Source organism: Halalkalibacter krulwichiae (assembly GCF_002109385.1).
GTDB classification, from domain to species: domain Bacteria; phylum Bacillota; class Bacilli; order Bacillales; family Bacillaceae_D; genus Halalkalibacter; species Halalkalibacter krulwichiae.
Genome location: NZ_CP020814.1, coordinates 2,825,851 through 3,287,223 on the forward strand (window position 1 = coordinate 2,825,851; position 461,373 = coordinate 3,287,223).

Annotated in this window: 439 protein-coding genes, 19 tRNA genes, 3 rRNA genes, 27 pseudogenes, 1 riboswitch and 1 other annotated feature (2 of these 490 cut by a window edge); of the genes and pseudogenes, 115 read left to right on the forward strand and 373 right to left on the reverse strand. The window is 37.1% G+C overall.

The features are described 5' to 3' along the window. Window positions 1-509, reverse strand: partial view of a translational GTPase TypA gene (gene typA / locus BkAM31D_RS14255; protein ID WP_066150689.1) — the beginning only. The gene continues 1,327 nt to the left of window position 1, outside the view; 509 of the gene's 1,836 nt are visible here — the first part of the coding sequence; its start codon is at window positions 507-509; its stop codon lies beyond the left edge, outside the window. 216 nt (window positions 510-725) lie between these two features. Here typA and BkAM31D_RS14260 point away from each other — a divergent pair, with 216 nt between their 5' ends. Next, on the forward strand, window positions 726-911 hold the full coding sequence (locus tag BkAM31D_RS14260) for a DUF5325 family protein (RefSeq protein WP_066150692.1): 186 nt from the start codon (window positions 726-728) through the stop codon (window positions 909-911). A gap of 57 nt (window positions 912-968) precedes the next feature. Here the strand turns inward: BkAM31D_RS14260 and BkAM31D_RS14265 are convergent, their stop codons facing one another. The 3 genes from BkAM31D_RS14265 to BkAM31D_RS14275 form a co-directional block, all read right to left on the reverse strand. After that, the gene (locus tag BkAM31D_RS14265; protein ID WP_257391572.1) at window positions 969-1,811 is read right to left on the reverse strand and encodes an NAD(P)-dependent oxidoreductase; all 843 of its coding nucleotides are present in this window, start codon (window positions 1,809-1,811) and stop codon (window positions 969-971) included. A 47-nt stretch (window positions 1,812-1,858) separates the two neighbouring features. After that, window positions 1,859-2,659 (reverse strand): inositol monophosphatase family protein, encoded by an 801-nt coding sequence (locus tag BkAM31D_RS14270; protein ID WP_066150699.1) that lies wholly within the window; start codon window positions 2,657-2,659, stop codon window positions 1,859-1,861. 191 nt (window positions 2,660-2,850) lie between these two features. Continuing rightward, on the reverse strand, window positions 2,851-3,039 hold the full coding sequence (locus BkAM31D_RS14275) for a YkzI domain-containing protein (RefSeq protein WP_066150702.1): 189 nt from the start codon (window positions 3,037-3,039) through the stop codon (window positions 2,851-2,853). A 263-nt stretch (window positions 3,040-3,302) separates the two neighbouring features. Between BkAM31D_RS14275 and BkAM31D_RS14280 the strand changes: the two genes are divergently transcribed. Then, the gene (locus BkAM31D_RS14280) at window positions 3,303-3,932 is read left to right on the forward strand and encodes a YktB family protein (protein WP_066150705.1); all 630 of its coding nucleotides are present in this window, start codon (window positions 3,303-3,305) and stop codon (window positions 3,930-3,932) included. Window positions 3,933-4,098: 166 nt separating this feature from the next. Here BkAM31D_RS14280 and BkAM31D_RS14285 read toward each other — a convergent pair whose 3' ends face one another. Then, the gene (locus tag BkAM31D_RS14285) at window positions 4,099-4,365 is read right to left on the reverse strand and encodes a UPF0223 family protein (protein WP_066150708.1); all 267 of its coding nucleotides are present in this window, start codon (window positions 4,363-4,365) and stop codon (window positions 4,099-4,101) included. Between the two features lie 2 nt (window positions 4,366-4,367). Further along, window positions 4,368-5,335 (reverse strand): annotated as a pseudogene (locus BkAM31D_RS14290) (NAD(P)H-dependent flavin oxidoreductase). Between the two features lie 165 nt (window positions 5,336-5,500). Between BkAM31D_RS14290 and BkAM31D_RS14295 the strand changes: the two are divergent. Then, window positions 5,501-6,976 (forward strand): aminotransferase class I/II-fold pyridoxal phosphate-dependent enzyme, encoded by a 1,476-nt coding sequence (locus BkAM31D_RS14295; RefSeq protein WP_066150714.1) that lies wholly within the window; start codon window positions 5,501-5,503, stop codon window positions 6,974-6,976. 102 nt (window positions 6,977-7,078) lie between these two features. Here BkAM31D_RS14295 and BkAM31D_RS14300 read toward each other — a convergent pair whose 3' ends face one another. The 4 genes from BkAM31D_RS14300 to BkAM31D_RS14315 form a co-directional block, all read right to left on the reverse strand. Then, window positions 7,079-7,210: a GapA-binding peptide SR1P gene (locus BkAM31D_RS14300; protein ID WP_084371990.1), complete on the reverse strand. Its 132-nt coding sequence runs from the start codon at window positions 7,208-7,210 to the stop codon at window positions 7,079-7,081. Between the two features lie 183 nt (window positions 7,211-7,393). Beyond that, complete coding sequence (locus tag BkAM31D_RS14305) at window positions 7,394-7,837, reverse strand: hypothetical protein (RefSeq protein WP_066150717.1); 444 nt, start codon at window positions 7,835-7,837, stop codon at window positions 7,394-7,396. Between the two features lie 106 nt (window positions 7,838-7,943). Further along, window positions 7,944-9,008 (reverse strand): M23 family metallopeptidase, encoded by a 1,065-nt coding sequence (locus BkAM31D_RS14310; protein ID WP_066150720.1) that lies wholly within the window; start codon window positions 9,006-9,008, stop codon window positions 7,944-7,946. Between the two features lie 140 nt (window positions 9,009-9,148). Further along, on the reverse strand, window positions 9,149-9,973 hold the full coding sequence (locus BkAM31D_RS14315) for a polysaccharide deacetylase family protein (protein ID WP_084371992.1): 825 nt from the start codon (window positions 9,971-9,973) through the stop codon (window positions 9,149-9,151). A 108-nt stretch (window positions 9,974-10,081) separates the two neighbouring features. Here BkAM31D_RS14315 and BkAM31D_RS14320 point away from each other — a divergent pair, with 108 nt between their 5' ends. The 3 genes from BkAM31D_RS14320 (at window position 10,082) to BkAM31D_RS14330 (ending at window position 13,431) form a co-directional block, all read left to right on the forward strand. After that, on the forward strand, window positions 10,082-11,122 hold the full coding sequence (locus BkAM31D_RS14320; protein WP_066150723.1) for an FUSC family protein: 1,041 nt from the start codon (window positions 10,082-10,084) through the stop codon (window positions 11,120-11,122). Between the two features lie 90 nt (window positions 11,123-11,212). Next, complete coding sequence (locus tag BkAM31D_RS14325) at window positions 11,213-12,829, forward strand: glycine betaine uptake BCCT transporter (protein ID WP_066150726.1); 1,617 nt, start codon at window positions 11,213-11,215, stop codon at window positions 12,827-12,829. Between the two features lie 173 nt (window positions 12,830-13,002). Beyond that, window positions 13,003-13,431: a thioredoxin domain-containing protein gene (locus tag BkAM31D_RS14330; protein WP_066150729.1), complete on the forward strand. Its 429-nt coding sequence runs from the start codon at window positions 13,003-13,005 to the stop codon at window positions 13,429-13,431. Between the two features lie 57 nt (window positions 13,432-13,488). Here BkAM31D_RS14330 and BkAM31D_RS14335 read toward each other — a convergent pair whose 3' ends face one another. From BkAM31D_RS14335 to BkAM31D_RS14360, 6 genes are all read right to left on the reverse strand, one after another. After that, window positions 13,489-13,785, reverse strand: coding sequence for a hypothetical protein (locus BkAM31D_RS14335; RefSeq protein ID WP_066150732.1), 297 nt, complete (start codon window positions 13,783-13,785; stop codon window positions 13,489-13,491). 162 nt (window positions 13,786-13,947) lie between these two features. Then, window positions 13,948-15,357, reverse strand: coding sequence for a dihydrolipoyl dehydrogenase (gene lpdA, locus BkAM31D_RS14340; protein WP_066150735.1), 1,410 nt, complete (start codon window positions 15,355-15,357; stop codon window positions 13,948-13,950). A 3-nt stretch (window positions 15,358-15,360) separates the two neighbouring features. Then, window positions 15,361-16,650, reverse strand: a complete 1,290-nt coding sequence (locus BkAM31D_RS14345) for a dihydrolipoamide acetyltransferase family protein (RefSeq protein ID WP_066150738.1) — start codon at window positions 16,648-16,650, stop codon at window positions 15,361-15,363. Between the two features lie 98 nt (window positions 16,651-16,748). After that, window positions 16,749-17,726, reverse strand: coding sequence for an alpha-ketoacid dehydrogenase subunit beta (locus BkAM31D_RS14350; RefSeq protein WP_066150741.1), 978 nt, complete (start codon window positions 17,724-17,726; stop codon window positions 16,749-16,751). A 3-nt stretch (window positions 17,727-17,729) separates the two neighbouring features. Then, window positions 17,730-18,815, reverse strand: a complete 1,086-nt coding sequence (gene pdhA / locus BkAM31D_RS14355) for a pyruvate dehydrogenase (acetyl-transferring) E1 component subunit alpha (protein WP_066150744.1) — start codon at window positions 18,813-18,815, stop codon at window positions 17,730-17,732. 389 nt (window positions 18,816-19,204) lie between these two features. After that, window positions 19,205-19,858: a YkyA family protein gene (locus tag BkAM31D_RS14360; protein ID WP_066150747.1), complete on the reverse strand. Its 654-nt coding sequence runs from the start codon at window positions 19,856-19,858 to the stop codon at window positions 19,205-19,207. A 376-nt stretch (window positions 19,859-20,234) separates the two neighbouring features. Here BkAM31D_RS14360 and BkAM31D_RS24400 point away from each other — a divergent pair. From BkAM31D_RS24400 to rnjA, 4 genes and pseudogenes are all read left to right on the forward strand, one after another. Next, window positions 20,235-20,309, forward strand: a pseudogene (locus tag BkAM31D_RS24400) (YjcZ family sporulation protein); the annotation flags it as partial. Between the two features lie 133 nt (window positions 20,310-20,442). Beyond that, window positions 20,443-20,994 carry a peptide deformylase gene (def, locus tag BkAM31D_RS14370; protein WP_066150755.1) on the forward strand — a complete coding sequence of 184 codons (552 nt, stop codon included), beginning with the start codon at window positions 20,443-20,445 and terminating at the stop codon, window positions 20,992-20,994. Window positions 20,995-21,352: 358 nt separating this feature from the next. Continuing rightward, complete coding sequence (locus BkAM31D_RS14375; protein ID WP_066150759.1) at window positions 21,353-21,562, forward strand: DNA-dependent RNA polymerase subunit epsilon; 210 nt, start codon at window positions 21,353-21,355, stop codon at window positions 21,560-21,562. 3 nt (window positions 21,563-21,565) lie between these two features. Further along, window positions 21,566-23,233 carry a ribonuclease J1 gene (gene rnjA, locus BkAM31D_RS14380; RefSeq protein WP_066150762.1) on the forward strand — a complete coding sequence of 556 codons (1,668 nt, stop codon included), beginning with the start codon at window positions 21,566-21,568 and terminating at the stop codon, window positions 23,231-23,233. Between the two features lie 24 nt (window positions 23,234-23,257). Here rnjA and BkAM31D_RS14385 read toward each other — a convergent pair whose 3' ends face one another. From BkAM31D_RS14385 to BkAM31D_RS14400, 4 genes are all read right to left on the reverse strand, one after another. Beyond that, a complete protein-coding gene (locus tag BkAM31D_RS14385) occupies window positions 23,258-25,237 on the reverse strand; it encodes an electron transport protein (protein ID WP_066150765.1) in 1,980 nt (659 codons plus the stop codon). Between the two features lie 115 nt (window positions 25,238-25,352). Next, a complete protein-coding gene (locus BkAM31D_RS14390) occupies window positions 25,353-26,588 on the reverse strand; it encodes a peptidoglycan recognition protein family protein (RefSeq protein WP_066150769.1) in 1,236 nt (411 codons plus the stop codon). Window positions 26,589-26,689: 101 nt separating this feature from the next. Then, the gene (locus BkAM31D_RS14395) at window positions 26,690-27,142 is read right to left on the reverse strand and encodes a TlpA disulfide reductase family protein (RefSeq protein WP_066150773.1); all 453 of its coding nucleotides are present in this window, start codon (window positions 27,140-27,142) and stop codon (window positions 26,690-26,692) included. A gap of 83 nt (window positions 27,143-27,225) precedes the next feature. Continuing rightward, window positions 27,226-27,777 (reverse strand): peroxiredoxin, encoded by a 552-nt coding sequence (locus tag BkAM31D_RS14400; protein ID WP_066150776.1) that lies wholly within the window; start codon window positions 27,775-27,777, stop codon window positions 27,226-27,228. Between the two features lie 345 nt (window positions 27,778-28,122). Between BkAM31D_RS14400 and BkAM31D_RS14405 the strand changes: the two genes are divergently transcribed. Next, a complete protein-coding gene (locus BkAM31D_RS14405) occupies window positions 28,123-28,962 on the forward strand; it encodes a mechanosensitive ion channel family protein (protein WP_066150779.1) in 840 nt (279 codons plus the stop codon). A gap of 52 nt (window positions 28,963-29,014) precedes the next feature. Here BkAM31D_RS14405 and BkAM31D_RS14410 read toward each other — a convergent pair whose 3' ends face one another. The 10 genes from BkAM31D_RS14410 to BkAM31D_RS14455 form a co-directional block, all read right to left on the reverse strand. Continuing rightward, window positions 29,015-29,260 (reverse strand): YkuS family protein, encoded by a 246-nt coding sequence (locus BkAM31D_RS14410; protein ID WP_066150782.1) that lies wholly within the window; start codon window positions 29,258-29,260, stop codon window positions 29,015-29,017. Window positions 29,261-29,384: 124 nt separating this feature from the next. After that, window positions 29,385-30,506: an N-acetyldiaminopimelate deacetylase gene (locus BkAM31D_RS14415; protein ID WP_066150785.1), complete on the reverse strand. Its 1,122-nt coding sequence runs from the start codon at window positions 30,504-30,506 to the stop codon at window positions 29,385-29,387. Next, a complete protein-coding gene (locus BkAM31D_RS14420) occupies window positions 30,493-31,710 on the reverse strand; it encodes an aspartate aminotransferase family protein (protein WP_157076751.1) in 1,218 nt (405 codons plus the stop codon). Before BkAM31D_RS14420 ends, BkAM31D_RS14415 begins: the two co-directional genes overlap by 14 nt. 88 nt (window positions 31,711-31,798) lie before the next feature. After that, on the reverse strand, window positions 31,799-32,521 hold the full coding sequence (dapD, locus tag BkAM31D_RS14425; RefSeq protein ID WP_066150788.1) for a 2,3,4,5-tetrahydropyridine-2,6-dicarboxylate N-acetyltransferase: 723 nt from the start codon (window positions 32,519-32,521) through the stop codon (window positions 31,799-31,801). Between the two features lie 109 nt (window positions 32,522-32,630). Continuing rightward, window positions 32,631-33,527 carry an AEC family transporter gene (locus BkAM31D_RS14430; protein WP_066150791.1) on the reverse strand — a complete coding sequence of 299 codons (897 nt, stop codon included), beginning with the start codon at window positions 33,525-33,527 and terminating at the stop codon, window positions 32,631-32,633. 178 nt (window positions 33,528-33,705) lie between these two features. Beyond that, window positions 33,706-34,998, reverse strand: coding sequence for an isocitrate lyase (gene aceA / locus BkAM31D_RS14435; RefSeq protein WP_066150794.1), 1,293 nt, complete (start codon window positions 34,996-34,998; stop codon window positions 33,706-33,708). Between the two features lie 228 nt (window positions 34,999-35,226). Continuing rightward, window positions 35,227-35,751 carry a DUF4309 domain-containing protein gene (locus BkAM31D_RS14440; RefSeq protein WP_066150797.1) on the reverse strand — a complete coding sequence of 175 codons (525 nt, stop codon included), beginning with the start codon at window positions 35,749-35,751 and terminating at the stop codon, window positions 35,227-35,229. Window positions 35,752-35,905: 154 nt separating this feature from the next. Then, on the reverse strand, window positions 35,906-37,384 hold the full coding sequence (locus tag BkAM31D_RS14445) for a glycine betaine uptake BCCT transporter (protein WP_066150800.1): 1,479 nt from the start codon (window positions 37,382-37,384) through the stop codon (window positions 35,906-35,908). Between the two features lie 155 nt (window positions 37,385-37,539). Then, window positions 37,540-38,664, reverse strand: a complete 1,125-nt coding sequence (locus BkAM31D_RS14450; RefSeq protein ID WP_066150803.1) for a mechanosensitive ion channel family protein — start codon at window positions 38,662-38,664, stop codon at window positions 37,540-37,542. A gap of 86 nt (window positions 38,665-38,750) precedes the next feature. Beyond that, the gene (locus tag BkAM31D_RS14455) at window positions 38,751-38,993 is read right to left on the reverse strand and encodes a YtxH domain-containing protein (RefSeq protein ID WP_066150805.1); all 243 of its coding nucleotides are present in this window, start codon (window positions 38,991-38,993) and stop codon (window positions 38,751-38,753) included. A 101-nt stretch (window positions 38,994-39,094) separates the two neighbouring features. Here BkAM31D_RS14455 and BkAM31D_RS23965 point away from each other — a divergent pair, with 101 nt between their 5' ends. Beyond that, on the forward strand, window positions 39,095-39,238 hold the full coding sequence (locus tag BkAM31D_RS23965) for a hypothetical protein (protein WP_180319878.1): 144 nt from the start codon (window positions 39,095-39,097) through the stop codon (window positions 39,236-39,238). Window positions 39,239-39,404: 166 nt separating this feature from the next. On the opposite strand, the gene BkAM31D_RS14460 is transcribed toward BkAM31D_RS23965, so the two are convergent. From BkAM31D_RS14460 to ku, 3 genes are all read right to left on the reverse strand, one after another. After that, on the reverse strand, window positions 39,405-39,596 hold the full coding sequence (locus BkAM31D_RS14460; protein ID WP_066150808.1) for a YozQ family protein: 192 nt from the start codon (window positions 39,594-39,596) through the stop codon (window positions 39,405-39,407). A gap of 59 nt (window positions 39,597-39,655) precedes the next feature. Continuing rightward, window positions 39,656-39,805, reverse strand: a complete 150-nt coding sequence (locus tag BkAM31D_RS23630) for a hypothetical protein (protein WP_157076753.1) — start codon at window positions 39,803-39,805, stop codon at window positions 39,656-39,658. A gap of 101 nt (window positions 39,806-39,906) precedes the next feature. Further along, the gene (gene ku / locus BkAM31D_RS14465) at window positions 39,907-40,794 is read right to left on the reverse strand and encodes a non-homologous end joining protein Ku (protein WP_066150810.1); all 888 of its coding nucleotides are present in this window, start codon (window positions 40,792-40,794) and stop codon (window positions 39,907-39,909) included. Between the two features lie 126 nt (window positions 40,795-40,920). Here ku and BkAM31D_RS14470 point away from each other — a divergent pair, with 126 nt between their 5' ends. Beyond that, window positions 40,921-42,561, forward strand: coding sequence for a DNA ligase D (locus BkAM31D_RS14470; protein ID WP_306807472.1), 1,641 nt, complete (start codon window positions 40,921-40,923; stop codon window positions 42,559-42,561). 229 nt (window positions 42,562-42,790) lie between these two features. On the opposite strand, the gene BkAM31D_RS14475 is transcribed toward BkAM31D_RS14470, so the two are convergent. Beyond that, window positions 42,791-43,459 (reverse strand): NAD(P)H-dependent oxidoreductase, encoded by a 669-nt coding sequence (locus BkAM31D_RS14475; protein ID WP_066150816.1) that lies wholly within the window; start codon window positions 43,457-43,459, stop codon window positions 42,791-42,793. A gap of 72 nt (window positions 43,460-43,531) precedes the next feature. Further along, window positions 43,532-44,608 carry an ethanolamine utilization protein EutH gene (eutH, locus tag BkAM31D_RS14480; protein WP_066150819.1) on the reverse strand — a complete coding sequence of 359 codons (1,077 nt, stop codon included), beginning with the start codon at window positions 44,606-44,608 and terminating at the stop codon, window positions 43,532-43,534. A gap of 209 nt (window positions 44,609-44,817) precedes the next feature. Between eutH and yjcZ the strand changes: the two genes are divergently transcribed. Next, window positions 44,818-44,871 (forward strand): sporulation protein YjcZ, encoded by a 54-nt coding sequence (yjcZ, locus tag BkAM31D_RS24405; protein ID WP_257391673.1) that lies wholly within the window; start codon window positions 44,818-44,820, stop codon window positions 44,869-44,871. Window positions 44,872-45,145: 274 nt separating this feature from the next. Further along, window positions 45,146-45,847, forward strand: a complete 702-nt coding sequence (deoD, locus tag BkAM31D_RS14490) for a purine-nucleoside phosphorylase (RefSeq protein WP_066150822.1) — start codon at window positions 45,146-45,148, stop codon at window positions 45,845-45,847. 93 nt (window positions 45,848-45,940) lie between these two features. On the opposite strand, the gene BkAM31D_RS14495 is transcribed toward deoD, so the two are convergent. From BkAM31D_RS14495 to BkAM31D_RS14525, 7 genes are all read right to left on the reverse strand, one after another. Continuing rightward, window positions 45,941-46,897, reverse strand: a complete 957-nt coding sequence (locus tag BkAM31D_RS14495; RefSeq protein WP_066150826.1) for a hydroxymethylglutaryl-CoA lyase — start codon at window positions 46,895-46,897, stop codon at window positions 45,941-45,943. Further along, window positions 46,897-48,102, reverse strand: coding sequence for a CaiB/BaiF CoA transferase family protein (locus BkAM31D_RS14500; protein WP_066150830.1), 1,206 nt, complete (start codon window positions 48,100-48,102; stop codon window positions 46,897-46,899). The genes BkAM31D_RS14495 and BkAM31D_RS14500 overlap by 1 nt, the downstream gene beginning before the upstream one ends. 21 nt (window positions 48,103-48,123) lie before the next feature. After that, complete coding sequence (locus tag BkAM31D_RS14505) at window positions 48,124-48,831, reverse strand: FadR/GntR family transcriptional regulator (protein WP_066150833.1); 708 nt, start codon at window positions 48,829-48,831, stop codon at window positions 48,124-48,126. A 239-nt stretch (window positions 48,832-49,070) separates the two neighbouring features. Next, a complete protein-coding gene (gene aroD / locus BkAM31D_RS14510; protein WP_066150838.1) occupies window positions 49,071-49,856 on the reverse strand; it encodes a type I 3-dehydroquinate dehydratase in 786 nt (261 codons plus the stop codon). Window positions 49,857-50,191: 335 nt separating this feature from the next. After that, window positions 50,192-51,949 (reverse strand): thiamine pyrophosphate-binding protein, encoded by a 1,758-nt coding sequence (locus BkAM31D_RS14515; protein ID WP_066150841.1) that lies wholly within the window; start codon window positions 51,947-51,949, stop codon window positions 50,192-50,194. Between the two features lies 1 nt (window position 51,950). Then, entirely contained in the window at window positions 51,951-52,946 is a 996-nt protein-coding gene (locus tag BkAM31D_RS14520) for a zinc-dependent alcohol dehydrogenase (protein WP_066150844.1), read from the reverse strand. A gap of 61 nt (window positions 52,947-53,007) precedes the next feature. Further along, window positions 53,008-54,441: an aldehyde dehydrogenase family protein gene (locus BkAM31D_RS14525; RefSeq protein WP_066150847.1), complete on the reverse strand. Its 1,434-nt coding sequence runs from the start codon at window positions 54,439-54,441 to the stop codon at window positions 53,008-53,010. A 361-nt stretch (window positions 54,442-54,802) separates the two neighbouring features. On the opposite strand from BkAM31D_RS14525, the gene BkAM31D_RS14530 reads away from it, so the two are divergent. Continuing rightward, window positions 54,803-55,351: a shikimate kinase gene (locus BkAM31D_RS14530; RefSeq protein WP_066150850.1), complete on the forward strand. Its 549-nt coding sequence runs from the start codon at window positions 54,803-54,805 to the stop codon at window positions 55,349-55,351. Between the two features lie 69 nt (window positions 55,352-55,420). Here BkAM31D_RS14530 and BkAM31D_RS14535 read toward each other — a convergent pair. The 7 genes and pseudogenes from BkAM31D_RS14535 to BkAM31D_RS14565 all read right to left on the reverse strand — a co-directional run bounded on the left by BkAM31D_RS14535 (window position 55,421) and on the right by BkAM31D_RS14565 (window position 60,705). After that, window positions 55,421-56,454, reverse strand: a pseudogene (locus tag BkAM31D_RS14535) (LacI family DNA-binding transcriptional regulator). A 102-nt stretch (window positions 56,455-56,556) separates the two neighbouring features. Further along, window positions 56,557-57,836 (reverse strand): annotated as a pseudogene (locus BkAM31D_RS14540) (TRAP transporter large permease). A 12-nt stretch (window positions 57,837-57,848) separates the two neighbouring features. Continuing rightward, window positions 57,849-58,406, reverse strand: a complete 558-nt coding sequence (locus tag BkAM31D_RS14545) for a TRAP transporter small permease (protein ID WP_066150856.1) — start codon at window positions 58,404-58,406, stop codon at window positions 57,849-57,851. A 143-nt stretch (window positions 58,407-58,549) separates the two neighbouring features. After that, window positions 58,550-59,548 (reverse strand): DctP family TRAP transporter solute-binding subunit, encoded by a 999-nt coding sequence (locus BkAM31D_RS14550; RefSeq protein ID WP_066150859.1) that lies wholly within the window; start codon window positions 59,546-59,548, stop codon window positions 58,550-58,552. 221 nt (window positions 59,549-59,769) lie between these two features. After that, a complete protein-coding gene (locus tag BkAM31D_RS14555; protein ID WP_066150862.1) occupies window positions 59,770-60,027 on the reverse strand; it encodes an HPr family phosphocarrier protein in 258 nt (85 codons plus the stop codon). 171 nt (window positions 60,028-60,198) lie between these two features. After that, window positions 60,199-60,486 carry a spore coat protein gene (locus BkAM31D_RS14560; protein ID WP_066150865.1) on the reverse strand — a complete coding sequence of 96 codons (288 nt, stop codon included), beginning with the start codon at window positions 60,484-60,486 and terminating at the stop codon, window positions 60,199-60,201. Window positions 60,487-60,501: 15 nt separating this feature from the next. Beyond that, window positions 60,502-60,705: a hypothetical protein gene (locus BkAM31D_RS14565; protein ID WP_066150868.1), complete on the reverse strand. Its 204-nt coding sequence runs from the start codon at window positions 60,703-60,705 to the stop codon at window positions 60,502-60,504. Window positions 60,706-60,870: 165 nt separating this feature from the next. Here BkAM31D_RS14565 and BkAM31D_RS14570 point away from each other — a divergent pair, with 165 nt between their 5' ends. Then, window positions 60,871-61,779, forward strand: coding sequence for a PucR family transcriptional regulator (locus BkAM31D_RS14570; protein ID WP_066150871.1), 909 nt, complete (start codon window positions 60,871-60,873; stop codon window positions 61,777-61,779). Between the two features lie 111 nt (window positions 61,780-61,890). Next, entirely contained in the window at window positions 61,891-62,988 is a 1,098-nt protein-coding gene (locus tag BkAM31D_RS14575) for an ABC transporter ATP-binding protein (RefSeq protein ID WP_066150874.1), read from the forward strand. A gap of 54 nt (window positions 62,989-63,042) precedes the next feature. On the opposite strand, the gene BkAM31D_RS14580 is transcribed toward BkAM31D_RS14575, so the two are convergent. The 13 genes and pseudogenes from BkAM31D_RS14580 to BkAM31D_RS14640 form a co-directional block, all read right to left on the reverse strand. Next, window positions 63,043-65,217: a malate synthase G gene (locus tag BkAM31D_RS14580; RefSeq protein ID WP_066150877.1), complete on the reverse strand. Its 2,175-nt coding sequence runs from the start codon at window positions 65,215-65,217 to the stop codon at window positions 63,043-63,045. 227 nt (window positions 65,218-65,444) lie between these two features. Then, a pseudogene (locus BkAM31D_RS14585) lies at window positions 65,445-66,199 on the reverse strand (IclR family transcriptional regulator). A 588-nt stretch (window positions 66,200-66,787) separates the two neighbouring features. Continuing rightward, window positions 66,788-67,756 carry a sugar phosphate isomerase/epimerase family protein gene (locus BkAM31D_RS14590; RefSeq protein ID WP_066150883.1) on the reverse strand — a complete coding sequence of 323 codons (969 nt, stop codon included), beginning with the start codon at window positions 67,754-67,756 and terminating at the stop codon, window positions 66,788-66,790. 12 nt (window positions 67,757-67,768) lie between these two features. Then, a complete protein-coding gene (locus BkAM31D_RS14595; protein ID WP_066150886.1) occupies window positions 67,769-68,809 on the reverse strand; it encodes a Gfo/Idh/MocA family protein in 1,041 nt (346 codons plus the stop codon). A 15-nt stretch (window positions 68,810-68,824) separates the two neighbouring features. After that, window positions 68,825-69,850, reverse strand: a complete 1,026-nt coding sequence (locus BkAM31D_RS14600) for a Gfo/Idh/MocA family protein (RefSeq protein ID WP_066150888.1) — start codon at window positions 69,848-69,850, stop codon at window positions 68,825-68,827. A gap of 39 nt (window positions 69,851-69,889) precedes the next feature. Next, window positions 69,890-70,615, reverse strand: a complete 726-nt coding sequence (locus tag BkAM31D_RS14605; RefSeq protein WP_066150891.1) for a ThuA domain-containing protein — start codon at window positions 70,613-70,615, stop codon at window positions 69,890-69,892. Between the two features lie 149 nt (window positions 70,616-70,764). Continuing rightward, the gene (locus BkAM31D_RS14610) at window positions 70,765-71,748 is read right to left on the reverse strand and encodes a LacI family DNA-binding transcriptional regulator (RefSeq protein WP_066150895.1); all 984 of its coding nucleotides are present in this window, start codon (window positions 71,746-71,748) and stop codon (window positions 70,765-70,767) included. 97 nt (window positions 71,749-71,845) lie between these two features. Next, window positions 71,846-73,393 carry a response regulator transcription factor gene (locus tag BkAM31D_RS14615; RefSeq protein ID WP_066150898.1) on the reverse strand — a complete coding sequence of 516 codons (1,548 nt, stop codon included), beginning with the start codon at window positions 73,391-73,393 and terminating at the stop codon, window positions 71,846-71,848. After that, the gene (locus tag BkAM31D_RS14620) at window positions 73,374-75,140 is read right to left on the reverse strand and encodes a sensor histidine kinase (RefSeq protein ID WP_439951160.1); all 1,767 of its coding nucleotides are present in this window, start codon (window positions 75,138-75,140) and stop codon (window positions 73,374-73,376) included. The genes BkAM31D_RS14615 and BkAM31D_RS14620 overlap by 20 nt, the downstream gene beginning before the upstream one ends. A 146-nt stretch (window positions 75,141-75,286) precedes the next feature. Next, window positions 75,287-76,576, reverse strand: coding sequence for an ABC transporter substrate-binding protein (locus tag BkAM31D_RS14625; RefSeq protein ID WP_066150903.1), 1,290 nt, complete (start codon window positions 76,574-76,576; stop codon window positions 75,287-75,289). Window positions 76,577-76,654: 78 nt separating this feature from the next. Further along, a complete protein-coding gene (locus BkAM31D_RS14630; RefSeq protein WP_066150906.1) occupies window positions 76,655-77,482 on the reverse strand; it encodes a carbohydrate ABC transporter permease in 828 nt (275 codons plus the stop codon). Continuing rightward, window positions 77,482-78,348: a carbohydrate ABC transporter permease gene (locus BkAM31D_RS14635; protein WP_084372012.1), complete on the reverse strand. Its 867-nt coding sequence runs from the start codon at window positions 78,346-78,348 to the stop codon at window positions 77,482-77,484. Before BkAM31D_RS14635 ends, BkAM31D_RS14630 begins: the two co-directional genes overlap by 1 nt. A gap of 284 nt (window positions 78,349-78,632) precedes the next feature. Beyond that, window positions 78,633-79,013 (reverse strand): DUF1499 domain-containing protein, encoded by a 381-nt coding sequence (locus tag BkAM31D_RS14640; protein ID WP_066150912.1) that lies wholly within the window; start codon window positions 79,011-79,013, stop codon window positions 78,633-78,635. Window positions 79,014-79,232: 219 nt separating this feature from the next. On the opposite strand from BkAM31D_RS14640, the gene BkAM31D_RS14645 reads away from it, so the two are divergent. After that, a complete protein-coding gene (locus BkAM31D_RS14645; RefSeq protein WP_066150915.1) occupies window positions 79,233-79,841 on the forward strand; it encodes a lytic transglycosylase domain-containing protein in 609 nt (202 codons plus the stop codon). A 124-nt stretch (window positions 79,842-79,965) separates the two neighbouring features. Here BkAM31D_RS14645 and BkAM31D_RS14650 read toward each other — a convergent pair whose 3' ends face one another. The 5 genes from BkAM31D_RS14650 to BkAM31D_RS14670 form a co-directional block, all read right to left on the reverse strand. Beyond that, window positions 79,966-81,630, reverse strand: a complete 1,665-nt coding sequence (locus BkAM31D_RS14650) for a glycoside hydrolase family 13 protein (protein ID WP_066150918.1) — start codon at window positions 81,628-81,630, stop codon at window positions 79,966-79,968. Between the two features lie 243 nt (window positions 81,631-81,873). Next, on the reverse strand, window positions 81,874-82,890 hold the full coding sequence (locus BkAM31D_RS14655; protein WP_066150921.1) for a LacI family DNA-binding transcriptional regulator: 1,017 nt from the start codon (window positions 82,888-82,890) through the stop codon (window positions 81,874-81,876). A 273-nt stretch (window positions 82,891-83,163) separates the two neighbouring features. Beyond that, window positions 83,164-84,009, reverse strand: coding sequence for a sugar ABC transporter permease (locus tag BkAM31D_RS14660; protein WP_066150924.1), 846 nt, complete (start codon window positions 84,007-84,009; stop codon window positions 83,164-83,166). 3 nt (window positions 84,010-84,012) lie between these two features. Beyond that, entirely contained in the window at window positions 84,013-85,347 is a 1,335-nt protein-coding gene (locus BkAM31D_RS14665) for a carbohydrate ABC transporter permease (protein WP_257391573.1), read from the reverse strand. A gap of 128 nt (window positions 85,348-85,475) precedes the next feature. Continuing rightward, window positions 85,476-86,768: a sugar ABC transporter substrate-binding protein gene (locus BkAM31D_RS14670; protein ID WP_066150930.1), complete on the reverse strand. Its 1,293-nt coding sequence runs from the start codon at window positions 86,766-86,768 to the stop codon at window positions 85,476-85,478. Between the two features lie 538 nt (window positions 86,769-87,306). Here BkAM31D_RS14670 and BkAM31D_RS14675 point away from each other — a divergent pair. Beyond that, on the forward strand, window positions 87,307-88,596 hold the full coding sequence (locus tag BkAM31D_RS14675) for an MATE family efflux transporter (RefSeq protein ID WP_084372013.1): 1,290 nt from the start codon (window positions 87,307-87,309) through the stop codon (window positions 88,594-88,596). 138 nt (window positions 88,597-88,734) lie between these two features. On the opposite strand, the gene BkAM31D_RS14680 is transcribed toward BkAM31D_RS14675, so the two are convergent. From BkAM31D_RS14680 to BkAM31D_RS14690, 4 genes and pseudogenes are all read right to left on the reverse strand, one after another. Continuing rightward, entirely contained in the window at window positions 88,735-89,703 is a 969-nt protein-coding gene (locus BkAM31D_RS14680) for a S8 family peptidase (protein WP_066150933.1), read from the reverse strand. Between the two features lie 149 nt (window positions 89,704-89,852). Then, entirely contained in the window at window positions 89,853-89,984 is a 132-nt protein-coding gene (locus BkAM31D_RS24410; protein ID WP_257391574.1) for a hypothetical protein, read from the reverse strand. A 341-nt stretch (window positions 89,985-90,325) separates the two neighbouring features. Further along, window positions 90,326-91,341: pseudogene (bioB, locus tag BkAM31D_RS14685) on the reverse strand (biotin synthase BioB). A 181-nt stretch (window positions 91,342-91,522) separates the two neighbouring features. Further along, window positions 91,523-92,811: pseudogene (locus BkAM31D_RS14690) on the reverse strand (glycosyl hydrolase family 18 protein). A 229-nt stretch (window positions 92,812-93,040) separates the two neighbouring features. Here BkAM31D_RS14690 and BkAM31D_RS14695 point away from each other — a divergent pair. Beyond that, window positions 93,041-93,937: a CAP domain-containing protein gene (locus BkAM31D_RS14695; RefSeq protein WP_235820284.1), complete on the forward strand. Its 897-nt coding sequence runs from the start codon at window positions 93,041-93,043 to the stop codon at window positions 93,935-93,937. Window positions 93,938-93,991: 54 nt separating this feature from the next. On the opposite strand, the gene hpf is transcribed toward BkAM31D_RS14695, so the two are convergent. The 21 genes and pseudogenes from hpf to uxaC form a co-directional block, all read right to left on the reverse strand. Then, a complete protein-coding gene (hpf, locus tag BkAM31D_RS14700; protein ID WP_066150943.1) occupies window positions 93,992-94,549 on the reverse strand; it encodes a ribosome hibernation-promoting factor, HPF/YfiA family in 558 nt (185 codons plus the stop codon). 420 nt (window positions 94,550-94,969) lie between these two features. Further along, a complete protein-coding gene (locus BkAM31D_RS14705; RefSeq protein WP_066150946.1) occupies window positions 94,970-95,731 on the reverse strand; it encodes a thermonuclease family protein in 762 nt (253 codons plus the stop codon). A 246-nt stretch (window positions 95,732-95,977) separates the two neighbouring features. Then, window positions 95,978-97,386: pseudogene (gnd, locus tag BkAM31D_RS14710) on the reverse strand (NADP-dependent phosphogluconate dehydrogenase). A 260-nt stretch (window positions 97,387-97,646) separates the two neighbouring features. After that, complete coding sequence (locus BkAM31D_RS14715; RefSeq protein ID WP_066150951.1) at window positions 97,647-98,642, reverse strand: Gfo/Idh/MocA family protein; 996 nt, start codon at window positions 98,640-98,642, stop codon at window positions 97,647-97,649. A 17-nt stretch (window positions 98,643-98,659) separates the two neighbouring features. Next, window positions 98,660-99,268, reverse strand: a complete 609-nt coding sequence (locus BkAM31D_RS14720; RefSeq protein ID WP_066150955.1) for an ABC transporter ATP-binding protein — start codon at window positions 99,266-99,268, stop codon at window positions 98,660-98,662. Then, entirely contained in the window at window positions 99,258-100,184 is a 927-nt protein-coding gene (locus BkAM31D_RS14725) for an ABC transporter ATP-binding protein (protein WP_371807162.1), read from the reverse strand. Before BkAM31D_RS14725 ends, BkAM31D_RS14720 begins: the two co-directional genes overlap by 11 nt. A gap of 22 nt (window positions 100,185-100,206) precedes the next feature. After that, window positions 100,207-101,067, reverse strand: a complete 861-nt coding sequence (locus tag BkAM31D_RS14730; RefSeq protein WP_066150961.1) for an ABC transporter permease — start codon at window positions 101,065-101,067, stop codon at window positions 100,207-100,209. Then, a pseudogene (locus BkAM31D_RS14735) lies at window positions 101,064-102,070 on the reverse strand (ABC transporter permease). Before BkAM31D_RS14735 ends, BkAM31D_RS14730 begins: the two are co-directional and overlap by 4 nt. Then, complete coding sequence (locus BkAM31D_RS14740) at window positions 102,058-103,659, reverse strand: ABC transporter substrate-binding protein (RefSeq protein ID WP_371807206.1); 1,602 nt, start codon at window positions 103,657-103,659, stop codon at window positions 102,058-102,060. Before BkAM31D_RS14740 ends, BkAM31D_RS14735 begins: the two are co-directional and overlap by 13 nt. Before the next feature lie 211 nt (window positions 103,660-103,870). Beyond that, window positions 103,871-104,728: a class II fructose-bisphosphate aldolase gene (locus BkAM31D_RS14745; RefSeq protein WP_066150970.1), complete on the reverse strand. Its 858-nt coding sequence runs from the start codon at window positions 104,726-104,728 to the stop codon at window positions 103,871-103,873. A 67-nt stretch (window positions 104,729-104,795) separates the two neighbouring features. Next, window positions 104,796-106,805, reverse strand: coding sequence for a transketolase (gene tkt, locus BkAM31D_RS14750; RefSeq protein WP_066150973.1), 2,010 nt, complete (start codon window positions 106,803-106,805; stop codon window positions 104,796-104,798). 27 nt (window positions 106,806-106,832) lie between these two features. Beyond that, entirely contained in the window at window positions 106,833-107,474 is a 642-nt protein-coding gene (locus BkAM31D_RS14755) for a 6-phosphofructokinase (RefSeq protein WP_066150976.1), read from the reverse strand. A gap of 42 nt (window positions 107,475-107,516) precedes the next feature. After that, complete coding sequence (locus BkAM31D_RS14760) at window positions 107,517-107,705, reverse strand: hypothetical protein (protein WP_066150979.1); 189 nt, start codon at window positions 107,703-107,705, stop codon at window positions 107,517-107,519. A 71-nt stretch (window positions 107,706-107,776) separates the two neighbouring features. After that, entirely contained in the window at window positions 107,777-108,214 is a 438-nt protein-coding gene (gene larC2, locus BkAM31D_RS14765) for a nickel pincer cofactor biosynthesis protein LarC2 (RefSeq protein WP_066151141.1), read from the reverse strand. Between the two features lie 65 nt (window positions 108,215-108,279). Next, window positions 108,280-109,113: a nickel pincer cofactor biosynthesis protein LarC gene (gene larC / locus BkAM31D_RS14770; protein WP_066150982.1), complete on the reverse strand. Its 834-nt coding sequence runs from the start codon at window positions 109,111-109,113 to the stop codon at window positions 108,280-108,282. Further along, a complete protein-coding gene (gene larB, locus BkAM31D_RS14775) occupies window positions 109,110-109,862 on the reverse strand; it encodes a nickel pincer cofactor biosynthesis protein LarB (protein ID WP_066150985.1) in 753 nt (250 codons plus the stop codon). Before larB ends, larC begins: the two co-directional genes overlap by 4 nt. Window positions 109,863-109,923: 61 nt before the next feature. Then, complete coding sequence (locus BkAM31D_RS14780) at window positions 109,924-111,396, reverse strand: gluconokinase (protein WP_066150987.1); 1,473 nt, start codon at window positions 111,394-111,396, stop codon at window positions 109,924-109,926. Between the two features lie 93 nt (window positions 111,397-111,489). Beyond that, a complete protein-coding gene (gene larE, locus BkAM31D_RS14785; RefSeq protein WP_066150990.1) occupies window positions 111,490-112,290 on the reverse strand; it encodes an ATP-dependent sacrificial sulfur transferase LarE in 801 nt (266 codons plus the stop codon). A 67-nt stretch (window positions 112,291-112,357) separates the two neighbouring features. Beyond that, entirely contained in the window at window positions 112,358-113,128 is a 771-nt protein-coding gene (locus BkAM31D_RS14790) for an SDR family oxidoreductase (protein WP_066150993.1), read from the reverse strand. Window positions 113,129-113,182: 54 nt separating this feature from the next. Next, window positions 113,183-114,451, reverse strand: coding sequence for a nickel pincer cofactor-dependent isomerase, group 22 (locus BkAM31D_RS14795; RefSeq protein WP_066150997.1), 1,269 nt, complete (start codon window positions 114,449-114,451; stop codon window positions 113,183-113,185). A gap of 68 nt (window positions 114,452-114,519) precedes the next feature. Beyond that, on the reverse strand, window positions 114,520-115,914 hold the full coding sequence (gene uxaC, locus BkAM31D_RS14800; RefSeq protein ID WP_066151000.1) for a glucuronate isomerase: 1,395 nt from the start codon (window positions 115,912-115,914) through the stop codon (window positions 114,520-114,522). A 351-nt stretch (window positions 115,915-116,265) separates the two neighbouring features. Here uxaC and BkAM31D_RS14805 point away from each other — a divergent pair, with 351 nt between their 5' ends. The 3 genes from BkAM31D_RS14805 (at window position 116,266) to BkAM31D_RS14815 (ending at window position 119,833) form a co-directional block, all read left to right on the forward strand. Beyond that, a complete protein-coding gene (locus BkAM31D_RS14805) occupies window positions 116,266-117,471 on the forward strand; it encodes an ROK family transcriptional regulator (protein ID WP_066151003.1) in 1,206 nt (401 codons plus the stop codon). A 269-nt stretch (window positions 117,472-117,740) separates the two neighbouring features. Then, entirely contained in the window at window positions 117,741-118,295 is a 555-nt protein-coding gene (locus tag BkAM31D_RS14810; RefSeq protein ID WP_066151006.1) for a tyrosine-type recombinase/integrase, read from the forward strand. 32 nt (window positions 118,296-118,327) lie between these two features. Continuing rightward, window positions 118,328-119,833 (forward strand): potassium/proton antiporter, encoded by a 1,506-nt coding sequence (locus tag BkAM31D_RS14815; RefSeq protein ID WP_066151009.1) that lies wholly within the window; start codon window positions 118,328-118,330, stop codon window positions 119,831-119,833. A 108-nt stretch (window positions 119,834-119,941) separates the two neighbouring features. Here BkAM31D_RS14815 and BkAM31D_RS14820 read toward each other — a convergent pair whose 3' ends face one another. Genes BkAM31D_RS14820 through BkAM31D_RS14830 form a run of 3 tightly spaced genes read right to left on the reverse strand, consistent with a single transcriptional unit; the run spans window position 119,942 to window position 125,539 of the window. Further along, on the reverse strand, window positions 119,942-121,912 hold the full coding sequence (locus tag BkAM31D_RS14820) for a PAS domain S-box protein (RefSeq protein ID WP_257391575.1): 1,971 nt from the start codon (window positions 121,910-121,912) through the stop codon (window positions 119,942-119,944). 47 nt (window positions 121,913-121,959) lie between these two features. Beyond that, entirely contained in the window at window positions 121,960-122,808 is an 849-nt protein-coding gene (locus BkAM31D_RS14825) for a CheR family methyltransferase (RefSeq protein ID WP_066151017.1), read from the reverse strand. A gap of 10 nt (window positions 122,809-122,818) precedes the next feature. Beyond that, the gene (locus BkAM31D_RS14830) at window positions 122,819-125,539 is read right to left on the reverse strand and encodes a response regulator (protein ID WP_066151020.1); all 2,721 of its coding nucleotides are present in this window, start codon (window positions 125,537-125,539) and stop codon (window positions 122,819-122,821) included. Window positions 125,540-125,875: 336 nt separating this feature from the next. Between BkAM31D_RS14830 and BkAM31D_RS14835 the strand changes: the two genes are divergently transcribed. Beyond that, a complete protein-coding gene (locus BkAM31D_RS14835; RefSeq protein ID WP_066151023.1) occupies window positions 125,876-126,538 on the forward strand; it encodes a LytR/AlgR family response regulator transcription factor in 663 nt (220 codons plus the stop codon). Window positions 126,539-126,652: 114 nt separating this feature from the next. On the opposite strand, the gene BkAM31D_RS14840 is transcribed toward BkAM31D_RS14835, so the two are convergent. Further along, a complete protein-coding gene (locus tag BkAM31D_RS14840; RefSeq protein ID WP_066151026.1) occupies window positions 126,653-127,483 on the reverse strand; it encodes a sugar phosphate isomerase/epimerase family protein in 831 nt (276 codons plus the stop codon). Window positions 127,484-127,967: 484 nt separating this feature from the next. Between BkAM31D_RS14840 and BkAM31D_RS14845 the strand changes: the two genes are divergently transcribed. Further along, entirely contained in the window at window positions 127,968-129,149 is a 1,182-nt protein-coding gene (locus BkAM31D_RS14845) for a GTP-binding protein (protein WP_066151029.1), read from the forward strand. A 1,188-nt stretch (window positions 129,150-130,337) separates the two neighbouring features. Here BkAM31D_RS14845 and BkAM31D_RS14850 read toward each other — a convergent pair. Next, window positions 130,338-130,634 (reverse strand): spore coat protein, encoded by a 297-nt coding sequence (locus BkAM31D_RS14850; protein ID WP_066161133.1) that lies wholly within the window; start codon window positions 130,632-130,634, stop codon window positions 130,338-130,340. Continuing rightward, window positions 130,631-130,837 carry a hypothetical protein gene (locus tag BkAM31D_RS14855; RefSeq protein ID WP_066161131.1) on the reverse strand — a complete coding sequence of 69 codons (207 nt, stop codon included), beginning with the start codon at window positions 130,835-130,837 and terminating at the stop codon, window positions 130,631-130,633. Before BkAM31D_RS14855 ends, BkAM31D_RS14850 begins: the two co-directional genes overlap by 4 nt. A gap of 173 nt (window positions 130,838-131,010) precedes the next feature. Between BkAM31D_RS14855 and BkAM31D_RS14860 the strand changes: the two genes are divergently transcribed. The 3 genes from BkAM31D_RS14860 to BkAM31D_RS14870 are packed head-to-tail and all read left to right on the forward strand — an operon-like array spanning window position 131,011 to window position 132,754. Next, entirely contained in the window at window positions 131,011-131,217 is a 207-nt protein-coding gene (locus tag BkAM31D_RS14860) for a spore coat protein (RefSeq protein ID WP_066161129.1), read from the forward strand. A gap of 15 nt (window positions 131,218-131,232) precedes the next feature. After that, the gene (locus BkAM31D_RS14865; protein WP_066161127.1) at window positions 131,233-131,592 is read left to right on the forward strand and encodes a spore coat protein; all 360 of its coding nucleotides are present in this window, start codon (window positions 131,233-131,235) and stop codon (window positions 131,590-131,592) included. Window positions 131,593-131,617: 25 nt separating this feature from the next. Continuing rightward, on the forward strand, window positions 131,618-132,754 hold the full coding sequence (locus tag BkAM31D_RS14870; protein WP_066161124.1) for a zinc-dependent alcohol dehydrogenase: 1,137 nt from the start codon (window positions 131,618-131,620) through the stop codon (window positions 132,752-132,754). A gap of 242 nt (window positions 132,755-132,996) precedes the next feature. Here BkAM31D_RS14870 and BkAM31D_RS14875 read toward each other — a convergent pair whose 3' ends face one another. The 17 genes and pseudogenes from BkAM31D_RS14875 to zwf all read right to left on the reverse strand — a co-directional run bounded on the left by BkAM31D_RS14875 (window position 132,997) and on the right by zwf (window position 153,173). After that, a complete protein-coding gene (locus BkAM31D_RS14875; RefSeq protein ID WP_085449749.1) occupies window positions 132,997-133,428 on the reverse strand; it encodes a cell wall hydrolase in 432 nt (143 codons plus the stop codon). 137 nt (window positions 133,429-133,565) lie between these two features. Further along, window positions 133,566-133,670, reverse strand: a pseudogene (locus BkAM31D_RS14880) (methyl-accepting chemotaxis protein); the annotation flags it as partial. A 169-nt stretch (window positions 133,671-133,839) separates the two neighbouring features. Beyond that, the gene (locus BkAM31D_RS14885) at window positions 133,840-134,571 is read right to left on the reverse strand and encodes an EAL domain-containing protein (RefSeq protein ID WP_066160612.1); all 732 of its coding nucleotides are present in this window, start codon (window positions 134,569-134,571) and stop codon (window positions 133,840-133,842) included. A gap of 451 nt (window positions 134,572-135,022) precedes the next feature. Beyond that, window positions 135,023-135,994 carry a sugar phosphate isomerase/epimerase family protein gene (locus tag BkAM31D_RS14890; protein WP_066160615.1) on the reverse strand — a complete coding sequence of 324 codons (972 nt, stop codon included), beginning with the start codon at window positions 135,992-135,994 and terminating at the stop codon, window positions 135,023-135,025. After that, the gene (locus BkAM31D_RS14895) at window positions 135,991-137,169 is read right to left on the reverse strand and encodes a Gfo/Idh/MocA family protein (RefSeq protein WP_066160618.1); all 1,179 of its coding nucleotides are present in this window, start codon (window positions 137,167-137,169) and stop codon (window positions 135,991-135,993) included. Before BkAM31D_RS14895 ends, BkAM31D_RS14890 begins: the two co-directional genes overlap by 4 nt. A gap of 41 nt (window positions 137,170-137,210) precedes the next feature. Then, window positions 137,211-138,182, reverse strand: coding sequence for an ABC transporter permease (locus BkAM31D_RS14900; RefSeq protein WP_066160621.1), 972 nt, complete (start codon window positions 138,180-138,182; stop codon window positions 137,211-137,213). Then, on the reverse strand, window positions 138,163-139,659 hold the full coding sequence (locus BkAM31D_RS14905; protein WP_066160623.1) for a sugar ABC transporter ATP-binding protein: 1,497 nt from the start codon (window positions 139,657-139,659) through the stop codon (window positions 138,163-138,165). Before BkAM31D_RS14905 ends, BkAM31D_RS14900 begins: the two co-directional genes overlap by 20 nt. 50 nt (window positions 139,660-139,709) lie before the next feature. Then, window positions 139,710-140,894: a levoglucosan dehydrogenase gene (locus BkAM31D_RS14910; RefSeq protein ID WP_066160625.1), complete on the reverse strand. Its 1,185-nt coding sequence runs from the start codon at window positions 140,892-140,894 to the stop codon at window positions 139,710-139,712. A gap of 35 nt (window positions 140,895-140,929) precedes the next feature. Continuing rightward, entirely contained in the window at window positions 140,930-142,120 is a 1,191-nt protein-coding gene (locus BkAM31D_RS14915; RefSeq protein ID WP_066160628.1) for a substrate-binding domain-containing protein, read from the reverse strand. Window positions 142,121-142,142: 22 nt separating this feature from the next. After that, window positions 142,143-142,952, reverse strand: coding sequence for a sugar phosphate isomerase/epimerase family protein (locus BkAM31D_RS14920; RefSeq protein WP_066160632.1), 810 nt, complete (start codon window positions 142,950-142,952; stop codon window positions 142,143-142,145). A gap of 248 nt (window positions 142,953-143,200) precedes the next feature. Beyond that, complete coding sequence (locus tag BkAM31D_RS14925) at window positions 143,201-144,196, reverse strand: LacI family DNA-binding transcriptional regulator (protein ID WP_066160635.1); 996 nt, start codon at window positions 144,194-144,196, stop codon at window positions 143,201-143,203. 346 nt (window positions 144,197-144,542) lie between these two features. Then, window positions 144,543-144,776: a sugar phosphate isomerase/epimerase family protein gene (locus tag BkAM31D_RS24415; protein ID WP_235820569.1), complete on the reverse strand. Its 234-nt coding sequence runs from the start codon at window positions 144,774-144,776 to the stop codon at window positions 144,543-144,545. A 252-nt stretch (window positions 144,777-145,028) separates the two neighbouring features. Continuing rightward, on the reverse strand, window positions 145,029-145,751 hold the full coding sequence (locus BkAM31D_RS14935; RefSeq protein WP_066160637.1) for a LytR/AlgR family response regulator transcription factor: 723 nt from the start codon (window positions 145,749-145,751) through the stop codon (window positions 145,029-145,031). 196 nt (window positions 145,752-145,947) lie between these two features. After that, window positions 145,948-148,869 (reverse strand): substrate-binding domain-containing protein, encoded by a 2,922-nt coding sequence (locus BkAM31D_RS14940; protein WP_066160640.1) that lies wholly within the window; start codon window positions 148,867-148,869, stop codon window positions 145,948-145,950. A gap of 405 nt (window positions 148,870-149,274) precedes the next feature. Further along, window positions 149,275-150,289: pseudogene (locus tag BkAM31D_RS14945) on the reverse strand (DUF3231 family protein). A gap of 483 nt (window positions 150,290-150,772) precedes the next feature. Next, window positions 150,773-151,666: a phosphogluconate dehydrogenase (NAD(+)-dependent, decarboxylating) gene (gene gnd / locus BkAM31D_RS14950; protein WP_066160643.1), complete on the reverse strand. Its 894-nt coding sequence runs from the start codon at window positions 151,664-151,666 to the stop codon at window positions 150,773-150,775. Between the two features lie 49 nt (window positions 151,667-151,715). Beyond that, window positions 151,716-153,173: a glucose-6-phosphate dehydrogenase gene (gene zwf, locus BkAM31D_RS14955; protein WP_066160645.1), complete on the reverse strand. Its 1,458-nt coding sequence runs from the start codon at window positions 153,171-153,173 to the stop codon at window positions 151,716-151,718. Window positions 153,174-154,131: 958 nt separating this feature from the next. Here zwf and hxlA point away from each other — a divergent pair. The 3 genes from hxlA (at window position 154,132) to BkAM31D_RS14970 (ending at window position 156,163) form a co-directional block, all read left to right on the forward strand. Then, window positions 154,132-154,764, forward strand: a complete 633-nt coding sequence (gene hxlA / locus BkAM31D_RS14960) for a 3-hexulose-6-phosphate synthase (protein ID WP_066160647.1) — start codon at window positions 154,132-154,134, stop codon at window positions 154,762-154,764. An 8-nt stretch (window positions 154,765-154,772) separates the two neighbouring features. Next, window positions 154,773-155,330: a 6-phospho-3-hexuloisomerase gene (hxlB, locus tag BkAM31D_RS14965; protein ID WP_066160649.1), complete on the forward strand. Its 558-nt coding sequence runs from the start codon at window positions 154,773-154,775 to the stop codon at window positions 155,328-155,330. Between the two features lie 113 nt (window positions 155,331-155,443). Then, the gene (locus BkAM31D_RS14970) at window positions 155,444-156,163 is read left to right on the forward strand and encodes a 3-ketoacyl-ACP reductase (RefSeq protein WP_066160652.1); all 720 of its coding nucleotides are present in this window, start codon (window positions 155,444-155,446) and stop codon (window positions 156,161-156,163) included. 396 nt (window positions 156,164-156,559) lie between these two features. Here the strand turns inward: BkAM31D_RS14970 and BkAM31D_RS14975 are convergent. From BkAM31D_RS14975 to hxlR, 5 genes and pseudogenes are all read right to left on the reverse strand, one after another. Beyond that, window positions 156,560-157,153 (reverse strand): annotated as a pseudogene (locus BkAM31D_RS14975) (aldo/keto reductase); the annotation flags it as partial. 394 nt (window positions 157,154-157,547) lie between these two features. Then, window positions 157,548-157,751 carry an SDR family oxidoreductase gene (locus tag BkAM31D_RS24425; RefSeq protein ID WP_235820570.1) on the reverse strand — a complete coding sequence of 68 codons (204 nt, stop codon included), beginning with the start codon at window positions 157,749-157,751 and terminating at the stop codon, window positions 157,548-157,550. A gap of 234 nt (window positions 157,752-157,985) precedes the next feature. Continuing rightward, on the reverse strand, window positions 157,986-158,135 hold the full coding sequence (locus BkAM31D_RS24430; protein WP_257391576.1) for an SDR family NAD(P)-dependent oxidoreductase: 150 nt from the start codon (window positions 158,133-158,135) through the stop codon (window positions 157,986-157,988). A 141-nt stretch (window positions 158,136-158,276) separates the two neighbouring features. Further along, window positions 158,277-158,573 (reverse strand): annotated as a pseudogene (locus tag BkAM31D_RS23635) (Tn3 family transposase); the annotation flags it as partial. 32 nt (window positions 158,574-158,605) lie between these two features. Then, window positions 158,606-158,971, reverse strand: a complete 366-nt coding sequence (gene hxlR, locus BkAM31D_RS14990) for a transcriptional activator HxlR (RefSeq protein WP_066160658.1) — start codon at window positions 158,969-158,971, stop codon at window positions 158,606-158,608. A 600-nt stretch (window positions 158,972-159,571) separates the two neighbouring features. Here hxlR and BkAM31D_RS24435 point away from each other — a divergent pair. Further along, window positions 159,572-160,015 carry an aminotransferase class I/II-fold pyridoxal phosphate-dependent enzyme gene (locus BkAM31D_RS24435; RefSeq protein ID WP_066160661.1) on the forward strand — a complete coding sequence of 148 codons (444 nt, stop codon included), beginning with the start codon at window positions 159,572-159,574 and terminating at the stop codon, window positions 160,013-160,015. 79 nt (window positions 160,016-160,094) lie between these two features. Here BkAM31D_RS24435 and mnmA read toward each other — a convergent pair whose 3' ends face one another. From mnmA to BkAM31D_RS15020, 5 genes are all read right to left on the reverse strand, one after another. Continuing rightward, window positions 160,095-161,201 carry a tRNA 2-thiouridine(34) synthase MnmA gene (gene mnmA, locus BkAM31D_RS15000; RefSeq protein WP_066160664.1) on the reverse strand — a complete coding sequence of 369 codons (1,107 nt, stop codon included), beginning with the start codon at window positions 161,199-161,201 and terminating at the stop codon, window positions 160,095-160,097. Between the two features lie 113 nt (window positions 161,202-161,314). Then, a complete protein-coding gene (locus BkAM31D_RS15005; protein ID WP_066160666.1) occupies window positions 161,315-162,271 on the reverse strand; it encodes an LLM class oxidoreductase in 957 nt (318 codons plus the stop codon). Between the two features lie 675 nt (window positions 162,272-162,946). After that, window positions 162,947-163,363 (reverse strand): Rrf2 family transcriptional regulator, encoded by a 417-nt coding sequence (locus BkAM31D_RS15010; RefSeq protein ID WP_066160669.1) that lies wholly within the window; start codon window positions 163,361-163,363, stop codon window positions 162,947-162,949. A gap of 302 nt (window positions 163,364-163,665) precedes the next feature. Further along, window positions 163,666-165,060, reverse strand: a complete 1,395-nt coding sequence (gene ltrA, locus BkAM31D_RS15015; RefSeq protein ID WP_085449804.1) for a group II intron reverse transcriptase/maturase — start codon at window positions 165,058-165,060, stop codon at window positions 163,666-163,668. Between the two features lie 576 nt (window positions 165,061-165,636). Next, a complete protein-coding gene (locus BkAM31D_RS15020) occupies window positions 165,637-166,149 on the reverse strand; it encodes a 2,4'-dihydroxyacetophenone dioxygenase family protein (RefSeq protein ID WP_066160728.1) in 513 nt (170 codons plus the stop codon). Window positions 166,150-166,618: 469 nt separating this feature from the next. Here BkAM31D_RS15020 and BkAM31D_RS15025 point away from each other — a divergent pair, with 469 nt between their 5' ends. After that, on the forward strand, window positions 166,619-168,610 hold the full coding sequence (locus BkAM31D_RS15025) for a sigma-54-dependent Fis family transcriptional regulator (protein ID WP_066160724.1): 1,992 nt from the start codon (window positions 166,619-166,621) through the stop codon (window positions 168,608-168,610). 337 nt (window positions 168,611-168,947) lie between these two features. Here the strand turns inward: BkAM31D_RS15025 and BkAM31D_RS24445 are convergent. Continuing rightward, window positions 168,948-169,184, reverse strand: a pseudogene (locus BkAM31D_RS24445) (NAD(P)-binding domain-containing protein); the annotation flags it as partial. A 179-nt stretch (window positions 169,185-169,363) separates the two neighbouring features. Then, window positions 169,364-169,795, reverse strand: coding sequence for a cell wall hydrolase (locus BkAM31D_RS15030; RefSeq protein WP_066160721.1), 432 nt, complete (start codon window positions 169,793-169,795; stop codon window positions 169,364-169,366). Between the two features lie 234 nt (window positions 169,796-170,029). Between BkAM31D_RS15030 and BkAM31D_RS15035 the strand changes: the two genes are divergently transcribed. From BkAM31D_RS15035 to BkAM31D_RS15045, 3 genes are read left to right on the forward strand one after another with little or no spacing between them, the layout of a single operon-like run. Then, window positions 170,030-171,412: a spore germination protein gene (locus tag BkAM31D_RS15035; RefSeq protein ID WP_066160718.1), complete on the forward strand. Its 1,383-nt coding sequence runs from the start codon at window positions 170,030-170,032 to the stop codon at window positions 171,410-171,412. A 59-nt stretch (window positions 171,413-171,471) separates the two neighbouring features. After that, the gene (locus tag BkAM31D_RS15040) at window positions 171,472-172,503 is read left to right on the forward strand and encodes a GerAB/ArcD/ProY family transporter (protein ID WP_235820572.1); all 1,032 of its coding nucleotides are present in this window, start codon (window positions 171,472-171,474) and stop codon (window positions 172,501-172,503) included. Then, window positions 172,493-173,584: a Ger(x)C family spore germination protein gene (locus BkAM31D_RS15045; RefSeq protein WP_084372528.1), complete on the forward strand. Its 1,092-nt coding sequence runs from the start codon at window positions 172,493-172,495 to the stop codon at window positions 173,582-173,584. Before BkAM31D_RS15040 ends, BkAM31D_RS15045 begins: the two co-directional genes overlap by 11 nt. A gap of 86 nt (window positions 173,585-173,670) precedes the next feature. Here the strand turns inward: BkAM31D_RS15045 and BkAM31D_RS15050 are convergent, their stop codons facing one another. The 18 genes and pseudogenes from BkAM31D_RS15050 to BkAM31D_RS15120 all read right to left on the reverse strand — a co-directional run bounded on the left by BkAM31D_RS15050 (window position 173,671) and on the right by BkAM31D_RS15120 (window position 190,620). Then, the gene (locus BkAM31D_RS15050) at window positions 173,671-174,861 is read right to left on the reverse strand and encodes a thiolase family protein (protein WP_066160706.1); all 1,191 of its coding nucleotides are present in this window, start codon (window positions 174,859-174,861) and stop codon (window positions 173,671-173,673) included. A 9-nt stretch (window positions 174,862-174,870) separates the two neighbouring features. After that, entirely contained in the window at window positions 174,871-175,533 is a 663-nt protein-coding gene (locus BkAM31D_RS15055) for a 3-oxoacid CoA-transferase subunit B (protein WP_066160702.1), read from the reverse strand. Next, window positions 175,493-176,215 (reverse strand): CoA transferase subunit A, encoded by a 723-nt coding sequence (locus BkAM31D_RS15060; protein ID WP_066160698.1) that lies wholly within the window; start codon window positions 176,213-176,215, stop codon window positions 175,493-175,495. Before BkAM31D_RS15060 ends, BkAM31D_RS15055 begins: the two co-directional genes overlap by 41 nt. Window positions 176,216-176,230: 15 nt before the next feature. Beyond that, window positions 176,231-177,400, reverse strand: coding sequence for a muconate/chloromuconate family cycloisomerase (locus BkAM31D_RS15065; RefSeq protein ID WP_180319879.1), 1,170 nt, complete (start codon window positions 177,398-177,400; stop codon window positions 176,231-176,233). Next, window positions 177,321-177,884: a hypothetical protein gene (locus tag BkAM31D_RS15070; protein ID WP_157076931.1), complete on the reverse strand. Its 564-nt coding sequence runs from the start codon at window positions 177,882-177,884 to the stop codon at window positions 177,321-177,323. Before BkAM31D_RS15070 ends, BkAM31D_RS15065 begins: the two co-directional genes overlap by 80 nt. 90 nt (window positions 177,885-177,974) lie before the next feature. After that, window positions 177,975-178,901: an AAA family ATPase gene (locus BkAM31D_RS15075; protein ID WP_084372524.1), complete on the reverse strand. Its 927-nt coding sequence runs from the start codon at window positions 178,899-178,901 to the stop codon at window positions 177,975-177,977. Between the two features lie 675 nt (window positions 178,902-179,576). Continuing rightward, window positions 179,577-180,860, reverse strand: a complete 1,284-nt coding sequence (locus BkAM31D_RS15080) for a hemolysin family protein (RefSeq protein ID WP_066160691.1) — start codon at window positions 180,858-180,860, stop codon at window positions 179,577-179,579. A gap of 44 nt (window positions 180,861-180,904) precedes the next feature. Continuing rightward, entirely contained in the window at window positions 180,905-181,744 is an 840-nt protein-coding gene (locus BkAM31D_RS15085) for a DUF368 domain-containing protein (RefSeq protein WP_084372522.1), read from the reverse strand. Between the two features lie 457 nt (window positions 181,745-182,201). Further along, window positions 182,202-183,314 carry a hemolysin family protein gene (locus tag BkAM31D_RS15090; protein WP_084372530.1) on the reverse strand — a complete coding sequence of 371 codons (1,113 nt, stop codon included), beginning with the start codon at window positions 183,312-183,314 and terminating at the stop codon, window positions 182,202-182,204. A 42-nt stretch (window positions 183,315-183,356) separates the two neighbouring features. Continuing rightward, complete coding sequence (locus tag BkAM31D_RS15095) at window positions 183,357-183,560, reverse strand: hypothetical protein (protein WP_066160689.1); 204 nt, start codon at window positions 183,558-183,560, stop codon at window positions 183,357-183,359. A 126-nt stretch (window positions 183,561-183,686) separates the two neighbouring features. After that, complete coding sequence (locus BkAM31D_RS23640) at window positions 183,687-183,851, reverse strand: hypothetical protein (protein ID WP_157076930.1); 165 nt, start codon at window positions 183,849-183,851, stop codon at window positions 183,687-183,689. A 125-nt stretch (window positions 183,852-183,976) separates the two neighbouring features. Then, window positions 183,977-184,126, reverse strand: coding sequence for a hypothetical protein (locus BkAM31D_RS23645; RefSeq protein ID WP_157108290.1), 150 nt, complete (start codon window positions 184,124-184,126; stop codon window positions 183,977-183,979). Between the two features lie 509 nt (window positions 184,127-184,635). Then, complete coding sequence (locus BkAM31D_RS15100; protein WP_085449805.1) at window positions 184,636-185,667, reverse strand: ATP-binding protein; 1,032 nt, start codon at window positions 185,665-185,667, stop codon at window positions 184,636-184,638. Window positions 185,668-185,723: 56 nt separating this feature from the next. Then, window positions 185,724-187,715 carry a putative bifunctional diguanylate cyclase/phosphodiesterase gene (locus BkAM31D_RS15105; RefSeq protein WP_085449806.1) on the reverse strand — a complete coding sequence of 664 codons (1,992 nt, stop codon included), beginning with the start codon at window positions 187,713-187,715 and terminating at the stop codon, window positions 185,724-185,726. A gap of 318 nt (window positions 187,716-188,033) precedes the next feature. Beyond that, window positions 188,034-188,312: a hypothetical protein gene (locus BkAM31D_RS15110; RefSeq protein ID WP_066160684.1), complete on the reverse strand. Its 279-nt coding sequence runs from the start codon at window positions 188,310-188,312 to the stop codon at window positions 188,034-188,036. 56 nt (window positions 188,313-188,368) lie between these two features. Continuing rightward, a pseudogene (locus BkAM31D_RS24965) lies at window positions 188,369-188,513 on the reverse strand (IS110 family transposase); the annotation flags it as partial. A 59-nt stretch (window positions 188,514-188,572) separates the two neighbouring features. Next, window positions 188,573-189,981 (reverse strand): annotated as a pseudogene (locus tag BkAM31D_RS15115) (potassium/proton antiporter). Between the two features lie 75 nt (window positions 189,982-190,056). After that, a complete protein-coding gene (locus BkAM31D_RS15120) occupies window positions 190,057-190,620 on the reverse strand; it encodes a tyrosine-type recombinase/integrase (RefSeq protein ID WP_066160678.1) in 564 nt (187 codons plus the stop codon). 748 nt (window positions 190,621-191,368) lie between these two features. On the opposite strand from BkAM31D_RS15120, the gene BkAM31D_RS15125 reads away from it, so the two are divergent. Both BkAM31D_RS15125 and BkAM31D_RS15130 read left to right on the forward strand, forming a co-directional pair. Continuing rightward, on the forward strand, window positions 191,369-191,791 hold the full coding sequence (locus BkAM31D_RS15125; RefSeq protein ID WP_066160675.1) for a VOC family protein: 423 nt from the start codon (window positions 191,369-191,371) through the stop codon (window positions 191,789-191,791). A gap of 266 nt (window positions 191,792-192,057) precedes the next feature. Continuing rightward, window positions 192,058-193,016, forward strand: a pseudogene (locus tag BkAM31D_RS15130) (arsenic resistance protein). Between the two features lie 729 nt (window positions 193,017-193,745). On the opposite strand, the gene yunB reads toward BkAM31D_RS15130, so the two are convergent. Further along, the gene (yunB, locus tag BkAM31D_RS15135) at window positions 193,746-194,480 is read right to left on the reverse strand and encodes a sporulation protein YunB (RefSeq protein ID WP_066160672.1); all 735 of its coding nucleotides are present in this window, start codon (window positions 194,478-194,480) and stop codon (window positions 193,746-193,748) included. Between the two features lie 385 nt (window positions 194,481-194,865). Between yunB and BkAM31D_RS15140 the strand changes: the two genes are divergently transcribed. From BkAM31D_RS15140 to BkAM31D_RS15160, 5 genes and pseudogenes are all read left to right on the forward strand, one after another. After that, window positions 194,866-195,075 carry a hypothetical protein gene (locus BkAM31D_RS15140; protein WP_085449807.1) on the forward strand — a complete coding sequence of 70 codons (210 nt, stop codon included), beginning with the start codon at window positions 194,866-194,868 and terminating at the stop codon, window positions 195,073-195,075. 49 nt (window positions 195,076-195,124) lie between these two features. Then, window positions 195,125-195,442 (forward strand): IS66 family insertion sequence element accessory protein TnpA, encoded by a 318-nt coding sequence (tnpA, locus tag BkAM31D_RS15145; RefSeq protein ID WP_012960629.1) that lies wholly within the window; start codon window positions 195,125-195,127, stop codon window positions 195,440-195,442. Next, window positions 195,439-195,795 (forward strand): IS66 family insertion sequence element accessory protein TnpB, encoded by a 357-nt coding sequence (gene tnpB, locus BkAM31D_RS15150; RefSeq protein WP_012960630.1) that lies wholly within the window; start codon window positions 195,439-195,441, stop codon window positions 195,793-195,795. The genes tnpA and tnpB overlap by 4 nt, the downstream gene beginning before the upstream one ends. 47 nt (window positions 195,796-195,842) lie before the next feature. Continuing rightward, window positions 195,843-197,423 (forward strand): IS66 family transposase, encoded by a 1,581-nt coding sequence (gene tnpC, locus BkAM31D_RS15155; RefSeq protein ID WP_066161166.1) that lies wholly within the window; start codon window positions 195,843-195,845, stop codon window positions 197,421-197,423. A gap of 667 nt (window positions 197,424-198,090) precedes the next feature. Then, window positions 198,091-198,276: pseudogene (locus BkAM31D_RS15160) on the forward strand (zinc ribbon domain-containing protein); the annotation flags it as partial. Between the two features lie 625 nt (window positions 198,277-198,901). On the opposite strand, the gene BkAM31D_RS24450 reads toward BkAM31D_RS15160, so the two are convergent. The 6 genes from BkAM31D_RS24450 to BkAM31D_RS15185 all read right to left on the reverse strand — a co-directional run bounded on the left by BkAM31D_RS24450 (window position 198,902) and on the right by BkAM31D_RS15185 (window position 203,033). Further along, complete coding sequence (locus BkAM31D_RS24450; protein WP_257391577.1) at window positions 198,902-199,030, reverse strand: hypothetical protein; 129 nt, start codon at window positions 199,028-199,030, stop codon at window positions 198,902-198,904. 24 nt (window positions 199,031-199,054) lie between these two features. After that, window positions 199,055-199,393 (reverse strand): hypothetical protein, encoded by a 339-nt coding sequence (locus tag BkAM31D_RS15165; RefSeq protein WP_066159273.1) that lies wholly within the window; start codon window positions 199,391-199,393, stop codon window positions 199,055-199,057. A gap of 8 nt (window positions 199,394-199,401) precedes the next feature. Next, window positions 199,402-199,851 (reverse strand): CBS domain-containing protein, encoded by a 450-nt coding sequence (locus BkAM31D_RS15170; RefSeq protein WP_066159270.1) that lies wholly within the window; start codon window positions 199,849-199,851, stop codon window positions 199,402-199,404. After that, window positions 199,835-200,059: a hypothetical protein gene (locus tag BkAM31D_RS15175; protein WP_066159266.1), complete on the reverse strand. Its 225-nt coding sequence runs from the start codon at window positions 200,057-200,059 to the stop codon at window positions 199,835-199,837. Before BkAM31D_RS15175 ends, BkAM31D_RS15170 begins: the two co-directional genes overlap by 17 nt. A 134-nt stretch (window positions 200,060-200,193) precedes the next feature. Continuing rightward, window positions 200,194-201,822: a Na/Pi cotransporter family protein gene (locus tag BkAM31D_RS15180; protein ID WP_066159262.1), complete on the reverse strand. Its 1,629-nt coding sequence runs from the start codon at window positions 201,820-201,822 to the stop codon at window positions 200,194-200,196. Between the two features lie 254 nt (window positions 201,823-202,076). Continuing rightward, complete coding sequence (locus BkAM31D_RS15185) at window positions 202,077-203,033, reverse strand: calcium/sodium antiporter (protein WP_066159259.1); 957 nt, start codon at window positions 203,031-203,033, stop codon at window positions 202,077-202,079. Between the two features lie 408 nt (window positions 203,034-203,441). Between BkAM31D_RS15185 and ytvI the strand changes: the two genes are divergently transcribed. Continuing rightward, window positions 203,442-204,491, forward strand: coding sequence for a sporulation integral membrane protein YtvI (gene ytvI / locus BkAM31D_RS15190; protein ID WP_268873114.1), 1,050 nt, complete (start codon window positions 203,442-203,444; stop codon window positions 204,489-204,491). Window positions 204,492-204,574: 83 nt separating this feature from the next. Here the strand turns inward: ytvI and BkAM31D_RS15195 are convergent, their stop codons facing one another. The 9 genes and pseudogenes from BkAM31D_RS15195 to BkAM31D_RS15235 form a co-directional block, all read right to left on the reverse strand. After that, window positions 204,575-204,859: a ComEA family DNA-binding protein gene (locus BkAM31D_RS15195; protein WP_066159253.1), complete on the reverse strand. Its 285-nt coding sequence runs from the start codon at window positions 204,857-204,859 to the stop codon at window positions 204,575-204,577. Between the two features lie 116 nt (window positions 204,860-204,975). Next, entirely contained in the window at window positions 204,976-205,629 is a 654-nt protein-coding gene (locus BkAM31D_RS15200) for a phosphatase PAP2 family protein (protein ID WP_066159250.1), read from the reverse strand. An 89-nt stretch (window positions 205,630-205,718) separates the two neighbouring features. Continuing rightward, a complete protein-coding gene (gene mnhG, locus BkAM31D_RS15205; protein ID WP_066159247.1) occupies window positions 205,719-206,069 on the reverse strand; it encodes a monovalent cation/H(+) antiporter subunit G in 351 nt (116 codons plus the stop codon). Then, the gene (locus BkAM31D_RS15210; protein ID WP_066159244.1) at window positions 206,047-206,331 is read right to left on the reverse strand and encodes a Na(+)/H(+) antiporter subunit F1; all 285 of its coding nucleotides are present in this window, start codon (window positions 206,329-206,331) and stop codon (window positions 206,047-206,049) included. Before BkAM31D_RS15210 ends, mnhG begins: the two co-directional genes overlap by 23 nt. Then, a complete protein-coding gene (locus BkAM31D_RS15215) occupies window positions 206,331-206,810 on the reverse strand; it encodes a Na+/H+ antiporter subunit E (RefSeq protein WP_268873113.1) in 480 nt (159 codons plus the stop codon). The genes BkAM31D_RS15210 and BkAM31D_RS15215 overlap by 1 nt, the downstream gene beginning before the upstream one ends. A gap of 38 nt (window positions 206,811-206,848) precedes the next feature. Then, window positions 206,849-208,339 (reverse strand): Na+/H+ antiporter subunit D, encoded by a 1,491-nt coding sequence (locus BkAM31D_RS15220; protein WP_066159239.1) that lies wholly within the window; start codon window positions 208,337-208,339, stop codon window positions 206,849-206,851. Further along, window positions 208,332-208,664 carry a Na(+)/H(+) antiporter subunit C gene (locus BkAM31D_RS15225; protein WP_066159236.1) on the reverse strand — a complete coding sequence of 111 codons (333 nt, stop codon included), beginning with the start codon at window positions 208,662-208,664 and terminating at the stop codon, window positions 208,332-208,334. Before BkAM31D_RS15225 ends, BkAM31D_RS15220 begins: the two co-directional genes overlap by 8 nt. 1 nt (window position 208,665) lies before the next feature. Beyond that, a complete protein-coding gene (locus BkAM31D_RS15230; protein ID WP_066159233.1) occupies window positions 208,666-209,088 on the reverse strand; it encodes a Na(+)/H(+) antiporter subunit B in 423 nt (140 codons plus the stop codon). Next, window positions 209,075-211,485 (reverse strand): annotated as a pseudogene (locus tag BkAM31D_RS15235) (Na+/H+ antiporter subunit A). The gene BkAM31D_RS15230 and the pseudogene BkAM31D_RS15235 overlap by 14 nt, the downstream one beginning before the upstream one ends. 218 nt (window positions 211,486-211,703) lie before the next feature. Here BkAM31D_RS15235 and BkAM31D_RS15240 point away from each other — a divergent pair. Further along, complete coding sequence (locus BkAM31D_RS15240; protein WP_066159228.1) at window positions 211,704-212,390, forward strand: universal stress protein; 687 nt, start codon at window positions 211,704-211,706, stop codon at window positions 212,388-212,390. A gap of 54 nt (window positions 212,391-212,444) precedes the next feature. On the opposite strand, the gene BkAM31D_RS15245 is transcribed toward BkAM31D_RS15240, so the two are convergent. The 3 genes and pseudogenes from BkAM31D_RS15245 to BkAM31D_RS15260 all read right to left on the reverse strand — a co-directional run bounded on the left by BkAM31D_RS15245 (window position 212,445) and on the right by BkAM31D_RS15260 (window position 216,107). Further along, entirely contained in the window at window positions 212,445-213,911 is a 1,467-nt protein-coding gene (locus BkAM31D_RS15245; RefSeq protein ID WP_066159226.1) for a potassium/proton antiporter, read from the reverse strand. Between the two features lie 18 nt (window positions 213,912-213,929). Next, window positions 213,930-214,493: a tyrosine-type recombinase/integrase gene (locus BkAM31D_RS15250; RefSeq protein ID WP_066159224.1), complete on the reverse strand. Its 564-nt coding sequence runs from the start codon at window positions 214,491-214,493 to the stop codon at window positions 213,930-213,932. A gap of 433 nt (window positions 214,494-214,926) precedes the next feature. Then, window positions 214,927-216,107, reverse strand: a pseudogene (locus BkAM31D_RS15260) (Ger(x)C family spore germination protein). A 609-nt stretch (window positions 216,108-216,716) separates the two neighbouring features. On the opposite strand from BkAM31D_RS15260, the gene BkAM31D_RS24455 reads away from it, so the two are divergent. Then, the gene (locus BkAM31D_RS24455; RefSeq protein ID WP_235820551.1) at window positions 216,717-217,589 is read left to right on the forward strand and encodes a recombinase family protein; all 873 of its coding nucleotides are present in this window, start codon (window positions 216,717-216,719) and stop codon (window positions 217,587-217,589) included. A gap of 35 nt (window positions 217,590-217,624) precedes the next feature. Continuing rightward, complete coding sequence (locus BkAM31D_RS24460; protein ID WP_235820550.1) at window positions 217,625-218,422, forward strand: recombinase zinc ribbon domain-containing protein; 798 nt, start codon at window positions 217,625-217,627, stop codon at window positions 218,420-218,422. A gap of 53 nt (window positions 218,423-218,475) precedes the next feature. Here BkAM31D_RS24460 and BkAM31D_RS15275 read toward each other — a convergent pair whose 3' ends face one another. Further along, complete coding sequence (locus BkAM31D_RS15275) at window positions 218,476-218,961, reverse strand: hypothetical protein (protein WP_157076912.1); 486 nt, start codon at window positions 218,959-218,961, stop codon at window positions 218,476-218,478. A gap of 439 nt (window positions 218,962-219,400) precedes the next feature. Here BkAM31D_RS15275 and BkAM31D_RS15280 point away from each other — a divergent pair, with 439 nt between their 5' ends. Both BkAM31D_RS15280 and BkAM31D_RS15285 read left to right on the forward strand, forming a co-directional pair. Beyond that, window positions 219,401-219,949, forward strand: a complete 549-nt coding sequence (locus tag BkAM31D_RS15280) for a KwaA family protein (RefSeq protein WP_066159212.1) — start codon at window positions 219,401-219,403, stop codon at window positions 219,947-219,949. Continuing rightward, a complete protein-coding gene (locus tag BkAM31D_RS15285; protein WP_066159209.1) occupies window positions 219,933-220,877 on the forward strand; it encodes a Kiwa anti-phage protein KwaB-like domain-containing protein in 945 nt (314 codons plus the stop codon). Before BkAM31D_RS15280 ends, BkAM31D_RS15285 begins: the two co-directional genes overlap by 17 nt. 430 nt (window positions 220,878-221,307) lie before the next feature. Here the strand turns inward: BkAM31D_RS15285 and BkAM31D_RS15290 are convergent, their stop codons facing one another. Further along, entirely contained in the window at window positions 221,308-221,757 is a 450-nt protein-coding gene (locus tag BkAM31D_RS15290; RefSeq protein WP_066159205.1) for a DUF3888 domain-containing protein, read from the reverse strand. Window positions 221,758-221,908: 151 nt separating this feature from the next. Beyond that, window positions 221,909-222,337, reverse strand: a complete 429-nt coding sequence (locus BkAM31D_RS15295) for a DUF4181 domain-containing protein (protein WP_066159202.1) — start codon at window positions 222,335-222,337, stop codon at window positions 221,909-221,911. A 170-nt stretch (window positions 222,338-222,507) separates the two neighbouring features. Here BkAM31D_RS15295 and BkAM31D_RS15300 point away from each other — a divergent pair, with 170 nt between their 5' ends. Next, entirely contained in the window at window positions 222,508-223,347 is an 840-nt protein-coding gene (locus BkAM31D_RS15300) for a tyrosine-type recombinase/integrase (protein WP_066159199.1), read from the forward strand. A 122-nt stretch (window positions 223,348-223,469) separates the two neighbouring features. Here BkAM31D_RS15300 and BkAM31D_RS24465 read toward each other — a convergent pair whose 3' ends face one another. From BkAM31D_RS24465 to BkAM31D_RS15325, 5 genes are all read right to left on the reverse strand, one after another. Continuing rightward, window positions 223,470-223,574 (reverse strand): hypothetical protein, encoded by a 105-nt coding sequence (locus tag BkAM31D_RS24465; protein ID WP_257391578.1) that lies wholly within the window; start codon window positions 223,572-223,574, stop codon window positions 223,470-223,472. Window positions 223,575-223,630: 56 nt separating this feature from the next. Next, a complete protein-coding gene (spoIIP, locus tag BkAM31D_RS15310) occupies window positions 223,631-224,338 on the reverse strand; it encodes a stage II sporulation protein P (RefSeq protein ID WP_085449809.1) in 708 nt (235 codons plus the stop codon). After that, window positions 224,331-224,705, reverse strand: coding sequence for an RNA polymerase sigma factor (locus BkAM31D_RS15315; protein ID WP_066159194.1), 375 nt, complete (start codon window positions 224,703-224,705; stop codon window positions 224,331-224,333). Before BkAM31D_RS15315 ends, spoIIP begins: the two co-directional genes overlap by 8 nt. 247 nt (window positions 224,706-224,952) lie before the next feature. Continuing rightward, window positions 224,953-225,135, reverse strand: coding sequence for an RNA polymerase sigma factor (locus tag BkAM31D_RS15320; RefSeq protein ID WP_066159192.1), 183 nt, complete (start codon window positions 225,133-225,135; stop codon window positions 224,953-224,955). Between the two features lie 253 nt (window positions 225,136-225,388). Then, a complete protein-coding gene (locus BkAM31D_RS15325) occupies window positions 225,389-225,793 on the reverse strand; it encodes a hypothetical protein (protein WP_066159191.1) in 405 nt (134 codons plus the stop codon). 350 nt (window positions 225,794-226,143) lie between these two features. Here BkAM31D_RS15325 and BkAM31D_RS15330 point away from each other — a divergent pair, with 350 nt between their 5' ends. From BkAM31D_RS15330 to BkAM31D_RS15350, 5 genes are all read left to right on the forward strand, one after another. After that, entirely contained in the window at window positions 226,144-227,316 is a 1,173-nt protein-coding gene (locus BkAM31D_RS15330; protein ID WP_257391579.1) for an SIR2 family NAD-dependent protein deacylase, read from the forward strand. A 185-nt stretch (window positions 227,317-227,501) separates the two neighbouring features. After that, complete coding sequence (locus BkAM31D_RS15335; RefSeq protein WP_066159188.1) at window positions 227,502-228,137, forward strand: hypothetical protein; 636 nt, start codon at window positions 227,502-227,504, stop codon at window positions 228,135-228,137. Next, a complete protein-coding gene (locus BkAM31D_RS15340) occupies window positions 228,138-229,346 on the forward strand; it encodes a 7-cyano-7-deazaguanine synthase (RefSeq protein WP_066159184.1) in 1,209 nt (402 codons plus the stop codon). Next, entirely contained in the window at window positions 229,333-230,064 is a 732-nt protein-coding gene (locus BkAM31D_RS15345; RefSeq protein ID WP_066159181.1) for a TatD family hydrolase, read from the forward strand. Before BkAM31D_RS15340 ends, BkAM31D_RS15345 begins: the two co-directional genes overlap by 14 nt. Window positions 230,065-230,482: 418 nt before the next feature. Continuing rightward, a complete protein-coding gene (locus BkAM31D_RS15350; protein ID WP_066159178.1) occupies window positions 230,483-231,586 on the forward strand; it encodes a site-specific integrase in 1,104 nt (367 codons plus the stop codon). Between the two features lie 103 nt (window positions 231,587-231,689). Here BkAM31D_RS15350 and BkAM31D_RS15355 read toward each other — a convergent pair. The 12 genes and pseudogenes from BkAM31D_RS15355 to BkAM31D_RS15410 all read right to left on the reverse strand — a co-directional run bounded on the left by BkAM31D_RS15355 (window position 231,690) and on the right by BkAM31D_RS15410 (window position 243,069). Then, window positions 231,690-231,762 (reverse strand) — tRNA-Val (locus tag BkAM31D_RS15355). A gap of 65 nt (window positions 231,763-231,827) precedes the next feature. Further along, a tRNA-Arg gene (locus tag BkAM31D_RS15360) sits at window positions 231,828-231,902 on the reverse strand. A gap of 86 nt (window positions 231,903-231,988) precedes the next feature. Next, window positions 231,989-232,354 (reverse strand): hypothetical protein, encoded by a 366-nt coding sequence (locus tag BkAM31D_RS15365; RefSeq protein ID WP_066159175.1) that lies wholly within the window; start codon window positions 232,352-232,354, stop codon window positions 231,989-231,991. A 124-nt stretch (window positions 232,355-232,478) separates the two neighbouring features. Then, the gene (locus BkAM31D_RS15370) at window positions 232,479-232,904 is read right to left on the reverse strand and encodes a BrxA/BrxB family bacilliredoxin (RefSeq protein ID WP_066159172.1); all 426 of its coding nucleotides are present in this window, start codon (window positions 232,902-232,904) and stop codon (window positions 232,479-232,481) included. Between the two features lie 196 nt (window positions 232,905-233,100). Beyond that, window positions 233,101-234,150, reverse strand: coding sequence for a metal ABC transporter solute-binding protein, Zn/Mn family (locus tag BkAM31D_RS15375; RefSeq protein WP_066159169.1), 1,050 nt, complete (start codon window positions 234,148-234,150; stop codon window positions 233,101-233,103). Window positions 234,151-234,372: 222 nt separating this feature from the next. Further along, window positions 234,373-234,852: a hypothetical protein gene (locus tag BkAM31D_RS15380; protein WP_066159166.1), complete on the reverse strand. Its 480-nt coding sequence runs from the start codon at window positions 234,850-234,852 to the stop codon at window positions 234,373-234,375. Between the two features lie 122 nt (window positions 234,853-234,974). Beyond that, window positions 234,975-236,252: a dihydrolipoamide acetyltransferase family protein gene (locus BkAM31D_RS15385; RefSeq protein ID WP_276565224.1), complete on the reverse strand. Its 1,278-nt coding sequence runs from the start codon at window positions 236,250-236,252 to the stop codon at window positions 234,975-234,977. 19 nt (window positions 236,253-236,271) lie between these two features. Next, complete coding sequence (locus BkAM31D_RS15390) at window positions 236,272-237,255, reverse strand: alpha-ketoacid dehydrogenase subunit beta (RefSeq protein ID WP_066159163.1); 984 nt, start codon at window positions 237,253-237,255, stop codon at window positions 236,272-236,274. A gap of 18 nt (window positions 237,256-237,273) precedes the next feature. Further along, window positions 237,274-238,269: a thiamine pyrophosphate-dependent dehydrogenase E1 component subunit alpha gene (locus BkAM31D_RS15395; RefSeq protein ID WP_066159160.1), complete on the reverse strand. Its 996-nt coding sequence runs from the start codon at window positions 238,267-238,269 to the stop codon at window positions 237,274-237,276. Window positions 238,270-238,294: 25 nt separating this feature from the next. Further along, complete coding sequence (lpdA, locus tag BkAM31D_RS15400; protein ID WP_066159158.1) at window positions 238,295-239,716, reverse strand: dihydrolipoyl dehydrogenase; 1,422 nt, start codon at window positions 239,714-239,716, stop codon at window positions 238,295-238,297. A gap of 36 nt (window positions 239,717-239,752) precedes the next feature. Beyond that, on the reverse strand, window positions 239,753-240,847 hold the full coding sequence (bcd, locus tag BkAM31D_RS15405) for a branched-chain amino acid dehydrogenase (RefSeq protein WP_066159155.1): 1,095 nt from the start codon (window positions 240,845-240,847) through the stop codon (window positions 239,753-239,755). 171 nt (window positions 240,848-241,018) lie between these two features. Continuing rightward, window positions 241,019-243,069 (reverse strand): annotated as a pseudogene (locus tag BkAM31D_RS15410) (sigma-54 interaction domain-containing protein). A gap of 184 nt (window positions 243,070-243,253) precedes the next feature. On the opposite strand from BkAM31D_RS15410, the gene BkAM31D_RS15415 reads away from it, so the two are divergent. Next, window positions 243,254-243,493: a DUF2627 domain-containing protein gene (locus BkAM31D_RS15415; RefSeq protein WP_066159149.1), complete on the forward strand. Its 240-nt coding sequence runs from the start codon at window positions 243,254-243,256 to the stop codon at window positions 243,491-243,493. A gap of 232 nt (window positions 243,494-243,725) precedes the next feature. Here the strand turns inward: BkAM31D_RS15415 and BkAM31D_RS15420 are convergent, their stop codons facing one another. From BkAM31D_RS15420 to BkAM31D_RS15570, 31 genes and pseudogenes are all read right to left on the reverse strand, one after another. Further along, the gene (locus BkAM31D_RS15420) at window positions 243,726-244,520 is read right to left on the reverse strand and encodes a hypothetical protein (RefSeq protein ID WP_066159146.1); all 795 of its coding nucleotides are present in this window, start codon (window positions 244,518-244,520) and stop codon (window positions 243,726-243,728) included. Continuing rightward, window positions 244,517-245,182: a glycosyltransferase family 2 protein gene (locus tag BkAM31D_RS15425; protein ID WP_066159143.1), complete on the reverse strand. Its 666-nt coding sequence runs from the start codon at window positions 245,180-245,182 to the stop codon at window positions 244,517-244,519. Before BkAM31D_RS15425 ends, BkAM31D_RS15420 begins: the two co-directional genes overlap by 4 nt. Further along, window positions 245,175-246,314 carry a putative cytokinetic ring protein SteA gene (gene steA, locus BkAM31D_RS15430; protein ID WP_066159140.1) on the reverse strand — a complete coding sequence of 380 codons (1,140 nt, stop codon included), beginning with the start codon at window positions 246,312-246,314 and terminating at the stop codon, window positions 245,175-245,177. Before steA ends, BkAM31D_RS15425 begins: the two co-directional genes overlap by 8 nt. Window positions 246,315-246,509: 195 nt before the next feature. After that, window positions 246,510-247,310, reverse strand: a complete 801-nt coding sequence (spo0A, locus tag BkAM31D_RS15435; RefSeq protein WP_066159136.1) for a sporulation transcription factor Spo0A — start codon at window positions 247,308-247,310, stop codon at window positions 246,510-246,512. A gap of 243 nt (window positions 247,311-247,553) precedes the next feature. Continuing rightward, window positions 247,554-248,843 carry a SpoIVB peptidase gene (gene spoIVB / locus BkAM31D_RS15440; RefSeq protein WP_066159133.1) on the reverse strand — a complete coding sequence of 430 codons (1,290 nt, stop codon included), beginning with the start codon at window positions 248,841-248,843 and terminating at the stop codon, window positions 247,554-247,556. 123 nt (window positions 248,844-248,966) lie between these two features. Beyond that, the gene (gene recN / locus BkAM31D_RS15445) at window positions 248,967-250,691 is read right to left on the reverse strand and encodes a DNA repair protein RecN (RefSeq protein ID WP_066159130.1); all 1,725 of its coding nucleotides are present in this window, start codon (window positions 250,689-250,691) and stop codon (window positions 248,967-248,969) included. Window positions 250,692-250,705: 14 nt separating this feature from the next. Next, entirely contained in the window at window positions 250,706-251,155 is a 450-nt protein-coding gene (gene ahrC / locus BkAM31D_RS15450) for a transcriptional regulator AhrC/ArgR (protein ID WP_066159127.1), read from the reverse strand. Window positions 251,156-251,345: 190 nt separating this feature from the next. Next, window positions 251,346-252,179, reverse strand: coding sequence for a TlyA family RNA methyltransferase (locus BkAM31D_RS15455; protein WP_066159126.1), 834 nt, complete (start codon window positions 252,177-252,179; stop codon window positions 251,346-251,348). A gap of 4 nt (window positions 252,180-252,183) precedes the next feature. Next, window positions 252,184-254,073 (reverse strand): 1-deoxy-D-xylulose-5-phosphate synthase, encoded by a 1,890-nt coding sequence (gene dxs / locus BkAM31D_RS15460; protein WP_066159123.1) that lies wholly within the window; start codon window positions 254,071-254,073, stop codon window positions 252,184-252,186. 10 nt (window positions 254,074-254,083) lie between these two features. Then, on the reverse strand, window positions 254,084-254,692 hold the full coding sequence (locus BkAM31D_RS15465) for a hypothetical protein (RefSeq protein WP_066159121.1): 609 nt from the start codon (window positions 254,690-254,692) through the stop codon (window positions 254,084-254,086). 696 nt (window positions 254,693-255,388) lie between these two features. After that, on the reverse strand, window positions 255,389-256,285 hold the full coding sequence (locus tag BkAM31D_RS15470) for a polyprenyl synthetase family protein (protein ID WP_066159117.1): 897 nt from the start codon (window positions 256,283-256,285) through the stop codon (window positions 255,389-255,391). Then, the gene (locus tag BkAM31D_RS15475) at window positions 256,282-256,515 is read right to left on the reverse strand and encodes an exodeoxyribonuclease VII small subunit (protein WP_066159115.1); all 234 of its coding nucleotides are present in this window, start codon (window positions 256,513-256,515) and stop codon (window positions 256,282-256,284) included. The genes BkAM31D_RS15470 and BkAM31D_RS15475 overlap by 4 nt, the downstream gene beginning before the upstream one ends. Then, window positions 256,508-257,872 (reverse strand): exodeoxyribonuclease VII large subunit, encoded by a 1,365-nt coding sequence (gene xseA / locus BkAM31D_RS15480; RefSeq protein ID WP_066159112.1) that lies wholly within the window; start codon window positions 257,870-257,872, stop codon window positions 256,508-256,510. The genes BkAM31D_RS15475 and xseA overlap by 8 nt, the downstream gene beginning before the upstream one ends. A 9-nt stretch (window positions 257,873-257,881) precedes the next feature. Beyond that, on the reverse strand, window positions 257,882-258,727 hold the full coding sequence (gene folD / locus BkAM31D_RS15485; protein WP_066159110.1) for a bifunctional methylenetetrahydrofolate dehydrogenase/methenyltetrahydrofolate cyclohydrolase FolD: 846 nt from the start codon (window positions 258,725-258,727) through the stop codon (window positions 257,882-257,884). Between the two features lie 15 nt (window positions 258,728-258,742). Beyond that, on the reverse strand, window positions 258,743-259,138 hold the full coding sequence (gene nusB, locus BkAM31D_RS15490) for a transcription antitermination factor NusB (RefSeq protein WP_066159107.1): 396 nt from the start codon (window positions 259,136-259,138) through the stop codon (window positions 258,743-258,745). A gap of 199 nt (window positions 259,139-259,337) precedes the next feature. Further along, the gene (locus BkAM31D_RS15495; protein ID WP_066159105.1) at window positions 259,338-259,736 is read right to left on the reverse strand and encodes an Asp23/Gls24 family envelope stress response protein; all 399 of its coding nucleotides are present in this window, start codon (window positions 259,734-259,736) and stop codon (window positions 259,338-259,340) included. Window positions 259,737-259,751: 15 nt separating this feature from the next. Next, a complete protein-coding gene (accC, locus tag BkAM31D_RS15500) occupies window positions 259,752-261,113 on the reverse strand; it encodes an acetyl-CoA carboxylase biotin carboxylase subunit (protein WP_066159104.1) in 1,362 nt (453 codons plus the stop codon). A 15-nt stretch (window positions 261,114-261,128) separates the two neighbouring features. Beyond that, window positions 261,129-261,626, reverse strand: a complete 498-nt coding sequence (accB, locus tag BkAM31D_RS15505) for an acetyl-CoA carboxylase biotin carboxyl carrier protein (RefSeq protein WP_066159102.1) — start codon at window positions 261,624-261,626, stop codon at window positions 261,129-261,131. 213 nt (window positions 261,627-261,839) lie between these two features. Beyond that, complete coding sequence (locus BkAM31D_RS15510; RefSeq protein WP_066159097.1) at window positions 261,840-262,214, reverse strand: hypothetical protein; 375 nt, start codon at window positions 262,212-262,214, stop codon at window positions 261,840-261,842. Between the two features lie 194 nt (window positions 262,215-262,408). Beyond that, the gene (locus BkAM31D_RS15515; protein WP_066159094.1) at window positions 262,409-263,020 is read right to left on the reverse strand and encodes a SpoIIIAH-like family protein; all 612 of its coding nucleotides are present in this window, start codon (window positions 263,018-263,020) and stop codon (window positions 262,409-262,411) included. After that, a complete protein-coding gene (gene spoIIIAG / locus BkAM31D_RS15520; RefSeq protein ID WP_066159092.1) occupies window positions 263,020-263,685 on the reverse strand; it encodes a stage III sporulation protein AG in 666 nt (221 codons plus the stop codon). The genes BkAM31D_RS15515 and spoIIIAG overlap by 1 nt, the downstream gene beginning before the upstream one ends. Further along, window positions 263,682-264,356 (reverse strand): stage III sporulation protein AF, encoded by a 675-nt coding sequence (gene spoIIIAF, locus BkAM31D_RS15525; RefSeq protein ID WP_066159089.1) that lies wholly within the window; start codon window positions 264,354-264,356, stop codon window positions 263,682-263,684. Before spoIIIAF ends, spoIIIAG begins: the two co-directional genes overlap by 4 nt. A 571-nt stretch (window positions 264,357-264,927) precedes the next feature. Next, window positions 264,928-266,063, reverse strand: a pseudogene (gene spoIIIAE, locus BkAM31D_RS15530) (stage III sporulation protein AE). 63 nt (window positions 266,064-266,126) lie between these two features. Then, a complete protein-coding gene (gene spoIIIAD, locus BkAM31D_RS15535) occupies window positions 266,127-266,516 on the reverse strand; it encodes a stage III sporulation protein AD (protein WP_084372534.1) in 390 nt (129 codons plus the stop codon). Window positions 266,517-266,529: 13 nt separating this feature from the next. Beyond that, the gene (gene spoIIIAC / locus BkAM31D_RS15540) at window positions 266,530-266,736 is read right to left on the reverse strand and encodes a stage III sporulation protein AC (protein WP_034630453.1); all 207 of its coding nucleotides are present in this window, start codon (window positions 266,734-266,736) and stop codon (window positions 266,530-266,532) included. A gap of 32 nt (window positions 266,737-266,768) precedes the next feature. Beyond that, window positions 266,769-267,281 (reverse strand): stage III sporulation protein SpoIIIAB, encoded by a 513-nt coding sequence (gene spoIIIAB / locus BkAM31D_RS15545; protein WP_066160737.1) that lies wholly within the window; start codon window positions 267,279-267,281, stop codon window positions 266,769-266,771. Then, window positions 267,278-268,210: a stage III sporulation protein AA gene (gene spoIIIAA, locus BkAM31D_RS15550; RefSeq protein ID WP_066160740.1), complete on the reverse strand. Its 933-nt coding sequence runs from the start codon at window positions 268,208-268,210 to the stop codon at window positions 267,278-267,280. The genes spoIIIAB and spoIIIAA overlap by 4 nt, the downstream gene beginning before the upstream one ends. A gap of 14 nt (window positions 268,211-268,224) precedes the next feature. Next, a complete protein-coding gene (locus BkAM31D_RS15555; protein WP_066160743.1) occupies window positions 268,225-268,506 on the reverse strand; it encodes a YqhV family protein in 282 nt (93 codons plus the stop codon). 189 nt (window positions 268,507-268,695) lie between these two features. Continuing rightward, window positions 268,696-269,253: an elongation factor P gene (gene efp, locus BkAM31D_RS15560; RefSeq protein ID WP_066160746.1), complete on the reverse strand. Its 558-nt coding sequence runs from the start codon at window positions 269,251-269,253 to the stop codon at window positions 268,696-268,698. Window positions 269,254-269,345: 92 nt separating this feature from the next. After that, a complete protein-coding gene (locus BkAM31D_RS15565; protein ID WP_066160750.1) occupies window positions 269,346-270,416 on the reverse strand; it encodes a M24 family metallopeptidase in 1,071 nt (356 codons plus the stop codon). Between the two features lie 112 nt (window positions 270,417-270,528). Beyond that, on the reverse strand, window positions 270,529-270,993 hold the full coding sequence (locus BkAM31D_RS15570; protein ID WP_235820573.1) for a YqhR family membrane protein: 465 nt from the start codon (window positions 270,991-270,993) through the stop codon (window positions 270,529-270,531). A gap of 280 nt (window positions 270,994-271,273) precedes the next feature. Here BkAM31D_RS15570 and BkAM31D_RS15575 point away from each other — a divergent pair, with 280 nt between their 5' ends. Continuing rightward, window positions 271,274-271,684, forward strand: coding sequence for an SA1362 family protein (locus BkAM31D_RS15575; protein ID WP_066160758.1), 411 nt, complete (start codon window positions 271,274-271,276; stop codon window positions 271,682-271,684). 15 nt (window positions 271,685-271,699) lie between these two features. Here BkAM31D_RS15575 and BkAM31D_RS15580 read toward each other — a convergent pair whose 3' ends face one another. From BkAM31D_RS15580 to BkAM31D_RS15595, 4 genes are all read right to left on the reverse strand, one after another. Continuing rightward, complete coding sequence (locus BkAM31D_RS15580; protein WP_066160763.1) at window positions 271,700-272,596, reverse strand: patatin-like phospholipase family protein; 897 nt, start codon at window positions 272,594-272,596, stop codon at window positions 271,700-271,702. 97 nt (window positions 272,597-272,693) lie between these two features. After that, window positions 272,694-273,113: a transcriptional regulator MntR gene (mntR, locus tag BkAM31D_RS15585; RefSeq protein WP_066160766.1), complete on the reverse strand. Its 420-nt coding sequence runs from the start codon at window positions 273,111-273,113 to the stop codon at window positions 272,694-272,696. Window positions 273,114-273,266: 153 nt separating this feature from the next. After that, window positions 273,267-274,292 (reverse strand): spore photoproduct lyase, encoded by a 1,026-nt coding sequence (gene splB, locus BkAM31D_RS15590; RefSeq protein WP_066160769.1) that lies wholly within the window; start codon window positions 274,290-274,292, stop codon window positions 273,267-273,269. Between the two features lie 147 nt (window positions 274,293-274,439). Continuing rightward, on the reverse strand, window positions 274,440-277,016 hold the full coding sequence (locus tag BkAM31D_RS15595; RefSeq protein ID WP_066160772.1) for a vitamin B12-dependent ribonucleotide reductase: 2,577 nt from the start codon (window positions 277,014-277,016) through the stop codon (window positions 274,440-274,442). A 438-nt stretch (window positions 277,017-277,454) separates the two neighbouring features. On the opposite strand from BkAM31D_RS15595, the gene dat reads away from it, so the two are divergent. Further along, window positions 277,455-278,297, forward strand: a complete 843-nt coding sequence (dat, locus tag BkAM31D_RS15600; RefSeq protein ID WP_066160775.1) for a D-amino-acid transaminase — start codon at window positions 277,455-277,457, stop codon at window positions 278,295-278,297. A gap of 51 nt (window positions 278,298-278,348) precedes the next feature. Here dat and lipM read toward each other — a convergent pair. Beyond that, window positions 278,349-279,184, reverse strand: a pseudogene (lipM, locus tag BkAM31D_RS15605) (octanoyltransferase LipM). Between the two features lie 156 nt (window positions 279,185-279,340). On the opposite strand from lipM, the gene BkAM31D_RS15610 reads away from it, so the two are divergent. Then, on the forward strand, window positions 279,341-279,715 hold the full coding sequence (locus tag BkAM31D_RS15610) for a rhodanese-like domain-containing protein (protein WP_066160780.1): 375 nt from the start codon (window positions 279,341-279,343) through the stop codon (window positions 279,713-279,715). Window positions 279,716-279,974: 259 nt separating this feature from the next. On the opposite strand, the gene gcvPB is transcribed toward BkAM31D_RS15610, so the two are convergent. The 3 genes from gcvPB to gcvT are packed head-to-tail and all read right to left on the reverse strand — an operon-like array spanning window position 279,975 to window position 283,887. Beyond that, a complete protein-coding gene (gcvPB, locus tag BkAM31D_RS15615) occupies window positions 279,975-281,435 on the reverse strand; it encodes an aminomethyl-transferring glycine dehydrogenase subunit GcvPB (protein ID WP_157076933.1) in 1,461 nt (486 codons plus the stop codon). After that, entirely contained in the window at window positions 281,435-282,778 is a 1,344-nt protein-coding gene (gcvPA, locus tag BkAM31D_RS15620) for an aminomethyl-transferring glycine dehydrogenase subunit GcvPA (RefSeq protein ID WP_066160784.1), read from the reverse strand. The genes gcvPB and gcvPA overlap by 1 nt, the downstream gene beginning before the upstream one ends. A gap of 11 nt (window positions 282,779-282,789) precedes the next feature. Continuing rightward, complete coding sequence (gcvT, locus tag BkAM31D_RS15625; protein WP_066160786.1) at window positions 282,790-283,887, reverse strand: glycine cleavage system aminomethyltransferase GcvT; 1,098 nt, start codon at window positions 283,885-283,887, stop codon at window positions 282,790-282,792. Between the two features lie 160 nt (window positions 283,888-284,047). Beyond that, window positions 284,048-284,156: riboswitch (glycine riboswitch) on the reverse strand. A gap of 227 nt (window positions 284,157-284,383) precedes the next feature. Here gcvT and BkAM31D_RS15630 point away from each other — a divergent pair. Then, on the forward strand, window positions 284,384-286,069 hold the full coding sequence (locus BkAM31D_RS15630) for a DEAD/DEAH box helicase (protein WP_066160789.1): 1,686 nt from the start codon (window positions 284,384-284,386) through the stop codon (window positions 286,067-286,069). Beyond that, entirely contained in the window at window positions 286,047-286,841 is a 795-nt protein-coding gene (locus BkAM31D_RS15635; RefSeq protein ID WP_066160791.1) for a YqhG family protein, read from the forward strand. The genes BkAM31D_RS15630 and BkAM31D_RS15635 overlap by 23 nt, the downstream gene beginning before the upstream one ends. A 62-nt stretch (window positions 286,842-286,903) precedes the next feature. Here the strand turns inward: BkAM31D_RS15635 and BkAM31D_RS15640 are convergent, their stop codons facing one another. Beyond that, on the reverse strand, window positions 286,904-287,092 hold the full coding sequence (locus BkAM31D_RS15640; RefSeq protein ID WP_066160794.1) for a DUF2759 family protein: 189 nt from the start codon (window positions 287,090-287,092) through the stop codon (window positions 286,904-286,906). 222 nt (window positions 287,093-287,314) lie between these two features. Here BkAM31D_RS15640 and BkAM31D_RS15645 point away from each other — a divergent pair, with 222 nt between their 5' ends. Further along, the gene (locus tag BkAM31D_RS15645) at window positions 287,315-287,950 is read left to right on the forward strand and encodes an MBL fold metallo-hydrolase (RefSeq protein ID WP_066160797.1); all 636 of its coding nucleotides are present in this window, start codon (window positions 287,315-287,317) and stop codon (window positions 287,948-287,950) included. A 290-nt stretch (window positions 287,951-288,240) separates the two neighbouring features. Here BkAM31D_RS15645 and BkAM31D_RS15650 read toward each other — a convergent pair whose 3' ends face one another. The 8 genes from BkAM31D_RS15650 to comGC all read right to left on the reverse strand — a co-directional run bounded on the left by BkAM31D_RS15650 (window position 288,241) and on the right by comGC (window position 291,628). Beyond that, window positions 288,241-288,486 (reverse strand): DUF2626 domain-containing protein, encoded by a 246-nt coding sequence (locus BkAM31D_RS15650; RefSeq protein WP_066160801.1) that lies wholly within the window; start codon window positions 288,484-288,486, stop codon window positions 288,241-288,243. A gap of 140 nt (window positions 288,487-288,626) precedes the next feature. Then, on the reverse strand, window positions 288,627-289,352 hold the full coding sequence (locus BkAM31D_RS15655) for a helix-turn-helix transcriptional regulator (RefSeq protein WP_235820574.1): 726 nt from the start codon (window positions 289,350-289,352) through the stop codon (window positions 288,627-288,629). Window positions 289,353-289,472: 120 nt separating this feature from the next. After that, complete coding sequence (locus tag BkAM31D_RS15660) at window positions 289,473-289,667, reverse strand: YqzE family protein (RefSeq protein WP_066160804.1); 195 nt, start codon at window positions 289,665-289,667, stop codon at window positions 289,473-289,475. 83 nt (window positions 289,668-289,750) lie between these two features. Then, window positions 289,751-290,134, reverse strand: coding sequence for a competence type IV pilus minor pilin ComGG (gene comGG / locus BkAM31D_RS15665; RefSeq protein ID WP_066160807.1), 384 nt, complete (start codon window positions 290,132-290,134; stop codon window positions 289,751-289,753). Beyond that, window positions 290,131-290,601, reverse strand: coding sequence for a ComGF family competence protein (locus BkAM31D_RS15670; RefSeq protein ID WP_084372536.1), 471 nt, complete (start codon window positions 290,599-290,601; stop codon window positions 290,131-290,133). The genes comGG and BkAM31D_RS15670 overlap by 4 nt, the downstream gene beginning before the upstream one ends. Further along, window positions 290,561-290,869, reverse strand: coding sequence for a type II secretion system protein (locus BkAM31D_RS15675; RefSeq protein ID WP_084372538.1), 309 nt, complete (start codon window positions 290,867-290,869; stop codon window positions 290,561-290,563). The genes BkAM31D_RS15670 and BkAM31D_RS15675 overlap by 41 nt, the downstream gene beginning before the upstream one ends. Beyond that, on the reverse strand, window positions 290,856-291,308 hold the full coding sequence (locus tag BkAM31D_RS15680) for a prepilin-type N-terminal cleavage/methylation domain-containing protein (RefSeq protein WP_066160816.1): 453 nt from the start codon (window positions 291,306-291,308) through the stop codon (window positions 290,856-290,858). The genes BkAM31D_RS15675 and BkAM31D_RS15680 overlap by 14 nt, the downstream gene beginning before the upstream one ends. Window positions 291,309-291,319: 11 nt before the next feature. Continuing rightward, window positions 291,320-291,628: a competence type IV pilus major pilin ComGC gene (gene comGC / locus BkAM31D_RS15685; protein ID WP_066160818.1), complete on the reverse strand. Its 309-nt coding sequence runs from the start codon at window positions 291,626-291,628 to the stop codon at window positions 291,320-291,322. Window positions 291,629-291,778: 150 nt separating this feature from the next. On the opposite strand from comGC, the gene yidD reads away from it, so the two are divergent. After that, complete coding sequence (gene yidD, locus BkAM31D_RS15690) at window positions 291,779-292,030, forward strand: membrane protein insertion efficiency factor YidD (RefSeq protein WP_066160821.1); 252 nt, start codon at window positions 291,779-291,781, stop codon at window positions 292,028-292,030. Between the two features lie 20 nt (window positions 292,031-292,050). On the opposite strand, the gene BkAM31D_RS15695 is transcribed toward yidD, so the two are convergent. The 22 genes from BkAM31D_RS15695 to comGA form a co-directional block, all read right to left on the reverse strand. Next, window positions 292,051-292,132, reverse strand: a tRNA-Leu gene (locus tag BkAM31D_RS15695). Between the two features lie 16 nt (window positions 292,133-292,148). Then, window positions 292,149-292,224 (reverse strand) — tRNA-Lys (locus BkAM31D_RS15700). A 186-nt stretch (window positions 292,225-292,410) separates the two neighbouring features. Beyond that, window positions 292,411-292,485, reverse strand: a tRNA-Glu gene (locus tag BkAM31D_RS15705). Between the two features lie 15 nt (window positions 292,486-292,500). After that, window positions 292,501-292,591: transfer RNA gene (locus BkAM31D_RS15710), tRNA-Ser, on the reverse strand. A 1-nt stretch (window position 292,592) separates the two neighbouring features. Beyond that, window positions 292,593-292,667, reverse strand: a tRNA-Asn gene (locus tag BkAM31D_RS15715). A 3-nt stretch (window positions 292,668-292,670) separates the two neighbouring features. Further along, window positions 292,671-292,747: transfer RNA gene (locus tag BkAM31D_RS15720), tRNA-Ile, on the reverse strand. 8 nt (window positions 292,748-292,755) lie between these two features. Further along, window positions 292,756-292,829 (reverse strand) — tRNA-Gly (locus BkAM31D_RS15725). 11 nt (window positions 292,830-292,840) lie between these two features. Beyond that, window positions 292,841-292,917 (reverse strand) — tRNA-Arg (locus BkAM31D_RS15730). 9 nt (window positions 292,918-292,926) lie between these two features. Then, a tRNA-Gly gene (locus BkAM31D_RS15735) sits at window positions 292,927-292,998 on the reverse strand. A gap of 2 nt (window positions 292,999-293,000) precedes the next feature. Next, window positions 293,001-293,075: transfer RNA gene (locus BkAM31D_RS15740), tRNA-Gln, on the reverse strand. An 11-nt stretch (window positions 293,076-293,086) separates the two neighbouring features. Further along, window positions 293,087-293,159: transfer RNA gene (locus BkAM31D_RS15745), tRNA-His, on the reverse strand. Between the two features lie 6 nt (window positions 293,160-293,165). After that, window positions 293,166-293,250 (reverse strand) — tRNA-Tyr (locus BkAM31D_RS15750). Between the two features lie 21 nt (window positions 293,251-293,271). Beyond that, window positions 293,272-293,348: transfer RNA gene (locus tag BkAM31D_RS15755), tRNA-Asp, on the reverse strand. Between the two features lie 9 nt (window positions 293,349-293,357). Further along, window positions 293,358-293,430: transfer RNA gene (locus BkAM31D_RS15760), tRNA-Met, on the reverse strand. Window positions 293,431-293,459: 29 nt separating this feature from the next. After that, window positions 293,460-293,552 (reverse strand) — tRNA-Ser (locus BkAM31D_RS15765). 8 nt (window positions 293,553-293,560) lie between these two features. After that, a tRNA-Ala gene (locus BkAM31D_RS15770) sits at window positions 293,561-293,636 on the reverse strand. 12 nt (window positions 293,637-293,648) lie between these two features. Continuing rightward, window positions 293,649-293,764: ribosomal RNA gene (gene rrf / locus BkAM31D_RS15775) — 5S ribosomal RNA — on the reverse strand. A gap of 101 nt (window positions 293,765-293,865) precedes the next feature. Continuing rightward, a 23S ribosomal RNA gene (locus BkAM31D_RS15780) occupies window positions 293,866-296,803 on the reverse strand. Between the two features lie 402 nt (window positions 296,804-297,205). Further along, a 16S ribosomal RNA gene (locus tag BkAM31D_RS15785) occupies window positions 297,206-298,761 on the reverse strand. The 16S, 23S and 5S rRNA genes sit together here with 16 tRNA genes alongside, the layout of an rRNA operon. 333 nt (window positions 298,762-299,094) lie before the next feature. Then, the gene (locus BkAM31D_RS15790; RefSeq protein WP_066152692.1) at window positions 299,095-299,541 is read right to left on the reverse strand and encodes a type II secretion system F family protein; all 447 of its coding nucleotides are present in this window, start codon (window positions 299,539-299,541) and stop codon (window positions 299,095-299,097) included. A gap of 12 nt (window positions 299,542-299,553) precedes the next feature. Then, the gene (locus BkAM31D_RS15795; protein ID WP_066152695.1) at window positions 299,554-300,138 is read right to left on the reverse strand and encodes a type II secretion system F family protein; all 585 of its coding nucleotides are present in this window, start codon (window positions 300,136-300,138) and stop codon (window positions 299,554-299,556) included. Next, a complete protein-coding gene (gene comGA, locus BkAM31D_RS15800; protein ID WP_066152699.1) occupies window positions 300,125-301,174 on the reverse strand; it encodes a competence type IV pilus ATPase ComGA in 1,050 nt (349 codons plus the stop codon). The genes BkAM31D_RS15795 and comGA overlap by 14 nt, the downstream gene beginning before the upstream one ends. Before the next feature lie 164 nt (window positions 301,175-301,338). On the opposite strand from comGA, the gene BkAM31D_RS15805 reads away from it, so the two are divergent. Both BkAM31D_RS15805 and mscL read left to right on the forward strand, forming a co-directional pair. Next, window positions 301,339-301,410 (forward strand) — tRNA-Gln (locus BkAM31D_RS15805). 145 nt (window positions 301,411-301,555) lie between these two features. Further along, a complete protein-coding gene (gene mscL, locus BkAM31D_RS15810) occupies window positions 301,556-302,053 on the forward strand; it encodes a large conductance mechanosensitive channel protein MscL (protein WP_084372145.1) in 498 nt (165 codons plus the stop codon). Here mscL and hlpB read toward each other — a convergent pair. Both hlpB and BkAM31D_RS15820 read right to left on the reverse strand, forming a co-directional pair. Beyond that, the gene (gene hlpB, locus BkAM31D_RS15815; RefSeq protein WP_276565214.1) at window positions 302,042-302,350 is read right to left on the reverse strand and encodes an HNH nuclease-like protein HlpB; all 309 of its coding nucleotides are present in this window, start codon (window positions 302,348-302,350) and stop codon (window positions 302,042-302,044) included. The two genes, mscL and hlpB, sit on opposite strands and share 12 nt — an antisense overlap. A gap of 27 nt (window positions 302,351-302,377) precedes the next feature. After that, entirely contained in the window at window positions 302,378-302,569 is a 192-nt protein-coding gene (locus BkAM31D_RS15820) for a hypothetical protein (protein ID WP_066152706.1), read from the reverse strand. A gap of 121 nt (window positions 302,570-302,690) precedes the next feature. On the opposite strand from BkAM31D_RS15820, the gene BkAM31D_RS15825 reads away from it, so the two are divergent. Continuing rightward, complete coding sequence (locus BkAM31D_RS15825) at window positions 302,691-305,069, forward strand: ATP-dependent helicase (RefSeq protein WP_066152709.1); 2,379 nt, start codon at window positions 302,691-302,693, stop codon at window positions 305,067-305,069. Then, window positions 305,047-305,688: an HD domain-containing protein gene (locus tag BkAM31D_RS15830; protein ID WP_066152712.1), complete on the forward strand. Its 642-nt coding sequence runs from the start codon at window positions 305,047-305,049 to the stop codon at window positions 305,686-305,688. The genes BkAM31D_RS15825 and BkAM31D_RS15830 overlap by 23 nt, the downstream gene beginning before the upstream one ends. Before the next feature lie 75 nt (window positions 305,689-305,763). Here BkAM31D_RS15830 and BkAM31D_RS15835 read toward each other — a convergent pair whose 3' ends face one another. Beyond that, window positions 305,764-305,946, reverse strand: a complete 183-nt coding sequence (locus tag BkAM31D_RS15835) for a hypothetical protein (protein WP_066152715.1) — start codon at window positions 305,944-305,946, stop codon at window positions 305,764-305,766. Window positions 305,947-306,097: 151 nt separating this feature from the next. Between BkAM31D_RS15835 and BkAM31D_RS15840 the strand changes: the two genes are divergently transcribed. Both BkAM31D_RS15840 and BkAM31D_RS15845 read left to right on the forward strand, forming a co-directional pair. Beyond that, window positions 306,098-306,442, forward strand: a complete 345-nt coding sequence (locus BkAM31D_RS15840; RefSeq protein ID WP_066152718.1) for a hypothetical protein — start codon at window positions 306,098-306,100, stop codon at window positions 306,440-306,442. A gap of 109 nt (window positions 306,443-306,551) precedes the next feature. After that, complete coding sequence (locus BkAM31D_RS15845) at window positions 306,552-306,935, forward strand: hypothetical protein (RefSeq protein ID WP_066152720.1); 384 nt, start codon at window positions 306,552-306,554, stop codon at window positions 306,933-306,935. Window positions 306,936-307,001: 66 nt separating this feature from the next. On the opposite strand, the gene fabI is transcribed toward BkAM31D_RS15845, so the two are convergent. The 3 genes from fabI to BkAM31D_RS15855 form a co-directional block, all read right to left on the reverse strand. Continuing rightward, window positions 307,002-307,784, reverse strand: a complete 783-nt coding sequence (gene fabI / locus BkAM31D_RS15850; RefSeq protein WP_066152722.1) for an enoyl-ACP reductase FabI — start codon at window positions 307,782-307,784, stop codon at window positions 307,002-307,004. Between the two features lie 97 nt (window positions 307,785-307,881). After that, window positions 307,882-308,031: a hypothetical protein gene (locus BkAM31D_RS23970; RefSeq protein WP_169801099.1), complete on the reverse strand. Its 150-nt coding sequence runs from the start codon at window positions 308,029-308,031 to the stop codon at window positions 307,882-307,884. A gap of 87 nt (window positions 308,032-308,118) precedes the next feature. Further along, on the reverse strand, window positions 308,119-310,218 hold the full coding sequence (locus tag BkAM31D_RS15855; RefSeq protein WP_257391580.1) for a cation:proton antiporter: 2,100 nt from the start codon (window positions 310,216-310,218) through the stop codon (window positions 308,119-308,121). A gap of 224 nt (window positions 310,219-310,442) precedes the next feature. On the opposite strand from BkAM31D_RS15855, the gene prpE reads away from it, so the two are divergent. Then, complete coding sequence (gene prpE / locus BkAM31D_RS15860; RefSeq protein WP_066152727.1) at window positions 310,443-311,180, forward strand: bis(5'-nucleosyl)-tetraphosphatase PrpE; 738 nt, start codon at window positions 310,443-310,445, stop codon at window positions 311,178-311,180. Window positions 311,181-311,209: 29 nt separating this feature from the next. Next, on the forward strand, window positions 311,210-311,641 hold the full coding sequence (locus BkAM31D_RS15865) for a hypothetical protein (protein WP_066152730.1): 432 nt from the start codon (window positions 311,210-311,212) through the stop codon (window positions 311,639-311,641). Between the two features lie 13 nt (window positions 311,642-311,654). On the opposite strand, the gene BkAM31D_RS15870 is transcribed toward BkAM31D_RS15865, so the two are convergent. The 4 genes from BkAM31D_RS15870 to BkAM31D_RS15885 form a co-directional block, all read right to left on the reverse strand. Beyond that, window positions 311,655-312,566: an RluA family pseudouridine synthase gene (locus BkAM31D_RS15870; protein WP_084372117.1), complete on the reverse strand. Its 912-nt coding sequence runs from the start codon at window positions 312,564-312,566 to the stop codon at window positions 311,655-311,657. Beyond that, window positions 312,559-313,353 (reverse strand): NAD kinase, encoded by a 795-nt coding sequence (locus BkAM31D_RS15875; RefSeq protein ID WP_066152734.1) that lies wholly within the window; start codon window positions 313,351-313,353, stop codon window positions 312,559-312,561. Before BkAM31D_RS15875 ends, BkAM31D_RS15870 begins: the two co-directional genes overlap by 8 nt. A 14-nt stretch (window positions 313,354-313,367) precedes the next feature. Further along, window positions 313,368-314,000 carry a GTP diphosphokinase gene (gene yjbM / locus BkAM31D_RS15880; RefSeq protein WP_066152736.1) on the reverse strand — a complete coding sequence of 211 codons (633 nt, stop codon included), beginning with the start codon at window positions 313,998-314,000 and terminating at the stop codon, window positions 313,368-313,370. Between the two features lie 122 nt (window positions 314,001-314,122). After that, complete coding sequence (locus tag BkAM31D_RS15885) at window positions 314,123-314,500, reverse strand: UPF0738 family protein (protein WP_066152739.1); 378 nt, start codon at window positions 314,498-314,500, stop codon at window positions 314,123-314,125. 177 nt (window positions 314,501-314,677) lie between these two features. Here BkAM31D_RS15885 and BkAM31D_RS15890 point away from each other — a divergent pair, with 177 nt between their 5' ends. From BkAM31D_RS15890 to BkAM31D_RS23650, 5 genes are all read left to right on the forward strand, one after another. Beyond that, complete coding sequence (locus BkAM31D_RS15890; RefSeq protein WP_066152741.1) at window positions 314,678-315,271, forward strand: CYTH domain-containing protein; 594 nt, start codon at window positions 314,678-314,680, stop codon at window positions 315,269-315,271. Window positions 315,272-315,344: 73 nt separating this feature from the next. Further along, on the forward strand, window positions 315,345-315,998 hold the full coding sequence (locus BkAM31D_RS15895; RefSeq protein WP_066152744.1) for a lytic transglycosylase domain-containing protein: 654 nt from the start codon (window positions 315,345-315,347) through the stop codon (window positions 315,996-315,998). A 142-nt stretch (window positions 315,999-316,140) separates the two neighbouring features. Beyond that, window positions 316,141-316,524 carry a globin domain-containing protein gene (locus BkAM31D_RS15900; RefSeq protein WP_066152747.1) on the forward strand — a complete coding sequence of 128 codons (384 nt, stop codon included), beginning with the start codon at window positions 316,141-316,143 and terminating at the stop codon, window positions 316,522-316,524. Window positions 316,525-316,540: 16 nt separating this feature from the next. Then, on the forward strand, window positions 316,541-317,464 hold the full coding sequence (locus BkAM31D_RS15905) for a ClpXP adapter SpxH family protein (protein WP_066152749.1): 924 nt from the start codon (window positions 316,541-316,543) through the stop codon (window positions 317,462-317,464). 81 nt (window positions 317,465-317,545) lie between these two features. After that, complete coding sequence (locus tag BkAM31D_RS23650; protein WP_157076784.1) at window positions 317,546-317,722, forward strand: hypothetical protein; 177 nt, start codon at window positions 317,546-317,548, stop codon at window positions 317,720-317,722. 59 nt (window positions 317,723-317,781) lie between these two features. On the opposite strand, the gene pepF is transcribed toward BkAM31D_RS23650, so the two are convergent. The 4 genes from pepF to mecA form a co-directional block, all read right to left on the reverse strand. Continuing rightward, window positions 317,782-319,590 carry an oligoendopeptidase F gene (gene pepF / locus BkAM31D_RS15910; protein WP_066152752.1) on the reverse strand — a complete coding sequence of 603 codons (1,809 nt, stop codon included), beginning with the start codon at window positions 319,588-319,590 and terminating at the stop codon, window positions 317,782-317,784. Window positions 319,591-319,662: 72 nt separating this feature from the next. Continuing rightward, window positions 319,663-320,868 carry a competence protein CoiA gene (locus tag BkAM31D_RS15915; RefSeq protein WP_066152754.1) on the reverse strand — a complete coding sequence of 402 codons (1,206 nt, stop codon included), beginning with the start codon at window positions 320,866-320,868 and terminating at the stop codon, window positions 319,663-319,665. Between the two features lie 121 nt (window positions 320,869-320,989). Beyond that, the gene (cls, locus tag BkAM31D_RS15920) at window positions 320,990-322,501 is read right to left on the reverse strand and encodes a cardiolipin synthase (protein ID WP_066152757.1); all 1,512 of its coding nucleotides are present in this window, start codon (window positions 322,499-322,501) and stop codon (window positions 320,990-320,992) included. Between the two features lie 117 nt (window positions 322,502-322,618). Beyond that, complete coding sequence (gene mecA, locus BkAM31D_RS15925; protein ID WP_066152760.1) at window positions 322,619-323,266, reverse strand: adaptor protein MecA; 648 nt, start codon at window positions 323,264-323,266, stop codon at window positions 322,619-322,621. Between the two features lie 437 nt (window positions 323,267-323,703). Between mecA and BkAM31D_RS15930 the strand changes: the two genes are divergently transcribed. Then, on the forward strand, window positions 323,704-324,366 hold the full coding sequence (locus tag BkAM31D_RS15930) for a TerC family protein (protein WP_066152766.1): 663 nt from the start codon (window positions 323,704-323,706) through the stop codon (window positions 324,364-324,366). Window positions 324,367-324,409: 43 nt separating this feature from the next. Here BkAM31D_RS15930 and spxA read toward each other — a convergent pair whose 3' ends face one another. The 6 genes from spxA to trhA form a co-directional block, all read right to left on the reverse strand. Continuing rightward, window positions 324,410-324,805 (reverse strand): transcriptional regulator SpxA, encoded by a 396-nt coding sequence (gene spxA, locus BkAM31D_RS15935; protein ID WP_066152770.1) that lies wholly within the window; start codon window positions 324,803-324,805, stop codon window positions 324,410-324,412. 462 nt (window positions 324,806-325,267) lie between these two features. Next, on the reverse strand, window positions 325,268-325,399 hold the full coding sequence (locus BkAM31D_RS24470) for a hypothetical protein (protein WP_257391581.1): 132 nt from the start codon (window positions 325,397-325,399) through the stop codon (window positions 325,268-325,270). Between the two features lie 30 nt (window positions 325,400-325,429). Next, complete coding sequence (locus tag BkAM31D_RS15940; RefSeq protein ID WP_066152774.1) at window positions 325,430-325,993, reverse strand: GNAT family N-acetyltransferase; 564 nt, start codon at window positions 325,991-325,993, stop codon at window positions 325,430-325,432. Between the two features lie 252 nt (window positions 325,994-326,245). Continuing rightward, entirely contained in the window at window positions 326,246-327,442 is a 1,197-nt protein-coding gene (locus BkAM31D_RS15945; RefSeq protein ID WP_066152776.1) for a putative glycoside hydrolase, read from the reverse strand. A gap of 50 nt (window positions 327,443-327,492) precedes the next feature. Next, entirely contained in the window at window positions 327,493-327,723 is a 231-nt protein-coding gene (locus BkAM31D_RS15950; protein ID WP_066152779.1) for a MerR family transcriptional regulator, read from the reverse strand. Window positions 327,724-327,844: 121 nt separating this feature from the next. After that, on the reverse strand, window positions 327,845-328,492 hold the full coding sequence (trhA, locus tag BkAM31D_RS15955; RefSeq protein ID WP_066152782.1) for a PAQR family membrane homeostasis protein TrhA: 648 nt from the start codon (window positions 328,490-328,492) through the stop codon (window positions 327,845-327,847). A 180-nt stretch (window positions 328,493-328,672) separates the two neighbouring features. Between trhA and BkAM31D_RS15960 the strand changes: the two genes are divergently transcribed. Together BkAM31D_RS15960 and BkAM31D_RS15965 are read left to right on the forward strand one after the other, a co-directional pair. Continuing rightward, window positions 328,673-329,209 (forward strand): HD domain-containing protein, encoded by a 537-nt coding sequence (locus BkAM31D_RS15960; protein ID WP_066152787.1) that lies wholly within the window; start codon window positions 328,673-328,675, stop codon window positions 329,207-329,209. Window positions 329,210-329,505: 296 nt separating this feature from the next. After that, window positions 329,506-330,489, forward strand: a complete 984-nt coding sequence (locus tag BkAM31D_RS15965; protein ID WP_066152790.1) for a sodium:calcium antiporter — start codon at window positions 329,506-329,508, stop codon at window positions 330,487-330,489. A gap of 44 nt (window positions 330,490-330,533) precedes the next feature. Here the strand turns inward: BkAM31D_RS15965 and BkAM31D_RS15970 are convergent, their stop codons facing one another. Then, window positions 330,534-331,091 (reverse strand): TlpA disulfide reductase family protein, encoded by a 558-nt coding sequence (locus BkAM31D_RS15970; protein ID WP_066152794.1) that lies wholly within the window; start codon window positions 331,089-331,091, stop codon window positions 330,534-330,536. Between the two features lie 92 nt (window positions 331,092-331,183). Between BkAM31D_RS15970 and BkAM31D_RS23975 the strand changes: the two genes are divergently transcribed. Together BkAM31D_RS23975 and BkAM31D_RS23655 are read left to right on the forward strand one after the other, a co-directional pair. Further along, on the forward strand, window positions 331,184-331,348 hold the full coding sequence (locus BkAM31D_RS23975) for a hypothetical protein (protein ID WP_169801100.1): 165 nt from the start codon (window positions 331,184-331,186) through the stop codon (window positions 331,346-331,348). Window positions 331,349-331,445: 97 nt separating this feature from the next. Next, window positions 331,446-331,589, forward strand: coding sequence for a hypothetical protein (locus BkAM31D_RS23655; protein WP_157076785.1), 144 nt, complete (start codon window positions 331,446-331,448; stop codon window positions 331,587-331,589). A 51-nt stretch (window positions 331,590-331,640) separates the two neighbouring features. Here BkAM31D_RS23655 and BkAM31D_RS15975 read toward each other — a convergent pair whose 3' ends face one another. Further along, on the reverse strand, window positions 331,641-332,519 hold the full coding sequence (locus tag BkAM31D_RS15975) for a diacylglycerol/lipid kinase family protein (protein WP_066152797.1): 879 nt from the start codon (window positions 332,517-332,519) through the stop codon (window positions 331,641-331,643). A 160-nt stretch (window positions 332,520-332,679) separates the two neighbouring features. Here BkAM31D_RS15975 and BkAM31D_RS15980 point away from each other — a divergent pair, with 160 nt between their 5' ends. Continuing rightward, window positions 332,680-333,918, forward strand: a complete 1,239-nt coding sequence (locus BkAM31D_RS15980) for a zinc-dependent alcohol dehydrogenase (protein WP_066152800.1) — start codon at window positions 332,680-332,682, stop codon at window positions 333,916-333,918. 2 nt (window positions 333,919-333,920) lie between these two features. After that, window positions 333,921-335,012, forward strand: coding sequence for a class II aldolase/adducin family protein (locus tag BkAM31D_RS15985; RefSeq protein WP_066152803.1), 1,092 nt, complete (start codon window positions 333,921-333,923; stop codon window positions 335,010-335,012). Between the two features lie 37 nt (window positions 335,013-335,049). Here the strand turns inward: BkAM31D_RS15985 and BkAM31D_RS15990 are convergent, their stop codons facing one another. Together BkAM31D_RS15990 and BkAM31D_RS24885 are read right to left on the reverse strand one after the other, a co-directional pair. Next, window positions 335,050-335,676 (reverse strand): glycosyltransferase, encoded by a 627-nt coding sequence (locus tag BkAM31D_RS15990; protein ID WP_371807207.1) that lies wholly within the window; start codon window positions 335,674-335,676, stop codon window positions 335,050-335,052. A 21-nt stretch (window positions 335,677-335,697) separates the two neighbouring features. Further along, window positions 335,698-336,167, reverse strand: a pseudogene (locus BkAM31D_RS24885) (MGDG synthase family glycosyltransferase); the annotation flags it as partial. 209 nt (window positions 336,168-336,376) lie between these two features. Here BkAM31D_RS24885 and trpS point away from each other — a divergent pair. Then, window positions 336,377-337,368 (forward strand): annotated as a pseudogene (gene trpS / locus BkAM31D_RS16000) (tryptophan--tRNA ligase). A gap of 310 nt (window positions 337,369-337,678) precedes the next feature. On the opposite strand, the gene BkAM31D_RS16005 reads toward trpS, so the two are convergent. The 3 genes from BkAM31D_RS16005 to BkAM31D_RS16015 all read right to left on the reverse strand — a co-directional run bounded on the left by BkAM31D_RS16005 (window position 337,679) and on the right by BkAM31D_RS16015 (window position 339,611). Beyond that, complete coding sequence (locus BkAM31D_RS16005; protein ID WP_066152813.1) at window positions 337,679-338,422, reverse strand: YjbA family protein; 744 nt, start codon at window positions 338,420-338,422, stop codon at window positions 337,679-337,681. A 98-nt stretch (window positions 338,423-338,520) separates the two neighbouring features. Beyond that, on the reverse strand, window positions 338,521-338,790 hold the full coding sequence (locus tag BkAM31D_RS24975; protein ID WP_503487635.1) for a YuzI family membrane protein: 270 nt from the start codon (window positions 338,788-338,790) through the stop codon (window positions 338,521-338,523). Continuing rightward, complete coding sequence (locus BkAM31D_RS16015; RefSeq protein ID WP_066152818.1) at window positions 338,790-339,611, reverse strand: DUF2268 domain-containing putative Zn-dependent protease; 822 nt, start codon at window positions 339,609-339,611, stop codon at window positions 338,790-338,792. Before BkAM31D_RS16015 ends, BkAM31D_RS24975 begins: the two co-directional genes overlap by 1 nt. 271 nt (window positions 339,612-339,882) lie before the next feature. Here BkAM31D_RS16015 and BkAM31D_RS24475 point away from each other — a divergent pair, with 271 nt between their 5' ends. Beyond that, window positions 339,883-340,008: a hypothetical protein gene (locus tag BkAM31D_RS24475; protein WP_257391582.1), complete on the forward strand. Its 126-nt coding sequence runs from the start codon at window positions 339,883-339,885 to the stop codon at window positions 340,006-340,008. 28 nt (window positions 340,009-340,036) lie between these two features. Next, window positions 340,037-340,408 carry a hypothetical protein gene (locus BkAM31D_RS16020; RefSeq protein WP_066152820.1) on the forward strand — a complete coding sequence of 124 codons (372 nt, stop codon included), beginning with the start codon at window positions 340,037-340,039 and terminating at the stop codon, window positions 340,406-340,408. A 146-nt stretch (window positions 340,409-340,554) separates the two neighbouring features. On the opposite strand, the gene BkAM31D_RS16025 is transcribed toward BkAM31D_RS16020, so the two are convergent. Further along, the gene (locus BkAM31D_RS16025) at window positions 340,555-342,711 is read right to left on the reverse strand and encodes a DNA topoisomerase III (RefSeq protein ID WP_066152823.1); all 2,157 of its coding nucleotides are present in this window, start codon (window positions 342,709-342,711) and stop codon (window positions 340,555-340,557) included. A gap of 134 nt (window positions 342,712-342,845) precedes the next feature. Here BkAM31D_RS16025 and coaA point away from each other — a divergent pair, with 134 nt between their 5' ends. Both coaA and BkAM31D_RS16035 read left to right on the forward strand, forming a co-directional pair. Then, window positions 342,846-343,799: a type I pantothenate kinase gene (gene coaA, locus BkAM31D_RS16030; RefSeq protein WP_066152826.1), complete on the forward strand. Its 954-nt coding sequence runs from the start codon at window positions 342,846-342,848 to the stop codon at window positions 343,797-343,799. A gap of 491 nt (window positions 343,800-344,290) precedes the next feature. Continuing rightward, complete coding sequence (locus BkAM31D_RS16035; RefSeq protein ID WP_066152829.1) at window positions 344,291-344,878, forward strand: cell wall hydrolase; 588 nt, start codon at window positions 344,291-344,293, stop codon at window positions 344,876-344,878. A 124-nt stretch (window positions 344,879-345,002) separates the two neighbouring features. Here BkAM31D_RS16035 and BkAM31D_RS16040 read toward each other — a convergent pair whose 3' ends face one another. After that, window positions 345,003-345,500 carry a GNAT family N-acetyltransferase gene (locus BkAM31D_RS16040; RefSeq protein WP_066152832.1) on the reverse strand — a complete coding sequence of 166 codons (498 nt, stop codon included), beginning with the start codon at window positions 345,498-345,500 and terminating at the stop codon, window positions 345,003-345,005. Window positions 345,501-345,599: 99 nt separating this feature from the next. On the opposite strand from BkAM31D_RS16040, the gene BkAM31D_RS16045 reads away from it, so the two are divergent. Continuing rightward, window positions 345,600-346,205, forward strand: coding sequence for a hypothetical protein (locus BkAM31D_RS16045; RefSeq protein ID WP_066152835.1), 606 nt, complete (start codon window positions 345,600-345,602; stop codon window positions 346,203-346,205). Between the two features lie 77 nt (window positions 346,206-346,282). Beyond that, a complete protein-coding gene (locus BkAM31D_RS16050) occupies window positions 346,283-348,793 on the forward strand; it encodes a CBS domain-containing protein (protein ID WP_066152838.1) in 2,511 nt (836 codons plus the stop codon). 37 nt (window positions 348,794-348,830) lie between these two features. Here the strand turns inward: BkAM31D_RS16050 and BkAM31D_RS16055 are convergent, their stop codons facing one another. Next, on the reverse strand, window positions 348,831-350,123 hold the full coding sequence (locus tag BkAM31D_RS16055) for an acetyl-CoA hydrolase/transferase family protein (RefSeq protein WP_235820376.1): 1,293 nt from the start codon (window positions 350,121-350,123) through the stop codon (window positions 348,831-348,833). A gap of 176 nt (window positions 350,124-350,299) precedes the next feature. Between BkAM31D_RS16055 and BkAM31D_RS16060 the strand changes: the two genes are divergently transcribed. After that, complete coding sequence (locus tag BkAM31D_RS16060; protein ID WP_066152841.1) at window positions 350,300-351,313, forward strand: LCP family protein; 1,014 nt, start codon at window positions 350,300-350,302, stop codon at window positions 351,311-351,313. Between the two features lie 44 nt (window positions 351,314-351,357). Here the strand turns inward: BkAM31D_RS16060 and fabF are convergent, their stop codons facing one another. Continuing rightward, on the reverse strand, window positions 351,358-352,599 hold the full coding sequence (fabF, locus tag BkAM31D_RS16065; RefSeq protein ID WP_066152844.1) for a beta-ketoacyl-ACP synthase II: 1,242 nt from the start codon (window positions 352,597-352,599) through the stop codon (window positions 351,358-351,360). 38 nt (window positions 352,600-352,637) lie between these two features. After that, complete coding sequence (locus BkAM31D_RS16070; RefSeq protein WP_066152847.1) at window positions 352,638-353,576, reverse strand: beta-ketoacyl-ACP synthase III; 939 nt, start codon at window positions 353,574-353,576, stop codon at window positions 352,638-352,640. Between the two features lie 199 nt (window positions 353,577-353,775). Between BkAM31D_RS16070 and BkAM31D_RS16075 the strand changes: the two genes are divergently transcribed. Beyond that, the gene (locus tag BkAM31D_RS16075) at window positions 353,776-354,096 is read left to right on the forward strand and encodes a hypothetical protein (RefSeq protein ID WP_066152850.1); all 321 of its coding nucleotides are present in this window, start codon (window positions 353,776-353,778) and stop codon (window positions 354,094-354,096) included. 26 nt (window positions 354,097-354,122) lie between these two features. Here the strand turns inward: BkAM31D_RS16075 and BkAM31D_RS16080 are convergent, their stop codons facing one another. From BkAM31D_RS16080 to BkAM31D_RS16090, 3 genes are all read right to left on the reverse strand, one after another. Next, the gene (locus BkAM31D_RS16080; protein WP_066152853.1) at window positions 354,123-354,443 is read right to left on the reverse strand and encodes a hypothetical protein; all 321 of its coding nucleotides are present in this window, start codon (window positions 354,441-354,443) and stop codon (window positions 354,123-354,125) included. Between the two features lie 118 nt (window positions 354,444-354,561). Then, complete coding sequence (locus BkAM31D_RS16085) at window positions 354,562-354,756, reverse strand: ComZ family protein (RefSeq protein WP_066152855.1); 195 nt, start codon at window positions 354,754-354,756, stop codon at window positions 354,562-354,564. A gap of 79 nt (window positions 354,757-354,835) precedes the next feature. After that, window positions 354,836-355,795: a BMP family ABC transporter substrate-binding protein gene (locus BkAM31D_RS16090; protein ID WP_066152858.1), complete on the reverse strand. Its 960-nt coding sequence runs from the start codon at window positions 355,793-355,795 to the stop codon at window positions 354,836-354,838. Between the two features lie 283 nt (window positions 355,796-356,078). On the opposite strand from BkAM31D_RS16090, the gene BkAM31D_RS16095 reads away from it, so the two are divergent. Then, window positions 356,079-357,674, forward strand: coding sequence for a peptide chain release factor 3 (locus tag BkAM31D_RS16095; RefSeq protein ID WP_066152861.1), 1,596 nt, complete (start codon window positions 356,079-356,081; stop codon window positions 357,672-357,674). Between the two features lie 111 nt (window positions 357,675-357,785). Here BkAM31D_RS16095 and BkAM31D_RS23660 read toward each other — a convergent pair whose 3' ends face one another. The 15 genes and pseudogenes from BkAM31D_RS23660 to ctaG all read right to left on the reverse strand — a co-directional run bounded on the left by BkAM31D_RS23660 (window position 357,786) and on the right by ctaG (window position 372,235). Beyond that, window positions 357,786-357,959 (reverse strand): hypothetical protein, encoded by a 174-nt coding sequence (locus BkAM31D_RS23660; RefSeq protein WP_157076786.1) that lies wholly within the window; start codon window positions 357,957-357,959, stop codon window positions 357,786-357,788. Between the two features lie 14 nt (window positions 357,960-357,973). Then, a complete protein-coding gene (locus BkAM31D_RS16100) occupies window positions 357,974-358,867 on the reverse strand; it encodes an NAD-dependent epimerase/dehydratase family protein (RefSeq protein ID WP_066152864.1) in 894 nt (297 codons plus the stop codon). 123 nt (window positions 358,868-358,990) lie between these two features. Continuing rightward, a complete protein-coding gene (locus BkAM31D_RS16105) occupies window positions 358,991-359,737 on the reverse strand; it encodes a hypothetical protein (protein ID WP_066152867.1) in 747 nt (248 codons plus the stop codon). A 241-nt stretch (window positions 359,738-359,978) separates the two neighbouring features. After that, window positions 359,979-360,170, reverse strand: a complete 192-nt coding sequence (locus BkAM31D_RS16110) for a YjzC family protein (protein ID WP_066152869.1) — start codon at window positions 360,168-360,170, stop codon at window positions 359,979-359,981. Between the two features lie 63 nt (window positions 360,171-360,233). Further along, window positions 360,234-361,187 carry an ornithine carbamoyltransferase gene (gene argF, locus BkAM31D_RS16115; protein WP_066152872.1) on the reverse strand — a complete coding sequence of 318 codons (954 nt, stop codon included), beginning with the start codon at window positions 361,185-361,187 and terminating at the stop codon, window positions 360,234-360,236. A gap of 12 nt (window positions 361,188-361,199) precedes the next feature. Beyond that, window positions 361,200-364,352, reverse strand: coding sequence for a carbamoyl-phosphate synthase (glutamine-hydrolyzing) large subunit (gene carB, locus BkAM31D_RS16120; RefSeq protein ID WP_066152875.1), 3,153 nt, complete (start codon window positions 364,350-364,352; stop codon window positions 361,200-361,202). Further along, window positions 364,345-365,424, reverse strand: a complete 1,080-nt coding sequence (locus BkAM31D_RS16125) for a carbamoyl phosphate synthase small subunit (RefSeq protein WP_066152877.1) — start codon at window positions 365,422-365,424, stop codon at window positions 364,345-364,347. Before BkAM31D_RS16125 ends, carB begins: the two co-directional genes overlap by 8 nt. Window positions 365,425-365,517: 93 nt before the next feature. Next, window positions 365,518-366,689 (reverse strand): annotated as a pseudogene (argD, locus tag BkAM31D_RS16130) (acetylornithine transaminase). Between the two features lie 12 nt (window positions 366,690-366,701). Continuing rightward, window positions 366,702-367,487 carry an acetylglutamate kinase gene (argB, locus tag BkAM31D_RS16135; protein WP_066152881.1) on the reverse strand — a complete coding sequence of 262 codons (786 nt, stop codon included), beginning with the start codon at window positions 367,485-367,487 and terminating at the stop codon, window positions 366,702-366,704. Between the two features lie 28 nt (window positions 367,488-367,515). Beyond that, the gene (argJ, locus tag BkAM31D_RS16140) at window positions 367,516-368,769 is read right to left on the reverse strand and encodes a bifunctional glutamate N-acetyltransferase/amino-acid acetyltransferase ArgJ (RefSeq protein ID WP_066152884.1); all 1,254 of its coding nucleotides are present in this window, start codon (window positions 368,767-368,769) and stop codon (window positions 367,516-367,518) included. Further along, entirely contained in the window at window positions 368,769-369,806 is a 1,038-nt protein-coding gene (argC, locus tag BkAM31D_RS16145; protein ID WP_066152887.1) for an N-acetyl-gamma-glutamyl-phosphate reductase, read from the reverse strand. Before argC ends, argJ begins: the two co-directional genes overlap by 1 nt. A 343-nt stretch (window positions 369,807-370,149) precedes the next feature. Next, entirely contained in the window at window positions 370,150-370,452 is a 303-nt protein-coding gene (locus BkAM31D_RS16150; protein ID WP_084372121.1) for a redoxin domain-containing protein, read from the reverse strand. Window positions 370,453-370,479: 27 nt separating this feature from the next. Then, window positions 370,480-370,671, reverse strand: a complete 192-nt coding sequence (locus BkAM31D_RS16155; RefSeq protein WP_066152891.1) for a hypothetical protein — start codon at window positions 370,669-370,671, stop codon at window positions 370,480-370,482. Window positions 370,672-370,706: 35 nt separating this feature from the next. Beyond that, complete coding sequence (locus BkAM31D_RS16160; protein ID WP_157076787.1) at window positions 370,707-371,300, reverse strand: SCO family protein; 594 nt, start codon at window positions 371,298-371,300, stop codon at window positions 370,707-370,709. A 17-nt stretch (window positions 371,301-371,317) separates the two neighbouring features. Beyond that, on the reverse strand, window positions 371,318-372,235 hold the full coding sequence (gene ctaG, locus BkAM31D_RS16165) for a cytochrome c oxidase assembly factor CtaG (protein ID WP_066152897.1): 918 nt from the start codon (window positions 372,233-372,235) through the stop codon (window positions 371,318-371,320). A 139-nt stretch (window positions 372,236-372,374) separates the two neighbouring features. Here ctaG and BkAM31D_RS16170 point away from each other — a divergent pair, with 139 nt between their 5' ends. The 10 genes from BkAM31D_RS16170 (at window position 372,375) to BkAM31D_RS16210 (ending at window position 380,910) form a co-directional block, all read left to right on the forward strand. Then, window positions 372,375-373,184: a Cof-type HAD-IIB family hydrolase gene (locus tag BkAM31D_RS16170; RefSeq protein ID WP_066152900.1), complete on the forward strand. Its 810-nt coding sequence runs from the start codon at window positions 372,375-372,377 to the stop codon at window positions 373,182-373,184. Between the two features lie 136 nt (window positions 373,185-373,320). After that, window positions 373,321-373,548 (forward strand): DUF3813 domain-containing protein, encoded by a 228-nt coding sequence (locus BkAM31D_RS16175; RefSeq protein WP_066152903.1) that lies wholly within the window; start codon window positions 373,321-373,323, stop codon window positions 373,546-373,548. Between the two features lie 119 nt (window positions 373,549-373,667). Beyond that, window positions 373,668-374,123: a GNAT family N-acetyltransferase gene (locus tag BkAM31D_RS16180; protein ID WP_066152906.1), complete on the forward strand. Its 456-nt coding sequence runs from the start codon at window positions 373,668-373,670 to the stop codon at window positions 374,121-374,123. 221 nt (window positions 374,124-374,344) lie between these two features. Continuing rightward, window positions 374,345-374,704, forward strand: coding sequence for a hypothetical protein (locus BkAM31D_RS24480; RefSeq protein WP_257391583.1), 360 nt, complete (start codon window positions 374,345-374,347; stop codon window positions 374,702-374,704). 26 nt (window positions 374,705-374,730) lie between these two features. After that, a complete protein-coding gene (locus BkAM31D_RS24485) occupies window positions 374,731-374,946 on the forward strand; it encodes a YkzI domain-containing protein (RefSeq protein ID WP_257391584.1) in 216 nt (71 codons plus the stop codon). Window positions 374,947-375,239: 293 nt separating this feature from the next. Beyond that, window positions 375,240-375,947: an AzlC family ABC transporter permease gene (locus tag BkAM31D_RS16190; RefSeq protein ID WP_066152908.1), complete on the forward strand. Its 708-nt coding sequence runs from the start codon at window positions 375,240-375,242 to the stop codon at window positions 375,945-375,947. After that, complete coding sequence (locus tag BkAM31D_RS16195) at window positions 375,944-376,249, forward strand: AzlD domain-containing protein (RefSeq protein WP_066152910.1); 306 nt, start codon at window positions 375,944-375,946, stop codon at window positions 376,247-376,249. The genes BkAM31D_RS16190 and BkAM31D_RS16195 overlap by 4 nt, the downstream gene beginning before the upstream one ends. A 216-nt stretch (window positions 376,250-376,465) precedes the next feature. Continuing rightward, window positions 376,466-377,725: a hypothetical protein gene (locus BkAM31D_RS16200; RefSeq protein ID WP_066152913.1), complete on the forward strand. Its 1,260-nt coding sequence runs from the start codon at window positions 376,466-376,468 to the stop codon at window positions 377,723-377,725. After that, a complete protein-coding gene (locus BkAM31D_RS16205; protein ID WP_066152918.1) occupies window positions 377,715-380,699 on the forward strand; it encodes a DEAD/DEAH box helicase in 2,985 nt (994 codons plus the stop codon). Before BkAM31D_RS16200 ends, BkAM31D_RS16205 begins: the two co-directional genes overlap by 11 nt. Window positions 380,700-380,721: 22 nt before the next feature. Then, on the forward strand, window positions 380,722-380,910 hold the full coding sequence (locus BkAM31D_RS16210) for a hypothetical protein (protein WP_066152920.1): 189 nt from the start codon (window positions 380,722-380,724) through the stop codon (window positions 380,908-380,910). A gap of 62 nt (window positions 380,911-380,972) precedes the next feature. Here the strand turns inward: BkAM31D_RS16210 and BkAM31D_RS16215 are convergent, their stop codons facing one another. From BkAM31D_RS16215 to BkAM31D_RS16230, 4 genes are all read right to left on the reverse strand, one after another. Beyond that, entirely contained in the window at window positions 380,973-381,446 is a 474-nt protein-coding gene (locus BkAM31D_RS16215) for a BsuPI-related putative proteinase inhibitor (protein ID WP_066152922.1), read from the reverse strand. A gap of 14 nt (window positions 381,447-381,460) precedes the next feature. Beyond that, entirely contained in the window at window positions 381,461-382,294 is an 834-nt protein-coding gene (locus BkAM31D_RS16220; protein WP_066152925.1) for a YitT family protein, read from the reverse strand. 16 nt (window positions 382,295-382,310) lie between these two features. Then, on the reverse strand, window positions 382,311-383,090 hold the full coding sequence (gene yjfP, locus BkAM31D_RS16225) for an esterase (protein ID WP_066152928.1): 780 nt from the start codon (window positions 383,088-383,090) through the stop codon (window positions 382,311-382,313). A gap of 150 nt (window positions 383,091-383,240) precedes the next feature. Further along, window positions 383,241-383,510, reverse strand: coding sequence for a YbyB family protein (locus BkAM31D_RS16230; protein ID WP_066152931.1), 270 nt, complete (start codon window positions 383,508-383,510; stop codon window positions 383,241-383,243). A 128-nt stretch (window positions 383,511-383,638) separates the two neighbouring features. On the opposite strand from BkAM31D_RS16230, the gene BkAM31D_RS16235 reads away from it, so the two are divergent. After that, complete coding sequence (locus BkAM31D_RS16235; protein ID WP_084372125.1) at window positions 383,639-383,770, forward strand: DUF3941 domain-containing protein; 132 nt, start codon at window positions 383,639-383,641, stop codon at window positions 383,768-383,770. A 61-nt stretch (window positions 383,771-383,831) separates the two neighbouring features. Here the strand turns inward: BkAM31D_RS16235 and BkAM31D_RS16240 are convergent, their stop codons facing one another. After that, a complete protein-coding gene (locus tag BkAM31D_RS16240; RefSeq protein ID WP_066152934.1) occupies window positions 383,832-384,200 on the reverse strand; it encodes a rhodanese-like domain-containing protein in 369 nt (122 codons plus the stop codon). A gap of 22 nt (window positions 384,201-384,222) precedes the next feature. Continuing rightward, a complete protein-coding gene (locus tag BkAM31D_RS16245) occupies window positions 384,223-385,308 on the reverse strand; it encodes an AI-2E family transporter (RefSeq protein ID WP_066152936.1) in 1,086 nt (361 codons plus the stop codon). Window positions 385,309-385,525: 217 nt separating this feature from the next. Between BkAM31D_RS16245 and BkAM31D_RS16250 the strand changes: the two genes are divergently transcribed. Together BkAM31D_RS16250 and BkAM31D_RS16255 are read left to right on the forward strand one after the other, a co-directional pair. Next, window positions 385,526-386,260, forward strand: a complete 735-nt coding sequence (locus tag BkAM31D_RS16250) for a GerMN domain-containing protein (RefSeq protein ID WP_066152939.1) — start codon at window positions 385,526-385,528, stop codon at window positions 386,258-386,260. Window positions 386,261-386,427: 167 nt separating this feature from the next. Further along, a complete protein-coding gene (locus BkAM31D_RS16255; RefSeq protein ID WP_066152941.1) occupies window positions 386,428-388,179 on the forward strand; it encodes a B12-binding domain-containing radical SAM protein in 1,752 nt (583 codons plus the stop codon). A gap of 238 nt (window positions 388,180-388,417) precedes the next feature. Here BkAM31D_RS16255 and meaB read toward each other — a convergent pair whose 3' ends face one another. The 15 genes from meaB to BkAM31D_RS16330 form a co-directional block, all read right to left on the reverse strand. Next, the gene (gene meaB, locus BkAM31D_RS16260; protein ID WP_066152944.1) at window positions 388,418-389,419 is read right to left on the reverse strand and encodes a methylmalonyl Co-A mutase-associated GTPase MeaB; all 1,002 of its coding nucleotides are present in this window, start codon (window positions 389,417-389,419) and stop codon (window positions 388,418-388,420) included. A gap of 161 nt (window positions 389,420-389,580) precedes the next feature. Next, the gene (scpA, locus tag BkAM31D_RS16265; RefSeq protein ID WP_066152945.1) at window positions 389,581-391,743 is read right to left on the reverse strand and encodes a methylmalonyl-CoA mutase; all 2,163 of its coding nucleotides are present in this window, start codon (window positions 391,741-391,743) and stop codon (window positions 389,581-389,583) included. A 1-nt stretch (window position 391,744) separates the two neighbouring features. Further along, a complete protein-coding gene (locus tag BkAM31D_RS16270; protein WP_157076788.1) occupies window positions 391,745-393,778 on the reverse strand; it encodes a methylmalonyl-CoA mutase family protein in 2,034 nt (677 codons plus the stop codon). Window positions 393,779-393,888: 110 nt separating this feature from the next. Beyond that, a complete protein-coding gene (locus BkAM31D_RS16275) occupies window positions 393,889-395,439 on the reverse strand; it encodes an acyl-CoA carboxylase subunit beta (RefSeq protein ID WP_066152950.1) in 1,551 nt (516 codons plus the stop codon). 21 nt (window positions 395,440-395,460) lie between these two features. Next, window positions 395,461-396,099 carry a TetR/AcrR family transcriptional regulator gene (locus BkAM31D_RS16280; protein ID WP_066152953.1) on the reverse strand — a complete coding sequence of 213 codons (639 nt, stop codon included), beginning with the start codon at window positions 396,097-396,099 and terminating at the stop codon, window positions 395,461-395,463. 294 nt (window positions 396,100-396,393) lie between these two features. Further along, window positions 396,394-396,690 (reverse strand): IDEAL domain-containing protein, encoded by a 297-nt coding sequence (locus BkAM31D_RS16285; protein ID WP_066152955.1) that lies wholly within the window; start codon window positions 396,688-396,690, stop codon window positions 396,394-396,396. Between the two features lie 130 nt (window positions 396,691-396,820). Further along, the gene (locus BkAM31D_RS16290; protein WP_157076789.1) at window positions 396,821-397,567 is read right to left on the reverse strand and encodes a hypothetical protein; all 747 of its coding nucleotides are present in this window, start codon (window positions 397,565-397,567) and stop codon (window positions 396,821-396,823) included. 119 nt (window positions 397,568-397,686) lie between these two features. Continuing rightward, window positions 397,687-398,346: a potassium channel family protein gene (locus BkAM31D_RS16295; RefSeq protein WP_066152962.1), complete on the reverse strand. Its 660-nt coding sequence runs from the start codon at window positions 398,344-398,346 to the stop codon at window positions 397,687-397,689. A gap of 199 nt (window positions 398,347-398,545) precedes the next feature. Beyond that, window positions 398,546-398,905, reverse strand: coding sequence for a response regulator (locus tag BkAM31D_RS16300; RefSeq protein ID WP_066152964.1), 360 nt, complete (start codon window positions 398,903-398,905; stop codon window positions 398,546-398,548). Window positions 398,906-398,933: 28 nt separating this feature from the next. Then, window positions 398,934-399,392 carry a chemotaxis protein CheW gene (locus tag BkAM31D_RS16305; RefSeq protein WP_066153614.1) on the reverse strand — a complete coding sequence of 153 codons (459 nt, stop codon included), beginning with the start codon at window positions 399,390-399,392 and terminating at the stop codon, window positions 398,934-398,936. Between the two features lie 5 nt (window positions 399,393-399,397). Continuing rightward, window positions 399,398-401,452 (reverse strand): chemotaxis protein CheW, encoded by a 2,055-nt coding sequence (locus BkAM31D_RS16310; protein WP_066153617.1) that lies wholly within the window; start codon window positions 401,450-401,452, stop codon window positions 399,398-399,400. A 126-nt stretch (window positions 401,453-401,578) separates the two neighbouring features. After that, window positions 401,579-403,261, reverse strand: coding sequence for a sensor domain-containing protein (locus BkAM31D_RS16315; protein WP_085449813.1), 1,683 nt, complete (start codon window positions 403,259-403,261; stop codon window positions 401,579-401,581). A 492-nt stretch (window positions 403,262-403,753) separates the two neighbouring features. Next, entirely contained in the window at window positions 403,754-407,143 is a 3,390-nt protein-coding gene (locus BkAM31D_RS16320) for a UvrD-helicase domain-containing protein (RefSeq protein WP_084372129.1), read from the reverse strand. A 20-nt stretch (window positions 407,144-407,163) separates the two neighbouring features. Next, entirely contained in the window at window positions 407,164-410,046 is a 2,883-nt protein-coding gene (locus BkAM31D_RS16325; protein ID WP_066152974.1) for a PD-(D/E)XK nuclease family protein, read from the reverse strand. Beyond that, window positions 410,039-410,497 carry a GNAT family N-acetyltransferase gene (locus tag BkAM31D_RS16330; RefSeq protein WP_066152976.1) on the reverse strand — a complete coding sequence of 153 codons (459 nt, stop codon included), beginning with the start codon at window positions 410,495-410,497 and terminating at the stop codon, window positions 410,039-410,041. The genes BkAM31D_RS16325 and BkAM31D_RS16330 overlap by 8 nt, the downstream gene beginning before the upstream one ends. Before the next feature lie 166 nt (window positions 410,498-410,663). Here BkAM31D_RS16330 and hpaB point away from each other — a divergent pair, with 166 nt between their 5' ends. Beyond that, window positions 410,664-412,118, forward strand: coding sequence for a 4-hydroxyphenylacetate 3-monooxygenase, oxygenase component (hpaB, locus tag BkAM31D_RS16335; RefSeq protein WP_066152979.1), 1,455 nt, complete (start codon window positions 410,664-410,666; stop codon window positions 412,116-412,118). 66 nt (window positions 412,119-412,184) lie between these two features. On the opposite strand, the gene BkAM31D_RS16340 is transcribed toward hpaB, so the two are convergent. Beyond that, the gene (locus BkAM31D_RS16340) at window positions 412,185-412,547 is read right to left on the reverse strand and encodes a DUF1516 family protein (protein ID WP_066152982.1); all 363 of its coding nucleotides are present in this window, start codon (window positions 412,545-412,547) and stop codon (window positions 412,185-412,187) included. Between the two features lie 324 nt (window positions 412,548-412,871). Here BkAM31D_RS16340 and BkAM31D_RS16350 point away from each other — a divergent pair, with 324 nt between their 5' ends. After that, window positions 412,872-413,117, forward strand: a complete 246-nt coding sequence (locus BkAM31D_RS16350) for an HPr family phosphocarrier protein (RefSeq protein WP_066152987.1) — start codon at window positions 412,872-412,874, stop codon at window positions 413,115-413,117. A 179-nt stretch (window positions 413,118-413,296) separates the two neighbouring features. On the opposite strand, the gene tatC is transcribed toward BkAM31D_RS16350, so the two are convergent. From tatC to BkAM31D_RS16365, 3 genes and pseudogenes are all read right to left on the reverse strand, one after another. Then, entirely contained in the window at window positions 413,297-414,040 is a 744-nt protein-coding gene (gene tatC / locus BkAM31D_RS16355) for a twin-arginine translocase subunit TatC (RefSeq protein ID WP_066152989.1), read from the reverse strand. A gap of 76 nt (window positions 414,041-414,116) precedes the next feature. After that, window positions 414,117-414,314 carry a twin-arginine translocase TatA/TatE family subunit gene (locus BkAM31D_RS16360; RefSeq protein WP_066152993.1) on the reverse strand — a complete coding sequence of 66 codons (198 nt, stop codon included), beginning with the start codon at window positions 414,312-414,314 and terminating at the stop codon, window positions 414,117-414,119. 17 nt (window positions 414,315-414,331) lie between these two features. After that, window positions 414,332-415,892, reverse strand: a pseudogene (locus tag BkAM31D_RS16365) (PhoX family protein). A gap of 262 nt (window positions 415,893-416,154) precedes the next feature. Here BkAM31D_RS16365 and BkAM31D_RS16370 point away from each other — a divergent pair. Beyond that, window positions 416,155-416,808, forward strand: a complete 654-nt coding sequence (locus tag BkAM31D_RS16370; RefSeq protein WP_066152995.1) for a phosphatase PAP2 family protein — start codon at window positions 416,155-416,157, stop codon at window positions 416,806-416,808. Window positions 416,809-416,862: 54 nt separating this feature from the next. Here BkAM31D_RS16370 and phoU read toward each other — a convergent pair whose 3' ends face one another. The 10 genes from phoU to BkAM31D_RS16415 all read right to left on the reverse strand — a co-directional run bounded on the left by phoU (window position 416,863) and on the right by BkAM31D_RS16415 (window position 425,417). Next, a complete protein-coding gene (gene phoU, locus BkAM31D_RS16375; protein ID WP_066152997.1) occupies window positions 416,863-417,516 on the reverse strand; it encodes a phosphate signaling complex protein PhoU in 654 nt (217 codons plus the stop codon). Window positions 417,517-417,527: 11 nt separating this feature from the next. Beyond that, complete coding sequence (gene pstB, locus BkAM31D_RS16380; protein WP_066153000.1) at window positions 417,528-418,361, reverse strand: phosphate ABC transporter ATP-binding protein PstB; 834 nt, start codon at window positions 418,359-418,361, stop codon at window positions 417,528-417,530. A gap of 18 nt (window positions 418,362-418,379) precedes the next feature. Further along, on the reverse strand, window positions 418,380-419,264 hold the full coding sequence (gene pstA / locus BkAM31D_RS16385) for a phosphate ABC transporter permease PstA (RefSeq protein ID WP_066153003.1): 885 nt from the start codon (window positions 419,262-419,264) through the stop codon (window positions 418,380-418,382). Window position 419,265: 1 nt separating this feature from the next. Then, window positions 419,266-420,222, reverse strand: coding sequence for a phosphate ABC transporter permease subunit PstC (pstC, locus tag BkAM31D_RS16390; protein WP_066153006.1), 957 nt, complete (start codon window positions 420,220-420,222; stop codon window positions 419,266-419,268). 94 nt (window positions 420,223-420,316) lie between these two features. Next, the gene (locus BkAM31D_RS16395) at window positions 420,317-421,330 is read right to left on the reverse strand and encodes a PstS family phosphate ABC transporter substrate-binding protein (RefSeq protein WP_084372133.1); all 1,014 of its coding nucleotides are present in this window, start codon (window positions 421,328-421,330) and stop codon (window positions 420,317-420,319) included. A gap of 224 nt (window positions 421,331-421,554) precedes the next feature. Further along, the gene (locus tag BkAM31D_RS16400) at window positions 421,555-421,674 is read right to left on the reverse strand and encodes a DUF4023 domain-containing protein (RefSeq protein WP_066153009.1); all 120 of its coding nucleotides are present in this window, start codon (window positions 421,672-421,674) and stop codon (window positions 421,555-421,557) included. Between the two features lie 61 nt (window positions 421,675-421,735). Beyond that, complete coding sequence (locus BkAM31D_RS16405) at window positions 421,736-422,785, reverse strand: ATP-binding protein (RefSeq protein ID WP_257391585.1); 1,050 nt, start codon at window positions 422,783-422,785, stop codon at window positions 421,736-421,738. A gap of 80 nt (window positions 422,786-422,865) precedes the next feature. Beyond that, window positions 422,866-423,114 (reverse strand): PAS domain-containing protein, encoded by a 249-nt coding sequence (locus BkAM31D_RS24490; RefSeq protein ID WP_257391586.1) that lies wholly within the window; start codon window positions 423,112-423,114, stop codon window positions 422,866-422,868. A gap of 157 nt (window positions 423,115-423,271) precedes the next feature. Then, window positions 423,272-424,525, reverse strand: coding sequence for an ABC transporter permease (locus BkAM31D_RS16410; RefSeq protein WP_066153015.1), 1,254 nt, complete (start codon window positions 424,523-424,525; stop codon window positions 423,272-423,274). After that, window positions 424,518-425,417, reverse strand: a complete 900-nt coding sequence (locus BkAM31D_RS16415; protein WP_066153018.1) for an ABC transporter ATP-binding protein — start codon at window positions 425,415-425,417, stop codon at window positions 424,518-424,520. Before BkAM31D_RS16415 ends, BkAM31D_RS16410 begins: the two co-directional genes overlap by 8 nt. Before the next feature lie 228 nt (window positions 425,418-425,645). Between BkAM31D_RS16415 and BkAM31D_RS16420 the strand changes: the two genes are divergently transcribed. Further along, window positions 425,646-426,557 (forward strand): DMT family transporter, encoded by a 912-nt coding sequence (locus BkAM31D_RS16420; RefSeq protein ID WP_066153021.1) that lies wholly within the window; start codon window positions 425,646-425,648, stop codon window positions 426,555-426,557. 130 nt (window positions 426,558-426,687) lie between these two features. On the opposite strand, the gene BkAM31D_RS16425 is transcribed toward BkAM31D_RS16420, so the two are convergent. Beyond that, entirely contained in the window at window positions 426,688-427,248 is a 561-nt protein-coding gene (locus BkAM31D_RS16425; protein ID WP_066153024.1) for a helix-turn-helix domain-containing protein, read from the reverse strand. A gap of 104 nt (window positions 427,249-427,352) precedes the next feature. Here BkAM31D_RS16425 and BkAM31D_RS16430 point away from each other — a divergent pair, with 104 nt between their 5' ends. The 3 genes from BkAM31D_RS16430 to BkAM31D_RS16440 all read left to right on the forward strand — a co-directional run bounded on the left by BkAM31D_RS16430 (window position 427,353) and on the right by BkAM31D_RS16440 (window position 430,454). After that, window positions 427,353-428,342 (forward strand): DMT family transporter, encoded by a 990-nt coding sequence (locus tag BkAM31D_RS16430; RefSeq protein WP_066153027.1) that lies wholly within the window; start codon window positions 427,353-427,355, stop codon window positions 428,340-428,342. Window positions 428,343-428,732: 390 nt separating this feature from the next. Then, the gene (locus tag BkAM31D_RS16435) at window positions 428,733-430,193 is read left to right on the forward strand and encodes an alkaline phosphatase PhoX (RefSeq protein ID WP_066153030.1); all 1,461 of its coding nucleotides are present in this window, start codon (window positions 428,733-428,735) and stop codon (window positions 430,191-430,193) included. 27 nt (window positions 430,194-430,220) lie between these two features. Next, complete coding sequence (locus BkAM31D_RS16440; protein WP_066153033.1) at window positions 430,221-430,454, forward strand: twin-arginine translocase TatA/TatE family subunit; 234 nt, start codon at window positions 430,221-430,223, stop codon at window positions 430,452-430,454. A 361-nt stretch (window positions 430,455-430,815) separates the two neighbouring features. Here BkAM31D_RS16440 and BkAM31D_RS16450 read toward each other — a convergent pair whose 3' ends face one another. From BkAM31D_RS16450 to BkAM31D_RS16530, 18 genes are all read right to left on the reverse strand, one after another. Then, window positions 430,816-431,976 carry a GNAT family N-acetyltransferase gene (locus BkAM31D_RS16450; RefSeq protein WP_066153039.1) on the reverse strand — a complete coding sequence of 387 codons (1,161 nt, stop codon included), beginning with the start codon at window positions 431,974-431,976 and terminating at the stop codon, window positions 430,816-430,818. A 112-nt stretch (window positions 431,977-432,088) separates the two neighbouring features. Continuing rightward, entirely contained in the window at window positions 432,089-432,505 is a 417-nt protein-coding gene (locus BkAM31D_RS16455) for a universal stress protein (RefSeq protein WP_066153042.1), read from the reverse strand. A gap of 127 nt (window positions 432,506-432,632) precedes the next feature. Continuing rightward, window positions 432,633-434,093, reverse strand: a complete 1,461-nt coding sequence (locus tag BkAM31D_RS16460; RefSeq protein ID WP_066153046.1) for a SulP family inorganic anion transporter — start codon at window positions 434,091-434,093, stop codon at window positions 432,633-432,635. A gap of 292 nt (window positions 434,094-434,385) precedes the next feature. Next, entirely contained in the window at window positions 434,386-435,363 is a 978-nt protein-coding gene (locus BkAM31D_RS16465; RefSeq protein ID WP_066153049.1) for a ring-cleaving dioxygenase, read from the reverse strand. 130 nt (window positions 435,364-435,493) lie between these two features. Further along, window positions 435,494-435,781, reverse strand: coding sequence for a hypothetical protein (locus BkAM31D_RS16470; RefSeq protein WP_066153052.1), 288 nt, complete (start codon window positions 435,779-435,781; stop codon window positions 435,494-435,496). Between the two features lie 172 nt (window positions 435,782-435,953). Then, window positions 435,954-437,705, reverse strand: a complete 1,752-nt coding sequence (gene arsA / locus BkAM31D_RS16475) for an arsenical pump-driving ATPase (RefSeq protein WP_066153055.1) — start codon at window positions 437,703-437,705, stop codon at window positions 435,954-435,956. Further along, window positions 437,702-438,058 carry an arsenite efflux transporter metallochaperone ArsD gene (arsD, locus tag BkAM31D_RS16480; RefSeq protein ID WP_066153058.1) on the reverse strand — a complete coding sequence of 119 codons (357 nt, stop codon included), beginning with the start codon at window positions 438,056-438,058 and terminating at the stop codon, window positions 437,702-437,704. The genes arsA and arsD overlap by 4 nt, the downstream gene beginning before the upstream one ends. 147 nt (window positions 438,059-438,205) lie before the next feature. Beyond that, window positions 438,206-438,625 (reverse strand): arsenate reductase (thioredoxin), encoded by a 420-nt coding sequence (gene arsC / locus BkAM31D_RS16485; RefSeq protein ID WP_066153063.1) that lies wholly within the window; start codon window positions 438,623-438,625, stop codon window positions 438,206-438,208. 62 nt (window positions 438,626-438,687) lie between these two features. Continuing rightward, window positions 438,688-439,998, reverse strand: coding sequence for an arsenic transporter (locus BkAM31D_RS16490; RefSeq protein WP_066153067.1), 1,311 nt, complete (start codon window positions 439,996-439,998; stop codon window positions 438,688-438,690). A gap of 28 nt (window positions 439,999-440,026) precedes the next feature. Further along, a complete protein-coding gene (locus tag BkAM31D_RS16495) occupies window positions 440,027-440,296 on the reverse strand; it encodes an ArsR/SmtB family transcription factor (RefSeq protein WP_157076797.1) in 270 nt (89 codons plus the stop codon). Window positions 440,297-440,594: 298 nt separating this feature from the next. After that, a complete protein-coding gene (locus BkAM31D_RS16500; RefSeq protein ID WP_066153073.1) occupies window positions 440,595-441,329 on the reverse strand; it encodes an MBL fold metallo-hydrolase in 735 nt (244 codons plus the stop codon). 11 nt (window positions 441,330-441,340) lie between these two features. Then, complete coding sequence (locus tag BkAM31D_RS23665) at window positions 441,341-441,481, reverse strand: hypothetical protein (protein WP_157076790.1); 141 nt, start codon at window positions 441,479-441,481, stop codon at window positions 441,341-441,343. 203 nt (window positions 441,482-441,684) lie between these two features. Continuing rightward, window positions 441,685-441,969, reverse strand: a complete 285-nt coding sequence (gene rpmA, locus BkAM31D_RS16505) for a 50S ribosomal protein L27 (protein WP_066153076.1) — start codon at window positions 441,967-441,969, stop codon at window positions 441,685-441,687. Between the two features lie 5 nt (window positions 441,970-441,974). After that, the gene (locus BkAM31D_RS16510) at window positions 441,975-442,316 is read right to left on the reverse strand and encodes a ribosomal-processing cysteine protease Prp (protein WP_066153079.1); all 342 of its coding nucleotides are present in this window, start codon (window positions 442,314-442,316) and stop codon (window positions 441,975-441,977) included. 5 nt (window positions 442,317-442,321) lie between these two features. Beyond that, window positions 442,322-442,630 (reverse strand): 50S ribosomal protein L21, encoded by a 309-nt coding sequence (rplU, locus tag BkAM31D_RS16515; protein ID WP_066153081.1) that lies wholly within the window; start codon window positions 442,628-442,630, stop codon window positions 442,322-442,324. Between the two features lie 12 nt (window positions 442,631-442,642). Continuing rightward, window positions 442,643-442,717 (reverse strand) — a sequence feature (ribosomal protein L21 leader region). A 58-nt stretch (window positions 442,718-442,775) separates the two neighbouring features. Continuing rightward, window positions 442,776-444,281: an Rne/Rng family ribonuclease gene (locus BkAM31D_RS16520; protein WP_066153082.1), complete on the reverse strand. Its 1,506-nt coding sequence runs from the start codon at window positions 444,279-444,281 to the stop codon at window positions 442,776-442,778. A 68-nt stretch (window positions 444,282-444,349) separates the two neighbouring features. Continuing rightward, complete coding sequence (locus BkAM31D_RS16525) at window positions 444,350-445,210, reverse strand: M50 family metallopeptidase (RefSeq protein WP_066153623.1); 861 nt, start codon at window positions 445,208-445,210, stop codon at window positions 444,350-444,352. A 1-nt stretch (window position 445,211) separates the two neighbouring features. Further along, window positions 445,212-446,003: a M23 family metallopeptidase gene (locus BkAM31D_RS16530; protein ID WP_066153084.1), complete on the reverse strand. Its 792-nt coding sequence runs from the start codon at window positions 446,001-446,003 to the stop codon at window positions 445,212-445,214. 135 nt (window positions 446,004-446,138) lie between these two features. Between BkAM31D_RS16530 and BkAM31D_RS16535 the strand changes: the two genes are divergently transcribed. Further along, complete coding sequence (locus BkAM31D_RS16535; RefSeq protein ID WP_066153087.1) at window positions 446,139-447,059, forward strand: aldo/keto reductase; 921 nt, start codon at window positions 446,139-446,141, stop codon at window positions 447,057-447,059. 178 nt (window positions 447,060-447,237) lie between these two features. Here BkAM31D_RS16535 and BkAM31D_RS16540 read toward each other — a convergent pair whose 3' ends face one another. The 15 genes from BkAM31D_RS16540 to BkAM31D_RS16610 all read right to left on the reverse strand — a co-directional run. Next, window positions 447,238-447,765, reverse strand: a complete 528-nt coding sequence (locus BkAM31D_RS16540) for a MogA/MoaB family molybdenum cofactor biosynthesis protein (protein WP_066153091.1) — start codon at window positions 447,763-447,765, stop codon at window positions 447,238-447,240. 266 nt (window positions 447,766-448,031) lie between these two features. Next, window positions 448,032-448,826, reverse strand: a complete 795-nt coding sequence (gene minD / locus BkAM31D_RS16545; protein WP_066153094.1) for a septum site-determining protein MinD — start codon at window positions 448,824-448,826, stop codon at window positions 448,032-448,034. Window positions 448,827-448,903: 77 nt separating this feature from the next. Next, window positions 448,904-449,587, reverse strand: coding sequence for a septum site-determining protein MinC (gene minC / locus BkAM31D_RS16550; RefSeq protein WP_066153098.1), 684 nt, complete (start codon window positions 449,585-449,587; stop codon window positions 448,904-448,906). A 169-nt stretch (window positions 449,588-449,756) separates the two neighbouring features. Continuing rightward, window positions 449,757-450,275 carry a rod shape-determining protein MreD gene (gene mreD, locus BkAM31D_RS16555; RefSeq protein ID WP_066153101.1) on the reverse strand — a complete coding sequence of 173 codons (519 nt, stop codon included), beginning with the start codon at window positions 450,273-450,275 and terminating at the stop codon, window positions 449,757-449,759. Further along, the gene (gene mreC, locus BkAM31D_RS16560) at window positions 450,272-451,147 is read right to left on the reverse strand and encodes a rod shape-determining protein MreC (protein ID WP_066153103.1); all 876 of its coding nucleotides are present in this window, start codon (window positions 451,145-451,147) and stop codon (window positions 450,272-450,274) included. The genes mreD and mreC overlap by 4 nt, the downstream gene beginning before the upstream one ends. Before the next feature lie 12 nt (window positions 451,148-451,159). Further along, a complete protein-coding gene (locus BkAM31D_RS16565) occupies window positions 451,160-452,200 on the reverse strand; it encodes a rod shape-determining protein (protein WP_066153108.1) in 1,041 nt (346 codons plus the stop codon). A gap of 191 nt (window positions 452,201-452,391) precedes the next feature. Further along, complete coding sequence (radC, locus tag BkAM31D_RS16570) at window positions 452,392-453,084, reverse strand: RadC family protein (RefSeq protein WP_066153111.1); 693 nt, start codon at window positions 453,082-453,084, stop codon at window positions 452,392-452,394. 51 nt (window positions 453,085-453,135) lie between these two features. After that, on the reverse strand, window positions 453,136-453,708 hold the full coding sequence (locus tag BkAM31D_RS16575; RefSeq protein ID WP_066153116.1) for a Maf family protein: 573 nt from the start codon (window positions 453,706-453,708) through the stop codon (window positions 453,136-453,138). A gap of 239 nt (window positions 453,709-453,947) precedes the next feature. After that, the gene (locus tag BkAM31D_RS16580) at window positions 453,948-455,051 is read right to left on the reverse strand and encodes a hypothetical protein (RefSeq protein ID WP_066153119.1); all 1,104 of its coding nucleotides are present in this window, start codon (window positions 455,049-455,051) and stop codon (window positions 453,948-453,950) included. A 160-nt stretch (window positions 455,052-455,211) separates the two neighbouring features. After that, a complete protein-coding gene (locus BkAM31D_RS16585; RefSeq protein ID WP_066153122.1) occupies window positions 455,212-456,429 on the reverse strand; it encodes a type II secretion system F family protein in 1,218 nt (405 codons plus the stop codon). Window positions 456,430-456,447: 18 nt separating this feature from the next. After that, entirely contained in the window at window positions 456,448-457,482 is a 1,035-nt protein-coding gene (locus BkAM31D_RS16590; RefSeq protein WP_066153626.1) for a type IV pilus twitching motility protein PilT, read from the reverse strand. Between the two features lie 20 nt (window positions 457,483-457,502). Beyond that, on the reverse strand, window positions 457,503-459,173 hold the full coding sequence (locus BkAM31D_RS16595; RefSeq protein WP_066153126.1) for a GspE/PulE family protein: 1,671 nt from the start codon (window positions 459,171-459,173) through the stop codon (window positions 457,503-457,505). 44 nt (window positions 459,174-459,217) lie between these two features. Beyond that, a complete protein-coding gene (locus BkAM31D_RS16600) occupies window positions 459,218-459,871 on the reverse strand; it encodes a hypothetical protein (RefSeq protein WP_085449814.1) in 654 nt (217 codons plus the stop codon). Window positions 459,872-459,876: 5 nt separating this feature from the next. Further along, complete coding sequence (locus BkAM31D_RS16605; RefSeq protein WP_085449815.1) at window positions 459,877-460,836, reverse strand: hypothetical protein; 960 nt, start codon at window positions 460,834-460,836, stop codon at window positions 459,877-459,879. Beyond that, window positions 460,829-461,373, reverse strand: the 3' portion of a protein-coding gene (locus tag BkAM31D_RS16610) for a PilN family protein (protein ID WP_066153132.1). It continues 19 nt past the right edge of the window; only the last 545 of its 564 coding nucleotides appear in the window; the start codon falls outside the window, past its right edge; the stop codon is at window positions 460,829-460,831. The genes BkAM31D_RS16605 and BkAM31D_RS16610 overlap by 8 nt, the downstream gene beginning before the upstream one ends.

Consider the following 461,373-nt stretch of genomic DNA (forward strand, 5'->3'; position numbering starts at 1 on the left):
ATTGCTGAAGCATATACTACCGGGAATTCTAACTGATCTTCATTGGCACCAAGGTCGATAAACAAATCAATTACTTCGTCAACAACCTCAGCAGGTCTAGCGAAGTCACGGTCAATTTTATTAACAACAACGATAGGCGTTAAATTTTGCTCTAGAGCTTTTTTAAGTACGAAACGTGTTTGCGGCATACAGCCTTCATAAGCATCGACAACAAGAAGTACACCATCAACCATTTTCATGATTCTTTCTACTTCTCCTCCAAAATCGGCATGACCAGGTGTATCCATAATATTAATCCGTTTATCATTGTAATTAATCGCGGTATTTTTAGCGAGAATGGTAATACCACGCTCTTTTTCAATTGCATTGGAGTCCATCGCGCGTTCCTCAACTTGCTCATTCTCTCTAAAAGTACCTGATTGTTTAAGTAATTGATCCACAAGTGTTGTTTTCCCATGGTCAACGTGTGCAATGATCGCAATATTGCGTATATCGTTACGAGTTTTCATCTTATTCTCTCCTTATTTGTTCATTAACTGTACAATTATATCATAAAATTACAGTAAAGATACATAAATCGACAATTGCTCTAATTTCATTTTAATTAGTCCTTTCTATTATTACCATCTGCAACATGTTTACCTATATTGTCACATTGTTAGTCTTTTTCTTTTTCCTATTTCACGTTACAATTAGAAAATGAATGTCGCGTAGGGGCCTCATAGATGAAAAAAGAAAATTTACTGTTTTTATTACTAGCCATCATTAGTGTCATATGTATTATGAGTATCGGAGTAGCTATCGCAGAAAGAAGCATTCTAATTGCCTTCTTATCGATTGCAGGTGTAATTATTGCTACAGGATTAGGCTTCACCCTTCGAAAAAAGGTAAGAGAATCAAACGAACTATAACAAAGAAGGAAGTTGAGCATCAGACTCAACTTCCTTCTTTAGTATAACCTAATAAATTTACCTTCTAGTTAATGTAATACCTGTCTTTTCTTCAAGTGGTTTCACAATAGCACTTACGTCTTCACGTCCGTATTTTTCCTTCGCTTCAGCCACTTTTCTTTCTCCCAACTTAATAATATCTAAAGGCATGTCAATCTGTTCCGCAAGATCGAGGGCAAGACCAATATCTTTATGTAATAAGTCGATTGAGAAACGAGCTTCAAAAGAGCGATCAAGAATTGCATCTACTGACCAATCCATACTCTTTGAAAAACCCGCACTTCTTTTAATTAAATCATAAGCTATAGCTGGGTCAACACCTGCTTTTTTAGCCATAATATAACACTCAGCTAATGCCGCTTGGTGCACACCAATCAACATATTATTTAACAGTTTTACGACGGTACCACTTCCTGTAGGACCAACATGTACGATGTATTCGCCATACGCATTCATAATAGGCAATGCTTTTTCATAAGCTTCTTTTTCTCCACCACACATGATTGTTAACGTTCCTGCTTTCGCCCCCATTGGTCCTCCGCTAACCGGCGCATCTAAAAAAAGCGTACCTTTTTCACTTAACAACTCTTTGACACGTTGATTTGTTTCCCGATTTACTGTAGAGTGATCGATAACCAACTTCCCACTAGAAGCACCCGCAATAAGTCCTCTATCACCTTCATATACATCAGTAATTGTTTGTGGAAGGGGCAGACAAGTCATCACTACATCAACTAACTGCATTAATTCTTTCGGAGTTTGCGCTTCCGTTGCACCATATGAGATCGCTTTCTCTATTGGACCTCTACTGCGGCTAACGACATATGTATCAAAGCCTTGATCAATGAGATGCTTCGCCATGGGTAATCCCATTGTCCCAAACCAATAAAACCGACTTTAATCACAAATTACAACTCCTCTCCAACATAAGTTGATACCATCTCTTTATGTAATTGCGGCTTTCCGACAATCACCGAGCTTGGTGTAAGAAAATCTAAGGATTCGCCATGGAAGGTTGAAGCCTTACATCCGACTTCTTCTAATAACACAATGCCCGCCGCATAATCCCACGGGGATAGTCGAACGCTAATATATCCATCTAAACGGTCTGCTGCTACATATGCAATTTCTAATGCTGCTGAACCGTATGAGCGTATACTTCTTACATCACGAACAAGAGCCTTTAAAGGATTCTTATAAGGATTCTTTTCTTCTACTAACCACTTAGCATTTAAGCCAATAATTGATTCATTTAACGGCCGCTCTTTAACGGGTACTAATTCTTCATTGTTAATATATGCTCCGTGTCCCCTTATAGCATGAAACAATTCATCATTCATTACATCATAAACCAGACCTATCATGCCCTTGCCTTCATGATAAACTCCAACTGAAATAGCAAAATTGTATTTCTGATGAACAAAATTCATCGTCCCATCGATTGGATCTATAATCCAGACGGTCCCATTTAATGAATCTAAATCTTCCGCTGTTCCTTCCTCGCCTAAAAAGAAATGTTCCGGAAACTCGCCTTGTATTTTATGGTAAAAGAAAGATTCAATTGCTTTGTCAACTTCCGTAACTAAATCATTCGGATTAGACTTGGATTCAATATGTATAGGGTTTGCTAATGATTTTTTCACGAGGCTAGCCGCTTCGTATGTCCACGCTTTTGCCTTTTTTTCTATTTCTAACCAGTCCACCGACATTCGCATGACCTCCTATTTGGATCTTTCACTTCCATTTCCATTATGACATAGATTTTCCAAATAGAAAAATATCTATTATGCCTAATGAACAAAAAGGAGACCTTGATAATCAATCTATGTAAGAAGACTTAGTTCTATCACTTGTCTTCTAACCTTTCAGATTGATATACCCAAGGTCACTTTAAAAAAGCTTATACTTCTAATTGGATCAGTTCTTGTCGAAGCATTTCAAGACGCTGCTTTGTTTTTTTGATTATGACTAAATCCTCATCAAGCATAGCGTCATGTAGAGTGGCGAGCTCATAGTCAATCTCTAAGCGTAGTACAGGAATTCTCATCTCTCCATCCTTACGAGTAAATGTTTGCATGACTTGTTCCATAAAGCTTCACTCCCCTTTGCGTGATCATGAACTACTAACCAACCGGTATTAAACTAAATTTTCAGTTATTTCAACTAATTTTATTATAGCACAGATGACGACGAAATAAAATGTAAATAAAAAACAATTTTATATAAATCTCTATCCCTGGTATGAACGTATTTCACACGCTTTTTTCGAGCTTTATTTATAAGCTCCACATTCGAGTTTCATTATTGGTTATGATAAAATAGGACTATAAATGAAAAAGAGAGGTTAGAAACATGAGTTTGAATGGATTCAGTCAGTCTGATTTTGACGTTTTTAAAATTGAAGGTTTAGAGAATAGAATGGAAGCAATTCAAACAAAGATACAACCCACATTTAAAGACATCGGGGAGCGCTTAGTAAGTGACCTTTCCATTCTTCTCGGTAATGAAATGTACCTTCACATTGCCAAACATGCAAGACGAAAAGTTAATCCCCCGAAAGACACCTGGATGGCTATTTGTCATGATAAGCGCGGTTATAAAAAGCATCCACATTTCCAATTAGGTTTATTTGATGATCATTTATTTATTTGGTTTGCTTTAATATATGAAGCTCCAAATAAATCATCTATTGCAAATGCGTTATTAAATGATTTAGATCTGCTTACTAATTTACCATCTAATTATGTTGTTTCTCTTGATCATATGAAAAAAGAAGCAACTTCATTGGAAGCAAAAGATCAAGATGCTTTAATTGCAGACCTAACTCGATTACGTGATGTTAAGAAAGCTGAATTCTTAGTTGGTCGTCATTTACAACCAGACAACCCAATTGTAAATGACGGACAAGCGTTAGCAAATTTCACAAAAGAAACGTATGAACAATTGTTACCTATTTACAAGAAAGCGATGCAGCACTCTTGATTCTTTTATCAACTCCAAAGAAGCCTAAACGCTGCGCAGGCTTTCAAACCCCAAAGAAGCCTAAACGCTGCGCAGGCTTTTCAAACCCCAAAGAAGCCTAAACGCTGCGCAGGCTTTTCAAACCCCAAAGAAGCCTAAACGCTGCGCAGGCTTCTTTGGGGTTTTTTCACATTTTGATTTTTGGTGTTTTTTCTTCTCGGGCTTTTTTGATGACTTGGTAGGTTGAGATGTTGAGTTCTTCGTCATATTGTTTACAAACTTGTTTTTCTTCACTTTTACTTGGGACAATTTCTTTAAATCGGCGATAATGACCGAGTAGCTTTTCTCTTTCAACGCCTGTTTTATAGGCTTGTTCCACTAGTTCGAAAAATTGAATAACGTCTACGACTTCTTGTGTTGACCAATCAAGCGATATCGGCATCTTTGACTCCATTACTACATATCTCCTTCCTTACTACTCCATTTAAGTTGGATTTGTTTAGCTTCCTTCACTATTTTATTTATTAATTCTTCTACTGACAACTCTTCTTGAATTCTACCTACTATTTGTCCTGCCCAACCAAAACCTTCATCAGCTTTTCCATTATAAATATATTTTTTATTTGCTTCACCACTAATGTATTGCTTTAATGCTTCATATGTTGGACTTGTCTGTTCGATTTTCAAGATTTCCTCTGTCCATTTATTTGTTAAAGCCCTTGCTGGCGAACCTAGTGTTCGCTTTATAACCGTAGTATCTTCTTCCTCCGCCTTAATAATTTGCTCTTTGTAAATTGGATGAGCATGGACACATTCTTTCGTGACTATAAATCTTGTTCCCATCTCAACTCCTTCTGCCCCAAGTGCGAAGGCAGCCATTAACCCTCTGCCATCACCAATACCTCCAGAAGCAATAACAGGAATTGAAACTGAGTCAACAACTTGTGGGACCAAAACCATTGTACCGATGTCAGCTCTCCCCAAGTGTCCTCCTCCTTCTTGACCGACGACCATTACAGCATCTGCACCTAATTTCTCAGCTTTTATTGCTTGTCTTTTCGCTGCAACTAACACTAATTTTTTAATAGCAGTAGTTTCTAATCTTTTTAAAATAGGAGCAGGATTGCCCCTGTCATAGAAATAACTGGTACTTCTTCACGTATAGCAACCTCTAACATTTCTTCATAACTTCTTCCATGTTGTCCAATGGCAAAGTTGACTCCAAACGGGTTAGTTGTGCGAGCTTTCACCCGATTAATCTCACGCTTTAGTTCTTCTGCTGAGGAAAGAGACATCGCCGTAATTTGCCCAAGACCTCCCGCCTCTGAAACAGCTGCTGCCAATTCCGAATATGCTAAGTAAGCCAGTCCACCTTGAATGATAGGATATTTTATACCGAGTAACTTTGTAAGTCTCGTTTCCAAATGATCTCCTCCTTTTCTATAAAAGCGTACCACATCATGATGATAAAGTTTGTCGATTTAAAAGTGAATTGAATTGTACTAAATCTTTGCTTTCAGCCTCATTTTTGATATACTCAATTTTGTTTTATACTTTTTGCATTATTATCGAAAAATGAGGTGAACCTGTTGTCACGACAACATCTTACTCCGTTGTTCACCGGTGTTCGTAATCACGCCGAAAAACAACCTATTCAATTTCATATTCCAGGTCATAAACAAGGCAAAGGCATGGACCCTGATTTTAAAAATTTCATTGGAGAAAATGCGCTCTCAATTGATTTGATAAATATCGAACCTTTAGATGACCTACACCACCCACACGGAATAATAAAAGAAGCTCAAGAATTAGCTGCTGAAGCTTTTGGAGCTGACCATACCTTTTTTTCCGTACAAGGCACAAGTGGAGCAATTATGACAATGATTATGTCCGTATGTGGACCCGGCGATAAAATTATCGTACCTCGAAATGTTCATAAATCAATTATGTCAGCTATTATTTTTTCAGGAGCGACTCCCATTTTTATTCATCCTGAAATTGACCCTAACTTAGGAATTTCTCACGGAATTACAACAGATTCAGTAGAAAAAGCCCTTTCTGCACATCCTGATGCTAAGGGACTTCTTGTCATTAATCCAACCTATTTCGGTATCTCTGGTAACTTGAAAAAGATTGTAGAGATTGCTCATTCTTACGATGTTCCTGTACTGGTTGACGAGGCACACGGAGTTCACATTCATTTTCATGACCAACTCCCACTTTCAGCTATGCAAGCAGGTGCTGACATGGCTGCAACTAGTGTTCATAAATTAGGCGGTTCAATGACTCAAAGCTCGATATTGAATGTGAAAGAAGGGCTTGTTTCGCCTAAACGAGTTCAATCAATTATTAGTATGTTGACTACAACTTCAACATCTTATTTATTACTTTCTTCGTTAGATGTAGCTAGGAAACAATTAGCAACTAAAGGTACATTCCTACTATCAAATGTGATTGATCTTGCTGAAACAACAAGATATCAAATTAATCAAATCGAAGGACTTTCGTGTGTCGGAAAGGAAATCTTAGGGACAAAAGCAACCTTTGATATGGATCCAACCAAACTGATTATTACAGTAAAAGACTTAGGGATGAATGGGCATGAAGTGGAAATGTGGCTAAGGAACCATTACTTAATTGAAGTGGAAATGTCCGACCTATACAACATCCTATGTATTGTCACCTTAGGTGACACACAAGAAAAGATGGACGCATTGGTAACAGCACTGAGTCATTTAGCAAAAGAACAATCAGCAAATGTAAAGAAACATGAAATCTCTTCTGTTAATGTTCCTGATATCCCAATGCTCGCTTTATCACCACGTGATGCTTTCTATGCGGAAACCGAAGTTATCCCGTTTAGCAAGTCAGCCGGGAGAATTATCGCAGAATTTATCATGGTCTACCCTCCTGGTATCCCAATATTGATTCCCGGAGAGATCGTAACAGTAGATAATCTAGCTTATATTGAGGAGAACTTAAAGAGCGGGTTACCAGTACAAGGCCCAGAAGATGCATCTTTCCAAACTTTAAGGGTAATTAAAGAACATAGAGCAATTAAATAATAGTCAAACTTCTTTTTGTAAAGTCATTGCCCAATACAAAAAGAAGGACTCATTTAGAGTCCTTTCAGAGCTACCTAGTCTAGGTAGCTTTTTTTATTAGATTTATTTATTATCTTTAGATTTAGAGTTTGTGTTGCAGTTATCACAGTTTCCTTTAGCATAAAGAGTCGTGACTTTTTCACCTTCAAACACATCGATAGCTTTGTTACACGATTGACAAACAATAATTCCCATTTTATAGTCATCTCCTTCATGCTTTGTAAGCGGTTTATCTTTCCTTGTTTTTATAATAATACATACTATTTATGAAGTCAATAACAATTTGTATGGCACATTAAACTTTTCCCCTAAAAAAATAGGACAATTCTTATCTTGTATGCATAAATGAGTCATACGATTAAGAATTATCCCTTATCGTTATCTTGAATTGAAAATTTCGTGTTGAACCTCAATAAATCTGCCTACCTCTTTAACAAAAACAAGATCATCTTCTGTTAGCAGATAATTTTCTTTTGGTATATGACCAACGATAATCCCTAACAAATGGTGATTTTGATAAAACGGCATGAATATCTTTTGCATTGCCTTTTCATCCAATACAACTAGTTTTCCTTTAATAGCAACAGAACTTAGAATACCGGCACCAAAAGGTATCGACCGATCGAGGTAACTAGGACCGGCACAAGCCTTCATTACAAAAGACTGCTCAGTTGTCTCATATATAGAAATTGATGAATTTTTTTTCATTCTTTTAGCAATCTCACGAGTAACCCCAAAATAAAAGCTAGGTAACGTTTTCACATGATCACGTACTAGTCCAAGCTCTAGTCGCAGCTCATCAAGAAATTTTGACTTATCCATCGAAGAGACCCCATCACAAGCTAGTTCATCTATATCTCTAGCTTATCACAAACGACTCAGTCGAAAGGTGTATCGTTATATCAATTTATGTCGAGTGACATATTGACTACCATATTTGCTCAAGTACTTCAATGACTTCACCTTCGTCTAAATACGTCCAAAATAATTCACCGTAAATGAAAAGATCTTGATGAAGATGCAGGCCGGCTTCATAGTTTTGGTCAACACTATCGCTTGTACCAGAATTCCCCACATAACCAATAATCGTAGCTCCATTTACTTTTGTACCTACTTGTATATCTGCAGGTATATCATGTAAGTGCGCGAAACGATTCATGACACCACCTTCATATTGAACCCACACTTGTCTACCTCTTAGTTTGTCAAATATATACTCTGGTGTTTCTCCTATTTCTGCCGCATAGGATAAATCTTTCTCTCTCTCTTCAGCTGAATGGTACTCAACAAAGTTATGATCTGCACGAACAACAACCCCTTCACCCATTGCATATACCGGTGTATCTGTAGAGATCCCTCCACCTGAAGCATAATCATACCAATCAATCCCTTCATGATAACCATTTCGGTACGGCCTAGGTGCTCCAGGTAAATGGCCAGGTATTTTACTCACCTCCGCACCTTTTATCGGTTTTTCGAGAAACGACAAATGATCAATAAGTTGCTCTACATTCAAGTCCTCAAGTTGAATAGCATTCACTTCCTCATTAAAGACTTGCTGTGTTTGGCCATACCATTGAAAGTGAAGAAGATCATCTACAATCGTAGTAGTAGCTCCAATCCCAACTTCTACAAACTGAGTTGGTAAAAATAGCTTCTCATTTGTAATTTTCAAATGTATTTCATCTGACGCGATGTACTCTCCATTTTTTTCAAGGACAGGAACACCATCAACTAAATAAAAGTTATCTTCATTTATCTGTAACTCTAGGGTACGATGAATCTGATCATACTTATAATCACCATTCAATTTTTCCACTAAATCATCGACTAATATAAACTTCTGCTCTCCATTCAATTCATGAAGTACTATCGTTTTTTGTAAATCTGATTGTTCTGCCAAACTCTGGATTGATTCATCTTCTTTTATTTGACTTTGGCAACTAGAAATAAAAATTAACAATCCAATAAGTACCATTTTCTTTACTTTCATCTAATCATCCTTTTGTTGTTTAATAGCTCTTACTTTTATTAACAACTTTTAAGGAATCAATACATAAAGATTCAGAAAATACAAAAAGAATGACATCTAAGCTTAACTATGCTTAAACAGTCATTCTTCTTTTGAGACCCCTATTTAACAATGTGACCTGGATCAATAATGACGAAACCTTTTTCCCTTAGACCATTTACGATCTGTTGTATTGCCTCATTTGTCCATTTACGATCGTGCATTAATAAGTTTGCTCCATCAGAAAGCAAAGGTGTGTGAACCATTATATTAGCTAATTCATCCGCATCTTGATATTCTGGTTCCCAGTCGTATCCATATGTCCAATTCATTTTAATCATGTCTTCTTTTTCAATTATTTTATCAGAGTGTATAGTATTAACTCCAAACGGCGCTCTATAAAATCTAGGTCGTATGCCAATTACTTCTTCAATTAAATCGTTTAACTCTACAATTTCTTTTTCTTGTTCTTCTGCTGAAAGCTGTCCCATATTGGGGTGATTCATTGTGTGATTACCTATTTCAAATCCTAACTCATAAATACGTTCGAGCCGGTCTCTGCCTTCTTCTGTTTGGATAAAATGACCATTCACAAAAAAGATTGCCCCAGCATCGAGCTCCTTCAATTGTTCAGCCATTTCAACACTATAATGTTCAGGGGCATCATCAATCGTTAATAAGACAATCTGTTTATCTGATTCTTGCTTTGAAACAACCCTCCAACTATTTGGGTCAATTTCATATTCCTCCTTACTATCTACAACATTTTCCGTCTCCTTTTCCTTCTTCTCTTCGACTTCCTCTTCAAATGGTTTAGAAGGCTCATTTAGTTCTTCGATTACAACCGAATTCTCTTGAGAAAACTTGTCATCCTCACTTAGTTGAACTTCTTCTGATTGGCATCCAAAAAGTAAGAATAATAAAATAATACCTATTTTCCGTTTCATATTACCATCCTTTCTCTCCACTTATACATGGGAGATTGTGTATAGAGATTTTTAATTTATCCAATACTATTAATTGAAACTTGAACCGGATTTATAAGGAGTATACTTATGAGAAATTGGATTGGCAGACGAGTCATTAAGACGGGACTGGCTGTATTCATTACAGTGATTATATGCCGAATTATTGACCTTCCCCCAACATTTGCAGTGATTACAGCCATCGTCACTACAGAGCCTACAGCAGCAGACTCCCTTAAGAAAGGGATGATTCGCCTACCAGCAGCCGCATTAGGAGCAAGCTTTGCCATAGCAGTTGAATTTATCTTTGGACAAAACGCTATCACTTATGCTCTTGTTGCGATGTTAACAATAATCGTCTGTTCAAAATTAAAATTAGATAAAGGAACACTTGTAGCAACGTTAACTGCAGTTGCAATGATTCCAGGAACAACCGATCATGCTATCTTTGATTTTAGTACGCGAATTTCGGGAACTTCAATCGGAATTCTCGTTTCCACTTTTGTTAATTTTTTTATTTTACCACCTAAATTCGGCCCCATTCTTGTTAAGAAGGTTGACGAACTCTTTATAGAAACAGCCATAAATTTCCGAGCCATTATCCAATCTCATTTTCAGGATGATCCAACCGATAAAACTAAGTATTATCGTCATTTGCATGAAGAATTAACAAAAGCATATCAATTAACTCAATTTCAACATGACGAATGGCGGTACAGACGTTCAAGTGAATTTGAGCGGCGGTCTTTTGATTATTTACAAAAAAAATTAAATTATCTACATCTCATCCTATTTCACATCGGGAAGATCTGTCATCTACGTTTAAATCAGACCTTATCCAAATCTGATGAAAAAATGATTTTATGTGCAATCGAATCATTTTGTACTATTTATAAGGATCGGTTCCACCAAGTAACAACCGACCATTATATTCACATTGAAGGATTGAAGAAAATAGGAAAGCACCAGAAAAAAGACGATACTTTTAGTGCTCAAATTTGTTATGAACTCCTTTCCCTTCATGATGTCACAATTGAACTTTCACAAATAACAGCAGATGAACGTAGATTTTCTATGGAGGAAATGAATTATCCTACCTACATATTTAAAAAACAATTGTCCTATGATTGAAACTAACCAATAAAGGGTAAATTATTTGCGAAGAATTAGCGAAATATGTTACGGTAGAACTTGTGTTTAAGACGAGAAAGGTAGTTGATTATGAAAAAAATTACACCTGTTTTTACAATTTCTGTAGCTATTGCAATAGTCTTTATTTTATGGGGAATCATTGCACCTAATAATCTAGAAGCTATAACGAGTTCAATTCAAGGTTTTATAACAAATGAACTTGGTTGGTTTTATTTATTAGCAGCTACAGGTTTTTTAATTTTTTGCCTTTATCTTATTTTTAGCCCTTATGGAAAAATTAAATTAGGTAAGCCTGAAGATAAGCCAGAATATAATTACATAACATGGTTTGCTTTTTTATTTACTGCTGGTATGGGAATTGGCCTTGTTTTTTGGGGTGTGGCAGAACCACTGTACCACTTCTTTGACCCTCCAACTGCAGAACCAGGTTCTAACCAAGCCGCAGGGGAGGCTATGCGTTATGCCTTTTTCCATTGGGGATTACATCCATGGGCTATCTACTCTGTTGTTGCACTAGCCTTAGCCTATTTTAAGTTTAGAAAAGATTCACCCGGAGTAATGAGTGCCGCTTTACAACCACTACTCGGAGAACGAGCTAATGGTAGTGCAGGAACTGCTATTAATGTGTTGGTTGTTTTCGCGACCATCTTTGGAGTTGCCACTTCATTAGGGTTTGGTGCAGCACAAATTGCCGCAGGTTTATCCTATCTGATTCCTGGTTTACAAACAATGAATCAAGTTCTCTTACAATTATTAGTCATCTTGGTCGTGACGGTTTTATTTATGGTCTCTGCTCAAACCGGTTTGAACAAAGGAATAAGAATCTTAAGTAAAACAAATGTATATTTAGCTATTACATTAATGTTATTTGTATTATTCGTTGGTCCAACTAGTTACATTATGGGTGTTTTCACTCAAGGAGTAGGTAGTTATTTACAAAATTTAGCAGGAATGAGTTTCAGATTAGATGTGTATAATCCTGAAACGACCTGGGTAGAAGGTTGGACGATCTTCTATTGGGCTTGGTGGATCTCTTGGGCTCCATTTGTCGGTACGTTTATTGCTCGTGTTTCAAAAGGTAGAACTATCAGAGAGTTTGTTGTTGGTGTTCTCGCGGTCCCTTCTGTCTTTGGTGCATTATGGTTCGCCGTATTTGGAGGAACTGGTATCCAAATGCAACGTGAAGGCACTGCGGATATCATGGATATTATGACAGACGGTGGAATGGAAGTAGCCCTATTTGCGGTCCTTGAACAATTCCCTTTAGGTCTATTGCTTTCTATTATAGCTGTTTTCTTAATTTCTTCCTTTTTTATTACCTCAGCCGATTCAGCAACGGTTGTGCTAGGAATGCAAACAACAAATGGATTATTGAACCCTCCTAATTCAGTTAAATTTATTTGGGGGATTATCATCTCCGCTACAGCTGCTGTGCTCTTATCCTCGGATAAGGGATTAGGAGCACTTCAAACCGCTGCGATTATAGCAGCACTTCCTTTCACGGTAATTATGATCATGATGGTTATTTCTTTAATGAAATCATTAAAAGCAGAAAAACCTACACTAGCCTCTGAAAAAGAGCGCATCATGATTGAACGTTATGAACTAAAGAAAGAAAGAGAACGATTAAAGGAAGAAAAACAAGCTTTAAAAAAAGAAAAAGCAGAGTTTAAAAAGAAAAAATAAAAAATTGCATACTTATAACCTCTTCAGTCTGACTCAAATAAATATTTGAGTCAGCTTTTTCTTTACAATTTCCTAAATATTTCTATTTCATTACAATTTTATTGCAATTATCTTTTGCTGTTTATTGCGTGATAAAATAAGTTATCAGATTGAAAACTAAGGAAGTGAATGGTATGGATAAGTATATCGAAATGATGATTATAAGCTCGATGCTTTTTTTAAGTTCCTGTTTTCCGCAAGCGTCATCGATAGAAAATCCGATAAGTCAAGATCAAGAACAAACCATTACAGTTTTATTTTCTGATTCCTCTAATTTACATGAAGAAAAAACATATTATGATGCCTTATTAGAACTAAAACAAAAAGATCCCGTTAACGCTCCTTCCTTAATGATTATCGACTCAGAAGAAAGAGACGCTATCCGCTATTTTAATATTGAACAATTTCCTACTATGATCGTTCTTACAGGAGAAAAAGAAAATTTAAGGGTGGAAGGTTCCCTTACGAAAGATGAAATACTTGGGCACTTAAAAGAGGTTTTTCAAATAGAAAAAGATGCTGCAAGCCTCTCATCAAACAGATTATTTTCTAATACATACTGAACGTAAAAGAGGATGAAAAAATAGATTATATAAATCTATTTTTTCATCCTCTTTTTCTTAGTGCATTGGTTGAGAACCCACTCTATAATTTTCATAATATAACTTTTCTGCTTGACCTTTCATTTCGGCCCATGTCGAAAAGCCAGTTATTAAACGCAGATGATCTTCAGCTAAAAAAAGATGTTCCAAGTTATCTTCAGTCAAATCCCTTGTACCAACGATTTCTATGAATTGGTCCCAACTTTCTAAATGGGTGTATTTTTTCATAAATGCATCAGAGAAAAGCAATGGATATGGAATATTATGGAACGCATTAACAATTAACTTAAACAGATTATTTATTATTTTCGTCACCTAAAATCTCTCCTTATTGTTAATACCCTCAATCCCGATTAGACTACCATGTAATAACAATAATAAACCCATTAATCCTAGTTGTCAACTGAGTTTTAATAGGTTATTTCATCTACTTCAATGACAATTAAAAAAGCACCGCATTTCTGCGGTGCTGTCCTATTACTTAACGATGTGAATTGGTGTACCTAGAGCAACTTCAGCTGCTTCCATTGTAATTTCACCAAGTGATGGATGAGCATGGATCGTTAATGCAATATCTTCAGCTGTCATTCCAGTTTCAATCGCAAGACCAAGTTCAGCAATCATATCTGACGCATTCGGACCTGCAATTTGTGCTCCGATAACAAGGCCATCTTCCTTGCGAGTTACAAGCTTCATGAAACCATCTGTTTCATTAAGTGACAACGCACGACCATTAGCAGCAAATGGGAACTTAGAAGCAACAACATCAAATCCTGCTTCTTTCGCTTCCGCTTCTGTATACCCTACACTAGCAAGCTCTGGCTCAGAGAATACAACTGCTGGAATTGCTAAGTAATCAACCTCTGATTTTTCGCCTGCAATTGCTTCAGCTGCGATCTTGCCTTCATAAGATGCTTTATGAGCAAGTGGAGGTCCTTCAACAATGTCACCAATTGCATAAATATTTGATACATTCGTGCGGCATTGCTTATCAATTTTAACTACTCCACGTTCAGTCATCTCAACACCAATCTGTTCAAGACCAAGTTCGTCTGTATTTGGCTTACGTCCTACAGTTACTAAGCAGTAATCAGCTTCAAATACTTCTTCTTTGCCTTTTACTTCAGCAGTAACTTTCACACCAGAATCAGACTCCTCTACACCTTTAGCTAGTGCTTCCATCTTGAATTGTACTCCATTCTTCTTCAAACGGCGTTCAACAAGCTTGGCCATTTGTTTTTCAAAACCACCAAGAATTTGTTTACTACCTTCAAGTACAACGACTTCTGCACCCATATTAGAGTAAGCTCCAGCTAATTCCATACCGATGTATCCACCACCGATAACAACTAACTTCTTAGGAACTTCTTTAAGTGAAAGTGCTCCAGTTGAGTTGATTACTCGTTCCGTATATTTAAATCCTGGGATCTCAATTGGACGAGAGCCTGTAGCAATAATACAATTTTTGAAGTTGTATGTTTGCGCACTTTTCTCATCCATAATACGGACAGAGTTTTCAGAAGCAAAATATGCTTCTCCACGTACGATTTCTACTTTATTTCCTTTAAGTAATCCTTCAACTCCACCTGTTAATTTCTTAACAACTGAAGCTTTCCATTCTTGAACTTTTTCAAAGTTAATTGAAACGTTTTCTGCAATAATACCCATATCATCAGAATGCTTAGCATTATGATAACGATGTCCAGCAGAGATTAAAGCTTTAGAAGGAATACAACCAACGTTTAAACAAACGCCACCCATTTCTCCTTTTTCTACAATTGTTACTTTTTGTCCTAGTTGCGCTGCACGAATTGCTGCAACATAACCTCCAGGACCTGAACCAATAACAAGCGTATCTACCTCATGTGCGAAATCTCCAACAACCATGTACTACCCCTCCATTAATAATAATTGCGGATCATTTAATAGACGTTTCACGTGGTTTAATGCATTCTGAGCTGTAACGCCATCAATTAGACGGTGGTCATAACTTAAAGATAATGCTAACACTGGTGCAGCTACGATCTCACCATTTTTAACAACTGGCTTTTCTTCAATTCGACCAATACCTAAAATAGCTACTTCTGGGTGATTAATAACAGGTGTAAACCAAAGTCCACGAGCAGAGCCAACATTTGAAATTGTGGCAGATCCGCCCTTCATTTCTGCACCACTAAGTTTACCATCACGAGCTTTCGCTGCCAACTCATTAATTTCATCAGCAAGAGCAAAGATCGATTTACGATCTGCATCTTTTACTACTGGAACGAATAAACCATGCTCTGTATCAGCAGCAATTCCGATGTTGAAATACTTTTTGTATACAATTTCTTCGTTTACATCGTCAATAGAAGCATTAAGCGCAGGGAACTTACGTAATGCAGCTGTCAAAGCTTTTACGACATATGGTAAGTAAGTTAATTTTGTACCTTGTGCCGCAGCCATTTCTTTGTACTCTTTACGATGTGCAACTAAGTTAGATACTTCAATTTCATCCATGTGAGTAACGTGAGGAGCTGTATGCTTAGAGTTCACCATTGCTTTTGCAATTGCTTTACGTACTCCTTTAAGAGGTACACGCTCCTCAAGCTCTCCTACAGGAATTGCTACAGGCTCAGCTTTTGGTGCTGCTGTTTGAGTTGAAGTTTCTTCTTTCACTTCTGCTTGAGCTGTCTCTGCTTGAGCACCACCGTTAAGGAATGCGTCGATGTCTTCTTTTAGTACACGTCCATTCTTTCCAGTAGCTGTAACTTTATGAATCGCTACACCTTTTTCACGAGCATATTTACGAACAGAAGGCATCGCTATTACACGAGCATCACTATCAACGTCATCGTTAGCTGTATCCGCTGCAGGCTCAGATGATTTAGCTACTTCTTCCTTAGCAGGTTCAGACTTAGCTTCTTCTTCTGGCGCACTCGTTTCTTCGGCTGGGTTAGCATCTCCAGCATCAATAGTTAATAGAACATCACCAACGATACTAACAGTTCCTTCTTCTACTTTAATATCAAGAACTTTACCGTCAACAGGAGATGGAATTTCTACTACTGCTTTATCATTTTGTACTTCAAGAAGAATATCATCTTCTTTAATTTCATCACCTGGTTTTACAAACCATTTTACAATTTCACCTTCGTGAATACCTTCACCAATATCAGGCAATTTAAACTCGTATGCCACTTGAAGTGCCTCCTTTAATTAAACAGTTAAATTAGTTGAAAAGGAAAGACATCCATCTTTCCTTTTCATACATGTCTATAAAGTCATAATCGTTCTAATTAAAAGTTGATAACTTTCTTAGCTGTTTCGATAATTCCTTTGTAGTCAGGTAACCATGCATCTTCTGCCGCTGCAAAAGGATAAATTGTATCAGGTGCAGCCACACGTAACACTGGAGCTTCCAAGCTAAGAATGGAACGCTCTGTGATTTCAGCTACAACATTAGCAGCGATACCAGCTTGCTTTTGTGCTTCCTGAACTACAATTGCACGATTAGTCTTTTCAACAGATGCAATAATTGTATCAATATCAAGTGGACTGATTGTCATAAGGTCGATTACTTCAACATCAATGCCCTCTTTTTCTAATTCTTCTGCAGCTTTAAGTGAAGAATGGACCATTGCACCATATGTAACAATAGTTAAGTCTTTTCCTTCTCGCTTAATATCCGCTTTCCCTAATGGAATTGTGTACTCTTCTTCAGGTACTTCCGCACGGAAAGAACGGTATAACTTCATGTGCTCCAAGAAAACAACCGGATCGTTATCACGAATTGCAGAAATTAATAAACCTTTAGCGTCATAAGGAGTGGAAGGGATTACTACTTTCAAACCAGGCGTTTGAGCAACTAATCCTTCTAAGCTATCTGCATGCATTTCTGGTGTTTTAACACCACCACCAAATGGTGAACGAACAGTAATAGGTGAAGTTAATTTACCACCTGTACGATAACGCATACGGTTCATTTGGCCAGCAACTGAGTCAAACACTTCAAATAGGAAACCAAAGAATTGGATTTCCATAACCGGACGGAAGCCAGTTAATCCTAGTCCAATTGCTAAACCACCAATACCAGATTCAGCTAATGGCGTATCAAACACACGCTCTTCTCCGAATTCTTTTTGTAGACCTTCAGTCGCACGGAATACACCACCGTTTTGACCAACGTCTTCACCAAACACAAGAACATCTTCATTATTCTTAAGCTCATTACGCATCGCATCCGTAATTGCTTGAATCATAGTCATTTGTGCCATGAGTTACTTCGACTCCTTTGCTGTGTATTCTTCCATTTGCTCGCGAAGATTGTGTGGTAAATCTTCGAACATGAACCCTATTAGGTCCGTTACTTTTTGTTTAGGAGCACTATCCGCTTGTTTCATTGCTTCTTTGATATCTTCTTTAGCTTTTTCAACGACTTCATTTTCTTTTTCTTCTGTCCAAAGACCTTTCTTTTCTAAGAACTTACGGAAACGAACAAGTGGATCTTTCTTTGTCCATTCATCGTCTAAGTCTGAAGAACGATAACGAGTTGGGTCGTCACCAGCCATAGTGTGTGGACCATAACGGTATGTCATTGTTTCAATTAGAGTCGGACCTTCTCCAGCAAGTGCACGTTCACGAGCTTGCTTCGTTGCCGAATAAACAGCTAGAACATCCATTCCATCTACTTGAATTCCTTCAATACCAGCAGCAACAGCTTTTTGAGCAATTGTCTTTGCTGCAGATTGCTTTTCAACCGGTACTGAAATCGCAAAACGGTTATTTTGAACAATAAATACTGCTGGAGCATTGTACGCACCCGCAAAGTTCATTCCCTCGTAGAAATCACCTTGTGAAGCACCGCCATCACCAGTATAAGTAATCGCAATATTATTTTTACCTTTACGCTTAAGTCCAAGTGCAACCCCAGCAGTCTGGATAATTTGAGCACCAATAATAATTTGCGGGAATAAAATGTTTAACCCATCTGGAAACTGACTTCCAGCAAAGTGACCACGTGACCATAAGAACGCTTGATGTAATGGTAAGCCATGGAATACGATTTGTGGAATATCACGGTAACCTGGTAGGATCCAATCATCCTTATCTAAAGCGAATTGACTTCCTAACATTGATGCTTCTTGTCCAGCTACTGGCGCATAGAAACCAAGACGTCCTTGTCTGTTTAATGAGATTGCACGTTGATCCCAAATACGTGTATAGACCATCCGTCTCATAATCTCTTGTAAATTCTCATCACTTAATTCAGGCATTGCAGCTTCGTTAACGACTTCGCCTTCTTCATTTAAAATTTGGAACGTTTCGAATTGCTCCTCAACTTGTGCTAACGTTTTTGTACTCACTACCTTCACCTCTTCCTTTCGAATAAGAAATCACTCATACGTTTTACATGATTGTTATTAATTTGTATAAAGCTATTTGACAAATCTCACAAATAGGTTACCCAAAGTATACTTATCCATAACCTTTTAATAAAGAAAACGCTAGAGAATTTCGCTTTTGTAAAAGAACACTTTATCTGTATTAGTCATTCCAGAAAAAAAGTAATACAACACTGTTCACGGATTTAAGTCTACATTATTTACATAAATCCCGTCAATCCTTTTGACTCAGGAATTTGTAAATCCTTTCATTCTTACCTTTTTCAATATTAAGAAAAAAGTGTTATACTACAATCTATAACAATATTAGTACAGTTCAATTTATTTCTCCATAAAAAAAGCTTAACGTACTATTGATACTGTACGTTAAGCTCAGCGGTTTCATAAAAGTCTTTCTTTAATTGGTTGTATGTATCTGTGGATTCATTAAAAGCTTCTTTCTTTTTTTCGACCTCTACATATAAGTCATTAATGATGTCTATTTGATCTTGAAGTTCTTCAATACTTAGTTCCTCATCTTTTAAAAGTTCAAATAATACTTTATCTTCATGAATTGTTTTCATATAAGTATCATGTAATTCAGAATAATGATCAAATCTTTCCTGCATACTTTCCTTTAATGATTGAAACAGTTCCTCTAAAGATTCATCCTCAAAAGAATCTACTTCTTCTTCTATTTTTTTAAATTCATCAAAACTTTCTTCTATACTTGCTTTTTCAGCAGTAACCATTCCCTCTCTTGCTTCAATAGAAGAAATGGCTTCTTCAACTAACTCAATAATCTGATCCATTTCATTTAAACCTAACGCTATAATTTCGTCAAAAATTTCACTTTCTCTTAATTCAGCTTTTTGTAGAGGTTCTTGTTGTTTTTGAAAAGGCTCTTCAAGTTCTACAGCTGTCTCCAAATGTTGGTAAACAATTTCAGCCGGTTGTTCTTTACAAGCTGTTAATGTTAGTAAAGCTAAAGTTAATAGAATTATTAACCAAATTTTACCTTTCACTTTTGTTCCCCCTAACTCACTTATACATATCACACATATACACTAATCCAATAACTGTAAAATAACAACATTTTTTTACTCCATTCCGTTGCTATTATATGAATGCCTTCTTGTGAATATGAGCCTGTCCAGAAAATAAATAAAAAAGAATCCTGAAAAATGGGCATTCATCCAACCACCCTTTTGGATTTTGCATAATGTAGTTAGTGAATCGCAGCCAATGCGGTGCCTAGAATTAAAGGAGGAATGTAAAATGTACGGATATGGATACGGTACAGGACACGTTGGAGGATTTGGATGTTGCACTGACCCTTGTGGGTATGGTTACGGTGCTCCAGTAGTTGGAGGCGCTTATGCTCCAGGTGCAGGTGCTGGTAGAGGTTTCGCGTTAATCGTGGTACTTTTCATCCTGTTAATCATTGTAGGTGCTTCTAAGTTCGGTCACTGTTAAGAGGATACGAAAAGGAGTTAGGGGAATCCTTAGCTCCTTTTTTTCTAATTTCATTTACGATTGTTATAATACTACTTGATATTTTATTTAATTATTTTTAAAGTAAACTTATCGAATAAAGGAGTGAATACATATGTTAACTATGAAAGACATCGTAAGAGAGGGAGATCCCGTTCTTCGCAAGGTCGCTGAAGATGTCACTCTTCCTGCCAGTGAAGAAGACAAAAAGACACTTCAAGAAATGTTACAATTTGTTATTAACAGTCAAGACCCTGAGCTTGCAGAGAAATACGATCTAAGACCCGGAGTAGGTGTTGCCGCACCACAAATTGGTATTTCAAAAAGAATGTTTGCTATTCATGCAACAGATGAGCAAGATAAATTATATAGCATGGGCTTGTTTAACCCTAAAATCATTAGCCATTCTATTGAAGAAACTCACTTAGAAGGCGGAGAAGGTTGTCTCTCGGTTGATAGAGATATCCCAGGGAACGTTCCGCGATATTCTCGCATTACTGTGAAAGGGACAAACTTAGAGGGTGAGGAAGTTACTTTACGATTAAGGGGGTTCGTAGCAATTGTCTTCCAACATGAACTTGATCACCTAAACGGGATTATGTTCTACGATCGAATAAATGAATTTAAAGATAAATTAAAAAGAGAACTACCTAATTTGAAAGGATGACCCTGCTTTTTGGGTCTTTTTCTTTTTATCCAAATTTTACCTTGAACAGACGTTTCACAACCAACACATACTATTCATACAAACCTTGAATTTTCAATTAGATAAAATGGATAAATATGATGAGAAAGGTGTGAAACATCTATGTTACGTAAATGGAGAAAAAAACTTGTAAAAGGCTGTAAAAATTTGCTTCCAAAAAGTCGATTAGCTGAAGTTTAAAAGATGCTTTTAACGTTAATAATTAGCGATTAGAGATAAGAAGGGGCATTTAATTATCGCTATATAAAAGAAAAACATGAAATACGGTGACATTTGCTTTATAATGAAAATATAACCAATGGTAAGGAGAGGTAATAGCATGATTTTTAAAGTTTTTTTTCAAAAGAATTCTTCTCAGGTTCCGGTGCGTGAATTAACGGAATCTATTTATGTAGAAGGTGAAAGTGAGGCTGACGTTCGTAAGAAATTAGCTTCACGTAACTACAACATCGAATTTGTTACATCAATCTCTGGGGCTCATCTGGAATATGAACAATCACAAGATTCATTCGCTGTGGAGTCTATATAATTCATGAAACAAGTGAAGAACAATCAGACAGCAGTTTTTGCCTTGGGCGGTTTAGGTGAGATCGGCAAAAATACGTACGCTGTTCAATTCCAAGATGAAATTATTTTAATTGATGCCGGAATAAAGTTTCCAGAGGACGAGCTTCTTGGCATTGATTACGTTATTCCTGACTATACGTATTTAGTCAAAAATGAAGACAAAATAAAAGGGCTTTTCATCACCCACGGTCATGAAGATCACATTGGCGGAATCCCATATTTATTAAGAGCGGTGAATATTCCGATTTACGGCGGTAAATTAGCATTAGGTCTTTTAAAAGGCAAGTTAGAAGAACACGGTCTATTACGGAAAGCAAAATTACATGAAGTTCATGAAGACCAAATTGTGAAATTTACAAAGACCTCCGTTTCTTTTTATCGAACAACTCATAGTATTCCTGAGGCTTTTGGGATCGTTGTCAAAACACCTCCAGGTAACATTGTTCACACTGGTGATTTTAAATTCGACTTCACTCCAGTAGGAGAACCGGCAAATTTAACAAAAATGGCAAAGATCGGTGAAGAAGGCGTTTTGTGTTTACTATCTGACAGTACAAATAGTGAGATCCCAGAATTCACAATGTCCGAACGTAAAGTTGGAGAAAGCATCACAAATATTTTCCGAAAAGTAGATGGACGAATTATATTCGCTACATTTGCATCAAATATTCATCGTCTACAACAGGTTGTCGAAGCAGCTGTTCAGAACGGTCGTAAAATTGCGGTATTTGGCCGAAGTATGGAAAACGCATTAAACATCGGCCAAGAACTTGGTTATATCAGTGCACCTAAGTCAACTTTTATTGAACCATCACAAATTAATAAGCTACCAGACAATCAAGTAACTATTTTATGTACTGGAAGCCAAGGTGAGCCAATGGCAGCACTTTCTCGCATTGCTAGTGGTACTCATCGCCAAATCCAAATCATCCCTGGTGACACGGTTGTATTTTCTTCTTCCCCTATTCCAGGTAACACTTTAAGTGTCAGCAAAACGATAAATCAGCTTTACCGTGCTGGTGCAGATGTTATCCATGGCTCTTTGAGTGATATACACACTTCCGGACACGGTGGACAAGAAGAGCAAAAGCTTATGCTTAGATTAATGAAGCCACAGTATTTTATGCCTATTCACGGCGAGTATCGCATGCTGAAAATGCATATAAAATTAGCAGAAGACTGCGGTATCCCTGTAGAAAATAGCTTTATCATGGATAATGGTGATGTTTTAGCTCTTCACCGAGATGAAGCTGGCGTTGTAGGAAAAATCCCTTCCGGTTCCGTTTATGTTGACGGGAATGGTATAGGCGATATTGGAAACATCGTATTACGTGACCGTCGAATTCTTTCTGAAGAAGGTCTTGTTGTCGTCGTAGTGAGTCTTAATATGAAAGAATTTAAAGTTACGGCTGGTCCAGATTTAATTTCTCGTGGGTTTGTGTACATGAGAGAATCTAGTGACTTAATCCATGAGGCGCAAAAGCTATTAGCCAATCATTTAGACTCAGTCATGGAAAGAAAAACAACTCAATGGTCTGAAATTAAAAATGAAATAACAGATCTATTAGGACCATTCTTATATGAACGAACAAAAAGAAAACCGATGATTTTACCAATCATTATGGAAGTTTAAAAAAGGAGGCAGATAGCCTCCTTTTTATTTATCATCCACATCGATCTTTCTCTCTTTATCTAAATCAATGGATAATAAGTACTGTATTAAAGCATCCTGTTCTTCTTTTGAGAAACCACTTTTTTGATCAACCCAATACATATGACCTTCTCCTGTACTGTGAGAAGCTTGTAATTTTCTAGATTGTTTATTTGCAGTTACTACCTTCTCTCTTAATTCTCGATCAATCATCGCTAACAAACTATTATAAGGATCTGGCTCTATTCCCTTTTCAAATGTTCCAGCAAGTCCTATTTGTGTTGAAACGTCTGTTCCGATAGATACTCCACCTTCATGCAAGTAAGGGGCAGAATATTTCAAGCCTACTAAGCCCTTCACTTTATAGCCTCCGTTTGAATGATACGCTAATGAAAGTTCCACTTGTTTTTTATCCAAATGATTTGTTGGAATTTTTATTTTTTCGACATCTTCCGGAACCGGAATCGGTGTATCCAAAGGATAGAACCAAGGCTCCATTGTTAGCGATTGCGCATCCTTAAAGGCAAGTGCTCGCGACGGCTCAGTTCTTAACTCTTCAACTGGAATAATAAGATGATTCGTTCTCGCCTCTCCCGCATGACAAGTTATACACCCTGCTTTAGTAAACACCTCTCTCCCTTTACGTTCGGTCGCTGAATACGAACTTTCATTCTCCAAAGGCGGTTTTAAAGCATTTTGATAAGCCGAGATGGCATTTAACTCTTCCAAAACTGTATGTCCCTCTGATCCGATAACTGTTCCATTAGGGGTAAATAGTGATACATTGGGATACGTTGGTGGTCGAATCATGTCATTGAAACCAGGTACCGTATCATTATCATCTATTTGACTTAACCAATCAGCAGGCCCCTTCTCCCTTTGATGATGATAACGGAATTCTGGATTTGCAGCATTCTGCAAAATTGTACCGATATACCTTTCTTTATCAATCTCAAATAACGCCTCACTTTGATCCGCCTGAGCAAGCAAGTCGGAATTTTGAGCGTGAACATTATTATTCAAAGCCGTCAACCCTTTAAAAGAACCCACTGAGGCAAAACCATTCCAGCCATAAGGATGATCACCTAATGTAAAGGAATCCGGAATCTGACTCGGATTATTAACTAAGTCCATGGTTGAGTCAAAATTCCCCTTTGACCACGTTAACAAATCACGGTCTACCGCCTCTTCCATTTTTTCTACATTTGGTAGCGCAATATATTCCCCTTTGCTTTCTTTCTCCTTCATCCATTCTTCCTCTTCTATATAAGCTTTTAGCTTATCTGCATCAACAGCCGTGTTTGTAAAATATGCAGTTGAATTGGAAGCTAGAGCCAACAATAGTCCAGCATCAAAATTGGCATTCGGAGCACCCTCTATGACTAACCCTAAATCACGATCCACTGTCGCATGACAAGCAGCACAGGTGATTCCTGCTTTTAAACGGCCATCTTTAAACTTAATAGGCATTCCAAGTGGGGCGAATCCTCCCTTCGGAACATCTAGGCCCGTCTCAATCATTTCCCCTTTTTTAAAATGACGACCACCTACAACAGCATCTTTGGCAATCTCAACTTTTAAATTATCCGTTCCTTCCTTCCTTGCAGAAAGAACTGCTTTAGCAATGTTCCCAACTGATAACGGACCATCCAAAACCCCTAAAACATCTGTTATATACTCTTCATTATTAAACGTTTCGTTAAAAAATAACTTTCTTCCTTCATTAATAAAGCTCTCATCTATCTTTACAGCACCGTTATGTAAAGTTAAATCCTTTTCATGTAACTTACCTGCTTCTTCTTCCGACAAAGCTAGCCCCCATATATCATATCCTGTAATGTCATTCATCTGATGTTTTATTGGGTGATTCAACGTCTGCTTGACTGACGGAATCTCTGCATAACCAGGTTCAATTACATTTACTATTGAATAACCTACTACGATAAAAAGCACTATGCTTATCCCTATTAAAAAGCGTCTCCACATTTGAATACCTCCCTAACCGTGTTCTATTAATTAGGATGATTCAAACAGATTTGCTCTATCCAAACAAAAAGGTAAAGCAGTTCATTCATTAAACTACTCCACCTTTATATTCTACCTATTCATTGAACAAACGGCGCCATGTTTGCGGTCCAACAATTCCATCGATAGTAATACCTTCTCTTCTTTGGAAATTTCTTACCGCTCTTTCCGTAAGGGGGCCATAAATACCATCAACTGTTACATTTAAAGCTCGTTGAACTCTTTTCACATCTTCTCCTCTAATAAAAGGAGTTTGAACAGATAATAATCGTTGATAACGAATTCCAGATGAACCATTCATGCGATCTAACGCTCTCCATGTTTGTGGTCCAACAATCCCATCAACCGTTATGCCTTCTCTTCTTTGAAATTCTCTCACACGAGATTCTGTTTCAGGACCAAAGATACCATCTGTAGCGGCCCCGACTTTTTGCTGCACTTCTTGTACATCTGCCCCTCTCATCATTGGCGAAAGCAATCGAAGCATTCTTCTCGTTTCACTTTGATACATTTCCTCTCGTTCGTCCGGTTCATCGGTTGGAGACCCATGTTCAGGCTGTTCACCAGTATGTTCAAAATCTCTGAGAGCTCGCCTCGTTTCTGGACCTACAATTCCATCCACAGCAACCGATGCTGTTCTTTGAAACCTCATAACCGCGTCTGCCGTCTGCGGTCCGAATATCCCGTCAATAGGTCCCGGGTTAAACCCTAATTCGTCTAACCTCTCCTGAAGAGCACGAATATCATCTCCTTGATCCCCCCGTGTTAAAAGAGTTCTTTGCCTAGCTCCTGCAACATATGTTGTCGTCGGCGCTGGAATTGGTGATAATTCAGCACCCTCTTCTCTTAACCAACTTCGAAAATTCTGCATATTAATAGAAGGACACGGCTTCCACGAATAACCTGGAAATTCTATATGCCCCCAAACATTTTCAACCGGTATATTTAATTGGTCCATTAAACTTCTTGTTAAATTTAGAGTTGAACGGCGTTGGGCCTCGGGCAGTGATTGCGTTCTAAAATCACCAACCATACAAATACCAACAGCAAAGCTATTACTATTTCCAACGTGATAACTAACTACTTCTAAATCATGGCATAAACTAATCGAACCATCTCGGTCAACAACATAATGATAACCGATCCCTGGCCAACCTAATTGATTCACATGATAACGAGCAAAAGCCTCTGCGCTCCCTGATGTGGTAGCACTATGATGAATCGCTATGTTTCTAATAGCACTTCTAGCTCTTCTTCTATATGACCGAGAACTGCTCGAAGCTAACGAACGTCGTTTATCGATAATATTCATTATTATCACCTCAATAGATATATATATGTCTACTAAGGGGAAGTTGATGTTTGACCAAAATAAAAAGGACGATCCTTAGATCATCCTTTAAACGAATAAGACTATTCTTTAATACCAAGAACTCGGTTAACACGTTTCGTTAACATTTTCATTCCGCCACCGCCAGCTTGGAAATGACGCAATTGTCCTTCTTCATCAAATACATAATATGCAGGCACATACTCATTTTCAAAAGCATCTGTAAGCTTATGCTCATCATCAACAAAAATCGGCTGAGTAATTTCGTGTTCTGCTGCGACTTTCTTAATTTCTTCTAAATCTAAATCTTTTTCAGATCTTGGCATGTGAACAGCAATAACGTTTAATTTATCTTTATATTGATCACGAAATTCGTTAACATTCGGCATAGCCTCTTTGCATAGTCCACAACTAATTGACCAGAAATGAATTAAAGTTGGTTTATCTCCTACAAGGTCACTTTTTGAAACTTCTCCGTTTAACCAAGTTGAAGCCCCTTCTAATTCAGGCATTTGCGATCTTAATTTTAATGCCATGTTTATCATCCTTCCTTTTATGTTTATGTTATCCGATAAAAAAAAGTCTAACATTGCTGCTAGACTTCTTTATATTATCTGCCTTAAACGTTAAGTGTTTTTTGACCTGGCTTCCAGTTAGCTGGGCAAAGTCCACCAGTTTGAAGAGCTTGAAGCACACGAAGAGTCTCATCTACATCACGTCCAATGTTGTTGTGGTTAACAACAGAGTACATTAACTCTCCTTCTGGACTGATGATAAATAGACCACGAAGTGCAACACCTTCTTCTTCAATTAAAACGCCATATTCACGTGATACAACATGGTTTGTGTCAGCTGCAAGTGGATACTTTAACTCACCAAGTCCATTGTCTTCACGAGCTGTGTTAATCCATGCTTTGTGAGTATGAACAGTGTCAGTAGATACTCCAATTACTTCAGCATCTAAATCTTCAAACTCATCATAGCGATCACTTAATGATGTGATCTCAGTTGGACATACGAAAGTGAAATCCATTGGGTAGAAGAAAAGAACTGTCCATTTGTCGTTCTTCATATTCTCTTCAAGGCTCACCTTTGCAAATTCTTTGTTCGGCATTACTGCATCCATTTCAAAACGGGGTGCTTGCTTAGCAACCATACGCTTGTCTGTCATATGTACAACCTCCTAAAAAATTAAAAATCTCTACAGCCGTCATTATAAAAGAAGTTTTATTACTAGTCAATATTAAATAAGAATTAGACTAAATAAAAACTGTGAAAATATCTTACAAAACCTAGTATCTCCACACATTTTTATAATAAACGACTTGTACATAATAAATTATAGCAAATTCTTCCGTGATAAAGCGACAAATATGCTCATCATTCTCAATTGATTTTCGACATTTGAGGGATCTTCGTTTTTATGCTAGGATTAACCTCTAAAGAAAGTGGGTATTTAACATACATAATTCCGTTTCTACGGAATTTACGTAACGATTTATTTAGGGGTGATATGATGGAACAATGGTTAAATCAATATTCAGGAGGAGAGTTTCTCATAGGTCTAGCTACGAGTATTGGCCAAATTATAATAGCGATATTAGCTTTCTTAATAGCTAAGTCTATTGGTAATCGATTAATTAGTGGCAGCTTCTCTAAAATGGAACAACAACGAGGGATGTCACCAGGTAGAGTAAAAACACTAGCAAAGTTAACAACTAATGCCTTTTCTTATGTTTTAATTTTTGTTTTCATAACCATTATCATAAGTATTTTTGGATTAGATGCAACAGGACTTATTGCAGGTGCTGGTGTTGTTGGTTTAGCTATTGGTTTTGGTGCACAAGGACTAGTTAGTGATGTCGTGACCGGCTTTTTCCTTTTACTTGAAAGACAAATAGATGTCGGGGATTATGTTACTACTGGCGGCGTAGATGGAATTGTTGAACAAGTCGGCTTAAGAAACACGCAAATTAGAGGATTTGATGGTACTCTTCACTTTGTTCCCAACCGCGCGATTAGCAATGTTAGTAACCATTCACGAGGAAACATGCGAGCATTGGTTGATATGAGTATTTCTTACGATGATAACATAGACCAAGCGATAACAGTGTTACAAATAGCCTGCGATAAGTTAGCACTAGAAGATGAAGCAATTAAAGAAGGACCTAATGTTGTAGGTGTTCAAAGCTTGGGCGATTCCGATGTAGTCATCCGAATCATTGCAAAAACAGAGAATATGGAACAATGGGCTGTTGAACGCAAATTGCGCAAAGTATTAAAAGAAGCACTTGATGCTAACAACATCGAAATTCCATTTCCACATCAAGTATATATTGAAAAGAAGGAACAATAGACGTTTATAAAAATGTGTAAAGGGCGAGTTTAATACTCACCCTTTTTATTATTTATTGACCTACTTTTTGTTCTACTTGTTGGCAAACCTCTTGCGCCGTCATCCCATGTGCATTAATTACTGATCCTTTAATCGCAGCATCTTGTACACCCATAACGTTTTGGTCTTGTCCCGTAATAACGCAACAGTCACAACCTTGCGCATCTTGCTCTTGTTTTAACTGAACTACTTCATACCCTTTCGATTGTAACTCTTGCTGTACATCTGTTAAAGATTGCTCAACACCAATTCTTGGCATGTCTTTACCTCCGCTAAATAAAAGTGTTATATTTCATTATTAAAATCCCCAAGATAATGGCAAATATACGTGAAATTTGAAAAGAGTATGTAAAAAAACCACCTGCTTAAGCAGATGGTTCTAGCTAACTGTTTAAATAATCAATAATCGTCTCAACAGCCAAAGGTATCGCTTCTTCCTTTGGCTCTAATCTAGCATCATGCAATCCATATTGGCTATCGACTCCTAGCCAAAACATTAATCCAGGAATTTCTTCTAAAAAGTAACCAAAGTCTTCTCCCGTCATCGCTTCATCACAAATAATTAAATGCACCGATTCTTTTTTTTCTGCAAAACGGATGAAATCCTCAGTAACTTCCTTATCATTATATACTTGACAATAATTTGCGCCATAGTCAATGGTAATGGTACATTCGAACCCAACTTCAACCCCTTGGACAAGCGATTCTATTCGCTTCTTAATTTTTTTCATTGTTTCAATTGAGCGAGTTCGAATTGTCCCTTCTATTACCGCTGTATCAGCAATAATGTTTTGCTTTGTTCCACCCTTAATAACGCCAATTGTAATGACCCCAGCATCTAAAGGGTTTACGTTTCGAGCGACAATTGTTTGTAATTGGGTTACGAGATGACTTGAAGCAACAACCATGTCATTTGCCGTATGAGGATAAGCTGCATGGCCACCCTTCCCTTTTAACGTGATAAATAGTTCAGAAGTGTTAGCAAAAAGCAGTCCCACCTTCGTGGCAATCGTCCCAACTGGATATTCAGGAGCAATATGTAATGCTAGCATTTGATCTGGTTTCCACCTTCGAAACGGAGCTGATTCTAGCATTGGTTTAGCGCCTCCTGGCCCCTCTTCCGCTGGCTGAAAAATAAATAAGCAATTGTATTTAGGCTGATTGTAAGCCAAATAACTGAGAACACCTAAGGCAATTGTCATATGAAAGTCATGCCCACAGGCGTGCATCGCTCCTTTATGAAGAGACTGAAATTCTTCATAGGACGTCTGTTCAAGAATAGGCAAACCGTCAATATCTGCCCTATACCCCAACGTCCTTGTTGCATCTCTACCAGTGACATGAACAAAAATACCGGTTCTCCATGTTTCCACAGTCAAATATTGATTAGGTAATTTTGCAATTTTCTTCAATAGATAACGTTGTGTTTTCACTTCCTCGTACCCGAGTTCAGGAATTTGGTGTAAATCACGCCTTATTTTTATTAACTCATCAGCTTGAAACATTAGCATTCACCACAGCTTTAATCTTTTCTTCGAGCTTTTCTGTAAACAATTGTACTTCATCATTTGTTAGTGTTAATGGAGGTAGCAAGCGGATAATCGTATGTTGAGTAACATCGACCATTAAACCGTCTGTTAATAATTGACGTTGAATTTCTTTTACTTGTGATCCATCTAGATTCATCACAATTCCTAACATCATCCCCTTACCTCGTACATCAACAATTTGAGTAGGATATTTGGACTTTAGGTTATTAATCTGTTGATGTAAGAAATCCGCCACAACATTTCCTTTCTCCAACTGTCCGTTAACAAGTAATTCATCAATAACAGCATTTCCTAGTGCAGCACTTAAAGGAGAAGGACCAAACGTCGTCCCGTGATCACCAGGTTTAAAAAGATGGGCATAACGTTCAGCAACGATAATTCCACCAAGAGGAAGTCCTCCACCTATACCTTTTGCAAATAAAATCACATCTGGCTCAATGCCAGCATGTTGATACGCAAAAAACGTTCCGGTACGCCCTACACCCGTTTGAATTTCATCCATGCAACAAAGAACGCCATATTTTTTACATAGATTTGAAATTTCACGAAGATATTCCTCTTTTAGAGTAACAATCCCTCCGGAACCTAAAACAGGTTCTACAATCAGTGCTGCCGGGGAATGTTGCACCATTACTTCTTCCAAAGCTTCAACATTATGTGGTTCAACTTCAAAGACCGGAATGTCTGTTGCAGGAAAATCTTGATATACACCAGGTTGCCTTGTTAACTTCAATGCCCCTAGTGTACGTCCATGGAAGCTTCTTTTAAACACAACAACGCCATTGCGTTCAGTCGATTGTTCTTTTGACCATTTATGCACAAATTTCAGAGCCGCTTCAGTTGCTTCTGCACCCGAATTCGCAAAGAAAACTTTTCCTGTCACTGAATTTCTTACCAACTTTTCGGCTAAAACAATTGCTGGTTTATTATAAAAATAGTTAGAAATATGGAGGAATTTCTCCGCTTGTTGTTTCATAGCTTCTAAAATTGCCGGATGACTATGACCTAGTATATTAACGGCTAATCCCGTAAATAAATCCAAGTATTTTTTTCCATTTTCATCAAATAAATAATTGCCTTCACCACGATCAATTACAATTGGAAGACGTCCGTAAGTAGACATGATTGCTTGTTGGTCACGCTCTATCCAGTTTGACAACTCCTTTATCCCCCTTCTCTATATGTAAGGAAAGAGCTTTGTCGCAAAGGTATCCCTCTACAACAAAGCTGCTTGTCCCATTTATTACTTAGTTATCTTCATTTAAGCGTCTAAGCTCATGCTTAATTTCTGTTTTACCTTTTGTTTTTTCATCAATTTCTTTAATAACACGAGCCGGTGTACCAGCTACAACTGTATTTGCAGGTACATCTTCAATGACAACTGCACCTGCAGCAACTACCGCCCCTTTACCGATCGTTACACCTTCTAAGACAACACAGTTAGCACCAATGACAACGTCATCTTCAACCACTACAGGTTTTGCAGAAGGTGGCTCGATAACACCAGCTAGTACGGATCCAGCTCCAACGTGACAATTTTTACCTACGGTTGCACGACCACCGAGGACAACGTTCATATCAATCATTGTTCCTTCACCAATTACCGCACCAATGTTAATGCTCGCTCCCATCATAATAACAGCATTATCACCGATCTCTACTTGATCACGGATGATTGCACCCGGCTCAATACGAGCTTTGATGTTCTTCATATCTAATAACGGAATAGCAGAGTTACGGCGGTCGTTTTCAATCACAAGATCTTCTATTTGCGCTTCGTTTTCATTTAAAATCGGTTCAATAACACTCCATTCACCGAATAAAACCCCAACGTTTCCTGTAATAAATGCTTTCGTATCTGAACCAAAGTTTAATCCTTCAAGGTCTCCCTTAATATGTACTTTTACAGGTGTTTTCTTCTCACTTTTAGAGATAAATTGAATAATCTCATTTGCATCCATCATTTTCATGTTAGTTCCTCCTAATAACAATCTCTTCATTATGATAAAGATATCACATGAAAAATGCAATCAGAAAGGTAGAATTCTTTTAAATTCTTATGAATGAAAAGAGCATGTATTACCCCAATATCCATAACAATGAAGTTATTGTAATAATACTAAGCATCGTTGTAATAAGAGTCGTACTTGATACGAGCTTCGGCTTTGCATCAAATTGAACAGCATACATAACAATTGTTGCAGCTGAAGGCATCGCAGCTGACACAATTAATACTTTTGCAATTAAAGGGTCTAAAGGCAGCATAAAAGTAATTCCCACCGCGATTAATGGTGAAACGAGCAATCGTACGACTGTTGCATAACTTACCTTCCCCCACTCGAAATTCCCCCATTCAATCCTTGCTAACTGCATTCCTAAAATGATCATCACAGTCGGAATCGCAGCCTCTGCTATAATATCAACCGTAAGCATTAAATTAGGTGGAACCGAGTATGAAAAGACCTTTAAAAGGAGTCCTAAAATAACAGCGTAAGTTGCCGGCATTTTTAAGACTTCACGAAATGCAATCGAAACACCAGCTTTTCCTCTAGCTGCATAATACACACCAAAACAATTCATAATAATTGATTGAAGCACTAGAAAAATAACAGAATAGGCAAAAGCTTCTTCTCCATAGGCAAATAAAATAATGGGCGCCCCGTAATTCCCGGCATTCATAAACGCCGTTGATAAAATAAGCCCACTTTCTGTTGCTCGATCATACTTTTTTAATTTCGCATACACTTTATTTATAATGATCAGACTAAACAACAATAAAATGGAGAATATAATCATATACAAAGCTTGTAAGTTAATTTCAGAGTAATAGAAAGTTCGAAATACAAGCGAGGGTGTCATGATGTAAATAGCAACAGTTGACACAGCCTTTATATCAATTTTTTTCCATTTCTGAACAAAGAATCCTATTAAAAATACAAGTAAAACTGGAAATACAACCTGTATAAAAATATCCATATTCATCACTCCAACTCTTTTAAAACGTAAAACTGAAAGATTTAAATTCCATTATATACCTTGAAAATAGAGAGTTGAATAGATTTTTTTCATATGGATGTAATGTCTCATCACCTAAATACCGGTTGTAATATAACAGCCCCTGCAAAAATGCAGGGGCTGTACTGTTCTAATATGCTTATTGTTTTTGGAATTGCGCTTCCTCTGTAGAACCTTTCAGAGCTGTCGTAGACGATGTTCCTCCAGAAACCACTTGAGAAATTTCATCGAAATAACCAGTACCTACTTCACGCTGATGGCGAGTAGCTGTATAACCTTTCGATTCACTAGCAAACTCAGCTTGCTGTAATTCTGAATACGCACCCATTCCTCTCGTTTTGTATCCGTTAGCAAGTTCAAACATGCTGTGGTTAAGCGCATGGAATCCTGCCAATGTAACAAATTGGAACTTATATCCCATTTTACCAAGTTCAACTTGATACGTTTCAATTGTTTCTTTATCAAGATTAGCTTCCCAGTTAAATGATGGTGAACAGTTATAAGCAAGCATCTTTCCAGGGAATTTAGCATGGATTGCATCTGCAAATTGCTGCGCTTCTTCAAGTGAAGGCTTAGAAGTTTCACACCAAATTAAATCTGCATAAGGTGCGTAAGCTAATCCTCTAGCGATTGCTTGATCAATACCTGGATTTGTTCTGTAGAATCCTTCTGGTGTTCTTTCACCGGTAATGAATGGTCGGTCTGCCGGGTCGATGTCACTTGTAATTAAATCTGCTGCATCGGCATCTGTACGCGCAATAATGATTGTCGGAACACCACTAACGTCAGCTGCAAGTCTTGCTGCAGTAAGGTTTCTGATAGCCGTTTGCGTCGGAATCAGAACCTTACCTCCGAGGTGTCCGCATTTTTTCTCAGATGCTAATTGATCTTCGAAGTGTACACCACTAGCACCTGATTCAATCATCCCTTTCATGAGCTCAAATACGTTTAATTGACCACCAAATCCAGCCTCAGCATCTGCTACGATCGGAGCAAAATAATCAATGTCTCCTTCGCCTTCCATATGTTGAATTTGATCTGCACGTTGAAGTGCTTGGTTAATACGTTTAACTACGCTTGGAACACTATTTGCAGGATATAAACTTTGGTCAGGATACATTTGGCCAGCTAGATTTGCATCAGCGGCAACTTGCCATCCACTTAAATAAATCGCTTTCAATCCAGCCTTTACTTGTTGAACAGCTTGATTTCCTGTTAGTGCTCCTAAAGCATTTACAAAATTTTCTTCATTGATTAGTTTCCATAATTTTTCTGAACCTCTCCGCGCCAGCGTATGTTCAATTTGAACCGATCCTCTTAAACGAACTACATCCTCCCCAGTATATGGTCTCTCTATGCCACTCCATCTTGAATTAGTTGCCCATTGCTCCTCTAATAATCTCGCTTCTCTTTGTTTTGATTCGTTTGTCATGTTCATCTCTCCTCGTTTTTTAGTTTACTAGTTTCCCTGTTCTCTCTTGCTGTATTATTACAGTTTGTTTCTTATGAACTTATAATATAACAGCACTTTTGTATTTGCAACCATTTTTTTCTTTTTTTTGAATTATTTTTTTATTGAAATTTGAAATCCCTGTCACACTAGTGAATTTAGGCAAAATAAAAAGAAATAACTAGTATAACCAGCTATTTCTTAAATGTTTTATCGTTGTTTACTTTTTAACCAAACAAAAGATAACTCAGACTGTTCTGATACAGATTCAAACACGAGTTCATATTCATCTAAATCATATACATACATCCAAAAGTCATCCATCTCATTATAATCAATGCTATCAGGTGTCCCTAATAGCCGCTTTAGGTCTTTAAATGTTATACGTTCGTCCGAAATATCGCTTGCTATCGCCACACTTTTCTTTGTTTCAGGGTTAATAAAGAACGTAGCTTGACTGTACTCTAGGAAGATACCCCCCTCATAACTGCCTGTTGTTATTGGTACACCGAAAGATTCCCTAATGTCTTCTTCAGTTTCCCCTAATTTAGTGTTTGTAGGAATAAACACTCCGTCGTACCCTTTTTCAATCCACGAAAAAGATAAAAAGCTTTTTTGTTCAGAAGTACTTATATGTCCTGCTGTAAAATCCACTTGTTGTTCAACAATCATATTGCCTTGTCCACAAGCTGTTAACAAAAAGAATACTACAAATAATAACCATTTTTTTTGCATAGGACACCTACTTTCAAAAAACTTTCTCAATGTCATCCTTAACGAGGCCTTTATGTTTTATTCCATTTAGCATCAGATGATTCCTTGTTAAAATGAAAAGTTAAAAAAAAGATGACAAAAGGCCCTAGATTGTCTTTTGTCATCTTTTAGCAGGTTATGTCTTTTTCATTTCCGTCTTAAAGATCTTCAGGATCCCGATGCTCATCACAAGTAAGATAAAGGTTAACGGAAACGCACTTACAATAATCGCTGTTTGCAGCGCCTGCAAGCCTCCTGAAGCCATTAATACAATAGCAGATGCTGATAAAATAAGGCCCCATGATATTTTAATAAAATTTGATGGATTCATACTTCCTTCTGTCGTTTGCATCCCTAATACAAATGTGGCCGAATCAGCTGATGTAATGAAAAACGTCGTTATTAACAAAACGGTTACGACAGATAAGACTCCTCCAAATGGTAAATGCTCATAGACAAAGAACAAACCTGTCTCCAAACTTTGCTGTGCCACTTCTACTCCCTCAACTAAATCAAGATTAATACCTGTTCCTCCAAAAACACAGAACCAAAAAGCACAAACTAAAGTTGGAACAATTAAAACAGCTATTGTAAACTCTCTTACCGTTCTTCCTTTTGAAACACGAGCAATAAACATACCAACAAAAGGAGACCAAGAAATCCACCAAGCCCAATAAAAAATAGTCCACCCTTGAGTCCACTCTGCTCTCTGTTCATCAAACGGGAAAATCCTTAAGCCCATTTGAGGCAAATTCTGAATGTATTCACCTAATGTATGTGTAAATAGATTAAGTAAGAACAAAGTAGGACCAACAATTAGCATTGTGATTAGTAAAATGGTTGCAAGTATCATATTAGTATTACTCAAATATTTGATTCCACGTTGAATACCTGTGCTTGCAGACAAAATAAACAACACGGTTATAATGGCAATAATGATCACTTGTACAGTAAAATTTACCGGTATATCCAACAAGTAACCTAACCCTGCATTTATTTGTTGAGCACCAAGACCTAAGGATGCACAAACACCAAAAATGGTAGCGAAAACTGAAATAATATCAATTACATAACCAACTGGCCCCTTCACTTTATCTCCTAAAACAGGTGATAACGTTGCACTCATTAAACCAGGTGCTCCTCTTCTAAACTTAAAATAAGCTAGAGCCAAGGCAACTACTGCATATATAGCCCAAGCATGAAACCCCCAATGTAAGTAAGTATAACGTAGAGCAATTAAAGCTGATTGTTCTGTACTCCCTTCTCCGACAGGTGGTGCAGCATAATGTGACACCGGCTCAGATACTCCATAAAATAAAAGTCCAATCCCCATACCAGCGCTAAAGAGTAATGCAAACCAAGTGGCCCTACTAAATTCCGGGCGATCATGATCTTTTCCTAATTTAATTTTTCCATACTTACTAAAAATTAAAAAGAGCGTAAACAGTAAAAAGAAAGAGGCAGATAAATTATAAAACCACCCAAAGGTACGTAAAAAGAAAGCTTGTGCAATGTTCATCATATTCCCTAGTTGATCAGGAAAGAAAGACCCCCATATGACAAAAAGCAAGGCAATAACTGCTGAAATTTTATACGTAATAGTTAAATTTTTCATTGATGTGTCAGCTCCTCTGTATATCTAGGTTGCAACAATTCTTCCCGAAATATTTATTAAGGTCCCATATTTCTCTTTCACCCTTCTTCTCTTTCACACTAAATAGAAAGAAGACTGAAACAATAAAGTTCCAGTCTTCTTTCTATAAGTCACAGCTATTTATTTGTATTTCGCTCTAATGCATATTCATTAAAATCATTTTGATTGGAATTTTCTACGTAAATGCTTCTGCTCGGAAAGGCAATCGAAACATTTTCGTCTTCTAATATTTTCATTATTTGAAAATTGATATTCTCTTTCACCCTAAACCATTCTGTCCAAGCAATTGTTTTCGTGAAAAAGTATACAAAAATGTCTAAGCTCGAGTTATTAAACGAATCGAATCGGACCATGATTAAGTCTTGATCTACCTCCTCATGATGACGAAGGACTTCTTCAATTCTTCTAGCACATCTCTCAAGCTTTTCACGTGGTGTTGAATAAGTCAATCCAATTGAAAACGTAACCCTTCGTTTCCCCATTTCTGACCAGTTCGTTATCGGTTCATTAGCTAGTGTAGAATTGGGAATCGTGACGACTGAATCAGCAAAAGTACGAATTTGTGTACTTCTAAAACTAATATCTTCGACCGTCCCTTCTACCGAAGGCGTTTGAATCCAATCGCCCTTTGAGAATGGTTTTTCCGTAATAATAATGATCCCACCAAAGAAATTACCAATTGTATCTTGAGCAGCAAGAGCAAAAGCTAGTCCCCCAAGGCCAAGCCCTGCAATAAATCCACTAATCTCATAACCCCACTCACTGGCAATGACCACAATTGTTAGCGCGATAACAGCAAAACGCAAGATCTTGGAAATGAATGGTATTAGCATGCTATCTTCATCAATTTCCATATTACGAGCAAGGCGAAACAAAGCCATTGAATGCTCCGACGTATAATTGTACAAACCCCAACCTAGTAAAATAATGATAATTGATCGATAAAGATGTTCAACAAAATCAATTGTTGTAAAATGAAATGGCAAATACATCAATGCCAAATATGTACCTAGTACGATCCAGAAAACACGCAACGGTCTTTCAAAAGATAACAAAATATTAGTGAACAGTGCAGTTGGTGTTTTTCGCAATGTCGCTAATACAATTTTAAAGATATACCTAGTAAATATTTTCCTAAATAATAAAAACACTGAGAAGATCGCAATTGCTACACCTATATGGTTCCATTCAATTCGACCCAATGAAAGTAGAAACGCATCCCATTTCCAATTATTCTCCATCTAAACCCCACCTTACATCTTCATATTCTATCACAGGCAGGACATATTTTTATAGAAAAAAACTTTAAAACATTATGGTTTTGCCACTATTTATTCGAAATGTTCAAAGAGGCCGTTGAATGATTTTTCACTTTTACAACATCTCCAAATTCAGACCATTCTTTACTTATCTCATATAATCCATTTATTAATTGAGTGCCATCAAACGTACTTACTTTCGATCGGAAATCTTTCCTAAACTGAGAACCTTTATCTGTTGTGAAAAAGTATACACTTGCCGCACCAATGACTCCCCCTATTAAAGCACTTATGACATATCGGTTATTCACTAAAAACATCCACCTTTCTTATTCGGTAATAAATGAAATCAAACGGTGAAACGCTAATATGGTACAATCGAATTACTTAGAAAACAGTGAGGAGGGTTTTTTTGAGCTTAAAATCAAAAATTTATAAGATGCTTAGAATTTGGAATGATATTGATGCGATTCGTAAAGGACGAATAGGAAAAAGAGTCGGGCGTCGCGTTGTCGGCCGTGCCTCTGGGAAAGCCATCCGCAAACTCTTTAAATAAAATGAACTAACAGCCTATAGTGTGGTCCATCTTAAATAGTATTATCCAATTTTTTCATCCCTCTCTAAATGAAGAGACTGGCCGAAAAGTTCGAATCAGTGATAGTAATGGTTTCGGGGGCGTCCAAAAGGTCAAACTATACCTTTTGAGACGCCCCCTTTGATGGTTATTTATTGCTGTTTACATCCTTTTCTTTCTCGGCATCTATTGTACCTTCCATGTAAGCATCACTTACTTGTTCATGTGTGGTTGCTAGCCCTTTTTCTACTTCATTAGAACTTTGATAATCCTCAGGCTGATATGAATGCTCTGCTACTTCTTGAGTTTTATTTGCTTGTTGGTTATTCTTTTCAGACAAGTTCAACGCCTCCCTTAGAAGCTATTATGTACTAATCCATTACTAATTATGAGACTTTCTTAATGGTATACTTCCTCATTTCGATTCCTTTTGTCATCTTTGTTCGATTGTTTACTTAGCCATTTAATAAATAACCTTTCATGTTTAGTCGTTTTTCTTGTTAAACTTTTCTCAAAAGAACGCCGTAATTTAGGATAACTGTCATTCAAGTTACTCTCCTCCTAATTTTCTACTATTTCCCTTTACCCACTATTTCGAAAACCAACCAAAAAACTGCTCACATACGTAAACAGTTTTTTGAATCAATCACTTATGCATTTTTTCTTGTTGTCCCGACTTTTGTCTTATTCGAAGCAGTTGATTCTGTTGTTGATTTCTTTGTTGTCGATTTCTTCTTCCTTGTAGCAGGCTTTTTTGTTTTAGTTTTATCAAGCGATGCTTGTAAGGCAGACATTAAATCAGTCACATTTGAGGCTGCTTGTGCTGGTTTCTTTTCCGTTGTAGTCACCGTATGCTTGCCAGTTTTCTTTTCTTCAATTAAATCCATTAATGCTGTTCGATAATCATCGTTATATTTATTCGGATCAAATGTAGTTGTAAGTTGATCAACGAGCATTAAAGCAGTATCAAGCTCTTTCTGAACAACCAACTGTTCAGCAGGAACATTCGGTACGTCTTCAACGTGTCTTACTTCATCAGGAAAATGAATGGTCTCCATTAGTAACGTATTTTGATATACCCTTACAATCGCCAGTTGTTCTTTTGAACGGATAATTATTTTTGCTATCCCAATTTTACCTGACTCTACTAAGGCTTTTCTTAATAATGAATAAGCTTTCGCACCACCATTATCTGGAGCAATAAAATAACTTTTCTCGAAATAAATAGGATCAATTTCCTCTAATTTCACAAAATCAATGATTTCTACTGCTTTATCTTCATTTTCTTTTTTTAATTTTTCTAATTCCTCATCGTCTAACACGACAAATTTATTTTTTGCATATTCATAAGCCTTTACAATATCTTCATTTTTCACTTCTTGGTCACACCCAGGACAGACCTTTTGATAACTGATTGGCGTATGACATTCTTTATGCAATTGCCTTAGCTTAATATCTTTGTTTTCTGTCGCTGTATGAAGTTTGATTGGGATGTTTACAAGCCCGAAACTGATACTACCTTTCCAAACTGTATGCATAACGAATCACCTACTTTTTTTCTTAATGTGCAATAATTTCTCTTCTTTTATGTATGTAACTAAGCAAAGTGTTTACGCTAATGTTATAACTTTTAAAAAGGAAAGTAGGTAGAAATAGTGAAACCTATGCTGTTATCACCTGCAATCGATTTACCACCTGAAGAAGGATGGTTATTCGAAACAAAATACGATGGATTTCGATGTCTATTAGTCTGGGAACAGAAAACCCCACAACTTTTAAGTCGAAATGAAAAGATATTAAACAAGCAATTTCCTGAAATTATTAGCTTTTGTGAAACCATTTATCCTACGATCAAATCCTTACTTCCTATTGTTCTTGATGGTGAACTAGTCTACTTATTAAATAATCATCATAGTGATTTCAAACAAGTTCAACTTAGAGGACGGATGAAAACAATTTCTGTCATTAGCAAACATGCTGCAAGTTTCCCGTGCCACCTTGTAGTTTTCGACTTACTAAAAAAAGAAGGAACCTCGCTATCTAATGAGCACCTACTAATTAGGAAAAAAGAATTAAAAACGCTATTTAACTCTTTACATTTACCCGTTACATTGAATTATGGAAATAATGCAAGATTACAAATGATCGTAAGTGAAAACAATAGCAAAAAGTTATGGGAAAAGGTTCAATCATATAATGGTGAAGGAGTGATCGCTAAAAGAGAAACAAGCATTTGGGAAGGAGGCAGACGAACAAATAACTGGCTAAAAATCAAGAATTATCGATATGTTTCTGTTTGCTTAACAAAGTATGATCAGAAAAATGGTTATTTTCACGGCTCCATTTTTAAAATTGATCAATTAGTGGATGTAGTTATTTTTAAACACGGACTCTCTAAAGAGGAAGAAAAAACCTTGCAAAACTTTTTCAAAACAAATGGTGAGAAAGGATCTGACACAACATGGGAGTTAGAACCATCTATTTGTGTGAAAGTCGCGTGTATAGATTTTGATGGAAAACAACTCAGGGAACCACATTTTCATACATTCAATTTTGAAATAGAACCAAGTGAATGTACATGGGAAGCAATGTTACGACAACTTCACCCATTACCACAATCGATCGCCGTTACAAATCCCGAAAAGCCAATTTGGCCAAAACATTCTATAAATAAAGATGATTACTTGCTCTATTTGCAAAAGGTCTCCCCTTATCTCTTACCCTTTTTAAAAGAAAGATTACTAACTGTGATTCGTTATCCACACGGCGCAACAGATGAACATTTTTATCAAAAGCATCGTCCTGACTACGCACCTTCTTTTATAGACACCGAACTTGTTGAAGACATTAATTACATCGTCTGTAATAAAATAGACACACTTCTCTGGTTAGGAAATCAATTAGCATTAGAGTTTCATATACCATTTCAAACAAGAACCACTGCTAACCCAACAGAAATTGTCTTTGATTTAGATCCACCTTCTGTGAATGAGTTTTCATTAGCAATTGAAGCAGCCTTACAAATGAAAGCTATTTTTGATCAATTTAACCTTGTGTCATTTGTAAAAACATCTGGTGGGAAGGGATTGCAACTATATATTCCCTTGCCAGAAAATCAGTTCAGTTATCAAGAAACCCGTTTATTTACACAATTTGTTTGTGACTTTTTATGCGAACAACAACCTAATTGGTTTACGACCGAACGACTAAAAAAAAATAGAGGGAATAAATTATACCTTGATTATATTCAGCATGATGAAGGAAAGACAATCATAGCACCGTATTCCCCCGCGGAAGTGATTTAGGGCAAATTGCCACACCTTTGCAATGGAATGAGGTAAACGAATCATTAAAGCCCTCATTTTTCTCCTTACCTGCAGTAATGGAGAGGTTAGACAAACTGGGCGACCCTTTTCTTCAACTAAGGCAATTGTCTAGTCAAGCTGCATTTGGTCAAGTAATTAAGCAATTATCAGACTTAGTAAATAAATGAGCCGGCATGATTACTCCCACGCCGGCTCATTTGAAAAATTATTAAATCCAAGTAACTATCTCATTCAGCTCTTTTCGCGTTTTCGGTCTAGGCTCTGCTGCACGATATCCAAAGGCTACCATCATCGATACATCAAAATGATCATCTTCTAATAACCCTTTTTCCTCTAATAAGTTATGGACGAGTTGGTAATCAAACCCTTCAATTGGACATGAATCAATGCCAATGTGAGCAGCAGCTGTCATCATATTAGCTAAAGCAATATAGGTTTGCTTACAAGACCAATCAAAAATCGAACGTTCATCATCAAGTAAACCAAACTTCTCTTGAAAATTTCTGTATCTATTCGGAATTTCCTTAATAACCTCTTCTGGAAAACCTTTAACGGTTCTCAGATGGTTCGTAATATAGTTAGAGTCAAACCTTACATCTTTACTCGTCCGAGCAAGAATAATAACAAAATGACTTGCCGTTGGTAACTGTCCGGCAGCTCCCCAAGCAATTTCTTTGAGTTCTTCTCTGAACTCTTGATTTTGAACGACAATAAACTTCCAAGGCTCTATTCCAATCGAGCTTGGAGATAACCTAGCTGTCTCTAAAATAAACTGAAAGTCTTCATCTGAGATTTTCTTAGTCGAATCAAATTGTTTTGTCGCATGTCTAAAATGAAATGCATCAAGTATTTGTTTTTTTACATTTCCCTTCTCCACCTACAACACTCCTATCCTATTAATGATAGGATGTATCGTATCATAATCAATAGAGCGAAACAAATAGAATGATTATGTTTCATTTCTAAACATTACTTTCGCTAAAGCAATGGCTGAAAACCCTGCCGTTAATTTTCCGATCATCATAGCAAACACCATTTCCTGCTGTATTCCTGCAACAAACCCTAAATGCCCTCCTAATACAAAAGCACCGCTAACAGCAAATGCAACGTTGATTACTTTCCCTTTATTATCCATCTCTTTTAAAATCGTAAACATTGGGATGACGTGTGCTAAAGAAGCAATTATTCCCGTAGTTGCGGTTTCACTGACCCCTAAAATCTTTCCTATCTTTTTCAAACGACTATGAAATATCTTTTGGATAAAGGCGATCATCGGAAAGGCCCCAGCTAATACGATGACAATCATCCCAACTACTTGAATTCCTTCATCAAGCGGAATTAAATTCGGAATGACTGTAATTCCTGTCAATGTTTCGATTATATTGGCTGTTAATCCAACAATGGCTACTATCTCAATTGCCTTACCAAAAAAGCGGAATCCTTTTATCATGAGAGTAGTTGCTTTCCACAACCCATATGCTATACAAAGTGAAAAGATCATTGCCGGAATCAAATTTAATAAAATCATAATTAAATTAAATCCTGCTATTAGCCCGCCAATGAGGCAGCCAATTGGTATCGTAATAATCCCTACTAAAATACCTTTTGCAAAAAAAGGTTGATCTTCTTTCCGGATCATTCCAAGAGCAATTGGTATCGTAAATACAATTGTAGGTCCCATCATCGTCCCTAGAAAAACCCAAGCAAACAGTTCAGCATCTTTATTATGAGACATTTCTACAGCTAAAGCGTAGCCCCCCATATCCAGTGCTAACATCATATTTGCAAAAGTAGCAGGATCTGCCCCTACCAACCCAAAGATCGGTTCCACAATAGGAGTAAGACCTCTGGCAATTACCGGTGCAAGCGAAACAATACCTACCATCGCAAGCGTTAAAGGACCCATTGCCATAAAAGCATCTGTAAAGCCTTGTCCGAAACCCCACCTATTACCAAAGCATTTATCAATAGCCCCTATAATTAAAAATACAACCATGATATATAGTATAATTTCATTAATCCCCATATTAAGTCCTCTTTACTATTTTCTTTATTTCTACTTCCTCAAATTCCACAGTTACCTAGTACACGTTCACCAAACAACGCATATTGTGTATTAACCCTCCTTTTGAAAGGTGGTGTTGTTATGGGTTACTACGGTCCATGGTATAGAGGCTACGGATACTGCTGCCCCCTCCACCGAGACGTTATGGTACAGGGTTTGGGTTCGCGCTAATTGTAGTCCTTGTAATTCTCCTCATTATTCTTGGTGCCAGTTGCTATAAGTAACGTTAGTGGATGAGGCTGGGATATAACTTAACTTAACTAAAACTCTTCTTTTCCCGGTTTCATCCTATTTTTTCTAACATGTGCTTACTCTATTTTAATAGGCATCAGAAACAGAAGAAAGTAAAATTTATTATTCCCTCCATACATAAAACAGAGCAACTACTTTTGACAAGATTCGATACAAAAAAAACTCATCGACTCATTAATTTGAGATCACAAATGATTATGTTATAGTAATAACTGATAAAGATAACGAAACTTAGGAGGGCACTTAATGAGCGTACATATTGGTGCAAAACAAGGCGACATAGCAGAAACAATTCTTCTCCCTGGAGACCCATTACGAGCAAAATATATAGCTGAGACTTTCTTAGAAGGTGCTGTTTGTTACAATGAGGTTAGAGGAATGTTAGGTTTTACAGGTACTTTTCAAGGCAAACGAATCTCTGTTCAAGGTACAGGTATGGGTGTTCCCTCAATATCGATTTACATTAATGAATTAATGCAAGAATATAATGTTCAAAACCTGATTCGCGTCGGTACTTGTGGAGCTATTCAAAAAGACGTCAAAGTAAGAGATGTCATTCTTGCAATGAGTGCTTCGACTGATTCGCAAATGAACCGTTTAACATTTGGCGGAGTTGACTATGCTCCTACAGCAAATTTTGACTTACTAAGAAAAGCGTACGATGTTGGTGTTGAAAAGGGGTTAAATTTAAAAGTAGGAAATGTCTTTACAGCCGATATGTTTTATAATGATAATTCAGAGCTTGAAAAATGGGCTAAATATGGAATATTGGCAGTTGAGATGGAAACAGCAGCCCTTTATACAATTGCCGCAAAATTTGGTAGAAATGCATTGTCTGTCTTAACCGTAAGTGATCATATTTTAACAGGTGAAGAAACAACCTCAGAGGAACGTCAAACTACATTTAGTGATATGATGGAAGTTGCTCTAGAAGCCGTAACGAAATAATTGAAAAAGACACCGTAATTGGTGTCTTTTGTCACTAAATATAAAACCTAACAGTAATTTAACTAGATTTCATCAAACGTAAAAGAGCATCTATTAGCCTAGCTTTTCTTGAGAAGCGGGCTTTACGTGTAATTCTGAGCACGGTCCTGCTTGCAACATGTAGCTGCCACCATCATGACCTATTATTTGTTTAACTCCTTTAGCCACTTCAATCATTTGTCCTAAATCAATTCCTGTTTCTATCCCCATCTCATGAAATGAGTGCACTAAGTCCTCAGAAGCGATATTCCCTGATGCACCAGGTGCGTATGGGCAACCTCCTAATCCCGCAATTGAACTATCAAAATGAATGACACCTTGTTGAAGTGCAGCAACAGCATTTGCTAATGCCATCCCTCTTGTATTGTGAAGATGCATAGAAAAAGTCATCATAGAAAATTGTTCTTTTAATTGACCTAGAATAGAGTGAACTTGAACAGGATTAGCCATACCTGTTGTATCTGCTAATGATACTTCGTCAATTCCCATCTTAATGTAACGATTTAATATAGAAGCAAGTCTACTTACTGGTACTTCACCTTCATATGGACAGCCAAAAGCTACAGAAATTGATCCGCCGACTTTCACGCCTCTTTTAGTCGCAACTTCAATAATTGGCTCAAGTTTGTTCTGTGCTTCTTCACTTGTACTGTTTGCATTTGAAAGACTGTGAGAATCTGTAGCAGATAGCATAAGTTTAAGCTTCTTAATCCCAGCATCAATTGCACGTTCCGCTCCTTTCACATTAGGAACTAGTGCTCTTAATTTAATATCAGTTAAATCTTGAGATCGTCTTACAACTTCCTCTGCATCCTTCAGTTGCGGAATAGCTTTCGGATGAACAAATGACGTAATCTCCATCGATTTAACACCTGTACTTGCTAATTTTCTAATAATATTTAGCTTTGTTTCTGTCGGAATCCACTCCGTCTCGGCTTGGAAGCCATCGCGTGGAGCCACTTCACATATTTCTACTTTCTTAGGTATAAGCAGTTGATTATGATTCGCCATTATATGATTCCCTTCTCTTTAAGATTTGCTACCTCTTCAGAAGTTAAGCCTAAATCCAACAATACTTCTTCATTATGTTCTCCAAGCTCTGGTGCCCGATGGCGGATAGCTCCAGGTGTTTTTGAAAACTTCGGAACTACTCCTGGTACTTTAATTTTCCCTAAACGTGGATGTTCCACTTCGACAATATTTTCACGTGCTTTGTATTGTGGATCATTAAAGATGTCTTCTATTGTAAGAATTGGACTGACTGGAACCCCATATGAGTCTAGCTTCTCTTGTAAATCTTTCTGTGAAAATTGTTTAATCCAGCTTGATACAATTCCTTGAACTTCATCATCATTCTTTAATCGCTCAGAGTTTGTGTAATAACGATCATCCTCTAACATATCCATCCTATCCATAGCTTCAGCTAAGCGATTGAACGTGGAATCTGTGCTGCATACAAGTACAACAAATTTGCCGTCTTTCGTTTCATATGTGCCTGCTGGACTTGAGTGGCCGGCTAACCCCGGACTTCTTTCTCGCACTTTTCCATTTTGATCGTACTCGGCTACTAAGAACTCTAACATACGGAAGATCGATTCATATAAACCCATCTCAACCACTTGACCTTCTTCATCTTTATTAAATTCTTGCCCATATAGTGCACTTACTGTAGCAAAAGCAAGATATACACCTGTAATATAATCTAGTAAGGAGTAAGATGGACTTACAGGAGCACGGTCTGGATATCCTTGAATAGCAGTATGTCCACTAAAAGCGGTACAAGGTGTCCCGAAACCCGCTTTTTCACGATAAGGTCCCGTTTGTCCATAACCAGAACATCTTGTCATAATTAATTTAGGATTCACTTTTTTTAACTCTTCGTACCCAAGACCCCATTTTTCCAAAGTACCCGGTCGGAAGTTTTCAATCAATACATCTACTTTTGCAATTAACTTTAAAAATATAGCCTTTCCTTCATCTGAACGAATATCTAAAGTTACTGATTTTTTGTTTCGCGCTAAACCAGGCCACCTTAATGGTTCAGTTCCTTTCCATGGACCTACTGTGCGAAGTGTATCCCCCTTGCCAGGTAATTCAACCTTTGTCACCTCCGCACCTAAATCTGCCAGTAAAGTTGCCCCAAACGGAGCTGCAATCATTGTAGAAATATCCAAAATTTTAACACCAGTTAAAGGACCAAATTTCATTTGATTCATCTCTCTCACTTCCCATTCTAGTTATTTACTCTCTCCTAATACATGTTGCCTAATGTGATTTAAGTGAACTAAACAAGCGTTGATTGCCTCTTGTGAATCTCTTCTTTTAATTGCATCTAAAATAGCTCGATGCTCCCTTAAAGATGCTAGATAACGAGATTCATTATTTAACGTTTGTTTCCTAACTTGTCTAATCATATTTAAATTTGACTCCATCATTGATACAAAAACAAAGTTTTGAGTTGCCTCTGCTAAAGCTAAGTGAAAACTACTATCAGCTTCGACATGGTCTTTCGGATGCTTTAATTTTTCTTCCATCTTCTCCATTACCTTTTCAAGTTTGGCAATGTTCTCCGGAGTTGCTCTTTTGGAAGCAAGTTCAGCAATTTTAGGCTCAAGCGCTTCTCTCGCTTCTAAAAAGTAAATAATGGCTGTTTTCTCAATCATATCAACTGTATTAAATTGATATTTCACCGTCAGCTTTTGGTCTACTCTCTGAATAAACCTTCCACCACCTGGTTTTGAAATAATAACTCCTTCTGACTCCAAAACCCTGCATGCTTCTCTTAATGATGTTCTGCTGCAACCAAGAATCTCAGCAAGCTTTCGTTCAGCAGGAAGTCGATCACCTGGTTGTAACTTCCCTTCCTCTATTAACTGCAACAGTTGATGAACAATCTTTTCATAAAGCCTTTCATTTTTTACAGAAGAAAAAGGTGATTTTTCCATAGTTTGCTCTCCTAATGAGAATCGGACTATTGATTAGTCCAATTTGTATTTAACTAAATTATATGACTTTAAGCGATTACAGTCAATACAAACACTTCATTTTTCCGATAATTTAAATAAAACCTCTTTTACACGCTCATAAGATTTTAATAACAACAAAAATTACGGAAAAAGCTAAATAAAAAACACCCACTTGACAATGAAAGTGAATGTTTCTATCTTATATAGTGATTATGCAGTTAGTTTGTTGCCCTCTTAATAATATTAATTACCTGTCTTAAATCATCAACTGGAATTTGACCTGGAGCTGAACTGTTTTGTCCTACTCCAAATGTAATAGTAGAGCCAAACACAAAGCCAAACATCCTCGTAATCGCCCCGTATTTCCCCATAGAAATCGTAACTAAAGGAAGGGTAGTTGATTTTGCAGCTTCTTGTGTTACTTGCATAAGCAACATGACATCATCTAGACTTTGAGACATGACGGCAAGCTTAACGAGATCAGCACTATTTTCTTTTGCAGCAATACATTTATCCATTAAAACCGTAGCTTCGGGTGTACGTTCAAAATTATGATAAGATAAAATTAATCGTACATTGTATTTATTCGTTTGTTCCCTAACAAAATGAATGTCCTCTTTCTTATTAACTAACTCATAGTCAACGATATCTAGGTTACCAGTCGCACATAGATTTACGATAAGTTCTAATTTCTTTTCTTCTGAAAGTGGGATTGGATTTCCACCTTCTTTTGTAGAACGTATAGTAAATAAAATGGGAAGATCGTTAACGTATGATCGAATAGTTGATAGTGCTTCTATCATTTTTTTTGTATCATGTAAATCTTCAAAAAAATCGGCACGCCATTCTACTAAATCTGGTTTCTTCTGTAATGAAACTTCTAATTCTTTTATTATTTCCGTTTTATTTGTTCCAACTAATGGAATACAGATCTGCGCATTCCCATCACCTAGCTCAATCCCTCTTACCTTTACTGCTTTCCGACTTTCTATTGCTCCGCTCATCTCATAATCCCCTCTGAAAACCACCTTTAATTTTCTAAATAATGAAATAGTTCCTCTAATCATAGCGGAATTCACCTTCTCGAGCAACCTTATAAATCTTACTTCTCTTATATAATTTGTATACCCCTACACTTTCACGCTTTTATGCTTTTAATGAATAAAGTATACTTGACAAAAAACTGAATTACAACCATTTTCTGAATAAAATCAATCTCTTTTCATTCTTATGAACCAGTATGAAAAGGGGCTATACAAATAACTATGTACCTATCATTACATAAAAAAAGATAGATTCCTAATGATCAGAATCTACCTTCATCTTTATTCCTACTGTATCAAGTTGTTACATGGTGAACTTTCTTGCCTGGAGAATAAATGTCCATAATATTCCAATGTCCTGCTGTCGGTGTCGGGTTGTTAATCATTGGTACGTCAATAACGACTGGCTTATTTAGTGAAATTGCCTTTTCCAATGCCGGTTTGAATTCTTCAGCAGAATTAACCTTAATGCCTTCAATACCGTATGCTTTTGCAATTGCAGCATAATCAGGAGAATAACTTTCACCATCAATTTCAAATAGCGTACCAAGTGTTGTGCCGAAGTGTGCTTTTTGTAAACCAGCTATCGTTCCGAAAGCATAGTTATTCATAATGACCCAAATAACAGGAATGTTTTCTTCTTTAGCCGTTGCTAGTAAAGCAGGATTTTGGCCAAACCCACCATCTCCAACTAATGATAGGACAACTTTGTCAGGTTTAGCAATCTTTGCTCCAAGTGCAGCAGGCGCACCAAATCCCATAGTTGCGAAACCGCCTGGTGTTAAAACGGAACCAGGAGTGTAAATTGGAAATTGCTGACCTACTCCATTTTTGTTCCACCCTACATCTGTTGTAATGTATGCATCTCTAGGTAAAACTTCGCGCAATTCACTTAAAATGCGTTGCGGTTGCATAGGAAAGGCACTGTCTGTTTCAAATTGACGGTTGTTTTCCTTAAATTCTGCTCGTTGTTTGGCAATTTCATTTTCAACTGCTTCATTTTTAAAACCTTCAGGGTATAGTTCTTTTGCTACTCTGTTAATCACTTTAAGTGTTTGTTTCAAATCTGCAACAATACCCATTTCTGCTGGATAGTTTCTACCAATTTCACTAGCATCGATGTCAATATGGATCAATTTCGTATTTGGAATATCAAATGTATATTCTGGTTCCCATGAACTACTGTCTGCTTCTGCAAAGCGAGTTCCTAAACCAAGAATCCAATCAGCAGTTCTTGTCTTTTCATTAATAAATTTTGTTCCCCAGAATCCTGTCATTCCAAGTGTAAGGGGATGATCATCTGGAAGAACACCTTTACCCATTAGGGAATGAGCAACTGGAATACGTAAATGGTCCACTAACTCCTTTAACTCGGCAGTAGCGTTTGCGAGAACTACACCGCCCCCTACATAAATAATAGGATTTCTAGCCTCGACTAATGTTTCAACTACTTTTTTCGCTGTTACATCATCGATCGATGGTTTTTCTAGTTTCTTAGTGTGATGCTTTACTCTTTCAAATGTACTTTCCTCTACTTCTTTTGAAAATATATCCATCGGAACAGAAACAAGTACTGGTCCTGGGTTTCCACTTTCTGCAAGTTGGAATGCTTTTTCGAGTATTTCTGCTATATGTTCTGGTCTCTCTACCCGCCAAGCACGCTTAACAAAAGGTTTGTATACATCTACTTGAGCAGCATCCGAATGTAAGTTAATTTCTTGGTGAGGGTGCTTACCATAATAATGACTAGGAATATCTCCTGCAATTACAACCATTGGAATCGAATCTAATGCTGCGTTTGCCACACCCGTTGCCGCATTTGTCAATCCTGGTCCAACGTGACTTAAAACAACAGAAGCTTTATTTTTAACGCGTGCATAACCGTCTGCTGCCGTTGAGGCAATTTGCTCATGCCTTACATTCACAAAACGAATGGAACTTTTTTCTAGCTCTGTTAATACAGCTATATTGGTATGTCCACATAGACCAAAGATGTGTTCAACACCACGATCTTCAAGGTATTTCACTAGTAAATGTGAGACTAACTTTTTCATATTACACTTCCTCCTTGAAATCCAAAATTATTTTGCCGTATTTACCTGATACAGCATCTTCATAAGCTTGTGCATACTCTTTAAAAGGCAAAACTTTAGAGATAACAGGTTCTACATTGAAGCTTTCTTGTGCTAAAAATTGAGCACTCTTTTGAAAGTCGTTCGGAAAATTATAAATGATTGACCCATGAATGGTAATTTCTTTTCGCACAACTCGTACGATTGGTAGTTTGACTTCTTGTGGCATTCCAACAAGTACAACATCTCCACCAGGCTTTACAATATCAACCGCTTGAATGACAGATGCGCCAACCCCAGCAGCTTCTATAACAATTTCAAAAGAATCAGCTTCAATTTCTTCAGGTAGTACAGCCTTCAAACCAGAAAAACTATTCTGCGCTTTTGCTAGTTTTTCTTTATTAATATCAATAGCTGTTATATTGGCTCCTAAGTAATGAGCTAACGAGATAGCTAACATTCCCTCCGTTCCACAGCCGATAATTGCTACTGATGAACCTTTACTAATATTGACTTTCTCTAATGCATGAACAATTACTGAAAAAGGTTCTATTAATACGGCTTTTATATCTGATAATTCTTCAGGAATCGGCATCACAAATTTTGAAGAAATGACAAACTCTTCTGCAAAACCTCCATCCATATTCACACCTAGAGATCCTTTATTTATACAAATGTTCTTCTTGCCTTTACGGCAATACTCACACTCGTCACAAAAGGTGTTAGGTCCAACGACAACTCTTTTACCAACTTCATAATTTGCCAGTTTCCCCGCTTCAATTACCGTGCCAATTAATTCATGGCCCGGACGTACAGGGTATGTTGCATGTGGAATCTTTCCTTTGAAGACGCCAATATCCGATCCACAAATACCGGCGTGAATCAATTTTATTTTCACTTCATCATCTTTTAGTGACGAGACAGATGAAAATTCCCTTAATTCTAATTCACTAGGTTTATTTAAATACAACCCTAACATTTTCACCACAGCCTTCTTTCACATCCTCTCATTCAAAAAACAAGAGATGTATTTTCATGAATCATTCCGGAATTCTTAATACGATCATTTTTGTTTCTGTCATATCTTCAATAGCGTACCTAGGGCCTTCTCTACCGATCCCACTGTTTTTCACGCCACCATACGGCCAATGATCTAATCTAAAGTTAGACGAGCCATTTATAACAACACCACCAACTTCAAGAGCATGAGCTACTTGATAGGCAACATCCATTTTGTTTGTGAAAATTCCTGCTTGAAGACCAAATTCTGAGTTATTTGTTTCCTCTATTGCTTCTTCTATTGTTTCATAAGGAATAATTCCAACAATCGGTCCGAACACTTCCTGACATACCACATTACTTGTTTTTGCTGGGTTTAGTAGCAATGTTGGTTGAACAGATGCGCCATTTCGTTTCCCGCCTGTAACTAATGTTGCACCTTCTTGAACGGCTTCGTTAATCCACTGCTCAATTCTCTCAGCCGCACCTTCATGAACTAAAGTACCAACATCTGTATCAGGTAAAAGTGGATCTCCGACTTTCAACTTTTCAATTTCTGTTTTTAGCAGCTCTGCAAATTCTTCTACAACTGATTTGTGAACATAAACTCGTTGAACAGAAATACAGCTTTGCCCTGAATTACTGAATCCTGTTTTAGCACAAATATCTGCTGCTCTCTTAAGATCTGCATCCTCATGAACAATTGTTGAAGCATTTCCTCCTAGTTCAAGTAGAACTTTTTTCATTCCAGCAATCTCACAAATATTCTTGCTAGCAACCGTGCCGCCGGTAAAAGAAATAATGTTAACTCGATCATCTTTAACAATTTGTTGACCTGTTTCTATTCCGCCAAGTACCATGTTAACAGCATTCTCTGGTAAACCAGCTTCTAATAAAAGTTTAAGTAATTCAGTAGCGATCAATGCAGTTTGTGGCGCTGGTTTTAGAATCGTGCTGTTCCCAGCTGCAAAAGAAGGGCCTACTTTATGACATACGAGATTCAAAGGTGCATTAAAAGGTGTAATAGCTGCAACAACCCCTACTGGTACTCGGAAAGTTGTCGCAATCGCTTGAGATCCTCTCTCAGATACATCCCCTGGTAAAGTTTCACCCGTTAAACGCTTTGCTTCTTCTCCAGATAATTCAAGCGTTTCAATTGAACGTGCTACTTCATCTAATGTATTTTTTAGAGGTTTTCCTAGTTCTAATGAAATTAACTTAGCAAACCTTTCTTTCTCTTGTTCTAATAATGCAGCAGCCTTTTTTAATATTTTCGCTCTATTATATGAAGTTATTTTAGCGATATCTTTTTTAGCAGCGAAAGTTGCTGCTAAAGCTTCCTCTACATCGTCACTTGTCGCTAAATATTGCTTGCCAATTACTTCACCAGAGTATGGACTAGTAACTTCTAACACTTCTCGATCAGAAGAGATCCATTTGCCATTAATAAAGGGCTTTGCTTCTAAAATAGTCATGATATTTCACCTGCTTTTCAAAGTTTTAGATCGATCTAATTAATTGGTAAAAAATACAGGTTCCCTACGCGTAATTAGATCGATCTAATTAATTGGTATCTGAAACCGTTAACATGATCTTACGACAATTTTTTTGTTTAAGCAATACTTTTATTGAATTTTCTTTTACTTTCATTGTTAGTTAAAGAATTATGAAACTTTAAAGTTATTTCATGCAACTATTTCTTACTCATCATTAATTACTCAATTGCCTATTTTATTAGTTTGTTTTTCTAAAATTCGAACTATTATTTTTTACATGATTGACATTCTATATTATACTTGTATTAATATGATTAAATAATTGAAAGAGAGCTTTAAAATGACAAATATCATTCAATCACCACGTGAAAAAAGTATTGTTTTTATTGGGTTTATGGGTGTTGGGAAAACCACAATAGGAAAGCTGGTCGCACAAAAGCTGTACAGATCGTTTATTGACATCGATCAAGAAATTGAAAAAGAATATGGAATGCCCATCCCCGAGATCTTTCAAACTATTGGCGAGAAGGCATTTCGTGAAAAAGAAAAGGAAACAATTTCGCGTTTCTGCCAACAAAAACTAAAAGTCATTTCTCTTGGCGGCGGAGCCTTTTTACAAGAGGAAATACGCGAAATGTGCTTATCAAACTGCATTGTGTTCGCCTTAGATATTTCATGGGATAGATGGAAAGAACGCTTAAACATTATTATTGATAACCGTCCCGTTTTAAAGGGTCGATCCATCGATGAAATTGAGGAACTTTTCTACAGCCGCCAGGAAATTTATTCTAATCATAATTCTAAGTTAGTGACAGACGATTTAGATGTCGAAGAAGTTGCGGACTACATTACAGAGTCTTTGAAGTTAGCATGGGACCTTTATGAGTAATAGAGTATTCGTTGCCTGCACGACTTTTCACTCATTGTTAATTAACACAAAGAGACTAATGAATGTTCATTAGTCTCTTTGTAATTCTAGCTTAGTACTTTCACGCACTACAAGCTCTGGTTGTAAAATGATCCTTTTTTTATCTTCCTCATTATTACTAATACGTTGATGCAATAAAGAAGCGGATTCAGTACCAATTCGTCTTGCAAAAGAATTAACCGTTGTAAGAGGCGGAGTATACATTGCTGCTTCTTGAACATTATCAAACCCAACCAACGCCATGTCTAAACCAGGAGTTAAATCATGATCTTTCAAACCTTGCATAACTCCTCTTGCGACAAGATCATTAAAGCAAAAAGCAGCTGTAGGTCGTTCCTTATATCGAAGTACTTTATTAACTGAAGCAACGCCCCTTCACGTGTAACCGTGTTCTCTACAATGAGGGATTCTTCCACTTTTATTCCTGCTTCCTCTAATGCCTCAGCATAGCCTCGTTTACGTTCTTTCCACGCGGAAGACTCAGAAGTACCTCCTAAGAAAGCAATCCTCTTATGGCCTTTAGTAATTAAATGCTTAACTGCGACTTTGGCACCTTCTCTATAATCAATTCCAACATAATCACAGTTAAGCTCTTTTATTTCTCTTACAGCGAGGACAATCGGAACATTTAAATGACTAATTCGTTCAATCGTTTCTTTGGAGCTTTCAGAAACTGGACAGAGTATGACTCCGCCAACTCGATGTTCTAGCATTGTTGACAATAGCTTTTCTTGTTTTTTATCAGAATCAAAAGTCGTTCCTAGAAAAACAGTATAGCCGTTAGCCTCAAGGGCATTATGGACACCTATTAATAACTCTGAATAAAAAGGGTTCGCTATGTCTGTAATAATTAATCCGACCGTTGTTGATTGTTGAGACCGTAAATTAGCAGCTACTCGATCATATACATACCCTAGTTCACGGATCGATTTTAAAACTTTATTGCGCTTTTCTTCGGAAATATTTGGACTATTTCTCACAATTAATGAAGCTGTAGCACGAGAAACCCCTGCATGATTTGCCACATCTTGCAATGTAACACGGGAGTTTTTTTTACGTTTCATCATTAAATCTCCACCAGTAATTAGATTTGTATACGAGTCATTTATACATTGAATTACTTTTTATTATATTCAAATTTTAAATCCATGTCGATTCTTTTTCATTTACCCTAGTATCCCCACCAAGAAAAGAGAGATTTGTGGAATAAATGTAATAAAGAGGAGAGTAATAATCATTGCTACAAAAAATGGCACAATCGCTTTTGACAATGTTTCTATAGAAAGCCCTGAAATTCCAGAACCAACGAATAAATTGACTCCTAGTGGTGGTGTAATAAAGCCGATTGCTAGATTCACGACCATAATAATTCCAAAATGAATTGGATCAATTCCAATATTTACAGCAATCGGTAATAAAATAGGTGTTAATATGATAATTGCTGCAAGAGTATCCATAAAACAACCGACAATTAATAACATTAACGTAATAAGTAGAATAATAACGATTCGATTATCGGTAATCGACAGCAGTGCATCGGTCACTTGTTGAGGTATTTGTTCAATTGTTAACAGTCTACCAAATGTAGTAGCAGTACCAATGATGATTAATACAGTCGCAGTTGTTAATGCAGAGTCTACCATGACTTTAGGCAACTCTTTTACATTTAATTCACGGTATAGGAACAAAGAAGCAACTAATCCGTATACTACTGCAATGACAGCGGCCTCTGTTGGTGTGAAGACTCCACCATATATCCCCCCAATATCAGTACAGGAACAAGCAATGCCCATTTTGCTTCCCAAGATGCTTTGAAAAATGTCGATAGACTTGATTTTTCTCCTGTTCCTTTATATCCTTTTTGACGAGAATAGATGTAAGACCAAAGCATTAAACCAACGGCTACTAAAATTCCTGGAATGATTCCTGCAATAAATAGATTACCAATTGAAGCACTCCCAACAACTCCATATATAACCATTGGAATACTCGGAGGAATAATGACTCCTAGAGAACCAGCTGCACAAACAATAGCTGTCGCAAACTTCTTATCATAACCCTGACGTACCATTGCAGGAATCATCATTCCTCCAATCGCAGCTACTGTTGCAGGTCCAGATCCAGATATTGCAGCAAAGAACATACATGTAATGATCGTTGCAATTGCAAATCCACCGGTTTTATTACCAACTATCGTATTTGCCACCTTAAATAGACGTTCAGTTAAACCACCTTTTGCCATAATTTCGCCCGCTAATATGAAAAAAGGAACCGCCATTAAAGGAAAAGAATCTATAGAAGTAACCAATCCTTGAGCAATAAAATCTAACGGCAACTTTCCACTATATAAAATGGTTAATAGCGTTGAAATTCCAAGGGATATCCCGATTGGTACACTTAATAATAACAATAGAGCAAAGCTACCAAATAAAACAGCTGCAGTCATTACATTCTCCCCCTATTCTTTCTTCTCTTTATCATTGGCAAGTTGACTATTTTCGAGAATCATTTCTTGTTCCGTTTTCACATCAAATTCTTCATTATTGATTAGCGTGCGAACTTGTCTAACAATTTGTTGTATTAAACGTAATGCCGTAACTCCCATACCAACAGGTGTTGCTAAATAAACGAGTCCCATAGGGATTTGAAGAGCTGGTGATTTTTGGCCATACGTCAGTACAGTTTTTGCAATGTCGTATCCGTATACGACTACAAAGATAGCAAAAGATAAGAAGATTACGTTAGCCAAAATATTAACAACTATTTTCCATCTATCTTTTAAAAACAGAAGGATAATATCAACTTTGATATGCCTTTGTTTTTTCACACCATAACTAATCCCTAAGTATACTAACCAAATAAAACAGTATCGAGCTAATTCTTCAGACCAAGCCAAAGATGAACCTAATACATATCGCATAACAACTTGGACAAATATCGCTGTTACCATTATCACTGTAAAAATGACTAAGAAGATCTCCTCAAAATGTTTTTCCAGCCACTTAAATGTTTTCATTTTCATTCCTCTCTTTCTACTAGAAGTTCTACCAACCTAAGACCCTTTTTAGCGCAAATGAATGAATTTATTGACTGTTTAGTATGTGAAAGATTTACAAGGCCAGAAGAAACCTCACGGAAGAATCCTGTGAGTTATTTTACTTATTGTACTGCTTCTAGCAATTCACTTAACAGCTCTTCTCCAATTCTAGTAGAATATTTCTCATATACTGGTTGAACCAATTTAAACCCTTTTTGCAATTCTTCAACAGAAAATTCTGATATCGTCATGCCGCTTTTCTCTAAGAAAACAAACGCTTCTTTATCTTCTTTTTGATTTAATTTCCTTTGATAATCTCTCGCTTCATCAGCAGCCTCTGAGATAATCAATTGCTCTTCCTCCGATAGAGTATTCCAAAAACCTTTACTAATCATAAAAACACTCGCATTGTAAACATGATTCGTTTTTGTTAAGTAATTTTGTACTTCATAAAACCTAGAAGTCGTTACGTTTCCTACTGGATTTTCTTGCCCATCTACAACACCTTGTTGCAATCCAGCAAAAAGTTCTGTAAATGCCATTGGTGTTGGGTTTGTGCCCAGTTGACGCCACATATCAATATGTAGTTCATTTTCTAATGTTCTTAGTTTTAACCCACGTAAATCATCGATGCTTGTTATCTCTTTAACATTATTGGTAACATGTCGAAAACCATTTTCCCAGTAGTTTAACCCAACTATCCCTTGGTCGGGTAAATCTTCAAGGAGTTCTGTCCCTATTGTCCCATCCAGTACATCATAAGCAATATCAGCTGTTGGAAATAAAAAAGGTAGATCAAACATAGAAAATCTTGGTGCAAATTGTGCAATAGGCCCCGTTGAGATCGTCGTTCCTTCAATTGTCCCTATCTGCAGACCTTCCAAGACTTCTCGATCGCCTCCTAGTTGTCCGTTAGGGTAGATTTGTATTTTAATAGATCCTTCCGTTTCCGCTTCAACAATTTCTTGAAACTTATACAATCCTTGAGTTAAAGATCGTTCTTCAGGTGTAACAACAGCAAGTTTCATTGTTTTTGTACCTTTAGAATCCGCATCTTGTGCACCGCATGCTGTTAACATTAACAGACATATAAATAACAGAGCAGTTAGTAACTTATTCATAGAAAAACACCTCACCAATTTGTACACTAGTTAGATAGCGCTTTCAATGTACAAGAAAAAAATATATTTTTCCTTGTTAAAACTTTAGATCGATCCAACGAAGAGAGTGAAGAAAATAGATCGATCTAAAATTTGACTGTACGCTCAGTTTACTTAATATTTTAAGAAATAGCAATATAATTATTTAATTTTCATAATTTTTAATGCGAGACAAGTTACACCTAAGTTAAAAATGCTACTACTTTATTTAACGCTTCATGACAATCTTCACCAACTGTTCGCACAGTTATGCGATCATTGTTTTTTAGTTGCAATGTAATTAAACCTAATAAGCTTTTTAGATTAACCTCTATTATGTTCCCATTAACTAGTTTCTTTAAGAAAATTTCAGATGCAAACGGTTGAACTAATTGACTTAATTCTGTTATGGTTTGCTCTTCTGAAATGTTTACAATGATCTGTTTAGACGCTTTCTCCATAATGAACCCCCTCATAATTAAAATCTTTACTTAATCGTAACTTTAATGCATTCTTACACCAAAAGTAAATAGATTATTGGAGTTCGTTTATTAGAGATTTAAATGTAAGGCTGCAGTTTCACTAAAATTATTTAAGCAGCCTTTACATTCAATCGCCTTGAAAACGTTTTATTATTCACCTGGGTGTAGGTTGTTTTGCATATACTCTTGTACGTTTGCAATTTGATCTGTACTAGCTAACTCCGTTTTGTACCAGCCCTTCTCATTCATCACATCAAACAGTTTATGTTGATTGTTACAAGCATTATTAAAGGCTCTTTCATAAATATCATGGAGCTGTTGGTGGGTCGTTTCTACCATTGTATTGCTTATACTTCTACAACGCCCCTTTTCTAGCTCCAAACATAGCTGCAACATTTCTCGATCTGTTAGCCCTCTACCATTAATATTATTTGGCATTACATAACCCCCCTATTATTGAATCATTCCCGCACGGTTGAAGTACTGTGCCAACTCTCCAATTTGTAATTGATGTTGTTCTGCTAATTGCTCCAAAATCGTTCTTATCTGTTCATCCTTGCATTGAGAAGCACACCAATTCAATGTTTTCGCTGTAATTTCTTCAGCTCGAATCTCATCTTCAATAAATGCTAATTCCTTGGTTGTAAGTTGATTCATTATTACACCTCCTGACAGAACTATTTCCTTGATAGTATTGATTATCTTTCCTTGTCTTATCCGATCAACATCTAGCTAAGTGAATTTTTAGATTCAATTTCAAGCAATTATGGTATCCTAAAATTAATCTGTAAAATAGGTAAAGTCCTAAGAAAGGATTGACATATGTTAGAACAATTAAAAAAGCATTTTGGAGAAAAAATGGTCGTTGCCAACGATGAACACTATTCAGAGAACTTCAGTTGGTTCATGACAAATGACCACATTAAAATCGGCATTTCAACCGAACAACTTACAGAAGAAGAACAATCTTTATTAAATGTCTTTCTAACTCCGGTTACTAGAAAACAACTAGAAACACCCCAATCCGTTGAAGAAAAATTTTGGTCCCAAATCCTCTTTGGCGCTGCTAAAAACGTCACAAAACCCCATGGCCTTACAAAGACGTTTCGCTTTATCCACTTCTACTTAAGGGGAGAAACAAGCGATACGTCTCATCTAGTCGAAGCCATTACGAGCTTACTTCCGGAAACAGCGATCATTCTTTTGGAATCAGACTCAAGTGGTGTGATTATTGATACGGATCCAGATAGTACCGATCAAATTGAAAACTTATTTGAGTCCATTTCTAATACGATAACAAGTGACTTTTATCTTGATTTAGCTCTATATATCGGCTTAAAAAATTCTTGTTATAGCGAAGCCCATAATCGATACTTATGGGAGAAGAATTGCTTTGAAATCATGAAACAGACTTCAAGTAAAACCGTCTATTATGGGGAAGAAGTAGTTCCTTACCTCTTACTTTTCCAAGCAAATCAAAAGACATTAGAGGACATCTCCACACAATTATTGGGAAATGTAGTAGATGACAAAGAGCTAATAAAAAGTATAAGAATCTATTTAGACTGCAATATGAATGTCTCGCATGCAGCAAAAAAACTTTATCTTCACCGTAACACGCTCCAATACCGCGTGGAAAAATTCATTGAGAGAACCGGTATTGATATAAGGCATTTTAACAATGCCGTTTCAATTTATTTAGCCCTACTTATTAACAATTCAAAGGCATAATGCATTGTGCACAAATACAATGCATTATTTTTTATGCACTTTTACAATATACGAAAACGCTTTCTAAAGATACACTAACCTCATAGTATTAATTAAAAGGAGCGAGTTCACATGGGAGAAATCAGATTAGAAAACGTTTACAAAATTTATGATGGTGATGTTACTGCTGTTACAGATTTTAATTTACACATTGACGATAAAGAGTTTATCGTTTTTGTTGGTCCATCTGGTTGTGGAAAATCAACGACACTCCGTATGATTGCCGGCCTTGAAGAAATTTCAAAAGGAGACCTTTATATCGGTGAACGCCGTGTGAATGATGTAGCTCCTAAAGATCGTGATATCGCGATGGTATTCCAAAACTACGCATTATATCCTCACATGAATGTATATGATAATATGGCTTTCGGTCTAAAACTTCGAAAGTTTAAAAAAGAAGAAATTGATAGACGTGTTAAAGATGCCGCAAAGATCTTAGGCTTAACAGAAATGTTAGATCGAAAGCCAAAAGCGATGTCAGGTGGACAACGCCAACGTGTTGCATTAGGAAGAGCAATCGTCCGCGATCCACAAGTATTTTTAATGGATGAGCCATTATCAAATCTTGATGCAAAACTTCGTGTACAGATGCGTTCAGAGATCAGTAAACTTCACCAACGTCTTCAAACAACTACTATTTATGTAACGCATGACCAAACTGAAGCGATGACTATGGCTTCGAGAATCGTTATTATGAAAGATGGCTTTATCCAACAAGTAGGAACACCAAAAGAAGTGTATGATAATCCTGACAATATTTTTGTTGGTGGCTTTATCGGTTCTCCAGCTATGAACTTTTTACACGGCACGCTAACTGATAATGTATTCAATATTGGCGATGTGAAAATCAAAGTTCCTGAAGGCAAATTAAAAGCATTGAAAGAAAACGGCTATAGTGGCAAAAAAGTTGTACTTGGTGTTCGTCCAGAAGATATTCATGATGAACTTCTCTTCTTAGAGGCTTCGCCTGATTCAAAAATTGAAGCAACTATTGATGTCGCTGAATTATTAGGTGCTGAGTCTTATTTATACTCTAAACTAGAAGGACAAGACTTTATCGCACGTGTCGATGCTCGATCTGATTTCCAAAACGGCCAAAAAATTCAGCTAGCTTTCGATATGAATAAAGTGCATTTCTTTGATCCTGAAACAGAAAAGAGAATTCGTTAAAAATAAAGCTGACACAGATCACGTAGATCTGTGTCAGCTTTGTGCAGAAAACGATTAAGCTTGTTGTGTAATCTTAGCTTTTGCTTCTTGCCGACGACGGTGTAATATCGGTTCCGTATACCCATTTGGTTGTTCACAACCTTTAAAAACAAGGTCACAAGCTGCTTGAAATGCAACTGATTGTTCATAATTAGGCGACATCGGTCTATACTCAGGGTCGTTAACATTTTGTTTGTCAACAATCGTTGCCATGCGTTTTAATGTTTCAAGCACTTGTTCTTCTGTACAAATTTCATGACGGAGCCAATTAGCAATATGTTGGCTAGAGATACGTAAAGTTGCACGATCTTCCATTAATCCAACATTATTAATATCTGGTACTTTAGAACAACCTACTCCTTGCTCTACCCAACGAACAACATATCCGAGGATTCCTTGAGCGTTATTATCCAATTCTTGTTGAATCTCTTCAGGGCTCCAATTGGCATCAGAAGAAATTGGGAATGTTAAAATATCATCAAGTAAGTCTGCAGTGTGTGCTCCTAACTCCTCTTGAACTTCTCTTACATTTATCTCATGGTAATGTAATGCATGTAACGTAGCCGCTGTTGGAGAAGGAACCCAAGCTGTGTTTGCACCTGCCTTTAATTGTCCTCCCTTTTGCTCTAACATAGCAGCCATCAAATCTGGCATTGCCCACATCCCTTTACCAATTTGAGCACGTCCGTTTAGTCCACTTGCCAAGCCTACATGAACATTTGCCTTCTCATATCCTGCTAGCCACTTTGAAGCTTTCATATGATTCTTTCTAATAACGGGTCCAGCCTCCATTGATGTATGAATTTCATCCCCTGTTCGGTCTAAGAAACCAGTATTAATAAAGACTACTCTATCCTTCACTTCACGGATGCATGCTTTTAAGTTAACTGAAGTTCTTCGTTCTTCATCCATGACACCAATCTTAATTGTATGTCTTTGTAATCCTAACATGTCTTCAACACGATCAAATAAATCGTTGGCAAACGCCACTTCTTCCGGACCATGCATTTTCGGTTTAACGATGTAAATAGATCCTTTTGCTGAATTATTGTTCTCATTTTTCAGAAGATCATGCTTTGCAATCAAACTAGTAATCACCGTATCAAGTATTCCTTCAGGAACTTCTTGTCCTGCTTCATCTAAAACAGCGTTGCTTGTCATTAAATGTCCAACGTTCCTTACAAACATCAATGAACGTCCTGATAAAGTGATCTCTTCGCCAGTTACAGCTGTGTAAACTCTGTCAGCATTTAGCGTTCTTGTAACTGTTTCATTCCCTTTATGGAATGTTGAAGACAAACTGCCGTTCATTAAACCTAGCCAGTTGCGGTAAACTAGAACCTTGTCTTCCGCATCTACTGCTGCTACAGAATCCTCACAATCCATAATAGTCGTTAAAGCGGATTCCATTACAATATCTTTTATTCCAGCTTGGTCTGAGCTACCTATAGGATGATTACGATCAATTTGAATCTCAAAATGCAATCCATTATTTCTTAATAGAATGGTAGATGGTCTTTCCGGCTTCCCTTGGAAACCAATCAACTTGTCAGGTGAGTTTAACGTAGTCTTCTCCCCATTGCTTAATTCGATTGAAAGGGCTCCATTTTCGATTTGATATGTAACTGCTTCAGTATGGGACCCACTAGATAAAGGAATCGCTAAATTTAAAAAGTCCTTTGCAAATGCAATTACCTTTTCTCCGCGAATCGGGTTGTAAGCTCCTTGTCTTGTCGCACCCTCTTCCTCACTAATCGCGTCTGTTCCATAAAGCGCATCATATAAACTTCCCCATCTTGCATTCGCAGCATTAATTGCATAGCGAGCATTATTTACAGGTACAACTAGCTGAGGCCCAGCTTGTAACGTAATCTCGTCGTCAACACCATCTGTCGTCACTTGGAAATCTTCTACTTCAGGCTCTAAATACCCAATGCTCTTTAGAAATGTTTTATATGTTGTAAAATCAAATGTTTCATTTTCTCTATGCCAAGTATCAATCTGTTGTTGAATTTCATCTCGTTTTGTTAACAATGCTTTATTTTGAGGTGCAAGGTCATGAATCACCTTTTCTAAGCCAGCCCAAAATTCATTACTCTCAACCCCGCTATTTGGGAGTGCTTCCTCATTAATGAATTGATATAAAATGGATTCCACTTGCAGTTTACCAACTTTTACATAATCGGACATCTTTTTCTTCCTCCTCTAAAGCATTATTGTTTCTTAATAAGAAACACTGTTTCTTTTATATACGTCAAGATTATCATGAAGACCCTTTCATTTCAATCCTTTCTTTTCTCTTTTTTCCTCTTTTTCTTTGTATCTATGTTATCCAAGTATGACTTCGATCGTTCTCTAATAATTTTTTTCTGAAATAGGCATGCCCAGTCCCCCAAAAAAAACAAGCTAGTACAAAGCTAGCTTGTCACGTAGCCAAGCCTACGCGAGATCTTGCGTCCTATTTCTTTAATAATGGGGCTTAGTTGGTTAATTCTATCAATTGTTAATCGTGTAGTTGGGCCTGAAATACTAACCGCAGCCGTTATTTTTCCTCTATTATCAAATATCGGGTCGCCATACAAGTAATTCCCACTTCATTTTCTTCTATTTCTATACCGTAACCTTGATTCCTAATTTTATGGAGTTCTTTTAAGAACTTGTCTTTATCTGTAATGGTATTGTCTGTATGTCGCGGTAATCCATTCTTTTCAATAATTGACAGCACTTCTTGTTCCGGCAAGTAAGACAAAATGACTTTCCCAACACTCGTACAATGCATTGGTGCTCTCCTACCGACCTTTGAGTGTGTTCTTAATGTTTCATTACCCTCAAGTTTTTCAATATATATTACTTCCCCTTGATCATAAACGACTAAGTGAATGACTTCATTCGTTTCTGCTTCTAGTTCTTGAAGATAAGGTTTGGCTTCTGCTCGTAAATCAATTGATTCTAGTAAAATTGAACTTAATTCTAAGTATTTATACCCGAGACAGTACTTTTTTGTCTTTTGATTTTGTTCAATGTATCCATGTTCAACAAGTGTACTCAACAATTTATAAATAGAGCTTTTATTTAAGTCAAGATGAGTTGCTAGTTCAGTAACACCTCTACCTTCTTTATGCTGACTAATAAGGTCGATTATTTTTAAAGCTCTGTCTACTGATTGAACCATATGAATCCCCCGTATGTAATAATTCTAACCGTTATCGGATAACGCACATCTGAATAGATATTAACAATTCCTTACAAAGATTAATCTTATCACATCATAACCATTTAGCAAATTTCAAAGCTAATACTGTGCTTTATCTCATTTCAATATAATTACATCTTCTAGCTTCATCTCAGATTATACGATCTAAAGACAGAAAAAAGAGACCGAGACAAAAGCGTCTTTATTGAATGAACAATTCGAACAGAAGGAGGTCGAAGCATAGGATCCTCTTCGGAAATTCACTTCATTTTCCACGGACGGCTAGTGAGCCTCCTTGCTAACGCACTGTGGGGTCTCATTCTTGCCTTTTAATGAGGGCACTGAACAAGGTCGATTTTTACCTTTTTAGTGCCCTCGAAGCAATGTGTGAATCCATTGCTCCTTAAATAAGAGCCACTGAAATAGGTCGGTTTTCACCTTTTTCAGTGGCTTCCCTTTTAATCCCGTAGGAGTTTTTGTATTTTTCCTCTGCTAAGGTTGTCATCGTTCGTATTTTCAATAAAACTGTTATGTCTCAGCCTCTTAAAAAAATTTTTATTGTTATGGTTAAACCCACCACATATCAGATGGTTTTTCTTCAATTAAAATTGAGTTAAGGTTGGTAACTGCTCTTTTAAAACCTTCCTCTATCGACATGATCGGATCTTCATGTTCAATACTTACTACATAATCATAGCCATACGTGCGTAATGCACTTATCATATCTGACCATTCTTGAACACTATGACCACAACCAACTGAGCGGAAAGTCCACGCTCTTGTCTGAACTTCACCATATGGTTGCATATCAGTAAGTCCATACATATTCACATTTTCTTGATCAATATACGTATCTTTCGCATGAAAATGATGAATTGCATTTGCTTTACCGAGTATTTTTATCGCTGCAACTGGATCGATTCCCTGCCACCATAGATGACTTGGATCTAAATTTGCACCGATTGCGTCACAAGTTTCTTCTCGTAGTTTTAACAAAGTATAAGGTGTATGAACTAAAAAGCCTCCATGAAGCTCTAAGCCAATTTTGACATTGTGATCTTTCGCAAACTGGCCCCATTCTTTCCAATATGGAATAAGTTTTTCTTCCCACTGCCACTTTATAACATCGCCGTATTCATTTGGCCAAGGTGTGACAGGCCAGTTTGGATATTTTGCATCTTCATGATCTCCTGCTGTACCTGAAAAACAATTTACAACTGGTACATTCATTAAGCTTGCTAATTTAATCGTTTTTACTAATGCATCATGAGACTGTTTGGCAAACGTCTTATCGGGTGAAATTGGATTTCCATGACAGCTAAAAGCAGAAATTGTTAAGCCTCTTGATGAGATTTTTTCTAAATATATGTTACGGTTTTCTTCACTCTCTAACAAAGCGTCAATATCACAATGTGCGTTACCCGGGTATCCGCCTGTTCCAATTTCAACCGCTTTAACACCGGCATCTTTTACGTAGTCAAGCATGTCATCAAGGTTTTTGTGTGAAAATAATACGGTAAATACACCTAATTTCATTGTGTGCCTCCCTTATGTTAACGTAATGCTTTTACTAGTTTCGCTACTTTGATAAATTGCATCAATCACTTTCGATACTTGTAATGCCTCTTCTGGTTTAACAACTAGTTCATCTTGACCTAAACAAGTCCGGATAAAATTTGTGACTTGCTCGAGGCCAGGGTCGTCGGTTCCTGGAATCCAGTTTGCTTGACTATTTATTAACATCCCATGTTTCGCTTGATTGAGTTCAAAAGGAAATAAGTCAATTCCACCTGTATGACCTGAAATACTAACCCCTTCAACGTCCTCTTTTATATTGGCTGCCCATGATGTTTCAAACAACATGGAAGCTCCATTTTCAAATGTGATGTAGGCAGTTACATGGTCATCAACTTCAAATGTTTCATAGTTAAATTCACCCCATTGATTCACTTGATCAGGCATTTTACTTAGTTGATTATAAGCTTTTCCCATTACTGCAACGGGTTTAGGATTTCCAAGAAGCCAAAGCGCCAAATCTAAAAAGTGACAACCCCAATCAATCAAACTTCCTCCGCCTTGGAGTTCCTTATTTGTAAATACACCCCACCCCGGTACTTTCCTTCGCCTTAATGCCTTTACTCTAGCAACAATTGGTTCACCAATCTCATTTTCTAGTATTACTTTCTTAGCTGCTTGAGCCTCTTTCATAAATCGATAGTGATAACCAATCGCTAGAACTTTGCCAGATTGTTCCGCTGCTGTAAGCATATCCTTACACTCATTAGCATTCATTGCCATTGGTTTTTCACAAAAAACATGAACCCCCGCATGTAGTGCTGCAATAGTAATTTCAGCATGAAACTTATTAGGCGTACAAATCGTAACCGCATCCACATGCTGAAACATTTCTTCGTAATTTGTAAACACTTGGTTAAAGTTAAATCGCTTAGCTACTGCTTCTGCAGTCCCTCTATTAACATCACAGACAGCTTCAAGCATAACGAGATCATTCATATTAACATATGCAGGGATGTGCCTGTCTTGAGCAATTCCACCAGCACCGATAATCCCCATTTTAATCGTTCCCATTATGTTCTCCCTCTTTTATAAGCTTGTTATTTGTCTAGTTTCACTTGATTGTAAAGCCGCAAGAACAACCTTCAATGATTTATATCCTTCTTCCCCATTTACAACAGGCTCTGTATTTTCGATAAGCGCTGATACAAATTGGTCAATAACTTGCGTATTCGTTTGACCACCCGCATCATTTGTTTGAATACCACCAAGTTCATATTTAACAACTTCACCATTTTTGTACTGAACGACAAGAGAATTAACTGGATCATCTTCTAAACGAAGAATGGCATTTTCTCCGTAAATAATTGTAGAGTTATCCTCTTTAGATACATAAGACCAGCTAGCAGCTAACGTTCCAATAATTCCACTTTCTGTTTTTAATACACATACAGCTGTGTCATCTACATCTGCATTTTCTTTTGAGCTCGTTTCAACAAAAGCACCTACATCTGTAAATTCTTCCCCTAAAATAAATCTTAATAAATCAGTTTTATGAACTCCTAAATCACCCAATGCTCCAATATATGCTTGCTCTTTTTTAAAGAACCAACTATTTACACCATCAGCACTCCAACCTTCAGGTCCTCCATGACCAAATGCAGTTCGGAAACTATAGATTTTACCAACTTCACCTTTTTCTATTAACTGACGTGCTTTTTGATGAGAAGGAACAAAGCGTTGATTATGAGCAATCATTAACTTTTTATTACTTTCCTTTGCTGCCTCAATCATTTGCTCCGCATCTTTAATTGAGGTTGCCATCGGCTTTTCACATAAAACATGCTTGCCAGCTTGCAAAGCCGCTATTGAAATTGGTGCGTGTAAGTAATTAGGTGTACAAACACTAACAGCGTCAACCTCAGGATTGGCAAGTAACTCTTCATAATCAGTATAAGCAATTGCCTGATATTCCTTTGCAATCTCACTCACACGCTCTTTGACAATGTCACAAACTGCAATAATTTCTACGTTGTTGTTGTTTGCATATTCAGGTAGATGACGATGTTTTGCAATACTACCACAACCAATTACGCCTACTTTTATTTTACTCACACTTAACTCCTCCTCTTTTTCTCAATAAAAGAACTTCACTTAATTTTTCACTTTAATTTCTTCTAATGGTTTTGCATTTCCGTAAACAGGGTAATAACGATCAACTGGCTTTGCCCATTTAACCGCGTTTTTTATTACTCGTTGAATTTGCTCATTATGATAAGTTGGGTATGTTTCATGACCAGGACGGAAGTAGAAGATTTTTCCGTTTCCGCGTTGGTACGTACAACCACTTCTAAAAACCTCTCCACCTTCAAACCAACTCATCATTACAAGTTGATCGGGTGCCGGAATATCAAAGTGTTCTCCATACATTTCTTCTTTTTCTAACTCAATATACTCTCCAATTCCATCGACAATCGGATGACTTGGATCAACAACCCATAAACGTTCTTTTTCATCTGCTTCACGCCATTTTAAATCACAAGATGTTCCCATTAACGTTTTAAAAATCTTCGAAAAATGCCCAGAATGAAGGACAATTAACCCCATTCCTTCCAGCACTCTCTTTTTAACTTTTTCAACAACCGTATCTGAAACTTCATCATGAGCAAGGTGTCCCCACCAAATCAAAACATCAGTTGAAGCTAAAACATCTTCCGTTAAACCATGTTCAGCTTGATCTAGAGTTGCTGTCTTTACCTCCACTTGGTCTTCTTTTAAAAATTGTGCAATTGCTCCATGAATCCCCTCTGGATAAATGTCACGTACAACCTCATTCTTTTGTTCATGTCGATTTTCATTCCAAACTGTTACGTTTATCATAATCGTTCCTCCTCAATAACATTCGAATTCTGAGATCGTTCTCACAAGTAGCGATTCAAAATATGAGATCGTTCTCATAATCATTATTCACCTTATCTGGGATCGTTCTCACCTTTTACTGAAATCGATCCCACAATCAGCCAAATAAATTATACGGTTTCTCTACTAATTACTTCAATCGGCAATTCAAACACTTGTTGTTGATAGTATTGATTCATTAATAAAGACATCATGACATCCATTGTTTTCTCCCCCATCAACCTAGTTGGTTGCCGTATTGTTGTTAATGGTGGTTCCATTAGCTCGGCGATTGGTTGATCATCAAACCCTATAACCGCTAACTCATCCGGAATTTTTATTCCTTTACTTTTCGCTTCTTTTACAATACCAGCAGCTACTTCATCACTTCCGGTAAAAATAGCACTTGGACGGTCAGTCATTTCTACTATTTGCTTCACGATATCTTTCCCACATTCTATGCTATAAGCATCGCGAAAAATCCAGCTTTCTTTTAAAAGTAGATTGAACTGTTCTAAAGCAGATCTAAACCCCTTCTCACGATCAATTCCAAGTTCGCTTTTTGCCCCACCACAGTATGCGATTTTTTTATGTCCTTTTTTGATAAGATGACAAGCTCCTAGATAACTTCCTTTTTCTTGATTTAACCGAATGATAGGTACATTCGCATCTAATTTATACTCATTACATAGCACAATTGGTCCAGACTTAGTATAAGGCGCAATGGTCTGCCAATCATTTTCAATTGCTGTGAAAATTAAACCATCCACTTGTTTCGTTGTTAATAAGTTTAAAAATGCTAACTCTTTTTCTTTGTCTTGTTTCGTTTGACATATTAAAATCTGCAAGCCATTTTCAACAGCCACTTTCTCCATACCTTCAACTAAGAATGGAAAGAAAGGGTTTGTTAACCTTGGAACAAGAACAGCAATTGTATCCGTTTTTTGCCTTCTTAGCCTTTGAGCTGAGGAGTTTGGAAAGTAACCAAGTTCTTTCATTGCCTCATATACAATCTGCTTTTTCTCTTCCGTAACGTACGGGTGGTTATTCAGTACTCTCGATACTGTAGACCTTGATAACCCGGCACGCTTCGCTACATCCTCAATCGTTGCCATTAGTCTCTCCTTTGTAGCAATCAAATCTTGATAACGCTTTCCTAACTTAATATTAATTTTAAGATATAGCTTTTGGAATAGCAACAGGAAAATTCAATCATTCTGATCGAACTGACTTGATTTTATTACGATAGTCTTTTGGAGTAATACCTTCTATTTTCTTAAATACCTTAATAAAATATTTATCATTTTGGTATCCAACTGCAATAGCAATTTCATATATTTTCAAAAACGGATTTTCGAGTAATTCCTTTGCCTTTTCGATTCTTATTCTTGTCATATAATCAGTAATTGTAGCATGATATTCCTGTTTGAATTTTCTCGAGATATACTCTCTACTTAAATAAAATCGTTCAGCAATGTCTTGAAGCTTAATATCTTTTTGGTAATTCAATCGAATGTATTCCTCAATTCTTTGAACAGTTGACTCTTCTTTTTTGAACTTAACATTGTAAACAAGCTGCATCAACTCATGAAATTCTTTTAACTTTTCTTTTTTAAACAGCTCAAAAGAAAAGTTTCCATAATCATCCCAGTACTCCAGCCTCCTATAAGAGACATTCAATTGTTTAATTTCATATTCTTTCAGCCAATGTTCTCTCAACATATCAAATTGATTTTCCCAACTTTTTAATTGTTCGACTGTGAAAGAGCGGTCTTCCATTATTTGATCGAATAATGGCAAAATGACTTGATCCAATTGCTCCATATTTCCACTTTGAATTGCCCACCTTACTTCCTCTGCCTGATCAAGCAAATAAATGTACTGCTCAGCAGACTTTTTATTATAATGATTCTTGCTTAACAAATTTAATGATCCGATTAACTGTGTTGCCGTATCATAAGCTTCATTCAAGTTCATGACAGTTCTTCCTATAATTGGCATGCATTCAAATTGTAAAGTTGAACGCAAAGCGAAAGTTATTTGCGAGACCACTTTTTTGACATATAACGGCTGCCAAAAAAGAAGAATGAGCTCTTTTTTATTTGTGTGCCGAAAAGCAATTCCATGTCTTTTAGTAAGTATATTATTGCATATAGGCAGGAGGTGATTAAAAGCCTTATCTTCGTCATCATCAAACCTCAATCTTGTCAGAACATCCATAGGGATAATTACAATAGTATAGTTCTCAATTTTTATATCAATGGCCTCTCTTTTAGAAATTTGCTGTACAACTTGATCAAGCATGGTTGATTGCTGTAAATTAGTCGTTAGAAGCCGATCTATAATCACCTTCTCATTCTCAAGTAACATTAACCTTTCTCTATTTTCTTCCTTCCATTTCTTTATCGCTCTAGTTACTGTTTCGTCTAGCTCATCAGGATTTATCGGTTTTAATAAGTAATCAAAACTTCCAAATGTAATAGCATTTTTCGTGTAACGAAAGTCATCATACCCACTTAAAACAATCGTTTTTGCATTTAACTTACATGAATCAATCCATTTCAACAAATCAATTCCATCACATCTAGGCATATTCATATCAGTAAATATAATTTCAGGCTTATACTCACTGATATAACTCATCGCTTGCTTGCCATCAACTGCTTCAAGCACTTGATCGATCCCATGCTTTTCCCAATCAACTAGTAGCAATAATCCTTCACGAACATGTTTTTCATCATCAACTATGATCGCTTTCATTTGTATTCAACTCCATTTCTAAAGGAAGCTTGATCGTAACTAAAAATCCACCCTTTTCCCGATTTTGAATTTTAAAGATGACATTTTCATTGTAATAGAGTTGCAAACGCGCCAAAACATTTTTCAAACCAATGTGAGAGCCAATTGACTGCTCTTCTAAATACTGATTTATCTCCTTCAACCTTTGTTTAGAAACCCCAATACCATTATCACTTACTGAAATAAACAAATTGGTGTCCTTCTTCTTACACTTCACTTTTATTTCTCCTACACCGTCTCGAGTAACAAATCCATGTTTAAAATAATTCTCTATTATTGGTTGTAAAATCATCTTAGGTACCTGATTAGCAAGAACCTCATCATCCACTTCAATTTTAAAATCTAGATCCTCACCAAACCTTTGTTTTTGCAGGTGCATATATGCTTTTATATAATTTATTTCTTTTTCTACTGATACAACATCCTCACTCATATTCATACTATATCGCATGATCTGTGAAAGATGAGTAAGCGAAGCGTATATTTCTGGCACTTTGCTTTTTAATGCTAATGTTCCTATTGATTGTAATGTATTGTATAAGAAGTGCGGATTAACTTGTGAATGCAATACTTTTAATTGATTCGTTTTGTTCTCAAGCTCCAGCTTGTATTCTCTATTAATTAAGTGATTAATCTTTTCAATCATTGACTTAAACCGATCACCAAGAACTCCAATTTCATCTGTGCCGAGAGATTGAAACTGCGCTTTCATGTTTCCTTCCTCAACCTCTTTAATGTTTTGTACTAGAATTCTTATCGGTGATGTAATTTTAAAAGAAACAAAAAATGTTGCTAGAACAACAAGAGATAAACCAATTATTCCAAAGAAAATATTTATTGCTGCAACCCCGTATGCACTTTCATATAGAGTTGTATAAGGGATTCTTTTTACCAAAATCCAACTACCAGCAGCTTCCGATATTGTTTCAAAAAAGATGACACCCTCAAAAGTTGCATCTGTCCAACCCATTGTACCTCTTGACTCTGGTATCGTGAGTAAGGCATCCTTCCACTCGTAATCGTTCATTCTGTTCGGTTCCGAATTGAAAATTAGATCGCCTTCCTGATTCAATAAATAGAATTCTTCTGCCCCTTCATGATACAGGTAATTACTTAATTCGTTAACCTTATCAGGTCTAACTTCCAATGATACATACGCTAAAATATGATTAGCTGGTACATCTCTAAAAACCCTGTGTATTGTAAACCGATTGAATTCATTTAAAGGTTCAATATATAAGTTAGCTGGACTTTCACTTGCCTTTTTATAATAATCAATCATTTCTGGATTTAATAATTCAGTGGAAACAAGGGTAGAACGTTTTGAAACAGTAAAGTGCTCTCCATGCTTCACAACCGACATTGATGCACGATAAACACTTTCATCGCTATACAATAATGATTGTAGTACATTATGAGCAACTCCTCTTGATGCATATTCACCAATCTCACTTTTTCTTAAGTAGCTCATAAACTCAGGATTATTATAAAAAGAGAAAGTGAAATTGTTTAGTTCTCTTAAATAATTCTCAATGTTTATTTTTCCTTGATAAAGCAAATTTACGTTTTCTTGAATCGATTGTTCCTTTAATGATTCTTTTGTATAAATATAGGTAACAAAAATAGAACTACCAAATGGGATGATCGTTATTAACAACAGTAGAATGATTAATTTGTTTCGAATACTAGTTCTTAACAACGAATACACCTCCATTTTACACATAGACATTCATAGTTTAAAAGGCTGTCTCAAGGGCAATTTTTGACCTGAGACAACCTCGAACACTAATTGTAGTTCAATACTATACTGTCAATTTAAAACATTCACCTATTAATGACAGTAACGATCTAGCATTATTTTAAATTATCCCAAGTTGCTTGAAATTTTTCTAGTACTTCTTCATACTCAATTTGACCCGCGACATATTCTTGAATAGTTGCTGCAAAGTCTTGGTTCGCTCCATCAGGCCATCTAAACCAAGTCCAAGGAATTGTTTTGTCTTCAACAGAATACTCAAGAATAGATTCTCCTAATGCTCCTAATCCTGCCGGTTCGATGTTATCAAAAGCAGGGATAAAAGCAAATTCTTCGGTCATGTAACGTTGGCCTGTTTCTGATGAAACCATCCAATCTAATAATACCTTCGCTTCTTCAAGATGCTCAGAGTCCTTATTTAATGCCCAGTTATTAGGCACACCAACCGGAATTCGATTCGCCCCTTCCTCATCATTTAGTGGGATTGGCAAAAAGGCCATATTCATTTCAGGGTTAATCTGGTAAATCATGTTTTCAGTCCAGTTACCTTGTTGAATCATGGCTGTTTCTCCAGATGCAAATAAGGTAACCTGAGTATTGTAGTCTGTTGTTAATGGATTTGAATTTCCGTAATTAATTTCAGTATCAATTACTTGTTTAAACTCTTCAAAATGCTTATTTCCAATAAACGATTCAGATCCATCTTTTAACCCTTCAATAAAAGCGACTGGGTCCTCTTGCTGTGCAAAAGGAATATTCAATAAATGTTGACCAATAACCCACCACTCTGCATAACCAGCTGCAAATGCAGTAATATCATTTTCCTCTAGTTTCTGAACAACTTCTTGTAACTCAGCCATTGTAGCAGGTGGCTCTTCAATCCCTGCTTGCTCAAACAAATCTTTATTATAAATAAATCCATATCCTTCAAGATTAACAGGCATACCATATAATGTGCCGTCTTCATCTGTCATCGGTACTTTACCTATTGGCAGTAAATGATCCACCCAAGGCTCATTTGAAAGGTCTGCTAAATGCTCTTTCCATAGTTCTAATTCATTAAAGCCCCCATTATTAAAGATATCTGGTTTTTCCCCAGAAGCAAACTTTGCTTTTAAAGCAGCTCCGTAATCAGCTCCTCCACCTACAGTTTCTAGTTTCACTTTAATATTAGGATGTTCAGCTTCAAATTCTGTTAACATTTCTTGCAACTGGTCAGCGATTTCAACTTTGAACTGGAAGAAATTCAACGTGACAACTTCCTCATTTTTTTCAGTTTGAGTCCCCTCACCTGCACTTGAATTTCCACTTTCATTTGATGAACAACCAGCCATTAACCCCACAGCCATTATCATCGACAAACAAGTAGAGAATAAACGTTTTTTCATGCAATTGCCCTCCTCAAATCCCTTGTTTTTTTATAAATATACTTTTTGTAGGTCAACTACAAAAATTTAATACCATTGTTACTTGATGGATCCAGAAGCAATCCCTTTAATAATGTGTTTTTGTAAAAATAGGAAGAAAATAATAATTGGTGTGATCCCTAGCACTAATGCTGCAAGACCCATATCCCACTGTTTCGTATACTGAGCAAAGAACGAACTTGTAGCTAATGGAATTGTCCGTAATGAAGCATCTTGTAAAACTAAAAGCGGGAGTAGATAATCATTCCAAATCCATAATGTATTTAAAATGACAACTGTTACAGTAATGGGCTTTAATAGAGGAAAAACAATTCTCCAAAATACCCCAAACTGAGAACAACCATCTATTCTAGCTGACTCTTCTACCTCTATTGGTACCGTTTTCACAAACCCATGATAAAGAAACAACGACAAAGGTACTCCAAACCCAAAATACATGAGAATGATTCCAGGTATACTATTCATAATTCCCAACATTCCACCTAGTTTTACTAAAGGAATCATAACCGTTTGAAACGGAATTACCATTGCGGCTACAAAGAAGACAAATAACGTTTTGCTAATTTTCCCCGGTGTTCGAACCATCTTCCAGGCAGCCATTGAACTGATAATAACAAGCCCAATATTACTAAAGACCGTAATCGTTAATGAGTTCCAAAAAGCTCGAGGGAAGTCTAAGATTTGCCAAACTTTAATATAATTCGAGAATAACCATTCTTTTGGTAGGGCAGCAGCATCTATTAATATCTCCGAGAAGCCCTTTAATGAGTTTACAATGACAAAATAAAAGGGTATTAAGAAGATGAAAGCGACAATGATCGCAAAGATCTCCAAAACAAAAGTCTTTTTTGTATACCTTTTACTCATTACGCCTCAACCTCCTTCCGTTTTGTTAGCATAACCTGAAGTGTCGTGAAAATAGCAACCACTACAAAAAATAGAATCGACTTAGCAGAACCTAACCCATAATTATTATTAGTAAAGGCCTCTTGATAAATGTTAATGGCAACCGATTGAGTTGAATTAAAGGGACCTCCACCGGTTAACGATAAGTTAAGGTCAAATATCTTAAAGGCCATCGAGATCGTCAAGAAAAAGCAGATTGTGAATGCTGGTAAAATGAGAGGAATAATAATCTTTCTTAAAGTCGTAAACGTAGATGCTCCGTCAATCCTCGCAGCTTCTAGCAGCGATGTATCGACACCTTGTAGAGCAGCAATATAGATGACCATCATATATCCACTAATTTGCCAAGCAAATACGATTACAATTCCCCAAAATGCAGTTTGTGCATCTCCTAACCATGCTTGTTGAAAGAAGGAGATATTGGTCATTTCACCAATTGCAGAAAACCCTCTTACAAAGATAAACTGCCAAATAAATCCTAGTAGAAGACCACCGATAACATTCGGAATAAAGAAAGCAGTCCTAAGTAGATTCCTAGTCTTCAAAGCACTGTTTAGCAACAGAGCAAAGGAAAAACCAATAATATTACTAATTAATACAGCTGCAAACATAAACTTCGTTGTAAACATAAAAGAATCGAAAAATCTCTCATCATTGGTAAAAATCTTCTTATAATTTTCAAGCCCAACCCATTCGGTCGCTGAACTGATCCCATTCCAAGAAGTAAAAGAATAATAGACTCCCATGAAAAAGGGTATAATTTGAATGACGATAAAGAAAATAAGTGCAGGTCCTACAAAGGCAAGATACGACAGAATCTTTTTCATTCTTGTCTTTTTCGTTGTTACACTTTTCAACTTAGCTTTCTTAGTTTCTAGTACAGTATTCACTCTGTATCACCGCCCTTTTTTGAAATCGCTTTCATACATTCATTATAAAATGAGCTACTGTGAAAGAATACTGACTAGATTGACAAAAAAGGTGCACAATTTTGACATCATGATTTATTCATCTGAACAAGACAACTCTCACAAAAATGCCACTGAAAAAGGTCTGTGTTTCACCTTTTTCAATGGCATTTCTACTAAGATAAACACTCTAAAAAGGTAACTTAGTCTTCTGGTGTCACTTCAGTATTTAAGGCTTTGAAAAATGTTAGAATAGATTGATAGCTGCTACCTAAATCACCAAAAGATCCTTTCTTTGCACAGTAAACATCAATTGCAGAACGAATAGGGTTAATTTTAAAAACCGTTATAACCATGACAGAAGCAGACATACCTTCTTTTTCCATCGTTATTTCACCACGTTCCTCATCTACCTTTAAAATCTTCCATTGTGGAAGCTTATTATTTGCTATTTTTTTTACACTTTCAAGCATCGCTTCCCGACTTTTCTTATAATAGCGAGTTTTCAGTCCTGGTAACTTTGGATTTTCACTTGTCTCTTCAAAGTTTTTCCATAAGCCTACAATTTTTCTTAGTGCTGTCATCTTTACCTCCTATATTAACCTGCATCATAATCTCCCTGTCTTATGAAGATACACGAATCATTAGACAATTTCAATTAGATCCCTAGCAAGTTATATTACGATGGAATGTCATCAAACATCCATTGACTTTTTATATCTCTATCTATAGGATAAAATCATTATCTTGTATTATATTTTGTATTTAATAGAAAAGCTTCAACGAAAGGTGCAAGGTTATTAATGAAAAAAGCTTTATTATTCCTTATTCTCTGTTTCATAATTGGATTTTTAGTTATAACAGGAAACCATTACAAATCAGAGGTTAGAAGAGGCTTCCTTGAATTCTCACTCTCTGATCAAACAATTCCAAGTTGTTACATTCCCATTTATAAAGTTGCTTCTGAAGAATACTCTATCCCCTGGACTTTGTTAGCCGCTGTTCACCGTGTTGAGACTCTCTTTTCAACCATGGATCCAATGGTGAGTCATGTAGGTGCAATTGGCCATTTTCAATTCATGCCTAGGACCTGGATTGGTTGGGCGTATCCAGGTACAGAGCTAGGAGATATTAATGATGATATTGATCTTACAGATCTTACTGTCATTAATGAGTATGGCGGGTACGGCATTGATGCCACAGGCAACGGTAAAGCTGATCCATTTAACATTAATGATTCCGCTCATACAGCTGCAAAATACCTTGCTGATCATGGAGCTAGTAATGGTGACATTGAAAAAGCATTATTTGCTTACAATCGTAGTCAAGATTACGTTGATAAAGTTAACTATTATTATGAAATCTACATGAACGACTATGAGACAAAAGATTTTTCATTTTGTTATCAGTAAAATACTAAAAAGGATTGTCCCAACCTAAAGGACAATCCAAAAGCAATGAGCAATACAAGTCACCTTTTAACCTTTAGAGGAGTAGTTATCTTCTCCTCCAAGGCTTTAGATCGTTCATTTCCCCTTACTTCACACGATAGACCCTTGCTTCATAAGGATTTAACGCAATTTCATTTTCATTTCCTTCATTCTCTTCATAGTTACTAATAAGCAACTGTAATGAATCAAACGTAATAGTCTCTGGTAATACGCAAGTTGTCTTTTTATCAAAGAGATTAACTAAAATGATGATTGTCTTATCTTCGAATGTCCTCGTATACGCATATATTTTCTTATGTTCTGCTAAAATTAGTTCATAGCTTCCATAAATTAAAGCATGATGTTCTTTACGCAAATGAATTAAGTTTTTGTAATAATGGTAGATCGAATTTGGATCTTGCATCGATTGTTCAACGTTTACTTCTAAATAATTTGGATTTAGTTTCAACCAAGGTTGCCCCTTCGTAAAACCTGCATTCGTTTCATCATTCCACTGCATTGGCGTTCGTGAATTATCACGTCCGCTTTTCCAAATTATTTCCATAACTTCTTCATGAGAAGTTCCATTCTCAGTTTCATTGCGGTACAGATTTCTTATTGCGACGTCATTATAATCTGCGATTGAGTCAAATTGGACATTAGTCATTCCAATCTCTTGTCCTTGATAAATAAAAGGCGTACCTTGCATCAGAAAATACATTGTTGCTAGCGCCTTAGCAGATTCAACACGATATTCATTGTCATTTCCCCAAGTAGATACAGATCTTGGTTGATCATGATTTTCTAGAAAAAGAGCATTCCAACCTAATCCATCTAACCCTTTTTGCCATTTTGTTAATGTTTCTTTTAAACCTTGTAAATCTAGACCGGAGTCTTTGCCTTTTCCCCATAAGTCGAGATGCTCAAACTGAAAGATCATATTAAAGCACCCTTCCGTTTCTCCTACCCATTTGTCTGCCTGATCCACTTTCACACCATTCGCTTCACCAACAGTCATAATATTATATTTAGAGAACGTTTCTCGTTTTAATTCATCGAGATATTCGTGAATCCCTTCACGGTTCATATGTCCCTCAAAAGACGGTACATACTTTAGTTTTTTAGGATTCGGCATATCCGGGAATCCAGGTACTTTCTTAATGTGAGATATCGCATCCACCCTGAAGCCATCAATGCCTTTATCTAACCACCAATTTACCATTTCATATAGTTCTTTTCGAACATCAGGATTTTCCCAATTTAGATCAGGTTGTTTTCGTGAGAATACATGCATATAGTATTCTTTACTATCTTCATCATATTCCCAAGCAGAACCACCAAAGATTGATTCCCAATTATTTGGCTCTTTGCCATTTTTACCTGGATCCCAAATATAATAATCTCGATAAGGATTATCCTTTGATGACCTTGATTCAATAAACCAAGGGTGTTCATCGGACGTATGGTTAATAACTAAATCCAATATTAACTTCATTCCTCGATCGTGAACACCTTTTAATAATTGATCAAAATCGTCCATACTACCAAAATCGTCCATAATCCCTTTGTAATCACTGATATCGTAACCATTGTCATCATTAGGAGATTTAAATATCGGACATACCCAAATAACATCAATTCCGAGATCTTTTAAATAATCAAGCTTCGAAATGATTCCTTGAATATCACCAATTCCATCTCCGTTTGAATCCATAAAACTTCTTGGATATATTTGATAAGCTACAGCTTCTTTCCACCATGTCTTTTTCATTAAAATTCCTCCTCATCTAATAATAAAATATCACAACCACACAAACTGCGCAATCGTTTGCACAAAATCGTTATAATATCCTTTACGCTTGATATTTGATTCTTATTCTCCAGTAAAGCGTTCTATACTACTAAAGTTCCCCAAATTACAATGATAATATTACCTTTTAAACCCTTAACATCTATTTACAACCCTTTGAATTTCGTTATCTCAAATGCCCTCTTAGACATTTGAGATAACCTTTCATTTGCATGATTGTCTTTTTATTAATTTATGCGGAACAATGATCTTTTTTTCGCCACATTCAGGATCAGAAATCTTATTAATCAAACATTTCGTTGCTTCAAAACCTAGATCATATATATGGATATCTACCGTTGTCATCGTTGGAGAAGAAAGTTCTGATATCATGACATTATTAAAACTCACAATTGACATATCCTTTGGTACTTCTACATTCATGTCAGCAAGCATTTTTAGAACTCCAAAAGTCATTATGTCATCGGCAACAATTAAAGCAGTTGGTCGTTCAACCAGTGACATAACTTCTATAACTGCTTCTTGTCCCCCTTCTTGCAACTCTTCATGATGCACGATAAATTCTTTTCTTATTGGGATATTAGCATTCTTTAATGCTTGCTCATATCCTTTCATATGATCAATTGTTACAACGTAGTCAAGGTTACCACCGATAAAACCTATACGTTCATGACCTAATAACATTAAATATTCTGTGACTGTTTTGGCAGCTTTAAAGTTGTCATTATTGACGTAGGAAACTCGAGATTCGTCAATATTGTAAGGACGACCAATTAAAACGAAGGGAAAGTTCTGCTCCAATAGAAATGGCATTACTTTATCATTCACACGTGAATATAAGAGTAAAATCCCATCGACTCGTCCGCCATAAACCATTTGTTTTACTTCTTCCAAAATTTCTTCTTCTGTTTGTCCAGTAGATAAATAAAGTCCATAACCCTCTTGATAAGCCTTCATACTTATTCCACGGATGACCTCTGGAAAGAAGGGATTTTGAAATGCTATCTTCGCAGAATTGGGCATCACAATTCCTATTGTTTTTGTGCTTTTGATCGCTAAGCTTCTTGCATTGAAATTCGGATGGTAACCTAGCTCATCCATAGCCTTTCTTACACGTTCTTTCGTTTTATCACTTATCCGTGAGCTATTTGCAATAACTCGAGATACCGTCGACGGTGCAACATTAGCCCGTTTTGCCACATCTTTTATAGTGACCGCCATCGGTATCACCTCCTGCCTAGTTTCTAACCTATCCTTCATCTATATTGTAGCCCTTGCTTGGTTGGTAAACAATTTATTTTTTTATAAATGTTACATTAAAATGAGGCATTATCCATTACTAAGATAATGCCTCACTCTAAATCGAATCTAAGTCGATGTTACGATCCAGATTAACAACGCAGAGTATAGAAACATTCCACCGGCAAGTATTAATAAAATGATTGAAAGGAACTTAAATTTATTAAACAACTATCCCACCTACTTTACTTCTGTTTAACCTTTTTCAGCTCCAGCTGTCATTCCTTCAACAATATAACGTTGGAAAATAAAGAATAAAGCCATAAGTGGAAGGGAAATCAGAACGGCTCCAGCTGCAAATACTGTAAAATTGTTATTTGCTTGTCCTGAAACTAATGTAAATAACCCTTGAGCCAACGTCCAGTTGCTACTAGATCTTAGAATAACTTCCGCCATTATAAAATCCATACTTGCAGCAACAAAACTATTAAAGGCAATAAACGTTATAATTGGCATAGCTAATGGTAACATTACCTTAAGAAAAATATCAGTATTTGATGCTCCATCAATCCGAGCCGCCTCCATTAAACTATTTGGAATTCCGTCAAAGAACCCTTTAACAATCCATGTGTTAAAAGCAACACTACCAGCAGCTAATACTAGAATGTACCCAAGATGTGTGTCTAAAAGTCCGAAAGAACCAAGTAAAGTATAAATAGCAATCATTCCCATAATCGTCGGGAACATTTGCAAGATAATGATTGCCATTAGCCCTTGCTTCTTACCTTTAAACTTAAATTTCGAGAAAGCATATCCAGACAAGACTCCAAAGACGGTAGAAATCGCCATATTAGAGACTGCGATAAACATCGTATTTTTGTACCACGTTACATAATCGTGCTTCTCAAATAGTGCCCTGTAATGACCCCAATTCCAGTCAGCGGGACTTGGAAAGATTTGTGATGAATGTAACGATGATCCTGGATTTACTGAACCAATAAAGATAAAATAAACAGGAAATAGGCAAATAATCGCTAGGAGAATCAAAATGCCATATACGATAATAGAATTTAAAACCCTTTTTACTTTAGGATTAAACATTTCTTATACATCCCCTTTCAAGGCTTTTGTATTTCGTAAGTTGAAATACGCAAACCCAGCAATGATCAAAAAGACCACTAAAGCAACAGCTGATGCAATCGCATATTGACCATTATCTAATGTCATTTTAAATATCCAAGAAAGCAAGATATCTGTGTGTCCTGCATAATTGTAGTTCGCATTTGCTGGACCACCTTCTGTCATTAAATAAATAAATGTTAATTGATTAAAGTTAAATGCGAATGTGAAAACCATTAACGGTACAGCTGCAACCATTACAATTGGGAATGTAATTTTACGGAACTGTTGAACAATGGTCGCCCCGTCCACTTCAGCCGCTTCATATAGTTCTTTACTTATTGTTGTAAGTACAGCTGTAAAGAGAGCCATCCAAAATGGGAAACCAAGCCATAGGTTTGTTAACAACACAGCAACCTTTGCCCACATTGGATCAGATAACCATGGGACAGGATTTAAACCAATCGATTGTAACATTTCATTAATTACACCGAACTGACCATTGTACATATTTCTAAAAATTAAGATACTAACAAACCCAGGTACTGCCCAAGGTATAATATAAATATTTCTCCAGAACTTTGTGTACTTAACAACCTTTTGAGAAAGGACAACGGCTACAAATAGTCCTGCAAATACAACAAGGAGAGTAGATAACACTGCCCAGATAATCGTCCAAGAAAACACCCCTAAAAAGGTTCCTCGCCATGATTCCATTGTGAACAATCGAACAAATTGCTCAATTCCTACCCAGTCAACTAGTGCTCGAGGAGGTAAATAGTTTGGAGATGAAAAGTTTGTAAATGCAATTAAAGCTGTAAATGTTAGTGGAAACACCGTTAACAAAAGCATCGAGATCGCCGTCGGTGTTATTAGGATATAAGCATAACCATTATCCCAAGCATTTCGTACCGATTCTTTAAAACTCAAGATTTTTTGGCCTTGCTCACGTAATTTCCCTACAAGGTAAGCATCACGAACACTTAAATAATAAATGCCAATAACTGCAACAAGGACAATAACCATCATTAAACCTTCAGCCATCAATAAGATAGAATGGTCACCTTGATCAATAATTCTTCCTCTTTGTCTCACTTGCGGCGTCTCGCCCAATGTAATAAGTCCATGTAATCCATTAGCGATTGGTTTAATAAAGAAAATAATTACAATTAACTCAAATATAGCCCAAGTAATTCCTTTCCAGTATTGCTTATTATAAATTTGACCTAGTCCCATAAACAGAACAGACAGCAACGCTGCTATTTTGCTATGGCTTTTATCTTTATGGGACGCTTTTGTTTCAAATTCGTTTGACATCATATTTCCCCCTTTTAAACGTGAACACTATATCGTGTGTAATGGTGATTTCAGCGAGAGAGTTTAGGGGATATCCAATAAACACCCTCGCTGTACCATCTTTCTATTAGGACTGTTATCCAAACAGCCTACTACTGTTGTTGTTCAGCTATCGCATTTTCTATTGTATTAACTGCACGATCTAACGCTTCTTGAACATCAGCACCACGATTCCAAATGTCTGCAAAAGCAGCTTCCATTGGTTCCCAAACCAGTGGCATTTCCGGAATATTCGGCATTGGCACTGCATGTGTTGCCTGTTCAAGGAAACCAACTGAGATATCGTTACTTTGAATGTCTTCATGCTCTGTTAAAGCATAACGTGGTGGGAGAGCACCTGTGATTTCATAAGCAAGTAATAGGTTTTCTTCATTTGTAATAAATTGAGCTAACAAAGATGCAGCATCAGGATATTCTGTATAAGCGTTGACGTAAAATCCACGAGTACCTGAGAAACTAGTAGGGTTTTCTCCATTTCCGAGAACCGGTAATGGTGCAACATTGAAATTTATTCCTGCTTGTTCATATCCACGTACTGCCCAAGGACCATTGATATCAAAAGCTAAGTTTCCTTCTTCAAATAGTGCTGTTCGAACATCATAGGTGATATCCTCATTTGCCATTCTTGGAAGGATTTCTTCACGTAAACGAACGAGAACATCTTTCGTTCCTTGAACAGCACCTTCATTGTTCAATCCAATATCACTAGGGTTTGTGCCTTCGTCACCAAAAACATATCCACCGTAACCACCAAGAAAACCATATAAGAAGTAAAGGTTTTGCGGCTCCATCATAAATCCAAATTGTCTGCCTTCCGTTAATTCTTTTGCTATCTCAAATAATTCATCCATTGTTTGTGGTGCTTCTTCTACTAGATCTGTATTGTAGTATAGTGCATACGTTTCAATACCACTTGGATAGCCATAAAGTTCTCCATCAAATGATGTAGCCGTAATAGCTGCTTCCATGAACTCTTCCTCATATTGTTCTGGCCAAAAGTTTTCAAGTACTAGACCCGCAGAGATAGCTCGTCCTATCCGATCGTGCGTAGAAGCAAATACATCACCAGCTAATCCTTGAGGTCCATCTGTTGCCAATCGTTCAGGTGCATCCTCCTGGTTAACTTCTTCAACTTGGACAGGTACGCCATATTCCTCTTCAAACTTCTCTGCCATCAATTCAGCCCAGTCTAATTGCTCATCGCCGTCACTCCAAAGCAATAATTGTGCACCCTCTTCTGGAACAATTTCGAAATCAATAGCTTCCTCTGTAGTACCACCGTCTACTCCAGTCTCTTCTGGGGCCTCTTCCGCAGGACTTCCACATGCAGCCAACACAAGAGATAAAGATAAAGATAAACTAATAAGTCTTGATTTTTTCAACATTTTTCATTTCCCCCTTAAATAGTAATAAACAGTTGCTTACGTTTTACGACTGCCTTTTTTTGCTCTTTTCACCACCTTTTTAATATTGACGGCTAAGTGTCCCCTATTCATTAAGGTTGTTATAACATTGGTTTTATACGATATAGTGCAAAAATCGCACTAACTACGCAATCGATTGCACAAACTTTTCTAAAAAAAGCTACCACTCACACTCCACTGTGAAAACGGTTGCATCGATGAGTTCATTATACGATTACCTTCCATAATTGACAATACCTTTTTCAAAAAAATATTTTATATTTAAAAAGCATGAAGATCCATCTTATTTTTGTGCAAATAATGTGCAACTCATGCAATCGTGAGCAATTTTTAAAAAGTAGTTTTATCTTCCCTAAAATAACGTTATATTATTACATACTAATTGTTTTAGCTTCTAACATTAAAATACGAGGGGGTGTATGTTATACATTCAGACAAGAATAAAAAATTAACACTTTTTGCTATCACATGGCCAATTTTTATAGAAATTTTACTTCATATGATTATGGGTAATGCTGATACACTTATGCTCAGTCAATATTCAGATAATTCTGTCGCTGCTGTTGGTGTTTCCAACCAAGTCTTAATGCTCGTCATAGTCATGTTTGGTTTTATCGCAACGGGAACGAGCATTCTTGTAGCACAATATTTAGGAGCAAAAGACTTCCATAAAGCTAATCAATTTGCGGTTGTCTCTCTTTTGGCAAATGTAATCATCGGATTTCTCCTTAGTATACTCCTCTTTATATTTAGTGAATCATTATTAAACCTAATGAACTTGCCTGATGAATTAATGAATGAAGCTATTTTGTACTTACGAATCGTTGGGGCTTTTTCTTTTATTCAAGCTTTAATAATGACAATAGGAGCTGTAATCAGAAGTCATGGCTTTACAAAGGATGCGATGTACGTAACACTTGGAATGAATTTTCTCAATATTATCGGAAACTATGTTTTTATTTTTGGAGCATTGGGTTTTCCTGCGCTTGGGGTAACGGGGGTTGCAATAGTAACTGTTGTAAGTCGTTTTATTGGTATGATTATTCTTCTTTTTTTGCTCTACAAACGCTTAGATGGTAAGTTACCTTTATCCAGCTTGAAAGTTTTTCCTAAGAAAGAAATTAAAACGTTGTTAAAAATTGGAGTTCCAACAGCTGGGGAGCATCTCTCGTATAATACATCACAGTTACTTATTACGTACTTTATAGCTTCAATTGGTACAGAAGCTCTTACAACGAAAGTTTATACTCAAAATATTATGATGCTAGTCCTTTTATTTTCTATAGCGATTGGGCAAGGTACACAAATCTTAATCGGGCATTTAGTTGGGGCAAATAAGCTAGAGGAAGCATTTCATCGTTGTTTACGGAGTTTAAAATTCGCTATTTGGGTATCCATCATTATCGCTGTCCTTTTTTATCTTTTTAGTAATGAATTATTCGCTATCTTTACAGACAATCCAGAAGTTATTGCAACTGGAAGTTTATTATTATTCTTAACGATATTATTAGAACCTGGTCGCGCCTTTAATCTTGTCGTCATTAATAGCCTCCGCGCTGCAGGAGATGTCAAATACCCTGTTTATTTAGGGATCTTATCAATGTGGGGTGTTTCCGTGACCGTTTCTTATACGCTTGGAATTTATTTGGGTCTAGGATTAATAGGAGTCTGGATTGCTTTTATTCTCGATGAATGGCTTCGTGGTGTCTTAATGCTCGCTCGATGGCGCAGCCGTAAATGGCAGCAAATGTCCTTTATAAAAACAAACAAGAAAGAAGATTCAGCATAGCGCTTTTCAATTCTTAAGGCTGACCATACGAAACTCTCTCCTTTATGGTCAGCCCTATTTTATAACTTCATTCATTTCTTTTATTTTTCATATAAACGTCTTCGCTTAAAAAGTTAAAAGTTTGAAGTTGTATAATGGTTAATTCGCAGCTCTCGCCTCACTTTGTTCCATCTCAACAAAGCGCTCTTTAGCCAAGTGTATAAGGCCATTCCCTTGAAATCTACGACTATAATGGAGAGAGACAGTCCTTTTAATCAGTTGTGCATAAACTTCTGGTTCAGTTAATCGTCTTTCGAATTCTTTTTCGCCTTTTTCAATTAACAATGCAGCAGCTCCAGACACATGAGGTGCTGCCATTGACGTACCAGATAGGACTGCAAATTCTCCGTTTAAATAAGTTGATAACACATCCTCACCAGGGGCAACGAGATCAATTTTGCAATTTGTATTACTAAATTTAGAAATCTCTCTGTTATTATTAACGGAGCCAACTTGTACGACTTCTGGAAAGGCGCCAGGGTAAGCATATTCATCTGTCTGGTCGTCTCCATCGCCTTCATTACCTGCTGCACATACAACAAGTATATCCTTTTTAACCGCAGCTTGAACTGCTTGATGAAGAGCAAGATCTTTTTCTTTACCTCCTAAAGACATCGAAATGACTCGAACACGTTCGCCATTTTCCCCTCTCCAATTCATTGCAAATTGAACCCCTTCTGTTACCCAGCTTGTATCACCAAAACCTTGCCCTCCTAATACCTTTAACACGAGCAATCGAACTTTCGGAGCCACACCAATTACACCTTTACCATTTTCTGCAGCTGCAATGGTTCCACATACGTGCGTACCGTGGCCATTATAATCTTCAAATATATTTGGATTACTATCATCATCAGTTGTGAAGTTATAGCCAGAGATGATTTGATCTTTTAGTTCAAAATGGCTGGTGTCGCATCCCGTATCTAAAACTGCGATAACGACCCCTTCTCCAGTAATACCTTGGTTCCATAAAGAGGGTGCCTGAATTAATTCAATTCCTGGTGGAACAACCTTAGTTTCTTTTACTACCGTTTCAATTTTATAAGGAATTAAACCAACTTTACTCATTAAGTCTCCTCCTCATGATATAGTAGTGACATATATTCCTATCCTCGTACCATTCTTACATTTCATTAAATAGTTAAACTTTTACACATTATTTCTAATAATCCGTATTATAATTTAAACGCAGACATTTTTTCAGTGACGATTTCACTTTATGGAAATCGTCTTTTTCTTTTTGATTTCTTTCTTAATTCTTTTAGATTCTTTAACCCTAGTGTGATGGTAGAAAAAATTGTGGCAACAAGCACGACTAATTGTAATAACCGCTCTAGCCACTCCAACACAATTAACCACCTCCCGATGATAAAAATAGTCCTACTCAGTATTCAAACTGGCAAGACTATTTATGTCACAACTCTTAAAATGAAGACTCTTGCCTATTTTATCTGTGTAAACAATCAGCAAGAGTCTTTTTTTGTACGATAAGGATATTTATGGAATATATGTCTATTCAATTGTATCATGACAACCAATGTTGATTCATCATTTTTACGAACATTCGTTCGATTATACTGATAAATATAGACACAGATTGGACTTCCTCTTACTAAATTCCTAGTAGAAAGCTAATCATTTTTTTATGAGGAGGGCAAAAGAATTAGTTTTACGTGTGATTGCTCACAATCTAAGCCTTTCCTTGTTCTACCGCTACATTCTTTCTCATTTCTTCTACTGTCTCTACTTCAAAACCGAGGTCAACTAACATCTTGTGATCCTCTGTTTCTTCCTGACCTGAAGTAGTTAAATAGTCTCCAACAAAAATTGAATTAGCTGCATATAATCCAAGTGGTTGAAGTGAACGTAGGTTAACCTCTCTTCCGCCAGAAATTCTTATTTCCTTTGTTGGGTTTACAAATCGGAAAAGGGCCAATACTTTTAAACAATATACAGGTGTAAGTTCATCCACCCCTTCAAGCGGCGTTCCTTTAATAGCATGTAAAAAATTAACAGGAATAGAATCTGCATCAAGTGCTCTTAAACTTTGAGCCATTGTTACAACATCTTCCTTCGTTTCTCTCATCCCAATAATGACACCTGAGCAAGGGATAGACCCGACTCTTTTGCCGTTTCAACTGTATTAACACGGTCTTGATACGTATGAGATGTTGTGATATTCAGATGATTATTCTCCGACGTATTAACATTGTGATTATATCGGTCTACCCCCGCTTCTTTCAATCGTATTGCTTGTTCTGGTTTTAATATACCAAGGCATGCACAGATCTTTAAACCATATGTATCCTTAATTTCTGTTACAGCATCAACTACTTGTTCTATTTCCTTATTCGTTGGTCCTCGTCCACTTGCAACAATACAATAGGTTCCTACATTAAGCTCATTAGCCCTTTTTGCACCATTTAATAGAGTTTCTTTATTAACGAAACGATAAGAATCAATTTCTGCTTCAGAAATTGACGACTGGGAACAATAACCGCAGTTTTCAGGGCAGAGCCCAGATTTTGCATTCATTATCATATTGAGTTTAACCTTTTTTCCATAGTATTGTTTTCTAATTTGAAAGGCTGCATGCATTAACAATAACAACTCATCATCAGGACAGTTTAATATTGATAGAGCTTCATCCTTTGTTAATTGGTCACCTTCTAGTACACGTTCAGCAAATTTCATCCATTTAGTCATGTTGATTCCTCCATTTCTTTTTGTCAACCTTATATAAGTTCAAGTTTACAATTAAAATAAAAAAATGTTAACCATTATTCTTAAAATAGTTAACATTTTTTCATCTTCCTATTGGTCTAATAGCTATAATTAACAACTAAACTTATAACCATTAACCAATTACACCTTTTTTATTCAAAACCTACACACGTTTATTTACAGTAAAGTTAGCATCAATTAACAACCAATTTTGAGGGAATTCCCAACCTAATACCCAATAATAAAATCCTCTCAATCCAAACTCTTTTACTAAATCAAATTTAGCTTGAATGCTTCTTGCATCCTCAAACCACACTTCATGCTCGAGGCCATTATCATCTACGTAACGAAAAAAAGGAGATTGCGCTTCTTGATCATATTGAATTTCAGCATTATAAGTAGCCGCTAAACGGATAGCTTCCTGGTGATCAATTGCTCTCGCTCTTGTTTCTCCCTCCACAAATGGCAATGTCCAATCATAACCATATAAACCGATTCCCATCATGATCTTGTCATTTGGCATTACAGATGTTGCATATTCGATTACTCTCCTTACCTGATTAATCGGCGATACAGCCATAGGTGGCCCACCTGTCCAGCCCCACTCATAAGTCATCAAGAAGACAAAATCAGCAATCTCTCCATGAGTTGCATAATCATGACCTTCATATAGTACACCGACCATACCAGGCTCAACAATCGGAGCAAGTGCGCTTGATAAATAATAACCCTTTGCGTCCAATCGTGCTCTCGCTTTTCTCATTAACTGATTATATTGCTCTCGGTTTTCTGCTCCTAAATATTCTAAATCAAAATCTAAGCCTAAATATCCCTTTTCATCCATAATAGCGATTGCTTCGTCTAACAGTCGATCTTGTAACTCTTCATTTTGCAGAATTGTAGTTGCAATCTCTGTGCTAAAAGCCCTTCTTCTAAATTTGTAATAACCATTAACGGGACAACACGATTCTGATAAGCTGTGTTAATGATTGCTTGATCATTAATGGGGGTGAGAGTAGCATCTGCATTTACCTCATAACTAAAGATTTGAAGATATGTTAAAAATTCTCCAACTTGATCTACATATTGAGGTGATTCCTCCCCCGTAATGCCTAAATCAACATAGGCACCTACTTCTATAGTGGGCTTTTGTCGATCATCTTTAGGAACATATACTTTAGCATTCGCTTGAATCAACTCTGTCGATCTAAATTGATTAACTTCTGCAATTTCTTGAACTGGTACTTGATATAATCTACTGACATCCCGTAACGTTTCTCCTTGTTTTAACCAATGAAACCTTCCCTCTATTGGCACTACAATAGCTTGCCCAATAACTAATTGATCTTGGTTCGGAAGCTGATTCGCATCAACAATTGCCTGGTATGGAACACCGTATGTTTGTGCGATTTGCCATAGAGATTCTCCTTGTTCAACAACATGTATTTGCAAAGACTCGTCCTCCTCTTTTGACTTATCATCTTTACAACAATATTCACTTGTTTATAAACGGGTGCCTGACCTATACAAACGATTTTTTGCAATAGGACTTAAGATAGCGAACGAACAGGTTTATTAGCTTTTCCATTTTTTTCAACACCGTCTTTTATATAACGTTGTATGTTTTTCCTTTAATAACTTGATAATAAAAAAAAAATAAAATTTCAAAGGAGAATTACCCATGCCAAAAAAACTGTTTAATTTAGGATTAATCAGCCTCATTTTGCTTCTATTTGTTGCTTGTAATAATGGCGATAATGCAACGATGGAAAATCAAGGAATGGGAGTTGGACAAATCTCTAGTGATTACACATCACAATCAAGTAAAGAGTTCCCACACACGAAACCAATTCAAGTTCAACACGCTAAATATGATTTTGAAGTCACACAGTCAGCACAACTAACTCGAAATGATATTGAGCGTTTATTGCCTCCTGATATTGTCAATCACTTACCTAGAGGCATAGATCAATTTTCACCAGAAGAAATTGTTCGCTTGTTACCAGAAAATGCCACTCAACTCAGCCCAGAAGAAATAGCTGGAAGATTACGCGCTGGAATTCCAGAGCAACCTGGTCAACCTGCTGGTGAACCTGCTAGACAACAACCGGAGGGCCCGGAAACACCACAACAAACTCCACCGGAACAACCAAGTGAAGCTGCTCCTGAAGAAGAACCACAATCCCAACCAACTGAAGGGATTAGTGAAATTGAACAACAAGTAATTGATTTAACGAATGTCGAAAGAAGAAATAACGGGCTACCTGATTTACAAGCCGATGCTTCATTAAGCAATGTAGCTAGAGCAAAATCGAATGACATGCAGCAAAATAATTACTTTTCACACACAAGTCCAACTTACGGTTCTCCTTTTGACATGATGCGAGATTTTGGAGTACAATATAACACCGCTGGGGAGAACATTGCACAAGGACAGCGTACTCCTGAAGAAGTTGTACAAGCATGGATGAATAGCGAAGGTCACCGTGCCAATATTTTAAACCGCGAATATACTCATATTGGAGTTGGGTATCAAGAAAGCGGAAATTACTGGACTCAAATGTTTATTAGCCGTTAAAACACGAGTAAAAGAAAAAAGTAGCACTTTGCTTGTTGCAAAGTGCTACTTCTATTATGCTGTTTCAATAACTCCATATTTCCCGTCATTCCGTTGATATACGATGTTCGTTTCTTCGGTCTCAGCATCAGTAAATACAAAAAACTCATGTCCTAGTAAGTTCATTTGTAAGATGGCTTCTTCAACATCCATCGGTTTTAAATTAAAGCGTTTTGTTCTGACAATGTGGTTGTATTCTTCCTCTATCTCTGTGTCAATCTCTGGCTCCAGTAACAAAACAGAATGGGTGCTCGTTTTATTCTGTGCTTTTTCTTGACGTGGCTTACGGTTCATCTTTGTTTTATATTTACGTACTTGTCGCTCGAGCTTATCTACAATTAAATCAATTGCCGCATACATATTATCATGCTGCTCTTCAGCTCGAAGTAACAATGTTCTTATTGGAATGGTTATTTCAACCTTAGTGCTTTTCTCATAGACTTTTAAGCGAACTTGGACTTCAGCAGAGATCGGCTCATCAAAATATTTCTCCAATTTGTCTACTTTTTTCATAATATATTCTCTTAATGCTTCTGTTACTTGTAAATTTTCACCGCGAATGTTGAATCTCATAATGATCTCCTCCTGAACCTTTTGATATTCCCTGGAAACAAAAGCTATTCTGTTTCTACTTAGAGAATACTACATTGCTTTCAGATCTGCTGTGACCTATATCACTGAATAATTTGACCTTTCAATCAATCTTTACAACATCAAACGATACATACTATTACTACGATTGGGTATGATAACAAATGAAGAGGCGGGAGCGCCCTGCCATCTTCAATGAAAGACTCCACTATACTAAACGATAGTGGAGTCTTTCTTCCCTCATAATTAACCTGAAGGAGGGGCTCATGAAAAACAAATCAAAGAATGATGAAATTCCTAATTTTACTTGGACCGGCTTGATTGGTTTAATGATTATTATAAGTATATTCTATGCTTGCTTTCTGCTCTCTCAATATATGACAAATTAACAATTTGAAGAAATTACTTCATTGATTTTCGATAGCCTGCAGCCTTAGCTTCTTCCTCTGTACAAAACATTTCTTCAGCGTTTGTTTGGTCATAATACTGTCCTTCTGGTACATGATAAATGAAATCTCCACGTGAACTATGGTTCCCTTTTATCATCGGGTTTGAACAACTAAGATCAGAATGAGAAGGATTATCTTTTTCCAGATAAACTTCCTCATTAAACCCCCTATCTACTACGTAATTTTCAAGACTCCATATTCCGATACCTCTCTCTTGTGCTTGTTTTTGAATATCGTAAAATTGATCAACATATTTCGTATTTGGAGCGTATACATAAGCCACTCGCGCAAATCCCTTTTCAAGTAAAAGCTCATTCACCATTTTATCCTCTATCCATACATAGGCTAGTAAGCGACCATATTTGTCTCTTTCACTGACATCTAATTCAAGATGAATTAAATCACCTGGTTTCATTAATTCTTTAACCATTTCACTTGCTTCAATTCCAAATGGCTGGACTGGCTTGTCTGGGTGCACCGACTCAGGAGTATCTATGAGTAATAACCTCACTCTTTCTTCCTTTTTATGATCAAGCTTAACAATGAGAGTATCTCCATCAACAACTCTTACGACTGATGCTTGAATAAATCTTTGCTCAACTGCTTCTTTACTATTGCTCTCTTTATTTGAACTTTCTGTAATAAGTTCATTTGAACAACCAAATAGTAAAACACTTATTAAAACAATGAAACTAAATAGTTTTTTCAACTGCATATTCCATACACCTTGCTTTCTTTTATCATCAATTATATTATGCTAAAATACCAATCTACCTGTTTAATATACCGGATTCATCGGTTAGTTGCTATAAGATCATACTATTAATATTATCAGAATGAATTTCCCGGTGAATAATGTCGCAGAGTGCACCTTGCGTAAGAAGCCTGTCATAAACCCTTTCTGAAAATGAAAAATAGAGCTGATTGTATAACCAATCAACTCTATTTTATAAAAGCTGTTTTACATCCAGTTAGTATGGAATACGCCTTCTTTATCAGTTCTTTGATACGTATGAGCTCCAAAATAGTCACGCTGTGCTTGTAACAAATTAGCAGGTAATGTTTCTGTACGATAGCTATCATAATAGGCAACTGCACTTGCAAACGACGGAACTGGAATCCCCGCTTCAATTGCTAATGAAACAACTTGACGTAATTCTGATTGGTAACTTTCAACAATTTCTTTAAAGTAAGAATCTAATAATAAGTTTGCTAATTCAGGCTCACGGTCATATGCTTCTTTAATTTTCTGCAGGAATTGGGCACGAATAATACAACCTCCACGGAAAATCATGGCAATATCACCATAACGCAGATTCCAATCATACTCTTCTGAAGCAGCTCTCATTTGAGCAAATCCTTGAGCGTAAGAAACAATTTTACTCATATATAACGCTTTTCTAACCGCTTCAATTAATTGGTCTTTTTTCCCTTCAAACTTTTTCACTTCAGGACCTTTTAATAATTTACTTGCCTTGACCCGTTCTTCTTTCATCGCTGAGATAAAACGCGCAAACACAGATTCTGTGATAATAGGAAGCGGTACGCCTAAATCTAACGCATTTTGACTCGTCCATTTCCCAGTACCCTTTTGACCAGCCGTATCTAAAATAACATCAACAAGTGGTTTCCCTGTTTCTTCATCGACTTTTGTAAAGATGTCTGCCGTAATCTCAATTAAATAGCTATCAAGCTCACCTTTATTCCATTCTGCAAACACTTCATGAAGTTCCTCTGCTGTTAATCCAAGTACATTCTTCAAAATGAAGTATGCTTCAGAAATTAACTGCATATCTCCATATTCAATCCCGTTATGAACCATTTTCACATAGTGTCCAGCACCATTAGGTCCAATATATGTGCAACAAGCATCGTCTTCTACTTTAGCTGAGATCGCTTTGAAAATTGGTTCAACTAGTTCATATGCTTCTTTTTGTCCCCCGGCATGATAGATGGTCCTTTAAGCGCACCTTCTTCTCCACCAGAAACACCAGTTCCAATGAAATGAATACCCGTTTCATCTAAATCCTTATTTCTTCTTATTGTATCTTCAAAGAATGTATTACCACCATCAATTAGAATATCGCCTTTTTCTAAATATGGTTTTAACGATTCAATTGTTGCATCTGTCGGTCCCCCTGCTTTGACCATTAATAAAATCTTTCTTGGTTTTTCTAATGAATTGACAAAATCTTCAATTGATTCTGCCCCTACAAAATTTTTACCTGCTGCTTCATTTTTCAAGAAAGCTTCTGTTTTTTCTGTTGAACGATTATATACCGCTACCGAGTACCCACGACTCTCAATATTTAATGCAAGGTTTTTACCCATTACAGCAAGACCAATTACACCAATTTGTTGTTTAGACATGTCCATGTTCCTTTCTGTATCTTCTATTTACTTTATAAGTTTCAGATCTAACCAAAACATTAATTTGTTTATTAAACAAATTAATGTTTTGTTACAATTGCAGAATATCATTCTATTTCTATTCTGTCAATATTTGATTCTAGTGAAAGCCCCCTTCCAACCGAGTATATAGAGGTTTTTATAAAAGCAAAGCTACCTCAAACGGAAATTCACCTAATGAGATAGCTTTTTAGACAAATATTAAAGATTTAGGTTATTCATTATAATTGTACTAGTTTTCCACTTTTCATTGATTTAAAACAAGCATCTATCACGTGCATATTCGCAAACGTATTATCAAAGCTAAGTTCACTCTTTATCTTTCCATCTAAAATTGCAGCAGAGATTACTTCAATCTGATTACGATATTGATCGGCATTAAGTGTCTCTGTTCTTGATATACCTGACTTTTCAACAATGACTAGTCCGTCACCACCGTTCCAATCCGGGCGATATGCTCGTGGAACAATGACTCTTCCTTCCGTGCCGACTACTTCATACTCACTTCTTCTCATTTGATTAAAGCTTGCATCAAAAACGGCCCTTCTACCAGAAGCAAATTCCATATACGTATAAACATCTGTATCAACTTTATATGTTTCATCATACTTAGCCTGGGTTTGAATGTGAGTTGGCTCTTCTCTCAGAATATTCCTTATTGAATGGATTGGGTAGCACCCAATATCGTAAATACAGCCTCCACCTTGATCATTCATTTTTATCGTATTTTCCTTATTTGCTAATAAAAATGAGAAGCTTGCACGCATATAGGATATCTCTCCTATTTCGCCAGAGTCAATGATTTGCCTCACACGCTCATGTTGAGGATGGAATTGATACATGAATCCTTCCATGAATATAACTCCATTCTGTTCGCAGGCTTCTTTCATTTCTATTACTTCATTTGCTGTTAAAGCAGCTGGTTTTTCACACAATATGTGCTTTCTTTTTTTCGCTGCTTCTATTACCCATTTTTTATGTAAATGATTCGGTAATGGTATATATACAGCATCAATTGAAGAGTCCTCTAATAAGGCATTATTGTTATCATATGCTTTTTCAATGCTAAATTTCTGTGCAACTTGCTGTGCTCTTTCAATCCCACTCCCGGTAGCAATTGCAGTAACTTTTGCATTTGTAGATCTTAGAAACGCGGGAATAAGCTCTTTCTGAGCAATCTTAGCTGTACTTAAAATACCCCAATTAACTATCGCCATCTCATTCACCTTCCGACTCAAATATTGTCATGGTTAAAGTCAATTACCCTATTACAAAGCCTTTCTATAAGAGCTTGTTCATGACTAATTACAAGTAGACCTATTTCCTTTTGCTTAACTATTTCTAATACAGCACTCCATATTTGCGCTTGAGTAATTGCGTCTAACATAGTCGTCATTTCATCTGCAATAATGAACTTCGTTTCATCATTTAACGCCCTCGCTACACAAAATCGTTGTAGTTCTCCGCCTGACAATTCATTGGGCCATCTATTCAACCATTCACGTTGAATTCCTAGTAACTCTAACAAATCCGGATTAATTTGACCACCTTCTTCTAAGATGGACTTCATCTTCCATTTTGGATTTACAGCTTTCTCAGGGTGCTGAAAGATAAGTTGCACCGGTTGATAACCTTTTTTCTGAACAGGTTCATGATCAATAGAAACAAGACCAGTATGTGGTTTTTCATAGCCAGAAAGAATTCTCGCAAATGTTGTTTTGCCACATCCACTTGGGCCCCTTAAACCAACAACCTCTCCAGATTGAAGCTGAAAATCAACATCTTGAAAAAGCCAAACATCTTTATAATAACGAAAGCTTACTTTTTTAGCTTCAAGTAGCATGAATACACCTAACCATTCCACCTCTTACAGTTTTAACTGCCGGTATTTGTAATGAACATTGTTCAGTAGCTAACTCACAGCGCGGTTCAAATAAACAGCCTTTCGGTAAAGCATGTGACAGAGGTTGAGAGCCTGGAATTGGTTTAAATTCATTTTGTGGCAATGCCCTCCATAACGCCTTTGTATAAGGATGACGCAAGGCTGCTCCTTTACCCGAAAAATCTTGAACCGGTGCTACCTCAACAATTGTCCCCGCGTAAAAAACGGCAATTCGATCAGCAATATGTAAAGCTGCCTCAATGTCGTGAGTAATTAGCATTACTGCGGTTCCCTCAAGCGCTAATTCTTTAAAGGATGATAATGCTTCCTTTACTACTGCTTGATCAAGACCTGGAGTGGGTTCATCAGCCACAATTACTTTCGCTCCACCAATAACAGCCGTCGACACTAGTACCCTTCTGGCCATTCCCCCAGATAACTCAAACGGATAGGCCTGCTCAACATGTGGTGCTAATTTAAACCTTCTAAATACACGCCGTTGATCCTTGATGTTAGTTTGATCTTTTACACTTGAGCGGACTTGTGCCCCCGTTTTCATTAATGGATTTAAGAAATTCACAGATTGAGGGACTAGGGCAATCTCCTTACCTCGAAGGTTGCTTAATTTAGTTTCATTTAGCTTTTCGCCCCTATACTTAATAGCACCAGTTACCATTGCATTAGCAGGTAGAATTCCAAGGATGGCATGAGCCAGTAGGCTTTTCCCTGAGCCACTTGACCCTACAACTGCCACTACCTCTCCTTTCTGAATAGATAAGGTTAAACTATGAATTACTTTTGTTTCTTTTTTCGTAAAGCCCTTCTCATACTGAGTAAATGACACTGATAAGTTATCTATTTCTAGAAGAGGCTCCAATTGATTTCCCCCTTCACCATCACTATTTATGTGCTTCATGTGGATTAAGTAGCATTCTTAACCGTTCTCCAAGAATATCAAATGACCTAACAATAATCAGTAAACTTAGGCCTGGGAATACGGCAAGCCACCACATTCCGGTTGATAGGTAACGCATTGATTCAGATAGAATAATCCCTATTGCCGGTTGATGAGGAGACAATCCCATCCCTAGAAAAGTGATAGCAGCTTCATGCAAGATCGCATGAGGAAATAACAGGAACAACCCAACGAAAAGCTGTGGGATGATGTGAGGCAATAAATGTTTTCTAGCGATAAACCAACGGGATTTTCCTAAGCGTTTTGATATCTCAACGTACTCTGCAGAACGTATTTGCATCACTTCAGCTCGGATTACTCTCGTCAAACTTGGCCAATGAGTTAATGCTAAACCAATAATAACACCCTTCACTCCGCCACCTGTTGCAAAAGCAATTAAAATTAAAATAACTAAATGTGGAACACTTAAGAATAGATCAACAAGCCACGAGATTATCCCATCTACAACTCGTCCCATTGTTGCAGCAAGTACACCTAATACAAAAGCAATCATTACACTTGCTGTAGCTGCAATTAATCCGACAGCAATACTCAAAGTCAAACCTTTGAATGTCCGCGTTAACATGTCTCGGCCTAACCAATCTGTTCCAAATGGATGAGCAAAACTAGGTGCGAGGTTGCGAAGCTCCAAGTGACTAGCAATCCGCTCACTACTTAAGAAAAGACCACTGAGCACTACACTTGTCAGTAATAAACTTACAATAACGAGCACTACAACACTTTTCTGCCGCTGATTTAATTGAAAGAAAGTAAAGACATTTTTTACTCTTACTCGGGTACTCATCGTCTTCTCCTCTCCTTCACACGCGGGTCAACAACACGATATATATAGTCAGCAATCGTGTTACCTACAAATACAAAGAAGGCACTAAAAATAACTAACCCTAATAGTAGAGGAACATCTCCTCTTATCCCTGCTTCAACAGTAGCTTGACCAAGGCCAGGATAGGAAAAAACTTGTTCTGCTATAACCGCTCCACCAAACAGCTCACCAAATGCGGCAAATTGTAACGTAATCGCTGGTAAAGCAATGTTTCTAAGACCATGTCGAATGAGTAGTGAAAAGCCTTTTTCTCCTTTAGCACGAGCAAATAAAATATAATCACTTGAAAGAACTTCGATTAACTTCTGTCTAGTGTGTAATGCGACATTGGCAACTCCTATAATACTTAGAGTTAAAGCTGGTAAGACAAGATGTTTTATTCGTTCACTAACCGTCACTTCTTCAGCTAATACACCTGCAGGAACTCCCATCCCAATTGGAAACCACCCTAAGGATACGGAGAAAATGAGCATAAGTAACAGCCCCATCCAAAAAGCTGGCGTTGACGCCAATGTATAACAGTACCATTTTATCAAATGATCAAGCCAAGAATCTTTTTTCATTGCTGCTGTGATTCCAAGTACAAATCCAATTAGTCCTGAAAACACCCATGCTGTCAACATTAGAACCAAGGAATTAAGAAACTTTTCCTTAATGACATCTGAAACAGGCTGACGGTAAATCATTGAGGTTCCTAAATCCCCCGCAAAACAGACGAACTCCAACTTATAAATTGCTGCGCTGGATTTTTGTCCAGTCCCCAAGCTTCAGTAATCTGTTCTCGCTGTTCTGGACCTACTCTCATCATATCTGCACCGATATATGCTTGAATCGGATCAACCGGTGAATAGCTAATCAGAATAAAGGATAGCAAACATACAGCAAATAAGAGAGTCGCCAACCTAAAGCTTTTATTTATCAGAAAGGTTACCGTAAGGATAAAAAAGCCTTTTACTCTGTCCATTTCCACTCAACAATATTATCTGTAATTGGCCAACCATGAGTATGTGGTTGTATTTTTTGTTTCCCGATATCGAGTTTATCAGCTACTAAGTATAAATGGCTCATATTGACAAGCCATGCCCATGGCGCGTCTCCATTGGCACTAATTCCTGTCTCACCATCCCATTGTGCTAGCTTCCAATATTCAATAGCCTCATCTTCTGTATGTGCCTGTAAAGCTTGTTCCAAATATTGCTCTACAACAGGATTATGATAGTATCCTGGATTGAACCAATCTACACCAGCATTGAATCCACTATATACATGATACATCTCGATTGGATCATGACTTCCCCAACCCATAAGCACTGCATTAGAGTGCATTAATTTTTCTATTTCATCCCAACTTTTACCTTCAACATTTACATGAATACCTAATGATTGAATCATATCAGCAACAGTAATCGCTAATGATTGCCTAGTAACATCACTAGATGGATATAACAAAGTAAATTCCGCTTTTACCGTATCCTTTTCAAGCATTCCATCTCCATTATGGTCTTGCCAACCAGCTTCAAATAGGAGCGCTTTTGCCTTCTTTAGTTCATTATCACTAAATACTGTTTCCGCGTTCCACCAAGGTAGTTGATCTGCTACTGAATAAGCAGGTGTTCCATACCCTTCTAATACTCCATCCACTAATGCTTGTCTATTGATAACTAAATTAATTGCCTGACGTATCGCTACATCAGAAGTCACATCATTGCCAATCGGATATCCTTCATCTGTTTTTTCCCCAGCTTGTACATACGGAAACATAATCCCTCTGTTATCAACACTTGGGATTTCCTCTAGCCGCATACCAGGAACTTCTTGCAGACTAAATGAAGCAGGGATAAATGCCATATCAACCTGATTAGACCTTGCAGCACCAAAAGCTGCATCTTCATTTAAAAATAAGAAAGTTATTTTCTCAAAGAAGGGCTTTGTGTCATAATATTCGTCATTCACTTCTACGATTAGCTGCTGCCCTTTATCCCATTGAATTAATTTATAAGGCCCTGAACCAACAGGATTTTGTGCGTAACCTTCATGATAATCATGCTTAGGTACGATCCCCATTGTAATAAGAGAATGGACGAATGTAGACTGCGGACTATGTAAATGAAATTCAACCGTATGTTCATCGACAACCTCTACTTGATCAAGAATCGTTAAATCTAATACAGACCCACTAGATTTCGCTGTCTCAAACGTAAATTGTACATCTTCAGTAGTCAGCGGCTCTCCATCTGAAAACCTTACATCATTGCGAATAGTAACCGTCCAAGTTAAACCATCTTCACTTACCTCATAATTAGCTGCTAAATCATTAACAATCTCTAGGTCCTGATCTCTTTTTAATAGAGTACTTTGAAATAGCGGAGAACCATAACGTCCCCACCCTGTTGTTGGATCAAACCCGGCCTCAGGTTCTGGCCCAATCGCTAACGTCAATTCTTTATTACTTTTAACGGAATCCATCTCTTGACCCGCACCTTCATTCTCTTGTTCAGAGCACGCACTTAACAACAAAGTCAAAACAAAGGAAAATATAACTAATCCCTTCAAATTCACATTCAATCATCCTCACTCCAATCAATACTCTTAAGTTGATATTATACTATAGTACACTATTATCATAACGGTAAAAATACTTCTGATCTATTTACTATAAATATTCGATTCGCTGAAAGAACTCTAACTTATGCCCTTATCCCATAGGAAAAAACTCGTAATCTTTTATCATTACGAGCTTTCTCCTTTACACCATTAAGTTATATTACGCTTTATTAGCCGATCCAAAATCACGTATTTTACCAGTTACAGTCTCTTTTATCGCCTCACGTCCAGGTCCGATAAACTTACGTGGATCATAGACTTCTGTATCGTTCTTTAACACTTCACGAGCTACTTTCGTAAAGGCAATTTGATTCTCTGTATTTACATTAATCTTTGCCGTTCCAAGAGAAATTGATTTTTGAATTTGCTCCGTCGGAATTCCTGTTCCGCCATGTAATACTAGTGGTAAGCCTGTAGCATTACAAATCTCTTCCATTTCTTTAAAACCTAAATTTGGTTCTCCTTTATACGGACCATGAACAGAGCCTAGTGCAGGTGCAAGACAATCAATCCCTGTTAGTTGAACTAACTTTTCACACTCACGAGGATCTGCGTATATAACACCTTCTGCTATAACATCGTCTTCTTGACCTCCAACCGTACCAAGTTCAGCTTCTACGGATACACCACGTGCGTGAGCATATTCTACAACTTTCTTGGTTGTCTCTACATTTTCTTCAAATGGATGATGTGATGCATCAATCATTACAGAAGTAAAGCCGGCATCGATTGCTTCTTTGCATTTTTCAAAGCTGGAACCATGATCTAAATGTATGGCAACAGGAACTGTTACAGGCATTTCTTCCATAAGTGCTTCAACCATTGCAGTAATCACTTTAAATCCACCCATATAACGAGCTGCACCTTCAGAAACTCCTAATATTACTGGTGACTTTTCTTCTTCAGCCGCAGATAAAATTGCTTGAGTCCATTCTAAATTATTAATATTGAATTGACCAACTGCATAGCCTTCCGCCAACCCCTTATCTAACATTTCTTTCATTGATACTAGCGCCATTTATATGTCCTCCTAAAAAGTCTCTCAGACTATTCTAATAGTTGTCTTACTAAGCTTTCTTACAAGCTTAACGGATTGCTTTGAATTGTTTAACGACATTTTCAACTGTAAATCCATATTCTTCTAACAACTTACCTGCTGGTGCTGATGCCCCAAATTGATCTATAGCCAACACGTCACCCGCATCTCCTACATATTTGCTCCATCCTAATGATGAACCCATCTCAATTCCAAGACGAACCTTAACATTCTTAGGTAAAACTTCTTCTTTATATTCTGCTGATTGTTTCTCAAAACGATCCCAGCTTGGCATACTCACGACAGAAACAAAAATACCTTCCTTTTCTAACTCTTTTTGAGCGTTAAACGCCAATGATACCTCTGACCCTGATGCAAGCAGCAAACCACTCCCTTCGCCTTTAGCTACCGATACTACATATGCACCTTTACTAACACCCTCATAAACAACTGTATCACTTGCAGCGAGTGTTGGTAAATCTTGACGAGTTAAAACTAAAGCAGTTGGTGTATCTGTGCTTTCAATCGCTAATCTCCATGCTGCTACGGTCTCTTTTGCATCAGCAGGACGAATAGTTGAAACTCCCGGCATAGCACGTAACGATGCTAATTGCTCAACAGGTTCATGTGTAGGTCCATCTTCACCTACAGCAATACTATCATGTGTAAATACATACGTTACTGGTAATTTCATTAAAGCAGCTAAACGAATGGCTGGGCGAAGATAATCAGAAAATACGAAGAACGTAGCACCAAATACTTTCATTCCACCATGGATTGCCATCCCATTCATAGCAGCTCCCATTGCAAACTCACGTACCCCAAACCAGACATTACGAGCAGCAAAGCTATCAATTCCATAATTCTTCTCAGAGGCAATAAGTGTTTTGTTTGATCCTGCTAAGTCAGCAGAGCCCCCAATTAATTGTGGTATTGAATTAGCCGCTGCATTGAGCGCTTTTCCAGAAGAAGCACGTGTAGCCACCTTTTCCCCTTCTTTAAAAGTAGGTAACTCCCCTTCCCAATTATCTGGAAGTTTTCCGGCTAAAGCCGCTTCAAATTGATTTGCTAATTCCGGATATGCTTTTTTATATTTCTCGAAAAGTTCATTCCAAACCGCTTCTTTTTGTTGACCGTTCTTTGTAAATGTCTCGAAATGTTTTGCAGCTTCTTCCGGAACATAGAACGGTTCTTCGTGTTTCCAATTATAAGCTTCTTTCGTTAATTGAATTTCATCTTTACCAAGTGGCGCACCATGAGAAGCAGACTTACCAGATTTATTTGGCGAACCAAAACCAATTACTGTCTTCACTTCAATTAGTGTTGGACGATGTAAATCTGCTTTTGCTTCTTGTAATGCTTTCTGAATTGAATCTAAATCATTTCCATCTTCGACACGAATTACTTGCCAACCATAAGCTTTAAATCGATCTTCTACACTTTCAGAGAATGATAGATTTAAATCTCCGTCTAAAGAAATATCATTTGAGTCATACATCACAACTAGACGGCCCAGTTTTAAGTGCCCAGCTAGTGAAGCCGCTTCTGCTGAAACACCTTCCATTAGATCTCCATCACCACAAATACTATATGTAAAGTGATCAACAAGATCATAACCTTCTTTGTTGTAAGTTGCAGCAAGGTGTCTTTCTGCCATAGCCATCCCTACAGCCATTGCAATTCCTTGTCCTAGAGGACCTGTTGTTGCTTCCACACCCGGGGTATGCCCTAACTCTGGGTGTCCAGGTGTCTTACTTCCCCATTGACGAAAACTCTTTAAATCTTCCATCGTTACATCGTAGCCGAATAAATGAAGCATGCTGTATAACAACATTGAACCATGACCCGCAGACAATACAAAACGATCTCGATTAAACCAATTCGGGTTAACTGGGTTATGATTCATTTCCTTAGCCCATAACGTATAAGCCATTGGAGCAGCTCCCATTGGCATACCGGGATGCCCCGAGTTTGCCTTTTCAATTCCATCAATTGATAACGTTCTAATTGTGTTAATAGCTAGTTGATCTAATTCCTTCTTATCCATAGTTGTTTGCATTATTAATAGCTCCTTTTTATCCTTCATCTATACAACACTAGCAATGCTAGCTTGAAAAAATGCCTTATTATCTTGTAATAATAGCCTACCTGATCCTTCATTGGATTTGCTCCAATTAATGGCCTCAAAAGCAATATGTTTTGCTAGAAGGCGATCAATGGCCGTAGGAGATTTACCCATACATTGCGCTTCGTCGACCTTGGTAAAGCTCCACGAAATTTCATTCAAATTTGCAAGTAAATGATTCTCAACCGTTTTTAAATCGACACGATCATCAAAAATGAGAAAAGAATGATTTTTTTCAGATCTGATCTTATCGTTTATAACTCCAAACAAATCCTCAGTGGAATCAACTTCCCAATAGCAGATTAAATCTCCAATCGTAATAGCTAGATCTTTTGCTAAATTACTTCCATCCACACCAGGTACTTGTACGCCAAAAAGACGGAATTGATCATGTCTACAAGATGAAATCGTATCTTCAATTTTATAAATATCTTCAACAACGGCATTCAAAGCAGAATCATAGCCAAGGGATTGTTTCGATTCTGTAATGTCATTATATATGGACACAGGAATAAACAAGGCTCTTATCTTTAATTCGTTTGTGAGATGTTCAAAAAAGTGATAAGCCTTTCTTCCTCCTAATACGAAAACTGCATCATACATAAGTAAATCTGTTTCTTCTAACGAAATAGGAGCCCGCGGAGCCTAACAACGCAATAGTTTACCACCATAAGTGCGCCAATTAATTAAATCTTCTTTTACAATCTGCTTATGATTCTTTTTTTCCTCAATTGCATAAAGCTGGTGATCTTTTATGAGTTGATTGACAATGTCATAAGTTAATTGATTTACAATTGAATAACCCGATTCTATATTAATCATTCCAATTTTCATTAAATCCCTCCTCCCATTTCACGACAAATATTAAAATACAACCACTTGTAATAATCGAACTATTCAGTTAATTACTGATCCATTTGATTGTTAATTTGTTTCCAAACTTGTTCATATACTTTTTTTATCGGAAGTTGATATACGTCTGCAACTTTCTTACAATCTTCAAATTCTGGTGATCTCTGAACAATTTCTCCCTTATATATTCCTTCCTTGACAGTGATCGGTCCCCACTGTGTGAGGACTTTTCTAAACTGCCTTTCCAAACGATGTACGGTTACCGGATAATATCGTATTCCTAGAGTCGTCGTTTCTCTAAAAAGTATATCTTCCATTTTTCGTACGTTATCTTGTGAACAAAGTAACTGGAGCAACGTAGCTGGTCTATTTTTTTTCATATAGATGGGGGTATAGAAAACATCATTCGCCCCTTGTTCAAATAATAGATCCATTACATAACCAAGCCATTCCCCAGGTATATCGTCGAGGTTCACTTCCATTTTTACCATTAAGTCATCAATATGCTCATTGTTAGGAGGGGGCTGTCGATACACCTTTCAAAAACTCCTCTCTGCTAGAATTCTTCGCCAATGACTAAACGCAGTACATTCGGGTGATCTTTAAAAGTCTTCGTTCCTGCTCCATAACCGACTTCAATTACTTTCATTGTTGGCAATGAACAGAATTCTTCTACAAGAACGGATGCAATTGCTGCTCCAGTCGGAGTTGTTAACTCCGCTTTCACCTCACTCTGAACAACTGGTAATTGTTTCAACATCTCTAATGTAGCAGGTGCTGGCACAGGGTAAACACCATGGTCTATTCGAATTTTTCCTGTACCTACAGGAATGGGAGCAGATTTAACCTTCCCAATCTCCATCTTCTCTAGCAAGATAGCAACCCCAACAATATCAATTATTGAATCTACAGCACCAACCTCGTGAAAGTGAACCGTTTCTAAAGGTTCATTATGAATTCTACCTTCTGCGACGCCGATCTTTTTAAAAATATTCAAAGCTGTCTCTTTCACTTGTTGCGATAAATCAGTAGCATTAATGAGTGTAACAATGTCTTTATATGATCTGTGATGGTGATGTCCACCATGAGTGTGGTTGTGATTATGATCATGTCCATGACTGTGTTCATGTCCATGACTGTGTTCATGACTATGACTATGTTCATGTCCATGACTGTGTTCATGCTCTTCCGTTTTTAATAACACATCAAACTTGGTACTAGTTATACCATTTTTGACTACTTTATTTGACACTAATTCATATTCCTCATCAATCTTGAGCTTAGTTAATTCCTTCTTTAGCTCAGAGAAATCTCCTCCTGCATCAAGAAGAGCACCGATCATCATATCTCCACTAATTCCAGAAAAACAATCTATATAAAGTGTTTTCATGCATCCTTTGCCCCTTTTTGCGCTAATTGATAAATTAGTGCAGCGTTATATGCTCCTCCAAATCCATTATCAATATTGACAACACTTATTCCTGAGGCACAAGAATTTAGCATTGTTAAGAGCGCCGACAAACCTTGAAAATTAGCCCCATAACCTATACTTGTCGGTACGGCAATAACTGGATGGGAAACAAGTCCTCCAATAACACTAGGCAAAGCACCTTCCATACCAGCTACAACTACCGAAACGGTTGCCTGTTGAATTTCTTGATAATGATCAAATAACCGGTGTATACCAGCCACCCCAACATCATAAATTCGATGAACTTCGCACCCTAGAGCTTCTGCAGTAATAGCAGCTTCTTCAGCCACATTTAAATCTGAAGTACCAGCACAAATGACATTTATATATCCGTGGCCGTTTTTTGGAATTTCCTTCTTCCATAATAAAATTCGTGCCGCTTCATGGTATTGAAACTCTGGACAAACTAAAATAACTTTCTCTGCTTTTTCTTTAGAAATTCTTGTCACAAGTACGTTGTTATTATGGTTTCTTAATGACTGGATAATAGAAATGATTTGCTCTGGTGTTTTCCCTTCTCCATAAACAATCTCAGGAAACCCTTGTCTTTTCTTCCTATGATGATCCACTTTGGCAAAGCCAAGATCTTCATAGGTTGCTAATTTAGTCCGCGCTTCGTCTATACTTAACGTACCATTTTGAACTTGTTTTAAAATATCTTCTAACATTTTGAACACTCACTTTACTATTAAAATGATTACTCCCTAATTTATCATTTGTTAGAAGAATTTAAAAATACTTCGATAAGTCTCTGCCTAGTTTTTCGTATTTGCTGTAAATTTCTTTATAAACTAGGTGGTTTTGCTTATTCGGTTTAATGACATCACCCATTGGAACATTCTTCTTAATCTCTTCGAAGGAGTCAACTTTTCCAATCGAGACTAGACCAGTCCAAGCCGCTCCCCATGCAGCACTATGGTGGCTTTCAGGAACATATACTTCCTTATCAAAAACATCAGCTAACATTTGAAGCCATAATGGAGACCTTGACAACCCTCCATTTACATAAAGCTTGTTAGGCTCACCAGCAATCCGTTCTAGAGCTTGTCCAATTTGGTATAAATTAAATGTAATTCCTTCTAATACTGCACGGACAAAATGTTGTTTCTTATGTGTAATAGTTACTCCAAAAAAGTTTCCTTTTGCCTGTTGATTCCATAAAGGCGCTCTCTCACCATTAATATAAGGGTGAAACAATATCCCTTCTGCCCCTGGTAACACTTGCTCGGCTTCTTTTGTTAGTTCATCAAAGCTTCCTTCATAATTAAGTAACTCTTTCAACCACTGAAGGGCAATTCCTCCATTATTTGTAGGTCCTCCAATAATGGAGTATTCTTTTGAAAAAGCATAGCAAAATGTCTCATGTTTATGATCTATAGATGCATTTTTGGAGAATTGTCTAATTGCTCCACTCGTTCCAGCGGTTATTGCTACCTCACCTGGTAAGATTGCTCCAATTCCTAAATTCGCTAATTGGCCATCAGCAGATCCAATGACAAATGGAACATTAACATTTATGCCCATTTCCATTGCAATCTCACTTTTGAATCCTTTTATACATTCTGTCGGTGGAACAATTGTTGAAAGCTGTTCTTTAGAAACTGCTGCGATTTCCAGTGCTTCTTCGTCCCATTGGAAACTGTTAAGGTTAAACAAACCTGTAGCCGATGCCATTGCAAAATCAACAACTCTTTGACCGAACCATTTTAAAATGACAAATTCCTTGATTGACATAAAGTGAGCAGCTTGCTGATAAGGCTCATATCTGTTTTCTTTCATCCAGATTAGCTTAGTTAACGGAGACATCGGATGATTAGGCATACCCGTCTTTTGATAAAGCTTAAAACCTTCCAGTTGTTTTAATTTTTCTGCTTGCTCCGTACTTCGACCATCCGCCCAAATAATAGCTCTGCCTAAAGCATCGCCATCATGATCAACACAAATTAAAGAATGCATCGCACTTGAAAACCCTACGGTCAAAAGTTCATCTTCTTTTATTTGCGCTTTTTCTACAGCAGAACGAACAGCAAGAACTGCTAGACGTTCAATTTCATTTGGATCTTGTTCAACCCAGCCAGTCTGAGGATAATAAGAAGTAATCATCTCCTCAGCTTCTGCGACCACATTTCCTTGTAAATTGAACACGACCGCTTTTGCGCTCGTAGTACCAAGGTCAAGTCCTATTACCAACTCTCTTGACATTTTGCATCTTCCTCTTCAAAAAATTGTAATTAGATACGAAACAGACAACTAAACGTTTGCCATCTGAAAATACTCTTTATGATTACGAAATGTTTATGATAGAACTTTATTCATACTACCACTCTGATAGCCAATTAAATCCAATGTAACATATTTATAACCATAAGTTTGTAACTCCTTTGAAATAGCTTCATGATTGTCTAACACCATTTTCATGTCTTTTGGTTCGACTTCAATTCTCGCCATTTCCTGATGAGTTCGCACTCTAACTTGACGAATACCGTGCGATTTCAAATATGCTTCAGCTTTTTCAACTTTCGTAAGCTTCTCTTTCGTAATTGTTTCGCCATATGCAATCCTTGAAGATAAACATGCAAATGAAGGTTTATCCCATGTCGGTAAACCAAATTGCTTAGAGAGCTCTCTTATTTCTTGCTTAAATAGTTGAGCCTCCTGCAACGGACCACGAACTCCCTTTTCCTTCGCAGCTTTCATTCCCGGTCGATGTTCATTCATGTCGTCTGATATGACTCCATATACTACATTTTCGTAGCCTTTTTCTTCCATAACAGGAATTAAAAGCTCAAACAAACTATTCTTACAAAAGTAGCACCGATTTTTATCATTTTCTGTATAACCTGGAATTGCCAATTCAGAAGTTTCTATAACTTGATGCTCTACTCCAATCCTCTTAGCTAATTCTTTTGCTTCCAATAATTCAGATGATGGATAAGTCTCAGAATCTGCAGTTACCGCTAATACCCGCTCACTTCCTAATGCATCGACAGCTGCTTTTAATAAGAATGTACTATCAACACCACCAGAAAAAGCTACTACAACCGACTTCATTTCTTGGAGAATTGAAACTAACTTCTGATATTTATCTTTAACCATTGGCCTCTCCCTTCTAAAACGTACAGCTAACTTCATTTTTTTCAATCTAGTTCATATTAGAACTAGGTTAGATTGTCATACTACCGAAACCACCGTCCACTCTAATAAGTGCACCTGTTACAAAGCTTGATGCCTTATCAGATGAAAGCCAAACAGCTGCACCTTGAAGTTCATCTGGCTCACCAAAGCGATTCATCGGAGTGTGGTTCATAATCGATTGAACTCGTTCTTCACTTAATATTTTACGATTTTGCTCCGCTGGGAAAAATCCTGGAATGATTGCATTTACACGGATGCCATGTGGAGCAAATTCTCTCGCAAGGAACTGTGTCATGCTATTTACACCGGCTTTAGAAACAGAGTATGTGAATACTTTTGATAGTGGTGTAGTTGAAGAAACGGACGAAATGTTTATAATACTCCCTTTTCTTTCTTGCTCAATCATTTTCTTTGCAAAGATTTGACAAGTAACAACAATTCCCTTTAAATTAACATCCATAATATCATCCCACTCATCCATCTCTAAGTCAAAAAATGGAGTCGCACTATTTTTTCCTGGTGCATTTAGAACGATATCCCATCCGCCAGACCATTGCTCAATTTCACTTGCTGCCTTTTCTAAAGATTCGCGGGAACTAACGTCAGCAACAAATGCTTTGGCAGTTCCACCGTTCTCTTCGATTTCTTGAACAACTTGATTGGCTTTTTCAAGGTTTCGTCCAAGAATGGCTACTTTTGCACCATGTTCTGCTAATCCTTTTGAAATAGAAGCTCCTAAAACACTATTTCCTCCAATTGCTACAGCTGTTTTACCAGATAAATCAAATAAATTTCCCATTTTGTTCTCCCCTTAATAAAATATGGTTTTGAAAATTAATTTAAAATAAGCATCTTATTTTAGGTTTCCATTTAGATCAAATTCAGGTTCAAATAAATCAGAGGACTGCTCCAATTGCGGATGACTAGCAATATGATCTAACAAAGCTTCCGACACTTCTATTTCCCCAATTTCTAAAGTATTTTTTATCCTCACTAGTTTTACTTTTGAAAAGTCTAAAATATTACATGTTTTTACCGCTGCTTGAATAGCTTCCTTATCATTTGCTAATGTTGTTGCAATTTTCGTAGGCGCAACAACTGTCGACGTTAATCCGTTCGCATAAGTGAACTCACGATTCATCTTATCGACAAGACGCTGTGTTGTAAAATCGGCCGTCCCTACACCATTTGCATTCCCTTCTGTTTCAGGGGTTAAATCTAATACAACCATCTTATTTACTTCTGGTCCTCCATGAGCATATGGTGTTGGATATCGACCGGTTATGTTAGGATCCATACCATCACCGCTTATGTTCTTACCTATCTCATCAATTACAAGAACATCAATTTGTTCAAAGAATAGTTTAGGTAACAATTGTTTAGCTAATGATTGTAATTCTGGTTCTTTTGCTTCGATTTCTTCAGCTGCTATAACTTCAACTCTTGCTACTTTATCAAAAGCATTTTCTAAAGTAGCTACACCAAACAAAATTGGTGTTTTATCCATCATCATTTTTGCCATTGCCGGTACATTTTCAGCCATATATTTGAAGCCAAGCTGATGGCAGGCTTCAGCACCTTTTTGTTTTCCAAGCCCAATGCTAATCATTTTCATCAGACCACTTTCAACTTTACCTCGAAAGGCAGTATGAGGCTTGATACGGTTTATGACAACAATACCATCTGCTTTCGAAGCATACTTATCAATATAAACAGGTAAGCCATTTTCTAACTCACCAAGCTTGATTACCTCCATTGAAGATCGAATTTCAGCGTCCACACTTTCTTCTGTTACACCAAGATGCGCTAATACTTCTCGTTGCCCTTCAGCAGTTGCACCTCCATGACTTCCCATGCTTGGAACGATAAAAGGTTTAGCACCTAGATCCTTTAAAAATTTAACTGTACCAGCAGTAATCTCCACGAGCCGATCCATCCCTCTGCTTCCAACAGCTATAGCAACCTCCATGCCAGGTTTAATTTTCTTTGTGATTAAATCTTGATGTAAGCTCTCTTGTAACACTTCATCAATGTTTTCAATCTTGCTGTCATCAAAGTGCTGTTTTACTTTAGCCATCTTGGGCACTGGAATATCTTTTAATAAATCTTGAAGGATTCCCATAATTTAAACTTTCACTCCTTAAGTAATTAGCTTATAATCTCTTGATAACCAGTTAGTCGTGTTAACGATTAAGCAAAGTATCTCTTCGCATTGTTAAAGCTAATATTTTCTACCATTCGTTCAAGTGAATCATGGTCACTTGGCGCTTTTCCGTCTTCAACCCATTCTCCAATCAGATTACACAAGATACGACGGAAATAATCATGTCGCACAAATGAAAGAAGGCTTCGTGAATCCGTCAACATTCCAACAAAGTGACTCAACAGCCCTAAATTTCCTAGATCTTTTAATTGCTTTTCCATGCCATCAATATGGTCGTTAAACCACCAAGCAGACCCAAATTGCACTTTACCTGGAATTCCAGCCTCATAGAAGTTTCCTGTCATTGTTGCTAGTACGTAATTATCACGAGGATTTAAGTTATAAAGGATCGTCTTCGGCAACGCATCAACTTGATCTAGTGCATCTAAGAACTGAGCTAAACCTTCAGCCAGTCTTGCATCTCCAATTGAATCAAATCCTGAATCAGCCCCTAATACATGAAACATTTTTGTATTATTATTTCGGATAGCTCCAATATGAAGTTGCATGACCCATTTTTTTTCTGCATACATTTTCCCTAATTCTAGAAGCAAGAATGATTGATAAGCAACAATTTCTTGATCCGATAGAGCGTTACCATTAAATCGTTTTGCAAAAATCTCTTCAGCTTCTACCTTAGATACGCCTTTGTAAACCATTTGAGACAAACCATGATCTGAAGCACGACAGCCCATTTGATCAAAGAAGTCTACGCGTTGCTTCATTGCAACTAATAATTCATCTAATGACGTCACTACTTGACCAGATACACTTTCTAATTTCTTTAACCAATCATGAAAAGTTGGTTTCTCTAGGAAAAGGGCACCATCAGGTCTAAAGGTAGGCGCAATGGTTGCTGTAAATGCTTCATCGTTCGTTAATAACTCATGATACTCTAACATTGAAATTGGATCATCAGTTGTTCCAATAAATTGGACATTAGACCTTTCAACAAACTTCCTAGGAGAAAAGTCTGGATGTTGTAATTTTTCATTGCACTCTTCCCAAATTTCAAGAGCTGTTTCTGGAGTTAACACTTTTTCAATTCCGAAGAATGTTTTTAGCTCCATATGTGTCCAATGATATAGTGGGTTTCCAATTAAGTTTGGTACTGTCTCGGCCCATGCCTCAAATTTCTCCCAATCACTTGAATCACCTGTAATTAAATGCTCACTTATGCCATTAAGACGCATCGCTCTCCACTTGTAATGATCTCCAGCCAACCAAACTTGTGTCATATTTTCAAATGGTTTATCTTCCCAAATTTCTTTTGGATCAAGGTGACAATGAAAGTCATGAATTGGTTGTACCTTTGATTTTTCATAGAGCTTTTGAGCCGTTTCGCTTTTTAATAAAAAATCATCGCCTAAAAATTGCTTCATAAAAGAACTACCTCCTAATGGTATTATTTGTTATAATAAAACTTACCTATACTAAAATAACTAGTTTTAATAAATTACTTTTACATTTGATAATAATTTTTCATTTGAGGAATCATTAATTTGTTTACTAAACAAATTAATAACTGTAGAATATCATTGAACGTGTTTTTAGTCAATTAGATAATTCCTCTTCCCCCATATTTTCTATCGCTACAGTTAAATAGGAAATACTCCTGAAAAACTGTATAATAAGAATATATGTACCTAATTAAAACTAAACGCACTTTTATACATCTACTTTTTTTCAAAAAAATTTTGTGATACATTTGTTTCTACTTTAGGAGGTTGCATATGGTTACAGGTGATGCTGCTTATATTAAAAAAATAAATAGGAGTTTTTTAATAAGTAAAATCATAGAACATGGACTTATTTCGAGAGCGGAATTAGCCAAAATCACAGGCTTGAACAAAGCAACAATATCAGTTCAAGTTGCGGACATGTTGAGTGAAGAATTAATTGTTGAAACACAACAAGAACATAAAAACCTAGGAAGAAGACCAATCATGCTATCGTTAAATCGCAAAGCTGGTTATGCTTTAGGGATTGATCTAGACTATAAACAAATTACGTTTACTCTTACCGACTTGCTTGGTTCACCATTGTCTTCTGATACAGTCGACATACACATTTCTGATTATGAGCACGTACTTAGTATTTTAATTGAAAATATCCAACATTATCAAGATAAGTGTTCTGATAGCCATTATGGAATTGTTGGGGTTGTTGTTGGCATTCATGGAATTGTAACCGAGGATGAAATCATTAACTTTGTGCCTTCTCATAATTGGCATAACAAGAACTTAAAAGCGGATATTGAAAAAGGGACAGGCCTCTCTCCTCATATAGAGAATAACGCTAATTTATGCGCTTTTGCAGAACAGGTATATAATCATCATCAAAGCGTTAACCTGCTATGTGTTAGTTTGTATTCAGGAATCGGTCTTGGAATTATGATTAATGGAGAACTTTACGAAGGATATCATGGATATGCCGGAGAAATGGGACATATGATAGTTGTTCCACACGGTAAACCGTGTAAATGTGGCAATAAAGGTTGTTGGGAGCAATATGCATCGGAATCCATTTTCTTTAAGTTATTATCCGAGAGGCAAAACAAACCCGATTTGTCCTATTTAGATATTCAACAGTGGTTAAATGAACAAGAACCAAACACAAACCAAGAAATGAAAGAATACATTGAGTATTTATCCATTGGTCTTAATAACATTATTAATCTCTACAACCCTGAAACAATTGTTCTGAATAGTGAATTGTTAAAAATGCACAAGAATGCATTAAATGAAATCAAGGAAAGCCTCACTTCCTCTGTCAGTCACTTTCAAGAATTAATTATTTCAGATTTTGGAAAGGAAGCCTGTGTAATGGGCGCTTGTGCCTTGGCAATCAAGAATTTCCTTCAGATTCCAGAATTAAAATTTAATATTAATGATGAAGAGATACCTAAGATCCATGTCGAAGTCCCAAATTGGAAGTAATTTCTTTTTTCGAAAGCCCTTACTTAGATGAATTCCTAGTAAGGGCTTTTTTTTAATTGGTTGGCCTTTCCTTCATTTTATCAATGAACCGTACTTCTTATGTGTACGTTCTATTAGCTTACAACAACAATTTAACATTCAATCTATAACAAAATTTTTTCATAAATAGATTAACATCTGTAAAATTATCTGAATTCAACTTAAATTTGTCTATGTTACATAAATACATGTTATTATAAGTATATGTAACATTTTAGAGGGGATTAGTGATGGAATTTGTGGAACCAATCAGAGACATTGAGAAAATTCGTGTTATGAAACATTTTTTAATTAAACGTTCTAAACGTGATTTTTTGCTATTTATGTTAGGGATTAATACAGGATTACGTATTAGTCAACTTCTAAGTCTTCTTTATGAAGATGTTATGAATGAAGGTTCCCCTCGCGAATTTTTAGAAATGAAAACAAAAACACAAACAGAATACATTTATTTAAATAGAAATGTTCGAAAAGCCATTATTAATTACGTTAATCAAGCTCATATCAATGAAAATGATTTTCTCTTTGCTGCTTCAAATAAAAAACAAGCAATCACTCGTCAGCAAGCCTACAGAATTATTAATCAAGCTGCTATAGAAGCTGGAATTTCAGATAAAATTGGAACACATACACTTAGGAAGACTTTTGGTTATCATGGTTACAAGAAGGGTATTGCTCTTTCATTATTGCAACGACGCTTTAATCATGAGACTCGTAAAGCCACACTACGATATATTGGAATTGCTGATGAAAATCAGGTACCGAAATTGGACGTTAATTTATAATTGAAGAAATTAAGATAGAAAGGAATAAATATATGATAAATGGCGCATTTAATATTGATTACTTTATCTTACTTTGTGCACTGTTGTTGATCTCAGGTGTACTCACCGCAAAATTCTCTACCCGTTTAGGCGTTCCAGCCCTAGTTCTATTTATGATTGTCGGGATGTTAGCTGGCAGTGATGGTTTAGGATTTATTTATTTTGATAATGCCAAATATGCCCAACTAGTTGGTATTCTTGCCTTAGTCATTATTTTGTTTGAAGGTGGTTTACAAACAAAATGGTCAACTGTTAAATCCGTTACCGCTCCAGCACTATCTCTTGCGACACTCGGTGTCATTATTACGACCTCTGTTGTAGCCGCTGCTGCTAAGTTCATTTTAGATGTTTCTTGGGTAGAGGCTTTCTTATTCGGAGCCATCGTAGGTTCAACTGATGCAGCTGCCGTTTTCGCTGTTTTAAAAGGAGTCAATCTGCGCAAACGCCTTGGTGCTACTTTAGAAGCCGAATCAGGGACAAATGATCCGATGGCTGTTTTTCTAACCATCTCATTTATTCAACTACTGTTAACTGACCAACCGAATTACCTTCTACTAGTAGGGTCATTTTTTTGGCAAATGGGAATTGGCCTATTACTTGGATTAGGACTTGGTAAATTAGCGACAGTTGCGATTAATCGAGTCAATCTTGACTCTAGTGGACTATACCCTATTTTCGCAATGGCATTTGCTCTTTTAACTTATAGCTTAACCGCTTTAGTCGGTGCAAGTGGATTACTAGCTGTTTATGTAGCTGCTCTTGTAATTGGTAATGCCGAACTAACGTATCGCCATTCCATCTTTCGCTTTAATGAAGGATTTGCATGGATGATGCAAATTCTAATGTTTGTCATTTTAGGACTACTCGTCTTCCCTGCTCAGCTTTTTCAGTTTGATATTATTATAAAAGGCTTGATTCTATCATTTATTTTAATTTTAGTTGCAAGACCGATTGCTGTTTTTCTATCAACAATAGGTTTGAAATTCGAATTAAAGGAAAAGATGTTTCTTTCTTGGGCTGGCTTAAGAGGAGCCGTCCCAATTGTATTAGCAACGTTTCCAATGATTTCCGGTTTGCAAAATAGCCAGCTATTTTTTAACGTTGTCTTTTTCGTTGTTTTAACTTCAGCCTTAGTTCAAGGTTCCACCATTACATTTTTTGCAGAAAAGTTAAAACTCACGGAAACGAAAACGGAGCTTCCAATTCATTCATTAGAACTCGTTTCTATTGGAAAAGCTAATGCAGAAGTGATAGAGGTTGAAATTAATGAGGAAACTAGCATCGTAAACCGATCTTTAGCTGAAATTGTATTTCCAAAGGATGTGTTGGTTAACGCAATTATCAGAAAAGGTTCCTTAATTACACCGTACGGAGAAACAAAAGTGTATGCTGGTGATGTCCTCTATATTCTAGTATCTAAGCAAAGCAAAAAGCAGTTGAAGGAAATGCTTGAAAAGCCGGTACTTTCAGAAACAAACGTCAAAAAGGCGGTAGAATAATTCTACTTTTGCAAGCAAATAAAACTCCCTCTAAGGAAATAGCAGGCTTTTAACCTGTTTTCCTTAGAGGGAGTTTTCTCTTTATCCATTCCTGCTGTACCCGTTTTCTTATTGAAAAGATTCCTTTAACTCACGATACTCACTAACTGATTGAACTTGATTAAAGGAAATATAGAATGTAGTGCCCCTGGTACTGCTGCTTATTTTGATTTCTGCATTGTGTCTTGAAGCAATGCTATAACAAACGGCTAATCCAAGTCCTGTCCCGGTGTCTTTTGTCGTAAAAAAAGGTGTACCTATTTTATCAAGGATATTAGTATCAATCCCTTTCCCTTCATCTTCTATTGCTAATACAACCCCTTCACTATCTAAATAAGTCGCAATAGTTAAGCACCCACCTGGTTCCATTGCTTCTAAACCATTTAAAGCGATATTTAAAATTAATTGCCTTATTTCTTTTTCATCTAATAAGACTTCTGGACAATCATTTAAATCCAGATGGATGATCTTATTACTAAGTAAAGCTTCTGTTTCTAATAAAGGAAAAATAGCGTTAATTACTGAATTAAGCGTTTTGGCCTTTTTATCGGTTGATTTATTTTTCGCAAGAGTAAGAAATTCTGTAATAATTGTGTTAGCTCGGTTTAACTCTTCAATCATTAAATCAAGGTATTCTTTTTTCATATATTTCATTTGACTCTTTGAAATTTGAAGAAATCCTGAGACAGTTGTCATAGGGTTTCTTATTTTGTGGGCAATTCCTGCAGCCATCTCACCAATTAAGTTTAACCGATCCATTCGCGCTAATTTCTTTTCAAAGTTCACTCGTTCCGTTATGTCTGTAATAACACTTATGACACACTTTTCACCTTGTATCTTCACGATCTCCGTTGATAACAAGCCTTCTCGGAGCTCCCCTTTCTTAGAACTAAAACGAATACGCACATTTCTGAACCCTTTATGTAGATCCTCTTTTTCATGTATTAACTTCTTTTGATTAGGTAATTCCAATTGTAAGCATTCAAGTGTCTTCCCTACAATCTCTTCAAGATCATATCCAGTTGTTGCTAGAAAGCTCTCATTAACTGTGATATATTGTCCAGTCGAAATCGATTGAATTGCCATCAAATTAGGACTTGATTCAAAAATCTTACGAAACCTTTCTTCAGAATGGATAAGATTCTGATTAACGAGAATAAGTTCACTCGTTTGTTCATCTACAATTCGTTCTAAATTATTATTTTGTTCCCTTAGTTGTTGTTCCATAACTTTTCGTTGTGTAATATCACGTATCGTACAAACAAAAAAATTCATATCATCAACTTCAGCTTGACCAATTTGAACCTCAGCAGAAAAATAGCCATTATCTTTTCTTAAAGCTTCTACTTCAATTACACTTGCTGATGGCTCGCGGGTTTGAAGTGAAGGAACTAACTTTAAGATGTTTTCTCCTACAATCACTTCAGATTGATAGCCAAATAGTTTCTCTGTAGCTGGATTAACTGATATTATATATCCTTCTTTGTCCGTTGTGACAATTGCATCAAGAGACGTATCGCCAATCATACGCGTTAATGCCTCTGACTTACGTAATTGTGATGTAGTTTCTCTCAACTTATTATTTGCTTCTTCCAATGCTTGTTTCTGTTCTGCTAGTAGCTCTCTTTGATTTTCTAGTCTTTTTTGATAATGGTAAATCTTTATTAAAGCTTCTACTTTCGCTTTTAGTATATCCGGCATAAATGGTTTGAATATATAATCAACAGCCCCGACTGAATAACCTTGATTCACATGTTCTAGCGCCTGGCTTATTGCTGTAACAAAGATAATTGGGATATGACTTGAACTTTCTCTACTTTTAATTATCTCTGCTACTTGAAAACCATTCAGTCCTGGCATTTGTACATCCAACAATATAAGAGCAAATTCGTGGTTTAACACGTGCTTCAATGCTTCTTCACCCGAATTAGCAGTAATTAATTCATATTTTAATGGTCTTAGGATAGCTACTAAAGATAAAATGTTTTCAGGACGGTCATCCACGATCAAAATTTTCACTTGCTGATTCTCTTCCATCATGTATCCCCCTATCACTACTCTAGCTTTCTAATGATTAAGCCTTCTTTTTATTTCTTTCTATATATTTTTTCAATAGGGTCAACTACATCATAATTGTTTTTACAATCTGTTTTGAGGAGTGCTTCTTTATTTCCTAAACAAAGATAACCATTATTACAGAGACTATCAAAAAACAAGTGATGAACGCGTTCCTGTAAATTTCTATTAAAATAAATCATGACATTTCGACATACAATAACATGAAATTCATTAAAGGAATGATCTGATACAAGGTTATGATGAGCGAAGACAATATTTTCTTTTAGGAAAGAATGAAACATGACTTGCTCATGATTAGCCGAATAATATTCAGAGAAAGAACGTGCACCACCTGCATTGTAGTAATTTTTTGTATAAGTCTCCATACGCTCAATGGGATATTGCCCTAATTTTGCTTTTTCTAAAATCTTTTCGTTGATGTCCGTTGCATAAATTCTTGATTTCTCATAGAGCCCTTCTTCGTGTAAAAGGACAGCCATCGAATACGCTTCCTCGCCAGATGAACAACCTGCATGCCAAATTCGAATCATTGGTAATTCCCTTAAATAAGGAATGATCTTCGTTTTAAACGATTTAAAGAAACTAGGATCACGAAACATTTCCGTTACATTTATAGAAAAGTCTTCAAGTAATTTATTTAACAAATCTCCATCATGAAGCACTTTTTCTTGTAAGCTCGAAATTGAACTAAGTTTCTCTGTATGAATACGATGGAGTATTCTTCGTCTAATAGATGGATACGCGTAGTTCCGAAAGTCAAAACCATAATAGCGATAAATCCCTTCGAGTAGCAATTCAATTTCAATCTTTTCTAATGTGTTTCTCGATTCATCGTAATCAATCAAATTTACACTCATGTTTTAACTCCTACTTGTGTAACCATACTCTGATTAAAGATAATAGTTGATCCATATTTACAGGTTTACTAATATAATCTGAAGCCCCTGAAGCGAAGCACTTTTCCCTGTCACTTTTCATTGCTTTGGCTGTAAGGGCGATAATCGGCAATGTTTCGAACTCAGGAATATCTCGAATTTCACTCATTGCTTCATAACCATTCATAACCGGCATCATTATATCCATTAATACAAGATCTACATTCGGGGTAGTCTGTAACACTTCAAGTGCCTCTTTTCCATTTTCAGCAAAAACGACTTTCATTTTTTGTTTTTCAAGCGCATTGGTTAATGAAAAGACGTTGCGCATATCATCATCGACAAGCAAAATGCTCTTTCCTGCTAAAGGTTCTTTGGTCGTTGACTTGTCCTCATAAGTACTAGCTTCTTCTTGCAACTGATACCCTGATGTCCGCTCAACGATTTCATGGTCTACTGTCGCTGCGACTTCAGACTCAACCTGATTCGTTTGCCATTTTGCATAGTGAAATGGTAAAAAGACGGTAAACGTACTACCTTTTCCTACTACGCTTTCTACTTCGATGTACCCTCCAAGTAAATGAACGATTTCCTTAGAGATAGATAAGCCAAGCCCCGTTCCTCCATACATACGAGTTGTCGTTCCGTCCCCTTGCTTAAATGCTTCAAATATCAAAGCTTGCGATTCTTTCGGGATTCCTATCCCTGTATCTGTAACAGAGATTGCTAACTTCATATCGCTTTTCGCACCATGTTCATGAAGTGAGTGATCATTATAAACATCAAACTTTACAAAGACAGAACCAGCCTTTGTAAATTTAAAAGCATTGGAGAGCAAATTCTTAAGTACCTGCTTAAAGCGCAGGTCATCTGTAATCATTGATTTTGGGAATCCTTCTGCAACTTCATACGAAAAATCAATTCCCTTCTGATTAGCCACTGGAGTAAATTGTCTTTTTAATGTTGCGATCAAGTCATCTACATAAACTTCTCCTGGATAAATTTCAATGTTACCTGTTTCTATTTTTGATAAATCTAAAATATCATTAATAAGGTTCAATAAGTCTTTCCCAGATGCAAAAATGGTTTTGGCATATTCCGTTTCATCATCTGTTAAATTCCCCTCACTATTATCAGCTAGCATTTCAGACAAAATTAACATACTATTTAATGGCGTCCGTAATTCATGTGACATATTTGCTAAAAACTCTGACTTATATTTAGAACTTAATTCTACATGTCTATTTTTTTCCTCAAGGTCTACTTTAATTTTTTCTAGTTCTTTCGTTTTCTCTTCTGAATTGTAATATTGTTCTTCTAACTTTTCGTTAATAATTTGTAATTCTTCTTGCTGCTGTTGGAGCTCCTCAGACTGAGTTTGCAATTCTTCAGTAAGCGTTTGTGACTCATCTAATAAGTTTTCAATTTTCATCCGGCCAAATATGCTATTAATACTTACACCAATTGTATTGCAAACAATAACTAACAGTTGTTTCTGTAACGTTGTAAAGTCTTCAAAGCTAGCAAGTTCGATCACTGCAATTACACGACCCTCAAACTCAATCGGTAAAATCATTAAAGCTCTTGGGCTTGCACTTATAAGGCCAGACGTAACCTTTAATGAACCTTCAGGAATAGACTCCAAATCAATTATTTTCTTTTCTTTGGCGCATTGACCTACAAGCCCTTCTCCCATTTTGATCGTGTCATTATTTATTTTATTCTCATTCGCTGCATATGTAGCAATTTGAGTAATGACTGAATCCTGTTCATCGATAAAATAGAAAACACCATAAGTAGCGCCAACCATTGGTGTTACCTTAGAAATAATTAGTTCTGCAAATTTAGTTAGATGCTGTGCCCCTTGATAAGAAGTTGTAATTTCAGCAATATTGGTTTTAATCCAATTTTCCTCGTGTAATTTCTCTTTTAATTCTTTCTCGTGAGCCATATTTTCATCTAAGACATTGGCCATTGCATTATAAGCAAGGGCAATTTCTTTTGTTTCATCTTTTGGAATGTCGGTAATACGAGGTAATACTTCATTCGGATTTCTTGGAACTGCTGCGATAACAGAGCTTACTCGATTTATTCCTCTTGTTGTTGTTTTCACAACCCAAGTAGTAATTGCTAAACAACCGATGAAGCATGCTATTACTACAATCCAAAACATCATATACGCCCTCTGATAAAGGGTATATGATTCCTCTATTGCCTCATTCATTATTTCTTCTTCCATTGAGGCAAGTAGTTGAGAATTATAAGACAAGCTAACTCGATCATCACGGTGATCAACGATTAATACTTTAGTAGCTTGTTCAATTTCATCGTTTTTGACAAGCTCAATCACAGTTTCAGCAGCATTTGTATAAATATCATTTATCGCTCTTAATTCTGTTAATAATTCTGAAATCTCATCAGAGTTTGACAATTGTTCATAAGCATCGATTGCCTCATATGCTTGAGCTCTTGAATCCATAATAATAGGATCTTCTGGTGAAATATCACCTAATAGTAAGTCACGAAGCATTCTTGACGTATTGTTTGTCTCAGCTAGAATGAAATTAGCTAATTTCACATGCTCATATTTTTCTTTAATTACTTCATTAACATGTAATTGTTGCAAATGAACATAGAGTGCCCCTCCACCTAAAATAACCATTAACATTAAAACGGAAGCAAACCCTACATATAATCTTGTTTTGATTTTCATTCGTTATATCCCTTCTATCAGATTCATACTTATACCCGATCGTATTTTAAGCGTTAACAAAATTAAATTTTGTGAATAATCAGTCATTTATTTCTCCTAAAAAGAAAGGTGTGACTCTAGCAATACAGTAATTAATTCACCCTTTCTAAAAATGACCAATCCGATAAACCTTTAACATCATTGTTTACTTTTACATATTATAGCAGACTTTTTTCTTATTCATCGTATAATACAGTCGATATTTTGTCTTTATGATCTGACAAATCATGATATAATTGGACAAAGTACAAATATATCAGACAAAATAAATTATTACATTTGAAAGGAAGAACGATTTTGGAAACTAGTTTTGCACGTCTTCTATCCTCGTTTTTAAAAGAGTGGGCTCCTGAATCCTCTTCAATTGCTATTGCAGCCGGTGATCGATATGTGAAGTATATACCTAGTGGGCACGACTTAAATCTCATTGAAGGTCAATTAGTTCCTAAAGGAAGTATCACTGAACAAGTTTACCTACAAAAAGAACGTGTCGAAGGATTTGTAGATAAGTCGGTTTTTGGTACATCATATTATGGTATTGGTTATCCAATTGAAAACTTTGACTCATACTCTTTTGGAGCGGTAGTTCTCATTTTTCCACCTGATTTCTCTTCTAATCAATCAAGTTCTCTATCATTTATTACCGGTAAGCATGAGAATTGTTGGAAGCCAATAGCAGTTGAAGAAATTAGTTATATTGAAAGTAAACAAAAGAAGACATATATTTATACACATAATGGCACGTATAGTTCCATTTTCCCTTTAAAAACACTCGAATTGCAATTACCTAAAACGTTTATTCGAATTCATAGATCTTATATTGTTAACATCTCCTATATTAATCAAATCTCTCGTGATCTATCTTCTAATTTGATAGTTGTATTAAAGGACCCAGAAGAATTGACACTTACTATTAGCCAAACGTATGTACAACAAGTGCGTAGGGTACTTGGCTTTTGACCGTATAATAAAGACTATTACAATCACTCTATTAGAGTAATGAAATGTTAAGAGGATGAAAAAAGTAAATGCTTTTTTCATCCTCATTCTTATCAATCAAATAATTGGCTTCATTTATTTTTCCAATGTCACTCTAGCGTTTCTGGAAAAGTATTCCTTAGCTGTCTGTAAACATTGTTTAACAAATTCTTCATAGCCAAGTTTTCTTGCACGGTGTATATTCGGTAACTCAATGGAATAGGGAATCTGAGGGAGATGATTTACAATCTCAGCTACATTTATTCCTCCCTCCCCCACATATAACCGCTCTTCTCTTAAAATCCGCTTCATTTCTTCTATATTACTTGGGATATGACTAGGGGCGTCACACAAATGAAAATAGTTAAACCATTCACGAGGAATCTGATCCAAATCTTCAGGTTTATCACCTGAACGATGAAAATGATGTGCATCTATCATGATCCCCGTATTTTCCCTTTTGACAGTTTCAAGGACATCAACCACTCCTTTCAGATTTGTAACGCTAGCAATTGGTACAAATTCCAATTCTACCGATAATCCATAGGGCTCTGCCAATTCACACAGCTCATCAAATTTCTCAATATAGGAACTTCGATCATCTGTCCATATAGAGCTAAGAACATGCCTTGCTCCAAGCTCAGCAGCAACTTCGAAGGCTGGCAAGTAGATTTTAGGATCAAGTCCTTCATAAATACGAGCTAACTCAATATCTAATAGTTTAATGCCAGTCTCATTTAGAGCCCTTTTAGTTTGCTGCATCATCTCTTTGTTTTCGGCCAAAGCATAATTAGGCTCACCAGGTAATCCCATGTATATTGGTCGAATACTTACAAAATCATAACCCGCTTTTGCAGCTACATACGTTAATTCTGGTGGTGATAACTCAAGAGCCGTAAGATGCGCTAAAGAAAATTGCATTTCCATTGTAACCCTCCATTTTTTAGATCGATCTAATATATTGTTAGATCGATCTAATATAAAATAAAAAAATGAAGTGAATCTATCTGAAGTAAAGAGCTAGATGCCAATCCTCTTTTACCTTTGCTGACTCACATTTTATTCCTAGAAGAAAATATAATTATTGAAGCTAACATCGTTTTCTTATTGCCGTTTTAATTAAACCTGAATTTTGCAGCGCTTACATTTGAAAATCATTACAGTAAATAACTTAAATTGATTTTACAAGTATTCTTTTAATCTTTCAAGTCTCAGCTTACAAATGATTTTATTACAGACGTCCATACATTCTCATAAACCCCTTTATAATCCGAGATTCGCTTTATTTATTGTTCTAAGTCTTCTTCATAAATAAAACCTTTTAAATGAGAACCATTTACAAAAAGAAAAAAGAAAGATATAATACAAATCGTAATTATTACGCTTTATATCACAGAGGAGAACTTATATTATGAAACAAATTCCAGTTACCGTGTTAAGTGGCTATTTAGGATCAGGGAAGACAACACTTTTGAATCACATTTTGAGTAATCGTGAAGGAATGAGGGTTGCTGTCATTGTGAATGACATGAGTGAAGTCAACATTGATGCGAAACTAGTGAAAAACAATGGTTTCTCTCGTACAGAAGAAAAACTAATTGAATTGCAAAACGGCTGCATTTGCTGTACTTTAAGAGAAGACTTAATGCAAGAAGTTGAGCGTATTGTGGATGCAGGAGATATTGACTATATTGTTATCGAATCTTCTGGAATTAGTGAACCAATCCCCGTTGCTCAAACGTTTACATACGTGGACGAAGAATTCGGTGTAGACCTAACAAACAAATGTAAATTAGATACAATGGTTACAGTAGTAGATGCCAATCGGTTTTGGGATGATTATGCATCAGGTCAAACTCTCCTTGACCGAAAACAAGGCACTGACAATTCTGATACACGCGAGGTATCAGATCTACTTGTTGACCAAATTGAATTTGCAGATGTCATTATTGTTAATAAAGTAGAAATGCTAGAAGAGATTGATAAACAGGAAATACTGCAATTTATAAGAAAGTTAAATGCTGACGCCGATCTAATCCCAACTTCCTATTCAAAAGTTGAACTTTCTACAATCATCCATACCGAAAAATTCGATTTTGAAAAAGTCAGCCAATCAGCTGGTTGGATTAAAGAGTTAAATGAAGAACATATTCCCGAAACAGAGGAGTATGGAATTAGTTCCTTTGTCTATCGCAAAAGGAGACCCTTTCATCCTGTGCGTTTAATGAAATGGCTTGAAAGCTGGCCAGCAGATGTTGTTCGCGCAAAAGGATTTATATGGATTGCGACTCGCAACTCCATCGCTGGGTTACTTTCACAATCTGGCTCACTCGTTACGCTCCAAGGGGCCGGAGAATGGGTTGCAGCTTATCCAGAAGCAGATAGAAATCAAATACTATGTGATGAACCTGAATTAAAGGAGAAATGGGACCCTGTATTTGGGGACCGTATGACTGAACTCGTTATAATAGGCATCGACATGCCCCATGCTCATATCACCGCCTCTCTTGACCAATGTGTATTAACAGATGACGAAATGGCTTTAGAATGGAATTCGTTTCCTGATCCTCTTCCTGAATTTGTTGAGGGTTAGTCATTACAATTAGGAAACAGCTTCTCTCATTGCGAGGGTGCTGTTTTCTTTTATCTATAATGGAAGCAACATGAATATGCATCCTCTATCATTAGGGAACTATCCGTTCTTCCATGTAAGGAATGCTGTATGTTCAACAAACGTGATCTTATCCCTGTTTCTCATTCTAAACGTAACAAACACGCCTCTCAAACATTGAAAGGCGTGCCATGACTAGCTTTTTGAATGACCCGTACTGGGTTCGAACCAGTGACCTCCACCCTGTCAAGGTGGAGGCGCTAGTTTCATTGAGATGAAGAGAGTGCGTAAATCCTATTGTAGTGCGGGTTTTAGAGGTGGTAAAATATTCTAATTACTTCTAGGTAACTATAATTATTTAAGTCTGTGATCAAAATGTGATCACAGACTTAACTTCTTTAGAATAAAAGAATTACAACATGATACTTGTCTCTCTTATTATGTTAATTTTCATCATACTAATTTTCTGTTTTGTCCTTCGTAGTGATGTAGAGTGATAATTTAACTTAACAATCAACCAGTTAGCTTAATTAATAAATACTATTGTAAATTTATCTCTGTAATTCAAAAATAATACTACAAAAGCGTCTTATCAAAAAAATATAATTCAATTAACTGTTAAATTAAAGCTCTCTAGATCCAATCCATATAGCTATTCCTTCTTCAAACAGAACGGGCCAAATGTAAGAAGAAACTGCTTTTCTGATACATTATCAATAAGCAATTCTTTCAAGAATTAAAAATATTATCCTTTACCAAGGACTTGATTAATATCTAACTTACTTTTCTTTAGCAATCGACGATCAATCTCGAATAATTATGTGAGGATCACCAAGAAAATATGAACGTATCCATTTTATTTTTATACTCTACTGCAATCACAAAAGGGGGCCAAATGGTATAAAAATTCCAAAGGTTTACTCTTACTTCATAAGTGCATACTCCCTACTAACTCCCTAATTCTAAACAAATGAAATACTATCAACTGGTTAATAGAAATCTTTCTAGCAATAATAATGAGAAACAAAACTCTGTAACTCAAAAATGTAAAAGAAACAAGACTAATTTATTCCCAAATCAATTGCTTCCTGTTATGTAACTAAGGTAAGACTGTTATAAATAGCCTTCTTAATACAAAAAAGGAGAACCATTTAAGTTCTCCATACAACATTAATTTAATAAATTCATTGCAATCTCAGAAGCATTTAGGTCCACCTTTAACTGCTCTTTTAAATCACTAGGATGATAATATCCTTTAGATATCAAGTATTGATATATTTTTTCATGTGCCTCAATCGCGTCGTTTAATTGTTGACGCAATGCCGTTCTTATTTCCGGGGTGGTTGCTTCCGTTAAAGCAAACGTTGTATTTCTGACCCCTGCTTTTGCAGAAATTAAGAAATCGGTAGCAATCACTTGATCCGTCATTGCAGCCATTCCAGCCATATTTTGCAGCAAATTCGTCATAGATTAGAACCCCCATTTTGTAGTAATTCTTGTAATTGTTGTATATGTTGCTTTCCTGTTGTGACATCCATTGTTAAAATGGCTTTTAATTCTTCACACTTAACCAAACTACTCATCGTTGACGACTTCGTCAAACAAAGGTTCTTAAAGGTTAGTAATTCATGTAATTCTAAAGTTTCATGAAGCGCATACTTTGTAGTCATCTTCTCACTCCTAATGTTAAAAGGTTTATGCTCGATTATGTTACGTATTTTTATTTTTATTATTCAAAAATTTAGGTCGACATATGGTGACAGGAAATTTCCATATAACTTTATCCGGATACTCCCAAACATTTAGAGATAAAATATACTTTGTCAAGACAGGAGGTGAAATCATGCAACCAGGAAATCTTGCATACCACGAAACAATGGAGACACACGAGCTATTAAATTTTAAAACCGTTGGCTTACTTAAATCTAAAATGATGCAAGGGATCGTATTTGATCAAGATCTCAAAGCGATGATGGAAAAAAACGTTCAACAATCAATAAAAGATATACAAGAACTCCAAGCCCTTTATCAACTGGCAAAAACTCATTAAGTGAGGTGATAGAAAGTGAATGATTATTTAGATCCAATTAACTCGGTTGGGATGCCCGAGCAAGCGGATTCAGGAATCGCGCTTGATTTATTATTAACAGCAAAAGAAGCAGTTAGAAATTATGCTATTGCCTTGACGGAAGCTGCGAGCCCAGAGCTTAGATTGACATTACGTAATCAAATGGAATTAGCGATTGATTACCACGAAGAAGTATCGAAACTGATGATGAAGAAAAAGTGGTTCCATCCTTATAACATATCTGAACAAAAGAAATTGGACCTTCAGGCCGCCCAAACAGCAGTGGATATTGCCGGTCTTAATCTCTTCCCAGGTAATACAAATCGTAAAGGATTATTCCCTACCCCGCCACAGTGATTATGAAAATATTGGAGGATTATTCATGAAAGCAGTTACCTTTCAAGGTGTTAAAAATATTATCGTTAAAGATGTAAAGGCACCAAGTATCCAAAAACCTGATGATATAATCGTCAAATTAACGCATACAGCCATTTGTGGATCTGATTTGCACTTAATACATGGAATGATACCGAATTTACAAGAAGATTATATTATTGGACATGAGCCAATGGGGATTGTGGAAGAAGTCGGTCCTGAAGTTACAAAGCTAAAGAAAGGTGACCGTGTTATTATCCCGTTTAATGTAAGCTGCGGTAAATGCTGGTTCTGTGAGCATGAGCTAGAAAGCCAATGTGACACTGCTAACGATAATGGTGAGATGGGAGCTTATTTTGGCTATTCAGGAACAACAGGGGGTTATCCTGGGGGACAAGCAGAATATATGCGTGTACCATATGGAAATTTTACCCCATTTAAGATTCCTGAGGATAGTGAAGTAGAAGATGAGAAATTAGTGTTACTTGCTGATGCTGGTTCAACGGCATATTGGAGTGTTGATAATTCCGGGATGAAAGAAGGAGACACCGTAATCATTCTCGGCTGCGGACCAGTTGGACTTTTGGCCCAAAAGTTTGCTTGGTTAAAAGGGGCAAAGCGAGTTATTGCCGTTGATTACGTAGGCTATCGTTTAGAACACGCTAAGCGTACGAATAATGTTGAAGTGGTCAATTTTGAGGATTACGAAAACGTCGGTTCCTATTTACACGATTTAACTAATGGTGGAGCAGATGTAGTCATCGATTGTGTTGGAATGAGTGGAAAGATGACCGACATTGAATTTTTAGCCTCAGGGTTAAAGCTGCACGGTGGTGCAATGAGTGGACTGGTCATGGCGAGTCAAGCTGTACGAAAAGGTGGAAACATTCAAATCACAGGTGTTTACTCATCTAGGTATAACGGTTTTCCATTAGGAGATATTTTCCAACGCAATGTAAATATTAGAACAGGTCAAGCACCTGTAATTCACTATATGCCATATTTACATGACTTAATTGCATCCGGGAAAGTAGACCCCGGGGATGTTGTTACACATATTTTGCCTCTAGATCAGGCGAAGCATGGGTATGAGATTTTTGACACGAAAATGGATAATTGTATTAAAGTTGTCTTAAAACCATAAAAGTATTATGTAAAAGAGAGGTTCCGTCATGACCCGAAAAAACAATTCATTAGGAATATTCGCAATACTCTTAACAAGTGTTTATACAGCAATATTAACTACACTGTTAATGAACACTAAACAAAGGGTTGATTTTCTTTATTATAAAAATAAATTCAATAATTAAGGGAGTAAAAAGACGATGGTGAATACCTCGTCTATACTCCCCTTCTTTATTTGAACTTCGCTACAATTTTTCAATTTTAATAAACACCATATACATCGGGACAATCAGATTCAATTGGGATATAAAAACAATGCTCCTTATAACGCCCGGAATTCCATTGGCCCCACCATTGTTCTGGACACGGACCTTCTGGCCGAAAAAACCATAAAGCAAATTCAGCTGGCCTATGTCTCTCTCCGTTGATAGCTCTCTCAGCTAATCGAATTTCCTTTTCTCTTGCCCGCTGATAAAAATAAGGAAAATGAACAGCTTCAAATCCTCCTGGAGATTGCCAAACCATTCTTTCAATTGAATTAATGTCAACAAAATCCAAACAACCTACTCGAACCCTGTTAACACAAACATTTGCTACAAGCAACATGCCTAATTCACCTTCACCTTCAGCTTCTGCTCTAATTAACCTTGCGAGCAATTTCCGGTCATTTGCATTAGTTTTTATAACGGCCAAATGAATTTCCTCCTTGATTTGAGAAATTTATAAAATTATATGTCGAAATATTCATTTTATTACTTAAACATTTCCTGTAACGGAATGTTTCAAGTAGGGTTTTTAAGAGCTAATATCTGCGTAATAATTCCACCCATAGACATTTTTCGAACTTCATATGTAACGACAGCAAAACCCTTCCCATGCTCTCCAGCTCTTGCTGCTTCAATTGCAGCATTTAATGCTAAAAGGTTGGTTTGTTCAAATGGAAAGAGAGCAGGACTGTATACGTTTCATTATGCTTAACCTGAAGCGTTAAAAGGATCGACTCCACCTTTCTATTAATCGTATACCGATAAAACTTCATTTCTACGATTCTTCTTTCTCGTAACAAGTTTTTGCCGCTATTTATAAGAGTATTCATTTATTAAATTACTTGTGTATTGAGTTTAATAACTGTGGCTTTCCTAGAACAAACCCTTGACCAATATCAATATTAAGTGCCTTAGCAATAGATAAGTCAACATGAGTTTCTATTCCTTCTAAAATGAGTTTGACCTCAAAAGATTTACAATAATTAACAATAGACGAGATCATTTGTTGTTTTTCTAACGTTCTACCAAGTTCAATTGAAAAATAACGATCAAGTTTTATGTATTGTGGCTTATACTCAATGATCTGTTGTAAGGAGGCTGCGCCTTTTCCCACATCGTCAATCGCAATACATAAACCCAGTTTCTTCAACCAATTGATTCTTTCTTTTAATTGTGGCTCGCTCCAAATTTCATTCTCAAGACTCGTTTCATTTAGCTCTAGTACTAGATAGTTTACGACTAGAGGGTACTTTTTAATAATTGAATTAATTAATCTAGGAAAGTCTTTATTAATAACAGTGGATGGATAAACATTTAGAAATAACTTTGAATCAGAAACAACGGAAAATTCTTCAATGGCCTTAAGGATCGATAACGTATCAAATTCATATAACTGATTTTCATCTCTTGCAAATTGAAATAGTTCTTCTGGGTTCATATTACTTGTATGACGTAAGAATGCTTCATAGCCATATACACTCCGATTATCAAGCACCCAGAGTGTTTGAAATTGATGGTAGATACTCTCTTTTAACGTTTCTACTCTACTTTCTTTTGACTTATATAACATAGGTCTATCCCCTTAAATCCCGTTGCTTTATTCCTATTTATTTATTTTTCACCATTAAAATATATGTCTTAATTCCTATGTTGTCCAATCGCCATTAGACATAAAATAACACCATCCGACATCCTTCAGCTTTCGTTCAATCACTAATTTAATCCACTTGATAATAAAAATAACATTTTTTAAGAACGCTATTATTGGTTTCATACTTGACAGTATTGAACCATTCAAACCCGATACTATTGGTCTTGTCAATTACAAGAGCTGCGAAAACCTCACTGAATTAAAGCACGAAGTAAATGAGTTCATAGGAAGAATACAATAATCATCGTTATCAGTGGGGATTAATGAAAATGACCCCGGCTCAATACCGAGGTCATTTACTTGCTGCTTAAGTCTCTTTTTATTAACTGTCCATTTATGAGGTACAGTTCAACGCGCCCCTTGCTCCTTCTTACGCCCACCACATTTCCGAAATTTCTTCTTTGAAAAGTGATGCTTTCAAAAGCGCTATCGCTTTCCCTAGTCCTTCGTCAATCGATGCAAGCATATCTTCATGTTCAATCGAGAGAACGTAGTCGTATCCAACTGCCCGAAGTGCACTGATCATATCGTTCCACGCCTTTGCATCATGACCATATCCAACCGTACGGAACGTCCAAGAACGATCAAGGACTTGGCTGTAATGCTTCGTATCAAGGACACCATTGACGTTTATATTTGCTTGATCCAAATACGTATCCTTTGCATGGAAGTGGAAAATCGCTTTCTCACGTCCTAGCTTTTTGATCGCTTCGACTGGGTCGATTCCTTGCCAAACGAGATGACTTGGATCAAAGTTCGCCCCGATACTAGGGCCTACTTGCTCCCTTAATTTCAGCAAAGTTTCTGGATTATAGACAACAAAGCCAGGATGCATCTCAAAGGCAATTTGGTTGATTCCATGTGATTCGGCGAATGCTGCTTCTGTTTTCCAATATGGAATGACAACCTCATTCCACTGCCATTCAAGCATTTCGCCATATTCAGGCGGCCATGAACAAGTAACCCAGTTCGGGAACTTTGCCTCTTTATGATCACCTGGACAACCAGAAAATCCATTTACTACGGGTACTTCTAAACGTTCTGCTAGTAAAACGGTTTTTCGCCATGACTCATGGGATTCATTTGCAAACTTCCTGTTAGGATGAAGTGGGTTGCCATGGAAGCTCAACCCGCTAATGCTAAGGCCTCTTGCTTCTATGGCTTTTTTGTATTCGTTTAATTTCGTAGGGTTATCTAGTAATTCATCTGGATTACAATGACTTGTCCCAGGGTAGGTTCCCGTACCTAGCTCGACTGTTTCTATTCCCATTTCTGCAACTTTATCTAGCATTTCTTCAAAAGGCAGATTTTGATAGAGGACGGTAAAGACTCCTAATTTCACGATTTGACCCCCTGTCCCACGCTTACTTTCACCCACTTTTGGTTTGTATGACTCTCTAGAATCGCATCTGTAATACACATGGAAAGGTGGCCATCAGCAAATGTCGCAAAGTTCGTTTGATCCTTTAATGGATCTTTTCCTTCATTAATAAAGGTATAGAAGTTTTTCATCATATTTTTTAACGCATCAGGCCAGCCCTCGTTATGACCTCCTGGGTGATGAATCGAGCCCTTTGCTTCATTGCTAAACAAAGCTGGATCTGCTAGAAGTGTTTCATTTGCACGGCCGCGATGCCCGAGCCATAGCTTCTCTGGTTCTTCCTGGTTCCAATAAGCGGAACTTTGGCTACCATTAATTTCAAAGCTTAATCGATTTTTACGTCCTGCACTTACTTGCGATACAGTAAATACACCGCTTGTACCGTCATCAAAGCGAACTAGAACGGATGCATAGTCCTCTGTATTGATTGGTACCTCTTCATACTGTTGGTCCGCCATCTCTTGAGTTCCAAAAGTAGCCACATTTCCTATTGCTTTCTTTCTTACTGAAATAACAGTCGCTAAATCCGCAAATACTTCAACAATTTGTTTACCCGTTACGTGTTGGACGGTATCACACCAATGGGAGCCAATATCAGCTATCGCACGCGACTTCCCACCTGCTTCTGGAGCTAACCGCCAATTAAAATCAGTCTCATATAACAGCCAATCCTGCAAATAGCTTCCGTGAACAAGATTTATTTTCCCTAACTCATTGTTTTTAATCATCGTTTCTAATTGCTTTAAAATAGGGAATTGGCGATAGTTAAAGTTAACCCCGTTAACAACACCATGCTCTTTTGCTAACTCTAGCAATTCTCTTGATTCGTCACTTGACATCGCTAACGGTTTTTCTGACAAAACATGTTTACCTGCTAATATAATCTCTTTATTAATCGCAAAATGCAGATGATTTGGCGTACAATTGTGTACGACTTGAATCTCTTCATCGCGCAGCATTTCCTTGTAATTTCCGTATGCTTTTGGAATGCCTAACTCAGCCGCTTTTTGTTCTGCCGCCTCAAGACTCGATTCTGCTAGTGCTACTACCTCAACAAATCCTAATCGTCTGACCGCTTCAATGTGAGTCGGTCCTATAAATCCTGTTCCAATGACACCTACTTTGATTTTATTCATACTAATTCACCTCTCCTATCCTATTAAAAACTGTTTTTTCTTTATCGTTTCTTTGCTTTGCGTCCAAACGCTACTGCTAAAATAATAATCAAGCCACTAACCATCATTTGCTGACTGACATCTAAGCCCATAATGATTAAGCCATTATTAATCGTTCCTATTAAAATTGAACCAAAAATCGTTCCAACGACTGTTCCAACTCCGCCAAACAGACTCGTTCCACCAAGAATAACGGCTGCAATAACAGAAAGCTCTGCCCCTTCACCAAATGTAAAACGACCGGCCTCTAGTCTACCTGCATATAACATACCAGCAAAACCTGCCATCATCCCTGAAGATACTAAGGCGATTAGTTTGACACGAGCTGTATTGATCCCTGAGAATCTAGCTGCGCTTTCATTTCCTCCTGTTGCAAGAGTTTGTCTGCCAAACGTTGTTTTTCTTAAAACAATATGACCGATGACCGCTATTAAAATCGTCCAAACGAAAAGCATCGGTATCGGTCCTAAGCTTCCAGAACCAAATAAGAAAATAAATGCATCGTTTAAGATTGGTACAGGAGCTGTTCCTGTAATCCACATCGCAATTCCTTTCACAATAATCATCATTCCAAGCGTGACAAGAAAGGATGGAATCAACACCTTTGTAACAAGAAGTCCATTGATTAAGCCAATGATTGCTCCTGTTCCAAGTCCTGCAAGGATACCACCAACTGTACCGAATGATTGGATCGCTAATGCTGCCGTTAAAGAAGATAAGGCAGCAATCGAACCAACGGATAAATCAATTTCTGCAGTTGAGATCACGAATGTTACCGCTACAGCCATAATAGAAATCATTGCTGTTTGTCTAACAATATTTAAAAGGTTATTGGTTGATAAAAATCCATAATCATATAGCGTGATTGAGAATGTGATAAAAACTCCGATAAAAGCAATATAGACAATATAATTTCGCCAATCAAAGGCAGGACGTTTTGTTGCAGTAGTAGTATTAATGATTTTGGATTGCATGCTCTAAATCCTCCTCTGATTTAATTTCCTCACGTGATAATTCACTTGTTACCTTGCCATTCTTTAACGTAATAATTCTATCTGAAACAGCTAAAAGCTCTGCTAGTTCAGAAGAAATGACAATAACGGCTTTCCCCTGATCAGCTAACTCACGAATAATTTCAATAATCTCGGATTTTGAACCGATATCAACTCCATTTGTCGGCTCATCAAGGATTAATATATTCGGTTCGTTTGCTAACCATTTTGCAAGAACAATTTTTTGCTGATTTCCGCCTGATAAGAGATTGGTAGACTTATAGATACTATCCGTTTTAATATTTAACTTTTCTACAAACTGCTCGGATAGTTGATCTACTTTCTTCTTATTGATAAACCCAGACTTCGATACTTTGTTTAAGATTGGGTAAATGATATTTTCTTTCACTTCATGGGTCAGTACTAATCCTTGTACTCGTCGATCTTCTGGAACTAACGCAATCCCAGCGCGAATGGCGTCTTGCGGCTGTTTTATTCTGACCGCTTGACAATCCACAAAGACCTCTCCAGATGTAATTGGATCGATACCAAATATTGCTTGCGCCAGTTCTGTCCGGCCACTTCCCATTAAGCCTGCAATACCAAGAATTTCTCCTTTATATACATGGAGATCTACTCCATTTACTTTCGATCCTGAATGTAAGTCCTTCGTTTCTAACATCACTTCTTCTTTTGAGTATGAACGAGGCTTCCAACCAAAGCTTGATTCCATCGATTTACCAACGATATGTTGAACAAGCTCTTCCATGGTTAAATGAGCTGTTGGGCTGGTAATCACAAATTTGCCATCTCGCAGTACAGTTATGCGGTCTGATACTTGAAAGATTTCATCCATTCTGTGTGAAATATAAATGATTGACATGCCTTCTGACTTTAGTGTCTCAATTAACTTAAACAATGTTTCGGTTTCATTTTTTGATAAGGTTGCCGTTGGCTCATCCATAATTAAGATACTTGCCTTTTGAGCAAGTGCCTTGGCAATTTCGGTCATTTGCCAAAAACCTACACTTAGATTTTCAATTAACATATCAGGACTAATATTGACATTTAATTGCTTTAAAAGATCTTCAGTTTGAACATACATCGCTTTTTCATCTAAAAATCCATTGCTTTTCTTTAATTCACGATTTAAAAAAATGTTTTGTTTTACTGTTAAGGAAGGGATCACACTAAATTCTTGGAAAATCATCGCTACACCGTTTTCTTGTGCATCTTGCGGCTTTTCAATATCTATCTCTTTGTCATTAATGACAATTTTCCCACTATCTTTCTGATAGACACCCGTTAGAATTTTCATTAACGTTGACTTTCCAGCTCCATTCCCTCCCATTAAAGCATGAACTTCGCCTTTTTCTAACTCAAAATTAACATGATCGAGTACATTTATCCCGTTAAACGATTTTGATATTTCTGACATTCGTAGTGCTATCTTTGTCATAAAAACCACCCTTTGTTTAAAGGGGTAACGAATTACCCCCTTCATTGTAATTAAGGAGTTGTAACTGCTAATTTGTTGACTTTTACCCACTCGCCTTTTTCAGCAGATTGTAAGATTGCATCACTAATAACACAAATTTGGTATCCATCATCAAAGTTAGGGTATACGTCCGTGTCCTCTGCAATGGCTTTTACAAAATCATAGACTTCAATAATTTTCGTATCTCCATACCCGATTCCTAATGCAGGAATTGGCCATAGTCCTTCTCCGTATGGGTGTGCAGGACCTGTATATACTGTTCTAAAGCCTTTACGATCGGCTGGGTCATCGGCAAAGAAAACTTGTAATTCATCACGACGCTCATAGTTAAAAATAAGTGAACCTTTCTCCCCATGAATTTCAAATGTAAGGAAGTTATTTCTGCCGTGAGCGTTACGAGTTGCTTCAATACTTCCAACGGCTCCATTTTCAAATTTTAAAAGTGTCATTAACTCATCATCAACATCAACTTGTCCTTTTGGTACATCTTCCGCTGACTTTACAGTTCCTAATTTATCAACACCGCCCGTTTGGATCGGTCTTTCTTTCACCCATGTTTGTGTATGTGCCATTACATCAGAAATTTCTCCGACTAAATATCTAGCAAAGTCAACGACATGCGTCCCGATATCTCCTAACGCCCCCGAACCAGCAATGTCTTTTTTAAATCTCCAAGAAAGTGGAGAATTCGGGTCTACAGACCAATCTTGCAAATACGTCCCACGGAAGTTTAATACTTTGCCGATCGCTCCTTCTTCAATATATTTCTTCGCAAGGGCTACAGCAGGTGTTCTACGGTAGTTAAAAGCAACCATATGTTTTACTCCTGCTTCTTTGACCGCATCTAACATCGTTTTCGCCTCAGCTGCGTTACGAGCTAATGGCTTTTCTGAAATAATATGCTTTCCTGCTTTTGCTGCTGCAATCGCAATCTCTGCATGAGAATCATTCGGAGTTACGATATCAACGATGTCAATATCAGGGTTGTTGATAATATCCATCCAATTTGCTGTATATTCGTCATATCCAAGTCTAGCTGCAGCGTCTTTTGCTAACTCTTCTGTTACATCGGCCACCATTTTGCGATGTGTCAGTCCTGGAGCTGGCCAGAAATACATTGGCATCCCCGCGTATGCTAGTGAATGTGCTTTTGCCATAAATCCTGCACCGATTAATCCTACGTTATATGTTTTCATTTTGTAATTCCTCCTCAAATATAGTAAAAGTTAAATTAGTTATTTTGAATTGCATCTTGAACTTCTTTTGGAGCTGATGTCGAGTAAACCATTTCCCATGCGTCGAGAATATTATCCTGTGTTACTGTTAAAGCAGGTACAGCCACGTAAGATGGCGTTTCCTTATCTAACAGTGCGTAACCAGCTAAAATGGCTTCTGCGACTCCTTGGTCATAAGGAAGTTGGGCTCCTAGTCCTTTAATCGAACCACCTCTTGCAATGTTCAAAGCTACATTTGCACCTAAATCAATGGTTGTAATGACTAAATCATCTCTACCCGCTGCTCTAGCAGCTGCTACTATTCCTTCAGTTGGTACATCCCACACACCAAAGATGCCGTCTAGATCAGGGTTTGTTGTCAACATGGCTGAAGCTACCTGTAGTCCATCATCCGGACCACTAATGCCGCCACGCGCTACAATTTCAATGTTTGGGTACTTTTCTTGAATTGTTGCTTCAAATGCTTCCGTTCTTTGTTTAGTGACAAAGAAGTCTGCATCATGGTAGACGACACCAATTTTCCCTTCTCCTCCAAGTTCTTCTGCCAATACTTCAGCAGCTGCAATTCCATTTCCATAGTTATCAGCAGAAACAACGCTTACATAATGTTCATCATGGGTTAAATTGCTTGGTACATTGTCCATAAAGACTAATTTAGTACCTTGTTCAGCAGCTCTTTTAAACGCAGAAGCAGTCGAAACAGGATCTGTTGGAATACTTACGATAATATCTGGGTTTCTTGCCATTACTGTTTCAAGATCAGATACTTGCTTCTCTGCACTAAATTGCGCATCCGTTACGGCAATGACTTCAATTCCCATTTTTTCAAATGTCGTCTCCAACCCATTTATTTGCGCATTTGACCAATCATTTCCTGCATAGTGCATAACGAGAGCTGCTGTATAATTTCCTTCTTTAATTTTTTCAATATCTTCTACGGTAAGCTCAAGAGTCGTAGCAGATACCGCCGACTCTCCATATGGCCCTTCACTTTGAATGATCGCATCGGCATCAATATTTGCATTAATCGTGATTGGCTCAAGGGCAGTTTCTTCAGTCTTCGTTTCTGAGCTGTTAGATGATGAAAGCTCCTCCTCACTGCTTGATGTGCTTTCTGTATTGCAACCAGCTAAGACCAACATTCCTGCCGCAAGCGACGCGACCGCAAATTTTTTAAACTTTTTCATTTTTCATCCCCCCATTTATTCTTTATTTATAAAATTTGTTTAGGAAATCTAAGCTGATCTCTGCTCCTTGCTTCGGATTGTTGTAACTATCTAATTCCACCGTTACCCATCCGTCGTAATTCATTGCTTGAAGCGCTTCAATTACTCCTTGTAAGTTTTGCTCTCCCTCACCTAATGGCAGGAAGTCTCCACCTTTTAAATCTTTCAAGTGAACGTAAGGGATACGATCCTTATATTTTTCAATAAATTCAATCGGATCTCCGCCGCCCGCTTCAATGTGGGCTGTATCCGGGCAAAAGTCAATCGATGTAAATTGTGCAATCTTCTCGACTTGCTCTGGAGACTCTCCCAATGAACCTAAATGCGGATGATAGCTCGCAACTAACCCATTTGCTTTCGCAATCTCACTTACGCGTTCTAGAGCTTGTCCTAATTTTTCATAGTCGCTTTCTAAAATCCCTGTACTTCTTAGCGCTCCCCCGCCAACGACTAAATGTTCTGCACCGAATTCAGCAGCAAGACTTGCCGCCTTTTCAATTTTTGCTAGCTCTTCCTCGAGGATTTCATCGAAAATAAAGTTTCCTCCAGAATAAACACCAATCAACTTTAGCTTTAAAGAGTCCATCAATGTTTGAAACTCTTCTTTCTTGTTTTCATATTGCATCAGATTTCCATCGAAAATTTCAAAACCCTGATATCCTACACTCGAAATATCCTCTAATGCTTTTTCCGTTGAACCATTTGTTAAATAATAACCATCTTTAATTGAAGTAACTCCTGCCGGGTGCCCAACAACGCCACCCCATGTATTTGTTTGATATCCTAGTTTCATATTTTTCTCCTCCAATTCAAATCAAGTAATTTGTACAGTTTTCACACGATCGATTGTTTGCATCACCCCTCTTAAAGAATGTAAAGGATTACAATTAAAACAGTGAAAATTCTAGAGTTCTACTAAAAAGTGGGAATAATTTGTAATGGATTACATTTAACCAAACTAAAACTCACAATTAACAAGGAAATGGAAACTGATTGTATCTATATTTTGTAAAGGATTACATTTTTGCAACTTACTTTTTTTCAGACCTTTTTTACGCAAGAATTTCTGATAATAAGCTTGTCCTCTAAGATATATTGACTTCTAATAATCTTTTTATTTTTCATCAGCTTGAACAGCAGATCCATCGCTTTGTTCCCAATTTCAAAAGCCGGCTGCGCAATCGTCGTAAGCTCAGGTTCACAAATCGTTGAAAACTTGATATTATCAAATCCTATAACTGAGATATCATCAGGAACTCGTAAATGTTTAGACTTGATTGCCTTAATGGCCCCAAGTGCCATTTCATCATTAGCGGCAAACACTCCAGTGGGAAGCTGATTTAGAGCCAACAGCTTATTCATTACATTAAAGCCACTTTCATAAGTGAAATCCCCTTCTTGAATAAGTACCGGATCGACGGTTACATCATATTGGGCCAACGCTTGATAAAATCCCTTTAGCCGATCCTGTCCGAGAACGCTCGTAGTCGGTCCTGATATAGAGGCTATTTGTCTATGTCCCAATTGAATCAGATATTCAGTCGCTTTTCTTGCAGCACTGATATTATCAATTGATACTGTTGGAATACTTGAACCTTCTATATATTCACAAGCTAGAACGACGGGATATTGATTTTCTACTATATTTACAAGTTCTGAATTCATTACTGTTAAAAAAATCATGCCGTCTGCTTTCTTCTGTCTAAGAAGATCTACATAACCACTCTCTAACTCTAAGTCATTGGTTGTATCTTTTAATAAAACTTGATAACCATTTGCGGCTGCAACATATTCGATCCCTCTAAGAACCTTCGAGAAAAAAGGATTTGAAATATCTGGAACAACGACAATTACTGTTTTTGATTCTAGCGTTCGTAACTGGCGTGCTAATATATTGGGATGGTAATCTAAATCTTTTATCGCTTCCAAGACCCTTCCCATTGTTTCTTCCCTAACAGTATGGGGACTGCTTAACACCCTTGAAACGGTAGCAGTAGAAACATTAGCCCTTTTAGCTACATCAATGATTCTAACCATTTTTGTTCGCTCATTTCTTTTTTTTTAACTTTATGCTTGCATTGTAAACGCATTCAGAATCGGTGTCTAACTAGCTTCAGGCACCATTTTATTATTTTCAGAAGCGCTTACTTTTAATTCAGACACGAATTTCATTCATTCAGACAAAAAAATTACAAGTTATAAGAATTTTTAAAGCCCGCAATCAACTTTTGTCGATTACGGGCTTGCTAGTCTACCATATGTTCTTTTAGGTTAGAGGCGGACCCTCTCGTCTATCTCCATAATCTTCTTTACTTTTCCTCTTAAAAAATCGATGCTTTTTCGCATACCAATCTGGTTCTGCTTGCCGTGTGCGAAACCCTACTTACATTGATAAGTATCCATCATAGTTAATATCTTTTAATGCCTTCAATACCGCGTCAAAATCACATCTGCCTTCCCCAGGTGGAAGCCGGTCATTATCAGAAATATGAACATGATGAAGTTTATCTGCCATTCTGTACACATAGTCACTTGGAACTTCATTTCGATACAATGCATGGAACGTATCAAACATCACCTTTACATTTGCTAATCCGGTTTGCTCACTTAATATCATGAATCATCTGCAGTTTCAATTAAGTTACTATCTGCCGGCGTAGGTTCAACGACTATTGTTACACTAAGATCTTTGCTAATCGGCGACTTCCGTTAACGCTTCTAAGCTATAATTCTAGGCTTCTGTTTGTGAAGTGATCATAATTCTTCAAAAAAATTAAAGCCCACAATAAACATTAAGTTATCGTGAACTTTTGTGATCATTTAATGATGGTTTAAAAAAAGGCTGGCTTTACCATTTTCACTGTCTTTTTTAATTGGATACTGATTTTAAATGTTGTAATTCTACTAATTTCTGCTTTGAAACCCTTGCTGTTTCGTTATAGTTTTTGAAATAAGCCTCATACATTCGACCAGCTGTCTCTACTCTTGCTAATTGATCTAGATTTATTAGATAAGACCTATGTGTTGCCATAAAACGGGGCCCTAGAACGTTTTCGTAAGTCGTTAATGGCTCATATGTTTCATATTTTTGATCCTTCGTATGAATAACCGTTTTCCTGTCTACTTTTTCAATAAATAGAATTTCTTCAGGTGAGAGAAAAGTAATTTGATTGTTTCTTTTTATCATGATATCATTATTTTTTGAAGCTTTTTCACTTAGTATACCGCTTTGATATAACCTTTTTTCCACTCTTTCTAAAGCTGTATACAGTCTATCCCTTACGATCGGTTTAACAATATAATCAACAGCACTGACGTCAAAAGCATCTAAAGCATACTGATCATGTCCTGTTGTGAAAATTACTTCTAAGGAGGGAAGTAGCTTTTTGCAAGATTTAACAGCTTCTAGTCCATTCAATAATGGCATATCAATATCAACTAAGGCGATTTCTGGTTTTTTTTTCATGACAGAGCGGATTAATTCTTCTCCATTGGCCGCTTCTGCAACAACTTGAAATTGTGGAAGCGTTTCAATAAAGCACTTTAATAGTTTTCTTGAAGCCTTATCATCCTCAGCAATCAATATTTTCATTTATAAGTAACCTCCAATAAAATGACCTATTATTTCCTTGTAGAATGTTATTACGACAACTATGAAAAAAAGATGTTTTCTATACGCATTAATTATTTTAATTTTAGTAAATAAGGAGAAGCGTACCATTTATTTATACTTCTCCTTTTAATTTACTAAGCACCTATACATTTTTGGCATAGATACTTGGTTTTCCTTATTTTAATGTACGTTGAATAAGTTCGGGAGCATCCTCATTGTAAACAAGCCTCCAAGCGTCTAAAAGATTTTCTTTTGTTACTCTTAGAGCTGGAACAGCCACATAAGGTGGTGCTTGTTTTCTAAGAAGTGCATACCCTGCCAATATTGCTTCTGCAACACCTTGTTGATATGGAAGCTGGGCACCCACTCCTTTTATCTTTCCATCCTTAGCTATTTCTAGTGCTGCATTAAAGCCTAAGTCAATCGTCGTGATGACCAAATTACTTTTTCCAACAGCTTCAGTTGCCTTCATAGCTCCTACTGCAGGTACATCCCATACAACGAACATTCCATTCATGTTAGGATTTTTTCTAATCATATCAACAGCCACTTTTTCTCCATCGCTTGGTTCATTGATACCTGCACGTGCGACTATTTCAATACTGGGAAATATCTGCTTAATCGTCTCTACAAAACCTTCTGTTCTTTGATTTGTTGCAAACAAATCAGCATTGTAATTGATAATGCCAACCTTCCCTTTTCCTCCTAATTCTTGACCCATAATATAAGCTGCCTCAATACCGTTGCCAAAGTTATCAGCTGCTACGATGCTGACATAATCTTTAACGTGCTCTAGCCCCTTTGGAACATTGTCCATAAATACTAGCTTTACGCCTGCGTTAGCAGCCTTTTTATAAACACTTGCGGTAAAGATTGGGTCTACTGGAATGCTTACAATGATATCTGGCTTTTGAATCAAAATGGTCTCAATGTCTTCTACTTGCTTTTCCCATTTAAATTGTGCATCCGTTACAGCAATTACCTCAACTCCCATTTTCTCAAAAGTTGAAGTTACACCTGCAATTTGAGACTTTGACCAATCATTGTCGGCATAGTGCATTGCTATAGCCGCCCTATACTTCTTTTCCTTAATTTTTTTTAGCTCTGTTAAAGATAATTGAAGTGTCTTTGCAGAAACTGCCTCTTCTCCATACGGACCTGTGCTTAATATCGTATGATGTGGAATATTTTGTGTAATCGTATTGTTTAATGTCTCATTTACTGTATTCAAAAAATCCTTCACATGAATTGGTTTTGACAAATAGTTATCAAACCCCTTGTCCAAAGTATATTGAACATCTTTAGGCATCGCATTTGCACTTACAGCAATAACAGCGATCCCTTTTGTTTGTTCCTTTGCTTTTAATATATCAAACACTGCATAACCACTCATATCCGGAAGATTAAGATCAAGCAATATTAGATCTACTTTCTCTAAAGCAGCCTTTTCTATCCCTTCTTTCCCGTTGTTAGCAGTTAACAGTGTAAAGGAAGGATGAGATTTAATAATGTTTTTCACTAAGTTCAGATTAGATTCATTATCTTCAATATATAACAAGCGATAGTGTTCTGACCTTCCCTCTACTTTCTTAACCAATTCTACTTCGTCTTCCCAACGTATAACAGGCTTTAAATTTTTGGGAATAGGCAGACTAAAACAAAAGTCACTGCCTTGCCCCTTTTTACTTCTTACACTTATTTCGCCGCCCATTTGTTGCACAAGCTGCTTAACTATAGCCAAACCAATCCCTGTCCCCTCTTCTTCTGTACCTTCCACTCGGTAAAACGGAACAAATATTTTGTGATATTCTTCTACTGAAAAACCAACACCCGTATCAACAATATGAACAAATTGATTGTCTCCTTCCAAATAACTGTTGATTATGATGTTTCCATTTTGAAGATTATATTTAATGGCATTTTCTAAAAGGTTAAGGAGAATTTGTCTCAGTCGAACAGGATCAGCTAGAACGACCATATCATGTTGGGGATCTAGTTGTTTTTGAATACGAATATTTTTCTTTTTAGAGAGAGACTCAACTATATTGACACTTTCATCAATAATGTTTAAAAGAGGAACCTCTTCTATCGAAACTTTTAATTTGCCCGTTTCAATTCTCGATAAATATAAAACTTCATTAATTAAATTTAATAAATGACCTCCCCCTTTTAAGATCTCTTGCACATAATCGCGTTGCTTGTCATTTAACGAATCATCATCAAGCTCTAATAACTGCGCAAAACCCAAAATCCCATTTAACGGTGTGCGTAATTCATGACTCATTTTAGAAAGAAAGTCCGATTTAGCCCTATTTGCTTTTTCAGCCTCTTCTTTTGCTTGAATGTAGGTGTTCTCCATTTCTTTTCTTTCTGTAATATCAGAAATACTTACAAGTGAGGCGCGATCACTATGGTAACGTATTGTGAGAGGTTTTGAGTTAACTGAAAACCATTTAATTGGATTATTCTCGTTGTCCTTTACTCCCACAATCGAGTTATGGAAGGAAATGCCCTTCTCTAGTGTTTTCACTCCAGGTAGTTCAGAGTAAGGTAAATGGGATCCATCCTCTGCAACATATTCTACTTCCGTCCACCTATATGTATAATCACCTTTTAAGCCGATCATTTTTTGAAAGTTTTCATTTAAAGTAGTGACTTTACCATCTTTTTCAATTATGATAACAGCTTCTGACATCGTCTGAAGAACGTCTTCATATAATGAGTTTGTATAGACTTGCTCATTTTCTGACGACGTTTTGTTACTTTGGATGAAAGTGCCTATAACTTCGACAATCTTACCATTATTAAATAAAGGTGCTAAAAAAGCTATGTAATCATTGCCTTTTAACTTTGTTTCATATTGAATAAATTGACCTTTCCAAGCCTGGTAACAATACTTGTTTATGATATCGGACAATTCACTAGGGAATATATCTTCTAGCTTTTTTCCATTCACATCTTCTTGGTTAAATCCCCAGTTGTAGAGCAAAGGACCATCACAATACGTACAAATAAAGGTGCTCTTTTTTTTGGTAAATCTACAGACAAGTCCCCTTTCCGTAACGTTTAGTGGAGTATTAGATATAGAGTCTGACATTCATTTCCTCCTAATCTACGGTGATTGAATCCGTACAAAATTTATCTGTAATTTTATTCTTTCTTAAAAAGATATATAAAAAAACGTGATTTGTAAAAAAGCATTGCTATAAAAAGGATGGTCAAGTTTTATTACTATGATTTCCTGATTGTTAACTGACCGCTCATTTTATCTTTAACAACTGCCCACTTCGTTTCTCTTAAATATACATTTTTGCCCACGCAAAAACACCTCCGAATGTACACTTTAATTAAGTGTACCATTCGTAGGTGCTTTATAGTGTCTCATTTATCTAGGTTAGTCTAGAAAGGGATGGATGGAACAACCTCCCTCTGCAACTGATCACGAAAGTTTGGCAAAGGATTAGATCAGATAATTATGCTTTATGAAAAAGAAAGGACCTAGTTATGAGGTGTCAAAATGGTTGATAAAAAAATAATTGGTGAAAAAGCAGTAGAGTTTGTTAAAGATAGCATGGTTGTGGGGCTTGGTACGGGCTCTAATTAGTAGATTTAGACCATCTTCAGCAATTAAGGCAATTTCGGTATTCATTCGTGCGTAATTTGCCGTTAAGTCTCTTCTTTGTCCCATTGATAATGCCTCACTATAATAAGCAATTGCTGCTGAAAGCAGTGTCACTATATGAAATAGCATAAGTTTATCTGAAAAGGGTGGAACTGTTGAATCTGTTACTTCTGTTTCATATAACCTTGGAACATGAAGATTCTCCTCTTTTAACATTGAACTTAGAATATCAAAGTGTTTAACACAAAGCTTACGAGCACGTTCCATATAATCTCGTACCTCTTTAGATTGACAAACTTGACTGAATCCTAACTCCAATACCATTTTTACCATTGTTTTCTACATATTAAGATGCACACCACTGATTTCAATTGCGTTAATAGGTCTACGTTTCCCGAACAAACCAGTTAAATAATTTTGCTTCCTTTCAAAATCAATCTTTTGTTGATTGTTTAAAGTAGGAGGTTTGTTAATAATTCCCTTATTTAAGGAAATACTAGTTACCCTATCATATAGTTCCAATGATTGCGAAGTACATTCAATAAAGTATTTTCTGACATCCTCTCGTATACAAACACTAGTGGCAAAAGCATATCTCGTCAAACCATGAATTCTAATAATATGTAAATAAACAAGGAGCATCTACTGTGACATCTTCGTCTGTAAAGCCTATTGGAATTGGCAGATTTTCTAAGGATAAGAATTGCTTCGTTTTTTCTAAATGAGTTTCTGATAATTCTAAGGCAAATTCCAGTAAATCGCGAATATCTTCATCCTTTACATCATGTAACATATAGCGAAGAATACATCGTGACAAACTGTCATTAACATACTGTGACCAAATGACAGCATGTTCTGATGCATTAATTTTTGTATGGTGATTAACTTGTTCCATTTATCATCCCTCCTAGCAATTACGAATTAGGGTAACCATTTACATTAATTTTATTTGTTAAATGTTCCTGGCAAGATGAATCTATAATCGTTTTCTTACCCATGCTTATTAGGGAATATTATATGATTGGAAAAGTTAAACATATATTCTCGATAGGTAGATGCATTACAGAAATAGAAGCAGAAGTTAAATAGGGAATTCATACCGTTTGAGATTCCCTATTTAACTTTTCTAAAAAACATACTCTTTCGGAAACTAGTGAGATCTCTCAACACGAGCACTTATGAATCATTAAGAACTTTTCTGAAAGCATTACTTTTTTTTAGCCACCCTCCTATCAATTCCTTTGAATACATTCATGATCTCACATCCTTTTCTCCGATCATATTCATTGTTTTCATTACCATTTCACAAATAATAAACTGTTTTCTTCACCTATTTTTATTGACTCTTTTTCTATTAAATGTGACAGATGTAATTTTGTTAGCTTTTTTCAACAACATGTCCACCAAATTCGTTTCTTAATGCAGCCACCACTTTACCTGTAAAAGTATCGCTGTCTAATGAACGGTAACGCATCAAAAGAGACATTGCGATAACAGGAGTGGCTGCTTGTAAATCTAGAGCTGTTTCAACTGTCCACTTCCCTTCACCAGAAGAGTGCATAATCCCTTTAATTTCATCTAGCTTTGCATCTTTTGAAAATGCATGTTCAGTCAACTCCATGAGCCATGAACGAATAACTGAGCCGTTATTCCACACTCTAGCCACTTTTTCGTAGTCAAAATCGAAGCTGCTTTTTTCTAATACCTCAAATCCTTCACCAATCGCTGCCATCATACCGTATTCAATTCCATTGTGAACCATTTTTAAGAAATGACCGCTCCCTGCTTTACCAGCATAAATAAATCCGTTTTCGACAGCAGTATCCTTGAAAATAGGTTCCACGATGCTCCAGGCTTCAGGGTCTCCACCAATCATATAACATGCTCCATTACGAGCACCTTCCATTCCTCCAGAAGTACCGACATCCATAAAGTGAATTCCTACTTCCTTTAGCTGGTTATATCGGCGAATGGATTCCTTATAGTGAGAATTTCCAGCTTCAATTACGATATCTCCAGTGCCTAATAATGGTGTCATTTCATCAATTACTGAATCTACCACAGCATGCGGAACCATAATCCACACAACTCTTGGTTTATCTAATGATTCAACAAGTTCTTTTAAATCAGATGTACCTTGAGCACCGTATTTCTTCATTTCTTCAACTGCACTTCCATTTACATCGAAAGCTACTACTTCGTGATTGTTATCAATTAAATTTTGACCTAAGTTTAATCCCATTTTTCCTAAACCAATTAATCCAACTTTCATGTTCATTTCCTCCTTAATAATCTAAAAATATTCTTCATCTTTTTATTAACTACCACCATTTATATCCTTCCTCTGCCAATAATTGATGGGAAGCATCTGGTCCCATTGACCCGGATGTATATAATTGAAGGGGAATTGTATTTTCCTCAAAAGCCTCTAAGATTGGCTGTACCCATTTCCAAGACAACTCCACTTCTTTCCAATGTGCAAAGAATGTTGAGTCGCCACGCATTGCATCGTAAATTAAAAGCTCATATGCTTCAGGAACATCTGCTTGCTTAGCAGAAAAATCAACATTGACTGGTTCGATTTTTCCATTGTTTAATGGGTTTTTACTATTTAATTGTAATGAAACACTTTCGTTTGGATTGATTTCAATCACTAAAAGATTTGGCGCAGTTTCTTTTTCTTGAGTCCTATACAAATCCTTTGATGTATTTTTGAATTCAATCACAATTCGGGTGGATTTCTCTGCCATTCTTTTTCCTGTACGGATATAGAAAGGAACCCCTCTCCAAAAATCATCATCCACACATAGACGAACAGCCACAAATGTGTCATTTAATGAAGAAGGAGCAACTTCAGCTTCTCCTGTATACCCAACAACTGGTTTAGAGTGGATTTCACCAGGACCATATTGACCTCGAATCACATGATTCACCACATCCTCTTTCTTTAATGGACGAAGTGATTCTATTACTTTTCTCTTTTCATTGCGAATCTCTTCTGCACTGATTTGTTTTGGCAGCTGCATTGCTGTCATCATCAACATTTGCAGCATATGATTTTGAAACATGTCGCGAATAGCCCCAGTTTGATCATAATAACCAGCCCTCTCTTCAACCCCAACTGTTTCGCTTGCAGTAATTTGCACATTTGCAATGTATTGGTTGTTCCATAATGCTTGAAGCACTGGATTTGCAAATCCTAACACTTCCAGGTTTTGTACCATCGGCTTTCCAAGATAGTGGTCGATGCGAAAAATTTCTTCTTCATCAAAAGCTTTACTTAGTTTATCGTTTAATTCTTGAGCTGATTTTAAGTCATGTCCAAACGGCTTTTCGATAATTAGACGTTTCCAACCTTTAGTAGAACCTAGACCACTCTCTTTAATGTTGAAAGCAATCACATTAAAAAACTCTGGAGCAACAGATAGATAGAACATACGATTTTCTGGTATATTCAATTCTTCTTCACGTTGTTTAACGAGTTCAAGTAATCCTTTATATCCTTCAGCCTTGCTAGCATCTACATGGCAATACCGAAAGGCACGGATAAACACTTCAAAGTTTGAATTGTCATTAAGTGATCGTCTAGAAAATGTTTTTAAGGAATCTTCCACATAGTTTTGGAAATCAGTATCTGATAAATCTCCTCTACCCACCCCAATAATGGAGATGGGCAGAGGTAATTTTTGATCCAAAAATAAATTATATAGAGCGGGGAAGATTTTTCTTTTTGCTAAGTCTCCTGTCGCCCCAAATAAGACAAATGTCATTGCCTCCATTTTACATACCTCCAAAATTAAAAATTTCACTTATGCTATCTTAAAAAACTACTATAACTCTTGATAGCCAATCCCCTAGCTTAGCCATATTTTTATTTGAACCTGCTTGGACCGAAATAATAATGTCCCTAAAATGCGAATGACAGCATTTTGGACAATAACCATTATTCGATGTGAAGCTTAGGCATCTTGAACAAACTTAGTGATGCTTTGCATGTAACCCGAACATACTATTCACCCTTTCAATGTAGTAAACAGAATACGGAAGATCAGATGACTGATTAATAACCACAGTATTTCGTGAAACCAATGGTGCAACAAGATGTAAGTATAGTACCTACATTTTTTAAATGGAAGTACGCACTTTTCATGTAAATATTGATAAAAAAATAACATATTAACAAAATGTATACTGTAGGAAATAAACTCATCTATTTTTGTGTTAACTAAATTAAAAAGCCAGGGTGAGCATCCTCTCCCTGGCCACATAAATTTATGTGCTATAAATCTTTATGTTTTGAAGCTTTTGGCGTAATAAGTGAGCTATCTAAACCGGATGTCTCACAAACACATCAGATGCCTCCATAATTGCATTAGGATCAACTAACAATATAACCCTCTTTAATTTTCGAATAAATAAATGGATTGGTTTTACAATAGATTTTCACTTAGAAGCCGACCTTTACCATGTAAATAGATAATACTCATATTTACTTCTTTGATTATCCTCGCCTCTCTAATAGTATACTTTTTAACACTATGTAAAATAAAAGTGCGTACTTTTAATGTTGAATCATACATTGTATACTTGCAATTGTTCAGTGAGAGGCCATGGTATCCCTTATTGCTCGCAGGTACAGTTAAAGCACTATAAGGATTATATTACTGTAAAAGTATTATTACACTTTGGAGCCATTATCACTGTACAACAATAAAAAAATTATAGGAGTGAATATAGATGGAATTACAATTAGCATTAGATTTAGTAAATATCCCAGAAGCAATTGAGTTAGTTAAAGAAGTAGAGGAGCACATTGATATCGTTGAAATCGGTACACCGGTTGTAATCAATGAAGGTCTTCATGCTGTAAAAGCAGTTAAAAAAGCATTCCCTAACTTAAAGGTATTAGCAGACCTAAAAATCATGGATGCAGCTGGTTATGAAGTAATGAAAGCTTCTGAAGCAGGTGCTGATATCGTCACAATTCTTGGAACTGCTGAAGATATGTCAATCAAAGGTGCTGTTGAAGAAGCGAAAAAACAAGGTAAAAAAATCCTTGTTGATATGATTGCTGTAAAAGACCTTGCTGGACGCGCAAAAGAAGTGGACGCTATGGGCGTTGATTATATTTGTGTTCATACTGGCTACGATCTTCAAGCAGTTGGAAAGAACTCTTTTGAAGATTTACAAACCATCAAAGGTGTTGTGAAAAATGCTAAAACTGCAATCGCAGGCGGTATTAAGTTAGACACACTACCAGAAGTCATCAAAGTACAACCAGACCTTGTCATTGTTGGTGGCGGGATTACTGGACAAGCTGATAAAAAAGCTGTTGCTGCCAAAATGCAACAAATGATCATTCAAGGGTAATTCAGATCATGAATACAACTCAATACCTAGCTGAAATCATAAAAGAGTTAAATCGCTCTGTAGATTTAATTTCAAATGATGAAGCTGAAAAATTAGTTAATGGGATTCTTGAATCAAAGAAAATCTTTGTAGCAGGCGCAGGAAGATCTGGATTTATGGCCAAATCATTCGCCATGCGAATGATGCACATGGGGATAGATGCCTATGTGATTGGCGAAACCGTAACCCCTAACTTTGAAAAAGATCATATTTTGATCATCGGATCAGGTTCAGGAGAAACGAAAGGTTTAGTTTCCATGGCCGAGAAGGCAAAAAGCATCGGTGGGACGGTTGCGGTTGTAACCATTTTCCCTGAGTCCACTATTGGAGAATTAGCGGATATCACAATTAAGTTGCCTGGCTCACCTAAAGATCAGTCGGAGAGTGATTTTAAGACGATTCAACCAATGGGCTCATTATTTGAGCAAACACTTTTACTATTTTACGACGCTGTGATTCTTCGGTTCATGGAGAAAAAAGGTTTGGATACCAATAAAATGTACGGTAGACACGCCAACTTAGAATAAATATATTATTCTCGAGTTCTAAATAGGAAAGACCGCAAGCTGTTTCCATGTAAGATTGCGGTCTTTCTGTTAGAATGAACTACTTCAATTTGAATAATTTCAGGAGTGATAAAATGATCTCTTTAAACGGAAAAACTGCAATAGTTACTGGCGCAGGAAGAGGCATTGGACGTGCTACTGCTATCGCCTTAGCAAAAGAAGGCGTTCATTTAGGCCTAATCGGCTTAAATATGTCTAATCTAGAAAAGGTGGCTGCTGAACTAGCACAATTTGATGTAAAGGTTTCTGCAGCAACAGCAGATGTGACCGAGCTTGAATCCGTTACCCATGCTGTTGAACATATCAAATCAGAATTTGGCCCAATTGATATCCTAATCAACAATGCTGGTGTTGCTAAATTTGGTGGGTTCCTTGATCTAACACCAGAAGAATGGGAAAAAATCATCCAAGTTAATTTAATGGGTGTGTATAATGTAACAAGAGCAGTATTACCAGGAATGATCGAAAGAAAATCAGGAGATATCATCAATATCTCTTCATCTGCTGGACAAAAAGGTGCTCCTGTTACAAGTGCTTACAGTGCTTCTAAATTCGCTGTTTTAGGGCTAACAGAATCACTTATGCTAGAAGTAAGAAAACATAATGTCCGTGTTACTGCTTTAACACCAAGTACAGTCGTTACAGATTTAGCCATTGATACAAATCTTGTTAAAGGTAATGAAGATAACGTGATGCACCCAGAAGACCTTGCAGAATTAGTCGTGGCTAGTTTGAAATTTAATCCAAGAGTATTCGTTAAAACAGCTGGATTATGGTCAACAAATCCATCATAAAACGAAGCAGATCCAGTGGGGTCTGCTTCTTTAGTTCCTACAAAATACTCTTATATGTATAAGTGATACAAGGACATTCCTTTCTCTAAATCAACAATTTAACTGGTGAACTTCATTCTGTGCTAAGCTATTAGAGAGCCATAAACAGATAGAACGATTAACTGATTTATACTCATCTGTCGGCTTCTATTTTATATATTTGTATATCCCTTTTCTTTTTTTAACGAATAACATTAAACAAAAACTAACTAAATAGGGTTTTGATGAGAGAATAATTCGATAAGGATATTAAATTTCCCGATAAAAAAACTGTATGGAATAAATTCTACACAGTTTTTTGAAATTTCTATTAGATTGTCAGCAACTCCAACAAGAGTCCTTTTTTAAAGTGAATTTTCAAATAATATCCAATGGCATTTTCCTAGTAGGGTTAGGAAATACTTGATCAATTCTACTGAGATCTTCTTCAGTAAACTCAATTGTTGCTGCTTCAGCATTTGCTAAAACATGTTCATCTTGAACCGCTTTTGGAATAGCGATGACTTTATTCGAACGGATGGTCCAAGCAAGAGCGATTTGTAATGGTTGGACATTGTATTTGTCAGCAATATCATCAATAGCTGGATCGTTTAAAAGCTGACTTCTTAAAGAGCCTCCTTGAGCAAGGGGACTGTAGGCCATGATTGGCATGTTATGTTCACGCTGCCAAGGTAAGAGAACGAAGTCGATACCTCTTGAACCTAAATGGTATAGCACTTGGTTCGTCATACAATTTTTTCCACTTGAAGTGTTCCATAGCTCTTCCATATCAGCCGTGTCAAAATTAGAGACGCCCCATCTTAAAATTTTCCCTTCTTCACGTAGTTTTTCCATTCCTTCAATTGTCTCCTCTAAAGGAATACGTCCTCTCCAGTGGAGAAGATATAAGTCCAAGTAGTCTGTTCCGAGCCGTTTTAAGCTGTTTTCACATGCTTTTGAAATCTTATCTACGTGTTTGGCTAATGCATTTTTAATTTCCGCTCTTTTCTTTTCATCCATTAGGCTCGACCTCTTTTATGTATTTGGGTATCATAGAAGTAGAATGTTAACGTGTCTTCGTAAAAAGTCGCATATATTTAGAATTTCCGCAACCAAAAAAATCCTTCTTTGTTGCATTATATGGCCATTTCTGCTTCCGTCTGTGCAAAAAAACAAACAAAGAAGTGAGGATCGCCTATAAGTGTTACACTTTGAGTCATCCTCACCACTTCTATTCTAAATCAATTTATCAATCGACTTTGAAATCATTAGCTCCTCCATCGATAAGAGACGATTTGCCAGTTGTAAACCCATTTTCCACTAGGTAACCATAGGCTTCAGCTATATCTTTAGGTTGAGCAACACGTCAGACAGGTAATTGCTTAGCAATCCCATGGTACATATCTTGACTTTGATCTTTTGAAATTCCGCCATAAAGAGGAGTGTCAACGATCCCAGGTGATACCACGTTTACTCTGATAGGTGCCAGGTCTATTGAAAGTCCTAGTACTAATCCATCAATTGCTGAATTAATGGAAGCTAGAGTCGTTGCACCTTGAGGAGGACGCACACGATATACACCAGAAGTTTAATGTAATAGAACTTTCATTATTCAAGTATGGAAGAGCAGTACGAACCGAAATATACTGCCCCAGAACTACTATCAAAAGCCTCTCTTACGGTTGCAACAGGCAGTTCACTAAAGTGACCCATAGCTCCTTCACCAGCAGTAACCACCAGGTGATCAAATTTCCCAATCTTCTTGAAAAAGTCAGCAACCTTTTCCTCGCTGCGAAAGTCGATTTCATAGGCCCTTTACGTTACCACCAAGCTTCACTTTTGAGTCAGATAATTTTGAAGCAGAACGGCTAGCAATAATGACTTGAGCGGATTCATCGAGAAACGCCTTAGCAGCGGCTAAACCAATACCAGATGTACCTCCTAAAACAACCACTCTTTTTCCTCTTAATGACAACGTCATAACATCCTTTATTCATATGAAAATACATAGCCTTCTTTAGAAAGTTCTCACAAAAATAAGTGTAATGTCACATACATTTTGGAATATTACTGCGTTGGCAACTAAATCATTCTATTTAATTCGCTTTTCTTCTGGATCATTTTCTGAAATGATGCAATCACCACCAAAAAATAGCCATTTGGAAAAGCCGTTATATGCTTCAACTTTGTTTGTACTAGCACCAATTTGCTCTCTTAGTTTTATATCAGAAATATATTTAAGCAAAAATACAGTTCATACAATCCTTTCTAATTCCCTAAAAGCTTGATATAATCGGTTTTTTACTAAGTTACTTAGTTTTCTGAGTAGTGTAGAGGGTAATATATTACCGGCTTTGATAGAAAGAACTCCTTAGAGCAGATTTTGCCAGTGTTTACACTTTTTCGAACCCCTAGGAGAAACTCTTACTGGATAGACGATTTGTTTTCTGTTTCTTTTTCCAATACATTCTTAATATAATCTTTACCCCAGTCATACATAGCATCCAGAATAGGCATCAGGCTTCTTCCATACTCAGTGAGTGAATATTCAACTTTTGGCGGAACGACAGGATAAACTTCTCGATGAACAATCAAATGGTCTTCAAGTTCACGTAGTTGATTAACAAGCATTCTTTGAGTGATACCAGGCATGAGGGCCTTTAGTTCACCAAAACGTTTAGTTCCTTCTTTTCCCAGATGCCACAACACCAGCATTTTCCATTTTCCTCCAATAATCGAAAGAGTCAATTCTTTTTCACAATTAAACACTTTTTCCCCAAGATTCGGCATTTATTTCACCTCCAACTCTTATTATGTCTCATAGTATACTTTTTGTTACTATACGATAAAAAAGTGTATACTTTTAAATTAGTAACATACCCAGTATATTGATTATCGTACCGTTAGTAAATAGCTATCAATTGGATGCAAGGACAACGTGCAAAAGAAGCTAAACGGCACAATTATACTATTATATAAGGGCATTAGATCATGTAGATATTCCAGGAGCCATTGAATTGGTGAAAGAAGTGAAAGCTGCTTTCTGAGACATAAGGCTGACTCTTCATCTATCTTGATTACCTAAGGGGCACAGCAAGAGTTGCAGCTTGTGGTCGGGTGATCGAAGATCCTTCTTATCACTACAGCCTCCCCATCTTTAATCTGCCGAAATCAAAACCTGTTACTTAAAAACAGGTAAGGATGGGATCGATCCGAACGTTATCACTGCATTATATAAAAAGCACCAATTAAAATGATCTTTTTAATCCCATATTCCAAAATCCAACGGTTACATTATTATCTAAAAACCACCGAAGAAAAGGCCTGAAAACTATCTTTTGGATTATGGCATTCCAATTGTGGAGGATAATCCATACTGCAGGTGAAAAAATGAAGACCCTTAAATCCCTTGATCAAAATGGAAATATATTATACATAAGCTCTTTATCAAAAATCATTGCTTCTGACCTAAGAATAGGCTGGATTATCGGACCGAACTCTGTCATTGAAAGATTGTCAGATGCAAAACAGCAGGTCGATTTTGGGCATGGAAGCCATTCTCAATGGATTGCCAATAATTTTATTGAGTCCAGCGAATTTGAATCACATATTCAACATTTAGTTAAGCAATTAGATCGTCGAAGCAAACAGATTGATACAAGTCTGCAGACCTTTCTTAACACCCTTCACATAAAATTATTCACAAATAATAAAGCATTTTTAGGTGATATAACTGTAGAGATTGCTGAAGAGGAACTAGAGAATAGGAATATAGCCGAACTCCACCTTCCTAAAAGTGATATTTATAAGATTACACTTCATCCAATAAAGTAAAAAGGAAACATTGCACTAAAACATTTAGAATGTGGCAAAATTTTATACTTTCTTATCTTTTAAAAAAGGAAAATGCCAATTAGGCATTCTCCCATTTTTTAATCACACGATCTATTGTTCCCCCACCAATACAAACATCGCCATCATACAGTACAACAGCTTGTCCTGGTGTAACAGCGCGCTCCGGTTCGTGAAAATAGATGCTAGCTGTTCCATCTTCTTTTGGATACACTGTTACCTGTTGATCCTCTTGACGGTATCTCATCTTGGCGGTACAACTAAAGTCTTGCTTAAAAGTTAGATCTGTTTTAATCCAATTCATACCAATAGCCTCTAAACCTTCTGAATAAAGTCCTTCGTTATGAAACCCTTGTCCAACAATCAAAACATTACGCTTTAAGTCTTTACCAATGACAAACCAAGGCTCCCCCGATCCGCCAATGCCAAGACCTTGACGTTGACCAATAGTATAATACATAAGACCATCATGGTGACCTTTAAATTCACCATCTAAGGTTTGCATTTCACCAGGTTGGGCTGGCAAAAAGCCACTTAGAAATTCCTTGAAATTTCGTTCACCGATAAAACAAATACCTGTACTATCTTTTTTCTTTGCTGTTGCAAGACCTGCCTCTATCGCAATCTCACGCACTTCTTTTTTGGATAAATGCCCAAGCGGAAACATAGTTTTCGATAATTGCTTTTGAGAAAGAGCATTAAGGAAGTATGATTGATCTTTATTATGATCAGCACCCCGCAGCAATCCGAATTGTCCATCTTTTTCTTCGACTCGTGCATAGTGACCTGTTGCGATATAGTCAGCCCCAAGTAACATCGCATGATTTAAAAAGGCCTTAAATTTGATCTCTTTATTACACATGACGTCAGGATTAGGTGTCCGACCTGATTTGTACTCCTCTAGGAAGTATGTGAAGACTTTATCCCAATACTGTTTTTCAAAATTAACAGCATAATACGGGATCCCAATTTGATTACAAACCTTAATCACATCTTCGTAGTCTTCAGTTGCTGTACAGAAACCACTTTCATCAGTATCATCCCAATTTTTCATAAAAATACCAACTACATCATATCCTTGCTCTTTAAGAAGCAAAGCTGTAACCGATGAATCAACACCACCAGACATACCGACTACTACCCTTGTATCTTCTGGTCGTTTCTTCATACCTTTCACCACCTTTTGATCCCTTATTCAATTTAAAAATTTCCTTTTAAATTTGCTACTTTTTTTGTTACTTATTCTTCAATCCCTGATGCATCAGCTCTATTTGTACTAGATTATATGGTCTGTTGTTTAAATACAGGAAACTGAGGTACTACCTTTTCGCCTAATTCGTTAATTACATCCTTTGCCGGACGTTGACCATATTTTAGATTCAGAATAACATGATTAACTCCAATTTCTTGTAAGCGATTCAGAAATTCAATTAAAAATTTGTATCCGCTCCTAAACCCAAGGTGAATAGGAGTAGGACCTTCATCCGGATCTTTTGCTAAATCAATATAAAGTGATTGAGAAAATGGCTGGAAATCATACGTTAAGGAACGCCAATCATTAATGAGTTCAGCTTGTACATCAATATTTCGCGGGTAACTAATCCAACCGTCACTGTTTTCAGCTATCCACTCTAGTGACTGCCCTGAACGACCTGTCACGAAAACAGGAATATCTGATAAAACTGGTTTTGGCAAGACGTCTCCTTGTTCTATTCCAACTCTTTGTGAGTTGATCAGTGGGAATGACTGTTTCCATGCCTCTTTCATAACAAAAAGTGACTCTTGAAATAATTCGATCCGTTCTTCTCGGTTAACTTTATATGCTGAAAATTCAATAGGTCGGTCCCCAGTTGCAATACCCAAAAGAAGCCTTTGGTTAGATATATGATCAACAGATGCGGCAGCTTTTGCTAGATGTAAAGGATGACGTAAAGTTGTCACAATACTCCCTGTCCCTAATGCAATCTCTTTTGTGTGAGCAGCGATATAACCTAGAAAAACCCAAGGATCATAAATTTGTCCAACATCACCGAAAGTCGGGTCACTTAACGGAACATCTCTAACAAATAAAGAAGCAAAATTAGCTTCCTCAGCGATTTGAGCAAGATCTACTTGATGCTTTAAATCCATAACTGGGATACTTCCCTTATATGCTTCTAAAGGAAAGAATAAACCAAGTGAAAGTTTGTTTTCTTGAAATGTGCGTGAATAACCTTTGTGCTTTTCAAATTTATTCATACTTTTTAACCTCTCCCCTTTCAATGTTGAATTTAACTTGACTTCCTCTAAAAACTACATAGACTAACCAATCAGTCTTCCTTAGCGAATATGTGAACTTCCCTGTTTATTATGCAGTTTCTTGCTTCACTGAATTTGGATTCGCGACATGATATTTGGCCCCACTTTGTAAAAAAAACATGAATGGTCGTAATTCGGAATGACCACATTTAGGACAATGATTACTTTCTTTAGTTATCGTTAAGCATCTGTCGCAAACGTGTCTATGTTTTGGATTTGACATAACCATACATTTATCATACCTTTCTGTGTTTTTTCGATCTGAACCTCTTATTTATACTGATTTTTTAATTGTCCTTGATCCATCAAGTTTAAATTCTATTAAATTAAACCCTATACGACGTAAAATCGAACAAGTATTGAGAGGATTTACCGAAGTTAACTGAAATAAAAATAGTTACATTTTATCTAGCATTTATAAATAAGACTTCACTAGTACTAGCAATATTCTGTTCGGCGTTAGCAAATAAAACTAGATTATCTTATTCTCACTGCAATAAATGTTATAAAAATAGTTACAGTTTATACAAAAGGAAACTTAAACCATCAAACTAAAATAGCATGTACCATCTGTAACAAAAAATATTACACTTAGTTCAAAAATAAAACAACTTATTAACATTGTTTTACTTTCTTTAAAATGGATGCAATTGAAATACGATCGAGGTAAGCTGAAAAATATTGATCGGTTTCCTCAAACACCTCATCCATCACAAGTTGAATATTAGAAGCAACCACACATTCCTCTTCAGGGTCTCCAGAGCACCAATTGGGTTTAATCGTTCCACCTGACACTGAGCGATAAATTTGCCCCAATGTAATTTCATCAGGATCTCTTTGAAGAATGTAGCCTCCTCCTATTCCTTCTTTTGTTCGAACAAATCCATGTTTACGCAAATAACTCATTATTTTACGAATTCTTGCTGGATTTGTGGAAACATTGTCCGCAATCTTTTGACTACTTGCCATATGATCAGGCAAATGCGCTAAAAGAACTAAGCTATGAACGGCTATCGTAAATTCACTATTCACTGGATTTCACTTCCTCCTGGCACCTGTACTGTAATAATAATTAATACAGTTAGAAAAGTCAATGAAATGATTAATTACTTTTTATGCCAATTTTTAGTAATAAAAATTGAATTTACTTTTTTAACACCTCAAATTCTTTGCCAATTCCTGTCAGACTCAATCCCATTGTATATCATTATCAAAAATTACCACTCTCTCGTTTTCCTTATAGCTTGTATTTAACAATCGAGTAGGAGGAGGTGTTTAGCCTCCGACCTCTCACACCACCGTACGTACGGGTCCGTATACGGCGGTTCAATAAGTTAAGTGTGTTTAGAATTTATCGAGGAATATAGTTGAGTAAGATTGAGTAATCCAATTCGTTCAAGAAGATGATTTGGTATCGCGGTATTTAAGATGAAACTATTTGAAATATGCCAGTAGCCTTTCCGAGTGTTTGCCCACTCCCAAGCCTTTTGTTTGGGGATTTTTAGTTTGATAAGACTTTTAAAGCGAGTTTTAACCTTCTTCCACCTTTTCCAGATTATTTGTCTAATCCTTCGACGTATCCAACGATCAATTTCTTGAACATAGGTTTTCACAAGACCAACCCCATAATAGTTGATCCACCCCCTAGTTACTTGGTTGACCTCCTTGATGATCTCACGGATCTCTCCTGGTCGTTTGCGGGAAGTTAGTTTTCCTACTTTTTCTTCGAGGCTCTTTTTCGCCTTAGTATGCGGACGGACTTGTGCTCCATTTCTTGTTGGATGTATACAGAACCCTAGAAACTTCCGTTTCGTCGGTTTACCAACTTCACTCTTCTCCTTATTCACCGTTAGCTTTAGTTTTTCTTCAAGAAATTTTGTAATGCTTTTTAATACTCTCTCTCCAGCCCTTTGGCTTTTCACGTAAATGTTACAGTCATCTGCGTAGCGGATAAACTTATGACCACGCCTTTCTAGTTCTAGGTCCAGTTGGTGAAGATAGGCGTTACTAAGAAGCGGTGATAGATTTCCTCCTTGAGGAGTTCCAACCTCGCTTGGCTCATATTTTTCACCAATCATAATGCCACTTCGCAGGAATTTACGAATTAGCTTAAGCACTATTGGGTCCTGAATAAATTCCTCTACATGATACATGAGTTTATCATGGTTGACTGTATCGAAGTACTGCTTCATATCAATGTCTACCACGTATCGGTATCTCTCTTCATAGTACTGTTTTGCTTTTCCGATTGCGTCGTGAGCACTTCGGTTTGGGCGGAAGCCAAAACTGTTTTCGGAGAAATGGGGGTTGATCCATTTTTCAATTACTTGAAGAATCGCTTGTTGGACAAGTCGGTCTTTGACCGTGGGAATTCCTAGCTTTCTTTTTGAACCATCCTGCTTCGGAATTTCAACCCGCTTAACGGGTTGTGGTTGATACGTTCCATCTTTAATGGAAAGCACAAGAGACCTTCTCTCTTCGGCTAAGAATAGTGGCAATTTGTCTACCGTCATTCCGTCTATCCCAGGTTTTCCTTTGTTCTTCTTGACTCTTTTATAAGCCCTATTGAGGTTATCTCGATCAATAATCTCGCTGATCAATTCTGAACTTTCACCATCTCTTCTTCTAGGTTCAGCGTGAAGTATACTGCACGCTTCCGCTTTATGTTCAGGTTCCACCTTATGTTCTAGCAGGTAGCCATCTTTTGATGTTTTCTGTGGTCGATGCATACTTCTCACCTCCGTTAGTTCCAAGATTCTTATTGTTCGGTCCTTCATCCACTGGACTACTATGACCTCTGCTGACTTCTTACCGTTCACAAGCTCATCACTGAACTCGTTGTTTTCTTATGAAATTTCTTCATCTCGAAAACCCCGGTAAGACCTCCCCGGGTAAGTCTAACCGCTTTCCTCTCGTAGACACTGGATTTACTGTAGGAGATTCGGGCAGTGTTGGACTTCGTTTTGTATAGGAAACTCGTCCGTCCCCAGCCAGCCTTATATCCAGTTTCTGTTCGTTGTCCCGAGATTTTGCGTCCGGCTTCCTTCAGATTCTAGGTCACCCTAGACACCCTTGCCATTCGCTAACAGTTCCCACTGCCAAGCCTGTAGTGGACTTACACCACCTAGCTGTTAGACATGCCGGGCACACTATAAAAAGCTGCCAAGACTTTCTTGACAGCATTTTTATTTATCCCTTTTTGAAATAGTATATGACACAACTCAGCAATATCTTTATAGGATGTAATCGCATACAAAAAAGTAGGTACATCGAAGTTAAGGGACGCTCTACCTTCCTATTTAAAATTAGAAGATCAAATCAACGTTTGGCTCAATCCCATATTCTTCACAATAATGACGATAGCGCTTGTACATGGTGAACACATCATCTTCTCGAGTAATAGTACCATTCGCGTCAAAAAACTGGATACTTCCAGTAACCGTAAATAGCGTTGTCATGCCAAGTTCTGGATCTGCACAAAGAGTATGGATATCACCTGGCGGCTCAAAAATAAGAGTTCCCTCGTTTGCTTCCCAATCTTTTTCGAGATAATGCCACTTTCCTTCAATTACGTAACCGGTAACAGAACCACCCGTATGGCGATGACGAGAAAGGACAGCTCCTTTTTCTACCTTAAACAGCATAATCCATAGTCCTGTTGTAAGATCGAACCGAAGCGGCTTGAACCAACAACCATCATCAGAAAATGGCATCCATTGCATTTCTGGAGAGTGGCTAACTCGATCTGGAAGCATAAAGCGTTCCGTAAATTCATTCATTTCCTGATCAATTGTTCGAGTTGATGCTTTTGTTTCCATTTTAATTCCTCCTATAAAATAAAATGAAGTTATTTAACTTTCACTTTTTTATATTGCAAATGCTATGCCAAAAATTTGTATTGTATCTAAAAGTAACAAAAAAACAGATAACTGTACGGATTATCAATGACTTGTAACAAATCTTAATAATGTAAAATCATCTGTAGGTTTAAGTGATGTGTTGAAAGTTTCGACATTGTAGATATTGGCATCATTGAGTGAAGAAAATGGCGACATTCTAAACGGTCAACATATATATCTTAATTTTATTTTAAGGAGTGAAAATTCAGTCCATTTAGTTTATAATATTGTTTTATACTAGAAATTTTGTTCATAACATATTTCTACTCCCAAGCATTCGATTTTTAAAACACAGGATATTGAAAGCGATTACATATAACTTTGCTTTGTTTTTTTAAAATATTCTGATTTAATTTCTTTTAATTACATCACAAAGGATGATGATAATGTGAATGATCTATATATTTCTTTAGACAATGTCTGCTCCCCTATGAATGAAAAAATCAGGGTTGAGAGAGCTTGGGAACATTTTATATTGGATAAGAACTCAGCCCCTAAAGTGCGTCATTTAACACATCAATCTTGGAAACGCTCATTACGTCATGGGGTGCACCCACTAGAAGGGAAAGCCCCTCTCATTTTATCTGAAGAGAAAATTCAAGAATATCAATCTTCTAATCCCATTTTCTCAACTATAGAACCTCTACTTATTAATTTAAATAATACAGTGAAAGATTCAGGCTATTTATTAGTTTTTTGTAATCAAAATGGTGAAATTGTGTATTTAGATGGAGTTTCATCACTTAGACAGAAAGCAGAAAATATCAACTTCATTGCTGGTACGTCATGGGCTGAACATCATGCTGGGACCAATGGAATGGGAGCAGCACTGGCTACCGGACATCCTATGCAAGTATTTGCTGGTGAACATTTCTGTCAACCAGTCCACAATTGGGTTTGTTCAGCTGCGCCTATTAAAGACCCAGCTACAAATAAGGTGCTTGGAGCTATTAATTTAACAGGTATTTGGGATACAGTACATCCTCACTCCCTTACAACTGTAATTTCTGTAGCTCAACTAGTTGAGGAAAAGCTTCTCAACCGATTAAAATTCGAACAGTTCCTCTTAATGGAGCACTATATAGAAATATCCGAAAAAAAATCAAATAAACATTTTGCTATAATTGATCGTGGCTGTAAAGTTATTAGAGCATCTCCTCTATTTTATGAAAATGGGTGGATAGACAAAAGTAATTATTTCAATGAATTAAATAAAGAAATTTTATGGAAAGAAGCTAAATATAGTTGGCAGATTGAGAAAAGAGATGGAATATGGACTTTTGAAGTCATACCTTACTTTTACCAAGAGTATCAAATAGGAGCTATACTATATGCTATTCCACCAGTCATACCTTCAAACAATACAGTGAATTCAACAAAACACTCCTTTTCAAGTATGATTGGACTATCCGATAAATTTTTATCATTTATAACAGAGGCACGCTCAGTTGCAAGTATAGATTTACCAGTATTAATTGAGGGTGAAAGTGGAACGGGAAAAGAGTTATTAGCCCAATCTATTCACTCATCAAGTCTTCGGTCTTCGGGAGCTTTTGTAGCAGTTAACTGTGGAGCAATACCAAAAGAACTTGCTGCAAGTGAATTATTCGGATATGAAGAGGGAACATTTACAGGAGGCCAAAAAGGAGGAAAGTCTGGAAAGTTTCAACTAGCTGAAGGCGGTACGATATTTTTAGATGAAATCGGAGAGATGCCATTAGATTTACAAACGATGTTATTACGGGTCCTTGAAGAAGGTGAGGTTGTTCGCCTTGGTGGAAAACAACCGATCAAGTTGAATGTTCGAGTCATTGCTGCAACGAATTGTGATTTAAAAAAGGCATGTGAAGAAGGTAAATTTCGCAAAGATCTATATTATCGGCTTAATATTCTTTCTTTGAAAGTACCTCCACTCCGTGAAAGATCAGGAGATATTCCATTAATCTTCGAGCATTTGCTAAAGAAAATTTGTATCGATTTAAGGAGGCCACCTCTTTTAATAAATGATCAAGCTTTACTTGCTTTGAAAAGATATGACTGGCCTGGAAATGTTCGTGAACTGAGAAATCTTGCCTATCAAATGGCGGTGAAGGTAAAAGGAAATGTCATTACTAGAGTTGACCTTCCAAAAGAATTGGCCGAAGAGCAAACCTTTAATTATACAGGAAATCCCATTAATCTTTCTCATTCATCTCACCAATCTTTTGTTTCAAAGAAGAAGGTACAATCACTAAAAGAGCAGGAGTTAGATACGATTCTTGCTGTATTAGATGAGCTAAATGGTAATGTAACAGAAACAGCAAAAAGACTAGGTATTCATCGAAGTACGATTTATAAGAAACTTAAAAGAAGAGATCCTACGTCCTCATCATTAAAGTAGACACAATAAATGCATTTCTTTAACCAAAAAGGAATGCATTTATTGAATTTGAGATAAACAACTATTTAGTGAAAAGGTAATGTGAAAATCAAAACTTTTTTTGGCTATAGCGAAGGGTACATAATCAACTGTTTTTAGCGCTCATCACGTATTGTCTCAACGTTCTTATTCAACTCGAAACCAAAAGTAAGCAAACACTTTTACAAATTACTCGATGGTTAAAGAGGACCATATGACGCCCGGCAAGAGTTTGGCTTAGCTACATTGTTCCTAGCGGGATTCCGTAAAAGAGAAAAAGTTGTCGCCCAAGTTCAATAATATATTTTTACCAAATGGCTTCACCTATTGGTGCCATCATCCAATTATCAATCCCGTTGTGTACCATCTTTAAGAAGTGACTACTCCCGGCCTTTCCTGCATAAATGAAACTATTTTCTACTGTGGTATCTTTGAAAATAGGCTCAACGATTCTCCATGCTTCAGGGTCTCCGCCAACATGTAGTATGCTCCATTACGTGCTCCTTCTTTCCCACCCACCAGAAGCACCAACATCCATAAAGCTTATTCCGACTTTGAGACGACTAAGCTGGACAAAAAGACTTGGCTTGCTTTCCCATCTTTTTACTTTCTACAAGGTTAATTATAAAGCGTCTAGCCACTTAGATAGGAATAGGTTGCATCTAGCTTTTAAAATACTCTTGATTAAGATAATAATAGAAATCAAGAAGAGGCAGAGTTCAATGCTTTAACTTGTTAAAATACTCCATAAACATCTGGGCAATCTGATTCAATAGGGATGTAAAAGCAGTGCTGCTTATAACGTCCTGAGTTCCATTGCCCCCACCATTGTTCTGGACATGGCCCATCTGGTCGAAAGAACCACAAAGCAAATTCAGCGGGACGATGTCTTTCCCCGTTAATAATTCGCTGGGCTAATCGTACCTCTCTTTCTCTCGCTCTTTGATAAAAATAAGGAAAATGAACTGCTTCAAATCCTCCGGGTGATTGCCAAACCATTCGTTCAATCGTATTAATATCAACAAAATCCAAACATCTTACTCGCACACGGTTGACACAAACATTTGCTACAAGTAACATACCTAATTCGCCTTCACCTTCAGCCTCTGCTCTAATTAACCTAGCAAGCAATTTCCTATCATTCGCATTTGTCTGAATAACCGCCAAATGGATCCCCCCTTTATGAAAGATTGGCAATCGCTAATCAACAAATAATATGTCGAATTGTTCAGTTTAATACATATTAAAAAATCAACATAAAGTATTTCTAAAATTAACGTCTCCTCACATAGGAAAGCATATTGCACCCATCACCTTTCAATAAATTTTCCTTCGTACTGCATATTTTGATATATTGTGGGGAAATTAGGGAAATGACAATCTATTGAAGAGGAACAAGCCATGTATTTACAAATGACTTTATTAGATGAAGTAAAAAAGAAATTACATCCTTGTGATGATCTAACTACTAGAACGTTTCCCGAACTGAATATTATCATTTTATATTTTGATCACTTAGTTGGAACACAAGAACTTGAACAAGATGTATTACAGCCCTTATCGAAAATAAGTGAAAGTGAAGTAATGGATGTATTAAATCGATTTCAATATCAAGAAGCAAAAGATACAAAGACCATTATAAAAGGAATATTAGCTGGGAATGCTGCTATTTTTTATAAAAGAAAAAACATCTATCTGATCGACCTTTACACACCAAAGACAAGGGATATAACTGCAGCTCAAATTGAAACGGCTATTGTTGGACCGCGTGAAGCATTCGTTGAATCAATTGAGATGAACTTATCCTGTATCAGAAGAAGAATTCAATCGGAAAAATTAAAAGTCCTAAACCTTCAAGTTGGATATGTAACGAATACAAAAATGAATGTAATTTATATTGAGGGAGTAACTCCTGATCATCACATTTCAGATGTGAGAGAGAAAATAAACTCTATTGAAGTGGATGGACTGCATGATTTAAATATGATCATGGAATATATTGATGAACATCCCTTCTCTTTGTTTCCACAATACTTAACGACTGAACGACCCGATGTCGCTGTTTCCAAATTATTAGAAGGAAAAGTAGTTGGATTATTGGATGGTAGCCCTTATGCTTTTAGTGCACCGACAACCTTTTGGGAGCATTTTCAATCTCCAGATGATTATAACCAACGATGGTTATTAGGAACAGCATCTAGATTTTTACGTTACATCGCCTTATTCATCACTTTGACTTTTACTGCACTATATGTATCCATTACTATGTTTCATTATGAAATGATTCCTAATGATCTTTTACTAAGCTTAATCGAATCCAGAGCAAAAGTCCCATTCCAACCTATTTACGAAGCGTTACTCATGGAATTTACGATAGAGCTATTACGAGAAGCTGGTGCGAGATTACCTACAAAGATTGGACAAACGATCGGGATTGTTGGAGGGATTGTTATTGGTACAGCAGCTGTACAAGCAGGGTTTACAAGTAATATCCTCATCGTTATTGTCGCGGTTTCTGCCATGGCATCCTATGTCGTTCCTCATATTATTATGAGTGCTTCAATAAGATTAGCCAGGTTTGGATTAATCTTTCTTGCTGGTATATTGGGGAATTTTGGATTAATGGCTGGTGTTACTTTAATCGTAATCCAAATTTCAAAATTAACAAGTTTGCATTCCTCTTACGTCATACCTACTGCTCCATTCTCAGATTGGAAAGATACATTCATAAGAGCACCATTAAAAATGATCAAAAATAAGCCAAGTCAAACGAAAGAGAAATAAATAGGAGCCATTATATGTCAGCAAAACTTCATCCCAGTTATCTCTTCTTCCTAGTCTATATGACCCAAAGTGGAATTATCATCTTTTCACTACCGCGTATAACCGCAGAGACATTCGGAACGAATGGATGGCTAGCCATACCTATCGTATCATTAGGCGTCGTTTTCCTTATTTCTTTGTACGGGTGCGTTTACCGGTGGAGCAACGATAAATCACTCTATAGCATTATTGAAGAAATGCTTCCAAAATATTCCTACAAAATTCTATACATTTTTTTTAGTTTATTTTGGACAATATTAGCTTTTACCCTAACAAAAAATTACGTATTTCTTGTCAAATCACTCTACTATCCCTTAACAAATATACATTGGTTGATGTTGATCATGACGATGCTTATTTATTTTTTTGTTACGAGTCAAATTAGTAGTATTTTTAAAGCAACGGTCATTTTGTTTTTTTTAACAGCATGGATGGTTTTGTTACCATTGGGGCTCCTTCCTGACTTTGAGCTCGTTCGGTTGACTTCCTTTATTTTTGCATTTCGTTCTAATTTATTGGAGGGAAGTATTCAAGTATACTCGGCGTTTTTAGGTTTTGAAATAATTTTTTTCTTTTTGCATTATGTTCAAAGGTCTGCTAAAACCATGAAATATATTTACTTAGGTCACCTTTACACAACGCTTGTCTATCTTATTGTTACTTTTATCAGCTATGGATTCACTAGTTTTGAACATTTGATAACTCAATCTTATCCCCTTATTGATTTATTTAGATATATTGAACTTCCTTTTATTGAGCGTTTGGATGGACTGTATTTCATGTTTTTTTTAATGAAGATCATTGTAACAGCTACCCTTTATCTTTTTGTTTCAATTGAAATGTTTCAACGGAGCATACAATCGATTAAAGCTTCATATATTCCTGTTCTTTTATGTGTCATTGGATTTATAGGCACCTACCCACTTTTCACAAAATATGATATTGATTTTTGGTTATCGAATATCGTTTATGTCCAAACTGTAATTTCCATTATACTACCAGTTATTCTAATATTATATTTACATGTAAAAAGGAGAAAAGATGATGTATAAAGTATTCTTATTCATTTTGTTTCCCTTGCTCCTTTTCACAGGATGTGATGACCATAAAGTTGTTGAAGAATTAGGCTTTATCCACACGATAGGATATGATCGAGCGGAATCTAAAGAAGATGATGGACAACTTCACGTAACCATTTCCTTCCCAATTCACGGAGCAGAAGAAGAGCGTCAGACCATCTCTTCGGTTGCTGATTCAAGTAAAGAAGCTAGTATATTTCTATCGAGACAAACAGAAAAAAAACTAGTTTCAGGTCAACTTCGCAGTGTGTTAATTGGAGAAGAACTTGCTCAAGAAGGCTTTATAGACATTATGGACACTTTAAAAAGGGACCCACGCATTGGAATAAGAGCTAAAGTGTCCATGGTTAAAGGGAAAGCCAATGACTTATTAACAAAAAAATACCCTTACTATCCAGAATTAGATAATGCTATAGTTACTTTATTAGAAAAAGAATCAAAGTTAAATACGATCCCTGACGTTAGTATATATCGTTTTACAAGAGACTATTTCGATAACGGAATCGACCCTGTTATCCCTATTATTACCATTGGAAAAGGAGGAATGCTTAGTGAAGGGGTTGCTTTATTAAGGAATGATAAATATAAAACGAGCTTAGACCCAATTAAATCGCGAATATTATTTTTATTATTAGGAGAGTTTAAAATGGGTGACCTTCCTATAAAGCTCGAAGATGAGAAAACACTATTCAATTTTTTATCAAGTAAAGCTAAGATAACTGTGAACGTAGAAAATCTTGATAACATCCACGCCTTTATTAATGTTGATTTCACAGGGTATTTAACAGAGTATATTGGAACTAGAGATTTATCTAATACTCAAGAAATCTTTGCTTTAGAAAAGGAAATTGCTACTTATTTAGAAGAAGAAGCAATTTCCATTATTTCGATTATGCAAGAAGAGAAAATTGATAACATAGGAGTTGGGAAATATATTCGCAATAAACTGACAGTAGAAAATTGGGAAACGTTAAATTGGCCAGATTCAATTACGACTGTAGACATTCAACCTCGTATAAAAGTTAAAATCTTAGACACTGGTTTAATTAAATAGAAGGAAATCAACCTTTTTTGTTTCCTTCACTTCAAAGTGATTTGATGAGCATTAATTCACACTTTATGACTTGTCTTTCATACCCATTAAACTGTCTTAAAAATAGTTGAAATTCCTTGTCCTCCTGCAATACAAAGTGTGGCTAAACCCCACTTTGCTTTTTGTTTCAGCATTGAGTGTATTAACGTTACACAAATTCTCGAACCGGTATTTCCAATGGGATGACCTAAGGCAATAGCTCCCCCGTTTATATTGACTTTGTCTTGAGGCAAATTCAATTCCTTGATAACAGCGAGGGCTTGGGCTGCAAAAGCTTCATTGAGTTCAACTAAGTCAATATCATTAATATCAATGTCAGCTAAGGTAAGTGCTTGTTTCGTTGCTTCGACTGGGCCAATTCCCATCCGGTCTGGCTTTACACCTGATACGCCCAAACTAACAATTTCAACTAACGGTTTAAGCTGATATTGCTTGACTTTTTTTTCTGATACAACAAGCAGCATCGATGCACCGTCATTTAATCCAGATGAATTCCCTGCTGTTACGGTACCATTTTCTTTAAACACAGGTTTTAGACTTTCAAGTTTTTCTAAGGTTGTTTGTCTAGGGTGTTCATCCGTGTCAAAAATGATTGGCTCGCCTTTTTTTTGTGGCACGTGAATGGGAACAATTTCCTCTTTAAATGTCTTTGATTTGATGGCAAGGTTTGCCTTTAATTGACTAACTAAAGCAAACTCATCTTGTTCCATTCGTGAAATTTGGTGATCTTCAGCCAGGTTTTCAGCTGTCATTCCCATCACAAGCTGACCGTATTTCTCAACGGGCTGTGACCCCGGCTGGCTGGATTTATTTGGGTCTAAAATCTCTGAATGACCTGATAAAAACCCATACCTTGCATTGCGGATATAGTAAGGTGCTGTGCTCATACTTTCAACACCACCAACTATATAAGCATCACCATAGCCAGATCGAATCGCTAGAAAACCATTTTGAATTGCCTGCATCCCTGAACCACATTGACGATGAACTGTGTATCCTGGTAAACGCTCTGGCAGACCCGCTTTAAGTAGTGATTGCCTAGCAATATTGGATTGATCCTGGCTTTGTTTGGCTTGCCCTATAATAACCTCATTTAATTCATCAAAAACCAATTGTTTCTCTATTAAATCTTTATAAAGAGGAAGAAGCAAATTGTCTGGTTCCATGTGCTTTAAAGTTCCTCCTAGCTTTCCAACGGCAGTCCTTTGGGCACTTACTACAAATACTCTTTCACTCATCTCAATCCCCTAAGATTTTAACAACATATTTGGACTAAGCTCGAAATGAGCATCCGTTTTTTCCTTAACCTCTTCAAGCGTTACATTTGGCATCAACTCTGCTAATTGTAGTTGGCCATCATTAAACGTAAATACAGCAAGCTCTGTAATAATGACATCTACCTTCCGAACAGATGTAATCGGATAAGAGCATTGATTAACGATTTTCGGTTCACCCGTTTTCGTCGTATGATTGGTCGTTACAATTACTTTCTTTACACCACTTAATAAGTCCATTGCCCCACCGACACCCATAATATTTTTTCCAGGAACGGCCCAGTTTGCAATGAAGCCTTGTTCATCTACTTCCAAAGCCCCTAACACTGCTACATCAACATGTCCGCCTCGAATCATAGCAAATGAATCTGAGCTACTAAAATACGAAGCTCCCACCGTTTCAGCAATTGGCAATTTCCCAGCGTTAACTAACGAAGGATCAAACTCCTCATCTGAAGGTAATTCACCCACACCCAACATCCCATTCTCTGTATGAAAAAAGACAGAAGATGTATCCACATATTTTGCGACTAGAGTCGGAATACCGATTCCAAGATTAATGATAGACTCCGGGTGAAGCTCATCAGCTGCTCGCTTAGCAATTAATTCTTGAATCTCTTTTTTTGTTGAGCGCATGCCTAGAAATCACTCCTTCTCTAGTTAAAATAAGTTCACTTGTAATAACGGCATCAACAAAAAGATGTGGAGTAATAATTTCTTCTGGCGATAATTCGCCTGCTTCCACAATTTCATCTACTTCAGCTATGACATAATCTGCTGCTGTTGCCATCATAGGGTTAAAGTTCCGAGCCGTTTTATAGTATGCTAGATTTCCCAATGTATCTGCCTTCGCAGCCTTAATAAGAGCGACATTGGCTTTTAAAGCAGGTTCGAATACATACATTTCGCCATCTATTTCTCTAGTTTCCTTTCCTATAGCGAGTTTTGTCCCTACACTTGTTTTTGTAAAATATCCTCCAATACCAGCACCACCTGCTCGAATCGATTCCGACATTGTTCCTTGTGGCATGAGTTGAGCATCTATTTTCCCTTGATTATAGGCATCTCCCACCTCACGATTACTCGTGAAATAGGAACCAACTGCTTTTTTTATCTTCCCTTGTCGTAGTAGAATCCCTAATCCTTTCCCTGGTTCACCTAAATTATTACTAATAATGGTTAAGTCTTTTACATCGTAACGAGTTAGTTCATCAATTAAAGTTAAAGGTGCTCCTACTAAGCCGAAGCCACCGACCATAATGATATCGCCTGTCTTAATCTTAGAAATAATTTCATTTGGTTTTGTGTGCTTTTTCATTTTCCTCACCACTTTCTACCTCGTTTTTCGACGGTATTTATCAACCTTATCGAGATCAAGGGTCACACCAAGCCCTGGCTTATTCGGGACATAAACTTTTTCATTTTTAAAAACGACAGGATCTTTAACAATGTCATCTGCTAACCAAACGGGACCGAACAACTCACAACCTTCCGTAAGATTTGGAAGTGTACTATATACATGCAAGCAAGCCGCTGTTCCAATTGAACTTTCTAAAGATGTTCCTCCAAAGCAAGGTATTCCCGCAGCTTCAGCAATTGCTGCTATTTTTTTCACTCGGCTCATTCCACCTGACTTATGGATTTTAAGCGAAAATATATCAACTGCATTCATTTTTGCTAACGTTAGGGCATCCTGAATCGTGCTAGCACTCTCATCGGCCATGATCGGAACTTTACCAGTCGACTTTAAGCGGCTAAGTCCCACAAAATCCCATTTAGGTAATGGTTGTTCTAGAAAATCTACATTAGCTTCGTGTAAGCAATCCATCCATCTCAATGTTGTTAGTTCATCCCATGAGCCGTTCGGATCAACTCCCGTAGTGGTTAATCCATTTAAGCCAGTTGAAACGTCTATAACCCTTTTAATATCTTCTTCTGTTGGGATGGTCCCAGCCTTCATTTTAAAATTATGATGTTCGAGCCTCTCAACCTTCTCCCGACCTTCTTGTATATCTGCTTCAATGCTACCTGCAGCTAATGCCCAACGAACAGGAATTCCGTCATGAACGACTCCTCCAAAAAAATGAGACACTGGGACATTGGCAAGTTTTCCAACAATATCATAAAGAGCCATTTCGACCGTTGCTTTTGCAAACTCATTGCCTAATACATGTCGATCTAATTTTACTAATAATTTCTCAATTTGGTGAGGATCTTCACCGATTAAAAGAGGAGTAAAATAGTGTTCAATCACAAGTTTCATTGTTTCAACACTTTCACCGCCCCACCAAATTCCTGGTGTAGTCCCTTCGCCAATTCCCGTTACGCCTTCTGTTGTATCAATTTGAATTAGTAGAAAAGGCTTTGCATTCATCTTTGCTGCTGAAAATTGATGCATCCGTTTAAGAGGAATATCGATCATGTCAGTAGAGACTGCTGTAGGACCCGCTAATAAACCTGTCGCAATCATTAAATGGAGATAATAAAAATTCTGATGGGTCAAATAAATCATCTATATTTGTATGGTGCTCTAATTTTTGACTAACTAGAAGTAGTTCAAAAGTAGAGAAATCTGTTGGTTGAAAAAGCTCATCGTCATCTAATAAATACAGACTATTTTCTTCTGCAACGTATGTAAATAACTTAGTTTTTTTTCCTAAAGAAGATAAATAATATTTATTTTTCACTAATTGCATTCGAGCCTTTTCTTCATTTAATTTAGTTTTAATCTCCACATTTATGATGTAGTCTTTTCCGAATCTCAGTAAATCAAACTCTTTATCAATTTGTGGTATTTTATAGCCTACATAAAAATATCCAAGGTATTTGCTTTCTACAGATATATTATCAGTAAAAGAAGCAATTTGGTCGATTTCATCATCTCTCATAGAAAAACTAAAAAAGTTCTGAAAAAAATTGAAATTCTCTGTCGGTAAGTCTTTATAACTACTTATCAAAGAATTTAAATCAATTGGCTTTCTCATCATTTCACCTTCAAACCAATAATCAACGGTATGGGGATACTTGACTATTGTTACTTATTTTATAGTTTCCTTTCCTATTGTCGAAAAGAAGTGTTATAAACTTTTTAAATTTCCGTACACAGCATGTAATGAAAAAGTATCTTCAATAAGATGATAAATCTGCCTTACATTTTCACATTTAATATAGCTACTTGATAGACGTTGCATGACTTCTTCACTTAATTGATTTTCATATACTCTAGATAACTCTTGAAATATTTTTTCTCCAATCTTTTGTTTCGCTTCATTGCTTAAGTCATTAAATTGAATGAGTTTGTCAAACCTATTATAGATTGGACTTCCTAGATGCTCTTCAATTTCATTTAAATTATTATAGTTAGAAGTACAAATAATTATTGATTTCTCTAAGCTTAGGCTATAATTTGGGTCTTCATAAAATCCTTCATCAAACAATTGATAAAAGGCACTATGAAAAGAAGTATGAGCTTTATCAAATTCATCTAATAAAATTACATTTGATTCCCTATCTAATAAGTCTTTGGCAAAACTCTTTTCATAATGTGCTCCTCCAAATAGGTACGTAGCAAATTGATTATTTTGATACATAGAGAACTGCTTTCTAAAAAGAGGTTCACCAATTACTTCGGAAATTAATTTTGCAGTTTCTGTTTTACCAATTCCTGATTTCCCATAAAGCAGTATAACTACAGGCTTTTTTCTATTCTTTCTTGTCAATGGGAAAAGAGCCTGCAACAGATCAAATTTCACATTCTCTTGACCAATAATTTTTGAGTCATATGTAGAATTAAGTGTTATTAAATTTTCTATAGTAATAGAAGAATAATCTTGATATTTAATTTCTGTGCTAGGATATAGCCTTTTAATCTGCTCACTAATTTGTAGAGGAGGATTGTGTAAATATATATTGCCGGAGTCAAATTTACCTAAAAAATTATTAAAATTAATTATAACGTGTTCTCGTACACCTGCATATTCATCAGAGCTTACTACAAAATTCATTATCGATGTCTGTCTACCCCCATCCCTCTTAGTACACGATACATTTGTTCTTCAAATTTTCTATACTCCATTCTATTCACCCTCATTTTTCCTTTTTTACATTCTATTTTCTATTCCACCATCTGTAATTCCTATGTAAGGTACTATTATTTTAGGGTTCAAATGATTTTAAGATCATCTAAAGCTTGGTAACGTCCTTTATTTTGCCTTGATATGAATTTCCTCTCGCCTTTTTGAATAGAATTTTTAGTGAAGAACATCGATATGAGGTGATTTTAATGTTATTCAGAAATACATTAGAGGGTAAGTCTGCTGGTGATTCTTAAAATGTAAACAGTGGTAAAACCGCAATAGTATTAAAAAGAGAAAAAGATAACAATCGGTAAAGAAAACCGCTCAGATTTTATAAATCTGAGCGGTTATAATGTCTTTTGAACTAACGCTTCTATAGTTTAATAAGTAGTATGACAATCAATTGAGATCACATAAATTAGTAAACTTCCTACTGAACTGTATCCGTCTATTACACATTCAGTCAGAAGCACCATCACCCATGTAAGAATACAAAATTATAACAAAATCAGTACGATTAATAGCTTATTTAATATGTATTACATTATCTATCTTATGAAAAATCCCCCTGTGAATCATAAGTTCACAGGGGAGGAATCTTAATTAGATAGCTGGTTTATGCTCAACTTCATTACTATTTTTCTTAATCTTTAAATGAACTTGACGAACTCTTTTTTCTTCAGCCTTCTCAATCTTCAAGATCAAGTTCTCATAAAGAAACTCTTCTCCAACTTTTGGAATTCGTTGAAATTCCTCAATTAACCAACCACCTAATGTATGGTTTGAGGTCGTTGGAGCATGAATATCAGCAAGCTGGACAAAATCATCAATCGAATAATCGGAATCAACGAGATAGCTAGAAGGTCCAACTTGTTTTACCTGATTGACACTCACATCATGTTCATCCCAAATCTCTCCGACGATCTCCTCTAATAAATCCTCTAATGTTACTAATCCTGACGTGCCACCAAATTCATCAATTACAATAGCCATATGAACTTTTTGCTTTTGTAATTCTGGGAGCAAGGATGAGATTTTCATAGATTCGACTACAAATAACGGTTTCCTAATTAATGAATGTACATCTAACTTCTCGCCCTCTTTAATATAGCCAGTTAAAAAATCACGCTCAGACAAGATTCCAATGATATTATCAATATTCCCATCATATACTGGTATTCTTGAAAAATGTTCTTTTAAGAAAACATCCTTGATTTCAGATACAGATTGGTTGATCTCAACCGCAATCATATCAGGACGTGGTTTTAAAATTTCATGAACAATAATATCATCAAATTCTAAGGAACGCTGTACCATCTCTTTTTCATTCTTACCTATAATACCTTCGTCTTCACTGATTTGTATAAGCATTTTAATTTCTTCTTCAGTGACAGATGGTGCGTTTTCTTTGTTCTTCACAAAAAAGGAAACAAGTTTTTTTATCTGTAGAAACACCCAAGTTACTGGATAGAACACTTGTATCAACAAAAATAGAATACCTGATGTTTTTAGTGCATATCCTTCAGCATATTCTTTCGCTAATGATTTCGGGATAATCTCACCAAAAATTAAAACAAGAATTGTGACTACAAATGTACTAATAAATACTCCAAGACTAGGACCAAACAACTGGATCGCAATTTGTGAAGAAAGGGTTGCGGCAGCAATGTTCACAAGGTTATTACCAACCAAAAGGGTTGAAAGCGTCTTATCAAAATTCTCAGCAATGTCTACAGCCTTCTTAGCCCCTCGCCTTCCTTCCTCCTCATAATTTCTAAGTCGGATTTTGTTAACACTTGAAAATGCAGTTTCAGCTGAGGAGAAAAATGCAGACAAACCTAATAATATAATAAATAACGCAATCAAACTCGAGGGAACATCGTCCATCTAAAAATCACACTCCATATTGTATTACTTTCATTTTATTACTATTAATTTAATTTCACTACTGTTTTTTTCAGCTCAATGTAACTTAATATATAGGCACTAAGTCCACCAGCAATAAATGCAAGGACACTTATAATAAATAAAAAACGATCACTTAATACCCCAGGATAGATAACAACAATTGAACCAATGATAAAACCGATCATTACCGCATATGTGCCAGTCTTAAACCTTGATAATAAGAACGTAATAAATCTGCTAGTAAGAACCAACCCAATTGAAATACCAGCCCCCACCGTTATAATTACAGGTATATTTAATGTGGATAAGGCATTTATAACCGTTGGATAGACACCTAAAAGTAAAAAAACAAACGATCCACTTATTCCAGGTAAGATCATCGCTGAACTGGCTATCCACCCAGCTACGAAAAGCAATACATAATCGCTCAGTCCTAGATTACTCATAATCGTAGCCATTTCATTATCTTTAACCATGATGGTTGCAGCTACTAGGCCTGCACCGAGTACAAGTAATACATAATGAATAGGGGTAAAGGATTGTTTATAATTAATGTCTTTTAACAATGTTGGAATAATTCCAATTATCAACCCAAGAAAAAAGAAAAATGTCGGTTGAGGATATTGAACTAAAAGCCATTCAACGAGATGACTAATAGTTAATAAGGCAAGTACAATCCCTATCCCAAGCGGAATTAAGAACACAACATGCTGTTTCCATCTATTTGTAAACAATCCATTTATCGCCTCTATTAGCGACTGATAGATCCCCAGTACTAACGCAATGGTTCCCCCACTAACACCTGGGATAAGATCACTGATCCCCATTGTCAGACCTTTAAAAATATTACGCCACTGAAACAAAGCTTTCTTCTCCTTTTAAGAAAATTGAAATAAATTTTTAATCTCCATTATTTTGATTTTGTCATAACTGACATAGTTGGAATAATTGAAGGTGAAATAGAGCTGATTTGCACTCGTGGAGGATTCTTGTCCTCTACTGTAATGATCGAACTCATCTGTATTTCCATTATGACAACCAATAATAAAGCTCAAAAAATTTTGTTTAACGTTGTATACAACGAAAATCGTTTCTCCTTTAGAATAAAATGTGTACAAAAAAAACCTTTACCATAAGAGGTAGAGGTCTGGCTAACAACATGTTTATGTTGCCAATAAAGCCGGGGATGTAATCCCGGAATGACGACTTTATTGTACAGCTACTCCCCTTTAAACAGGTAGTATTCGATTATTGAAATGATCATAATTCATTTTGATCCTTAAAACAACTATTTTTCCTATTTCACTTAATTTTTCATAATTAATTACTTAGTTTGTTATCATGACCTTCTACCCTTATCTTCATTATCCTTCTATCTTCTGCCTCAGTCACAATTAATTTTATACTGTCATATATAAACTCTTCGCCCACAGTAGGAACATAATCAAACTCCTCTGTCATCCAACCGCCAAGAGTATAATTCCGACTGTCTGGCAATTCAACTTGAACCAACCTTGCAAAATCATCTAAAGGAAAATCTCCATGTATTTCAAATTTATTTGTACCAAGTTCTGTCACTTCTTTTGTTTTCTCATCATGTTCATCCCAAATCTCTCCGACTAATTCTTCAAGAATATCTTCGAGAGTAACAATGCCTGACGTGCCACCAAATTCATCAATCACAATCGCCATATGTACCCAATTCTTTTGAAGCATTGGTAAAAGCGTAGCTATGCCCAAAGTTTCCACAACAAATAATGGTTTGCGAATTAACTTTCTTACATCCATATCTTTGTTTGTAACAAGTTGGGAAAGAAAATCTCTTTCAGAAAGAACTCCTATTATATTATCAATTGAATCTTCGTATACTGGCACTCTAGAAAACCTTTCTCTTATTAATATTGTAGTTATCTCATCAATTGACATTTTGATATTAATCGCAACAAGGTCTGTACGTGGAGTTAAAACCTCAACTACTTTTGTATCATTAAAGTCTAAGCTATTATGAAGAAGTTCCCTTTCATTCGGTTCAATCACACCTTCTTCTTGACCGATTGTAAACATTTCTTTTAACTCTTCTTCCGTAACAGATGGAATTCCCTCTGATTTCGATACGAATTTTGTTATAACGTGTTTTAGCTTAACGAGCAACCAAGTTAAGGGGGAAAAAAGTTTCATGAGCAAAAGCAATAAAGCTGAGATTTTTAACGCTAGAGGTTCAGCATTCTCCTTTGCTAATGATTTGGGAAGCACTTCTCCAAAGACAAGGATAAGAACAGTCATGACAATCGTGCTAATAAGTAGCGCTGTATTACCACCAAATAAGACAGTAGCAACCTGTGCAGCAGTATTTTTTTTAAAAAAGCAGATGAAATCAGATCCGCTTCTTCCTATAACGTTAATTATGTTTAGTTTAAATATAGGGATATTCATTTTGGCTTGTAGGATAAGAAAAAACAAAAAAAGTAAAACAAATTAATAATTCTTCAAGAGAATTTCACCTCCAATAAACTCAACCGATATGGTCGCTTTTTCATCATCAAGTTCATTCATCCATTTCGGTGTCATTAATTCTGCTACCTCTAGCTTTAGATGCTCTGTGACAATAAATTGATTATTGTAGACTCGCTTTAATAACTCTAATCCCCTTCTTAGCTCACCTATATCTTCTCCATTCATTTTTATCCCCCTTCTTCTTTCTTTCCTCGTATAAATTTACTTACATCAGAAGTGTCTACCTCTCCAGGCGCTATCGAAAACAAAGTAGTGTCCACCATTCTGATCATCTTTTTCATCTATTTTATCCTATTCTTCTTTAACTTTTTTTTCGTATTTAAGCCACGCTTGACGATCTTCAATTTTTTCAGCCGTTGCTACTAAGCAATTTTCGAGAATCATATTGACAGCTGTATCTTCCATTCTGATGATTTCGATGCACCTAATACTTTTTTCGCTGAGAGTGGTCTTCATATAAAAAACCTTCCTTTGTTTTCAGATGGTGGTATGAATGCTTTAACCCGTTCTTCAGCTGTCTCTAATAACTCAATAGCTTCGTTCTTGTACCTCGAATGAAATCACATCGTCAGTGTACCTCATTAAAGCGTGTACTTCATCATGTCTATTTTCTCGTCATCGTTTAAAAAGTTTTTTACAGTTGCCATATAAGACTGTTTATTATGAACAAAAATCACGAAAAAAATAATCTCGACATTCAAGTCATATTCTTCGTAAATAACTGGTGCCAAGTTTGGTGCCCATTTCTAAAAATTTGTTGATACTACGTAAGATTCTATATCACATACCTTATTACATAGCACGTTACAGCACTTGATGGTACTACAAAACACATACCACCAAGAACTTCAAAACCTTGGGAGGTGCGTGCCATCTCCGGTAGGTTCGATTCCTACACATTCTCGCCAAAAACGCCTATTTATCAAGTGTTGAACTTTATTACTAATACATATTTCTTATATTGAATTTCCCCCACGGTCTTTTGGATATTATGAATTTATGCCACGACCAACACCTCCTTCCATATTACACAACAGGAAGTCTCTTTAACTGCTTGCGTTGGTCAAGTGGCTTTTCAATATTTTATCCTTAAGACAGAACAATTTAAATAATAGGATTTAGGATTTGAAAAATAGGAAAGGGTTCTTGTAGTTGTAACAAATGGATCTGACTTTGATGATAGGGAAACACGATAACTGCTCCAACGCGTTGAGGGTCAGGGACGCGGAACCTGTCCCCCTCAAACCGGCAACTTAACCTCAACCGTCGTCCCGTAATTCTCCTTACTCTTTACTGTGATACTCCCATTATGTTGCTGAATAATTCTAAAGCATAACATTAACCCTAAACCCGTTCCTTTTTCTTTGTTACTATAGAACGGTTCACCCAATCGTTGTAGACGTTCTTCACTTATTCCGATCCCATTATCACTAATTTTTATCAGAATATTTCCCTCTTCTACACTGGCTTGTATTTCGACAAAACCACTACCGGAAATTGCTTCAATACTGTTTTTCACTATATTAATAAAAACTTGTTTGATTTGGTTTATATCACACATAATTTGTGGAAGGTTTTGTTTATACTCTTGAATCATTTGTACATTTCTTAAATTCATTTCTGATTTAAGCAATGTCTCAACATCTTTGAGAATTGATGTTACATCAGCCTTTTTCACTTGAATTTCTTGTGGTTTCGCAAGGGTAAGAAATTCTTTTAGTATTTCTTCAATACGGACAAATTCAGTAAAAATGATTTCAAAGAATTCATTTTTAATAATTCCTTGTTGGAATAGCTGAACAAATCCCTTTATTGATGTAAGAGGATTTCTAATTTCATGGGCAACACCTGCAGCAAGCTCACCAACAACTGATAATTTCTCTGATTTTGAAAGCTGCTCTTCTGCTTTCCTTTTTTCTGTAATGTCTCTCCCCACTATAAGAACATGTTCTGGTTCACCGTTTTCCCCAATCACAGGGGTTCCAACACCTTCAAATAATACTGCTTCCCCATTTGAGTTTACCAAATAAGTTTCCATCTGAGATGAAGACAAAGTATTTATTACTTGTTCAAATCTCGTCATTACGCTTTGTTTGTCTTCAGAATGTATGATATCAAACGAGCTTTCACCGATATATGACTTTAATGGGAAACCAAGTACGTTACCAAGGGAAGGGGATGCATACAAAATCATTCCATTCATGTCCAATAACAGAATGATGTCTGTCATATTTTCTGCGATAAGACGATATTTAGACTCGCTTTCTCTCATTGCTTTCTCTGCTTTTTTTCGAGATGTTATATCAATACAAGAACCAATGACTTGGATTATTTCTCCCCCTTTTTAATGGGGCGTAACGTAGCTAAATAATGAATTCCATTTAGCTCATTCTCATAAGTAACAAATTCTTCTCCTTCCCAAGCCCTTTTATAGTAAGCTGTTTTTTCAATGGCTTTTTCATTAGGAAGAAATTCACCTAACTCCTTCCCTATCACTTGAAAAGGAATCATTCCAAAACGATACAATAGTTCGCCATCACAGAGTGTATGAATGAATTGTTCATTGATTTTTTTATATTTAAATGTCATACCTTGTTGTAAACGAATCGTATCTTGTAACTCTTTTTTCGCTTTTTCCACTAATTCTTCCATCCACATTTGTTCGTTAACATCTCTAGGGATTCCATGTTCTCCAACAATTTGTTGAATATCAAAACGTTTTTCTTCTAATTCATTTGCTGTTAGCGCTTTACTTAAGAAAAATCCTTGACCTTCATCACATAAATGCTGTTGTAGAAACACAAGTTGCTCCTTTGTTTCAATCCCTTCTGCCACTACATTCAAACTTAAATTATGAGCCATTGAGATGATCGTTTTAACAATCGTTTCATCGTTTGGGTTGTTACGTAGTTCACTCACAAACGACTGATCAATCTTTAACGTATCAACAGGGAAATTCTTTAAGTAGCTTAACGAACTGAACCCTGTCCCAAAATCATCAATGCTTATACGAACACCCAGCTTTTTAAGTTGCTGTAACATAAAAATGGTACGTTCAATATCAGCTGTCATACTTTCCGTAATCTCAATTTCTAAATATTGAGGTTCAAGTCCTACTTTTTCAAGAGCGGTTGTAATCGTGTTAATCAAATTAAATTGATTAAACTGGATGGCTGATATATTGACAGACATAACCGTTGAGAAACCTTGTTGTTGCCATGTTTTATTTTGTTGACAAGCAGCATTCAAAACCCATTCTCCAATCGGTATAATTAACCCTGATTCTTCAGCAATGGGAATAAAGGTTCCAGGTGAAACCAACCCCAACTCTGGATGCTCCCAGCGGATTAAAGCCTCCACACCAACTATTTCCCCAGTATGTAAATTGATTTTAGGTTGATAGTATAGTAATAACTGATCTTGTTCTATAGCCTTGTGAAGAGCTAGCTCCATTTTTAAAGGGGCAATACTTCCTTCCTTTTCATTAGCAGAGTAGAGTTTACATTGGTTTCTACCTGCTTTTTTGGCTTGACGCATGGCAAAATCTGCATGTTTCACTAACAATTCTACACTTTGTCCATCGTTAGGAAACTGACTTATTCCAATACTGAGTGAAATTTGCAATTCAAGATTTTTTATAAAAAAAGGACGAGAAAAAGAATCAATGATTCGCTCAGTAGTAGATAAAATTCCACTTTCATCTAAGCCTTCCAAAGCCACAAGAAACTCATCTCCAGAGTACCGAGCAAGAAAACCCAATGGATTCACAATTTGTTTTAGACACTCTGACGTTTGCTTTAATAATAGATCACCTATTTTATGACCAAATGTATCATTTACTTTTTTGAATTTATTCATATCTATAAATAAAACAGCAATCGAACGATCAAGAGATTGTACCTTTTGAGTTAATGTTTCATTAAAATAATAACGATTAGGTATTCCAGTTAACCCATCATAATTCGCTAGATAATACATTTTTTGATACTCTTGCTTTTGTTTCGTAATATCTCGAAAAAACACAGATAGGCGTTCTTCAGAAGGAAAAGCCCTTATTTCATACCATCTATCGTTAAAATACTCTTCAAATTCTACAGGTTCTTGATCTAATAATGATCTTTTATATCGTTTCACAAAATTATGAATATCACAATGCGGTAAGGCATCATAAATATATTGTCCAATCACATGTTCATGTTTAATTTGCAACAGTCGTTCTGTCACATTATTGATGTATTCAAATTTCAAGTCTTCACTTAAGGAATAAAACGCATCTGATATTTTCTCCAAAATATCGTGAGTATTGTATATATTACTCAAGAGGAATCTCCTTTCAAACAGTACCTATTATTTAATCAAAGTATAACACTTGAATAGAATTTAATTGCAATAGCAGTATGGGGAAATATAAAAGTTTCTATGCGTGAAAAGTTTACATCTGAAAGATTTTAATGAGTCTAGAGTTTCAATCCCGAGAACCCACTCACACGGACTTAAGAGCATGTAGCGGCTTCGAGGTTGTTCAAGAAGCTAACCCCCTTTTGTATTAAAACTAACTTGGCCAGAAGGCAATACTAAAGTAAGCCCTCTATCCCTTTTTTTTTTAAGAACCTAAATAAGTAGTAATATATAAATTATTTATGCTGCTTGTTGGTCAGATGCTGCTACGGTGTAACCTTTCTTTTTTAGGTATTCGATTATCTTTTGTTCTTTGTCTGGTTGCTTGTGGTGAACGTATTTAGGGCCTAGTTCCTCATACGGCTCTCCTGTTTTTAAGATATTGTAAGCGATGGTCAAAATGAAGTGAGCGGAAGCGACTCGTGCTTTCATTTTTCCTTGTCGTTTCGTAATTCTTTTGCGATGTGCTGTAATTCGATTATGTTGTCTCGTTGTGGCTAATGCACATTGTACGGCCATTGATCTTAACGCTTTGTTACCTGACGTGGTTTTGCTTGTTTTTTTACCAGCACTCTCATCTTGTGAATACGATTTCGTTCAGAGGTGAAGGGAATGAATAAGTTTTTTTCGGTAGCGAGTGAGATCTCGTAAAACTCGGATATTTTCTGGTGGAACAAAGTTACTTTCTATGAGGCCAGACCATAATAGTTTGGCGAGCCATAGTTTAAAAACTAAGACCATTACCTCCTCCACTTCTCATAAAGTGGAGGATAGTGCCTTTATTTTTGTTTCAACATTTTATTTAACTCTTTTTTACTTTCTCTACTAACTAAAATGTATAGAATATCGCCTTTTTTAATTTCAGTTTCCCCATATGGTGTAATAAGTTCGTTTTCTCTAATAATTGCATTAATCAGAACATCCTTAGGAAAATCAATGGTGGCTAACGGCTTATTCGTAATTTTTGTTTCTTCACTCACTTCAAACTCGAGAATCTCAGCATTTGCTTTGCCAATAGAGACGAGTTCTAGAGAATGGGGTGGTTCAATCTTTTTAGGCCCAGTAAGCCCAAGTTTTTTGGCAAACAGGGGAATGGTCGAGCCTTGAACTAAGGCAGAAATTAACACAACGAAAAAGACAACATTAAAGAACAACTGACTATTTTCTAATCCAGCAATCATCGGGAATGTTGCTAAAACAATTGGGACTGCTCCTCTTAGTCCAGCCCACGATAAGAATAGTCTTTCTTTCAGGTCATATCCCATCTTAATCGTTGAAAGGAATACAGCTACAGGCCTAGCAATTAACACCAGGATAAGGGACAATAGTAAACCTCTGATAATAACGTCGAGTGTATATAATTGAGAAGGAAATACTAGTAGACCTAATATTGTAAACATTAATATTTGAGCAATCCAGGCGAATCCTTCGTTAAATCTGAAAATTGATTGACGATATGTTAAGTCCGAGTTACCGACCACTAGCGCTGCAACATATACGGCCAACAACCCACTAGCACCAATAATATCCGTTAAACTATAGGTTAATAACGCAAAAGCCAGTGCAAAAACAGGATATAAGCCACTCGAATCTAGATTTATTCGATTAATGGCAAAGGTCGCTAACTTCCCTAAAAGAAGTCCTACCAATAAGCCTATGCCCATTTGCCAGAAGAACGAACCTACTAATAATAAGTAAGATTGGTTGTCGTTTAGGATCAACTCAATGACGGAAATAGTTAAAAACATGGCCATTGGATCATTGGAACCTGATTCAGCTTCGAGCGTAGCACCTAGCCTCGCTCGGATATTTTGACCTTTTAAAACGGCGAAAACCGCAGCAGCATCTGTAGAGCCGACAATCGCACCAAACAGTAACCCTTCAAGCCACGTAACCTCTAATATTAATTTTGCCGCAACCGCTACGATAACAGTAGTTAGGATTACACCAAATGTTGCAAGAGAAAGGGCTGGTTTTGTTACGGATTTAACCGTTGCCCATTTAGTCTGAAGCCCCCTTCAAATAGAATGATAATAAGAGCGAATATACCAATTAATTGTGCCACTTGAGGACTATCAAAATGAATTATTCCTAAACCATCACTTCCCGTCAACATCCCTACTAGAATAAAAAGGATAAGAGCTGGTACTCCGAGACGAGAAGAAAACTTTGTCGTTAAAACCCCCACGATTAAAAGGAGGGCACTGAGTAGAATAAAATAATCATTATAAGATTGATCAAACAAAATAGAGCCTTCTTTCTATTATAAATTCACATCTATTTTAATATGCTGTTCTTCATTCTGATCTATGCCGATATAGCGAAGTGTTTCGTTTAGGATCGTATGGTTATAGACCGATTTAAGTATAGATATTGCAATTCCTTTGCGGTAAGCATGGTAACCAAACGTTTTCCGAAGTGTATGTGTCCCCATATTTCCTAAAACTCCGACTCCCTTAGCAGCATTATTAATAATACGGTAAGCTTGCTGACGAGTGATAGGCTGATTAACCTTTTTTGATTTGAACAGATAATCATCATCTTTAAGATCTTGGTTATGTAAATAATTATTCAATGCTGTTTTCACTTTCGTATTTAAATAGTGAAATTTCTTATCGGAACTTTTATCATCCCACAAGCAAAGAAACTCTTTAGGGCTCCCTTCCTTCCATACATCTCCTACCTTGAGCGTTAATAAATCACTAATTCTTATTCCTGTGTTTATCCCGAGTACAAAGAGTAAAAGATCTCTCTCTGATTTAACCTTCAGTTTCTCTTTTATCTCATTTATTTTCACGACATCTTTTATGGGTTGAACATACTCCAATAACTCCCACCTCACCCAATGTTACTTAATATACACCTATTTTAAATTTAGTAACATAATACTGTCAAAAGATTTGAATCATTATAATTATCCAAAAGAATCAAAAGTTCTTGAAAACAACCTTTTTCATCGCGCTAAATTGTTTGTCGTGGTATAGAATGAGATGAGCTTATTCCCTCACCTCATGAAAAATGAAGTGTTAGTTACTTAGAAAATCATTTATACAACATAAACTAAACCGTTTGGAATTTAACCTCCAAACGGTTTAGTTCTATTAGCACTACATGGAACTGAACTGGACTTGCTTCAGCAATGCGAGCAGACCTTGCATTAACTTATGGAATAACTATATTAAAAAACTTGATGGTTACTAAAGAATGATTCAACATTATGAAGCAATATAACTGGTTAGAACCCCCCTCTTGTACCTAATAGGAAAGATCGCAAAAGATACATAATCATTAAATTGCACCTCCCGATTATTGGAGGTGTTTTATATTTGTTTGAAATTTTTCTCATTCAACAAGGGTTGCGTTAGCTTAAGTGCATCTTTTCACAAAGTCACATAAAAGTGAAGACATTTATTGCGCAGTATCCGTCAAATACGAAGAAGAGACGATTAACAAATAAACGCAATCGTCTCCGTAATTTTGCAACAGTATGGATGTACTGTTCATAATTCTTTAATTTTTCTCCTAATCATAAACTGATATAATTTACTTAAAAATCAGTTTATGAGGCCCATTTTATGAAACCACGAGTTACTGTAATTACTTTAGGTGTAGATAATTTAGAAAAATCTTTGGTTTTTTATCGTGATGGTCTTGGTCTTCCCACAGAAGGCATAGTCGGTGAAGAATTTGAAAATGGCGCAGTTGCTTTTTTTGAATTACAACTTGGATTAAAACTTGCCATTTGGAATCGAAAAGATATCGCTCATGAAGCAAAAGTTACCTTATCTGCACCAAGCACTACCGAATTTACATTAGGTCACAATGTTAATAGTAAAGCCGAAGTTGATGATATTATGGAACAAGCAAAACAGGCGGGAGCAACTATAACTGATCCCGCTCACGACACTTTTTGGGGTGGATATTCAGGTCACTTTCAAGACCCAGATGGTCACTTATGGGAAGTTGTTTGGAATCCTCATTGGGATACAATTGAGTAATTCGATTTTGGAAGAGCTGGTAATCACCGGCTTTTTTGCTACGCAGTAAGAGTCAAATACGACAAAACGACCACCATAAAAAGTGATCGTCATTAATGAATTGTATATTGTACCAGTATCGTTGTATTCCGTAGCAAAAGATCCTAGTTATAAGTTACAGATCTTATTCAATTAAAGTACTCGTTCTATAATAAAACTTACTACAACTTAAATTATGATAAAATTATAATGTTTTAAATTTTGTTATTGTTAGGCGTGATCCCACTATGAACTTAATCGAGAAATTATATACTGTGATTATTTTCTTAGCAGTATTTATTGGTATAAGCATAGGACAAATAGAACTAATTCGAGCTAATGCAGAAATCTTTATTGTTCCTTTACTAGTAGCTATGCTCTATATTACTTTCTTACAAGTTCCTATTGAAGAAATAATGAATTCTTATAAGAACATCAAGTTTACATATACTTCTATTATCATAAACTTTGTCTGGACACCTATTTTCGCTTGGCTTCTAGCAATGGTTTTTTAGGTAACAATCCAGCACTATATGTTGGATTTATCATGCTCATGGTCATACCATGCACTGACTGGTACTTAATTTTTACAGGGATAGTAAAAGGAAATGTTGCATTATCAACGGCAATATTACCTCTAAACTTGATTTTACAGGTCATTTTGTTGCCTATTTACCTGCTTATTTTTGGTGGAACAACCGGAGTTATAGAACTTTCTTTTCTTGCGGAAAGTATTTTAATTGTTTTATCTATACCGTTGGTTTTAGCTTTTCTAACAAAAGTGTTATTGAGAAGTAAGCAACAGCTAAAAGACAGTCTTATATCAAATCTTAACGTGTTACCTATAATTTTTCTAAGCCTTGCAATAGTTGCAATGTTTGCTTTACAGGGACAATTATTGCTCGATAATTTAGATTTAATGTGGCAAATAACAATACCTATCCTTTTATTTTTTATGGTGAATTTTTTTGTCAGTCAAAAAGTTGGACAATTTATGAGGTTCCCAAACTCTGACAGAGCAAGTTTAAGCATGACTACATTAGCTAGAAATTCTCCAATTGCTTTGGCAATTGCTATGACCGCATTCCCAGATCAACCTTTAATTGCATTAACATTAGTTGTAGGACCTTTATTGGAATTGCCTATTCTAGCTATAATTACTCAGCTTTTATTATTTACCTCTAAAAAAAGAGTACATAAAAACTGAAAAGTACACAACAATTTTACTTAATGACGTGTGCTTTCATACTACATTAACCTAATTCGTAATTTATTTATATTCTTATGAAACTATTTATTGTTCAGTATGGTCAAACAAGAAGGACGATTACTTGAATGCATTCGTCCCTCTTAGTTGGTTATTTTGTTGCCCATATTTGAACTTAGTAGCACTTGACTCTATTGCAGTAAGCTATTGATGAATAACGCTCATCTTAACTTACAACCTAGTCCCACATGGAGGCTAGGTTGTTATATCTTTTTAAACTTATTTCATTGGATTGATTCTCAAGAGTCTCATTGCATTTAATACAACCAATAACGCAACTAATACCTTGGCTTTTTTCGATTTTCCTTAATAAGCAGTTCTATTGCAATGATTTTCACTTAATCATGAAGTGTGATAATTCCCAAAAACTTTTTTCTAGTGTTTTATTACATTTAATGAACGGTGAAAAGGGTTCTTGACGAACCAATTTTCGTTAAACTTCTCTACAGAATCATTCAAGTTAACCAAAATAGTATCCTTAGTCAAATTAAGCTTTACACCAACTTTCTTACTCTTCTTGTTCTCTCTTTTGATAAAACTTCTCCAATTCCCCAAGTAAATAGAATTATTTTCAAAAGAAATGTTATATACATACCTATATCAGGGAGTATTTTTACTAAAGTGAAATGATAGTTGAATTTGTATTCTTTCAACTTATTCCACACTATACTAAGACCCTGCTGGCAAGATCATTCCACCACCTTCTGAATAAAATTCAGGTACTTCTCCTTGGATTGTGATTAACCCAATTGGAACAGTTGTCTTAACAGCCTCGGTTTGAGTTGCAAACGGAATGACTATTTTAGCATCTACTATAACATCAAAATTCACCGACAATGTTGTGTTATTTATTCCCGTATTCACTACATCATAATTAAGATCTGTCTTAACGTCTCCAATTGCCGAGAAACGAACAGGTATCTTTGGACCTAAATGAGCTAACAATGCATTATTAGTTGCTTGACCTAATGGAATGACATAGATAATACCTCCGTCTGATGTATTAATAGCCTCGTCGTCTTCCAATTCAACTTCTACGTCAAATGCCCTACCTTCCTCTATTGCTTTCAAATGCCTCTGTACACGATTAGTCGCTTCCGATACAACTTTATTATAAATTTGTGTATTAAATTGGATCTTATTTTCAGAGTCCGTAATAAATAACTCATCCTGATGAAGATCAGACGCAATTTTCTTTGAGACGGCATCATTAATTGCTTTTGTTGCGATTACCCTTGCTTCAGTTCTCGCGATTTCCATCAAAGTTGGACGAATCCCCTTCTCAATAATCCATAAACCTTGTATTGTTAGGACAACAAAAATAACAAAAGAAAGTAACAGAACATAACGAAATGGCAATGGGCCTGTTCGTTTTCGGGGTCTGATTCTTCTCGGTGTTCTCATGCTGCACTCTCCCTTCGGTACATTTATATGTCGTTAAAGGAGGAATTTGACCTTAAAATATGTGCAAGCCTGAAATAAAACTCTCTCAAACATGTTTTGAAGTATTAAAATTTTAGTGTAAGTGCGCTACTTCCTTTTTTAGATCAACCGTTTGTACACTTATGCAAATATTTGACTGTAATCTACTTGGTTCCTCACATGAACTAAAAGAATCTGATATACTTCGCATTTTTCCACGACTGCTTGCTAAAAGAACACAGAACGTATCTATTATATGTGCGCTAACTTGAAACTGCCCATTTTATAAATTTACATTATAAAATTTGAATAAAAGGACAAACTATTTTTAATTCTTAGATAAACCTGGAAAATAGGTGGGATACACATGAAAAATATTGCGTTAAAGATTTTTGCAGCGTTGTTTGTTATATTCTTACTTCTGTTTGGAATTGGTTCATATGTATGGACGTTTAACTCCCTTACGTGGGGAATACCTATTGCAATTTTCGGTTTTATGTTTTCTTGTTTATCGTTAATTGTATTCGTGTTATTTTGGGTTGATAGTAAGCGTCAAATAATACACACATTCCAATAGCCCTGGTCCCATGCGATACTTTAATCAATAATGATGAAAGGGTGTCGCTATGAAGCGTAAAGAAAAACACGATTTGTGGAAAAAACGCATGGAGGCATACGAAGACAGCGGGGAGACGATACAGGAATGGGTATCTAAACAAGATGACATTACAGAATATCAATTCCACTATTGGCGAAAGAAGATCAAGGCAGAAGTAAACTCAGATTCAAGTGATGAGGTAAGCCAGATTTGGACATCTTTTGATGTGCCTACCTTCCCCACCACATCCATTGAAGTGAGAATAGATGACCTGTCTGTCTATATTCCTGAAAATGTGAGTGAAGAACATTTATCTCGTGTACTACGCGTGCTGAGAAACGGATGATCAATCAACGCTCCATTGATAAAGTCTACCTTGCAAAAGGAAATACAGACTTACGAAAATCTATTGATGGCCTCGCGGCTATCGTACAAGAAAGTTTTCAATTAGATCCATTTTCCCCGTGTTTATTTGTTTTCTGTAATAGACAACGAGATAAGATCAAAATCCTTCACTGGGAACATAATGGATTTTGGCTCTATTATCGCCGTTTAGAAAAAGGTACGTTCCCTTGGCCAGAAGATTCATCTTCTTCTCCGCAAATGATTAGCCATCGTCAGTTCCGTTGGTTACTTGACGGCCTTTCTATTGATCAAAAATCAGCACATCCAAAAGTTACTGCACAACGTGTCATTTAACGAATAAATGATAAGCAAATGGATGAGAGGTGATGTATAATTAAGCTATGAAAACAACAGAAACCACCTCTCAACCTACAACTAAAGATTTAGAAAAACGTGTCTCATCACTTGAGGAACAAAACGCGGAGCTGACGGCAAAAATTAAATGGTATGAAGAACAATTCCGTCTTAGTAAGCAACGCCAATTTGGTACTTCAAGTGAGAAGACAAATGCTGATCAGTTAGAATTGCCTCTTTTTAATGAGGTAGAAATTACGGCTGATCCATCCATTGAAGAACCTACGGTTGAAACGATTACGTATCAACGTAAAAAGACCAAAGGGCAACGTGATATCAAACTTGAGAACCTTCCGAAGGAAGTCATTGAGTATCGATTACCTGTGGAAGATCAGGTTTGTTCGTGCTGCAATGGAAATCTACACGAAATGTCGACAGAGGTACGTCGTGAATTAAAAGTCATCCCAGCGGAAGTGAAGGTCATTGAACATGTACAACATGTTTATGCGTGTCGCCGTTGTGAACGTGAAAGTACGGAGACTCCTATTGTTAAAGCTTCTATGCCGAAACCTGTTTTTCCCAAGAGTCTTGCTTCGCCATCTGCGATGGCCTACATCATGAATCAAAAATATGTAGAAGGGCTTCCATTGTATCGACAAGAACAACAATTCGCTCGTCTAGATGTCTCTTTATCACGCCAAACATTAGCTAATTGGGTTCTTTATGGTGCTAATACATGGTTAAACCTCATCTATGATCGAATGTATCAATATCTAATGAATCTTGATATTGCTCATGCTGATGAAACGACGCTGCAAGTGCTACGAGAGCCAGATCGTCCATCAACAGCTACCTCATACTTATGGCTTTATCGTTCAGGACAGGAAGGCCATCCGATTGTATTATTTGATTACCAGCAAACACGAGCAAGTAAACATCCTAGAAAGTTTTTATCTCCTTTCCAAGGATACTTACATGTAGATGGATATGCTGGATACAATGGAATTTCAAACGTAAAGTTAGTTGGATGCTGGGCACACGCTCGTCGAAAATTTGATGAAGCTTTAAAAGCTTTGCCTAAAGAAGAACAGTCGAAAGATGTCTTAGCAAAGGAAGGCTTAAAATTTTGTAACCAACTCTTTGCGATCGAACGAGAAATAAAAGATTTATCGTTCCCTGAACGTCATCAAATACGTCTAGAAAAAAGTCGACCACTTCTTGGCGCTTTTTCAGCATGGCTTCGTACGCAAACGCCAAAAGTGTTACCAAAGAGTGCACTCGGACAAGCAATTAAATACTGTCGCAATCAATGGGATAAGTTAGAGGTTTTCTTAGAGGACGGTAGACTAGAGATTGATAATAATAGAAGTGAACGATCTATTAAACCATTCGTAATTGGAAGAAAGAACTGGATTTTTGCCAACACTCCGAAAGGAGCAAAGGCAAGTGCTGTAACGTATAGTATTGTAGAAACGGCCAAAGAAAATGGCCTCAACCCTTATCAATACTTAATGCACTTGTTTGAAGAGCTTCCCAATATAGATGTGAATAATGAAAACGCCATTGATCAATTGCTTCCTTGGTCAAACAGTCTTCCGGCTCACTGTCGTATTCAACTTGATAAGTAGATTATAAGTTAGTCCCCATCACATTAATAGGTGGGGACTATTTGACGCTTACGGTTGATAAGCGTGGATTAATATAGGAAAAGTGCACCAACCAACTGTATAATGTAAAGTTTCAATCCCCGACAATAAACAAATTTGTTTTCCTAATAATCTTAACAGCTCCCTAAGGAACTAGAATAAGTAAACGCACAGATATTGAATTATTAACGGGTTTACTTCAGAGGTGCAAACAAGTAAATATCCATGCAAAACGCACTGTATTTCACATAGAAATTCACAGTGCGTTTTTTTATTGTAATACCAACTACATAATGAGTTTTTATCTCTAAAACTACAATGAAATCACATACCATTTCTAAAGATAGAAATAATTATTGGAGGGTGTGTGATTTTGGTGTGAATAAGGATTTTATAGCAGGTAAATAGTGAATATGTTAAAATATTGATATGCTTAATTATTTCTACTATTCAATAAACGGGCAGAATTGTTAAGTTGTCCGCGAAGCTCGTTCGCGAGAATCAAGTGATTGCGCTCGAGGACTTAATCATATCGGGTATGCTTAAAAATAATAAGTTAGCAAAATCCATTGCTGATGCGAGTTAGTCAAAGTTTGCAACACTTCTCGAATACAAAGCTAAATGGTATGGTCGTGAAGTTGTATTTGTTGACCGATTCTTCCCTTCTAGCCAAACATGTTCACACTGTAAAACGAAGAGTCCTAAAGTTAAAAACTTAGGTGTCCGTAAGTGGAAGTGTGAAAACTGTGACACGGAGCATCATCGTGATTGGAACGCTGCAACTAATATAGAGATTGAAGGCTTACGCCTCATAGGATTTCAACCGTCGGTGTGACGGGGGTAGCCTGATTCATTACACTCCGTTAGGAGTGTTTATCCAGGAATCCCCTTCCTCAAAAACTTGTTAAAGTTTTAGGTGGGGGTAATTCAAAAGAGGGGGAATTCAATTTGAATGAACTAATATTGCAGATTATATTTGTTTTAGGAATACTATATGGCTTATTCACTTTACTTCTCGTACTAAAAACCAAAGGAAAAAAGGAAATACACCAATTAATATTATCCATTTCCTTAATAGTTGTGTGTACAACATCATTTCTATTTACAATCAATTGAAATAAGATACAGGAAAAATGATTAATAACTAAAGACTTCTAATAGTATTTATTTAGTTTATATTGAATTAAATCTTCAACAATCTAGGGCGATTGTTGAACAATAAACAAAGTAAAAAGGCTTATGAGAAAATTCTCTAAGCCTTTTTTTGTGAAAAATGTCGTGGTTTTCATTGTTGCCCTGTGATTTGATTGTTTGCACCTCACAAGTAAACCTGTTATTGAATTATCTATGCGTTTTTGTTTTTCTATTATTAAATTGGGTTGGGACTGATATTCTCCTTGTGAATTCGCGTTTTCCCTCCAAAAACTAGACCCGTTACGATCACGTAGGGCTTTTCCCTTTTATGAAAAAGGTACTAAATCAAAAACGTAATATGCAACCAAAAATGCAACGATCATCATAATAATTCCTACTACTAAACCTATCAATGGCTCAGTTAATTCACTCTTCGTCGTTTTCTTTTTCGACACCAGTATCATCTCCTCTATTTGTTCTTAATTACTCAAAACAAAAAAAGAGAAAAATGTACTTTGAAACTTAATCGTTATAAGATTAAGCTTCATCTTTATTAGAGGAACCGATGAACGTAATAAATCCATAATAAACTTTGAATATTGGTTCATATTTAATGAATAAGTTATCCATAAGACCGCTGCTTGTACAAATATTAAGAAAGTAGACGAACTTAAGCCACCAACAATACCTGTTGACTTCAAATCGTCCGAATGAAATATTTCATACCCTTCGTCTATAGACACATTATAAATGTGAATATAAGATTGTAAGAAAAAAGTAAGTAATAATACAATGACCATTAATAGTTTATGTATCATGATTTCACCTAGTTTAGTATCTTATCATTTATTTCACGTAATAATTCGAATACGTTTAAGTCACCAATTACGGAATTTGTCTCATCCACTACAGGAAGCTCTTGAAGATCATGTATCAGCATTAATTCCAACGCTTCCTCTAATCTGTCCGTTAGTCTTACAGAAATGGGTGAACACATTATGTCTTCTGCCTTTGTATCTTCTGAAATAAAAGTAAATAACCTATTTATAGACATTGCTTTAGGGGTAGTAATTTCTTTACGTACAGCAATTATTTTCATTAATTCATTAAGTGTGATAATCCCAATTAATTTTTTCTGTTTATCTAACACATATACAGAACGGTGTATAGGATCTTTATTTATCAGTTTATTTTGAACGTTCACTATTAATTCTTTCGAGTGTACCGTAATAGGTTCTTTTGTAAGCTTTCGATAACACTTACCTACTGTCGACATTCAAAACACTCCCCTTTTTGTTCCTTCTTTCAATATAGAAGATAACAAATCCAAAGGTAAACAAGATAACCTTTATTACGAATGTCTTATACATAACCGCTTCGGAAAACATTTGTATACCAGTGAATTGATAATAACCAAAAGCAAAAAACCTTATTAAAGCAACAATTGCACCTATAGAAATGATCAGTAGTCCCTTTGGTATCATCTTTTTCATCCTTTTTGACAGATTTTTTCTGTACTTAACTTGTATATTAACATAAGTACATTTATATAGAAAATGGCTAAAATTGTTTTATTGGATAATCAAAAAAGCGACTAAATAAGTCGCTTTTTCGTTAACTATTGTTCCCCTATAACTTCTTCGGCAATATTAACAGCATGATCTCCTACACGCTCTAAATTACTAACAATATCTACATAAACAATTCCAGCTGTCCCCGTACATTTGTTTTCATTTACACGAATAATATGTTTCTTTCGAAGATCTCTCTCCATTTTATCAATCTTCTCTTCTTTTTCAAGAACAGATCTAGCTTCTTCAATATCATCTAAGTCCAAAGCTTTTATTGCTTGTCTGAGAGTAGAAATCGTCAACTCAAACATTTCATCTAAATCTGCCATTGCTGATTCAGAAAACGTTACCTTATTCGTAATTTGATACTCAACAAGCTCCATAATATTTTCCATATGGTCTCCAATACGCTCAAGGTCTCTAATCGTATTCATAAGAGTATGGTGCACCTTTGAATCTTGACCGGATAAAGAATGAGAAGAAACCTGTACAAGATAATCAGTAATTTTATTATCCAAGTTATTGATTGCATTTTCGTACTGTGGAACAAGTTCTCTGTGTTTCTTCCCTTGTGTTTTAAAATATAGACTAACTTCCTGAATTCCCTTTTCTGTTAAATCTGCCATACGCATTACTTCCTTTTTTCCTTGACCAAGTGCTATAGCAGGAGATTGCCTAATAAATTTTTCATCTAAATAGACGGCCTTATATGGAATTGCCGTATCTTGACCTGGAATTAACTTGACCACAATCCAAGCAAGCACTGCTATGAATGGTAATTGAATAATTGCATTCGATACATTGAAAATGCCATGTGCGAACGCAATGGTCATTTCTGGGTTTAACCCCAAACTATCACGAATGTATTCTATCAAAGTTGTAAAAGGTCTTAAAACGATTAATACAATAGTTGTCCCAACAAGGTTAAAAATAACATGTGTTAAAGCCGCACGCCTTGCTGCAATAGAAGCGCCAATTGATGCTAATACTGCTGTAATTGTGGTACCTATATTATCTCCAAAAAGAACTGGTAATGCTGCATCCAAATCCATTAATCCTTGACCAAATAAAGTTTGAAGTAACCCGATCGCAGCTGATGAACTTTGAACAGCAACCGTAAATAGTGTACCAATAAGAACACCTAATAGCGGGTTTTCACTCATGCTCACTGTTAAATCTGCAAATGCCTGTACATCCTGAAGTGGTTTAAGACCTTCTCCCATTAAGTTAAGACCTAAAAACAAAGAACCAAATCCAAATATAACTTGTCCATAGTTGTTAATCTTATGGTTTTTAAAGAAGAAAATGAGAAAAGTCCCTACTGCCATAATGGGCAATGCATAGGTTGAAATTTTAATACCAATTATAAAGGCTGTTACAGTTGTACCTATATTAGCCCCAATAATAACCCCAATTGCTTGCTTTAATGTCATGAATCCGGCGTTTACTAACCCAATTGTCAACACCGTTGTTCCTGTACTGGTTTGAAGTAGAATGGTTACAAAAATCCCGGCAAGCACACCCATTATCGGGTTGGTTGTAAAACGGTCAAGTAGATCTCTCAATCCATCACCTGCAACCTTTTGAAGACCATCCCCTAAGTATTTAATCCCAAATAAAAAGATACCAAGTCCTCCAAAAAACATAAAAAGAAGTGCTTGCAAATCCAAAATCATCATCCCTCTATAAATCGTTTTTTTCTACATGTTATTTGTTTCCCAAATTACGAGTATAGATATTATTTTATTTATTGTAAACACTTGTAATGTAAAGGTTTTGTAAAGATTTTGTAAAGTTTTTTAAGTTCGTTATTGAGGTTTGAATTCGAGATTAAAAATTTTTCTACAAAAGCTAAGTGCCTTCAGCTCAATTTCACTTTACTTTTTAAACTAATGTCAAAAACAACAATTTTTACCGAATAGAGCCATTCTTAGTTTCTAATAAAAATATAAGTCATATATAAAACGTACGCTAGAGCAAGAACAATTCCTTCTATCTTACCTATTTTAAAGTTCGTTCTTGAGAAAACAAGTAAAACTCCAGTTAAAACAATCATAAGGACTACATCTATATATAGTCTACTTTCTACAGCTAGCGGTGAAATGACAGAGGCTGCTCCTAGCACGAATAAGATATTAAAGATATTACTTCCTACAATGTTTCCTAATGCAATTTCACTTTCTTTTTTTAGAGCAGCTGTAATAGATGTTATTAGTTCTGGTAAAGAAGTACCAATCGCTACGATTGTTAAACCAACCAATGTTTCACTCATCCCAAATGAATACGCAATGGTTGTTGCGTTATTAACTACAAGGTCACCACCAAATATAATTGCTGCAAGTCCACCGATGGTTAATACAGTGTTTTTCTTCCATGATACTATTTGTGACTCTGTGTTATCTTGTTTCCCCTTTTCCCGACTATTTCTTGCAACTTCAAAGATATAATATAAAAAAATAGCGAAAAACAATAGGAATATTAATCCATCACTTCTAGTTATAAGATTTTGACTTACGGTTTGAAGAGTTATATCGCTAATTAGGATTAATAAGGCAATACTTGCTAGTAAGGTAAAAGGAATTTCTTTTCTTATTGTTTCACTTTCTACTTTAAGCGGAGTAATAAACGCAGCTATCCCCACTACAAAAGTAATATTAAATATGTTACTACCAACCACATTTCCAATTGCGATGCCCGCATTTTCCTGAAGAGCTGCGACAATACTAACCGTTGCCTCGGGAGAACTAGTACCAAATGCAACAATGGTGAGGCCAATGAGTAAAGGTGACACATGTAAAGCTCTCGCAATACTTGATGCACCGTCTACAAAAAAATCAGCACCTTTTATAAGTAGCATAAAACCGATCAGTAACAAAATATATGACATTCTATTTACCTCTCTTCTTAGGCTCTTTTCTAAAGAATTATTTTGAGTAGATTTTACAGTGAGGTTTCTAAATTAGTAACCATTTGTCTATGTTGTAAAAAGAAATATAGAACAGGATGATTTGTAATGTAAATGGAGTCAATTAGATATGTTAAGGAACAAATAATGTGAAAAACAGCCTCTTATAACCAACATCTTCATATTCAAGTATTACAGTCTCTTCCTTTCTAATTTAAACTCTAATGTCACAGAGTGGGTGGCCAACTAAGATACCTGAAACTAATATGATTTATTATATAAGTTAATCTAAAATAATAAATTTTATCCTTTAAAGCGTTATATTTAGTATAATAAAACTAAAAAGACTCAACTTCATTTTATAATCCTTTAATGAGAGGTAGAATTTCTTTGAAAGAATGGTTAATTAAAAATAAATTTCTATTAGTCCTTGTTATCTGTTCCATTATCGGGTATTTTATTCTTCCATTGGCTCTGCCACTTGTTTTTGCTTGGTTAACTGCAATTATACTGTCTCCAATTGTTAGATTATTAGAAAATAGGAGGGTTAAACATAGTGTAGCTGTAGTCATTATCTTTACTTCGTTTCTAGCTTCTATTAGCCTAATTGGAGTTTTAGTAATAACAAAAATGATTACACATATTAATGATTTCGTACAGAATGCTCCAACTTATTTAAACCAAGTCACGAATGCGTGGATCCTCATTCAATACGACTTTGAACGTAAATTTGAAGATTTGCCGCCTGATTTTGTTAATGAAATCAACTTCCATGTTATTAACACATTAGAAACTACGCGAATCCACTTAAGTAATATTGACTTTATTGGTGGGATTTCTAATTTCATTGTAGGAATCCCGAGCTATCTGGTTTCACTTTTAGTATATTTAATAGCTCTATTTTTATTTTTATTAGATCTACCGAAGTTAAAACGTAAATTCTTTGCGTTTCTGACCGATGATACAGCAAATAAACTTTCTTACATGCTTTCACGGTTAAGGTTTGTATTTATCGGCTTTTTTAAGGCACAATTCATTGTGAGTATTCCGATCTTTATCGTATCTTATATAGGGTTATTATTTATTTACCCAGACATCGCTCTAATTATGGCACTTGTTATTTGGTTTATTGATTTAGTACCTCTAATAGGATCAATTATTGTATTAGGACCATGGGCACTCTACCAATTTATAATTGGAGATACAGATTTAGCAATACGTCTTACTATCTTAGCGGTTGTTTTGCTCGTTATTCGACGAACGGTTGAACCGAAAATAATGGGAACTCAGATTGGATTATCTCCACTAGCAACCTTAATAGCACTATACCTCGGGTTAGTCCTATTTGGGGCAATCGGACTTATTTTGGGGCCATTACTTGTGATTGCTTTCAAATCAGCTAAAGAAGCCGGAATAATAAAATGGAAATTCACTATATAGATACGCTCACAGAACACTTGTTAGAGCGAACTTTTTGAAAATAAAAGAAAAAATCAGTCATAATTGTATGACTGATTTTTTCTTTAGTCTCTTTCTACACAAGCGAGTCCCTGTCTTCTAATATCATTAAGCTTTTCTCCATAAATACCTCTTACTAAAGCAATACTTTCAACAACAATATACGGTCTATTTTCAATTACTTCTAAAGCTTTCTCTTCATCAATATGAATAATATTTGTTAAATCATCAGCACTAGCACTATTCAAATCAATTTTATCAGTGCAACGCTTATTTTCAGTAAATTCAACATTTTCCCTATATTCTGAAGGAATATCTATTTGTTGATTGTCGTTAGCCTTTGGCTCCACTGTATTTGTACCGCTACATCCGAACAAGATAAATATAGGTATACATAACAATATCAACCTCAACACTATCACATCCATTCTTAGTCAAATTCTATAACACATCTATATTTTGAAACTTAATTCGTCTTCTTAGTTCCATAATTTGAAAACTTTTTCTCAAAGAGAAATAAACAAACATAAAACCAACTTATTGAAATAAAAATAGCTGCAACAATATCGGAAGTATAATGAACGTCTAACACGACTCTACTTAAAGGAATACTAATGATTAAAAATATTGAAACGATAAAAACCAATTCTGCTATCCATTTCTTGGTGAGACATTTTGTAACGTAGATAACGAACAAAAAAAGGATTACACTTCTCATTGTATGCCCACTTGGAAAACTATAAGAAATCAGGTCAAGGGAACTTCCAAATACTTCGATTTCCCGTTCTTCTCCTGGACGCTCTCGTTGATAGAGCAGTTTGAGTCCAAAATTTAAAAGGACTCCACCAGCCGACAATAAAGAAAAGAACCAAAATAACGTTCTCTCACTCATCAGCCATAACCATACTAACAATAATATTGTTACTAGCAAAATAGCTTCACTAGAACCTATCTCTGTCATGACTTTCATAAAACTCAAAATAATACTGGCATCTGTAATTATTTCTCTTATGAATAGATCAACAGCATGCGTTGCACCCAACTTAACCAATTCTGCAGTGATAATAAATAAGAGAAGACAAGCTATACTAATATTTAAATAACGATTTTTCCCTCGCAAAAAAACACCCCCTTTTTCCTTTTTTGTTATTACAATGTAGATCAAAGTCATCAATTATAGAAAAACTCCACTCTTATGTTTAAAAATTCTTAATGTTCCCTTTCAGCTTTTGGCCTTTGTTTAGCTGTATCTCGAACAATTTCTACATTTGTTACATATGCAGCCCGACATATTAGATGACCCGCTACAGGAGCTGTCAAGAACACAAAAAATATGCCTAGGAGTAGTCGAATACTAATATATCCATCTGTAATCCAAAAATATAGAAAAGCACCTAGCAACGTACAGAGAACTCCTAATGTCGTACTCTTCGTCGCTGCATGTGATCGAGTATACACATCGGGTAAACGTATAATCCCAAAACTACTAAATAGGATAAACAACGTTCCAATTAATATAAACACACCTGCGATAACTTCACTGATCACGCTTGCGTTCAATGACAACACCTCTTTCTATAAACCTAGCGAAAGCAATCGTTCCGACAAAGGAAAGAATGCCTATTAACAAAATCACTTCAAAAAAGGCACGCGTATGAAGCAAAACAGAGAAAATAGCGATCGCGGCAATGAGATTAATCCCAATTGTATCAAGAGCTATTACCCGATCAGGCATAGAAGTTCCTTTTATAATTCGATAGATGCAAGCCAAAATTGAGACAGCTATTAAGCAAAGGCAAATTAGTAAAAGTATATCAAACATTACCTCGTAACCTCCTTAATAGCTTTTTCAAATTTATTCTTTGCTGTTATTACAACATCCCTCGATTCAGGAATATCCATTGCATGAACTTGAAAAGACTTCTCATCAAGGGCAACCTGAAGGACAATTGAACCTGGTGTCAGAGATAATAGTAAAGCTAGTATGGTGACCTCCCAATCACCTTTCAAGTCTGTATCCAGTGTGAAAACTCCTGGAGTAATGTTGAGCTGTGGGCGTGTAACTTGTCGAATAACTAGTATACTAGACGAGATAAGTTCTTGAATAAACACAATAAACAATTTAAAAATGGCCAAAACTTTGATTAAATAAAACGTTTTTTTAAAGAAACGTCGAAGAACAAAAAGAATGGCAATTCCAATTATATAACCAGTAATAAATGATAACGAATTCCACGTATCATTTAAGAACATCCATAGAAAAGCAATTGACAAATTAATTAATATCTGAGTCGGTAACAACAGATTTCCCTCCATATCTCTTTTTAGGAATCACACTTCTAAGGAATTGGATTCCCACCAAATACAGCACTAATGTATAGACTAGGATCTAACAAAGTATAGACTGCTTGATCGACATAGACGTGTATACCCTCTACACCTAGACCAAGTGCAATCGTTACAGCTGTCAATATACTGATAGGAAGGAGTAACCCTTTTGTTGTTCCTTTTTCCATTTTAGTGCTTAATAGAGTTCCCCCCCAAAATCCGTACAAAAAGATTTTCATAATAGAATAGAGAACCATTAAGCTTGTGATTAACCCTATTGCCCCTAGCCAAAACAAATCGGCCTCAAAGGTCCCTTGTGTAATGAGTACTTTTCCAATAAAACCACTAAGTGGTGGAATTCCAGAGAGAGATAAAGCTGAAATAAAGAACATCCATCCGAGTGCGGGATGATTACGAATGAGCCCACTCATCTCATTAAGCTTGCTCGTGCCAGCTAAGTGGATCATCGTACCTCCTAAAAGAAAAATCACCGCTTTAATAATAATGTCATGAATAAGGTAATAGATAGATCCCATTAACGCAGCAGACGTAAAGGATGCCAAACCTGCCATGATAAATCCGACAGCAATCACCACGTTATAGGCTAAAATCATTCGTATATCATTGTATGCAACGGCCCCAATTGCACCAAGAATCATCGTTAAAGCTCCCATAATGGCAATTAATAAATGAGTAATTTGAGGTTCATGATAAAAAACTAATGTAAACATACGGAAGATCGCATAAATGCCAACTTTCGTTAGTAACGCACCGAAAATGGCTGCAATTGCAGTTGGGGGAGCACTATAAGATCCAGGCAACCAGAAAAATAGAAATAGTCCTGCTTTTAAACTGAAAACGATTAACAATAAAATTGCAACTGTCGTTATTAACCCATCTTGCCCGACTTCAGCAATCCTAAGCGAAAGATGAGCTAAGTTCAACGTTCCCGTTACGGCATACAAATACGCAATAGCAATTAAAAACAGAAATGAAGAAAGGACATTAATCAGGACATATTTAATGGATTCACGTAACTGCCCCTTCTCTCCTCCTATAGTGATTAAAACATAGGAAGATATTAGCATTACTTCAAAGCAAACAAATAGATTAAATAGATCGCCCGTCAAAAATGAGCCGTTCACACCCGTAATTAGGAACAAAAAGATTGGATAGAAATAATAAGACTCTCTCTCTTTTCCAATTGATTTAAATGCAAAAAGTAAACAAGTTACCGCAACTAGACATGTTGTTACGATTAGCAATACAGAAAACATATCGGCGACCATACTAATACCAAAAGGTGCTTGCCAGCCTCCCAGCTGGAGTGTTTGGATGCCTTGAGTTTGCACTTGGCTTACTAAAGTTATAGCAACAATTCCTGTAGCAATCATTGTAAAAATACTTAGCCAACGATGTAAACGAATATTTCTTCCAAAAATAACCATGATTATCCCGGCTATAAACGGGATAATAATCGGCAGTATAACAACATTATTCATCTTCAGTTCCCCTTAATTGATCCATATCGTCTGTACCTAGAACCTTATAGGAACGATAAGCAAGGACTAAGAAAAGTCCTGTCACCGCAAAATTAATAACAATAGCTGTTAAAATAAGAGCTTGTGGCAATGCGTCCGTATATGAAACATCCTCCAGCAAGGGCGGACCACCTGATTTAAGACCACCCATTGTAAGAATAAGGAGATGGACACCATGACCGATAATGGATGTTCCTAAGATGATTCGTAACAAGCTTTTGGTTAGAACTAAATACGTTCCAATCGTAATTAAAATTCCAACTAGGAAGGACATTAACGTTTCCATCTCATTCATCCTCACTTATACTCAATATTATGGTCATTGCCGTACCAATTACAGCTAAGGCCACCCCGACATCAAAGATGACTGATGTCGCCAGCTCTGTCTTACCAAAGACCGGAAGATCAAAATAGTCAAAAGTATGACTTAAAAAAGGAGCATCTACAAATAACGATCCAACGCCAGAGAGAACTGCAATTAACACGCCTACACCGGCAACCTTCTTGAAATCAACGGGGATATGTTCACGAACCGTTTCAAGATCAAAAGCTAGATAAAGCAGAACCAGTGCAGATGCGGTAACAAGCCCACCTATGAATCCTCCTCCTGGGTTGTGATGTCCAGCAAAAAATAGATAAATAGAGAAAGTAAGAATAATAAAAGTAGAAACTTTTGTGACAGTATGCAAAATAACATCATTCTGCTTCATTCTTATCCCTCCCTGTTATTCTAAGTTTTATTAATGTATATACACCAAGACCAGCTATAGTGAGAACAAGAATCTCAAGCAGCGTATCCATTCCACGAAAATCAACAAGAATGGCATTCACCATGTTTTTAGCGCCGGCTAACTCATAAGAGTTTTCAAAATAACTAGAGATAGGTTCAAAAGACCGATTTCCTTGTGCTGATAAGGCAATGAGGGTTACAACAGATCCTAGCCCTAACGAAATAATTAAATTCGTTGCACGGAATCGGACCCGACTAAACTCCTTACGTAACTCCGGTAAATGGTAGAAACATAATAGGAATAACGCAACACTTACGGTTTCAACAACTAATTGGGTAAGAGCTAAATCAGGAGCCCTAAAAACGACAAATAACATTGAAACGATATACCCAACTGCCCCAACTGAAATAATAGCTGTTAAACGTGATCGAGCAAATAGAACACCTAAAGCAGCTATGGCAATGGCCAGTATTAATACAACCTCATACACACTGATTGGTGCGTTATTGGAGCCATCATAGAAAAATCCGTTTAAGAAGATGAGGAAGCCCCCACCACCAATAAGATAAAAGCAAAAATATACAGTAAATAATCACGGATAAACCCTGTCATGTAGCGCTTCGTAAAACGTAAAGAAGCGGGTTCCAGCTTTTCCAGAGCGGCATCGTAAGCTTTATTAAGCATAATGACTTCCGGAACTAAACGATACATCCAGTACCACTTTCGTAAATAAAGAAAGAGTAGGCTTCCCAAACCGACGACACCAATCGTCATAAATAACTCCGTGTTAAATCCATGCCAAGCTGAAATTTTCACCTCGACTCCTGCTTCTGCTGCTCCTGGTACAATTGCCATAATAGCTGGAACTAGTAAGTATTTGGAGATAACATTTGGAAAAAAGAACATAACAATCACAAGGGAGGCTAGAATTAAAGGAGGTATTAACATCCCGATTGGAGCTTCATGTGCCTTTTTCTCTAACTTTTCAGGTTGATATTTGCCTGTAAAGGTCTTTAAAATTAGAATCATACAATATATAAAAGTAAAAACACTTGCTACCCAAGCGATAACAGGGAAAAGAAAACCAACTTTTTGCATTCCAAAGATCGGTAATTCTGCTGAATTTAAAACACCAGTAAAAAACATTTCCTTACTTAAAAATCCATTAAATGGTGGTAACCCGGCCATTGATAAGCTACCTATAACCATTAGAGTAAAGGAAATTGGCATCAGATTCATCAAGCCACCTAATTTTCGAATATCACGCGTTCCTGTTTCATGATCAATAATTCCGACTACCATAAATAAGCTACCCTTAAAAGTAGAATGGTTAATCAAATGAAAAAGCGAGGCAGTAATGGCAACTGTATACATCGTTGTATCATCACCATAACCATAGTACAAAGTTGCAGAACCCAAACCTAACAAACTCATAATTAAACCCAACTGACTAATCGTTGAATATGCAAGCAAGGCTTTTAAATCCGTTTGTCTAACAGCTGTAATTGATCCATATATTAACGTGACAATTCCCACACCTGAAACAAGCCAAAACCATTCAAAACTTCCTCCAAATATAGGAGTGAATCGTGCAACTAAATAGATTCCGGCTTTAACCATCGTTGCTGAATGTAAGTAGGCGCTGACTGGTGTAGGAGCTTCCATTGCATCAGGTAACCAGATACTAAAAGGGAATTGAGCTGATTTCGTAAAAGCTCCTACAAGGATTAGAATCATCGCTGGTAAAAATAAAGTATCTTGTGCAATGAGATCTACTTTCGTTAACATTTCACGTATACTGAATGTATTTGTTATCATCGACAGCATAATAAAACCACTAAGCATTGCCAGTCCACCAAAAATGGTAATTAACATGGATTTTTGTGCACCATACCGTGATTTTTTCCGCTGATACCAGTAAGCAATTAATAGGAAAGATGAGATACTTGTCAGTTCCCAAAACACATACAAAACTAAGATATTATCGGAAAAAACGAGACCTAGCATCGCTCCCATAAATAACAATAGATATACATAAAAGTTATGTAAGGCTTCTTTTTCTTTTGACATGTAGTAGATAGAATACAAGACAACTAGTGCCCCTATACCTGTAATAAGTAAACTAAAGATTAACCCTAACCCATCTAAATAAGCGGTGAAATTAATACCAAGTGACGGAATCCATGGCAGAGTATGATAAACTGTACTTCCATTTGCAATTACGGGAATGAAATTCAACAAATAAATAAAGAGAAAAAGAGGAATAAAGAAGACAAACCAACCAGTATGGACTTTTCGCTTTAACCTCTTAAATAGAAACGGTACTATTATAGCAAACAAAAATGGTACCAATATTACGGCGTGTAACCAAGGCAAGTAGAAAACCTCCTTTTTATTTAATCTCAAATCGTATTATCATACTTTTGACTGTAAATGCCGTTATTAAAGAAACACAAAACAAAAAATCACGTATAATGTGTTATATTGCTTTTTACAAATTTTAATTGACTCCCTTAAAAGCTTGAGCTATAGTCATAAATAGTTTAACAGAACGCCCCCCTGTTTAACTTTAATCCATGGCGAGGTGAACGCATATGAAAAAAGTAAAAGGGCGTATGGACGAAAGTATCCTAGTTTGTGTTTATTATGGTCCAAATGGAGAACGTCTGATCCAACGCGGTTGTAAAATTGCTAGTATGCTAGATTGCCCACTCTATATTCTCACGATAGATCCAAAGCCATTTGATGAGTTAGATGCAGAAAAATCTGATTATATTACTAGATGGCAGCAGTTAGCCGAGAAACACAATGCGGAAGAATTTATTATTATGGATAATGAAAAAAGACCTGTTACTACAGTTATTGCTGAAGTTGCCAGGGAGAAACATATAACACAAATTATTCTTGGGCAAACGGCACAAAGTCGGTGGGAAGAAATCACCAAGGGTTCAATGATTAATGTCTTATTAAGAGAAATACCGTTTATTGACATACACGTTGTTTCTGTTGCACGATCTTTAAAAGAAGATCATGAAGGTCATTTTGAAAAAGGGGTCCGTGCTTACCTCATTAAAGAAGGAAACAAATATCGAATTAGTTTCAACCATACCCCTGAAGTAGAATATGAAGGCATCTTCTTTAAGGAATTAGGCACAGATTTTAACAATGGTGTATTTAAATTTATGAAAAACAATGAAACTCTTCAAGTACATGTTACAGATGATTTAGTTACGAATTTGAAACATGTAAGCATGACTGAACCATTTGAAAATAACAATTAACAAGTGTAATTATTTTTAGTCCTCCACTTCACTATCGAAGTGGAGGTTTAATGTTTATTTTTGTTTTAGCATTTTTTTCAACTCTTTTTTACTTTCTCTACTTACTAAAATATATAGAATGTCTCCTACCTTGATTTCCGTTTCTCCATACGGTGTAATAAGTTCATTTGATCTGATTATCGCATTGATTAAAACATCTTTTGGAAAGTCAATTGCTGCTAGTGGCTTATTTGTAATATTTGTTTCTTCACTTACTTCAAATTCAAGAATTTCAGCATTTGCCTTTCCAATTGATACGAGTTCCAAAGAGTGAGGAGGTTCAATTTTCTTTGGACCAACTAGTCCGAGCTTTTCAGCAAACATGGCAATTGTCGAACCTTGAACTAAGGCAGAAATTAATACGACGAAAAAGACGACATTAAAGAATAATTGACTATTCTCTAGACCCGCTAACATCGGAAACGTTGCTAAAACAATTGGTACAGCTCCTCTCAAACCAGCCCAGGAAAGAAATACTCGTTCTTTTAAATCATATCCCATTTTTATCGTGGATAAGAAAACAGCAATCGGTCGTGCAATTAACACTAAAATAATTGATAGCAATAATCCTTTAACTATGACATCTAAAGTCATTAATTGAGAAGGGAATACTAGAAGTCCTAATATTGTAAACATTAAAATTTGGGCCATCCACGCAAACCCTTCATTAAACCTAAATATCGATTGACGATAGGTTAAATCTGAGTTACCAATTACCAATGCTGCAACATATACAGCCAATAATCCACTTGCTCCAATTATATCGGTGAGACTATACGTTAATAAAGCAAACGCAAGCGCAAAAACAGGATATAACCCACTAGAATCTAGGTTGATCTGATTAATTGCAAATGTCGCTAACCTTCCTAAAAGTAGCCCTACTACTAAGCCGATTCCCATTTGCCAGAAGAATGAACCAATCAATAATAAATATGATGGGTTATCAATAACGATCAATTGGATAAAGGAAATCGTAAGAAACATCGCCATCGGGTCGTTGGAACCTGATTCGGCTTCAAGCGTAGCACCTAACCTCGCTCGAATATTTTGACCTTTCAAAACAGCAAAAACCGCAGCAGCATCTGTCGAACCGACAATAGCACCAAAAAGGAAGCCTTCAAGCCACGAAACCCCTAATATTAATTTAGCTGCAACCGCCACAATAACCGTAGTAAAAATAACCCCTAACGTAGCAAGAGATAATGCCGGCTTGGTCACAGATTTCACCGTTGACCATTTTGTCTGTAACCCACCTTCAAAAAGAATGATAATCAAGGCAAATATACCAATCAACTGAGCCATTTGAGGGTTATCAAAATGAATAAAGCCCAGGCCATCACTACCTGTTATCATTCCTACGAGAATAAAAAGAATAAGAGCTGGTACTCCTAGACGAGAAGAGAACTTTGTTGTCAGAACCCCGATAATTAACAGTAAAGCACTTAATAATATAAAATAATCGTTATAAGACTGATCAATCAAAATAGAGCCTTCTTTCTATTATAAATTCACATCTATTTTAATACGATGTTCTTCGTGTTTATCTATACCGATATAGCGTAGAGTTTCAGTTGGAGTGGTATGATTATAGATCGACTTTAATATGGAAATCGCAATTCCTTTCCGATATGCATGATAACCAAATGTTTTTCTTAGAGTGTGAGTTCCAATATTACCTGAGACCCCTACTTCTTTTGCAGCGTTATTAATAATACGGTAGGCTTGCTGGCGTGTAATGGGCTGATTAAGCTTCTTAGACCTAAACAAGTAATCATCCAGTTCAATTTCTTGGTTTTGTAAGTAATTACTTAATGCTGATTTTACTTTTGTATTTAAAAAATGCGCTTTCCTTTCAGAACTTTTTTCATCAAAAACAAAAAGAAACTCTCTGGGGTTACCCTCGTCCCATACATCTTCTACTTTGAGTTTTAATAAATCACTTACTCTTATTCCTGTATTAATCCCAAGTACAAAGAGAAGTAAGTCCCTATCTGATTTACCTTCTAATTTTTTTTTAATTTCATTTATTTTTTTGATATCTTTAATGGGTTCGACAAATTCCAATAAAACCTTCCCCTTCACAAGATGTTACTCAATCATAATTCAATCATATAATAAGTAACGTTGAACTGTCAAAAGATTTGAGTCATTCGATTAACCTTATTTAACATACTTTATCTGAATTACCAACTAAGAAGTGAAGGCACTTCATGGATAGATATTTTTAAAACCACCAATAACATACCATGTTAAGAAAAATGAAAAACACTATAGCCATACTTTTGAATCGTATGGACTATAGTGCTTTCTACAAGCGACTATATATTTAATTTTCTAACGGATGAAGGCGTTAAGACGGTAATAGAATAGATAACTCACAGACCGCAATAAGACCCTATCTTAAAATTTATCCTTAATGGAGTATTTCAGTCACAGGTCCCTTTATGAAGGTCAGCGCTAGGGGATACTAGGTAAGTATAACCAAGAAAATTTATTATTATTTTATTTGTTCTATAAAACTTTTCGTTCTCATTCCATCCCTTCTAATATAAACTGTTGCACCTACGGTAATCTTTGCTTTTTTAAATTCTTCATTCCAGTCAGTTATATGTTTTTTAAATTGCTTATAGTGTTGTTTACTCATTTTCTCACCAAAACCAAAAATATCTACACCAAATTGTTCTTGTACTTCCGATATCGTTTTTTTATTTTCACTTCTAAATGCTCTTCCATTATTTTTTGGTACTTATTATATGTTACCACCTCGTCTAAACCATCAGAACATTGGTTATCATATATGTCTCCTTCTATCATTATATTTAGCGCGACAGAAGGTACGCCATTTTCATAATTCGTTTCAACTTTTGTATGAGAGTTATAAACCTGAATAGCAATATACCCTTCCTCGCCGCAGGCTGCCGTTACAGTTGTATTAGAAATATCTTGCGTCCACATAAAATTCCTAGCCTCTTCTACCGATAAGAAGCCGACTAATTTATCCTTGTTAAATAATGCCAACCCATCGTATTCAATTATCGCTCCAAGTTCTAACTCTCTATTATCATCAATATTTTTCCCTTTTGTTGGATCTCCTCTTATTGTTACAGCGGCAGCTACAGGCTCTCTTCCAGCTGATGTTATCTCATAAATAAAGTCACTTAAATCTGTATCCGGATATCCTCCCCAATTTTCCTGAATCGTTAAAAATTGTTCGTACATTTTCATCGAAGGTACCTTTTGAATAGGATACGTTGTCGCAATAATATCTGATGCTTTAACTCCTTTGGCCACAATGATTTGAAAGTCGGTTCTGAATTCCCCATTTTTCTCCAAATATTGCAGGAATTTAGAAAGACCTTCCTTTCCAACCTTTTCATCAACAACTAGTGTCCTCGCATGAGAAAAACTTAAGTCTCTTGTTATTCCCATGTTCATTTTAGCCAACAATTCACCCATCGTTAATCCTTTTAATTCGTAAGTAATAGTCGGCGTTAACCCTTCTGACATTTGAGGGTCCTGTTCACTTGCATTTAATACCTCGATCGTTAGGCTAAATACATCATCTTCCCTGACTTCAAGAGCTAATCCAGTCACTAGCGATATTTCATTAATTTCTCTTCGATCCCAGCAACCTGTTACAATTAATAAGAGGAAAAGAAGGAGTGCTATTTTACTCATTTAATTTTCTCCTAGATAGAAGAGGTATTGTTCAAGTTGTCATGTAGATTTAGGTTTACTTACCATAAATCCAAATGTACTTCTTGTTCTAATTATAATAATTATACAACATAGAATCATTTCAAAGCTTAGTATCCTTAGTTTAGTCGGATCCAAATATAATCAATAGTACAATTACAGTGATACCTAACATATAAAAAATAGCAATTAATAAATACCAATTAACTTTTAATTTTCTCATAAATATGCCCCATAATAAACTATATATACATTTATAACGTTTTGTTTTAAGTTTACCCTTTCATCCTCTACTACAACCTATTATCTTGGACTTTGAATCATGGATACCAGGAGGATAGTACCGGTAAAGAATTGAACAAATCTTTTCCAGAATTAACGAGTGAGCAAACTCAAATAGGATATAAATTTTGTTTTCACAAATATCTATAGGACGATATCGTAATACTTTAATTTTAATCCTATTGACCTTACCTAACCTTGTAGTACAAACATCCTTCCAAACCGTCCTAATTAAATCCCTTAAAAATAGCAATGTTTTTTCCACCTCCTTTAATACCAATACTGTTAGAAAGTAAAGGAGCGATCAAAATGAATGAAATAAAAAGTGTGGCAATCTACTGTCGTGTCAGTACAGAAGAGCAAGCAAGTGAAGGCTACAGCATTTCTGCACAATTACAAACTTTACGGCAATATACATCACTTTATGGATGGCAGATTGCAGAAGAATATGTTGATGAAGGTATTAGTGGTAAGGATATAAAGGGCCGACCTGCCATGCAAAGGCTGATATCTGACGTAGAAAAGGATAAATTTCAAGCTGTACTAGTCTGGAAAATTTCACGCCTTTCACGTAATATGTTGGATACTCTTGTGCTACTAGATAAATTTGAAGAGTATGACGTAAAGTTTATTTCCTACTCAGAGAACTTTGATACTTCTAGTCCGATCGGGAAGCTTGTCGTCCAACTGATGGCTTCCATTGCAGAAATGGAAAGAAATACTCTCTCTGAAAATGTGAAGTTAGGAATGACACAGAGGGCAAAAGAAGGTAGTTGGAATGGCGGAGTGGTTTTCGGATATGACTCTTTAGAAAAAAAGCTGGTTATCAACCCTAAAGAAGCAGAAATTGTTCAACTTATCTTTACTTTATATGTAGAAGGGAAAGGTCTGAAAGCTATCGCTAATCACTTAAACAAAGCGGGATATAGGACCAAACGAGATAAACACTTTTCTATTAATGGTATTGCTACAATATTAGATAACCAGGTCTACATAGGAAAAATTCGCTGGCTACAAGTTGAGAACTGGGATAAAAAAGAAGGCGTGGAAAAAATGCGAACCCCATTATCGTTGAGGGGAAACACGAAGCAATTATCTCCGATGAGCTTTGGAATATCGTCCAAGCCCGAAGACAAAGTAAATCCTTTAAGCAGCGTCAGTCGCATGAGCCCTTCCTATTAAGTAGTATCCTTAGATGTCCTGATTGTGGTCAAGGTATGGTTCCATCTATCACTACCTATACTCGAAAAGATGGAAGCAAACGAAAACATCGCTATTATGTATGTGGTGTATTCCATAACAAAGGATCATCTGCCTGTAAGGCGAATTCAATCAAAGCCTGTGATGCAGAAGATGCTGTCACTAACCGTATAAAAGAATTCTTAAACGATTCAGCCGGATTTAGTCAAACCATAGAAAAAATTAATAAAGACACAGTTCAATCAAATGTGAAATCAAAGGAGCAGTTAGAGAGTATCAATACAGAGCTTAAAGAAGCCAATGCCATGCAAGAAAAATATATGGAAGCATTTGAGCAAAATCTCTTCCCTGTTTCCATATTACAGGAACGATTACAAAAATTAGCTAAATCGAAGAATAGCTTAGAGCAAAAGAAAAACGAACTCAGCATTCAACTAAGTTCATCAGACTCGAAAATTATTCCACCAGACGTGATCAGGCTATTATTAGAAAAGTATGTTCAAGCTTTTGAACAGGCTACAAGAGAAAAGAAAAAGCAACTCTTTCAGCTTTTGCTAAATGAGATAACAATCAATCAATCCGAGGGCCGCTCTCGAACTGTGGATAAAGTAGAACTCGATTTTTATTTTTCCGAAGTCAATCTGTCCAAGACATTTACACTGATCCACATACTGTATCTTGAATCAGAACAATTAGAGGAAAGTTCCTCTTCAAATCCTGATTCAAAAGACCAAATGCCACCTTATCTTCAAATTTTTTTGACTCTATTTATGGTACGGTTCACCGTTGCACTATTAACGGTAAACTTTATATAATCAGTGTAGGTTTACTATAGAAAACATTCATATAAACTTAAACGTCTAGGCTACTATTTATTATCGCTTTCATGGTAATATCTAATTCTGGGCAATTTAAGTTGCTCACGAAGCTTCATTAATTCATCACCAATTAAGTCGGTTATTTCATTATATATTTCATTAGCATTTTCATAGTTTCCTTCTTTATGTGCCCACTTTATCTCAATGAACTTTTTATCTAAATTATAGTCAGCGTATATTATACTTCTATTCATTAGAAGAATAAAATCCCTTTGTTCTTCTAAAGTAAGATCTTGAAAAGAATGTGCACCATATTTAAAAATAAATTCTGAAACTAAACTATCCAAAGGCTGATATAGTTCCTTTAATCGTTCTTTAGCAGTTGTTAAGGCGACTTCCTTATCACGTTCCTCTCTCAATTGGTTTCGATTCAATTCAATACCTTTGAACGAAGAATCAATAGTTTTATTTACTCCAAATAGAGTGAGTACACCCGCAATAATTCCCCCAATTATCGCCCCCCAAAAAGTGCTCAATACAGGTGCCCAAATTTGATAATCACCTACTACTGGAATTATGCTCGAAAATAAGCTTACAGACATTAAAAGATTAATTAATTATTAAAGGAAAAACAACCATAATACCTAGAATAATTAGTAATAACTTATATATTAATCTATTTTCCATAACTTCCTCCTTTTACAGTTGTTAAAAACATTGAAATGTTTCACAATGTTGTTACGATGAATTAAACACTTTAATCACTAAAAAAAGTATAATTTCAACGAGTGATAACTTACATAGTGAGAACTAATTGACTGAATAGTTGTCATGCTAAATGAACTGAAGAAAAAATCATTTGAAATAAATTTATACAAATACACCCACCTTATATTTACAATAAAATACACCTTATCTACTATTCATAAAAGTGATAAAATATAAATTATAAGTAAATTTGGGAGGTGTAGGAAAATGAGGAATTGGCTAAAATTAATTCTTTTTTTAAGTTCTTACTCTCCCCTCTTCTTAATTATTGCCATTTTAAACGTTAATCTAAATGACATTCATAAAGTAAAAGATATCATCCCACAAGATAAAATCTGGCTTGTCGCCGTTATGCTTGCTCTTTTCATCTTGCCGAATGCTATACTTTTTTACTTGATTAAAAGAGTCAAACTCTTTCAGCCAATTAGAGAAAAGACGAATACTTTCATTAACAAAAATAGTGATGTTATGAATTATATCGTTACTTACCTTATCCCGTTTCTTTCGTTTAACTTTGATAAATTGAACCAAACAATCGCTTTTACAATTCTGATTTTTGTACTGTCTATTGTATATATCCATTCAAATATCTTTTATATAAATCCAATATTAATAATCTCAGGTTACAAAATATATGAAATTAACGATAAGTATCTATTGATTACCAAATTTACCGTTAAACGAGATAAAAAGCTTAAATTGTACAGGATTCACGATAACGTATATGTAGGTGATGAAGATGGCAGCAATAACTGATATAAATACTTTACTCGGATTATTGAAGGACCCAGCAATCGATAAAACAACAAATCTTTATATGATCACACGTAAAAAAGAAAATGAAGCGTTCATATATAAAGTCTTTACAGCTGAAACGCATAATGAAATAGCTGAGCAATTAAATGACATTGCGATTAGTCACCTTACGAAAATTCAAAACCAAGAAAAAGAATTTCGTGAGTATGAGATTGATGATTCATCAAATGAATATGTACAATTTATTGCTGTAAACAATGTTTCTGCTGCAAGTAATATCCTTGACCCAATTTTTAGTAATAATGCAGACGAATTCACATCTGACTCTGAAACATTTATAAATCTTTGGGCATATGCAGTAAAAATTGAAATGAATGATAAGAAACTAGTTTTGTTTCGTAAATACAGCAAAGGTAAAGTCCTTAAAAAAGGTTTTCGTGATGCTGTTCTGTTCAAAGATGGCAAGTTTTCCAAAATTGAACACGATGTATTTCAAATTGATGAGAATGTTGATTGTTTCATTTGGAATGAAGAGATATTTATTTCCCAACACCACTATTTCGAGAAAATTTTCAGTTACGAAGATCAATACGAAGCAAAATTCGGTGAAGCTTTAGAAGCATTTAAACAATTTACTTACATTGACCATGAATCGCTTGAACAGTACGTGCAAACGGATTCTGCTCAGAAGCGAAAGCTCGCTGCTATAATGAAAAATGGCATTTACGAAAAGTATGGTTTTAGTGAAGTTGCATCCACCATTGAAAAATATGAACTTGGTATCGAAGTAAATCAGCAAGAACAAAAAGTTAATATTGCTCCCAAGGATTCTCGTAAGTTTTTGAAAATCTTAAATGATGATTATCTTCGGTCAGAGGTTTCAAAAGTTCGTTACGAAAGTATTGCGAAAAGAAAAGGACGAAGATGAAAAAAACAAGGAGTATTGTCTGAACCCCTTAAACGGAATTCAATAAAAACACCCTATGCAGTAGCCAGCTCCCAATATTTAATAGGGGGCTGGTTATTTAGTTTTCTTTGGATTTTTTCGTTATTATTTTAAAATCCTTACCTTTAAATCTAAAAATACTTTAATACGCAGTAATGGTCCCATACGACAAAACGATCACCCTAAAAAAGTAACCATCCCTAATGAATTGTATTTAGTTACCAGTATGGTTGTACTACGTAGTAAATAGCTCATTGTATTCGTCGCTCTTGTTCAACATAAGCTACCCTATAGTTTATAGTGAAACATTTCACAAACTTTTGTTATAAGATAAATGTAAAGTTCCATAAGTTAATTAGAATAGGGAGTACAAAAAAGAGCTGTTTTTCAACAGCTCATAGGAATGAGACGCTTATTCCTTTTCGTTATCATGATGATGGCTGTAATTAACAACTTTAACCGACACTTCATCAAGGTTCTTTCTCTTACCTTCAATTGAACCAAAGTAGGTTTTAGGATCAATATGTAAAGTCACCGTGTCCAAACTCATGTCTTCATTATCTGAAGTAGAACTAAATGTACGAATCATCAAGTTTAGTTCATACCAACTTTTCGACTCTGAACCCGTATGATCTACAATCAACTCTAATTTGTTCACTCTTTCAAATGTCCAATGCACTCCTTCTCCACATTCTTCACTAACAATTTCTGTGATATAAGGATTAATCATATCAACTAATAGCTCTTCTGGAGAAGCATAAATTTCCTTTGTTGTTTTCCCGCTAAGGTCACTAGCTGAAACAAAAGAAATAGGAGCTAAAACAATTAGGACTAATAATAACGATGATATTATTTTACTCATATAAACACCTCAATTTTTTTCTGCAAATTTTGATATGTTTAATATGCGCTAAAAAGTATTTCTTACTCAACATTCCTGCTCGGTTAGCGCAATAAAGCAAGCGATGCCTTGTTAAAGCATCGCTCCCTTTAGTATAATAATTTTCCATTACTTATATTAATCCAAAAAAATCAGTCATGTATAAAGTGAAGAACAGTATAAGCGAAAATATTATTTGACTAATTGTTAATTTATAAGCATTAGAGTTTTCTGCATACTTTCGTTCCATAACTGCTCTTACCATTTCAGAAATAACAATAAAAATTAATAGTATAAACCACGGTTGTAAAAACCAAATCATTTCCATAGGTCCTCTCATCATGGTTATAACATATCCTAAAAAGATGAAGAATATGGTAGTAATTCTAATTGCCCAATCCATTTTTTTATGCTTTGCATTAACATGGTTATATGAAAAGAATTTCCTCTTCTCAACTTTTAGCCACTTTCTCATGATTGTATTAAAGGAAACAAGCAATAGGATTACAATAGCTAAAATCAATAATAAATTCAGCCAAAAGGTAGGCTCTACACCATACATAAAATTACCCTCCTCTAAACATGGACTTTTACTACAATAAGCATTGAATCTTACAAACCTGCCCCTTTAGTTTAACATTAATTTCCTTTTACGTGATTACATTGTTTATTGTATTCCTTGAAACAAAAACGTCAATAATTCCTGTAAAGACTTATACAGGAGGGATTAAGATGCTCTTATCACAAGCGTGGAAAACCTATGAATCTGATAAACGAATTGAAGGTTTCTCTTCTCAAACGTTAAAAGCTTACCGGCTTCAATCATGCCTTCTTATCCGCTATTTTACTGATGTGGCGATTGAATCATTGTCTACAAATCAATTAAAGGAGTATTTAGCGGAATCAAGCGAACTTTTAAAGCCGTCTAGCTTAGCCTATCGAATTCGGTTCATGCGGTCCTTGTTTCGGTGGTCACATGAAGAGGGACACATTCCCTCAAACCCAGCTTATAAGATCAAGGAACCAAAAGTCGGGAAACGAATACCCAAGTTCCTTACAGAAAGAGAGATTGAACATCTTAGGGAAGCTTGTAAAATGCCAATGGAGAAAGCGCTGTTTGAGTTTATGTTTTCAACTGGCTGCCGTATTGGTGAAATTGTCTCTCTGGACAAGAATTGTATTAACTGGTCTAATCGTTCTGCTATTGTTAGAGGAAAAGGCGATAAAGAACGTGAGGTGTACTTTAACATCAAATGTGACATCTGGTTAAAACGGTACATCAACATCCGTCAAGATAATGATCCCGCGATCTTTGTGACAGATCGTTCACCTCATCGAATGAGCATCGCTCAAATGAGGTATATCATAAAACGTATTTCAAGCCGTGCAGGCATTAATAAAACCATACACCCCCATCAGCTTAGACACAGTTATGCCACTCATTTATTAAACAATGGAGCCCCTATTGATGTCATACAGAGTTTACTCGGCCATGAAAAAACGGAGACGACACGGATCTATGCCCAACTGAGTGGACGACTTAGACAAGACTTATATAGAAAATATTTTTAAACATGACAAAAGAGCAGCACTAGGGAAGTGTTGCTCTTTTAAATTCTCGCTACCCGTTAGTTGAATAAGGAAATACCTCCCTAACTCTGGAAGGTCGCTCCTCATGAAAAAATAATATACGGTCACTCGTTTTCAGCTAAAACATCATTTATAACTTCAGCTAGAAGTTCAACCGCTCTATTTGCCTCTTCAATTGAATTTTCAATACCACCTACATCAATTAACACTGACTGTCCAAATAAATCTTGATTGTATGTGTTTTTATTGAAAGTAGAGTCTTCTATTAAAACTCCCTAGATAAACCTGGGTATTTCTCCTCTAATTGTTTGTGAATTAATTCTGCAAATTTTAAGTTTTCTTCAAAACCATCATGGTTTCTACTTACAACAAACAGTAATTTAGCTACTTCTTGATTATTAATTGTTGTTGTTGTAACTATACTTGAAGTTGAATCTCTATGAATATCAAATACCATTTTCAAACTATCATGTGCCTCTAGCGCTCGTTCAACATTTATTTTTGATAATTCGTATGCTTGCCGAAACTCTAAATTCTGTTTTTGTAGAAGCGCCACGAAGTCAGTGTTATCATGTATAGTTCGTATATTTTTTCCTTCCAATTGATTACTCAAATGTTGCCCTACTAGTGTAATGTTTATCTCCTCATCGAAAGCGAGCCTGCCGTCATCAACGTTTAAATCAGGTAAGAATGATTCAGTATTATGAGTATGGTAAATATAAACCTGTGGGTTATCACTATTTAAAGCAGAAGTTCCTTCATTCAAACTCCCAAGGTTAAATACCAACATACTGAAAATCAATGTGGAAAAAATTAAAGCAAAAGCAGGTAAAGATAATTTGTTTTTGTTTCTTTTAGAAAAACGCTTTACAAGTGTTTCCTCTAATTCTCGAACGAACTGATCACGAGGAGTAATTTTTGAGTGTTCTCGCTTTAGCTGCTCTATAATATTAGACTCTTCTTTTTTATTCATTTTCTATTAACCACCTTCCATTACTCTCTGTTTCATCCTTCTCAAGATGTGTTTTAAGCTGTTTTAAAGCACGGTGATAAGATACCTTTACCTTTGATTCCGACCATCCCATAATATCCGCTGTCTCTTTTATTGAAAAGTCGTTCACCGCACGTAAGAGAATGACCATTCTGTATTCATTTTTTAAACCCTTAACAGTGCTAAAGACATCTCCAACTTGTTCTTTTATCTCTATTACATCTTCAGTAGACTTTTGTTTGGAAGGTATCATTTTTAACAGAACTTCATTAAAAATAAGTTTTCTTTTAGCTTTACGCGAATAATCAATAGCTACATTTCTTGCAATTGAAAATAACCATGTTTTCACATTAGACTTTCGTTTAAAATTTGAAAATGATTTAAAAGAATGTATTTGGCAATTAACTTTTGTATGAAATGGCAATTAAGGGAATACGAAAATCCGTATCTTTATCCATACGCGATGAGCTTGACACGGAGCCTCTATGGCCATGAAATTTGGCAACACGGCAAGCTTGTAGCTTGCCAGGCATAGTAGCCTATCATGACCACCTCTCCGTGTAAAGCTGCGCTTATTCATAAATTGGTGCATACGCTTAATTGCCAAAAGACACATTTATTAAATGCCATAAACAAAAAGAACGAATAAAAACTTCTTGTGTTAAATCTTCTGCCTCATCTTGAGTCTTTGTAAAAGAAACGATAAACCGATATACATCTTTGTAATGTAATTGATAAATATTGCGAATCTCTTCTTCTGTATTTGTTTCGTCTCTCAAAACTTCGCCTCCTTTTTATGTATCTAATCATTAGTCGTTTTTAGATAAAAAAGGTTACAGAATTGGATTAATTTTAATAATTTCTGTTAAATATCTAACTTCCCCTTTTAGAACAGAAAAAATCGATACTATCAAGCATCGATTTAAAAGTCAGAAATTGAGTCTTATTATGTTAACCTACCTCTTTAACTTCAACAAGAAAGAGCGATTACCCTTTATTTAGCAATCGCTACCCTTTAGTTTAAGTGAAATTTTAATATTGTTGCTTCAAATCGTTATATATCTCAATTGCTTGTTCATATAAATCATTGTTTGGCTCGATTTTATAATTTTCTTCAACATTATCATGTAGATGAAAAATCCCCTTATCATCTAAAACTAACATGCCTGAAATTTGGTCATTAAAGACAAATGTTATTGTTATTGCCTTATCATAATTGATTTGTTGGTTAGTTTGTCCAATATATTCAATTTGATTATATGCATCTACAAATGACTGAACAGTTTCCTGCTCCACTTTATTATATCCACTGTACAAACTCTGTCCTAAGCCTATATCAAAATAATCCGCTTTAATTTTCTCTATAGTATTATGACTACAACCGTTTACAATTAAAAAAGCAATTACTAAGATAGAAACAAAAAATGATTTTCTCACAATCCCAATCCCCTAAGATTTATATTGTTCTTTCGTTCAAGCACCCGTTAGCCATCCATGAAGCCTTGCTTCACCACAGAAATGAAATTTGATTAAGTTCTTTCATGTTAGTTAAATATTATTTTCACTTGAACCTTTTTTATAGCGCTATTTATTTCGTTCCAATTCTTCCACACGTCTCTTCAATAGTTCAATTTCTTCTTTGTCTAAAGTTGGGAAGAGGACAGTTTTGTGAGTTCCTTAAAAGCAAGTTAGAGATTTCTGAGTTTGATGATGATAAAGGATATACTCATTTAACTCTAATGAATATGGGTGTCCCCGCAATCTATACAACAAACCAAGATAATGTTATGGAAAAAGGATATGAAAAGTATGGGAAAAGGTATAGAAAAATTATTCAATTAGAGGACTTTGCTGAAACTAAATTATCAGAACAACTTTACATTAAGTTTCATGGCGACCTTGGTTCCCCTGAAACAATCGTATTTACAACAGAAGATTATGAAAAAAGGATGAACGAAACTCAAAATGCCCTAAATATTCGCTTACGTTCTGATCTTCTAGCAAAAAACTTATTATTTGTAGGCTATAGTTTCCGCGATATAAATATCCAGCAGATGTTCGCTGAACTTAACGAAGCATTTTTTGGTAAACTACCTGTATCTTATATGATCGCTTATAAGTATAGTGAAGAGCTTCAAATATTATGTGACGAATACGGAATTATTTTAATTGACCCCCTTAAAGAATGTCCAGCTATAGAAAACCATGAAACTGCATTCAAGCACTTTCTAAAACGTGTACTAGAAGAGGCTAGGATAAAAAAGCTGGATAATGAAATGAAAGAATTTTTCACACCAACTTCTTCGAGACCTGTAAAAGTAGTTAACAAACAAAAAATTGAACTGTTGGAGGAAATAGTAAATAGAAACTCTTTTTCAGTTGGGATTAAAGCTTTTAGGCAGATTTGTGATGCCTCTAATATTCCCTCTGACTTTGAGAAAAGAATTGTAAACGCATTTATTCAACTCGCAAAGTCTGTAAACAACGACAAAGATACTGAGTCTTTAAACGCAGCTATTTTTAATTTGAAAATAAGTGAACCATTAAATAAACTCGAAATTTTATCTACTCTTATGGCAACTGCAAATGTTAGAAGTCCTAAGTGCAAGTACGGAAGTGATAACTTCTTTATAAGGATTCAGGTTATAAGCCAAGGTTGTTATATTGTTGCTGCTGCAAAAGCTATTGAAAAGGTATATAGCTGGGGATGGAAACCTACTCCATCACTTTCATCTAATATAAACGATTGGATTGAGTATGGAGCCAATTTTGAAACCCTGCCTGAACAATTACAACAGTACGTTTTGCCTTGGGTTAATAAGATGAGAAATGACTGTAAAACAGTAGCCGAACACCCGATCAAAAGGCAACAAAGACTCCTAGAGTATTCTTCCTTTGTTTCCTCAAAAAGTCTAAATGAGAATGAAGTAAAATTACTTTGTGAATTTATCAGTGAGTAGTAGGCTTTTAATATAAGGAAAGTTCACTGGGTATCTAGTGAGCGTTAAGTGAAAAGTAATCTCTTAATTTCACAGTACCCTTTCTCAAGTTCTTTCTATATAGTAAAATATTAACATATAAAAATACAGATAGTAGTGCTTTTAGTACAATCGCACATATTAATTATCTAAAATGGGGGCTAATAATGGGAACTTCTAAAAGAAAATTATCTAATGAAATTAAGAAACTTCTAAAAGAAAAACCACTCTCTAATATTAATGATACTGCTCCAGAACTCACAAAAAAGATATTAACCAAAAAGGTTTTAAACGAAAGTTTTGATCAGGAAGATACAATAGATAATTCTATAAGAATTATTACTAGTCAATTCATTTCATTGAAATCTAATGGCTTTAAAGGTAAAACTAAGCAAGAATTAGTTACGGACCCTGTGTCTCAACAAGAATTCTTAGAAATGATACTAGACCTAATAGAGAGCTCATCAATTATTTCATCTAAAATACTTGAAAAAGCATTAAAAATTGTTATGGGAAAATTCTTAGAGGTTGATGATTTTGATGCATATTCATTTGCTCAAGTATTATTTTATGAGGTTGTCTATCAAGTTTTACTTGGAGAGCTAAATGACAATATTAAAGATATCTATGAGGAACTAGACTATAATTTAATTCAAAATATGGTTAAGAATGTTACAAATCAAATAATGAATACATCAGTTTATTCTAAAGTAAATTCATTCATTGATCGCAAAATTTCTTTGAATGAAATTTTAGACGAAATAGCTACTCAAACTTCTCAAGCTAGCTTTGGTGAATTTTAAATGCAATTTACAATTGATTCTTTGTCTAATTTACATACAATTCTTTTGAAGGATGTTAATTATGACTATAAAGGAAAAAGCACTATAATTTTAGATTTGGTAACTACAATGGGAGCTATTTATTGTGCGGATGTTAAGACTTCTAAGGTAAATGATAAACCTAGGTACATTGAATTGACTATTCCTGTTTTCAACCCCGACATTTGGACAAAAAATGTTATACAGATTGAAGAATTAGTGAAATGGGTATCAGAAGATACAATGAAAATAACATTTATAGGTTCAAGTGATACCATTGATGGCTATGTTAATGGCTTAATCCCTGGTACTAACAATGTTGTTACACTTTTTTCAGGTGGGTTAGACTCCTTTGCTGGAGCTTATTACAATTACAAAAATAATATAAAAAGTGATTATCTTGGTTTTATTAACAAAGGTGAGGAAAAAACCAAACAATTAGATGTTAAAGAGTTCTATCAACAAATTTTTGATGATGCAACTGAAATTATTCTAATAGACAAACCTATTAAGAAGAAGCAGACTTTTATTCAGTCAACAAGATCACTATTATATCTTGCGTTAGCAATTGCAAAAGCCCATTTTAACTCTTCCAAAGAAGTTTATTTATATGAGAATGGTATCCTTTCTCTTAACCCAGAGATACAAAACAGATATACAACTAAGACAACTCATCCCAAAACCATGTTTATATATAAATCATTATTGGAAAAGCTAAGTATAGATATTAAAATTAATCATCCATTCTTATTCATGACAAAAGGTCAAATTACTAATGACATGAATGCAGAATTTAAAAAAGCAATTGAACATACCTTTACGTGTGGACAAGGGCGGTCACATCCTGAAAGATCTCATTCTGGACAATGTGGCATATGTATACCATGTGTTTTAAGAAAAATTTCTTTAGCTGCCTATGACAACGAAATTTTTGATGTGAATTATGAATACCCTTATGATGTTAAGATTTCAGATATAAAAGAAGGTAACTATAGAAAAGATTATGCCAGTAATATAAACTATTTTAAGACCTACTATGATTTAATAAAAAGTAATCAGATTTACTATCAATTGCAAATTAGAGAAAAGTATTATGAGGAAGATCCTAAGTTTAGAATAAGCAACCAGAAAATGTTTAGTAAATTTGCTGAGGAATATGAAAGGTTTATGAAAAAGTATGCACCTTATTGATACTCATGTTCACATAGACCATTATCCTGAACCTCAAAAAATTGCACAGGAGTATGAAAGGTTGAAAATCTATACATTATTTGTAACAAACCTACCTGAATTGTTTAATAAACACTACACTGCTTTCCAAGGTTATAAATATGTGAGATTATGTTTAGGATTTCATCCTCAAGTCGCGAGCGAATTTACCTTTAATGAAACCCTGTTCAATAAATTAGTTCAAAACACCAGATATATTGGAGAAGTTGGACTAGATTTTTATAATGAGCATGTTGAAATCAAAAATAGACAGATAAGGACTTTTGAATATGTCACCTCTCCCACTTTTAATAAGGGTAGAATTTATACGATCCACTCTAAAAATTCAGAAGATATTACTTTAGAAATCCTTACCCAAAACAAAGTAAAGCATGCTATATTCCATTGGTATAGTGGTAAACTGACAACTTTAGAAAAAATTGTAGATAACGGATATTATTTTTCGTTAAATCCTAAGATGTTACAGAGTAAAAATGGTCAAAAAATTATTGAACGATTACCTTTGGATCGTATCCTTTTTGAAACAGATGGTCCTTTTGCAAAATACAACAAAAAAATAATTTACCCTTCTACAATATCGGAGTTGTATTGTGATTTTGAAAAAGTCATACCCTCATTTAAAGATCAGATTTATAAGAATTTCAGACGATTATTAATTGAGAAGGATTTATATAAGTAAGGGAGGCTGTTGACACGGAGCCTCTATGGCCATGAAATTTGGCAACACGGCAAGCTTGTAGCTTGCCAGGCATAGTAGCCTATCATGACCACCTCTCCGTGTAAAGCTGCGCTTATTCATAAATTGGTGCATACGCTTAATTGCCAAAAGACACATTTATTAAATGCCATAAACACCCCTTCTTTCCGTAACCTCAACAATGAGAAAACGATCTTTTAGTTCATAGAATGTAGTCTTTTGAGTGTTCCTTATTTCTTGTATGTTTCTCTTTGATAACAATATCCTCTTCTGATTGTTTTCAAATGTAACAGAGTAAATATTGTTGTTAACAACGGTGATAAAATCCCTTATATCAACGGTTTCAATGGCTACCTTTAAAAAGTACTCAGTAAAAAATAGTTCAAAAGGTTATAAGTGGATGTATCAAGTCGATCTCGGCACTGATCCGGCTACAGGAAAAAGGCTACAGAAATTACAGCGAGGATTTGATACAAAAAAAGAAGCGGAGGCTGCTTGTGCAAAATTAATAAATCAATATAGTCAAGGTTCATATGCCCCTCCAAAAAAACTACTCATGCACGAGCTCGTCGACAAATGGATCCTAAGCAAAAAGAAAATACGTGATACAACACTAACCAAATATAAACGACTTTTAAAGAATCACATCATACCTGCATTAGGCTATATTCAAGTTTCAAAACTTCCCGATGAACACTTAAACATTTTCTATGAGCAACTAAAAACAGATAAAAACCTCTCAAGTACAAGTATTAATGATGTTCATAAACTATGTAAACAAATACTAACATACGCAGTCAAAAAGAAATTCATCACTGATAATGTTGCAAGCATCGTTGAAGCCCCACGATTAAACAAAAAGCAAATTCAAATTTGGACTTACGATGATTGTAGAAAATTTTTAGATCACGTCAAAGAGCATCGGGAATATGTTGCGTTTCTCCTTGCTTTAACAACTGGTATGAGACAAAGTGAAATATTAGCGCTAACTTGGAAACATGTTTATTTTGACAGAAATACAATATCCGTTGACCAAACATTAGAGCGTGGTACCAGTGCTCTTGATCCGAAAGTTAAATCTAAGAATAGTCAACGCAGCATCCGCGTAGACTACGAAACAATGCTAGAACTCAAAAAACAAAAAAAACGAATAACAAAAGAAAAACTCTATTTAGGTGAAGAGTACCGAGACTTTGATTTAGTAATCCCAACTACAAAAGGAACACCCATTAACCAGCGAAACCTTCTTCGAACATTTTACCGCTATATGAAAAAAGCAGGAGTAAGACAAATTGATTTTCATGATATGCGCCATACACACGCATCTATGTTGCTGCAAAATGGAGCAAACCCAAAAGCAGTTTCTGAAAGACTCGGACACGATGTTCGAACATTAATGGAAACATACGCTCACATCATGCCAAACATCCAAGAAGAAATAGCAGCAGACTTCGGTTCAGCTTTTTATCAGAAAAAAACACCCGAAAAACGAAACGCAAAATAAAGTGATCAAAATGTGATCAAAACCCTCTTCTCTCTATTCCATGCACAAAAAAACACGCCCTTTAAAATCTCAAAAGGCGCGTCATTACTAGCTTTTTAGGAAATGACCCGTACTGGGTTCGAACCAGTGACCTCCACCCTGTCAAGGTGGCGCTCTCCCAGCTGAGCTAACGGATCATGGTGTAAATTAGAATCAACAATTAATAATATAATTGTTTGATAGTGTTTTGTCAATATGTAGTTGGCGCGCCTAGTAGGACTCGAACCTACAACGCAAGAACCGGAATCTTGAATGATATCCCTTTCACCATAGGCGCAACACTAATTAGCGACATGTTCTAATATAACATAAAAGAGAGAAGTTGTAAAGGTTCTTCTCTCTTTTTACTTTTTAATCATTCAATTACTTAGCTTTTGTAGTTGAAGGTCCTTCTTCAAGCATTTTATTAAAACGTTCGCTAATGTCTTCTTCTGTATAACCAGCTTGTCCTAAGCGGCTAGCAAGGTTCTTTGCCCATAATTCTAGACGCTGAGCCATTTTCGCATACTTTTTTGACTCAGAACCTCTCTTTTCTTTCGCACGGCCTTCTGCATTAGACATTACATTTTCAACAATAAATAGACTTTTCCAAACGCCTTCTTCGTCTAGAGATTCATGAACTTCGCCTAATTCAGCTAATACTTTACGGTAGTACTCACTAAATTCTTTAAACGAAATTTCTTCTTCCATATTTAAATAAACCTGAATTTGATCATATAAAGCTTGCATGTAGTGCACACTCCTTCTTTAACTTATACTGTAGTATATCATAATTTTATCGGGATGTACCAAAAGCATAAAAAGTGACCTAAGTGTTTTCTACTTAAGTCACTTCGTTTACTCGTTATATTGTTTATTTACAATATTCATCAAATGCTTTCTCTAGTTTCTGAACGACTTGAATCGGCTCATGACCTTCAATTTCAAAACGTTCAACCATTGTCATGATCTTTCCGTCTTTTAGGAGTGCAAATGACGGAGAAGATGGTGCATAGCCTGTGAAGTATTCTCGAGCTTTAGCTGTTGCTTCCTTATCTTGCCCTGCAAACACTGTTACAAAACGATCTGGTCTTGTCTCATAATTTTTCATGTAAGCCGCTGCTGGACGTGCGATTCCACCTGCACAGCCACATACTGAGTTGATCATAACAAGTGTTGTTCCTTCTTTTGATAAGGCTGTATCTACTTCCTCAGTTGTTTGTAGCTGCTCATATCCTGCTTCTACCATTTCTTGACGCGCTGTGTTCACAACATCATTCATAAAGAAATTAAATTGCATTGTTCTCCACCTCTCATAAAATCTGTACACTTATTAGTATTGTAACCTGTTGAATAAATAAAACCAATTCTTTTGCTTAGAAAAAATGAATGATCATTATAAAAACTCAAAATTTGCTTCTAACAGGAAAAAGGAGATAGAAATACCATTTATTTCCATCTCCTTAATACATTTTTAATCATTTTCGATTTACTCGTTATTGAAGTGCTGTTTCCAATGCTTTAATGTTTTTTCTCATTAAACTAAAGTAATCTTCGCCATTTTCAACATCTTCCTGTACAAGTGCTTCAAGATTATGAAGATAAAGAGCTTCTGCCCCTACTTCCCCTTTTACAACCTCAGCTATTTTTGTTGGAATATTTTGTTCAAACATCACATATTCTAGGCCGTATTGATCAGCTAATTCAATAATATCCTGAATTTGACGCTGTGAAGGTTCATTTGTTGGTGAAATACCCGAGATCCCAATTTGCACAATGTCATAACGGTCTTCCCAATACCCATAACCTGCGTGAGATACTAAGAAAGTATCTTTCTCTGCCGCATCTACCATCGCTTGAAATTCTTGATCAATCACTTCTAATTCTGTTTTAACCTCTTCAAAATTAGCTGAGAAGAAATCTTCTTGTTCAGGCATTAATTCAATTAATACGTTCTTAATATTCTCTGCAAGAGTAATAGAAAGAATTGGATCTAGCCATACATGTGGATCTTCATCATGGTCATGTGCATGCTCATCATGATTATGATCGTGATCATGCTCTTCTTCATGTGCATGCTCATCATGATTATGATCGTGATCATGCTCTTCTTCATGTGCATGCTCATCATGATTATGATCGTGATCATAATCAAGTAAATCGATTCCTTCTGATGCTGTGACGATGGCTATGCTCTCACCATCCACCGTTTCAACTAAAGCATCTACAAACCCTTCAAGTCCTGCACCATTATAAATAAACGCATCAGCTTCAGCAACACTAATCATTTCTCTGGCTGTAGGTTCAAATGTATGTGCGTCTGCACCAACCGGAACAAGATTTGTTACATTAACGAATTCTCCACCAATTTTATTAGCGAAGTCTTCTAACGGAAATATTGTTGTATAAATTTCCAATACCTCCATTGACTCTTGATCAACATCCTCGGTTGTTGACTGTTGTTCTTCTTGCTCATTTCCACCACAAGCGGCAAGAAACACTGTAAGAACAAGTAAAAAAGCGAATATACTAGATAATTTTCTCATGACTAACTCCTTTCGTAACGATTCCGTTTTATCACAGTTATGAATTATATCGTAATCTTTCCGATTTGTAAATAACAATTTCTGATTAAAAGTTGGTACTTTTTATGTTATGACTTCAATAAAAAAGATTCTCTTAAGAAGTCGTAATGGACCTTCTTAGAGAATCTCAGTAGGTTGGGAGGTTACCGAACTGTTCCTTTTGATTATTTAAAAAGTTTAGACTTAAAGCGCATTAGTCAAATTTAACCGCTTTTTATAAATTCCATTCAGCTTTTCATAATGATCAAATATTTGGGGTAACAATGCTCCTATTTGTTCTTCATCTCTTTTCTCAACTGCAGTCGTAAAAGCACTCTGTAGTTTTGCATGTCGATCTAGCCATGTTTTTTCAACGACTTGACCATTCTGTAATTCTCCTTTTTGCTTTGCTTCCTTTAAACGTTTTTGTAATAAATCTCGTTCTGAACGAATTTCTTTCCATTTCTCTACATCAGCAGAATCATATTTATTTGCTAACAATTCGTAATAAAAATCAAGGTGAATCCTCAGATCTTTGCTAATTCGTTTATCATGGTCACAACTTGTTGCCTCTTTTTGTATCTCGTCTGCTCCTTCCGCTTGAGCTGGTGCCAACGATGTAAATGCTATTGAGGCAATGAATAGGATTTGCGCAATAATAAACAACTGGTGAAAACGTTTCATGAATTGGTCACCCTTTCCTCATAGTTAGTAATAGAGTAACCAACTCGAATAAGTTTATGTAACCAATAACAAAAGGGTTATCCTAGGCAGTATTGACCAATGGAATAACCCTAAAGTTGATCTTAATAAATTGAAGTTGTGTCTGCTGTCATAGTCTCAAGAATCTCTTTTACTCTAGCAAGGAACCGTCCACATACAAGTCCATCAAGAACTCTATGGTCAAGAGACAAACAGAGATTTACCATGCTTCTAATCGCAATCATATCCCCTGCCTCACTTTCAATAACAACCGGTCTTTTTACAATCGATTCAATCGAAAGAATGGCCGCTTGAGGGTGATTAATAATCGGAGCAGATAAAACAGATCCGAAAGAACCTGTGTTGTTTATCGTAAAGGTCCCACCTTGCATATCCGAACCACTTAATTTTCCTGTACGTACTTTATGAGCTAGATCGTTTACTTCTCGCCCGATTCCTTTGATTGATTTTTCATCAGCATGTTTAATGACAGGAACATACAAAGCATCGTCCGTTGCAACAGCTAACGAAATGTTTATATCTTTTTTCTGAATAATTTTATCCTCTGCCCACATTGAATTAAGTTGCGGAAATTCCTTTAGCGCTTCAACGGTAGCTTTAATAAAAAAGGGCAAAAATGTTAAATTAAACCCTTCATTCTCTTTAAACTGTTGTTTAATTTGATTACGGTATTGAACTAAGTTTGTTACATCTACTTCTACCATTGTCCAGGCATGCGGAGCTTCATGCTTACTTTTCACCATATTTGAGGCAATGGCTTTACGTACACCACTTATTGGAATTTCAATATCTCCTGCACTAGTTATTGGAGCTACGTCTTTTTTAGGCTCACTCTGAACGATTGGCTTTGTTACTTCTTCAGGTTGATGATCTATTCTAATAGGCTTACTTGAAGGTGTTTCACCACTATCTATTAAGAGTTGTAAGTCTTTGCGTGTAATTCTGCCACCTTTACCAGTACCAGTAACCTGCTCTAAATCAATTCCATGTTCTTGTGACATCCGTAGTACAGCAGGTGAGTAGCGGCGCTTTTCAGAATGATCATTTTCTGTTTTGTTTTCAACCTGTTCCTCGTTTCCTTTTTTCGTGGAAACACGTTCTTTTGATTGGTCATTTAGTTCTCCTTCGACCTCAATCGTACAAATCACGACCCCTACCTCAACGGTTTCATCTTCTTGAACTAGAAGTTCTTTAATTGTGCCTGAAAAAGAGGACGGCACCTCGGCATTAACCTTATCAGTCATCACTTCTGCAATTGGCTCATACTTCTTCACAACCTGACCTGGTTCCACAAGCCACTTTGTAATCGTCCCTTCTGTCACACTCTCCCCTAATTGGGGCATAGTCATTTCAGTAGCCACAGCATACCCTCCCTTCCATTTAAAATTCTGCTAGTTCACGCATTTCTTTTTCAACTTTGTCCGGATTTATCATGAAATATTTTTCCATTGTTGGCGCATAAGGCATTGCTGGGACATCAGGGCCTGCCAAACGTTTAATTGGCGCATCAAGATCAAATAAACAATGCTCAGCAATGATTGCCGCAACCTCGCCCATAATACTTCCTTCTTTATTATCTTCGGTAACGAGCAGCACCTTACCTGTCTTTCTAGCCGCTTCAATTATCGCATCTTTATCTAAAGGATAAATCGTACGTAAATCTAGAATATGTGTATAAATACCTTCTTTTTCAAGACGTTCAGCTGCCTGTAACGCAAAATGAACCGAAAGGCCATAAGTAATAACCGTAATATCATCGCCTTCTCGCTTCACATCCGCTTTGCCGATCGGAAGTGTGTAATCATCCTCTGGCACTTCACCCTTAATCAATCGATAAGCGCGCTTATGTTCAAAAAATAGAACAGGATCATCATCACGAATCGCTGCCTTAAGTAACCCTTTAACATCATAAGGGGTTGATGGCATTACGATCTTTAACCCTGGAACACTAGCAAAAATAGCTTCAACTGATTGCGAATGATATAACGCACCATGAACCCCTCCACCATAAGGTGCTCTAATCGTTATAGGACAGTTCCAGTCATTATTAGATCGATAGCGAATTTTTGCTGCCTCTGAAATAATTTGATTGACTGCCGGCATAATAAAATCTGCAAACTGCATCTCAGCAACAGGGCGCATCCCATACATTGCCGCCCCTATTCCAACGCCGGCGATCGCCGACTCAGCTAAAGGTGTATCCATCACACGGTCTTCACCAAATTGCTCATACAATCCATTCGTAGCTCGAAAAACACCACCTCGTGCTCCCACATCTTCTCCAAGTACGAACACTTTTGAGTCTCTTTCCATTTCTTCTCTTAACGCTTGTGTAACTGCTTCTATATAAGAAATGATCGCCATTATTGATTTTCCCCCTTCCTATTCTTCTGTATAAACATGCTTCAGTGCATATTCAGGATCAGCATAAGGTGCTTGTTCTGCATATTCGGTTGCCGCATCAACAATTTGTGCTAATTCTACCTCAATATCAGTTTGAACTTGATCTGTTAATAGGCCTACTTCTCTTAAATAATCAGCGAAAGTATAAATAGCATCTAGTTTTTTAGCCTCTTCAACTTCTTCTCGAGGGCGATAAGCACGGTCATCATCATCACTTGAATGTGGAGTTAAGCGATAGGATACCGTTTCAATTAAAGACGGCCCCTCCCCTTTTCTTGCACGATCTGCTGCCTCTTTGACAGCTTTGTAGACAGCAAGAGGATCATTTCCATCAACTGTTACACCTGGCATCCCATATCCAATGGCACGGTCAGATACTTTTTCGCAGGCAAGTTGTTTTTCAATCGGAACAGAGATTGCATATTTGTTGTTCTCACACATAAAGATAACAGGCAACTTGTGCACCCCAGCAAAATTAGCTCCTTCATGAAAATCGCCTTGATTGGATGAACCTTCCCCAAATGTTGTAAAGGTAACAAAATCCTTCCCTTCCATCTTTCCACCTAAAGCAATTCCTACTGCATGAGGAACTTGCGTCGTTACAGGAGAAGACCCTGTTACAATTCGGTTTTTTTTCTGCCCAAAGTGCCCAGGCATTTGTCTTCCTCCAGAGTTTGGATCTTCTGCTTTAGCAAAACCAGATAACATAATGTCTTGCGCAGTCATACCAAACGTTAATACGACTCCTAAGTCACGATAATACGGCAGAATGTAATCCTTATTTCGATCAAGAGCAAACGCTGCACCTACTTGAGCTGCCTCCTGTCCTTGACACGAAATGACAAACGGGATTTTCCCGGCTCTGTTTAATAACCACATTCGTTCATCAATTTTCCGAGCCATCAGCATGGTTTTATACATCTCAAGGGCAGTATCATCAGAGATACCAAGTGAATGATGTCGATTTTCAGTCATTTTCTTTCCTCCTCTATTTAGTCCACTATGAATGAATCGCGAATCCATCAACTGCAAGCGCCGCTTCCCCAATCACTTCTGATAAAGTTGGGTGCGGGTGAATTGTTTCTGCAATTTCAAATGAAGCGGCATCTAATACTTTTGCTAGTGCGGCTTCAGAGATTAAATCTGTAACATGAGGACCAATCATATGCACACCGAGAAGATCATCATTCTTTGCATTAACAATTACCTTTACAAACCCTTCCGTCTCACCATAGACGAGCGCTTTTCCTATTGCCTTAAAAGGGAAAGTACCAATCTTTAATTGATACCCTTGCTCCTTTGCTTCTTTCTCCGTCAATCCGACACTCGCCATTTCTGGACTGCTATAAATACATTTCGGTACAGTCTCATAGTTAATTACTTCAGGCTTTTTCCCTGCTAGATGATCAACCGCTACAATCCCTTCATGCGAAGCTACATGAGCAAGTTGCAATCCACCAATTACATCACCAATTGCATACATATGTGTTTCTTTTGTTTGGCCAAATTCATTAACTTTAATTGCGCCATTTTCTACTTCAATATCGGTATTTTCTAAACCGATATTCTTCACATTCGGTTCTCTTCCGACCGAGAGTAATAGTTTTTCTGACTCAAACACCTGTAATTGACCATTTACTTCTGCAGAAATCTTAATACCTTTGTTCTTTTTTAGCGTATCAGCCAGTATTTTTGCATTTGTCACAAAGGTAATGCCTTTCTTCTTAAGTTGCTTAACAGCTTCTTTTGCAATTTCAAAATCTTCTGTCGGTAGAATCTGGTCACCGTATTCAATAACAGTTACTTCAACTCCAAAGTCAGCTAACATAGATGCCCATTCAATTCCTATCACTCCACCGCCAACAATTAATATCGAAGAAGGCAAAGCTTCTAATTCTAACGCATGATCTGAAGTTAAGACATACTGGCCATCAGCTTCTAAACCTGGCAACGCCCTTGGAGAAGAGCCAGTTGCTATAAGGACATATTGAGGGATCAGCATCGTATTTTCTTGTCCATCCGTTCTTTCAATGGAAATCGTTCCAGGTGTCGGTGAAAAAATCGAAGGCCCAAGAATTCTGCCAGTTCCTTCAAAGACATCGATCTTTCCTTTTTTCATTAGATGTTGAACCCCTCGATGTAACTGTTCAACGATTGATCGCTTTCTCTCTTGGACTTTACTAAAGTTCAGTTGAACATTACTCGTAATAACTCCAAAATCCTCAGAGCGTTTCGCTGCCGAAAAAACTTCCGCACTACGGAGCAACGCTTTACTTGGAATACAGCCTTTATGTAAGCATGTTCCTCCAAGCTTTTCCTTCTCAACAACAGCTACTCTCATACCATGTTGCGCTGCCCTAATAGCTGCTACATACCCTCCTGTACCTGCTCCTAGAATAACAAGATCATATTCTTCAGCCATTTCACCTTCTCCTCCTAACTGCGACTCATCCTTTTCTTATCTACGAGATAAAATATGTTGTCCGTTCTGTAGAAACTGCCTGCGTGATCTTCTCATTCTCTCGATTCGCTCTTCTGCCATACGATCAGCAGCCTTAAAAGTCGGAATTTGATCACGTTTAGATATTTCAATAACCTTCTCAATATTTTGATATATACCTTCTACCTTCTTTAAGGCTCGTTCACTATTGTATCCATTTAACTCATCTGCAACGTTAATCACTCCACCAGCATTGATAACATAATCGGGAGCATAGACAATTCCCATCTCATGAATCAGGCTACCATGGCGCTCTTCTTTCAATTGATTGTTAGCAGCTCCAGCAATCACCTTCGCTTTAAGTTGTGGGATCGTTTGATCATTAATGATAGCCCCAAGTGCACACGGGGCAAAAATATCACATTCCACACCATATATATCATTTACATCAACCGCTTTTGCGTTAAAATCATTCACTGCACGTTGAACAGATTCTTTATGAATATCCGTTACAATTAAATTCGCTCCATCTTTATGCAAATGTTTGCATAAATTATAAGCAACATTACCAACACCTTGAACAGCGATGGTTTTACCTGCTAAGTCATCAGTCCCAAATGCTTCTTTTGCTGCAGCCTTCATTCCAACATAGACACCATAAGCAGTTACAGGTGATGGATTCCCTGATGAGCCGAATGCAGGAGAGATACCTGTTACATAATCTGTTTCTTCATAGATAGTATCCATGTCTTGAACCGTTGTTCCCACATCTTCCGCTGTAATATAACGTCCATTCAACCCTTGTATATAGCGTCCGAAGGCTCTAAACATCTCTTCATTCTTATCTTTACGCGGGTCACCGATAATGACTGTTTTTCCTCCACCTAAATTCAAGCCAGCAGCTGCATTTTTATATGTCATTCCTTTTGCTAGACGAAGAGCATCTTCAAATGCATCTGCTTCTGAATCATACATCCACATTCTAGTTCCCCCAAGCGCTGGGCCTAGAGTTGTATCATGAATAGCAATAATAGCTTTTAGTCCTGACAATTTATCTTGGCATACGACCACTTGCTCGTAGTCATAGTTCTCCATATATGAAAATAATTCCATGATGTTGCCTCCTTCATTCTGTTCTTCATCTATTAGATTAAGATTACTTACCTTTCATTTCTGCAAGTATCGTGCCAGAAGCGTCATCCCTTCCTAGTCTTCACAAAACGCTCACAAACGAATATAGACTGCGCAATATTTTTCATACATTGCAATTTCTTGCATGCAAAATTAAGCAATCCCGTATTTTTCCATTTTATAATATAACGACCGAATCGAAATCCCTAATTCTTTTGCTGCCCTAGTTCGATTACCTTCATAACGGATGAGTGTCTGTGCAATAACACCTTTTTCAAACTGTTGTACCATCGTCTGCAAATCTCCCTCTGAAATCTCAGTGTTACCTTTAGACTGACTGTTATCTTTTACCCTATTATCAGTAAGCGTTGGTAAGTGAAAGCTCTCAATTAACTGATTTGATGGTTCCATATAGATCATAGTCCGTGCGAGAACATTTTCTAGTTCTCGAACATTCCCCGGCCAATGGTATTGGTTCAATGTCATAATTGCTTCTTCAGAGATCGATTGAATGTAACGACCATAATCTTTATTTAATTTTGCTAAAAGATGTCGAGCAAGTCGCTTTAAATCACTTTTTCTTTCTCGTAATGGGGGTATGTAAATCGGAAACTTATTTAAGCGATAGTATAGATCTTCACGAAAGCGTTTTTCAGCAATAGCTTTTTCGAGGTTCACATTTGTTGCTGTTATGATCCTTACATTGATCGTAATCGGTTTTGTTCCACCTACTCTAACAATTTCTTGTTCTTGTAAGACTCTTAAAAGTTTTGCCTGCATCGCACTTGATAATTCCCCTAATTCATCAAGAAAAATACTTCCATTATCAGCTTCTTCAAATAACCCTCGTTTCCCTCCTCGTTTCGCCCCAGAAAATGCACCTTCTTCATAACCAAATAATTCACTTTCCAACAAGCTCTCATTAAGAGCCGCACAATTTACCCTTACAAATGGATATCCTTTTCTTTGACTCTCATTATGTATAGCATGAGCAAACAATTCTTTTCCTGTTCCGGATTCTCCCCTCAATAAGATCGTCGCTGGTGTTAAGGCAGCCATCTTTGCTTGTTCCTTTGCGATTTTCATTTCTTTCGAATCGCCAACAATCTCATTAAACGAATACTTAGCTTCCAATGTTTGAATTCTTTTTTTGGCTTTCTCAAGTTGCGAATGTAAAGAGGTCAACTCGGACACATCATGTATGACTCCTACACTACCTCGCTTTTCACCATCAACAATGATAGGAGCTACATTAACGATTACATCTTTCATGTTCGGGCCTACTTTTAATGGGACTCCCCTAACAGCTTTACCTGTTTCAAGCACCTGTAAATGCATACTTTCGCCTTCAGATATATCGGCTGTAGCAGGGTGTCCAATGACTTTATCCGGAGGTAATCCCGTAAGCTTCGTATAAGCTGGGTTTATCAATAATCCATTGCCCTCTTCATCCACAACCGATATTGCATCACTCGAGGAATGAATGATTGCTTCTAACATTACTTGGATGCTCTTTAAATTAGTAACTTGATCTGACATTTCAACAATTTCTGTTATATCTTTGAACACAGCAAGCGCTCCGATTACTCTGCCTTCCTCAAACATTGGTACTCTAGTCGTAATTACCGTTGTTCCATTAGCAAATTGCTGCCTACGATGATGTTCCACTTGCTTAGTTTTAAGAAGACGCGGTAAGCCACTTGACGGTAATAATTGCTTTATTGGTCTACCAATCGCCTGAGTTGCCTCTATTCCAGATATTCGTTCAGCAGCTTCATTAAAAATAAGAACTTGTTCATTTATATCGATTGCAACCATACCATCATATGTAGAATTTAATATCGTTTCTTGAATAGACGTCTGTTCATTTAATTTTTGTATTAATTGATCTTTCTCTATCATAAGCGAGTGGAAAAGACGGGATAGTTTAGAAGAAACAATCATTGTTTTCGAGCTTACGTGTTGACGCAGTTCGGCTAAAACATCTGAATTCCCTGTCGCTTCAAAAACGAAATCAATTTCTTTATTTAAAAAACCCTTCCACTCTCTCCCTGTTTTCACACTATGATGCTTTGCTATCTTCAATCCTGGGGCTGTTGGATCAATATCAAACACAGCCATAACTTGGATGTATTCCATATTCATTAGCAAATGAAAGAGCGCTGTCCCCCTTGGCCAGCTCCAATAATTATAGCTCGCTTCATCTACATCCCCCTTTTAAGACTTGGTCTTAACTTCTAGTATTAAATCTACTCTAACTATTACGCAAATAAAACAAAAATGCAACTAGAAACATGACATAAGGAAGATTTTTCGATAAGATATAAGTATTCATTAGAAGGGCAACTTTAGATCCTTTTAAACTTTTACGAAAGAGGCTTAAAATTTATGGGACGTTTCTTAGCATTAATGATTTTACTAATACCTGGGGTCATCGCTGGATACGGAATAAAATTAATGAGGGATACCATTTTCCAGCTCCTGAACAGTCCATTCCCAAATTTAACACTGCAATTTTTTAGTGGTTTAATTCTATTTATCGTTTGTTTAAGCTTTATTGGTGGGTTTATTTTCCATCGTGATCGTAAAAATGGAAAAATAGCTCCCCGGTTTCAAAGAAAATCTTAACTCTAAACTACACGAGGCTGAGACATAACAGTTCTATTGAAAATACGACATGACGACAACCTTAACAGAAGATGCTACGTATCGTCCGTCATTCCATTCGGATTTTTCGTTAATAAAGCGCTTTGTCTTAGCTTCTTTTTTAATTTAATTAATCATTCCAACTAAAAAAAACGCTCGATAAATTTATTCATCTGAGCGTTTACATTGGTAAATTCATACTTTTTATTACTTCTTATTTCTTGATTACACCTAGCCGATCAACCGCTTTAAGGAAAGATGAGTTTTCTATTAAAGCTGAAAAGGAATATTTCTCCGCAGCCAAAATTAACACCAACACAAATAATAATAATCCATACTGAACCGTAATCGTCAACTGATTAATGATTACAATAGCTAAAATGGCCCCTACTAATGTAGCACCGTTATCCCCTAACATCGCCTTTCGATAACCTTCTAACACATACCAGATATAAAACAGTGTAAGCACCATTACGACGAAAAGAAAGGAAGGGAGCGGACTAAGAGCTAAGATGAAAATTGTACAACACAGTGTCAATTTCCAAACACGAAGTGGCCTTGTGTCAAATAAATTCATGACGTGTGGTATACCAGTTAACAATAGAAAGGCAATCATATAAGTAATTAAAGACCTTGTTTCACTAGAGAAAAGGTACAAAATAGTAGCCACTACGGTCCCAATAGCTTTAACTAAGCCTGTTGTCACTTTTTTATTTTTCAAAAAGTATATCACATGTCCTTTAAGACCCTTAGGATAAGGCTTTCCAAAGACATCATCTATTAGACCTAACAACCAAATGGCGAGTACAAATATAAACGAAGCAATCGATAATGACTTTTCTAAATGTGGAGTATGTGCATAAAGAAAAGAGTAGCTAAAAATAATCACAACCCCTAAACTATAAGGGACTCTCTTTCCTTCAAAATTCATTACGGAGAGCTCCATTGTACGGAATGCAATCATACTTAAATAGGCAATTATTGGGATTGTTATAAAATATGCAATCATGATTGAACTCCCCTAAGCTGTCTTTCTATGTCCAACCATTGCTTCATACGATGATAAAACCCTTTCATAGTTCTTCCCATTTCACGATGTTTCATATTTGTTCTCACTTCTAAATAACTTGCGCCCGCTTGAAGCAAATCTATCGTCATTTGTGTTTCTATTCCAAACCCTTGATACGTCCGTTTCAAAAGAACAGATAGCCACTTACGATGAAAGACTCGTTGTCCCGATAACGGCGCTTCTACTTTCACACCAGTTTTTTGGTAAACTAATGATTGAACTCTTTTCTTAACCATCCCCATTCCTGCTTTTTTACCAGGGGAAATAATAGAAATGGCTACTTCTGCTTCTCCATTTTTCAGCGGCTCTAACAAAGAGGTGACCTCAATTGCCGATTCCTCTAAGTCCGCATCAAGACAAGCGATGTATTCTCCCTTTGCTTCTTTCCAGCCTTCCTTAAGGGCATATCCCTTCCCTTTATTAACTCGATATGAGATAACCTTCGTTGCATACCTTTTTGCTATTTCAGCGGTATCGTCCGTACTTCCATCATCAACCACAATAATTTCATTATGACCTGTTAAAGTTACTAGAGCTTTTAATGTTTTTTCAATTCTCTCTTCTTCATTAAAAGCAGGAATCACGTAGGAGACCTCAATCATGACGAAGTACCTCCTTCTTTTTCCATGTCAACATTCGATCTGGGAGGAGATTTTCCAACACCTCAATAATAGATTGCTTAAGATGATTACCCCTGCTCCACTTAAATGAGATCATATTCCCTTGTCCAATTAACGTATGAATTCCTTTTAAGTCTGTAATGATCTCTCCTGCTTGAATTCGGCTCAGCCAAGTTGATCCCATTCCCGCTCTTCCTTTTTCAAGAAATTCATTCATTCCAATTCGACAACCTACTAAATACATGTGTTTTGCTCCCGTTACATACGAGGCTGTAATTGCAACATCTTCACTCGTACCGATAAATCGTATCGTTTCAACATTTAATCCTAAATCATTTAACCTTTCTTTCCCTGGCGATGAACCGTTTGGATGCTCATGACATAATAATGTAGCCCCACAAGAGATCGCTTTTTCACTTATTGAATCCATATCACCAATAATAAAGTCAGGACAAATTCGTTGTTTTATTAATCCATCAGCTGCTCCGTCAACAGCGATGATGATTACACCTTTCTTTAGTAAAGCATGTCGGATAGCTTTAATATCTTTTTCATAATTTGTATTTCTTGCAATAATGAAGACATCCTTTTCCTTAACTGCTTGAAAGGAAAGAGGAACCTCAATACCACCTGTAAACCATTCACATTCCTTCTCAGCATATTTAAGTGTGTTCTCAACAAAATGTTGAAATTGATTGTGATAATTCGTTTCAGCCTGTCTATCTTTACAGACTAACAGCTCTTCATCATAGAAAATAAGATCTGTTACCCATCTCGGTTCATCCTCATTTTCTCTTACTACATAAAGTTCATCCTTGAAGATAAGCGCTTCCTCTCCCCCAAAAAATGATTTATCTTTACATACTTCTGACGAACAATCAAACACCGGTATTCCAGCCTGGAGAAGTGATCTTACATGGTGTTGTTTATATCGACCGCTCATAGATGCTTTTCCATTAATGACCGCTTTGACTTTGGCTTCTATTAAGCCATCAACCGCAACCCCATCTAAATCTTCATGCCAAAGAAAAACAATACAATGATTGGGTAAATAATGGAGCAATTTCTTTGTATGATTATGTTCATAAATAGGACCTGTTATAAGCTCTGCCATGTAATAACCCTCTTTACACCGTTTGTTCATAATATAAACAAATAGTACAAAAATTATTAGCTAAATTAGCACCACTTAAAGAGACATTTTCTGTAACCTATTTGTAAACAGAAAAACCTACAGCCTCACTAATTCATCATTGAATAAGTGAGGCTGCAGGTGCTGCTGTATTATTTTTATTAATTACCGATCTTTTCAAGAGACTTTATGTTCAATTCTCAACTTATCAGCAACCATCGCAATAAACTCAGAATTTGTTGGTTTCGCTTTCGAATGACTTACTGTGTAACCAAACAAACTTGAGATCGAGTCAATATTCCCACGACTCCACGCCACTTCAATTGCATGTCTAATTGCACGCTCAACACGACTTGAAGTAGTATTAAACTTCTTTGCAATATCTGGATACAATACTTTAGTTATAGAACCTAACAGTTCAATATCATTGTAAACCATTGTAATTGCTTCTCTTAAATACATATACCCTTTAATATGAGCTGGTACACCAATCTCATGAATAATACTAGTGATGCTAGCATCTAAATTAAAGCCACGATCTTCAGGCTGAGAAGATGTTGAAATAAAGGATTGTGTAGGAGCCTGTTGAATGAATGATTTTTTTTGCCCACTGATATCACGAATATTGGAGATTAAAACTTCCATATCAAACGGTTTTAATACATAATAAGCAGCCCCAAGGTCCACCGCTTTCTTTGTAACATCTTCTTGACCAAAAGCTGTCAGCATAATAATATGAGGCTTCTTCTTCATGTTTAATTTATTAATTCTCTCTAAGACAGCTAACCCATCTAGATGTGGCATAATAATATCAAGGATTAATACATCTGGTTCCTTCTCTTCAATCAACCCTAAGCACTCTTGTCCATTATAAGCTGTACCTACAACTTGCATGTCGTTCTGAGCTGCTATGTATTCATTGAGTAAATTAACTAACTCACGATTATCATCGGCGATACACACATTTACTTTTTGCACAAATAATCCTCCTCTGATCTCCATTTTCATCACTGCTTTAACGATTTCGACAATCAATTGCCAATTCCTTTTAATTTTCTAAATTTATTTGCTTTTTTTACCTTTTCTTTAATTTACTCCATTTTACTACCGGATTCGACCTGATTCGAACTTTGACAAAATCCGCTTCATATTTTTGTCGAATTTTCTTTATCTGCTTTTATCATACCATAAAATCTTCAGAAGAAAAGAAGCCAAAACGAATTAACTCGCTTTGGCTTCCTGTTTATTTGAGAAATGATCTGTTACTCCTGCTTCTTCAAGCATCCAACTAATATGACAACCATAGCCACTAGTAGGGTCGTTTACAAAAACATGTGTAACAGCTCCGATAATTTTCCCATCTTGTATAATTGGACTTCCACTCATTCCCTGAACAATTCCTCCAGTAGTTTCAAGCAGCTTTGGATCGGTCACTTTAATAACCATTCCTTTAGTAGCCGGTTGATTCTGAGGAACAGAACTGACAATTTCAATGTCATACTTTTCAACACTCTCACCTTCAACAACTGTCAAGATCTTTGCAGGTCCTTCTTTTACATGAGTTGATAAGGCGATTGGCATTTTCTCATCATAAATATTATTTTTTAAATTAGCTTCTTTTAATGTTCCAAAAATTCCAAAGGAACTATTTTTTTCGATTGACCCTAAAATTTCTCTTTGTTCCGATAAACTCGCTAGCTTCTCTCCTGGGTCTCCATTGCTTCCTTTTTCAATTGATGTGACTGAAGATCGAATAATTTGACCATCATGTACAACAATTGGTTTTTGTGTATCTACATCTGAAATAACATGACCTAACGCCCCGTATTTTTTTGATTCCGGATCGTAAAAGGTCAATGTTCCCACACCAGCAGCTGAATCTCTAATATAAAGCCCCATGCGATATGAATGTTCACCTTTTGCTTTTAAGGGTTTTAGATCTTTTTCGATCGTTTGCTGATCTCGTTTTATTTCCATTTTCAAAGAACGCCCTTCTTCTCCTGCGGCTTGAACATATTCACCAACTTGGCTCATCCGTTGAATTTCATGACCATCAATTTTTGTAATCATGTCACCAACCTCAATTCCTGCCGTCTCACCAGGTGAAGAACTGCCATCATTGGTCTCAACCAAATGATGACCAACAACTAAAACTCCCTCAGTATTTAACTTAACACCAATTGATTGCCCTCCAGGAATAACTTCCTTTACAGGTAAAGTAGTAACATCAATACTTTTAACGGGAAATCCGCCAACTTCTACAGATACTTGATCAACTGATTCATTCTCATCTGCTCCACTAGCTTGAAAAGCTTGAGACACTGGATTAGTTGAAACCGTCACTGCTTTTAAAGTTTCTGTTGCCTCAACCACCGGTGTTAAATCCCCTTCAAAAACAGTCATAGAAGTTGGAATTTGAGCCCATTCACGGACTTCATTTGAAAATCCCAAGCTTACGACGACTAGCAGAACAAGTACACCTATTGTTTTTCTGATTACATCGCCTCTCACTCACTTCACTCTCCTAGTTCCTTGCCCACACCTCCATAATTGGCTGTATTTCTAATGTTGCCTTTAGGTGGAACATTTATAACTGGAACAAAAAGAAAAAAGTCAGCTCTTTAGGCTAACTTTTCAGGCTGGCTGCTTTAACTGATCCGCAAGTTCTAATAACTCTTTTGCATGTTGCAGGGTAAGCTCAGTTACTTCTACTCCAGAAATCATCCTTGCAATCTCAGCTACTTTCTCATCAGATGTTAACGATTTAACGGTTGTCCTTACACGCTCGTTCTCTTCTCTCTTTTGGATATATAAATGAGAATCTGCCATCGCAGCGACTTGAGGTAAGTGCGTAATACAAAGCACTTGTGAACCTAACGAAATCCCGTGTATCTTCTCTGCAATCGCTTGGGCGACACGACCACTCACACCTGTATCAACTTCATCGAAAATCACCGAAGTCACACCTTGTTGATTCGAAAAAATCGATTTAAGTGCTAACATAATACGTGAAATTTCACCACCAGAGGCTACTTTAGACAATGGTTTCATTGGCTCTCCTGGATTGGTTGATAAATAGAACTCGACCTCATCAATCCCATCAGGTCCAAACGACACCTCCCGCCCTTCAATAGTAGGAGAATGCTTCGTTGGAGATTTTTCATTTAAGCGAACATCAAAGGTCGTTTTCTCCATATATAAAGATCTGAGTTGTTCATGTATAGACTCTGTTAATTTCAAAGCTGCCTGCTTCCTTATTTGGGTCAGACCTTTTGCTTCAACAAGTAAATCCTGCCATAGTCCATCTAATTCCAGTTGAAGCTTTGAAATTCGATCATCTTTGTGAATGATTGAATCTAATTCCTCTTCAACCCTTGCTGCATGTTCTAACACATCATCAACCGTATCCCCATACTTACGCTTCAACTTTTGAATTTCATGTAATCTACTTTCAATAAATTCTAAACGATTCGGATCAAACTCAATTTGTTCAATCTGATCTCTTAACGTGAAAGCGGCTTCTTCCAGTAAGTAATAACTATTGCTGACAGACTCATATAAGCTACTCAGTTGTTGATCAATTGATACAGCCTCTTCAAGGTGTGCAACAGCAGTTGAGAGAAAATCAAGACCCCTGCCTTCACCATAAAGCCCTGAATAACTATCTTGAAGCAACCCAAATAACTTCTCACTATGAGCCAATTTGTGTCTTTCTTCCCCGAGTACCTTATCTTCATTAGGTTGCAAATTTGCTTGTTCAATTTCTTTTAATTGATATTGAAACAGATCGAGCTTCTGTGCCATTTCTTGTTCATTTCGGCTCAAACTAGCTAATTGCTTCTGTAATTGTCTCGCTTCTTTATACAAGCTTTGATATTCCATTAACTCTTTAGATAGCTCTTTTTGCGCAAAACCATCTAGCATCGAAATGTGTTGATCAGCCTGCATAAGAGCCTGGTGCTCATGCTGACCATGTATATCAACAAGAACTTGTCCAATTTCCCTTAGTATAGCCAATGTCACTAACTTACCATTAACTCTGCAAATGCTTTTCCCTTGTGAAGTAATATTTCTTCGTAAAATAAACATGGAATCTTGTACATCTATGCCATATTCTAGCGCTTTAGAGATTACAGGATGCTGATCATCTACAACAAACAGTCCTTCAATTTCGGCTCGCTTTTCGCCGTGTCTTACAAATTCAGATGACCCACGGCCACCTAGAAGCAAACCAATTGCATCAATTATTATCGACTTTCCCGCTCCCGTCTCACCGGTTAACACGGTCAAACCCTTTTCAAATTGGATTGTTAGTTCATCAATAATCGCGAAATGCCTAATTGATAATTCAAGCAACATTACACGTCACACCCTTATAGCATTTCTAAAAATCGTTGTGTTATTTGAGGACACTCTTCTCTTTTTTTACAGATAATTAAAATTGTATCATCCCCACAAATCGTCCCCATTACTTCAGGCCAATCTAGATTATCAATTAACGCACCAATTGAATTAGCATTCCCCGGTAAAGTTTTCATCACGATCAAATTTTCAGAAAGATCTATACTAACAAAACTATCCATGAGCGAACGTTTCAGTTTTTGAAGCGGATTAAAACGTTGATCTGCAGGCAAGCTATACTTATAACGCCCATCTAACATTGGTACCTTAACTAGGTGAAGCTCCTTAATATCCCTAGATACCGTTGCTTGCGTAACGTTATAACCAGCAAGTCTCAGCTGTTCAACTAAATCATCTTGTGTTTCAATTTCATTATTTGCAATAATATCTCTAATTTTAATATGTCTTTGTCCTTTATTCATTTCCTTACCACCAATCTCTCACGTACTCTTTCCTTCATTATCTACCGATTTTCGTCTCAATACAACTAAAGAGTCAGTAATTTCAACAAAAAATTACTGTAATAAAAAGAAAAAGGTTGTCCCAAAAAGTCGTTTCTTGACCTTTTGGAGCAACCTCGAAGCAATAGACTAAGAAAGTCTCACCGAATTACTAATCTTCTTTCTTTTCTTTTAGCTCTAAATGTGCACTATCAACAACTTCATTAGCTGAAAGTTGACTGACCATTTCACCAATTTGTTTGTCACCAGTAAAATGTAAGTGCATAAGGAATTCGATATTTCCTTCTCCACCTTTTATCGGGGAAAAACTTAATCCTGAAACATCAAAACCTTGTTCTAGAGCAAATTCAGCTATCCCAGTTACCACTTGTTCATGAATGCTTTTCTCGCGAACAATTCCTTTCTTCCCTACTTGCTCTCGTCCCGCTTCAAATTGCGGCTTCACTAATGCTACTACATCACTATTTGGTACTAGTAACGTTTTTAGCACTGGCAAAATAAGTTTTAAAGAAATAAAAGATACATCAATCGTTGCAAATTGCGGAAGACCTTCCACTAGATCCTCCGGTTTGACATAACGAAAATTCGTTCTTTCCATCACAATAACACGATCATCTTGACGCAATTTCCAAGCAAGTTGATTATAACCTACATCAAGAGAATAGACAGCTTTTGCCCCATTTTGTAAGGAACAATCGGTAAATCCACCTGTAGATGCACCAATATCTATCACTATTTTATCTTGCAAAGAGAGCTGAAACACCTCAATTGCCTTTTCTAACTTCAAACCGCCCCTACTAACATAAGGTAACGGATTCCCCTTTACTTCTAATGGAATTTCACGATCCACCTTCATACCAGGACGGTCTACTCTTTCTGTACCAGAGAAGACCAAACCAGCCATTATCGATCTTTTTGCTTTTTCTCTCGTTTCAACAAGCCCACGCTCAACAAGTAAGACATCTATTCGTTCTTTCTTTGCCACTTCCCTAAGCCCTCTGTCTTTTCTGCGGTAGCATTGTCATGACTTGATCTAATACATTAGCTGATGTTAAACCAATCTCTTCAAGTAACTCAGAGACGCTACCGTGTTCAATAAATTCATCTGGAATTCCCATCCGTTTCACTTCTACATGATGATATCCGTGATCATGGAAGAATTCTAAAACAGCACTACCAAAGCCAGCTTGAACTGCTACTTCTTCTAATGTTAGAACAGGCACTCTCATTTTGGCAATTTGGTGCAGAAGCTCCTCATCTAACGGTTTAGCAGAGTTCGCATTTACGAATTTAATGGAGATCCCTTGTTTTTCAAGCTGCTTGATTGCCTCTTCTGCAACTGGAATCATTGTACCAAAAGTTAAAATACAGGCATCTGTACCTTCTTTTAATGTTTCCCACTTCCCAATAGGCAACTGTTTTAATTCATCATCCATCTTAATTCCATAACCATTCCCTCTAGGATAACGAACTGCAATCGGACCATCATCGTATTTACATGCTGTATAAATCATGTGTTGAAGTTCATTTTCATCTTTCGGCATTACTATTTTCATATTAGGCAAATGGCGTAAATAGGCAATATCAAATACTCCCTGATGCGTTTCTCCATCTGCTCCAACAAGACCCGCGCGATCAATAGCAAACACTACGTTTAATTTCTGTCTACAAATATCGTGGACAATTTGATCATACCCCCGTTGTAAGAATGTTGAATACACAGCAAAGACTGGTTTCATTCCTTGTGTTGCTAATCCACCTGCCATCGTCGTTGCATGTTGCTCGGCAATCCCAACATCAAACATTCGATCAGGGAACTCTTTTGCAAATTGATCTAGTTTGGTTCCACCAGGCATCGCAGCAGTTAACGCTACAATTCGTTTATCTTCTCTTGCAATTTTCTTTAAAGTTTCAGCAAAAACACCACTATAACTCGGAGGTCCTGGCTTTTTCACCACTTCTCCAGACTCAATCTTATACGGACCAAGTCCATGCCATGTACCTTCCTCATCTTTTTCAGCAGGCTCATACCCTTTTCCTTTTTTCGTAAGGACATGAATGAGAACAGGTCCATTTGTCTTCTTTGCATATTTTAAGTTCTCTGCTAAATCATCTAGGTCATGTCCATCAACAGGGCCTAAATAAGTAAACCCTAACTCTTCAAAAAAGATTCCAGAGACAAGTAAATACTTAAGACTATCTTTCACACGCTCCGCTGTAGAAGCAATCTTTCCGCCTAAAGCTGGAATTTTTTTAATTAGTTGCTCGAGTTCCTCTTTCGCTTTATGATACTTTCCAGCAGTACGTAAACGTCCAAGCACATTGTGAAGTGCTCCAACGTTCGGCGCAATTGACATTTCGTTGTCATTTAAGATTACAATTAAATTTGTTTGTTCATGACCAATATGGTTAAGTGCCTCTAGAGCCATTCCTCCTGTAAGAGCACCATCTCCTATAACAGCAACGACTTGTTCATCTGTCCCTTTAATATCTCGGGCTGTCGCCATCCCCATTGCTGCTGATAGTGAAGTTGAACTATGGCCCGTTTCCCAGACATCGTGTTCACTTTCATCTCGCTTAGGAAAACCGCAAAGTCCTTTATATTGACGAAGCTGGTCAAATTGGTCCGCACGACCAGTTAAAATCTTATGAACATACGCTTGATGTCCTACATCCCAAATAAACTTATCTTTAGGACTATCAAATAAATGGTGCAAGGCTAAAGTAAGCTCTACAACACCCAAATTAGGCCCTAAATGTCCTCCTGTAACGGATAACTTTTCAATTAAGAAGTGACGAATGTCTTCTGCTAAATCCTCTAATTGTTTTTTTGAATACGTTTTAAGTTCGCTTGGGTCTTTAAATTCCTCTAGTTTCATAAAGGAACCCTCACTTTCGAGTCAGTTTGTCTTTTTTCTTTGTTTTCCCATTAGGTGAGAATACTTTTATCTTTAATCTTACCTCTAAAATGTATAACAATCTACCAACTTGATAGATGATTGGAGTTGAATAGTGGATGGCAAGCGTTTTACCGACTGCTTTCCCTCCGACCGTTAACGCGGCGATGACACTTGTAAATAATATAGAAATCGCAAATTGCTGATAGGATGTATCTCCATATCCAAGCTGTAAAGATAATTGTAATACGACATATGCTGAGGCTGTACCACTAATAATACCAGAAATATCACCAATTACATCATTACAGAAATTTGCAAATTTGTCAGCATTCCGGGTAATTAAAACGGCGTGCTTCGCTCCTGGTAAGCGTTCTGAAGCCATTGCATGAAATGGCTTTTCATCCGCAGCCGTAGCGGCCACCCCTATTGTATCAAAAAACACACCTAAAAAGACAATTATTAAGACAATAACCATCCCAATTGCCCATGATACTCCACTTAAAATAAAAGTAGAGATAACTGAAAAAATAGCCGCTAACACAAGTGTGATAACGGCAATACCTAAACTCCAATGTATAGATTTCTGAAGAGGTTTCATAATTGTCTCAAAATCACCTTTTTATAATAGACTATGTATTAATTTGGAGTGGTCATTTAAAGAGTAAACTCTGTAGCTTAGGTCCAGTAGGATTTCCCATATCAGAACCACTCTGTCGCCAGAATGGCGGTTTCCCTTTATACTGATATTGACGTTGTCACCAAGCGTCAGACTGGATTACCACTTAGTCTACACTGCAATCCTCTTTAAATGTCTAATGAACAGTCTAGGAGTTTTCCTCAGCAATTCCTTGCCGTTCTCTTATCCTCTTTTGCAGAGTAGATTTCATATGGGTAAAAGCAAAAAGGTGTTGGCCGACAGCTTTTCGCTTCATTTCCATAATCCCCTCTAACTCCACTCAAGGCAGGCTACGCTGCAGACAAGCTCCCTAGCATGCCGTTGCAGGTTCATACCATTTGCCCTTGTACACTTATTCGTATAAGGACCGAGCAAACGGCCTCCACGGTAGGAGGGTCAACGCCCACATGCCTTTGTGGATCGCCCTACTACCTTATCTCCCAGTCAAGACCCAAAGCTGGGCGCCTCAAGCCAAGACAAGGAGCTTCATCGATGTGCCCTTTGGCGGATTTTTAGCCCCGCCTTCAAGAACGGAGAACTGACTAGAATACTGCACCACTCTCATGTTTAGCTATTATAGCATGCACGCTGTTGTAAGCTCAATGGAAATGCTTTGCATTAATGGTCACGTTCCACAATATAATCCGTTAACGCGAGCAATAAAGTTTGATCTATATTCACTTTTGCTAAAAAGTCTTTTGCCTTATCTTTATGCTCATGAAGCTTGGCTTTTGCACCATCTAACCCTAATAAATTGGGATATGTACTTTTATTGTTCTCATCATCACTGCCAGTAAGCTTCCCAATTTTTATTGAATCTCCCTCAACATCGAGGATATCGTCTTTAATTTGAAACATTAAACCTAGCTCAAACGCAAAGCTTCGGAGATCATTAATCTCTTGAGGAGTCGCATTTGCCAAAATAGCACCACAAGTAATGGCAGCCGTTAATAAATCTCCTGTTTTATGCGTATGGATATACACTAAATGATCTAATGTTAAAGATTGATTCTCTCCTTCAATGTCAGCCACTTGTCCACCGACCATTCCCTCAGGTCCACTTGCTTTTGCTAATTCACTTATAAGTGATACTTTTTGTTCTGGTGTAATATCATTATGAGCAATCATTGAAACTAGCTCAAAGCTATACGTAAGTAATGCATCTCCAGCTAGAATCGCCATCGCCTCTCCGTACACTTTATGATTAGTAGGTTTTCCTCTCCTAATATCATCATTATCCATAGCTGGTAAGTCATCATGAACAAGAGAATATGTATGAATCATTTCAATTGCACAAGCCATCTCATAACCTAATTGAACCGGTTTCCCGAAACTTTTTAACGTTGCGAGCAGTAACGCAGGGCGTACTCTCTTTCCTCCAGCCTTTAGTGAGTATACCATCGCTTCTTTTAATGTGGACGGAGTTGAAAGCCGTTCAATATGACTAGGCATTTGCTTTTCAATCTCTTCTTTAATTTCTTCTAAAAAAAGGCGAAGCTCTTCATTCACGATCATTCATCCTCCTGAAAACTAAGCAATTCCATCTCTCCATCTTCATGAAGAATTTGATCCATTTGTTTTTCTACTTTTTCAAGCTTTTCATGACATTGTTTTGATAATGCCATCCCTTCCTGAAACATTGAAATTGCCTTCTCAAGTGGAACATCCCCTTGTTCTAATTGCTCAACTACTCGTTCTAACTCAGACATTGCTTCTTCGAAACTTAATTCCTTTTTATCAGTCATTTTTCTCCTCCTGAATCAATGTATCCTTTTCTTCTACAAGGCAATGGACAGTCCCATCTTTAAGTCGTATATCTAATTTATCACCAATTTTTACTTGTTCAGTAGATTTCACCAATACATGGTCTTTTTGTTGATATGCAAGACTATAACCACGATCCATTAATCTTAATGGACTTAAAAGATTTAATTCACTGATTGTTTTTTCAAATGGGAGACGCTTCGTATGAACGAACCCTTTCATCCCTTTAATCAAGGCTTCTTGCAACTGCTGTCTTTTTTCCTTTGCTTTTTCTACTCGCATCTCAGGATGAAGCCTCTTAAGCGATTTATCGAGATGATTCAATTGTTTAGTAGGCTCTGTCACTGTCATAACAATCGACCGCTTTAATCTTTCAAGATACCCATCTAATTGCTGTTCCTTTTGCCGAATTAACTGTTCAGGATATCTAAACGCATAGGAACGCTGTAACCTTTCTAGTTTGCTTCTTTCGTGTATGAGATGGTCACTCATGTGCTTCTTTATTCGCTTAGTAAGCATAACAATAGAACGTTCGATTTCTTTTATATCTGGTACAGCAAGTTCTGCTGCACCGGTAGGAGTTGGCGCTCTAAGATCAGCGACAAAATCACTTATAGTAAAGTCTGTCTCATGGCCGACAGCAGAAATAATTGGCACTTTTGCAGCTGCAATTGCACGTGCAACCCCTTCGTCATTAAATGCCCATAATTCCTCAATCGATCCCCCACCTCTACCGACAATGACACAATCAAAACAATTAGCAAGGTCTGCTTGTTCAATGGCTCGAGTAATTGAACTAGGTGCTTGTTCCCCCTGAACTAAAACAGGTAATAATGTGATTTGAGTGACAGGATAACGACGTTTTAAGGTCGTAACAATATCTCGAATCGCTGCTCCGGTTGGAGAAGTTATAACGGCAATTCGAGAAGGGTATGCCGGAATCGTCTTTTTCCTTTCAACTGCAAATAAACCTTCTTTTTCTAACTGTCCTTTTAACTTCTCATAAGCTAAATATAAACTACCTATGCCATCAGGTTGCATTTCTTTTGCATAAAATTGATATTGACCATACGGTTCATATACATTTACTTCACCACGAATAATAACCTTCATACCATTTTCCGGTTTAAACGTTAAGTAACGATTATTTCCAGCAAACATAACTGCCTGCATTCTTGAATGATTATCTTTTATTGTGAAATATAAATGACCTCTGCTATGCAACTTCACATTAGAAAGCTCACCCCGTACCCAAACATTCTGAAGAATCGAATCCTCTTCCATTAATGATTTAATGTATCGAGTAGCTTCTGAAATCGACCAGATGTTTTCAGTCATATAAAACTCCTATACACGCTTTCGTGCTGATTGTACAGTATTTTCTAAAAGCATCGTGATGGTCATTGGTCCTACTCCGCCCGGAACAGGTGTAATGTATGATGCTTGATCTTTAACACCCTCAAAATCTACATCTCCACAAAGTTTTCCATCAACACGGTTAATGCCTACATCTACTACAACGGCTCCAGGCTTAACATCTTCAGCACTAATAAACTTTGGTTTTCCAATAGCAACAATTAAGATGTCAGCTAAATTTGTCATTTCACGTAAGTTTTTTGTTCGAGAGTGACAATACGTAACAGTAGCATTTTCATTTAAAAGCAATTGGCCAACTGGTTTTCCAACAATATTGCTTCTACCTACTACTACAACATGCTTACCAGATAACTCAACTTCAGCCTCTTTAAGCATTTCGACAACTCCATAAGGTGTACAGGGTAAGAATGTTTCTTCACCTGTCATCATTTTCCCAATATTAATTGGATGAAACCCATCAACATCTTTATTTGGAGCTATCTTTTCTATGACTGCTTGTTCTGAGATATGGGCTGGTAAAGGTAACTGAACCAAAATGCCATCAATTGCTGGGTCATGATTCAAACGTTCGATCTCACTTAACAACTCTTCCTCAGATATCGATTCCTGCTTTTTGATTAATTCAGAGTAAATTCCTGCTTGTTCACATGCTTTGTGTTTCGCTTTCACATAAGATTGAGATGCAGGATCTTCTCCAACTAAAATTACAGCCAAACCAGGTATAACATTTTTTTCTTTTAGCTGCTCAACATCTTTTTTCAATTGCTCTCTCTTTTTCGCCGCCAACTCTTTTCCATTTAATAATACTGCTGTCACTTTTCCCCACTCCTCTTAGTCTTCAATTTTCTCCATAGCTTTAGAAAGTACACCATTAACAAAGCGACCTGATTCTTCTCCTCCAAAAGCTTTAGCAAGTTCAATCGCTTCATTAAAAGAAACATTAACAGGAATATCTTCTATATTTTTCATTTCGTATAGCGACATTCTAACAATAGCTCTGTCGACTAGCCCCATACGATCGATTGTCCAACCTTGCAGACTTTGGGAGATAATCGGGTCAATTTCATCTTTTTGTTCGATGGTCCCATTAACGAGATCGAGCATAAATGTACTCGCTACTTCTCCTTCATCTAATACGCTATGTATTGCTGCGTTTATCTCCGTATCTGTTAGGTCAATTTGGTAAAGAGCTTGTGCAGCCCTTAATCTTGCTACTCTTCGATTCATTCATAAAACTCCTTTTTCTAATGATGCACTTTTGATATGTTGATCATAGCATATCACGATACGCTAAAACAGAACAATTTAGATTGAAAGCGCTACTATCTTTCGCTTTCTTGCAACAACTTCTTTTCTTTACCTAGTATATCCAAAAATAACAAAAAGACAGCCAAGGATGGCCCTTAACTGTCTAATTTTCATTTAATTAATTGACTTCTTCAGGTGTTTCAGGTGTTTCAAATTGAACTCCTACGACGTGAACATTAATCGCTTGAAGTTCTATCGCAGTCATTGTTTGTAGAGCTTGTTTAATGTTTGATTGAATAAGCCCCGCAACTTCCGGAACAGCCACACCATAAGTAATAACAACCGAGACATCTACTGTAATTCCATCTTCAGCTAATTCTACTTTAACGCCTTTACCGTGGTTTTTTCTACCTAATTTTTCTGCAACGCCAGTGGCAAAGTTCCCTCTCATAGTTGCTACACCTTCAACTTCAGATGCAGCAATGCCTGCAATGACTTCGATAACCTCTGGAGAAATTTCCACTTTTCCTAACTCGGATTTCTGCTCTTCTAATTCAAGAATATGATTTTCATTCATCGTACGTCCCTCCAGTTATTTTAATTTAACGGACATAACATCATGTTGTTCTAAAAATTTCGTATTAAAATCGCCTGAAATAAAAGTTTCATGACTTAAGAGTCGAAGGTGGAAAGGAATTGTTGTTTCAACACCTTCAATTTCAAACTCCTCAAGTGCTCTTTTCATTTTCGCAACTGCTTCTTCTCTAGTTGCACCATGTGTAATCACCTTTGCAACCATCGAATCATAAAAAGGAGAAATCATATAGCCTGGGTACGCAGCAGAATCAACACGGACTCCTAATCCTCCTGGAGCTAAGTAATTAGTAATCTTACCTGGAGAAGGCATGAAGTTCTTCGCCGGATTTTCCGCATTAATTCTACATTCGATTGACCAGCCGTTAAACGTAACATCTTCTTGAGTAATCGATAATTCTTTACCGCTTGCTACTTGAATTTGCTCTTTAATTAAATCAATCCCCGTAACCATTTCTGTAACAGGATGCTCTACTTGAATGCGGGTATTCATTTCCATAAAATAAAATTTACTGTTGATATGATCAAAAATAAATTCTACTGTACCAGCTCCAGAATAATTAACAGCTTTGGCTGCGTTTACTGCAGCTTCACCCATTTCACTTCTCATCTCTGGTGTAATTGCAGGCGATGGCGTTTCCTCCAATAACTTCTGAAGTCTCCTTTGAATACTGCAGTCACGCTCTCCTAGGTGAATAACATTACCGTGATTATCAGCAAGAACCTGAATCTCAACATGTCTGAAATCCTCAATATACTTTTCAATATATACGCCAGGATTACCAAATGCTGTCGCAGCTTCTTGTTGCGTGATATTCATCCCTTTTTTTAGTTCTTCTGGAGTTCTCGCTACACGGATTCCTTTCCCACCACCACCAGCAGTTGCTTTAATGATAACAGGGAATCCAATTCTCTCAGCTACTTTTAGACCTTCTTCTACCGTTTCAACAATTCCTGTTGAACCAGGGACAATAGGAACACCTGCTTTAGCCATCGTTTCTCTAGCAACATCCTTTGTTCCCATTTGATTAATGGCATATGGGCTTGGTCCAATAAACGTAATATTACAAGCAGAGCATATTTCAGCGAAATCAGCATTTTCTGCTAAAAACCCGTAACCTGGATGTATAGCATCCACTTCGGTTAACGTCGCTACACTCATAATATTTGTCACATTAAGGTAACTTTTATTAGAGGCTGTTGGACCAATACAATAGGCTTCATCTGCAAGACGAACATGAAGTGAATCTTTGTCTGCTTCTGAATAAATGGCAACAGTTTCAATGTCTAATTCTCTACACGCTCGGATAATACGAACAGCGATTTCTCCACGATTGGCAATTAAGACCTTTTTAATCATCGTATCTCTCCTATACTACACAAGTTCTACTACAAATAGCGGCTGTCCATATTCAACAAGTTCACCATTTTGAGCAAGAATCTCTACAATCTTCCCTTTTACTTCCGCTTCAATCTCATTCATTAGTTTCATCGCTTCCACGATACAAACTACTGAATCTTCACTTACTTGAGATCCTACTTTCACATACGGATCAGAGTCAGGTGATGGCGCTGCATAAAATGTCCCTACCATAGGAGATGTAATAGTATGTACGTTAGCATTTCTTGTTGGCTCTTGACTCGGTGTCTGTGCTGGTACTGTCGTTTGCGGTTCCGGCGATTTTTCTACCGCTTGTACAACTGGTGCTGCTTGCTGTGTTACAGAGGCTTCGACCGTTCTTTCAACGACTTGTGTTTGAGTACCTTGCTTTTTCAAGACAAGCTTTGTTCCTTCTTGTTCAAACTTTAATTCATCTAAACTAGATAGATCTAATGCTTTAATTAATTCTTTTAATTCTTGTACTTTTAACATAAGTAAAACACTCCCTCATTCTCCCCTATGTAAAAACCATAGCTAAGGATACTTGTTTAAATGGTAATACCGTTATTATAACATAGTGTTTTCGACAGAAAGGACAGCATCCCTTCTACAAAATTTCTTCTAAATAAAAATCTTAAAAAGCTGACTCTTCACACCGTCGTAAACATGGTAATAGACGGCAAAATCATCGAGTCAGCTACATTCCTATTCTTGCGAAGCGTCTGGCGTACTTTCAGCCTCAACTTCAGTCTTGATTAGAGCTTCCTTTTTGTATTGACGGAAAACCGGAAATTCAGAAAGGTTTTCTGGAATCTTTCCATTTTCTAATAGAATAATTTTAACAATGTTTTTATTTTTTGCCATATGATACTTGTCGCCATATTCATTTTCTTGTGTATATCGTTTCAGGCTTTGGTAGTCTTCTTCCTGAATGGATACTTTATATGTACCTTGGTCCTCATCTTCAACTTGTTGTTCAAAGCCAATTTCAAATTCTACGATTTGAATATTATCGTTTTTAATATTACGTGTTTGTTCTAAGACTGCTTTCGCGCCTTCTGTTAAATCATTCCATTCCATTGTAATCGCTCCTCTGCATTTCTTACTTTGCGTATTATATCACAGTCAATTGAAGAGATGCATCCTTTGTCAAAATCCATTCACAACTTTTATCCTTCCCTATTTTATAATTAAGTAGAAGAAACTTTACCTTCCCATAATAGTTTGGTCCTCTCCATAGAAAAAAGCTGTCACAAAGGACAGCTTTCTCGTGCTTATTTCGATGCTTGGTGAGCTACTGTAACATCAGATTGAGACCCTAAATGATTATGAGTTAAGCTAAGAATCTCATTCGCTTGTTCTGGAGATAATTCCTCCGTTTGAACGATTACTCGAACCTTATTATCTTCTGCTAAAACAAGAGCATCTTCAAAGCCTTTTGCAATAATTAATGTTTCTAATTGAGATTCTTTCTGAGCTAATCTTTGTAATTCCATACTACTTTCATGTGCCGCTACTTTTTCTTCAGCTGATGCGTCTGCTGATGCACGAATGTTTGTGTATTCTTCTGCCATACGATCACGAGTTGCTTGTAATTCCATTCGGATTGAAGCAAATGCTTCATTCGTGGAAATTGATGAGATGATGCCAGATTCCGCATCTTCTGCCTCCTCTAATTCTTCAGCAATGTTAACAACTACTTCATTCGCATCGCCTTCAGTTAATTCCTCAATGTCAAAATCTAATTCTTGCTCCTCTTGCCCTTCATCAACAAATGCAATTTCATCACTACCAGGAGCTGTAGGTGCCGTAACATAATACACCGACAAGACAATAATTAAACTTAACATTGTTAATAACCAAACCGTTTGTTTTTTCAATACCATTATGAATCCTCCTTCGTTTTCTTCGGCATGACCGAAACTCTATGTGTTGGTACATCAAGTACACGACTTACCGCTTCTACCACCCAACTTTTCACTTGAGCGTTCTCTACTCCTTTGGCTACAACAAGAACCCCGCGAATCGTTGGCTTTTCTGTTTGAACTAAAATTGGTTCTTCTTTATCCCCATTGCGTATAATGACTAACTGTTCATCACGAGAGTGGTCTTCTACTTTTCTAGTTCCACCTTCTCGATCGGTTTCATCTGTGTTTTGCTGTTTTTCATTTGTGTTTCTTTCATACACATTTCTTTCTGTATCGGCTAGATTAATCATGACAGATACATCTGAAATGCCGACCACTTGTTCAAGAGCCTCTTTCAACTGATTTTCATAGCGTCTTTCATAGTCTTCCATTGAATTTGGCTCGGCGTTGGATTCCCGTTTAAATACCGGTTCATCCTCTTCTTTTTCCTCATTGAAGACGGGTAAGGATTGTTCTTCGTTTCCTGCTGGATTGTTCAGAAGGTTTCCAGTAATCATAAGTGCTAGACCTACACACCCAAGTAGCAAAACATAATGGATTGGCATCCTTTTTTTCTTTCCACCGTCTTGCTTCTTGAATAAATTTTGTAGCCACTTCGAATCCTTCTGTTCGTCGCGATTCATTCTGCTCGTTCCCCCCCTTCCCAAACTAGTAAAATCTTTTCTTTAGGGATGTACCAATTTTCTGAGAGAAATTGTTGCACCGGTTCCAAGTCTTTGTTTGTTTCATCCAATTTTTCGTTCATGACTGGCAAAGTTGTATCAATATTGACAGTTTGTATTGGTGAAACTTCACGTGACCCTTCCACTTCCTCAGTGACTTCCGGTGCATTCTGTACTTGAACGTGTATCGCATGAACAGCGTCAATAATTTGCTCTTCACTTAACTGTTCGAAGCGTTCTAGTTTCTCCTCAACAATGTCAACAGAAACATCTGTGATCTGAACTTTATGGTCCTTTTCAAGTGCTTCTGTTACTTGTCTCTTCAATTGGACAGCCACCTGTTCTAAATGATATGCACGTTGTCCCAACTCTATTTCTCTTTTTTGCAAATTTATTTGATTATTTATCGATTGTTCTGTTTGCTCTGTTTCTCTTGATAAAGAAAAAAGCCATTCATCAACGTCTTCCTTAAAGATCGTTAACAGAGGTTGCAGCATCACTACTAGCAAAAGTAATCCAACAACCATTTTTACATACCTTTGCATATTTGAATTAGGAAGCATTAATTCTAAAATGGTAGCAAGTAAGATTAATAGAATAATATTAGTTAGCCACTCTGTTAAGAAACCCATTTCCGTAATCTCCTTATAAGTTTTTTAAGAAGGTAAAGTTCGACCTTTTTGACTGGTTGCGATGGTTTCTCTCGCTACGCGCCTCTCTGAGAAAACCGCTCAGAGAGGCTTAAAAACATGTAGCGGCTTCGCTCATCGCGTCGAGTTTTTGTCAAAAAGGTAAAGTTCGACCTTTTTGACTGATTTGCGATGGCTTCTCTCGCTACGCGCCTCTCTGAGAAAACCGCTCAGAGAGGCTTAAAAACATGTAGCGGCTTCGCTCATCGCGTCGAGTTTTTGTCAAAAAGGTAAAGTTCGACCTTTTTGACTGATTTGCGATGGCTTCTCTCGCTACGCGCCTCTCTGAGAAAACCGCTCAGAGAGGCTTAAAAACATGTAGCGGCTTCGCTCATCGCGTCGAGTTTTTGTCAAAAAGGTAAAGTTCGACCTTTTTGACTGATTTGCGATGGCTTCTCTCGCTACGCGCCTCTCTGAGAAAACCGCTCAGAGAGGCTTAAAAACATGTAGCGGCTTCGCTCATCGCGTCGAGTTTTTGTCAAAAAGGTAAAGTTCGACCTTTTTGACAAAAACTCTATCTCATCATTATCGACAAGTTTCCAGCGGCTACCATGATGGTGATTGCTAGGAAGAACATGAGACAAACGATTGCCATTGCAGCGAAGACAAAGATAACGGCTTTGCCAATTATTGATAAGCATTCTATGATCGGTCCTCCCCTAGTGGTTGAAGGACTGCCGCTGATAAATTAAAGATAATGGCTAATGATAGAACTTTTAGTGCTGGGAAGGCACATAACATTAATAGAATGCCAAGTCCTGCTATTCCAATCGTATTTTTCAATAAAACCGAAGCTGAAAGAACCGTATCTGCTGCATCTGTAAACATTCTTCCTATTACCGGAACAAAGTTTCCCGCTATAAACTTCGCCGTTCTTACTGTTATCCCATCAGCGACTGACGTTGCCGCTCCTTGAACAGAAATAACGCCTAGAAAGATGGTCAGAAATACACCTAATGTACCTACAGCGAAATTCCTTAAGAAATTAGCTAATTTTGTCACTTTGTAATGATCCGTAAGTGTAGAGACAATGCTTAAGACAGCTGATAAAAATAATAAAGGCAATACAAAATGTTGAATGAGTAAGCCGCTTGTGTTAACTAAAAATATAATTAAAGGATGAAACAAAGCAGCTGAGGTCACACTTCCTATTGCAGCCATCATTGCAAGCAATAACGGCAAAAGGGCAATCATGAAATGGATCATATTGTTTATTGCATCAGCAGCGTAAGTAATCGCCACATGAAAACTATTTAAGGCAATGATCATGAGAACCATATACGTGATCGCATAAGCAACTTTACTAATTGTATGCTGTTCAAAAGCGTTTTGTAAGGATTGGAGAATCATACAAAATATCGTTAGTAAAATAAGAGACCCTAACAACTTTCCATTTACGAGTAGTTCATGTAATAAAAACCGAATAAGGCCAACTCCCCATTCCTTCATAGAGAACTGTTTTTCACCGCTGACGAATTCCATGAAAGTGCCTTTTTGACTTTCCGGTAAAAAGCCACCGTATTCGGTTGATATCTCCTCCCAAAATGCGCGCACTTCATCTAATTGCAGTTGCTCCATTTGTTTTTCAACAAACCCTTGCTCATCTAACGGTTCACTTTCAGCATAACTGACGGGTATAAATAAAAGCAGAACGGAAGCTACGATGATTCCTTGGATGATGAACCGTAAGTTCACGCTTGTCCCTCCTTTTCTTTATGACGGCAAAAGAGCGAGTACCATCTCAATTACAGCCGTTAAAATCGGGATTGCCATAACTAAAATAAGTATTTTTCCAGCTAGTTCAATTTTGGAGGCAATGGCAGCTTGTCCGGCATCTTTTGCAATTTGTGCTCCAAACTCAGCGATATAGGCGATTCCAATTATTTTTAAAATGGTTTGCAAATACATCATGTTCATATTTGCTTGCTCAGCTATCCCTTCAAGCATTGCGATTATTTTTGCAATTTCATCTATTAAAAACAGAAAGATAAGGACACCGACAAATACAGTTAATAGAAAAGCAAATAATGGCTTTTGCTCTTTCACTACTAAGGCTAGGAAGGTTGCGATCAGCCCTAACCCGACAATTTGGATAATATCAATCGCAACTCACCCCCTATCCCTGGAACAGGAACACACCTTTTATTTTTTGGAAAAGATCATCTACAATAGTAGCAACCATATATAAAACTACAACAAATCCAATCAACGTTACCCAATGTGCCCAATCCTCTTTTCCCATCTGTTTTAAAACTGTGTGAATCATCGCTACAACAATACCTATCCCTGCTATCTGAAAAATGGTGTTAACATCGTACACCACAACCTCTCCTCCTCCCAATCAACGCTTGTTCATTAAATCAACAGAATGACAATTAACAACCCTGATAAGAAACCTAAACTTTTTAACATTCGCTCATATCGATATTGACGATCTTTTGCTTCTTGTTCTTCCCTTTCAAGATGGGCAAGAGTTAACTTAATCTGTTTTTGTTGTTGTTCTCTATCGTGTTGACCAAGAGTTGCACCAAATTGCATCATTACTTCTTTTTCACTATCAAGCATTGACGTGAACGCCCACGTTTCATTTAAGCTTTTTTCCCACGCTTCAAATGCTGTTATCTGTTCTTTTATTAATCGATCAGCAAATTTTTCAAAGAAAAGAGAGATCGGTTCTGGCATTTGTTTGGCTAAATGACTACTTGCCTCAGCAAGTGGTGTTAATCCATACATAATTTCTGCCTCAAGTGACTGTATCGCCACTTTTAATTGCCGGAGCTGTCTAGGCCTCTCACTAAGTCGTTTGGCAAATTCAAACCCAAGCCAAGTTGTAACAAGGATGATAAGCAATGCACCGATAAGCTTCACTTCACCATCACCACGTCTCTTTTCTGTTGGTTTCGGATGCGACGGATGATCCCAGCGCGATCCGTCCTTGTTAACTCAACACATCTCTCAAATGCTTTTATGTCAAGAAGGGATTTCATAGCAGGTCGTCGTTCAATGTCTTCAAGCGATATACCGTGAGCGGTTGTCATTACTTTCACACCTGCGTGCAAAGCTTCTTGTACAGCATAAACATCTTCATCTCTCCCAATTTCATCAACTACAATTACATCAGGACTCATTGATCTAATGAGCATCATCATTCCTTCGGCTTTGGGGCATCCGTCAAGAACATCTACCCTTGGCCCAAGTTCTAATTGTGGGACCCCCTTCATACTTGCAGCTATTTCTGATCGCTCGTCCACAATTCCAACTTTTAAGGGAGGAATTTTCTTACTAGGCATCCCAACACTAATTAACCTTGCGACATCTCGGAGTAACGTAGTTTTTCCCGTTTGTGGGGCTCCAATAAAAAGTGTATTTAGCCACCTCTGATCATATAAATGTGAAATTAATCGTTCTGCCACACCAATTGTCTGCCTGGCAATTCGGATGTTAAAGGAGCTAATATCCCTTAATGTCTTTACTTGGCCTCGGTCAAGTACAACTTTTCCAGCTAACCCGACGCGATGCCCTCCTTTTATCGTTATGAACCCTCTCCGTAATTCTTCCTCAAATGCATACATCGAGTATTGACTTAACTGATTTAACAAAAATTTCGCATCATCAGCTGATACGATGTATAACTTGTCTAATGTGCTAGGGTAATAAGGAATTCCACCGGCGATCACTTCAAGTGGCCGTCCGACACGTAAGCGGATTTCTTCAGTTCTTTCTACAGTCATTGGTTCTAACCGTTTTATTACTTCTCGAATGGTTACAGGTAAAATTTCTGCGACATCTCGTAACATTTCCGCTACCCTCCTTACTTCCTAATCCCAATTAAAATTAATAAAACTCCAGCTCCAATAAATACAAATTTTGATATAGAGAGTCGATCTGACATGCCAATAAGACCGATTGCTACTGATGCAATAAATATAGTTGGTCCAATTAGTGCAAGCATCGCATTTAAAGCCACAGCTTTTTCAATGCTATTGAATTTTAGAATCAGTCCTGCTACAGTCAGCTCAATTAATCCTGAAATAAGGCGTAAGGCCACCATTACAAGTAAAGTCATTTCAATTGTGAAGAACCACGTTTTCATTCTGCCACCTCAACTAAAAGTTCACTTTGTACAACCTATGAAATTAAAAGACTGTTCAGAACAAAAAAAGGCAAGCTAGTTCAACTTTCACTAGTTTGCCTTTTCGAATTATTATTTTCTTTACATCTATCGATAAGAAAAAAGCGACAAGTCAATTCTTACGAACCTGACTTGTCGCTTTTTTCTTATTTATGCACGAGATACATAAGCACTGTTACGCGTGTCAATTACAAGAACATCACCTTGATTCACAAAGAAAGGAACTTGAACAGTTAGGCCTGTTTCAAGAGTAGCTGGCTTCGTGCCTCCAGAAGCTGTATCACCTTTAATTCCAGGTTCTGTTTCTGTTACTTCAAGCTCCACTGTGTTTGGAACTTCAACACCTAACGTTTCGCCTTGAAAGCTCATAATTTGAACAACCATGTTTTCTTTTAAAAACTTCAATTCATGTTCAATTTGCGCTGTTGCTAATTCAATTTGCTCATAAGATTCGTTATCCATGAACGTGTGCATGTCACCGCTAGCATATAGGTAAGCCATACGACGATTTTCAATATGTGCTTTAGAAACCTTTTCTCCAGCACGGAATGTTTTTTCTTGTACTGAACCAGTACGTAAGTTACGAAGCTTCGAACGAACAAAAGCCGCTCCTTTACCTGGTTTTACATGTTGGAATTCCATTACTTGCCAAAGGCCATTATCTACTTCAATTGTTAAACCTGTTTTAAAATCATTTACTGAGATCATTATTATTCCTCCATCTTCATCCAAATTACTTGGACATTCAGTCACAACCATAACTATACCACAGGTTGGAAAAACTTTCTCCCCATAATTAACTACTCACCGACAATTACTAACTCTTTCGTAGAATGAGTGAATGTTTTATTCCCATCTGTGGTAATGAGCGTATCATCTTCAATCCTTGTGCCGCCTACTCCCGAAATATAAATGCCTGGTTCTACTGTAACGATCATCCCTGGTTTTAAGATCGTATCTGACTTCATAGAAAGACTCGGAGCTTCGTGGACTTCCATCCCTAAACCATGACCAGTAGAATGACCAAAATAATCTCCATAACCTTTTTCTGTAATGTAATCTCTTGTTAATGCATCAGCTTCTCTACCTGTTAACCCTGGTTTGATTCCCTTCATACCACGTAGTTGCGCTTCTAATACAGTATGATAAATTTCTTTTAGCTCATCGCTGACATTTCCTACAGCAACCGTTCTTGTGATATCTGAACAATAGCCATTTAAATATGCCCCAAAATCCAAAGTAACCAACTCACCGCTTGCAATCACTTTCTCACTTGCTACACCGTGTGGAAGAGCTGACCTATAACCGGATGCCACAATAATATCAAAGGAAGAACTTGTTGCGCCTTGCTTTCTCATGAAAAACTCAAGTTCATTTGAAACCGCTAACTCTGTTATTCCCGGTTTAATAAATGAAAGAATATGTTCAAATGCTGCATCAGCAATATTCGCAGCATCTTGAATCATTTTCACTTCTTTTTCGTCTTTAATTATTCTTAGCTCTTCGACTAATCCAGAGATAGGAACAAGAACAGCTCCTTCAATATGTTCTGAATAGCTTTGATGTGCTTCATATGTAAGAAATGATTGTTCAAAACCTACCTTTTTCAACCCTAACTTTTCAATTTGATTGGCAACCTCTAGGATAATGGGCCCCGTATGCTGAACAATTTCAAAACCCTTTGCCTGCTCTTTCGCTTGATCTACATAACGAAAATCAGTGATAAAGATGGCTTTCTTTTCTGAGATAAGTGCCACTCCTGCAGTTCCAGTAAAGTTAGTCATATAACGACGATTATACGGACTTGTAATTAATAAACTGTCAATTTCTGAACCCTTAAGTTTAGAACGTAATGCTTCAATTCGACTCATCTTCACATCTCCTTTAACAGTACTACATTTAGAAGTCCCAATGTCCTCTATAAATCGAAAAGGACTTGAGTCTATCTCTCCTCATTGTAGCACAAAGTTCATCGAGAGAAGCCTACGCATTTCTACGTTGCTCTGCATATTCATATGAAATGGAATAACCAATAAAAGTACCGTATAGCACATAAAGACACATTGACGTAATGATCGTATTAATATCCAAATTTTGTACAGATTTCAGTCCTGGGAACAGCGGATTTAACACATAAAAGACAAGTAACCATAGAACAAAACCAAAACCTATCCCAACCCAAACTTTATTAATCTTTTGCAACGTAAATCTATACAGAAAAGCTACACCAATAGACAAGATTGATATAACAACTACACCTACTAATTGTCCTATATACGTATCCTTCCAATCACCTAACGCAAAAGGCATCAAAGCTAACGCAGGACCGACTCTTATAAAATGAAAATAGAAGGTTAAATATCCAATTAGCGACCAAATTAACCCACCAAATAATCCTATTAAAGCAACTTTTGTTGGATATCTCAATTGAGCTTGTTCTTTTTCCAACTTTACCACCTCCGCCCTTTAGTATGTCCGGAAGTAAAGTTGAAAAGTCATAAAAAATAACTCGTCTCTTGTGAATGAAAGCGCTATACATTGGGTATACTATTAAAAAAATGTTTTCTTCAATGCAGCTATTCTAATGGAGGATTTTAAGAAATTCATGTAGAATTAATTTACTAGGAGAGAAGTTCACCTTTTCATTCTAACGTCTTTATTACCTTTTCATGAAATAATTACTTCTAAAGAAATAAAATCATTGACTTATATTGGGGGGTGCAGATAAATGCGTTCGATTATGAAGTACATGATTCCTGCCGTATTATTTTTTGCCGCTATCGGTTTAGGTTACGAACTTATCTTCAATCCGTTAGGTTTTCTAACTAGAATCTTAATGATAGTTGGTTTTATTGCCGTGATTTTTCTCATCTATAGATGGTTTATGGCTAGGAAATACGGTGTTCCTCTTTTCCCTACACAAACAGGACCGAGTCGCGCGCAATTAAAAAAGGCGAAAAGAACGAGTACTCATCGGCAAGCTTCGACACCCGCTACGGCTACATTTAAAAGTAAAAAGCCAAGTACCCTCTCATCAAAAAGGAAGCAAGTTCGTCCGGTTAAAAAACGACGTGAAGATCATAATTTAACTGTTATTGAAGGAAAGAAAAATAAAAAGAAGAATCGAGCGTTTTTTTAAAACACTCGATTCTTTTTAATAGCTCCAATTCTTTAAGAAATGTCCAGTTTCTTCTTTTCCTAACACAACCAATTGTTCCTTTTGTTCATCTGTTAATTCAAAATCTGTTGCCTTTACATCTAGGATTGGGATGAACACAACATTTTTAGCATCATCTGCATCTACATATTTCAAATCATGAGCTGAAGTCATTGTTTCAAATAGAGCTCGGTACATTGTAACGGCATTATTTATTTTCTTTGGTGGCATTTCGCTCATTTCTGGCTTTAAATGAAATCCAATCACCGGACGCTTCCACCTTTTTATATTCCCATCCATAAATAACCATAAAGGAAAATTACTTAACAAGCCTCCATCAACGATATAAGAAGCTTTCCCCCCACTTCCCCGGTCATAAATTTTCACTGGTTCGAAGAAAAAAGGAATACTGCAACTCATACGAATAGCACGAGCAACAGAAAATTTTTCTGGTATTACTCCATAGTTCTGTAAATCATCAGGAAGAACAAGCAGTTTCCCCTTTGTTAGATCAGATGCAATTATACGTAACGAGCCTTTTGGTAAGTCTCCAAATGTCCTTACTCCTTTAGCGGCTAGCACATCTTTCAGCCAAGCCTCAAGCGCATTTCCTTTATATAACCCTAATCGAAAGTAAATATGAATCCATTTAGCTATCGTGAAAGGGAGTACCGACATTCTTTCATCTTTAAATGACTCTAATTCTAATTCGTCTAAAAGTGTAAATAGTTCATCACTCGTATATCCTACTTTAATTAATGCAGCTACAATGGCTCCAGCACTTGTACCTGCCAATCGGTCAAACGTATAACCTCTCTCTTCCATCTCCTGTAAGGCGCCAACAAACGCAAAAGCTTTGACACCCCCACCAGCAAATACTCCATCTATCATCATACGTTATCCCCCTCCCATTTACACCTTATGAAGAAAAAAAGGAGGGACGACCATAAAAATAAAAAAACATCCACAATATTGTTGCGGATGTCATTTTTTATTCTTCATTTTGTTTTTGAATATCTCTTAACGCCTTCACCCTAGCTTCTTGCTCTTGAAAATATTGTACAAGATCTCCTATTCGGTCAATTGCATCCCAACTTAGGTGATGCTCAATCCCTTCAACATCTTGATAAATATGAGAGTCATCAACACCAATGATTCGCATAAAATCCTCTAATAGTTCATGACGATAAACTAGACGTTTCCCAATTTTCTTCCCTTTTGATGTCAGAACCAATCCACGATATCGTTCGTAGATTAAGTATTCACTTTTATCGAGCTTCTGAACCATTTTTGTTACTGAAGAAGGGTGGACTTCTAATGCCTCTGCGATATCGGAAACTCTGGCGTAGCCTTTCTCCTCTATCAACATGTAAATTCGCTCTAAATAATCTTCCATACTCGGTGTTGGCATAGTGTCCCCTCCGTTTTATTCGCCTAACTAGGCAGTGCTTAAATAAATTTCTTATTATAAGCCTATTCTGTATTTAAAGTAAGTGTTAATAATATGTACACCACTATTAGTTTACAACAGAATACACGAAAGTGACAATCTTACTAGACAAGTTTACGTAAAATATTCCATTTTTGCTTCAGGAAAAAAGCGATCGATATAAGTTTGAATGGTTTCTTTTAAGTCACCGGCTTGATCATCTTTATAGACATATTTCCCTCTTCCATACCTTCCCCATTTATACTTACGTTCCTCTTCATTCATTTCTAGCTTAGATTTTGGATAGCGCTTTTGAATGATATTTTTTGCTGTCTTCGTAAAACGATGCTGAATTAGTTCAAACGTTAAATCCTTTTTCGCATACGGTGGTAAAATCGCTTCTAAACGTTCAAATAATTCATGATACCCTTCTTTCCAACCATCATGCAAAATCAAAGGAGCTACTATAAAGCCAAGTGGATAGTCTGCTTTTGCAACTTTCCCTGCTGCTTCTATTCGTTCCAAAAATGATGACGTTCCAGGCTCAAATTGCTTAATAACATAATCAGAGTTTACACTAAAGCGAAAGCGTGTGTTCCCATTATGCTTAGCATCAAGTAGATGATCAACATGATGATACTTAGTCACAAATCGTAAGCGCCCTAAATCAGTTTGACCAATATGCTCAATTGTCTTTTTCAAGGAATGTGTAAGATGATCAAGGCCTACTACATCCGAGGTACACGCTGCCTCAAATCGTGTAATTTCTGGACTTCTTTCTTCGATATATTTATCCGTAGCTTCAAAAATCTCATCAAGGTTCACATAAGTACGAATATATGGTTTATTGCCTAAAGTCGTTTGTAAATAACAATAATGACAATGTCCCATACAACCAGTTGCAAGGGGAAGAGCATACTCAGCTGAAGGTTTCGATGTATCAAACTTCAATGTTTTTCTTACTCCAATTACTAACGTTGATTTAGCATTTCGATATTGTTGGAGATCATTATTTCCCGGAATATTCCTAACTTGATTATGTGAAGTGGTTTCTCGAATTTCCACACCTTCTTCTTCAAATTTCTCCTTTAGCTGACGACCTAAAGGATAATCAAGAGCTCGAGGTTCAATATAAACGAGTTGTGGTGTAAAAGCTTTCAAAGCATGTGCCCCTCTCTTTTTTTTTATAGTTTGTGCACATCTTTTGAATTAAGACAACCAGATAATAGAAAAAAGGTGGAACATAAAGAGTTAACCCCTTTATGCTCCACCTTATTAAAATGTGTTAGTTTAAATAGGTGCGTAAACTTATAACCCACACTTCAATTGTGCACCACAGCTTGTACAAGTGTTACATCCACCGATGTCTTCAACTTGTCCCTCACGACAAACAGGACATGTGTTTCCTACTTCAGAGCCAATTGTAACATTTGTTGATCTTACTTCAGCAATCGTATCAACTAAAACCACTTTACTATTTTTTTCAACATCATATTGTTTCAATTCCACTTGCTCTGTATCATCGTCACCAAAATGATTTTCTTCTGCTTTTAAGGATAGAACTTGTGCATCACGACTTCCGTCAACATATACCGTACCGCCTTTTGCTCCACCTTTGTAAAGACGTTCGTAAACAGCCTGAACTTGTTCAACTGTATAACCACGAGGTGCATTTACAGTTTTAGATAGAGAACTGTCGACCCAACGCTGAATGATGCACTGAACATCAGCATGAGCTTCAGGAGGCAACTCCATCGTTGAGATAAACCATTCAGGCAGTTGATTCTCATCTGTCTGAGGGTTTTTCTCTAAATACTCTTGAACAATTTCTGCTTTAACTTCAATAAACTTTCCTAGACGACCACTACGGAAATAAGAGAAAGAAAAGTATGGCTCAAGCCCCGTTGAAACACCAACCATTGTTCCAGTACTTCCTGTAGGTGCAACAGTTAGCAAATGCGAGTTTCTAATACCATGTTCAATAATACCTTCTCTGATGTCTTCTGGCATTTGTTTCATATAGCCAGTATTAATAAAGGCATGACGTAATTGTGCAGTTTCCTCTTCCGTTTGACCAATTAAGAATGGAAAACTTCCCTTTTCCTTGGCCAATTCAATACTTGTGCGATAAGCCGTTGTAGCAATCGTTTCGAATACTTGATCAACTAATTGATTGCCTTGCTCTGAACCATAGACGGATTCGCAGTAAATTAATAAATCATGCAGGCCCATTACACCTAATCCAACACGACGCTCGCCTTTTGCTTGTTTCGTATTTTGTTCCAAGAAGTACGGAGTTGCATCAATAACATTATCTTGCATGCGTACGCCTACTTCAACCGTTTTCTTAAGCTTTTCAAGATCAATTTCCTTTGTTTGCTTGTTTGCCATTTCAGCTAAATTAATAGCTGCGAGGTTACAAACTGAAAATGGAGCTAGTGGTTGTTCACCACAAGGGTTCGTTGCTACAACCTTTTGTCCATATGCCTTCGCATTTGTCTTATCATTTGCATTATCAATAAAGAAGATCCCTGGCTCTGCACTATACGTAGCACAAATATTTATTAGGTTCCATAATTCTTTAGCTTTAATAATCCGGTATGTTCGAACACCATAACCTAATTCTTCCCATTCACGAACATCACCAATTTCATGCCATTTTTCATTATAGACAGCCATTTCTTCCTCATTATAGTTTTCAACATCAGGGAATCGTAATGCGTAAACCTCATCATTTTCAACTGCTTCCATAAATTCTTTTGTTAAACAAACAGAAATATTAGCTCCCGTTAAGAATTCAGGGTTATTGACAGAGTATGTTCCGCCTATGTGAAGTTTTTCTTCTGCTTCTCTGATAACTTTTTGTTCAAATCCACCTTGCCCAGGGATAGCCTTATAATTTAGAATCCCTTGGTACATAGACTCTTCTGTCGCATTTAAAGGAGTAAAATGTAACTTATCGTTTACAAGCTTCTGTATTTGTTCATCTGTCGTATTTTCAAGCAAAAATCTTAAAATTCGCGGATTTTGCATTTTAGAAATGATGAACTCTAGAATATCCGGATGCCAATCAGAAAGCATAATCATTTGAGCACCACGTCTTGACCCACCTTGTTCTACAAGATGTGTCAACTTCGCAATGTCATCTAGCCACGATACAGAACCCGATGACTTCCCATTAACTCCACGCGCTAGTGTATTACGCGGTCTCAATGTAGAACCATTAGTTCCTACACCTCCACCGCGGCTCATAATTTCCATCACCTGTTTACGATGTTCAGAGATCCCTTCTCTAGAGTCCTGAACATAAGGCATAACATAACAGTTAAAATAGGTTACATCTGTTTCCGCACCAGCTCCATATAATACACGACCTGCCGGAATAAAATTCATTGAGACAAGCTGCTCATAAAACTGCTCAAAAGATTCTTGTCTTTTTTCCTCTGTCTGCTCGACAGATGCTAAACCCGTTGCGTTTCTTTTCGCAATTTGCTCATAGAAAAGTTCAAGTGGTTTTTCAATTGTATCTAACGAACGGTGAACAATTCCCGTTTCGGCTGCTTCTCCATCTAAAACCCCGCGGAATTCCTCATCGACTAAGACTTTTGCTTTGTTACTTTCACGGTCAAGTTCAATCACAAACCCATATCCACGCGCTGGGAATTTCGGATCATCTTTTACCGTTAACACGACAAAGTCTCCAGTCTTTAATGTTTTCTTTTCCGTATCTTTAAAAGTATAACGGTCAAGCATTACAAGTCTAGATACTCCCTTTTTCTGAATATGCATCTCCTCAGTAATAGGATGCACTTGTGGAAAATCCTCAATATCCTTGTTTAATCGTTCCACATCTAGGCGTAACACATTTGACATCGTCATCGCCATCCGCTTCTCCTCCTCTAAATTACATGGCTTGCTAAACTAGCAATCTATCTTCATTTATATTTCAGGTTGTCCATGCACTTATGATTGTCTTGGGTAAGCTTACCACAAGTCCTAGACTAGATTCAATATATTGTGCTCACTTTTATTTAAAATACACCATATGTTGTGTCACGTTATGAACTGTAGTAATTTTGTCAACTTTGTAATGACTAAAAAAAGGAAGCATAGACGAGTTTAATAGGAATTTATCCGCTTTTTTTCGACATTTTGAACCAATTTGTTTCTTGCAAGATAATCATTCATTGCAAAGCCTTGTCACAACAATGTTCCTCATCAAAGTCAAATCATTTGACAAAATTTTTTCATGAATCATAATCGAATTGTGATATTCTAGAACCAATGCTTTTACAGATTTGAGACTATGATGGAGGAATGAACATGGACTATATAATTTACAATCAAGAGCTTGTGCCTAGATCAGAAGCTACTATCCAATTTGATGATCGCGGATATTACTTCGGAGATGGAATTTATGAAGTTGCAAAAATATATGAAGGAAAACCTTTTGCTATGGATCTCCATTTAAAAAGACTTCGCTCAAGCGCTGAAAAATTAGATATGGCATTTCCATTTTCAGAAACAACCATGACTGAATTATTGTTGCACTTATTACAAAAGAATAACGTAAAGAACGGACTCATATACTTTCAACTAACTCGAGGTGTCGAGCCAAGAAACCATTTATATACTAGAAAATCCATTCCTGTATTTACTGCTTTTACTCAGCCTTCACAAGACCTAAAAGATATGCAAAAGAATGGAATAGATGTTTGGCTCACAGACGATATCCGTTGGCTTCGTTGCGATATTAAGACATTGAATTTACTTGGAAATGTCATGGTAAAACGTGAATCTGCTGATAACGGGTGTCAAGAAGCGATTTTAAACCGTGATGGGTTCATTACGGAAGGTTCTTCATCTAATTTATTCCTAGTAAAAGATAAAGTTCTCTACACTCACCCTGCGACAAACCTAATATTAAACGGAATAACAAGACAGGTGTTAATCAATCTCGCAAAGAAATACGACTATAAAGTTGTAGAAGAACCATTTCCAGTAGATGTACTAGAACATGCAGATGAGGCTTTTATTACAAGTACTTCTGTTGAAATCGCTCCGATAAAATCAGTGAGAGGACAGCTATCAGCTAACTTTGAAGTTGGTCCAGTAACAAAAGATTTACAAAATAAGTTTAAAGAGCTTTTACCAAAAGGGGAATAACTACATTAACAGCTATGAAAGAGAAGACCAAGGCTAAGCCTTGGTCTTCCGTTATTTTCTAAAGTTCCACTCATTGTTCTCATACCTATTTTTTGCAATATCGAGTACAATTTTGTTTTCTTCTTCACTCAACGTGTACGGTTCAAGCTCAATATTTAAACCTTTTTCAAATCCTCTTTTAAAAGCTGCTTTCGCCTCCTCAATCGTTAATGGCGAAGGTCGCAATGTATTAATAGCCACGGCTTTATTTTTAAAATTCCTTTGCATTCTCTCACGTAACCTATCACTAGAGTATTTAAATAAATCAAAAAGCTTATCTTCATCAATATCTAGAATAATTGACCCGTGCTGTAAAATTACTCCTTTTTGCCTCGTTTGAGCACTACCAGCTACTTTCCTTCCTTCAACGACAAGTTCATACCAGGAAGGAGCATCAAAACAAACGGCAGAACGTGGATTTTTCAAAGCATTTTTTTCCTCATCTGTTCTAGGGATCGCAAAGTAAGCATCAAGTCCAACATCTTTAAAGCCCTCTAAAATTCCTTGTGAAATCACTCGATAGGCTTCAGTTACTGTTGCAGGCATGTCAGGATGATCTTCCGAGACAATGACACTATACGTTAGTTCTTGGTCATGTAAGACACCTCGTCCCCTGTTGGCCTACGTACAAAGCCTAGTGCATATTCTTCTACTTTATCTAAATTTATTTCTTTTTCGACCTTTTGAAAATATCCAATTGATAAGGTAGCAGGATTCCACCCATAAAATCGAATGGTAGGTGGGATTAACCCTTTGCTATGCCAATCAAGTAAAGCTTCATCTAAGGCCATATTATAAGAAGGAGAACAATCTCCCGAATCAATAAAACGCCATGTTTCCTTCATCAGACACCGCTTCTTTCTAAATCAATTTATCTACTTGATTTTAGCAGACGAAAAAGACTTAGCCAAGCTATCTGCCTGATTACAATGATTGCGCAATTCCCTTTTGGCGGATATAATATTAACTGATGGAAGAATGTAAAGGAGTGTAGAAATTAACTTATGGTATATTTATGGCTTATTCTTCTTGGGTTTATCGCGTATACACTTTTTAAGCGCTTTTATACCCCGAAATATTTAAAAACATTATCTCAAGAAGACTTTATTAAAGGTTATCGAAAAGCACAATTAATTGATGTACGAGAACCAAGAGAGTATGATGGTGGTCACATTCTAGGCGCTCGTAATATCCCAATGTCTCAGCTACGCCAACGAATGAATGAAGTTCGCAATGATCAGCCGGTTTACTTATATTGTCAATCTGGCGCTCGTAGTAGACAAGCTGCTCAATTCCTTAAAAAGAAACGTGGAGTTGAAGACCTTTCACATCTTCAAGGTGGATTTAAAAAATGGTCAGGGAAAATTAAAAAGAAATAAATTTTGAGATAAACTAAAAGAAGCTGAGACATAACTAATGTGTTTTAGTGAAAATACGAACCATGACAACATTAGCGGAACTATTTCCGGAGCGAAGATGGTCATTGAGTTCAGATTTCACATTAAAAACTCTTTTGTCCCAGCTTCTTTTCTAATTTCTTTTCGTGAAGTATATTGAATTAACACCCTATTAGAAAAGGTTCAATATTAAAAGAAGACTCCAGCTCTCAGAGTCTTCTTACTAGCATAAGCATGCTGCTTATGCTTTTTCATATTTTAAGATCGGTTTTCTAGCAGCAGTTGTTTCATCAAGTCGAGAGATCACTGTATGATGTGGAGCTTCTTGAACAATTTCAGGATTCTCTTCGGTTTCATGTGCAATTTGAATCATTGCTTCAATAAACTCATCTAAAGTTTCTTTCGATTCTGTCTCCGTTGGTTCAATCATCATGCATTCTTCTACATTTAAAGGGAAATAAATGGTCGGTGGATGATAACCAAAGTCTAATAGTCTCTTGGCAATATCTAACGTCCGAACGCCTAATTTCTTCTGACGACGTCCCGATAATACAAATTCATGTTTGCAATGTTGGCTATATGGCAAGTCAAAATAAGGCTCTAATCTACGCATCATATAATTAGCATTTAATACAGCAAATTCAGAAACTTTCCGTAACCCGTCTGGTCCCATTGTCCGAATATACGTATAAGCACGCACGTTTATTCCGTAATTTCCGTAATATGGTTTAACTCGACCGATCGACTGTGGACGATCATAATCGAATTCAAAACGATCATTTCTTTTTACAATAAGAGGCTTAGGCAAAAATGAAATGAGGTCTTTTTTCACTCCAACAGGACCTGATCCAGGACCGCCACCACCGTGTGGACCTGTGAATGTTTTATGGAGATTTAAATGGACTACGTCAAATCCCATATCTCCTGGTCTAGCAATCCCTAAAATTGCATTTGAATTTGCTCCGTCGTAATATAGTTTCCCTCCCGCCTCGTGGATAATTTTCGCCATTTCAACGATATATGTCTCAAATAATCCAAGCGTATTAGGGTTTGTTAACATTAAAGCAGCCGTATCTTCTCCAACAACTTCTCTTAAATGATCAAGATCGACAAGACCATTTTCATCTGTACGTACTGTTATCGATTCAAAACCGGCAACAGTTGCAGAAGCAGGATTTGTACCATGAGCTGAATCAGGTACAATCACTTTCGTACGTTGAAAATCTCCATTGGCTTCATGAAATGCACGAATCATCATAAGACCAGTCCACTCACCATGAGCTCCAGCTGCTGGTTGTAGTGTCACTTCGTCCATTCCTGTAATCTCTGCTAAAGAAGATTGAAGTTCATACAATAATTCCAAAGACCCCTGCACTTGTTCAGCTGGCTGATATGGGTGGATGTGAGCAAGTCCTTCAAATCGAGCCACATTCTCATTAATCTTCGGGTTATATTTCATCGTACAAGAACCAAGTGGATAAAATCCTGAGTCCACTCCGTGATTTCTCTTTGAAAGAGCTGTATAATGACGCATAATATCAAGCTCAGAAACTTCCGGAAGGCCTGGCTCTTCTTCACGTATAAATTCAGTTGGTAATAAATCCTCTAAGCATTGTTCCGCAATATCTAATGTAGGCAGGCTATGGCCAACGCGGCCTGGCTTACTACGTTCAAAAATTAATGGTTGGTCCTTTGTTGTTATCATACTAAAGCCCCCAATTCTTTTGCAAAGCAATCAAGTTCTTCTTTTGTACGTACTTCTGTAACCGCTATAAGCATCTGACCTTCTAACTCCTCACAATCGCGACCAAGATCATAGCCTCCGATAAAACCTTTTTCAAATAATTGTGCATTCACATCAGCCACAGGCTTATTGACTAAAACAACAAATTCATTAAATGTTGGTTGTTCATGTACTATTTCTACTCCGTGTTCCTTCAGTTGTCGCTTTAAATAAGCAGCCTTTTGAACATTTTGATAAGCCATTTCTTTTACGCCTTTTTTTCCGATAGCTGTCATTGCTACAGATGCTGCTAAAGCATTTAATGCTTGGTTAGAACAAATATTTGATGTCGCTTTTTCTCTTCTAATGTGTTGTTCACGTGCTTGCAACGTTAAAACAAATCCTCTTTGACCATGTTCATCTGTTGTTTGCCCAACTAACCTTCCAGGTACTTTTCGCATTAACTTTTTCGTTGTCGCAAAATAGCCGCAGTGGGGTCCGCCAAATTGAGTTGAGATTCCAAATGGCTGAGCATCTCCGACAACAATATCGGCCCCGAATTGCCCCGGCGGCTTTAATAATCCAAGTGAAAGTGGATTACTTGATACAACGAACATTGCTTTTCCACTATGTGTGAGTTCTTCTAGCTCAGCTAACGGTTCTAAATTACCAAAGAAGTTTGGATATTGTACGACAACACAAGCCGTATCATCACCATATACTTGCTTTAGTTTCTCAAGATCGGTTACCCCGTTCTTCGTATCAATTTCAATAACATTTAAACGTTGACCTGTTGCATTCGTTTGTAGAACAGCTCGAGCTTCTGGATGCACAGCCTTTGATACTAAGATTGTCTTCTTCTTTGTTTGTCCGGCACTCAACATCGCTGCCTCAGCTAATGCTGTTGGGCCATCATACATCGAAGAATTCGCTAAATCCATTCCTGTTAATTCACAAATCATTGTCTGAAATTCAAAAATAGCCTGTAGTTCACCTTGTGAAATTTCTGGCTGATATGGTGTATAAGCCGTATAAAACTCAGATCGAGAAATGACATGATCAACAATTGATGGAATGTAATGTTCATAAACGCCCGCCCCTAAAAAGGAAGGTTTTTGTTTAATTGAAACATTTTTATTTGCTAAACCTTGAAAATAAGAGACTAGCTCTGGTTCTTTTAATGCCTCTTTAATATTTAGATTTCCTTTAAACCTGATCTCTTTCGGAATGTCTGAAAAAAGTTCCTCTATGGATTCGACACCAATCGTTTTTAGCATTTCTGCTTGATCAGTCTCTGTCATTGGTAAATAACGGTGATTCATAAGCGTTCCTCCTACGACTTTTTATAAAAAGGGGTTGGTACAACTTTTGCTTTTAATTTCTTTTTTCGTATTTGAACTTCAACTTCTACATCCATCGTTGAATACTCAAGATCAATGACAGCCAAACCAACATTCTTCTTTAAAGTTGGCGACTGGGTTCCACTCGTAACAAAACCAATTAACTCGTCTTTTGCAAAGACATCATAGCCAGTACGAGGGATACCTTTTTCAATCATTTCAATGCCTACTAACTTTCTTTTCAATCCATCTTCTTTTTGCTTTTTCAAAGCTTCTTTTCCAATAAAATCCGCTTCTTTGTTCACTTTCACTGCAAAGCCGATCCCTGCCTCTAATGGAGAAATCTCTTCTGTAAGTTCTTGACCATATAAAGGTAAACGCGCTTCAAATCGCAAAGTATCACGTGCCCCCAACCCACAAGGGATTAATCCATCTGCTTTCCCCTTATCAAGAAGCAACTTCCAAAGATTTGGTGCGTCTTCAGCTGCACAATACAACTCAAAACCATCTTCACCGGTATAACCCGTTCGTGATACTAGAGCTTTCATCCCCTCAATGTCAACTTGATCAGCAAAACGAAAGAATCGTATTGTCGATAAATCAAAAGATGTTGACTTCTGTAAGATTGATTCGGCAGCTGGACCTTGAATGGCCAATTGAGCAGTATGGTCTGAAATGTTTTCAATTGTCACTTTTTCAGTCAAATGTTGTGTCATCCACTTCATGTCTTTCTCAATATTGGAAGCATTAATGACAAGTAAAAAGTTCTCTTTTGATTTCCGATAGATAAGCAAATCGTCCACAGTCCCACCGTTTTCGTAACACATTGCAGTATACTGCGCTTGACCATCAACAATTTTGGAAACATCATTCGTCATGAGTTTTTGTAAAAAATCAAGAGCTCCTTCACCCTTTACCTCAACCTCTCCCATATGGGAAACATCAAATAAACCGGCTTTCGTTCTAACAGCCTCATGTTCGTCTTTAATACTTGAAAATTGAACAGGCAAATCCCAACCACCAAAATCAATTGTCTTTGCCCCATGCTCTTTGTACATAGTAAATAATGGTGTACGCTTTAATTCAGTCATTATGAACCCCCCTTATTGGCGTTTAAAAAAACAAAAAAAGACAGAGTTATACACCTAGGCGTGTATAACTCTGTCCTGAAACCAGAAAGTTTCCTATATTCGCAATTCAAAGAATATAGTGTCTTCGTAGGTGGCTCGTCTCGAGCACTCTCCAGAGCTGCGTCAAATAAGAGTCTTTTTGCCTGAGAGATTCGTATCGATAAACACATTATCGGGTACTTGCTCCTTCGGCGTTGCTAATAATCTGCAATCTCTCCCCTTATTCTCATCCGCAAGTTATTCAATTGTTTCATAATTATACTCATGAAATATTGATATTCGGTACATACTACTAGTAATTCTTTTGTAAATCTAATTAAAATTCGGATTTATATAAATATCCTACCAAGATGTACGAATAGAAGCAACTATTTATTTGTAAATTCAGAAGTTTTAATGGATTTCCATCGTTTTCATTCGGATATCAGTCGATTTTTGTTCGAAAGGATGATAGAACATGAAAATAGATATTCATTTTGACCAGAGCTGGGCAGACAACTTTTTAGAACGGTTAGAGCAAGATGGACCTTGGGCTAATTGGGAATTATTTAAGTTAGCTTATGAGGCAGAAGAACATCAGATTATACCTGAGTTTCATGGTTTACTAGCACCAAAACACCTCCCCCAGTTACAGCCTTTCCCTCATCAAATTGAAGTGGCAAATACGGTAATTGAACAAATGAATGGTAAAGCAATTTTGGCAGATGAGGTTGGTCTTGGAAAAACGATCGAAGCTGGTTTAATTCTGAAGGAATATATGATACGCGGTCTAGTTAAAAAGGTTTTAATTCTTGTACCAGCTTCACTTGTCTCTCAGTGGGCGATTGAACTAAACACTAAATTTCACATCCCTGCTGTTGCTCAACGAAAATCATATGTCTGGGAGCAATGCGATGTTGTTGTTGCGTCAATTGATACAGCAAAAAGACAACCCCATCGTGATATTGTCCTTGAACAACCATACGATCTCGTAATAATAGACGAAGCTCATAAACTAAAAAACCCGAAAACAAAAAACTATGAGTTCATTAAACATTTAAAAAAGAAGTTTTGCCTTCTACTAACAGCTACACCTGTACAAAATAAATTAGAAGAAATTTTCAATCTAGTGTCGCTTTTAAAACCGGGACACCTTGGTGATATTACATCTTTTGAGCAAGAGTATCGCTCAAATAAACGATCACCGAAAAACGAAGAAAAACTAAAAGAACTAGTAAATAAAGTAATGGTTCGAAATCGACGCGAAGAAACAGGAATTGAGTGGACGAAAAGAATTGTTGAAACGGTTCAAATTGAATTTAGTGAATCGGAACGGGCTTTTTACTCAGAAATTGAGCAATTAAGAGGTAGCTCTAGCCACTTTGCTTTACTAACACTAAAAAGAGAGCTCTGCAGCAGTAGAGAAGCCGCCTTTATGACATTAAAAAATATGATTGAACGAGCCCACAAAGAAGGCCGTGCATTACCAGAAGCAGAGCGACTATTAAATAAGATTGGTGAAGTTGCCGGACATGCTAAGGCCGAAAAGGCACTTGAACTTATCCAAAAAATTAATGATAAAGTTATTATATTTACAGAATATCGAGCTACACAACTTTATTTACAATGGTACCTTAAGCAAAATGGTATTTCTTCCGTACCTTTTCGAGGTGGGTTTAAAAGGGGGAAAAAGGATTGGATGCGTCAGCTTTTTCAAAATAACGCTCAAGTACTTATCGCGACAGAGGCTGGAGGTGAAGGGATTAACCTTCAATTCTGTAGCCATATTATTAATTATGATTTACCTTGGAATCCAATGAGGATTGAACAACGAATTGGTCGAATCCATCGATTGGGACAAAAAGAAGATGTTCGTATTTATAATTTTGCTGTGACAGATACAGTGGAACAACATATTTTGAAGTTATTGTATGAAAAAATTCATCTGTTCGAATCCGTTATCGGAGAACTTGATGATATCCTGACAAAGATTGATTTACCTGCTGTTGAAGATCATGTACAAGATATTTTGCTACACTCAGATACAGAAGGCGAAATGAGAATCAAATTTGATCATTTAGCAGCTATTATGAATGAAGCAGCAGCAGAAGCAGCAAATTTAAAAGAGGAGGATCAGATCGATGCAACAGCATCAAGTTCATAAATTTCTCGAACGTTATTTTGAAGCAAATGATAGCCCTATTTTAGAAAATAAATCAGGCTATTTACAGGTCCAACTGTCAATCGAACTAGACAAATTATTAATGAACCGTCCTTTTTACTGGCACTATCTAGAGAAGACGGGAGGCGATCCCCGTCCAATGCAAGTCACTTTCATTACTGAACAAACTCAAGCCTCAGAAGATATTCGAGGAGAACATATTCACTTTGGTTCACCAAGACTACGTCAACTATTCGCTTCAACAAAAGAACTTGGAGGGTTTATTCGACTTTTCGAACAGGTCGAGGCATCTGGAAATAAATCGATACCATTACAACCATGGCTCTGTGTGAATACAAAAGTCTCATTTCAATGCGATAGGAAAAAAGATGTTTTACTATCATTAGGCCTTAACTTGATTCATGGACAAATCGTCCCACAGTTTTTCGAACGAATCCGAATGAAAAAGCTAACACCAAATATTCCAGACTACTGCTTTAAGCTATCTCCGTTAATTAAAGTTCAAAGTGGGTTAATAAGGCTTCAAAAAATGGTTCAGACTTATGCTGAGAATGAAGATGATATTTGGGCTAAAGAGGCATTTACTAGATGGACGACTGACCTTGAACTATTGGAAAAGTTTTATGAAGACCAAGAAGATAAACCTGAAAGTTATTTTGTTGAGAAACAAGCTTTAAAAGAACAATATGAACCCAATATCCATGTTTCGATCGTAAACGGTGGTATGTTCTACCTTCAACAAAAAGTTTTCTAAGTTTTCCTGATTGTGTATAAAGAAAGACGAACTACATAAAAGTAGTTCGTCTTTCTTAAAGATTAATGAGCTACTGGAGCTCCTCCACCAGTTGTAATGATTGAGATGATTGTCGCAATAGAAAACCAACCAAACACTACGAATGAAAGGCCTGCAAAGCCGACTGCAAAGAAATTCTTTCTTTTAATTTCACGAACGATCGCAACAGCACTTAAAAGTGCAACAATTAAAAGGATAATAGATAAGATCATATTGACTACCTCCTTATGTAGAAACTTGAGACCCGATTAACTAGTCCTATTATAAAGCTATATGATAACGTTGTCAGCTATAAATTTTGACAAAGCTAGCACAATGAACTTACTAATTAGGTTGGTCTTTTTGGTCTTATTTTACTCCTTTTTTAACTATTTGTCGAGTCGATTCTCTTAATGTATGATAGAACTATCTTTTATTTTTAGGAGGGAAACATCTTGAAATGGACTCAACTCCCATTAGGACCACTTCAAACAAACGCATATGTTATCGAAAATGAAGAAAAGCAAGCCCTTGTAATTGATCCTGGCAGTGAAGGTGAGGCGCTCGTAAAGTGGCTAAACGAGCAAAAATTAAATGTATTAGCCGTTCTTTTAACACACGCACACTTCGATCATATTGGTGCAGTAGATGATGTACGAGAAGCTTTTAATTGTCCAGTCTACATACATAAAAATGAACAAGATTGGCTTGCAGATCCGTCAAAAAATGGTTCATCCCGTTTCTTCGGTGCAGAAACGATCTCAGCAAGACCGGCTGAAACAATTATCGAAAACGAACAGACATTGGAAATTGGCCCTTTTAAGCTACAGTCATTGGAAACCCCTGGCCACTCACCTGGGAGCGTATCATATTATTTGTTAGAACACTCAATCGTCTTCTCAGGTGATGCATTATTTGCTCAAAGTATTGGTCGGACTGACTTACCTGGAGGAAACCATGATTTATTACTCAAGAGCATCCACCAGAAGCTTCTGGAATTGCCAGAGGATACAATTGTTGCTTGCGGTCATGGACCAACAACCACTATCGGAAACGAAATGGATAGCAACCCTTTTTTATCAGGATTTTAGTCAAACCTCTTCCATCAGTTAACAGCTAGACTGATGGATAAAAAAGGTTATTACCATTGACACAGTGTTAAACTATTTATAAAATAGAGTTAGATTGATGAGTCTTTGATTGGGAGTCCCCCTCCCCTCAATGTTCATACATCAATACGATTTACTCCCCATGTGACCTTCAAGCAATTGGAGGTCTCTTTATATTCTCTATTATTGTTAGCGTAGATACGAAAGAAAGCCGCACCTAAAATAAGGAGCGGCTTTCTTTCACAATTTCGATCGTGTATATGTACCAGATATTAATGTCCACCAAAGCTTGGTACTAATAAGAATGTAGAATAATACGTGAAGCCAACGAAGAAAATCGTTAAATAGGCGCCAAAAATATAAATATATACACGTTCAGATAAGTTTAAATAGCTTAATGCTAATAGTGCACCTGTTTGTGCGAAGAATAGCAACGCTACGTTAAACATATCCCCTACAAAGAATAGAACAGCGAAAATCCCTGTCCAAAAGGCTAAAACACGAAACATACGATCCATTTGGGTTCCCCTCCTTCATGCACAAATTATTGCCTACTACGGCATTATTTGCTTAGGATATCAAATGATAGAGTACAGACTTATTATATCGACTGTATCTTTATTTGTAAATGCCTTCATAGTGGCGAAAGTGTGACTCTCTAAGAATTAATTTTAATTACAGTATAAGAACAAGCCCTTGATTGAGGATCTGTTAATTTAGTATCCTCTCTTAGAATATGTTCTCCAAGAAACAGTGAAAAGATTCCTTTAAATAACTCATGGTGCATTGAACATAATGACATAGAATAATCATTCATCAATTCCTTAAATGTACAATTATAAACACTAAATTCAATTTGTTCCATCTCTTCATTATATACTATCTCTGGATTTAATCCTTGGTTAATTGCTACTTGCTCAATCATCTTAACCTTTTCCTGAATAGTAGCTTTTGATACATCAAATTGGAATTGTTGAACATACTGCTCAGCACTCTGTCTTCCATATTTATACCCTATTTTCTTAATTGCGTCAGTGCCGATATCCCCAAATTCAGCTAAAGCTTCTATAGACATTTTAGCTAAACGCTGATAGTCTCTAAAAGGAAATTGAAGTTGAATTACTTCGTTAGAAAGGGCATAAAACCGACTAGGTCTTCCTCCCTTTCCCGTTTTTTGTGTTTCAGAAACAATCATCCGAACATCTTCTAGTTTTGTAAGATGCAGCCGTGCAACATTCGGATGGATATTAAATTGTTCAGCAATTTCTTGTACGGTAACATTCTTATGGTGTTTAGAAACATATTGATAAATTGAAAATCGTGTTGGATCGGATAACACATTTGTGATTTTCAAAGTATTTTGATCTTGGTCCATTTGGTCCATTTAATTCACTCCTACACTACCCTCTTCTCCTCATTATAGTATAGTTGTCCAAACAAAGAAATAAAAATTTCTACAAAATTTGACAATGAAAAAATGAAGAAGATGTCATACGACACTTCTTCATTTTTTATTGCTTTTTCGACTTTTCCAAAATAGCGAGAGCCCCATTGGAATAATTCCGAACGCTTGTGTTGGAAACGATTGCTTTTCAGCTCTTCTTTCCTCTCTTTTGCTTTTTCTTTCCTCTTTTGGTTGATCCATTCTTATAACTGCTTGCTGAGTTAGAAACTTAACATAATCATTAAACGACGACATGCGATCACCTCTGTAAACTTCTCATTTGTATTATTCCCAGAGGATTCATGTTTTACACAATAGTAAAACGGTCTACCTAAAAATTAACCCGAATTAACACTTTCCCAATAATTAGTAATCCTCTTTCTTTCTCGATCGTACTTGAAACCGGCAAGTCTTTCATGCCCTGTATTTAATGTTACTTTAACTTGTATATCACTTTCTTCACCATTAGAGTTTCTTAATGAGAACAAAACACTTCCAGTCGCATACTCGAAAGAAACAGAATTATTGGGATTCAATTCATATTCTTGCATTGTAAATTCTGCTATTCCAGTTTGAAGCAACGATTCAATTTGTATGACTCTCTCCTGTTCATATGCAAAATTCTTTTCAACATTATAAAGTTGTAACTGCAATAACAAAACATGAAGAACTAAAAGGCAAATAAATAATGTAACCGGGTAGAAATAGCCACCTTCATTCATTCTTGTTTCTCCTCATGGCGAAAAGGAATCAGCATTGTCTTTTGATATTGCTCTCCACCTTCTAGTACTAGTGAACAAGTTACGACTTTATTATCGTTTGCACAAATAAAGGATTTGACTGATTCAAGCAACAATACATATCCTTCTCCATCACTTTGTCTTCGTACATGTCCATTTGAAGTCAAACTTATTTCAATATCTTTTTGATCAATCTTGTTTAATAATAAGTAATCTTTTCCAGCTGTTACACTTGAAGCTTCCCTTGTCTCTTTTGCAACATGATTAAAGAACATTGTCACTTGTTGAGTAGTTGTTTCTTTTGTAAAAAAGCCACCTTTTGCCGTTTGAAATATAATCGGATAAAAAGATAACAAAAGGACTAACAACGATAGGGATAAGAGAACTTCAAACAATGTAAATCCATGCTCATCGACTCGAGAGAAAGCATTGTTCATACGCTCTTCCATTTGTCCCTGTCCAGTTCATACAATGTTTGAATACATGTTCTTTTACTTCTTCAACAGTAATATTTGTATTCCTAAAATCTTCATATTCATCATTAATAAAATGATGAATTGATGCCTCTAGCTCCTGCATGGCTAAAAGCTGTTCTCTTATAGACATACGCTCTTTATATACAATTGATAGTAATGGAACTACAAATGCACAAAAGATGATTAGAATGCTTAATGCAGCTATCACTTCTAATAATGTGAATCCTCTACAATCGCTTATATGAAATCATTCCTTTCCCTAAATAGATAGTAAAACGATAGCGATATTGCCCAATTACAAGGAAGAAACTGCCTGACCTACTCGGATGACCATTTGCTAAGTAAGAAACGTCGTTTGGAAATAGGGTAATGGTTTCAAAGTACATGTTATCAAATTGATATGGAATAACCATATAGTCTTCAAGTGCATGGTAGCGAATGAGAAAGAGTTTTCGATCGTTATCAGTACGAATATAAATACGCTTACCTGTACTCATAGCTACTTGTTGTGCCGCTAAAAATTGTTCGTGTATTTGTTTCGCAATAAGATCAGCTTCATATTGAGTTGGTTCATTGAGTTTTGGAAGAGAGATCAGTGGAAGACTAATAAGGATAGAAAGGAGAGAAAGAGTTAATAGAAGCTCGATTAACGTGTATCCAGAAGAATTTAATTTACTCATTATTCCTAGACTTAAGGGGTAGAAACAATTCCAGTTGAAGCATCGTAGCCAACATCTGCTCCATTTGGACATGTTATTTTTTCAACATACTTTTCAGATTCTAATACATCTAAATTCTGGGGAAAGGACGTATTTTCTAATTTATATGCATGTACTTGTGCTTGTATTAACTTGACTGTTGCTTCACAGCCCTTATCGTTTGCTACATCATTATTCTTACTCATATTAGGAACGACAATTAAAAGTAAAACAGAGATAATCATTAGCACAATTAGCATTTCAATTAGAGTAAAACCGTCTTGCTTTCTTACAATTTTCATTTTTCATCACCTCAGGAGTTTTTATTGCGGGGAGTGGTTGGGGTAAAGGAAACCGATTATCCTCCTTTCATTGTCGATATTTGTTATAATTAGACAAGGTTGTTTCTTTTCCTGCTTTTTTTTGATTTTTTTTTTGAAAGGTTGTTTAACATGAAAAGGATATTTTTATTAGTAATTAAATTTTATCAAAAACTAATTTCACCTTTAAAGCCTCCAACTTGCCGTTTTTATCCGACCTGTTCACATTATGGTTTAGAAGCAATTCAAAGATTTGGAGCTTGGAAGGGAAGTTGGTTAACAATAAAAAGAATTTTAAAATGTCACCCGTTTCACCCAGGAGGAATTGATTTCGTGCCTGAAAAAGAACAAAAATCAATAAATACAAAAAAGACCATACGTTAATATGGTCTTTTTTGTATAAATGCGGGTGAAGGGAGTCGAACCCCCACGTCATAAGACACTAGATCCTAAGTCTAGCGCGTCTGCCAATTCCGCCACACCCGCAAATATAATATTAAAATGGTGAGCCATGAAGGACTCGAACCTTCGACCCTCTGATTAAAAGTCAGATGCTCTACCAACTGAGCTAATGGCTCGTAGATTATACGATGAAGTATTTCATGTATCTTACGGACGATGTTACGCTCTGTCGTCTCTCCTGTTCCTTCCTCTTCTAGCTTGGCTTCGCAGCCTGCTGTGTCGGAACAACTCGAAGTATTTCAAGATGTAACGCTCGTAACTGAGCTAATGGCTCGTAGATTATACGATGAAATATTTCTAAATGGTGACCCGTACGGGATTCGAACCCGTGTTACCGCCGTGAAAGGGCGGTGTCTTAACCGCTTGACCAACGGGCCAATACAACTTGTCCATGGCGGAGAAGGAGGGATTTGAACCCTCGCGCCGCGTAAACGACCTACACCCTTAGCAGGGGCGCCTCTTCAGCCACTTGAGTACTTCTCCTTGGCTCCACAGGTAGGACTCGAACCTACGACCGATCGGTTAACAGCCGATTGCTCTACCACTGAGCTACTGTGGAATATGGTGGGCCTAAGTGGACTCGAACCACCGACCTCACGCTTATCAGGCGTGCGCTCTAACCAGCTGAGCTATAGGCCCCAATTTTTTGGAGCGGGTGATGAGAATCGAACTCACGACATCAGCTTGGAAGGCTGAGGTTTTACCACTAAACTACACCCGCGTTATATGAAATGGCGCGCCCTGAGAGATTCGAACTCCCGACCTTTTGATTCGTAGTCAAACACTCTATCCAGCTGAGCTAAGGGCGCATTATTAAAAGCGGAAGACGAGATTCGAACTCGCGACCCCCACCTTGGCAAGGTGGTGTTCTACCACTGAACTACTTCCGCATTGGCTGGGCTAGGAGGATTCGAACCTCCGCATGACGGAATCAAAATCCGTTGCCTTACCGCTTGGCGATAGCCCATTATCAATAAGGGCGACTGATGGGAATCGAACCCACGAATGCCGGAACCACAATCCGGTGCGTTAACCACTTCGCCACAATCGCCATAAATGGTGGAGGGGGACGGATTCGAACCGCCGAACCCGGAGGGAGCGGATTTACAGTCCGCCGCGTTTAGCCACTTCGCTACCCCTCCACATATAAATACATGTTATAATGGCGGTCCGGACGGGACTCGAACCCGCGACCTCCTGCGTGACAGGCAGGCATTCTAACCAACTGAACTACCGGACCATTTTGGTATTGCGGGGGCGGATTTGAACCACCGACCTTCGGGTTATGAGCCCGACGAGCTACCAGACTGCTCCACCCCGCGACGTTATATGGTAATGAAATAAATTTTCATGGCGGAGGAAGAGGGATTCGAACCCCCGCGCGGTTTAACCCGCCTGTCGGTTTTCAAGACCGATCCCTTCAGCCGGACTTGGGTATTCCTCCGCAATATATGGTGGAGCCTAGCGGGATCGAACCGCTGACCTCCTGCGTGCAAGGCAGGCGCTCTCCCAGCTGAGCTAAGGCCCCAATTAAATACTCGCCTGGCAACGTCCTACTCTCACAGGGGGAAGCCCCCAACTACCATCGGCGCAGAAGAGCTTAACGACCGTGTTCGGCATGGGAACGGGTGTGGCCTCTTCGCTATCGCCACCAGACTATTTATTGAACATCGGATTCTCCTTAGAGTATCTTCGTTCACATTTGAGAAATGGTTCTCTCAAAACTAGATAATGCGTAATAGAAACTCAAGAATATATTGGATAAGTCCTCGACCGATTAGTATCTGTCAGCTCCACGTGTCGCCACGCTTCCACACCAGACCTATCAACCTCATCATCTCTAAGGGGTCTTACTGGATTAACTCCATGGGAAATCTCATCTTGAGGGGGGCTTCATGCTTAGATGCTTTCAGCACTTATCCCGTCCACACGTAGCTACCCAGCTATGCTCCTGGCGGAACAACTGGTACACCAGCGGTGTGTCCATCCCGGTCCTCTCGTACTAAGGACAGCTCCTCTCAAATTTCCTACGCCCGCGACGGATAGGGACCGAACTGTCTCACGACGTTCTGAACCCAGCTCGCGTACCGCTTTAATGGGCGAACAGCCCAACCCTTGGGACCTACTTCAGCCCCAGGATGCGATGAGCCGACATCGAGGTGCCAAACCTCCCCGTCGATGTGGACTCTTGGGGGAGATAAGCCTGTTATCCCCAGGGTAGCTTTTATCCGTTGAGCGATGGCCCTTCCATGCGGAACCACCGGATCACTAAGCCCGACTTTCGTCCCTGCTCGACTTGTAGGTCTCGCAGTCAAGCTCCCTTTTGCCTTTGCACTCTACGAATGATTTCCAACCATTCTGAGGGAACCTTTGGGCGCCTCCGTTACTGTTTAGGAGGCGACCGCCCCAGTCAAACTGCCCACCTGACACTGTCCCTGAACCGGATCACGGCTCGAGGTTAGAATGTCAGCACAGTCAGGGTAGTATCCCACCGACGCCTCCACGTAAGCTGGCGCTCACGCTTCCAAGGCTCCTACCTATCCTGTACAAACTGTACCAACATCCAATATCAAGCTACAGTAAAGCTCCATGGGGTCTTTCCGTCCTGTCGCGGGTAACCTGCATCTTCACAGGTACTATAATTTCACCGGGTCTCTCGTTGAGACAGTATCCAAATCGTTACACCATTCGTGCGGGTCGGAACTTACCCGACAAGGAATTTCGCTACCTTAGGACCGTTATAGTTACGGCCGCCGTTTACTGGGGCTTCAATTCAGAGCTTCTCCCCAAAGGGATAACCCCTCCTCTTAACCTTCCAGCACCGGGCAGGTGTCAGCCCCTATACTTCGCCTTGCGGCTTCGCAGAGACCTGTGTTTTTGCTAAACAGTCGCTTGGATCTTTTCACTGCGGCTCTCTCGGGCTTGCACCCTAATAGAGCACCCCTTCTCCCGAAGTTACGGGGTCATTTTGCCGAGTTCCTTAACGAGAGTTCTCCCGAGCGTCTTAGAATTCTCTTCTCGCCTACCTGTGTCGGTTTGCGGTACGGGCACCTCTCACCTCGCTAGAGGCTTTTCTAGGCAGTGTAGGATCAGGAACTTCGGTACTAATATTTCCCTCGCCATCACAGCTCAGCCTTTATGGAAAGCGGATTTGCCTACTTTCCAGCCTAACTGCTTGGACGCGCATATCCATCAGCGCGCTTACCCTACCTTTCTGCGTCCCCCATTGCTCAAACGGTGAGGAGGTGGTACAGGAATTTCAACCTGTTGTCCATCGCCTACGCCTTTCGGCCTCGGCTTAGGTCCCGACTGACCCTGAGCGGACGAGCCTTCCTCAGGAAACCTTGGGCTTTCGACGGAGGGGATTCTCACCCCTCACTCGCTACTCATACCGGCATTCTCACTTCTAAGCGCTCCACCAGTCCTCTCGGTCTGACTTCGCTGCACTTAGAACGCTCCCCTACCACTGACACCAGAAGGTGTCAATCCATAGCTTCGGTGATACGTTTAGCCCCGGTACATTTTCGGCGCAGAGTCACTCGACCAGTGAGCTATTACGCACTCTTTAAATGGTGGCTGCTTCTAAGCCAACATCCTGGTTGTCTGGGCAACTCCACATCCTTTTCCACTTAACGTATACTTTGGGACCTTAGCTGATGGTCTGGGCTGTTTCCCTCTTGACTACGGATCTTAGCACTCGCAGTCTGACTCCCGAGGATAAGTATTTGGCATTCGGAGTTTGACTGAATTCGGTAATCCTGTGGGGACCCCTAGTCCAATCAGTGCTCTACCTCCAATACTCTTCCCTCGAGGCTAGCCCTAAAGCTATTTCGGGGAGAACCAGCTATTTCCGAGTTCGATTGGCATTTCACCCCTACCCACACCTCATCCCCGCACTTTTCAACGTGCGTGGGTTCGGGCCTCCATTCAGTGTTACCTAAACTTCACCCTGGACATGGGTAGATCACACGGTTTCGGGTCTACGACCACGTACTAATGCGCCCTATTCAGACTCGCTTTCGCTGCGGCTCCGCCTATTCAGCTTAACCTTGCACGGGATCGTAACTCGCCGGTTCATTCTACAAAAGGCACGCTGTCACCCGTAAATGGGCTCCAACTAGTTGTAGGCACACGGTTTCAGGATCTCTTTCACTCCCCTTCCGGGGTGCTTTTCACCTTTCCCTCACGGTACTGGTTCACTATCGGTCACTAGGGAGTATTTAGCCTTGGGAGATGGTCCTCCCGGATTCCGACGGGGTTTCACGTGTCCCGCCGTACTCAGGATACGTCTCGGAGAGACGAACATTTCGGCTACAGGGCTGTTACCTTATACCGCGGATCTTTCCAGATCGCTTCACCTATGTTCGTCTTTTGTAACTCCGTATGAGACGTCCTACAACCCCAAGAGGCAAGCCTCTTGGTTTGGGCTGTTTCCGTTTCGCTCGCCGCTACTTGGGAAATCGCATTTGCTTTCTCTTCCTCTGGGTACTTAGATGTTTCAGTTCCCCAGGTCTGCCTCCTCATACCCTATGTATTCAGGTATGGGTACCATCCCATTACGGATGGTGGGTTCCCCATTCGGATATCCTCGGATCAAAGCTTACTTACAGCTCCCCGAGGCGTTTCGCCGTTCGTCGCGTCCTTCTTAGGCTCCTAGTGCCAAGGCATCCACCGTGCGCCCTTTCTAACTTAACCATTTTGGCTGCAGATCTTCTTCGCATTTCTTCGTCAGCTTCGTGGATCTCAGTCATGTCACGTACGGGTGTACGTTCCATTCTTTCGACCACTCGCTTCCTCGAACTGCTCGAAGCTCTTTGCCAAAAACGATCTTTTTAAAAAGTCGTTTAAGACATTTTTGAGAAAATGTCATGAATTCTTGACATGCTCGTTTGATCTTCTCTTATAAATAAGATACCGATAAAACTAACATTGTTTCTATTTGCATTATCTAGTTTTCAAAGAACCAAAAGTCACTGATCTATTTGATATCAAATCAGTTTCTTCTATATAAATTGAGAGTGAATTCTCTCAAAACTGAACCAAAGCACAAGCGTCAAACAACCGAAGTTGTTCGTCGACTAGAGTATTACTCCATAGAAAGGAGGTGATCCAGCCGCACCTTCCGATACGGCTACCTTGTTACGACTTCACCCCAATCATCTGTCCCACCTTAGGCGGCTAGCTCCCAAAAGGGTTACTCCACCGACTTCGGGTGTTACAAACTCTCGTGGTGTGACGGGCGGTGTGTACAAGGCCCGGGAACGTATTCACCGCGGCATGCTGATCCGCGATTACTAGCAATTCCGGCTTCATGTAGGCGAGTTGCAGCCTACAATCCGAACTGAGAATGGCTTTATGAGATTGGCTCGACCTCGCGGTTTCGCTGCTCTTTGTACCATCCATTGTAGCACGTGTGTAGCCCAGGTCATAAGGGGCATGATGATTTGACGTCATCCCCACCTTCCTCCGGTTTGTCACCGGCAGTCACCTTAGAGTGCCCAACTTAATGCTGGCAACTAAGATCAAGGGTTGCGCTCGTTGCGGGACTTAACCCAACATCTCACGACACGAGCTGACGACAACCATGCACCACCTGTCACTTATGTCCCCGAAGGGAAATCCCTATCTCTAGGGAGGGCATAAGGATGTCAAGACCTGGTAAGGTTCTTCGCGTTGCTTCGAATTAAACCACATGCTCCACTGCTTGTGCGGGCCCCCGTCAATTCCTTTGAGTTTCAACCTTGCGGTCGTACTCCCCAGGCGGAGTGCTTAATGTGTTAACTTCGGCACTAAGGGCATCGAAACCCCTAACACCTAGCACTCATCGTTTACGGCGTGGACTACCAGGGTATCTAATCCTGTTTGCTCCCCACGCTTTCGCGCCTCAGCGTCAGTTACAGACCAGAGAGTCGCCTTCGCCACTGGTGTTCCTCCACATATCTACGCATTTCACCGCTACACGTGGAATTCCACTCTCCTCTTCTGTACTCAAGTCTCCCAGTTTCCAATGACCCTCCACGGTTGAGCCGTGGGCTTTCACATCAGACTTAAAAGACCGCCTGCGCGCGCTTTACGCCCAATAATTCCGGACAACGCTTGCCACCTACGTATTACCGCGGCTGCTGGCACGTAGTTAGCCGTGGCTTTCTGGTTAGGTACCGTCAAGGTACCGCCCTATTCGAACGATACTTGTTCTTCCCTAACAACAGAGCTTTACGAACCGAAATCCTTCATCACTCACGCGGCGTTGCTCCGTCAGACTTTCGTCCATTGCGGAAGATTCCCTACTGCTGCCTCCCGTAGGAGTCTGGGCCGTGTCTCAGTCCCAGTGTGGCCGATCACCCTCTCAGGTCGGCTACGCATCGTCGCCTTGGTAAGCCATTACCTTACCAACTAGCTAATGCGCCGCGGGCCCATCCTGTAGTGATAGCCGGAGCCATCTTTTAGTCTAAGAGCATGAGGTCTCAGATATTATCCGGTATTAGCACCGATTTCTCGATGTTATCCCAGTCTACAGGGCAGGTTGCCCACGTGTTACTCACCCGTCCGCCGCTAACTGAATTAAGAGCAAGCTCTTAATCAGCCCGCTCGACTTGCATGTATTAGGCACGCCGCCAGCGTTCGTCCTGAGCCAGGATCAAACTCTCCATAAAAATGGTAAGCTGATTAGCTCAATAAAAAATTCAAGGTGAAATTTGCCCTGTCGGGTAAATTTCTTTGACGAGATATCATGTATCTCTTTTCGCTTGGCTTTTGTTCAGTTTTCAAAGAACTCGACACCATCTCTCAACAGCGACTTTTCTAATATAACATTTTAACAACTACCGTGTCAAATGTTTTTTTGTTTTTCATCACCTCATCGGCGACGAATAATAATATAACATATTATCTTTATATATATCAATACTTTAAAAAAAAAAAAAAAAAAAAAATGAAAATAAATACAAAGGTAGACTTCCCACAAGGCAAGTCTACCTTTGTATGAACTACATCGATCCAATCATTTGAAAAACAGGAACGAGAGTTACTAGAAATAACAGAAATACTAGTCCACCAACTAGTATAAATAAAGTAGGCTGTATAAGGCGGATAATCTTCTGAATAGAATCGTCTAATTCTTGTAAAAGAATATCACTATATTGCTCTAAATCTTTAGCTAAATAACCTGTTTTCTCTCCATTAGTAACAACCACCGCTAGTTCATTACAAAAATAACTTTTATCTTCTAGTATTTCATAGAACGGTTGCCCTCTTTGCAATTGAATAGAAATTAAAAAGCACTCCTGTTGAAAAAACGGAAGATAATCTTGATTTTCAAAATGTTTCAACGATTGCTGCAAGGTCATTCCCGCCAAAAGCAACTTACCTAGTTGTAATGAAAAAACGTAGGAAAGTGTAATCTGAACATATTTTTTTAATAAGGGAACTTTCATCAATAATGTAACTCACTCATAGCTACTCCAATGTTTCATTTTATATCCAATGAGAATAGTAATAATAAAACAACTAAAAACAAATAACAAAATTAAATAGGGAAAATACGAGAGGAACTCCATAAGTAGTAAAACGAATAATGGAGGAGAGTTAGACATAGTAGAAAAAAACGAGTGGAAGTGAGGGAACACAAATTGAAACATAAGCATTAATAATAACCCACATAGACTAAGTAAAGTTAGAGGGTAACGTAGTAACTTCATCACTTCACTCTTTACTTTTTCTCGATTTAATAATAATTGCCCGACTTGGTTAAACCCCTGGGCTATGTCCCCCTGTTGTTCATAAAAATAAAGGAAAAACCTTATACTTGACGGTATCTCAAAAGATTGAAATGATTCATGAACAGAATGTCCTTCCTTTAATTGTTCAAGAGCCACTTCAAGTTGCTCCTTAGTTTTTCGCTTAACATGTAATTTTATAAAAGATAAAGCAGTCTCAAGCGGATACCCTTGGTCTAGAAGACTTCCAATTCTAATAAACGCCTTTGCCGTGACTTGATAACTTCCTTTTGAATCCTTATTAAACAAATTCATTAGCATACCTCTGCCACTCAGTATCTTCAATAAAGCCTAAGGCCCACGCCTTATTTATTTCACTTAAAAAACCTTTTCCTTTATATTTCCTTTTTTCAATCATCTCCTTAAGCTGCTCGCCATTTACTATCTCAAAGATTGCTGAACGAGACATCTTCCTCCTGGCTTGGCAGAAAGGATGACACCCTTCCCTACACAATGGACAACGAACATTTATTACCCTTTGTGAAAAAACCACCTTACAACATTCTAACAAATCAAAGCGGGAAACTCCCAAATCCATCATTCTTAATAATGCAGTATAACCGTCTTGAGCATGTAAAGTTGCTAATACAACATGACCAGTTAAGGAAGCCCGAATCGCAAGTGCTGCCGTTTCCTCATCACGAATTTCTCCAATTAAAATAACATCAGGATCATGCCTCAAGCATGCACTCAATACAGAGTCAAAAGATAAACCCGCTTTATTGTTGACCTCCACTTGCACAGCATGAGGGATTACTCTTTCTATTGGGTCTTCAATTGTAATTATAGACTTACCGCCAATACGAATCAGCTCTTCAACTATTGTATATAAAGTTGTTGTTTTGCCTGAACCAGTTGGACCGGATATTAAACAGAGACCTTGATTAATGGAACAGATTTTCTTGAAGGTATTAACATGGTGGTTAAAGAAACTTAAAGAAGAGATTGTTTGAGTGGAAAAGTAAGGAAGTATTCGAACGGCTAAACTTTCGCTGTGTATGGTTGGAAGAGTTGAAAGTCTTAGGGAGTATGGTGAATGTTGTACTGAGTGCATTAGCAACGTACTTTGAGGTTTACGTCTTTCTCCTATATCCATCCCTGACCGATATTTGAGGTGACTAATGAGGCGCTCTGCTAATCGAAGATTTAGCCTTTTCCAATGAACCATCCGACCATTTAAACGATATGCGAGCAAATAGAATTCTTCTTCAGGAATGAAATGTAAATCAGTCACTTTCATATTAATAGCCTCATCCAAAAGATGCCTGCTATATTGTTCTATCTCATACATATAAGAACCACTCCCTTTCTTAGTTAATTACTTTCTACATTCAATAAAAAAAACCTCTTTATGTGCGAATATTTTATTTTGATCTGCTCATAATATTAGTAACATGTTATCCCCATTCAAAAAAAGTTTTTAAGCCACAGTTTCTAGGGGAATCTATCTAACGATGGGCTATAGCCAAGCGGTAAGGCAACGGACTTTGACTCCGTCATGCGTTGGTTCGAATCCAGCTAGCCCAGTATCGATATAAAAACGGACGCTACAAAGTACTTTGTAGCGTCCGCTTTTTTTATGAATAATTCACCAACCATAGCGCATAAGATTCAACAAAGCTGAATGACAAGCTCCTAACTAACACAATAAGGGACGTGACAGAAGGTGAAAATACTTAGTGAGTTTAAAGAGTTTGCAATAAGGGGCAATGTAATTGATATGAGCATCGGTGTCATCATTGGTACGACATTCGCAAAGATCGTTGAATCTTTTGTTGATGATATCATTATGCCACCTTTTAGTTTGATTTTCGGCCAAGTCGATTTCTCAAATCGATATCTTAATTTATCTAACCGTCGCTTTGAAACCTTTGCCGAGGCAGAAGCTGCTGGTGTTCCTATGTTAAATTATGGGATATTCTTAAATCATCTCGTTCATTTTTCCATTGTTGCTTTTGTTCTTTTTCTATTTGTCCGACAAGTTAATCGTATTCGCAGACCTCAAGAAGACCCTTTATCAAATATGAAATCAAAACTGTGTCCTCATTGTTGTCAATCAATAGCATACAAAGCCATTCGATGCCCACATTGTACCTCTATATTAAAAGATACAAGGAATCAAGTTAAACCGAACTACGGAGTACGAATACAACGAAAGTCATCTTCTTAACTTCGATTTACGATTTTTTGCTTTCTTCGTTTTTATTAATACTTCTGGGGGTTGTTTCTTAATCCATTTTAGAAACTTTTTTATCTCTTCATCATCTTTTAGCCTTTCTAACGTCATTAATCTATTAGCTAATTCCTTATTCGAGTAAATGGCATGTATTTGTTTATGACAAGGAATACAAAGATTAGCTGTTGGTAAGAAACTCCCCCCTTCTTCCCTCGGAGTTAAATGATGAATCGTCGTCTCAACTCCTTCACGCTCACACAATTGACATTGACCCTTCTTGTTCTTCATAATTCCTTCTATCAACCCTTTTCTGTATTGTTAAGATGACGTGCCCCCATCTTCTTCCCGCTCTCTTCTTACTTGAACAATACTAATTAGAATAAAATTAATGCCTACAACAGCCGCAATAAAAGGGGCAAATAAAAACTTCCCTTGTTCTATAAGCCCAACAAGAAAAATCACTAAAGAACCAAAAGTCACGATACACCCTAAAATTAAAAAAGAGATCATTTCCTTAATGCTCCTTCCACAATTTTATATATTCATTTTCTTTTTTATATGAAATGTAACACACTTGAGCGACAAAATTTGCTACGATAGGACAGGACATTGTTTGAGAGGAGTAAATCCAATGCATGTGGCTTATTATAAGAACAAAGTCATTTATCTTCCTAACTGCGAACGTAGTAGTTGGCAACAATTATATATGGCTAGTATTAAACAAGAACTTACTTGTATACATTGCCATACACCTTTAAAAATGGAACTCGGCATTTTGAAGCCACCTTCATTTACCCATGTTCAAGCCACAAACGAGTGTATCGAAGCAGCTTCGTTAATGACAAAGAAATTCACTCAACATCACATTAACCTAAATGAAAAACAAAATGTTCATTCAGATTCTGGATTTTCGATACCTAAAAGAAGATCGATATCTTCCTCTGTAGAGCAAAATGAGATCGAGAATTGGAAAGAACCAGAACAGGTGCGCGCTATTCCTAATTTTAATGAAAAGAAGGCTACAACAGGACATCTCGCCCTTAATCCTTATAGAGAGAAGTTACAAAAAAGTGGTATTTATCTTGACAATCAACAATGGGAAGCCGTTCAAACAACTGAAGGACCGTTGCTCATACTTGCTGGCGCCGGCAGCGGAAAAACACGTGTGCTCACAACTCGTACAGCTTATATGTTATCAGAACTTAACTATTCACCTAAGGAATTGATACTTGTTACGTTCACAGCAAAAGCCGCTAAAGAAATGAAAGAGAGAATGCGACTTTACCCCGGACTCAATAGACAAACACTTAACCAATTAGTAATCGGTACATTTCATAGTATTTTTTATAAAATGCTTATGCACCATGATCCCCAAAGGTGGTCACCTTCAAACTTATTAAAGCAAGACTGGTTAAGACAAGCGATGATAAAAGAAGCTGGTCGTGAGTTAAATTTAGATGAAAAAGAATTTGCATTCGATCAAGCCTTGACACAAATTAGTTGGTGGAAAAATCACCTCATGGCACCAGAAAAAATAAAAGGAAAAGACCTTTTCGAGGAAAGAGTAGTCTATTTATACAAACGTTACGAGGAAATGAGAAAAGCGCAAAATGCATTTGACTTTGATGATATGTTGCTTGGCCTATATGAACTATTACACGAAAACGATCGACTGTTAAAAAGGTATCAACAACGTTTTTCTTATGTATCAGTTGATGAGTTTCAAGATATTAATAAAGTTCAAGTTGAGTTGATTACAATGTTAAGTGACCGCACAAAAAACCTTTGTGTCGTTGGCGATGATGACCAATCGATTTATGCTTTCAGAGGTAGCGAACCTTCCTATATCCTTAACTTCAAGGAACGTTATCATAATACAAAAATGGTCATACTTTCCGAAAATTATCGCTCAAGTCACGAAATTGTTTCTTCAGCTAATAACGTTATTCACACAAACAGACAACGATATCAGAAACAATTACACGCTCAAACTTCTACTCATTCCCCTCCCCTTCTCTTCTACCCTTTTGATGAAGAAGAAGAAGCGACAATGATCGTTACTGATATTAAAAAACAAATAGAAACAGGTGCCAATCCTGAGGACTTCGCTATTTTATTCCGAACGAATACAGCTGCCCGCGCCTTGATTGAGCGCTTTATCTCATCAAGCATCCCCTTTCAATTAGATGCAGATGGAGATTCTTTCTATCAAAGAAAAGCTGTACGAAAAATCTTGGCTTATTTACAATTGGGAATCAATCCTGATGACGGTCACGCCCTAACTGATTTAATTGGCGCTTTATTTTTAAAGCAAGAAACAGTTCAAGAGATTAAAGCAGCAAGCATTACTAATAACTGTACTTTTGTCGAAGCATTACCTTTAATCAAAGGGCTAAAGCCATTTCAAACTAAAAAATTACAAACCTTACCTACAAAATTCAAGCAGCTGAAAGAAAAAAGCCCAATTGATGCTATTGCATTTATTGAACAGGAAATGGGTTTTAGTGAGTACGTCAAGAAAAACGGCAATGAAGGAAACAAAATGGAGAGAGGCTCCGATGACGTTAGGGATTTAAAAGTGGTAGCTAGACAACACGATACAATTGAAGATTTTTTAAGGCATATTAATCATATGACGATTAAATTTGACGAACTTCGAAACCAAAAAGCCAACCCTAATAGTGTGCAACTTATGACAATTCATCGCGCAAAGGGCTTAGAGTTTAAACACGTCTACATTCTAAGCACGGTAGAAGGAGGATTACCTCACGACTATGCTCTTGAAGCATGGCGAGACGGTGATGATAAACCTTTAGAAGAAGAACGCCGCCTGATGTACGTCGCAATAACAAGAGCCGAAGATTCGTTAAAAATTTCAATCCCCCTTATGAGAAGAGGGAAAAAAGCTTTCCGTTCGCGTTTCGCAAGAGAAATTCAACGAATAGCACCGGAGCAAGCACATAAGTCTCGTGAAAGGAATGTAGCAAATGGACAAGGAATACATGATTAAGCAGACAGAAAACTGGGTTAAAGAACAACTCGAAGGAGAAGGAACAGGCCATGATTGGCACCACATCCAACGAGTAACGAAGCAAGCACAAGAAATAGCCGCGATTGAAGGGGCTGATACCTTCATTGTTTCTTTAGCTGCTTTGCTTCATGATTTAATTGATGATAAGGTCGTAGAAAGTGAAGCAGAAGGCATCAAGCATGTGACCAAGTGGTTAGAAACCATTGGAACAAGCAAGGAACAAGAGGAACATATTCTGGCAATCATTACAACTATGTCATTTAAGGGCGGGAACAACAAGCCTGTAGAAACACTCGAGGCTAAAGTTGTACAAGATGCTGATCGATTAGATGCGATCGGGGCAATAGGCATCGCGCGTACGTTCATTTACGCTGGAAGTAAAGGTGATCCAATGTACGATCCGACAATTGCTGTTCGCGAGCAACTCACCTTTGAGGAATATCGAAATGGGCGTTCAAGTGCCATTGGGCATTTTTATGAAAAACTTCTAAAATTAAAAGATTTAATGAATACAGGAGAAGGAATGAAACGAGCTACAGCTAGACATCTATTTCTAAACAATTTCCTCGAACAATTCCATAAAGAATGGGAAGGGTGACCAAGCTGGTCACCTGTTTCATCCTTTCGAGAACTCCCCTACATTCGCTTACAGTCATAGACTAACTGCATGACTCTATTTTTCTTCTATAGAGCTGTCATCGATCCCCATCTCCACTGAATCTTCCTCGATATCACTTACAATCTTTCTTTTCACATTCACTTTAAATTTCTGATAAACAAATTCTTGGCTTTTGGCCTCTACATCAATTTCTTTAGGTTGGTGAATGTATAGCAACGGCACCGCTCTCTTTGTCATCGCTCTAACTCCTTTCTTATATAGGAACTGTTTAAAGTATATTTCACACGACAAAATGTATGATTACTAAAAAGGAAACATGAAAGTGGATAAGCTACATAAGTATAGGTAGAAGTAGACTCAACCATAACATCTAAATTGGGGTGATACCGTGACACAAACAAACGACAAATTAAAAGAAGCTCTTCTCAAAATAGAAGAAGCAACTGACCTTTATCAAGAAATCGTTAATCAATTAAAAGGGAACGAGCAAGAGGAACTATTATCAAAGAAAACTGTAAAAACACTAAAAATATTAATTAACGAAAAACAAAAGGTACTTGACCCATCCGTTGAATTTGAAGATATTGCGTCCATTGGGCAGGAACACTTAATTCCACAAGGGCATTGCGTGACAACTTACTATATCCGCTCTCCACTACAATCTCACATTACCTATCAATCAGAACCTGCCCCTTTAAAACCATGGTTAGCTTACCAAATTGTACCTAAATAAAACGTTAAAACTTTATTATTATAATTTGTTTTTTGATGTGGACACTCACCTACCGAAACAATCCTCATAAGATATGTTGACACTTGAAATTTAAAGGAGGAACTGTTTCATGTACGGTCCACAACAACCTTCCGTTCAATTCTTACCACCAACTGTTGTTTCTCAATATGTTGGTCAATGGGTCACGACTTCTATTCCAACCTATGGAGAAGTAACGGCTTATATCACTGACTTCAATCGAAGAACAGGAATGGTCTCCATGTTCATTTATAGAGCCCCTTCTTATCAGCCACAATTCATTCAAGTTCATAATAGTGATTTAATTGGAATCGCTCCATACTATGGACCTATTCCGCCACGTCCAACACCAAGACCACCTAGACCACCTTGGCAGCCTTGGCAACCAGGCCAAGGAGGAGGCTTTTGGCCTTGGATTTTCTACCAAACAGGAGTCTTTGGCGGACAGCAACAAAGAGATTGGAACGAGTATTAAAAACATCAACTGATCAACGAAGAGGTTAAGGGAATTGCCCTTAACCTCTTGTGTACGATATTCATTTTATGACATTGATAAAATATTGTAACCACTATCAACGTGAAGAAGTTCTCCAGTAATTCCACGTGAAAGGTCACTCATTAAGAATAAGGCAGTATCTCCAACCTCTTCTTGAGTAGTAGTGCGTCGAAGCGGTGCTCGCTCTTCAATTTCTTTTAATACATCGTTAAATCCACCAATGCCTTTAGCTGCTAAAGTACGAATAGGTCCTGCCGAAATGGCATTTACTCGGATATTTTCTTTTCCTAAGTCATTCGCTAAGTATTTAACACTTGCATCTAAAGAAGCTTTCGCTACTCCCATTACGTTATAGTTACGTACAACTCTTTCCCCACCAAGGTAAGTCATAGTTACGATGCTTCCGCCTTCAGTCATAACTGAGCGTGCGACTTTTGCTACTGCCGTAAGTGAATACGCACTAATATTTTGAGCCAGAAGAAAGCCATCTCGTGTCGTATTTAAATATTCACCTTCAAGCTCTTCTTTGTTAGCAAAAGCAATACAATGAGCAATCCCGTGAATAGTTCCGACTTCAACTTTGATTTTCGCAAATGTTTTCTCAATCTCTTCATCACTTGTAATATCACAAGGTAATACAAGATGATCGTTTCTTTCTAACGTTTCCGCTAACTGGCGTACGTTCTTTTCTAAACGCTCACCCGCATATGTAAAAATTAACCTTGCTCCTGCGTTCGCAAGAGATTGCGCGATTCCCCAAGCAATACTTCGCTTATTAGCCACACCCATGACTACATATGTACGTTCTGATAAAGAAAGTTGCAACATATTTTCTCCTCCATTATGAGTAGTTATTAATACCAAGTACTAATAATTATAGCATAATAAATCAGTTATTTGTTAGATAGTTCAACATAACAACTCGTTATCCCTTTTTTGTTTGAATATTCTTCTTCTCATATTGGCACTTCTCACATTTATAAATAACATTTTGATTTGATTGAGCGATTAATAAATTGGAAATAGGTTTCTGGTCTTGGCAATTAGGACATGTAACTGTAATATCGGTTGTCACACTTTTCACTCCTTTTTCCTTTAAGGATTGCCTATTTCCTCTACCCTCATTCAATATAATAAAAAAGAGGATCTCTCATTAAATAATTCAATGAGAGATCCTCCTCTTAAAATTCATTGTAACGACTTTATTCATAAGAACCTTTAGACATAAATGTTTTTGGCAATTCTGTTCCCTTGTACCACGTAAGTCTACTTCTTCCGTCTCTGGAGGATAGACCATGATAAAGCTCTCAGGACCAGAATGCGCCAGCACTCTCGGCAATCTTTCTAACTGAGGGTGCCACGCAATGGTCCCTCTCCTTGCGCTAAAGACAAGCACGATATCATCAGAACGTAACAGTGGCATATACATATTATGCCATTCATTCCAAGATAAAAGACTCGTCATTGTGACTTTTACATCTGGCTTCATCTCATTAAATGTTCGGGCATAGCTATTTAAATGATCTTTAACTACATAACAAGTAATGGTTGCACCTAATTGGCTTGCAAGAAGTTTTGCAGTTTTTACAGACTGATAATAACCAGCTTTATGGTCAAACCCAGAAGGAATGATAATTACAATTCTTTTCGTAGTATTAAGAGGATGACCCAACTTCGAAACAAGAACCATTTGTGTGGATCTTTCTAATAGCTGATCAAGGATTCCCCCAAAAATCTTCTGTGGTGTTGAGAGTTTGCCATTCCAACCAATAACAGCAGTTGTAATTCGTGATTCTTCCATTGCTCTTAATATACCAGAAGTAATATTGGTATCAATTCTTGTTAGCATTTGAATTGGTACTTCTGCTCCAGCTGCATAGACTTTTGAATGACTTAGTATTTTCTCAGCCTGAACAATCCTCGATTCAGAGTCTTCTTTTCCACCTTGCGCAACAGCCAAAGTAAACAATGGTTGTGGAGATTGCCCTCTGACTATAAATGAAAGATCCATTAAGGATTCCATTGTATTCGGGTTGGCTATTGGTACCAATACCCTTTCCGGAGCTTGAGAAGGTTCATATGGCTTTTGTTCCTCTAGCATAGCAATCATTCTAGCAAACTTTTCTACTGTATACGGCCCTATCATACATGTAATGAGAATCATGACTATAATTGCATTAACCGTTGCTTGATCAAACAACCCTAAATCAAAACCAACTAGAGTTGCCGCTAACGTTGCTGCCGCTTGAGGGATGGTTAGACCAAACATTAACTTAACTTCTTCTATTGAATAACGATAAATCTTTCCAGCAATCCATGCTGCCATAAACTTTCCGGAAATCACTAATATTACAACTAGTGCAGCTTTCACCCAGGCTTGGGGCTCGTAAATTAAAATTCTCAAATCCATTAACATTCCAACAGATAGTAGAAAGAAAGGAATAAACAAAGAATTACCAATAAACTTAATCCGGTTCATTAATGGACTTTGTTCAAATAAGAAACGATTCAGCGCCAAACCTGCAAGAAATGCCCCGATTATCGGCTCTAACCCAGCAACCGTTGCGAAAAAGGCAGACACAAACAAAACTGTCATGACAAAAATATACTCAAGTGTCCCTTCACTACTTAACGTTCGAAAGAAAAATTTTGCGGCGATTGGCACAATAATAAAAACACCCGCAACGTAAATAATTAATGACACAATTAATACAAACCAAAAATCAGCTGTTAACTCTCCTTGAGTTGAACCAGCCACTACTGCTAATATAAGTAGCGCAAGCGTGTCGGTCATAATCGTTCCACCAACAGATGTCGTAACAGCCTTGTTTTTTGAAATTCCTAAACGACTAGCAATTGGATAAGCTAGCAAAGTATGTGACCCAAGTAACGACCCGAGCAAAATTGCCCCAGCTACTGAATAGCCAAGTAAATAAGCACCCATAGTACCCAAAATAAAAGGGATTGTAAAAGACATCGTACCAAAGGTTAAACTTCTATTTCGATATTTCTTAAAGCCTTCTAAGTCGATTTCTAGCCCTGCTATAAAAATAATATAAAGGAGGCCTACTGTCCCAAGAAGAATAATAGTCGGATCTCGATCTAAAATACCTAATCCATTGGGCCCTACTATAACCCCTGCAAAAATAAACCCTATTATCCCGGGAATTCTTAGTTTTGCCATAATTAGAGGAGCCACCAAAAAGATAACCATCGCTATAGCAAAAATAAGAACAGGATTTGTAACAGGTTGTGTTATCAAATTCTTTCACACCTTTTTTATTTAGATAAAATGACAATTATTCTCCCCATATTAAAGAACCTATCATAACTCTGTCAACAGTTAACATATTGGTTAGCATCTACAATTTATACTTTGTTAATTATCCTCATTATTATAAGTTTAAAATGTTCAGTGGATGTTCATTGCTTCTAAAACTTTGGTTAAGCTATAGTAAAAAGAGTGAAAAAGGAGACCCTGTGAAAATGAAATTTGATGTTATCGGTGATATACATGGATGTTATGAAGAGCTATTAGCAATTATGTCGAAATTAGGTTATGAAAAAATAAAAGATACATACCATCATCCAGAACAAAGAAAGTTAGCTTTTATTGGTGATTTAACAGACCGTGGACCTAACTCCACTGAAGTCATCAACCTAGTTGCAAACCTCGTTTCAACTGGACAAGCATATTACTGCCCAGGGAATCATTGCGATAAACTTTATCGTTATTTTCTAGGGAGAAATGTTCAGATTACCCATGGATTAGAAACGACTGTAGCCGAGTTAAAGGCACTTTCAAAAAAAGAATATAACCGCATTCGCCAAACATTTATGAATTTAGTAGAACAATCTCCTCTTTATCACGTCCTAGACCAAAAGAACCTTGTTATCGCTCATGCCGGGATTCGCTCTAGCGATATCGGAAAAACCAATAAGCGAATAAAAACATTCGTTCTTTACGGTGATATCACCGGGGAAAGCAACCCTGATGGAACACCGATCAGACGTGATTGGGCACAACACCATGAAGGGAGAGAATGGATCGTTTACGGACACACTCCCGTAAAAAAACCACGTTTTGTCAGAAACACTGTTAATATTGATACTGGATGTGTGTTTGGAGGAGCTCTTACAGCTTTACAATACCCTGAAATGACAACGGTTCAAGTCCCATCCTCGCTTCCTTTTGTTGAGGAGAAATTCAGAAGCTTCGAATAAGCTTATTAAGTAAGAATGAGGTGCAAGAAATGAGAAAAGGAATTCTTTTGTTTTCTTTACTGTTTTTATTAAGTAGTTGTGGTCCACAATTATTACTTGAAGTAGACCAAGAACAAACACGTATTATCTTTAACGATGAGATTGATATGGCTTCACTTTATGTACGCCTTGAAAATAACGGCCAGCTTCCCGCTAATGAACTTTATGCTCGTTTTATCTTACAGGATGAACAAGTTCAAGAAGCTTTTGGCGGACTCAATGATTTTGTCTTTTCAGATGCAGAAGGTACACCAGAGCATTTTAACATTAGACCCGACTCAAGCTACTTTATTGCAGAAGCCTTTTCACTAACAACCGAGTTGAATAAAGAGCATTTACTTGATTCCATTTCAATTGAAGTATACGACAGCAACGACAATTTACTTGTGGAACATACAATTAACCAAATAACCGAGGAATAGAAATGAGGGTGAGTCAAATTTGCTCACCCTCATTTCCTATACATTTCATATCTTCTGGAATTTCTTCTTGAATTGTCATAACTGACTGTTGAAACGGATGTTCAAACTCTACTTTATGACAATGTAAGGCTTGACGACTTATCATAGCTGTACTACCACCATATAAATCATCTCCTAATAAAGGGTGGCCAATATAGGAAAAGTGTACTCTAATTTGATGAGTTCTTCCTGTTTCAAGCCTTATTTCCACAACTGAGAATTTAGACGTTCTTACTTGCGCTCTATAATGAGTAATAGCTTCTTTCCCATCCATTCTAACTTGCCTTGCAATTATACTATTTGGGTCTCTTTCAATAGGGGCATTAATGGTTCCTTCTCCTCGCTTCAAAAAACCAGTTACGATTGCCTTATAATACCGTTTAACTTTACCTTCTTGCTGCATTTTTGAAAAACGATCATGCGCCAAGCGATGTTTAGCAATGATCAACAATCCAGAAGTGTCTTTATCTAATCGATTAACCGCATGAAAAGTAGCCTGATGATTCTTTTCTTGAAAATAACCTACCACAGCATTTGCTAGCGTTCCACCCGGGTGCTCTCGCGATGGAATCGTTGGCATTCCCGCTTTTTTGTTAATCACTAACAAATGTTCATCTTCATAAGAAATACTTAAAGGATGATACTCCGGTTTCACTGATGCACTAACTTGTTCAGAAGGAAGATAAATTTGAACTTCATCGCCTTTTTTAACAATTGCACGAACCGTTACTTCCTTGTTGTTAAGCAAAATAAGACCATTGTTAAACTTAATGTCCGCCAGTGCTCGCTTTGAAATCTGACAACGTTCCCTTAAAAAAAGCCGAAGTAATTGGTTATCCCAATCAGCAACGACTTTCCACACTAGTTTTGCTAAATAATTATCCACGAATAAATGACTCCCTTACTCTCTTCCAAAAAGGAAAAGGTCGAAATCTTGCAAAACGAACTTTTTCATCGGCAACACGACATTGAATAGATTTCACTCTACTATGTTCAAGCGTATAATGGTCAATCGTCACTTGTACATCAATATCATTTAAAGGTCTTAATAAACAAGTATGATGTTGTGGCAGAACTAAAGGGGAACCGACCGTACGATAGACACGATTATTAATCGATGCCATTTCAGCAACTTGAATAGAAGATAAAGACGGATGAAGGATTGCCCCTCCTAACGCTTTATTATAAGCAGTACTTCCAGAAGGGGTAGATATGCAAAGCCCATCCCCTCGAAAGACCTCAAACGCCTCTCCTTTAATATCCACACTACTAACAAGAGACCCACCAAGGCTCTTTATTGTCATTTCATTCAACGCAAGATGCCTCTCTGAATTCGTTTCCCCTTCATGCCGTATCACTACTTCAAGCAGTGGGTATTCAACGATCTGATAAGGAGTTTTGGCGATATGGATGACTAGCTTTTCAACTTCATCTGGTACCCAATCAGCATAAAAACCAAGATGTCCCGTATGTATCCCAACAAAGGCCGTATCCTCTAAACGATCACAATAATCATGAAAAGCTTGTAAAAGCGTACCATCGCCACCTACAGTTATGACCATTTCCGGTTCTTTATCGTCATGTTTCAGACCAAAATCTAGTAAGTATCGCTTAATTCTCTGCTGCAATTTATTGGATACATCATCTCCACGAGATGTCACCATAAAATTCATACTTGTCCTCCAGTCTACAGCTTACTCCCCTGCTCTTCCTTTTTCGTGATAATACGCTGTGCCTCTCTTACTTCATCACGTATAATTGACATCTCTTCGTCAAGTTGAAAAGCAGATTCCGCTGCTCGTTGCAGCCTAATTTTAATATGTTCAGGAATTTCTCCACTATATTTATAATTTAAAGAATGCTCAATTGTCGCCCAAAAATTCATCGCTAAAGTTCGTACTTGCAATTCTACTAGAATCTTTTTCTCCCCTTCAATTGTCTGAACAGGATAGAGGAGAACAAGGTGATAAGAACGGTATCCACTAGGCTTTTTCTCTACGATATAATCTCGTTCTTCAATAATTTCAAAATCCTTTCTAGAACGAATTAAATCAACAACCGTTTCTATATCCTCCACAAATTGCGTAACGATTCGTAATCCTGCTAAGTCTTCCATTTGAGATTCTAATTGATCTAAAGGAACGTTTTTACGCTTAGCTTTGTCTAAAATGCTTGATACCGGCTTAACCCTTCCTGTAACAAACTCTATCGGGGTATGTTTTGATGTTTTTTGGTACTGCTCCCTAATTCCTTTTAGTTTAACTTTCAGCTCTTCTACAGCCTGTTTATAAGGTGTAAGAAAGATATTCCAACCACTCATGCCATCACCGCCCGTTTTATCTATAGGATGAGCTACACGTTAAGGGCTCAATGATAAGGCTTTTTTAATCTTTTTCAAGTTACGTTCTTCACCATTATCATTTGTCCATCTAATAAATAAAATTAGTTAAACACTTCTTTAACAGCTTTCTCCATCACTTCTCCGTAATTGCTATTCCCATCAATATTTTCTGTTAGAAATGTTAGTTCCTCAAACATGGATGTCAATTCAATACTTTTCTCATTTCCTAGGTCAAGTATTAGACTTTTATTAGTTACTAGCAATTTCTTTAAGTATGGCCAAGTACTTTGTTCAAATGTAACATAATAAAAAGCAGTATCATTTTCGAGTATGTAGATAAAAGCAAGACCGTCTGAATCTACTAGCATACGGCTACCAGCTTTTAAGGAATTCGCTAGTTCTAAATTAATTTCCTCGTTTAAATGCGCCTTTAAAAAATCTTGTTCTTCTGTCATTTTGTTTACCATTAATTTCTTCATTATGTACCTCCAACTATTCAACACACATTCTTAAGAATGTCTCGGTTATATTTTATCATAGTTTATTTCTAAATGCGTACGCCGGATTCATGATCATGTCAATTTTACAAATAAGTTGAAAAACACTGTTATACTAGAAACAACAAAACCCCCAAATGGAGAGAAAAGGAGTATATAATGTCACAAGAAATTGAAATAGAAGTTAAATCCATGCTAACTGAAGCTGGTTTCTTTCAACTGCTCAAACATTTTAACCTTAAAGAAGAAGAAGCGATCATTCAACATAATCACTATTTTGAGACAGCGACTTTTTCCTTAAAAGAAAAAGGGGCCGGACTTAGAATCCGTGAGAAACAAGGAATCTTCACATTAACTCTAAAGCAGCCTCATAAAGTTGGCAAACTAGAAACTCATCAGTCGCTGTCATTTGAATCATGGTTACAAGCAAAAGAAGAAGGACTCCTTCCGAACGGAGAAGTGATGAAGCAGCTTCAACAATTAGATATTCCTGTAGTTCAACTTCAATATCAAGGTACTTTAAGTACAAGCAGAATTGAAATGCCGTATAACGAAGGTGTTCTTTGTTTTGATAAAAGTTCTTATTTTGACAAAATTGACTTTGAAATTGAATATGAAGGGCAATCTGAGCAACATGCAAATACTACTCTACTGAATATCTTGTCTCAAGTAAATCTAACTCCAACTTCAACCGAAAACAAAGTGAGAAGATTTTTCTCAGAGAAATTAAAGGTAGATAAATCCTCATTTTAGACAAAAACAACCAATTGTCGAAACGAAAGGCATTTGCTATGATAACGTTAGTTAATTCAAATTGAGGTGTCTTATGGATCTGACTTTCCTACAACATGTTAATCGTTTTCAAGGATTAACTTTGGGGCCAAGTGCTCCGAAAGGACAACAGCAAAGTGTCATTCAAGCAATGTTCTCTCAAATCCTTGAAGAACAAATGACTAAATTAAATCAGCCTGTTTTTTCAAGAAAGAATGATTTATTTCTTGATCCAACAGTAAGATATCGAATTGAACAGACTGCTATTTCGGTTACAAGTCCAACTAAAGCAGTGAATCAAACTGCACAACCATCTTTACCTGATCAAGCAATTCGCGTTCAACCGTTAATTGAATCAGCTGCCAAAAAATACAACATAGACCCAAAACTAATTAATGCCGTGATCCAGCACGAATCGAATTATAACCCTAACGCCAAAAGCCATGCTGGCGCTATTGGATTAATGCAATTAATGCCAGCTACTGCCAAAGGATTAAATGTTCGAAATGCTTATGACCCTAAGCAAAACATTGATGGAGGTGCGAAGTATCTGAGGCAAATGCTTAATCGTTATAACGGAGACATTCGTCTTGCCTTAGCAGCTTATAATGCTGGTCCAGGAAACGTTGATCGTTATAACGGGATTCCTCCATTTAAAGAAACACAAGCTTACGTACCAAAAGTATATAACACATATTTAAATGCATAATCGATTCAGAAGAAGCTGGCCATTTGTCAGTTTCTTTTTGTTTCACTAAGATTGTTTAAAGTTAGAATCAAGAAATTTGCTGATCAGAACTCATATTGCTACAATATGAAGAGAGTTCTGATAATACAGAGGAGATATTAGTATGACAAATTCAAGTCAAACCCCTTATGAGACTTTAGGTGGAGAACAAGTATTATCTCAATTAGTAGATACGTTTTATACAAAAGTATCTCAACATTCAGATTTGGCTCCACTATTTCCAGATGATCTAACTGAAACTGCAAGGAAACAAAAACAATTCTTAACACAATTTTTAGGTGGACCAACTCTTTATACAGATGAGCATGGACATCCTATGCTACGTGCTCGCCACATGCCATTTGTCATTACACCAATTCAAGCTGAGGCTTGGCTTTTCTGTATGAAAGAAGCAATGGATGAGATTGAGTTAACAGGGCCAATTCGTGATTACATGATCGAACGATTGACCATGACTGCTAACCATATGGTTAATCAACCATCATAGAAAGGAGAAACGACCATTGAACCAGAAAGATACTCCTTCAACTTGCGACAATCAACTTGGTGTTTGTGGTCTAGATCCTGAACATCAAGAAATTAAACGTCATAAACCAATAGAATTGTATACTTTTATTGATCCGCTTTGTGCCGAATGTTGGGCTTTTGAACCAATGCTGAAGAAACTCCAAGTAGAATACGGTGACTATTTTCGAATTCGAACTCTCGTTGCAGGCCGTTTGCAAGCATGGAATGTTTGCAGATCAACAGCAAAAGGACTGACAGGTAAGAAACAAGAGATTGCTTCTAGTTGGGAAGCCATTGCTAGTAAGACCGGAATGTCCTGCGATGGAGATGTTCTACTTGAGAATGATTGGAATTCTCCTTATCTCTCTTCCTTAGCAATTAAAGCTGCTGAATTACAAGGCCCACAACTTGGAGCACGCTTTTTACGAAAACTGAGAGAAGCATTATTTCTTGAAAAACAAAACATTACAGAGCAGCACGTTCTAATAGACTGTGCTAGAAAAGCTGGATTAGACGTCGATGAATTCAAAAACGACTTATCGTCAGAAACCGCCGCAAGAACGCTACAACATGACATTCATACAACAAATGAAATGGAAGTTGAAATCGTTCCAACTTTTGTGTTCTTTAACGCTAACGTTGAAGATGATGGGATAAAAGTTTCCGGTAATTATCCATATAGTGTCTATGTACAAATACTTGAAGAAATGCTAGGTTTCAAACCTAAACCTAAAAAAGAAATTACTCTAGAAGATTTTATTAAACGCTTTGAACTAGTAGCTACAATTGAAGTATCCGTTGTATTAAACCTGACTGAAGAAGAAGCAGAGAGACAGTTAAAAGCTCTTGTCCTACAACAAAAAGTAGAAGCTGTTCCGGTGAAATATGGAGTTTTTTGGCGCTCACAGATTAATAAATAAAACGAGACACCTTCTAAACTGTAACAAATAGGCATAACATGTAGAAAATCACATGTTATAGGATTGTTAGGGGGTACTAGATTGAATCGTTATATTGTCATGGTCGGACTAATACTAACAATAGTTAGTTTCTATTTCTACATTTTATCATTGATGAATATATTTCCAATTTGGATTTCCGTACCTTTTTTATTCGGTTCTCTTTGTCTCACCCTTTCACCGCTTGCTGTTCAAAAGCGTTTTAAAGGATTTCGTTAAATTGTAAAAGGAAGAAGGTGAGCCCAAATATAGAGGCTCACCCTTTTTCATGTATCTAACTAATTCCCATTTTCGAGCAATTGCTCCATTTCGTTCAATGTTTGTTCAAATACTACTAACGCTTGCTCAATCGGTTTTGGTGACGTCATATCTACACCAGCCTGCTTTAAAACTTCAATAGGATAATCCGAACTACCAGCTTTCAAAAATGCTAAATAGCGATTAACAGCTGGCTCTCCTTCCTCAAGAACCTGCTTAGATAAAGCGGCCGCCGCACTATATCCAGTAGCATATTGAAACACATAGAAATTATAATAAAAATGTGGAATTCGCGCCCATTCTAATCCGATTTCTTCATCAATAACAAGATCATCTCCGAAGTACTTTACATTTAAATCATAGTAGGTTTTCGTTAATAGTTCTGGTGTCAACGCCTCTCCATTTGTTGCTTTCTCATGGATGAGTTGTTCAAATTCTGCAAACATCGTTTGACGAAAGACCGTTCCTCTAAAACCTTCTAAAAAGTGGTTCAAAAGATATAACTTCTCCTTAGGGTCCTGCGTATTTTTCACCATATAATCATTTAACAGTGCTTCATTGAGAGTTGAAGCAACTTCTGCAACAAAGATTGTATAATCACCATACACATATGGTTGATACTTTCTTGTGTAATAACTATGCATACTATGACCAAATTCGTGTGCTAATGTGAATAGATTATTCACATTATCTTGCCAATTCATTAAGATATATGGCATCGTTCCATACGCACCAGAAGAATATGCTCCGCTTCTTTTCCCTGCATTTTCTTCAACATCGACCCAACGCTTTTCAAACCCTTCTTTTAATGATGCAGTATACTCTTCCCCTAACGGCGCAACACCTTTTATCACAAGGTCTTTGGCCTTATCATACGGAATTTCCATTTTCACATCTTTAACAAGCGGTGTATATAAGTCATACATGTGTAATTCATCTACCCCTAACACCTTCTTACGTAAACGAACGTAACGATGAAGCAGATCTAATCGCTTATTAACCGTTTCAACTAGTTGATCATATACAACTTCAGGTATATGATTGGCACTAAGAGCAGCCTCTCGTGCTGATTTATACTTCCTTACTTTTGCATAGAAGAGATCTCTTTTTACTTGTCCGCTCAGTGTAGAGGCAAATGTGTTTTTGAATTTGTCATACGTATCGTAGACGGCTTTAAAAGCGTCTTTACGGACTTGACGATTTTCACTTTCTAATAATCGAATAAAGCGTCCGTGTGTAATTTCAACTTCTTCCTCATTTTCATCTATTATAGTAGGAAATTTCAGGTCGGCATTATTCAACATACCAAATGTATTACTTGGGCTATTCGTAACTTCACTTGCTTGAGCTAAAATGGCTTCTTCTTTTTCAGATAGCACATGTGCTCGTTGATTGTTTAATTCACGAAACATCTGGTTATAGACCTTTAACCCATTATGTTCATCTACAAAACGACTAATTTTAGCTTCATCAATTGACAACAATTCAGGAACAATAAAGGATGCCACCTCTGCTACTTGCGATGCCAAACTAGCTGCCCGATCATGTAAACCTTGATAATATGAATTTGTTGTATCTTGATCATAACGCATATGAGCATACGCATAGACTTTACCTAACTTTTCTGTTATTTCATTTTGTTTTTCTAAAGCAACAAACAGTGACACTGCCGAGTCTGCGAGTGTTCCTTTACAGGCTTCTAAGTAAGGAAGCTGTACTAAAATAGCTTTATATTCCTTTTCCCAATCCTCGTTTGATGAAAAAACCGCCTCTAAATCCCATGTTTTTTCCACAGGAATTTCTTCGCGTTTAAGTAATGATTTTGCCAATACTTCGCACCTCCAAATTACAATAAAGGATCATCCCTTTAGTATATATTCTCCTCTAAAGTACTTATTCCTCTAATGTAACCTTGATTGCTTCGAATGATGTTTTAATTTTAATGATTGGTCTTTCTCGATGGCTTTTTCAATTGAAGGAGATATCTCAATATTTCTTATACGTTGATATTCTCCCCTACTTTCAGGATCTTTCATTAAGAAACCAATTTGTACAAGAAATGAAAGATACCCGTCTATGGCCAGAGTCCAACTCCTTCCCTCCAGCATTTGCCTAAGAGGAAATATGTTATTGTGAATATGAGGAAATAGAGATTGGATCACAAGATTACGTGAAAATGGTTGGTGAATTGATTGTTGCAGGAGACATTCAAATAGCAAGTAAAGTTGCCAATAATGTGTTGGAGTTGAAATGAGGTAGTGGTAGTCAGTAGGCCATCCCGCTTCTAACGGAAAAAGACTTACAGGTACATTATACTTATATAATACATTTCTAATCATCTTTTCAGCTTTGACGGGATAAGGGGTTAAAAACTGATATCTCCAATGTTTTCTTATGACAAGCCATTGTTCAAACAGATTAAAGCTTCTTTGAGTATCTGGTTTTACAATGAAATCAACAGGAGTTTTAAGAAGGGGAATCTCTCGATATGAGGCTAAGCTTTTTATTGAGGTGTATGGGGTGATTTGATTAAGTCGAGCAAAGCAGTCGCGTTCAGGGCAGTAATAAATGAGTTGATGAAGTTGATTTGTACTCTTTTGGCACGAGAGCCATTCAAAGGATTTAATGGTGAACGTTTTGGGGCCATGACGCTTTACACGATTTCCTCCGAGAATCCAAATGGGAACAATCCCAATCTCTTGATATCCTCTTGTACGTTTTTCAAAAAGCGTCAGGTTAATGGGGGAACATTGAAATTCTATCGCATAAAGAATCTTGTTATAACGAAAGAGTAAGTCTGGCCGTTGGCGAATAATCGGAAGATAACATTCAAGTGCCACTTCAATGCCTTGATTTTGTAACCAATGATAAAGTCTTTTCTTTCCTTTAAGATGATACATACTTTCTCTTTCTAAGGACTCATCGCAGTTCACATTAGCCTTGTGAGCAAAATGCCATAACTTCTTCACCCCTAGTTTAAGTTGAACCAAAGAATTACAGACGGGACAATAAAACTTCCTTTTATTGCGTAGCTCCCTTAATTCATCGATTCGCCAATCATCAATCATAGAAATGATCGTACCATCTTCAAATTTTGCATTAAACAATGAATTACCACCTCCATATTCAATAGTAGTTAATTTACTTCGATTTTATCTAAGAAAATTCCTGCAACATTTAAATAAACATCATAAAAAGCTGTTGTCTTATTAACACAACAGCTTTCAATTATAATAATGGAGATAACAATCTAGATGTTGATTCAATAATTCGATGGAAGATAGAACGGTTTTTAAATAATTTATAATCGAGCTGATTGGAATGATTTAAATCATAGACAAAATCACTAACTAATTTTGTTACACTTTTTGTTCGATATAAATAAGCATTCACTTCAAAATTAAGGTGAAAGCTACGCATATCCATATTTGAGGTGCCAATCGAAGCAAGTTCATGGTCAACAATCATTAATTTACTATGCATAAACCCTCGATTGTATTCATACACCTTAACTCCTGTCTCCAACAGCTCAGGGAAGTACGATCGAGAAGCATGGAAAACAATGCGCTTATCTGGACGGTTGGGAACTAGTAACCGGACATCTATTCCACTAAGGGCTGCAATCTTTAATGCACTTAAAATGTCATCATCTGGTATGAAATAAGGACTTGCGATCCAAATCGATTTCTTGGCTGACGTAATCATCGAAAAAAACAACTTCTTATTAACTTCCCAGCGAGTATCAGGGCCGCTCGCAATCATTTGTACCCCACCATCTCCAGAAACGGTTGGTAGAGATGGAGAAAGATAAGTTGGACTTAATATTTTCTCTCCTGTTTGATAGAACCAATCTCGTAAAAAAATAAGTTGAAGTGTTCGTACAGCCTCTCCCCTAACGAACAAATGTGTATCTCGCCATTTTCCGAAATATGAATGCCTACCTAAATATTCATCTCCGATATTTAACCCACCAACAAAGCCAATTACTCCATCAATCACAATGATTTTTCTATGATTTCGATAATTAAGTTTATGATTTAAAAATGGAAGCCTTACCGGGGAAAATGGAACGACTTCAACCCCTGACATTCGTAAATCTTTAATGTACGCTTTTGATAACTTCCAACTCCCAACAGCATCATAAAGAAAGCGTACTTCTACACCAGCTTTTGCTCTTTCCATTAATATGTCTTTTATCTCTTTTCCGAGCTTATCGTCACGAACAATATAATATTCTAGATGAATATGATGTTTTGCTAGTCGAAGAGCTCGTAAAATATGAGTAAAGGTTTCTTTTCCATCTGTCAGTACCTTTGTTTCACTTGAAAAAGAAACGGGATTATTCCCTAATCGATGGGCTAATCGAAAAAGAAGTTGTTGATGTTCTCCCATACTATTAATTTGGTCCTCATTTAACTGTCTGTCCCCCTCAATCTTTTTAAACTCTTGTTCGTCTTGTATTGCTTTATTTGAAAAAGAACGATTTTTACGATGATTTTGACCAAATAACAAATAAAAAAAGAAGCCAAATAAAGGAAATGCAGCTAACACCAATAACCATGTTAATGTTTTAGTAGGATGACGATTTTCAAAAAATATGACAACAGCTATAAACACAACCGATAAAGAGAAAGCCACACTCAGCGCACCAACGACCCAGCCCTCCCAATGTCCTCTAGTCATATAAAGCAAAGCCAGTAATAAAGCCAAGAATACTATTACATTTAATTGATTTTTCATGTTCCTCTCCGTCCCCAAACTATCATTACGATACCATCAAAGCTTTTTGGATTTAAAAAAGGGGAATCGACCCAAAAGGATCTTCCCCTAAAATGTTAAAATCTTTCTTCATTTAGTTTATTTTGAGAAAGAAGTTCGAATGACAGGTAATGCATTCTCTTTAACGATTTCTTTACCGTATTCCATCATTCGATAAATTGATATATCTGACTCATAGCCGTATTCAAGCATTTGGCTAAGCATATCATCTTGTTCATCTTCGTTATAGCGTTCATCATTGAAGACTACATATAAATAGTACGTTCCTTCAAAATGATAAAGTTCATTATATAAATCATCTATAAAGAAATTATGACTAAGCGAGATAATATCCTCGAAATCTCTAAAGCCAATTACTATCTCAAGATGATCATTAGCAGGCTCTAATTCATCCTCTTCATTACCAGCCATTAAATCAATCAGATTAGTATCTCCTGAATCCCTATCTGAAACGGGTATTTCAAGCTTAACATTGCCATCAGAGACTTGACCTCTTGTAACGACAATTTCTAATCCTTTATCTAGTGCATGAATTTGAATCCAGAGTGGTCCTTCTAACTCAAACTCATCATCTCGATCATTTGCTTCGTTCATCATTTCGAAGAAGAGCTCTTCTCCACGCTCACGATTGTACCAAATTTCATCTCGATCAAAGCCTCTATCCTCAATATCTGTATACGTTATATAAAACTTAATGGTTGTATCATTTACGCGTTCAATATCCATTTTCGCTCTCCCTCCTACTCGTATTGGTTGCATGGATTAAATCTTGATGAGGCCTTTGTTCTAACCCCCTTCAAATCCTTAGTAAGGATAATGCTGCACACAGATAACTTCTTACATCATTAAATTCGTTATTCGTGCTCTAATTACCTTCCTGCATGATTGAATCTTGTGGGCAACCTTTTATTCCTCATCTAGCAAAGAATGCTTACTTCTATTTTATGATAAATCCTTTGAAATTGGAAATCTAAAAACCAGAATCGATCATATTTTTGAAAAAACATTGTTTCCAATCATATTTTCTTTTGATAGGCCATATTGTTTCTTAGTAGGGAGACAAGCCCTCTCACTCAAACTTACTAAGCTAAGATCATTGTATGAGTTCATATTGACCAATATGAAACAAATAATGTGGATACGCCAAAGGATGATGAAAAAACATGGATATGGATTTTCTACTTTCACTTTTAACGATTATTGGAATTGACATTGTATTAGGGGGAGACAATGCGATTGTAGTAGCTCTCGCTTGTAGAAATTTGCCTAAAGAAATACGGAATAAAGCAATTGTTCTCGGTATTGGCTTAGCACTTATTACACGAATGTGCTTAACGCTTGTAGCCGTTCAATTACTAGAAATCCCTTTCCTTTTAGCAATAAGTGGAGCCCTGCTGATTTATATCGCTTATAGTTTATTAACCGATCATGCAGATGATCGGAACATTGAAGGCGGAACGAATTTATGGAGTGCAATCAAAGCAATAATTATTGCAGACCTAGTTATGGGCTTTGACAATGTCATTGCCGTAGCCGGAGCTGCTCATGGAGACACTCTATTAGTAATGCTAGGTCTAATTATTTCAGTTCCTATCATTATTTGGGGAAGCAAATTAATTTTAAGAGCGTTTGATCGATTTCCGATTATCGTCTACTTTGGTGCAGGCATTCTTGCTTTCACTGCAAGCCGAATGATTACACATGAGGTAATGCTTGCTCCATTATTTAGCCAACATCCATTATTCACGTTTTTATTTAAAGTCATCATCATAGCTGGTGTCATTATAGCCGGTATAATCCGTGTTAAATGGGCAAAAGCACAATAAGAAGAAAACCCTTCTATTTTCTTAAATAGAAGGGTTTTCCAAATTAATTAACTAGTCGTTGAGCTTCTTGCAATTGGAAAGTACGTACTTTCCTAGGAAGAAAACGACGAATTTCTGCATCATTATAACCAACTTGTAGACGCTTTTCATCAAAGATAATTGGGCGACGAAGTAAGCCAGGGTTCTCACTAATAATCTTAAATAACGTTTGTAAAGGCAACGCCTCTAACTCAACCTCTAACTCTTGAAATACTTTAGAACGAGTTGAAATAATCTCATCTGTTCCATCCTCTGTCATTCTAACTACTTGTTTTACTTCTTCAACCGTCAATGGAGAAGCAAAAATATTTCGTTCCTCAAAAGGAATATTATGTTCTTCTAACCATGCCTTTGCTTTTCGGCATGATGTACAACTTGGTGATGTAAGCAATGTAACCATATAATCGGACCTCTCCTCTCAAGTTTGAGATCTTTATTGTCATTATCAAATATTTATCACATAGCCATTATACTTTCTTGTTTAACTTTTGTATATATATTATCGATAAATTATTATACATTTATTAAACGCTATACAAAATGTATACCCTCTATATGATTTTATAAACTTATTATAACAAGAAAATCTTTTCTAAACAAATATGTTTATTTAGTTCTTTTATAATAATTCTTCTTTTAGACTAATACTTGTCACATGAATGTCACACCTTCATAATGTGTATGAATCCCTCCATATCTTTTTACACACTTCTTAATAATTCAAATAGATTTTTACATTATTACGCAACTGACATCTTAAAGAACGACCAAGTGATAAGAAAAACATTAATTAAAAAAATGGTGACTGAAAGGGAATTCACCTTTACAGTCACCATTTATCACGATATTACTAAAGTATAACTTATGCAGTTGTTCTCTTTGATTGCGGCATCGGATTCCTTTTCGGTTTAAGACGCCATTTTCCGGCATTTTTCTTCAATAGATTTTTAAGCCAACCACGCTTTTTCTTACGCTGTAACGTCTTTCTCTTCATTCGAATCACCTCTTTATTGAACGATTCAGTTTAAAGACTCGCTTGATCTTTCTCAGCTTCATACGTTAGGACAACATCTACATCTTCATATGCCTCACCATATAATTCTTTGTCTTTATACGTATGAATATTTTCGTACGTATGCTTCATTTTTTCGTAAATACTCTTTTCTGTATCATCCGTTGGAGACCAAAAAAGAATTTCTAATTCATTTACCTCGTTTGTAGCAAGAGACCGCCTTTTATAACCTATTGATTCTGCGTGCTTAAATCCTTCTCTGGCATAAAAGCGCTGCCTTTTCTTTGTATCAGTATCTTCATAATCTACAGGTTCAACCTCAAGAATGATTGGCTTTCCCTTTTCCTTTAGTTCGTTAAGCAGCTTCTTTCCAAGCCCTTGCCCTCTTGCATCTTTCGAAACAAATAGATAATCAACAAAAACGAAATCATCTGTTTCTACATACATCATAACATGATTAGGGCCTTCATCTTTATGGTAAATATCGGCCTTTTCCTTTAACAGTAGATCCATATGCTCTTTTGATTTCATCTCTTCTATCGGAAAGTATTTATTTAGCTTTTCATACCAGTTCATTATTCGACCTCCGTCTACTCATGATACTTATAGTATATTCATCTTTTAAAAAAGCATAAACTCCCTTATTTTATCATTTAACAGGAAGATTCTGCTTTTGCCGTAACTTCTATAGTTTATGCATCTGTGACATACAATTACACGGCATTCCTCCTTAACCTGTCACAATTGATTCTTAACACGTAGCCCATGATCGTTTGCCAAACAAAAAGATGACAATAAGGAATTACCTTAAAGCCATCTATTGAGTACTCATGGTTTATAATTAACACCTTCTGTATATTGATTAGAAGCGTTCCAAAGCAGGAACTCATTTATTCCTTCTTCCTGCAACGCTTTAATTTGGGCTTCAACCTCTTTTTTTCCATACTGTTTATAGTTTCCTGTACCCAACCATGTTGCTGTAAAATCCTGAATCCAGGGTCTGGAAGTAGGACGATTCTCTATATTATTTAATACCTTATTTTCAACTTCTGCATAAGCTTTTGTCAGTTCATAAGGGTATAAATCAGGTTTATCAATGCCAAAATAAGGTGTCCAATGACTTGGATAAATCATGGAAGAGATTACATCGACATGACTTGAGATTTTAGCAAAGTTTTGTCCAATCCCTGGTGCTTCTTCAATTGTTGCTGCATATCCGAATATATCGACAGAAACATCCACTCCATAAGGAGCTAACTGTTCTTTTGCATAAGCAACAAAATCTGATACAGCAGCCACTCGTCTTTCTACATTATTCTCACCGTCTTTATACGTGCCTACTTCATATTCCAACATTTCATCTCGACGCTCAAAACCTTCGGGAAAGCGTACATAATCAAATTGAATTTCTTTAAAACCTAGCTTGGCTGCTTTTTCAGCAATCTGAATGTTGTAATCCCAAACTTCTTTTAAAAAGGGATTAACGAAAGCTTCACCTCTATTATTTTTCCAAACATCACCATTTTCTTTGAATGATAACTCTGGTCTTTTGTTAGCGAGGACTGAATCTTTGAAGACAACGATCCGCGCAATTGGGTATACTTGATTTTCTTCTAGAGTTTTCATTAATTGGTTCGGATCAGTAATGTAGTTCTTAGAAACGTCTTTAAACTGTGAGCTTTCTTCAGGAAGATAAGTTAAATACCCATGATCATCTTTTATGTCAATAACCATAGAATTCAGCTCACTTGAGTTAATTAAATCTAAGAGGGTCTGAAATCTTTGCCCGCCAGCAGTATTTCCAGTGACATAAATCCCTCGCACCCCGTCTTCAGGATAGTCAAATGTGTAACCTGATTGAAAAGCGAATCTTGTTGCTTCATCGGGAATGCTAAAAGGCGTCTTCTTCCCAAACTTAAACTGATGTTCTCTTGCAACGTTTGACTCTGTCTGCTCTGCTTGTGCAGAAAAAGGCCCGACTAAGCCAAGAATGCAAAGCATGAGCACAAATACCACCTTTCGCATAAAACCACACCTTTTTATTTGGTTTTGTGTTCACATCATTATTTTATGTATTAATCCTCATCTTTAGCATCCCAATCTTCAGGAATCGGTTCCTCTGTTTCCAGTGCTAGCTGTTTTCTTTTTATGTCTAGTTGTTCCTTATGCCAAATGAATTGATCTTTGTTGACTAAGTACTGTTTGCCATCATGGACAGCTTTTATATGACCTACCTGAATTTGCCTTATTAAGTACTCTTCTGCCAACTCTAAAAACTCTGCTAACTCTTTGACATTCACATACATTAATTTCCCTCCTTTTTTAACATTACTCTTGTTCAGAAAGTGACAATTTCAAGTAAAGAAGCTGACATAAATAGAGACTATCCCCTATATGTCAGCTCTAATCGGCCAAACAAGTAATCACTTACGAAATTGGCAAAATATATAATAGTACTAAGAAGAAGTGAAAGATCGTTCCAGCTAGAACAAATAAATGCCAAATGGCATGATGGTATTTAAAGCCACGCCACACATAAAAAACAGTACCAACGGTGTAACAAATTCCTCCAATGAATAATAAGGCAATTCCACTAGTTGGTAAGATTTGAACAATCGGTTTGATTGCAAAAATGGCAAGCCAACCCATTACGATATAAAAAATCGTTGAAAGAAAAAGAAACTTTTTCACATAGAAAACCTTAAAGATAATCCCGACTGTTGCAATCGCCCACACAATTCCAAATAACGTCCAGCCTAAGGCTCCTTGAACGACAATAAATAATAGCGGAGTATACGTTCCAGCAATAAATAAATAGATCGACGAATGATCAAATATCTCGAATAAATCTTTTGCTTTCCCCGCAGGTAATGCGTGAACCATCGTTGATGAAAAATACAGTAATAACATCGTCACTCCATAAATGGTAAAGCTTACTATATGCCATACCGATCCATACAAACTTGAAAAAACGACAAGTAAGACTAATGCAGCAATACTTAATAAAGCACCTATGCCATGGGTAATGGCATTAGCTATTTCTTCACCTTTAGAAAAAGTGTGTGTTGTTGCCATGTTAGAGACTCCCTTCTCCACTAAAAAACTTGCTCATTCATTATACACCTAATTTGAACAAATTTTCCACTCTAGCACATTTATTATATCTTGCACCAATAACAAAAAATCTATATAATAGATAAAATACACTTTTTAGAAGTCAAATTATTTGACAACTTAGATAAGGAGGAATGTCACATGAGACATGTTACGTTAGTGCAGTTATTTGATCACCCTATTACTCAAAAATATGTAAAACGTTCAGGGATGGCCCATGCAGTTGCTTGTGCTTATCATGCCTTTCGACTATCTCAAAAGTACGAAGTAGATCCAGACCTTGCTACGAAAGCTGCATTCCTTCATGATATTGGGCACTATACTTGGTACCGAGATGGGAAGTGGGACTATGCCTTATACAAAGAAAACGATATACATGCGATCAAAGGATCTGAGCGAGCGCACAAATTATTAATACGGCTGGGAGAGCACCCACGTACTGCAAAAGAAATTGCATTAGCTATCCTTTTACACACCGACTCCTATTTACCGGATGGCTATTTAAAATTAAATCCACTCCAGCATGTTGTTGCAATGGCAGATTCGTTAGATGAAGAACCTGGTGGAGAACATCACTATCGAAAGATATCAGACGAGCGTGCAAGAAAAATGCTAATTCGTCTAGATGATCAAATTAACAGTATTATGAATCCAGAAGAAATGAAACGATCAATATAATTAAGAGCCCCGTGAATTTCTCAATTCATTCATGGGGACAATTAAAAATAGATTGACGTTCCTTAGATACCATGCTACATTTATTTCACAAGAAAATACCCTAAAAAGGGGAGTAGCGACCTTTTTGGTCAATGAGTCGTCATGACAGTGATTTACGATCACTCGGTTCATTGAGCTTTAAGTAGTATTTCTTTTACTTAAAGTACGCAAGACCTTTTTATGAGAGTCTTTATTTTGGGGAAGACTCTCATAAAAGGGTCTTTTTTTGTCATTTTTTTCTTAGGGGGAATTATTTTATGGTTTTTTTAGGCTTTATCTTTGCAGCCATCCTAACCGTAATCGCTGCAATTAAATTATCTACATATGCCGACACAATCGGGGAAAAAACTTCCCTTGGCGGCATGCTAGTAGGAACACTATTACTCGCTGGTGCAACGTCTTTACCGGAAGTGACAACAAGTGTTTCTGCCATTGTCCTTGATAGTCCTGACATAGCCGTCGGTAATGTGTTCGGGAGTAACATGTTTAATTTATTAATCATCGCAAGCTTTGATTTATATTTTAGAAAGCAACAGATCTTCCAATATGCAGAGAGATCTCACCTATACACTGCAAGTCTTGGATTAATACTTGCAATTGTTGCTCTCCTTGCTTTATCACTTAGAATTGATTATTCCTTCATGGGTATTGGGATTGATGTTTGGATTCTAATGTCAATCTATGTGGGTGGAATGTGGTATGTGTCATATTTAACGAAGAAAAATCCTCAAGAACCTGTAGTCGAACCAGAAGAATACAACATGTCTGCTATTTCACTCAGACGTGCTATTATCGGCTTTATTGTTGCAGCGTTAGTTATTATGGGTGCCGGAACACTCCTAACCATTACAGGAGATCAGATAGCCGTCATCACAGGTTTAGGGGCAAGTTTTGTTGGAAGCTTTCTCATTGCCGCGACGACTTCGTTACCAGAAGCAGTTGCCGTGTTAGTTGCGCTTCAACTTCGTAATTACAACCTTGCGATCGGGTCAATTTTAGGAAGTAATCTTTTTAACATTTTAATTCTTGGAGCTTCTGACATTTTCTATCAAAAAGGATCGATCATTTCTGCTGTATCTAATGTTCATCAAATTACAGCTGCTGCTGTTGGCATTTTATCCGTTGTCATTCTTTACTCACTTATTCGTAAGCCAAGAGAATCAACATTTCGCTATGCCATTCCATCATTAATACTAGTTATTTTATACTTTATTTCGTCCTATTTAATCTTTATCCAATAATAAAAGAAACACCACCGAGGCTTATCGGTGGTGTTTCTTTAACGCTAATCGCGGAAAATGACTAAATCTTCCATCAGGTCAAATGTTAGTATGCCATTAATCCGCTGTATAATGACGCCTTGTTCATCGATGACAACCGTTGTGGGTATTCCAATTAATTGATACTTTTTCATTACCTCTCCTTTATCATCTAGTAAAGGGTCAAAGCTTGCATGAAAATGTTGAAGAAATGGCCGTAATTCTTCCTTACTTGTTTCTTGACTCGTCATGTTAACCGCTAAAAGAACTCCTCCCCTTTCCTTTAATTTCTTGTCCATTTCTACAATCACAGGCATTTCTTCTTGACAAGGAGCACACCAAGTTGCGAAAAAATTAATAACAACAGGCTTACCGATATAATCATCCAATGAAACTTGTTTTCCATTTAATGTCGTTAGCTCAATCGGTAACGCTTCTTGACCTACTTGAACACCTTTTTGCACGGAAGCTGCAACTGCCTCTTCAACTTTCTGATATAAACTTTCAGATTGGCTATACATAAAACCAACGCTACATAAGAGGATAATAAGAATACTCCGATAAAACGCTTGCTTCTTTTTCATACACACGCCTCTTTTCACTCTCATTTCTAAAATGTCTGTTATACTAACGTATGTCCAAATAAGAAAATTAATGCGAAATGAGGAAGATTGCTTTGACTAAGATTCAACTTTTTCAATTAGTAGCTATTTTAGCACTCGTTATTTTTGTGATTTATTCTTACCAAGCAGAGGCAACCGTTACTTGGCTTTTTTATTTAATCGCAGTTATTAATATTGTCCTTTGGATTTTGAGAATGAATGAGAGGAGGAAGAACTAAAGAGAAAGAAACATTTTTTATACAACGTACCGCATGAAAAGTCTTCGTACTGTACATATTATCTTTACAACCATTTCTACATAAGGAGGTAATATGTATGAATAATTTGGTTACAACAATGCAAGCCTATTTAAGTCAATTTGTTAAACTCCTCTTTATTTTAGAGTATGAAGACCTTCATAAAGAACAACCCATAAATAAACGCTCTACAAAAATGTCAACTTCCATTCATAAAACGTAAACATAAAAAATCTGACCCTCTATTTATAAATGGTCAGATTTCTTTCATTCATTATGATAGAACATGTAGGGCATTCTTATTTACCGTAACGGCTGTGGGTGTTTGACCCATGATTTCTCCATCTGCCGTTACATATAAAGGTTCATTTGTCTCTACTTCAATTGACTCTACTTGTAAATACTCTACCCCACTCATGTCCACATGTTTACCCTTAAAGACTGCAGCCAGTAGAAAAAGCAATCGCCATTTAGGAAGACTATGAATAATACAAATATCAAGTTTCCCATCATCACTCGTAGCTTGAGGACATATTTTCATTCCTCCACCATAATAAGGGTGGTTAGCAATTGCGATTAGCCATACTTTTTCGATAATACGCTCTTCTTGATTTAGCATAAGTTTCGTATAAGTAGGCTTATAACATATTAATACTTTAAATATTATGATTAAGTAAGCTAGCCCGCCTAACCACTTTTTTAATTTTAATTCATTCGCTTCTTTCGCTACTTTTCCATCGAAACCAATCCCCACAACGGTCATACAATGCTTATCTCCCACTTTCAATAAATCTATTTTTTGATGCTCCTTTTTCAATATCTTATCAATTTCCTGCTCATAATTTTTCGTTATCCCTCTTGCACGAGCAAAATCATTTCCAGAACCTGTAGGGAGTACAGTAAAGGGAACTTTCATTCCAAGCAAATGGTTAATAATCTCATGAATGGTCCCATCTCCCCCAAGCGCAATCACTCCATCTACTGTTTCATTTGACTGTCTCAAATCTGTAATAAACTCATATAATTCAATTTTATTCTCAGAAAGCACTACCGAATACTCAACTTCTTTTCTTTGTAGTATTTTTTCAATCTCACTCCATACCTTGACTGAACGACCATTCCCTGATGTCTTGTTTACAATAAAATAATACATTGTAAACACCCCCTTTTTGCACGTATTTTGCCCACTTCCACTCTAAATATACAATGATAATTATGCCATTTAAAAGGAAGAATATGAATAATATCCTTTATTTTGTACAAATTACTAGTAATTACGTTACTACTGAAATATGTATTAGGGAGGTGATCTTATGAACGCGTTACAGTTTAATTTTAACATTCCAAAATACATTCTTACAAAGACCCTTGGACGTTGGGTCCCTTCTATTCATTGGAACCCACGATTTTCGTGTTTACACTGGGGAGAGACTGACGAACCCCGCCTACCTAATCAAGATTGGATAAAAATAAAAGTTAAATACGGCGGGATATGTGGTAGTGACATGAACCTACTTTTTCTTCATGACAGCCCTTCTACTTCTCCATACGTTTCTTTTCCTTTTACGATTGGCCATGAAGCTGTAGGAACTATCTCGGAGTTAGGAACAAAAGTAGAAAAGCTGTCAACCGGTCAACGTGTAGTGGTTAATCCTATTTTATCGTGTGAAAGCAGGGGGTTAGAACCTTGCCCTTCATGTCTCAGAGGGGATGAAAGCTTATGTGAACAAAAAACAAAAGGTGAAATAGACTCGGGTTTGTTGATTGGAGCGTGTCGTGATACAGGTGGAAGTTGGAGCCCTTACTTAGTTGCTCATAAAAGTCAGGTTCTTCCCTTACCCGATGAGGTCAATGATTTAAACGGAGTTCTTGTCGAACCATTTAGTTGTGCTCTACATGCAGTACTAAGAAACCCTCCGAAAGATGGCGATCGAATTCTTGTTATCGGAGCCGGTGTCATTGGACTATCGGTCGTTGCTGCCATTAAAGCTCTTGGTTATAACTGTCGTGTAGCTATTTTAGTCAAACATAAGTTCCAAGGAGATATGGCAAAAACGCTTGGAGCTGATGAGGTTATCTATTTAAATCGAGATTATGTAGAAGAAACCGCCAATCATTTTGGAGCAGAAACATTAAAGCCTGTCTTTGGACCTGAAGTTGTTCAAGGAGGAGCTAATATTGTTTATGAATGTGTCGGCAGAAAACAAAGTGTGACAGACGCTCTTCGTTTTGCTAAAAGTGGGGGAACTGTTGTCATATTAGGATTAGCAAGCATCATGAAAAAAATAGATTGGACAACAGTTTGGTTAAATGAATTAACAGTTAAAGGTTGTTTTGCCTATAGTACTAACGAATTTGAAGGAAGAAAAATCAATACTCTTCAAATTGCTATTGAATTAATGAAGAGAGGCAAAGTCGATCTTTCTCCTTTGATTACGCACCAGTATCCGCTAAACGAATATAAAGTAGCTTTTAATACAATTAAAAAAAGAAATCGCGAAAATGCCTTAAAAGTAATCTTCAACCATGATCAAACTACTATTGGAGGCTGACAATGAAAAATTTCACATTAAGCTCAAGTCCTTCTAGCTCATTTCTGCAATGGATGTCGCAAGGGTTAGTTTCTACTTTTTCAGCAAATGGATTTTCATACACGGACAATCACAATGATCCGTTACAACTCGTCTTTCATTTTGTAACCGAAGACGAGGTCAAACCTTTTCGTCGGAAAGCTCAGGCAACCTTTGTCGTTGGCATTTTAGAAAGCAAAGGGAAACCCTATGATCTATTTACAGACATATATCCATTTCTAGTTCGTTCCTTAGCTAATCACTTTATGTATATCAATCATCAACATGGAAAAACAGATGTGCATTTCTTGACACCTGAGCAAGGTTGTTATTCTATTTCCTACCATGAAGGTGATGATGAGCAAACCTTTCTCAACAAGATTTATAAACGTCTAGAACCATTAACTTGTTCTCGTCTCGTTATTGATAACCATTTTATCGAGGACTTACCTTCATCACTTTGGCAAGGTGATGAGATTACAAATGAGTTAAGTAAATCCGGAAAGAAATTAGATGATTTGGACTTATTACCAGCACCGTTTCCTCTTGATAAGTATTTAAATGATCGTGATATGCGTCATTTAAAGAAACTTTATGGTCTTGGTGGATTAAGCTACGGAAATCTCAGCGCTCGATCGGACAAAGATCATTTTTGGATGAGCGCAAGTGGAATCGATAAAGCAAACATGAAAGAAATCGGTCGAGATATTCTCTACATTAAAGGATATAACGATCATGATAATTTTATAGAAGTAAGCATTCCTCCAAATGTCACACCTAAAAGAGCCTCAGTTGATGCTATTGAACATTGGATGATCTACAAGGAACATCCGGACGTCGGAGCGATTGTTCATATCCATGCTTGGATGGATGGAATTACTGCAACAGAAATCAATTATCCTTGCGGAACGATTGAACTGGCCGAGACAGTTGCAAAATTAATTCGAGAATCTAATAATCCTTCCGAGACCATTATTGGATTAAAAAATCACGGTTTAACGATAACCGGCCCTTCACTTGAAAACATCTTTAATCGAATTGAAGGGAAAATACAACGCCAAGTACCAATGTCTTAATAAATGAAGGGTGGCTCACTTAGCCACCCTTCATTTATTATAAAATTTGCTGATTAGCTAACTCTAATTTTTTAATAACATATGCAATGTGTTTAGCTGCATCAGGTTTTTTTAACTTTCTTGCATGATTTACTAACTGATTATAATGCTTTTCATCATATAACATTCTTTCAAGTAATATAGGAATATCTTCAATAATCTCAGCCTTAACAGCTGTTCCAAAGTCTATCAAAAATTTTGCATTATCCTCTTCATGTCCTGGTACGGGTTCATAAATTAAGATAGGTGTTTCACAAGCAAGAGCTTCTGCCATCGTTAGCCCTCCTGCTTTTGATAAAATAATGTCACTTGCTCTTAAATAATCGGTAAACCGGTCTGTATAAGAAATGACATGAACCCGATGTTTACTCGTGAAATTTTTAATTTTTTGTTCTAAATCCTTATTTGTACCCGTCATACAGAGCACTTGGACTTGATCTTCTAGATTTTCAATTTTCTCTAATACCTCAATATATTTCCCTAACCCAAGACCTCCCCCAGTAATTAGGACTGTTTTTTCATCTGGTTTTAGATGTAAATCATTTCGAATTTTCCACCTTGGTACACTGACATCGGGTATCGATTTTATCGGAATCCCAGTACAAAACAACTGACTAATAGGCACATTATAGTCATTCGCAAACTGATCTATATGTGGAGAAGCGGTAAAGTATCCATCAATCTCAGGCCTCACATAAGCAGGATGAAGATATAAGTCTGTAATGACTGTATAGAGAGGAATGGATAAATTCTTTCTTCTCTTTAACTTAGACAAAAAAGCCGTAACAAAGGGATGTGTTGAAATCATGACACTCGTTCGTTGATTCTTAATTATTCCATTTAATTTCTCACAGAAAAATGTTCCCAATTGATCCATTACTAAAAACCATGAATATTCTTCACTATATCTATAAAGCCTTCCCATAACCTAGGGGTCTTCTCAATCATTTTTAAATAGAGCTCTAAAAATGTCTTATGCAACAATGGGTGAATGGATTGAAATGTATCAATAATTTGTACACTTTCACCTTCTAGTTCTAACTGCTCCTTCAACGCTTTTGAAGCTTCATTGTGACCATTCCCGATTGATGCGGAAAAGATCGTAATCTGACTCATAAGCGAACCTCACTTTCTTCACAGTACACTCAATCGGTCCATTTAACGTAAACTTAGTTTTTGCTTTATCTAAAATTACATTCATTCAAATAGCCTGAAAAATTTGGTCTTCACAGTCCTATGTTTTTGCGTCACAATCTGATATGATTTGGATTATATGGAAATCGAAAAATGAAAAGTTTCTTTGAATTGGAAAGGATGAATGTTTAATGAAAACCGTTTTTTCAGGGATTCAACCTAGTGGAACACTTACACTGGGAAATTATCTAGGAGCAATGAAGCACTTTGTTGAGATGCAAAATGATTATCATTGTTATTTCTGTATTGTCGATCAACATGCAATTACAGTCCCTCAAGATCGTTTAAAATTACGAGAGAACATTCGAAGCTTAGCTGCTTTATATTTAGCTGTTGGAATTGATCATGAAAAAGCTACTTTGTTTATTCAATCTGAAGTACCTGCTCATGCACAACTCGGATGGCTGATGCAATGCGTTTCATACATAGGTGAATTAGAGCGAATGACGCAATTTAAAGATAAGTCTGATGGTAAGGAAGCTGTCTCCTCTGCCCTCCTTACTTATCCCCTCTCATGGCGGCGGATATTCTCTTATATAAAACAGATATTGTTCCTGTTGGCGAAGATCAAAAGCAACACTTGGAATTAACTCGTGACTTAGCTGAACGATTTAATAAGAAATATAATGACATCTTTACAATTCCAGAAGTAAAGATCCCAAAAGTCGGGGCAAGAATCATGTCATTAAATGATCCAACGAAAAAAATGAGTAAATCAAACCCTAATCCTAAAAGCTATATCTCAATGCTGGATGATGCATCAACAATTACAAAGAAAATTAAGAGCGCGGTGACCGATACAGAAGGAAGTATTCGATTTGATCGTGACGAGAAGCCCGCCGTTTCAAATTTGTTATCAATTTACTCTTTATGTTCGGGTAAATCGATAAACGAAATTGAAACAAGCTACGAAGGAAAAGGTTATGGAGAATTTAAAGCTGATTTAGCTGAGGTTGTTGTGAATACTCTTCAGCCTATTCAACAACGCTATTACGAATTAATTGAGTCTGATGAACTTGATGAAATTCTTGACCACGGGGCTGAAAAAGCGAATAAAGTCGCGTTTAAAATGATTAAGAAAGCAGAAAATGCAATGGGTCTCGGTCGAAAAAAGCGTAAATAACATCATTAGTAAAAGACCAATTTAAATAAAAAACAAGGACAGGCGTTAGACCTGTCCTTGTTTTTTTTATTAATAACCTGCGTTTTTTTTCATTACCTTTCCAACGAAAAATGAAAGGCCAAGAGTTCCTACTAATAATACAACTGTTAAAATTTGCATCACTGCATAAGCAAAGTTATCCATATTGTCCCCTCCTTATGATAGCACTTACTTCAACATTATAGGAGAGTTCACATTCGATGTAAATGGATGATTAAATAGATCTTGTCCTTTTTCAAATTGAAGAAAAGACGAATTCACAAACCGTTCATTATTTTACACTTGCACCTTGCTCAAGCTCCCACAACTTTTCAAAAAATGCTTGTCCTTTTACCATCGCTTCACAAAGTTGAAGATGCCTTTCCGACCAACCTTCAAGAACTTCTGCATATAGTTGTTCCCAAGCTTGATCTCTTTCAAGCATTTGAATTCGCATATAATCATTTGGACTCCACTCTGTATACCAATAGCGAACTTCTGCATCTGTACCTTGAGAATAAAGTTGATCTAAAGCCATATACAACAGTTGTTTTAATTGACGTTCTTTACGCGTTAGACCTCTTAACTCCTCTGGATGTGGAGACAAAATGTGATATTCTTTTTCATACTCCCCATGTAAGTCGAACATCTCAAGTTGGTTTTGCTTTACTTGTTCATACACCATTTGTTCTTGCCTTGGCGTGAGGCGACTTTTTCGAATAGGTGTTTTATAACCCATTGTATCCACTGCAATGATTTTTTCACCGTCAGTTGCAATAAAGCAATAATCTAATTGAATCCGTGACATGTTTTTACGTAAGTAACTTTCTTGGTGAACTTCAGCTAACAATTCATCAGGCAAATCTGAGAGGTTATTCTCAATATAATGAAAAAGTTTTGAACTAACCAAGACTAGTATTGCTTGGTCTAATACTTCAATTCTGTCATCACTTCTCCATTCATGAAAATCACATACATTATAGCCATTCTCCTCACCTTCAAACCAATTAACCCATACGTCCCTGATATGGACCATATAAGACCCCCTTACCGTAAAAATCCTTTTGTATTCCTCAGTATAGGCAAGGGACACCCAGTTTATTCCACAGACTCTCAATTCATTCCAATTTAACATTATTTTTTCTGTTTGGCCTTTCTTTTAGTCGGAAAAACTAAGGCACCTATGATCATCAAAATTCCAACTATAAAAACATAAAATTCAACACTTCTTAAAATGAAATGAACATACATTGAGAATTCATACCCTGCTGTTAATAAATTTAAATAGGCTAAAATGCTTATTCCCCTACTACAGCAAATATAAACCCACAAAACACAAAGAATAATCGAATCATGAGCTATCACGCCAAACCGTCCACCCCATATTATTCTCCTCCTTTTCATTAGATTTCTGACTTTTCAAGGATGATTTCAGCTGGAATTGAAATTAAATCTCTTCTATCTATCTTTCTTAAAGCCGTGTCGGCCATTTTATAGCCAACATAATACCCAAGCCATAAAGGTACTCCTCTTTGCTCATCACCATAAAGAAAGATGTGATGATTTGTTCTGCCCTTTATATATAAATTGGGTTTAATCAAGCGCTCATACAATTGACTTTCCCACACTTGGTCGTAACGAGTCGTCCATGGTGCACAATAATGTTGACCAACCTCTTCTTTAACTGCAATTTCAGCAAGCCCCTCCATCACCATTGACTCTAAAAGAATCATCGATGATTCTTTTTGCTTTGTTTGCTTTAATCGGCATACATGATGGTATTCATGAGTAATTAAAGCCTTTAGATCTTCTTCTTTTGTGTATGATCGTATAAATAACAAAATCGCATTCCCAATCGTTAATCCTGTCTTAGAACCTAATTCCTTTTCTAGAAAGGAGTTTTGGTCATTTAATGGCAATACATATATTTTCACGTCAGGACCAGCCCATTTATGTTTTAATTCCTCAAACTGGCGTTGTATGGTAGACCAAGGCATCTGTTGCGTCCATTTTTCATATTCCTTTTCAATTGCCTGTTCAGCACCAAATAACCCCATTTGTATTAAATAATGCTGAAGTCCAAACAAATCTTCCGTTAAGAAAATCTCACTTAATGGTTGGATTATGACATCACGTTGGCACTCTATTTTTTCATGTATAGAAGTTGCTTTTTTCCACTTAAACAAATATGCTTCTAGCCACTTATCCGTACGAACAACACCCATGTGATGATATCCCCCTTATTATTACTATATGAAGAGGCTGTCTAGAATGAACCAACTTCCGCCTTCTTTTTTTAAAATCGTTAAAACTAGGTACATAGCTATAGCTAACGGCATCAGCATTATAGATGTGAAATAACGTGACACCTATTCTTGATTTTTCAAGGCAGGTTGATCAATTTACCATCGTTTTTGTATGAATAGTAACTAGAGATGAACGAAATGATTGAAGCATGAATAGGATACATAAATATTAATAATAAGAGGTGGAAGTATGGACGGAGACTTCAGTCAAAAAATTCTGTTAGTTGTAACGGTTTTTTTAGTAATCAGTTTTATTACAACAAGATATGAAGATGTGGAATCTGATGCTCCTCAAAGTCCTTTACTATTATTTTAATTACAATACTATTTAGGGAGGGGTTTGGATGCGACGCAATGACCCACCTTATCATCACAATCCTTATCGATACCAGCCTCCGCCAATATATCCAGCACAACAATCGCAATACATGCAGCAACAACAAAATATACAACAACAACAAAATGCAGAACAGCCTCCAAGGAGGGCGATTGATCCTCAAGCTAAAATTACTCCCAACCAAATTGCTGTCATTACAGCACTTTTAACAAATGCCTTACGTGTTCAATCGATATTAATTGATAAAGATAAAACGATTCAGGTACTACTTGAAGGCTCGCTCCAAGTCCAAAAACAATCTGAATTAGATAAACTTGTCGATCAGGTTCGTGATGTACCAGTTGGTGATTTTATATCTTCTTTACTAAAAGATAAATAGGGATCATCTCAAATGGTCTGTTTGACCTTTTGAGATGATCCCTAAGCAATGAGCAGAATCCCTACAATTTTTATAGCTTCGCTAGAGTGTGTTTACTCAAGCCGGTGTTCTTATCAGCACTGATCCGGCTGTTGAGATAAACCTTGTCATGTATAATGAAACGTGATCTTTTTCCTTTCTTTATCCCATACTAAAGCCGCACGAAACGATTGACCCTCTTTTAAAAAGCCTGATAATACCTCAGTTTTGCCATCCTTTAAAAGTGCCTTTATATCTTTTTGTCTCATTTTCTTTCCTAATATTGTTTTCGAAATAGTAAAGCGGCAATTGCTCGCTTTATATTGGGAACAACCGTAGAATTGTCCATGGTCTATTATTGTTCCTCCACATTCTAAACACATCCCGACTATAGCAGGTTTTCGCTTGCCCTTTTTTGTTTTTCTTTGAAATCCAGAGAGATCATGACTTGAAAGATCCAACAACGTAATCTGTTGTTCTGCTTCACTGATTAAGTGATTAACTAGCTTCTTCGTCTGTTCAAGGAAATCTGTAGAAGACGCTTGTCCTTTTCCGATTTCTCTAAGTCGCTGTTCCCATTTTGCAGTCATCTCAGCTGAAGTTAATAAACTTTCTCCTAAAGCATCTATAAGTAAGCGCCCTTTTTCTGTTGGTGCAACTATATTTCGGCTAACTGTCATGTAGCCTCTAGTTTTTAGAACCGTGATAATCCCTGCTCTTGTTGCTTCAGTTCCTAATCCTTGTGATTCCATTAAAATCTTCTCTAATTCATGATCATTTATTTGTTTTCCAGCTGTTTTCATGACATTAATCAATTGACCTTCAGTAAAACGCTTTGGCGGCTGTGTCACAGATTCTTTAACTGTGATCTTTTGAACCATGCCTCTTTCGTCTTTTTCCACATTCGGCAAGTAGATTTCTTCTTTTCCACTCTTTTTATCCGTATAATAAACAATACGCCATCCCTGTTGTTTAATCATTTTCCCTTTTGATTGGAATGTTGCTCGGTTGTCACAAAGCGTTTCAATTTTTGTCGTCGATATAATAGCCTCATCTTCATGAGCTGCCAAGAGAGAGCGGACAACTAAATCATAAATATTTCGCTCTTCGGTAGTAAGACGATCCAATTGAGGGATTTGTTCCGTTGGAATAATCGCATAATGATCAGTAACTTTCCTGTCATTTACGTATCGTGTATTGCCAATTAGCGATTGTTTGGGAAGTGGAAAATACGGGGCATACTCTGTTTTATTTGAAAGCGCCTTAAGTATTTTAGGAAATGTACTTGCTTCTCCTTTTGTCACAAAGGCTGAATCCGTTCTTGGATAGGAAATATAACCTTTCACATAAAGCTTTTGTGCTAAGTCGAGTGTTTTTTTAGGCGAATATTTAAAGCGCTGATTTGCTACTGTTTGAAGACTTGAAAGTGTCGGCAAAAAAGGAGGTTGGTACCGTTTTTCTTCTATTTTCACGTCTGTAATTAATGCTTCTTTGCCTTCACAAAAAGCGGCTATCTTCTTCGCCATCTCCGCCGTTTGTATACGCGTTTGTCCGTCTTTATGCCATGTTCCTTGATACTTCTTTCCATTTATATTAAAAGTACTAATTACTTCCCAGAATGGTTCTGGTTTAAAAGCCTCAATTTCCCTTTCTCTTTTTACGATGAGTGCTAAAGTAGGAGTTTGTACACGGCCAGTTGAAAAGACATCGTTCACTCCCTTCCTTTGCAAATGCAAAGTATACGCTCTTGAGGCATTCATTCCGACTAACCAGTCTGCACAAGCTCTACTTATTGCTTCAAAGTATAACGGCCTTGTCTCTTCTTCAGAACGCAAAGATTTAAACCCTTCTTCCACAGCTGACTTCGTTAAAGAAGATAACCATAACCGTTTTAACGGCTTATTAACTTTGCATTGATTAAGTATTAAGCGTACAATTAATTCCCCTTCTCTTCCTGCATCTCCTGCCATGATAATTTCAGATACATTGCGGTCATTTACTAGCTTTTTTATAACGTTAAATTGTTTTTCTTTCCCCTTTGAAACTTTAAAGTCAAACTTTGTTGGAATGATAGGAAGCGTTTCTAATTTCCAAGTCTTCCACTTTTGATCATACATTTCTGGAGGAATTAATTCACACAAATGCCCAACAGCCCAAGTAATGTATGCACCTTGTGGAAACAGAGAAGTCGCTTTTATTTCGATATATCCAGTCTTTTTTATTGAGGAAAATGGGGCTGCCAATTTCACTGCTTGATCTGGCTTCTCTGCTATAATTACTTTCATCGCGCTCGTTCCTCTCTTATATTTTTATCTATTATAACGTATTCGACTATCAGTTAGTGAAAATTACTACTTATCAATAAATAAGTAATACTATACAATAGAGATAAATTCTTTCCCAATAAAAGGAGAAAACGATGACTACATTAAATAAGTCCGTGCCTTTATCAGCGTATACACCCTTTACTCGTGCTGAGTGGGCTAAATTATCGAAAACGTCAACGGCTATTTTGTCACCTTCGGAATTAGCACAAGTAGGTAGTATCAACGAGACGATTTCTGCCGAAGAAGTCTCTGACATATATTTACCACTATCTCAACTACTGTTTATGCATATGACCAAATCAGTACAATTACATAAAAGTGTCAATAGCTTTCTACAAAAGGAAACGAAAAAAGTTCCATTTGTTATTGGCGTAGCAGGAAGTGTGTCAGTCGGAAAAAGCACAACAGCTAGACTTATCCAGGCACTTTGTTCACAATGGCCAAATTCACCGAAAGTCGATTTAGTCACTACGGATGGATTTCTTTATCCCAATTCTGTACTTGAAGAAAGAGGACTAATGAAACGCAAAGGCTTCCCAGAAAGCTATGATATTGAACGTTTAATACGCTTTTTGTACGAATTAAAATCTGGTTCCGCTTACATGGAAGTCCCTATGTATTCTCATTTAACCTATGATATTTTGCAAAATGAAGTTCAACATATTATCGAACCAGATGTCGTGATCGTAGAAGGTATCAATGTTTTACAAGTTAATAAGAAAAACCGTAAAATCCCCCATGTGTTCGTTTCAGATTTCTTTGACTTCTCTATTTTTGTTGATGCAGAAGAAGATGACATACTGACATGGTATATTGAACGATTTAAATTACTACAAAAGACTGCTTTTCAACAACCAGAGTCGTTCTTTCATCGTTATCGTCATTTATCAGATTCCGAAGCACATGATTTTGCAAGAGATATTTGGACAACAATAAACGGAATCAATCTCGAAAAAAACATCCGCCCAACACGCCACAGAGCAGACCTAATTCTAAAAAAAGGAAAACACCACAAAGTCGAAGAAGTCCATTTAAAAAAAATGTAAAAGAACCAACAGAAAAAGAGTGCCTTTCTCTTTTTCTGTTGGTTCTTTGCAATGCGCGGAGCCGCTGCCTTCTTTTAAGCTCACCTTGAGTGGGGTTCTCAAGGTAAGCGCGCAGCGTGCGGAGCCATTGCCTTCCTCGATTTACTTCCTAGAAAAGAGTGCCTTTCTCTTTTTCTGTTGGTTCTTTGCAATGCGCGGAGCCGCTACCTTCTTTTAAGCTCACCTTGAGTGGGGTTCTCAAGGTAAGCGCGCAGCGTGCGGAGCCATTGCCTTCCTCGATTTACTTCCTAGAAAAGGGTGCCTTTCCCTTTTTCTGTTGGTTCTGTAATCGTTTTGTTCTATTCGTTACAAAACTGTAAAAAAGCATAGTCAGACTTACGCCGCCATAAGGTTTGACTTCTATGATAATTGATTGGAAAAAGTTGGACCGGTTTCACCCTCGGTTTTTATGATAGTTTAGTAGAGTCATATTATCCGAGGAGGCGTTATTCATGAAAAAACTTTTAATAACTTTATGTGCAACTGCATCATTGCTAATGATAGGTGCTACCGAAACAAATGCACAATCAAAAACTCATACAGTTGTATCTGGTGATACTTTTTATAAACTTGGTCAGCAATATGGTGTATCTGCCAAGGCAATTCAACAAGCTAATAGCAAATCATCTTCAACTATTTTCGTTGGAGAAAAACTAGTCATTCCAGCTTCAATCTCTGCAGCTGAAAAAGATTTACTAGCTCGTCTTGTTCGTGCAGAAGCTGAAGGTGAACCATATGCTGGTAAAGTAGCTGTTGCTACAGTGGTACTAAACAGAGTGGATCATTCAGATTTTCCTAATTCCATTACAAGAGTCATCAATGAAGTGTCAAATGGTTACTATGCCTTCTCTCCAGTTCAAAACGGTCGCATTAATCGCGCAGCAGATGCTGAATCAATTCGTGCGGTAGAAGAAGCGCTAGCATTTCATGGAAAAGGGGCTGGTTCCGTATTCTTTTATAATCCAACAATCGCAACAAACCATTGGAATGCTACAAGAACAGAAACTGTTCGAATCGGTAACCATGTATTCGCTAAATAAAATAATGAGCTCTTAATCCTTAAACAAAGGCAGAATCCGCTTAGACATGCTAAGCGGATTTTTTTGTCTATGAACATAGAGCGAATAACTAGAATGGAGATGGTGCCGGCATCAAAATTACGAATTACTTTACTATTTTCACCATATGTTCTTCATCAAGGTACACTTGATCAAGCTTTAGCGCTCGTTTTTCATAGCCATACGTTTTAAACCCAAGTGATTCATATAGCTGTTTGGCTTTTTGGTTATTGGCAGCAACAACCAACTGAATCTGTTCTACTCCTTCGTTTTTAGCTGATTCCATAGCATATTGTAATAATGCTTTTGCCATACCTTTTCCTCTTTCTTCTTTTTTAATAAACACACTGCCAATACTCGCTTTATGCTTCATCTTTTTTAATTTTGACCGAGTTAGACTAACGATCCCAACAAGTTCTCCCCCATGATTAAACAACCCATAGAAACACGAACCAGACAATAATTGGTCTTCAAAAAACGCTATCGGCTTGTCTGCTTCCTCTTCAAAACTTGCCGCAAAAGCTTTTGGTACTTGTTCAAGCGCCTGTAGTCTAATCGTGCGAAATGACTCCACATGTTCACTCTCGAGCTTTTTTACATCCATAACAATTTCCCCCTTCGAAATCTTAGGAAAGACAGGAACAATTGAACTCATTGAAGAATATTTTTTAATAACTCTACGGAAATCGAGGTGGACTTAAAAATGACACGGATTTCTCGCTTATCAAAACTTAACGCTGAGCGCATCCATTCTTCCTATGTTAATCGGATGACAGCGTCCGGTAGCATTCAAAAAATTGAACACATTCAACGAATCGAAAAAGGAGAAAATCGGACGAACCACCCTTCAGAGAACCAGTTGCTTTCCTATGAACGATATTTTAACCGCGATCTAGTTGCAACAAATCAACCCAACCAATCCTTTGTTGACTATCAAAAACAAGACAATCAACTTGAAAAGATTGTTTCCCATTTTGTAAGTAGTTATAATCAGACAATCGTCTCCCTTTCTAGTTATGACGCACATACCAGATTAAAGTATGTACAGACCATTTATCAGCTATTTTTAGCATACGCTAAAGAGCTCAAATCTATCGGTATATTTGAGGGATCCCAATATACCCTTTTCTTTAAACCATCTATCGTAAAAAAACAGTCGTATGATCAAATTTATCACGTAATTTCCATATTTAAAAAATCACTCTTAGCCCAATATTATGATATTGCAAGAGATCTATCAAAAGAAGAACATTCATACTCAACTAGATCATTGAATATTAAAGGGTTATTATTTGAAAAAGAAGGGTAACCCTTTTTATTTATTAAATATTGTCAATTTCTGTTACACTGAAAAAAAAGTGAACACAAAAAGAGGAGCTTATTATCATGGATGTAATTGTTTCGCATATGAATTTAGATTTTGATGGGCTAGCCTGTTTACTTGCAGCTCAAAAACTCCATCCCAATGCTAAAGTAGCATTGACTGATAAACAACATCCTACTGTGAAATCATTTCTTGCGATATACCGAGATCAGCTGAGATTTATCGAATATGAGAAAATTGATTGGAAAGAGCTTCGGACTTTAATTCTGGTAGATGTAGCTTCACTTAAGCGAACCGGAATTCCTATCGAGGAACTACCAATAACCGTTCATACAATTGTCTATGATCATCACTCTCCTAAAGAGGGCGATATTTCAACAGGCGAACGCCATATTAAGCCTTACGGTGCTGCGATCACTCTACTTGTCGAGAAATTGATTGAACGAGCCATACCAATTAGTGCGTTCGAGGCTACCTTGTTTGGCTTAGGTTTATATTCTGATACAGGTAATTTCACCTACTCTCAGACAACTGCACGAGATTTATTTATCGGTGCTACTCTTAAGGAGCAGCATATGGATGTAACGTTAATTGATCGTTTCAAAGAACAAGTCCTAACAGCAGACGAAAAACAACTGCTTCAAACTTTGCTTACAAACGGAAAAGAATATGATATACAAGGATTGAATATTCTTGTAACTAGCCATGAACAACCAGACTACTTAGGTGGATTAGCCACAATTACAAGAAAAGTACTAGATTCGGCAAGTGTAGATGCTGCTCTATCTGTCGTAAAGATGAAAGACCATGTCTATGTGGTAGCCAGAGCTAATTCAGAACGAGTGGATCTCCGTCCTCTTATGGCAAAACTTGGCGGTGGAGGGCATGCTCAAGCCGCTTCTGCAACGGTAAAGAAACAAGAACTTAAAATCGTCATTCAACAGGTTAACGATCATTTAAATGATCTAATAATGGAAACGGTAACAGCAGCTGATCTAATGGCAAAGCCGGTTAAAACCGTTTCACCGCTAGATTCCATTAAATCTGTACATGAGAAAATGTATCAATTTGGCCATACTGGCTTCCCAGTTTTAGATGAAAATGAAGAACTAGTCGGGGTTATCTCTAGAAGAGATGTCGATAAAGCAACGCATCACGGATTAGGACATGCCCCTGTAAAAGGATACATGTCAACTAACCTCATTGTTCTACCTCCAACAGCAAGTTTGGAGGAGATTACTTCAACGATGATGAGACACAATATTGGTCGTATCCCCATTTTAAACGAACAGAAATTGGTTGGAATCTTATCTAGGACAGATGTAATTGAACAATTGCATAAAAGCGCTAGTCCTAAAGAAAACACGATAAAAGGTTTGATTGAAAAACAAGTTTCTGCAGAAGTTTACGCGCTCTTACTACAAATTGGATCCCTTGCAGATGAACATGACATTCATATTTATCTGATTGGGGGAATTGTCCGAGATCTACTATTAAATCGACCAAATGAAGACATAGATATTGTCGTGGAAGGCAATGGAATTGAATTTGCTCAGTTACTTGAACAAAAACTAGGTGGACAAGTAAAGGTTCATGAAAAGTTTGGGACTGCTGTTTGGACAACTCCAACATCTTTGAAACTCGATATTGTCACATGCCGAACAGAATATTATGATTCCCCGGCTACTCTTCCTATAGTTAAAGCATCCAACCTACGTGAAGACTTAAGAAGAAGAGATTTTACTATCAATGCAATGGCCATCCAGTTAAATAAAAATAACTTTGGATTAATCATTGATTACTTCCAAGGTCAAGATGACCTAACGAGTAAAAAAATTAGAATCCTGCACACCCTAAGCTTTATTGAAGATCCAACGAGAATTATTCGTGCTGTTCGTTTTGCTACCCGTTTTAATTATGTATTAGCTAAACAAACTCGTAACCTTGCAATTGATGCTAGTGCCTTATTAAAACAAGTGAGCGCAACCCGCTTTCTTCATGAATTGAAACTTCTCCTGTCTGAGAATGCAATCATTTCTGGAATTGACATGTTAAACGAACTAGGGGTTTGGAAATCGCTATTTGGAATAAATGTGACTGAAAAACAGTTAGACATCATAAGAGCGGTGAAAGGACGAAATGAAGAAGACCCTTTTGTTTATCTTTTAGCTCTCATTTTTGACAAAAGCAATTGGAAACATCTGGTTAGCCGTTATGCGCTTACAGCAAACAATCAACAACTTATTAGACAATTAGAAGCAATGGAAGAAATTAACTGGGACTCTAAAGCTACACTTAGTGAGCTTCATGAAGTGTTTGCTCCTTATCAAAACAACAATGTCAATCTTTTTGCTCTTTTAACACAGGAACCTTTATTAGAAACATATATTGAAAAAGCATCAACATTACCAGTACTACTGACAGGCAAAGATTTAATGGCTAATGGTATTAAACCAGGACCAACTTATTCAGATATCTTTCACCAATTAACTTGTCTTCAATTAGACGAAGAGATTAACACAAAAGAAGAAGCTCACGATTGGTTATTGACTCTCCATAAAAAGATTCGATAATTTACCTTGCACAAACAGAGTGAAAACCTTTTTGTTTTCACTCTGTTTTTTTATAACCCCATTGCATCGGCTTGTTTACGGAGCTCTCCTCTAAATGTTGGATGCGCAATCGAAATAAGTGCTTCAGCCGCTCCCTAACGGTCTTACCTCTTAACTTCGCTACTCCGTATTCTGTAACAACGTAATCAATGTCATTTTTTGAAGTAGATATAGCAGAACCTTTAGCTAAAGTTGGAACAATTTTGGAAATCGTACCTCCTTTAGCTGTAGAATGTAAACAAATGATCCCTTTTCCGTTATTTGCCATTCTTGCTCCTATACCAAAATCACTTTGGCCACCTGTGGAAGAGTACAACCTCCCACCTATTGATTCAGAATTACATTGTCCTAGGAAATCGATTTCAATTGTTGCATTAATGGTAACAAGTTGATCAATCTCTGCTATTAAACAGCTATCATTTGTTTTATTGACCGGAAACAAATGAACGTAATTATTTTTATCAATAAAATCATATAACTTCTTTGTTCCAACAGCGAACGTTGCAGTCATACTACCTGGCTTCAAAGGGTTTTTAAGATTTGAGATTGCACCAGCCTCATATAAATCAACTATTTTATCTGGTAACATCTCCGTAAAAATAGTTAAATCACGATGTGACTTTAAAAAGTTCATTATTGCACTTGGAATGGCTCCAAACCCTATTTGAAGTACATCACCATCCTTAATTAATGAAGCGACTTTTTGCCCAATAATCACATCTTCTTCTTTTAAAGTAATATCAGATGTTTCATTAAGTGGCTGATTCGATTCAAATAATTGATCAACTTGTGTAATGTGTATTTGATTTTCTCCAAATGTATAGGGCATGAACTCATTAACTTCAAGGATTACTTTTTTAGCAAATGGAATGAGCGAGGAAACATAGTCGCAATTTGTACCGAGAGAAAAATACCCTTCTTCACTCATAGGAGATACTGTCGCCATAATTACGATCTCATTGGTAATTTCCTTTAAAATCTCTGGAACATCAGAAAAGTGATTTGGTAATAAATCGATCTCTTTGTCATAGAAGGCTCTCCGCTCATCTTTGTTTAAAAACATCGACACAATCTTCAATTTCTCGGGAGGCACATCAAGAACAGGACGAAAAGATAACATCTGAAAAAGCCTGTTACCGTTAAGCCCCTCATGGCTTCCTAACGCATTTATTAATTCACCCGGCTCCCCAATTGCGAGTGGCACAACGATATCTTCTTGACATTCTATGATCGAAACCGCTTCCAGCGCAGTTTGTGAGCGCTTTACTTTATATAAATGTTGCAACTCCATTTCGTTCCTCCTACCCATATATATAAATTCATTCATGATTTTGCTCATGAAAACAAATTCTTCAACAAATAATATACAGTGAAATAATGCTTATCACCATATAATCTCTATAATAATATAGTGTTTATTTTTAGACAATCCTATGTACAAAAACGGGAAACGTTAGGGGGGTCCAAATGTCTACCCGAAGAGAGCGAAAGAACAAAAAACGTAAAACACAAAGGAAATACTTAATATTATCAGTATTCCTCGTTATACCTCTTGCTTTCATAACCGTTACGACGTACTCTTTTATACAATATGAAGAAGGAAAAACGGCCTCAGAAAATTACATTATGCATAAGGGTCAAAGTGAATATCAAGAAGAAAAGAATTCTTTTGCTAAAACAATTATGAAAAAGGAACCCACCAATCATGAACCAATGAATGTTTTGTTAGTAGGAGTCGATAAATCAAACAATGGTATTGCACGAACAGATACCATTATGATTGGACAATATAATCCTTCTAATGGTGCTAGTAAAATCGCTTCTATTATGCGTGATTCTTATGTTGAAATTCCAGGACACTCCAAGAACAAAATAAATGCTGCATTTGCCTTTGGTGGGGTTGATTTACTTCGACAGACAATTGAAGATAATTTCGGCTTAAACATTCATTATTACGCATTAATTGATTTTTCTGGTTTCATCCAATTAGTTGATACAATTGCTCCAAGTGGACTTCAGGTAACTATCCAGGAACGAATGTATGACCCTAAACATTCGGTGGACTACCAACCAGGTCAATATATATTAAATGGTGAAGATACATTAAACTATGTTCGTTTTCGTAAAAATAGCGAGAGTGATTTTGGACGTGTAAGAAGACAGCAAGAAATTATTACCATTCTAAAAAATGAACTATTTACCTTTTCTGGCATGACGAAAATCCCAAAATTAATTGGCATGATCGAACCTTTGATTGAGACGAATATTCAAAAAACGAAAATGCTTAATCTTGGACGAAATTTCATATTACATCCGGTAAAAGACATCGAGACAATGCGAATCCCAGTTGGTGGAAACTTTGAAGATGCTTATTACCCTCATGCCGGCTCTGTTTTACAATTGGATATGAGTGCAAACATAAAAGCAATGGAGGATTTTTTTTCTGAGGAATCTGAAGAATCAATGGATGAAGATAAATAAAAAGACTGACCTTCGTCTCTGATCGGACGATGGTCAGTCTTCTCTTAGTCTTGATAAGCCTTAAACACAAGGGTTGCGTTATGGCCACCAAACCCTAATGAGTTACTTACTGCAGCACGAACTGTTTGTTTACGTGCAGTATTTGGAACATAATCAAGGTCACAATCAGGATCTGCTGTTTGGTAATTGATTGTTGGAGGGATAATTCCTTCCTTAATAGCTTTAATAGATAAAATTGCCTCAACAGCTCCTGCTGCTCCTAGTAAGTGCCCTGTCATTGATTTCGTTGAGCTAATTGCCATATTGTAGGCATGCTCACCGAATACTGTTTTCGTAGCCATTGTTTCAAATTTATCATTGTATGGCGTACTTGTACCATGAGCATTCAAGTAATCGATGTCCTCAGGTTTTAGCCCAGCATCATCAATTGCTTGTTTCATAGCTCTTGCTCCACCCTCTCCTTCAGGAGCAGGAGCAGTTACATGGTGCGCATCTCCAGTAGCACCATATCCAACAATTTCAGCATAAATCGTTGCCCCACGCTTTTGTGCTGATTCGAGACTTTCAAGGATTAAGATTCCAGCTCCTTCTCCCATAACAAAACCATCACGATTAGCATCAAATGGTCTTGAAGCGGTAGAAGGATCTTCACTAGTTGAAACAGCTTTAGCTGAACAGAAACCAGCCACGGCCATATTGGTTATGGGCGCTTCTGAACCACCGGTTATCATAATATCAGCATCTCCACGTTGGATGACTTTAAATGCATCACCAATTGAGTTTGTCCCTGAAGCACAAGCTGTTACAGAACAAGAGTTAATTCCCTTTGCCCCTGTAATAATAGATACTTGACCTGATGCCATATCAGGAATCATCATCGGCACAAAGAATGGACTTACACGACGATGTCCTTTTTCAAGAAATTGACGGAAGTTCTGTTCATAAGTTTCCATTCCACCAATACCTGAACCAATCCACACCCCTACTCTCGGTGCAATCTCTTCAGTAATTTCCAGCTTTGAATCCTTTAATGCCATTAAAGCAGAAGCTACTGCAAATTGAGTGAAACGATCCATTTTTCGCGCTTCTTTTTTATCCATAAACGTAGCTGGATCGAATTCATTTATTTCTGCAGCTACTTTCATCGGAAAGTCTTCTGCAGGTACTCTCGTTAAAGGTCCAACACCAGATTTGCCTTCTATTGCACTATTCCAAGTTGTTTCAACATCTAGGCCTAATGGAGTTACTGCTCCCATTCCGGTTATTACGACACGTCTTTTTTCCACGAATGCTCTCTCCTTTTCAATATATACTAGTATAGCTGTTATTTACCCCAACGAATTGCAACAGATCCCCATACAAGCCCTGCTCCAAATCCAACTAGAACAATTACATCTCCATCTTTAATTTTACCACTATTTAATTCTTCAACCATAGCTATTGGAATTGATGCTGAAGAGGTGTTCCCAAACCTATGAATTTGCATTGACATTTTCTCTTGTGGTAAATTTAAACGCTCCCGCGAAGCTTCCATGATTCTAATGTTTGCTTGATGCGGTACTAAGAAGTCGCAATCTTCTTTTGTTAACCCTGCTTTTTCAAGAACTTTAAGAGATGATTCTCCCATTTGACGTACTGCAAATTTAAAGACTTCTCTTCCGTTCATTTCTAAGTAAGGTCCTTTTTGATTAATGTGCATTGCACCAGAGCCATCAGCACCTAGTTCAAATGCAAGTATACCTTTATCCTCAGATACCGGACCAACGACAGCCGCACCTGCTCCATCACCAAATAGTACTGCTGTGTTTCGATCCTCAAAATTCGTTATTTTCGATAATTTTTCAACTCCAACAACAAGAATATGCTTGTATGCATTGTTCTCGATAAATTGTTGAGCCGTAGCTAAACCATAGATAAACCCTGCACAAGCTGCACTAACATCCATAGCTGCAGCATTTTTTGCACCGAGACGATCTTGAATTAAAGCAGAAACGGTCGGAAATGGCATATCCGGTGTTACCGTAGCTACTAAAATTAAATCTAGTTGTTCTGCCGAAATCTCTGCATTCTCTAATGCTTGCTTTGCAGCGATATAAGCCATATCTGAACTTTCTACTCCTTGAGGGGCAAAACGCCTTTCCTCAATGCCCGTTCTCGTTCTAATCCATTCATCATTTGTATCAATTTTCTTTTCAAAGTCAGCGTTTGTTACAAGCTCTTCTCCAATATAGCTACCCATCCCAATAATTCCGGCTTTTGTCATCATTCATTCCCCTTCCAGAGTAAAACACGATTGTTTGGGTTTGTATTAGTACCTGATACTAATTTTAACGTAAGATCCCTTGTCTGTCTAGATGATCGTTTCAACCACGCTCACACACCTTGTAAATAGGCTTTTGTCTTTACACCGTACAAGAACCTCTCCATAGAATACAATAAGGGCTAAGATAGGAGGGAAGATAATGAGTGAAGATCAGAAACCACAGTCTCAAAGTGACTTTTTCTCAGATTTAATGTTCGGTAGACCGCCTCAAGCTGCCGAACAAGAGCAACAAGAGAATATCGATGATGAAAGCGAACAACAACCGTTTTCCAATACGTCACAAGAAAATAAACAGCCAGATCAATTAGAAAGCATTTTTGCACTCGTTCAATCTCTTGCACCTGTAATTGATAAACTCGGACCAATTGCAGCTGCAATCTCGTCTTACATGAAGCAGAACAAAAAAGACACCGATGATAAAAAAAACAACTTATCTAATAATAAGAACGCTAACGATTAAGTTAGCGTTCTTATTATTTAAAAAATCTATTCTTGCTTTTGCAATTCGGTCATTAAGTCGTGGAAGAATCCATCTAGTTGCATCTTATATTTCGTTTCTTCATCTGACCTCGGTTCCATGTCTTTGACTTCGCTATAGGTTTGAAGAAAACCATCCAAATCCCCTGTTCTAATTTGTGCAATACTATACGCTGAAAATAAACGAATATTAGGAGCTTTACTTCTTCTCATTAGTTCAACAAAGGGCTGCAATTTCTGTATCGCTTCTTCGTCCCGTTTTTCTTTTACTAACTGAAAACCTTCTTTCATTTCCAGTGCAAATTCTTTTAATTTCTCTTTCTTCTCCATTTCAACTCCTCCTAAATCTTCCTATCCAAATTCAAATTTAATAATCTCGATCATTTGATCTACTATCAAAACAAAAGCTCGGTCCGAAATTTACTTCGGTCGAGCTATTCGAATACTCTTATTTAGGTTGTTCTACTGCTTCTGATTTTCCAAGTTCGTAAGCCTCATCCATTACATTTAGTAAGAGCTCAAGCATTGGTTGAAGGTCTTCCATATTAAGCTCTATCCCTTTTGCATCTAGAAATTTCTTTCCTTCTGGAAGATGCTTCATTGCAATTTGCATAAATTTCATATTCATTTCAGGATTATTCATTATGATCCCCCTCGTTCTCTCAAATGTGTCAACAATACCATACTATGATAAGTAGATGAAAAGCAAGTAAGTCACAGTTTTATATAGGTTCTTGTGGAAGCTCTCCTGTTTCAATATAAGATTTTACAGCATTTCCTATCTTTATCTGAAATTCCTCTGGCACTTTCGAACTAAAGTTTCCTAACGTAATCACACCGTCATCAAAGTCAAATCGCAAATTTCCTTTTTCTAGTTCGCTATTAAAATATTTCTCGGCAATTAATTCATATAAATAATCGACATGCTGGACCGTGCTCGTTAGAACCGTTGATTCCCCTAAATCAGATTGATCACCAACATAACCAATTGCATATAATCCTTCATTTCTAGCTTCTTCAATTACACTGACATGAAACCCATCACCAGCGGGATAGAATACATCGACGCCTTCACTTTTTAATTGCTCAAAATATGAAGAAGCAAGTTCACTGTCAAACCAGTCATGTACATATTCAATGTGGACACTGGAGTCATTTCTTCCATATAGTGCTGCACCTGCTTCAAAACCTTGTACTTCAGGTTGCCATGGAAATGTTGCAATTGCTCCAATATGTCCTGTTTCAGACATTGCCGCGGCAATCATTCCTGCGAAATAACCCATTGCATAACTATCAAAATGAAGACTTGTGACATTGTCTCCTTCAACTTCTCCGTTAAAACTGACAAAATGAACATCAGGATATAAAGGTGCAATTTCTGTAAATAAATCAGCGTAATAACGACCATGTCCAAAAACAAGCTCTACTTCTTCCTTGACAAAGTCTTCTATCGCATTTTTCACTTTTGGTTCTGTGTTCATATCTTCTTTAAACATCACTTCTACATTTAAATTTGAATGAATGTTTAGCAACCCTTGATATCCTTTACTATTCCACCCCTGGTCATCAATTGTATCTTCGAGTAATAATCCTACTCTATTTCCATTACTAGCATTCGGACTGGCACAGCCTATTAATAGTATTACTGGCACTAGTAACAATAAAATCCGTTGAATAAACATGTTGACACTCTCCCTATTTGTTTGCACCACTTTTATTATAAAACATTTTACAATCGATTTTTTAACTTTTTTCAATTTCAATCTAAACTAATGTCCATTTATTCGTTAAACATATTTCCATTTCCTCTCTAACATTCAAGGTGAAACATACTTGTAATAGGATTGTAATCTTAATTTCAAGATGAAACATTCGATCAACATTGTTATAATGAACCGAGACATTTGATAAAGGTCTTCTGTAAGAATTATTTCTAAATAAATTATCTTTTAAGTGAGGTTCAATATGAAGAATTATAAAGAGGCAGTCGAGTCGCGTCGTACATTCGCGATTATTTCCCATCCTGACGCCGGAAAAACAACCTTAACGGAGAAACTCCTTCTGTTCGGAGGTGCCATTCGTGAAGCTGGATCGGTAAAAGGAAAGAAAACAGCTAAACATGCGATGAGTGATTGGATGGAGATCGAAAAACAACGTGGGATTTCTGTAACTAGTTCTGTACTTGAATTTGAATACGATGGTTATCACGTGAACATCCTTGATACTCCTGGTCACGAAGATTTCAGTGAAGATACGTATCGTACTTTAACAGCAGCTGATTCAGCTACGATGTTAATTGATGCCGCCAAAGGGGTAGAAGCACAGACAAAGAAACTTTTCAAAGTATGTAAAATGAGGGGTATACCAATCTTTACATTTATGAATAAGCTGGACCGACAAGGAAGAGACCCTTTCGAATTAATGGAAGAGCTTGAAGACTTATTAGGAATTCGTTCCTACCCAATGGGTTGGCCGATTGGAATGGGCCAATCATTTTCAGGAGTTTATGACCGACATAATAAAAGATTAGAATTATATAATCCAAACAACCCAAAAGAAATTGATGTCATTCAATTAGAAGGTCCAGATGATCCAAAGTTAGATGAAGCAATTGGTGATGCAAGCCTTGTTGCTCAGTTTAGAGAAGAGTTAGAACTTTTAGATGTTGCAGGAGATGAATATGATGCGAACCTTATTGCAAAAGGTGAATTAACACCGATCTTTTTTGGGAGTGCTATCTCCTCATTCGGCGTACAAACTTTCTTAGAGCATTATCTCAACTTATCACCAGCACCAACACCTCGGGAGAGCTCATCTGGTATCATTAACCCTCTGACTCACTCAAAATTCTCAGGATTTATCTTTAAGATCCAGGCTAATATGAATCCTGCCCATCGTGATCGCATTGCATTTTTGCGAATTACATCTGGGAAATTTGAACGAGGGATGAATGTCAAACATGTTCGAATTGGAAAAAATTTAAAGCTTTCTCAACCAACACAATTCCTTGCACAAAGCAGGAGTATTATTGACGAGGCCTACGCTGGAGATATTATTGGGCTTTTTGACCCCGGTACTTTTCGAATTGGTGATACCCTTGTAGAGGGAGAGGCGTTTGAATTTGATGAAATGCCGCACTTTTCTCCTGAGTTTTTTAGTGCCATTACAGTAAAAGAAGCTCTGAAACATAAGTCATTTGAAAAAGGGCTACAACAATTAACGGAAGAAGGCGCCATTCAACTATTCAAAACGTATAATCGCTTTACTGAACAGCAAATTGTCGGTGTAGTCGGTGTCTTACAGTTTGAAGTACTAGAATACCGTCTTAAACATGAGTATCATGTTGATATCCAACTTGAACGACTACCTTTTTCTTTTGCTCGTTGGGTATCTGGTCCTACTGAAGCATTAGAAGCGTTCAAACGTACTCAAAGGAACTTAGCAACCGATCGCGATGGACGAATCGTAGTTCTTTTTGAAAATGAATTTCAAATGCGGACCGCAATTGAAAAATATCCAGATATGAAATTTCATGAGAATTCATTTATTCGCGAAGGTTGATTTAGACAAAATAGAAGGGGTGTCTCACAAAGTCTTCTTTGACCTTGTGAGACACCCCTTCTACAGATTTACGGGACAAAGCTATTACGTGCAACCAAGATGCTTTAAACGTTAATTGTTCTTTGTACGTTTGCGATAAGCAAACTCAACTACGCCACCAAGCACTAAAGCAATAATCACACTTAACCCTTCTCCGATATTTAAGATCGCATACAATAAACTATATGAGAGGATTGTTACTATCGCAAATATCAATATCCCTATTACTGCTTGCTTCGTCTGCACCTGTTCACTTCCTATCAAATCCGTCTTTGATGGTGCCATTGTGTCACATGTTCCCTTTGTTTGGCAAGACCTTTTTCTAATGAAACTTTCGCGTTAAACCCGAGTATATCCAGCGCTTTATTTCCGAGCAGGACCGTTTTTATTGGATTTTTAGGAAATAATTCCTTTTGCCCTAACACTTCTAACCCTTTAAACCACGCATCTTCTATTCCTGATGCTAATTGAAATATTTCATTCTCAACCTTCTTTTTGCCAGCTAAGTAAAAAGATTCAACACAGTCTTCAACAAATAGAACATCTAGTGTGGAGCGATCTACATTCGGTTTTTCAACGCCCATTATCACTTGCTGATATGTCATATCACTTCGTTGCCAAGGTCCATATACTGTAGGTAACCTGATGATTATATAAGGTAAATTGCGTTTTGAACAATCTTGTTGAATTAGGCGTTCACTTGCTAATTTTGTTATTCCATATGGAGTTGTCGGATTAGCAGGCGTTTTCTCTGTAATCTTTCCTGGTCTCTCCCCATACACTTCTATGGTAGATGCAAAAATGAACTTTGTACGGTCAGGGAGATTCTCTAATATCTTCTTCGTAGTGTTGACATTGTTTTCAATTACCTTTTGAAGTTTTTGCCAGCGACTATCATTAGAAGTAGACGCGGCTAAATGATATACAACATCAACATCTTTAAATGTTTGCTTCAAATCAATATGGTCTATATTTTCTTTAACGAAAGATACTAAATCATTTCGTCCAATTCTCATCCACTTTTCCTCTTGCTCTTCCTTTTTCTCCTCTATAATTTGATCAATAACCGTAACTTCCACACCTTCTCGCAGTAGCTTTTGTACTAAATGAAATCCAATGAATCCTAGTCCCCCTGTTACTACAGCTTTTTTCATATGCATCTCCTTTCTCATTTATAATCATATTCGCAATTAGTGCGAGCTTTTATATCAGAATGCTAAACACTTATAATTCACTTTATGTAAAAACCTTTCTCTTATGTCTACATTAGAGAAAGGTTATAATTGTTGCTCATATTTTTTATAAAAGGGATAGGCTGATTGTGCAGCTTTATAAAAAGATTGTTCATTCACGTGAATACGTAAATTCACAAAGATTTGATTATCTGCCAATTGCTTTTGAAATGGTCTACTATGATATTGTAAAGGGAAACGCTTTTCAAGCATATGACAATGGATTGATATCGGTGGAGGAGTGAGATTGTTTTCTAACCTCGGTGTAACAGATTCAACCCATTTTATATTAATATCTTTTTCATTTATATCATAGGAATTCGCTAATTCTTTCCTTAATCTTTTATAATAGAGCTTATTCTGTTCTTCCTGTAAATAGGATTGAGAAAGTGAAAAGCACGGATTAACAAAATAACATGAACGCACTTTGTCTGTGAGTGTATTCAACATTTGTACCGCTAATAGTGCTCCTGTCCCCTCTGCAAATAGATGAATTTTTTTATTTAGAATCTCTTGTTTTAAAACTAAATGATAAAGTTGCTTTATTAAATAAAAAGCTTTTGGACTGCCCCAGTGGCGATTGTATAGCGACGAAGCAACAACCGTATAACCTCTACTTAGCAGCCCTTTTAAAAACAGATGTTTCTCAGGATGTTGTTCCCAGTCGCTCGTCCCTTCCTCTACTCCCATTGCATTGTCTCCAAGTAAAAATACTGCAAATCCGTTTGGACGTTCTGGAAGATAGATGACGTTCCACTGTTCTTCTATACGAATAAAACGTGCATGTATCATTGCATTACGTCTCTCCAATCATTCTATGGTTTCACTCCCTACGTTACTACGTTATGCAAAACTTTTAAAAAAGGAAGTTATTACGTATATAAAAGCGTTTAATTTTTATGCTTATGAATTTCATAACTGAAATATTCACATTATCCCTTCACATTCTTTACCCGGTGTAAGCAAAATTCACTTGAAAAACTTCGCCAAAAAAAACTCTCCTACACTATGAGTAGTGCGGAGAGTTTTCAACTTATAAGCCTGCTTTTGGCTTCGGTTTATACGTCCATTTCCGATTATGGTTTTGAGTATCTGGGAACGTATCACCAGCTTGCAACTTTAAAGATTTCGGACTTTGAACCATATCGCCTGTTTCACCAATTTCAACGTAAATTCCGTTATTTGGCGCTTTTTGACCCGGTTCAAACATTCGGCTTTGCCCCATAATTATCCCTCCTTCCATGACTAGAATGCCCACAAAAGCTTGCATTCATGAAAGGAACTAGAATTATTTACCTAGTAATGCGACTAATATTGCTTTTTGAGCATGAAGACGGTTTTCAGCTTGGTCGTAAATAACTGAATGACTTCCATCAATCACTTCTGCTGTTACTTCTTCGCCGCGATGTGCAGGTAAACAATGTAAAAAGATAAAATCATCTTTTGCATGAGCTGCTAACTGATCATTTACTTGAAACTCATGAAATTGTTTCACTCGCTCCGTTTGCTCTTGTTCATAACCCATGCTCGCCCAAACATCCGTATAAATAACATCAGCATTTTGAACAGCTTCAATTGGATCATTTGTTTGAACAATTTGGGCACCTGTTTCCTGTGCTACAGCTTGCACTTTCGCAAAGATTTCTGAATTGACTTCATATCCTTTTGGAGTTGCAATGCTTACATCTATGCCTACTTTCGCTCCAGCTATTAGCAATGAATGTGCAACATTATTGCCATCGCCTACATATGCTAACTTCAATCCTTCTAACGTGCCCTTATACTCGATGATTGTTAATAAATCAGCCATAGCTTGGCAAGGATGATAATTGTCCGTTAAGGCATTAATAACCGGAACAGATGAATATTGAGCCAACTCTTCTACAAGCTCATGGGAGTTTGTGCGAATCATAATTGCATCAACATAGCGCGCAAGAACATTTGCCGTATCAACGACTGGCTCCCCTCGACCAATTTGCATATCTTTTGGACTTAAAAATAAAGCATGGCCGCCTAATTGTGTCATTCCGACTTCAAATGAGACACGAGTACGCGTTGAAGCATTTTCGAAAATCATTCCTAATGATAATCCTTTTAATGCTTCAGCATATTTAGCCTTATCTTTTTTTAGTTCAATTGCCAACTCTATAAGTTCAGTAATTTCAGCTGCTGTATAATCAAATAACGTAAGAAAATCACGTCCAGATAACGTTTTATTGTTATTATTAACTACTGTATTCACCTAATTCACTCCCTAGTTTATTGATGCTTCTTCTTTTGCCCACCAGTCTTGAATAGCGTTGTAACGAACATTAGAGACGGTTAATCCTCTTAGCATGACATCCAAAGTCGTTAGTTCCGAAATAACTGTACAACGCTGTCTTAACGCTTCTTGTCGCTTCTCAGTTCCGTCCTTTGTTCCAAGTTTTGGCAAACTTATTAAAGCAATCGCTTCATCTGTTTGAACCCAATTCCCGAAATCATTATTTACTAGATTAAAGCCTAATTGTTCTAATTTTGTTGAGTAAGAAGCAAATGCTTCTTGAAACTCTTCTGCAATATCAATATAGATCGATCCGCTCTTTTGAGTAAAGAACTTTGGCTTTGACTGTTGAGACCAAACAAACGCTTTGTAAAAAGCTTCATCAAGATTGGCACTCATGCTCATTAATTCCCCTGTTGATTTCATTTCTGCTTCTAGAATTGGATCAAGGCCTGCTAACTTTTGATACGAAAAAACAGGTGCTTTTACCGTATAGAATGTCGGTTCTGGTAGAATAACTTCCGTAAGATTTAAATCAGATAATGAAGATCCTAAAAGCAATTGAACCGTATAATCAATTAATGACTGGTTAGAAATCTTACTCAAGATTGGAACCGTTCTAGATGCACGAGGATTAATTTCAATAACATAAAGCTGATTTTCAAATAATACAAATTGGATATTAAAGATACCTTTAAAGTCCATTCCTCTTGCAATTTGTTTCGTATATGCATAAACAAGTTGTTTCACTTCTTCTGTAATAGTAAAAGAAGGTGTCACAGCAATACTATCACCCGAATGAACTCCGGCACGTTCTACGTGCTCAAACATCCCAGCTATACATACATTATCACCATCGGTTAATGCATCAATTTCCAGCTCAATTCCAGGATAGTAAGCATCAATTAATATTGGGTAAGCAACAGTATGCTCTTCATCAGCTAAATAAGAGACAAACTCCTTCTCCGATTCAAACAGCATCATCCCTTGACCGCCAATAACATAAGAAGGACGAATTAAGACAGGATAGCCAATTTCTGCTGCCTTGGCCAATGCATCTTGTTCATCAGTAGCTGTCACACCAGGAATATGCGGAACCTCTACTTGCTTCATAAACGAATAGAAACGGCCACGATCTTCTAATTGATCGATTGTGTCAAGGTTTGTTCCGTAAAGCTTTACCCCAGCTTTTTCTAATCCTTCAACAAGAGAAATAGCTGTTTGTCCACCTAACTGAACAATTACCCCTTCAACTTGTTCTAAATCAATAACATTTAAGACATCTTCAACCGTTAAAGGTTCAAAATATAATCTATCAGCAGTCGCATAATCCGTACTTACCGTTTCTGGGTTATTGTTCATCATAATTGCCTCATAGCCTAAACGGTGCAAACTTTGAATCCCTTGTACAGAGCAATAGTCAAACTCGATCCCTTGACCAATTCGAATTGGACCAGAACCAATTAATAATATTTTCTTTTTACCTGACTGAGCAATCGTATCATGTTCTCCGGACCAACTTGAATAAAAATATGCTGTTGATGCTGTAAACTCACCAGCACACGTATCAACCATTTTGTAAGAAGGAACAATATCGAAATTTATTCTTTTTTGGCGAACTTCTTCTTCTTTAACATCCCATGCATGAGCCAGCCAAGCATCTGCAAATCCAGCTTTTTTTACCGTTTGTAAAAACTCCGGATCCAACTGCTGAAAACGAGTCTGTTTAATTTTTTGTTCTAACTGAATTAAGCGTTCGAAGGATTGCAAGAAAAATTCCGTAATACCAGTTGCATCATGAATTTCTTTGCGTGTTACTCCTCTTCTCAAAAGCTCCAATAAAACAAAGAAACGCCGGTCATCAGGATTTTTCAATAAAGTCCATAATTGTTCTGTTGTCTTACTTGAAACAGTAGGTAGTGATAATCCGCATGTTTTTAATTCAAGAGAACGCACTGCTTTTTGAATGCCAGCCTCTAAGTTTCGCTCAATTGCCATTACTTCTCCTGTAGCTTTCATCTGAGTACCAAGTTTTCTCTCAGCGTGAACAAACTTATCAAATGGCCATCGCGGAAACTTTACGACAACATAGTCTAACGCTGGCTCAAAGCTTGCATAGGTATGACCCGTTACAGGATTAATTAACTCATGTAACTGGTAGCCGATACTAACTTTTGCAGCCATTTGAGCTATTGGATATCCTGTTGCTTTTGAAGCAAGAGCTGACGAACGACTAACTCGAGGATTTACCTCAATTAAGTAATATTGCTTACTATGAGGGTCTAACGCAAATTGTATGTTACATCCTCCAACGATACCTAATGCCCGAATAATCTTAACTGAACAAGTTCTAAGCATTTGATACTCAACATCTGTAAGAGTTTGAGACGGCGCAACAACAATTGAATCACCCGTGTGAATCCCTACTGGATCAATGTTTTCCATGTTACAAATTGTAATACAAGTATCGTTGCTATCTCGCATCACTTCATACTCTATTTCTTTGAAACCAGCAATACTTTTCTCAATTAGACATTGACTGATTGGGCTGAGCGAGAGCCCAGCCTTTATAATATGTTTTAATTCATTTACGTTTGAGGCAATACCCCCACCAGCTCCACCAAGTGTGTAAGCTGGACGTACAATGATTGGATAGCCAACTTCTTCAGCAAACTGTAAAGCCGCTTCAGCCGTTGTGACAATTTCACTTTCAGGAACAGGTTCATCTAGCTCTTGCATAAGAGCTCGAAACGCTTCACGATCTTCACCTTTTTTGATAGACTCAATCGGCGTTCCTAGTAAATTAACATTATATTTCTCTAAAATTCCATTATCATGTAGATCGAGCGCTAAGTTTAAACCTGTTTGACCACCTAATGTTGCTAAAATTCCATCTGGCTGCTCTTTCTGAATAATAGCTTCTACACTCTCAATTGTAAGTGGTTCAAAATATACACGATCTGCACACGATTCATCTGTCATAACCGTTGCTGGATTGTTATTAATTAGAATTACTTCTATTCCTTCTTCTTTTAAAGCTAGACAAGCTTGTGTTCCTGCATAATCAAATTCAGCAGCCTGCCCGATGACAATCGGTCCTGATCCTATGACAAGCACTTTCTTTAAATCTTGTTGTTTAGGCATACGCTTTCTCTCTCCCTTTATTACCTAGCATTTCAATGAATGTATTAAAGAGCTGTTCACTATCAGCTGGCCCTGGATGAGCTTCTGGATGAAATTGTACGGTAAATACTTGATGCTCTTTATGCATTAAACCTTCAATTGAACGGTCATTTATATTAATATATTTCGCTTCAAACCCTGTGTCTTCTAAAGAGCTTTCCTTCACAACATAACTATGATTTTGCGAAGTCATATAAACTTTATTTGTTGTAACATCCATTACAGGTTGATTTGCTCCACGATGACCAAAAGTTAATTTCTCTGTATCTGCACCAAAAGCAAGAGCTAACAATTGGTGCCCTAAACATATTCCCATAGATGGGTATGTTTCTGCTATCTTCTTAATCGTAGGCAACACAGCTTCCAATTGTTTTGGATTACCTGGTCCATTCGTAAAAAGAACTCCATCGGGATTTAATTGCTCAATTGTAGAAAATGGTGTGTTATAAGGCACGATTGTTACCTTATTTCCTAACTTTACTAAAGAATCTAAGATTGACTTTTTATAACCAAAGTCGACCATAACAACATGTTTTTCTCCTTCTCCATGCGTTTCAATCATCGAAGTTGAAACCATTGGCACAACATCTTGTTGACCTAGTGAAGGGAATTGGTTAAAGACTACATTATTAGGATCCGTTGTAATAATTGCTCGCATATCGCCCTGTTCTCGTATCCTTTTCACAATCGCTCTCGTATCAACCCCTGATAATAGTGGAATTGAATGTTTGTCACAATAATCTATTAGAGAAATACGAGACTCATAGTGAAAGCCTTCATTTGAAACTTCACTAACGATTAGCGCATTTACTTGCGGAGTAATACTTTCAAAATCTACATCATTTACTCCATAATTGCCTATTAATGGATACGTGAACACGACCATTTGCCCCTTAAAGGATGGATCACTTAATACTTCTTGATAGCCTGACATTCCAGTAAAAAAAACAATCTCTCCATGTACTTCTTGTGTTTTGTTATGAAGAATACCTTCAAATACTTCACCGGTTTCTAATACTACGTATCCTTTCATCTCATTCCCTCCACCCTTGTTTGACGAATACTTATACTACAAGTTCAATTTTTATACATAATTTCTGTTTTAAAATCACTACTACTGTAGTGATTAGTTTTCTACACTTACTTTAGGTGCTTGATCAACGGTTGATAATACATCCTTTAAAATACCAATAGCCGTTTTAATCTCATCTTCTGTAACAATTAAAGGCGGCAAAATACGAACGACTTTTGGTCCAGCAGGTAAAACAAGTAAGCCTTTTTCGCGACAAGCTTCAATTATAGGTGCAACTTCCGTTTTACAAGCGATACCAAGCATTAGACCTTTTCCTCTTACTTCTTCAACCAACTCCAGCGAACGCAAACTTTGTTCAAGTTCTTCTTTAAACAACTCACCTTTTTCTTTAACATCAACAAGAAATTCCGGGCTAAAGACCTCATTTACTACAGCTTCTGCAGCTGCCATAGCTAAAGGATTTCCACCAAATGTTGAACCGTGACTTCCAGGGCTAAAGGCTTCTTTCAAATGCGATTTTCCAATAAGTGCTCCAACTGGAAATCCATTTCCAAGACCTTTTGCTACAGTAATAATATCTGGTGAAAGATTAAATTGTTCATATGCAAAAGCTGTTCCTGTTCGGCCGATTCCAGTTTGTACCTCATCGATTATTAATAAGCAACCATATTTCTCGCAAACATTTTTCAATGCTTCTGCGAAGTCATCATTCATCAATTGAATTCCGCCTTCACCTTGAATAACTTCAACCATTATCGCTGCTGTTTCAGTCGTTACTACCTCTTCAAGAGCTTGTTGATTATTCATTTCGATGTACGTAAATTCTGATAAGAGGGGCCAAAACCTTGATGAATTTTATCCTGACCTGTTGCAGCCATGCTCCCAAGTGTACGCCCATGAAAGGAATTTCTCATTGAAACAATATGGTGTTTACCAGTAGATTTCCTAGCAAGCTTAATAGCCGCCTCATTTGCTTCTGCACCACTATTGCAAAAGAAAACATAATCACCTACACTATTATTCACAAGTATCTGTGCAACTTTTTCTTGACCTTCAATTTGAAAAAGGTTTGATACATGCCATAATTGTTGTAATTGACTTTCTACAGCTGCATTAACTTTCGGGTGACAGTGACCAAGGTTACAAACTGCGATACCTGATATGAAATCTAAGTATTCTTTCCCCCTTGAATCAATCAACCTTGAACCATTTCCTTTAATCGGCTTAACATCCCATTTTGCATATGTGGGAAACAATGCACTCATTACTTATTCCTCCTAAGAAATAGAAAGCTCTATTTTTGATTTAACAATGATCGTTCCTTGGACAGAGCCATCTTCTCCAACAGTTGTCGACTTTCCATTCATAATCATAACCGACTGAATCCCACCGGTAAATGTAGAAAGAGCAGCTTTTACTTTAGGAATCATCCCTCCATAAATAGTGCCATCGGCGATATATTCCTCAATATCGTTACTAGTTACTCTATCCAGACACTGACCATCTTTTAAAATCCCATCTACATCAGTGACAAAAACTAACTGCTCCGCACCTAAAGCCTTAGCAATTGCTCCAGCCGCACTATCAGCGTTGACATTATAATGAACTCCATCTTCATTCAATCCGATTGGCGCTATAACAGGAATCATGCTTAAATCAAATAACGTTGTAAGTAAACTGGTATTCACCTTTGTAGGCTCACCAACGTAGCCAAGCACCTTTTCATTAACCGGAGTAACCTCTAACAACCTACCATCGCAACCTGATAATCCAACCGCCTGACCCCCAGCTTGCTGAATGCTCGTGACGACTTGCTTATTAACCTTTCCACATAAGACCATTTCTGCAGTGTTAAGGACATCCTCAGTTGTCTTTCTTAATCCATCCACGAATTCTGAATGAATATCAAGTTTTTCGAGAAGGTGATTAATAGCTGGGCCCCCACCATGAACAATAATAGGATGTTTTCCGCTTTTTTGCATATTCACTACACTTTTAAAGAATTCTGGCGATAATTCAGCAATTGTGCTTCCTCCGCATTTAATGACTATTACATCCTTCACACGCTTCTCCTCCTTAGTTGAAAACGAATTATGTTCTATATCCAGCGTTTATACGTACATAATCGTAAGACAGGTCACAACCCCAAGCTTTTCCAGTTCCATCCGCTAAATGAAGGTCTACAGCAATTACAATCGTGTCTGAACTTTCCATATATGCTTTTGCTTCTTCTTCTGAAAAAGCAGTTGGCTGACTTTGACTTAGCGTTTGAACTGGACCAATCGCAATATCAATCGTATCAGGATTGATCTCACAACCACTATAACCTATTGCACAAATAATCCGGCCCCAATTCGCATCTGTTCCATACACCGCAGATTTAACTAGATCTGACCCTACGATTTTCTTTGCAACTTTTCCTGCTTCCTCATCATTCAACGCACCTTTTACACACACTTCAATTAACTTTGTTGCTCCTTCGCCATCACGAGCAATCTGCTTTGCTAATGATTCGCAAGCTTCTTTTAACGCATGGTAAAAACCGTCCCAGTCAGGGTGCACTGGAGTAAGCGAATGATTTCTAGCAAGTCCCGAAGCCATCACGACAACCATATCATTTGTTGAAGTGTCACCATCAACTGTAATCCGATTAAATGTTTTGTTTGTAATTTCTGATAAGGCGTTTTGTAACACAGCAGTTTCAATGTTTGCATCAGTTGTAACAAAAGAGAGCATTGTAGCCATATTCGGATTAATCATTCCCGATCCTTTTGCAACTCCTCCGATAGATATCGTTTTTCCATCCACAACCGTTTGATAACAAACTTTCTTATAACATGTATCAGTTGTTAAAATCGCCTGATTAAATGCTTCTGCACTTTCTAACGTTGAAGCAGGATCCAATTGTTTGATCCCTTTTATTATTTTATCCATTGCTAGATATTCTCCAATTACGCCAGTTGACGTCACTGCAACATAATGTTCTGGAATTTGAAACTGATCTGCAGATTGCTTTCTCATCTCATATGCGTCTTTTAATCCTTTTTCTCCAGTACAAGCATTTGCATTTCCACTATTCACAACGATAGCTTGGATCTTGCCTTCTTTAGCAATGGATTCTTTTGTCACTTTCAGTGGAGCCGCTTGAATTCTATTACATGTATACACAGCTGCTACATTAGCAGGTACTTCACAGAATATAGCGCCCAAATCATTTCTTTTTCTCTTTACTCCTGAATATAGGCCTGATGCTTGAAATCCTCTTGGTGTCACTATACTCCCATTCTCAATCTCCGTTACTATTGGCGCATTCGCTATTCCCTTCACAAGATGACCACCCTTCATTATGGATACATTGGAACATTATTAATTCCAAGTTCCTCCTCAAATCCGTTCATGATATTAAAGTTTTGTATTGCCTGACCTGAAGCTCCTTTAACGACATTATCGATTACAGAAACTACCGTAATTCGTCCCGTTCTCTCATCATACGTAACTCCTATGTCACAATAGTTACTACCATATACTTCTTTCGTAGCCGGGAACTGACCTTTAGGTCTTACTCGAACAAAGTGTTCTTTTTGATAAGCTTCCTGGTAAAGTTCTCTCAATTCCTCTTCACTTGTTTGTCGTTTTGCTTTGACATAAATCGTTGCCATGATGCCACGAACCATCGGTACAAGGTGAGGCTGAAATGTCACAGTTTGAATATTGTTATTCCATTCATTCAAAAGTTGCTCTATTTCTGGAACATGTTTATGTGTATTAATTTGATAAATTTTAAAGTTTTCGTTCATTTCACTGTAATGTGTAACCGCAGAAGGCGATCTTCCGGCTCCAGATGTACCCGACTTAGCATCAATAATGATTGAATCAACATCGATGATTTCACTTTTTGCAAGTGGAGCTAAGCCTAATAGAGTAGCTGTCGGGTAACAACCTGGATTAGCAATGATTTTAGCCTTTTTTATATAGTCACGATTCCATTCAGGAAGTCCATACACAGCATTTTCTATAAGTGATAAGGGAGCAGCTTCTCGCTTGTACCAAGTTTCATATACTAACGGATCTTGCAAGCGCAAGTCTCCTGATAGATCAATAACTTGACAACCAGCTTTTGCAATAGCTCCTGACCACTCTGTTGAAACTCCGGGTGGCGTTGCAAGAAAAACTGTATCTACTTCCTCTTTCATCGATTGTAATTTAATTGACTTCAATTCTTTATTATAAATTCCAGAAACATGTGGATAAGATTCTTGTATATTCATGCCTTCCTTTGATGATGAGTATAAAACAATCTCTTCTACTTTAGGATGCTGGTTTAACAGTCTTAATAGTTCTGCACCGCCATATCCTGTTGCTCCAATAATCCCTACTCTCATGTTAAATCTCTCCCAACTATCTATCTCTGCTCTAATGATCTTGGTAATCATTATATCTATGTATAAAAATTAATTCAACTGTATTTTTATTTTATTTTATTTAATTTTTACTCATATCTAAAAATTTATATATTTCCATCAAAAACAAACGATAACAAAATGGCCGAATTCACAAAATTATCATACTTTTTAACTTAGCAATTTGTGTCTGTCATAATTGTCCTTTCATAAGAGCTTTTTCGGAAATTTATTGCTATTGGAGCAACACTTATTGAGAAAAGAGTTCTTGATAAAAAAAGGAGACATGCCTATGTTAGGCATGTCTCTATACAATTCATTTAATTTAATTTACCTTATTCAATTGTTCATAAATAATATCTGCTGTTTGTTCAATCTGGTCACCCCAAAAATCATTTATTTCATGGTGAATATATGTCCCATCTTGATCAAGAATACTAATTCCGCGGTAAGATATTTGGTCATTTTTCATTTTGGTTCGATCTAGGACAGAAAATGATTTATCTGATAAAAAAGAAAAAGTAAATGCCCCTGCTTCTTTTAGACGTTTAGAATTTTCAGGACTATCTGTACTAATCGCATAAAGGTCAGCATCAATCCCATCAAATAATTCAATGTTATTTTGCAACTCAACTAGTTGCTGTTGGCAAAGTCCTCAGCCAACTTCTGTAAAATGAAATAAAATGGTAGCGCGCTCTTTATTTAATAGCGATACTTCTTCGCCTTGTTCATTAACAGCTGTAAGTTCTCCCTCATTCTCAGAAGTAGAATCACCACAACCCGAAAGTACAAGTGCTGCTATCGCTAAAAGTGAAAAGAGCCATATGCATTTTCTAAATTGTTTCATCTTTCTCTCCTTTTCACACACATTAAGAATACACTCTATTGAATTGTTTTTAATAAGTCATCAATAATGGATTCTTGGTTTGTTTGTAATCCATCATATTTTCGTATAATCGTTCCATCAGGGTCAATTAAGAAAAAGCTTGTTGGATGCAAAATATCTTCACTATCCTCAATCTGCTGAACAGGAACCTTGAAACTTTCAAGAGCAAACTCTGAAATTTCTTCAAACTCATAACCAGTTAGAAATTTCCAAGTTTCATGGTTTGCACCGTTGTTTTCAGCATAAGAATAAAGATGATCTGATGTATCTCGTTCTGGGTCGACGGTAAAGGAAACAAACGACATGTCCACACCTTCGTCTTCCATGACGGCTTGTAACCGACTCATATTCGGTGTCATTGTAGGACATACAGTCGGACAGTACGTAAAAATAAAGCTGGCAAGCCAATATTGACCTTGTAACTCTGTTGAACCAAATGGTTCCCCGCTCTGCTCAGTAAATTCAAAATCTTGAACTTCTATTTTAGCTTCAGAAATATCGTAATCGGAAGAACCCCCATTTCCAACTTGATAGACCCAGCCACAGCCGCTAAGCATCGCTACTAACATGATTGGTACTAAGAACCTCATTATTGTTATCCTTTCTATTACGATTTCACTGTTGGTATATCGCTGATCGTTAACTCACCATCTTGTTGTTTTTCCTTCGATAACCATTGCTTAAATACATAGCCAATCGTAATGCCATACGTAATCTCTTGCATTATTTTCATTAACACACCAGCCAACTGCTGATCCATCCTCGTCTCAAGGAAAGCAAATGAATTTGGACCGGAAAATAGAGCCATTGGAACCTCGGCTCCAGCCGGTAAACAAAACGCCATAACACTTGCCCAAATCGTAGGGTCTGTATATGTTTGATACAATGGAGCTCCAGCAAAAATAATTAACGCACAAGCTGGTGTAATTAAAATACCATTTGCAAAAATATAACCTACACGCCTTAAATCTGACAAAGGAAACGCATTAGGTAAAGGAGCAATCATATGCCACCACATTAAAACAGCCGCAAAAAGCAATAAATATTCATATAAGCTGTGCAATACCACAGACTGCATTAACGTATCAAACATTAATGGGACATGATAAAATGAAAAAAGCCCATTAAATAGGAAAAGTGCAACAATTGGGCTCCAAATGACCCGAAAAACTTTTTCTGTTACCGGAGATCGAAAACGATCAATTACCGCTTGGAAAAACCACTTAGGGGTTCCTAATAGAAAGAGAGGTGTTGCAATAAAGTACGCAAACACCATTTGCGTCATGTGAAAACTAATCATAATGTGTCCAGCAACATAAAGTGGACTTCCCCAACCAATATATAAAGCAACTAACGCCAAGACGAAATAGATTTTTTGCTTTAGACTTACAGGTTTTGAATCCTTGAAGCGGTGTCGCCACTTTGTTATTACTAATAAGTAAAGTATTCCAATAATGAGCAATCCAACTAACAACTCTGGAGTCCATAAAGCTCGAAAACCAAAGTTCTCAAATAATACACTCACATTCCTTACCTCCTTTATAAGGGAATGTTCCTTTCATACCTTAGAAAACAAGTCTATCATATCATACTTTTATCATTTGAAAATTGAACGAATCGGGAATCTTTGATAAGAAAAATCAACCAGCGAAAGGACGATTTAAATGTCTACAAAGCACTTAATTGCACTCGATTTAGACGGTACCTTACTAACCGATGAAAAGAAGATATCTCCACGGACAAAAGAAGTAATTGCTAAAGCACGAGCTCAGGGACATATTGTATGCATTTCAACAGGCCGTCCTTATAGAGCCAGCATCCAGTATTACCAAGAACTACAACTTAATACGGCTATCGTAAATTTTAATGGGGCATTTGTTCACCACCCATTTGATAGAAGCTTTGGTACGCATCACTCTCCACTTGATCTTCAAACAGCTAAAACAGTCATAGAAACGTGCGAAGCCTTTAATGTTAGCAATATTATGGTTGAAGTTATTGATGACTTTTACCTTAGATATTTTGACCAAGTATTGTTAGAAACGTTTCTAGCTGGACAATCCCCCGTTGATCACGGAAATTTATTACATATTTTAAAAGAAGACCCTACGTGTGTTTTAATTCACCCACAAGATCATCATGTTCAGCAATTAAGAGAGCTACTGGTTGATGCACATGCTGAAGTAATTGATCAACGAGTTTGGGGAGCTCCTTTTAACGTCATTGAAATCGTAAAAGCAGGAATGAATAAAGCAGTTGGCTTAAAGAAAGTTGCTGATTTTTATAACATTCCTAAGGAACGAATTATTGCATTCGGTGATGAGGATAATGATTTTGAAATGATTGAATTTGCAGGGCAAGGTGTTGCGATGGCTAATGGAATTAGTGAACTGAAACAATTAGCTAATTCCGTTACACTATCAAACGAAGAAGATGGCATTGCGATCTATCTAGAAGAAGCACTTAATTTATAATAGGATAAACTTCACATGAATGGGAATGTTAAAAAACGTAAACCATTACATGCTAAAGGAGTTAAGAAATGAGTATCTTATTAAACCGTAAGCCGAATAACTTTATGAATACACAAACATTTCGAGTGATTAACTAATGGATAATCCCTACTTCCAAGAAGCAAGGCAGACGATTGCCCGTTTAGAATTATTAGCTTTTGCTGCAGAAACAGATACTCAACGTGAAGCTGTCAAAAAAGAATTACATCGTGCAAAAATGATTCTAAATTCAGCCTTTCCTTATTCATCCCCTGCTGAACAGGATCAGATTATTCATATGCAAGATCTTCTTAATGATCTTTATGATTACGATCTCTATCAATAATCGTCTCACTATAAAAACGCCCTTTATATTTCAGTAATAATTTTGCTACTCACTAATAGCAATTTGTGTTACCCTTTATATAGTTATAATAGGTTAACAATGTAGGGGGAACTTAAAGAATGCTTAAGGTGTATGAGGTGGATAAAGACGTAGATATCCAATTCAAACGACGTATTGCCAATTTATTTATGGGTCAGTTAGAGCCCATCGGCCCAAAAGATATGTATGATCAATTAATGGGCACAATTGAACTTGCCTTAAAACAAGATTCACAAGCTCATATCTTCGTCGCAGAAAAAGAAGAAACGTTGGTCGGGGCTGCATTTTTTAACGTTGCACTTAGCATAGATAAAGGCGGTCATTACATATGGCTTAATGATCTTTATGTCCATAAAGAACACCGTAATCAAGGAATCGCAAAAAAACTGCTCCTTAAAGTTATTTACTGGGCAGAAAGTGAAGGAATCAAAGGGATAGAATTAGAAACTGGAATAAACAACGAAGCGACAAAATCACTATATAATTCACTCGGATTCTATGATATTATTTCCAAGCGCTACGGATTTCGTTATTAACTGCTGATTCATTCAGCAGTTTTTTTATTTATTCGAGAAAATCACTTGAGCCATTTACCCACTGGTTAGCTTATTTGGTTCATTCGTCCAATCCCATATTGTTAATTTATCCGCCCATTTCGCTTGAAACTGGGCGTTTCGCTTCTTTTTTCTGACTTTTCAACATATGATGTAGCAACCTAACCATTAGCACTGCGAAGCTGTCAAAGGAGTGTTACAAAATGATGAGAGATTCGTTTATAGAAGTGGAGTTTTCAGATATTTATATTGAGCTTTCGAAACCTGCGCTACATCAGTTTATTAAGAAAATGATGAGTCAGCATTATTCCCTCTTTTGGCGCTATGATGCTAAAACAATCTACCTCATGATCGAACTTGACGATTCTGTCCACGAGCTCCCTTTTATCCGCAATTCTGAATTTCTCACACTTTCAGCTGCTAATCTTCAGATCTATGATGATGTACTAGCAAATGCGCTTGAGAAACTACTACAGCATGAAAAAGGCAATGGTATAGTCAAACGTTCCACTGAAGGCCCCTTTATATTACGTCATACCAGTCCGGTGATATTGAGTCTATGATCGAAATTGATGGGAGTGAAAAGGTCATGATGAACCGAAATGGATCGATGATTCAGTACAAAGATGATGGAAAATCACTTGAGCCTAGGATCATATATAACATGATGAATCTTGAGATTGACTATGTATTAATGGAATTACATGAAGCTTTACTCGATTCTGATGAATGGTTGATTAGCTCACATAAGAAGAAATTAAAGAAGCTTTTGTCTCGTCGCGAACAAGTCGAACAGCTGCTATAAATGATTAATCTCTGCTCCAATATGAGCGGAACATGCAAGCACCACTTATGTGCTTGCATTTTTTCGGGCGCCCAAATAGGGAAAGAAATCCCTATTGAATAACGTTATAAAATCTTCGCTTAATCACTCTTCATCATTCAGTCATTTAATTTGACTAACTTGTTTCCTTTCCACTTAGCTATAACAATTCCGTTCCCGTTCATTGTATTTTCACTCTTGTCCAAATTTGTTCTTTCACATACAATCTATATAGCTTGATTACATATATTGTTAGTTAGAGAGGAGTTTTTCACATGGCTACGACTGCTATTTCCCACCAGAAGTCATCTTTTTCACAAGGGCTATTAGCAGGAATAAGCATCGCAATTGGTTATTTACCAGCAGCTTTAACCTTTGGGCTATTAGCCAAAAGTACTGGCTTAACATTTGCTGAAACATTGGCGATGAGTTTGTTTGTTTTCGCCGGAGCAGCTCAATACATGGCGCTTAATTTAATAGCAATCGGAACAGGTGCATTTGAAATTATTTTTACGACTTTTATTGTAAACATAAGGCATTTATTGATGAGCGCTTCCGTTCGAGAACGTGTTGAAGATGATCACCCTATTATTAAAGCTGTCTACTCTTTTGGAATTACTGATGAAGTGTTTGCTGTCACAACAACACAAGAAGGCAAGATTAAGTCAGGTTTCGTAGCAGGCGTTGCCTTAATTGCCTATTGCAGTTGGGTTATTAACTCTGGAATTGGTTATTATGTTGGATCGATCTTACCTACTTCCCTTCAAGAAAGTATGGCCATTGCCTTATACGCTATGTTTATTGCTCTTCTTATGCCATCTTTAAAGAAACACCGTAAAGTGGCCGCACTTGCCATTAGTGCAGCTGTGTTTAATAGCCTTTTATCGTTGTTTCTTCCTAGCGGATGGTCAATCATCGGGGCAACGATATTAGCTTCTGCCGGAATCGAAATACTGACAAAGAAAGGTGGACATTCAAAATGAATATGACAATGTTTCTAATCATTGCAGGTATGGCAATTGTCACCTATATTCCAAGAATGCTTCCACTCGTTTTCATGGATGTCGAAAAAATCCCCAATTGGTTTCAAGCGATATTACGAAATGTACCATATGCGGCTCTAGGTGCACTTATTTTCCCTGGAGTGCTAACCGTTCATGAAAATACCTGGTTTGGGATCAGCGGGGCCATAACAGCTATTATTGTTGGATATTTAGGGGCAAACCTCATTATTGTTGTCATGAGTAGTATTGCCATGTTAATGCTTTTGTCCTGGCTATTTTAATAAAAGAACTGGCTAAAAGTCGAATTAGAGATGGTAATAGCTTCGGAGGCGTCTCAAAAGGTAAAATTAAACCTTTTGAGACGTCCTCTTTTATTTTCACTATTCCTTTGCTTCCCCTTTCATTCCATGATGATTTTTGCCGTTCCCTTTCTTTCTTTTGTTGAACACGATACAATGAAAGAATGGAATTTTTCGTATTAGAGGTGAGAATGTAAAATGACTCGTTCATTGGTAAAGAAAGAATCAGAATTATATCAAGACATAGAACAACCAATCCTCTTAACGTACCAAACCATTACTGCTTCGAGATACGTGACAAATCGTCATTTAGAGCAAATCGTTCATGAAACGGTTACAGCCGTAACAAATTTGAAAAGTGATTATCCTTATCTTTATTATCTTACATATATGAAGGGAGTCTTTCAGTACTCAACCCGCCTTGACAATTATCAGGAATTTCAAAGAAGATTTGACTATTTTTATCATTCGATTACTGTTGAGATCATTCGTCTCACAAAAAATTTACAATCAAAGTCGTATCGGCTATTTTTGAAAAGATTGCTTGTCCTGTTAATCAAGCAAGGCAACCATGCTAATGAACCTTGGGGGAATTTATTTATCAAGCTTTTGCCAACCATCCCCGCTGCTCATATTGATTACTTATATCAAGTCCTATCAGAAAATATAGATACATCGCAGTGTTCTTCTACAGTCGCACTTGCATATAGCTACTTAGCTTTAATAGCTGGAAAAGAAGTTACTGCTTTAAGGATTTTACAGAGGAATAACAAAGCATTTAAAGAGCATGATGTAGTTCCACACTTTGAACTAATGAAAACGAGAGCTCGCTATAGAACAATGAAACAATGGCTTTCTGTTCTTTTCCCTAAAAAAAGTAGTGGACAATACGGATCGCTTCAAAAATATGTCGATGAAATAAACTCTGCGATACCACTAAGTTTAAAAGAACAAGAATCTGTTTGGAATCGCTGGCTGCTTTCTCCCAATTATCAAAGGTTCATTACTTATACACGTCATTTAAGTGAAGAGCAGCAATTGACGATTGTTGAGCGTTTATTGCCTGAACTCGAACAGAGACTACATCAATTAGAAGCAGCAAAAACATATGAAAAATTACTGCTTTCTTACGAGAAGTTTGAAGAAGCTTCGCACTATTTTCTTCGCCATGAACGTGACGCCCATCGACTTCGTGAAGAAAAAGAAGAACTTTTATACGCCTTGAAAGCATCTCGACCAGATTTAGCACGACCGATTTATCATCAATTTATCGTTCGTCTTGTTGAGAAGAAATCTCGAGCGCATTATGAGCAAGCAGCACTTTATATGAAAGACTTACAAGAAGTTTATGTAAGCCTTGAAGACCAAGAGCTTTTTCATACATTTGTCTCAAAACTAAAAAAAATGTATAAAACATACCGAGCATTTATCGAGGAGTTGAAACGGATTGGCCTCTAAAATTATTGTTCATGGAGGATGGCTTAATGAAGCTTTCTTTATCTGGGGAGAGCGTTCACCTACTTCGCGATTTGACCAAATTGTCAATTTTCAATATCCATTTCTTTATTCGCCTTTTGAGCTTAAACTACTATTATTTCGAAAAGATCAGGCTTCTTTTTTTGGTACGTTTATCGAAACCGATAAAGCGATTATTGATGTACCGATTGATTCTAGAATGTACTCATCACTAGCAGGGGAAATTACTGTCTATCAGGCCCAATCTTCTATGGAACAATATTCATTCCCGCTAGAGGGTCTTGTTTTATCAGTGGACTCTTTAGCTGAATATATTCCATTGTTTGAATCTTGGAACGATGAAAAGGAGCTGTACCTTGCTCCCGATTTTAAAGCTTGGCTGTCTGTATATAAACAAATTCAAGATTGTATTAAAATTGGATCATTCTCACCAAAAGGTTCGGGAGAGTGGCAACTTGATCACTTTCCTTATGATCAATGGCTTCAATATTTGCCCATGTCAGGAAAAGCGATTAGAGCTAACACTAGTTATATTCAGCATGAGCAAGCAACCATACTGACGGAGGAAATGTTTCATCTTATTGTGAATAAGATCGCAGACGCATTCATTCGCTCACTCCTAAATGATTCCGTCACGGATGCATTTAACAATTGGAAAACAACGGTTAGCTCTGACTGGACACCACTTGTTAATAAATTGTTCGAGAAAGGAACGGCAGAAAAGAGCGAGTCTACCTCTGTCTTCCAACAGCAGACTGGTGTTCTGCAAATGAAACCTTTTAAATCAGGGTTAGCGTTAAAAGAACCAAATTCAAAGGAAGGGAAATGGAAAGTATCACTTTGTATGGTTGACCGGAAACGTCCTTCTATGATGATTGAAATGGATCAATTAGAAAGAGGAGAACATCCTTGGCGTGAGAATCCGATTGCGCAATTAAAAATAGATTTAAAGAAGGCTCAAAACACGTTAGATATTTTGAAACCACTTCGTCTGTCTTCTCCTACATTATCCTTAACGGCAGAGGACGCATATGAACTTTTCACAACGTCAGATGAGCTTTTAAAACAGCTTGGATTCCACTTAATTGTGCCAAAATGGATGAGAGAAAATAAGAAACCACGCGTAAACTTAATTATGAAGCAACCAGAACGAGGTGGGGCAGTAAGCGAACCTCTGCTTGATTGGCAAAGTGTAGCTTCATTTACTTATGATATCGCACTCGGTAATCAAAAAATTAATAAACAAGAGTTCGAAGAATATGTAAACGGCCAACGACCGTTCCTTTATTCAAATGGTGAATGGACTGCTTGGGACAAGTCTCTTGCTGATAAGCTTCTTCAATACTTAGATCGTGTAGAAAATGAAACCTCCTTCTTAGATGCTTGGAGGCTCGACCAAACGAATGAAGCAAACAATGAACTAGAACTAGATATCGATTGGGATGTTTCATGGGGAGAGTCTCTAACAACTGCTTTAAAAGAACTATACACTACATCACCAGATCTCGTTCCTATTCCAGAGAAATTAACAGGAACCCTACGCCCTTACCAACATGAAGGTCTTTCATGGTTAGTTCATTTAAGAAGGTCGGGTTTTGGTGGTTGTTTAGCCGATGATATGGGGCTTGGAAAGTCAATACAGACAATCGCATATATTTTATATGTTATTGAGGCACAAAAAGAAGCTCAGGAAAATCATGCTCCTTTTCTTCTCATTTGTCCTACTTCCCTACTCTATAACTGGGTAAATGAATGTCAACAATTTGCCCCTAGTATTCGCGTATTTGTACACCATGGTCCCTCAAGACTAAGCGCAGCGGACATTGATTCTAAAAGATGGGATCTTGTTATAACCACTTATCAATTAAGTGTAAGAGATAGTGAGTTGCTTCAACAAGTGAGTTGGAACGGTTTGCTTTTAGATGAAGCTCAGCACATTAAAAACATTGAAACGAAACAGCGACGAATTATAAAGGGAATTAATGCGATTCACCGAATCGCATTAACCGGTACTCCAATTGAAAATCGATTACGTGAACTATGGTCCTTACTAGATGTATTAAATCCAAATTATCTGGGATCCTATCAATCTTTTCAATCGAATTTCATGAGACCAATTGAACGTGATCAAGATGATGAGCAATTAATAAAATTACAGAAACTTATCCATCCACTTATTCTAAGACGTAAAAAGTCGGACAAATCGTTACAGCTCGGATTACCTAAAAAGAAAGAAAAGGTTCATCATGTTCATTTATCTTTGGAACAAGCTGGGCTCTATCAAGCAGTAGTTGATGATATTGTCGGAAAGCTTGATGAGGTTTCATCTTTAGAAAGAAGAGCATTAATTTTAAAAAGCCTAACGAAACTTAAGCAGATCTGTAATCATCCAGCCCACTTTTTAAAAGATCGTGTATTGGATGATCATGAATCAGGAAAGTGGGATTCCTTCATTTCACTTGTAAGCAGCCTACATGAAAAAAAGGAAAAAGTATTGATCTTCTCACAATACAAGGAAATGGGAATGCTCATCACTCAAACACTAGAGAATAAGTTTAAGAAACAAGTCCCGTTTCTTCATGGAAGTCTAACGAGAATGAAACGACAAGAAGCGATAAAAGCTTTTCAAGAACAAAGTGATGTTCCATTTTTTGTTCTATCACTAAAAGCTGGTGGTGTTGGACTTAATCTTACTGCTGCCACAAATGTGATCCATTATGACCGTTGGTGGAATCCAGCAGTTGAAAACCAAGCAACAGATCGCGCTTACCGGATTGGCCAAACAAAGGATGTAACGGTCCATAAACTAATTACAACTGGCACCTTAGAAGAACGTATTGACCAGATGCTAGTTAAGAAGCAAGCATTAGCAGACCATATCTTGGCTGCAGGTGAACAACAAATCACCGAACTAACAAACGATGAAATACTCGAGCTTATTCAATTAAGGAATTAACAAAAGGAGTCTATTAGACCATATGAAAAAGCTTAAAAAGCCTTTTGATGAGTATTGGCATAGTAAAAAAACACGAAAGCCTGACTTGATTACACCTGAAGCTACAATCGAATCCGAAGACGACGAGCCGTACACTCAATTTAAAAAAATGCTTCAACATGAAGCAAACCGAAGATGGAACGCGGAGGTCCAATCAGAAAAAGAACGTTAGTATGAAAAGAAGGGCGTCTCAAAGTTTTATTTACAACTTTGAGACGCCCGCCCTCTTCGTTATTATTTAATTTCAATTTCAACTTGTTTCATAAATGTATCACTATCATTTGCTTTGCCATTTATTGCCGCGACAATGAATTTCACTTCCATCATATACGTACCTGGCTCGAGTTCTTCAAGTTGAATCGTCTCTTGATATTTCTTTGTTTCAGAAGGTGCAAAAGTTTCGTGAACAAGTGCCATCGTAAACATTTTCCCCTCCGAATATCGATACTTAATTACTCCATTTTGATCTAATAAAACAATTTCGTATTTTTGTCCTGATGAAAAATCAATGGATGAATCTTTTTCTTGATTATTCGTAACAGCCATTGTGACGATTAGCTCTCCATTTGATTGCTCAGTTACCACATCAAATAACCAATCAGTTGTTTCCATTGAATCATCTCCACCTTTTAATTCAACAGGAGCGTTCACTCCCGTACCACAGCCTGTTATGATAAATAGGAAAGCAATGAACCATGCCCACTTCATTACGTTTCCTCCTTTCATTCTTTTCGGAAGAAGCCAAATATCCCTGCTGTTTCAACAATGTTTGTAAAAGCTTTTGGATCTACTTCCTGTATGACTTGCTTCAGTTCAAATAATTCGTAACGGGTAATAACAATCATTAAGACTTCTTGTTCTTCTGACGTATACCCTCCGATGGAAGGAATTCTAGTAATCCCTCTCGTTACACGTCTATGAATTGCTTCTCGTAATTGCTCAGCATTTTTTGTAACAATCATAGCTGTTAACTTTACGTGTCGTGTATAGATCGCATCAATTACGCGAGAAGAAACATATAATGTTACTAAAGTATACAACGCCTTCTCAGGATCAAACAACAGTCCAGATGTTATCACAATCACACTGTTTAATCCTAAAAAGTAAATTCCTACCGGTCGATCACTAACTCTAGATAAGATTAACGCAATGATGTCAAGACCACCTGAGGAAGAACCCCATTTCAACGGAATTCCTGCACCAATAGCAAGTATGACACCACCAAAAACCGCATTTAATAAAATATCAGGTGAGAATTGCCAAACTGGTAATAATTCAAGAAAGAAAGTTGTCAAAGCAACATTTATAAAGCTATAAATCGTAAAGCTCTTCCCTATTTTCAACCACCCTAAAATAGCGACTGGAATGTTTAATAAGAAAAGTAATACACCAGTAGATAGTGGGACAACTACTGCAATGATTTGCGCAACCCCAGTAAATCCACTCGCAAACACATTTGCGGGAATCAAAAAGAAGTTTAATCCAGCTGCAAGAAAAAAGGCTCCGACTATGACTGCTATTATTTTTTGAATTTCTTGTAATGTTCTTTGCTTCATATTCCAAATCTCATCATTATGATGTAACCTTTCGTAAATGTCGGTCAAACCAATCTACAGAATGCAAAACTGCTCTTCTTGAAACCTTATGTCCTGTTTTCTCTTCTGCTAAAAACTGAAGATGCTCTGGAGCGTCTTGATAATTCGCGGCTAATTCTTCATATAGCTTCTCTGAAAGAGGATATGGGACAACCTCATCTTCTTTTCCATGCCATATTAACAAAGGACGACCATTTATCTTGTGTAACTGAGTTGATAAATCAAACGGAATAATCTGCTTAAACATTTCTTCTTTCAGGTTGTCCTCGATCGTTAAGCCTCTTTGTTCTACTGTCGAGAGAAGTCCATGGGCAAACCTTTGATAATAGGCTGTCCCCATAAATGATACAGCTGTCTCGATCCATCTATATTGTGTTAACGCTCCAAACATTGTAATCGCGCCCATCGAAGTACCAATTACACCTATATTCTCCCCGTTGATTACCGATTGCTGTTCGAGTGTCTTCTTCATCATGTTCAACTCTTTTATCGATGTTAAGACAATTTCCCAAAAAGATAAATTGCGTTGTTCAGCCGATATATTCTTTTCACGTTCCCCGTGATGTAATGCATCTGGGAGGAACACCCTGAAGCCTCGCTCCGCTAATAAATAAGCAACATGTAAATTATGCTCTTTCGCACTTGTAAACCCATGTAAGAAGAAAACCGTTGGTAGTTCTTGTTGATCTTGAATTTCTTCTTTCACTACATGTAACGTTGGAATCTGTGTAATTGTTTCATTTTTAATTGTAATCATTAATACTACTCCCATCCTTTACCAAGATCATTTTCTAATTATAGCATTCCATAATTATCAATTCACATTACTGCTAACTGAATCATAACAAAAAAGGTGTCTCAAAAGGTAATGTTTAACCTTTAAAGACACCTTAACCGTAAAGCTCATTTAACTTGTTTGTTGTTTTTTATTATAATATTGCACACTTGTAAGTGCTCCTTCTCCAACCATTTTATTATCCTCATAATCATAAGGATGAGAATGGCCAAGATTCTTCTTCTTTTCTGCAACATTTAATTTGTTCTTTTCCTTTTGCCTAAGTGGTAATATCTTCTGAACAGATTGAGATATCTTTGTTCTGCGATTACGATCTCCTAATAAAACCGTCGCGGCACCAACTACTGCCGCCGCTGAAGCAACGATTGCTTTTTTTACCATTTTCATCTCCACCTTTCAGTTGTATTACTATTTAACTACCCTGCTCTCTGAAAATAAAACATCATCTTCATACAATCGCTAAAATCGGACAAACTAAAAATAAACTTTTGGCGAAAGAAGGTGATTACATGTCTCGAACAGGCGATAATAATAAAAAGAAAAAAGACAACAATGCACTTAACAGACAAAAGAATGAACAGGCACACATGAATGCTGAACAAGGAAAACATAGTTATTCTAAAAAGACTGATCACCTATAAGAATTTTGTTTTTGTCTACAAAAAAGATTCAAGAGGTTTTAAGCCCCTTGAATCTTTTATTTTATTTTTTGAGTTCACTTACATCTTTTACTACCCATTCCAGACCTGATTGAACTTCTCCATCCCAAGCTAACATTCCTCCAAAGTAATTCTGAACATGTTTGAAGCCTTGGCTTTGTAAATACATCGCTACATTTTGGCTTCTTCCCCCACTTCGACATACAAAAAGATAAGATTGCTCCTTGTCTAATTGCTTCACAACATTTGGGATATTTCCCATAGGGATTAATGGCACTCCTGGGATATGCGCCTCTTCATACTCTTCCAATTCACGAACATCAATAATAATAGGGTCTTTTCGATCTCCTTTGATTAATTCCTTTAGTTCTTCTTTTTCAACTTGAATAATTCCATCTTGTTCAAATCCCATTAGCTCCACCTCAATTTATCATTTAATCAAGCTTAGTATTTCTTAATAACCACAATCGATAAATATGTAATACTAGTACTTTTCCAACCGCGTACGTTGGGACAGCAATTAATAGTCCAATTAAACCTGCAAAGCGACCTGCAACTAGGAGTAAGAAAATAATCGTTAAAGGATGAATCGATAATTTTCTACCCATAATTTGAGGAGAAATTAAGTTACTTTCAATTTGCTGAACAATGACCACGACAATAATTACTAGTAATGCCATGAATGGAGAATGCAGCAAACCGACGATAACAGCAGGAATCGTCCCAATCCATGGACCAACGAACGGTATAACATTTGTAAACATTGCTACTAACGCTAGTACTAACGGATAATCTAGGCCAATAATAAGAAAAGCAATATAAGCGAGAATCCCTACACAAATACTCACAAGAATTTGCCCTTGGATATACGAGCTTAATGCAAAGTCCATCGCTTTTAATATTTCTCTTCCTTCTTGTTGTCTTTTTTCAGGTAAAAGCTTTAGTAGTTGATTGGGAGCCTTCTCTCCCTCCTTTAACATATAAAACAATACAAATGGAATAATCACTACTATAATTAGTGCATTTGCAACAAATCCAATGAAGTTAGCTAAATTATGGCCAATATTAGAAAAAATATTATTAACATAATTCGCAAGCTCCATTGTAATTTCTTCAAATGTGAAATTTTCACCTTCTTGGAATCTTGCTATGTATTCATTTTCTTGAAGGCTGATAAACATATCACGAATTTCATTAATAAAAACAGGCATATTCCGTGTAAAACTATAAAATTGCTTTTGCAACTCAGGCCCAATGATTAAGAAAGCTGCTGTTAACAACCCTAAAACACTTAAATACAAGATCAAAATGGCAAGTGTTCTCGGTATTCTTATTGAAAGCAGCCTAACAAACGGACGTAATAAATAGTATAATACACCAGCCAGAACGATTGGAGCAAATAACGTTTGAACTAGAATTGCTATTGGCTTAAACACCCAATCGACTAAAGAGCCAAGATAAATAATAACGAAAACAAGCACAATTCCATATCCGATTCGAAAAGCCTTCGTATTTGGCATCGCAAAATCCCTTTCGTATGTAATTCTTTTCTTATTGTACCATGTTCTGCTGAAATCTTCTTCTTTTACACATTAAATCAATATGAACAACCTCAATTCTTCTTTTCACCAAATTTCTCATTGTAATTCGACATGATTCATGTAGAATTTAATGTGTAAGATTTCCTGTATAATGAATCATTGGAAACGTTTCTTACTACGAAAGGGGGAAGCATTTATGAAAAGACTATCATGGTTTATGATACTAGGACTATTTATTCTTGTTCTAAGTGCTTGCGGGCAAGGTACCAACGAAAATCAAGGGACCGAAACAGCTGAAACTGAAGAGCCGGCAATCGATGAAGCTGAGCTTGAAGAATCAGACAATGAAGAGGCTAATCTTGAAGAGGAAGAACTTGAAACAGAACATGCAGAAGAGCCTGTTGAAGAGCCTGTTGAAGAACATACGGAAGAAACTATTGCTACGGAGGAACTAGAAGAAGATACTAGTGACAGTGAAACAACAGAAGAAGCAACTGTTGAAGAGCCGTCTACTACTACTGTACAATTAATTTTTTCAGATGATAATGTTATGGACATGTATCGTGTTGAAAGAGCAATTGAAACTTCTAACGATTCAATCTATAAAGATACGTTAGAAGCTTGGATGGAAGGACCAGGCATTTCCGGATTAACATCAATTATTAAACAAAACGTTGAAGTTCAATCGGTCGAGATCAAAAATGGAGTTGCTCATGTATCGTTTTCCAATTCCTTCTTAGAAACACAAGTCGGTGCTGGAACTGAACACATGCTCCTTCAACAAATCGCGATGATCATGAAACAATTTGGTTATAATCAAACTCAAATTTTAGTTAATGGTGAAATCCATCCAGAGTTGTTTGGACATATTGACACAAGTGAACCAATTGTAGCTGAAAACCTCGAAAACTATCAAATGTATACTGAATAACACATGGAAAGTGTCTCAAAAGTCAAGAAAGCTTTGGGACACTTTTTTTGTTAGGAACCGTTCTATATTTCAGGTCTTCTCCTCCTTGTAAATGACCTTTTTGATCAAGTTCTTCAAGTTGTGTTATGATACAGTACGGAGTAAAAGAATAGAATTGAGGGGTATTAATGAAAATCGTCGTTACGACGTTAAATGCAAAATACATTCATACTTGTTTAGCATTACGTTGTCTAAAAGCATATGCAGAACCTGAGTTTCCGATAGAAATGGTTGAATATACAATAAAAGATCCAACCATGAACATTGTTTCAGATCTTTTTGAAAAAAAGCCTGATGTTATAGGGTTTAGTTGTTATATATGGAACATTGAAGAAACCATTAAAGTGATCAACCTTCTAAAGAAGGTATTACCTAATACAAAGATTATCCTAGGAGGACCAGAAGTCTCTTACGATGTAAAAGAATGGCTAACTTCACTTGAAAATGTTGACTTTATTGTCGTTGGCGAAGGAGAAGAAACATTTAAACACTTGCTTGAGGAAATCAATTCAACTGAGAAATACCATATGGTTTTTGGCCTTGCCTATCGTAAAGAAGGGGAAGTGATTCTCACTGCCCCTAGACCTAAGTTGAAACTTGACGAGGTGCCAACACCTTATCGTTTTCCTGAAGACTTGGATGGATTAACAAAACGAGTTACGTATTTCGAAACAAGCCGCGGCTGTCCTTATAGTTGTCAATTTTGTCTTTCATCTATTGAAGTTGGAGTTCGATACATTGATATCAACCGGGTGAAAGCAGATTTATTGTTCTTAATTGAAAATGGTGCTAAATTAATCAAGTTTGTTGATCGTACTTTTAATATTAAGCGTGATTATGCCTTAGAGATTTTTCAATTTTTAATAGACAATCATCAGGGCTGCGTATTTCAATTTGAGATTACGGCAGATATTATGAGACCTGAAGTACTGACTTTCCTTAACGAACATGCACCTAAAGGAATTTTCAGGTTTGAAATTGGCGTTCAATCTACAAATGATGCGACAAATGAGCTTGTGATGCGCCGTCAAAACTTTGAAAAGTTAAAGCGGACTGTTACGATGGTAAAAGAAGGCGGTAAAATTGATCAGCATCTCGATTTAATTGCAGGTTTGCCCGAAGAAGATTATCAATCGTTTCGAAAAACCTTTAATGACGTATTTGAGATGAGACCAGAAGAACTACAATTAGGTTTCTTGAAAATGCTTCGCGGGACAGGATTACGAATCCGTGCAGAACAACACGACTATGTGTATATGGACCACTCCCCATATGAAATATTAAAAAACAATGTGCTGAGCTTTGATGAGATTATCAGAATGAAGCGTGTAGAAGATGTTCTTGAAAAATACTGGAATGATCATCGAATGGACCGAACAATTAAATATTTAGTTGAAAAAGAATTTGATTCAGCGTTTGACTTCTTTCAAGAGTTCGGCGACTTTTGGGACAAGCGAGGCTGGGCAAGAATTGGACACCAATTAGAAGACCTTTTTGCTAGATTAAACGAATTTTTAATGGATCGTTCTACGAAGAATCTAGAAACAATTCGTGGATTAATGATGATTGATTTCTTTGAGAATCACAAACATAAACCACGGAAAACATGGTGGAACTTCTCTTTATCTAAGGAAGAACAATCTCATTACTTAAAAGTCATTGCCAAACAACCAACTCTTGTTTCTTCACAATTTGCTGAATTAGCATTAAGTGAAAAAGACTTGCACAAACACACAATGATTGAGACGGTACCATTTCATTTAACAAATAACGAAATAAAGCAAGGTGACAGCCTCATCATCGCTTATTTCCATCCAAAAACAAATAAGACACTTGTCTTTCCAACTCCACTTGAACATTTAACTGTAAACTCCCAGTAACATTTTAAAAGGTGACAGTAAGGATTACATATCCTTTCTAGTCACCTTTCATTTGCTAGAATTCAAAGGAAACAACGGATGTCTCTCTCATAAACTTCATCAGCCTGTATAGGTCTTTCATTTGGTTTCCCGAAGTAATAACCTTGAGCAAGAGGAATACCTAAGTCCTTACAATATTCAGCCTCTCTCCACAATGACTATAGGACTATTTTACTTCACTTGATCTACAATTTATATATTAATGTTGACCAGAGTCTTGATTGTATTTAGTAAGCAAAGTAATAGCAGCTAACGTCGCACTAATGTCACCATTTACTACCTCTTGCTTAAGCTGGGGCAAGGTTCTTTGAATCTCTTTATTTTCATAAAAGTTCTTTAAAATCTGTTCTTCTAATAGCGAATGGAACCAATTGGCAGCTTGTTCTTTCCTTCTTGCTTGGAATTGATTTGTCTCTTTCATATGCTTGCAAAACTGCTCAACCGTATCCCAACTCTCTTTAATTCCTGTTCCTTCTATTGAAGAAACCGCCCTTACAGCCGTCTGCCACCCCTCAGTCGTTTTTGGAAGCATATGAACAATCCGTTCAAACTCCAATTTAGCCTTTTCAGCTATGATTTTGTTCTTACCATCTGCCTTGTTAATGAGCATAATATCTACCATTTCCATAATTCCTTTTTTCATTCCCTGTAGCTCGTCTCCTGCTCCAGTTAACATCAATACGAGAAAACAATCTACCATTGAGCGCACCGTTATTTCGCTTTGGCCCACCCCTACTGTCTCAACAATAATAATGTCATAGCCTGCAGCCTCACAAAGCAACAGCGACTCTCTTGTCTTTCTAGCAACTCCTCCTAATGTTCCACCTGAAGGTGACGGACGAACGAAAGCATTAGGATGCCTTGACAATTGATCCATCCTAGTCTTATCACCAAGGATACTCCCTTGTGAAATAGAACTCGATGGGTCAATGGCCAAAACAGCGACTTTATGTCCCTTATCCGCCAGCATAACTCCAAGTGCTTCAATAAACGTACTTTTCCCGGCTCCAGGAACTCCGGTTATTCCTATTCGAATCGATTGACCTGTAGCTGACATAATAGACGTTAATACGTCTTGCGCTAAAGTAAAATGGCGGTCTGCATTGCTTTCGACTAAAGTGATCGCTCTAGCCAAAATAGCTCTATTGTTAGCTTTTATTCCATTTACATACTCATCGACGGTAAGTACATTTCGCCTCATCTATCCACCTCCTTTTGCTTGTGAGAAAAAGAGGAAGTATGCATTCTTAAGGCTACCGCTTTATGTTAAGCCTGATACGAAGGACTCTTTCGTATCAGGTTGTACAGTGAAAGAAAACTATTACCGTTCTATGGAGTTTTCTCAGTACCCTCTTCCTCTTCTTACCTATCATAACCGAGTCTCTTATTTAACTCTTTCATAATTTCCTGTGCCGCTACTGGAATGACAGTACCTGGACCAAAAATGGCCGTAGCGCCTTTCTCTTTTAAAAATTGATAATCTTGAGCTGGTATGACACCACCAATAATAACCATAATGTCTTCTCTTTCTAATCTTTTTAGTTCTTCAACTACTTGTGGCAAAAGCGTTTTATGACCTGCTGCTAACGAGCTCATCCCAAGGATATGCACATCATTTTCAACTGCCTGAAGTGCAGCTTCTTCTGGCGTTTGAAATAAAGGACCAATGTCAACGTCAAATCCCATATCGGCAAATGCCGTGGAGATAACTTTCGCCCCACGATCATGGCCATCTTGGCCCATCTTTGCAATCATAATTCGTGGGCGCCTTCCTTCATTTTCAGCAAATTGATCTGTTAATTCCCTAATTTTCTCCATCTCTTCTTTTTCTCCAAACTCTGATCGATACACTCCACTAATAGAACGAATGACAGCCTTATGTCGACCCACTACTTTTTCATAGGCCATCGAGATCTCTCCAAGACTAGCACGTGCTCTTGCAGCATTTACAGCAAGTTCTAATAAATTCCCTTTTCCTTCTTTAGCAGCTTTCATTAGTTCATTTAGAGCTAGTTGTACTTGTTTTTCATCTCGATTTTGACGCAACATTTTAAGCCTTTGAATTTGGGCTTCTCTTACTGCTGTATTATCAATATTTAAAATATCTAACTCTTCTTCATGGTCTAATCTATATTTATTAACCCCTATAATTGTTTCTTTCTTTGAATCAATTTGTGCTTGTCTTCTAGCTGCTGCCTCTTCAATCCTCATCTTAGGCAACCCTGTTTCAATTGCTTGGGCCATCCCGCCTAATTCCTCAATTTCTTGAATATGCGACCAAGCTTTATTCATTAATTCTGTCGTTAATGTCTCTAAATAAAAAGAGCCGCCCCACGGATCAAGTACATTGGTTATTCCAGTTTCCTCTTGTAAGTACAGCTGAGTATTACGAGCGATTCTCGCAGAAAAATCTGTAGGTAATGCAATCGCCTCATCAAGGGCGTTTGTATGAAGAGATTGTGTATGTCCTAAAGCGGCAGCCATAGCCTCAATACACGTTCGCACGACATTGTTATAGGGGTCTTGTTCAGTTAGACTCCACCCTGACGTTTGTGAATGGGTGCGAAGCGCTAATGATTTATCATTTTTAGGATTAAAAGGTTTAATTAACTTCGCCCATATTAACCTCGCCGCCCGCATTTTTGCGACTTCCATATAATAATTCATTCCTATCGCCCAAAAGAAAGAAAGTCTTGGAGCAAATTGATCAATGTCTAATCCTGCTTTCATTCCTGTTCGGACATACTCTAGTCCATCAGCTAATGTGTATGCAAGTTCGATATCTGCTGTAGCTCCTGCCTCCTGCATGTGATAGCCTGAAATACTAATGCTATTAAATTTAGGCATATATTTAGATGTGTACTCAAAGATATCTGCGATAATCTTCATTGAAGGTTCGGGTGGGTAAATATATGTGTTTCGAACCATGTATTCTTTTAAAATATCATTTTGAATCGTTCCTGATAACTTCTCTAGTGCTACACCCTGTTCTTCTGCTGCAACAATATAGAATGCCATAATTGGAAGAACCGCACCGTTCATTGTCATGGAGACTGACATTTGATCTAACGGGATTTTATCAAACAAGATTTTCATATCTAAAATAGAATCTACAGCAACCCCTGCTTTCCCTACATCTCCTACAACCCGCGGGTGATCTGAATCGTACCCTCGATGGGTAGCTAAGTCAAAGGCAATTGACAAACCTTTTTGTCCTGCTGCTAAATTACGACGATAAAAGGCATTGCTTTCCTCAGCTGTTGAGAAGCCCGCATACTGCCGTACTGTCCACGGTCTCGCTTTGTACATTGCAGGATAAGGTCCTCTGAAGAAAGGAGCTATTCCTGCAACATAATCCAAATGGTTCATTCCTTCTGTATCTTTATTCGTATAGACTGGCTTAATGGGTATTTGCTCCATTGTTTGAAAAGATGCTGTCGGTTGATCCACACATTTACTCTCGCTCGTTCCATTATTTACTTGAGACGGGAAGGGCATCGTTTTGAAATTTGGCTTATGGCTCATTTTACTCTCCCCCTATCTTAGTTAGTAACTCTTTTAGCACACGATAAGCATTTGTTTTCATATGGATAAATTGATCCACCCCCACTGAAAGGAGTTGTTTTTCAAATACTTCGTTTTGGCGTCCTGCTAGAAGAATGATTTTCGTTGGATCGTTTTTTAAAGCGCTGACCAACCGTATAGCATGCTCATGATAGGATTGATCATCACCGCATAGGACAATAATTTGGGAATCTCCTGCAGCTTCAACTATTTCGCTTTCATTTGTAACACTTGAATAACGAACATCGAAGCCACCACTACGAAAGAACTCACTGGAAAAATCTACACGAGTTTTGTGATTAGCAAATACCCCTACCCCAATCAATTGAACAATCAACTGTCCATCTCTTTTTTCCTTCAGAACTTTTGCTTGCTTTTTTAGATGTTCAAATGCCTCAGCTAATCGCTTTGTTTCTATTGGTGATAACTGTTCACCGTTACAGCCTTCTTGTAAAAGGTTGTGTATAACATGAATAGGAGTCTTATTCATTAATAAAGCACGTATATGTTCCATTGATATTCGTTTTAATCTTCCTATATCATTAACATCCTCTATCACTTTAGAGGCATATTCTTTTACCTCTGCTCGGTAGGTATCAGCATTTGGAGGCATAGCAATATTCTCGCTTACATATCGATTCACACCTACAATGGTTTTTTTTCGCTGTTCTATTTCGACTTTCCTTTGTTCCCAGCTATTCTCTACCCAATCTTGAATCAGACCTTTCCTTAAGGCCGGAATCATTCCTCCAGCCTTTTCAATTTCCTGAAAAATTGCCCAAGCAGTTTGAGCTACCTTTTCAGTAAGCGCTTCGACATACCAAGAGCCTCCTGCAGGATCTTTCGTTACATGAATATATGCTTCTTCTTGTAAAATCAAAGATGTATTTCTAGCTATTCTTCTTGAAAAGGCAGATGGTCTGTGTAGAGCTTCATCAAGTGGACTCACATGGATACTATCAACTCCAGCAACCGCTGCTGCAAAAGCTTCACTTGTTCCTCTAAGCAAATTTACATATGGATCCTGTTTCGTTTTCGTTAACGATGACGTGCGTGCATGAACAGACATTTTTTGACCTTGTTCACTCGCACCAAATTCTCTCATAATTGCTGCCCATAATAATCTAGCAGCACGAATTTTCGCCAATTCAGTAAAGAACTCATTGCCGATTGAAAACGAAAATGTGATCGACTTCCCAGCATCCGTAGCTGACACACCTCGATCCATCAACTCGTTTACATATGTTACTCCGGTAGCAAGGGCAATCGCCAACTCTTGACATGGGCTAATGCCACCATTATGGTATGCGTGTGTTTGGACTAGTACGGTTCTAAGCCCATTATGCTTTTCCTTTGCCCACTCTACTGCTATTTTCATATAATCAAAGCTTGCTTTGAAAGAATAACACCCTTTTCCTTCTTGAATAAGTTGATGGATTGGATCGGCAGCGATCGTACCTTCTAGTCGGTCTGTTACTTCGCTTAATGCAGCTAATAACGGGATATTCACCATGCCCGCATCTATATGCCAAGGATAACTTGTTAAATCTATGTCCTTAATAGTTGTTTTTACATCATTTAGATCATAGATAGGTACCCCATAACCATTTTCCTTCACACTAGGGATGTTTCCATTTTTCATGTTTTTCTCTAAAACGATGTGAAGTACATTCTGTCCTCTTTTTAAATCATGTTTAATAAGTTCATTTAATAGCTTTGGAGTTGGAGCTTCTAACTCTTGAGAAATGTTCCATGCTTTTGGAAGTACTTCATTTCCTCTTATAAAAGGGTAGACACCAGGTTCCATCCGTAACGTTGAACAGTTTTCCAAATCTTTTTGCTGATACATTGGTTCAATAACAATATCATCGAGAAGCTTTGTCAATAACGTTTCAAAAGGCTTACCTTTAAGAGCTTTTTCTGTCGTTTCACGCCACTGTTGATAGGTTGGAATTGGAAAATCATGAGAAAGTGTATTTTCAAGTTTATTATTCATAATTGGCGCGGTTACCAAAAGGGCAAACCGCTCACTCCTCCTTGCCTATTTGTATGGAGCGTGCTCTTTTCACTAGTAAAGCATTTGGCGCTAGCCCCAAATCCTTCTTGTTATAGTGGGATATTCCCGTGCTTCTTCTTTGGTAACTGCTTCTTTTTATTTCGTAACATTTCCAATCCTTGTGCCAAACTCTTTCTCGTATCACGAGGATCAATGACATCATCGACCATCCCATTAGCAGCTGCAACATAAGGATTGGCAAACTTTGACCTGTACTCAGCAATTTTCCGTCTTCTAGTTTCCTCTGGTTGTTCACTATCTTTTATTTCCTTAGCAAAAATAATATTAGCTGCACCTTCTGGTCCCATAACAGCAATTTCAGCATTTGGCCATGCAAACACTAAATCTGCTCCAATTGCTTTGCTATTTAATGCGACATATGCTCCACCAAAAGCCTTTCTTACTATCACCGTAATTTTCGGAACCGTTGCTTCAGAATAAGCATATAAAATTTTTGCTCCATGTCGGATAATACCTCCATGCTCTTGTTGAATTCCAGGTATAAAACCGCTTACATCTTCGAATGTTATAAGAGGAATATTAAAACAATCACAGAATCTAATAAACCTCGAACACTTATCTGAAGAATTGATATCTAATCCTCCAGCCATCATCTTAGGGTTGTTTGCGACAATCCCAACCGTTTCCCCCTCAATTCTTCCGAAACCAACTACAATGTTTTTAGCAAAAGAGGATTGAACTTCCATAAACATTTCATCATCGACAATTAACTTTATGACTTTTCGTACGTCATAAACTTTTGTTCCATCGACCGGTACCACATCTATTAGTTCTTGAACTCTTTCGTGAACAGGACGTTTATGGTTTGGTTCCACACGTTTTGCTTTCTCTTCATTATTGGAGGGTAAGAAGTCAATTAGCCTTCTTACTGCTAATAGAACTTCTTCCTCCGTTTCACCTGTGAAGTGTGCATTTCCACTAACACTTGAATGCACTTTAGCCCCGCCTAAATCTTCTGTATTGATTTTGGCTCCTGTTACACTTTCTATAACTTTAGGTCCTGTGATAAACATTTGACTCGTTTTCTCGACCATAAAGACAAAATCTGTTATGGCAGGTGAGTAGACCGCACCTCCCGCACACGGTCCTAATATAACTGAAATTTGCGGCACAACCCCTGAATAAATTGAATTGCGATAAAAGATATGGCCATACCCATCTAATGATAAAACACCTTCTTGGATACGCGCCCCACCAGAGTCATTTAAACCAATGATAGGAGCACCATTTTCCACAGCCAAGTCCATAATCTTCGCAACTTTAAGGGCATGCATCTCGCCTAGCGCCCCACCAAACACAGTGAAGTCTTGGGCAAATAGAAAAACCAATCTTCCATTCACCTTGCCGTAACCTGTTACAACTCCTTCGCCTGGAGCTTCAGAAGCATGAAATTCTGCACCGCGATATTCAATAAATGGGTTAAGCTCGACAAATGTCTCTTCATCAATTAGCAAATCAATACGTTCTCTAGCCGTTAATTTCCCTCTATCATGCTGTGCTTCTATCCGATCGTAACCTCCACCAAGCTTCACTTTCTCTCGACGGTCCTCCATCTCATTAATATAATCAATCATATCCATCTGAAGTTGCCTCCTTAGACGTTATTTTAATGCATGTTTATTCGTTAAGAAAAAGCGTTTATATTCAGGCTTTACACTTGCTTCTTTTGTCAGTACAGCATTCATTACAAGGTCTGCGTAAATATCGGCAATGTCTTCAATTGTATATTGCCCAGTCTCTTTGTACCATTTATACGTCCAATTCGTCATTCCAAAGATTGCCATAGATGTGATCGGTACAGGAATCTCTTCGCGAAATTCTCCACATTCAATTCCTTCAGCTACTAAACGAAACATCATCTTCTTATAGCGACTTCGTTTCTTTTTAATCGTTTCAAAATATTCTTTACTTAAGTATAGAGACTCCTGATAAAAAACGGTCACGTGTGGCCGGTACATTTCGAACATCATCACAAATGATTTAACGGTTTCGTACAATCGTTCAGCGGGAGTTGAATACCTTTGGTAAGCATCTTCTGCTTTATCTAGAATGTATGTAATAAATGAATCATGAACTGTATAAAGCAACTCATCTTTTGATTTAAAGTTATGATAAAAGCCGCCCTTCGAAGTTCCACTCTCCTTGACAATGCGATCTACTGTTACAGCATGAAATCCACTCTCCTCAAAAAGAAGTAAAGCAGCTTCAATTATTCGTTCTCTTGTCGGTTTTTTCTTCATTCAACCTCACCCGCCTTTCAGTTATGGTAAATTAACAATCTCTAACCGACTGGTTAGTCTGTTAGAGATTTTACAAAATATTTCAATTATTGTCAATTGATTATTTTGTAACCGTTTACACTATTATCTTAAATCTTTCATCTTTTGTAAATATGTATTTTTCAAAAGAGCATTAAATACCTATAACCTAAACATTTCTCTTGTGCACACCGTTTTACTATTTATTCACTTAGATGCATAAAAAAGACATTCAGGCCTCGACCTAAATGTCTTTTTTATTTCTTACTATATAAGTCAGTCAAAATTCAAGTAAAGCTCAAACCCGTTTTCACTAACCGTTTTTCCTTCTTGATGTGATTCAATCAGCTGAATATATTCTGCTGTTGCTTCTGTAAATAATTGCTCATCTTTTGTAACTAGAGCATGATCGATCCGATCGTATAACTGTTTCTTTTTGTAATAATAAAAGGAGTATTCAAGAACAGCTTGTGCGTAAAGAGATTTTACCGTATCTTCAGATCTTGATTCTAAACTGCGAATTACTTTCAACTGTCTCGTAACATTAGGGTCCATCGCAAAATCATTCAACATATGTATCCCTCCTGTAATCTGTTACTTCTAAAATACCCGTTTGGTAAATGTTTCAAACATCTTATTCATGAAAATTATTAACATCATAACCAGAAGTATAGATTAAGGTGATACAGGTAAATGTTAGTTCCTATTTGCTAGACGACTGTTCCCCACGAGCTAATCGTTTCTCAGGTGAGAGCTTTGGACATGAAAAACAATAATTACCTTCTGCCTTCAGATAACTCATACAACAAGCCGCCTTTATTCGCACTGATTTATTCGCGTCTTGCCAACTAGAAACATAACGGAATGTTACATCATAAGGATTTCGCTTCAATCCAAAAACGCTAGGTGTAATTGATTTTAGCAGTTCAAGATTTATTTCGACCTGTTTTGCATCCCCATTATTGATCCAGGAATCAATATGATTATAAAAAGGATTGGCTATTAGTCCCCATGTCTGTTGGATGGAAAGTCCAGACGATTTTGAAATACCTTCAAACAACGGTCTACATGTTGCAAAAAGCTGTGATAGGTTTTCTCGAATATACTCTAGTCGTCCAGCCAGCGGAACCTCCTCTAATATAGGTTGTATGACTTCCATATATGCATCTTTCCCTTCATCAACGAAGGCTAATTGCTGATAAGATAACGACTTATTTTCAACAAATAGAAAGTAAAGGTGAGCCGTTACTAAATTGCCCAACCACTTCATCATATTTGCCCCACCTGCTCTATGGTCAGTCGCCTGAATGCATTCCGTTCTTTTTTCAATAAGAGACTCGAGCATTTGCTTTTCTACTATATGATTTAAATCAAGTCCTCGAATTTCCTCAGGACGATCAACAACTTTTATAAAAAAGGTATCTAATGTTTCATGATATTTTTGTTTCAACGTCATTCTCTCCATTCTCTTACAAATCATTTACAAGCTAGTAACTTCTATTATCATACTAAAAAACCCTAGTCTGGGATTTTTAAAATCATAAATGTAAATAAAAAAGGATTAGCTCTCTACATTCCCTCATCTTCAAAACGTTTCAAGTCATTTTTATGTCCAATCACTATAAGAATATCATCTCTTTCAATATGATCAGTAGGTGTCGGAGCAATATTGATGTCTTCGCCTCTTTTGATTCCTAATATTGTACAGCCATACTTTGCACGAATATCTAAATCAATTAAAGATTTTTTCGCTACTTTATTCGTTGCAATTAATTCGACAATACTGTAATCAGCAGAAAGCTCTATGTAATCAACAATTTTTTCTGAAGTTAAATGCTGAGCAATCCGAATCCCCATATCTTGTTCAGGGTGAACGATTCTATCAGCGCCTATTTTTTCTAGGACTCTTTGATGGTAATAATTTTGTGCTTTGACCCAAACGTTCTCGACACCAAATTCTTTTAGAACGAGCGTGCACAATATACTTGATTGAATATCCCCACTAATCGCAACGACTACATAATCAAAATTCCGAATCCCTAACGACTGTAATGCTTTTTCATCCGTCGCATTAGCAATGGCACTATGAGTCGAATAGCGTGTCATTTCATTTACTTTTTCTTCATTAGAATCAATGGCTAAAACTTGATGACCTTGTTTATAAAGTTCCTTACAAACACTGCTGCCAAATCGCCCGAGTCCAATTACAGCAAATTGTTTTTTTACCATTTTATTCTACTCTCCTCTACCATGAGAATCTTCATGTTCATTTTTTCTTTCTATTTCTCATTATACCATTCATCTATTAGCTCAGCGAAATTCCATTCCCTATCTTATGTATTTATTTTGCTGACCATGTTTACTGATCGTTCCTGAGGCTAAAAAAACACCCTCAACTTTTATTCCAATCGTTGAGGGTGTACCGACATTAGCTTAACACTTTTTTAATTGCTTCTATTACACGGTCTGCTTGAAAAGGTTTTACGATAAAATCCTTTGCACCGGACTGAATCGCATCAATTACCATTGATTGTTGGCCCATTGCAGAGCACATAATCACTTTTGCGCTCGCATCTACTTGTTTAATTTCCTTTAATGCTTGAATCCCATCCATCTCTGGCATCGTAATATCCATTGTTACAAGATCTGGTTTTAATTCCTTGTATCTCTCAACTGCTTCAGCTCCATTAGCGGCTTCACCCGCGATGTCGAAACCATTTTTCATTAAAATATCCTTTATCATCATTCGCATAAACGCTGCATCATCAACAATTAGTACTGACGCCATTCGATTCACCTCATTACAATTCTCAAAATTATGCTATTACTTTGTCTAAATCTAGTAACGTAAATAATCGATTCTGAAGCTTTACAACACCTCTTAAATAATCGATTTCTTTTCCTCCAATGACTTCCGGCGGAGGCTCTATCTTTTCTATTGGAATATCAATTACATCATTAGCCCCATCAACAATCATTCCCATTTCAAGTTGACCTTTTGAAATGACCAAAATGCGTGTTGCATCATCGATTTCTTTTTCTTCAATTCCAAATCGTTTTCTCAAATCAATGATTGGGGTTATCACTCCACGTAAATTCATTACCCCTGTTACAAAGGGAAACGTACGAGGAATACGTGTAACGGGCTGCATTCTCTCAATAGATTGAATATAATCCACTTCGATTGCATATTCTTCATCTTTTAATTGAAAGATAATCACTTTCATTTCTTGTTTACTAATTATTTCAGTAGACAACTCCGTTGACCTCCTCATGTTCATTACTTGATTAAAGCATTCGTATCTATAATCAAAGCAACTTGCCCATTTCCAAGAATAGTAGCACCTGAAATCGCAAATACTTCTTTCAAATAATTCCCAAGTGATTTTAGAACAACATCATGCTGACCGATCAAAGAATCGACAACAAGTCCTGCTACCTTGTTTCCTTTATGAACAATAACTAATGAATATGACTCTTCTTCTAGTTGACTACCAGGAACTTCAAAAATCTCCTTCAAAAAGACAAGAGGAATAACTTTCCCTCTGAAATCAATGACCTTTTGATTATGAGAGTTAAAAACATCTTTTGTATTCACAATTGCCGTTTCAATGATAGATGATAATGGTATTGCATATTTCTCATTTTGTAATTCAACGAGCATTACATCTATAATCGAGAGTGTTAAAGGCAGTTGAATGGAGAATACAGAGCCTTTCCCTACCTCAGAGTTGACTGTCACAACTCCACCTAACGATTCAAACGTGTTTCTCACGACATCAAGACCAACACCACGTCCAGATACATCTGTTATTTTGTCAGCTGTACTGAATCCTGAAGAAAATAACAAAGAAAATACTTGTTGGTCGGACATTTTAGAAGCTTCTTCTTCTGTTACGACACCATTCGTTAGTGCTTTCTTCAGAACTTTTTCACGGTCAATTCCAGAACCATCGTCCTCAATTTCAATAAAGACATTATTGCCACTATGAAAGGCTTTTAGAAGCACTGTTCCTTCTTCAGGCTTGCCCGCCGCTAGTCGTTTTTCTGGTGTTTCAATACCATGGTCTATGGAATTACGTAATAAATGAACGAGAGGATCTCCAATTTCATCAAGTATCGTTCGATCAAGCTCTGTTTCGGCCCCTATAATTTGCAAATTAACCTTTTTATTTAAATCTTTTGATAGACTCCGTACCATTCTAGGAAAACGATTAAAAACTTGTTCAACTGGCATCATTCTCATATTCAAGATGATTTCTTGTAAATCTCCGGAAATGCGTGACATTCTTTCAACCGTTTCATTCAATTCATTATTGTTCAATTCACTGGCAATCTGTTCAAGTCGACCACGATCTATAACCAATTCCTCAAATAAATTCATTAGGACGTCTAGTCGTTCAATGTTCACACGTATCGTTTTGTTAAGTTCTGTTTTCTGCTTTGGTGGCTTTTCTATTCCATCCGGTTTCACTGTCTCAATTGGCATTTCTACATTCTTAACTTCCACTTGTTCTTCTAGTACTTCCTCTGAAGAAGAAAGTTTGCCAACTTCAACGCCTTGTATATCTACGCTATCAATCTCAGAAATGTTTAAAATACGATCCTTAATTTCTTCCATTTGAATCTTTGAAAGGACTGTTACTAAAAAGTCTGAATCAAACTTTTCTTGCTCTAAGTCTTCTGCAACTGGCGTAGATTTAATAACTTCTCCTATCTGCTCCAATACATCAAAGACCATAAAGACACGGGCAGCTTTCAACACCACTTGTGGATCAAGTGTTATTTTCATCAAGTAGATATTGTACCCTTGTTCAAATGATTGCTCTATAATGGTCCGTTCAAATTGATCATATTGTTCGATCGTCTGAAGGTCAGTGTCACTTTCTATGCTCTTTGTCGATGGTGCTATTACATCGTTGGCGTTTCTATTCTCAATCTGTTCTAATTGCTTGATCGCTTCGGAGACATCGCGTTTCCCTTCCCCACCTGAAGCTATATCTGTTACCATAGCTTCTAAATCATCAAGCGCTAAGAAAACAACATCTAAAACAGAAGGATTGACTTCTAGTTTGTCATTGCGAATTAGGTCTAACACATTCTCCATGTTATGCGTTAGATGAGCAAGGTCTTCAAATCCCATTGTTGCAGCCATTCCTTTTAACGTATGAGCGGACCTGAAAACTTCACTCACAATTGATCGATCATGTGGAGCCTGTTCTAGTTTTAATAAATTATCGTTGATTGCCTGCAGATGTTCTTGACTTTCATCAATAAATAAGTCTAAATACTCTGTATTGATCAAGATCTCATTCACCTCGATGTTCTCTACCATTGCATACACATACAATCTTTCCATTAATCGACAAGAAGTACTTTTTGTCATCATAGCATACCTTTTTGTAAAAAAGTATATAGGCATAGGAGATTTGTATTAGTTTGTATGACCCGTCACAAAATCTTAAATTATTTTTGTCCTTAAATATTTTTGGTAATCTGACATACATAATGGTTTGGTATAATAATAGCCTTGTACTTTGTTACAATTCTGCTTTTGCAAAAACATAAGCTGTTGTTCTGTTTCAACGCCTTCCGCAATTACTGAGATCTCCAGATAGTGAGCGAGATTAATAATCATCGAAATGATCCCCTCACTTTGTTTCCCCTGACCAATATTACGGACAAAAGATTGATCTATTTTCAATTCTTGAATTGGAAGCTGACTTACATATTGTAATGAACTATAACCTGTACCAAAATCATCTAAACTGATTTTCACTCCTAAAGCCAGTAAACGATTTAATATATTGACCGTACGGTCAATATCGATTGTTACACTTTCAGTAACTTCGAGTTCTAATAAACGTGGCGCTAAACAAGAATCATGGAGGGCACCTTCAACTTGTTTGACAATGTCTCTATGGAGAAACTGACGTAATGAAAGATTGACAGACATCGGAACTTGCGGAAAGCCCATATTAACTAGTTTTTTCTTTTGATAGCAAGCTTCTCTTAAAACCCACTCTCCAATCGAAACAATGAGTCCGGTTTCTTCAGCCACAGTAAGAAACTTCACTGGACTTATAAGACCTTCTGTTGGGTGATTCCAGCGAACTAACACTTCTTCACCACAGTATTGATTCGTTTTAAGATCAAACTGCGGTTGAAAATAAAGAGAAAACTCCCCTCTTTCTAACGCGCGGCGCAAATCATTTTCAACATAGAATTTTTCATGTAGCAAAAATCTCATTTCACTCTGAAACAATTTATTGGCATCTCCACCATCGGCCTTAGCTCGGTACAATGCAGCATCAGCTGATTTAATTAACGACTCTGCATCTTTAGCGCATTCTGGAAAAATAGCTATACCAATGCTACCTGTTAACGTGAATTCATACTCATCGATCAATAAAGGATATCGAATTTCTTCAAGCAGTTTCTCCGCCGTTTGTTTTGCTTCATTAACATTTTCCAACTCAGGTAAAAGAACAACAAATTCATCCCCACCAACCCTTGTGATAATAGCAGAATCAGGCAATGCATCCCGCAATCGTAAGGCAACTAGCTTAAGAGCTTGATCCCCTAAATAATGCCCTAACGTATCATTCACAAGCTTGAAACGATCTAGATCAATAAATAAAACAGCAAGTTTCTCTTTCCTAACAGTTGTACTTGCAAGAGATGCTGTTAGCTTTTCCATTAAATATCTTCGATTTGGCAGTCCTGTTAATTCATCTTCCATAGCCAATTGACTTACTTTTAATTGGTCAGTAATGTCCTCGATAATTCCAATCACCTCATGCACCTTGTCATTTTCTTGAATGGGAATGACCGAAACATTAACTATTGGATGATTGGGCACCGCATAATTGAATTGCATTGAAACGGTAACACGTTGACCACTTAAAGCAAGTTGAAATAATTGTTTCAATTGTCGATGATCTTCTTTGTTAAAAAGACTATAAAAATTTTTTTTGAGAAGTTCCTCTTCACCATATCCTGTCATCTCACTAGCCGCGGGGTTAATCTTAGTAATAAGAGCAGACGAACTTAAATGAAATATAGCACTTGGACTGTGCAAGAAAAGAGATTGATAATACTGTTCACTTTTTTTTACTACCTTACATTTTTCAGTACCGCTCATTTCTCACATCACTTTCTGCCCAGTAATTCTGGCTTCTTCTTTTATATCGTATATTTTTAATAAATCTTAAGTGGAATTTATGATAATAACAAACTTTTTATGTAAAACTGTAACACACATGCAACATTATATGTTTTCCTATAAAATTAATCTGTTTCTTCAAACTAGAGTTCCAGTTACATTCCACATAACAACTTAAAGCCCAACGACATAAGACATATTAAATGTCATCATCGTCACACTCCTATATTTTATCATAACTGCTTTCTTGCAAAGTTAACATAAAATGGTAATGATTGTTACAACTTTAATACTTTAGGGGAATATTGTGAAAGAGGCCGTCTCAAAAGGTCTTTTGACCTTTTGAAACGCCCCCGAAGCAATAAGCGAAATCGCTATATTTTTAAAAAAGCTTTCTCTCAAGGTGTCTAACGAATCAAGCTATTTCATCTATGAGTAAGACTTTTAAGACAGCCTTATCCTTCAAAATAGCTACAGTGACTCAAAAGTGGATACCAACTCTTGATAAGCGCTTTTAGGCGCTTGCTGCTCTCGTAATGTAACCATCGTTCGAATTGCTTTGCGAATCTTGTTCTCTTGATTAGTGTTACTCTCAAGTGAATGCAATGGCGCAGCTTCATCACGAAACACAAATAACGAGAGTTCATCTATTAACTCCTTCGTTTCTTGCTCATAAGCTATTTTATAAAGGACAAGCTGAGGCCAGTAAAACTCTAGTAGTTCGGATCCAGATTTTTTTATATGGTTCGTCTTAAAATCAATCAAATGTCGTTTTCCATTTTTAATCGCCACTTTATCAATTTCACCGATGATTTCTGCTCCTTCAATAAACGTGGAAAACCCCCACTCGTTAATAAGTGTTTCACCCAAATGTTCCTTCACTTCGTCCGTATACACTTGCATTAATTTTTGCATTTGTGTTTCATATTGAAGACTACCATCCAACTCCTCTTCACGTAGAGCCTGGACTAATGCTTGTTCTTGAGGTAAGCCACTATCACGTAATTCACATGCACGGTGAACCAAAGAGCCCAATCTTGAAGCATCTACTTGATACTTCTTATCATACAAACGAGGTTCATCATTGAATAATATGATTTCTGGTATACCAATCACATGCTTATTAAAGTAAGCAATAGGATCCTTGATAAACAACATCACTTCAGAAACGGAAAAGCTAATAGGTACTTTATTTTTTTCAACCTTTGTAGGCGGAGTGTAAATAGACTGAAGATCTTGAACGTTCTCTTGGTCTATTATCTCATTATTTGTGACGATATTCTTTGACAAGTTCGTTTGTTCAAGCGCTCCTTGAGTCATGTCAAGCCATGTATGAGAAGCCTTTGACTGTTCACCAATCATATACAAATAATCACGCGCTCTTGTCATCGCAACATAAAATAAACGTTTTGCTTCCTCTCTTGCCTCAGCATTTGCACGGTCTTTGACGATTCCAAAAGCAGGTGTTTCATGTACAATTGAGTCTTCTTCAAATTCACTTAAATCCATCTCGACATTTAGAACAATCCCAAAATCGGCATGGAATCGAATACTCCCTTTATCACCTTTGTTTTGTCTTTCTAGTTGCGGAAGACAGACAATTGGAAACTCCAATCCTTTGGAAGCATGAACAGTCATAATTTGAATGACATCACCATCTACCCGCTCAACCTCAGATTCACCTTCTTTTTCACTAAGAGCAATACGCTCCTCTAACTCCATTAGAATGGTTTCTAAATCTTTGTTATTCGTTCCAGCGATTGTCTGAATAAGCTTTTCTACATTTCTAACTTTCTGCAAACCATTTTGTTGAAGAAAAAGAGCCGTCCGTAATCCTGTCTCATTAAAAATAGAGTCCAGCGTGGCTTCTAATGTTGCTTTGGGTCTAAATGGCGTCCAGGTTTCTAGCCACTTTTGCACAAATTGACATGCCTTTTGGATATGAGTAGGTAATTGATTGTATGAAGAATGCCTTTGATCATAAACCAATTGATAAAGAGCTTCATTTTCCCCTATTTCAGATTTCAACGTAAGAAAATCATCGACTGTTAAGCCACAGATCGGATTACGAAGAATCGCCAATAGATGTAATTCTTCAAAGGGACGGTTTAGCCATCTCAGAAAGGTGACAAAATCTATAATCTCTTGCCTTTCATAAAATCCTACCCCACCACTGACAACATACGGAATCCCTTTATTCATTAAAGCTCGTTCAAGTGTAAGAAGATGTGACCTTGCGGGAATAAGAATGGCAATATCTCCCCAGCTCGGTTTGACCCAACGATCATCCTTATTGACTCGTGGGAAGCCAGTATGAATCATTTCTACTAAACGATTGGCTAACACATCATATGAATGAAGACAATCAGCTTCGTTTTCATTCTCAAGTATGGTTAACTCGACTCTTTTCTCATTTAATTGTTCGCTTTGTCTATGTGCTTCTAGTGGTGCATAAACCGTTTCATATGAATGTGTTCTTTTTGAGACCATTGCATAAGAAAACAATTCATTTACAGCTTCGATAACCGGTGCTTGAGTTCGGTAATTTTGGTTCATTAATATTACCTCTGCATCTTCAAGAGAATGAGCCAAATCCTCACGTTCATTCATTAAGCTCACATTTGCTCCGCGGAAACGGTAGATCGATTGTTTTTGATCTCCAACAATAAATTGAAAAGCTGGTTCTATTCGTTCCAACATTTCAAGTTGAAGTCGATTTGTATCCTGAAATTCATCGACCATCATATGGCGGAATTGTTTTTGACTCACTTCTTTAATAGCCTCATGTTGCAATAAAGCAACCGCTTTTTGCTGTAAATCTGAAAAATCTAGCATCCCTGCAATTTTCTTTTCATACATATATCGCCTTGAGAACTCTTTCAACAATTGAACAAACCGTTTAGTAATCTCTCTTGTTTGTTCATCTACGACACCATCTCCCCCAATTTCCTTCCATTTTTCCTTAAAGGGTTTCCAATAGCCTTCAAATAGTTCGTATAAAGATGTAACTTTCTCAGACCATCGTTTATCTGAACGCGAAGGCATTAATGGTTCAACTTTGCTCATATAATGTGTTGGCTCTTCTGATCCTGTTATTGATTGAAAACCTTCTGTGATTCTTTCGACATGACTTTTTTGAGCTTTTGTTAAATCACCACCTAGAGGAAATGCTTCGATACACCGAACCGCATTTTCATGGAAATGCTTTACTATCTCAACTTGAGCTTGTAATTTCGCTTGCTTTTGTTTTTCTAGCATTTCATCCACATGTAATGTCATAATTGCTTGTTCGCCAACTACAAACTCACGAATGTCATCATGAACCTTTTCTACATATTCAAACAATTGATTTTTACTCATTACTTGTAGAAGTGGCAGAGCCAATTCATGGTGTTCCTTTTCTTCTAACATTGTTTTTAATATGGAACGTTTACGACTCCTTGCCTCGACATCATCAATGACACGACTATTAGGAATTAAATCTGCTTTCATTGCATGTTGCGTTAACAGCCGTTGACAAAAACTATGAAACGTTGAGATATGAGCACGTTCAATCGCCTCTTTTTGTTCCTGCCAATACATTTGTGCCCGTTTATCATCAGCTTCAGTTTCCTTTTCTGCAAGTCGTTTTCTAATTCGATCCTTCATCTCTCTAGCTGCTTTCTCGGTAAAGGTAATCGCAGCAATCTCTTCAACCGTCGCACCGACAGGGTGGCTCGGATCTTTCAACTGCAATTCACATAGGTGAATAAAACGCTCTGTTAACACACGAGTTTTACCTGAACCAGCACCTGCAGAAACGAGAACAAGCGCTTTTTCACTAGTAATAGCTCGAAGTTGCGAATCATTAAATTTCATCATTGTACTCCTTTCTCATAGCCCTATCCATTGGCCTGTTCTCTCTTTTCATCGGTCACTCTGCAAATCGAGCGATACTGGCAAAATTGAGAGCACTCTAAAGGAGCGACTGGGAAGTTCGAATGCATCCCTCTCCATAGTTCTTCTATTCGCTCGATTAGATTATGGGAGATTAAGAATTGCTCCGTTCCTAACTCATCTTCGCGATTACGACAGTGGGAAGAGACTTTGTATCGAGATTCCTTCCCAACATGTTCACTTCGCCAAATTCCATTTCCTGCTCGTTTGTTTGGCTCTTTTAAAGAAATATACGTTGCTCCGTCTGCTTTTACTGTCGCTTCCTCTATACGCTCTATTTCTTCTCTTATCGCATAGGCATATAACGGTAACTGCAGTTTCAAACCTGCCTTCACGTCCTCCATTTTTACACTTGCTTGACCAGATTTATAATCATAAATAACAATTGAATCATCTAAACGATCGACCCGGTCCGCTTTTCCTGTCAAAACAAGCTTTTGACCGTTCGATAACTGTATTTCAAAACGGATAGGTTTCTCAAGTGCCATCATTTCCATTTTTTGCAAATGATCATTGTCCCAAAAGTGTTTTCGCTCTGCTATCCACCAACGTAATAGTCGTTTTTTCCATTCAGCCTTCGTTAGTTCTAAATCAAACCGTGATATTTCTAGACTTTGATTTTCAATTTGTTCCCATTTTTCTTCAAATAATCCCTCTAAACGTTCGGGTATTTTCAGTATGTCTTCCCTTGCCTCTATAAACGATCTGCCAATCGCAGAAGTTTCTATATATAACTGTTCAATTATTGAGTGCATCAAATGACCAATATCAATTGGTGAAACTTTTTCTTGGAGTGCTTGCGGTTCATCTACTTGCAAAATTCTTTCCATTCCATACTTAAATGGACATCGCGCATAGCTTTCTAAAGCTGTAACCGACACAACTGGCTGAAGAGGTTTATCATTGTAAAGTGAAATCGGCTCTTCCGCTTCCTCTATTCGCTTAATTCTGTGTAATAGATGCTCGATTGTTTCTGGTTGCTCTTCAACCAAACAACCCTTTCCGACATGATAAGAAATTTTTTCGATTTGATCTGTAGTGGAATAAGCTACTTTTGCTTCAATCCTTTTCTCTAACGTCCATACTTTATCTGCTTTTCCAACCTGTTCTAATAATGGAGACGGCAACTTAGGATGGTTAACATCAATGCCTTTAACATACGTATACGTTACCGACTCTGCAACATAAGGCAATTGTGCAAAATGAGCTTGCTGCTTCAGTCTAAAATGCTCTTGAGTAGGAGGACTATAACGAACGAGGCCTTCGGTTAAATCCCTTTCTTGAACATAACCGCTCAGTCGATGAACGGCTGGAAAAACACCTTCATTCATTCCAACGACATAAAGCTTCTTCCCTTTAAATAGACCTACGTCTCTCCACGTATGAACTGCAAGGCCTTTTTTCGACCCCCGTGCTTCAAAAAGGTGAAGTTTCTCACCAAGATTTTCAACCCATTCTACAAGTAAATCATGAGTCATCATCAAAGAGCCTAAGCCCTTTTCACGTAAAAGCTGTTCATATGTTTGCAATTCATTTTTTAGTTCGGTAAAGGCTTTATGCTCATCTGCCAATTCACGCAATTTGGAGACGTCTTCCTCCACCTTCATACTATTTATCCAGTTTGTTTCAAACGTCCACTTTTCTAAAAGTTCTCGTATTTCTTTTAGATACTCAACAAATGAATTTTGTTGTTTCCAGCGCACTTGGCTTACCTGTTCATAAAATGCCTGAATCTTCTCGTCATACCACTCACCTGTTTGCAGAAAGGCTTGTTTTTGTTTTGCAAAATCTAGCCCACTTACTTGGTACAACCTTAATATGAGTTCAATAAGAGGTAGCTGCTCCCATTTTGACTTAGGCCTACCATCTCGTTCTAGTATAGCGACAATAAATGAATGAATCGTGGTGGTGGACACTTTACGTTTTCGTGCTTTATTTATAGGGACTTCATACATCTTTGCAAATCGTTCAAGCTGTTCCATCCCCTTACTCTCATCGACTACAAGAATTCCTGCTTCTTCATAATTCTTATAGCTCAAACTTATTTCCTCAAGGATTCCTCTCCATTGCTCTTCTTCAGTTGACGCAGCTACTAGTTCGTTTTCAACCATAACTTCAACTTCTTCTAAACTTCCTCTTTCATCCTCAAACCCCATCTTAATTAATTCACTAACAGTCTTGTCAACAAGCTCAAGCGCTGGATGATGCGGAATATAAACATTCACGGCAACACCTGCTTTTTTTAACGCTTCAATGAAAAGAGCTTGAAGAGGGCTAAAATCATAATAGCCATCAACAACAACAAGGGAAATTTCGACCTGGCTTGGCTCGTCTAATAAAACGCGGATCGCTCTTAACAAAATATTTTCAGGATCTAACAAATTACGATTATGAATCGTTTCCTTTTCATAGCTTTTAAAAAGCGAAACAAGTGGCTGTAGAGACAACGGACTATGATCAACCTCTAAACCAAGACGTTTTATTTGCCCGTAAGTATCAGCGTAAGCGCGTGCTTTCCCTGATACAACTAGGTCATCCCGTAACATCTCGTCTTCTCTAATAAATTGCAAGAAAAACAACGTTCGTTCTTCTTCTGTTAAAGGTATATAAGAAACGTTAGCTTGTTGTAAGATGTAACTGGCAATGTCATCAAAAGTCGTAAAAGGCAAACTCGGTTGCTTCCTCCTCGCTTCTTGCAACCACATATGAGAAGGCAAAACGTAAAATGCCGTTTTCTTTTCTTCTTTTTGAATCGAAAATGTTTCTTTTAACCTGGTTTGATTTGCAACTTTTGTAACATGAGTGCCATAAATGACATGTTTACTCATTTTTACCCCTCCACCTGCGCATATCAAGATGATTGATTCCATCTAATAAATAAATGTCCGAAACTGGTTGAAAGCCAAAAGATTGATAAAAATACGTTAAGTACTCCTGCGCATGAATTAAAATGGAATCGTCATGAAATTCGTTAGTAATTAACGATATTGCATGTTCTAACAACTCTTGTCCATATCCTTTAGCACGTTCACTTTCTCTTACAATGACTCTTCCAATCGAAGCATCCTCATAAAGTGTGCCGCTTTTAAATAACCGACTGTACGCCTGAAGCTTTCCATCTTTGTAACCTAAAAGATGAAAGGCAATCTGATCCTTATCATCAAGCTCCTGATAGACACAAGCTTGTTCAACTACAAATACCTCTATTCTCAATTGAACGAGTTCGTATAATTCATCAACCGTTAACTGATTAAATTCTTTTACCTTCCAATTTAACACTTCTATATCCCCTAGAATTGAATATTACTATTTTAGCATTTTACGTCATGACTAAAAAAGAAAACACGCTAAAAAGTGTCCTCTTATTTCCTGGGCACTCTTGTATTTTTTGGCGCATATACTGTGAAGAATCTTAGCAAGAAACTTAAAATGAGGTGGCGATCACATGGCAGTCATAAAAGGTAGTGATTATATTGACCGGATTGATCAATTACAAAATGAAGTATGGATAGACGGAGAGCAAGTAACGGGAAAGTTATCTGAACACCTTGCTTTTAAAGGCATTTTGCATAGCAAAGCCGCACTATATGATTTGCAACACGATCCTAAATTAACACACCTCCTTACTTGTACCTCTTCTACAAGTGATGATTGCTATAATTTTGCCTTTGAGCAACCAACAACGATTGAAAAGCTTACGAAAAGACGAATGGCAACTCAATTTTGGGCTAGAAAAAGTGGGGGAACCATCGGCCGCTCACCAGATTATATTAATACAGCTATTATGACATTAGGATCTTCCCATTCATTTTTTAAAGAGCCTTATTCAACGAACATTAAGCAAATTTTTGAACACGCGAGAAAAAACGATCTATCCTTTACCCATACGTTTATCAACCCGCAAGTTAATCGCTCTCCACATTATCTTGAATTTTCCGATGATCGTGAAAATATTATTGCTGCAAAAATCATTGATGAAACCGAGGAAGGAATTGTTATTCAAGGAGCACGTTTGCTTGCAACTCAAGGAGGATTGACAGATGAAATATTAGTTCTGCCTGTTGGGGGAAATACGATCGATCCTGACTATGTGTATGCTTTCGCCATTCCATCGAATACACCTGGCTTAAAGTTCCTATGTCGAGAATCCTATGCAAAAATGGTTACAAGTGAATATGATTATCCTTTAACTTCACATTTTGATGAAATTGATTCAATTGTTGTTTTTGACAATGTTTTGGTTCCGTGGGACCGTGTCTTTCTCTATAAAGATTTGGAAGCCGTTGGTCGAATTTATACGATACCTAATTTAAATATCATGCTCTTATTTCAAGCCGTTTGCAGGCAAGTTGTTAAAACAGAGTTTTTACTTGGGTTAACAGAAACGCTTGCTCAAACGCTCGCTATCACTGAGTATCAACATGTTCAAGAAAAACTTACAGAGCTGATCATGACTCTAGAAATCATGCAATCTCTACTTACGAAAGCAGAAGTAGAAGCAAAACAAAATGAATTTGGAACGATGGTACCCGATGCAAAGCCCTTAATGGTTGCCTCCAGCTATTATCAAAAAACATACCCACGTCTTGTCGAGGTTCTACACTTACTAGGAGCAAGTGGCTTGACTGCCTTGCCGACAGAGAAAGACTTCCGTTCTGAAATTGGCAAGGACCTAGAAAAGTATTTACAAGCAAGAAATTGTTCTGCTGATGACCGAGTTCAACTATTTCGATTAGCATGGGACTTAACGATGAGTCCCTTTGGATCAAGACAAACACAATACGAGCGTTATTTTTTTGGTGATCCAATTCGTTTATCATCAGCACTTTATCTCTCTTATGACAAAAGTCCATTTACCGATCAAGTTCAATCGTTTTTAGCAAGAAAGAAAAAGAAGTGAATTGAATCAAATAAACAACGGCAAAAAAACTAGCTAGAGAGGACTCACTAGCTAGTTTTTTTAAAGTTAAAAAGAGATAATGCCCATTCCGAGTAATACAACAAGTACAAGGGTAAGAGCAAATAATCCCCAATACATAGGTGCTCTTGAACCAATCGTTCCTTTTTTGGTTTTAACAAGAATCATTTCAATGGCATAAATCAGTACTAGAGCTAAGATACCTTTTAATACGTATACAAACGGGAATTGCAAACTGATTAAGAGCGTTACACCAGAGAAAATCATAATGACATAGAATAAACGTAAGATCATATGTACAATTTTAGCACCTTTTTGCTTGCCAGCTTTAAGTAAGAAATAAGCAATAACAAACAAAAGAATGGTTAGCCACCATGAGTCAACATGTGCATGATACATCCCAGTTACCATATTTCACCCTCCTTTTTAAATAGCACTTCCTCTATTATAAACGAAAACAAACAGAAGTAATAACATGAACCGTTAACAAATTCCAAACGATTACGAACTTCATGAATTTGTTCGGTAGAAAATCTATCAAAAATTTCCCTCTCATTTGCTTTTTTCCCTATACTTTCTTTAAGCCACCTAAATAAAACAATTAATCTAAATTTAACAATCAATTAACTTAGATCCCATGCTCTTTTGCTATGATTAAAGAGCAAGTGCTTAGCTACCTAACACGCTAACATCTATCATAATACAACTAACACAAGAAATTTGGAGGGGATATAAATGGAATCAACAGAGCATTTTTCGATTGCTCAGAACTTCAGTAGTAAAAAAGTATTTCAATTAGTAAGTGTAGCAAATCAATTTGAAAGCAACATTTTAATTGAACTAAATGAAAAAAAACTAAATGCAAAAAGTTTGTTAAGTGTTGGTATGCTCCATGGCCTTAATGGACGAATATGTGTTCATGCTGAAGGTACCGACTCCAAAACAGCCCTTCATGAGTTAAAAAGAATTTGTTTAGATTAACCTAAGCTCATACCCCCTCTCAAGAGGGCCAACCATATTTAGAGATCGCCATTGGCCCATACGTCGAACAACTTGAGAAGGAGAACCTCCCCCTTCAAGACTTTTTAAAAAAGGCTCCACATATTACTTCGAGGGCGTCTCCAAAGGTAAAAAGTAAACCTTGGAGACGCCCCCTTTATTTACGCAATATCATTTGATAAATCGGAACGAACAGACTTTGCCTTTGCTCGTTTATAAACAAACTTTGATAAAATAACACTACATTCATAAAGCAAGATGAGTGGGATGATCACTAATACATCTGATAAAAAATCTGGAGGAGTAATTAATATTGATATAATAATTAGAATAAAGTAGGCATATTTCCGAGATTTTTGTAGTGCATAAGGATTAAGAATACCAAGGCTTGTTAAGAACATTATGACGACTGGAATTTCAAATAGAAATCCAAAAGGCAAGGTCATTTGCATCATAAACTGAAAATACTTTTCTGTTGTGTAGAACATCTCGAATAAGTCCCCAGCTAATGCAACTAGAAATTGCAAGACTAGTGGAAACAAGATAAAATACCCAAAACAAATTCCAAGTAAAAATAATAGAAATAAAGCTGGTATATAGGCGAGTGTGATTTTCCGTTCTTTTGCATCTAATGCTGGGCGTACAAATAACCAAATCTGATAAGCGGCTATAGGAATCGTCACTGCAATAGCAAACACACTTGCAATTTTTAAATAGACCCACAAAATATCACTGGGCCCTAGTATAGCTAATTTACTAGGTAAATCTCTTACTAAAAATACATAAATTTTATCAACAAAGATAAATGCAGTTACTAATGAAACAACAAAAGCACATAGAGTCACAATGATTCTTTTCCTTAGTTCTTCAAGATGATCAACCAACTGGAACGTGTTGTCATTCATCTCACTCTCTCCTTCCATTTAACTGAAAAAAGAAGATGTAAGCTATGCTAAAAATTCTTACATCCTCTTTCGTTATTTACACCGTTTTTTCTTTTTTCATCGAGTCTTCTTCCTCTTTTTTGTCATCACTCATGATTTCATTTGTAGAGCGTTTAAACTCGCGCAATGTTTGGCCAAAAGCTCGACCAATTTCTGGGAGCTTAGAAGGTCCAAAAATAATGAGGGCAATCACTAAGACAAGTATAAGACCTGGAATTCCAATATTTTGTAACATCCTTCTTCCTCTCCTCTCTAGAACCCTTTAATTGCCACAACAGACGGTCTTGGCATCGTATCACCTTTACGATGCGGCCACATACTAGTTGGATTGTTGAGATTCTTCGTTTGCTCACCTGGATGTTGAACCGCTAAGAACAACGTTTTCTCATTAGGTGTAAACCATGGACCTGTTAATTCAGACTCAACTGGTCCTGAGGCAAATTGAAATGCTTGTCCTTTGTCCTTTCCTGTTGTCGGGATGACAAACATACCGTTATTCTTAAATGGTTCATACGTTCCTTTATTTAAACTACTTGTAGAAATATCTGTTACGGTCCATAAATTACCATGGCGGTCAAAATCTAAATTATCAGGTGCACTAAACCCACTTTGTGTTCCACCAGCTGCGAAAATTTCATAGGTGAAATTCAATGCCCCTAGGTCACCATCCTTCTCAAAGAAACGAGTAATATGACCATGGAAATTTCCTTTACTTGCATTATTCGTATGGGCAATAAAGATCGAATTATCAATCGGACTAATTTCAACATCTTCCGGACGATCTGTAGGCGTAGCACCAAGTAAAATGGCAGCTTCATGAGCATTTACGAGTACATCAGCTTGTGTTTTAAACTTATTCAATAACTCATTATCTTCCTTTGCTGCTTCCCTAACATTATCAAGTGTTAAAGCAAGCCATTTTCCATTTTCCATATCAGCAGCATATAGCGTTCCATCTTCTAAAAGCTTGGAATTCTCTTTTCCTTTGGCTTCATTGTACTTGCCTTTACTAATGTATTTATATACACATGCACCCGCTTTATCATCTCCAGAATATACAACGACTCGACGGTCTTTAGATAAGCCCATTGCACAATTTTCATGGTGGAAACGTCCTAAAGCCGTATGTTTACGTGGTTTAAAATATTGGTCCTCTTTATCAAACGGATCAACTTCAACAACCCAACCATAATGAGTGGTATCTAATCCTGCTTTATCCGCTGTACTTTCCCAGTTCTCTTCACATGACAAGACCGTGTTCCAAAGAGTCGCGCCACCAGAACAGTTCGCAAATGTACCTTGTACTTGTGTTGCCCCATTGACCGCAGAGGTTCCTTTTGCAGCCCCTGTTAGTTGAAAAGTTGCAAGACCTGAAATTCTACGGGCATATTTTGATTCTGTATCCATTTTCCAAGTTTTCGTTTTCGGATCTTGGTACACTTCAATAATTGACAACCCTTGGTTATATAGAAGCGTTTCGATTTGTTTTGCTGTATAGCTACCGACTATCGGTCCTTCTACGAATAATGGATTCGTATATTCATGATTAACTAGAAGTAACCCACGCTGACTTACAGTTAAATCCGAATGTATCACCTTTCCTATTAATAACATCGCCATATGCGGCAATCACATCATATGTATACCCTTTCGGTAATAATAATTCATCTGCGGTAGATGCCTCAATTGGTTTAAAGTCAATTCTTGAAGCTCTATTTTCATAACCAAATAAACTTTCTCTACCTTTGTCTGCAGCTGCTGCTTTAGGAGCTAATGCCGTTAAACCAGTTGAAGCAAAAGTTAAGGCTGTCATTCCTGTCCCAACATAAGTTAAAAATTTTCTACGATTACGATCCACTCTTACCACCTCGTTATGTCTTCTATATGTTTTTTCTCTTACATAGTAATAGTACAAATTCAATGTAAAGCTTGTTCGCTAACTTTGTAATATTAATGCAAATTTTGTAAATTTTTTACTCAAGTTAAATCCCACTATCTTCTCTTTTTTCAACATTGATAGAATGATACAATGTACTTTCATAAATTAACTTTTTAGTAGAAAGAGAGTAAGATTAATGTCAATTAGTAAAAACAATCTGTTCATTATGGTAACTTGCTTTTTCCTTTTTCTTTTCATTACATTCCTATCGTTACAAAATAATTTAGTTGCAGTTGACCAATTTCTGATTAATTGGTTAACAAATACATTTTCTTATTCCATCCCTGTGATGGAAGCTGTAACGAAAGCAGGATCTGGAGAATTTATCCTTATAGCAACTTTGGGTATTGGGATCATACTTTTGCTCACGAAACTGTGGTCTCATCTTGTTTTTTTCTTTGCGCTCACGTTTGGCGGAATTGCTTTAAACTTCATCCTTAAAATTAGCTTTCAAAGGGAAAGACCTGGAGAGATGACTGTCATAGAAGTGTTTGGTTATTCTCTCGAGATGGCTTCTTACAGTTTTCCTAGTGGTCACACTATGAGGAGTGTGTTGCTGTTTTCCTTTTTAATCTTTATTAGCTATCATTTTTTACAGAGTTTCAAAAGCAAAGTTACGATGATCATCATTTTCTTTCTGTCTATTGCAACCATTGCCATGAGTAGAGTGATCATTGGTGCTCATTTTCCAACTGATATTTTTGCTGCTATTACGATTTCCATTAGCTGGTTTTTCTTTTGCTTATGGATGATTCGGCTTATTAGTAAAGGAAGACTTCAAACAATTTAACTAGTCAAAAAAACAGACCTTTGTTCATGAAATGCAACAAAGGTCTGTTTTTCGTTAATTTAAATCAAAATGTTTACCATTCACCTCATATACAACCCATTCCGCAATATTGGTTGCGTAATCAGCAATACGCTCGATGTATCTCCCAATAAAGGCAAGTTGTGTGACTTGATCAATCTCAATCTCATGATCTACTAATTGGAATAAGTCTCTTATAAACTCACCATATAAATGATCAACCTTATCATCCATTGTAGCGATCTTTTGAGCTTGTAGAATATCCGTATTTCGAAATGCCATCAATGCTTTTTGAATCATTTCTTGAGCAATTGTGAGCATCGCAATAATTTTAACTTGATATGGCAAAAGGCTGTTTTTCTTTAATCTTTTTGATTGTTTAGCAATATCAGCAATTAAATCCGCTACTCTTTCAAGATCACCTGAGATCTTAAGTGCTACAATCAATTGCCTCAAATCCGTTGCAACTGGCTGTTGTCTTGAAATAAGCAAAATCACTTGATCATGGACATCTTGCTCTAACTGATTAATTTCTTCATCTCTATGAATGATTTCTTCCATTGCTCTTATATTCGATGATGAAAACGCATGTTTCATCTCATCTAAGACGATCTGCACACGCTCACCCATCTCTAGCAATTGCTGTTTCAGAAGCTGAAGCTTGGAATGGAAACTTTCACGAACAGCCACTTTTTTCACTCCTATCCAAATCGACCAGTAATATAATCTTCAGTTCTTTTATCCGTTGGATTCGAAAAAATCACATCCGTTTTATCAAATTCAACAACTTCTCCATTCAAGAAGAAGGCTGTACGATCTGAAATACGCGCCGCCTGTTGCATGTTATGCGTTACAATAATAATTGAATAGTTTTGCTTTAACTCTTGAATAAGCTCTTCAACTTTTAAAGTTGACTTTGGATCAAGGGCAGATGTCGGCTCATCCATTAAAATGACATCTGGTTCGATCGCTAAACAACGTGCGATACATAAACGTTGCTGTTGCCCCCCTGATAATCCATAAGCATTTTCATGAAGACGGTCCTTTACTTCTTCCCATATAGCTGCACCACGTAGACTACGTTCAACGATTTCATCTAATATCTTTTTATTACGAATGCCATGAATTCTTGGTCCGTATGCGACATTATCGTAAATCGATTTCGGGAATGGATTGGGTTTTTGGAAGACCATTCCAACACGCGTTCTTAAATCTTCTACTTTATAAGCTTTATCATTTAAAATACTATTTCCTCGATACGTAATATCTCCTGAAATACGCACGATTGGTACTAATTGAACCATACGATTCAATGTTTTAATATAAGTTGACTTCCCACAACCAGAAGGTCCAATTATAGCTGTTACTTCGTTTTCATATATAGAAAGGTTAATATTTTTTAATGCATGGTCTTTTCCATACCATAAGTTTAAATCTTTCGTATCATAAACAACCTTCTTATCTGCTTGAGCATTTTTAGAAGAATCCACTCTTTTCTCATACGCTACTTCTACTTTTTGCGATGCAACGGCCATCACGAACCCCTCCTATAATTAATATCTTTGTTGAAATTTATTGCGAATAATAATGGCAACTGAATTTAATACGAACAGGACAACGAGTAACACAACAATAGTTGCTGCTGCTAGATTGGCATATTCCGCCACTAGAGCCGAATCAATGGTCCAGTAATAAATTTGCATTGGTAAAATCGTAAATCGGTCCATTAGACTTCCAGGGAACGGGATTAATAACGCCGGAATTCCAATTACAACAAGAGGAGCAGTTTCTCCAATTGCCCGTGAAAGCGACAAAATCGCCCCAGTCAAAATTCCAGGAAGTGCTGCTGGCAAGATGATATTTTTTATCGTTTGCCACTTTGTCGCACCCATTCCATAAGACGCTTCGCTTAATTGAGAAGGTACTGATCTAATCGCTTCTTGACTAGCAACTACGACAATGGGTAGGACAAGTAGGGCCATCGTCAATCCCCCAGCTAATACAACGTTGCCTAATTCCATCGTACGAACAAAAACGGTTAGTCCTAGAATTCCAAAGACAATCGATGGCACTCCTGCCAAGTTAGAAATATTCGTTTGAATAAATGAATGAAAGCGGCTTTTCTTGGCATAACACTCTAGGTAAATGGCTGTACCTACACCAATTAACATTGTTACTGGAGCCACTACGACCATTAGCCACAATGTCCCAAGAATCGCTCCCATAATTCCAGCTCGCTCTGGATTGTTTGATAGTTTCCCAGTTAGAAAATCAAGATTAATCCAGGCAATCCCTTGTGAGATCACTCTAAAAATAAGAACGACTAGAACAATTAGTCCAAATAACGTTGAGAGGAAGAATAGCGATTTTGCAATTTTATTCGTTAACAAGCGTGTATTCATTTTTTTCTGTACTTGTGCTGTGTCTACATATTTCATATTAATATTCCTCCCTGAATCTACGAGAAATATATCGAGCTAGTAAATTCATTATTAACGTGAAAACAAATAACGTCATCGCAACAGCATATAAACTGTAATATATAGTTGAACCAGCCGGGGCGTCCCCACCAGTTACTTCAACAATGTATGCAGTCATCGTCTGCATAGATTGAGTAATGTCGAATGTAAAGTTTTTGGAGCTTCCACTTGCTATCGTTACAATCATTGTTTCGCCAATTGCACGTGAAATCCCAAGAACGAAAGAAGCTATTATGCCTGACATTGCAGCCGGAATGATGACCTTTCCAGTTACCTCCAGCTTTGTAGATCCTAATGCTAGCGCTCCTTCTCTCATTGAATTCGGAACTGAACTCATTGCATCTTCTGATAAGGACGCTACCATTGGGATGATCATAATTCCCATCACAATACCAGGGCTTAAAATATTTGTTGCCTGTAAACCAGGAATGAACTCTCTTAAAATCGGTGTAACAAACGTTAACGCAAAAAATCCATAGACAATCGTTGGAATTCCAGCAAGAATTTCAAGAATTGGTTTTACAATTCTTCTAACTTTATCTGATGCATATTCACTTAAATAAATAGCTGTCATTAATCCAATTGGAATTGCGACAAACATCGCAATTCCTGATGAAATCAATGTGCCCGTAAGTAAAGGTAATACTCCAAACTCCGGATTTTGACTTAAAGGTTTTAATACAGTTCCAGTAAAAAACTCAACAAATGGTATGCGCTGAAAAAACTCAATTGTTTCCGTTAATAATGTAAATAAAATCCCTATCGTTGTCAGAATTGAAATCGTTGCAATAACCAACAGAACTTTTGGCATTACCTTTTCCATTACATTTGAAAGATTTCTTGACCTTTTTTTGTCGGCAATCATATCTCGAACGTTAACAGCATTCCCCTTATTCACTGCGCTGTTTGCTTCCATCCCTTAGGCACCCCTTCCACCATCATCAGCTTTAGAAGTGATAGGATGAGAACAGTTGAAGTTCTCATCCTATCACTCTACTTAGTTCTACTCTTTATTTTAAACCCTCTAGGAAATCAATATATTCTTGTACTTCTGTATCTGGTAACGGAGCAAAGCCCGCTTCTCCAGCAAAATCATTTACATTTTTGGCAACGTATAAAGCAAAGTCTAATACTTGTGGCTTTTCTTTAGCCATATCTACATTTAAATACGTAAATACCGGACGAGTGAACGTCGCATATTCAGCATCCTCACCAATTGTGTCAAGACTTGGCTCAACTGGACCATTTCCAAAATCTACACTTACTGCTGTTAACTTTTCTTGGTTGTTTACATAGTATCCAAATCCAAAGAATGCAATTGCATTCACATCTTCAGATACTAGATTTACTAAAGTTGAATATTCTTGCTGTAAATTCACACCGTCAACTAAATCTGCTTTATCAAGCACATTTTCATAGAAAAATTCATACGTACCATGGTTTTCGTTAGGACCCATTGGGTGAATCTCTTCATCTGGAAAATCTGGGCGAATATCAGACCACTTCGTTACGCCACCTTCGCTATGAAAAATACTAATTAATTCTTCTTCTGTTAATTCTGTAGCCCAATCATTTTCTTTGTTAATAACAAAAGTTAAACCATCAAGTGCTACTTTCATTTCTTTTACTTCTATTCCAATTTCATCTGCTTCTGCTTGTTCTTCTTCTTTAATTTCACGTGATGCGTTATTAAAGTCTGTTCCATTATCAACTAAGAATCTTCCAAATCCAGCACTTGTTCCAGCACGACTTACTTCAACTGATACATTTTCTTGCTCAGTGAACATATACTCTTCAGCAACAAGTGACATTAAAGGATACACCGTACCCGATCCATCAACTACAACACTTCCGTCTAGAGAAGTTGCTTCCTCATTTGCATCTGCTTCTGTATTTTCTACAGGTGCTTCTTCTGTATCTGTACCTTCAGCAGCAGTTGGCTCATCTGAACCGCCCCCACACGCTGTAACTAGCACCATTAGTGCTGCCATTACTAAGAACACTACATACCTTTTAAGATTCACTGAATTGTCCTCCCTTTTCTCTCCGAAAATGTTTATGTAAGGGGCTGTCTCCCCCTCACAATTTGAAGTATAGTCGAGGAATGTTAAGGCGGTATGGTCTGAATGTAAAGCTTTTGTAAATCAATGTCGAACCCTAACGAAAAAAGGTTGTACCACACTGTCTATTTATTGACAGTATGATACAACCTAGGATTAACACATATAAGTTCTATAAAGAACATCCATTAATGCTGTTTATTAGGAAGCTTTTGACTAGGATTTCCTTTTCCTTGACGTTTACGATTACGTTCATCTTTTTCTTGTTTATTATGAAGTTTTTCTACAAACTCATTAGTATTATCCATCTCAATCCCTCCTTCATTTACCTTTAGGATTACCGTGGCTTACGAAAACATGTATGTAATATTAAGAAGCAGCGTGATTTATAGGTAGTAAGATTTCTATTTTTGTTCCTTGATTTGGTTTACTCGAAATCGTTATATGGCCTTGGTGTGAGTCAACAATTTTAAAGGTTGTCATTAACCCAAGACCCGTTCCTTTTTCTTTTGTTGTATAAAAAGGTGTACCAATATCTTTTAAAAATTCTACTGGAATGCCACAACCTTGATCGATTACCTCGACTAATATACTTGTAGTATTAGTCGTTGATGCTACAACAGTTACACGGCCTCCATCTGGCATTGCTTCAATTGAATTTTTGATTAAATTAATAAACACTTGCTTCAATTGACTTGGAACACATTTAATCAGTGGTATATTACTTGATTGAACGACCACTTCAACATTGTTAATTAATGCTTGTGACCTTAATAAAAGGACGACATCATCAATGATTTTCTCTAAGCTTTCTTCCTGAAATTTATGCGCTTGCGGCTTTGCCACCAGTAACAGTTCTCCTGTTATCATTTCAATTCTCGTAATTTCTTCAGCCATGATTTCTAAATAATGATCCTTAAATTCTAATTCAGTGCTCCTAAAAGCATCTAGAAAGCCTTTAATAGAAGTTAATGGGTTTCGGATCTCGTGAGCAATTGATGCAGCCAATTGACCGACAGCAGTAAGCTTCTCTGATTCGAACAAAAGGTTCTCTGTATGTTTCTCTTTTGAAATATCTTTGGCAATTCCGTAAATTCCTACTATTTTTCCTTCAACATCAATCGGGATATTTGTAACTCTTGTATCAATGACATCTCCCCTCTTATTCTTTACTTTCGTTTCATAATTCTGAGTGATCCCTAGCGTCGCTTTCGTAAAAGAACCGTTTATTTTTTCTATCTCATCCTCAGTAATGATTGATTTATATGACATCGTTAATAATTCACTTTCACTATAGCCTACTAGTTGTTCCATCGCTGGATTGACATCTAAATAATTTCCTTCAAGATCTAATGAATACACGGCATAAGGATTATTATCAAATAACGAGCGATAATGTTGCTCGCGCTTAGAATTCATATGTTTTTCTTTTGTAACATCTTGAAAATAAATAGATAAACCATTAGTAGAAGGAAAAACCCGAATATTAAACCACTTTTTTAAAGGGGATAATACATATCAAAAGTTACCGTGACCTGCTCTTTGAATGACTTCTGAAATTCTTTGTACATCCCGAGGTCAGCTGCATAGGGTAATACTTTCCAAATGCTCCTTCCTTTAAATTCTTCTTTTTTGCGATTTAAGATCTTTGCTGCTTCTTTGTTGACATACGTAAAATTCCAATTTTCATCTAAAGCGATAAAGCCGTCTGATATTCGATCTAAAATTTCCTTTTCTGAATTATTCATTTCATACCTCTCACGTCACTAGCATACCTAGTACCTTACTTTTTCATTTTCTCCACATCTATAAGATTATTCCCTGATTCTTCGTTATTTCCTTTTTTATTTATTACATTATAACAAAAAGGAGCTGGAAACTATTCCAACTCCTCTTTATTATCCCTTATTCTTTTTTTGTTAAGTCAATTGCTTTTTTAATGTCTTTAAACGAGTTTGATTTTCCATACATCAATACTCCACCTCTATAAACTCTCGCTCCAAAGACTGCAAGGATAATGATGGAAGCTAGTAGAATGACGATCCCAAGAATAGGCTCTATTGGCGATAAATTTAACATTCCCGCTCGTAAGAACATTACCATTGGTGTGAAGAATGGAATATATGAAGTGATCGTTATAAAGGACGAATCTGGTGCCCCTAATCCGAACATAGCTATAAAAAAGCCAATCATTACTAGAAACACTAGTGGAAAGATCATTTGTTGCACATCTTCTATTCGACTTACTACTGAACCTAGCAATGCAGCTAACGTCGCATATAGGAAATACCCTAGCAAGAAAAAGATCACAGCATAGAAAATAATCGCAACAGACAGATCTCCAAAGCCGAAAAACTCTAAAAATCCGCCCATTAATAGATCTTGGCTATTTCTTAAAGCGAAATAACCAACGAGCAGAAGCACAACCATTTGCGTTAAGCCAACGAAACCAATTCCGATAATTTTAGCGAACATTTGCTTAACGGGCGAAACACTTGAAATTAAAATCTCCATTACTCGAGAAGACTTTTCTGTTGCTACTTCTGTTGCTATCATACTTGCATACATAATGACCGAGAAATAAATAAAAAACAATAGTACGTATACTATGCCTCTTGCTTGATTTAATTCTTCTTCCGATTTCGCTCCTTCTACAATCGCCTCATTCACAAAAGATACTGGAGCATTGAGTATCGCTAATTGTTCTTGTGTTAAATTAAGGTCTTCTGCAGCAAGAGTTGTTTGAATATGCTGTAAGGCCGTTTGAAGACTTGCTGGAATCGTACCTGCAGTAAGTGAAGTCGATCGATAAACAGCCTGAGGAAATCCATTATCCCCCTCTGTCAGCAGCAGTACTCCCTCATAAGTCCCTTCTTCTACCTCTAGCTCTAATTGTTGCAATTCAGCAGATGAATCTTCTAACGTAATTGTTTCATTGATCATCATTAGCTCTTGTTGCAATAGTGGATAATACACTCCCGTTTCATCAATGACAGCAACTTGATCTTGTCGCTCGTCACCACTAAACGTTTTAATCGCTGTTTCAATATTAGCAAGGACAATAATACCAAGGGCAATAATGACTGTTGTAATAATGAATGATTTTGATTTAATTTTAGAAAGAAAGGCGTGCGACATCATAATCCAAAAGTTACCCATAACTAGCACCTACCTTTTCAACAAAAATATCATGTAAGGAAGGATCTTCTAGCTCAAACTTTCTCACAAACCCTTTTGCTGTCACTTCCTTAAATACCCCTTCTGCAATTTCTTCCGATTCAACTTGCAATCGAATTCCTTCCGTCGTATCCATTGCCTTTACAACTCCCGGCAAATTTTTAAGAAAGGACAAATCAAAATCAGCATGAATAGCCACATTTTTTTTACCAAATGAGCGTTTAATCGTCTTTAAATTTCCTTGAACAACTGGAGCTCCTTTGTGCATGATACAAAGATTTTCACATAATTCTTCAACGTGCTCCATTCGATGACTTGAAAAGACAATTGTTGCACCATTTGCTTTTATTTCTTTCACTGCTTCTTTTAATAACTCAACATTAACAGGGTCAAGCCCACTAAAAGGCTCATCTAAGATTAAGAGCTTCGGTTTATGTATCACAGCAGCGATAAATTGTATCTTTTGCTGGTTTCCTTTCGAAAGTTCTTCTATTTTCTTATTTTTATATTCGGGAACCTTAAACTTTTCAAGCCACCAATCTAGTTCTTTTAAAATCTCTTTCTTTTTCATCCCTCTTAAGCGCGCAAGATAGACAACTTGATCACTTACCTTCATCTTCGGATATAGACCTCTTTCTTCAGGAAGATAACCGATCTCTGGAGTAGTCTCATAACTGATGGACTGTCCATTCCATGTAATTTCACCATTACTCTGATCTAATAATCCTAGAATCATTCTAAATGTTGTTGTTTTCCCTGCACCATTCGCGCCTAAAAACCCAAACATCTCTTGTTCAGGAACACTTAACGTCAATTGATTTACAGCCGTAAAGGAACCAAATTTCTTCGTCAGTTCCTTTATTTCTAATCCCATTACGCTCATCTCCTTATACGAATCTTTATTAGAAATACGAATCAAATAACAAACAGGTTTCATCACATTATTCCTTTATAAACTTAACATAATTTCCCAAATACAAATAGAATATCTTCTAAAATTGTAAAAAAAACTATTATTCAATTTTCACAAGGAATATAATTAGAGTATAGAAGTTACTATATCACCTTTTATATACAGAGAGTATTTTGTAGGGGGAAGCAGATGAGTTCTACACAAAAAGGGCATATTTTTAACTTGCTATCCGTACTTGCGGTGGCAGCAGGACCTTTACTCGCTAAATTCGGGCTACTTGAAATATCTGCAGCCAAGGCAGCGATGATCAATGCCTTTACTATTATTGTTGCAAGTTTTTTACTTGGACTTTTCACGAAAAAGAGAGTCCAATTTTATTTTGAAAAAGACATGCTTATGCTCGCACTTTTTAATACACTTGGGGTTATCTTTTTATTTGTCAGCATGGATATGCTCACTCCTGTTGAGATCGGCTTTATCGGAAGGTTTTATACGGTTTTCGCAGTAATATTCTCCGTTTTCATTTTAAAAGAAAGACTGACTCGTAATGAAATCGTTTTTATTTTGTTTGCCATTGTTGGTGTGTTTTTATTTGTTGAAAAGGGAGGTAACTATCAAGCCAATTTATTAGGAAGCTTTTTTGCCCTTTTGTATACCTTTTTCTTTGCGCTAACGAATGTTTATATTAAAAAAACGATTTCAAAAGAGAGAAGCTCTAACTCGATTTTATTTACAAACAGCTGTACAACGTTGCTTCTTGTATCAATCTACGCTGTCTTTTCTGGCCAACTTTTCACTGGTACTGTTTCACTAGAGGCTGTCGGCTTTATCGTCGTCTCATCATTATTTTCAGGCTTTATTGCTACGATTTTCTTATATGAAGCATTGAAATATTTACGCTTCTCAGTTGCTAATGTGACAAGAGCTTTTAGCCCGGTCTTACTTGCAATCATCTCTTTTCCTTTTTTTCCAATTGAGCTAACTTGGCAAAATATCACTGGGGCAATTGTCTTACTCGTCTCGATTCTGTTGCTCTCCGTAAGCGATAAAAAGAAGAGTAAGGGGAAAACAACAGAAGCGCAAACTGAAGCACAAACTTGATTTTCTTTTCTTGTTACAACGCAGGAGGCATCGATTCCGTTATGGCTTTCATCCTACCTTTAAAACGGAATCGTTGTTTTCCTTCACCATCTACGGAATAACGATCATCCACTTACGATCACAGCTCTGCTTATTTTAAATATGTCATAACGAAATGAAGAATCGTCGTGGATGAGGTTGGATTTATATAGGCATGTATTCGATCAGCATTAAACTTTAATGAATCATAGGCAAAAAGGTGATATGTTTCATTTTCGATTTGAATGATTAGTTCCCCTGACATGACGGTTACATACTCGATAACACCTGGTTGGTGTGCCCCTGGTTTGTATTCACTATTCGGCTTTAAAAAGGCTCTATGCAGTTCACTTTGACCATAATTCGCAACTTCAAACATTGGTTCGAGCACACACACCTGATTGGCACTTACGACTTTATTTCCTTGGTGGGCACGCGAAATAGTCACTTGATTATTTTCTTGAAGAAGAGTAGATATCGGAATTGACAAGCCGTTTGCTATTTTCCAGATAATTGAAAGTGATGGATTCGCCTCGCCTCTCTCAATATTCCCAAGAGTTAACTTACTGACATCCGTCTTATCAGCTAAATCTTGCAAGCTGATTCCACGATCTTGCCTTATTTTCCTTAACGTCATTCCTACCTGCTTAGCGATAGAATCGGCACTCTTCATTTGAGATCCTCCTAATCATTTCTTATCAATTTACAGCTCCTGTAGTATACTATACTTAACTATAAATATATCATAATATACTCCATGAAGAAAAAGGTGATCTCATGAAAGAAATCGGTCTTGGTATCATTGCCTCAATCTTTTTTGCTGTTACATTTATTCTGAATCGTTCAATGGAATTGTCTGGAGGTAGCTGGCTATGGAGCTCTTCTTTACGTTTTCTTTTTATGGTTCCCTTTCTTGTCCTGATCGTCTTCTACCGGAATAACATCAAGCAATTATTTTATGAAATGAAGAAACAACCTTTCCAATGGCTCTTATGGAGTTTTGTTGGCTTTGTTTTGTTTTACGCACCTATTACGTTTGCAGCTGCCTATGGTCCCGGGTGGCTTGTCGCTGGCACTTGGCAATTAACCATTGTCGCTGGTACTTTACTCGGTCCCCTTTTTTGGCAAACCATTCAAACAAAAAATGGCCAAACAAAAGTCAGAAGTCGCATTCCATTAAAAGCACTCGCAATTTCATCTATTATTTTAATAGGAGTCGTTCTCATTCAAGTAGAAAGAGCTAGCAACCTGCCCTTGCAAACAATCTTAATTGGTGTGATTCCTGTTGCTATTGCAGCGTTCGCCTATCCATTAGGTAATCGTAAAATGATGGAAGTATGTGGAGGGAGGTTGGATACGTTTCAACGAGTACTTGGAATGACTTTAGCAACGATCCCATTTTGGCTTGTCATTGCTGCTTTTGGATTTGTTTCTGTCGGCGCACCTTCTTCCGACCAAGTTCTTCAATCCTTTATCGTTGCCGTGTCATCAGGGATCATTGCAACTACTCTATTCTTTATTGCTACCGATCGAGTAAGAGGTGATCAAGGAAAATTAGCCGCCGTGGAAGCAACTCAATCGACACAAGTCCTCTTTGTTCTAATTGGAGAAATTCTCCTTCTATCAGCTCCGTTCCCAAATGGGTTAGCCATTACCGGCTTATTCATTATCGTCTGTGGTATGCTCTTGCATAGCTATGTAACTAATAAAATGAATTCAAATTCTACTAAGCTTGCTGTTAAACAAAAGAAAGTTCAAGAATTATAACAAGTTAAAGGAGATAGTAGCCCTACTCAGGCATCTGCTATCTCTTTTCTTGTGTTAAGTGTAATTAATCTTTAAAAAGTGTTTATTGAAATTTAACACGTGGTTAATGGTGTACCTCCTCGTTTTTTTAAAAGCATTACTTTAGTCATGCATTCTGCATATGATGACACTCGCATCCTTTCCTTCCCTATTGCTTTTTAGGTCATAAGACTAGAAGTGGACGTTTGTCACACTCTTCTCTCAAACTTATCACTTACTTTATAAGTATTTTGCAGCTTTTTACATAATTGAAATCATATGTCCGTATTTCGTTAATAATCATCTGCTACATTTTTCTTAGAACCACTTCTTTGATCGACACACCCCTAAAAAAAATTAGGAGGCATTATTATGATGAACACCGGTATGAATAGGAGAGATTTTTTAAAAATGGGCGGAATGAGTACACTTGCCTTAACTCTTGGTACAACAGGTGTATTCTCACTTGCAGATGGCTCAAAAGCATTAGCAAATGCAACCGATCCAACGAAAGGGAAAGGTTGGGGTGGTTACGGTCCATTGGTTCAGGATCCAAATGGATTTCTAGATTTGCCACAAGGCTTCAACTATAAAATACTCTCATCCAGTGGGGAAGCTATGGTGAACCCAAGTGGAAATGTCGTACCAGGACTTCCTGATGGAATGGCCGCTTATCAAGGACCTAAAAATTCTACTATACTCGTACGAAATCATGAATGTGGGACAAACCATCAATGGGCGGTCAATGGAAAAAATCCTTGGAGCAAAGGCGCAGCTGGCGGTACAACAGCTCTAGTAATTAGTCCAAATCGTGAAGTCGTTGATGAATATGTAACTAATTCAGGTACGATCCGTAACTGTGCAGGTGGAGCTTCTACTTGGGGTACATGGCTAACCTGTGAAGAAACTCGTAACCTCGGTCACGGTTTTGTATTCGAAGTCAATCCGTTAGACCCAGAAAACGAAATGTCTATAACGCCAATACGTGACATGGGATACTTCTCCCATGAAGCTTGTAGTGTTGACCCTGCAACAGGGATTTGGTATTTAACAGAGGATAGCGAACCTTCATTCCTTTATCGCTTTACTCCACATAATCGCAGCCAAAAGTTAGGTTCGCTTCAAGAAGGAGGAATTTTAGAAGCGGCTGCATTGGACGAGCTTCCAAATCATTCAGCAAGTACGTTCACCCCAGGACAAAAGGTCGGTGTTGTATGGAAGAAGGTAAACCCAGAACGAGCGAAGGAAGATGCAAGAGATTTAGGCTGCATTCAGTTTACTCGTTTGGAAGGGTCTTGGTTCGGCGGTGGTGCTTTTTGGTTTGATGATACGAGCGCTCGTACAACAACAGCACCAGGAAGATTTGGTCGAGTGTATCGATATTTTCCAGCAACTAATACGTTAGAGCTATTCTTCGAGTCTCAAGATTCCAATGACTTACATGCACCAGATAATGTAACGATTACTCCTTGGGGTGACCTTTGGATTGCAGAGGATGGCAACCCACGTGGAGACCGCATTATTGGCTTAACTCCTGAAGGGAATGTCTATGAATTTGCACAAAATGTATATAACAACTCTGAATTCGCTGGAGTTTGCTTCTCACCTGATGGAAAAACGATGTTTGTAAATATGCAAACTCCTGGGTTTACGATTGCTGTTTGGGGTCCTTTTTCACGTCGAAATTCAGCACGTCAATTTGCAATGAGTCATGCAGCTCCTCCGGCTAGCTTTGCACCACAAATTTCAGAGAAAGTGATCGCTTATGCTGAAAAGGAAGGTATTTCACCACTAGCTGCAGCCGTCTTAGACCGTCATGGAGTCACACTATAAGTCTAACGATTGTAAGGAGGCTTTGACATGCTATCAAATATTGGCATTCCTGGACTCATCCTTGTTCTAGTGATTGCCCTAATGATTTTTGGCCCTTCCAAGTTGCCCGAGATCGGAAAGGCGTTTGGAAGTACATTAAAGGAGTTTAAAAAAGCAACGAATGAGTTAGTGAATCACGAAAGCGCCGATGACCGTCCAAAAAAGAGAAAGCGAAACTTCAAGCAGTTGAACAACCTAATCATAGAGCTGGAAGTTAATTAACGTAGTAAAAGATGCAAGTAGATCTTTTAATGTACTTGCATCTTTCTCATTTCATATATTAAAGAAGGAGTGAAGAATAAATGGTTTCTGTTTGTCCAAAACATGTAAAAAACGGATTAGACAGTCTAGTGGTCCCACATGTTTATAAACTAGACCAAAACCAAACACGAAAGAATGCCTGTAAGTGTCAATTTTGTCACTTGAATGCGAATTATAAACTAGATAGTTTTACTGTAACTCAAACGAATAACGAGTTAGAAAAGCAGGGTTGAACGATAATTTCAACCCTACCACCTTTTTTAACACCGTTTAGATCTTCTAACTCTAGAAACTCTTTTGTCCGCCCCTGATTACATTTTTGTTAGAAAAAATCATAAAAGTATGGTACTTTTTTCGGAATCAGTTGATCTAACTGTTCAAGTGCTAGTTCATCACCGGAAATTCTCTCCAACTCCTTTAACTCACTTGCTTTTTGATACCCTAACAGCAATGTAGTTAACGTATTAATTGATAAGCTAATCAATTTTTCTTCTGTATTCGGATATGGGATGATGTTGATCGTGTTTGGTTTTACTTCAAATACTTGGTTGTTCCACGGTGCATATTCATCTGTTACTTTTATCAAAATGTTTGTTTCTTTCGTTGCATTCTTCCAATGAAATGGATACTCCTCGAGAAATGGCTTAACATCAACAATGCGTGCCATAAAGTATGGGGTCAACTCTTGCTTTACCCGAGGTTCCTTTAATGAAAATAGCAGCGGATCTCTTTCATGTAAAACCATCTCCAACTCATTAATCATGGAATCGTGCTGACATATAAAATTCCATAAGCCCCGTCTTGCATCACCACCAAGAGCAACAAATTCCTTTACTTTCATCTTTTTATCTTGAACTGTATAGATTATATATCCTTTCGCAACTTTCATCGTATCGTAGTAAATAGCCATTTGTTGATCTTTAACAAGCTTTCTCCACCAATCGTGATCACGGTGGAGCATTCCAAAAAGTTTAGTAGCATATTGAGTATAGACAATAGCTAAATCAGCAACTTGTCCTTCTTGACTCCGCTTCACCGTCCCCGTTGCTTCACGCTGAAACATAAGATCAGACTTAGTCATCGTAACCGTTTGTTTATTTGAAAACAGCTCCCAACCAAATTTGCGATAAAATGGTACAGAAAAAGGAAAGAGCATTGAGATCCTAAATTCATCCTTTTTCAGCTGTTCTAAAATGTGGATTAGCATTTCTTTCACATAGCCATTTCTCCGATATTCTGGATAGGTTGCAACACCAGCAATCCCGCCCATTTTTAATAGGTCGTCTCCTAAATATACCTGTAATGAGAGAAGATGTAGCTTAGCAACCAACTGCTTCTCATCCAAAAATCCAATTACTTGCTGTTTCTTGAGCATTTCCATTATTTCTTCTATATCCTCTTTTGGAACCTTGTATTGAAAAGCATATTCAGATAACCGAATTGCTTCTAAATATTTATCTTCATTTATAGGAATGACTTCCATACGGACGCTCCTTTGCTTGTTAAGAGTGATTCATATTAGTTCTCTATTCAACGGTTAAACTCCTTTAAGTAGAAGAAAAGAGGCTGAACATTGTACGTTCAACCTCTTTACACTATTTCACAATTAAAACAGGGACTTGTACTCGTTTGGCAACCTTATGACTTACACTTCCAAGCACCATTGTTTGAAGCTTATTTAAACCTCTGCTGCCAATTACTACGCAGTCATAATTACCTTTGTTCGCGAACGCTACAATTGAAGGGCCAGGATCACCATGAATCATATGTACTTGATAGGTAATGCCCTCTTTTTCTAATAATTCAACAACAGGAGCGAGCTTTTCTTTACGCTTTTTCTCTACTTCAAATTTACTGTTATTTGTCAGTACATCTGACTTAGAGGTAGATTCATCAATTGAATAAACAACATCCATTTTTGCATGATGTAGCTTACATAAAGCAATTGCTTTTTCGGCTGCACGTATGGAATGCGTAGAACCATCTGATGCCAACAGAATACTTTTAAACATGAGTGGACCTCCCTCCTATTCTTGAATCTAATGTTAATCAAGAGTTCACTCTTTGTAAAGGAAGTTTTCGTTATAACCTTCTAACATAACAAAAAGACAGAAGGATTGCTTCTGTCTTTTTATATATTTAATGTCCTGAAGCTTTAGAGATTCCAGCTAATCGTTTTTTTAACTTCTCACTTTCAGCGTTTAAACCAATAAACTTAACTTCGACATGGTTTTGCTCGAATTTCGCTTCTATTTTATCAAGGGCACCAATAGCTGAATCATCCCAAAGGTGTGCATTTGATAGATCAATTTCAACATAGCGAATATCTTCTTTGTAATCAAAATTATTAACAAAATCGGTCACAGAGGCAAAGAATATTTGTCCAGTAACCTTGTAAACTTTTTTATCTAAGTGATTTATGACACTCTTTTCAACATGAACTTTCGAGATCTTTGCAGCAAAGAAAATGGCACTCAATAATACTCCAGCAAATACACCAATCGCCAAGTTATGTGTCACGACAACTGTGACAACTGTGACAACCATGACAATTGCATCCGTACGTGGGAGTTTATGAATGTTGCGAACAGATCCCCAGTCAAATGTACTAAATGAAACCATAAACATAACTCCAACTAAAGCAGCCATTGGAATTTGAACGACGAGTCCACCAAGAACTAGAATCAGAAACATTAGGACTGCACCAGCAACCAAAGCAGAAAGGCGACCTCTTCCACCAGATTTCACATTGATTACTGACTGACCAATCATTGCACAACCTGCCATTCCACCAAAAAATCCCGCTACGATATTGGCAATTCCTTGCCCTCTGCTCTCTTTATTTTTATCACTTTCTGTATCTGTCATATCGTCTACGATATTAGCCGTCAGAAGAGATTCTAGTAAGCCGACAATCGCTAAAGCAAGGGAATAAGGAAGGATGATCATTAATGTTTCAAGATTTAACGGGATTTCAGGAATTAAAAATACAGGTAATGCCTGAGAAAGTGCACCCATATCTCCGACTGTGCGAATGTCAATACCCATATAAATAACAAATGCCGTTATAAAAACAATGGCAACTAAAGCAGATGGAACAGCTTTAGTAATTCTAGGCAAACCATAGATAATAAATAACGTTACTGCTACCAGTGTATACATCACCCAAGTCGCGCCTTCAAATTGCTCTAATTGAGCCATAAAAATCAAGATTGCTAAAGCATTTACAAAACCGATCATGACCGATCGTGGTACGAATTTCATAATTCTAGCAAGCTTAAAGACACCAAAAAGAATTTGGAATACTCCTGTCAAAATGGTTGCTGCTAACAAATACTGCAAACCGTGCTCAGCAACAAGTGTCACCATAACTAAAGCCATTGCTCCTGTTGCAGCAGAAATCATCCCTGGTCGACCACCGACAAAGGCAATAACAACAGCGATACAAAAAGAAGCATAAAGCCCAACCATTGGGTCTACCCCTGCAATGATTGAAAAGGCGATTGCTTCTGGAATGAGTGCAAGAGCAACGACAAGGCCGGCCAATACATCGCCTCTCACATTCCCAAACCATTCTTGTTTAATAGATTGAATGTTCAACCTAACACCTCTTTTTCTATTTAATTATTTTGTTCGACTTTTGACTCTCACAAAAGTCGCGGTCCGTTGTTAACAATCGTATAGTAACATGTTCTCCACAAACTTCAAACACCCATGTAAGCGTTTTTCATATTTGTTTATCTTTCTTTTTCTCTTTGATACTATCTTTTTCTTGCCTATTTGGTATTCAACCAAAATACCTACACATAAAATTGCTCATCCATGAAGTTAATCCAAACAAAAAAAAGAGACGCAACTCTATCCCAACAGCTGCGTCCTTAGTTAAGTTGATTTATTCTTTTACGAACTCTTTCGTACTTCTCACTGTATCAATCGGTCGAACCATTTTTTCAATCGCTTCACGTTTTGGTTCTAAAAACGGTGGCAAAGATAGCTTTTCTCCAAGTGTTTCATACGGCTCATCCCCCATAAAACCTGGTCCATCTGTAGCAAACTCAAATAAAATTTGCGGTGCTACTCGTGCATATAAGGACTCAAAGAAATAGCGATCAACATAGCCAGAAGTTTGAAAACCGAATTGCGGTAACCGTTCAATCCACTCATTTAATACATCGCGATCTTCTACACGAAATGCCACATGGTGAACCGTTCCATAGCCTTGACGCGCTTGCGGAAGCATGACGTTATGTTCAACGATGACTTGTGCTCCATTTCCTCCTTCGCCAACTTCAAATAAGTAATGTGACCCTTCCTTGGCGACTTCTTTAAACAACAGTACTTTTTCTAACACTTCTTTAAAGTAATCAAATTGAGCCACTCGAATAAAAATTGGTCCTAGACCAGTAATCGCATATTGTAAAGGAATCGGTCCTTTTTGCCAAGGTGTACCGGATTCAATCCCAACATTCAATTCATCAGAAATTAATTGATACTGCTGATCATCAAAGTCGACAAATGATAACGTCTTTTTCCCGAATTGTTCTTTGATCCCTGTATGTTTCACTTCCAAGCGATCAAACCGGTTCACCCAATAATCTAATGCTGCATCTGTTGGTACTCTAAATGAAGTTTTCGCAATTTCATTTGTACCATGGGAACCTTTTGGAATACCAGGAAAGTCAAAGAATGTCATGTCTGTCCCTGGGCTTCCTTTGTCATCAGCAAAAAATAAATGGTACGTTTGAATATCGTCTTGGTTGACCGTTTTTTTCACTAATCTCATTCCTAATACAAATGTGAAAAACTCATAGTTCTTTTCCGCACTACTTGTAATAGCTGTTACATGGTGAATTCCTTTTAAATGATTCATTTTATTCCTCCGTATATAGTACTTTTTTATGGTTTAATACTTCAATTTAGAATATCTTTAATTCGAGATAAATATATCATGTCTGCCTCTTCTTTGTCAATGAAAACAAGACTCCCTAATACAGAGAGCCTTATTGTTTCGTTTTATCCTTTATATAATGAATAAAAATATCTCGGTGGACTTCCTTATCAATAATTTTTCGAACATAATATGGATCCTTCAGCAGCCCATTTTCTTTATCAGACAATATCCAATCCCTTGCATGAGGATTAGCCATTAAAGCTTGAAACCACTCCTCCTTTTCAAGCTCCTCCCAAAGTTGTTGAATAGCTACTTCTTTTCTTGGATACACAACCTTTCGAATCATTTCAAAAAAGAAGCCTCCTGCTAGTAAAACTAGTAAGAATAGTACAAGCATACCCTTCTCCTTTAATCAAGCTTCAACTCTGTTTGTATTTTACTAAAGAAATCTAAGAGATGGGGGATTTTTTCCTAACAAAGAGCATACCAAATTATTCATTTAGTATGCTGAACTCTATAGTTATTCCTTTATTCCTTTCTTCCTTTATTCCTTTCTTCCTTTCTTCCTTTTACTGCTCATAACCGATTAATTTATTGGCTTGCCACGGAATCACAGCTGTACCTTGTTCATGCTGATTGGTAACAAAGTGAATCCACTTCTGTTCTGCCCTAGCACGACTTGTTAAAATTGGATCTGACGTTTTGGTCGCAGAAAAGCATTGATTTATGACCCACCAACTAGGTTTTATTTTAGCACGTGACAAATCTTCTTCTAAGCGTGTTGCTTCATGTACAGGAGTTGCTTCTGGCAACGTTACGATTATTACGTCTGTTTCATCTCTATTTCTTAGCCTAGGCAAAAGCTTTGTTACAGCCTCTGGAACCTCTTTCGTCGATCTTTCTATCTCTTTATGATAAGACTGAGCGGCGTCTAACAACAAAAGAGTATGACCTGTTGGTGCAGTGTCAATAACTACAAAAGAATCTTCAGCTTGATCAACAACATTTGCAAACGCTCGAAATACAGCGATTTCTTCTGTACATGGGGAACGTAGATCTTCTTCTAAATATGCAAGCCCATTTTCATCAAGTGATTCCTTCGCTTTTTGCAAAACTTCTTCTGTATAAGCTTCCACTTCTTTTTTCGGATTGATTTGGCTCACAGTTAAATTTGCATTTGCCTTCGTTTCCGCTAGGACATAAGACAAGTGCTCAGCAGGGTCTGTTGTCGTTAAGTGAACGGAATGGCCAAGTTCAGCTAGTCCAACTGCAACAGAAGCGGCAACAGTCGTTTTTCCGACTCCACCTTTTCCCATCGTTAAAACAAGACCTTTGCGCTTAGTTCCTAATTTCTCGACAACTTTCTTTAGTGAAGGAAGAGTAGAAGCTGCCTGTGTGCTCAACTGTTCTTCTTGCTCCATACGATCTTGCTTAGAAAACGCTCTTAACGCTTCTATACCAGTCAGCTGATACGGAACATAAGGCAATATGTAACCATGCATCGTTTTTAACTGATCAGGCATTTGTTCTAATGCTTGTTGCTGACGCTTGTAAAGCGCTGTTGCAATTGAATCTGTCTGCTCATATTGTTGCAATAAACCATTAATAATCAGCAACTGATTCTCCAAACCAACCTCTTTAAGTTCTTTTGCTGCTTTACTTGCTTCTAATAATGCTGATTCATCAGGCCTAGATACAAGGATCAGCTTTGTTTCAGCTGCATTGGCTAACGCATTGACCGCTTTTGCATACAGTTCCTTTTTTTCTGCAAGACCGGAAAGTGGACCTAAGCATGAAGCACCATGGGTACTATCTTCAAGAAATTCAGACCATGCTGATGGAAGCTGCAACAACCGCAACGTATGACCCGTTGGTGCAGTATCAAAAATGATATGATCATACTCTTTCGTGCGATCCGTATTCGTTAATATCGATGCAAACTCATCAAAGGCAGCAATTTCAACCGTACATGCTCCTGAGAGTTGTTCCTCCATTTGCGCTACGACAACGCCAGGAAGTTTATCACGAAAAGGCCCAACAACCTTCTCACGATATGCACTTGCAGCCTCTTCTGGGTCTAAGTTAATGGCATCAAGACCCGTTATTCCTATTATTGAAGTAGCTCCATAGCCAATCTCTTGGTCAAATACGTCCTGTAAATTTGAAGCAGGATCGGTTGAGACAATTAATACTTTCTTTCCTTCATCCGCCAATGCCAGCGCTGTTGCACAAGCAGTTGATGTTTTTCCGACACCACCTTTGCCTGTAAAAAACAAATAAGGGCTCATTGAACTCGAACTTGGTTGAAAACGTGGCTTCATAACAATTCAATTCCTTTGGGTTTACTCGGTTGCTTTGTCAGAAACTCAGCTGATACATCACCCCACTGAGCTAATTCCTCATTAGTCGGGTAACGACCCTTGAGCTTTATTTCTCCGTCTACTATGATCGTCGGAAGGCTTTCTATCCCCTCTTGATGTAGCAATTGTTGAATTTGTGTTTCTTCGACAAATGCTTGAGGATCCGATGCTAAATTGAATCGTTTAATATCAACCTTTTGTTTTTCTAACATAAATATAGCCGTTGCGACTCTTGTTAATTCAGGATCTACACTCGGACCACAAACACCAGTATCACAACACATTGCTGGATCAAACACACGAATTTTTGTCATAATCATTCTCCTTTCTATGAAACGGGTACATAACTATAGTGCTTTATTAAGAATACGAACGACAACAATCTTAGCAAGGATATTTCCGGAGCGGCTGCTATCCATTAACTTATTGCGTTCGGATTTCGATTAATAATCAAGACTTCATTATTTACCTGTTTCTGCAAATGTTTTAATGCGCTCGCCAATTTCATCACGAACACGTTGGAAGAAAGCCCACTTTTCTTCTTTTGAACCTTCTGCTTTTGCTGGGTCATCGAACCCCCAATGTGCACGCTCTTTATTAGGAGGCGTTGCAGGACAAACATCATTTGCGTGACCACAAAGAGTAACAACAAAATCAGCCTTCTTCAAAATTTCTTGATTAATCGTATCCGATGTTTGAGTTGAAATATCCACACCAGCTTCAGCCATTGCTTTCACCGCACTCGGATTCACTCCATGTGCCTCAATGCCTGCAGAATAGACATCATATTTATCTGACAGATATTTCTTTCCCCACCCTTCAGCCATTTGACTACGACAAGAATTTCCCGTGCATAAAAAATAAATAATTGGTTTAGACATAATAATTGCTCCTTTTTATTCGTGTTTTTTATTAAATTAAAAAGCAAGGTCATTTGCTTTCTTTACAGAATGACATTTAACCAGAGATATAACCCGACAAGAGTAATAAATAAAGTAGGCACCGTTAAGATGATTCCGACTTTAAAATAATAACCCCATGAAATTTTCATGCCTTTTTGAGCAAGGACATGTAACCATAGTAAAGTGGCTAATGAACCAATAGGGGTTATTTTCGGTCCTAAATCAGACCCAATTACATTCGCATAAATTAAAGCTTCACGCATCGCACCGCTTGTAGCAGTATCCCCTATTGCCAATGCATTAATTAAAACAGTCGGCATGTTGTTCATAACCGATGACAAGATAGCGGCAATAAAGCCCATCGAAATGGTTCCTACAAACATTCCTTGACTTGCAGCTGCTTCAATCACACTTACTAACACATCTGTAAGACCAACATTTCTTAAGCCGAAGATGACCACATACATTCCAATCGAAAATACAACAATGGCCCAAGGTGCTCCTTTAATGATGCCAGCAGAGCTTAACGCTGGGTTTTTCGCACTTAACTGACGGAAAATAAGATAAAAGATAAACGCAATCGGCATCGCGACAAAGGAAACAGGAATGTGAATAAACTCACTAATAAAATAACCAACTAATAAAACAGTTAAAATATACCATGATAACTTAAACAGCCGAGGGTCTTTGATAGCTTCATTAGGTTGTTTTAACTGGCCCATATCATAATTTTTTGGAATATCCTTTCTAAAATATAAATAGAGAACAAGGATACTCGCACCTAATGCAAAGAAGTTTGGAACAATCATTCTCGTTGCATATTCAACAAAACCAATTCCAAAAAAATCTGCTGACACGATGTTAACTAAGTTACTCACAATTAGCGGTAATGAAGTTGTATCAGCTATAAATCCACTTGCCATAATAAAAGGCAGTACCATTGCTTCTTTAAAGCGTAAAGCCCTTACCATCGCTAAAACGATTGGGGTTAGGATTAGTGCTGCTCCGTCATTTGCAAATAACGCAGCGACTATCGCCCCGAGTAGCGAAACATAAAGGAACATTTTAATTCCATTTCCTTTGGCAAACCTCGCCATATGCAAGGCAGACCATTCAAAAAAACCTATCTCATCTAGAATAAGAGATATAATAATGATTGCGACAAACGTTAACGTTGCATTCCAAACGATTTCAGTTACAGTTATCACATCGCCAAAATCGACCACACCGACAAGCAATGCGAGCGTAGCACCAATTGAGGCAGACCAGCCAATTGATAATCCCCTAGGTTGCCATATGACGAGTACAAGTGTAATTAAGAAAATAATCGATGCCAAAATAACCTCTGACAATGTTCTCCACTCCTCTTTTTTCTACTCCCTAACAACAACTTACGCGTAAACCGCGCTCCTCTAAGTCCTTTAATTTCTCTTTTTGACTTGGAAGATGCTTTAAAAGATCTTGTACCAATGGATACATTTCATGATTTTGATTTAGACGATAGAAAATCCATTGACCTTTTCGGTTTTCTTCTACCAGTCCTACATCACGTAATTTACGCAAATGTTGACTGACAGACGGTTGACTCATTTGAAATAATTCAACAAACTCACATACACAGCATTCATCCTCAGCTAGCATTGCAATCATTGCTAATCTCGTTTTATCACCTAAAAGTTTTAATACTTTCGCTGCGTTTTCAATTGGTAAAGATGTTGTAATCTCACTCAAGTTACGTCAGTCCTTTCTTTAACATGGTTATATTATATAAACATATACTTATATAAGCAACTCACTTATTTTATTGTAACGCTTTTTTATCTTATGTAAAGACTGTTCATTCCACTCCTCTCTAGGTTTCTAGTTATTTATTAAGAGTTTGTAAAGAAGTATGGGCAACTCCTTTACTTTGAAGAAACTAAAAAAGAAAGAGCCTATGCTCTTTCCACTATAAAGTCAACTGCGAGCCGGATCGTGCAAGAATGATCTCTCCATAAAAATGTTTCGCTACTTCTTGTTGCAATTGTTCATGCTCTCCAGCGTGAGGCAAATGAGTTAAAACAATTTTTCCAGGCTTTGCTTGTTTGGCTAACTTTCCTACATCTTCACTGGTCATATGACCATATTGAGCGATTTGGTCTCCTTCATAGCCGCTACATTCAGCTATAAGCAGGTCAACTCCTTGTGTAAAGTCAGCTAATCCAGAAAAGTAACTTGTATCAGCCGTATAAACGATTGTCTTCCCTTTATTTTCTATGTGCATTGCATAGCAAGGAACTGGATGCATCGTCTTCTTAAAGGTAAATGTGAATGGGCCTATTGATAAAGGCACACCCTCCTGATAGGATTGTGATGTCACGGCATTTTTATAGGAAAGCTTCGAGAAAGCTTGTTCGTCATCTTGATGACCATAGATTGTCGTCTCCTTCAACCTCTTGTTCATCCCGTTATTTATCAATCTTGCATATTGATAAACACCAATATCTGCTTGATGGTCTTGGTGATAATGAGAAAGAACGATACCATCTAAATCCTGTACGCTGCAATAGTTCTGCAGTTGCGACACGACTCCACTTCCAAAATCGAGTAAAAGTTTCACATCGCCGTCCTCAAGCAAGTAGCCAGATGTCGCCTCTCCTTTTTCCGGATATCCATGCCAATATCCAACTACTGTCAGCCTCATCGTTCACTCCCCTATTTTTCAGCTTGCTCAATTCTTTCTTTTTCAGTTAAAATGGCTAGTTCCGTCATTAATTTCTTTTGTTCATGTTCTGTATTTGAGTCTGCTACACACTCTTGCAAGCGCTTTAATTTATCGTGTCCTGATTTCCTCACGAATAACTTCCTTTCTGTAACCCTGTCTGATTCTCTATCGTAGAGACATTCATTTACACTCTATCCCTTATACATTATAGACATATTTTTAATTTTATAAACATTTAACTGACTAGTTACCTCAAACCATTGAAAGGGTCGATACTAACAGATAAAAAAGCCCTTCAACAGCGAATGCTGTTAAAGAGCTTCCTCAACTATTATTACTGAGCTGCAGGGTATACGCTCACTTGTTTGCGATCACGACCAAGACGCTCGAATTTAACAACGCCGTCTACTTTCGCAAATAGTGTATCGTCTCCACCTTTACCTACGTTCACACCAGGGTAAATACGTGTTCCGCGTTGGCGAACAAGAATCGATCCACCTGTTACAGTTTGACCGTCAGCACGTTTAGCACCTAAACGTTTAGACTCAGAGTCACGTCCGTTCTTTGTACTACCTACCCCTTTTTTCGATGCGAAAAATTGAAGGTTCATTTTTAACATGGAATTCACCTCCCGATTGTATCGTTGACTTGAATATTGCGACTGTATTCTTCAGCAATCGACTGGAGAGATACTAACATCCCTTCAAGAAGAAGCTGGACTTTCTCAAATGTTACTTCATCCAAATCGTTTGGAACATAACAGCGGAGAAAGCCGCCATCATCTTCCATCTCTATATCAAGCTCTACTCCACAAAGGGCAGCGATTGCATTGACAGAGCCAAATGAGACAGCTGAAGCTCCAGCACAAACGAGATCATGTCCATACGGGCCAGAGCCAGCATGTCCACTCATCGTAAAAGAGACAATTTTTTGATCGTCGTTACGAGTAATGTCTACCGTAATCATACAACTTAAGCGTTAATCTTTTCGATTACAACTTTAGTGTAAGGTTGACGGTGACCTTGCTTACGACGGTAGTTCTTCTTAGCCTTCATCTTCCAAACGATGATTTTCTTAGCACGGCCTTGTTTTTCAACTTTAGCCGTTACAGTAGCGCCTTCTACGTAAGGAGCACCTACTTTCACCTCATCGCCACCTACTAAAAGAACGTTATCGAAGCTAACTGTTTCACCAGCTTCTGCGTCTAATTTTTCGATGTAGATTTCTTGGCCTTCTTGAACCTTGATTTGTTTACCACCAGTTTCAATAATTGCGTACATACTTGCACCTCCTCATATACTCAGACTCGCCATCCTAGGTAGACAAAATGTCATTTCAAAACCTGTTCTGTGCGGTTGTAGTTGTTTGGGTGCGACCAAATAACTAACAAACGATATTGTAGCATAGATTCTTCGATACTGTCAATCAACTATTTGCTTTTAATCGTTCGAGCTGTGCCGTTGCTTCCGTCATCTCACCGATGTATCGAATCGCGTATTGCTCTTCTAATAATCTCTTATTCGGATAGACTAATATTCGGAAGCCGAGGGCTTCTTCTAATCGTTTTAAATGCTCACTCTTTGCTCCAAATAAAACAGTAGCTACTGATGAAGGCAGTTCTAATACAAGAGCCTCGTTGTCCATCCCTTTATGCTCCCATAACTGTCTCTCTATTTTAAAGGCTTGTGCTTCATCAGATAAGACCACACCTTTTCCTTGGCAAGTTGGACAAGTTTTTGAAAGGCTTGCTTGCAAGTTTTGCCGAACTTTCTTTCGCGTCATTTCAAGCAAACCAAGTCCCGTTATACCAAGTACATTCGTTTTGGTCCTGTCTTTCTTTAATGCTTGTTCAAAAACCGAAACGACATGTGCACGGTCTTCTTCTCGTTTCATATCAATAAAATCAATAATGATAATGCCAGAAATGTCTCGTAATCGAAGCTGCCTTGCAATTTCTTTTGCAGCTTCACTATTTGTTTTTCGAACCGTATCATGTAAATTCGTCTTCCCAGTAAATTTACCCGTATTGACATCAATGACCGTAAGCGCTTCTGTTTGATCAATCATTAAATAGGCACCATTCTTTAGCCAAACTTGTCGTCTAAGGGCACGTTCCAACTCTTTCTCAATCCCAAAAGCACTAAAAAGATTTTCCTTTTCTCGATAAAAGGTTAACACTTCACGCAATTTTGGAAAGGGTTCGAGCAGCTCCTGCAGCAGTTTATACGCTTGAAGTTCATCCACAACAATCTGATCGATTTGTTCATATGAAAAGTCACGAATCATCCGCTCAATTAAATCAGAATCTTGATGAATGAGAACAGGGGCCTTTTTCGTCCGTTCCTCTTTTCCAATTTCCTTCCAACACTTCCGGAGAAATTGCAACTCTTGTTCGACCAATTCAGAAGCTTGTCCTTCACAAGACGTACGAATGATTAGCCCTTCTTTTTCTTCGAGCAGTTGTTCACCAAATTTCCGCCAGCGTTCACGCTCGTTCTCACTAGAAAAACGGCGTGACACACCGACATAATTACCTTCTGGCATATAGACAAGAAATTGTCCCGGAAATGAAATGACACCAGAGAGTCTCGGTCCCTTCGTACCGAAACCTTCTTTCGTTACTTGAACAAGTAACTCATCTCCTTGGCGAACAAATTCAGATATGCTTCTTTGCTTTTTTACTTCTTCCTCTTCGTCAAACAGATGATAGGAAAGCAAGTCATCTCGATATAAAAAACCATTTTTCTCACGTCCAATATCAACAAATGCCGCTTGCATTCCAGGTAGAACATTCACTACTCTTCCTCGATACACATTACTGACAATGCGGTTCTCAGACTTTCTTTCGACCATCAATTCAGCAACACGTCCGTTTTCAACTACAGCAGCCCGCCTCTCCCTCGTTGCCATGTTAAAATAGATTGTTTTCACAGCATAATGCCCCTTTTCCAAATTTCTTTACTCTATTGTAACAGGTTACTAACCAAAGTCGTAGTAGATTAAAGCTTCCTAGAGAAAAAATGCGAGAGAGGGGCTTTTGGCTTTTTTTGGTCAAAGAGCAGTTGCAGCATTTCTTTTTCTTCCACGATAAGTGATTTTCCAGTTTGTATTTGAACGATTCGAAACAAGTGATAGCGACCTTTTCTAATTCGTTTCATCGCTTCTCGTAATGGCAAGGAATCACGCACCACTATTGTTTTCTTAAATGGATCTTGACGGTTGGCGGACCATCTCGCCATTAAAAAACGCATAAAGCGATAATGACGCTGCTTCCATTCTAAGTAATTGCTTAGAAAAAGAAACACGAGCACAACCCATAAATTCAAATGATATGGAAACCAAATGGCGCTTATCACAACAAGAATAGCCAATGCTGCTCCTGACAACCACCTTGAAAACCTTAACGCATCTACATAAGAAAAGTGATACGTACACCATAGTTGAACGAGTCTCCCACCATCCAGCGGTATGACAGGAAGGAGGTTAAAAGATAAAATCATCACATTGTGCCAAATAAAGAGATGGTGATCTGTAGTAGTCCAAAAAGAAAAATGAACACAAACATAAGACAAAAGGATCATCCATACATGCTGAAGTGGACCAGCTAATGTTACAATCAACTCTTCATGAAATGGACGATTTGCAGCATCTTCTACTTCTGCTACTCCTCCAAAAGGAAGTAATTCAATCTTATGAATGCGCCATTTAAACAGATGAGCTGCAAGCGCATGTCCCATCTCATGAATGAAAACAATAAGAAATATCATTAGAACTTCTCGAAAATATCCAGTAACGACACCTATACCGACAATGAACCAGAATAAGGGATTGATCTTGATCTTTGATAAGATCTCTCTCATATCAATCAAATGTTATAACATCAGTTGGATTAATGTACTGATTGTCTTTTTTTAGAGCAAAATAGAACATTCCTTTTTCTGCTTCTTCGTTTGTGGATACTGTGCCAATTAGGTGTCCAGCTTGAATGTGATCATACTTGTTTACTTCAATTGTATCTAACATTCCATATACAGACTCCGTTCCATCATAATGCTCAATTGTAACTGTCTTCCCTAAACTTTGGTCTTCATTGTTTGTAACAGCAATCACATGTCCACCTTTAACTGCTTCAACTTCTGCATTCATCCCTGTCTCAACTAGAATACCACGTCCATCATGTTCAAAATCTTGGCTAATTGTCCCTAACACTGGTAATGCGTAAGCCACATCAACTTGCTCGTTTGGGTCTCCTTGCGCAATGTTCTGATTAATGGGGAGGAGTGCCAATGGTCTCCCAAATTGATTTTCATACCAATCTGCAATCGCCGCAAATTGTAGCTCCTGCTCATACACTTGTTTAACTAAATTTCTTGGACCTTCTGCCTGAGGAACTTGTGATTGAAACAGAATTGCTGTCATTAAGAACAAACAAACTGCTGCCATCACTCGAAATAAGAAAAATTCATTTTTCTTCACCGATTTGCTTTCATCTTGCTTATCGCTTGGAGGAATATAAAAGTCCGGCTCCTCCCTTTCCTCATCGTGCCGGTTCATTAACATAGGCACAGTACGTTCCCTTTGCTTCACACTGTGATTAATTTGACGTCTCCTTGTCTCAAGCTTTCTCCTTACTTTATTCAAATCCTTGGACATAGACTTCCCCATCCTTTTTGACAAGCTTATTTACTTAAACTATATGACTTGTCCTCTATCATTATGATAGAGTAAAAACAAATTTACTTCTTTGTTATCTTGAACAATGACCATTTAATAAGGAGAGGATTCTTAATGAAAAAACGTCAGTTAGGTTCGTCACAATTATATGTAAGTGAAATTGGACTTGGATGTATGAGCCTAGGAACAGATATAACACAAGCTCGTACTACGATTGAAACAGCTCTTGATCAAGGAATTAATTATTTGGACACAGCAGATTTATATAACCAAGGCTTCAACGAGGAAATAATTGGTGAGGTTGTAAAAGGAAAACGTCAAGACATCATTCTCGCTACAAAAGCCGGGAATCGATTTGAAAAAGGTAAAGAAGGCTGGTCTTGGGACCCATCTAAAAAACATATTCATCATGCGGTAAGGGAGAGCTTACAACGCCTTCAAACTGATTACATAGATTTATATCAATTACATGGTGGAATGATTGAAGACAATATTGAGGAAACAATAGAGGCATTTGAAGAACTAAAACAAGAAGGTCTTATTCGCTATTATGGCCTATCTTCAATACGACCAAATGTCATTCGTGAATATGTTAAGCGCTCATCAATCGTTAGTATAATGATGCAATACAGCTTGCTTGATAGACGACCTGAAGAACTCTTCCCCCTACTTGAAGAGAACCAAATTAGCGTTGTTGCTAGAGGGCCTGTCGCCAAAGGGATCTTAACTAATCGACCAATCGATCAGCTGTCAACGTCGATTAAAGAAAAAGGATATTTAAATTATCAATTTGAAGAGATACAAGCGCTTCGTTCTTCCATTTCAGATCAACTTCTTAACGGTCGCTCAGTCCAAGCCATTGCGCTTCAATATTGTCTAGCGTCACCTGTCGTCGCATCCGTTGTCGCAGGTGCTAGTAACACTCAGCAAGTTATTGAAAATGTCCAAGCACTTGAAGAGGGTACGCTAAATACCGAAGAGCTTAATTGGTTAAAAAAACAAACAAAACTAGATGTATACGAACAGCATAGATAAGGAAAAGGAGCGTTTCAAAAGGTCAATAACAACCTTTGAGACGCTCCTCCTTTTTTCGGGTGGGCTTTGGCTCCTCTCGCTGCGCGTCCCTCTGAGAAGACCACTCAGAGGCACTTAAAACCTGGCAGCGGCTCCGCTTAAAGCTGAGCCTATTAAAAAAGGTAAAGGGCGACCTTTTTTAATAGGCTCTTACTTTGTCCATCAGGATTTCTTTCATGACTTGGCCGATTTCTGGTAGGATGATGCGTTTCATGGCTAGGTTTACGGCTCCGATTGCTCCCGGCATGGAGAAGATCGCTTTCCCGTCTCGAACTCCAGCCGTTGCTCTGCTAAGAATGGCAGCTGTACCAATTTCCTCTTGAAAACTTAAGTGGCGGAATATTTCGCCAAATCCTGGCATTTCTTTATCCAAACTATCTCTGACAGCTTCATGTGTTGTATCATGAAGAGCAATACCTGTACCTCCCGTAATCAAGATCGCATCAATATCTGCTCGTGTCGCTGCAATTTTGATCCAATGCTGGATTAAACTATATTCTGAATTTATTATTTGGTATTCAGAAACACTATGCCCTTTCTCTTCTAATAGCGAACGAATCCGCGCACCACTTTGGTCATTCTCATATGTACTAGAGTCTGACACCGTTAAAACCATACAGCGAATGCTCCTCGTTACCTGATCACAGTGCTCTTCCATCATCGTCATTTAATTAGCCTCCTCTTATCGAACATTGATTCATTGAATTTATAGTAACACAGCCATTTCACTCTGTTATTGAATGCTTTCAAATAATTGGTACGCGGCTCAAAAAGTGACAGATATAAAGTTTTCTCACACTGACCTCTTCTCAGCATGGAATAGACAGAATAATCCTGAATATTCGCTGAATATGACTACCGAGAATGTAACGAATTATACGTAGAAGCTTGACCAACAAAAAAGAGCAGAGGATTCATTCTCTGCTCATAAATTTAGCGAACACTAAAAAATGATTTAATTTTCGCAAACATCCCTTTTTGCTCATCTAACGACATAAGTGGAACAGTTTCTCCTAATATTCTTCTTGCAATGTTGCGATATGCAATAGAAGCTTTACTCGTTGTATGAAGAGCAATAGGCTCACCTTTGTTTGAATGTTTAATAACCTCTTCATCATCAACAACAATTCCGAGAAGATCAATAGCTAAAATAGATGCAATCTCATCGACATCTAACATTTCGCCACTTTTCATCATATGTCCACGAATTCGGTTCACTACAAGTTTAGGAGCTTCTACATCTTCTTGTTCCAATAAACCAATGATACGGTCTGCATCACGAACGGCTGAGACTTCAGGCGTTGTAACAACAATAGCTCGATCAGCACCCGCAACAGCATTTTTAAAACCTTGCTCAATTCCCGCTGGGCAATCAATAATTACATAGTCATATTCCTGCTTTAACTCGTCAATAATCAATTTCATCTGTTCAGGTTGAACGGATGTCTTATCTTTTGTTTGAGCAGCAGGCAATAAGTATAAGCAATCAAATCGTTTGTCTTTAATTAAAGCTTGCTTAAGTTTACAGCGGCCCTCCGTTACATCAACGAGGTCATAAATAATTCGATTCTCAAGACCCATGACAACATCAAGATTGCGGAGCCCGATGTCTGTATCCACTAAGCAAATTTTCTTCCCCGAAAGTGCAAGGGCTGTGCCAATATTTGCTGAAGTCGTCGTTTTTCCGACTCCACCCTTTCCACTTGTAATGACGATTGCCTCTCCCACGTTGATGACCCCTTTCTATCGTGCTTTCTTAAAATTCATATACAGGAATAGAAAAGACTTCCTTATATTGAAGTAACTTATCGTTGCAACTGTGCTTCATTTTTTGAAAGCTCTGGATGAGAATGCACAAGCTGCTGGACTTTTCCGATATGAAATCTATATTGTTCATCTAAATAAGCACTTGTCATAATTCTTTCCTCGTCCACATCTCGATCAAAATGCTTAATTTGATCAGAAATTCTCAGTTGTGATGGTGCTAATAATGAAGCAGAAACGACGGCCTTATGATTGCCATCACAACCCGCATGAGCAATGCCTCGAAGTGCTCCCATCACATAAATATTTCCCGAAGCCATAAGAGTACCGCCTGGATTCACATCTCCTATTAACAGCACATCCCCGCTTACTTTTAGGACTTGTCCTGAACGAATAATGCGCATTAAAGTAACCGTCTGCGACTCTTGGCGCAGCTTTTCTGATTCCTCTTTTGATAGAACACGAGATTCAAACTGATCAACAGCGAGGTTGCGACCTTCTGAAATCATCGTCTCTAATTCTTCTTGCTGATGGACTTGCAAGTAACGATATCCAATATCGACTTTCACTCGCACATCAGGGCCCTCTGACTGCTGATAATGCTTGGACGAAAGCTTCTCGTTTAACTCCTCTAGCAAACTTTCATAAGAACAATGATCATCCAGTATAAAAATCAATCCATCTTTCGTCCCTTTTATCGTAACATTTTGCTTCTTTTGAACCATAGTTATGTCCACCTCAGCCTCACTTACATCCGTCACTCGTCTCATCTTTTCAGTTTACGAGTATACCGAAAAAAAACAGTGATGATACGTTTATTCAACATGATACTGCGTAAATCCTTCTAAATTAGAGAAGAAAAAGAAAAAAAACATAGATTTTGTCGTATTTTATCTATCTAAGACTTGCCTGTTTCATCACATGTGAAATTAATTTTTTCACTGGATAATAAATAATCACTGCAAAAGCAAAGTTCAAAATTAACCCTGGTATAAACCGTTCATAGAAGAACAAATTTGCAGCTAAATCAGTAATGCCAATTAACTTATATAACCCAAATTGATAATAATCAAAAAGAGCGACAGCTGCGAGCATTAATAATAAGTGAAATAAGAGTGAATCCTGTATTTGTTTGTATTTAAAAGCAAATGCATAGCCAATCAATCCAAATCCAAACATATACACACCTAACAATTGCGTGTAGACAATGTCGTAAATAAGACCAAATGCCAATCCATAAACTATACTGCTAAAACGTCCGAAATGAATCCCGATAAATACGAGCATAATTATGACAAAACGCGGTACGAGCGTTACATCCATTTCATTTTGCGCAGGTGTAAGCAATTGAAAGATCGTTCCTTCTAGCACAAGCAAAACAAAAACGAGCGTCGGGATAAAGAAACGGCTCACGATGGTTCCTCCTCAAGCAGATCTGGATCTAACGTCGTACTCGTACGTTCAATAATATATACATAGTCTATTGCAAAGAAGTCTGCCGTTGGCTCAATATAGGCATTTTGTGTCAACCCATATTCATCGGGTTCAACACGAACAATTTCCCCAATTAATAAACCACTAGGATAGACGCCACCTTTACCTGATGTTACGACAGTTTGTCCCTCTTCAATATCGGCTTCAAGATCAATCTTTCTCATGATAAGCAATCCAGCTTCCTCATCATATCCCTCAATAAAGCCATATTCAGGTTGATCCATCGAGATCATTGCTGACACACGGTTTGTTCGGTCATTGTCAGATAACAATTGAATTCTAGAAGAAAACTCACTTACTGTTTTCACTTTTCCAATGAGCCCGCCTTTTGAATCAACGACACCCATATTAGGTTCAATGCCATGTTCCGACCCGCGGTTAAGGCCGATGTATTCACTCCATCTATCCGGACTTCGATGAATGACAACAGCTGATCTCATTAAGTAATCATTTAAGCTCTCATCTAATTCAAGCATATCTTTTAATGTTTCATTTTCATTTCTCAGTAAATTTCGCTCGACCGAAATTTGAGCATATTCATCGAGTCTTGATTTCAATATTTTATTTTCTTCGTAAATATGTTGGATGTCTCGAACATTTTCAAAGAAACCCGCAATAGCGTATGCGGGTTTCGTGAAAATGGTTTGCACCCATCCAACAGCATCTCTAATCACTTGTTCTGGTCCTGTAATCTGCTCACGATCTTGTCTTGAGTAACCAATTAGTGCAACAAGAATAATGATAGCAACGAGAAGAATAATTAATTTTTTGTTTGAAAAAAAGGACGGCATGCGTTACACCTACTAACCTTTCCGATCTGAACGAGAAGTTATTCCAGCCTTTGAACGGAATAAATGAAGATTTTCTAGTGCTCTTCCTGTTCCAATTGCCACACAATCTAAAGGATTTTCAGCAACTAGGACAGGCATTTTTGTTTCGTCGCTTAGTACTTTGTCAAGATTGCGAAGCAAAGCACCCCCACCTGTGAGGACAATCCCACGATCCATAATATCCGCTGCAAGCTCTGGCGGCGATTGTTCTAACGTATTTTTAACCGATTCTATAATTGTTGTCACCGTATCAGCTAATGCACCTGCAATTTCTTCTGCTGATACACTAATTGTCTTTGGTAGACCCGTTAATAAATCACGACCTCGAATGTCCATATCATCAACGCCTTCAGGAGCACCAGCCGATCCAATTTCAAGCTTTAACGCTTCAGCCGTTCGTTCACCGATCATTAAGTTATATGTTTTCTTAATATACTGAATGATCGCTTCATCCATCTCATCACCAGCAACTCTGATCGATTGACTTGTCACAATCCCACCAAGTGAGATAATCGCAACTTCAGTCGTTCCTCCACCAATATCTACAACCATGCTACCTGTCGGCTCCCAAACTGGAAGGTCTGCTCCAATTGCAGCTGCAAATGGTTCTTCAAGCGTATATGCTTCCTTTGCTCCTGCTTGCTTTGTTGCATCTTCCACAGCTCGTTTTTCAACTGCGGTAATTCCTGACGGTACACAAACCATAACAGACGGCTTACGTGTAAACATTGAACGATTTTTTAACGCTTGACGAATAAAGTATTTTAACATCGTCGCCGTTGTATCAAAGTCTGCAATGACACCATCTTTCATTGGACGCAAAGCTACAATATTACCCGGTGTACGACCAATCATATTCTTTGCATCGTTCCCAACAGCTTCAATGGAGCCAGTATCCGTTCGAAATGCAACAACTGACGGCTCACGAACGACGATTCCCTTACTCTTCACGTAAACAAGCGTGTTTGCTGTTCCTAAATCAATTCCTATATCTTTTGAGAACCCACCAAACATCTATGTATCTCCCTTCATACAAAACCGAAATCATAACCTTCATTATAACGAATAATTCATAAAAAAAATAGCCTTAAGTTCCCCAAGTTTTAAGCAAATTGCTTCTTTCAAATAAAAAAGGCAACAAAACTTATGTTACCATTCTCTCCCCTCCATCGCTATCTTTGTTTTTTCCTGAAAAATCCTTTTTATTATATGACATATCCTTGCTCTTTAAGACTAACAAATTTACGGTCTCCAATAATAATATGATCAAGAAGTTCGATGCCAATCATTTTGCCTGACTCGGCAAGTCGCTTTGTCATTTCAATATCTTCACGACTAGGAGATGGATCTCCTGATGGGTGATTATGAAGACAAATAACAGAAGCCGCTGAGCGCCTCAGGGCTTCTTTAAAAATCTCACGTGGATGGCAAATGCTTGCATTTAAACTGCCAATGAAAATAGTCTTCCGATGAAGCACTTGGTTTTTTGTATTTAAATACAAACAATCGAAGTGTTCTTGTTGAAGAAAACGCATATCTTCCATGACATAATTAGATACATCCTCTGGCGAACGAATTACATATCGTTCCTCGGGCTGCATACTATGAATTCTTTTCCCAAGCTCAATCGCTGCTAATAACTCAACCGCCTTCGCTTCTCCAATTCCTTTGATTGAACATAATTCTTCAATTGCAGCTTCTTTCAACAGTAAGATCCCATCAAACTTCGCTAACACATGTTGAGCTAGCTCTAAAACAGACTCTTGCTTTGTACCACTTCGAAGCAAAATTGCCAAGATTTCTTGATTCGTTAATGCCTGTGCACCCTCTTGCAACAATCGTTCACGCGGCCTTTCTCGAAGAGGAACATCTCGAATAAGGAAAGGGGATTGGCGCATAGCAAGCAGCTCCTTTCTATTTTGAACAAAACGAGGCAAATTTATGAATGTTTACGTATCGGGGTGAATTCCTCTTTTTCGAAGTTCTCGTACCGTTTTTGCTAATGGTAAACCAACAACTGAAAAATAATCGCCAATAATACGTTTAACTAAAAACGCACCAAATCCTTGAATGCCATAACTACCTGCCTTATCGTTTGGCTCGCCACTTTTAACGTACATGTTGATTTCATCCTCTGTAAGCGGATAAAACTCGACATCTGTCTTCTCATAAAAAGTGTCTTTTCCGTTTGGCGAACAAATAGCAACACCTGTATAGACGCTATGCGTGCTGCCAGACAGTTTCCGAAGCATCGCTCCTGCGTCCTGCTCATCCATAGGCTTGCCAAGAATTTCATTGTCATAAGCTACAACTGTATCTGCTCCAAGTACGATTTCAGTTGGATGCTTCGACCAGACATCTTCGGCTTTTTGCAATGCTAACTGTTGAACGACTTCACTTGGCGTCAGTCCTTTTTCGACTTTTTCTTCAACGTCACTTGTTTTCACTTCAAAGGAATAATGAACTTGTTGTAAAAGCTCTTTTCGTCTTGGGGATCCTGAGGCTAAAATGAAAGATTTCATGAAGGGAGTCACCTCTACAATTTTTAATTCTATTGTACAGGTTCAAAATTAGAATACCAAATTTTTGCAACTAGAACGATCAATGTGTGAGATAACATAACGAGATATATAATACTCTTTTAACAAGGGGCATGGAAACATACAAAAAAACAGCTAGATTTATTTGAGGGCACTGAAAAAGGTTTATTTTCACCTTTTTCAGTGGCTTCATTTATTTCCAGCTGTTTCTTCATCTTCTTTTATTGTAACGATTGGACAACTTGTTCATAGCTTACTAAGGCGTCTAATATAGCTTGCTGTGATTGCCATAATGCGTCTTGTTCACCTTTTGATTCATATTCTTTTAATTTTTGACCTGCTAGCACTAATTTGTCTCCCATTTCAAGAGCATGCTGTTGCGAGTCACCTGTTAAATGGCTAAAAGCTACATCCCGCTCAGCTTGTAAAGCTTGGGCATTTTCTTCAATTGACTTAACACTTTCTGTTGTTATGAGCGAACCACCATTTAAGCCATCGACTGATAACTGCATCACCTTTTTATAATGATCTATCGCATTTGTAAACCAAGCAGAGACTTCTTCAGCTTGACCTGTGATATCTTGTCCATCGACTTGGTATGACTTCAAATAAGTATCTTGTCCATATTCTTCATATAAACTACCGATCTTCGTAGCCTGTGCACGATCCCCTCCAGCTCCGATAAACATATAAATTGGATCAGTTCCTTTTGTAAGTGTTCCTGCTAACCCTTGTTCGTGAATGCGTGCAACTACTTCTTCTCCTTGTGCTAGTTCAGTAAAGGCAGCACCTTGGACAACTTCTATAGACAGAGTTGGAAGAGCTGTTCCTTCTACAGTCGCATCAACGGAAGCTGCTGCTTGAGTTGCTTCTTCCTGCTCTACTCCTTGAACAACCGGAACGGAGCTCCCTTTAAAAACAGTGAGAATCATCGTACCAAAGCCAAGACCTACAATGATAGCAGAACAGACTGCTACGACCATCATCAATGGAATTTTCGGTCTGCTATTATTTGTGGCGGACTTCTTTTTTCTTTTAAACGGAAGCTTTGGACTTTTCTCTCGATTGCCATCGTCCCAAAATGGTTGTCCATTTCTCTTACGCTCCTCGTGCTTTTTTTCGAAATGAATGACATTGTCTGGTTGAGGAATGATTTCTGCTACGTCGATTTCTTCTTGTTCACGGGTCGGGACAATTTCTTCGGAACGCACTTGCTCATTTGAGAACACTTCAGAATCCACTTGAATTCGATCCTGAGTCTCCCTTTTTAACGTCTGTTCCTTGCCGTTTAACCGAACCGATATTTTGTGCTTATCCTGATTCATCGTATCACTCCTTTCCACAATCTCCCTTTATAACTCTATTCTATTACGTGAGCCTTGCAGATAGAACATGTCTAATAAATTAGTTTGACGATTTTTCTCTCTTTCCTTCTTAATCTATTAAATTAAAAAAGAACAAGACATTCAGTCTTGTCCTTGTCTATTAACCACCGAAATTATCATAGATTGAGAACATTGGTAAAATTGCTGCTAACACAATTGTTCCAACGATTAATCCTAATACAACAATCATAAGAGGTTCCATGATCGCACTTAAGCGCGAAGCCATTTGTTCCACTTCTTCTTCATAGAAATCGGCTACTTTCTCAAGCATCGTGTCTAGTTGACCAGATTCCTCTCCCACTTTCACCATGTGGCTGACTAGCTTCGGGAAAACCCAACTTTCTGAAAGAGGGCCCGATAAGCTTTCACCAGCTCGTAACGATTCTTTGGAGTCATGTAACACTTTTTTTACTACTTCATTATCAGAGATTTCCGCACTCATCGTTAATGTTTGTAGAACCGGAACCGAACTAGAAAACAAAGAAGCCATTGTTCTTGTGACTCGAGCTAAAATCGTTTTCTGAGCCAACAATCCAAATATAGGAATCTTTAATTTGGCATAATCTAGCATATACTTCCCTGTTTGGTTCCGTTTGATGCTAATAAATGCCAGAATTAACACGGTTACAAGGAGCATGACAATATACCAACGTTGGATCAGAAAGTCCGAGGCTCCCATCACCAATTGAGTCGGAAGTGGAATGTCCCCTCCCATTGACGTTAAATTCGCTAGTAGATTGGGAAGAACGACCGTTAATAAAGTGATTACAACTCCAATGGCAATAATGGAGACAGCAATTGGATACATCATCGCAGATTTCACTTTTTCCCTTACACGACGTTCCTTTTCGTAAAATGTCGCTAATCGCTCTAAGACATTTTCTAAATCTCCACTTGTCTCACCAGCACGTACCATGTTTATAAAAACTTTATCAAAAACTTTCGGATGCTTCTCACAAGCTTCAGAGAAAGGTGTACCTGAACGGATGTGGAAATAGACATCATTTAAAACTTCTTTAAATCTTTTTGAAGTCACTTGGTCACTAAGAATATTAATCGCTTCTGTAATGGTCGTTCCCGCTTTTAATAGCGTAGCAAGTTGACGGCAAAACACGACGAAGTCTTGGTTTTTCACAGGTTTCCCAAGCGTAATATTTAAATCTTTATTCCAGATCGTCTCTACTTGTTCATTTAACTCAGCGATAAATAATCCTTTCCCTTTCAGCTCTCGAATAGCCACTTCTTCTGAAGAGGCATGAAGCTTCCCTTTCACTTCTTTTCCCGTCCGAGAATCAATTGCTTTATAAAGAAAATTCATTGTTCATGCCCCCTTTCCTTATTCATGCTTGTCCCAACCTGGCACAAATTCATCGGCAACCGTACGTGTAATAAGACCTTGACGAACGAGATCCATAACAGCCATCTGAATCGTCTGCATCCCTTGGCTCTTGCTTGTCTCTAGGACGGTTAAGATTTGATGAATTTTGTCTGAGCGAATTAAATTAGCAACAGCCGGATTGTTGATTAAAATTTCCAAAGCCGCAATTCGTCCTTGTTCCGTTGCCGTTGGCAATAAACGTTGTGACACAACTCCTACAAGAGAGCTTGCAAGCTGCATCCGTACTTGTTGGTGTTGTTCTGGTGGAAAAACATCGATGATTCGATGAACCGTTTGAGAAGCTGTTGTTGTATGCAACGTCCCTAGAACGAGGTGCCCTGTTTCCGCAGCCGTAATGGCCGTTCGAACGGTGTCCAAATCTCGCATTTCCCCTACAAGAATCACATCAGGGTCCTGTCTTAAAGCCGCTCTAAGCCCTACTGAAAATGCTTTGCTATCAAGCCCAATTTCACGCTGGTTGACAATGCTCTTTTGGTGCTGATGTAAATATTCAATCGGATCCTCTAATGTTAGGATATGTTTGCTCATATTTTGGTTAATATAGTTAATCATCGCCGCTAATGTCGAAGACTTACCAGAACCTGTTGGACCCGTAACTAACATAAGACCTTGCGTTTGTTTCGCAAAATATTCTAATGCTTTTGGTAACCGCAATGACTCAAACGTAGGCACTTGACCATTGATGACACGGCAAACAATCCCAATAGAGCCTCGCTGCTTGTAAATATTTACACGAAAGCGACAAACCCCTTCAATCGCATAGGAAAAATCAAGTTCGCTCTCTTCCTCAAAGCGCACCATTTGGGCATCTGTTGTAATTTCCTTTGCCATTTCAAACGTGTCTTGCGGCCTTAGCACTGTAGATCCGACACGTTTTAATTTTCCATTTATCCGCACTGTTGGAGTGGTGCCAACGGTAATATGTAAATCAGAGGCACCATTTCGAAAAGAAAACTCTAACAATTTATTCATATCCATTGCTTATTTCCACCTTATTCAACAGTTACTCTAAAGACTTCTTCAAGTGTCGTAATCCCTTGAGCAGCTTTCATTAACCCATCATGCTGCATACTAATGAAATCTTTCTCCTCCACATACGCTCGGTAAGTTTGATAAGAAGATTTTCTCGTAATGTATTCTCGTAGTGTATCATCCATTACGACAATCTCATGAATTGCTAAGCGCCCTTTATAACCAGTACTGTTACAGTTTGCACAACCCTTTCCTTTTACAAGGTTCGAAACGGTCATGCCAACTGATTCAAATACTTGCCGTTCTTCTTTAGTTGGAACATATCGGTCCGCACAAGAGGAACAGACACGACGGACTAGACGCTGGGCCACGATTCCAGACAGAGCAGATGAAACAAGAAATGGTTCGATTCCCATGTCCATTAAACGGTTAATTGCACTTATGGCATCATTTGTATGCAATGTACTTAAAACTAAATGACCTGTTAAAGCTGAGCGTAATGCAATTTCTGCTGTTTCCGTATCTCTAATTTCCCCTATCATAATAATATCAGGGTCTTGCCTTAAAATGGATCGTAAACCAGACGCGAAAGTAAGACCGATGTTGGCATTAACTTGAACTTGATTGATTCCTTTTAATTGATATTCGACAGGGTCCTCAACCGTGATGATGTTTACATCCTCAGAGTTAAGTTTAGACAATGCAGAGTACAACGTTGTTGATTTCCCCGAACCCGTTGGACCTGTTACAAGAATGATTCCATAAGCACTATTTAACATCTTGCGAAACTTCTGTTCATTTGCGGTTGAAAAGCCCAAGCGCTTAATGCCTAACGATACATTTTCAGTATCAAGCAATCGCAAGACTACTTTCTCGCCAAAAACTGTTGGCAATATCGACACCCGCAAATCAATTTTTCGAATTTCAAGGTCAACCTTAAACCGACCATCTTGCGGCAAGCGTTTTTCGGCAATATTTAAGTCAGCCAAAATTTTAATACGTGACACTAACACATTGTGCATACTCTTTGGAAGCGTTCGTTCTTGACGCAACACTCCATCGACACGAAAGCGGATAACCGTCTCTGATTCAAGCCCATCAATATGAATATCACTAGCTCCTTCTTCGGTCGCTTGATAAATCAACTGATTGACCATCTTCGCAACAGGAGAATCATCGGACTGCTGAAGATCACTCATAGCCGATTCGTCTTCTTTTACAGCCATGTTATCTACCATTTGGTCAATTGACTTTTGCATACCGTAATAGCGATTAATCGCTAAGCGAATCTCTTCTTTCTTAGCGATCGCTGGTTGAATGTGAAATCCGGTACTCAGTCTTAAATCATCTAATGCAAAAATATCGAGAGGATCAACCATGGCAACCGTTAAACGCTCTCCAATTCGCTCAATTGGCAGCAGTTGATAACGCCTAGCCAACTCTTCATTAATAATCCCAATAATTTTCGGATCAATTTTTTGTTTGTACAGATTAATATGGGGGATGCCTAATTGATACTCTAGTACTTCAATAATTTGTTGTTCGGTGACCACTTCCATTTGTACAAGCTGATCCCCTAATCGTGCACCTGTTACCTTTTGCTCTTTTAACGCAGCCATTAACTGATCATATGTGATCATGCCTGATTCAACGAGAATATCACCAAGGCGTTTTCTTTTTTGCGTAGCCATACACATAGCTCCTTTATCTAAATAACTAGCTTGTCTGAATGGAGTTATTTTAAATGGTAGCGTTCGTATCCATTTAATGTATGAACAAAGTCAAGCATTGCTGCTTGCGTTTGCCATAAGTACTCTTCTCTACTCGTTCGAGTATACTCATTAATGGCATTATTAGCTAACTGTAAAAAGGTGACCGTCTGTTCCAATTGGTCCTTGCGTTCTTCTGTTGTTCCTTGATTTATCGCTTGTTTGACAGCTTGCTCATAATTCGCAACAATCGTAGACAAGTTTGTCTGATCGTTTGAATCAAAGGGAGCACGCCCGAACCCAGCTGTAGACATTTTGCTTACTAGAGTGACAGCATCGATTGCTACAGGAAGGACCGTAGTTTGTTCATTTTCTAATAGACGAAACGGAATACGATCGACCCACGATTGAAAGCTTTCCCCTTTACTTGATACTTGTCGATTCACCATTTCTGCTGATTCACGATCGTGTGCAAAACCAGTGTGAACGACCAATGAGGCTAACGTCGGATCATGCTCTCTCACAACCGACCTCGGGTAAATTCCATCATTCATTAAATTACTTAACTGTCTAAGAAAATAATATTCTGTATTAAACGCTCCTGTTTGCACGACATAAAAAGCATTATCTCCAGCTTGAATCTGAGCATTGAAATTTTCTGGCTGGTAATAAAGTTCCAACCTGCTCACACCAACATTGACGGAAGGTTCAGCGTCTGAACCACTCGGATTACGATCTTCCTCCTGCAGCGAGTTTGACGGGGATCGTTCGTTTGCTCTGCATTTGAATCAGCTTGTGAGCTTGAATCATTACTCTGATTCGTATTCGTATTCGAATTAATAGAAGTTTGAGCGTGCTCTCCATTTATTTCCGTTGAACCAATCATACTAGATTCTATTATCGTCTCTACAGTCGTTACCTTCTCTAGATAAGACTTAATCCAAGCAGAATCAAACTGATAATCAAGCTCAAACTCTTTCGTCTCTTCCATGAATGGCGAGAAATCTTCTGAATAAAAAGCTCGTAATGTTAAAACTCCCTCTACATGATTGGAATCTTCCGCTACCACATACGAATAATTTTGTATGTGGACAATTCGGTCAAGTTGCTCGATTTCATCGACAAAAGAATGAAGGTCATCCTCTTCTCCCAAAATGCTTAAAACTAGCTCCACATATGCAAGGTTAATATGTTCAAGTTCCGTTACCTCTTCCTCTAATGAGGCATAAAGCTCTTCAGAAAACAGATGTCGCCAGCTCTGGTTCTGGTCAACCTCAGCATCTGTCTCCTCATCAAATGGCGCTTCTAGCGGTGAAACTTCAATATCAATCCTTTCAATGACAACATCCGTATCCAGTTCAGTCCGCTCAAGGTCAGCAACCATTTGCTCAATATCCGGACGTAGAGGAATAAGCGCAAGGAGCTTACTCTCTTCTTCGTCACTTAGCTTCTGCTTCTCACTATTATCCAAATGCTGTTGATAGGTTTGTAGACTGTTCGTTATTCGCTGCAATTCCGCCTGCTGATCTTGTTCTTTCGCTTGCAACGGTCGAACTTGGTATAAATAAAAAGCAACGAGGCCTAAAAAGAAAAGAAGAATAAAATATAAGACCGGTTTTTGATTACGTATAAACCATTCATTCATACTGTTCACCTGCTAACGTTTTTAGCTTTAACGTGAAATCCGATTGATAGATGATCCCGCTTTCGCTCTGCAATTCAATTGTCGTCACTTCCGCTCCACTTATTTCTCGCTCATTTAGAAGGTGATTAAGAAAAACAGCTGCATCTCCTTTAGAGACAGACGTAACTTGAACAGTTAGATCACCATTGTTTTCATACGAGTAACGAGTGACCTCAGTCCCTTCTGGCAAATGGAAATAAATACGATCTTTTAACGAAATCGTTCCTTTAAACACACTCGATAACAAAGTACTCATAGCCGTAAATTCATCAACATAATTGAAAGCATTAATGCCTGATGTCGTGGCTAACACACCTGCTTCAAGAGTAAGTAATTCCTCTGTCTTCGTCGCTACTTGCGCTTCCAATTGCGTAACATTATTATTTACGCTTATATACGTAAACGTTAAAAACATCGCACCTGCAACGATCGAAGCGAGACCGAAAACCGGGATCAATGGAAGTTTCCCTTCCTGCCTTCGAGTTCGTTCAGGTAATA

What these genes read in the sequence shown, in the direction of transcription:
- BkAM31D_RS14260 (WP_066150692.1), top strand. Translation starts at nt 726, where the DNA reads ATGAAAAAAGAAAATTTACTGTTTTTATTACTAGCCATCATTAGTGTC.
- BkAM31D_RS14265 (WP_257391572.1), bottom strand. Translation starts at nt 1,811, where the DNA reads ATGGCGAAGCATCTCATTGATCAAGGCTTTGATACATATGTCGTTAGC.
- BkAM31D_RS14270 (WP_066150699.1), bottom strand. Translation starts at nt 2,659, where the DNA reads ATGTCGGTGGACTGGTTAGAAATAGAAAAAAAGGCAAAAGCGTGGACA.
- BkAM31D_RS14275 (WP_066150702.1), bottom strand. Translation starts at nt 3,039, where the DNA reads ATGGAACAAGTCATGCAAACATTTACTCGTAAGGATGGAGAGATGAGA.
- BkAM31D_RS14280 (WP_066150705.1), top strand. Translation starts at nt 3,303, where the DNA reads ATGAGTTTGAATGGATTCAGTCAGTCTGATTTTGACGTTTTTAAAATT.
- BkAM31D_RS14285 (WP_066150708.1), bottom strand. Translation starts at nt 4,365, where the DNA reads ATGGAGTCAAAGATGCCGATATCGCTTGATTGGTCAACACAAGAAGTC.
- BkAM31D_RS14300 (WP_084371990.1), bottom strand. Translation starts at nt 7,210, where the DNA reads ATGGGAATTATTGTTTGTCAATCGTGTAACAAAGCTATCGATGTGTTT.
- BkAM31D_RS14305 (WP_066150717.1), bottom strand. Translation starts at nt 7,837, where the DNA reads ATGGATAAGTCAAAATTTCTTGATGAGCTGCGACTAGAGCTTGGACTA.
- BkAM31D_RS14310 (WP_066150720.1), bottom strand. Translation starts at nt 9,008, where the DNA reads ATGAAAGTAAAGAAAATGGTACTTATTGGATTGTTAATTTTTATTTCT.
- BkAM31D_RS14315 (WP_084371992.1), bottom strand. Translation starts at nt 9,973, where the DNA reads ATGAAACGGAAAATAGGTATTATTTTATTATTCTTACTTTTTGGATGC.
- BkAM31D_RS14320 (WP_066150723.1), top strand. Translation starts at nt 10,082, where the DNA reads ATGAGAAATTGGATTGGCAGACGAGTCATTAAGACGGGACTGGCTGTA.
- BkAM31D_RS14325 (WP_066150726.1), top strand. Translation starts at nt 11,213, where the DNA reads ATGAAAAAAATTACACCTGTTTTTACAATTTCTGTAGCTATTGCAATA.
- BkAM31D_RS14330 (WP_066150729.1), top strand. Translation starts at nt 13,003, where the DNA reads ATGGATAAGTATATCGAAATGATGATTATAAGCTCGATGCTTTTTTTA.
- lpdA (WP_066150735.1), bottom strand. Translation starts at nt 15,357, where the DNA reads ATGGTTGTTGGAGATTTCGCACATGAGGTAGATACGCTTGTTATTGGT.
- BkAM31D_RS14350 (WP_066150741.1), bottom strand. Translation starts at nt 17,726, where the DNA reads ATGGCACAAATGACTATGATTCAAGCAATTACGGATGCGATGCGTAAT.
- def (WP_066150755.1), top strand. Translation starts at nt 20,443, where the DNA reads ATGTTAACTATGAAAGACATCGTAAGAGAGGGAGATCCCGTTCTTCGC.
- BkAM31D_RS14375 (WP_066150759.1), top strand. Translation starts at nt 21,353, where the DNA reads ATGATTTTTAAAGTTTTTTTTCAAAAGAATTCTTCTCAGGTTCCGGTG.
- rnjA (WP_066150762.1), top strand. Translation starts at nt 21,566, where the DNA reads ATGAAACAAGTGAAGAACAATCAGACAGCAGTTTTTGCCTTGGGCGGT.
- BkAM31D_RS14385 (WP_066150765.1), bottom strand. Translation starts at nt 25,237, where the DNA reads ATGTGGAGACGCTTTTTAATAGGGATAAGCATAGTGCTTTTTATCGTA.
- BkAM31D_RS14390 (WP_066150769.1), bottom strand. Translation starts at nt 26,588, where the DNA reads ATGAATATTATCGATAAACGACGTTCGTTAGCTTCGAGCAGTTCTCGG.
- BkAM31D_RS14395 (WP_066150773.1), bottom strand. Translation starts at nt 27,142, where the DNA reads ATGGCATTAAAATTAAGATCGCAAATGCCTGAATTAGAAGGGGCTTCA.
- BkAM31D_RS14400 (WP_066150776.1), bottom strand. Translation starts at nt 27,777, where the DNA reads ATGACAGACAAGCGTATGGTTGCTAAGCAAGCACCCCGTTTTGAAATG.
- BkAM31D_RS14405 (WP_066150779.1), top strand. Translation starts at nt 28,123, where the DNA reads ATGGAACAATGGTTAAATCAATATTCAGGAGGAGAGTTTCTCATAGGT.
- BkAM31D_RS14410 (WP_066150782.1), bottom strand. Translation starts at nt 29,260, where the DNA reads ATGCCAAGAATTGGTGTTGAGCAATCTTTAACAGATGTACAGCAAGAG.
- BkAM31D_RS14415 (WP_066150785.1), bottom strand. Translation starts at nt 30,506, where the DNA reads ATGTTTCAAGCTGATGAGTTAATAAAAATAAGGCGTGATTTACACCAA.
- dapD (WP_066150788.1), bottom strand. Translation starts at nt 32,521, where the DNA reads ATGAAAATGATGGATGCAAATGAGATTATTCAATTTATCTCTAAAAGT.
- BkAM31D_RS14430 (WP_066150791.1), bottom strand. Translation starts at nt 33,527, where the DNA reads ATGGATATTTTTATACAGGTTGTATTTCCAGTTTTACTTGTATTTTTA.
- aceA (WP_066150794.1), bottom strand. Translation starts at nt 34,998, where the DNA reads ATGACAAACGAATCAAAACAAAGAGAAGCGAGATTATTAGAGGAGCAA.
- BkAM31D_RS14440 (WP_066150797.1), bottom strand. Translation starts at nt 35,751, where the DNA reads ATGCAAAAAAAATGGTTATTATTTGTAGTATTCTTTTTGTTAACAGCT.
- BkAM31D_RS14445 (WP_066150800.1), bottom strand. Translation starts at nt 37,384, where the DNA reads ATGAAAAATTTAACTATTACGTATAAAATTTCAGCAGTTATTGCCTTG.
- BkAM31D_RS14450 (WP_066150803.1), bottom strand. Translation starts at nt 38,664, where the DNA reads ATGGAGAATAATTGGAAATGGGATGCGTTTCTACTTTCATTGGGTCGA.
- ku (WP_066150810.1), bottom strand. Translation starts at nt 40,794, where the DNA reads ATGCATACAGTTTGGAAAGGTAGTATCAGTTTCGGGCTTGTAAACATC.
- BkAM31D_RS14470 (WP_306807472.1), top strand. Translation starts at nt 40,921, where the DNA reads ATGCTGTTATCACCTGCAATCGATTTACCACCTGAAGAAGGATGGTTA.
- eutH (WP_066150819.1), bottom strand. Translation starts at nt 44,608, where the DNA reads ATGGGGATTAATGAAATTATACTATATATCATGGTTGTATTTTTAATT.
- deoD (WP_066150822.1), top strand. Translation starts at nt 45,146, where the DNA reads ATGAGCGTACATATTGGTGCAAAACAAGGCGACATAGCAGAAACAATT.
- BkAM31D_RS14495 (WP_066150826.1), bottom strand. Translation starts at nt 46,897, where the DNA reads ATGGCGAATCATAATCAACTGCTTATACCTAAGAAAGTAGAAATATGT.
- BkAM31D_RS14500 (WP_066150830.1), bottom strand. Translation starts at nt 48,102, where the DNA reads ATGAATCAAATGAAATTTGGTCCTTTAACTGGTGTTAAAATTTTGGAT.
- BkAM31D_RS14505 (WP_066150833.1), bottom strand. Translation starts at nt 48,831, where the DNA reads ATGGAAAAATCACCTTTTTCTTCTGTAAAAAATGAAAGGCTTTATGAA.
- aroD (WP_066150838.1), bottom strand. Translation starts at nt 49,856, where the DNA reads ATGAGCGGAGCAATAGAAAGTCGGAAAGCAGTAAAGGTAAGAGGGATT.
- BkAM31D_RS14515 (WP_066150841.1), bottom strand. Translation starts at nt 51,949, where the DNA reads ATGAAAAAGTTAGTCTCACATTTACTAGTGAAATACCTTGAAGATCGT.
- BkAM31D_RS14520 (WP_066150844.1), bottom strand. Translation starts at nt 52,946, where the DNA reads ATGTTAGGGTTGTATTTAAATAAACCTAGTGAATTAGAATTAAGGGAA.
- BkAM31D_RS14525 (WP_066150847.1), bottom strand. Translation starts at nt 54,441, where the DNA reads ATGACTATTTTAGAAGCAAAGCCCTTTATTAATGGCAAATGGATCTCT.
- BkAM31D_RS14530 (WP_066150850.1), top strand. Translation starts at nt 54,803, where the DNA reads ATGACAAATATCATTCAATCACCACGTGAAAAAAGTATTGTTTTTATT.
- BkAM31D_RS14545 (WP_066150856.1), bottom strand. Translation starts at nt 58,406, where the DNA reads ATGAAAACATTTAAGTGGCTGGAAAAACATTTTGAGGAGATCTTCTTA.
- BkAM31D_RS14550 (WP_066150859.1), bottom strand. Translation starts at nt 59,548, where the DNA reads ATGAATAAGTTACTAACTGCTCTGTTATTTATATGTCTGTTAATGTTA.
- BkAM31D_RS14555 (WP_066150862.1), bottom strand. Translation starts at nt 60,027, where the DNA reads ATGGAGAAAGCGTCTAAACAGATCATTGTAAACATTTCAGAAGAGCAA.
- BkAM31D_RS14560 (WP_066150865.1), bottom strand. Translation starts at nt 60,486, where the DNA reads ATGCCAAATAATATTAATGGTAGAGGGCTAACAGATCGAGAAATGTTG.
- BkAM31D_RS14565 (WP_066150868.1), bottom strand. Translation starts at nt 60,705, where the DNA reads ATGAATCAACTTACAACCAAGGAATTAGCATTTATTGAAGATGAGATT.
- BkAM31D_RS14570 (WP_066150871.1), top strand. Translation starts at nt 60,871, where the DNA reads ATGTTAGAACAATTAAAAAAGCATTTTGGAGAAAAAATGGTCGTTGCC.
- BkAM31D_RS14575 (WP_066150874.1), top strand. Translation starts at nt 61,891, where the DNA reads ATGGGAGAAATCAGATTAGAAAACGTTTACAAAATTTATGATGGTGAT.
- BkAM31D_RS14580 (WP_066150877.1), bottom strand. Translation starts at nt 65,217, where the DNA reads ATGTCCGATTATGTAAAAGTTGGTAAACTGCAAGTGGAATCCATTTTA.
- BkAM31D_RS14590 (WP_066150883.1), bottom strand. Translation starts at nt 67,756, where the DNA reads ATGAAATTAGGTGTATTTACCGTATTATTTTCACACAAAAACCTTGAT.
- BkAM31D_RS14595 (WP_066150886.1), bottom strand. Translation starts at nt 68,809, where the DNA reads ATGGGAACGATTAAAATGGGGATTATCGGTGCTGGTGGAATTGCTCAA.
- BkAM31D_RS14605 (WP_066150891.1), bottom strand. Translation starts at nt 70,615, where the DNA reads ATGATAAACGTAACAGTTTGGAATGAAAATCGACATGAACAAAAGAAT.
- BkAM31D_RS14610 (WP_066150895.1), bottom strand. Translation starts at nt 71,748, where the DNA reads ATGGCAACGATTGAGGATGTAGCGAAGCGTGCCGGGTTATCAAGGTCT.
- BkAM31D_RS14615 (WP_066150898.1), bottom strand. Translation starts at nt 73,393, where the DNA reads ATGAAAGCGATCATAGTTGATGATGAAAAACATGTTCGTGAAGGATTA.
- BkAM31D_RS14625 (WP_066150903.1), bottom strand. Translation starts at nt 76,576, where the DNA reads ATGAAAAAACGTTTATTCTCTACTTGTTTGTCGATGATAATGGCTGTG.
- BkAM31D_RS14630 (WP_066150906.1), bottom strand. Translation starts at nt 77,482, where the DNA reads ATGAGTAAAAGGTATACAAAAAAGACTTTTGTTTTGGAGATCTTTGCG.
- BkAM31D_RS14635 (WP_084372012.1), bottom strand. Translation starts at nt 78,348, where the DNA reads ATGAAAAAGATTCTGTCGTATCTTGCCTTTGTAGGACCTGCACTTATT.
- BkAM31D_RS14640 (WP_066150912.1), bottom strand. Translation starts at nt 79,013, where the DNA reads ATGACAGCACTAAGAAAAATTGTAGGCTTATGGAAAAACTTTGAAGAG.
- BkAM31D_RS14645 (WP_066150915.1), top strand. Translation starts at nt 79,233, where the DNA reads ATGAAAAAAGCTTTATTATTCCTTATTCTCTGTTTCATAATTGGATTT.
- BkAM31D_RS14650 (WP_066150918.1), bottom strand. Translation starts at nt 81,630, where the DNA reads ATGAAAAAGACATGGTGGAAAGAAGCTGTAGCTTATCAAATATATCCA.
- BkAM31D_RS14655 (WP_066150921.1), bottom strand. Translation starts at nt 82,890, where the DNA reads ATGGCGGTCACTATAAAAGATGTGGCAAAACGGGCTAATGTTGCACCG.
- BkAM31D_RS14660 (WP_066150924.1), bottom strand. Translation starts at nt 84,009, where the DNA reads ATGTTTAATCCTAAAGTAAAAAGGGTTTTAAATTCTATTATCGTATAT.
- BkAM31D_RS14665 (WP_257391573.1), bottom strand. Translation starts at nt 85,347, where the DNA reads ATGATGTCAAACGAATTTGAAACAAAAGCGTCCCATAAAGATAAAAGC.
- BkAM31D_RS14670 (WP_066150930.1), bottom strand. Translation starts at nt 86,768, where the DNA reads ATGTTGAAAAAATCAAGACTTATTAGTTTATCTTTATCTTTATCTCTT.
- BkAM31D_RS14675 (WP_084372013.1), top strand. Translation starts at nt 87,307, where the DNA reads ATGATTATGGGTAATGCTGATACACTTATGCTCAGTCAATATTCAGAT.
- BkAM31D_RS14680 (WP_066150933.1), bottom strand. Translation starts at nt 89,703, where the DNA reads ATGAGTAAAGTTGGTTTAATTCCTTATAAAATTGAAACGGTAGTAAAA.
- BkAM31D_RS14695 (WP_235820284.1), top strand. Translation starts at nt 93,041, where the DNA reads ATGCCAAAAAAACTGTTTAATTTAGGATTAATCAGCCTCATTTTGCTT.
- hpf (WP_066150943.1), bottom strand. Translation starts at nt 94,549, where the DNA reads ATGAGATTCAACATTCGCGGTGAAAATTTACAAGTAACAGAAGCATTA.
- BkAM31D_RS14705 (WP_066150946.1), bottom strand. Translation starts at nt 95,731, where the DNA reads ATGCAGTTGAAAAAACTATTTAGTTTCATTGTTTTAATAAGTGTTTTA.
- BkAM31D_RS14715 (WP_066150951.1), bottom strand. Translation starts at nt 98,642, where the DNA reads ATGGCGATAGTTAATTGGGGTATTTTAAGTACAGCTAAGATTGCTCAG.
- BkAM31D_RS14720 (WP_066150955.1), bottom strand. Translation starts at nt 99,268, where the DNA reads ATGCTACTTGAAGCTAAAAAAGTAAGCTTTCGTTATTATAAAGATGTT.
- BkAM31D_RS14730 (WP_066150961.1), bottom strand. Translation starts at nt 101,067, where the DNA reads ATGAGTACCCGAGTAAGAGTAAAAAATGTCTTTACTTTCTTTCAATTA.
- BkAM31D_RS14745 (WP_066150970.1), bottom strand. Translation starts at nt 104,728, where the DNA reads ATGGCGCTAGTATCAATGAAAGAAATGTTAGATAAGGGGTTGGCGGAA.
- tkt (WP_066150973.1), bottom strand. Translation starts at nt 106,805, where the DNA reads ATGCAAACAACTATGGATAAGAAGGAATTAGATCAACTAGCTATTAAC.
- BkAM31D_RS14755 (WP_066150976.1), bottom strand. Translation starts at nt 107,474, where the DNA reads ATGTATGATGCAGTTTTCGTATTAGGAGGAAGAAAGGCTTATCACTTT.
- BkAM31D_RS14760 (WP_066150979.1), bottom strand. Translation starts at nt 107,705, where the DNA reads ATGAAAATTGGAATGATTAATATAGAATCGGGTTATTCAATTGTAAAT.
- larC2 (WP_066151141.1), bottom strand. Translation starts at nt 108,214, where the DNA reads ATGGTAAAAATGGAAGTGAACCTCGACGATATACCTGGGGAATGGCTT.
- larC (WP_066150982.1), bottom strand. Translation starts at nt 109,113, where the DNA reads ATGAAAACACTTTATATAGATTGTTTTTCTGGAATTAGTGGAGATATG.
- larB (WP_066150985.1), bottom strand. Translation starts at nt 109,862, where the DNA reads ATGTTAGAAGATATTTTAAAACAAGTTCAAAATGGTACGTTAAGTATA.
- BkAM31D_RS14780 (WP_066150987.1), bottom strand. Translation starts at nt 111,396, where the DNA reads ATGTCAAGAGAGTTGGTAATAGGACTTGACCTTGGTACTACGAGCGCA.
- larE (WP_066150990.1), bottom strand. Translation starts at nt 112,290, where the DNA reads ATGGTTAAAGATAAATATCAGAAGTTAGTTTCAATTCTCCAAGAAATG.
- BkAM31D_RS14790 (WP_066150993.1), bottom strand. Translation starts at nt 113,128, where the DNA reads ATGGGAAATTTATTTGATTTATCTGGTAAAACAGCTGTAGCAATTGGA.
- BkAM31D_RS14795 (WP_066150997.1), bottom strand. Translation starts at nt 114,451, where the DNA reads ATGGGAATCCTTCAAGATTTATTAAAAGATATTCCAGTGCCCAAGATG.
- uxaC (WP_066151000.1), bottom strand. Translation starts at nt 115,914, where the DNA reads ATGAAGCAATTTTTAGGCGATGATTTTTTATTAAAAAGCGAAACGGCT.
- BkAM31D_RS14805 (WP_066151003.1), top strand. Translation starts at nt 116,266, where the DNA reads ATGGTTACAGGTGATGCTGCTTATATTAAAAAAATAAATAGGAGTTTT.
- BkAM31D_RS14810 (WP_066151006.1), top strand. Translation starts at nt 117,741, where the DNA reads ATGGAATTTGTGGAACCAATCAGAGACATTGAGAAAATTCGTGTTATG.
- BkAM31D_RS14815 (WP_066151009.1), top strand. Translation starts at nt 118,328, where the DNA reads ATGATAAATGGCGCATTTAATATTGATTACTTTATCTTACTTTGTGCA.
- BkAM31D_RS14820 (WP_257391575.1), bottom strand. Translation starts at nt 121,912, where the DNA reads ATGATGGAAGAGAATCAGCAAGTGAAAATTTTGATCGTGGATGACCGT.
- BkAM31D_RS14825 (WP_066151017.1), bottom strand. Translation starts at nt 122,808, where the DNA reads ATGAGTGTAAATTTGATTGATTACGATGAATCGAGAAACACATTAGAA.
- BkAM31D_RS14830 (WP_066151020.1), bottom strand. Translation starts at nt 125,539, where the DNA reads ATGAAAATCAAAACAAGATTATATGTAGGGTTTGCTTCCGTTTTAATG.
- BkAM31D_RS14840 (WP_066151026.1), bottom strand. Translation starts at nt 127,483, where the DNA reads ATGGAAATGCAATTTTCTTTAGCGCATCTTACGGCTCTTGAGTTATCA.
- BkAM31D_RS14845 (WP_066151029.1), top strand. Translation starts at nt 127,968, where the DNA reads ATGAAACAAATTCCAGTTACCGTGTTAAGTGGCTATTTAGGATCAGGG.
- BkAM31D_RS14850 (WP_066161133.1), bottom strand. Translation starts at nt 130,634, where the DNA reads ATGACGAATTTGCTGCAAAATATGGCTGGAATGGCTGCAATGACGGAT.
- BkAM31D_RS14855 (WP_066161131.1), bottom strand. Translation starts at nt 130,837, where the DNA reads ATGACTACAAAGTATGCGCTTCATGAAACTTTAGAATTACATGAATTA.
- BkAM31D_RS14860 (WP_066161129.1), top strand. Translation starts at nt 131,011, where the DNA reads ATGCAACCAGGAAATCTTGCATACCACGAAACAATGGAGACACACGAG.
- BkAM31D_RS14870 (WP_066161124.1), top strand. Translation starts at nt 131,618, where the DNA reads ATGAAAGCAGTTACCTTTCAAGGTGTTAAAAATATTATCGTTAAAGAT.
- BkAM31D_RS14885 (WP_066160612.1), bottom strand. Translation starts at nt 134,571, where the DNA reads ATGTTATATAAGTCAAAAGAAAGTAGAGTAGAAACGTTAAAAGAGAGT.
- BkAM31D_RS14895 (WP_066160618.1), bottom strand. Translation starts at nt 137,169, where the DNA reads ATGAATAAAATCAAAGTAGGTGTCATTGGAACAGGATTTATAGGACCG.
- BkAM31D_RS14900 (WP_066160621.1), bottom strand. Translation starts at nt 138,182, where the DNA reads ATGCAATCCAAAATCATTAATACTACTACTGCAACAAAACGTCCTGCC.
- BkAM31D_RS14905 (WP_066160623.1), bottom strand. Translation starts at nt 139,659, where the DNA reads ATGACAAAGATAGCACTACGAATGTCAGAAATATCAAAATCGTTTAAC.
- BkAM31D_RS14910 (WP_066160625.1), bottom strand. Translation starts at nt 140,894, where the DNA reads ATGAAAACATATAACGTAGGATTAATCGGTGCAGGATTTATGGCAAAA.
- BkAM31D_RS14915 (WP_066160628.1), bottom strand. Translation starts at nt 142,120, where the DNA reads ATGAAAAAGTTTAAAAAATTTGCGGTCGCGTCGCTTGCGGCAGGAATG.
- BkAM31D_RS14920 (WP_066160632.1), bottom strand. Translation starts at nt 142,952, where the DNA reads ATGAAACTAGGATATCAAACAAATACATGGGGTGGCGTTGTTGGGCAC.
- BkAM31D_RS14925 (WP_066160635.1), bottom strand. Translation starts at nt 144,196, where the DNA reads ATGGTTAGAATCATTGATGTAGCTAAAAGGGCTAATGTTTCTACTGCT.
- BkAM31D_RS24415 (WP_235820569.1), bottom strand. Translation starts at nt 144,776, where the DNA reads ATGATATTAAGTGAGCAAACCGGATTAGCAAATGTAAAGGTGATGTTT.
- BkAM31D_RS14935 (WP_066160637.1), bottom strand. Translation starts at nt 145,751, where the DNA reads ATGAAAATATTGATTGCTGAGGATGATAAGGCTTCAAGAAAACTATTA.
- BkAM31D_RS14940 (WP_066160640.1), bottom strand. Translation starts at nt 148,869, where the DNA reads ATGTCAGACTCTATATCTAATACTCCACTAAACGTTACGGAAAGGGGA.
- gnd (WP_066160643.1), bottom strand. Translation starts at nt 151,666, where the DNA reads ATGAAAGTTGGATTAATTGGTTTAGGAAAAATGGGATTAAACTTAGGT.
- zwf (WP_066160645.1), bottom strand. Translation starts at nt 153,173, where the DNA reads ATGGAGGCAATGACATTTGTCTTATTTGGGGCGACAGGAGACTTAGCA.
- hxlA (WP_066160647.1), top strand. Translation starts at nt 154,132, where the DNA reads ATGGAATTACAATTAGCATTAGATTTAGTAAATATCCCAGAAGCAATT.
- hxlB (WP_066160649.1), top strand. Translation starts at nt 154,773, where the DNA reads ATGAATACAACTCAATACCTAGCTGAAATCATAAAAGAGTTAAATCGC.
- BkAM31D_RS14970 (WP_066160652.1), top strand. Translation starts at nt 155,444, where the DNA reads ATGATCTCTTTAAACGGAAAAACTGCAATAGTTACTGGCGCAGGAAGA.
- hxlR (WP_066160658.1), bottom strand. Translation starts at nt 158,971, where the DNA reads ATGCCGAATCTTGGGGAAAAAGTGTTTAATTGTGAAAAAGAATTGACT.
- BkAM31D_RS24435 (WP_066160661.1), top strand. Translation starts at nt 159,572, where the DNA reads ATGAAGACCCTTAAATCCCTTGATCAAAATGGAAATATATTATACATA.
- mnmA (WP_066160664.1), bottom strand. Translation starts at nt 161,201, where the DNA reads ATGAAGAAACGACCAGAAGATACAAGGGTAGTAGTCGGTATGTCTGGT.
- BkAM31D_RS15005 (WP_066160666.1), bottom strand. Translation starts at nt 162,271, where the DNA reads ATGAATAAATTTGAAAAGCACAAAGGTTATTCACGCACATTTCAAGAA.
- ltrA (WP_085449804.1), bottom strand. Translation starts at nt 165,060, where the DNA reads ATGCATCGACCACAGAAAACATCAAAAGATGGCTACCTGCTAGAACAT.
- BkAM31D_RS15020 (WP_066160728.1), bottom strand. Translation starts at nt 166,149, where the DNA reads ATGGAAACAAAAGCATCAACTCGAACAATTGATCAGGAAATGAATGAA.
- BkAM31D_RS15035 (WP_066160718.1), top strand. Translation starts at nt 170,030, where the DNA reads ATGTATTTACAAATGACTTTATTAGATGAAGTAAAAAAGAAATTACAT.
- BkAM31D_RS15040 (WP_235820572.1), top strand. Translation starts at nt 171,472, where the DNA reads ATGACCCAAAGTGGAATTATCATCTTTTCACTACCGCGTATAACCGCA.
- BkAM31D_RS15045 (WP_084372528.1), top strand. Translation starts at nt 172,493, where the DNA reads ATGATGTATAAAGTATTCTTATTCATTTTGTTTCCCTTGCTCCTTTTC.
- BkAM31D_RS15050 (WP_066160706.1), bottom strand. Translation starts at nt 174,861, where the DNA reads ATGAGTGAAAGAGTATTTGTAGTAAGTGCCCAAAGGACTGCCGTTGGA.
- BkAM31D_RS15055 (WP_066160702.1), bottom strand. Translation starts at nt 175,533, where the DNA reads ATGCGCTCAACAAAAAAAGAGATTCAAGAATTAATTGCTAAGCGAGCA.
- BkAM31D_RS15060 (WP_066160698.1), bottom strand. Translation starts at nt 176,215, where the DNA reads ATGAAAAAGCACACAAAACCAAATGAAATTATTTCTAAGATTAAGACA.
- BkAM31D_RS15070 (WP_157076931.1), bottom strand. Translation starts at nt 177,884, where the DNA reads ATGATGAGAAAGCCAATTGATTTAAATTCTTTGATAAGTAGTTATAAA.
- BkAM31D_RS15075 (WP_084372524.1), bottom strand. Translation starts at nt 178,901, where the DNA reads ATGAATTTTGTAGTAAGCTCTGATGAATATGCAGGTGTACGAGAACAC.
- BkAM31D_RS15080 (WP_066160691.1), bottom strand. Translation starts at nt 180,860, where the DNA reads ATGGACGATGTTCCCTCGAGTTTGATTGCGTTATTTATTATATTATTA.
- BkAM31D_RS15090 (WP_084372530.1), bottom strand. Translation starts at nt 183,314, where the DNA reads ATGAATATCCCTATATTTAAACTAAACATAATTAACGTTATAGGAAGA.
- BkAM31D_RS15095 (WP_066160689.1), bottom strand. Translation starts at nt 183,560, where the DNA reads ATGAATGGAGAAGATATAGGTGAGCTAAGAAGGGGATTAGAGTTATTA.
- BkAM31D_RS23640 (WP_157076930.1), bottom strand. Translation starts at nt 183,851, where the DNA reads ATGAAGACCACTCTCAGCGAAAAAAGTATTAGGTGCATCGAAATCATC.
- BkAM31D_RS15100 (WP_085449805.1), bottom strand. Translation starts at nt 185,667, where the DNA reads ATGAGAGAAAGCGAGTCTAAATATCGTCTTATCGCAGAAAATATGACA.
- BkAM31D_RS15110 (WP_066160684.1), bottom strand. Translation starts at nt 188,312, where the DNA reads ATGGCCGTACAATGTGCATTAGCCACAACGAGACAACATAATCGAATT.
- BkAM31D_RS15125 (WP_066160675.1), top strand. Translation starts at nt 191,369, where the DNA reads ATGAAACCACGAGTTACTGTAATTACTTTAGGTGTAGATAATTTAGAA.
- yunB (WP_066160672.1), bottom strand. Translation starts at nt 194,480, where the DNA reads ATGAGAACACCGAGAAGAATCAGACCCCGAAAACGAACAGGCCCATTG.
- BkAM31D_RS15140 (WP_085449807.1), top strand. Translation starts at nt 194,866, where the DNA reads ATGAAAAATATTGCGTTAAAGATTTTTGCAGCGTTGTTTGTTATATTC.
- tnpA (WP_012960629.1), top strand. Translation starts at nt 195,125, where the DNA reads ATGAAGCGTAAAGAAAAACACGATTTGTGGAAAAAACGCATGGAGGCA.
- tnpB (WP_012960630.1), top strand. Translation starts at nt 195,439, where the DNA reads ATGATCAATCAACGCTCCATTGATAAAGTCTACCTTGCAAAAGGAAAT.
- tnpC (WP_066161166.1), top strand. Translation starts at nt 195,843, where the DNA reads ATGAAAACAACAGAAACCACCTCTCAACCTACAACTAAAGATTTAGAA.
- BkAM31D_RS15165 (WP_066159273.1), bottom strand. Translation starts at nt 199,393, where the DNA reads ATGATACATAAACTATTAATGGTCATTGTATTATTACTTACTTTTTTC.
- BkAM31D_RS15170 (WP_066159270.1), bottom strand. Translation starts at nt 199,851, where the DNA reads ATGTCGACAGTAGGTAAGTGTTATCGAAAGCTTACAAAAGAACCTATT.
- BkAM31D_RS15175 (WP_066159266.1), bottom strand. Translation starts at nt 200,059, where the DNA reads ATGATACCAAAGGGACTACTGATCATTTCTATAGGTGCAATTGTTGCT.
- BkAM31D_RS15180 (WP_066159262.1), bottom strand. Translation starts at nt 201,822, where the DNA reads ATGATTTTGGATTTGCAAGCACTTCTTTTTATGTTTTTTGGAGGACTT.
- BkAM31D_RS15185 (WP_066159259.1), bottom strand. Translation starts at nt 203,033, where the DNA reads ATGTCATATATTTTGTTACTGATCGGTTTTATGCTACTTATAAAAGGT.
- BkAM31D_RS15210 (WP_066159244.1), bottom strand. Translation starts at nt 206,331, where the DNA reads ATGTTTGATATACTTTTACTAATTTGCCTTTGCTTAATAGCTGTCTCA.
- BkAM31D_RS15220 (WP_066159239.1), bottom strand. Translation starts at nt 208,339, where the DNA reads ATGAATAATGTTGTTATACTGCCGATTATTATCCCGTTTATAGCCGGG.
- BkAM31D_RS15225 (WP_066159236.1), bottom strand. Translation starts at nt 208,664, where the DNA reads ATGGAAACGTTAATGTCCTTCCTAGTTGGAATTTTAATTACGATTGGA.
- BkAM31D_RS15230 (WP_066159233.1), bottom strand. Translation starts at nt 209,088, where the DNA reads ATGAAGCAGAATGATGTTATTTTGCATACTGTCACAAAAGTTTCTACT.
- BkAM31D_RS15240 (WP_066159228.1), top strand. Translation starts at nt 211,704, where the DNA reads ATGAAAAAAGTAAAAGGGCGTATGGACGAAAGTATCCTAGTTTGTGTT.
- BkAM31D_RS24455 (WP_235820551.1), top strand. Translation starts at nt 216,717, where the DNA reads ATGAATGAAATAAAAAGTGTGGCAATCTACTGTCGTGTCAGTACAGAA.
- BkAM31D_RS24460 (WP_235820550.1), top strand. Translation starts at nt 217,625, where the DNA reads ATGGTTCCATCTATCACTACCTATACTCGAAAAGATGGAAGCAAACGA.
- BkAM31D_RS15280 (WP_066159212.1), top strand. Translation starts at nt 219,401, where the DNA reads ATGAGGAATTGGCTAAAATTAATTCTTTTTTTAAGTTCTTACTCTCCC.
- BkAM31D_RS15285 (WP_066159209.1), top strand. Translation starts at nt 219,933, where the DNA reads ATGGCAGCAATAACTGATATAAATACTTTACTCGGATTATTGAAGGAC.
- BkAM31D_RS15290 (WP_066159205.1), bottom strand. Translation starts at nt 221,757, where the DNA reads ATGAGTAAAATAATATCATCGTTATTATTAGTCCTAATTGTTTTAGCT.
- BkAM31D_RS15295 (WP_066159202.1), bottom strand. Translation starts at nt 222,337, where the DNA reads ATGTATGGTGTAGAGCCTACCTTTTGGCTGAATTTATTATTGATTTTA.
- BkAM31D_RS15300 (WP_066159199.1), top strand. Translation starts at nt 222,508, where the DNA reads ATGCTCTTATCACAAGCGTGGAAAACCTATGAATCTGATAAACGAATT.
- spoIIP (WP_085449809.1), bottom strand. Translation starts at nt 224,338, where the DNA reads ATGAATAAAAAAGAAGAGTCTAATATTATAGAGCAGCTAAAGCGAGAA.
- BkAM31D_RS15330 (WP_257391579.1), top strand. Translation starts at nt 226,144, where the DNA reads ATGGAAAAAGGATATGAAAAGTATGGGAAAAGGTATAGAAAAATTATT.
- BkAM31D_RS15335 (WP_066159188.1), top strand. Translation starts at nt 227,502, where the DNA reads ATGGGAACTTCTAAAAGAAAATTATCTAATGAAATTAAGAAACTTCTA.
- BkAM31D_RS15340 (WP_066159184.1), top strand. Translation starts at nt 228,138, where the DNA reads ATGCAATTTACAATTGATTCTTTGTCTAATTTACATACAATTCTTTTG.
- BkAM31D_RS15345 (WP_066159181.1), top strand. Translation starts at nt 229,333, where the DNA reads ATGCACCTTATTGATACTCATGTTCACATAGACCATTATCCTGAACCT.
- BkAM31D_RS15350 (WP_066159178.1), top strand. Translation starts at nt 230,483, where the DNA reads ATGTATCAAGTCGATCTCGGCACTGATCCGGCTACAGGAAAAAGGCTA.
- BkAM31D_RS15365 (WP_066159175.1), bottom strand. Translation starts at nt 232,354, where the DNA reads ATGCAAGCTTTATATGATCAAATTCAGGTTTATTTAAATATGGAAGAA.
- BkAM31D_RS15370 (WP_066159172.1), bottom strand. Translation starts at nt 232,904, where the DNA reads ATGCAATTTAATTTCTTTATGAATGATGTTGTGAACACAGCGCGTCAA.
- BkAM31D_RS15375 (WP_066159169.1), bottom strand. Translation starts at nt 234,150, where the DNA reads ATGAGAAAATTATCTAGTATATTCGCTTTTTTACTTGTTCTTACAGTG.
- BkAM31D_RS15380 (WP_066159166.1), bottom strand. Translation starts at nt 234,852, where the DNA reads ATGAAACGTTTTCACCAGTTGTTTATTATTGCGCAAATCCTATTCATT.
- BkAM31D_RS15390 (WP_066159163.1), bottom strand. Translation starts at nt 237,255, where the DNA reads ATGGCGATCATTTCTTATATAGAAGCAGTTACACAAGCGTTAAGAGAA.
- BkAM31D_RS15395 (WP_066159160.1), bottom strand. Translation starts at nt 238,269, where the DNA reads ATGACTGAAAATCGACATCATTCACTTGGTATCTCTGATGATACTGCC.
- lpdA (WP_066159158.1), bottom strand. Translation starts at nt 239,716, where the DNA reads ATGGCTGAAGAATATGATCTTGTTATTCTAGGAGCAGGTACAGGAGGG.
- bcd (WP_066159155.1), bottom strand. Translation starts at nt 240,847, where the DNA reads ATGGAATTATTTTCATATATGGAGAACTATGACTACGAGCAAGTGGTC.
- BkAM31D_RS15415 (WP_066159149.1), top strand. Translation starts at nt 243,254, where the DNA reads ATGGGACGTTTCTTAGCATTAATGATTTTACTAATACCTGGGGTCATC.
- BkAM31D_RS15420 (WP_066159146.1), bottom strand. Translation starts at nt 244,520, where the DNA reads ATGATTGCATATTTTATAACAATCCCAATAATTGCCTATTTAAGTATG.
- BkAM31D_RS15425 (WP_066159143.1), bottom strand. Translation starts at nt 245,182, where the DNA reads ATGATTGAGGTCTCCTACGTGATTCCTGCTTTTAATGAAGAAGAGAGA.
- steA (WP_066159140.1), bottom strand. Translation starts at nt 246,314, where the DNA reads ATGGCAGAGCTTATAACAGGTCCTATTTATGAACATAATCATACAAAG.
- recN (WP_066159130.1), bottom strand. Translation starts at nt 250,691, where the DNA reads ATGTTGCTTGAATTATCAATTAGGCATTTCGCGATTATTGATGAACTA.
- ahrC (WP_066159127.1), bottom strand. Translation starts at nt 251,155, where the DNA reads ATGAATAAAGGACAAAGACATATTAAAATTAGAGATATTATTGCAAAT.
- dxs (WP_066159123.1), bottom strand. Translation starts at nt 254,073, where the DNA reads ATGAAACTAGAGGAATTTAAAGACCCAAGCGAACTTAAAACGTATTCA.
- BkAM31D_RS15465 (WP_066159121.1), bottom strand. Translation starts at nt 254,692, where the DNA reads ATGAAACCTCTTCAGAAATCTATACATTGGAGTTTAGGTATTGCCGTT.
- BkAM31D_RS15470 (WP_066159117.1), bottom strand. Translation starts at nt 256,285, where the DNA reads ATGATCGTGAATGAAGAGCTTCGCCTTTTTTTAGAAGAAATTAAAGAA.
- BkAM31D_RS15475 (WP_066159115.1), bottom strand. Translation starts at nt 256,515, where the DNA reads ATGACTGATAAAAAGGAATTAAGTTTCGAAGAAGCAATGTCTGAGTTA.
- xseA (WP_066159112.1), bottom strand. Translation starts at nt 257,872, where the DNA reads ATGACTGAAAACATCTGGTCGATTTCAGAAGCTACTCGATACATTAAA.
- nusB (WP_066159107.1), bottom strand. Translation starts at nt 259,138, where the DNA reads ATGAATCGAAGAGTAGCAAGATTAAGGGCTGCACAAGCTCTTTACCAA.
- BkAM31D_RS15495 (WP_066159105.1), bottom strand. Translation starts at nt 259,736, where the DNA reads ATGAATGAAAATCATATTCTTGAATTAGAAGAGCAGAAATCCGAGTTA.
- accC (WP_066159104.1), bottom strand. Translation starts at nt 261,113, where the DNA reads ATGATTAAAAAGGTCTTAATTGCCAATCGTGGAGAAATCGCTGTTCGT.
- accB (WP_066159102.1), bottom strand. Translation starts at nt 261,626, where the DNA reads ATGTTAAAAGTACAAGAATTAAAAGAATTAATTAAAGCATTAGATCTA.
- BkAM31D_RS15510 (WP_066159097.1), bottom strand. Translation starts at nt 262,214, where the DNA reads ATGGAATGGAATGATTTAACAGAAGGCGCGAAAGCAGTCTTAGAACAA.
- BkAM31D_RS15515 (WP_066159094.1), bottom strand. Translation starts at nt 263,020, where the DNA reads ATGGTATTGAAAAAACAAACGGTTTGGTTATTAACAATGTTAAGTTTA.
- spoIIIAG (WP_066159092.1), bottom strand. Translation starts at nt 263,685, where the DNA reads ATGAATCGCGACGAACAGAAGGATTCGAAGTGGCTACAAAATTTATTC.
- spoIIIAF (WP_066159089.1), bottom strand. Translation starts at nt 264,356, where the DNA reads ATGGGTTTCTTAACAGAGTGGCTAACTAATATTATTCTATTAATCTTA.
- spoIIIAA (WP_066160740.1), bottom strand. Translation starts at nt 268,210, where the DNA reads ATGTTACGAGATGTCGCAGAAATTTTACCTGTAACCATTCGAGAAGTA.
- BkAM31D_RS15555 (WP_066160743.1), bottom strand. Translation starts at nt 268,506, where the DNA reads ATGAAAACGTGGTTCTTCACAATTGAAATGACTTTACTTGTAATGGTG.
- efp (WP_066160746.1), bottom strand. Translation starts at nt 269,253, where the DNA reads ATGATCTCAGTAAATGATTTTAAAACAGGTTTAACAATTGAAGTAGAT.
- BkAM31D_RS15565 (WP_066160750.1), bottom strand. Translation starts at nt 270,416, where the DNA reads ATGAGTCGAATTGAAGCATTACGTTCTAAACTTAAGGGTTCAGAAATT.
- BkAM31D_RS15575 (WP_066160758.1), top strand. Translation starts at nt 271,274, where the DNA reads ATGCGTTCGATTATGAAGTACATGATTCCTGCCGTATTATTTTTTGCC.
- BkAM31D_RS15580 (WP_066160763.1), bottom strand. Translation starts at nt 272,596, where the DNA reads ATGATGATAGATGGAGTATTTGCTGGTGGGGGTGTCAAAGCTTTTGCG.
- mntR (WP_066160766.1), bottom strand. Translation starts at nt 273,113, where the DNA reads ATGCCAACACCGAGTATGGAAGATTATTTAGAGCGAATTTACATGTTG.
- BkAM31D_RS15595 (WP_066160772.1), bottom strand. Translation starts at nt 277,016, where the DNA reads ATGGCGATGACGATGTCAAATGTGTTACGCCTAGATGTGGAACGATTA.
- dat (WP_066160775.1), top strand. Translation starts at nt 277,455, where the DNA reads ATGGACTATATAATTTACAATCAAGAGCTTGTGCCTAGATCAGAAGCT.
- BkAM31D_RS15610 (WP_066160780.1), top strand. Translation starts at nt 279,341, where the DNA reads ATGGTATATTTATGGCTTATTCTTCTTGGGTTTATCGCGTATACACTT.
- gcvPA (WP_066160784.1), bottom strand. Translation starts at nt 282,778, where the DNA reads ATGAATCACCGTTATTTACCAATGACAGAGACTGATCAAGCAGAAATG.
- gcvT (WP_066160786.1), bottom strand. Translation starts at nt 283,887, where the DNA reads ATGACTGAATTAAAGCGTACACCATTATTTACTATGTACAAAGAGCAT.
- BkAM31D_RS15630 (WP_066160789.1), top strand. Translation starts at nt 284,384, where the DNA reads ATGAAAATAGATATTCATTTTGACCAGAGCTGGGCAGACAACTTTTTA.
- BkAM31D_RS15635 (WP_066160791.1), top strand. Translation starts at nt 286,047, where the DNA reads ATGCAACAGCATCAAGTTCATAAATTTCTCGAACGTTATTTTGAAGCA.
- BkAM31D_RS15640 (WP_066160794.1), bottom strand. Translation starts at nt 287,092, where the DNA reads ATGATCTTATCTATTATCCTTTTAATTGTTGCACTTTTAAGTGCTGTT.
- BkAM31D_RS15650 (WP_066160801.1), bottom strand. Translation starts at nt 288,486, where the DNA reads ATGGATCGTATGTTTCGTGTTTTAGCCTTTTGGACAGGGATTTTCGCT.
- BkAM31D_RS15655 (WP_235820574.1), bottom strand. Translation starts at nt 289,352, where the DNA reads ATGGACCAAATGGACCAAGATCAAAATACTTTGAAAATCACAAATGTG.
- BkAM31D_RS15660 (WP_066160804.1), bottom strand. Translation starts at nt 289,667, where the DNA reads ATGTCGTCGTTTAATGATTATGTTAAGTTTCTAACTCAGCAAGCAGTT.
- comGG (WP_066160807.1), bottom strand. Translation starts at nt 290,134, where the DNA reads ATGAATGAAGGTGGCTATTTCTACCCGGTTACATTATTTATTTGCCTT.
- BkAM31D_RS15670 (WP_084372536.1), bottom strand. Translation starts at nt 290,601, where the DNA reads ATGGAAGAGCGTATGAACAATGCTTTCTCTCGAGTCGATGAGCATGGA.
- BkAM31D_RS15680 (WP_066160816.1), bottom strand. Translation starts at nt 291,308, where the DNA reads ATGAGTAAATTAAATTCTTCTGGATACACGTTAATCGAGCTTCTATTA.
- comGC (WP_066160818.1), bottom strand. Translation starts at nt 291,628, where the DNA reads ATGAAAATTGTAAGAAAGCAAGACGGTTTTACTCTAATTGAAATGCTA.
- yidD (WP_066160821.1), top strand. Translation starts at nt 291,779, where the DNA reads ATGAAAAGGATATTTTTATTAGTAATTAAATTTTATCAAAAACTAATT.
- BkAM31D_RS15790 (WP_066152692.1), bottom strand. Translation starts at nt 299,541, where the DNA reads ATGAAAGTTCCCTTATTAAAAAAATATGTTCAGATTACACTTTCCTAC.
- BkAM31D_RS15795 (WP_066152695.1), bottom strand. Translation starts at nt 300,138, where the DNA reads ATGAATTTGTTTAATAAGGATTCAAAAGGAAGTTATCAAGTCACGGCA.
- comGA (WP_066152699.1), bottom strand. Translation starts at nt 301,174, where the DNA reads ATGTATGAGATAGAACAATATAGCAGGCATCTTTTGGATGAGGCTATT.
- BkAM31D_RS15820 (WP_066152706.1), bottom strand. Translation starts at nt 302,569, where the DNA reads ATGATCTCTTTTTTAATTTTAGGGTGTATCGTGACTTTTGGTTCTTTA.
- BkAM31D_RS15825 (WP_066152709.1), top strand. Translation starts at nt 302,691, where the DNA reads ATGCATGTGGCTTATTATAAGAACAAAGTCATTTATCTTCCTAACTGC.
- BkAM31D_RS15830 (WP_066152712.1), top strand. Translation starts at nt 305,047, where the DNA reads ATGGACAAGGAATACATGATTAAGCAGACAGAAAACTGGGTTAAAGAA.
- BkAM31D_RS15835 (WP_066152715.1), bottom strand. Translation starts at nt 305,946, where the DNA reads ATGACAAAGAGAGCGGTGCCGTTGCTATACATTCACCAACCTAAAGAA.
- BkAM31D_RS15845 (WP_066152720.1), top strand. Translation starts at nt 306,552, where the DNA reads ATGTACGGTCCACAACAACCTTCCGTTCAATTCTTACCACCAACTGTT.
- fabI (WP_066152722.1), bottom strand. Translation starts at nt 307,784, where the DNA reads ATGTTGCAACTTTCTTTATCAGAACGTACATATGTAGTCATGGGTGTG.
- prpE (WP_066152727.1), top strand. Translation starts at nt 310,443, where the DNA reads ATGAAATTTGATGTTATCGGTGATATACATGGATGTTATGAAGAGCTA.
- BkAM31D_RS15865 (WP_066152730.1), top strand. Translation starts at nt 311,210, where the DNA reads ATGAGAAAAGGAATTCTTTTGTTTTCTTTACTGTTTTTATTAAGTAGT.
- BkAM31D_RS15875 (WP_066152734.1), bottom strand. Translation starts at nt 313,353, where the DNA reads ATGAATTTTATGGTGACATCTCGTGGAGATGATGTATCCAATAAATTG.
- yjbM (WP_066152736.1), bottom strand. Translation starts at nt 314,000, where the DNA reads ATGAGTGGTTGGAATATCTTTCTTACACCTTATAAACAGGCTGTAGAA.
- BkAM31D_RS15885 (WP_066152739.1), bottom strand. Translation starts at nt 314,500, where the DNA reads ATGAAGAAATTAATGGTAAACAAAATGACAGAAGAACAAGATTTTTTA.
- BkAM31D_RS15890 (WP_066152741.1), top strand. Translation starts at nt 314,678, where the DNA reads ATGTCACAAGAAATTGAAATAGAAGTTAAATCCATGCTAACTGAAGCT.
- BkAM31D_RS15895 (WP_066152744.1), top strand. Translation starts at nt 315,345, where the DNA reads ATGGATCTGACTTTCCTACAACATGTTAATCGTTTTCAAGGATTAACT.
- BkAM31D_RS15900 (WP_066152747.1), top strand. Translation starts at nt 316,141, where the DNA reads ATGACAAATTCAAGTCAAACCCCTTATGAGACTTTAGGTGGAGAACAA.
- cls (WP_066152757.1), bottom strand. Translation starts at nt 322,501, where the DNA reads ATGAAAAATCAATTAAATGTAATAGTATTCTTGGCTTTATTACTGGCT.
- mecA (WP_066152760.1), bottom strand. Translation starts at nt 323,266, where the DNA reads ATGGATATTGAACGCGTAAATGATACAACCATTAAGTTTTATATAACG.
- BkAM31D_RS15930 (WP_066152766.1), top strand. Translation starts at nt 323,704, where the DNA reads ATGGATATGGATTTTCTACTTTCACTTTTAACGATTATTGGAATTGAC.
- spxA (WP_066152770.1), bottom strand. Translation starts at nt 324,805, where the DNA reads ATGGTTACATTGCTTACATCACCAAGTTGTACATCATGCCGAAAAGCA.
- BkAM31D_RS24470 (WP_257391581.1), bottom strand. Translation starts at nt 325,399, where the DNA reads ATGAAGAGAAAGACGTTACAGCGTAAGAAAAAGCGTGGTTGGCTTAAA.
- BkAM31D_RS15940 (WP_066152774.1), bottom strand. Translation starts at nt 325,993, where the DNA reads ATGAACTGGTATGAAAAGCTAAATAAATACTTTCCGATAGAAGAGATG.
- BkAM31D_RS15945 (WP_066152776.1), bottom strand. Translation starts at nt 327,442, where the DNA reads ATGCGAAAGGTGGTATTTGTGCTCATGCTTTGCATTCTTGGCTTAGTC.
- BkAM31D_RS15950 (WP_066152779.1), bottom strand. Translation starts at nt 327,723, where the DNA reads ATGTATGTGAATGTCAAAGAGTTAGCAGAGTTTTTAGAGTTGGCAGAA.
- trhA (WP_066152782.1), bottom strand. Translation starts at nt 328,492, where the DNA reads ATGGCAACAACACACACTTTTTCTAAAGGTGAAGAAATAGCTAATGCC.
- BkAM31D_RS15960 (WP_066152787.1), top strand. Translation starts at nt 328,673, where the DNA reads ATGAGACATGTTACGTTAGTGCAGTTATTTGATCACCCTATTACTCAA.
- BkAM31D_RS15965 (WP_066152790.1), top strand. Translation starts at nt 329,506, where the DNA reads ATGGTTTTTTTAGGCTTTATCTTTGCAGCCATCCTAACCGTAATCGCT.
- BkAM31D_RS15970 (WP_066152794.1), bottom strand. Translation starts at nt 331,091, where the DNA reads ATGAAAAAGAAGCAAGCGTTTTATCGGAGTATTCTTATTATCCTCTTA.
- BkAM31D_RS23655 (WP_157076785.1), top strand. Translation starts at nt 331,446, where the DNA reads ATGAATAATTTGGTTACAACAATGCAAGCCTATTTAAGTCAATTTGTT.
- BkAM31D_RS15975 (WP_066152797.1), bottom strand. Translation starts at nt 332,519, where the DNA reads ATGTATTATTTTATTGTAAACAAGACATCAGGGAATGGTCGTTCAGTC.
- BkAM31D_RS15980 (WP_066152800.1), top strand. Translation starts at nt 332,680, where the DNA reads ATGAACGCGTTACAGTTTAATTTTAACATTCCAAAATACATTCTTACA.
- BkAM31D_RS15985 (WP_066152803.1), top strand. Translation starts at nt 333,921, where the DNA reads ATGAAAAATTTCACATTAAGCTCAAGTCCTTCTAGCTCATTTCTGCAA.
- BkAM31D_RS16005 (WP_066152813.1), bottom strand. Translation starts at nt 338,422, where the DNA reads ATGGTCCATATCAGGGACGTATGGGTTAATTGGTTTGAAGGTGAGGAG.
- BkAM31D_RS24975 (WP_503487635.1), bottom strand. Translation starts at nt 338,790, where the DNA reads ATGAAAAGGAGGAGAATAATATGGGGTGGACGGTTTGGCGTGATAGCT.
- BkAM31D_RS16015 (WP_066152818.1), bottom strand. Translation starts at nt 339,611, where the DNA reads ATGGGTGTTGTTCGTACGGATAAGTGGCTAGAAGCATATTTGTTTAAG.
- BkAM31D_RS24475 (WP_257391582.1), top strand. Translation starts at nt 339,883, where the DNA reads ATGGACGGAGACTTCAGTCAAAAAATTCTGTTAGTTGTAACGGTTTTT.
- BkAM31D_RS16020 (WP_066152820.1), top strand. Translation starts at nt 340,037, where the DNA reads ATGCGACGCAATGACCCACCTTATCATCACAATCCTTATCGATACCAG.
- BkAM31D_RS16025 (WP_066152823.1), bottom strand. Translation starts at nt 342,711, where the DNA reads ATGAAAGTAATTATAGCAGAGAAGCCAGATCAAGCAGTGAAATTGGCA.
- coaA (WP_066152826.1), top strand. Translation starts at nt 342,846, where the DNA reads ATGACTACATTAAATAAGTCCGTGCCTTTATCAGCGTATACACCCTTT.
- BkAM31D_RS16035 (WP_066152829.1), top strand. Translation starts at nt 344,291, where the DNA reads ATGAAAAAACTTTTAATAACTTTATGTGCAACTGCATCATTGCTAATG.
- BkAM31D_RS16040 (WP_066152832.1), bottom strand. Translation starts at nt 345,500, where the DNA reads ATGGATGTAAAAAAGCTCGAGAGTGAACATGTGGAGTCATTTCGCACG.
- BkAM31D_RS16045 (WP_066152835.1), top strand. Translation starts at nt 345,600, where the DNA reads ATGACACGGATTTCTCGCTTATCAAAACTTAACGCTGAGCGCATCCAT.
- BkAM31D_RS16050 (WP_066152838.1), top strand. Translation starts at nt 346,283, where the DNA reads ATGGATGTAATTGTTTCGCATATGAATTTAGATTTTGATGGGCTAGCC.
- BkAM31D_RS16055 (WP_235820376.1), bottom strand. Translation starts at nt 350,123, where the DNA reads ATGGAGTTGCAACATTTATATAAAGTAAAGCGCTCACAAACTGCGCTG.
- BkAM31D_RS16060 (WP_066152841.1), top strand. Translation starts at nt 350,300, where the DNA reads ATGTCTACCCGAAGAGAGCGAAAGAACAAAAAACGTAAAACACAAAGG.
- BkAM31D_RS16070 (WP_066152847.1), bottom strand. Translation starts at nt 353,576, where the DNA reads ATGACAAAAGCCGGAATTATTGGGATGGGTAGCTATATTGGAGAAGAG.
- BkAM31D_RS16075 (WP_066152850.1), top strand. Translation starts at nt 353,776, where the DNA reads ATGAGTGAAGATCAGAAACCACAGTCTCAAAGTGACTTTTTCTCAGAT.
- BkAM31D_RS16080 (WP_066152853.1), bottom strand. Translation starts at nt 354,443, where the DNA reads ATGGAGAAGAAAGAGAAATTAAAAGAATTTGCACTGGAAATGAAAGAA.
- BkAM31D_RS16085 (WP_066152855.1), bottom strand. Translation starts at nt 354,756, where the DNA reads ATGAATAATCCTGAAATGAATATGAAATTTATGCAAATTGCAATGAAG.
- BkAM31D_RS16090 (WP_066152858.1), bottom strand. Translation starts at nt 355,795, where the DNA reads ATGTTTATTCAACGGATTTTATTGTTACTAGTGCCAGTAATACTATTA.
- BkAM31D_RS16095 (WP_066152861.1), top strand. Translation starts at nt 356,079, where the DNA reads ATGAAGAATTATAAAGAGGCAGTCGAGTCGCGTCGTACATTCGCGATT.
- BkAM31D_RS16100 (WP_066152864.1), bottom strand. Translation starts at nt 358,867, where the DNA reads ATGAAAAAAGCTGTAGTAACAGGGGGACTAGGATTCATTGGATTTCAT.
- BkAM31D_RS16105 (WP_066152867.1), bottom strand. Translation starts at nt 359,737, where the DNA reads ATGATACATGCACGTTTTATTCGTATAGAAGAACAGTGGAACGTCATC.
- BkAM31D_RS16110 (WP_066152869.1), bottom strand. Translation starts at nt 360,170, where the DNA reads ATGGGGCAAAGCCGAATGTTTGAACCGGGTCAAAAAGCGCCAAATAAC.
- carB (WP_066152875.1), bottom strand. Translation starts at nt 364,352, where the DNA reads ATGCCTAAACAACAAGATTTAAAGAAAGTGCTTGTCATAGGATCAGGA.
- BkAM31D_RS16125 (WP_066152877.1), bottom strand. Translation starts at nt 365,424, where the DNA reads ATGAAAGGATACGTAGTATTAGAAACCGGTGAAGTATTTGAAGGTATT.
- argJ (WP_066152884.1), bottom strand. Translation starts at nt 368,769, where the DNA reads ATGAAGGGTGGTCATCTTGTGAAGGGAATAGCGAATGCGCCAATAGTA.
- argC (WP_066152887.1), bottom strand. Translation starts at nt 369,806, where the DNA reads ATGAGAGTAGGGATTATTGGAGCAACAGGATATGGCGGTGCAGAACTA.
- BkAM31D_RS16155 (WP_066152891.1), bottom strand. Translation starts at nt 370,671, where the DNA reads ATGAAACAATTTAGAAAATGCATATGGCTCTTTTCACTTTTAGCGATA.
- BkAM31D_RS16160 (WP_157076787.1), bottom strand. Translation starts at nt 371,300, where the DNA reads ATGAGGTTCTTAGTACCAATCATGTTAGTAGCGATGCTTAGCGGCTGT.
- BkAM31D_RS16170 (WP_066152900.1), top strand. Translation starts at nt 372,375, where the DNA reads ATGTCTACAAAGCACTTAATTGCACTCGATTTAGACGGTACCTTACTA.
- BkAM31D_RS16175 (WP_066152903.1), top strand. Translation starts at nt 373,321, where the DNA reads ATGGATAATCCCTACTTCCAAGAAGCAAGGCAGACGATTGCCCGTTTA.
- BkAM31D_RS16180 (WP_066152906.1), top strand. Translation starts at nt 373,668, where the DNA reads ATGCTTAAGGTGTATGAGGTGGATAAAGACGTAGATATCCAATTCAAA.
- BkAM31D_RS24480 (WP_257391583.1), top strand. Translation starts at nt 374,345, where the DNA reads ATGATGAGAGATTCGTTTATAGAAGTGGAGTTTTCAGATATTTATATT.
- BkAM31D_RS24485 (WP_257391584.1), top strand. Translation starts at nt 374,731, where the DNA reads ATGATGAACCGAAATGGATCGATGATTCAGTACAAAGATGATGGAAAA.
- BkAM31D_RS16190 (WP_066152908.1), top strand. Translation starts at nt 375,240, where the DNA reads ATGGCTACGACTGCTATTTCCCACCAGAAGTCATCTTTTTCACAAGGG.
- BkAM31D_RS16195 (WP_066152910.1), top strand. Translation starts at nt 375,944, where the DNA reads ATGAATATGACAATGTTTCTAATCATTGCAGGTATGGCAATTGTCACC.
- BkAM31D_RS16200 (WP_066152913.1), top strand. Translation starts at nt 376,466, where the DNA reads ATGACTCGTTCATTGGTAAAGAAAGAATCAGAATTATATCAAGACATA.
- BkAM31D_RS16210 (WP_066152920.1), top strand. Translation starts at nt 380,722, where the DNA reads ATGAAAAAGCTTAAAAAGCCTTTTGATGAGTATTGGCATAGTAAAAAA.
- BkAM31D_RS16215 (WP_066152922.1), bottom strand. Translation starts at nt 381,446, where the DNA reads ATGAAGTGGGCATGGTTCATTGCTTTCCTATTTATCATAACAGGCTGT.
- BkAM31D_RS16220 (WP_066152925.1), bottom strand. Translation starts at nt 382,294, where the DNA reads ATGAAGCAAAGAACATTACAAGAAATTCAAAAAATAATAGCAGTCATA.
- yjfP (WP_066152928.1), bottom strand. Translation starts at nt 383,090, where the DNA reads ATGATTACAATTAAAAATGAAACAATTACACAGATTCCAACGTTACAT.
- BkAM31D_RS16230 (WP_066152931.1), bottom strand. Translation starts at nt 383,510, where the DNA reads ATGGTAAAAAAAGCAATCGTTGCTTCAGCGGCGGCAGTAGTTGGTGCC.
- BkAM31D_RS16235 (WP_084372125.1), top strand. Translation starts at nt 383,639, where the DNA reads ATGTCTCGAACAGGCGATAATAATAAAAAGAAAAAAGACAACAATGCA.
- BkAM31D_RS16240 (WP_066152934.1), bottom strand. Translation starts at nt 384,200, where the DNA reads ATGGGATTTGAACAAGATGGAATTATTCAAGTTGAAAAAGAAGAACTA.
- BkAM31D_RS16245 (WP_066152936.1), bottom strand. Translation starts at nt 385,308, where the DNA reads ATGCCAAATACGAAGGCTTTTCGAATCGGATATGGAATTGTGCTTGTT.
- BkAM31D_RS16250 (WP_066152939.1), top strand. Translation starts at nt 385,526, where the DNA reads ATGAAAAGACTATCATGGTTTATGATACTAGGACTATTTATTCTTGTT.
- BkAM31D_RS16255 (WP_066152941.1), top strand. Translation starts at nt 386,428, where the DNA reads ATGAAAATCGTCGTTACGACGTTAAATGCAAAATACATTCATACTTGT.
- meaB (WP_066152944.1), bottom strand. Translation starts at nt 389,419, where the DNA reads ATGAGGCGAAATGTACTTACCGTCGATGAGTATGTAAATGGAATAAAA.
- scpA (WP_066152945.1), bottom strand. Translation starts at nt 391,743, where the DNA reads ATGAGCCATAAGCCAAATTTCAAAACGATGCCCTTCCCGTCTCAAGTA.
- BkAM31D_RS16270 (WP_157076788.1), bottom strand. Translation starts at nt 393,778, where the DNA reads ATGAATAATAAACTTGAAAATACACTTTCTCATGATTTTCCAATTCCA.
- BkAM31D_RS16275 (WP_066152950.1), bottom strand. Translation starts at nt 395,439, where the DNA reads ATGGATATGATTGATTATATTAATGAGATGGAGGACCGTCGAGAGAAA.
- BkAM31D_RS16280 (WP_066152953.1), bottom strand. Translation starts at nt 396,099, where the DNA reads ATGAAGAAAAAACCGACAAGAGAACGAATAATTGAAGCTGCTTTACTT.
- BkAM31D_RS16285 (WP_066152955.1), bottom strand. Translation starts at nt 396,690, where the DNA reads ATGTTGAATGATTTTGCGATGGACCCTAATGTTACGAGACAGTTGAAA.
- BkAM31D_RS16295 (WP_066152962.1), bottom strand. Translation starts at nt 398,346, where the DNA reads ATGGTAAAAAAACAATTTGCTGTAATTGGACTCGGGCGATTTGGCAGC.
- BkAM31D_RS16300 (WP_066152964.1), bottom strand. Translation starts at nt 398,905, where the DNA reads ATGGCGTCAGTACTAATTGTTGATGATGCAGCGTTTATGCGAATGATG.
- BkAM31D_RS16305 (WP_066153614.1), bottom strand. Translation starts at nt 399,392, where the DNA reads ATGAGGAGGTCAACGGAGTTGTCTACTGAAATAATTAGTAAACAAGAA.
- BkAM31D_RS16310 (WP_066153617.1), bottom strand. Translation starts at nt 401,452, where the DNA reads ATGGTAGAGAACATCGAGGTGAATGAGATCTTGATCAATACAGAGTAT.
- BkAM31D_RS16315 (WP_085449813.1), bottom strand. Translation starts at nt 403,261, where the DNA reads ATGAGCGGTACTGAAAAATGTAAGGTAGTAAAAAAAAGTGAACAGTAT.
- BkAM31D_RS16320 (WP_084372129.1), bottom strand. Translation starts at nt 407,143, where the DNA reads ATGATGAAATTTAATGATTCGCAACTTCGAGCTATTACTAGTGAAAAA.
- BkAM31D_RS16325 (WP_066152974.1), bottom strand. Translation starts at nt 410,046, where the DNA reads ATGAGTAAACATGTCATTTATGGCACTCATGTTACAAAAGTTGCAAAT.
- hpaB (WP_066152979.1), top strand. Translation starts at nt 410,664, where the DNA reads ATGGCAGTCATAAAAGGTAGTGATTATATTGACCGGATTGATCAATTA.
- BkAM31D_RS16340 (WP_066152982.1), bottom strand. Translation starts at nt 412,547, where the DNA reads ATGGTAACTGGGATGTATCATGCACATGTTGACTCATGGTGGCTAACC.
- BkAM31D_RS16350 (WP_066152987.1), top strand. Translation starts at nt 412,872, where the DNA reads ATGGAATCAACAGAGCATTTTTCGATTGCTCAGAACTTCAGTAGTAAA.
- tatC (WP_066152989.1), bottom strand. Translation starts at nt 414,040, where the DNA reads ATGAATGACAACACGTTCCAGTTGGTTGATCATCTTGAAGAACTAAGG.
- BkAM31D_RS16360 (WP_066152993.1), bottom strand. Translation starts at nt 414,314, where the DNA reads ATGTTACAAAATATTGGAATTCCAGGTCTTATACTTGTCTTAGTGATT.
- BkAM31D_RS16370 (WP_066152995.1), top strand. Translation starts at nt 416,155, where the DNA reads ATGTCAATTAGTAAAAACAATCTGTTCATTATGGTAACTTGCTTTTTC.
- pstB (WP_066153000.1), bottom strand. Translation starts at nt 418,361, where the DNA reads ATGGCCGTTGCATCGCAAAAAGTAGAAGTAGCGTATGAGAAAAGAGTG.
- pstA (WP_066153003.1), bottom strand. Translation starts at nt 419,264, where the DNA reads ATGAAATATGTAGACACAGCACAAGTACAGAAAAAAATGAATACACGC.
- pstC (WP_066153006.1), bottom strand. Translation starts at nt 420,222, where the DNA reads ATGGAAGCAAACAGCGCAGTGAATAAGGGGAATGCTGTTAACGTTCGA.
- BkAM31D_RS16400 (WP_066153009.1), bottom strand. Translation starts at nt 421,674, where the DNA reads ATGGATAATACTAATGAGTTTGTAGAAAAACTTCATAATAAACAAGAA.
- BkAM31D_RS16405 (WP_257391585.1), bottom strand. Translation starts at nt 422,785, where the DNA reads ATGAATTCTAAGCGCGAGCAACATTATCGCTCGTTATTTGATAATAAT.
- BkAM31D_RS24490 (WP_257391586.1), bottom strand. Translation starts at nt 423,114, where the DNA reads ATGAATAATTCAGAAAAGGAAATTTTAGATCGAATATCAGACGGCTTT.
- BkAM31D_RS16410 (WP_066153015.1), bottom strand. Translation starts at nt 424,525, where the DNA reads ATGGGTAACTTTTGGATTATGATGTCGCACGCCTTTCTTTCTAAAATT.
- BkAM31D_RS16415 (WP_066153018.1), bottom strand. Translation starts at nt 425,417, where the DNA reads ATGGGATTAGAAATAAAGGAACTGACGAAGAAATTTGGTTCCTTTACG.
- BkAM31D_RS16420 (WP_066153021.1), top strand. Translation starts at nt 425,646, where the DNA reads ATGAGTTCTACACAAAAAGGGCATATTTTTAACTTGCTATCCGTACTT.
- BkAM31D_RS16425 (WP_066153024.1), bottom strand. Translation starts at nt 427,248, where the DNA reads ATGAAGAGTGCCGATTCTATCGCTAAGCAGGTAGGAATGACGTTAAGG.
- BkAM31D_RS16430 (WP_066153027.1), top strand. Translation starts at nt 427,353, where the DNA reads ATGAAAGAAATCGGTCTTGGTATCATTGCCTCAATCTTTTTTGCTGTT.
- BkAM31D_RS16435 (WP_066153030.1), top strand. Translation starts at nt 428,733, where the DNA reads ATGATGAACACCGGTATGAATAGGAGAGATTTTTTAAAAATGGGCGGA.
- BkAM31D_RS16440 (WP_066153033.1), top strand. Translation starts at nt 430,221, where the DNA reads ATGCTATCAAATATTGGCATTCCTGGACTCATCCTTGTTCTAGTGATT.
- BkAM31D_RS16450 (WP_066153039.1), bottom strand. Translation starts at nt 431,976, where the DNA reads ATGGAAGTCATTCCTATAAATGAAGATAAATATTTAGAAGCAATTCGG.
- BkAM31D_RS16455 (WP_066153042.1), bottom strand. Translation starts at nt 432,505, where the DNA reads ATGTTTAAAAGTATTCTGTTGGCATCAGATGGTTCTACGCATTCCATA.
- BkAM31D_RS16465 (WP_066153049.1), bottom strand. Translation starts at nt 435,363, where the DNA reads ATGAATCATTTAAAAGGAATTCACCATGTAACAGCTATTACAAGTAGT.
- BkAM31D_RS16470 (WP_066153052.1), bottom strand. Translation starts at nt 435,781, where the DNA reads ATGCTTGTACTATTCTTACTAGTTTTACTAGCAGGAGGCTTCTTTTTT.
- arsA (WP_066153055.1), bottom strand. Translation starts at nt 437,705, where the DNA reads ATGAAGCCACGTTTTCAACCAAGTTCGAGTTCAATGAGCCCTTATTTG.
- arsD (WP_066153058.1), bottom strand. Translation starts at nt 438,058, where the DNA reads ATGACAAAAATTCGTGTGTTTGATCCAGCAATGTGTTGTGATACTGGT.
- arsC (WP_066153063.1), bottom strand. Translation starts at nt 438,625, where the DNA reads ATGTCTAAACCAATTATTTATTTTTTATGCACGGGAAATTCTTGTCGT.
- BkAM31D_RS16495 (WP_157076797.1), bottom strand. Translation starts at nt 440,296, where the DNA reads ATGATTGCAATGCTAGCTGAGGATGAATGCTGTGTATGTGAGTTTGTT.
- BkAM31D_RS16500 (WP_066153073.1), bottom strand. Translation starts at nt 441,329, where the DNA reads ATGAGGCTGACAGTAGTTGGATATTGGCATGGATATCCGGAAAAAGGA.
- rpmA (WP_066153076.1), bottom strand. Translation starts at nt 441,969, where the DNA reads ATGTTAAAAATGAACCTTCAATTTTTCGCATCGAAAAAAGGGGTAGGT.
- BkAM31D_RS16510 (WP_066153079.1), bottom strand. Translation starts at nt 442,316, where the DNA reads ATGATTACGGTAGACATTACTCGTAACGACGATCAAAAAATTGTCTCT.
- rplU (WP_066153081.1), bottom strand. Translation starts at nt 442,630, where the DNA reads ATGTACGCAATTATTGAAACTGGTGGTAAACAAATCAAGGTTCAAGAA.
- BkAM31D_RS16525 (WP_066153623.1), bottom strand. Translation starts at nt 445,210, where the DNA reads ATGAGAGAGATCTTATCAAAGATCAAGATCAATCCCTTATTCTGGTTC.
- BkAM31D_RS16530 (WP_066153084.1), bottom strand. Translation starts at nt 446,003, where the DNA reads ATGTCCAAGGATTTGAATAAAGTAAGGAGAAAGCTTGAGACAAGGAGA.
- BkAM31D_RS16535 (WP_066153087.1), top strand. Translation starts at nt 446,139, where the DNA reads ATGAAAAAACGTCAGTTAGGTTCGTCACAATTATATGTAAGTGAAATT.
- BkAM31D_RS16540 (WP_066153091.1), bottom strand. Translation starts at nt 447,765, where the DNA reads ATGACGATGATGGAAGAGCACTGTGATCAGGTAACGAGGAGCATTCGC.
- minC (WP_066153098.1), bottom strand. Translation starts at nt 449,587, where the DNA reads ATGGTTCAAAAGAAGCAAAATGTTACGATAAAAGGGACGAAAGATGGA.
- mreC (WP_066153103.1), bottom strand. Translation starts at nt 451,147, where the DNA reads ATGCCGTCCTTTTTTTCAAACAAAAAATTAATTATTCTTCTCGTTGCT.
- BkAM31D_RS16565 (WP_066153108.1), bottom strand. Translation starts at nt 452,200, where the DNA reads ATGTTTGGTGGGTTCTCAAAAGATATAGGAATTGATTTAGGAACAGCA.
- radC (WP_066153111.1), bottom strand. Translation starts at nt 453,084, where the DNA reads ATGCGCCAATCCCCTTTCCTTATTCGAGATGTTCCTCTTCGAGAAAGG.
- BkAM31D_RS16575 (WP_066153116.1), bottom strand. Translation starts at nt 453,708, where the DNA reads ATGAAATCTTTCATTTTAGCCTCAGGATCCCCAAGACGAAAAGAGCTT.
- BkAM31D_RS16580 (WP_066153119.1), bottom strand. Translation starts at nt 455,051, where the DNA reads ATGAATCAGGATAAGCACAAAATATCGGTTCGGTTAAACGGCAAGGAA.
- BkAM31D_RS16585 (WP_066153122.1), bottom strand. Translation starts at nt 456,429, where the DNA reads ATGAATTTTCTTTATAAAGCAATTGATTCTCGGACGGGAAAAGAAGTG.
- BkAM31D_RS16590 (WP_066153626.1), bottom strand. Translation starts at nt 457,482, where the DNA reads ATGAATAAATTGTTAGAGTTTTCTTTTCGAAATGGTGCCTCTGATTTA.
- BkAM31D_RS16595 (WP_066153126.1), bottom strand. Translation starts at nt 459,173, where the DNA reads ATGGCTACGCAAAAAAGAAAACGCCTTGGTGATATTCTCGTTGAATCA.
- BkAM31D_RS16605 (WP_085449815.1), bottom strand. Translation starts at nt 460,836, where the DNA reads ATGAATGAATGGTTTATACGTAATCAAAAACCGGTCTTATATTTTATT.